Source organism: Dyadobacter sp. BE31 (assembly GCF_031457695.1).
In the GTDB taxonomy this organism is placed as follows: domain Bacteria; phylum Bacteroidota; class Bacteroidia; order Cytophagales; family Spirosomataceae; genus Dyadobacter.
Genome location: NZ_JAVDXA010000004.1, coordinates 230686 through 613812, shown reverse-complemented (window position 1 = coordinate 613812; position 383127 = coordinate 230686). Strand labels below are relative to the sequence as shown.

At 50.0% G+C, this 383127-nt stretch carries 319 protein-coding genes, 1 tRNA gene, 1 other RNA gene, 1 pseudogene and 2 riboswitches (1 of these 324 only partly in view); of the genes and pseudogenes, 145 read left to right on the top strand and 177 right to left on the bottom strand.

Annotated elements, in window-relative coordinates; all coding sequences use genetic code 11:
- Positions 1-223: 223 nt before the first annotated feature.
- From J2Y43_RS23220 to J2Y43_RS23210, 3 genes are read right to left on the bottom strand one after another with little or no spacing between them, the layout of a single operon-like run.
- Positions 224-2044 carry a hypothetical protein gene (locus tag J2Y43_RS23220; RefSeq protein WP_309986694.1) on the bottom strand — a complete coding sequence of 607 codons (1821 nt, stop codon included), beginning with the start codon at positions 2042-2044 and terminating at the stop codon, positions 224-226.
- A gap of 20 nt (positions 2045-2064) precedes the next feature.
- Positions 2065-3132, bottom strand: coding sequence for a FecR domain-containing protein (locus J2Y43_RS23215; RefSeq protein WP_309986697.1), 1068 nt, complete (start codon positions 3130-3132; stop codon positions 2065-2067).
- Between the two features lie 2 nt (positions 3133-3134).
- Positions 3135-3755, bottom strand: coding sequence for an RNA polymerase sigma-70 factor (locus tag J2Y43_RS23210; RefSeq protein ID WP_309987920.1), 621 nt, complete (start codon positions 3753-3755; stop codon positions 3135-3137).
- A 171-nt stretch (positions 3756-3926) separates the two neighbouring features.
- Here J2Y43_RS23210 and J2Y43_RS23205 point away from each other — a divergent pair, with 171 nt between their 5' ends.
- Positions 3927-4646 carry a head GIN domain-containing protein gene (locus tag J2Y43_RS23205; RefSeq protein ID WP_309986699.1) on the top strand — a complete coding sequence of 240 codons (720 nt, stop codon included), beginning with the start codon at positions 3927-3929 and terminating at the stop codon, positions 4644-4646.
- 5 nt (positions 4647-4651) lie between these two features.
- Here J2Y43_RS23205 and J2Y43_RS23200 read toward each other — a convergent pair whose 3' ends face one another.
- The 12 genes from J2Y43_RS23200 to fumC all read right to left on the bottom strand — a co-directional run bounded on the left by J2Y43_RS23200 (position 4652) and on the right by fumC (position 14156).
- Entirely contained in the window at positions 4652-5347 is a 696-nt protein-coding gene (locus tag J2Y43_RS23200) for a M15 family metallopeptidase (RefSeq protein WP_309986702.1), read from the bottom strand.
- A gap of 60 nt (positions 5348-5407) precedes the next feature.
- On the bottom strand, positions 5408-6448 hold the full coding sequence (locus J2Y43_RS23195; protein ID WP_309986705.1) for a LiaF transmembrane domain-containing protein: 1041 nt from the start codon (positions 6446-6448) through the stop codon (positions 5408-5410).
- Positions 6449-6452: 4 nt separating this feature from the next.
- Complete coding sequence (locus J2Y43_RS23190) at positions 6453-6638, bottom strand: LiaI-LiaF-like domain-containing protein (protein WP_309986708.1); 186 nt, start codon at positions 6636-6638, stop codon at positions 6453-6455.
- Between the two features lie 32 nt (positions 6639-6670).
- Entirely contained in the window at positions 6671-7294 is a 624-nt protein-coding gene (locus J2Y43_RS23185) for a PspC domain-containing protein (RefSeq protein ID WP_309986711.1), read from the bottom strand.
- Positions 7295-7432: 138 nt separating this feature from the next.
- Positions 7433-8056: a hypothetical protein gene (locus J2Y43_RS23180; protein ID WP_309986714.1), complete on the bottom strand. Its 624-nt coding sequence runs from the start codon at positions 8054-8056 to the stop codon at positions 7433-7435.
- A 25-nt stretch (positions 8057-8081) separates the two neighbouring features.
- Positions 8082-8444 (bottom strand): DUF2442 domain-containing protein, encoded by a 363-nt coding sequence (locus tag J2Y43_RS23175; RefSeq protein ID WP_309986715.1) that lies wholly within the window; start codon positions 8442-8444, stop codon positions 8082-8084.
- A complete protein-coding gene (locus J2Y43_RS23170) occupies positions 8401-8637 on the bottom strand; it encodes a DUF4160 domain-containing protein (RefSeq protein WP_310226638.1) in 237 nt (78 codons plus the stop codon). The genes J2Y43_RS23175 and J2Y43_RS23170 overlap by 44 nt, the downstream gene beginning before the upstream one ends.
- A 105-nt stretch (positions 8638-8742) precedes the next feature.
- Positions 8743-9885, bottom strand: coding sequence for an aldose epimerase family protein (locus J2Y43_RS23165; RefSeq protein WP_309986720.1), 1143 nt, complete (start codon positions 9883-9885; stop codon positions 8743-8745).
- Between the two features lie 34 nt (positions 9886-9919).
- Entirely contained in the window at positions 9920-11107 is a 1188-nt protein-coding gene (locus J2Y43_RS23160; RefSeq protein ID WP_309986725.1) for a galactokinase, read from the bottom strand.
- Positions 11108-11122: 15 nt separating this feature from the next.
- On the bottom strand, positions 11123-12064 hold the full coding sequence (locus J2Y43_RS23155; RefSeq protein WP_309986727.1) for a D-2-hydroxyacid dehydrogenase: 942 nt from the start codon (positions 12062-12064) through the stop codon (positions 11123-11125).
- A 100-nt stretch (positions 12065-12164) separates the two neighbouring features.
- Positions 12165-12680 (bottom strand): hypothetical protein, encoded by a 516-nt coding sequence (locus tag J2Y43_RS23150; protein WP_309986730.1) that lies wholly within the window; start codon positions 12678-12680, stop codon positions 12165-12167.
- A 75-nt stretch (positions 12681-12755) separates the two neighbouring features.
- Positions 12756-14156, bottom strand: coding sequence for a class II fumarate hydratase (fumC, locus tag J2Y43_RS23145; RefSeq protein ID WP_309986732.1), 1401 nt, complete (start codon positions 14154-14156; stop codon positions 12756-12758).
- A 147-nt stretch (positions 14157-14303) separates the two neighbouring features.
- Here fumC and J2Y43_RS23140 point away from each other — a divergent pair, with 147 nt between their 5' ends.
- The 7 genes from J2Y43_RS23140 to J2Y43_RS23110 all read left to right on the top strand — a co-directional run bounded on the left by J2Y43_RS23140 (position 14304) and on the right by J2Y43_RS23110 (position 22614).
- Positions 14304-15035, top strand: coding sequence for a glucosamine-6-phosphate deaminase (locus J2Y43_RS23140; protein ID WP_309986734.1), 732 nt, complete (start codon positions 14304-14306; stop codon positions 15033-15035).
- A gap of 155 nt (positions 15036-15190) precedes the next feature.
- Positions 15191-15416, top strand: a riboswitch (cobalamin riboswitch).
- A 220-nt stretch (positions 15417-15636) separates the two neighbouring features.
- Entirely contained in the window at positions 15637-17958 is a 2322-nt protein-coding gene (gene metE / locus J2Y43_RS23135) for a 5-methyltetrahydropteroyltriglutamate--homocysteine S-methyltransferase (protein WP_309986736.1), read from the top strand.
- 298 nt (positions 17959-18256) lie between these two features.
- Positions 18257-18640: an acyl-CoA thioesterase gene (locus J2Y43_RS23130; protein ID WP_309986738.1), complete on the top strand. Its 384-nt coding sequence runs from the start codon at positions 18257-18259 to the stop codon at positions 18638-18640.
- 265 nt (positions 18641-18905) lie between these two features.
- Positions 18906-20771 carry a carbamoyltransferase gene (locus J2Y43_RS23125; RefSeq protein WP_309986741.1) on the top strand — a complete coding sequence of 622 codons (1866 nt, stop codon included), beginning with the start codon at positions 18906-18908 and terminating at the stop codon, positions 20769-20771.
- 28 nt (positions 20772-20799) lie between these two features.
- The gene (locus tag J2Y43_RS23120) at positions 20800-21921 is read left to right on the top strand and encodes an SGNH/GDSL hydrolase family protein (RefSeq protein WP_309986743.1); all 1122 of its coding nucleotides are present in this window, start codon (positions 20800-20802) and stop codon (positions 21919-21921) included.
- A gap of 74 nt (positions 21922-21995) precedes the next feature.
- Positions 21996-22145 carry a DUF5989 family protein gene (locus J2Y43_RS23115; protein ID WP_015812275.1) on the top strand — a complete coding sequence of 50 codons (150 nt, stop codon included), beginning with the start codon at positions 21996-21998 and terminating at the stop codon, positions 22143-22145.
- A 100-nt stretch (positions 22146-22245) separates the two neighbouring features.
- Positions 22246-22614, top strand: a complete 369-nt coding sequence (locus J2Y43_RS23110; RefSeq protein ID WP_309986749.1) for an SxtJ family membrane protein — start codon at positions 22246-22248, stop codon at positions 22612-22614.
- 41 nt (positions 22615-22655) lie between these two features.
- Here the strand turns inward: J2Y43_RS23110 and J2Y43_RS23105 are convergent, their stop codons facing one another.
- The 3 genes from J2Y43_RS23105 to J2Y43_RS23095 form a co-directional block, all read right to left on the bottom strand.
- Positions 22656-23540: a Ppx/GppA phosphatase family protein gene (locus J2Y43_RS23105; protein ID WP_223403925.1), complete on the bottom strand. Its 885-nt coding sequence runs from the start codon at positions 23538-23540 to the stop codon at positions 22656-22658.
- Between the two features lie 92 nt (positions 23541-23632).
- On the bottom strand, positions 23633-25042 hold the full coding sequence (locus J2Y43_RS23100) for a hypothetical protein (protein WP_310226635.1): 1410 nt from the start codon (positions 25040-25042) through the stop codon (positions 23633-23635).
- Between the two features lie 85 nt (positions 25043-25127).
- Positions 25128-25742: an RNA polymerase sigma factor gene (locus J2Y43_RS23095; RefSeq protein WP_309986755.1), complete on the bottom strand. Its 615-nt coding sequence runs from the start codon at positions 25740-25742 to the stop codon at positions 25128-25130.
- 219 nt (positions 25743-25961) lie between these two features.
- Here J2Y43_RS23095 and J2Y43_RS23090 point away from each other — a divergent pair, with 219 nt between their 5' ends.
- Positions 25962-26579 carry a hypothetical protein gene (locus J2Y43_RS23090; RefSeq protein ID WP_309986758.1) on the top strand — a complete coding sequence of 206 codons (618 nt, stop codon included), beginning with the start codon at positions 25962-25964 and terminating at the stop codon, positions 26577-26579.
- Positions 26580-26654: 75 nt separating this feature from the next.
- On the opposite strand, the gene J2Y43_RS23085 is transcribed toward J2Y43_RS23090, so the two are convergent.
- Positions 26655-27131, bottom strand: a complete 477-nt coding sequence (locus J2Y43_RS23085; protein ID WP_106597110.1) for an Lrp/AsnC family transcriptional regulator — start codon at positions 27129-27131, stop codon at positions 26655-26657.
- Between the two features lie 189 nt (positions 27132-27320).
- On the opposite strand from J2Y43_RS23085, the gene metH reads away from it, so the two are divergent.
- The 4 genes from metH (at position 27321) to J2Y43_RS23065 (ending at position 34310) form a co-directional block, all read left to right on the top strand.
- Positions 27321-31145, top strand: coding sequence for a methionine synthase (metH, locus tag J2Y43_RS23080; RefSeq protein ID WP_309986762.1), 3825 nt, complete (start codon positions 27321-27323; stop codon positions 31143-31145).
- A 200-nt stretch (positions 31146-31345) separates the two neighbouring features.
- Positions 31346-31894 (top strand): nuclear transport factor 2 family protein, encoded by a 549-nt coding sequence (locus J2Y43_RS23075; protein WP_309986764.1) that lies wholly within the window; start codon positions 31346-31348, stop codon positions 31892-31894.
- 95 nt (positions 31895-31989) lie between these two features.
- Positions 31990-33228, top strand: a complete 1239-nt coding sequence (locus tag J2Y43_RS23070; protein WP_309986768.1) for a NupC/NupG family nucleoside CNT transporter — start codon at positions 31990-31992, stop codon at positions 33226-33228.
- A 155-nt stretch (positions 33229-33383) separates the two neighbouring features.
- Positions 33384-34310, top strand: a complete 927-nt coding sequence (locus J2Y43_RS23065) for a YihY/virulence factor BrkB family protein (protein ID WP_309986770.1) — start codon at positions 33384-33386, stop codon at positions 34308-34310.
- Between the two features lie 65 nt (positions 34311-34375).
- Here J2Y43_RS23065 and sppA read toward each other — a convergent pair whose 3' ends face one another.
- A complete protein-coding gene (gene sppA, locus J2Y43_RS23060; protein ID WP_309986774.1) occupies positions 34376-36142 on the bottom strand; it encodes a signal peptide peptidase SppA in 1767 nt (588 codons plus the stop codon).
- Between the two features lie 200 nt (positions 36143-36342).
- On the opposite strand from sppA, the gene J2Y43_RS23055 reads away from it, so the two are divergent.
- Together J2Y43_RS23055 and J2Y43_RS23050 are read left to right on the top strand one after the other, a co-directional pair.
- A complete protein-coding gene (locus J2Y43_RS23055; protein WP_309986776.1) occupies positions 36343-36849 on the top strand; it encodes a histidine phosphatase family protein in 507 nt (168 codons plus the stop codon).
- Position 36850: 1 nt separating this feature from the next.
- The gene (locus J2Y43_RS23050; protein ID WP_106597116.1) at positions 36851-37057 is read left to right on the top strand and encodes a hypothetical protein; all 207 of its coding nucleotides are present in this window, start codon (positions 36851-36853) and stop codon (positions 37055-37057) included.
- 4 nt (positions 37058-37061) lie between these two features.
- On the opposite strand, the gene xerD is transcribed toward J2Y43_RS23050, so the two are convergent.
- Positions 37062-37958 carry a site-specific tyrosine recombinase XerD gene (gene xerD / locus J2Y43_RS23045; RefSeq protein ID WP_309986780.1) on the bottom strand — a complete coding sequence of 299 codons (897 nt, stop codon included), beginning with the start codon at positions 37956-37958 and terminating at the stop codon, positions 37062-37064.
- A gap of 34 nt (positions 37959-37992) precedes the next feature.
- Here xerD and aroQ point away from each other — a divergent pair, with 34 nt between their 5' ends.
- Positions 37993-38409 carry a type II 3-dehydroquinate dehydratase gene (gene aroQ, locus J2Y43_RS23040; protein WP_309986782.1) on the top strand — a complete coding sequence of 139 codons (417 nt, stop codon included), beginning with the start codon at positions 37993-37995 and terminating at the stop codon, positions 38407-38409.
- Between the two features lie 155 nt (positions 38410-38564).
- On the opposite strand, the gene J2Y43_RS23035 is transcribed toward aroQ, so the two are convergent.
- Positions 38565-41051 (bottom strand): M14 family zinc carboxypeptidase, encoded by a 2487-nt coding sequence (locus tag J2Y43_RS23035; RefSeq protein ID WP_309986784.1) that lies wholly within the window; start codon positions 41049-41051, stop codon positions 38565-38567.
- A 254-nt stretch (positions 41052-41305) separates the two neighbouring features.
- On the opposite strand from J2Y43_RS23035, the gene J2Y43_RS23030 reads away from it, so the two are divergent.
- The 5 genes and pseudogenes from J2Y43_RS23030 (at position 41306) to J2Y43_RS23010 (ending at position 46581) form a co-directional block, all read left to right on the top strand.
- A tRNA-Glu gene (locus J2Y43_RS23030) sits at positions 41306-41377 on the top strand.
- Positions 41378-41573: 196 nt separating this feature from the next.
- Positions 41574-41924, top strand: coding sequence for a transposase (locus tag J2Y43_RS23025; protein WP_409014466.1), 351 nt, complete (start codon positions 41574-41576; stop codon positions 41922-41924).
- A gap of 82 nt (positions 41925-42006) precedes the next feature.
- A pseudogene (locus tag J2Y43_RS23020) lies at positions 42007-42903 on the top strand (transposase).
- Between the two features lie 104 nt (positions 42904-43007).
- Positions 43008-44036 carry an NAD-dependent epimerase/dehydratase family protein gene (locus J2Y43_RS23015; protein ID WP_309986789.1) on the top strand — a complete coding sequence of 343 codons (1029 nt, stop codon included), beginning with the start codon at positions 43008-43010 and terminating at the stop codon, positions 44034-44036.
- A gap of 364 nt (positions 44037-44400) precedes the next feature.
- Positions 44401-46581 (top strand): T9SS type A sorting domain-containing protein, encoded by a 2181-nt coding sequence (locus tag J2Y43_RS23010; protein ID WP_309986791.1) that lies wholly within the window; start codon positions 44401-44403, stop codon positions 46579-46581.
- Positions 46582-46651: 70 nt separating this feature from the next.
- Here J2Y43_RS23010 and J2Y43_RS23005 read toward each other — a convergent pair whose 3' ends face one another.
- The gene (locus J2Y43_RS23005) at positions 46652-46924 is read right to left on the bottom strand and encodes a hypothetical protein (protein ID WP_309986792.1); all 273 of its coding nucleotides are present in this window, start codon (positions 46922-46924) and stop codon (positions 46652-46654) included.
- Positions 46925-47025: 101 nt separating this feature from the next.
- Between J2Y43_RS23005 and J2Y43_RS23000 the strand changes: the two genes are divergently transcribed.
- Genes J2Y43_RS23000 through J2Y43_RS22990 form a run of 3 tightly spaced genes read left to right on the top strand, consistent with a single transcriptional unit; the run spans position 47026 to position 48030 of the window.
- On the top strand, positions 47026-47361 hold the full coding sequence (locus tag J2Y43_RS23000; RefSeq protein ID WP_309986795.1) for a helix-turn-helix transcriptional regulator: 336 nt from the start codon (positions 47026-47028) through the stop codon (positions 47359-47361).
- Between the two features lie 42 nt (positions 47362-47403).
- A complete protein-coding gene (locus tag J2Y43_RS22995) occupies positions 47404-47682 on the top strand; it encodes a type II toxin-antitoxin system RelE/ParE family toxin (protein ID WP_309986797.1) in 279 nt (92 codons plus the stop codon).
- Between the two features lie 12 nt (positions 47683-47694).
- A complete protein-coding gene (locus J2Y43_RS22990) occupies positions 47695-48030 on the top strand; it encodes a HigA family addiction module antitoxin (RefSeq protein ID WP_309986800.1) in 336 nt (111 codons plus the stop codon).
- A gap of 188 nt (positions 48031-48218) precedes the next feature.
- Here J2Y43_RS22990 and J2Y43_RS22985 read toward each other — a convergent pair whose 3' ends face one another.
- The 3 genes from J2Y43_RS22985 to J2Y43_RS22975 all read right to left on the bottom strand — a co-directional run bounded on the left by J2Y43_RS22985 (position 48219) and on the right by J2Y43_RS22975 (position 50218).
- The gene (locus J2Y43_RS22985) at positions 48219-48806 is read right to left on the bottom strand and encodes a hypothetical protein (protein ID WP_309986803.1); all 588 of its coding nucleotides are present in this window, start codon (positions 48804-48806) and stop codon (positions 48219-48221) included.
- 33 nt (positions 48807-48839) lie between these two features.
- Complete coding sequence (locus J2Y43_RS22980) at positions 48840-49040, bottom strand: hypothetical protein (protein WP_309986806.1); 201 nt, start codon at positions 49038-49040, stop codon at positions 48840-48842.
- Between the two features lie 71 nt (positions 49041-49111).
- Complete coding sequence (locus J2Y43_RS22975; protein ID WP_309986809.1) at positions 49112-50218, bottom strand: MBL fold metallo-hydrolase; 1107 nt, start codon at positions 50216-50218, stop codon at positions 49112-49114.
- A gap of 123 nt (positions 50219-50341) precedes the next feature.
- On the opposite strand from J2Y43_RS22975, the gene J2Y43_RS22970 reads away from it, so the two are divergent.
- From J2Y43_RS22970 to J2Y43_RS22960, 3 genes are read left to right on the top strand one after another with little or no spacing between them, the layout of a single operon-like run.
- Entirely contained in the window at positions 50342-52213 is a 1872-nt protein-coding gene (locus J2Y43_RS22970; RefSeq protein WP_309986811.1) for a CocE/NonD family hydrolase, read from the top strand.
- Positions 52214-52261: 48 nt separating this feature from the next.
- Positions 52262-53038, top strand: a complete 777-nt coding sequence (locus J2Y43_RS22965; RefSeq protein ID WP_309986813.1) for a ThuA domain-containing protein — start codon at positions 52262-52264, stop codon at positions 53036-53038.
- A gap of 6 nt (positions 53039-53044) precedes the next feature.
- The gene (locus J2Y43_RS22960) at positions 53045-56029 is read left to right on the top strand and encodes a glycosyl hydrolase family 28-related protein (RefSeq protein WP_309986816.1); all 2985 of its coding nucleotides are present in this window, start codon (positions 53045-53047) and stop codon (positions 56027-56029) included.
- Positions 56030-56090: 61 nt separating this feature from the next.
- Here the strand turns inward: J2Y43_RS22960 and J2Y43_RS22955 are convergent, their stop codons facing one another.
- Positions 56091-57494 (bottom strand): metallophosphoesterase family protein, encoded by a 1404-nt coding sequence (locus tag J2Y43_RS22955; RefSeq protein WP_309986819.1) that lies wholly within the window; start codon positions 57492-57494, stop codon positions 56091-56093.
- A 96-nt stretch (positions 57495-57590) separates the two neighbouring features.
- Here J2Y43_RS22955 and J2Y43_RS22950 point away from each other — a divergent pair, with 96 nt between their 5' ends.
- The gene (locus J2Y43_RS22950) at positions 57591-58841 is read left to right on the top strand and encodes a serine hydrolase domain-containing protein (RefSeq protein ID WP_309986822.1); all 1251 of its coding nucleotides are present in this window, start codon (positions 57591-57593) and stop codon (positions 58839-58841) included.
- A 4-nt stretch (positions 58842-58845) separates the two neighbouring features.
- Here the strand turns inward: J2Y43_RS22950 and J2Y43_RS22945 are convergent, their stop codons facing one another.
- The 3 genes from J2Y43_RS22945 to J2Y43_RS22935 form a co-directional block, all read right to left on the bottom strand.
- The gene (locus tag J2Y43_RS22945) at positions 58846-59001 is read right to left on the bottom strand and encodes a hypothetical protein (RefSeq protein ID WP_309986825.1); all 156 of its coding nucleotides are present in this window, start codon (positions 58999-59001) and stop codon (positions 58846-58848) included.
- A complete protein-coding gene (locus J2Y43_RS22940; protein ID WP_309986828.1) occupies positions 58998-59453 on the bottom strand; it encodes a type II toxin-antitoxin system VapC family toxin in 456 nt (151 codons plus the stop codon). The genes J2Y43_RS22945 and J2Y43_RS22940 overlap by 4 nt, the downstream gene beginning before the upstream one ends.
- Positions 59454-59537: 84 nt before the next feature.
- Positions 59538-59789 (bottom strand): Fic family protein, encoded by a 252-nt coding sequence (locus tag J2Y43_RS22935; RefSeq protein WP_309987922.1) that lies wholly within the window; start codon positions 59787-59789, stop codon positions 59538-59540.
- A 66-nt stretch (positions 59790-59855) separates the two neighbouring features.
- Between J2Y43_RS22935 and J2Y43_RS22930 the strand changes: the two genes are divergently transcribed.
- Positions 59856-62054, top strand: a complete 2199-nt coding sequence (locus J2Y43_RS22930) for a radical SAM protein (protein WP_309986832.1) — start codon at positions 59856-59858, stop codon at positions 62052-62054.
- On the opposite strand, the gene nagA is transcribed toward J2Y43_RS22930, so the two are convergent.
- From nagA to J2Y43_RS22840, 18 genes are all read right to left on the bottom strand, one after another.
- Entirely contained in the window at positions 62049-63167 is a 1119-nt protein-coding gene (gene nagA, locus J2Y43_RS22925) for an N-acetylglucosamine-6-phosphate deacetylase (RefSeq protein ID WP_309986835.1), read from the bottom strand. The genes J2Y43_RS22930 and nagA overlap by 6 nt on opposite strands.
- A gap of 59 nt (positions 63168-63226) precedes the next feature.
- Complete coding sequence (locus J2Y43_RS22920) at positions 63227-63790, bottom strand: pentapeptide repeat-containing protein (protein ID WP_309986837.1); 564 nt, start codon at positions 63788-63790, stop codon at positions 63227-63229.
- A 15-nt stretch (positions 63791-63805) separates the two neighbouring features.
- Entirely contained in the window at positions 63806-64102 is a 297-nt protein-coding gene (gene trxA / locus J2Y43_RS22915; RefSeq protein WP_090375102.1) for a thioredoxin, read from the bottom strand.
- A gap of 93 nt (positions 64103-64195) precedes the next feature.
- Positions 64196-65245, bottom strand: a complete 1050-nt coding sequence (locus tag J2Y43_RS22910) for an acyltransferase (RefSeq protein ID WP_309986841.1) — start codon at positions 65243-65245, stop codon at positions 64196-64198.
- A 51-nt stretch (positions 65246-65296) separates the two neighbouring features.
- Complete coding sequence (locus J2Y43_RS22905) at positions 65297-66643, bottom strand: hypothetical protein (protein WP_309986844.1); 1347 nt, start codon at positions 66641-66643, stop codon at positions 65297-65299.
- Complete coding sequence (locus J2Y43_RS22900; protein WP_309986846.1) at positions 66640-67518, bottom strand: glycosyltransferase family 2 protein; 879 nt, start codon at positions 67516-67518, stop codon at positions 66640-66642. Before J2Y43_RS22900 ends, J2Y43_RS22905 begins: the two co-directional genes overlap by 4 nt.
- An 18-nt stretch (positions 67519-67536) precedes the next feature.
- On the bottom strand, positions 67537-68490 hold the full coding sequence (locus J2Y43_RS22895; RefSeq protein ID WP_309986849.1) for a hypothetical protein: 954 nt from the start codon (positions 68488-68490) through the stop codon (positions 67537-67539).
- A 6-nt stretch (positions 68491-68496) separates the two neighbouring features.
- Positions 68497-69249, bottom strand: a complete 753-nt coding sequence (locus J2Y43_RS22890) for a DUF5672 family protein (RefSeq protein WP_309986853.1) — start codon at positions 69247-69249, stop codon at positions 68497-68499.
- Positions 69249-70232 carry a glycosyl transferase gene (locus tag J2Y43_RS22885; protein WP_309986856.1) on the bottom strand — a complete coding sequence of 328 codons (984 nt, stop codon included), beginning with the start codon at positions 70230-70232 and terminating at the stop codon, positions 69249-69251. Before J2Y43_RS22885 ends, J2Y43_RS22890 begins: the two co-directional genes overlap by 1 nt.
- Positions 70229-71452 (bottom strand): glycosyltransferase family 4 protein, encoded by a 1224-nt coding sequence (locus J2Y43_RS22880; protein ID WP_309986860.1) that lies wholly within the window; start codon positions 71450-71452, stop codon positions 70229-70231. Before J2Y43_RS22880 ends, J2Y43_RS22885 begins: the two co-directional genes overlap by 4 nt.
- A 41-nt stretch (positions 71453-71493) precedes the next feature.
- A complete protein-coding gene (locus J2Y43_RS22875; RefSeq protein ID WP_309986862.1) occupies positions 71494-72150 on the bottom strand; it encodes an acetyltransferase in 657 nt (218 codons plus the stop codon).
- Between the two features lie 2 nt (positions 72151-72152).
- Positions 72153-72851, bottom strand: a complete 699-nt coding sequence (locus J2Y43_RS22870) for a WbqC family protein (protein ID WP_309986865.1) — start codon at positions 72849-72851, stop codon at positions 72153-72155.
- Positions 72852-72859: 8 nt separating this feature from the next.
- Positions 72860-74917 carry a glycosyltransferase family 39 protein gene (locus J2Y43_RS22865; RefSeq protein ID WP_309986867.1) on the bottom strand — a complete coding sequence of 686 codons (2058 nt, stop codon included), beginning with the start codon at positions 74915-74917 and terminating at the stop codon, positions 72860-72862.
- Positions 74918-74921: 4 nt separating this feature from the next.
- Positions 74922-76004, bottom strand: a complete 1083-nt coding sequence (locus J2Y43_RS22860; RefSeq protein ID WP_309986871.1) for a DegT/DnrJ/EryC1/StrS family aminotransferase — start codon at positions 76002-76004, stop codon at positions 74922-74924.
- Entirely contained in the window at positions 75997-77253 is a 1257-nt protein-coding gene (locus J2Y43_RS22855) for an ABC transporter ATP-binding protein (protein ID WP_309986875.1), read from the bottom strand. Before J2Y43_RS22855 ends, J2Y43_RS22860 begins: the two co-directional genes overlap by 8 nt.
- A gap of 17 nt (positions 77254-77270) precedes the next feature.
- Positions 77271-78104 (bottom strand): ABC transporter permease, encoded by an 834-nt coding sequence (locus J2Y43_RS22850; RefSeq protein ID WP_106597149.1) that lies wholly within the window; start codon positions 78102-78104, stop codon positions 77271-77273.
- A gap of 2 nt (positions 78105-78106) precedes the next feature.
- Positions 78107-79198, bottom strand: a complete 1092-nt coding sequence (locus J2Y43_RS22845) for a hypothetical protein (RefSeq protein ID WP_223403842.1) — start codon at positions 79196-79198, stop codon at positions 78107-78109.
- 2 nt (positions 79199-79200) lie between these two features.
- Complete coding sequence (locus J2Y43_RS22840) at positions 79201-81732, bottom strand: SLBB domain-containing protein (RefSeq protein WP_309986882.1); 2532 nt, start codon at positions 81730-81732, stop codon at positions 79201-79203.
- Positions 81733-82007: 275 nt separating this feature from the next.
- Between J2Y43_RS22840 and J2Y43_RS22835 the strand changes: the two genes are divergently transcribed.
- Entirely contained in the window at positions 82008-83879 is a 1872-nt protein-coding gene (locus J2Y43_RS22835) for a DNA topoisomerase IV subunit B (RefSeq protein WP_309986884.1), read from the top strand.
- Between the two features lie 124 nt (positions 83880-84003).
- Positions 84004-85077 (top strand): prephenate dehydratase, encoded by a 1074-nt coding sequence (pheA, locus tag J2Y43_RS22830; RefSeq protein WP_309986887.1) that lies wholly within the window; start codon positions 84004-84006, stop codon positions 85075-85077.
- Between the two features lie 71 nt (positions 85078-85148).
- On the opposite strand, the gene J2Y43_RS22825 is transcribed toward pheA, so the two are convergent.
- The 3 genes from J2Y43_RS22825 to J2Y43_RS22815 are packed head-to-tail and all read right to left on the bottom strand — an operon-like array spanning position 85149 to position 88599.
- A complete protein-coding gene (locus tag J2Y43_RS22825; protein WP_309986891.1) occupies positions 85149-87317 on the bottom strand; it encodes a hypothetical protein in 2169 nt (722 codons plus the stop codon).
- Between the two features lie 10 nt (positions 87318-87327).
- On the bottom strand, positions 87328-87987 hold the full coding sequence (locus J2Y43_RS22820; RefSeq protein ID WP_309986895.1) for a hypothetical protein: 660 nt from the start codon (positions 87985-87987) through the stop codon (positions 87328-87330).
- Positions 87988-87990: 3 nt separating this feature from the next.
- Entirely contained in the window at positions 87991-88599 is a 609-nt protein-coding gene (locus J2Y43_RS22815) for a DUF4136 domain-containing protein (protein ID WP_309986898.1), read from the bottom strand.
- A 265-nt stretch (positions 88600-88864) separates the two neighbouring features.
- Here J2Y43_RS22815 and J2Y43_RS22810 point away from each other — a divergent pair, with 265 nt between their 5' ends.
- The 3 genes from J2Y43_RS22810 (at position 88865) to J2Y43_RS22800 (ending at position 91681) form a co-directional block, all read left to right on the top strand.
- Positions 88865-89425: a DinB family protein gene (locus J2Y43_RS22810; protein ID WP_291195551.1), complete on the top strand. Its 561-nt coding sequence runs from the start codon at positions 88865-88867 to the stop codon at positions 89423-89425.
- A gap of 211 nt (positions 89426-89636) precedes the next feature.
- Positions 89637-90314, top strand: coding sequence for a response regulator transcription factor (locus J2Y43_RS22805; protein WP_090156860.1), 678 nt, complete (start codon positions 89637-89639; stop codon positions 90312-90314).
- Positions 90311-91681 carry a HAMP domain-containing sensor histidine kinase gene (locus J2Y43_RS22800; RefSeq protein WP_309986907.1) on the top strand — a complete coding sequence of 457 codons (1371 nt, stop codon included), beginning with the start codon at positions 90311-90313 and terminating at the stop codon, positions 91679-91681. Before J2Y43_RS22805 ends, J2Y43_RS22800 begins: the two co-directional genes overlap by 4 nt.
- Positions 91682-91967: 286 nt before the next feature.
- Here the strand turns inward: J2Y43_RS22800 and J2Y43_RS22795 are convergent, their stop codons facing one another.
- The 3 genes from J2Y43_RS22795 to J2Y43_RS22785 all read right to left on the bottom strand — a co-directional run bounded on the left by J2Y43_RS22795 (position 91968) and on the right by J2Y43_RS22785 (position 95747).
- Positions 91968-93047 carry a mechanosensitive ion channel domain-containing protein gene (locus J2Y43_RS22795; RefSeq protein WP_309986910.1) on the bottom strand — a complete coding sequence of 360 codons (1080 nt, stop codon included), beginning with the start codon at positions 93045-93047 and terminating at the stop codon, positions 91968-91970.
- Between the two features lie 7 nt (positions 93048-93054).
- The gene (locus J2Y43_RS22790; RefSeq protein ID WP_309986913.1) at positions 93055-93873 is read right to left on the bottom strand and encodes an N-acetylmuramoyl-L-alanine amidase-like domain-containing protein; all 819 of its coding nucleotides are present in this window, start codon (positions 93871-93873) and stop codon (positions 93055-93057) included.
- A 134-nt stretch (positions 93874-94007) separates the two neighbouring features.
- Positions 94008-95747 carry an alpha-amylase family glycosyl hydrolase gene (locus J2Y43_RS22785; RefSeq protein ID WP_309986916.1) on the bottom strand — a complete coding sequence of 580 codons (1740 nt, stop codon included), beginning with the start codon at positions 95745-95747 and terminating at the stop codon, positions 94008-94010.
- A gap of 132 nt (positions 95748-95879) precedes the next feature.
- On the opposite strand from J2Y43_RS22785, the gene pgmB reads away from it, so the two are divergent.
- From pgmB to J2Y43_RS22770, 3 genes are all read left to right on the top strand, one after another.
- On the top strand, positions 95880-96530 hold the full coding sequence (pgmB, locus tag J2Y43_RS22780) for a beta-phosphoglucomutase (protein WP_309986919.1): 651 nt from the start codon (positions 95880-95882) through the stop codon (positions 96528-96530).
- Entirely contained in the window at positions 96527-98842 is a 2316-nt protein-coding gene (locus J2Y43_RS22775; RefSeq protein WP_309986922.1) for a glycoside hydrolase family 65 protein, read from the top strand. Before pgmB ends, J2Y43_RS22775 begins: the two co-directional genes overlap by 4 nt.
- Positions 98843-98983: 141 nt before the next feature.
- Positions 98984-101260 carry a tetratricopeptide repeat protein gene (locus tag J2Y43_RS22770; RefSeq protein WP_309986924.1) on the top strand — a complete coding sequence of 759 codons (2277 nt, stop codon included), beginning with the start codon at positions 98984-98986 and terminating at the stop codon, positions 101258-101260.
- 126 nt (positions 101261-101386) lie between these two features.
- Here the strand turns inward: J2Y43_RS22770 and J2Y43_RS22765 are convergent, their stop codons facing one another.
- A complete protein-coding gene (locus J2Y43_RS22765) occupies positions 101387-101764 on the bottom strand; it encodes a response regulator (protein WP_309986927.1) in 378 nt (125 codons plus the stop codon).
- A gap of 208 nt (positions 101765-101972) precedes the next feature.
- Between J2Y43_RS22765 and J2Y43_RS22760 the strand changes: the two genes are divergently transcribed.
- The 7 genes from J2Y43_RS22760 (at position 101973) to J2Y43_RS22730 (ending at position 108334) form a co-directional block, all read left to right on the top strand.
- The gene (locus J2Y43_RS22760) at positions 101973-102236 is read left to right on the top strand and encodes a YtxH domain-containing protein (RefSeq protein ID WP_309986929.1); all 264 of its coding nucleotides are present in this window, start codon (positions 101973-101975) and stop codon (positions 102234-102236) included.
- A 20-nt stretch (positions 102237-102256) separates the two neighbouring features.
- Positions 102257-102559 carry a hypothetical protein gene (locus tag J2Y43_RS22755; protein ID WP_309986933.1) on the top strand — a complete coding sequence of 101 codons (303 nt, stop codon included), beginning with the start codon at positions 102257-102259 and terminating at the stop codon, positions 102557-102559.
- Between the two features lie 87 nt (positions 102560-102646).
- Positions 102647-102805, top strand: a complete 159-nt coding sequence (locus tag J2Y43_RS22750) for a hypothetical protein (RefSeq protein WP_309986936.1) — start codon at positions 102647-102649, stop codon at positions 102803-102805.
- Between the two features lie 201 nt (positions 102806-103006).
- A complete protein-coding gene (gene rpoN, locus J2Y43_RS22745; protein ID WP_223403803.1) occupies positions 103007-104449 on the top strand; it encodes an RNA polymerase factor sigma-54 in 1443 nt (480 codons plus the stop codon).
- 29 nt (positions 104450-104478) lie between these two features.
- The gene (locus J2Y43_RS22740; protein WP_309986941.1) at positions 104479-105939 is read left to right on the top strand and encodes a sigma-54 dependent transcriptional regulator; all 1461 of its coding nucleotides are present in this window, start codon (positions 104479-104481) and stop codon (positions 105937-105939) included.
- A gap of 19 nt (positions 105940-105958) precedes the next feature.
- Positions 105959-107389, top strand: a complete 1431-nt coding sequence (locus J2Y43_RS22735; RefSeq protein ID WP_309986943.1) for an ATP-binding protein — start codon at positions 105959-105961, stop codon at positions 107387-107389.
- Between the two features lie 84 nt (positions 107390-107473).
- Entirely contained in the window at positions 107474-108334 is an 861-nt protein-coding gene (locus J2Y43_RS22730; protein ID WP_309986945.1) for a hypothetical protein, read from the top strand.
- Positions 108335-108386: 52 nt separating this feature from the next.
- On the opposite strand, the gene J2Y43_RS22725 is transcribed toward J2Y43_RS22730, so the two are convergent.
- The 6 genes from J2Y43_RS22725 to J2Y43_RS22700 all read right to left on the bottom strand — a co-directional run bounded on the left by J2Y43_RS22725 (position 108387) and on the right by J2Y43_RS22700 (position 117182).
- Entirely contained in the window at positions 108387-111494 is a 3108-nt protein-coding gene (locus J2Y43_RS22725) for a CusA/CzcA family heavy metal efflux RND transporter (protein ID WP_309986948.1), read from the bottom strand.
- A 5-nt stretch (positions 111495-111499) separates the two neighbouring features.
- Complete coding sequence (locus J2Y43_RS22720) at positions 111500-112588, bottom strand: efflux RND transporter periplasmic adaptor subunit (protein WP_309986950.1); 1089 nt, start codon at positions 112586-112588, stop codon at positions 111500-111502.
- A gap of 54 nt (positions 112589-112642) precedes the next feature.
- The gene (locus J2Y43_RS22715; protein ID WP_309986953.1) at positions 112643-113890 is read right to left on the bottom strand and encodes a TolC family protein; all 1248 of its coding nucleotides are present in this window, start codon (positions 113888-113890) and stop codon (positions 112643-112645) included.
- 103 nt (positions 113891-113993) lie between these two features.
- On the bottom strand, positions 113994-115361 hold the full coding sequence (locus J2Y43_RS22710) for a HAMP domain-containing sensor histidine kinase (RefSeq protein ID WP_309986956.1): 1368 nt from the start codon (positions 115359-115361) through the stop codon (positions 113994-113996).
- 7 nt (positions 115362-115368) lie between these two features.
- On the bottom strand, positions 115369-116055 hold the full coding sequence (locus J2Y43_RS22705; RefSeq protein WP_309986959.1) for a response regulator transcription factor: 687 nt from the start codon (positions 116053-116055) through the stop codon (positions 115369-115371).
- Positions 116056-116144: 89 nt separating this feature from the next.
- Positions 116145-117182 (bottom strand): App1 family protein, encoded by a 1038-nt coding sequence (locus J2Y43_RS22700; protein WP_309986963.1) that lies wholly within the window; start codon positions 117180-117182, stop codon positions 116145-116147.
- A gap of 45 nt (positions 117183-117227) precedes the next feature.
- Here J2Y43_RS22700 and J2Y43_RS22695 point away from each other — a divergent pair, with 45 nt between their 5' ends.
- The 3 genes from J2Y43_RS22695 (at position 117228) to J2Y43_RS22685 (ending at position 120777) form a co-directional block, all read left to right on the top strand.
- Entirely contained in the window at positions 117228-118124 is an 897-nt protein-coding gene (locus tag J2Y43_RS22695; RefSeq protein ID WP_309986966.1) for a diacylglycerol kinase family protein, read from the top strand.
- 160 nt (positions 118125-118284) lie between these two features.
- Complete coding sequence (locus tag J2Y43_RS22690) at positions 118285-119433, top strand: acetylxylan esterase (RefSeq protein WP_309986971.1); 1149 nt, start codon at positions 118285-118287, stop codon at positions 119431-119433.
- A 9-nt stretch (positions 119434-119442) separates the two neighbouring features.
- A complete protein-coding gene (locus J2Y43_RS22685) occupies positions 119443-120777 on the top strand; it encodes a GntP family permease (protein WP_309986974.1) in 1335 nt (444 codons plus the stop codon).
- A 444-nt stretch (positions 120778-121221) separates the two neighbouring features.
- Here the strand turns inward: J2Y43_RS22685 and sucC are convergent, their stop codons facing one another.
- Complete coding sequence (gene sucC / locus J2Y43_RS22680) at positions 121222-122445, bottom strand: ADP-forming succinate--CoA ligase subunit beta (protein ID WP_106597429.1); 1224 nt, start codon at positions 122443-122445, stop codon at positions 121222-121224.
- A gap of 85 nt (positions 122446-122530) precedes the next feature.
- Here sucC and J2Y43_RS22675 point away from each other — a divergent pair, with 85 nt between their 5' ends.
- Positions 122531-123202 (top strand): ABC transporter ATP-binding protein, encoded by a 672-nt coding sequence (locus tag J2Y43_RS22675; RefSeq protein WP_309986980.1) that lies wholly within the window; start codon positions 122531-122533, stop codon positions 123200-123202.
- Between the two features lie 228 nt (positions 123203-123430).
- Here J2Y43_RS22675 and groL read toward each other — a convergent pair whose 3' ends face one another.
- Both groL and groES read right to left on the bottom strand, forming a co-directional pair.
- On the bottom strand, positions 123431-125062 hold the full coding sequence (gene groL / locus J2Y43_RS22670; protein WP_309986983.1) for a chaperonin GroEL: 1632 nt from the start codon (positions 125060-125062) through the stop codon (positions 123431-123433).
- Positions 125063-125117: 55 nt separating this feature from the next.
- Positions 125118-125414 carry a co-chaperone GroES gene (groES, locus tag J2Y43_RS22665; protein ID WP_015812198.1) on the bottom strand — a complete coding sequence of 99 codons (297 nt, stop codon included), beginning with the start codon at positions 125412-125414 and terminating at the stop codon, positions 125118-125120.
- Positions 125415-125643: 229 nt separating this feature from the next.
- Between groES and J2Y43_RS22660 the strand changes: the two genes are divergently transcribed.
- On the top strand, positions 125644-126351 hold the full coding sequence (locus J2Y43_RS22660; RefSeq protein WP_309986989.1) for a hypothetical protein: 708 nt from the start codon (positions 125644-125646) through the stop codon (positions 126349-126351).
- Between the two features lie 74 nt (positions 126352-126425).
- On the opposite strand, the gene secG is transcribed toward J2Y43_RS22660, so the two are convergent.
- From secG to J2Y43_RS22630, 6 genes are all read right to left on the bottom strand, one after another.
- A complete protein-coding gene (gene secG / locus J2Y43_RS22655) occupies positions 126426-126836 on the bottom strand; it encodes a preprotein translocase subunit SecG (RefSeq protein WP_309986992.1) in 411 nt (136 codons plus the stop codon).
- 113 nt (positions 126837-126949) lie between these two features.
- Positions 126950-127603, bottom strand: coding sequence for a hypothetical protein (locus J2Y43_RS22650; RefSeq protein ID WP_309986994.1), 654 nt, complete (start codon positions 127601-127603; stop codon positions 126950-126952).
- A gap of 60 nt (positions 127604-127663) precedes the next feature.
- Entirely contained in the window at positions 127664-128185 is a 522-nt protein-coding gene (locus tag J2Y43_RS22645; protein ID WP_223403765.1) for an LptE family protein, read from the bottom strand.
- Positions 128175-129470: a sigma-54 dependent transcriptional regulator gene (locus J2Y43_RS22640; RefSeq protein WP_309986997.1), complete on the bottom strand. Its 1296-nt coding sequence runs from the start codon at positions 129468-129470 to the stop codon at positions 128175-128177. Before J2Y43_RS22640 ends, J2Y43_RS22645 begins: the two co-directional genes overlap by 11 nt.
- A 75-nt stretch (positions 129471-129545) precedes the next feature.
- Positions 129546-131015 carry a tRNA (N6-isopentenyl adenosine(37)-C2)-methylthiotransferase MiaB gene (gene miaB, locus J2Y43_RS22635; protein WP_309987000.1) on the bottom strand — a complete coding sequence of 490 codons (1470 nt, stop codon included), beginning with the start codon at positions 131013-131015 and terminating at the stop codon, positions 129546-129548.
- A gap of 93 nt (positions 131016-131108) precedes the next feature.
- The gene (locus J2Y43_RS22630; RefSeq protein WP_309987003.1) at positions 131109-133571 is read right to left on the bottom strand and encodes a BamA/TamA family outer membrane protein; all 2463 of its coding nucleotides are present in this window, start codon (positions 133569-133571) and stop codon (positions 131109-131111) included.
- Here J2Y43_RS22630 and J2Y43_RS22625 point away from each other — a divergent pair.
- Positions 133571-134332, top strand: coding sequence for an RNA methyltransferase (locus J2Y43_RS22625; protein ID WP_309987005.1), 762 nt, complete (start codon positions 133571-133573; stop codon positions 134330-134332). The genes J2Y43_RS22630 and J2Y43_RS22625 overlap by 1 nt on opposite strands.
- Positions 134333-134335: 3 nt before the next feature.
- Here the strand turns inward: J2Y43_RS22625 and J2Y43_RS22620 are convergent, their stop codons facing one another.
- The 6 genes from J2Y43_RS22620 to J2Y43_RS22595 form a co-directional block, all read right to left on the bottom strand.
- Positions 134336-135124, bottom strand: a complete 789-nt coding sequence (locus J2Y43_RS22620) for a queuosine precursor transporter (protein WP_309987008.1) — start codon at positions 135122-135124, stop codon at positions 134336-134338.
- 43 nt (positions 135125-135167) lie between these two features.
- Complete coding sequence (locus J2Y43_RS22615; RefSeq protein WP_223403743.1) at positions 135168-136412, bottom strand: pyridoxal phosphate-dependent aminotransferase; 1245 nt, start codon at positions 136410-136412, stop codon at positions 135168-135170.
- Positions 136413-136575: 163 nt separating this feature from the next.
- The gene (locus J2Y43_RS22610) at positions 136576-138024 is read right to left on the bottom strand and encodes a SusD/RagB family nutrient-binding outer membrane lipoprotein (RefSeq protein WP_309987012.1); all 1449 of its coding nucleotides are present in this window, start codon (positions 138022-138024) and stop codon (positions 136576-136578) included.
- A gap of 29 nt (positions 138025-138053) precedes the next feature.
- Positions 138054-141284, bottom strand: a complete 3231-nt coding sequence (locus tag J2Y43_RS22605) for a SusC/RagA family TonB-linked outer membrane protein (protein ID WP_309987015.1) — start codon at positions 141282-141284, stop codon at positions 138054-138056.
- Positions 141285-141489: 205 nt separating this feature from the next.
- Entirely contained in the window at positions 141490-142926 is a 1437-nt protein-coding gene (locus tag J2Y43_RS22600; protein WP_309987017.1) for a SusD/RagB family nutrient-binding outer membrane lipoprotein, read from the bottom strand.
- Between the two features lie 5 nt (positions 142927-142931).
- Entirely contained in the window at positions 142932-146186 is a 3255-nt protein-coding gene (locus J2Y43_RS22595; RefSeq protein WP_309987019.1) for a SusC/RagA family TonB-linked outer membrane protein, read from the bottom strand.
- Positions 146187-146963: 777 nt separating this feature from the next.
- Between J2Y43_RS22595 and J2Y43_RS22590 the strand changes: the two genes are divergently transcribed.
- The 5 genes from J2Y43_RS22590 (at position 146964) to J2Y43_RS22570 (ending at position 154286) form a co-directional block, all read left to right on the top strand.
- The gene (locus J2Y43_RS22590; RefSeq protein WP_309987023.1) at positions 146964-150170 is read left to right on the top strand and encodes a SusC/RagA family TonB-linked outer membrane protein; all 3207 of its coding nucleotides are present in this window, start codon (positions 146964-146966) and stop codon (positions 150168-150170) included.
- A gap of 11 nt (positions 150171-150181) precedes the next feature.
- Entirely contained in the window at positions 150182-151660 is a 1479-nt protein-coding gene (locus tag J2Y43_RS22585) for a SusD/RagB family nutrient-binding outer membrane lipoprotein (RefSeq protein WP_309987026.1), read from the top strand.
- A gap of 49 nt (positions 151661-151709) precedes the next feature.
- On the top strand, positions 151710-152318 hold the full coding sequence (locus tag J2Y43_RS22580; protein ID WP_309987031.1) for a DUF5011 domain-containing protein: 609 nt from the start codon (positions 151710-151712) through the stop codon (positions 152316-152318).
- 11 nt (positions 152319-152329) lie between these two features.
- Positions 152330-152830 carry a lipid-binding protein gene (locus J2Y43_RS22575; RefSeq protein WP_309987035.1) on the top strand — a complete coding sequence of 167 codons (501 nt, stop codon included), beginning with the start codon at positions 152330-152332 and terminating at the stop codon, positions 152828-152830.
- Positions 152831-152942: 112 nt separating this feature from the next.
- On the top strand, positions 152943-154286 hold the full coding sequence (locus J2Y43_RS22570; RefSeq protein ID WP_309987037.1) for an amidohydrolase: 1344 nt from the start codon (positions 152943-152945) through the stop codon (positions 154284-154286).
- Positions 154287-154289: 3 nt separating this feature from the next.
- Here the strand turns inward: J2Y43_RS22570 and J2Y43_RS22565 are convergent, their stop codons facing one another.
- The 9 genes from J2Y43_RS22565 to J2Y43_RS22525 form a co-directional block, all read right to left on the bottom strand.
- Positions 154290-155090 carry an SDR family oxidoreductase gene (locus tag J2Y43_RS22565; RefSeq protein ID WP_309987040.1) on the bottom strand — a complete coding sequence of 267 codons (801 nt, stop codon included), beginning with the start codon at positions 155088-155090 and terminating at the stop codon, positions 154290-154292.
- Positions 155091-155099: 9 nt separating this feature from the next.
- Positions 155100-156032 carry an LD-carboxypeptidase gene (locus J2Y43_RS22560; RefSeq protein ID WP_309987042.1) on the bottom strand — a complete coding sequence of 311 codons (933 nt, stop codon included), beginning with the start codon at positions 156030-156032 and terminating at the stop codon, positions 155100-155102.
- 56 nt (positions 156033-156088) lie between these two features.
- Positions 156089-156361: a Txe/YoeB family addiction module toxin gene (locus J2Y43_RS22555; protein ID WP_309987045.1), complete on the bottom strand. Its 273-nt coding sequence runs from the start codon at positions 156359-156361 to the stop codon at positions 156089-156091.
- A complete protein-coding gene (locus J2Y43_RS22550; protein ID WP_309987048.1) occupies positions 156337-156555 on the bottom strand; it encodes a DUF2683 family protein in 219 nt (72 codons plus the stop codon). The genes J2Y43_RS22555 and J2Y43_RS22550 overlap by 25 nt, the downstream gene beginning before the upstream one ends.
- Before the next feature lie 55 nt (positions 156556-156610).
- Positions 156611-156931 (bottom strand): DUF721 domain-containing protein, encoded by a 321-nt coding sequence (locus J2Y43_RS22545; RefSeq protein WP_223403715.1) that lies wholly within the window; start codon positions 156929-156931, stop codon positions 156611-156613.
- Between the two features lie 66 nt (positions 156932-156997).
- Positions 156998-159976, bottom strand: a complete 2979-nt coding sequence (locus tag J2Y43_RS22540) for a glycoside hydrolase family 3 N-terminal domain-containing protein (protein ID WP_309987053.1) — start codon at positions 159974-159976, stop codon at positions 156998-157000.
- A gap of 25 nt (positions 159977-160001) precedes the next feature.
- Complete coding sequence (locus J2Y43_RS22535) at positions 160002-160274, bottom strand: UPF0175 family protein (RefSeq protein ID WP_309987056.1); 273 nt, start codon at positions 160272-160274, stop codon at positions 160002-160004.
- Between the two features lie 74 nt (positions 160275-160348).
- The gene (gene chrA, locus J2Y43_RS22530) at positions 160349-161491 is read right to left on the bottom strand and encodes a chromate efflux transporter (protein ID WP_223403709.1); all 1143 of its coding nucleotides are present in this window, start codon (positions 161489-161491) and stop codon (positions 160349-160351) included.
- A gap of 57 nt (positions 161492-161548) precedes the next feature.
- A complete protein-coding gene (locus tag J2Y43_RS22525) occupies positions 161549-162505 on the bottom strand; it encodes a 2-oxoglutarate and iron-dependent oxygenase domain-containing protein (RefSeq protein WP_309987060.1) in 957 nt (318 codons plus the stop codon).
- Positions 162506-162737: 232 nt separating this feature from the next.
- Here J2Y43_RS22525 and J2Y43_RS22520 point away from each other — a divergent pair, with 232 nt between their 5' ends.
- From J2Y43_RS22520 to J2Y43_RS22500, 5 genes are all read left to right on the top strand, one after another.
- Complete coding sequence (locus tag J2Y43_RS22520) at positions 162738-163325, top strand: sigma-70 family RNA polymerase sigma factor (protein WP_309987063.1); 588 nt, start codon at positions 162738-162740, stop codon at positions 163323-163325.
- A gap of 93 nt (positions 163326-163418) precedes the next feature.
- Positions 163419-164558, top strand: coding sequence for a FecR domain-containing protein (locus tag J2Y43_RS22515; RefSeq protein ID WP_309987066.1), 1140 nt, complete (start codon positions 163419-163421; stop codon positions 164556-164558).
- Positions 164559-164723: 165 nt separating this feature from the next.
- Positions 164724-165437: a carboxypeptidase-like regulatory domain-containing protein gene (locus tag J2Y43_RS22510; RefSeq protein ID WP_309987069.1), complete on the top strand. Its 714-nt coding sequence runs from the start codon at positions 164724-164726 to the stop codon at positions 165435-165437.
- The gene (locus J2Y43_RS22505; protein WP_309987074.1) at positions 165349-168771 is read left to right on the top strand and encodes a TonB-dependent receptor; all 3423 of its coding nucleotides are present in this window, start codon (positions 165349-165351) and stop codon (positions 168769-168771) included. Before J2Y43_RS22510 ends, J2Y43_RS22505 begins: the two co-directional genes overlap by 89 nt.
- Before the next feature lie 15 nt (positions 168772-168786).
- Entirely contained in the window at positions 168787-170682 is a 1896-nt protein-coding gene (locus J2Y43_RS22500; RefSeq protein WP_309987077.1) for a RagB/SusD family nutrient uptake outer membrane protein, read from the top strand.
- A gap of 101 nt (positions 170683-170783) precedes the next feature.
- Here J2Y43_RS22500 and J2Y43_RS22495 read toward each other — a convergent pair whose 3' ends face one another.
- From J2Y43_RS22495 to J2Y43_RS22485, 3 genes are read right to left on the bottom strand one after another with little or no spacing between them, the layout of a single operon-like run.
- Positions 170784-171641 carry a sugar phosphate isomerase/epimerase gene (locus tag J2Y43_RS22495; RefSeq protein WP_309987079.1) on the bottom strand — a complete coding sequence of 286 codons (858 nt, stop codon included), beginning with the start codon at positions 171639-171641 and terminating at the stop codon, positions 170784-170786.
- Positions 171642-171701: 60 nt separating this feature from the next.
- A complete protein-coding gene (locus tag J2Y43_RS22490) occupies positions 171702-173078 on the bottom strand; it encodes a pitrilysin family protein (protein WP_309987082.1) in 1377 nt (458 codons plus the stop codon).
- 23 nt (positions 173079-173101) lie between these two features.
- The gene (locus tag J2Y43_RS22485) at positions 173102-174424 is read right to left on the bottom strand and encodes a pitrilysin family protein (RefSeq protein WP_309987086.1); all 1323 of its coding nucleotides are present in this window, start codon (positions 174422-174424) and stop codon (positions 173102-173104) included.
- 159 nt (positions 174425-174583) lie between these two features.
- Here J2Y43_RS22485 and J2Y43_RS22480 point away from each other — a divergent pair, with 159 nt between their 5' ends.
- Positions 174584-175381 (top strand): endonuclease/exonuclease/phosphatase family protein, encoded by a 798-nt coding sequence (locus J2Y43_RS22480; protein WP_309987089.1) that lies wholly within the window; start codon positions 174584-174586, stop codon positions 175379-175381.
- Here J2Y43_RS22480 and J2Y43_RS22475 read toward each other — a convergent pair.
- A complete protein-coding gene (locus tag J2Y43_RS22475) occupies positions 175368-177095 on the bottom strand; it encodes a VRR-NUC domain-containing protein (protein WP_309987093.1) in 1728 nt (575 codons plus the stop codon). The genes J2Y43_RS22480 and J2Y43_RS22475 overlap by 14 nt on opposite strands.
- A gap of 305 nt (positions 177096-177400) precedes the next feature.
- Here J2Y43_RS22475 and J2Y43_RS22470 point away from each other — a divergent pair, with 305 nt between their 5' ends.
- Positions 177401-178591 carry a phosphoglycerate kinase gene (locus J2Y43_RS22470; RefSeq protein WP_309987096.1) on the top strand — a complete coding sequence of 397 codons (1191 nt, stop codon included), beginning with the start codon at positions 177401-177403 and terminating at the stop codon, positions 178589-178591.
- A 123-nt stretch (positions 178592-178714) separates the two neighbouring features.
- Here the strand turns inward: J2Y43_RS22470 and J2Y43_RS22465 are convergent, their stop codons facing one another.
- The gene (locus J2Y43_RS22465) at positions 178715-181156 is read right to left on the bottom strand and encodes an outer membrane beta-barrel protein (RefSeq protein WP_309987099.1); all 2442 of its coding nucleotides are present in this window, start codon (positions 181154-181156) and stop codon (positions 178715-178717) included.
- Positions 181157-181466: 310 nt separating this feature from the next.
- Between J2Y43_RS22465 and guaA the strand changes: the two genes are divergently transcribed.
- Positions 181467-182996, top strand: coding sequence for a glutamine-hydrolyzing GMP synthase (guaA, locus tag J2Y43_RS22460; RefSeq protein ID WP_309987102.1), 1530 nt, complete (start codon positions 181467-181469; stop codon positions 182994-182996).
- A gap of 61 nt (positions 182997-183057) precedes the next feature.
- Here the strand turns inward: guaA and J2Y43_RS22455 are convergent, their stop codons facing one another.
- Positions 183058-183222, bottom strand: coding sequence for a DUF1328 family protein (locus tag J2Y43_RS22455; RefSeq protein WP_223403679.1), 165 nt, complete (start codon positions 183220-183222; stop codon positions 183058-183060).
- Between the two features lie 194 nt (positions 183223-183416).
- On the opposite strand from J2Y43_RS22455, the gene J2Y43_RS22450 reads away from it, so the two are divergent.
- The gene (locus J2Y43_RS22450; protein WP_309987105.1) at positions 183417-185273 is read left to right on the top strand and encodes a M1 family metallopeptidase; all 1857 of its coding nucleotides are present in this window, start codon (positions 183417-183419) and stop codon (positions 185271-185273) included.
- Here J2Y43_RS22450 and J2Y43_RS22445 read toward each other — a convergent pair whose 3' ends face one another.
- From J2Y43_RS22445 to J2Y43_RS22435, 3 genes are all read right to left on the bottom strand, one after another.
- Positions 185274-187838: a DUF5686 and carboxypeptidase regulatory-like domain-containing protein gene (locus J2Y43_RS22445; protein WP_309987108.1), complete on the bottom strand. Its 2565-nt coding sequence runs from the start codon at positions 187836-187838 to the stop codon at positions 185274-185276.
- Positions 187839-188039: 201 nt separating this feature from the next.
- Positions 188040-188747 (bottom strand): DsbA family oxidoreductase, encoded by a 708-nt coding sequence (locus J2Y43_RS22440; RefSeq protein ID WP_309987111.1) that lies wholly within the window; start codon positions 188745-188747, stop codon positions 188040-188042.
- Positions 188748-189112: 365 nt separating this feature from the next.
- Positions 189113-189748 (bottom strand): NAD(P)H-dependent oxidoreductase, encoded by a 636-nt coding sequence (locus J2Y43_RS22435; RefSeq protein ID WP_309987113.1) that lies wholly within the window; start codon positions 189746-189748, stop codon positions 189113-189115.
- Positions 189749-189852: 104 nt separating this feature from the next.
- Here J2Y43_RS22435 and J2Y43_RS22430 point away from each other — a divergent pair, with 104 nt between their 5' ends.
- The gene (locus J2Y43_RS22430) at positions 189853-190218 is read left to right on the top strand and encodes a helix-turn-helix domain-containing protein (RefSeq protein WP_223403666.1); all 366 of its coding nucleotides are present in this window, start codon (positions 189853-189855) and stop codon (positions 190216-190218) included.
- Between the two features lie 71 nt (positions 190219-190289).
- On the opposite strand, the gene fbaA is transcribed toward J2Y43_RS22430, so the two are convergent.
- A complete protein-coding gene (gene fbaA / locus J2Y43_RS22425; RefSeq protein WP_309987118.1) occupies positions 190290-191369 on the bottom strand; it encodes a class II fructose-bisphosphate aldolase in 1080 nt (359 codons plus the stop codon).
- Positions 191370-191608: 239 nt separating this feature from the next.
- On the opposite strand from fbaA, the gene J2Y43_RS22420 reads away from it, so the two are divergent.
- From J2Y43_RS22420 to J2Y43_RS22390, 7 genes are all read left to right on the top strand, one after another.
- The gene (locus J2Y43_RS22420) at positions 191609-191872 is read left to right on the top strand and encodes a hypothetical protein (RefSeq protein ID WP_309987122.1); all 264 of its coding nucleotides are present in this window, start codon (positions 191609-191611) and stop codon (positions 191870-191872) included.
- Positions 191869-193068 (top strand): hemolysin family protein, encoded by a 1200-nt coding sequence (locus tag J2Y43_RS22415; protein ID WP_309987125.1) that lies wholly within the window; start codon positions 191869-191871, stop codon positions 193066-193068. Before J2Y43_RS22420 ends, J2Y43_RS22415 begins: the two co-directional genes overlap by 4 nt.
- 29 nt (positions 193069-193097) lie before the next feature.
- Positions 193098-193988 carry a class A beta-lactamase, subclass A2 gene (bla, locus tag J2Y43_RS22410; protein WP_309987127.1) on the top strand — a complete coding sequence of 297 codons (891 nt, stop codon included), beginning with the start codon at positions 193098-193100 and terminating at the stop codon, positions 193986-193988.
- 24 nt (positions 193989-194012) lie between these two features.
- Positions 194013-194633, top strand: coding sequence for an ABC transporter ATP-binding protein (locus J2Y43_RS22405; RefSeq protein WP_309987130.1), 621 nt, complete (start codon positions 194013-194015; stop codon positions 194631-194633).
- Between the two features lie 21 nt (positions 194634-194654).
- Positions 194655-198116, top strand: coding sequence for a gliding motility-associated C-terminal domain-containing protein (locus tag J2Y43_RS22400; protein WP_309987134.1), 3462 nt, complete (start codon positions 194655-194657; stop codon positions 198114-198116).
- A 75-nt stretch (positions 198117-198191) separates the two neighbouring features.
- A complete protein-coding gene (locus tag J2Y43_RS22395) occupies positions 198192-198635 on the top strand; it encodes a DUF4920 domain-containing protein (protein WP_309987138.1) in 444 nt (147 codons plus the stop codon).
- A 72-nt stretch (positions 198636-198707) separates the two neighbouring features.
- Positions 198708-200492 carry an SGNH/GDSL hydrolase family protein gene (locus J2Y43_RS22390; protein WP_309987143.1) on the top strand — a complete coding sequence of 595 codons (1785 nt, stop codon included), beginning with the start codon at positions 198708-198710 and terminating at the stop codon, positions 200490-200492.
- Between the two features lie 3 nt (positions 200493-200495).
- On the opposite strand, the gene J2Y43_RS22385 is transcribed toward J2Y43_RS22390, so the two are convergent.
- From J2Y43_RS22385 to argS, 4 genes are all read right to left on the bottom strand, one after another.
- Complete coding sequence (locus tag J2Y43_RS22385) at positions 200496-201389, bottom strand: 1,4-dihydroxy-2-naphthoate polyprenyltransferase (protein WP_309987145.1); 894 nt, start codon at positions 201387-201389, stop codon at positions 200496-200498.
- Between the two features lie 26 nt (positions 201390-201415).
- Positions 201416-201799, bottom strand: coding sequence for a DUF5618 family protein (locus J2Y43_RS22380; protein ID WP_309987149.1), 384 nt, complete (start codon positions 201797-201799; stop codon positions 201416-201418).
- Positions 201800-201879: 80 nt separating this feature from the next.
- Positions 201880-202464, bottom strand: a complete 585-nt coding sequence (locus J2Y43_RS22375) for a glutathione peroxidase (RefSeq protein ID WP_309987152.1) — start codon at positions 202462-202464, stop codon at positions 201880-201882.
- 109 nt (positions 202465-202573) lie between these two features.
- Complete coding sequence (gene argS, locus J2Y43_RS22370; RefSeq protein ID WP_309987155.1) at positions 202574-204352, bottom strand: arginine--tRNA ligase; 1779 nt, start codon at positions 204350-204352, stop codon at positions 202574-202576.
- Positions 204353-204526: 174 nt separating this feature from the next.
- Here argS and J2Y43_RS22365 point away from each other — a divergent pair, with 174 nt between their 5' ends.
- Positions 204527-206047: a hypothetical protein gene (locus tag J2Y43_RS22365; RefSeq protein WP_309987157.1), complete on the top strand. Its 1521-nt coding sequence runs from the start codon at positions 204527-204529 to the stop codon at positions 206045-206047.
- Between the two features lie 19 nt (positions 206048-206066).
- Here J2Y43_RS22365 and pyrR read toward each other — a convergent pair whose 3' ends face one another.
- Positions 206067-206609: a bifunctional pyr operon transcriptional regulator/uracil phosphoribosyltransferase PyrR gene (gene pyrR / locus J2Y43_RS22360; RefSeq protein ID WP_309987160.1), complete on the bottom strand. Its 543-nt coding sequence runs from the start codon at positions 206607-206609 to the stop codon at positions 206067-206069.
- 63 nt (positions 206610-206672) lie between these two features.
- On the opposite strand from pyrR, the gene pth reads away from it, so the two are divergent.
- Positions 206673-207233: an aminoacyl-tRNA hydrolase gene (gene pth / locus J2Y43_RS22355; RefSeq protein ID WP_309987163.1), complete on the top strand. Its 561-nt coding sequence runs from the start codon at positions 206673-206675 to the stop codon at positions 207231-207233.
- A 592-nt stretch (positions 207234-207825) separates the two neighbouring features.
- Here pth and J2Y43_RS22350 read toward each other — a convergent pair.
- Positions 207826-209223 carry an OmpA family protein gene (locus J2Y43_RS22350; protein WP_309987167.1) on the bottom strand — a complete coding sequence of 466 codons (1398 nt, stop codon included), beginning with the start codon at positions 209221-209223 and terminating at the stop codon, positions 207826-207828.
- A gap of 73 nt (positions 209224-209296) precedes the next feature.
- Here J2Y43_RS22350 and J2Y43_RS22345 point away from each other — a divergent pair, with 73 nt between their 5' ends.
- The gene (locus tag J2Y43_RS22345; protein WP_309987170.1) at positions 209297-210181 is read left to right on the top strand and encodes an EamA family transporter; all 885 of its coding nucleotides are present in this window, start codon (positions 209297-209299) and stop codon (positions 210179-210181) included.
- Between the two features lie 24 nt (positions 210182-210205).
- On the opposite strand, the gene J2Y43_RS22340 is transcribed toward J2Y43_RS22345, so the two are convergent.
- The 3 genes from J2Y43_RS22340 to J2Y43_RS22330 all read right to left on the bottom strand — a co-directional run bounded on the left by J2Y43_RS22340 (position 210206) and on the right by J2Y43_RS22330 (position 213654).
- Positions 210206-210994 (bottom strand): PhzF family phenazine biosynthesis protein, encoded by a 789-nt coding sequence (locus tag J2Y43_RS22340; RefSeq protein WP_309987173.1) that lies wholly within the window; start codon positions 210992-210994, stop codon positions 210206-210208.
- 127 nt (positions 210995-211121) lie between these two features.
- Positions 211122-212672, bottom strand: a complete 1551-nt coding sequence (gene treA, locus J2Y43_RS22335) for an alpha,alpha-trehalase TreA (protein WP_309987176.1) — start codon at positions 212670-212672, stop codon at positions 211122-211124.
- A gap of 40 nt (positions 212673-212712) precedes the next feature.
- Positions 212713-213654, bottom strand: a complete 942-nt coding sequence (locus J2Y43_RS22330) for a M20/M25/M40 family metallo-hydrolase (RefSeq protein ID WP_309987180.1) — start codon at positions 213652-213654, stop codon at positions 212713-212715.
- A 148-nt stretch (positions 213655-213802) separates the two neighbouring features.
- A riboswitch (SAM riboswitch) is annotated at positions 213803-213911 on the top strand.
- 131 nt (positions 213912-214042) lie between these two features.
- Here J2Y43_RS22330 and metX point away from each other — a divergent pair.
- Complete coding sequence (metX, locus tag J2Y43_RS22325) at positions 214043-215095, top strand: homoserine O-acetyltransferase (protein WP_223404049.1); 1053 nt, start codon at positions 214043-214045, stop codon at positions 215093-215095.
- A gap of 94 nt (positions 215096-215189) precedes the next feature.
- Here metX and J2Y43_RS22320 read toward each other — a convergent pair whose 3' ends face one another.
- The 5 genes from J2Y43_RS22320 to J2Y43_RS22300 form a co-directional block, all read right to left on the bottom strand.
- Entirely contained in the window at positions 215190-215960 is a 771-nt protein-coding gene (locus J2Y43_RS22320) for a glycerophosphodiester phosphodiesterase family protein (RefSeq protein ID WP_309987182.1), read from the bottom strand.
- Between the two features lie 111 nt (positions 215961-216071).
- Positions 216072-218384: an FdhF/YdeP family oxidoreductase gene (locus J2Y43_RS22315; RefSeq protein WP_309987184.1), complete on the bottom strand. Its 2313-nt coding sequence runs from the start codon at positions 218382-218384 to the stop codon at positions 216072-216074.
- 3 nt (positions 218385-218387) lie between these two features.
- Entirely contained in the window at positions 218388-218750 is a 363-nt protein-coding gene (locus J2Y43_RS22310; protein WP_309987187.1) for a DUF7009 family protein, read from the bottom strand.
- A gap of 2 nt (positions 218751-218752) precedes the next feature.
- Positions 218753-219580: a formate dehydrogenase accessory sulfurtransferase FdhD gene (gene fdhD, locus J2Y43_RS22305; RefSeq protein ID WP_309987190.1), complete on the bottom strand. Its 828-nt coding sequence runs from the start codon at positions 219578-219580 to the stop codon at positions 218753-218755.
- 1 nt (position 219581) lies between these two features.
- Positions 219582-220175, bottom strand: a complete 594-nt coding sequence (locus J2Y43_RS22300; protein ID WP_309987192.1) for a molybdenum cofactor guanylyltransferase — start codon at positions 220173-220175, stop codon at positions 219582-219584.
- A gap of 49 nt (positions 220176-220224) precedes the next feature.
- Here J2Y43_RS22300 and J2Y43_RS22295 point away from each other — a divergent pair, with 49 nt between their 5' ends.
- The 4 genes from J2Y43_RS22295 (at position 220225) to J2Y43_RS22280 (ending at position 224346) form a co-directional block, all read left to right on the top strand.
- Positions 220225-221268 carry a hypothetical protein gene (locus tag J2Y43_RS22295; RefSeq protein WP_309987195.1) on the top strand — a complete coding sequence of 348 codons (1044 nt, stop codon included), beginning with the start codon at positions 220225-220227 and terminating at the stop codon, positions 221266-221268.
- Between the two features lie 76 nt (positions 221269-221344).
- A complete protein-coding gene (locus J2Y43_RS22290) occupies positions 221345-222646 on the top strand; it encodes a T9SS type A sorting domain-containing protein (protein WP_309987198.1) in 1302 nt (433 codons plus the stop codon).
- Positions 222647-222768: 122 nt separating this feature from the next.
- Positions 222769-223875 carry a tRNA 2-thiouridine(34) synthase MnmA gene (gene mnmA / locus J2Y43_RS22285; protein WP_309987201.1) on the top strand — a complete coding sequence of 369 codons (1107 nt, stop codon included), beginning with the start codon at positions 222769-222771 and terminating at the stop codon, positions 223873-223875.
- Positions 223876-223959: 84 nt separating this feature from the next.
- Positions 223960-224346, top strand: a complete 387-nt coding sequence (locus tag J2Y43_RS22280) for a hypothetical protein (protein ID WP_309987205.1) — start codon at positions 223960-223962, stop codon at positions 224344-224346.
- Between the two features lie 93 nt (positions 224347-224439).
- Here J2Y43_RS22280 and rlmB read toward each other — a convergent pair whose 3' ends face one another.
- The 3 genes from rlmB to J2Y43_RS22265 all read right to left on the bottom strand — a co-directional run bounded on the left by rlmB (position 224440) and on the right by J2Y43_RS22265 (position 227444).
- Complete coding sequence (gene rlmB, locus J2Y43_RS22275; RefSeq protein WP_309987208.1) at positions 224440-225213, bottom strand: 23S rRNA (guanosine(2251)-2'-O)-methyltransferase RlmB; 774 nt, start codon at positions 225211-225213, stop codon at positions 224440-224442.
- Positions 225189-226403 (bottom strand): GWxTD domain-containing protein, encoded by a 1215-nt coding sequence (locus tag J2Y43_RS22270; RefSeq protein WP_309987211.1) that lies wholly within the window; start codon positions 226401-226403, stop codon positions 225189-225191. The genes rlmB and J2Y43_RS22270 overlap by 25 nt, the downstream gene beginning before the upstream one ends.
- Before the next feature lie 150 nt (positions 226404-226553).
- A complete protein-coding gene (locus J2Y43_RS22265) occupies positions 226554-227444 on the bottom strand; it encodes an SDR family oxidoreductase (RefSeq protein WP_309987214.1) in 891 nt (296 codons plus the stop codon).
- A gap of 84 nt (positions 227445-227528) precedes the next feature.
- Between J2Y43_RS22265 and J2Y43_RS22260 the strand changes: the two genes are divergently transcribed.
- The gene (locus J2Y43_RS22260; RefSeq protein ID WP_309987217.1) at positions 227529-228239 is read left to right on the top strand and encodes a DNA alkylation repair protein; all 711 of its coding nucleotides are present in this window, start codon (positions 227529-227531) and stop codon (positions 228237-228239) included.
- Here the strand turns inward: J2Y43_RS22260 and J2Y43_RS22255 are convergent, their stop codons facing one another.
- A complete protein-coding gene (locus J2Y43_RS22255) occupies positions 228240-229160 on the bottom strand; it encodes an aspartate carbamoyltransferase catalytic subunit (RefSeq protein ID WP_019940609.1) in 921 nt (306 codons plus the stop codon).
- Positions 229161-229318: 158 nt separating this feature from the next.
- Positions 229319-232933, bottom strand: a complete 3615-nt coding sequence (locus J2Y43_RS22250; protein WP_309987220.1) for a CotH kinase family protein — start codon at positions 232931-232933, stop codon at positions 229319-229321.
- Between the two features lie 352 nt (positions 232934-233285).
- Here J2Y43_RS22250 and J2Y43_RS22245 point away from each other — a divergent pair, with 352 nt between their 5' ends.
- A complete protein-coding gene (locus tag J2Y43_RS22245; protein ID WP_223403596.1) occupies positions 233286-233732 on the top strand; it encodes a transcription elongation factor in 447 nt (148 codons plus the stop codon).
- On the opposite strand, the gene J2Y43_RS22240 is transcribed toward J2Y43_RS22245, so the two are convergent.
- Positions 233729-234442, bottom strand: coding sequence for a YebC/PmpR family DNA-binding transcriptional regulator (locus tag J2Y43_RS22240; RefSeq protein WP_223403594.1), 714 nt, complete (start codon positions 234440-234442; stop codon positions 233729-233731). The genes J2Y43_RS22245 and J2Y43_RS22240 overlap by 4 nt on opposite strands.
- Before the next feature lie 115 nt (positions 234443-234557).
- Here J2Y43_RS22240 and J2Y43_RS22235 point away from each other — a divergent pair, with 115 nt between their 5' ends.
- On the top strand, positions 234558-235016 hold the full coding sequence (locus J2Y43_RS22235) for a GNAT family N-acetyltransferase (protein ID WP_309987228.1): 459 nt from the start codon (positions 234558-234560) through the stop codon (positions 235014-235016).
- 386 nt (positions 235017-235402) lie between these two features.
- Positions 235403-236359 carry a methylenetetrahydrofolate reductase [NAD(P)H] gene (gene metF, locus J2Y43_RS22230; RefSeq protein ID WP_309987231.1) on the top strand — a complete coding sequence of 319 codons (957 nt, stop codon included), beginning with the start codon at positions 235403-235405 and terminating at the stop codon, positions 236357-236359.
- A 50-nt stretch (positions 236360-236409) separates the two neighbouring features.
- Here metF and J2Y43_RS22225 read toward each other — a convergent pair whose 3' ends face one another.
- Complete coding sequence (locus J2Y43_RS22225; protein WP_090377922.1) at positions 236410-236730, bottom strand: heavy metal-binding domain-containing protein; 321 nt, start codon at positions 236728-236730, stop codon at positions 236410-236412.
- A 171-nt stretch (positions 236731-236901) separates the two neighbouring features.
- Here J2Y43_RS22225 and J2Y43_RS22220 point away from each other — a divergent pair, with 171 nt between their 5' ends.
- The gene (locus J2Y43_RS22220; RefSeq protein ID WP_223403588.1) at positions 236902-237480 is read left to right on the top strand and encodes a nitroreductase; all 579 of its coding nucleotides are present in this window, start codon (positions 236902-236904) and stop codon (positions 237478-237480) included.
- A 2-nt stretch (positions 237481-237482) separates the two neighbouring features.
- Positions 237483-238460, top strand: coding sequence for an ABC transporter ATP-binding protein (locus tag J2Y43_RS22215; RefSeq protein ID WP_309987240.1), 978 nt, complete (start codon positions 237483-237485; stop codon positions 238458-238460).
- A 6-nt stretch (positions 238461-238466) separates the two neighbouring features.
- Here J2Y43_RS22215 and J2Y43_RS22210 read toward each other — a convergent pair whose 3' ends face one another.
- The 7 genes from J2Y43_RS22210 to J2Y43_RS22180 all read right to left on the bottom strand — a co-directional run bounded on the left by J2Y43_RS22210 (position 238467) and on the right by J2Y43_RS22180 (position 247555).
- Positions 238467-240986, bottom strand: a complete 2520-nt coding sequence (locus J2Y43_RS22210; protein WP_309987243.1) for a DUF5686 family protein — start codon at positions 240984-240986, stop codon at positions 238467-238469.
- On the bottom strand, positions 240983-241588 hold the full coding sequence (locus J2Y43_RS22205) for a vancomycin high temperature exclusion protein (RefSeq protein ID WP_106597453.1): 606 nt from the start codon (positions 241586-241588) through the stop codon (positions 240983-240985). Before J2Y43_RS22205 ends, J2Y43_RS22210 begins: the two co-directional genes overlap by 4 nt.
- Positions 241589-241744: 156 nt before the next feature.
- Positions 241745-244522, bottom strand: coding sequence for a DNA gyrase/topoisomerase IV subunit A (locus tag J2Y43_RS22200; RefSeq protein ID WP_309987247.1), 2778 nt, complete (start codon positions 244520-244522; stop codon positions 241745-241747).
- A gap of 165 nt (positions 244523-244687) precedes the next feature.
- Positions 244688-245341, bottom strand: coding sequence for a CoA pyrophosphatase (locus J2Y43_RS22195; protein ID WP_309987250.1), 654 nt, complete (start codon positions 245339-245341; stop codon positions 244688-244690).
- 61 nt (positions 245342-245402) lie between these two features.
- Positions 245403-245642, bottom strand: coding sequence for a DUF2442 domain-containing protein (locus J2Y43_RS22190; protein ID WP_309987252.1), 240 nt, complete (start codon positions 245640-245642; stop codon positions 245403-245405).
- A 25-nt stretch (positions 245643-245667) separates the two neighbouring features.
- On the bottom strand, positions 245668-245874 hold the full coding sequence (locus tag J2Y43_RS22185) for a DUF4160 domain-containing protein (RefSeq protein ID WP_309987255.1): 207 nt from the start codon (positions 245872-245874) through the stop codon (positions 245668-245670).
- A 97-nt stretch (positions 245875-245971) separates the two neighbouring features.
- Complete coding sequence (locus J2Y43_RS22180) at positions 245972-247555, bottom strand: FAD-dependent oxidoreductase (RefSeq protein ID WP_309987258.1); 1584 nt, start codon at positions 247553-247555, stop codon at positions 245972-245974.
- 206 nt (positions 247556-247761) lie between these two features.
- Between J2Y43_RS22180 and J2Y43_RS22175 the strand changes: the two genes are divergently transcribed.
- From J2Y43_RS22175 to J2Y43_RS22160, 4 genes are read left to right on the top strand one after another with little or no spacing between them, the layout of a single operon-like run.
- Positions 247762-248685, top strand: a complete 924-nt coding sequence (locus J2Y43_RS22175) for a sugar phosphate isomerase/epimerase (protein ID WP_309987261.1) — start codon at positions 247762-247764, stop codon at positions 248683-248685.
- Positions 248686-248722: 37 nt separating this feature from the next.
- Positions 248723-248980, top strand: a complete 258-nt coding sequence (locus J2Y43_RS22170; RefSeq protein WP_310226627.1) for a type II toxin-antitoxin system HicA family toxin — start codon at positions 248723-248725, stop codon at positions 248978-248980.
- Positions 248973-249185 (top strand): type II toxin-antitoxin system HicB family antitoxin, encoded by a 213-nt coding sequence (locus tag J2Y43_RS22165; protein WP_309987265.1) that lies wholly within the window; start codon positions 248973-248975, stop codon positions 249183-249185. The genes J2Y43_RS22170 and J2Y43_RS22165 overlap by 8 nt, the downstream gene beginning before the upstream one ends.
- 10 nt (positions 249186-249195) lie before the next feature.
- Positions 249196-250359, top strand: a complete 1164-nt coding sequence (locus tag J2Y43_RS22160; RefSeq protein WP_309987266.1) for an acyl-CoA dehydrogenase family protein — start codon at positions 249196-249198, stop codon at positions 250357-250359.
- On the opposite strand, the gene J2Y43_RS22155 is transcribed toward J2Y43_RS22160, so the two are convergent.
- The 3 genes from J2Y43_RS22155 to J2Y43_RS22145 all read right to left on the bottom strand — a co-directional run bounded on the left by J2Y43_RS22155 (position 250352) and on the right by J2Y43_RS22145 (position 253869).
- Positions 250352-251350, bottom strand: coding sequence for a sterol desaturase family protein (locus tag J2Y43_RS22155; RefSeq protein WP_309987270.1), 999 nt, complete (start codon positions 251348-251350; stop codon positions 250352-250354). The two genes, J2Y43_RS22160 and J2Y43_RS22155, sit on opposite strands and share 8 nt — an antisense overlap.
- Before the next feature lie 190 nt (positions 251351-251540).
- On the bottom strand, positions 251541-253031 hold the full coding sequence (locus J2Y43_RS22150) for a helix-turn-helix domain-containing protein (RefSeq protein ID WP_309987275.1): 1491 nt from the start codon (positions 253029-253031) through the stop codon (positions 251541-251543).
- 166 nt (positions 253032-253197) lie between these two features.
- Entirely contained in the window at positions 253198-253869 is a 672-nt protein-coding gene (locus J2Y43_RS22145) for a porin family protein (RefSeq protein WP_309987279.1), read from the bottom strand.
- A gap of 215 nt (positions 253870-254084) precedes the next feature.
- On the opposite strand from J2Y43_RS22145, the gene leuS reads away from it, so the two are divergent.
- Positions 254085-256970: a leucine--tRNA ligase gene (gene leuS / locus J2Y43_RS22140; protein ID WP_309987282.1), complete on the top strand. Its 2886-nt coding sequence runs from the start codon at positions 254085-254087 to the stop codon at positions 256968-256970.
- Between the two features lie 77 nt (positions 256971-257047).
- On the opposite strand, the gene J2Y43_RS22135 is transcribed toward leuS, so the two are convergent.
- On the bottom strand, positions 257048-257428 hold the full coding sequence (locus J2Y43_RS22135; protein ID WP_309987285.1) for a hypothetical protein: 381 nt from the start codon (positions 257426-257428) through the stop codon (positions 257048-257050).
- A gap of 158 nt (positions 257429-257586) precedes the next feature.
- On the opposite strand from J2Y43_RS22135, the gene J2Y43_RS22130 reads away from it, so the two are divergent.
- Positions 257587-258387 carry a GH25 family lysozyme gene (locus tag J2Y43_RS22130; RefSeq protein WP_309987287.1) on the top strand — a complete coding sequence of 267 codons (801 nt, stop codon included), beginning with the start codon at positions 257587-257589 and terminating at the stop codon, positions 258385-258387.
- Here the strand turns inward: J2Y43_RS22130 and J2Y43_RS22125 are convergent.
- The 10 genes from J2Y43_RS22125 to J2Y43_RS22080 all read right to left on the bottom strand — a co-directional run bounded on the left by J2Y43_RS22125 (position 258384) and on the right by J2Y43_RS22080 (position 271710).
- The gene (locus tag J2Y43_RS22125) at positions 258384-259442 is read right to left on the bottom strand and encodes an agmatine deiminase family protein (RefSeq protein WP_309987925.1); all 1059 of its coding nucleotides are present in this window, start codon (positions 259440-259442) and stop codon (positions 258384-258386) included. The genes J2Y43_RS22130 and J2Y43_RS22125 overlap by 4 nt on opposite strands.
- 124 nt (positions 259443-259566) lie before the next feature.
- Complete coding sequence (locus tag J2Y43_RS22120) at positions 259567-260151, bottom strand: hypothetical protein (protein ID WP_223403555.1); 585 nt, start codon at positions 260149-260151, stop codon at positions 259567-259569.
- Positions 260152-260162: 11 nt separating this feature from the next.
- The gene (locus tag J2Y43_RS22115; protein WP_309987293.1) at positions 260163-261263 is read right to left on the bottom strand and encodes a hypothetical protein; all 1101 of its coding nucleotides are present in this window, start codon (positions 261261-261263) and stop codon (positions 260163-260165) included.
- Between the two features lie 337 nt (positions 261264-261600).
- On the bottom strand, positions 261601-262788 hold the full coding sequence (locus J2Y43_RS22110) for a histidinol-phosphate transaminase (RefSeq protein WP_309987296.1): 1188 nt from the start codon (positions 262786-262788) through the stop codon (positions 261601-261603).
- Positions 262789-262894: 106 nt separating this feature from the next.
- Positions 262895-263380 (bottom strand): hypothetical protein, encoded by a 486-nt coding sequence (locus J2Y43_RS22105; RefSeq protein WP_309987299.1) that lies wholly within the window; start codon positions 263378-263380, stop codon positions 262895-262897.
- A 30-nt stretch (positions 263381-263410) separates the two neighbouring features.
- Positions 263411-264889, bottom strand: coding sequence for a SusD/RagB family nutrient-binding outer membrane lipoprotein (locus tag J2Y43_RS22100; protein ID WP_309987303.1), 1479 nt, complete (start codon positions 264887-264889; stop codon positions 263411-263413).
- Positions 264890-264928: 39 nt separating this feature from the next.
- Positions 264929-268084, bottom strand: a complete 3156-nt coding sequence (locus tag J2Y43_RS22095; RefSeq protein WP_309987307.1) for a SusC/RagA family TonB-linked outer membrane protein — start codon at positions 268082-268084, stop codon at positions 264929-264931.
- Between the two features lie 778 nt (positions 268085-268862).
- The gene (locus J2Y43_RS22090; RefSeq protein ID WP_309987311.1) at positions 268863-269771 is read right to left on the bottom strand and encodes a carbon-nitrogen hydrolase; all 909 of its coding nucleotides are present in this window, start codon (positions 269769-269771) and stop codon (positions 268863-268865) included.
- Positions 269772-269813: 42 nt separating this feature from the next.
- Entirely contained in the window at positions 269814-270803 is a 990-nt protein-coding gene (locus J2Y43_RS22085; protein WP_309987315.1) for a glycosyltransferase family 9 protein, read from the bottom strand.
- Positions 270796-271710 carry a lysophospholipid acyltransferase family protein gene (locus J2Y43_RS22080; RefSeq protein WP_309987318.1) on the bottom strand — a complete coding sequence of 305 codons (915 nt, stop codon included), beginning with the start codon at positions 271708-271710 and terminating at the stop codon, positions 270796-270798. The genes J2Y43_RS22085 and J2Y43_RS22080 overlap by 8 nt, the downstream gene beginning before the upstream one ends.
- 208 nt (positions 271711-271918) lie before the next feature.
- Between J2Y43_RS22080 and J2Y43_RS22075 the strand changes: the two genes are divergently transcribed.
- Positions 271919-272260: a hypothetical protein gene (locus tag J2Y43_RS22075; RefSeq protein WP_223403539.1), complete on the top strand. Its 342-nt coding sequence runs from the start codon at positions 271919-271921 to the stop codon at positions 272258-272260.
- Here J2Y43_RS22075 and cobA read toward each other — a convergent pair.
- The 18 genes from cobA to J2Y43_RS21985 all read right to left on the bottom strand — a co-directional run bounded on the left by cobA (position 272257) and on the right by J2Y43_RS21985 (position 299557).
- Positions 272257-273021, bottom strand: a complete 765-nt coding sequence (cobA, locus tag J2Y43_RS22070; RefSeq protein WP_309987324.1) for a uroporphyrinogen-III C-methyltransferase — start codon at positions 273019-273021, stop codon at positions 272257-272259. The genes J2Y43_RS22075 and cobA overlap by 4 nt on opposite strands.
- 106 nt (positions 273022-273127) lie before the next feature.
- The gene (locus J2Y43_RS22065; protein WP_309987326.1) at positions 273128-275356 is read right to left on the bottom strand and encodes a nitrite/sulfite reductase; all 2229 of its coding nucleotides are present in this window, start codon (positions 275354-275356) and stop codon (positions 273128-273130) included.
- Positions 275357-275496: 140 nt separating this feature from the next.
- Positions 275497-276741, bottom strand: a complete 1245-nt coding sequence (locus J2Y43_RS22060; RefSeq protein WP_309987328.1) for a GTP-binding protein — start codon at positions 276739-276741, stop codon at positions 275497-275499.
- Positions 276742-276833: 92 nt separating this feature from the next.
- Positions 276834-277787 carry a sulfate adenylyltransferase subunit CysD gene (gene cysD, locus J2Y43_RS22055; RefSeq protein WP_223403531.1) on the bottom strand — a complete coding sequence of 318 codons (954 nt, stop codon included), beginning with the start codon at positions 277785-277787 and terminating at the stop codon, positions 276834-276836.
- A 104-nt stretch (positions 277788-277891) separates the two neighbouring features.
- Positions 277892-278593, bottom strand: a complete 702-nt coding sequence (locus tag J2Y43_RS22050) for a phosphoadenylyl-sulfate reductase (protein WP_309987331.1) — start codon at positions 278591-278593, stop codon at positions 277892-277894.
- Positions 278590-279012 carry a DUF3368 domain-containing protein gene (locus tag J2Y43_RS22045; protein WP_310226624.1) on the bottom strand — a complete coding sequence of 141 codons (423 nt, stop codon included), beginning with the start codon at positions 279010-279012 and terminating at the stop codon, positions 278590-278592. Before J2Y43_RS22045 ends, J2Y43_RS22050 begins: the two co-directional genes overlap by 4 nt.
- A gap of 34 nt (positions 279013-279046) precedes the next feature.
- A complete protein-coding gene (locus J2Y43_RS22040) occupies positions 279047-279274 on the bottom strand; it encodes a UPF0175 family protein (protein ID WP_309987335.1) in 228 nt (75 codons plus the stop codon).
- A 25-nt stretch (positions 279275-279299) separates the two neighbouring features.
- On the bottom strand, positions 279300-280487 hold the full coding sequence (locus J2Y43_RS22035; RefSeq protein WP_309987336.1) for an aminotransferase class I/II-fold pyridoxal phosphate-dependent enzyme: 1188 nt from the start codon (positions 280485-280487) through the stop codon (positions 279300-279302).
- Between the two features lie 138 nt (positions 280488-280625).
- Positions 280626-281804: a sulfite exporter TauE/SafE family protein gene (locus tag J2Y43_RS22030; protein WP_309987338.1), complete on the bottom strand. Its 1179-nt coding sequence runs from the start codon at positions 281802-281804 to the stop codon at positions 280626-280628.
- A gap of 127 nt (positions 281805-281931) precedes the next feature.
- Positions 281932-284205 (bottom strand): FAD-dependent oxidoreductase, encoded by a 2274-nt coding sequence (locus J2Y43_RS22025; RefSeq protein WP_309987341.1) that lies wholly within the window; start codon positions 284203-284205, stop codon positions 281932-281934.
- Positions 284206-284260: 55 nt separating this feature from the next.
- Positions 284261-286336 carry a glycoside hydrolase family 2 TIM barrel-domain containing protein gene (locus tag J2Y43_RS22020; protein WP_309987346.1) on the bottom strand — a complete coding sequence of 692 codons (2076 nt, stop codon included), beginning with the start codon at positions 286334-286336 and terminating at the stop codon, positions 284261-284263.
- 305 nt (positions 286337-286641) lie between these two features.
- Positions 286642-288351: a sodium:solute symporter family protein gene (locus tag J2Y43_RS22015; RefSeq protein ID WP_309987349.1), complete on the bottom strand. Its 1710-nt coding sequence runs from the start codon at positions 288349-288351 to the stop codon at positions 286642-286644.
- A 105-nt stretch (positions 288352-288456) separates the two neighbouring features.
- Positions 288457-291039, bottom strand: a complete 2583-nt coding sequence (locus tag J2Y43_RS22010; RefSeq protein WP_309987355.1) for a glycerophosphoryl diester phosphodiesterase — start codon at positions 291037-291039, stop codon at positions 288457-288459.
- Positions 291036-292052 (bottom strand): FAD:protein FMN transferase, encoded by a 1017-nt coding sequence (locus tag J2Y43_RS22005; protein WP_309987359.1) that lies wholly within the window; start codon positions 292050-292052, stop codon positions 291036-291038. The genes J2Y43_RS22010 and J2Y43_RS22005 overlap by 4 nt, the downstream gene beginning before the upstream one ends.
- 19 nt (positions 292053-292071) lie before the next feature.
- Positions 292072-293868 carry an FAD-dependent oxidoreductase gene (locus J2Y43_RS22000; RefSeq protein WP_309987362.1) on the bottom strand — a complete coding sequence of 599 codons (1797 nt, stop codon included), beginning with the start codon at positions 293866-293868 and terminating at the stop codon, positions 292072-292074.
- 131 nt (positions 293869-293999) lie between these two features.
- Entirely contained in the window at positions 294000-294920 is a 921-nt protein-coding gene (locus J2Y43_RS21995) for a hypothetical protein (protein WP_310226621.1), read from the bottom strand.
- A 75-nt stretch (positions 294921-294995) separates the two neighbouring features.
- A complete protein-coding gene (locus J2Y43_RS21990) occupies positions 294996-296489 on the bottom strand; it encodes a RagB/SusD family nutrient uptake outer membrane protein (RefSeq protein WP_309987369.1) in 1494 nt (497 codons plus the stop codon).
- A gap of 41 nt (positions 296490-296530) precedes the next feature.
- Positions 296531-299557, bottom strand: a complete 3027-nt coding sequence (locus J2Y43_RS21985) for a TonB-dependent receptor (RefSeq protein ID WP_309987374.1) — start codon at positions 299555-299557, stop codon at positions 296531-296533.
- Positions 299558-299897: 340 nt separating this feature from the next.
- On the opposite strand from J2Y43_RS21985, the gene J2Y43_RS21980 reads away from it, so the two are divergent.
- The 3 genes from J2Y43_RS21980 (at position 299898) to J2Y43_RS21970 (ending at position 301638) form a co-directional block, all read left to right on the top strand.
- Positions 299898-301064 (top strand): substrate-binding domain-containing protein, encoded by a 1167-nt coding sequence (locus J2Y43_RS21980; RefSeq protein WP_309987377.1) that lies wholly within the window; start codon positions 299898-299900, stop codon positions 301062-301064.
- Positions 301065-301177: 113 nt separating this feature from the next.
- Entirely contained in the window at positions 301178-301387 is a 210-nt protein-coding gene (locus J2Y43_RS21975) for a hypothetical protein (RefSeq protein ID WP_309987381.1), read from the top strand.
- A complete protein-coding gene (locus tag J2Y43_RS21970; protein ID WP_309987927.1) occupies positions 301387-301638 on the top strand; it encodes a Txe/YoeB family addiction module toxin in 252 nt (83 codons plus the stop codon). Before J2Y43_RS21975 ends, J2Y43_RS21970 begins: the two co-directional genes overlap by 1 nt.
- 100 nt (positions 301639-301738) lie before the next feature.
- On the opposite strand, the gene J2Y43_RS21965 is transcribed toward J2Y43_RS21970, so the two are convergent.
- The 5 genes from J2Y43_RS21965 to J2Y43_RS21945 all read right to left on the bottom strand — a co-directional run bounded on the left by J2Y43_RS21965 (position 301739) and on the right by J2Y43_RS21945 (position 309971).
- A complete protein-coding gene (locus J2Y43_RS21965; protein ID WP_309987385.1) occupies positions 301739-302689 on the bottom strand; it encodes a sugar phosphate isomerase/epimerase family protein in 951 nt (316 codons plus the stop codon).
- A gap of 43 nt (positions 302690-302732) precedes the next feature.
- Positions 302733-304397 carry a RagB/SusD family nutrient uptake outer membrane protein gene (locus J2Y43_RS21960; RefSeq protein WP_309987388.1) on the bottom strand — a complete coding sequence of 555 codons (1665 nt, stop codon included), beginning with the start codon at positions 304395-304397 and terminating at the stop codon, positions 302733-302735.
- A 47-nt stretch (positions 304398-304444) separates the two neighbouring features.
- Positions 304445-308023 carry a TonB-dependent receptor gene (locus tag J2Y43_RS21955; RefSeq protein ID WP_309987390.1) on the bottom strand — a complete coding sequence of 1193 codons (3579 nt, stop codon included), beginning with the start codon at positions 308021-308023 and terminating at the stop codon, positions 304445-304447.
- Between the two features lie 175 nt (positions 308024-308198).
- A complete protein-coding gene (locus J2Y43_RS21950) occupies positions 308199-309281 on the bottom strand; it encodes a FecR family protein (protein WP_309987393.1) in 1083 nt (360 codons plus the stop codon).
- Between the two features lie 78 nt (positions 309282-309359).
- Positions 309360-309971, bottom strand: a complete 612-nt coding sequence (locus J2Y43_RS21945; RefSeq protein ID WP_309987396.1) for a sigma-70 family RNA polymerase sigma factor — start codon at positions 309969-309971, stop codon at positions 309360-309362.
- Between the two features lie 217 nt (positions 309972-310188).
- Between J2Y43_RS21945 and J2Y43_RS21940 the strand changes: the two genes are divergently transcribed.
- Positions 310189-311268, top strand: a complete 1080-nt coding sequence (locus J2Y43_RS21940; protein ID WP_309987398.1) for a glycoside hydrolase family 76 protein — start codon at positions 310189-310191, stop codon at positions 311266-311268.
- Between the two features lie 69 nt (positions 311269-311337).
- Here J2Y43_RS21940 and J2Y43_RS21935 read toward each other — a convergent pair whose 3' ends face one another.
- Complete coding sequence (locus J2Y43_RS21935) at positions 311338-312801, bottom strand: alpha-L-fucosidase (protein WP_309987401.1); 1464 nt, start codon at positions 312799-312801, stop codon at positions 311338-311340.
- A gap of 217 nt (positions 312802-313018) precedes the next feature.
- On the opposite strand from J2Y43_RS21935, the gene J2Y43_RS21930 reads away from it, so the two are divergent.
- The gene (locus J2Y43_RS21930; RefSeq protein ID WP_309987404.1) at positions 313019-313306 is read left to right on the top strand and encodes a hypothetical protein; all 288 of its coding nucleotides are present in this window, start codon (positions 313019-313021) and stop codon (positions 313304-313306) included.
- Positions 313307-313457: 151 nt separating this feature from the next.
- Here the strand turns inward: J2Y43_RS21930 and J2Y43_RS21925 are convergent, their stop codons facing one another.
- Positions 313458-314879 carry an alpha-L-fucosidase gene (locus J2Y43_RS21925; protein ID WP_309987406.1) on the bottom strand — a complete coding sequence of 474 codons (1422 nt, stop codon included), beginning with the start codon at positions 314877-314879 and terminating at the stop codon, positions 313458-313460.
- A gap of 41 nt (positions 314880-314920) precedes the next feature.
- The gene (locus J2Y43_RS21920; protein WP_309987409.1) at positions 314921-315976 is read right to left on the bottom strand and encodes a N(4)-(beta-N-acetylglucosaminyl)-L-asparaginase; all 1056 of its coding nucleotides are present in this window, start codon (positions 315974-315976) and stop codon (positions 314921-314923) included.
- 301 nt (positions 315977-316277) lie between these two features.
- Here J2Y43_RS21920 and J2Y43_RS21915 point away from each other — a divergent pair, with 301 nt between their 5' ends.
- Genes J2Y43_RS21915 through J2Y43_RS21905 form a run of 3 tightly spaced genes read left to right on the top strand, consistent with a single transcriptional unit; the run spans position 316278 to position 318918 of the window.
- Positions 316278-317168 carry a hypothetical protein gene (locus J2Y43_RS21915; protein WP_309987412.1) on the top strand — a complete coding sequence of 297 codons (891 nt, stop codon included), beginning with the start codon at positions 316278-316280 and terminating at the stop codon, positions 317166-317168.
- Positions 317169-317188: 20 nt separating this feature from the next.
- Positions 317189-317827 (top strand): ATP-binding cassette domain-containing protein, encoded by a 639-nt coding sequence (locus tag J2Y43_RS21910; protein ID WP_309987414.1) that lies wholly within the window; start codon positions 317189-317191, stop codon positions 317825-317827.
- The gene (locus tag J2Y43_RS21905) at positions 317824-318918 is read left to right on the top strand and encodes a hypothetical protein (protein ID WP_309987417.1); all 1095 of its coding nucleotides are present in this window, start codon (positions 317824-317826) and stop codon (positions 318916-318918) included. The genes J2Y43_RS21910 and J2Y43_RS21905 overlap by 4 nt, the downstream gene beginning before the upstream one ends.
- A 168-nt stretch (positions 318919-319086) precedes the next feature.
- Here the strand turns inward: J2Y43_RS21905 and J2Y43_RS21900 are convergent, their stop codons facing one another.
- Complete coding sequence (locus J2Y43_RS21900; protein ID WP_309987420.1) at positions 319087-319797, bottom strand: SDR family oxidoreductase; 711 nt, start codon at positions 319795-319797, stop codon at positions 319087-319089.
- A 46-nt stretch (positions 319798-319843) separates the two neighbouring features.
- Positions 319844-320278, bottom strand: a complete 435-nt coding sequence (gene yiaA, locus J2Y43_RS21895) for an inner membrane protein YiaA (RefSeq protein WP_223403476.1) — start codon at positions 320276-320278, stop codon at positions 319844-319846.
- A 150-nt stretch (positions 320279-320428) separates the two neighbouring features.
- Here yiaA and fabG point away from each other — a divergent pair, with 150 nt between their 5' ends.
- The 10 genes from fabG to trmD all read left to right on the top strand — a co-directional run bounded on the left by fabG (position 320429) and on the right by trmD (position 330882).
- The gene (fabG, locus tag J2Y43_RS21890) at positions 320429-321175 is read left to right on the top strand and encodes a 3-oxoacyl-[acyl-carrier-protein] reductase (protein WP_106597289.1); all 747 of its coding nucleotides are present in this window, start codon (positions 320429-320431) and stop codon (positions 321173-321175) included.
- 74 nt (positions 321176-321249) lie between these two features.
- Complete coding sequence (locus J2Y43_RS21885) at positions 321250-323322, top strand: VWA domain-containing protein (protein WP_309987426.1); 2073 nt, start codon at positions 321250-321252, stop codon at positions 323320-323322.
- A 79-nt stretch (positions 323323-323401) separates the two neighbouring features.
- Positions 323402-324313: a DUF2279 domain-containing protein gene (locus tag J2Y43_RS21880; protein ID WP_309987429.1), complete on the top strand. Its 912-nt coding sequence runs from the start codon at positions 323402-323404 to the stop codon at positions 324311-324313.
- A gap of 53 nt (positions 324314-324366) precedes the next feature.
- Complete coding sequence (locus J2Y43_RS21875; protein ID WP_309987432.1) at positions 324367-325350, top strand: DUF2027 domain-containing protein; 984 nt, start codon at positions 324367-324369, stop codon at positions 325348-325350.
- Positions 325351-325444: 94 nt separating this feature from the next.
- Positions 325445-326785 (top strand): DUF4403 family protein, encoded by a 1341-nt coding sequence (locus J2Y43_RS21870; RefSeq protein WP_309987435.1) that lies wholly within the window; start codon positions 325445-325447, stop codon positions 326783-326785.
- Positions 326786-326893: 108 nt separating this feature from the next.
- Positions 326894-327301: RNase P RNA component class A (gene rnpB / locus J2Y43_RS21865), an RNA gene on the top strand.
- 158 nt (positions 327302-327459) lie between these two features.
- Positions 327460-328872, top strand: a complete 1413-nt coding sequence (locus J2Y43_RS21860) for an OmpA family protein (RefSeq protein WP_309987438.1) — start codon at positions 327460-327462, stop codon at positions 328870-328872.
- A 134-nt stretch (positions 328873-329006) separates the two neighbouring features.
- Entirely contained in the window at positions 329007-329567 is a 561-nt protein-coding gene (locus J2Y43_RS21855) for a 30S ribosomal protein S16 (protein ID WP_309987441.1), read from the top strand.
- 90 nt (positions 329568-329657) lie between these two features.
- On the top strand, positions 329658-330218 hold the full coding sequence (rimM, locus tag J2Y43_RS21850) for a ribosome maturation factor RimM (protein ID WP_309987444.1): 561 nt from the start codon (positions 329658-329660) through the stop codon (positions 330216-330218).
- Positions 330208-330882 (top strand): tRNA (guanosine(37)-N1)-methyltransferase TrmD, encoded by a 675-nt coding sequence (trmD, locus tag J2Y43_RS21845; RefSeq protein ID WP_309987929.1) that lies wholly within the window; start codon positions 330208-330210, stop codon positions 330880-330882. The genes rimM and trmD overlap by 11 nt, the downstream gene beginning before the upstream one ends.
- Before the next feature lie 39 nt (positions 330883-330921).
- Here the strand turns inward: trmD and J2Y43_RS21840 are convergent, their stop codons facing one another.
- Positions 330922-331365: a GNAT family N-acetyltransferase gene (locus tag J2Y43_RS21840; protein ID WP_106597281.1), complete on the bottom strand. Its 444-nt coding sequence runs from the start codon at positions 331363-331365 to the stop codon at positions 330922-330924.
- Positions 331366-331415: 50 nt separating this feature from the next.
- On the bottom strand, positions 331416-332447 hold the full coding sequence (locus J2Y43_RS21835) for an RluA family pseudouridine synthase (RefSeq protein ID WP_309987447.1): 1032 nt from the start codon (positions 332445-332447) through the stop codon (positions 331416-331418).
- A gap of 38 nt (positions 332448-332485) precedes the next feature.
- Here J2Y43_RS21835 and J2Y43_RS21830 point away from each other — a divergent pair, with 38 nt between their 5' ends.
- On the top strand, positions 332486-333382 hold the full coding sequence (locus J2Y43_RS21830; protein WP_309987450.1) for a pyridoxal-phosphate dependent enzyme: 897 nt from the start codon (positions 332486-332488) through the stop codon (positions 333380-333382).
- Here J2Y43_RS21830 and J2Y43_RS21825 read toward each other — a convergent pair.
- The 3 genes from J2Y43_RS21825 to rfaD all read right to left on the bottom strand — a co-directional run bounded on the left by J2Y43_RS21825 (position 333372) and on the right by rfaD (position 338347).
- Positions 333372-335645 carry a cation:proton antiporter gene (locus tag J2Y43_RS21825; protein WP_309987453.1) on the bottom strand — a complete coding sequence of 758 codons (2274 nt, stop codon included), beginning with the start codon at positions 335643-335645 and terminating at the stop codon, positions 333372-333374. The genes J2Y43_RS21830 and J2Y43_RS21825 overlap by 11 nt on opposite strands.
- A gap of 99 nt (positions 335646-335744) precedes the next feature.
- Entirely contained in the window at positions 335745-337190 is a 1446-nt protein-coding gene (gene sufB, locus J2Y43_RS21820; RefSeq protein ID WP_106597278.1) for a Fe-S cluster assembly protein SufB, read from the bottom strand.
- Positions 337191-337381: 191 nt separating this feature from the next.
- Positions 337382-338347, bottom strand: coding sequence for an ADP-glyceromanno-heptose 6-epimerase (rfaD, locus tag J2Y43_RS21815; RefSeq protein ID WP_309987457.1), 966 nt, complete (start codon positions 338345-338347; stop codon positions 337382-337384).
- Between the two features lie 177 nt (positions 338348-338524).
- Here rfaD and J2Y43_RS21810 point away from each other — a divergent pair, with 177 nt between their 5' ends.
- Positions 338525-338944, top strand: a complete 420-nt coding sequence (locus tag J2Y43_RS21810; RefSeq protein ID WP_223403447.1) for a 6-carboxytetrahydropterin synthase — start codon at positions 338525-338527, stop codon at positions 338942-338944.
- Between the two features lie 25 nt (positions 338945-338969).
- On the top strand, positions 338970-340076 hold the full coding sequence (lpxB, locus tag J2Y43_RS21805) for a lipid-A-disaccharide synthase (protein ID WP_309987461.1): 1107 nt from the start codon (positions 338970-338972) through the stop codon (positions 340074-340076).
- Positions 340077-340078: 2 nt separating this feature from the next.
- On the opposite strand, the gene J2Y43_RS21800 is transcribed toward lpxB, so the two are convergent.
- Positions 340079-340474 (bottom strand): type II toxin-antitoxin system VapC family toxin, encoded by a 396-nt coding sequence (locus J2Y43_RS21800; RefSeq protein WP_309987465.1) that lies wholly within the window; start codon positions 340472-340474, stop codon positions 340079-340081.
- The gene (locus J2Y43_RS21795) at positions 340475-340690 is read right to left on the bottom strand and encodes a DUF2281 domain-containing protein (RefSeq protein ID WP_309987469.1); all 216 of its coding nucleotides are present in this window, start codon (positions 340688-340690) and stop codon (positions 340475-340477) included.
- Between the two features lie 118 nt (positions 340691-340808).
- Between J2Y43_RS21795 and J2Y43_RS21790 the strand changes: the two genes are divergently transcribed.
- Positions 340809-341753 (top strand): helix-turn-helix domain-containing GNAT family N-acetyltransferase, encoded by a 945-nt coding sequence (locus J2Y43_RS21790; protein WP_309987474.1) that lies wholly within the window; start codon positions 340809-340811, stop codon positions 341751-341753.
- A 3-nt stretch (positions 341754-341756) separates the two neighbouring features.
- On the opposite strand, the gene J2Y43_RS21785 is transcribed toward J2Y43_RS21790, so the two are convergent.
- Both J2Y43_RS21785 and J2Y43_RS21780 read right to left on the bottom strand, forming a co-directional pair.
- Entirely contained in the window at positions 341757-342350 is a 594-nt protein-coding gene (locus tag J2Y43_RS21785) for a Uma2 family endonuclease (RefSeq protein ID WP_309987477.1), read from the bottom strand.
- Between the two features lie 101 nt (positions 342351-342451).
- Complete coding sequence (locus tag J2Y43_RS21780; RefSeq protein ID WP_309987480.1) at positions 342452-343705, bottom strand: asparagine synthetase B; 1254 nt, start codon at positions 343703-343705, stop codon at positions 342452-342454.
- Positions 343706-343853: 148 nt separating this feature from the next.
- Between J2Y43_RS21780 and J2Y43_RS21775 the strand changes: the two genes are divergently transcribed.
- Together J2Y43_RS21775 and J2Y43_RS21770 are read left to right on the top strand one after the other, a co-directional pair.
- Positions 343854-344441: a Crp/Fnr family transcriptional regulator gene (locus J2Y43_RS21775; protein WP_223403433.1), complete on the top strand. Its 588-nt coding sequence runs from the start codon at positions 343854-343856 to the stop codon at positions 344439-344441.
- A gap of 102 nt (positions 344442-344543) precedes the next feature.
- Positions 344544-345329, top strand: coding sequence for an alpha/beta hydrolase (locus J2Y43_RS21770; protein WP_309987483.1), 786 nt, complete (start codon positions 344544-344546; stop codon positions 345327-345329).
- Between the two features lie 130 nt (positions 345330-345459).
- Here J2Y43_RS21770 and J2Y43_RS21765 read toward each other — a convergent pair whose 3' ends face one another.
- Positions 345460-347160 (bottom strand): hypothetical protein, encoded by a 1701-nt coding sequence (locus J2Y43_RS21765; RefSeq protein WP_309987486.1) that lies wholly within the window; start codon positions 347158-347160, stop codon positions 345460-345462.
- Positions 347161-347434: 274 nt separating this feature from the next.
- Here J2Y43_RS21765 and J2Y43_RS21760 point away from each other — a divergent pair, with 274 nt between their 5' ends.
- Complete coding sequence (locus tag J2Y43_RS21760; RefSeq protein ID WP_309987488.1) at positions 347435-348892, top strand: hypothetical protein; 1458 nt, start codon at positions 347435-347437, stop codon at positions 348890-348892.
- A 123-nt stretch (positions 348893-349015) separates the two neighbouring features.
- Here J2Y43_RS21760 and J2Y43_RS21755 read toward each other — a convergent pair whose 3' ends face one another.
- On the bottom strand, positions 349016-350593 hold the full coding sequence (locus J2Y43_RS21755) for an amidase (RefSeq protein ID WP_309987490.1): 1578 nt from the start codon (positions 350591-350593) through the stop codon (positions 349016-349018).
- Positions 350594-350643: 50 nt separating this feature from the next.
- Entirely contained in the window at positions 350644-350790 is a 147-nt protein-coding gene (locus J2Y43_RS21750) for a hypothetical protein (RefSeq protein WP_309987493.1), read from the bottom strand.
- A gap of 226 nt (positions 350791-351016) precedes the next feature.
- Between J2Y43_RS21750 and J2Y43_RS21745 the strand changes: the two genes are divergently transcribed.
- From J2Y43_RS21745 to J2Y43_RS21615, 27 genes are all read left to right on the top strand, one after another.
- Positions 351017-351214, top strand: coding sequence for a hypothetical protein (locus tag J2Y43_RS21745; RefSeq protein ID WP_309987495.1), 198 nt, complete (start codon positions 351017-351019; stop codon positions 351212-351214).
- A 149-nt stretch (positions 351215-351363) separates the two neighbouring features.
- The gene (locus J2Y43_RS21740) at positions 351364-352353 is read left to right on the top strand and encodes an FAD:protein FMN transferase (RefSeq protein ID WP_309987498.1); all 990 of its coding nucleotides are present in this window, start codon (positions 351364-351366) and stop codon (positions 352351-352353) included.
- A gap of 59 nt (positions 352354-352412) precedes the next feature.
- Positions 352413-352907 (top strand): YetF domain-containing protein, encoded by a 495-nt coding sequence (locus J2Y43_RS21735; RefSeq protein WP_309987500.1) that lies wholly within the window; start codon positions 352413-352415, stop codon positions 352905-352907.
- A 158-nt stretch (positions 352908-353065) separates the two neighbouring features.
- The gene (locus J2Y43_RS21730) at positions 353066-353677 is read left to right on the top strand and encodes a TetR/AcrR family transcriptional regulator (RefSeq protein ID WP_309987503.1); all 612 of its coding nucleotides are present in this window, start codon (positions 353066-353068) and stop codon (positions 353675-353677) included.
- A gap of 56 nt (positions 353678-353733) precedes the next feature.
- Positions 353734-355050: a TolC family protein gene (locus J2Y43_RS21725; protein WP_309987507.1), complete on the top strand. Its 1317-nt coding sequence runs from the start codon at positions 353734-353736 to the stop codon at positions 355048-355050.
- Between the two features lie 293 nt (positions 355051-355343).
- A complete protein-coding gene (locus J2Y43_RS21720; RefSeq protein ID WP_309987509.1) occupies positions 355344-356393 on the top strand; it encodes an efflux RND transporter periplasmic adaptor subunit in 1050 nt (349 codons plus the stop codon).
- A 21-nt stretch (positions 356394-356414) separates the two neighbouring features.
- Complete coding sequence (locus J2Y43_RS21715) at positions 356415-359561, top strand: efflux RND transporter permease subunit (protein WP_309987511.1); 3147 nt, start codon at positions 356415-356417, stop codon at positions 359559-359561.
- Positions 359562-360010: 449 nt separating this feature from the next.
- A complete protein-coding gene (gene spt, locus J2Y43_RS21710; RefSeq protein WP_223403406.1) occupies positions 360011-361222 on the top strand; it encodes a serine palmitoyltransferase in 1212 nt (403 codons plus the stop codon).
- Complete coding sequence (locus J2Y43_RS21705; RefSeq protein WP_309987516.1) at positions 361219-362340, top strand: hypothetical protein; 1122 nt, start codon at positions 361219-361221, stop codon at positions 362338-362340. Before spt ends, J2Y43_RS21705 begins: the two co-directional genes overlap by 4 nt.
- The gene (locus J2Y43_RS21700) at positions 362337-363347 is read left to right on the top strand and encodes an NAD(P)-dependent oxidoreductase (protein ID WP_309987518.1); all 1011 of its coding nucleotides are present in this window, start codon (positions 362337-362339) and stop codon (positions 363345-363347) included. The genes J2Y43_RS21705 and J2Y43_RS21700 overlap by 4 nt, the downstream gene beginning before the upstream one ends.
- A gap of 111 nt (positions 363348-363458) precedes the next feature.
- Positions 363459-366029 carry a DUF5686 family protein gene (locus J2Y43_RS21695; RefSeq protein ID WP_309987521.1) on the top strand — a complete coding sequence of 857 codons (2571 nt, stop codon included), beginning with the start codon at positions 363459-363461 and terminating at the stop codon, positions 366027-366029.
- A 27-nt stretch (positions 366030-366056) separates the two neighbouring features.
- Entirely contained in the window at positions 366057-366770 is a 714-nt protein-coding gene (locus tag J2Y43_RS21690; protein WP_309987523.1) for a sugar phosphate nucleotidyltransferase, read from the top strand.
- Positions 366771-366847: 77 nt separating this feature from the next.
- Entirely contained in the window at positions 366848-367717 is an 870-nt protein-coding gene (locus J2Y43_RS21685; protein WP_309987525.1) for a hypothetical protein, read from the top strand.
- Positions 367717-368676 (top strand): CDP-alcohol phosphatidyltransferase family protein, encoded by a 960-nt coding sequence (locus J2Y43_RS21680; RefSeq protein WP_309987528.1) that lies wholly within the window; start codon positions 367717-367719, stop codon positions 368674-368676. Before J2Y43_RS21685 ends, J2Y43_RS21680 begins: the two co-directional genes overlap by 1 nt.
- Positions 368669-369715, top strand: a complete 1047-nt coding sequence (locus tag J2Y43_RS21675) for a lysylphosphatidylglycerol synthase transmembrane domain-containing protein (protein ID WP_309987531.1) — start codon at positions 368669-368671, stop codon at positions 369713-369715. The genes J2Y43_RS21680 and J2Y43_RS21675 overlap by 8 nt, the downstream gene beginning before the upstream one ends.
- Before the next feature lie 334 nt (positions 369716-370049).
- Complete coding sequence (locus J2Y43_RS21670; RefSeq protein WP_309987534.1) at positions 370050-370757, top strand: HAD family hydrolase; 708 nt, start codon at positions 370050-370052, stop codon at positions 370755-370757.
- A 49-nt stretch (positions 370758-370806) separates the two neighbouring features.
- On the top strand, positions 370807-371712 hold the full coding sequence (locus J2Y43_RS21665; protein WP_309987537.1) for a PfkB family carbohydrate kinase: 906 nt from the start codon (positions 370807-370809) through the stop codon (positions 371710-371712).
- A 21-nt stretch (positions 371713-371733) separates the two neighbouring features.
- Positions 371734-372303 carry a DUF4833 domain-containing protein gene (locus J2Y43_RS21660; protein ID WP_309987540.1) on the top strand — a complete coding sequence of 190 codons (570 nt, stop codon included), beginning with the start codon at positions 371734-371736 and terminating at the stop codon, positions 372301-372303.
- A 1-nt stretch (position 372304) separates the two neighbouring features.
- A complete protein-coding gene (locus J2Y43_RS21655; RefSeq protein ID WP_309987543.1) occupies positions 372305-372943 on the top strand; it encodes a sterol desaturase family protein in 639 nt (212 codons plus the stop codon).
- 17 nt (positions 372944-372960) lie between these two features.
- Positions 372961-373710 carry a carboxy-S-adenosyl-L-methionine synthase CmoA gene (gene cmoA / locus J2Y43_RS21650; RefSeq protein WP_106597249.1) on the top strand — a complete coding sequence of 250 codons (750 nt, stop codon included), beginning with the start codon at positions 372961-372963 and terminating at the stop codon, positions 373708-373710.
- The gene (locus tag J2Y43_RS21645) at positions 373707-374435 is read left to right on the top strand and encodes an isoprenylcysteine carboxylmethyltransferase family protein (RefSeq protein WP_309987549.1); all 729 of its coding nucleotides are present in this window, start codon (positions 373707-373709) and stop codon (positions 374433-374435) included. Before cmoA ends, J2Y43_RS21645 begins: the two co-directional genes overlap by 4 nt.
- Before the next feature lie 124 nt (positions 374436-374559).
- Positions 374560-375837: an NAD(P)/FAD-dependent oxidoreductase gene (locus J2Y43_RS21640; RefSeq protein ID WP_309987552.1), complete on the top strand. Its 1278-nt coding sequence runs from the start codon at positions 374560-374562 to the stop codon at positions 375835-375837.
- A 105-nt stretch (positions 375838-375942) separates the two neighbouring features.
- Entirely contained in the window at positions 375943-378339 is a 2397-nt protein-coding gene (locus J2Y43_RS21635; RefSeq protein WP_309987554.1) for a GAF domain-containing protein, read from the top strand.
- A gap of 24 nt (positions 378340-378363) precedes the next feature.
- Positions 378364-379671 (top strand): Pycsar system effector family protein, encoded by a 1308-nt coding sequence (locus tag J2Y43_RS21630; protein ID WP_309987556.1) that lies wholly within the window; start codon positions 378364-378366, stop codon positions 379669-379671.
- Positions 379672-379682: 11 nt separating this feature from the next.
- Positions 379683-381719 (top strand): polyphosphate kinase 1, encoded by a 2037-nt coding sequence (ppk1, locus tag J2Y43_RS21625; protein ID WP_309987559.1) that lies wholly within the window; start codon positions 379683-379685, stop codon positions 381717-381719.
- A complete protein-coding gene (locus J2Y43_RS21620; protein WP_309987562.1) occupies positions 381719-382585 on the top strand; it encodes an SdiA-regulated domain-containing protein in 867 nt (288 codons plus the stop codon). Before ppk1 ends, J2Y43_RS21620 begins: the two co-directional genes overlap by 1 nt.
- 18 nt (positions 382586-382603) lie before the next feature.
- Positions 382604-383127, top strand: the start of a protein-coding gene (locus J2Y43_RS21615) for a metallophosphoesterase (protein WP_309987565.1). Its footprint extends 3268 nt past the window's final position; 524 of the gene's 3792 nt are visible here — the first part of the coding sequence; it begins with the start codon at positions 382604-382606; its stop codon lies off the right edge, out of view.

Sequence of the window (383127 nt, the reverse complement as noted above, 5' to 3'; positions counted from 1 at the left end):
TTTCGAAGCCCGATACTATAGACAAACAGGATAAGATTGGCAGTTTTAAATATTTACTAACTCGCAAAAGTGTAAACCGAAACGGAACCACGTCAAATTACCTATGTTAAAGTAGTTCAGAATAAGGTATTTTTAGTTTCAATTTATGACAAATCAGAGCAGTCGGATATTACTGAGGATGAATTGAACAAGCTATTTTTAGAAATTCTCTAATGAGGTAACCTCATATTTTATTCAAAAATCGGATCCCGGCCTGGAAGCCGATCCAGCCGTATACTTTGCTGGAAGCGTCCGGCCTTTCCCCTAGCCAAACGGATGGAAACCCTTTTTTGCCCTCTGTATTGATTAAACCGGAGTGTTTGGCAAAGAAGGTACTGATCGACGGGCCGACGAACAGCGCGAACCGGGAACCTACTTTCTTCTCGACACCTAATGCAAATTTGACGAGCCCCTGACTAATGTTGTCATCCTCGATATTATGCTCAACCACTACCAGACTTCCCGTTAAGTCCGCATTGGCGCTCCAACCTCTGCCCAGTTTTTGGGCCGTTCCGAAACCGTAACCGATGGTAAAGAGCGGTTTATCTTTGGCCAAAGCGCTGAAACCGAGGTTGAAGATGTTGTAAAAACGGCTTACCCCTGTTTTGAACGCGGTATTGAAATAGTTGAACTCGTCGGTGGAGAATTCGTAGCGACGGTAGCCGTTGCTATGTACCCAGCTGAAAAGCCCGAACGGAACGGTGGCAGTGGAGTCGGAGTAGTTGACAGCGCCGATCTGGTGCCCGCTCTTGACCGTATGCGCATAGTTGTAGCCCGCCGAGAACTGATAACCACGCAGCTCGCCGACGATCACATTCCCCACGCCGGCCACCTGAAAACCGGTAAAATTGCGACCGATATAGTTCAGCAAATGCGTGCCCTGGAATCCTGTGAAGTTGCCCAGGGTCATGTTCAGCGCATTGGCATACTGAAATCCGACTACATCATTGCCGACGATATTACTCACCCCCGCGAACTGAAAACCCGTGACATTACCCCTCACGACGTTGATCAAACTGCCGATTTCGAATTTGGCCACGCCCAACGAATAGCCGGCGATGAGGTTGATGGAGTAATCATTCACGATATTTCCGCTCAGCCCGTGGTTGGTGCCCAGAAACGGCAGAACAGAGGCCTGGAAAGGGGCGTACAGCGTATCCTCGATATTGCGGGTGTGAATGGCCTGCTTGGCCGATGCGAATGCGCTGACAAACTTGTTCTGAGCGCGCTTATATTTCCTACGAAGCGCTTCATAATCGGCCCAGGTAATGGCTTTGCCGCCCGCCGAGCTGTCGATAAACATGGTATCGCGGGGCAGCGTCGTTTTCGCCACTTCAAATTGCGGAACGGCAACTTTGGTATGCAGCGAATCCACCTGTACGGGCGCGTGCGTAGCGACCTTCCCCGAAATCGGTTTCAGGGTGTCCGGGTTCAGTGAAATCTGTAAATAGGTGTCTTTGCGCGTGGGAATGGGAATGGATTTGCCGATGTAGTCCTCCTTCCTGATTTCCAGCCGGAGTGAAGAGCGAGCGGCCGGGAGCCGTATTTTGTAATAACCATATTGGTTACTCACCGCCGAGGCGAGCGTCACCGACTCGTAAATACTGGCATTAGCCAGTTTTTTGCCGGTTTTATTGTCGATAATGTAGCCGTTCAGATCGAAATTTTCGGGTTCTTCCGGCTTTTCGGCTTCCGGTTTTTTTTGAAGGATAATATAATGTCGACGCTCTTTGAATGTGACCTTGTCTTTGAAAATTGCCACCAATATTTCCCGGATGCTCCGATTTTCGGCCTGTATCGACACGCGGCTTTTGACGTCGATCATATCGGGGCTGTACGAGAAACTGAAACCACCGGTATTGCCGATTTTTCGCAAAGTCTCGTCGAGCGGTTGGTTGGTCACTTTCAAATTAATGCGCTTTTCCAGCAGTTCCTGGGCCAAAATGTGGCCGGAAAGCAGGCAAATGCAGGCACAGCAGAAAGTAATTCTGTAAAGTAGTTTCAAAGCAGGATGGCTTGTAGTTTCTATTGGCAACCGTTCCCGTCGAGCCAGTAAACCTTTCCTTCTTTCCGGAGATTGAGGTCGAGGGTTTCGGCGATGACGGACAATGTGGCGTCTACCGGTTCTTTTTCGAAGCGGATTGTGAGCCGGCATTGTGCGATCTTGTCATTGGACAGCCGCACGTCCACGTGGTAGCCATCGCGGATCGACGTGACGACATCTTGCAGATCGGCTGCATTGAATTCGTAGATCTGCGTGCGGTACCCCATCAGGTTTATGTTCGCTTGCAGGCTGCGGATTGAGTCTTTAAGCACTTCCGCACTTTGTCCTTTCACGAGTTCGACGCGATGGGAGTCCTTGCTAACGCGCACTTTTCCGGTCGCAACATCCACGCGCACAGGGGCTGCGTCATAGGCTTTTACATTGAAAGACGTTCCCAATACCCGAATTTCCGTGCCATTGGCTTGAATGACGAACGGATGTGCTGCATCGCGCTTTACATCGAAAAATGCTTCGCCTTGCAATGAAACCGTCCGCAGATCGCCTTTAAAGTTTTCAGGATAGGTCAATTTTGAATTGTAATTGAGAAAGACTTTGGTCCCATCGGGAAGAAGTTGCTCCTTCGTATTGTCGGTTGTGGCTACTTGAAGTGATTCCGGCGTTTTTTCCGAAATAAGGAAGAACCATCCGAAAGCTGTAACCAGAATAGCGATCACCGCAGCCGCCCATACCGTTACCGGCAACCGGCGTTTCCGTACTTCGGGCCGGAATTCGATCGTCCTTGCCTCCCGGGTAGGCGCTTCCGGGGTAGGTACTTCCTTCCCGGGCAATTTAGATAATGGGTCAGCAGTCTTTCCCATAGCCATTTTGCCCTTCATTTTATTCCAGGCGGCATCCGTGTCCACCCCAGTGCTGCTCTTTTTCATCGCAGCCGTGTGGTCCCAGATCAGCCGGTAGGTCGCCAGTTCCCTTGCATTGGCTTCCGATTCGGCGAGCCACGCTTCCACATCATTTCTTTCGGATTCCGAAGCGGTGTCGGCCAGGTAACGTGCGAGCAGTTCCTCCGATATGTTTGCATGAGATGAGTTCATGGTTACGATCTGATTAACTGTTCAACAATGCTACCACACAACCAAAGCGTAACGGGCAGGTAGTCTGCCAGTTCCGCGCGCAGAATTTTTAATGCTTTCCCTATCTGATTTTCCACCGTTTTAATGGATATTCCCAACTGATCTGCTATTTCCTGATACTTCAATTCCTCAAAACGGCTTAGCCTGAATGCTTTCTGACACTGCTCGGGCAAGGTGCTTACAGCTTTTTCAATACGTTCTTCCAGCTCGCTGGCGTGGATTACCTCCGTCACCGAGTCGTACGACCCACTCGAAACATACATGGTATAATCCTTATGCGCTTCCCGCACATTGGCGTGCTTGAAGCGGTTGAGGCAATGGTTGTGCACTGCCCGGTACAAGTAGGATTTTAGTGAAAGCGTGATTTCGAGCTCCTCCCTTTTCTCCCAGATCGTCAGAAACACCGTTTGCACGACCTCCTCCGACTCTTCTTCATCTTTGAGCATCGTACATGCATAGTTGCAAAGCCTTGGATAATAAGTCCGGAAGGTCTGCTCAAAGGCCTGTTCATCGCCCCGCCGTATTGCGCTGACTATTTCTGGGTCGGAAGAGTGCACAGTTATCTGTTTTTGATTTTCCGTCAAAAATAGATAATCTCTTTCGATTAGCGGTTCCTGATATAGAAGAGCGGTCATTATGGATGTCCTTTGGAATGTGACAACTTAGCTGCCGCATACCCCTATGAGAAATTTTATTTTTTTGAATAGGGGGATTCATGGGGGCAGTTGTCCTAGCGTAAACAACTTCTTTTAGCCATGAAACAAACTTTTCTCACACTTTCGGTTTCGCTAGTTATCGCTTCGGCACTTCAGTCCTGTGTTTATATCAACAAAGACGAGGATATTCCGCCGCGGGGCGAGGCCACACGCACTTATGATTTTCGGAATTTCGATGAGTTGGAAATGAGTGATGCTATGCGGGTACACGTCGTGGCCGGACCTTCATTTAAGGTATCCGCCACCGGCGAGCGGAACGACCTCGACGATCTCAACATATTCGTTCAGGATGGGAAGCTTACCGCCCGCTACAACAATTCATGGAGGAAGCGCCAAAGAATGGACATCGACATTACAATGCCCGATCTGGCTGAGGTCGATTTCTCGGGTGCGGTTAATGCGGAAATAGCCCGGTTTGAAAATCTGCCCAGCATTGAAATCGACCTTTCGGGCGCATCTCAATGCGATTTCGACGGCAGTGGTACCACATTGAAGTTCGATATTAACGGCGCTTCGCGACTGAATGCTGTTGGTAAAATGAAATTTCTGGACGGAGAGGCCTCCGGTGCTTCACAGCTCAATGCATTCGACCTTGAGGCGGAGGAATCGGATCTGGATGTTTCGGGAGCGAGCAACGCGAAGGTTTGGGTGACTCGCTTGCTGGATGTAAAGGCTTCGGGCGCGAGCAACGTACGTTACCGCGGTAACCCGAAAGTCGAAAAGGAAGTAACTGGTGGGAGTAGTGTCCGTGCTGACTAGAATTTTCAGGGGATCATTCCATATTTAGCCCGGGCCTGCGCTTTCGACATGCCGTCGAAATGCCACCATTCCGTGGTATTGACCTTGAATCCCACCTGGGTCATGACTTTACGTAAAAGCTGGCGGTTTTCGATTTGTCGGGCCGTCAGTTTTCCTTTTTTCAGCATTTCCTGCTCGGAACGCGGGTAAGCAAGCGGGCCGAAAAAGTCGAATTTCGTGCCCATATCGAGCGGTTTGCCATTTTCATCGACAACGGTAAGATCGATAGCACACCCGAAATTGTGGTTAGAGCCGATTTTTGGATCGGCCACGTATTGAGTTTTGCTACGTGCGGGAATTTTCAGGTGATCCAGTGCATTCCAGAGATCATATTGTGCGGAGTTGGGTCGCGCTGCGTCGTACACCAGCAACCGGTATCCCGGCTTTTCTTTTTTCAGTAATGCATTCGCTTTGGCAAGTCGTTTCGCCATTTCGGGTTGCAGGTAGGCGCGGGTAAGCTCGCCGTACACATCACGCCCAATGAAGTTGTCGGTGGTCGAATATTTGAGTTCAACCAGAATTTCAGGATCCACTTTTTGGATATCGACAAGGCCCCGGTCTACCATTTTTTGCTCAATAGCAGGCAGTGATTTCGATGACTGGGCAAAGGTATGGGAAGCGGCGAAGCCCGTTAAAAGCAGGCAAAAAGCAGTTTTGAGCATAAAAAAATATCCTTGCAAAGGCTGCAAAGATATTCTTTTTGCTGAATTCGGAAGCTAGGGCTAGTATCGTTTGATATTGATGCTGGTAAGTCCGCCTTCGTAATGTACAATGACTTTCTTCGTTGCGGTGTCGAAGTTCGAGGTGCGGTAGAGCCCGTCACCGATTTTGCTTAATCCATCCATGTTTTTGGCATTCAAAGCTCCGTCCATGCGCATTTCGCAGCCGATGGATTCAGGAATTTCGAGTGTTACCGATGCTACGCCCGCCTCAATATCGACGTTGGCAGTAGGCATTTTGTCGCCGAGACGGATGTCCATATCAGCCACACCGGTGCTTACTTTCAGTTTTTCTACTTTATAATTACTGAAATCGAAGTCACCTTTTCCGGCACCGATCCCCAGGTCGATATTCCAGACCGGTTTTTCATTCAGCTGAATTTTCGCCTGGTTTGACATTTCTCCGTTTTTGATCTTCACATTACCTTCTTCCATTTTCAAAGTAACCGAAGCGGAATTGTTCAGCTTGTTTACGGATGTGTTAGATCGGAAACCAACCACTGTGCTGGTAGTAGCTGCTTCGAACAACTTGGCGGTATTACCATTCAATGAAAAGGAACCTGCACCACCTTCGAGGTTGAAATTGGCTTTTTGGATAAAATCCTCCATTTCGTAATTATAGGTGCCGTTGACAGGCCTGTCGCCCTTTTTCCAATGCTCTTTGCGGTAGTCGTCGTCTTTGTCGTCCTCGTTGTCATCATCATCATCATCATCATCATCGTCGTGGTGGTAACCGTATTCGTGATCGTCGTCATCATCGTCCCAGCCGAAATTCCAGTTGTTGCCATGGTCGTCGAACGCCTGGTGCGTTTTATTCACCACACCTCCCAGAACGGCCAATGTAATGAGCAATGCCACAATACCGCCCGACCCGCGTTCCCGTCCGGCCGCCATCAGAATGGCACCCGCGATAATCAGCAGTACCGGCCAGTAAGGTAATACCAGGTCCCAATCGATATTCAGCAAATTCATGCTCCTGAGCAGCCAGATCACCCCGAAAATGACCAGCAAGCCGCCCCAAACAATGCCACGTGAGTTTTTCATGATCTTATATGTTTGATCGGTTAGTACTGTCGGTATTCAGGAAGTTACGCAACAGCAGCAATCCGCCGGTCACGATCAGGATAATGGGCCAGAAGAAGCGGCCGAAGTCGAAATCGGTAAGCTCCTCTACCAGGAACAGCGACCCGATGACAATGAGGATTACCCCCCAGAAAATGTTTTTGAAATTCATGGCTTTATGGTTTATGGTACGATTCAGGAAGGTTAATTGACTTTGATGACGTCGTCGTCACCATTGTCCGGCTTTTTCAATTCGGGATCTTCGGGAAAATGTGTTTCCGGCGAAGAGCTGGGCGAAAATGGTGTGTAAGGCTGCGGATCGGGACCCGGATCCACCGGCTCCACGGGAGGAGGCGTCGTAGGATACACCGTCGATTTGTTTTCAGTCTCTTTGTCGCGCTGGCGCAGGATCAGGAAAGCACCCACGGCGATCAGGACGATCGGCCAGAAGTATTTTTTAAACGACCACCAGATCGGCAGATCGTCTATCAGCATCAGCCCACCGAAAAAGATCAGCACGCCACCGAGGATCATCATCGTCTGGTCGGACCTTTTTTTGTCGGATACCGGGTCTGACGGTTTGGAAGGCTCGGACCCGAACACATTGTGGGTCGTGTAGACCTCGCCGGCAGGGCCGGTCGGTAGTACAGCCCACAGGATGATGTAGAGTAATCCGGTCATGCCAAAGCCGGGAGGCAATATCGGCAGCGCCATAACGACGAAGATCACGCGGACGATCACGACGTCAATTTGCAGATACTGAGCGATTCCCGCGCAAACTCCTCCGAAAACTGCCTGGTCAGGTATGCGATGCAATTTCTTTTCCATGATTAGTTTAGTATTTATTTGTAATCAAAGGTAGTAGGTAATGCAAGATACTGTAAACCGGAAAATTATTATCGGCGAAAGGGCGTGTTAAGCGGATGTTTTTAGTGAGAATGTGTTTTAAATGGATGAAAAACGGCCTTATTGCTCTTCGAGCGCTTCCAGAATGTCCATCATCGAGCCAAAATCCTTATAGCCGGGGCGGATTTCTTCACTTCCGCGCAGCGCAATACCGATATTTGGGAGCAACTCGGTGAGGGCGCTCACCGTAAACTCGTTATCGAGCCCGAAGCCTACCAGGACGGGGTAATCGGCTTCTACGGTGCCCAGTACCTGCATCCACGACTCTGACAGTTCCGCTTCGTTGTCGCTTTCGAGCAGGAAATAGGTCACTTCGCCTTCGTAACGGCTCAGGATAGGAACGATTTCGCCTGCTTCGTAGAGATCGACGCTCACGCGTAACAGCAGCGGCAAGCCCAGTTCGGTACGCAGGTAATTAAGCAAGCCGGGGTCATTCACTTGTACCGCGTGCACGGGGTAATCGTTCAGCGCGCTTACGATCGCATCGGGATCAGTTTTGGAAGTCTCCGCCACGAGCGTCACGCCCGCGAGCCAGGAGCAGATATCCTCGAATTTTTTGGGAGAAATATAATTGGGAGAATCTTCGTCAATAGAAAAACCAAGCATTTCAACACCCATACCCGCACAATAGCGCGCGTCGGAGAGGTTGGTAACATTGCTGATTTTTACGGTTTTAGTAAGCATTGGAAATCGGTACTAGGTATGTCAATTATTTGGTTAATATCTTTTCTTCTTTAAGCAGCCCGCGGAGACTCATGTCAATATCAAGGTTGTACCAGTGGATGCCGAGCTCGGACACTCTATATTGATCCAAATCGTAATCGTCTGCTTCCTTTAAGAATGGGAAATCTGACAATGTTATGGTAATTATCCGCTTGTCATTCAAGATAAAGAAAGCCAAATCAAGGTCTCTTGCAAATCCGAAGTGCCGAATCTGCAATCCGTTGGTTTGAATATAGCGGTCAAACTCATCTGCAATTTCGACTACCTGTTCATCATCCGACGCATTGAGCTGAACTTGAAGTTCTTCACTTATAGAAGGTGTCTTGCCAGGCTTGAATGATTTTTCCATAGTTACAGATGATTATATCGATAATGCTTCTCAATTCCTTCTTTTTAAAACCATGGTTGTAAGAAACCTCTATTTCCGGAACCAGGATAACCCTCGCATTACATTTGCCTTTTTCAACGTGAATGTGAACCGGTTCGTGCTCGTTCATCCAGAAAAAGAACCGGTAACCATTAATGTATAACACAGTTGGCATATCAAAATTAGCTAAAAAGTGGCAGAAAAGAACAAAGGCGAAGACGGGCCGCATACGCGGCCTGTTCTTCGCCAAGGTTGTAATGAGGAATGTTGAGTCTGCTACTTACTGCGCCGAAAACTTATACTTCGTGGTCGTCTTATAAGTTTCTCCCGGATTCAATGTCGTGGTCGGGAACTGGGGCTGGTTCGGGGAATCAGGGTAATGCTCGGTTTCGAGGCAGAGGCCGAAGCGTTTTGAAAAGGTTGCGCCTTTGCCGGTCAGTTTGCCGTCGAGGAAGTTACCGGTGTAGAACTGAACGCCGGGTTCGGTGGTGTAGACTTCCATTACGCGGCCGCTTTCAGGATCTTTTACAGTGGCAAATTTTTCCAGGCCGTCACCGCTGCGTTTCAGCACCCAGCAGTGGTCATAACCGCCGCCGGCTTTGATCTGCTCGTCTTCTACCTTATCAATACCGGCGCCCACTTTGGTAGCCTTGCGGAAATCGAATGGCGTTCCTTCCACAGCGCGGAGTTTGCCGGTCGGGATGAGGGTGGTGTCCACAGGCACAATGCTGTCCGAAGCGATGGTCACTTCGTGGTCAAGAATGTCGCGTTTCAGGCCGGTAAGGTTGAAATACGAGTGGTTGGTCAGGTTCACCACGGTCGGTTTGTCGGTTGTGGCGGTGTAGTCGATCGTCAGTGCATTCTCGTTGTCGAGCGTGTAAACGACTTTGACAGTCAGATTGCCCGGATAACCTTCTTCCATATCCTTGCTAGTATATTCCAATTGTAATCCTACCACCGAATCCTGCTTGATTTCGGTTGCTTTCCAGATCACCTTATCGAATCCTTTTGTCCCGCCATGCAATGCATTCGGGCCATTGTTGATCGCCAGCGAGTATTCCTGACCATTCAATTTGAATTTACCCTTCGCAATACGGTTGCCATAGCGGCCTACCAACGCACCGAAGAACGGGTGACCGCTCAAGTAGGGTGCCAGTGAGTCGAAACCCAGTACAACATCCGCCCATTGGCCGTTTTTGTCCGGCGCGGTGAGTTTGGTGATGATCCCGCCATAGTTGGTAATGTTCACGGTCATGCCGTTGGCGTTGGTCAGTGTGTACAGGTCAGCCTGCTGGCCGTCGGGGAGCTGGCCGAAAGCCTCTTTGGAAATAGTACTGATCATTTTTTCTTCATTCTTGGTTTTTGAGCAACTGAAAATGGCCAGGCCAACCAGCGCAGTGAGTAAAAAAGGGATTCTTCTCATGGTCAAAGGTTAAGAGTTTGCGTAAATGGTCAGATTATCCGAGGGCAACTTCCTCCGTGCCATCGGTGATTTTCACGCGGTAGCAAGGCAGGTCGATTTTATACTTTTCAAGATACGCTTGCTTCATTTTGGCTTCAAAAGCATCAACACCCTCTTTTTTCACCAAATTAATGGTACAACCTCCGAAACCGCCGCCCATCATCCGTGCGCCGAGTACCGTGTCGTCGTCCAATGTCTGGGCCACCAGGAAGTCAAGCTCCGGACAGCTTACCTCATATTCGTTCTGCAAACCGAAGTGGGTAGCGTACATTTTTTTGCCAAAATCGGGCAGATTGCCTTGTACGAGCAGGTCACAAGCATCCTGCACGCGCTGGATTTCCTCGGTCATGAACTTCGCACGGCGGTACACCACGTCGCCCATTTCTTCTTTATGCGCTTCCACCAATGCAGGCGTCGCGTCGCGCAGGCTCAGAATTTTGGAATGGTATTGCTGTAAAATAGCGGTTGCTTTTTCGCATTCCTGCCGGCGGGTGTTGTACTCCGAACTGGCCAGCGAATGTTTCACCATTGTATCGCAAAGCACGATCAGGTAGTCGTCCATCGGGAATGGGAAGTATTCGTATTCGAGCGAGCGGCAGTCGAGGCGGATTACGGATTCTTCCCTGCCGAATGCCGAAGCAAACTGGTCCATAATGCCGCATTGCACTCCTACATATTCATTTTCGGCCTTTTGCGACATTTTCACAATGCTGAAACGATCGAGGTTCAAGCCGTAGATTTCATTCAAAGCAAAGAGCAGACAGCATTCCAGTGCGGCGGACGACGAAAGACCCGCACCTACCGGCACATTACCGCCAAACGCCGCTTGAAAACCGCCGATTTTCAAACCCTTCTTCTGGATTTGCTCCACAATACCGATCTGGTAATGCGGCCACGATTTTTCCGGTTTGGAAAGGTCATCCAGCGAAAACGAATAGGTTTGATCAAGGTCAGCGGCATAGAGGATCACCTGGTCGTCTTCGCGCGGGGCGATCACGAAATACACGGCCTTATCCACACTTGCGGGGAGTACGAAGCCATTGTTATAATCGGTATGCTCGCCGATGAGGTTAATGCGGCCTGGGGAGCGGAACACGCGCACGATTTCGCGCGTTGCGGGGCCAAATTTCAAAAAATATTTATCCTGGATACCTTCTGCGATATCGGTTTCTGTCAGTAGCATGTCAGTTTCGGTCGGTTAATATCCTTTTACAAGGGTCACTTCATTGGCGATTGCGGCGCCGCTTTGTATTGCAAAAATGTTGTTCAAAAATAAATCTACTTTTCCCATGTGCTCATTTTTGTGCCCGCCGCCGGTATGCTGGGTCAGGATCACATTGTCCATTTGCCAAAGCGGACTGTCGGCAGGGAGTGGTTCGATCTCCGTCACGTCGAGTACGGCGCCGTCCAGTTTGCCTGATTTCAATGCATCGATCAATGCATCCTCATCGGTCGTGCTGCCGCGTCCCACGCTGGCGTAAACGCTTCCATCTTTCATCGCAGAAATGAATTCTGCGTCCACAAAATGCTGCGCGGTACCGGGTAAGGTGTTGATCACCACATCAGCCTGCGGCAATGCATTAAAAAGATCTTCCTTACTGCGAATATCGGCTTCCTGCGATGTACGGGCCATCAAATGCGTGGTACAGCCGAGGCCTTTCAATATTGCATTTGTCGATTGCCCTATCGTTCCGGCACCCAGTACGATCACCGTCTGTTTATATAAAATCTTCAACTCGGCGCGGAGCGGCGTACCGATCCATTCTGTTTTCTGTTTCAAAAGCGTCAGCTTGTCGATACCGCGGTACAGCGCCAGCACACCGCCCACGATCGACTCGGCGCAGGGTCGGGCAAACCAGTCGCCCATATTAGCCGTTTTGACGTGATCGGGAATGGCCACAGACGCATATTGATCGAACCCGGCAGAATCGAGTTGCCAGAACTTCAGATTGGCAGGAATGCTTTCGAACCAGGCTACCGGCGGGTTGCCGAGGATGTAGTCGGCGCTGGCAAACCAGGATTTAAGCTCCTCATTACTGGCCGATTCGGTGCGGAAATGGATCTGATGCTGCGGGGTAAGCGCTTCGCTCAGTTTGGCATTGAGCGAGCCGTCGAGTAATGAGTGGCAGTATATGATCATCTATTGTTTTTGTTTTAAAGAAGCAAGGTAAAATGATTTACCTGTAATATCTGCTTATCAGACGGTGAAATAGGCCTTTATCCTCCACAATGGAGCATGTTCAAATCTTTTTCAGGATTTTCCGGGCCCGCGATTGGAATGCCGCCGGCTCGTATTCCACCGATTCTTCCAGAAATACCCGCAGCTCTTTTTGAATCTCCGGGTAAATTTTGGAAAGGTTAAATAGGATGGTCAGGCAAAACGTACGGATGGCAATGGCCAGCTGGCGGTTTGCAATAATGCCGAACGCCGCGTCCATCAACTCACCATGAAATTCATCGGGAATGGTGATATCCTGCAAAATGCGCGCGCTGTTACGTATTACGGCGTCATGAATATCGGTGCGTTTCAATTGGCTCACCAGCACGCCTATGTACGGGCGGATAAGCTCCGGGCGCACGTGCGTAGCGATGCTCACGCTGTACGCAGCGCGTTGCGCGAGGCGGTACTCGTCGGATTCGAAGCAATGCATCAAATGCCTGAATGCATCTTCCGAAGTACAGGCGTACATAGCCACTTCCGTCGCTTTCCGTTTCGACTGGTAGGGATCGGCCAGCAGTTCTTCTTTGATATTCATGATTTTGAAAGGTCAAAATGCAAATGCCCCACGTTTCGGCAGGGCATTCGCAAACATTACTTCGAGGTTGATCAATTACTTGATCTCGCCCACCATGTCTTCCGGTTTTACCCATGCATCGAACTCTTCCGGCGTGAGGTAACCCAGCGCCACAGCCGTTTCTTTCAGCGTAGAGCCGTTTTTATGAGCGGTCTGTGCGATTTCGGCAGCTTTATAGTAACCGATCTTGGTATTTAGAGCCGTAACCAGCATCAGCGAGTTGTTTACATGCTTCTTGATGTTCTCGTGCAGAGGCTCGATACCCACCGCGCAGTTGTCGTTGAACGAAACGCATACATCGCCGATCAAACGGGCAGAATGCAGGAAGTTGTAAGCCATCAATGGTTTGAAAACGTTCAGCTCGAAATGGCCGTTGGAACCACCGATACCGATCGCCACGTCATTACCCATTACCTGTGCCGCTACCATGGTCATGGCTTCGCATTGGGTCGGGTTCACTTTGCCCGGCATGATGGAGCTTCCCGGCTCGTTGTCCGGGATGTGGATCTCGCCAATACCCGAGCGGGGGCCCGACGACAGCATACGAATGTCGTTACCGATTTTCATCAGGCTTACCGCAACGGTTTTCAATGCGCCATGCGCCTCTACGATCGCGTCGTGTGCCGCTAATGCCTCAAATTTGTTTTCAGCAGTAACGAATGGCAGGCCTGTCAATGCAGCGATGTGCCGTGCTACGTTTTCGGAGTATCCCGGAGGTGTGTTAATTCCCGTTCCCACCGCGGTACCGCCCAGTGCGAGTTCCGAAAGGTGCGCCAAAGTATTGTGAATGGCTTTCAAACCATGGTCGAGCTGCGAAACGTAGCCCGAAAACTCCTGGCCCAAAGTCAGCGGCGTAGCATCCATAAAGTGCGTACGGCCGATTTTGACCACATTTTTAAACGCTTCGGATTTTGCTTTCAGTGTATCGCGGAGCTTGGTAATGCCCGGGATAGTTACGTCCACCAGGATTTTGTAAGCCGCAATGTGCATTGCAGTAGGGTAGGTGTCGTTCGATGATTGCGACTTGTTAACATCGTCGTTCGGATGCAAAAACTTGGTTTTGTCGGCGAGGTCACCGCCTTGCAGCACGTGCCCGCGGTAAGCGATCACCTCGTTGCAGTTCATGTTCGACTGCGTTCCAGAGCCGGTTTGCCACACTACCAATGGGAACTGGTCGTCGAGCTGGTCGGTGAGAATTTCGTCGCAAACTTTGCCGATGAGGTCGCTTTTTTCCTGCGGAAGAATGCCCGCTTCGAAATTGGTGATGGCGGCTGCTTTTTTCAGGTATGCGAAGGCCTTGATGATCTCCTTCGGCATTTTATTGATATCCTGTGCGATAGGAAAGTTCTGGATCGAGCGTTGCGTCTGGGCGCCCCAGTATACATGCGCAGGCACCTGCACCTCGCCCATCGTGTCTTTTTCTATACGGTATTCCATTTTTGAAGTAGAATGATAATGTAATTGAACAATGTGCGGTAAAGTTAGGATCGGGTTTGCAGTTTCTGGAGTTTTTTATGGATAAATGTTCATGTCTGAAAAAAGAATGTTTAGATTGACCGCCCGAGATCCTAAACACCGCTTTTCATGACACCCAAAATCAGCATTTATCCCGACTACGCACTCATGAGTTCCGCCGCTGCCGAGCGCGTGATCGACCTCATGAACCATAAACCAGGGGCGGTGATCTGCTTTCCGTCAGGCAGCAGCCCCAAAGGCATGTTCGACGCGTTGGTAGCCGCCAACCAGAACGGCCGCGTCGATTTCTCCCAATGCGTTTTCATCGGTCTGGACGAATGGATCGGCCTGGGCGCCGGCGACGACGGCAGCTGCCGAGACCTCCTCGACCGCGACTTTCTGAAACCGATCGGCCTCCGTCCGGATCAAATTGTTTTCTTCGATGGCAAAGCATTCGATCCGCAAGCCGAATGCGACCGCATCAACAAAGTGGTGGAAAGCCTCGGAGGCCTCGATCTTATCATATTAGGCGTAGGCATGAACGGCCACCTAGCCCTCAACGAGCCCGGCACGCCTTGGGATACCTACGCCCACATTTCTGAGCTCGATACCGTAACCGTTGAAGTAGGTCAGAAGTATTTCAAACAGCCCACCACCCTCACACGTGGCATTACTGTTGGTATAAGGCACATTCTGGAAGCACGAGCGGCTATTCTCCTGGCATCGGGCAAAGCGAAGGCCCCGGTTATCCAGCGGGCATTGGCATTTCCCGTTTCAAAGGATTTTCCGGCAACGGTTTTACAGAATCATTTGAATGCGGAGTTTATATTGGATGCGGAGGCGGCCGGAACGATTTCTTAGCTGATACGAAATCACTTTTAACGCCATTTATTTTACTCCAAATAAGATATTTTATCCTGCCGAAAGGCTAATTTCTACTCACTTCACTGAAATTGGGTGACCATTTACAGCCGAATGCGCCTTCCGCCTAAATTTGACGCAGTTCTTTGTGAACGCCCGTCAATCGGGGTGATGGTTTTTGCTTTTGGACCCCTCAGCCAAAAACAGCAAAACAAAAAGGAACCGTGTGCAATTCACGGGCAGTCGTGCTACTGTAAGTATCCGCTCTGAGCATTCAGGGCCTGTTTTTACCCTCGCGTCCCATTGCAGCGCCCCGGCGCGGCGAGAAGGGCGGTAAAAATGATACAAGCCAGGAGACTTGCCATCATCCTCAATGGCTTTTCCCTCACGGGTGGGGAGCAGTCAAGCATTGATTTACCACATTTTATTGCAGTACCACAGGCTACCCGGCTGTTTTGGGGAAACTGTATCTGTTCGTTTCGCAGGGTAGCCCCGTTGCCGCGATGGAATGAAGTGCCGGCGATCGTCCGCAACAGGCGTTTTGTCGGGATGGGAGGGTGTTTTCACAGGGTTTTTATTAACTCTTTAAACACAAAAAAGTATGTTGTCACACAACCTCGGCTACCCGCGCGTGGGAAGCCTTCGCGAGCTCAAAAAGGCTAACGAACAATTCTGGGCCGGTACCATCGACCGCGATGCATTGCAGAAAACTGCCCGGAAGATCCGCCACCAGAACTGGGAAACGCAGCAGAATGCAGGTATCGGCCTCATTCCTTCCAATGATTTTTCGCTTTATGACCACGTCCTCGACACCTCACTGATGGTCGGCGCCATTCCTGAGCGTTACCACCAGTTGCTCGATGGCAAGTCGAACAAGGAGCTCGACCTCTATTTCGCGATGGCCCGTGGCTATCAGAAAAACGGGCTGGATATCAATGCAATGGAGATGACGAAATGGTTCGATACCAACTATCACTACCTCGTGCCCGAGTTTGTGAAGGACCAGAAATTCAAGCGGTATTCGGAAAAGGTTTTGCTGGAATTTGAAGATGCATTGCAAAAAGGCATTCTCACAAAACCTGTGCTGCTCGGGCCGGTTACCTATTTGCTTTTGGGTAAAGAAAAGGAAGGCGGCTTTGATCGCATTGACCTGCTGGATAGCCTTTTACCTGTTTACATATCCATACTCAAAGAACTCGCAGCGAGAGGAGCCGAATGGGTACAGCTTGATGAACCGGGATTGGTGCTGGATTTGAATGAAAAGGAAAAACTGGCATTTCTGAGTGCGTACAATCAGATCAGAGAGGCGTTTCCGAAGCTGCGCATTCTGGTAACAACCTATTTTGGACCGCTGGAAGATAACCTCGCGATCGCGACCGCATTGCCGGTGGATGCATTGCATTTGGACCTGACGCGCGGTGCAGAGACTTTACCGCAGATTCTGGGGGAGGAAGCATTTATATCTTCCACCAAAAAGCTCTCGTTGGGCGTTGTAGATGGCCGGAATATCTGGAAAAACGATTATCAAAAGTCGCTAGAATGGATTCAAGCAGCTGTAAATGTGCTGGGAGAAGAGCGGGTTTTGGTGGCACCGTCATCGTCGTTGCTGCATAGCCCTTATGATCTGGAATTGGAAAAAAATGAAGCGGTACTAACGCCGGAGATTAAAAACTGGCTGGCATTTGCAAAACAGAAACTGAATGAGGTGACTACATTGGCAAGGCTTGCAACGGCCGACTATGCAATTGATAGTGCATTTCTGGACAATCAAAAGGCTATTACAAGCCGCCGCACATCTGCATTGATCCACAAACCGGCGGTGAAAGCACGGGTTAGTGAAGTGCGAGAGCCGGATTTCGACCGGCAGAATGCTTTTAGTATCAGGCAGGCCATTCAATTGGAAAAGCTGAAATTGCCATTATTCCCGTCGACAACCATCGGCTCGTTTCCGCAAACGGATGAGGTACGGCAGCTCCGGGCGCAGTTCAAAAAAGGTACATTGACGCTGGACGAGTACGAAACCCGCATTCGCGAAGAGATTGTAGACTCGCTACGCTGGCAGGAAGGGCTCGGGATCGATGTGCTGGTGCACGGCGAATTCGAGCGGAATGATATGGTGGAGTATTTCGGCGAGCAGCTTTCCGGCTTTGTATTTACCCAAAATGGCTGGGTGCAGAGTTACGGCAGCCGGTGCGTGAAGCCGCCGATCATTTATGGTGATGTGGAACGTGAAGAGCCGATGACCGTGAAATGGTCGGCATTTGCACAAGCTAATTCCGAGAAACTGGTGAAAGGCATGCTTACCGGCCCGGTAACGATCCTGCAATGGTCGTTCGTGCGGGATGACCAGCCGAGGAAGGATACCACGTTCCAGATTGCGCTTGCTATACGCGATGAAGTAGTGGATTTGGAAAAAGCAGGTATTAAGGTAATTCAAATCGATGAACCGGCGATTCGCGAAGGCTTACCGCTGCGGAAACATGCCTGGCAAAGCTATCTGAAATGGGCTGTGGACGCATTTCGCCTGAGCGCCGCGGGTGTGGCCGACCAGACGCAGATCCACACGCATATGTGCTACTCGGAGTTTAACGATATTATCGATTCCATTGCCGCAATGGATGCCGACGTGATCACGATCGAAACGTCGCGCTCGCAAATGGAGCTGCTCGACGCGTTCGCGCAGTTCAATTACCCTAACGAGATTGGTCCCGGCGTGTACGATATCCATTCGCCACGCGTACCGACGGTGGACGAGATGATCCTCTTGCTCGAAAAGGCATTGAAGGTAATCCCGGCGCGGAATTTGTGGGTGAACCCCGACTGCGGATTGAAGACCCGCAAATGGCCGGAAACCGAAGCCGCTTTGCGTAACATGATTTCTGCGGCTAACTTGCTGCGCGAATCCGTCGCGGTTGCCGGATAGCGGCGACGGAAGCTTGTGGTCAGGTGTTGTCAGGTATGGTCATGGGTAGTCAAGGGTAGTCATGTGTAGCCAGGTATGGTCATGGGTGGTCATTTGTTGTCATGTGTAGTCAGCTATGGTCAGAAATAGAGAGGTATGATCACCCCTGACAGCACTTGACGACCCTTGACTACTCATGACAACACATACCATTCTTGACAACACTTGACCATTCATGACAACACCTGACAATTCTTGACAACACCCGACCGCATTTGACCACAAATGACTGTTACGAACACCAGTAAACCGTTATATTTTGATATTAGAAGATAGAATTTCCGCCTCGGAAACCCGTGTTTTTAAAACCGTTTTCCCTAATAACACCAATCATTACGATACGCTTTTCGGCGGCACGGCGCTGTCGATGATGGACGAGGTCGCATTTATCGCCGCCACGCGGTTTTCAAGGTTGCGATGCGTAACGGTATCGTCCGACCGCATCGATTTTACACACCCCATTCCGGCGGGTACCATTATCGAGCTCGTGGGGCGTGTCGAGACAGTCGGAAATACCAGCATGAAGGTGCGCGTCGATATTTTTGTGGAGAAAATGTACGAGGTGAGCCGGGAGAAGGCCGTGACGGGGATATTCACCTTTGTGGCGCTTGATGAGCACCATAAGCCTACCAGAATTTTGTAAGTTATCATACGGCACCGAATAATGCAGTGACTGAGTTGGGCACTCGAAGTGGTTCATAATTAATCATTTAAAGGCTAGTTCGCCGTGTAATCTGTTATCATTTCATTATCCGGGCTATTTATTAGGTTGATTCCGAACCGTTTAATAACATTATAAGGGTAATTAGCCGACGGTGCCCGGTTGCAGCCTTGCTCAAAATGCTTATCTTGCACGCCTTTTGAACGGTTTAGCACCAGACTGTACACATTATTCTAATCACGCATTAATGAAAATTTTAGGTATCTCGGCTTTCTATCATGATTCGGCCGCGGCTCTTATAGATAATGGCGAAATTGTTGCCGCAGCACAGGAAGAGCGTTTTACACGCAAGAAGCACGACCCCGGTTTTCCCTCCAATGCAGTAGCATTTTGCCTTGAATACGGCGGTTTGTCCATTAACGAGCTCGATGCGATCGTTTTTTACGACAAACCACTACTCAAATTTGAAAGGCTCCTCGAAACTTACTATGCATTTGCGCCCAAAGGCGTACGGTCGTTCCTGACCGCTATGCCGGTGTGGATCAAGGAAAAGATGTTCCTGAAACGGCTCATCAACGAAGAGCTGGAAAAACTAGGCTACGATAAGAAGAAGAAAAAGGTGAAAATGCTCTTCCCCGAGCACCACCTCTCGCACGCTGCCAGTGCATATTATCCTTCGCCCTACGAAAAATCGGCTATTCTGACGATTGATGGCGTTGGTGAATGGGCAACGGCGTCGATCTGTCTGGGTGAAGGGAAAGATATCAGCATCCTCAAAGAGCTGCGTTTCCCGCATTCACTCGGGTTGCTTTATTCCGCATTTACCTACTTCCTGGGTTTCCGCGTAAACTCGGGAGAATACAAGCTGATGGGCCTCGCGCCGTACGGTGACCCGTCGTCGCCGGACATCAAGCGTTACGAAGAGATTATCCTGAAAGACCTCATCGACCTGAAAGAAGACGGATCGGTTTGGCTCAACCAGGACTATTTCGACTATGCTACCGGCCTGAAAATGGTGAACGAGCATAAATGGGAAGCGTTGTTCGGGTTCAAAACCCGCAGGCCCGAAGACGCCCTCGAAGCCGTGCATTGTAACCTCGGCCTGGCAATCCAGAATATCACCGAAGAAGCGGTGGTGAGAATGGCCAAAGAAGCCAAGCGCCTCACTGGGGCCGATTACCTGTGTATGGCTGGTGGTGTTGCATTGAACTGCGTGTCCAACGGTAAGCTGCAAAAGGCGAATATTTTCAAAGACATCTTCATCCAGCCGGCCGCCGGTGATGCGGGAGGTGCGCTGGGTGCGGCACAAGCTGCGTACCATATTTATTTTGGTCAGGACAGAAAGATCACTTGGAAGGCCGACGCCATGCGTGGATCTTACCTCGGGCCTACCTTCTCAGACCTCGACGTAGCGCTTACGGCTAAGAAATACAAAGCGGTTTATACGCATTACGAGAACTTCAAAGATCTGACGCAGGAAGCGGCAAGGCTGTTGTCGGAAGGAAACGTGGTAGGCTGGGTGCAGGGCCGTATGGAATTCGGGCCGCGTGCTTTGGGAGGCCGGAGCATTCTGGGCGACCCCCGGAATGCCGAAATGCAGAAAAAACTGAATTTGAAGATCAAGTACCGCGAATCGTTCCGGCCTTTTGCCCCTTCGGTACTGGCAGAGGATTGCCAGGACTATTTCGACTACGACGGTATTTCACCTTACATGCTGCTGGTGCACCCGGTGGCGGAAAGCCGCAGAAAGCCGGTGCCTGCGAACTATGGCTCGCTGGATTTGCGTGAAAAACTCTATTTCGAGCGTTCCGACCTGCCTTCGATCACGCACATCGATTATTCGGCGCGTATCCAGACGGTGCACAAGGAAACCAATCCCCGCTACTACGACTTGATCGAGACATTCAAGGCGTTGACGGGCTACGCGGTGATCGTGAATACGAGTTTCAATGTACGCGGGGAACCTATCGTGTGTACGCCAAATGATGCATACCGCTGCTTCATGCGCACGGAAATGGATTACCTCGTAGTGGGGAACTATATTTTTGACAAAAAGCAGCAGCCCGAATGGCTGGAAAAAGATAACTGGAAGGAAGAATTCGTTCTTGACTAATCCATTATTTCACAGAGCACCCAAATTGATGACATCTAAAATTGTTACCAGCATTATCCGCATCCTGTTCCTGGGATTGCTGTTTATGTTCCTGTTCTATCCGGACAAATTTCACATCAAATTTGATTACCCGGGGTATCCTCAGAGCGACAGCTGGCATGTGCGTTTGGCCAAATTTGCATTCTGGTTTTTGCTGATCATCGAGATCCTGCGCATTTTCTATTACGGTGTGGTAAAAAGCAAAGCCAAAGGGCTGGTAGCCAATATCGTAACGATCATTACGCCGCTGGTTGTCGTGTTGATTTTCCTTGAAATCGTGTTCATGTACGTGCCGCAAAGCCATGAAGGTGTGCTTTCGAAGGCGTCGCAGATCTGGTGGGAAAAATACTGGCATCCGGTGAATGCGCTGGGATACCATGATAAGGAAGTTCAGAACGAACCCGGAAAGAAAAAAGTCCTCGTTATCGGGGACTCATTTGCAGCAGGACATGGTTTGAAAGATGTCAACGAGCGTTTTTCGAATATGCTGGAAGCCAAGCTCGGGACTGACAAATACACGATTTACAACCTCGGAATGTCGGGCGCGGACACGCGTGACGAGGTAAAACGGTTGCAGGATTTTCCCGTAAAGCCCGATATCATCGTTCTGGAATATTTTCCCAATGACATCGAGAAAGTAGGCCGCGAAAAAGGCCTCACCCTCACCGGCGCCGAACCTTATGCCGATCTCAAAGGCCCGATGGCGACGATTGTAAAGCGCTTTTACTTGCCCAATTTCATTTATTGGCAACTCCCGCACACCGGTTTCAGTACATTTGAAAAATTTGTACAAACTGCATACACCGATACCACGGTGCTGAATGCGCATTTGAGGGACCTTTCCGGAATGCTCGCTTACCGCGATAGTACCAAAGCGCAGATGTACGCCGTTTTCATTCCGTTCCTGTTCCAGGTCGATAAAAGTGCGGGGTACACCAAGCCTGTGGAAGATTACCTGAAGGCGAACAATGTGACAGTCGTGGGAATTAACGATGGCGTTGTTAAAATTCCTGAAAAAGAGCGTGTTGTAGGTAAGAACGACGGCCACGGCAGTGCGACGCTCAACCAATTGATAGCCGACAGGCTTTACCAGGCGATGGGCAAACGATAACTCAGATTTAACGGGTTAGAAGTGCGCAAAAAGTAATTAAGTGCTAAATTTGAATTTTTAAACACTATATAAAGATGGATTTCTTAACAGATTTATTCGCATTTATGAAGGAGCGCAAGAAGTGGTGGCTCGCTCCTGTGATCATCGTTCTGCTTCTGATTGGTGTACTTATCGTGATTGGTGGTGGTTCGGCTGTTGCGCCTTTCATCTACACTTTGTTCTGATTTCTTTCAGTACAACGCAGTTCAATCCGGTTCCTGTCTGAAACTTCGCCTGGCAGCAATGCACAACGCATTGCTGCCAATAACATACTACTTGATTAAAATGAGTGAATCAGAAAAAGTCAAAGCGCAGCTGGTGATCGTCACCGGGCTTGTGGTGCTATACTTTATTTTTAAATCGCAATATCCCTATTTCCTTATTGCTGCCGCTGTAATCGGTGTTTGCAGCCTGGCCATTCCGGTTTTTGGCGACCTGGTGGTGAAGGGCTGGTACAAGATCGCGGAAGTACTGGGCGCGATTAATGGTAAAATCCTTTTGTCGCTGGTATTCTTCGTCGTGCTGTTTCCGGTAGCGGTTATCGCCAAGCTGACCAAGAAAAACCCGCTTCATTTGAAGAAAGAGGATACCGATAGTGTATTTACGGAAAGAAACCACAAATACTCGGCGAAGGACCTGGAACAGGTTTGGTAATGCCGGAGAGCGAAATATTTGAATGCAAAAAAGGCCTGGTATCAGGCCTTTTTTTTGCGGCATGCGCGTTCGTAGAGCAGTTGGAGCATACCGTCTTTCAGGCCCAGATCGGGTACGTGAATGACGTCCGCGCCTGCCCAGCGCATGGCGGAAGTGTAGATGTCGCCCGCAGGTACGATTACGTCTGCGCGGTCGGGGTTGAGTTGTAGTTTGTTAATGCGGTCGGCGAGCGAGAACTGATCGATATAGTCGCGCATCCGCTGGATCTCTTCGAGGCTGGTGGAGCTTTCGGTGAGTTTGGAAGAAAGATCGAAGAGCTTATTGATATTACCGCCCGTGCCCACCGCTTGAATAGGCTGGCTGTAATCGACATTCTGGTTGATCCATTCCTTGATTTTCAACCAGGCATTTTTGGATTCCTTTCCTTCCAAAAGGCGTACAGAGCCCAGTTTGAAGGATTTTGCCTTAATCTTCTGCCTGTCCTGGTACAAGTTCAACTCGGTGCTGCCGCCGCCTACATCAATGTGGATATATTGGCCGTCGCCTAGCGATTGTACCACCACATTGTTCACCAATTCGGCTTCTTTTTGTCCGTCGATGATCTGGATATGGATGCCGGTGCGGTTCTCGATGTGGTCGCGGACTTCCTGCCCGTTGGCTGCTTCGCGCATGGCCGAGGTGGAGCAGGCCATAAAGTCATCGACTTCATGAAGTTCCATCAGCAACTGATAGGCCAGCATGAGCTTCATCATGCGGTCTTCGCTTTGCGGGGTAATGCGTCCCTGGGTAAAAACGTCGTGTCCGAGGCGAAGCGGGAACCGGACATATTCGACCTTCTTGAAGCGGGAAATGCCTTCGTCATGCAAGACGGATGAGATCTGCATACGGGCACCATTGGAACCGATATCTATGGCTGCGAATTTCAAAAGCTCGTCTAGTAGGGGAGTTAATAAAGGCCAAAAATAGAATTTCGCGGACAAGTTTCAATATCCTGCCCGCGAAACTTCATGTGTAAAAGCTACATTTGACGGCCTATCTGGTACAATAGCTTTACTTTCACCCCGGGTCCGGCACTTTGCCTTAGCGGTGAAAGCGGTTTGAAATAATTGACCCAATAACCTTCGGCCTGCACCACAATGGGATGCCAAGATTTCTCGATCCCCACCGCGAAGTTCATCGAAGTGATGGGGGATACGTCTCCCTTTTTGGTGAAGCTCTGGCTGAAAAATTCGTTTTTGGGGCCGCGGCAATCATAAGAAATCGTCTCTTTGGACGATACCTTGAAGTTCGTTCCAAGGCTTGCATAATATGCCCAATCGTCTTTTATAGTGTTGCGGAAAGCCAGTGTAAGCGGTATCTGAACCACATTCTGGTCAATTTTGATATTATACAATTGGAAAATGAGTGGTACCTGCCCAGGATGCGTTTCCTTGAAATCCGAACGGACTTTGGCCCTGAAAACCGTTTCCGTGAAGAATTCTGCCGGTTTCACTTTCAGCCAGGTAATGCCCGCCGCGATCGAGAATTTCTTTTTGATAATCACTTCTCCCAGCACTGTTTTACCCTGGCCATTGCCTTCGATCTGGTATCCGGCACCGAAGCGGTAAGGTGTTTTCAAAGGCAATTTTGGAATGACACTTTCCGTCTGCGCAACCTGCTCGGCCTTTTTTGCATTCGTTGGTGCTTTGGCGACCTGCATATTATTGGTAACCAAGGCTTTTTGCACCTGGCGTGCGGATAGCCTGTTGGCCAGCTCGTAATGCATTTTCCGTTGGACCGAAATGCCGGTATGTATCTCAACCGGGCTATTGATAGCCGCAATGCTCAATTCATCGCCGAAAGTCCTGCCCACGGCTGAGCTTGAAGGTGCTTTCGGCAGTTGGCTACCCTGTGAGTTTACCGTGTTTGCACTGCTCGTCACATTCGATTCTACGGCAGCCGTTTCTTTGGAAGGCACGGTCGCAACCAGCGATTCATGAGCTTTTGTGCGTGGCTGATGCGTAGTTTTTGCCTCGGTACTGGCAGGAGCTACGGCATTACGATCGTATTCAACAGTTTCCGGGTCTTCCAAAGCGTTCGAACGCACCCGCTCTGCATCAGCCAGCGTTTGCTGCTCCAAATCCTGTTCTGTACTCGTTTGCGCCGGGGCTGGGGTATAATCGCGGGGCTGTAATGTGGCTTGCAGGCTCTGGCCGTCAGGCGCGGTTTGCAGCACGTACACCGTATCCGCTTTCGCTACCTGCGCCGGCTGATTGCGGATCAGCTCGATCTGGCTCTGGAGATTTTTCACATCCTGTACCAGATGGTTGTTCTGCGATAGCTGGTTGACGTACATATACGCCATTACCGAGGTTACCGATGCGGCAGCTGCGTACCCGATCCAGGAACCGTATTGTTGCAGGAATGACGGCGGGGTATGGGCCTGCATATAGTTTTGCATACGGGCCCAGTCCTGCTCTTGAAAGTCCGGTTCAATACTCTCTAATTTTCGGCGTATAGTATTTTCAAATCTATTAGTTTTCATTGCCTCTGAATGACTTAACAGCCCAATCACTTGGGAAGAGATGTGGGTAATATTGTTTGATCAAATGCTGCAACCGGGCCCGGGCACGCACATAATGCGATCTTACCGTTGCCTCATTGATTTGCAGCAGGTCTGCTATCTCACGATGATTGTAGCCATCCACCACGTATAACAAAAATACATTCTTATAAACCGGTTTGATCTGTTGGATCAGTTCCAGTATTTCCTCAGCAGTGATCTGACTTATTACATCTTCGTCGAATTTGGGATAAGGGGCGTCTTCCAGGGCGATCACATCCTCCGTGTGCTTTTTGTGCTTGCGGTAGTAGCTGATCGCCGTGTTGACCATGATCGTGCGCAGCCATGCCTTGAAGGGATGATTGGCGTCGTACTTTCCCAGATTATTAAATACTTTTAAAAAACCTTCATTTAAAACCTCCTCGGCCTCTTCCGTCGACGATGTGTACCGCAGACAAATACTTTTTGAATAGCCGAAGAACTGTTTATACAAATACCTCTGCGCCTGGTTATCCCCGGCAATACATGCCGCTACCACCGACTCAAAGTCGTTTTCGTTAAAAGATATTTTTCTTCTAAAAAGCAAAGTCAGGGTATCAAATTGTCAGGGATAGAATTTCTCACATTCGAATACGTTCCTGGGGGCCATTCTGTTGCAAAAAAATACGAAAAGTTTTCCTGGTTCGAAATACGGGCTCTCGTGAAAAAATCGCAAAAAAATGCGTCAGCCATGCAACATGGGCATTAGGGGGGGCGTAAAGGCAGAAAACAGTTTGATACTTTCACAAAAACCCGTGGGTATATCATGAAAAAAGTTTCTCTTTTACTGGTGATGCTGGCAGGCATCTGGTTCACGGCGTGCCAGAAGAATAGCGAGTCGTTGAGCCCTGAAACTGAGGCGAGTGATTTTGAAAGTGTGGTTGAATCGGCCGCAAGACTTGCGGTAGAGACGGACTCTGTGACGTTGGGAAGATGTAAAGGAAAACTTACAGAAGTGGCTACGGCAGATTTGCCCGCTACGGTGACAGCTTACATTGACAGTGCTTATGCGGGTGCTGAAATCAAATATGCTGCAAAGGATCAATCAGGGAAAATCGTGGTGGCTATTACGCTGGCCGACGGCTCGGTGAAAGGGTTGCTTTTTGACGCGAATGGTGCCTTTAAAGCGGAGCTGAAACAGCACGTGAAGAAAGCAAAACTGACGAAGATCGAAGTAAGCGCATTGCCCACTGCCATTACTTCATACATTACTTCCAACTACGCAGGAGCTGAGATCAAACTTGCTGCAACCAACGACGCCGGTGAATACTATGTGGGTATTCTCGTCGATAGTAAAGTGAAAATCCTGCTTTTCAATGCCGACGGATCATTCAACAAGGAACTGGAAAAACCGGCTTTCGGGCGCGGACATAAGAGACATTAACCGATCATTACCGATCGTCAAAATATTTTGTTAGGGGTGAGTTGGAATACGGTGCTGGATTTTCCGGTGCCGTATTTATTTTTTGGACGGCAGCATTTCCAGCGCCGATGAATTTTTGATTTCACCCATTACAAACAGGCTGTGCGTGCTGCCGATGTTTTCCAGCGAACCCAGCTTTTGCATTAAAAACTGCTGATATTGCGACATATCATCCACGACCACTTTCAGCAGAAAATCATAGTCGCCCGAGATATTGAAGCACTCCATTACCTCACCCATTGCCGAAACCGCCTTCACGAACTTTTCGCCCATTACTTTTGAATGCTCCTTCAATGCAATGTTGCAGAAGGCCATCAGTTTCTTGCCTACTTTCTCGCGATCGACGAGTGCGACGTATTTCTTGATAATCCCTTCCTTTTCCAGCCTTCGTACGCGTTCGTACACGGGCGTGTAGGAGAGGTTCAACTTTTCCGACAGCTCACGTGTTTTCAAGGTGGCGTCCTGTTGCAGCAAGTGCAGGATTTTGGCATCAATATCGTCCAGATTATGCATAGATAGAATATCTTTATTCACTCCGAGATGGCTTCGAATATAGATAAATAATTTAGGTTAGGTAAAACCGCCAGACTTTTAATCTGAATTTTTTGATTTTATTGAACAAAACATCTATTGGTTTAAATTTGTCAATTCAGAAGCTCTATGCTTTTCCGGCGAAATGATAATCAGACATTTAAAACACTTATGGTAGCAACTCAAAAAGCAGATATCCGCGAAATTCTTAAAAACCGTATTCTGGTACTGGATGGCGCTATGGGTACGATGATCCAGCGGTACAAATTGCAGGATCACGACTACCGGGGAGAACGGTTTGCAGACTGGCCGCACGACGTGAAAGGGAACAATGACCTGCTCTCACTGACGCGCCCGGACATTATTAAAGAAATTCACGCCGCCTATTTCGCGGCAGGGGCAGATATTGCCGAAACCAATACATTTTCAGGCACGACCATCGCCATGGCCGACTACGGCATGGAGGAAATCGTGTACGAACTCAACTACGAATCCGCGCGGCTCGCACGCGAAGTTGCCGACGAATTTACCGCGCGTGAGCCGCATAAGCCGCGTTTCGTGGCCGGTTCCATCGGCCCGACCAACCGTACCGCATCGCTTTCGCCGGATGTGAACAACCCCGGCTTCCGCGCCATCAGCTTCGACCAACTGGTGGAAGCCTATTATGAGCAGGTCAAAGGCCTCACCGACGGCGGCTGCGACGTGCTGCTCGTGGAAACGATTTTTGATACGCTCAATGCAAAGGCCGCGCTTTTCGCGATCGACCAGTTCTTTGTGGACGCGAAAGCGGGTAAGGTGCCGCACCTGGAATCATGGCGGATCGAGCCAGGGCAGGCGCTGCCGATCATGATTTCCGGAACGATTACCGATGCGTCGGGACGTACCCTTTCGGGACAAACTACCGAGGCGTTCCTGACTTCAGTATCGCATTTACCACTATTATCAGTGGGCTTGAACTGTGCATTAGGGGCCGATTTGATGCGCCCTTACGTGCAGATCATAGCCAAAGAATCGCCTTTCTACACTTCTGCGCACCCGAATGCGGGCTTGCCGAACGAAATGGGTGAATACGACCAGACGCCGGAGCAAATGGGCGAGATCATCGACGGGTTTTTGAGGGATAACCTGGTCAATATCATCGGCGGCTGCTGCGGAACCACGCCGGATCATATTCGTGTGATCGCGGATATCGCCGGCAAGCACAGCCCGCGGCCATTGCCGGCTTCGGAAACGGTGATGAAGCTTTCCGGATTGGAACCAGTGAAAATCAATGCGCTGACCAATTTTGTAAACATCGGCGAGCGCTGTAATGTGACCGGCTCGAAGAAATTTGCCCGACTGATCCGCGAAAGCAAGTACGACGAAGCATTGACCATCGCGCGTGAGCAGGTGGAAAGCGGCGCGCAGGTGATCGACGTGAACCTGGATGAGGGTATGATCGACGGCGTGGAGGCGATGAAGACATTTGTGAACCTCATTGCGTCCGAGCCCGATATTTCCAAAGTGCCTTTGATGATTGACTCTTCGAAATGGGAGGTGATCGAATCCGGTTTGAAATGCGTGCAGGGAAAATCCATCGTGAACTCGATTTCTCTCAAAGAGGGTGAAGAGAAATTCAAGGAATCGGCGAGAACAGTGCTTCGCTATGGTGCTGCTGCGGTAGTAATGGCTTTTGATGAAAAAGGCCAGGCGGATAACTACGAGCGCCGCATTGAAATCTGCGAACGCGCTTACCGCATTCTGGTGGACGAAGTGGGTTTCCCGCCGGAGGATATCATTTTTGACCCCAACATCCTGACCGTCGCGACGGGCATGGAGGAGCACAATAACTACGCCGTTGATTTTATCAAAAGCGTGAAATGGATCAAGGAAAACCTTCCGCATGCGAAAGTTTCGGGCGGTGTTTCCAACGTGTCGTTCAGTTTCCGTGGTAATGAGCCGGTACGTGAGGCCATTCACACCGCATTTCTTTACCACGCGATCAAGGCTGGAATGGATATGGGTATCGTGAATGCCGGCCAGATCGGTATTTATGATGAAATTCCGAAAGATGTTTTGGAACTGGTGGAAGATGTGTTGCTTAACCGCCGTCCCGACGCGACGGAACGTTTAGTAAGTTATGCGGAAACCGTAAAAGATAAAGGTAAAACGCAAACCGGCCCCGACCTTTCGTGGAGACAACTTCCCGTGAAGGAACGTATGGCGCACGCATTGGTGAAAGGTATTGCCGATTACGTGGATGAAGATACCGAAGAATGCCGCCTGTTGTTTGACCGTCCTTTGGAGGTGATCGAAGGGCCGTTGATGGATGGGATGAGCATTGTCGGTGACTTGTTTGGCGAAGGTAAAATGTTCCTTCCGCAGGTCGTGAAATCGGCGCGTGTGATGAAGAAAGCCGTGGCCTATTTGCAGCCATTTATCGAGGCTGAAAAGCAGGAAGGTGGTTCATCTGCCGGTAAAATCCTGCTCGCTACGGTAAAAGGTGATGTACACGATATTGGCAAGAACATCGTAGGCGTGGTGCTCGGTTGTAACAACTACGAGATCATCGACCTCGGCGTAATGGTGCCAACCGACAAGATACTGGCGGCTGCACAGGAACATAATGTAGATATCATCGGTCTTTCGGGCCTTATCACGCCTTCGCTGGACGAAATGGTGGGTGTAGCGAAAGAAATGGAGCGCCGCAGCATGAAAATGCCGCTGCTGATCGGTGGCGCGACGACATCCCGCATTCACACGGCGGTAAAAATCGATCCTAATTATTCCGGACCGGTTATCCACGTGCTCGATGCGTCGCGGTCCGTACCCGTGGCCGGAAAGCTGATTCAGAGTGAACAAAGCCAGGCTGAGGTATTGGCAGATATTAAGGCAGAATATGCGAAGCTGCGCGATGATCATTCGAAGCGTGGCGGCGAAAAGGCGCATGTGGCCATCGGTAAAGCAAGGGATAACAAAGCAAAAATCGACTGGACGAATTTTCAGGCCGTGAAACCGCAGTTCCTGGGCACGCGCGTGTACGATGACTACGATCTGGCCGATATCGCCAAATACATCGACTGGACGCCGTTCTTCCAGACCTGGCAGCTGCACGGGAAATACCCGAAAATCTTCGATGATACAGTCGTAGGTAAGGAAGCGATGAAGCTGTACGAAGACGCTGCGGTGTTGTTAGGCGAAATCATTCGTGATAAAAGCCTGAAAGCACGTGCGGTGGTGGGTTTCTGGCCGGCCAACTCGATCCAGGATGATATCGTGCTGCACCATTTCGAAGAGGAAACGAAGGAAGTACCATGCGAACGCCACGGCTCGCATCAGCATATTGAATACAAAATCAGCCAGCAAGGTGTCGAAAACCTGAATGCGGGCGAACTGGTAGCCGATATTGCCGCGGTGTTGCACCATTTGCGTCAGCAAAGCCAGAAAGCGGCCAACCTGCCGAACTACTGCTTGTCGGACTTCGTAGCACCGCTCGAATCCGGTCATACCGATTACATCGGCGGTTTCGCGGTTACGGCTGGCGTAGGCATCGAGGCATTGCTGGAAAAGTATGAAAAAGATCATGACGATTACAACAGCATCATGATCAAGGCATTGGCCGACCGGTTGGTCGAAGCCCTGGCTGAGCTAATGCACGAAAAAGTGCGCAAAGAGTTGTGGGGTTATGCGAAAGCGGAGAGCTTCACCAATGAGGAATTGATCAAAGAAGAATACAGCGGCATTCGTCCGGCACCGGGTTACCCGGCCTGCCCGGACCATACCGAAAAACGTCATTTGTTTGATTTGCTTGGTGCAGAGGAACTTGGCATCACGCTTACAGAGAGTTTCGCGATGTACCCTGCAAGCAGCGTGAGCGGCTGGTATTTCTCGCATCCGGAGAGCCGTTATTTCCCGGTTGGTAAAATTCACAAAGATCAGGTCGAGGATTACGCGAGGCGCAAAAACATGCCGGTAGAGGAAATCGAGAAATGGCTTTCGCCGGTGCTCGCATATTAAAATAGTATTTATTTAAAAAGTGCAAAAAGAGAATAGTTAGTTGCTATTCTCTTTTTTTGTGCCCAAAACATACTATTTTTTACAAAAGGGCGTAATTAGGTGGTATGCCGTGTAGTAATCAGGTATTTATACGCTATTTTTTTGTAGTTAAGCGCCGGATATTTGCATCACTTAAGTGAGAACTTAATAGTTTATTAGCCATGAAAAGAAATATCTCAGTTTTCATCCTTCTGATCCTGCTGGCATCGTCCTTTAAATACAGGAGCATGACAAGAGAAAACACTCTGCCAGTCATTACCGCCGGTTACGACAGCAAACCATCACCCAAGGCCATTGCAGTGTCCTCTCTGGACGCTGCGGTCGCCGATCTTCACAAAGCCAATCTTGAAATGGCGAAGGGCAATCCGGAATTCTTTAAATCATTATGGTCGCATCAGGATGACGTTACCTTATTCGGAGGTGTCGAAAACCTGGATTCGAAAGGCTGGAAGGCGGTGGAAGCGAGTTTGAACAACACCGGATCAATCCCTGCGAAAGATGTAACGTATACATACGAAAAAGTTGCGATCCAGGAAGGCAATGCACAAGGCTATTTGATTCAAAAAGAGCATTACCGCTTCGCCGACGGTCGCAGGGCCGATCTGCATGTTACAGTCCTGTTCCGGAAAGAAAACAACGTCTGGAAAATCGCACATCGCCAGGCCGACTCCCTTCCAACTGATGCAAAATCAGACAAAACGTCTAAATAATTGCCTCTCTTCCTGATATTTTGAGTTAGTTGCGACCATGCGACTAATTTGTTGTTATTTTGCACCTTTGGTTAAAAAGTGACAACAAACTACGCATGGAGAGATTTACAGGATTGCTGGGTATCATATTGATCCTGGGCATTGCATTTGCGATGTCGAACAACAGAAAGGCCATTAATTACCGCACAGTCGCCGTTGGCCTGGGCCTGCAATTCGGGCTCGCAGTCTTTATCCTCCGAACCGAAATTGGCCAGCGAATTTTTCAATGGCTGGGTGAAAAGGTCCAGAAATTACTCTCCTTCTCCGACAAGGGCGCCGATTTCGTTTTCGGCACATTGGTGCGCCCCGATCTGATGCAGCGCGCATTCGGTCCGGGCAACGATTTCGTTTTCTTCTTTAAGGTTATCCCAACGATCATTTTTGTGGCCGTATTGGTGAATATGCTCTACCATTTGGGCATTATGCAGCGCGTGGTGTCGGTTATCGCGCGGGCTGTGTACTGGCTCATGGGCGTGAGTGGTGCGGAAGCGCTCTCCAACGTGGCGAGCACGTTTGTAGGGCAGGTTGAGGCGCAAATTATGATCAAGCCCTATTTGAAAAACATGACCAACTCCGAGCTCATGGCCTCCATGACGGGAAGTTTCGCTTGTATTGCGGGCGGCGTAATGGCTGTGTACATTTCGTTGGGTGTGCCGGCGCCTTACCTCATCGCCGCGAGCCTGATGGCCGCACCGGGCGCATTGGTTATTTCCAAAATTGTGTTTCCGGAAACCGACAAATCGGATACAAAGGGAATGATAAAGCTGGAAATCCAGAAAACGCACGCCAATCTGCTCGACGCCATCGCTGCGGGGGCGGGAGAGGGCCTCAAAGTGGGTTTCAATGTGATTGCGATGCTGATCGGCTTTATTGCGCTCGTTGCATTGCTCGATTATCTGCTGGGCTATATCGGCGGTATTTTCGCCTTTCCGCAATTGAGCTTCAACTTTATTCTCGGCAAGATATTCTCTGTCTTTGCATGGGCTATGGGCGTTCCGGCCAAGGATATCGAGGCGGCGGGTTCATTGATGGGTACGAAAATGGTGATCAATGAATTCGTGGCTTATCTCGATATGGTGAAATTGAGAGACACGCTCGACCATAAAACTATTGTGATTACCAGCTTCGCATTGTGCGGCTTCGCCAATTTCAGCTCCATCGCCATTCAGGTGGGAGGGATCGGCGAGCTGGCCCCTTCGCGGCGTGCAGACCTGGCCCGGCTCGGTTTCAAGGCATTGATCTCCGGTACATTGGCTTCTTATATGTCGGCTACTCTTGCCGGGTTGCTTTTGTAGCCAGGTGTAAAATAAAATGCAAATGGACATGAAAAGAGCACATTGGTTGCTCTTTTCTGCTTTTAGAGGTTTTCTGAAAAAAGATGCAGCCCGGTTGGCATAAAAGTTTTTACCAGCAGGTTATCAGCATTCTACAAACCATATCAACACATTATATGATGAAACGTATCAAACTCTTCTGGTCTTTGCTTCAAGACAGCGTCGATGAATTTTTGAACGATAACGGTATGAAACTCGCTGCCGCATTGTCGTATTACACTATATTTTCCCTGGCGCCGATGTTGCTCGTAATCATTTCGGTGTTTAGTATTTTTTTCGGAAGGGACGCGATTCAAGGTGAGTTGTTCGGGCAAATCAGTGGACTGGTGGGCGCTTCCGCCGCCTCGCAATTGCAGGAAATCCTGAAAAATGCCGAGTTGTCAAACAAATCCGGGATGGCGGCGGCGATAGGTATTGGCACATTGCTGGTGGGTGCTACGGGGGTGTTTGCCGAGATGCAGGATTCCATCAACTTTATATGGGCTATTAAAGCCAAGCCGAAAAAGGGGTGGCTGCAATACCTGAAAAACAGGCTGATCTCATTTTCTCTGATCCTCACGCTGGGCTTTTTGCTGGTGGTCTCCTTAGGCGCGAGTGCACTGGTCGATCTGTTAAGTTCGAGACTGGAAGCGTTGTTTTCCGAGGCGTCCGTGGTCGTTTTTTACATTGTTAACCTAGCGCTGGTACTTTCTATTATTACCGCGTTGTTCACCGTGATATTCAAAGTGTTACCGGATGGCGACCTGCGCTGGAAGGAATGCCTCGTCGGCGCCGCATTTACGGCCGTTTTATTCCTGATCGGGAAATTTGTCATTAGCTTTTACCTCGGTCAATCCGATCTTGGGGCGGCCTATGGTACGTCTGCATCCATCGTGATCTTACTGACCTGGATTTACTATTCGTCGATCATCCTTTATTTCGGGGCCGAGTTCACGAAGGTTTACGCACGTCTGGATGGCATTGCAATAGCGCCAAACAAACACGCCGTGTTGATTGTAAGGAAGGAGCTTGACAAGAAAACCGGCGTCGATGTGACTGACTGAAAATGCTGGCCGCCCGTGGCCCGCAAATGCATGCCTTTCTACTTGATAATATAGACCGGTGACTCTTAACGGATCACCAGCTCGAAAGGCATGCGGGTCTGCATACCACCCATATTCATGAGTTTTTGATACATTTTGACATACGGAGCAAGGTCTCCCAATGCCTTGTTCGTCGCTTTTTCCTCATTGCTGCCCAGGAACTTGTCGATCATTTCGTCCAATGGGCGTTTTTTCTCCGGATAGTAGCGTACGCGGTAGTCACCTTCGTTCAACTTGGCAGCTTTCGCGGCAATTTTGATCGCATCGTCCACACCGCCCAACACGTCCACAAGGCCATTCTGCTTTGCCTCTACGCCCGACCATACCCGGCCCTGCGCGAGGCCTTTCAGCTTTTCGACCGGCATTTTACGGCCTTCGGCGGCTTTGCGTGTAAACGTTTCGTAACCTTCATTCACACTTTTCTGGATCATCGACTTTTCGAATTCGGTCATTTCGCGGGTAGCGGTTGGCCAGTCGGCATGCGGACTGGTACCGACACCGTCGAACGTGATCCCTAGTTTGTTGTTCATGAAGTCGGTTACATTGAAGATCAACCCGAAAATACCGATGGAGCCGGTAATCGTATTAGGCTGGGCCACAATGGTATCACAGCCCATGGCCATATAGTAACCGCCGGAGGCCGCTACGTCGGACATCGACGCAATGACCGGTTTCTTTTTAGCGGTAATCTGGATCTCTCGCCACATAACGTCCGAAGCCAATGCACTGCCGCCGGGCGAGTTAATGCGGATCACAACCGCTTTGATTTTGTCGTTTTCACGGATTTCTTTCAGTTCTTTGACAAACTTGTCGGAGCCGATATTCTCGTCGCCACCATCGCCACTGGTAATTTCCCCCTCGGCCACGAGTACGCCGATACGTTTGTTGAAATCACCTTTCTCGGGTGCATTGGATCCGTCGAGGTACTTGCTGACGCCCACGTAGGAGATGGACTTATCGGCATCCACTTTCAGTTCCTTTTTCAACGCGGTTTCCAGTTCATCCTGGTAGCCGAGGTGTGTGATAAATTTATATTTCAATGCAGATTTCGGGTTTTCGACGGCAAGCGAGTCGGCCAAGTTTTTGAGCTGATCCACCGGAACACCGCGCGAAGCAGAGATATTTTTCAGGAAGTTGTTGTTGATGGCACCGATCAGTTCAATAGACTGTTTCTTGCTGGCCTCACTCATGTCCTGCCGCGAGAACATTTCAATGGCACTTTTGAATTCACCTACCCTGAATACCAATGGTTTGATTTCGAGTTTATCAAATGTGCCTTTGAAAAAACTGTATTCGGCCGAGAGCCCGTTCCATTCAATGCCACCCGCAGGATTGAGGTAAATCTTGTCGGCCACGGAAGCGATGTAGTAACCCTTTTCCGAATAGCTTTCGCCGTAGGTTACGATGAATTTCTTCGATTTTTTGAATTCCAGCAGCTGGTGACGGATTTCTTCCAATGTAGCCCAGCCAGCTTCCGGGCCTTCTGTTTTCAGGTAAATTCCTTTGATTTTGTCGTCGTTCTGAGCGCTTTTCAATGCATCGAGAATATCCTTCAAGCCCACCACCGTTTCTTCACCGGTGAATGGTAACCCAAATTCCGACAACGGGTTATCGACACCCACTTCCCTGATAGGCTGGTTCAGGTCGAGTTTGAGTACGGATTTCTCTGAAATTGTCGCTTTTTCCTCCGAAGAAAGCGCCGCACCTATGCTGCCAATGATAACGAAGGAAAGGAACACGAAGAGGATAATGCCCACGAAGGTAGCCAGGACATATTTAAGGAACTGTAACATAATCTATTGCAAATGGATTTCTTCTCTATAAGTTGATCAAGGAACAAAATTACGTATTAATTGTCGCGCTTTGTGGACGAAATAATGTCAAAAGGTAGTTTATCGGTATTAAGTGGTTGAAAATAACCGTTCCAATTTTTCGGCTTGAACCGGCAGTTTTACAAAAGCAGATTATTTACTTTTGAAGAAAAAACCAGCACATGAAAAAGACCCTCATTTTAGTCCGGCACGCGACCGCCGAAGATCAGAGTTTCAGAATCAAGGATTTTGACAGAAATCTGAACAGTAAGGGGTTGTCGGAGTCGCTTGCGATGGGGAAATGGCTGGTTCAGGAAGGAGTAAAGCCCGATGCCTTTGTGTCGAGCCCCGCGTCACGCGCATTCAAGACGGCCGAGATCATCGCAGGGCAATTTAAAGTGTCGGTAGATGACATTCAGAGGCAGGAAGGAATCTACGACGGTGGCCCCAGGGCCTATTTGCAAGCGGTGAACAATGCTTCGGAACAGTACTCGACACTGATATTGTTCGGTCACAATCCTGACATTACCTATTTCGCTGAATACCTGTCCGGGGCGAGTATCGGTTCCATGAAGAAGGGCAGTGCCGCTTTTATTGAATTTAAAAATCAGAAATGGGAAGAAATATCTGCGAAAACCGGTGATCTGGTGCTTTACAAGACGCCCAAGCAGGTAAGAGAAGAGGAGTAAAATGGAACAGCCAAATCGCAACAGGAAAATATTTATTTTCGTTTTTATCGCATTCGTAGCGTTGTTTGCCTACATTTCATACGACATGTCGAGCCGTACAACAGCGCCTTGGAACAAGCCCAAACAGCTCAAACGGGCATTGCCGGGGGCCACTCCCGATTCCGATTCACTGAAACTGGATTCGCTGCTAAAAGAAGTAGAAGAATAGCCGCTCAGCTTCTGGGGTGAAATTCGGTGATGATCTGCCGGAGGTAATCCCTGTCGAGGTGGGTGTAAATCTCGGTGGTGGTAATCGACTCATGCCCTAGCATTTCCTGCACAGCACGTAAACTCGCTCCGCCCTCGATAAGGTGTGTCGCAAACGAATGCCGGAACGTATGCGGACTGACGTTTTTGTCGATCCCAGCCTTTTCGGCCGTGTCTTTGATCATCAGGAAAATCATCACTCGTGAAAGCTGGCCGCCGCGCCGGTTCAGAAACACAATGTCTTCACTGCCTTTTTGAGGAGCAATATCACCCCGCACGTGGTCGAGGTAGATTTGCGTGTACTTAATAGCCTCCCGGCCAATGGGTACCAGCCGCATTTTGTCGCCCTTCCCGATAATGCGCAGGAAACCGATGTCGAAGTGGCAGTTGGTTAATTGGAGGTCCGTAAGCTCCGACACGCGCAATCCCGAACTATACAATACCTCCATGATCGCGCGGTTCCGTGTGCCTTCGGGTGTAGAATGGTCAATCGCGCCGAGCATTGTTTCAATCTCTTCATAGGAAAGCACGTCGGGTAGTTTGCGCGGCAGGCGAGGGGATTCGAGTAGTTCGGTCGGGTCTTCCGTGATCTCGTTTTCGAGCAATAAATATTTGAAAAATGCCTTGATTCCCGAGAGCATACGTGCCTGCGAATGTGCGGCGAGCCCGAGCTCTGCAATGTATTTAAGAAATGCCGAGAGGTGTTCTTCCTGTACGCGGGCAGGCGCGAGGTCGATTTTACTCAGTTCCAGAAACTCTTCCAGCTTTTCGACATCCCGCACGTACGCTTCCACCGAGTTGCCTGAGAGCGAGCGTTCGAGGCGGAGATAATTTTTAAAATGTTTGATGTAGCTTTGCCACATAGCGTAAGAAGAATTTATGAATGCTACAAAGCAAATGAAAAAGATATTGATCCTGAACGGCCCAAACCTGAATCTTTTGGGTAAAAGAGAGCCCGGTGTGTATGGAAATCAGTCATTCGAAGACTATTTCGAAACATTGAAAGCGGTTTTTCCTGACGTGGAGCTGCATTATTTTCAATCGAACCACGAAGGCGGACTGATCGATAAAATACACGAAGTAGGCTTCTCATTCGACGGGATCGTTATCAATGCAGGCGGTTACACGCACACCTCCATTGCCCTGGCGGACGCGCTTTCGTCCGTTACCACACCGGCTGTTGAGGTGCATATTTCAAATATCCACGCCCGGGAGTCGTTCCGGCACCATAGCTACCTTACCTCGCGCTGCAAGGGCATTATAGCGGGCTTGGGGCTTAGGGGATATGAGTTGGCGGTGCGGTACTTTGTTTAAGGAATGAATGAGTGAATGATTGAATGAGTGAAGGGAAATAGTCAGGAAGTCATTCGTGGTCAGGAATTGTTTGATTAAATATTCTAAACAATACCTGACCACATCTGACATACTTGACTTTTTATTCGGTCATTCACACATTCAATCATTCAAAATTACCTAAACACCGCGTTGCCAAACAGCACTTTTCCTTTCTCCAACATCGCGCGGAACACGGGGTCGTCCATCAGGTAGATCACCTGCCCGCGGCCCATTTCCTGGGTGCCGATAATGAGCGTGTTTTTCAACCGGCCGGCCATCTTGGTACCCACAAATCCGGCTTTGTAATTGTCTTCTTTCAAATAGCCTACATTCCAACCTTCTTTGAGGTAGTCACGCTCGTAAGCATCGCGGACGATCGTGAAATAGGCATCGCCGCATCCAAAAGCCAACGGATGGGTGCGATCCATCGTGATCTGGAACATACTGCCCGGCGAGGAGTCGCTCGCGTCTTCACGCTGCTGTTCGCCGTATTTTTTGAAGGTATCCTCGTCCTTTCTTTTTTCAGAGAATTTTTTGGTTAAACCAAAACCCGTTTTGTTCACGAATGCATCGGTTGCATGCTCCATGGCAATCAGCTTTCCTCCATTCTTGATCCAGCCTTGAAGTGCTTCGAGTTGTTTTTCCTGGATGATATCGCCATAGCGACCATCCGGTAGGATCAGCACGTCGATTTCGTTCCAGGGCAGGGCGGCCAGTTTAGCGGCATTCACGATCGTTACCGGATATTTGATCTGTTGTTCGAAATAATGCCAGACAGCTCCAAACGCGGTTGCAGAAACGCCATCGCCAGCCAGCGCTACTACTTTCGGCGCTTTGAGCGCAACAACATTATCGTTCCCGAAGTCGGGGCCAGTGCTCACGAAGCCGGTTTTGACGGGCGTGAGTTTCACGGCGTGTTTGTTTGCCAGCGACGTAACCAGGTTATCGAACGGAATGCGTTCATTGCCTTTTCTGGTGATGATCAATGTGCCGGCCGGGTAGCTGTTTTTGTCCATTTCAAACGGCGTATTGGACGTTTTGACCAGCACGCCACCCTTCAAGAGCTCGGCCAGGAACGCGGCATCCCCGGCATTCGACCAGTTGGCCAGATAAGCATAAGGCGGAGGGGAAGGTATCGTATTTTCAGCCGTAACCGACTGATTAGCAGCAGGTGTCAGCTTTTCTTTTAAGCCATAAGCCTTCAATCCAAAAATATATGCGAGGCCCCAGCTGGTAACATCGTACGTTACGGAATCTTCGAGGGCCGGCTTGGGATCAAACAGGATGCGCAATAAATTGGATTTAGGTTGATAGGCACTGATCAGCAGGTCATTATCGTCTATTTTAAGTGTCTGATCGGTTAGGGTAGTAAGCTCCGTACCTTTGGCGGACGACGATTTGCCTGCGATACCGTAATTGAATCCCTGGCGGTCGAGCCATTTGCTGAATGCCCGCGTATTTTCACTGCCGCCAGCTTTGATAACATAGGTTTTGAAATTTCCCGTCGGCGCATTGGCGGCGTCCTGATGAAACCGGATAAACTCGGTCACCACTTTCTCCTTTTGCGACATTACGGCTTCCAAAGTGGCCAGGCTGGTGGCGTAATGGTGCGCAATGCGGTTGTTGAGGGTAAGCGTATCATGTTCGTTCACCCGTTCGAGCGCGAGGCCTGCGCGTCCGCCCCCGCCTTGCTCGTACGTAACGCCGATTGCGCCGTTAGCGGTCGGCCAGGTGTCGCCGTAGCTGGGGTAAAACAGGTCGTAGTCGTTCCGGGTGAAGTATGCCCAGTTGTTTTTATCGAAATACTTGCGGCAATACTCTCCAACCAGCTCGTTGAACTGCCGCTGCCAGGGCGTTACGTCCTTATTATACGGCTTTGCAGCCGGCGGGAAGTAATAGCTCCTTGCAGCGCCCATTTCGTGGAAATCGGCGTGGAAATGCGGCATCCACTGGTTGTATAATGCGATACGCTCCTGCGTCTCCTTCTGCGTTTGCCAGGCCCAGTCGCGGTTGAGATCGAAAAGATAGTGGTTGAAACGGCCGCCGGGCCAAGGTTCGTCGTGCTCGAGCGCAAATGGTGTAACGTCCGGCGTTACATTTTGAACGCGGTTGTACCACTGCGTGTAGCGCTCGTAACCATCGGGATTAATGCACGGGTCGACGAGGACCACCATGTTTTTGAGAAAATCCTGCGTGAGTGCATTGCCTTTGTTGAGCAGTTCGTAGAGCACTTTCATACTTGTATTGGCCGATACCGACTCATTACCGTGCACATTGTAGCTCAGCCAGACGATCGGCGGCACGGCGGCATCGGCTTTGCCCGGAAGCAGGCCGATACTTTTGAGGTGATTGGTACGGATCGTTTCGAGCTTAGCGATATTCTCCGGCGAAGACACGAATGCGAGCATCAGCGGCCGACCTTCGTTGGTGGTACCATATTGGACGAGTTTCATCCTGTCCGCATTCTGCGACTGAACGGATTTGAAATAGTCGACGATCAGATGGTGATACGCAAATCTGGAACCGAGCGGGAAGCCGAGGAACTGATCCGGCGTCTGAGTTTGTGCAAATGCAGTTTGAATCGAAAGCAAAATGAAAAGGAAGCGGATCAGTCTTGTCATAGGAAGTGAAACGGCGTAAGTAGGTAAACCCAAAGTTAAAAAGTTACCGGAATTACACACCACGGAGAAAGTGATAAAAAAAGTTTGTGTTAAATCTTGTTGATAATGAGTTAACTAAAAATTAATTGATTTTTATTTTTACTCAGGGGTTGCTTTTTAAAATCCGACCCTGCATCTTTGCACCACGTTACGGAAACGCAAACGGAAAAAGTGAAAGAAAGTGTTGAAAAAACGCACGAAGTAGGAGACCAGTCGGCCCATTCGTCTAGCGGTTAGGACACGACCCTTTCACGGTTGAAACAGGGGTTCGATTCCCCTATGGGTCACAAAACCGTGCAAAAGAGCACTTTCAGCTAACACTTTTAGAGCCGGTCGGATGAAAATCTGACCGGCTTTTTTTAATCCTCGAAACCGCCCTTGCATTGCCCGGGTGTGCAGGGTAGCCATTGTTTCGGATCAGTCCGAAAACTTGGGGGGCGAAGAAAAAAGTAGTTGTTTTGCGATGAATCAACATTGAATGCATTGCAAGAGTCCTATTTAGCCCTAGTCCGCTTCCTTTTACCCGAGGGTATCCTCGATTACTTCGAACTTTCCAAAATCGTTGAAGGCCTCACCGGCCTGCACATCTATCTGGAAGAGAAAAACCTTCCTCCTTCCGAATACAAAGACCAAAAGTTAGAATCAAAAGGCTTTCTGCCTGAGATATACATTCAGGATTTTCCAATTCGCAATCAGAAAGTTACGCTATGTATCAAGCGACGTCGATGGGAAACCAAGGATACTGGTGAAATAGTAAGCAGAGACTGGAATGTTGTACAGCAAGGAACGCGAATGACAAAGGAATTTGCGGATTTTTTAAAAGGATTGTATTGATAGCAACCCTGTCAGTTGCTCCCAGTTAGGTAAATACTTCCATTTAGACGGCAAACAGCTCCAAGAGCAATATAAAAACCACATAAGCGATTATAAGGATTGGGATCAGCGCGAGCATGCTGCCGAATGGCTTTTATACTCAAAGAATACTGGTCCTCATTTAGGTATTGACGAAACGTCACTTTCGAATGGAGAGCTTTATACCATTGTGACCAACAAAGCTGCCAAAGGCCGGAAAGGCTCGTTGGTAGCGATGGTGAAGGGCACACAAGCCGAGGTAGTCATCGATATTTTGCGGAAAATTCCCAAACGTCTCCGTGAAAAAGTGCGAGAAGTGACGCTGGACATGGCCGCTAGTATGGGAATGATTGTGAGCCGCTGTTTCCCAAAGGCATCAAAGGTCATCGACCGTTTTCACGTTCAGAAATTGGTGTATGAAGCCGTCCAGGAAGTAAGGATCAAATACCGATGGGAGGCGCTAGATGAAGAAAATCAGGCTGTTGAAAAGGCCAGGAATGTTGGCTTGTCTTATCAGCCAGAGATTCTTGCCAATGGCGATACCCTTAAACAACTACTAGCCAGGAGCCGGTACCTATTATTCAAACATTCAGACAAGTGGACTGCTTCCCAGGTTCAACGTTCCAGGTTACTTTTTGAACGCTATCCGGTTATCCACGAGGCTTATAAACTGGCAACAGGATTAGGGACAATTTTTAGGAGTTGTAAATCCAAATAACAAGCCTTTAAGAAGCTGGCGCTTTGGTACAATGCTGTCGAAGATTGCGGTCTGGGCTCCTTCAAAACTGTGGCTCGATCCATTCAGACCCATTATCTGGACATCCTAAACTTTTTCAACAACAGAAGTACAAATGCTTCGGCGGAGTCTTTCAATGCCAAAATCAAGGCTTTTAGGTCGTCTTCCAGGGGTGTCAGAGACATTCCGTTTTTCCTATTCAGACTCACGAAACTTTATGCCTAACCTCCCCCCAGATTTTCTGCTTGATCCATTGTTTCCGATGTAAAGGATTCGTTAAATCTGCATCAGGCAGTTACTTCCGATCGGGACAATGGGTATCTTTCTTTATGAAAGTATTGGTAACCGGCAGTGCGGGGTTTATCGGGTTTCATACTGTGGCGAAACTACTTCAAGAGGGTTTCGACGTAGTAGGCCTCGATAATATCAACGATTATTATTCGCCCCAGCTCAAATACGCAAGACTCAAAGAAACGGGTATCCGACAGGACCTGATCAAATGGTACCAGCTTGTACAAAGCTCAGTGAGTAGCCGTTACCGCTTCGTGCGCATGAACCTCGAAGACAAGCAGCAACTTTTCAGCCTTTTTCAATCGGAACGGTTCGATTACGTGATCAATCTCGCTGCGCAGGCGGGTGTGCGATACTCGATCGAGAACCCGGATGTTTACGTACAATCCAATATCATCGGGTTTCACTACGTACTTGAAGCATGCCGCTATTTTCCTCCCAGGCATCTCGTGCATGCATCGTCATCGTCGGTGTACGGCGCGAATGCTAAAATCCCTTTCGTGGAAGACGACAAAGCCGATTCGCCGATGAGCCTTTATGCAGCGACAAAGAAGGGCAATGAACTGATGGCGCATGCATACAGCCATCTTTATAAAATACCTGTCACTTGCCTGCGGTTTTTTACCGTGTATGGCCCGTGGGGCCGCCCCGACATGGCACCAATGCTCTTCGCCCGCGCCATCCAGGAGGGAGAGCCGATCCAGGTGTTCAACAACGGAGAAATGGAACGCGACTTTACGTTCGTGGGCGACATTGTGGAAAGTGTGGCGCAAACTATGCTCGCCAATTTTGACGGGGAGCCGCCATACCGGGTGTTAAATATCGGCAATGGGTCGCCGGTCAACCTCATGAAATTTATTGAAGAACTCGAACGGAATTTGGGCGCAACAGCGATCAAACATTTTCTGCCAATGCAGGCCGGTGATGTTCCCAGAACCTGGGCGAGTGGCGAAAACCTTGAAAAAATCACGCATTACAAACCTCAGGTTTCACTCAACCGGGGAATTGCGGAATTTGCCCGGTGGTACCTCGAATATAGCCATCGGCTAATGGCTTTTCATGGCTGAACAATCCGTGAAATTGCCTCTTGCTTCTCTCTGAATTTACCAACTAGTTCACGCAATTGTGGAGCTAGTTCTCGCTTACACTCAGTCATTTGCAGATTTTGCATTTTTCTCACATTTATTTTTCTCATTAGATTTTGGGGGAGCTTGTCACAAAAATTGTGTCTGAGAATAAACTAGGGGCGATTTTACTAAGTTGTTGCTTATCGGGCGGAACGTTTCACTGATTGAGTGAGCAATATTATTCTACAAGTATAAAATCTTTTCTAGGTCTTTGTAGTATATTTGGAACGAACGAAAGTGTTGGTTTCAAATTGTCTTACATTCGATTATTTCGTTCGCATCGCCCACTTATTTTTTACGCTCTATGAAATTTTTACTGAAACTTGTTTTTGCGGGAGGAGTGATAAGCTCGGTGGCAGCGGCTCCTAACAACGACGCTGGAAGCATGGGAATGCCTGCGGACAGCGTAAATGTGGAAAGCAGTATTGCAAACGACCTGAACGGCTCTTACGAAATCAGGAATCCTTATGCAGAGTCTGCGGACGAATCTTTCACCATTGCGGCCAAAGCGGCTGCGCCTCTGGCATCCCGCGTTTCGTGCGGTGGCCGCACCTGGACCGACGGCGAATACCTCGGAAGAACCGGCGACGGCAAAGCGGTGAACATCCTTCTCAAGGACAACCGGATATACCTCAACTGGGCAGGCACCATTGCGGATAACCTTTTTATCCTTTATCACCTGCAAGAGGGGACTTTCCAGCCAAGTGCTGAAAATGATGCGCTGATCCTCGGCTGTATCAATCCGGTTGACCCGAGCACGGCACCTGTGAATATGCTGGGTACCAACGGCGCCGGCCAGATTACCTGTAATGGTGTAGTGATGCCGGATGGTAACCGTTTGGGTGTGTTTGTGGGAAGCACAGGTAATACCTACCAATTTATTAAGTATGTCGATGGTTTGCTGCGTGTGAAGATCAAGCAGGGAGAGAACGATACCCGGGAGGATAACTACTACATGGGTTTGCTCGCTGAGACGGTTACGGGAAACAACGGAAGCTACCTCGATCCGCAATGGAGAGGGGTATTGACTACCGCAATGGTTACAGGCTGTTTCTGGCCTAATGCCCCTAAGACAGCTACTCCACTACCTGATAATAACTGTGCGTCTGGCCCGGCCATTAGCAACGTAAGCAACATCAGCCAAACGGCTTTGACGGTTTCATTTACCGGCTCCGGTGCGACCAGCCTCAAATGGCGCATCAAATCGGGTGGTACCGCGGTAAGATCGGGCACAACCAACGATTTCGGCAGCGCGACTTCGACAAACATATCGTACTCCTCGCTGGCTCCGGGTAATTACACATTGGAAATCGAAGGTAACAACTGCTCTTCGGCAGTAAGCAGCCGCGCATTTACGATCAACGAACCTGTGGTAACGATTCCCGACTGCCAGAACGGACCATCGGTGAGCAGCATCACTTCTATTACGCCAAGCAGCGCGACAATCAACTATGCCGGTACCAACCTGCACGTGTTTTCGTGGAGAATTCTGGACGGCAGCAATTTTGCGGTAGGAAGCGGTAAAACGGGTACACTTACCTCCAACACAGCTAACCTGAAATTCAGCTATCTGCAAAATGGTACTTATACTTTCGAGTTGAAGGCCGAGGATTGCAAAGCGACGTCGGTCGTTACAAAAAGTTTCAGCGTCTCAGCAACCGACACACGCACTGCATGTACACGGGGACCCAATTTGCAGTCGATCGTATCCTCGGGTGAAACTGGCCTGCAATTCCTTTTCGACGGGGATAATGTATTTGCCATCGACTGGAAGGTTAAAAAAGACGGCGTTCTCCTTCGCCAGAACAGCGTTGCACCAACGAGCAATACACCGACGATCAGCTACAATACATTGGCAACCGGTGCATATACCCTCGAAATCCAGGGTGGAAACTGTAAATCCACGCCTTCGACTATCGCATTTGGCGTGAACGTTCCGCTTCCCATCTACATTTCTAATTTTGAAGGCAAATCCGTTGAAAAAGGGGTGGAGCTGACTTGGAACGTTGTGGAAGAAAAAGACGGAAAAGAGTTTGAAGTGCTGCGTTTCGACAGCCGCATGTCGAACGAAGAAGTACTTGGTAAAGTAGCACTTACAGATCAGCGGATCGGTAAATACAGCTTCCTGGATGAAAATCCGTTGTTGGGTACAAACTACTACCAGTTGAAGCAGATCGATATCGACGGTACTTACACTAAAAGTAAAATCGTTGCGGTTAATCCGGGTATTATCTCTGGTACGATTATCGCGCCAAACCCTGCTCAGGATTATGTGAACATTCAGTTCTCATCCCGCACCGCTGGAACTTCGGATGTAACGATCTACAACCTGGCCGGCCAGCCGGTGAGCAACGCATCGATTCGCATCACTGAAGGTAAAAACAGCCATCGCCTGAATGTAAAAAAATTGGGCGGCGGACATTACTTTATGAAGATCAACCATGGCGGCGAAGCGACGAAGCTGCGCTTTATCAAGGCTGAGTGATCCATCAGATAGCATTTCTATGCCAAACGGCCGGGTTTCAATAACCCGGCCGTTTTTTTGTGAAGCTCTTTTAAATGGGCTGGGACCTGATACCCGCGATTCGTTCCAGCGCCAATGTGACCTGCTCGATCCGGTCGACTTGCCCACGCCTCGGGTCAGAGAACGCCTGCGCGACTGAGCGCATATACGCTTCGCCCGTGCGGGTATCGAAAAACGGGTCGTTCAGCGCCAGTTTTTCCCGCCATTTAGGCCCGACCATTTCTTTGGCTCTCGCGAACCGCTGTAAAAGCCGCTGTTTAATCGGCACCATCGCCGGATCGGTCAAACTTGTTTCGATGTGCATAATGTGTAATTTGCGGTTAACAGATTGTGTTTTATCAAATTTAATTCATTTGAAATTAAAATCAATTCAAAATGAATTAAAACTAGTGGCTCTTTTTTATAATGTTTGACTATCAAAGAGTTCGAAGACTTCGCGAGCATTTGCAACTTAGTGAAACCCAGTTTGCTAAGAAGATAGGTGTTGCTCAAAGTACCTATCACAGATTTGAAAAGGGCGCAGCAAGTTTGACGGCGGAAGCGATCAGTGAGATCATAGCCCAATTCGATGCAGATCCGTATTGGCTACTGCTTGGGCGCGGCGGCAATGACCCTGAGTTTATCAATAATGCCGAAGTTATCACCATAACAAAAAATGAATACATCGATTTGCAGCGGAAGGCCTTGCAAAACCAGGACGATCGGATAGCAGCGTTGGAGCGGGAGTTGGGGAGGAAGTAAAATAGTTCGAGCGACGAGGCTTGAAAACTTAATTAACACACTATGATCGAAACAATTTCCCACAAGGGGCTAAGCCTCCTGTTCGCGTTTGATAATCCATCCAAACTGAGTCCTCATCTCGTGGAGCGCATACGTGAAATATTATCAGTGCTTGATGCGGCCGAAGGAATTGAGCAACTGGACATTCCGGGTTACCGTTTGCATAAACTTTCAGGCGAATTCAAGGGTTATTATTCCGTAAGAGTCAACGCAAACTATCGGATAATTTTTCGTTTTATTAATGGGAATGCATTTGACGTAGATTATATTGACTACCATTAAACACCGCGCATTATGATTAAGAAAGGAATGCGCCCGAGTCATCCGGGAGCAATATTGGCAGGAATTATTGAAGGATTGCGAGAAGAAACGGGAAAGAATTATTCTACTACCGAAATCGCTCTCGGCCTCACGGTAAGCAGCGAAACGCTTTCTTCCATATTAGATCAAAAGTCGGCCATCAATGCAGAAATGGCAGTCAAACTTTCCGAAGCATTTAATACAAGCGCCGACTTGTGGCTGAATTTACAGCGGAATTATGATTTATGGGAGGCTGAGAATAGGGTCAATCGCGATGAAATTACGCATTTTGTTGTAGATGAAGGTCGCTCTGGGCGGCTTTCGGCATAGGCTCTCCAATAAATAAGTCCGCACTTCGCCAACTTCTGCTGTGGAGGCTTCTTCAACTATCAAATTGGCGGCATAATGGACCCGCCTCCATAGCTATGTACAGCCAGTCTCAATGACTAATGCAATTGTTTGTTTTGAATACATTCCAGGGCTCATATGCAGTTTTTGAGTTGAAGTTCATCAAGCTTCTATCGACCAGGATCAAAAAGCTCTGTTAATAAATCGGGGTTTCTTACACAGAGGTGAATGTGGTCATGCTCGCGGAATGCGCTGCCTGGGTAGACGGGGAAACCTTCTTGAAATGGCGCGCGGACAGTGTCGAAAGTCGTTGGAATATCTCTTGTGGAGGCTAGCGAAAAGGCATAGTCTATTACAGCTCTATCAAGATATCTCAAAATCAAATCAGCCGGATTGCCTTTGCCTCTTGGATGGGGCTGGTTAACTGGAAACGCTGTCTTTGTATTGTTCCAGTCTTGAACCAGATCGTCGTAGGAAATTCGGAGGATTTCTTTGGCAAATAAATTAGATAAATCAAAGCAGTGACCTAGACGAATTTTCGCACCAAGTACGGCGGCATTTTTGCCGTGAGCTTCCAGCGCCCATTCGTGAGCCCGAACGAAATCGTTTTCCCAGAAATAGACCCCGGGACCCAGCCAATCGTACCGGTTCGTGCTGCTTTGAAATTTAATGGAGCCATTTAACAGTTGCTCTTTGACGCTGATATCGCAGCCATGAAAACCATATACCGCGACATCGCAATAGTGGAAGGGATACATTATGTAAAAAATAGTGTGTGAAGAAAAATGTCACTAGGCAGGATGAGGGACGGATTTATGCTGATCATCAGTTATGCCGCCCCGATATCGCTCGGTCACCTCGCCATTCTCATCCAAATAGCCGATTTCCTTCAAATGATCAATTGAAGTCTGACGGGGATCTTCTGACCCATTGATCTCTTTCCTGCGCTCGGCCACATAAGCCCGCACCTTGTCAACCAGTTCCTGTGTCATTTTAGTAGTGTGTTAGGGGATATTATCCCGGTTATCAGATAACCAAAGTTCAAAAATATCCGGCGCTTTTCCTACTCCTCCGGCTGCAACCGTGCTTCCTTCCACCATTGCGTAAATGTCTGATCTCCTTTCAATTCCACCTTTTGCCCGATGAGCGGGGTTACGAGCGGCATGCCTTGCTTTTGGGCTTCGGCGGTGGCGCGGAGGATGGGTTCGTTCCAGTCGTGGATGGAAAGGGCAAATTTGGCCCAGTGAACAGGCATTAGCTTTTTGGCGCCGAGTTCGCGGGCTGCGGTGACGGTTTCTTCGGGCATCATGTGGATGTATTTCCAGGCTTCATTGTACTGGCCGCATTCCAGCAATGCGAGGTCGAATGGACCGAATTGAGCACCGATCTTTTTGAAATGATTGTCATAACCCGAATCCCCGCCGATGAAGATTTTTAATGTCGGTGTCTGCAAAACGAATGACACCCACAGTGCGCGGTTCCGGCTGAAATCGCGGCCGGAAAAATGCCTTCCCGGCGTTACATTCACTTTAAAGCCATCGCCCAGGTCGGCGCTTTCGTTCCAGTCTTTTTCGATGATATTAGCCACGTCGTAACCCCAATATTCCAGGTGTTCGCCGGTACCGAGGCCGGTGATGACCTTTCCAACTTTGGTTTTGAGTTTCAGGATGGTTTCGTAGTCGAGGTGGTCCCAGTGATCGTGCGAAATGAAGAGGTAGTCGATGGCTGGCAAATCTTCTACTTGATAGATATCACTGCCCTTGAAGCTCGGTGTCGTGAATTTGATGGGCGAGGCGCTTCCGCTGAAAACCGGGTCGACGAGAATGGTTTTACCGTCGACCTGCATGAAATAAGACGAATGCCCAAACCATACCAGCACATTTTCTTCCGGTTTCAGATGCAGCAGATCCGTTTTTTGGGAGGGGATCAGCGCGCCGGGAATGTTATATTTGCTTTTGCCGAAAAAAAACTTCGTAAAAACCTTAAAATAACTGTTGCCTTCGGCGAGATCAGGCGTGAAGCTTTCGTTTTGAAACTGCCCGTCGCGGTAGTGTGGTGATTTTTGGATTCTTTCGAGCCGCGCGCCCGAAGGGTGTCTTCCGAATAATGGCTGTTGCATGAATGCATACACGCCCAGGGCGATCAATGCCAGAAAAATGAAGAATATCATGAAGGAAAATTTAATGATCCGTTTACGCATAGCATGTGGAGGAGTGGTGAAAGTTTAAACTGGACGAATGTACGGTTTCTTACGTATTTTTGAATTTACTAATCCAAACAAAACCAAACAGTCATGAAGAGAAATGTATTGCTGTATTTACTTTGCCTTTTATCGTGGGCGGCCGTCGCTCAGAACTCAGCCCCGGATACGAGCTGGGTCAAAGCCAACTACACCAAAACAGAGCAATACATTACCATGCGGGATGGTGTGAAACTCTTCACCGCCATTTACACCCCCAAAGACGATTCGCAGACTTACCCGATTATCATGCAGCGCACGCCGTACTCGGTACGGCCTTACGGGGAAGGCAATTACCGCCGCTCGCTCGGGCCTAACGGGCACCTCATGCGTGAGAAGTACATTTTTGTGTATCAGGATGCACGCGGTCGCTACAAAAGCGAAGGCAATTTCCGGGAAATGACGCCGGCGATTGAAAACAAGAAGAGTAATAAAGATGTGGACGAATCGAGCGACACTTATGACACGGTCGAATGGCTTTTAAAAAACACCAAGAATAATGGGAAAGTAGGGCAATGGGGCATTTCGTTTCCGGGCTACTATTCTTCGGCCGGATTGCCGAATGCGCACCCTGCCATGGCGGCTGTTTCACCGCAAGCCCCCATGTCCGACGAGTTTATCGGCGACGACTGCTACCACAACGGGGCGTTCTTTTTGATGGATAACTTTGGCTTTTACAGTGGCTTCGACGGCCCTAAAAGCAAGGACGGGACGAATTATAAGAGCCATTTCAATGCGGAATACAATGATGCTTACAAGTATTTCCTCGATTTTGGCCCGTTGAAAAAGAGCAATGCCGCTCCCTATTTCGCCGATCCGAACAGCATTTGGCGGCAGACCACGGCGCACCCGGTGTACGACGAGTTCTGGCAATCGCGGAATATCAAAAACCATTTGAAAAACATTAAACCGGCGGTGTTGGTAGTAGGCGGCTGGTTTGATGCCGAGGATTTGTATGGTGCATTGAAAACCTACGCGGCGATCGAAAAACAAAGCCCGGGTAACAACAACCGGCTGGTAATGGGCCCATGGACGCACGGAGGCTGGGCAGCGCCTGCCTGGAAGAGCTTCGCGCAATACCGGTTTGGCGCTGATGTGAACAAATATTATCAGGAAGAAATTGAAACGAAGTTTTTCAATTTTTATCTCAAAGGCAAAGGGGCGTTCGAGCAGGCGGAGGTAACTGTTTTTGAAACGGGCTCCAATCAATGGCGGAACTATGATGTGTGGCCGCCGAGGAATAGCGTGCCTACTACTTATTATTTCGCTAAGAACGGAGGAATGGCTGTTGCAAAATTGTTATCTGAGCCAAGTTCCACTACCTATGAAAGCGATCCCGCCAAACCGGTGCCTTACACGAATGTGATCAGCGGGCACCGAAACAACGAATACATGGCCGAAGACCAGCGGTTCGCATCGCGCCGTCCCGATGTGATCAGTTTCCAAACGGATACTTTAACGGAGGATTTGACATTAACCGGCGAAATCGTGGCCAATCTGATGGTTTCCATGACCGGCTCGGATGCGGATTTCATCGTGAAGGTGATCGATGTATGGCCTGCCGGCTCGACCTCAGCCGCTGCACAAGAAGGCGGCAAACCTGTAATAATGGATGGTTACCAGCAAATGGTGCGCGCGGAGGTGTTGCGGGGTAAGTTTAGAAACAGTTTTTCAAAACCGGAGCCGTTTGTGAAAGGCAAGGTGGAGAAAGTGACGGTGAAGCTGAATGAAGTGGCGCATACATTCAAAAAAGGCCATCGCGTGATGGTTCAAATACAAAGCAGCTGGTTCCCGCTGGTAGACCGTAACCCGCAGAAATTCATGAATATTTTCGAAGCATCCGAATCGGATTTTCAAAAATCGCGGATTACGATCCATCACGATGCGAAGAACGCCAGTAGTATTACTTTGCCGGTAATGCGCTGATAGTAAATTAATACCCTTTTAATCCTAAATCCCTTAATCCTAAATCCAATGAAAAATGTATTCCGGAAAATCCCGGTTTGTTACGTCGTGCTGTGGTTTGTCGCCGGCGCGACGGCTGCCTGGGCGCAGACCAAGCCCAAATTTCGCGTTCTGGCCATGGCCGAACCGGGCGGCCACCACATCGCGTATTCCAAAGCAGCCCGTCCGTGGCTGGATTCGCTAGCTGAAAAAGAGCATTTCAGTATTGATTACATTGATAAAGCAGACCCGATTAACGAGGCATTTTTATCGAAATATCAGCTCGTTATCCAGCTCGATTATGTGCCCTATGCATGGAAACCCGAGGCGGTAGCTGCATTTGAGAAATATATCGATGAAGGAAAGGGCGGATGGATCGGGTTTCACCACGCAACCTTGCTGGGGGAGTTTGATGGCTATAAAATCTGGCCGTGGTTTTCGGATTTTATGGGCGGCATCCGCTACAAAAATTACATAGCCGATTTCGCAGCGGCTACCGTGCAAGTTGAAAACCGTAAGCATCCGATCATGAAAGGCGTTCCGGCGTCGTTTGCGGTGCAAAAAGAGGAATGGTATATCTACGACAAAAGCCCGAGGCCGAATGTGGAAGTGATCGCGAGCGTCGACGAATCGACTTACAAGCCTGATTCGAAGATCAAGATGGGCGACCACCCGGTCGTTTGGTCGAACCCGAAAAAGAAGGCGAAAAATGTTTACATTTTCATGGGCCATTCGCCGGTGCTGTTCGAAAGCGACGTTTATAAAACCATTTTCAAAAACGCCATCCTCTGGGCTTCGCAAAAATAGACGGATATGCTGAATAGAATTTTAATGCTTGCGCTGATGGTTTTGGCGCAGCAAACCGGCTTTGCGCAAAAGAAAAAGCCGAAGGTTAATCTCGTACCTGAAAGCAAATCTTTTTACCAGGCGCGGCTGAACGACGAGGATGCTACTTATTTTACCCCCGAAAACTTCAAAATCACCAATGACGGCAAGACCGACGTCTCCGACGAGCTGCAACGTGCTATTAATGAGGTGAAACTCAATTACAATTTCGGCATTGTATTCATTCCCGAAGGTATTTACAAAATCAGCAAGACGATCTACATTCCGACTGCCGTGCGCGTGATAGGCTATGGTAAAAAGCGCCCGCAGATCGTTCTGGCCGACAATGCGCCGGGTTTTCAGGAGGAGTATCCGCAGGACAAAGGCAATGCGAAATACATGTTCTGGTTTACATCTTCTATTCCAAAGGAGGGGCAGCCGGTGCCGGACGCCGGCGCCAGTACTTTTTACAGCGCCATGTCCAACGTGGATTTGCAGATAGGCGCGGGTAACCCGTCGGCAGTGGCCTTGCGGACGCATTTCGCCCAGCACAGCTTCATTTCGCACGTCGATATCCATGCGGGAAGCGGGAAAGCGGGTATGTTCGATGTGGGGAATGAAATGGAGGATGTTCGCTTTTTCGGGGGCGATTATGGCATTTACACCTTCAAACCGTCGCCCGGCTGGCAGTTTATGATGGTCGATACTTATTTCGAAGGGCAGCGCAGGGCGGCGATCCGCTCGCAGGAATCGGGGTTGACGATCGTGCGGATGACCGCCAGGAACGTGCCGACGGTGTTGGAGATCAACCCTAATTTCTATGAAAAACTGTTTATAGAAGACAGCCGTTTCGATAATGTGAGCGGTCCAGCGTTGGTGATCAGTAACGAAGGCAATGCGTATACCCAGATCAGTTTGCGCAATATCGACTGCAAAAAAGTGCCCATACTGGCCAGTTTTCGCATTAGTGGGAAGCAACTTGCCGGGCAAGGTGAAATGTACAAGGTAAAAAGCCTGACCCACGGCCTGCAAATGGCTTCCATCGACGCAAAGCCGGTGCATACCACGGTTCTGGACTTGGAAACACTCAAAACAGACCCTATACCAGCCTCGAAAGACATTCCTGCGTTCCCGGACATCAGTACCTGGGTAAATCTCAAAACGTTGGGTGCCAAGGGCGACGGCGTTACGGATGATACCAGGGCAATTCAGGCGGCCATAGACCAGTACGGGGCGATCTACGTCCCGCAAGGCTGGTACCGCATTACCGAAACGCTGAAATTGAAAGAAAAAACGGCATTGATAGGTCTTAACCCGGTTTCTACACAATTTATTTTGCAGGATAACACGGAGGCATTCGGGAGTTTCGGGCCACCGAAGCCAATGGTGGAGTCGTCACAGGGTGGGAGCAATATCCTTACGGGCATCGGCATTTCAACCGCAGCGAGCAATACACGGGCGGTGGGTTTGAAATGGATGGCCGGTGCCAACTCCTATGTGAATGATGTGAAGTTTCTGGGCGGGCATGGTAACATTGCGCGGAAACGGCCAGGGCAGGAGGCTTTGAGCAACTCGTCGCATGTAGGCAATGAGCAGCATTGGGATACCCAGTATTGGAGCCTTTGGATAACTAATGGCGGCGGTGGCACATTTAAGAACATCTGGACTGCGAATACCTTCGCATCTGCAGGTACATATGTGTCGAACACGTCCACGCCCGGGCGCGTGTATGCGATGTCGGTCGAGCATCATGTGCGTAATGAGGTGCGGTTTAAAAATGTGTCGAACTGGAAGGTTTACGCCTTGCAGCTCGAAGAGGAGAGCAAGGAGAGTTCGGGTTGCCAGCCGCTGGAAATCGAATCTTGCGATAATATGCTGTTTGCCAACCTGTATATGTTCCGGGTGATCCGCGTGAGCACACCGTTTCCGCATTCAATCCGCTCGTGGAACAACCGTAAGCTGGAATTTTTAAATGTGCATAATTACAGTCAGACAAAATATCCGTCGACAGTGCCATTGTACGATGTGAATACAGGTATTGAAGTGCGTCCGTGGGAGTTCAACCGGTTGGTCATCGACAACCCGAAACCACGTGCAATTGATTTACAAGTAGGGAAGACGGTACAACTGGCTAAGGGTTTCGAGTTTGCGGACGGCATTTGCCACGATAGCAGGGGGAATGTGTATTTCAGCGAATCGCGGGCACGGAGGATCTATAAATGGTCGGCGAGTACAAATGCGTTAAGCCTTGTCGCCGATTTTCCATGGGAGCCGCTTTCACTGGGTGTCGATACGAAGGATAATCTGATCGTAGTATTTAAATATGTTCCCAAGCCGGGCTACCTGTTAGACGGAAAACCCGAAACATTTCCGAACCCGCCGGATGCGGCTGGTACCTCGTTCAGTGGGTGGGGAAACAGCGGTTTCGGTACATTGGTGTACGCCATGAACCCCGATCAGCCGGAGGAATCCATGCATTTGCTTCAAAAAGTACCGGTTGAAAAGGTGACGGGCATTGTCAAAACATTGAACCCTTCCAACCGTCGCCGCGATTCGGGTGATTTTCTGAAAGTAAGTATCAACCAGTTCCAAGAATGCTGGCTGGCACCGGATGGCGTGACGACCGTGCCGGTAGTCTACGACCTGGCGCGGTCGAATGCATTGGTGGAGGGCTATCCTGGAAAAGTGCTGTACGGTGCCGATGAGTATTTGAAAAGGAGCGTTCGGTTCAACGTGGGGCCGCAGGGGCATTTGTCGGAACCGCAATTGTTTGCAGAAAAAGGGGAATTCAGCTCTGCGGTGGACAGCCAGGGCAACGTTTATATCGCGGATGGCCAGGTGTATGTGTTCGACTCTTCCGGGAAGGAAATTAATATGCTCGAAACGCCGGAAAGGCCTTCCACGATAACCGTGGCAGGCGATACGCTTTTCATTACCGGTCGTAATGCATTGTATGCCGTTAAACTGAAATAAGAAAGCAAAAAGGCAGGCGTTTGATGTAAATGCCTGCCTTTTTGCTACGCTTCATCCAGCGTTACTTAATGCCTTTGCGTTTTTTATATTCCTGATAACGCTGGTTATATTCTTTCAACTCTTCTTCCTTGAAAGTTTTCATGTAATGTTCCGGCAGATCGAGCCGCTCCTGCATTTTTAGCGTATTTGAAAGTTCTACTAATGTATTGACGCCGTTTTTATCTTTATTCAAATCAAATGCGTCGTACAAATCGCCGTTGACGGTGAATGCCTTGAATGCAAGTTTGTTCTGATCAACCGTAATGGCCTGATACAATTGCGTATTCGAAGCAGCACGGTCCATCCAGTTTTGCAAGCCGATGTCATACATTTTCGGGCCGCTCACCGATACCACATAAATAGGCCCGTCGGGCTTCTTACGGCTCTGGCCTATCGGAATGTTCAACCCGCGCCCGTAAGTGTGGTCGTGGCCTTGCAGCACGATGTCTACCTTATGCTTTTTGTATAAGGGCTCCATAGTATCCCGCCATTCGTCGTTGTCGCGGCCGTTTTTGGTGGAGTAAATAGGGTGGTGATGCACCACGATCGTCCAGCGGTTCGGATTATTGGTCGTGATTTGTTCGAACCAGGCAGCCTGCTTTTTCATGGTCGTCGAGTCGAGGATTGCAGCCTGCGAATCGAGTGAAATGAAGCGGACGCCTTGATAATCCACATAATATGCGGTTTCTGAAAGACCTTCCGGACCGTTTTCTGGCAATGCAAACTGGGGCTTCCAATGTTTTGAAACGAAGAGGTTACGCTTTTCATCGCGGTAATATTCGTGGTTACCGGGAGTGGCCAGGTTGGGTACCATGCCATTGATCCAGCCACCTGCCTCAAACCATTCGCCCCATTGGTAATCTGCATTGGAATTGTTGATCAGGTCGCCCGCGTGGATCATCAGGTTGGCCTTGGGCATATTCGCGAATGCGCCGCGCACCGCCCGTGACCATAGCGAGCGAATGTCGTTTTGCGCATCCCCAAAATAGAGGAACGAAACCGGTTCCGGCTTGTCGGACGCCGTTTTGAAATGAAACCATTCACTCCACGCCTTGCCGTCACCAACACGGTACACGTACTGTGTGGCGGGTTTCAGGTCTCCGAAATTCGCTTCGTGATAATGGATCGTTTTGCCGTCGATCGCTACCCGGTGCGTTGCTGCCTGTACGGTGCGCGCTTTGGACGGGAAATCGGGCGATGGATCTGCTTCGTGTATTGCCGCCATGGCGGTCGTCACGGTCGAATCCGTGCGCCAGTTGACGGCCTGGGATACAGCAGGGTTTCCCTTGTAGCCTAATATGATACGGTCGGGGAAGGAGGAAGGCGGGTAACTTTTGTTTTGCTGCGCGTAACCGGGCGCAGTGCCGGCAGTTAGTAGAATTCCCGCAAAAAGGAATTTGGAATATAAATGACTGAAAGATTGCATGTTGAATTATGGCGATTTTGGTCACAATAATACCCGTTTGGAAAGCAATCGGACTAGTTGCTATCTTCATTTTACATTTTGATAATATTGAGTGCCATGAAGCTACATTTACGATTGATTTACACCTCCTGCCTTTTTATTGCGACTGTTATTGCTTGTAAAAAGGACAAAGATCCGGATCCGGTAACCGAGGAAGAGTCGGCAAAGAAATTTGTTGAAATCCTGGATGATTCACTCAAAGGAAAGGGGTTCGGTTACAGTTTTGCAGTGTATAAAAAGGACCAGCTGATTGGCACCGGAGTGGGCGGTTTTTATGCCCGAAATGCAGAGATACAGGAGAATAAGGCCATAACGGCGGATACTAAGATGCAGATTGCCAGCATGACGAAGACCATTACTTCGGCTGCTTTCCTCAAACTGGCCAAGCAAAAGGGGATCAAAACAACCGATAAAATTATCGACTATTTGCCCAAAACGTGGGTGAAAGGGCCTAATATCGAGCTCATTACATTCAAAGACCTGCTCACGCACACGAGTGGGATCATAGGCATGACTGAAAGCTGCAAGAATGGTGCATTCACCGAGAATGTCTGGTACGGTTTGAAATTGCTGATTGAAAATGGTATAAAAAAAGAAAACCATGGGTCGAGCTGTTACCAGAATGCCAACTTCGGACTTTTCAGGGTGTTGATACCGGCGATCAATGGGTTGGAATTTACGGGTAGCGACAACAACGATGCGGTGTCTGCCTTGAACGGATACGAGGAATATATTCAGAAAAACATTTTCGAAAAGGCCGGAGTCGTTGTGGGCGGTCCCTTTTCAAACGGCCTGCCGACACCCACCTTTGGTTATGACTACCCGTACTCGGGCGAATACGGTTTCGATCCGGGTGATTTCAGCTCGACTACCGGTGGTTATGGTATTTATCTTACGGCCAACCAGGGGGTAAAACTGTACGCCGCACTTTTCTCGCCCGAAAACAATGCTGTCATCACACAGGATATCCGTGACGAAATCGTGAACAATGGGTTGGGTAGTTACAGCGCCGTCATGCCGGAGGGGAAATTCAGCTATCACGACGGCTGGTGGTACTCGGGGATCGGAATTCCCAATCCGAAGGGTTTCAGGAGCGTATGGATGCACTGTCCGGAGGATATTACCGTCGTGCTCTTTACCAACGCATTACGCAACGGCGACGGCCTCTTCCCGATCCGCTCGGATTTTTATCAGGACATTACTTCTTATGTGCTTTGGGCATTTTCCAAATACAAGGACCCGGGCAGGGGTAAGCGCATGCGGCAGGTTGATTTTCATGGATATCTGGAACATCCGGAGCCGCATTGAATTATCACGAGCCGGAGTATAGCTTCGCTCTTTTTTCGGCAAAATAGGCTTGGAGCTCGTCCAGATTCATTCCTTCAATTTCACGGGAAATTTTTTCCTTGATGTCGCGCGTCATCTTGATAGCGTCGAATTCCTTTTCCTTTTTTTCTTTCGTTTTCATGCTTTCAGGACTGTTTTGGGTGATACGATTTCAAGCTCTTTGTATCCTAAACGTAAATTTATGCAATTATATCCCCTGATTCGATGAGCGTTGACAATGTGTTTGAAATTCCAGCTTACCAGGAAGTCAACCTCGCTAACTGTGGCGATGGCAATGTGCAAGCAATCGTTTCGACTAGTTGGCCCCACTACCTTTTCATTTAAGTAAGTCTCTGCCAAAAGAACGGATTCCTGAGTTAGCGGCACATACTCGGCCAAGTTATTCTGAACACGGGCCAGCAAATTCCTGACCCTTTCAGGAGCGTCAATGAGTTCACCTTCTGTAATTTCTGATAACACACAAATAATCTCACCTGAAATAACCAACTCAAAAATCCTTAAACTTTCAATCTCGAACTCGGCGTCAAAAACACCTCCGAACACAGACGTGTCAAGATAATAGCGAGGGGGCATGTATAGTATGTGTAAATGCTTTGGAGGAGCAAATCTAAATAGATAAGGGGGGCGCTCGCGAACTAACTTCTCAAATAACACGCCTCAGTTATCCAACGCTTTCGGCAACATCATCAAGAACGGCTCGGCTTTGGTGAAATCCAGCTGCTCGTAAAATATGCCCAGCCTGTTCAAATTTCGATAATACGCATCGACATGCAGGTAATAATGCCGCTCCGATTGAATGTACCACGCCATCGCGCCCAGCTTATCGGAGAGAAACCACTTTTCTAGCAATCGCCCGGCCCGGCCATTACCGTCGTTGAACGGATGGATGCACACAAATACCAAATGGATGAACGACGCATAAGTATTCTTTCAAATCCAAAACCCCTACCTTTGCACCGAAGAAAACGCGCATCCGTGAAAAAGAAGACACTCCTGCTCACCCCACCATTTACCCAGCTCAACACGCCTTATCCTGCCACTGCTTATCTCAAAGGGTTTTTGAATACCTTGGGAAGAGAGTCGTACCAGGCCGACCTGGGGATTGATGTGATCCTGGAATTGTTTTCATCCAAAGGGCTGAAAAAGCTTTTTGCGATGCTGGAAGCGTCGGATATCGAGCTGACGGACAATAGTTTCCGCATTTACGCACTTCGGGATGAGTACATTTCGACGATCGATCCGGTGATCCGTTTTCTTAAAAACAGCAATCCAACGCTCGCCCATAGCATTTGCGATCGCAGCTATTTGCCGGAAGCAAGTCGTTTCCAGCAGCTCGAAGACCTCGACTGGGCCTTCGGTACGATGGGTATCCACGATAAGGCCCGGCACCTGGCGACCTTGTACCTCGAAGACCTCGGGGATCTGATCCAGGAAGCGGTGGATCCGCATTTCGGTTTCAGCCGCTACGCCGAGCGACTCGGCCGTTCGGCGACGAGCTTTGATGAAATGGAAGCAGCGCTCGAATCGCCGGATACCTTGCTTTCGCAGACTTTGAAGGATATCCTGGAACGTAAAGTAAAGCAATATGAGCCCGACATTGTGTGCATTTCGGTGCCTTTCCCGGGCAATTTGTATGGTGGGTTTAAATGCGGGCAGTATCTGAAAACGCATTACCCGCATATCAAAATCGTGATGGGCGGAGGATTTGCCAATACGGAACTGCGTTCGCTGGAAGAACCGAGAGTTTTCAATTATATCGATTTTGTATGCCTCGACGACGGTGAGGCACCGCTGCAATCACTTTTGGAACACCTGGATGGCGAGCGCGACCTGGCCAGCCTGAAACGCGTGTATTCGCGGGTGGACGGGAAAGTGGTATACCATAATGGCGCAAAGGAAAAGGACGTGCCGCAACGCGAAACGGGTACGCCGGATTACAGCGATTTGCCTTTACACGACTACCTCTCGGTGATCGAGATCGTGAACCCGATGCATCGCTTGTGGAGCGATGGCCGCTGGAACAAGCTCACGCTCGCGCATGGTTGCTACTGGGGAAAGTGCTCGTTTTGTGATATTTCGCTGGATTATATTCGCCGGTATGAACCGATGACCGCCTCGCTGCTCTGCGACCGCATTGAAGAAATCATCACGCAAACGCAGCAGAACGGCTTCCATTTCGTGGACGAAGCCGCGCCGCCAGCCTTGTTGCGCGATCTGGCGCTGGAAATTATCCGCCGGAAACTAACCGTCGTTTGGTGGACGAATATCCGTTTTGAGAAGAACTTTACACCCGACCTGTGCCTGCTGCTGAAAGCCTCCGGCTGCATTGCCATTTCAGGTGGCCTCGAAGTGGCGTCCGATCGCCTGCTCGACCGGATGAAAAAGGGCGTCACCGTCGCGCAGGTGGCGCGCGTGGCGGATGCGTTCACGCAGGCGGGCATTATGGTGCACGCGTACCTGATGTACGGCTTCCCGACCCAAACGGCGCAGGAGACCATCGACTCCCTGGAAATGGTGCGGCAAATGTTTCAGCTGGGCATTGTGCAATCGGGCTTCTGGCACCGGTTTGCGATGACGGCGCATAGCCCGGTGGGCCTGCATCCCGAGGAATTTGATGTGATGCGGCTAGGGCCTGATACCGGGAAGTTCGCCAATAACGATTTGGAGCATAACGACCCGCTCGGGGCCGATCATGATCGGTTCGCCGAAGGTTTGCGCAAGTCGCTTTTCAATTATATGCACGGCGTTTGCCTCGATTTCCCGTTATCCAAATGGTTTGAGTTCAAAACGCCGCCGACTTCCATTCCGCCTAATTATATCGAAAAAAGCATTCACGAGCCTGTGGAACTTGCCGCGCGACCGAACGCCGTAATCGTATGGACGGGAAGTTTGCCGGAAATGGCGGTTTTTGCGGAGAAAAGAGGCAAGAAGGTAGTTGAAATAGCAGAACTCGTTTTTTATAACAAGAAGAAAGAATGGGCTGTGGAAGCGGAGGTGGAGGTAGGAGCGTGGCTCACGGAAGCGCTTCCCAAACTGCTGATCGCCAACCGGGAGGCGTATGCTTTCGAACAGTTTAAAAACGACTTTGAAACAGCCGGAATAGGCTCTTTTGAAGCATTTCTCAACTCCCGCACATGGCAGGAGCTGAAAAATGGCGGTATGCTGGTATTATAAAACCTGGTAGCGCAGCACTTCGAAGGTTTGGAGGTTATCGTCGAATGTGGTGAAAACAGCCGGGTAACCCGGGGAGATGCTGCCGATCTTGTCCTGGATACCCAATGCGGTAGCGGGACGAATGGTCGCCATTTCAATCGCTTCCTGAACGGGTATTCCAATGATCTCAACGGCGTTCCGTACCGCGTCGCCGAGTGAAATGGTAGCCCCTGCGAGGTTGCCATCCGAGTTGATGTATTTCCCGTCTTTCAGGCTTGCATCAAATTCCCCCCATTTGAACTGGGTCACTTTCTGCCCTAAAAACAACGCATCGGAAATAAGAAAAAGCTTATCGCCCTTGATTTTGTAGGCTACGCTGGCTGCGCCGAAATCGCAATGGGTACCATCGATAATTACTGGCGCGTAAACGGATTCGGTGTCGAAAGTAGCACCAACAAGCCCGGGAGCGCGATGCCCGAATGCCGACATGGCATTATACAAATGCGTTACCAGCTGGATTCCCTGGTCGAATGCGGTCATAGCCTCGGCGTAGGTAGCGTTGGAATGCCCGGCCGAAACGGTAATGCCCGACTCGAGCAGCATTTGCAACTGATCTTCCGTGAACATTTCCGGTGCGATGGTGATCAGGCGGATCACGTCTTTGCCGTAACGGATGATCTCTTCCAGTTCCGGGTTGGTAGGCTTGCGGACAAACGACGCTAAATGCGCCCCACGTTTGATGGGATTCAAAAACGGGCCCTCCAAATGCATTCCCAAAACACCGGAATCCGGATTCCGGGCCATGTAGCTGCGTGTGGCCTCGATGCCTTTCAGGATGTTGTCGTGCGGGGACGTGATGAGGGTAGGGAGCACGTATGCCGCGCCGGTTTTTACACTCGCCTGGTAAATGTCGTCGATCGTTTCCTCGTCGGCGCGCTCGGTGAAGTAAAACTGCTCGCCGCCGTTGATATGGCTGTCGAAAAGCCCGGGAGCGAGGTTGGTCACCTGAGGCATGCCGGTTTTGGGCGTGCCGCCTTCCACGCTTCGGATACGGCCGTTTTCGACGACGATAATCTGGTTAAATAGGAGTTCTTTTCCCGTAAAAACTTTCTCTGCAAAGAATTGGGTGGACATAATCAAAGGCTTGGTTTAGAAGCGCCCAAGAAACAAAAAACGCAGAGCCGTTCAAAGCACTATTTGATAATAATATCAAACTTGGTCAAAAGCCCTGCGAGGTCCGACGATAGGAATTTCGCCTTGCGGACATTGTTGGCCGTTGGATCGATCGTGAAGTTCTTACTGGTCGAAAAATCGACGCCGCCGAGGTTGGTACCATCGAAAACCGCATCCCAGAAATCGCAGTTATGCACTTTGCATTTCGACAGATCGGTTTGGGTAAAATCGGCGTTGTGGATTTTGCAGCTGTTAAAAACGGACTTATTCAGTTTCTTACGCTCGAATATCGCGTAATCGAGAATGCAGTTTTCGAAAATGGCTGCAAATGCAAAGTCTTTCGCCTCCGAAAAGTTGACGCCGGTAAGCTTGCAGTTGACGAATTCTATATCGGAAATCTTACAATTTTTAACGGATGCATTGCTCAGGTTGCACTCCTCGAACACGCAGTCGATGAAATCGATGCCCGTCAGGTCCGGGATGTTGCATTGCACAAACCGAACCTGCTCGTAGCTGCTTTCCAGCAATGGCTCAATGCTAAAATCTTTATTTTCAATTGTGTCGAAATTGCGGGTATTACGCATTGAGCCAGGGAAATATTAAATGTATTGCTTGATCACGGATTTGAGCTGGTCGGCCTGCACTACGCCCGACTGGCGCCAGAGCGGCTTGCCGTTTTTGAAGACGATCAGTGTAGGGACGCCCTGAATGCGGTACGCCTGTGCTGCGGATTGGTTTTTATCCACATCGACTTTAATGATCGTCGCCGAGTCACCCAAATCGGCTTTTACTTTTTCGAGGATCGGCTTCATCATTTTACAGGGGCCGCACCACTCGGCCGAGAAGTCCACCAAAACCGGTTTATCGCTGTTGATCAATTCTGAGAATGTTGCCATGATGCTACTGTTTTGTCTTTATTGATAACCCATCCGGGTCCCGAAAGGTTTAATCAAGGGCCGGCGGAAAAAGCAGGAGTAAAGATCATGCCATTAATTCCAATTGTCTCTCAGAAACTTACCCACACGTTTTTCCACCCATTCATAGGTGAAATGCGAATACAGGATAGTTAACCCGATGGAACTGAGCAAAGAAATGGCGAACATGCCTTCGTTCTCGGGAGATTTGAGGAACCTGAACAGAACGATGTTGACGAATATCAGCACGATCGCGTGGTTCAGGTAGATAGAGTAGGATATTTTGCCCAGGTACTGAAAGGGCTTGCTGCTCAGCATTTGCGTAACGATGCCGGTAGAACTGGCGAAAATGATGATCCCGAGCGAAAAAATGAATGGGAAAACGAGCTTCCACAGGTTCAGCTCCCAATGATGCACGAAATACATGGCTGCCACCATTAAGAGCAGGAACGGGATTTCGAATGCGGAAAGCTGAAATGTTTTTTGTCTTAATAACCTGTGCGTGAATATGCCTAGCGAAAAACACAGGAGTCCGCGCACGAAGCCGTAGTCGTAGGCAAGCAGGTATTCGCCCCGCGAACAGATGAAAATAGCGGACAGTAGCCCGATGAGCGCAAACGCCGCATATTTAAACCTGGGAAGCATTAAAACTACCAGTCCGAATACAACGTAGGAGATCATCTCGGCCGAAATCGACCATGAGGGATAATTATTGCTGATCCACCCGCCGAACACCGTACTGGAACCCATGAATGTCAGGGCGTCGAGAGAAGTGTACAAATAGTAGCTCAAACCCATTCCGGCGACATTTTTCAATGCGCTGTGCTCGCCGAGCAGGTTGGCCGCCACAAAAACGACTTCGGTGTAAAACAGCAGCGGGTATAATCTGATAAAACGCTTTTTCAGGAAAGTCAGGAAATCGCCCGTGGTGTGAATGCGGTCGACGTAGTTGAGTGCAATGACGAAGCCACTCAGCACGAAGAAAAAGTCGACAAACAGGCTCGCGTTGATCACGAAAAAGTTGTTGTAAAGGATCGACTCTTTGAATGCATTGTGATGATGGGCAATGACCAGGACGGCAAATATGCCCCTTAACCCATCCAGTTGTTCAACTCTGTTCTTCATGCGCGGAATGCAGGGAACCTCTCAGAAGTTCCCACGGCTCGGGGGAGCGTATCAGGTGGTTACGGTGCTTACGGGTTGTGGCTGGGGCCTTGAAACCTTTCTAAATCTCGGGACAGCGTCCAAGTATTTGATACCCAGGAAGCGGATCATGACCGCATACGGGAACCAGAAGGCGATATCGTACGGCCGCCCGCCTGTGAAGAGCAGTACCACCATCGACAGGAAGAAATAGGCCAGGAACGTCGTCAGCGGGTTGGTATGACGGCGCACTTCGCGTATCACGTACAGGAACAGGAAGAAGTTAAAGCTTGCGAAAAAGACGAAACCAAAAATCCCGTGATTCACCCACGATTCTAGCAGGGGTACGTCGAGGTAGTCATTTTTATAGCCTCTGCCGAGGAAAATATCCCATGAATACAATGTTTCTAAAAACTCGCCAAAACCGCTTACGCGCCCCATGGCGGAATAATCGACATCAGCTTCTTCGGAAAGCCTCACACCGGTGGACGTAAAGATTACGTTCATGATCCGGTCCTGGAAAATATCCCAATATCCCAGCAACAGGTTCAGGATGTTACCGTAGCGCGAAAGGAAATAGTTGATCGCCACCAATATGAGTATGATAAATACCATATTCCTGAACTTGAACGCATTGGCGATGCCGGTGGTAATGTTCGAAAATTTGAAATGAAACAAAAAGTAGGCTCCAAAAGCGATTCCCAGGCCGAGATAACTGGATTTTGCGAGCGACAACACCACCACACCCATTCCAAACAGTACTGAAAAAAACAGGAATAGCCTGGTTAACAGATGTTTGGTGTTTCCCAGCAAAACCAGGGCTGAAAGCAGCGTGATAACCCCGTTACGGGCCGTGATGTGCGGGTTACCTCCCGGTTGGGCACCTTCGTTGGCAAAATTCACGGCAGCCCGCATACCCGGCGTCCAGTTGGGGTCGGTGATGAGCGAGTAAACCAGGGTAATGTTGGTAAAGAACGAAAACAGGAAAAGTACCTGTATCAGCGTGTCTTTCACGTCGTTGGGGACGTGCATAAGCAATGCCAGAAACCCGAATGTGAATACGAAGTTACCGATATCTGCTATTGATTTTCCCTGGTGGTTCATGAACATGAAGTACCAGAGTGTCAGCAGCAAAAAACCTGCTCCGAGGTTGATCAGGATGACATTCGGCTTGTAAAGTCTCTTGAAAAGTGTGGGCGGGATCATGAGCAGCAAAGCCAGCGAGAAGAACATCGCTGTAAAAACACTGCTAGCAGGGCCGATACCGAGCGTATCGCGTATGAAAAATATCAGCGGAAATCCGTTGAACATCATCGCGATGCCCATCGAATACCGGAGATAATTAAAATTGTTGACTACATTAAATAAGCTCCAATTCATCTGGAAAGCCGGAATCTGATGTACTGAATATCGAACCGCAGAATGAAATAGGCGATTTTACGGACACGGCACCAAAGATACTTGATTTTGTTGAGTACGGTGTTCGTTGAAATGTACAATTTTTGTACCCTCGCATGCTCCTCCCGGCCGATGGTCGTGGCGATGGTCGACGACTTTGCTTCCGCGTGTACGCGCAGTGCACCCCCGAGGCCGTCGATCTTTTTCGTGGTGGTCGACTTGTGCGATGTGTACCGGGTAATGAAGTCGTAATCGAATGCAAAACGGAACGACTCGTCGAACATGCCGTACTTTTCCACGAGCGAGCGCTTGAAGAAAAGCGACTGGTTATGGATTTGCATCCCTTCCAGGATCTGGCAATCGAAGTCGTAAGAAGTCGTTTTGAGTATTTCGGTCACTTCGTCGTCGGTAGTGATCATGTACAGGTCGCCGTAAAGGATATCGACCGGATATTTCAATGCTGCTTCTCCAAAACGAGTGAAAGTGCCGGGGAAATATACATCGTCGGAGTTTTGGAAGCTGATGTACTCGCCCGTTGCCCGCTCCAACGCCTTGTTGATGGCATGTACCTGCCCGCGGTCCTTCTCGGAAACCCACCACGATAGGTATTTTTCATATTTTTTGATCACCTCCACGCTCCCGTCATTCGAGCCTCCGTCGACGATAATATATTCGAGGTTCGGATAGCCCTGGTTGAGCACGCTCAGGATCGTCCTTTCGAGGAAAGGGGCTTGGTTGTAGGAAGGGGTGATGACCGTCAGTTTCGGGTATCGCTGCGCATTACCGGAAATTTGGGCCGGTTTCAGTGCTGATACGAAGTTCCGCAGGTCCTTTGTGGTTTGTTCTAAAAAATGCATGGAATCCTGTTTCGCTGGTTAAAACTGATCGATATAATTGGTCAATTCTTTCAATCTGGCGGCAATGCCTTTTCGCATGAGCCGGTTGGGAAGGATATTGGCATACTTCCCGAACGCCGGTTCGCCGCCGATTTCCAATTCCTGTTTCTTTCTGATGACAATGCGTTGATATTGCATGAACAATGCCTGAAACGCCTTATTTTCCGTTACAAGCGGGGCATGATCGGACCAGATCGGATCAAAGTACCCCAACCCGGCGAAATCGAGCGAAACCAATGGCTGGCCGTCGACTTCGTACGTGTCGTTTTGGCCAATAAGATTTTTATTCAAAACGGCGTTCAAACCATAGTGCCAGCCGGGATTATGCAGGGTTTTCGATGCGGGAACCCACACCGGCATATAGTTCAGCCAGAGCTGGTCCGTATTCATGCCATTGCAGAGGTCAAAATAGGCGCGGTCGATGGTCCGGTGTGCCCACCATTCCAGCGCTGCTATGGTTTTCTCCCCAGGACGCAAAATCCAGCTCCCCGAATGGTACATACCCGCATTCAAGATGCGCTTGTCATCCAGAATGGCAGATTCTTTCAACGGTGCCGAGAGATTTGGCGTTAAAAACATTTCGGCACCGGCATCTAGCAGGCTGTCGATCGGGCTTTTGAGCAGCACAGTAGGGCTCAGGAAGCTCAGCTGTCGGCATTCCGGATGTTTTTTCAACAAACCCAATGCAAACCACGGACGGGTTGCGGGCAGGAGTTCGAAATCGTAATAATCAGCGGCCATTCTATCGAATTCAGGAATAGCCAGCTCCGAAACCGGAAGCAGCTTAACATGCTCCGGAAGCTTTTCAATAGAGAGGGAGTCAACCAACCCGATGTAAAATGCACTTTCAGGCTGGTGTTGTAACACAGAATCCGCCAGAGCCAGTGCATGCGCCAGGTTGGTTCGGTTACAAACTGTGTATATAATATTCATGAACGACTATTCCGTTTCAGGCAAAGTTTTAAAGTAGGGTATTCCGTGGATATTGTCCCGCGAAATGCCCGTTAAGGCAAAAGGTAAAGCGGCATTTTGATATTGGACACCAAATTGCACAAAATGGCTGCGTACAACATCGGTAGGCTTTCTCAAATGCGGTAAAAACCTGTTTGCTTCAAGCTCCCAGAACACCGAATCGGCATTGGGGAGGTTTGCATTGTGACGGTATTGATGGGCGACACTCCGTTTGCCTTTCAAAGTGGCCGTCATCCGCTCAATGCGGCAAAGGTAAAGCCCGTTATCGGCATAACCCGCCCCGAATAATCGTTTTTCCTCCTCCGTCAGCCCTGTAATGCGCTTCAAAAAGCCGGGAGCGGAGTAGGTGTCAGGTAATGCGGGACCTGCTTTGAGGTAGTCATAACCTTGCTTGCACCAGTAATGCAGCTCGTCTTTGATTACCCAGCTATTCAGCTCGTGAATCAATAAAAAGTCGCACCAGTTGAAGCGATCGTAGAAATCCGCCATCAGCAAAAGCTGTCCCAAATGCTGCCGGGATTCGAAAAAGCGTTTCGGGAAATGCACTACATCAATATGCTCCGCATGTTCGCGTACCACCGAAAGATCGGCACCTTCGCCAGCGACGAAAATAATCGGATAGTCGGCAAGGATTTGCAGCGCGTGATGCAGCAATTTCTCCTCCGTTGGGTTGATCTGAGGTTCAAGAATGGGGACGATAACGGTAACCAGCTCTTTCATCAGATCGTTTGCAGCTTGCCGATCAGGTAGTTGAAAGGCATTTTCAGATATTTCCTCACGCGCAGGTACCGGCGCACAGGCGCGGGCTTGATGTACGCGCAGGGGAATTTGCGGTAATAAGCGTTCCCGTTGTCGATCAGGCTGTTTTTGTACAGTGCAAAAAGCGCTGTGAGATCGGTACGGACATTCAGTTCGAAGCGATCCTGGTATTTCGACAGGATATCGGGTTTAGCGGGGTCGTAGCCGCTGTAATGAAAGAAGATCAGCGGATTTTCTTCATTCACATACCACTGGCTGTCGCGCTGCGAAAACGTCCGCTCATGCAAGTTCCAGTAAGCTGCATTATAACCCGGACTTCTTTCTATATAGGTGTTCGGGACGAAAACCGGCAAGAAATTCATCCAGTTCTGGTCTACGAAAAGCCCGTTACAGAGGTCGATCAGGCACTCATAGCGCAGCTTTTCTTCCCACCATGCGATGAACCGGTCGTTTTCCTCCGAACGGCTGAACGCCACAAAACCGAGGTTATAAACACCCGTATTGAGGTGATGCAGCTCGTTGGGCGTCAGCCGGTCGTTGATCGGCGTATTGATATGCGGCGTGAGCACAGCATTGTGCCTGGCCAGCGAGTTTTTGAGTTCTGTTAACGGCTGAAAAACAATGATATCCGGGTCGAAATAAATGACGTTTTTCGCCTCGGGGTAATGTTTGAAAAAATAGGTAAAATAAAAAGGTTTTACCGCTGTGTTCAGCTCGGTGATATTGTAGCGAGCGCACATTTCCTGAAAATCGCGGATTTCGATCTTGTCGATCTCGATCATCGGGTAGGAGGGCGCGTATGAATCTTCAAATGCAACTCCGTGAAGCGTGTCGACCAGGCCAATGAAAAACCGGACATCCGGGTTGGTGGCTTTGAGCGAGTCTCCTAATGTCCGGGCTTGCGCGAGGTAATTGATGGAGCAAATGGTAAAGGCAATGGTCATTGATTGTGCTGTTCCGAAACCTGCAAAGGTAAATACTTCTGAATAATGGCTTCGACGCTCGCTACGCTTTTGTCTGTGTTATGCCTTTCCAATACTTTTTTACGTGCATTCTGACCCAGGGTGTTCCGCAATGAGGGATCGAGGATCAGCTGGATGATCGCATCCGAGGCCGCCGAAATGTCCATATACGGTACTACAAACCCCGCATCGCCCTCGATGAGTTCCGGTGCGCCGCCTGCGCCTTCAAAACATACCACTGGAATTTCCTGCAATGCGGCTTCCATAACGACCAGTGGATAAGGGTCCTCGCGGGAGCTCAGGAGCAATACGTCGAATCGGTTGATATAATCCAATGCACGCGGCGTTGGCGGAATAAGGATGATTTTGTCGCCTAATCCCATAAGCCGGATATCGTTTTCGATCAGCTGGTAGATCTCATGCTGCGGGCCTGCGCCCACCCACACGAAGTAAACAGGCAATGGCTGTGTTTTCCGGATAACCCGACTGGCGATCCAGTTAAAGATGTCATTCCCCTTGCGCCATTCGGCATTTCCACAGCCACCTATTACAATGGCGTCCTCGGGGATTTTATAGGTCTTTTCAAGAATGTCGTGCTGAACGTCGGCCAGCCGCTGGTCGATATGCTCGTGGTCGATCAGCGTAAATGTGCTGACATGTGCGGCGGGGAAATCGTATTTACGGATATAATGGTCAGCGACGGCGTTCGAAACGGCGATCAAATGATCCGTCTTTTTGAGCAGGAAAGAGAGTGGTTCTTCCTGCGTATAAATCTTGACAGACATGGCCAGCTCGTGTACAAAAAGTACAAGGGGCAAGTCGTGGAAGGATTTCAGGAAGTCGTAATAAACTTCCGCATTGGCAATAGAGTTAATGAAAATGAGGCCGATGTTCTGTTGTTCGAGTTCGGCCAGGACCCTTTCGTTTCCTTTGTGCTGCGAGTGCTCTTCGTAGAATTTCAGCAGGTTGGTTTTGCGCAGCAATTTGCCGGTAAACGGGGGGGTGGTGATCTTTTTAGTTTGAAAAAGACGCGTAACACCCACTACTTCCTCGAATTCCGCTTCGAGTTCCCCTCCGTTACAGAGCAGTAGGTGCATCGGAATGCCCCGTTCTTTCAATAGCCGCAATAACTGCAGCAGCAGCAACTGACTCCCTGCCCTGTTAGCATCGTGACTTACAAAAAGTATCTTCTTCTGCTCCATTACCGATATTAGCTAGCTCAAACTTTCGTCACCGGATCGACTCAATAAGCTTCATAACTCATTTTTCCGGGTACTTTTTTCGCAGGGTTTCCAACATAGACGCCCCATTCTTCGGTTTCTTTCATGATCGCCGATGCCATTCCCACGAGTGTCCCCTGCGCAATCGTCGTGTAATCGCGGATGGTACTGTTCACGCCGAAGAAAGAGTACGATTCTACCACACAATGCCCCGAAAGCACCACATGCGAAGTGAAGAAAACGTGGTCTTTGATTTGGCCATGGTGGCCGATATGGTTGCCGCTCCACAGCACGACATTGTTGCCAATGGTCGTGAACGGCTGGATGGTATTGTCTTCCAGAATAAAGCAGTTCTCGCCGATCTCATTATTGAAAAGCGTCGCGCGGGAACTGATGTAGGAAATGAACTGATAACCTTTCGCTTTGGCGTGGTTGTAAATCGCTTCTCGGTTGCGGTTCATATTGCGGCCGGTCATGGGCGCAAAGAACTTGTACTCCGATGGAGGGAAAATGGTTTCCACATCCTCGAACGCTACCACGGGCAGGCCGTGAAAATTATCGTGCTCGATGTATTGGCGATTGACGGTGAATGCAATAACCTCATGCTCAGAGTCATGGGTTAAATAATAGTGCGCTAATTCTGCTGTGTCGAGTACTCCAAAAACGATAACTTTCGCCATTACTAAATCAGTTCGTATGCCTCTAAATGTTTCCTGATATCGTCGAGACCGTTAAACATCAGAATGTCTATAACAGACAACCAAGGTACGAAAGCATTTTTAAATTGGGGGTACGGGCTAGATATACTTTTTATGAAGTCCAGTCTTATTCCCTCGTTTTCAAATTTCCCTTTATCGTACAATTCCACCCCGCCAATAGGATTGATGTAGTGGTTTGCTTGCTCCTGTTTACAGATATCCAGAATCCGGTCCTGTCCTTTCAGGTGTTTATTATTATATATCATTGAAGAGGGAACAATCTCCGTGCCTATGCCCATGTACGCGCAGGTTTTTTGTAAGGCGTATATACATAGCTCGTTGATTGAATCAACTTCTAAATTTACGATTTCTTCTATCAGTTCAAAAACCTTTTGATAACAGGGAGCCTTCTGATATGACTGCTGAATGGTTTTGAGTAATTTCTTCTGCCACTGCTCATGTCGGGCAAGTTCCACTTCCAGGATCAGTTTGTTCTGGCTGGCGTCTTTCAACGGAATGGTAAAAAGGTGTGCCTTTCCGCCGACGAGCAGGTTGTTCCGGTTGATCCATCCCTTGTTGATGAAGTTCACATCGTCATAGATGATGAACTTGTCCACGGCATTGATCAGCTGGAAATAGCCGATATATGGAAAAATATACGGCTGCATGATGGCAATAGTCATGGCTTGGGCTATTTGAGTTTTCTCAGATAATAATCTTCCCCCCGCTCGCTCAGGAACATCCGGCGGTATAAAGTCGTATCGGAGCCGAGGCGAATGTCGGTCGGTAATGCACGGATCTTGCTGGTGTCGTTCACCACTTTACGGGCATAGAACAGGTAATCGGCGTCTTTCGGGATCGGGCGAAGGCCTTCTTCGAACGGATTGATGGAAATCAGCCTTCGTGTGAGGTTCTTGCCATATAGCGGGTATTCGAAATCACTATTTACGGTTGCGAGCGCCACGGTGGCGTTTTCAGGCACGATGGAATCGAAACGGACGTAAGCTTTGGTGATATCAGGTCTTGCAAATGTCTGGTAAGGAATACGGTCCATCGTCAATGCCGACTCCATTCCGTAAGCAGGCAGAGGAAGGCAGCGGATATTGAGATAAACGGCCATAATGCCCGAAATGCAGGCAAGCCCTACAACGAGCATTATATAGCCTTTCCAAACATTCCTGCGGGGTTTGATGATCGATAAGCGGTGATGGGAGAACAGTAACAGCAGGAAAAGCACGCCAAAAAGCCCTGCTTCCATGAAGTACCGGCCTTTGAAGGGGTCATAAGCCGCCGAATAGGAAATCGTCGCCAGGTTAAGGCAGAATGCGATCACCAGGAAGAAATGCACCCGCGACCTGAAAACGCGTATCAAAACGAGGAACATCAGCGGCAGGATTAAGGCAAATCCGAATACACCCCAGTACGGGTTCGCATTGTAATAGTAAAACCCGCGCTGGAAGGAGAATGGGACTATCGTGAAATCCTTCTCTTCGTCAAGTCGCATTTTTAGTTTGTCTTCCAATACTACCAGCGGTTTTCGGATAGCGGTATTGAGGTCGTAGCCCCATTGGGCATTCCGTATGCCGTCGAGATTGCAGAAATCATAGGTGTAACGGATCACATTCCGGCTGCCTTGCTCAAACAGGTTGGCCGCGCCGCCCGCCCGCTCGTACGATTGGTGGTACCGCGCCGTAGGAGGGCCGATCGGGTGTCCGAAAACCTGGATATTGCGGATATAGCCCGTCGGTATGGTGTAAATCAAAGCGAAAAAAGCGATCGCAAGCCCGAGCCTTAGCGTCCTTTCGAAAAATACCTTGAACGTGGGTGCCAGGAAAACGGTGTAGATCATGATCACGAACACCGACGGCATAAGCAGCGCAAATGTCGCCTTATGGCCTGTAACGATCGCAAATGTGATTCCCGCGAGATAGAGATAGCGGTTGTCGCGGCTGGTGTAGTAGGTAAACAGGAAATAAAGCAGGCAGCTCAGATAAGCCGTCAATACGATATCGGTTTCCGTCGTAACGGCCTGCATCAGGAAGTCGAGGAACAGGCTGTACGCCAGGGCACAAAAGAAACTGGCGGACAAATTCCGGCCAATTCTTTGGGCAATACCAAAAACAGACACCAATGTGACATAGTAGGCCATTTGGTGAATGAGTTTGAAGGCATTCTCAATGTTTCCGCTAATCAGGTACGAATAAATATGGATCGTCGTGAGGCTCTTCGGATAGGTATCCATGTTCCAGTTGGCACCACCGAAATGTTCCATCGTGCCCCGCTGAATGTAGCGGATCGCGCGGTTCAGGTGTCCGGTCATGCTGTCCCATTCGTTGGGCGCCGTAAAAAGCACGAGTATCAGGTTGGTAATCCCGATGACCGCCAACGTCAGGAACAACGCACCGAAAATGACTTTCAGATACGCAGAAAGTTCCCGGGTCCAAAGCCGGAACGTACTCAGGCGATTGGCGATCAGCCCGCGAATGGAATAGGGCGTTTGCTGTGGTACGAGCCTTGTCCAGAGCAGGTATTGCAACGCAAGTACGATGTAGGTGCCGCCGATCCACCCGAAGACGTTCGCGGTGAGGTCCAGCGCCGACAAAACAAAGCCGGTAGGGATAATGCTACCAACAAATAGGATGAAGAAGGTAATAATCAGCTCCGTGAGCGAAGGTTGAGCAATTTTTTTTGCAACAAAGCTGATACCGTATAAAAACAGGAAAAAAGTTAGCCAATAAAAAATGACCATGCGATTATGGTGATAAATGACCGTTGATAATGCGGGAAATCCTCTCGATATCTTCGAATGGAAGCCCTACATATAATGGCAAACTTAACACTCTTGCCGCGATATCCTCAGAAACAGGGCAGGCAATTTGCCTTGGCATGAAGGAAAGGGTGTTAAGCGACGGGTAAAAATATCTCCTCGGAATGATTTCTTCCACTTTCAATGCATCCATTACCTTAAACATGACTGCCTCCGAGGGAAACACCACGGGGTAATAAGCATAGTTATATTCAATGTCAGTACTCAATGTAGGTTTAAACAAAATATCCCAGTTGAGCAGGCTATCGTAAGCGGCAAAAACTTCTTTACGCGCATGGATGATCGCCGGTACCTGCGGGAGGTTCACGAGCCCCATTGCGGCATGGAATTCCGAGTTTTTTCCATTAATCCCTGCGAATTCATAATGCTCGTCGCCCTGGTGGCCGAAAGCACGCAGCAAATGCAGCTTGCGGTCCAGCTCGGGGTGATTGGAGATCAATGCGCCGCCTTCGATGGTATGGAACACTTTCGTGGCGTGGAAGCTGCAAGTGCTCAAATCGCCGTATGAAAGCAGTGATTTTCCTTTATAGGTAACGCCAAACGCGTGCGCCGCGTCATAAATAACTTTCAGATTATGTTTTTTTGCAATAGCCTCGATCGCTTCAATATCGCAGGGGTTGCCATACACGTGCGTTGCGAGAATGGCCGATGTAGCTGGTGTAATGGCCGCTTCGATCAACTCCGGATTGATATTGAACGTGGCCGGATCGATATCCACGAAAACCGGCGTGCAGTTTTCCCACAGGATCGCATTGGAGGTCGCCACGTAAGAGAACGGCGTCGTAATGATCTCGCCTTTCAGTTCCAGCGCCTTGATTGCTATTTGCAGAACGATCGTTCCATTACCGCAGAAGTAAAGGTGATCGACTTTCAGATACTCCCTAAGTTGCCCTTCGAGCTTTTGTAACAGGGGGCCGTTGTTGGTCAGATAACCACGTTCCCAAATTCCACGGACATATTGCAGATATTCTTCCTGGTCAGGTAGAAAGGTTTTAGTGACGTTAATCATTCACTACGTGTTCAGATTGGCGAATGGAAAAATTCAATTGAGGGCGAATGTATCCGGGCCATTTGCCATACCAGGTCACATTTTCACGGTAATCCTCAATATCAAAAACAAGGGCTTCCTCCATATTGTAAAGCACGGTGCTTGTGTCTTTTACGATCATCATCGAAACGACGTACGAGCCGTCGTTGAGGAAGTTGCCGGGGATTTCACATGTTCCGCTCACAAGGCCTTTTGAGAAGCTCTCGGCCTGCGTGCCTACGTTGAAAATACATTCGCCGGTGAAGGTGTACAGGTGCATACTCAGGTTCAGGGAAGCACCTTCTACCATGTTCCAGAACTCAAACTGGAAGTTGATCGGCGTACGGACGTCGATGTGGTTCAGATCGTCCTGATATTCCGGGAAAAGTTTGAAGCTCTTCACGCGCACCTGGTCGTTTCCGGGAGCGGAGTCGATATTGTCCCAATGCTTTTCCAGCGATTTGTGGGAAACTTTGCTGAGATAGTTGGTCACGATGTGCGTCGTGTCGCCCTGGTCTATCAGCCGGCCTTTTTCGAAATAGAACGACTTGTTGCAAAGTGCCTGAATGGCGGTAAGGTTATGGCTTACGAAAAGCAGCGTGCGACCGCTTTCCGAAACATCGCGCATTTTACCGAGACATTTCTTCTGAAACTCGGTATCACCCACGGCGAGTACCTCGTCTACAATGAGGATTTCCGGGTTCAGGTGTGCCGCGATCGCGAAACCCAGGCGGACGTACATCCCCGAAGAATATCTCTTAACAGGCGTATCGAGGAATTTTTCAACCCCTGCAAAATCAACGATTGCGTCGAATGATTCACGGATTTCAGCCTTTGACATTCCGAGAATAGCACCATTAAGGAAAATATTCTCGCGTCCCGTCAATTCAGGGTGGAAGCCCGTACCTACTTCCAGCAAGCTGGCAATGCGGCCGTCGATTTTGATCTGGCCGGTAGTAGGTTCGGTAATGCGGCTCATGATTTTCAGCAACGTCGATTTACCGGCGCCATTGTGGCCCACAATACCAATGCGGTCTCCTTTATCAATACTAAAATTCACATCCTGCAACGCCCAGAACTCCTCTTTCTCGGCGAAACCGTTCTTTTCCTGCTTGCGGAACCACTTGTCAACCGTATCGGAAACAATATCACGCAGGCCGGACGACCCGTTTTTACGCTGGTGGTCGATGATATATTTTTTGCTGATATTTTCAGCTACAATTACAGACATGCCCAAGAGTAGTTATTTCAGATATGGTCTACGAAAGTATTCTCTTTTTTACGGAAATAGATCAGCGAAATAACCAAAATGATCGATGATGTAATAACCGTTGAATACAAACTCTGCGGGTTGAAATAGGATTTGCTTCCCAAAAGACACCAGCGGAAACCGTCGATAATCCCAACAAGCGGGTTCAGGTTATAGTATTTCTCATACCAGGTGCCTTTAACGAGGCTACTGGGATAAGCCACTGGGCATACATACATGCCCACCTGTACCATAAAGGGAATCAACTGTCCGATGTCCCGGAAGCGTACATTCAGCACAGCAAAAAACAGGCCGAAGCCCATCGATGTAATAAATGTAAGCAAAATGAAGCAAGGAAGAAATATGATCTGCCAGCTAATAGGGGTTTGGAAGAATGCCGTCACCAGCAAATAAATGCCGAAAGTGATGAGGAAATCCACAAAACCAACGGCAACCGAGCTCAGTGGCATGAGCAACCGCGGGAAGTATACCTTCGAAACCAGGTTGTGGTTGATCAGGATACTGTTGCTGATCTGCGTGAATGTGTTGGCAAAGAACGTCCAGATCGTCAGTCCTCCAAGTACCATGAGAGGGTAGGGAATGCCGGGATCCGCTTTGATTTTAGCTACATAACTGTAAACAAACACCATGACGGTCATCGTCATGAGCGGGCGCAGTACGCTCCACGCTACACCGAGGAGTGTCTGTTTATATCGAACGGAGAGATCTCTTTTTGAAAGGATCCAGAGTAATTGCTTATTGAGCCAAAGGTCTTTCCAGTAATCCTTCTCGGACCCACCGGCCTTGATAGTAATAGAGTGTTGAGTTGCCATGATTATGCCGTTACCGCCTCCTTACGCACGATTGTGGTGGTAGGTGTAGAAAACACTGTTCTGAAATAAACAAAGATCAGTGCGATCATCAAACCTGCCAATGCCCCGATTTTGGCATTACGCTTATCTTCATATTTCACATCCAGAGGTACTTTGATACCCTCGATTTCTGTGAACAAAGGAGCTTCTTTTACGAGGGAAACACGCATTTTTTCGGCGTTGGCCATCGCTTCGTAATACAACTGTTGCAGGAAGGACGACTTTCTTTCCATGCTGGTCGCCGAAACTTTGGCTTCCGGCATCATGATCTGGGCACTGTAATCGAGCTGTTTCGCCAGTTTATGTTCTGCGATACCCAATACCGCGGCCAGGGAGTCGGCCCGGCTTTGAAGCAGTCGGAGCGTCTTGCGCGTTTTTTGCGTCTGGTTTTCAGTATACATTTCTTCTACCGTTTCCAGCAGGGTGGTTACCCACAAGCCCGCGAGGTGCTCGTTCTCCATCTTGGTGGAAATCTGTGTAAACGACGATTTGCGGTCGAGGGATGCAATCTCCGTTGCCTCAGCCGCACGCTTTACGATGGTATTGAGGTTGATACGGGAATTGAGGTCCATTTTCTTGACATCATTAGACGTGAAATGGAACTTCTGCAAATCGGGATAATCTGCCCAATCGGACGTTTTGATACCGCTGGAATCGATGTAAAAGTTGGCAAGAAGTTGCTTTTTGCCGTTGATCTCAACCTCTTTCATCAAATTCCGCTCCAATACCGGGCGGGACTTTACAAAATAGAAGAAGTTCTCTCCGGTGAAAATATTCGCGTCCGGTTGTGCGCCGATACCGAGGAGGCCTGCTACATCGCCAAAGCCTGAACTCGCACCCGCTGCGCCGAGGTTAAACACGACGGTCGCTTCGTAGGTAGGCGGCTTGTTCTGGTAAGTATCCATGGCATATCCGATACCGAAACCCACGGCCGGCAGGAGCAAAAGCCATTGCCAGTTGCGGATCAATGCATTTTTGACTACCAATATTTTCTCGACGACTTCCTTGGGAGATAACTCGTCGTCGGGGATTTGTTGTGTGGTCGTTGTTGCCATAGTTATTTAAGTGAACGGAATGCCAATACTGTTACAATCAATCCCATAATTGAGCTCAACAGGGTTGTAGCTGTTTGAATGCTTTGCTGTGTATTCAGAGCCGGTGCATTTCTTGTCGGAACAAAAATCTCCGAGCCTGGCTGTACTTTCGGATATACATTGAAGAACAGGAACCTTCTGGTACGATCGATATTACCGTTAGGATATTTGATGTAAGAGCTCTTTCTGAGCGATTGCACCGTGAAACCTCCCGACTGTGAAATGTAATCCGAGAAGTTCATCCCTTTGCCGTATTTCACGGTGGTAGGGTAAAGTACCGAGCCGGTTACCTGGACGGTTTCCAGGCGTTTCGGAATGCGGATAATATCACCTTCCTGCACCACGAGGTCTTCGAATGAACCCGGGTTTTTCAGGATGTTTTTCAGCACAATCCCGATTTTCTCTTCTTTTACATTTGGCAGGTCACCGGTAAGTGCGCCTTTCTTAATCTGCTTTTCAGTCTGCTGCACTTCCGTGTAATCTACCGGCTCGTCGAGGTTTTTCACGATTGTGCGGCGCAAAAGCGTTGCTCCTTCCGGATAGGCAAGCTCGGTCAGGCCACCCGCTCTTTTGATAATATCGCTGATCTTGTCGTTTTTATTGACAATCGTATAAGGACCTGTTACGAGTACTTCGCCTTCCACGAAAACAGTTTGCTGCTCGACATAATTAGGCGATTTGCGAACAATAACCTGGTCGAATGGGAACAATACAAAATTGGTTGCTTTGGCATTCAGGGACAGGTCGCGGTTTACATTGAACTTATAGACCTCGGAAATCTGCGCATTCGCTGCACCAGCCACCGAATTTCTTTTTCTTCTGACAACCTCAATTTCGGAAGTATAGGCTGACTCTTTCAGACCGCCGGCCTGCACCAGTACGTCTTCAAGCGTCATATCGGTCGTGTAAGGGAATTTGCCCTCATTCTCACCGACTTTCGTATTGTTCACTTCTCCTTCCACACTCACAAATGCGGTTTCCGCCATTTCGAATCTCGAAGGAACGACGATCTGGTCGAGGCGCGTCAGCACGAGGTCGGGCGTTACACCGTTCAATACATCGGTAAAGTTGATGGGGATAGTCTGGATCGTGAGGTCCTCGCGGGTACGCAGTACGTTCAGGCGCCCTACAAATGCGTCTTCACGCATTCCCTGCGCATTTTCAATCAGTTTTTTCAGGGTAGGACTGTTGTCGAGCGAGTACTCACCAGGGCGCATTACCGCACCTTCAACGGTGACAATGTTCTCGAAACGGTCGAGGACAGTCTCTACATTGATCGAGTCGCCGGTTGCCATTTCGAAGCTGTCGTACTGCTCTTCCGGCACATCCAGGATCTTACGTTCTTTGGAAGTAATGCGTTGTATTTTTAGTCTTGCGCGGTAAGCCTTGTCGCTGAAACCGCCTGCGTAGCGGAGCACATCACCCAATTTCTCTTCCGGCGTTAATTCATAAATACCCGGACGCTTTACCATACCGGCGATTTCGGTGCGTTTCAGGTAGTAACCTACAACCACGTTGTCGTTTTCCTGAACGCGGATATCGCCATCGATTTTACCATTTACGAGGTAATCATAAATGTCGAGTTTAGATACAACCTTGCCCTGGCGAACGACGCGTACTTCGCGGAAAGATCCAATTTCATTAGGGCCGCCGGCCTGGTACAATGCGTTGAATGCAGACGACAGCGAGGACACTGTATAAGTCCCCGGATTGACCACTTCACCCGTCACAAAAACTTTTACAGAACGAACTTCTCCGAGCGTAACCATCAGTTTGGTACGGGCTCCTTCGCCTCCTGTACCGATCATTCCTGGTACGAATTTGGCAAACTTGTCGATCAGGATTTTCTTGATTTCTTCGATCGTACGACCTGCTACCATTACATTTCCAACGCGGGGAATGCTGATGAAACCGTCCTTGTTGACAATGGTTTCGTAAGTGCTTTCTGCGTAGTTATACAGGTATATCTTCAATTCGTCACCCGGCCCTACAACGTAGGTGGTTGGTGTAACGATTTGTAAATCAGGGATTAGTCCCAGATTCTTATCTGCAAATATCGAATATCCGTAGATTTTCTGACGAAAAGCTTCCTTTGCTTGTTCTTCTGGAGTCAGCTTGGTGCTGGTGTTGGTATTGACCTTGCTTTGGTCGCCGCCTTCGGCAGTCTGATTAGCGGCGGTTTTGCCTTTATCACCACCCTGCCCGTCGTTCCCCTGCTGCGGGTTTCCCGACTGCTGGTTGCCTCCCTGCTGATTTCCGCCCGGCTGTGTGGTGCCTTGCGGATTGCCCGCTCCCGATTGTGTGTTACCGCCTGTAGTGCCGGTATTGCCTCTCGGACCCGATTGCGTATTGCCCTGGGCGCCGTTGGACGTCGGGGCAGTTCCGGAAGGGGCTGTTGGGGCAGTAACCTGTGAGAAAGCGGGCAACGAAATGATTAAACTCAGGAAATAGGGAAGTACAGATTTATAACTTTTAGCCAACCTGGATCTGTTCATAAGAAGAATTATTGTACTATTGAAAGTCTGAAAATTCATTAAAACTATGTATAAGACTAGTATTTTTGAATTTGGGATTCGAGTACACGCAATATTGTGGTAGTGTATATCATGGCAAAGTAAATTAGATTTTTCCTATTTTTAAAGAATTTCTATTAATCGGGGTCCCTCGCTGGGAAGCCCGGCAAAGTTATAACAGGGTAACGACAAAAGATTCAAAATATTAAAATACCGCCTCCAAAAGCGATAATACTCCTAAAAGAATAGTTATAAATATGGAAAGTACAAATGTTCAGTACGACGAGAGCAGTATCCGGTCGCTTGACTGGAAAGAACATATCCGCCTCAGGCCCGGGATGTACATCGGAAAGCTCGGCGACGGCTCGTCGGTGGACGATGGAATTTACGTGCTTGTGAAGGAAGTGGTGGATAACTCGATCGACGAACACATGATGGGCAACGGCAAAACGATCGAAATTAAGATATCCGAACACCGTGTGGAAGTGCGCGATTACGGCCGCGGTATTCCGTTGGGTAAAGTGGTAGATTGCGTTTCGAAGATCAATACCGGTGGTAAATACGATTCGGGCGCGTTCCAGAAGTCGGTGGGGCTGAATGGCGTAGGAACCAAGGCGGTGAACGCACTTTCTAACCATTTCAAGGTACAGTCGTACCGCGATGGAAAGACCAAGGCCGCGGAATTTCACCAGGGAACGCTGCTGAGCGAATCGGAAGAGGGAACGACGAGCCAGCGCAACGGAACCTATGTAGCGTTTGAACCGGACAATACTATTTTCAAAAACTTCCGGTATATCCCGCAGTACCTGGATAATATGATCTGGAACTACTGCTATCTGAACGCGGGGCTCACGATCAATTTCAACGGGCAGAAATACTTCTCCCAGAACGGCCTGCTCGACCTTCTGAAAAGCAAATCCGACCCGGAATCGCTGCGTTATCCCATCATCCATTTGAAGGGCGACGATATTGAATTGGCGATGACTCATGGTAACCAATATGGTGAAGAATACTACTCTTTTGTGAATGGTCAGTATACGACACAAGGAGGTACCCATCTCGCTGCATTCAGGGAAGCAGTTGTTAAAGCGGTGCGCGAGCATTTCGGGAAAGATTACGCGCCGGAAGACATTCGCTCATCCATTATAGGCGCAATTGCAATCCGCGTTCAGGAGCCGGTTTTTGAATCACAAACCAAAACAAAATTGGGTTCCAACACCATCACGCCCGACCCGAACAGCACCACTGTGCGGACGTTTGTGAATGATTTCGTGAAAGAAAGGCTCGATAATTTTCTGCACATGAACCCCGAATCGCGCGATGCATTGAAAAAACGCATCGAACAATCGGAGCGGGAGCGGAAAGAACTGGCGGGTATCAAAAAATTGGCCAACGATCGTGCGAAAAAAGCCAATTTGCATAATAAAAAACTCCGCGACTGCCGCCTGCACCTCACCGACGCGAAAAGTGAGCAGCGTTATGAAACCACGCTTTTCATTACGGAAGGGGATTCGGCAAGCGGTTCGATCACCAAATCGCGGGATATTCAAACCCAGGCGGTATTCAGTTTGCGGGGTAAGCCCTTGAACTCATTCGGGCTCACGAAGAAGATTGTTTACGAAAATGAGGAGTTTAACCTGCTCCAACATGCATTGGATGTGGAGAATGGAGTGGAAAACCTGCGCTTCAACCGCATTATTATCGCCACCGACGCCGATGTGGACGGTATGCACATCCGATTGCTTTTGATGACCTTTTTCCTGCAATTCTTCCCGGACCTGGTTCGGAACGGGCATTTGTTTGTGCTCGAAACACCTTTGTTCCGCGTTCGCAACAAGAAAGAAACCATTTACTGTTACAGCGAAGAAGAAAAGCAGGCGGCGATCGACAAGCTGGGCAATAAGCCGGAAATCACCCGTTTCAAAGGGTTAGGGGAGATTTCTCCGGAGGAATTTGGCAAATTTATTGGGGAGGACATGCGGGTAGAACCGGTGATCCTGCAAAAGGAAACGTCCATTCAAAAACTGCTGAGTTATTTTATGGGTAAAAATACGCCCGAGAGACAGCGGTTTATTATCGATAATCTCAAAGTAGAGAAGAATGTCGAAGAGCTTGCACTCGTGGGCTAGGCCTGCCGCGCATTGCATGCCGCGCATTATCTTTGGCGTGGTCAAGTAATATCGTGCCGGGAAGGGCTTTATTCAAAAGTGTAAACGCACCTCCCGGTTTGAACAACCTATTTAAAGTGTTTTTGTGGAATTACAGGATTTAAGAAACAGGATCGATGGGCTGGACGATCAGCTGCTGAGCATTTTGAACGAGCGCATGGAGCTCGTGAAGAAGGTAGGCGAGGTGAAACGGTCTTCCCAGTCGATTATCTACCGCCCCGAAAGAGAGAAGCAAATCCTCGACCGGCTGGCAAAACATAACAACGGCTTACTCACCCGTCAGGCGATCGACGCCATTTTCTTCGAAATATTTGCGGTATCCCGCAACCTCGAACTGCCCGAGCGGGTGTCGTACCTGGGGCCGGAAGGAAGTTTCACGCATCAGGCGGCCGAAGGTCGTTTCGGAGCGATGAGCGAGTACCTTGTGCTCCCCACGATCCATTCGGTGTTTGAAAGCGTAGAGACCGGTCGTGCGAAGTTCGGCGTGGTGCCTATCGAGAATAATCAGGAAGGTATTGTAGTTGAGACTGCGGACTTCCTGCGTGAAAAGAATCTGTCTATCGTGGCTGAAATGCTCCTGAAAGTGCATTTCACTTTCGCATCGCAGTCCGACAATCTGAAATCGATCAAAAGGATTTATTCCAAAGACATTGCATTCCGGCAATGCGGGAAGTTTATCGGTGAATACCTGCAAGGAATGGGTGTCGAACTGATCGCGGTGGATTCTACTTCAAAGGCCGCCAAACTGGCCTCCGAAGAACCGGATGCAGCGGCGATATGCTCGTCGATTTCAGCGAGGCTGTTTGGGGTACCTATCCTTTTCGACAACATCGAAGACAGTGATCAGAACCAGACGCGCTTCCTGATCCTGGCGAAGGATTTTACGAACATGAGGAGCGCCGATGACAAAACGACGATTATTGCGAATTTGCCGAATACCAACCGTCCGGGCGTATTGTACGAGTTCCTGAAAGATTTCAACGACCGTGGCATTAACCTCACCAAGATCGAAAGCCGGCCGTTACGCGGCGAGGCGTCGTTCCGGGCGTGGTTCTTAGTGGAATTCCTCGGGCATATGGACGACCCGCAGGTGCAGGAGATCATGCACAAGTACGGGACGCACCTGAAATGGCTCGGAAGCTACGTAAGAGTGGCCTAGTCTATATTTGTATAAAAAGCAGAGAGCTCGCTTCATCAGCGAGCTCTCTGCTTTTATCAGGTATTTCAAAACTATTTCTTCAATGTCCCGCGGTATAGCGACGGCCAGTTGCCATACAGTTCTATCTCCGCTTCGGTGCCGTCCGGCAGGCGAACCTTCATTTTCCGTTGTGCCGAAGGTTGCTGGAATGAATCGACTGCTAATACGACTATCTGGTTACCTTTTACAATAGAAGTAACAAATGGCTGCTTACTATCGATCGCCAGCAAAGCTTGCTCTTTTTTGGGTTGAATCCACCGCCCGTCCAGTTGGAAGGCCAGGTCCTGGTTTTGGCCGCCTACTATTACATCCTCGACTTGCTTGGCCATCCAGTTGCCCAATGCATAATATTCGGTAGGGAAGTCCCAGTATGGAGCGGCGGTTCCGCCGGAAGTATTGCGGCCCACTTCGCTTTCGGGCGTTTTGCCGTCGGCGGCGTACCATTCGTAACCCCAGCCCCACATGTCTTTCGATAATTTATAGGCATTCGGGTTTTTAGCGCTAGGGGCTCCGTCGTGCCAGAGGTAATAGCCATCGAAAAGGATTAATGAGAACAGCGAGAAGCTCAATGCCTGGCTGGCAGGCATCATTTCGAGCTGGTTCATGATAAGCTCGCCCTTCGGATCGGTGAGTTGGTAATTCCAGGGAACGATGGGGTCTTTATACAAAGGCATGTACCGGTTCCAGCCATAGAAAATGAATTTGTTGTTTTTCTGGTAGGGCAGGAGCTTGTTAATGCGCAGCGAGTGAATCGCCGAGAGCAATACGAAGTTATTGGGCGAGTTGCCCGCATTATCGATCGCAAACATCGGTTTGGGATACACATCTATCGGCACGGTATTGAACACGTCCCGGAAACTGTCGCCATTCGGCAGTGGGTCGAAGTTCGGATTATTGGCTTTCGGGTCGTTGTATTCTTTGATAAAATCTTTCGGGTTTGCGCCGCCGACGGTATTGATATGCGGATTGGTATAAGCCCCGCCACCCCAGTAATCCATTAAATGCATATTCGGGTGGTTCTTTTTGATCACTTTCGAAAACCATATCAGTCGTTGAATGACTTCTTTGGAATAATGCTGGTTCCAAAATTCAAAATCGTAAGCATACACCCCGAACCCCGGCACGCCCGCCAGCGCTTCCACTTGTTCTTTAGAAAGGCTTGCAAACCATTTTTCGTCCTTGTCGCCGAAATAATTAGGAGTGGCTGTGTAATGTAGCTTTTCCGCAGGGTATTCTTTTTCGGTATTGGACAAATAGCCGATCCCGCGTTTGTAGTAATTATCGGAAGGTACGTAGTTGTTGAGCCGGTATTGCATGACCAGCTTGCCTTTGACGGGCTCAAATTCAGGGAACCTTGTGTCGAAATCGACATTAATGGTGCGTGAGGGCGAAAACCAGTCGGGAATGCTGATACGCGTCAGTGCCTGCGTACCTGTTTGCTCCGGCTTGCCCGCGATGTAGATATTCTGCTGACGGAGGCTGCGGTTCTTGGCGGCATTCCACCAGTCGTTGTAAGGGGCATCTATCCATCGGGAGGTTACCGAGTACAAATAGCCTGGTTTTATTTCAATGCCATTTTCAAGCCCCTGCACCACAATGCCGTCAATCATGACCACTTTGGTGCGGCTGTCGTTATAATTGGCAAAATCGCGCAGATAGAATTTGCCGCCTTTCCGGATGGGCCGCACGTCGAGCCAGTTGTCCTTACTTCCCTGGCGGATCCATTCTTTTGTATCTAACACCTCATTGGCCACAGCAGCTTCAAAATTGAATGCGGCGGTTGTTTGGCAACCCTGCTGGCCGAGGCTCGAAACGTGGATTTGTGCTTCGCCACCTTTGACCTGTACATCGGGGATCGTGAGCCAGGTGCCGTAGCGATGCGGTACGGACTGGAAGGATTGAGTTTGGCCGTTCTGGGTGATTTTTACGTCATAAGGCGCAAGCCCTCCTGCATTGGCTGCAAGCTCGAACTGCATTTCCCGGCCGATCTGGCGATACCGGCGGATCGTGAGGTCGCACGCATGGGAGGCGGAATCGAGCGTGCGCGCCATGGGGAAGCCTTCTGTAACCTGTACGTAAGTTTTGTGGCTGCTGGGACCAAAGCGGTTCCAGGCCCAAAGCCCGGAACCGATCAGAAATGCGAGAATGCCACTAAGCCAGATAAGCGATGTTTTGGTCAAAACCTTCCTTTTATGTGTCACGATGCGTTGTTTACCACCAACGATAGAATAGGCCTATCGAACCGTTCACGGATGATATGCCTTTGTCGATGTAGTCATATTTATAAGCCGTGCCATCATATTTGACACGCACATCGAGGCCCAGCGTCCCATCCTTTTTAAATAAAAATTTAGAACCGGCCCCAATGCCGTACTTAAAGCGTACTTTCTGATCCTGCGACGACAATGTACCATAATAAACAGTGTAGTCCAGAATGCTCGCCCCGCCGCTGATCTGCACATACGGCTGCACCTGCGAATTGCGGGGCAGGAAATGGTAGTTGGAGAACACTTCCACGGGATATTGCGAAACGGTGCGCGTCTGTACCGCTGAAATAGTACCTTCCGAACCTTCATAAAGCGCTCTCGGTACGCGTTTCTCGAAATAAGTTGAACCGATTTCACCTCCAACTGAAAGCGGCGAGTTTCTCAAAACCCATTCAATAGAGAGCGAAAAGTTCTGAAATGAAGCCTTATCAATGTAATTATCTTTGAAAGAACCCATCGGAACGGCTCCCATGAAACGGGCGGTGGCCAGGTAATGGGTGTAACGTTCAAACGGGGAGGCGATGGTATATAACTTGGGTTTTTCCTGTGCCAATGCGGGCAGTACACTCCCAAGAAAAAGGGCAATGATGATGATGCGTTTCATTTGTTACTTGACTTTAAGATAACCGGATTGGCCGAAAATGGAATCCGCCATTTTGTCTACGAGCTTCTGGTCGCCGATGGCCGCACCGCGGATTTGCGCTTCCCATACCGCATTGAAAGTTTTGCCGGAAGGCGTTGTTTGCGGATTCTTAAAATCGAGCATCGAGATCACCCAGGAACTTTCGCTGGTCTCATAATAGCTGTAATAATTCGGGTAACCATAGCCATAACCACCCCAGTAGCCGCCATAATAGGAGGAAAGCGGTTGATAAACATTGAGGTAAGTATTGGTGATCCACGATACGTTGATACCCACATCTGGATTTTCCTTACGGCCCACGTGCCTGTAACCCATAGATTCCATGTTGGTGATCAGGCGTTGCAGCATCGCGCGGTCGATGTCGTCGAGGGAAGTGCCGGCACGCGAATTCTCGACGATCAGCACCGAGTCCACAATGCTGAATGTCTTGTACTGCGTGAAATTGGCCGATTTATCGTGATTTGTTATGTATACCAACGACTCCTCATTGGAAAGGTCGCTGATCGGATCTTTCGAACACGACATCAACCCAAGGCCGACGATCAGTAAGAGGAAAGAGGCTTTCTTGAACATTTGAGTTGTATTTTAAAATTTGCTAAATAAACGAAAGTTTAGAGTCGATTAGTTTAGAGTCCACGAGTCTGGAGTCCTTTGAACTTTAAACTCATCCACTCCTAAACCTTGACCGCATCGTTCGCCGATTGGTTGGAACGCTACTTTTTCTGTCAAAACCTCAGGAGAGTATGGAACCCGGTAAAATGTCTCTTTAATATTGAAAACACATTTGGAAAATCTTAGGCCGAATCCCCGTAAATTTGCAGCTGTTTAATCTAATCATATGGAAGCAAAAGAAGAGATTTTAAGAATTATAGATGTACTCAACGACACCTACGAAAGCGAAGAGGCATGGTATGGGCCGTCGGTAGTGGAAGCTTTGCGTGACGTTACCCCGAAAATCGCGGAGGCACGCCTGAGCAGCAATACGCACTCTATCGCGGAAATCGTATACCACATGACCACCTGGCGCATTTTTGCGGTTCGTAAATTGCAGGGCGACGCTGAGTTCGATATTAAAACACAGGATAAGGACTGGAAGAAATTTCCGGTTGTGGATGAATTTGAATGGGAGGCGATCCAGATGGAACTGAGCCTTTCGCAGGAGGAGCTGGTTTCCGAACTCGAAAAGATCGAGGACGACAGCTTCCTGGAAGAATTCGTACCCGGCCGCGATTACTCCTATTATACATTAATCCACGGCGTGATCCAGCACGATGTTTACCACGCAGGGCAGATAGGACTCATTAAAAAAGCAGCGAAAGCCATGCGTCTGGAAGAAGACGATGATTACGGCGCTTATGGCGATCGTTCGGATTATGACAATTCCGCAGATTATTACTGATACTTACATGAAATTTTGTAAAAATAGGCAACTACCTATTGTTTATAATTTAAATTTTATATTTTGCATTATAATGGAACGTGGGATGTTGAGAAATGCCAACGTTCTAATGGTGTGGATATAGACAAAAAGGCTGTCCGATATTTCGGGCAGCCTTTTTTTAAGCAAAAATCTGTGCAACATTTGGCACTTTAAACCGCTTGATCATTCTATGAAAATATTAATCGTTGAAGACGAACCGAAACTCGCGGGTTTTCTCAAAAGAGGCCTCGAAGAACAGTCGTGGGAAGTGGAACTGGCTTACGACGGACAAGTCGGTAAGAAAATGGCTTCCAACTACCGGTTCGACGTGATCATTCTGGATGTAAACCTGCCGTTGCTCAACGGCTACGATCTTGCCAAACAACTCCGCGCCGACGGTCTCACGACCCCGATTCTTTTCCTGACTGCGTTGGGCACGATCGACGACAAGCTCGATGGTTTCGAAGCAGGTGGCGATGATTATTTGGTAAAACCTTTCGAATTCCGCGAATTGATTGCGCGGATCAAGGTGCTTTCGCAGCGGAACAGTGCCCGCGAGCAATCCAGCCAGGTACTTACCCTCGCGGATCTCGAACTAAACCTCGACGAAAAAGTCGCCAGAAGGGGAGGCAACCGGATCGATCTTACCGCCAAGGAATTTGCATTGCTCGAATACCTCATGCGTAACCGCGGGCGCGTGGTCTCGCGTGTGGACATTGCCGAGCAGGTGTGGGACATCCGCTTCGATACCGGCACCAACGTGATCGACGTGTATATCAATTTCCTCCGTAAAAAAGTCGATAAGGATTATCCTACCAAGCTGATCCACACGGTAGTCGGCATGGGCTACATTTTCAAGGAAGAATGAATATCAAATCGCGCCTGACGCTGCTGTTTACCTTGCTGGTAGGCTCCATTATGGCGCTGTTTTGTCTTGCTATTTACTTTTTCTACGACCAGTATCGCGAAACGCAATTTTATTCCTTCCTGAACGAGCGCGGCCAGACGATCGCCCAGCTTGTGGAGGCGAGCCACGGCATCAGCAAAGCGGACATCGAAAAGATCGAGAAGGAGAACAAAACCATCCTGCTCGACGAGGAAATCACGATTTACGATGGCTCCGATTCCGTCATATTTGTCAGCGGGAAGGAGCATTTCAGGCTTTCCAAACCGATGCTGACCGAGGCGCGTGCCGGGAAGGAAATCCATACGAAACATCACAAGCAGGAGGTGATCATCATCCGGCACATTTTGCAGGACCACCGGAAACCGTGGGTTGTGGCGGTGATCGCGAACGATTACCTCGGTATGAACCAGCTCAACCGCCTGCGCGAAATCCTGCTGATCGGCTGGCTGTTGTCCATGGTGCTCGTGGGCGTCGCCGGTTGGCAGTTTTCCAACGATGCCATCAAGCCAGTGGCCGACATTATCGACCAGGTGAACAACATTTCGGCGGGGAACTTGCACGAAAAAGTGCGGGTAGGACGGGAGAAGGACGAGCTTGCATTGCTGGCTGAGACATTCAACCAGATGCTTACCCGGCTCGAAATCGCTTTTGTAGCCCAAAAAAACTTTGTTTCGCATGCTTCACACGAGCTACGCACGCCCCTGGCGCTCATCATGAGCGAGGCCGAACTCAGTTTGATGAAAGAGCGCTCCCCGGCCGATTACCAGGATGCATTGAAAGGGATCTGGTCCGAGGCGAAGGAAATGAATGAGCTCGTAAGCCGCCTGCTCGAACTCGCGCGGACAGAAGAGAATGCATTCAGGGTAACATTTTCGAAAATCAGGATCGACGAGGTGCTATGGCAGGCAAAGGGCTCGGTACAGCAGAAAAACCCCGGCTACCAGGTGCATATTCATTATGATAAAATCCCTGAGGATGAGGAGCAATTGAAGCGTTTCGGCGACGAAAGCCTGCTAAGGACGGCATTCCTGAACCTGATGGATAATGCCTGCAAGTATTCGCCGGACAAGACCTGCAATGTTTTTCTGGAAATCAAGAACCGGCTGATCACTGTCTATTTCCGTGATATGGGCATCGGCATCGCGCGGGAAGAACTGCCTTATATTTTCGATACTTTCTACCGCAGCCAATCCACGATCAGCAAAGCGGGTTACGGCATCGGGCTTGCACTCACCAAGCGCATTATCAACATGCAGGGCGCGACCATCGAAGTGGAGTCTGCATTGGGCTCCGGCACGACCTTCATTTTGAAATTCCCGCCTTTTTAATTCCTTTTTAATTCAGCGTTAATGCCTCTTTAACAACGGAAAAGCTCTTTTGTAGCGTAAATCGCACGTTCTGATTTACGCAAGCCGTCAGGCATTTCCAATAGCTTTCCCCCGTCGGTAATTTCCGTTTTTTGCAGGTCGTCATTTCCCTTTTTCAATCCAAGCGGCGCCTGTCACAATGCGGGAACGAACGGATCAAAATATCAAAGAAAAACTGTATTGAGTTAAATTGAGTTAGGTGAGTAGTAAGAAAAGACTGGCCTTCGGATCTTCCGGAGGCCAATTTTTATATACCCGTTTCGGATATTTTGAACTTCGTCTGCGTCGTCTCTTCCACGCGGGTTGCGGGTAATGCCTCGGGATGTTCGTTCACGATATATTCAATCATTTTCTCGCGAACCAGGCAGCGCAAATCGAAAGTCTCGCTGGAATTACGCGCCGACATCAGCGCCCGCACCACCATCAGTTGCCCTTGCGTATCCGTCACCTGCAATGCCCATGCGCGACCATCCCAAAGCGGGGTCGCTTCCAGGATTTCTTTCAATTTGGTACGAAGCTTGTCAACAGGTGTGTGGTAATTGAGGTAAAAGAATGCGGCGCCGGTCAATGCGCTTTCGTTGCGTGTCCAGTTCTGGAAGGGCGTTTCGATGAAATAGGTAATAGGCAGCACAATGCGCCGTAAATCCCAAATGTTGACAACTACATAGGTCAGGTTGATCTCTTCAATGCGTCCCCATTCGCCTTCCACGATCACCACGTCGTCGATCTTGATCGGCTGCGTGAATGCGATCTGGATACCGGCCATCAGGTTCGCCAGCGACTTCTGCGCTGCGAAACCGATGATTACCGACGCAATACCGGCCGACGTCAGGATCCCGACGCCATATTGCCGCACGCTGTCGAAGCTGAGCAGCAGTATCGAAACGCCGATGGTCACGACCATGATCACCACAATGCGTTTGATAAACTTGATCTTCGTAAAAAGCCGCCGTGCCTGGTTGTTGTCGGGCGTGTTGAAGTCGAGCTTGGCGATCAGGATCTTTTCGACGATGATCACGATCCGGGCCATCAGCCAGGTAGTGATGCCGATGAGCGCGGTTTTGCTCAACGCGAAAACCCATTCATATTGCGGGTTGGAGTAGGAATAGGTTTTGGCGGCCGCCGTGATGAGTACGATCGGTATGAAGAAATGCAGCACGTTGGTGAGGTTTTCACGGATTGCGCGTACCACGGTCCATTCCTTCCTCGACGCCGTTATTTTAATCAGGCTGATGATGATAATGCTGATGACCAATCCGATGGCACCGGCGAGCAGCAGCAATAGCCAGGGGGAATTCCGGTAGTTAATCAGGTCGGTTAAATCCATTCACGGTTCAGATATCGTTGAGACGGGCCACGATCATACCCGTATGTTTCGGGACGGAAGCCACATATTCGGCCAGGGGAACATTCGTCATGATCACCTTTTTGCCCGTGAGCGACGCGTGGATCAGGTAAGCGCGGCTGCCTACCTTCGAAATAATGCCCATATGGTTCACATCCAGCCCTTCCACCGACGACGTGAATGCAACTATATCACCATCGTGGAGCATGGGTTCGGCTTTCTGAATGCTGTTTTTGGGGATGTAACTATGCTCCCTGGAATTGATCACCGCCTCCTGTTCTTTCAGTTTCTCATACACTTCACTGGCAGCCAGCGACGGGTACAAGTTGGCGTGGGTAGTCATGAAATTGATCTCCTTGTTGAAGGGTACACCGCCGACTTTGGACGTAATGTCTTCGAGGCGGCCGCGTTTCTGGTTTTCATACATCCAATCAAGGATGTAATGCAGCCGTGAAGGATAGCCGTCGATCACGCCGTCGCGGTAACGGAGGCGTGTCAGTTCATTTTTATATTCTTCAAAAGTCGAATTTTCGGTTTTAGCAACAGCCAGCGCGATCACGCTCTCTACCAATGTCGTACAATCCAGTCCGTCGAACTTGCATACTAGCCGTTCGGTAGGGTTGCCTTCCAGGCTGCCGGCCACGTAGGGCGTTCCCAGGAACGACTCACTCATACGCAGGACCTGCGTGCCGATATCCGGACTGGCGGGCAGCTCCATCTTCTGCACGAAAGTCTTTTGCAGGCTGGCCTGCCCGAAAGAAGCAACAGAGCCCAGCAACAAAATGGAAAGCACTACAAATCGGATCATACTTGAATTTCTTTAAAACCAGGGTACGTTAACGACAAAAAACTTGCCACGATAAAATAGCCACAAATTCGTGGATAATGTAAAATTAATGATCAAAAGCCCCTTTTGCAACGACAAAAGGGCTTGAAGCCGCGTTACTTCGGAACGATCTCGAAAGCGAATGCCGAAATCGGCGGGAGTTCGAGGTGCACTCCGGTGGATGTAATGTCGGCTGTGCGCAACTGTACCTGTGGTACTTCAAGCGGGAACACGGGCTTCAATTTGTAATCGCCTGTATTGCCCAGTTTCAGCACGTTCGTCCATACATCCTGCGGCACTTTAACCAGCGTTTCTACGGTATCGGACTCATGAAAATTGTATACGAACAATATTTTTTGATCGTCGGTATGCCGCAAATAGCTGAAAATGAAATTTCCGTCGTAATTGAACGATTGCCCGTTGGCATTTACATATTGCAAATCATAGAACCCGCCTGCATACACCGCCTCGTTTTTAAGCACAAATGCATTGAGGTTGCGGTAAAACTGACGCAGCGTTTTTTGTTCGGTGGTAAGCAGCTCTTCGTTGAATTGCCCGCCATTAACCCATTGCTGGAATTCCGGCACGCCCCAGTAGTCGAAAATGGTCGTGCGACCGTCCTCGCCCTGGAAACCTTCCTGCTGGGTAGGGTCCACACCGAGTTCCTGCCCGAAATAGAGCATCAACGGGCCCGTATGCAGCGTGGCACTCAGTACCATGGCAGGCAATGCGGTCCACGGGTTTCCGGCAAAATATTTGGAGGCAATGCGCTGTTCATCGTGATTTTCGAGAAAGCGCAGCATATGCTCGCTGAAATCACCCGATTCGTGCTGCCAGATACGCGTAATATCGGAGGCGCTGCCGTGCCCCTCGATCATCCGCCGCAGTGAGTTGTACAGCCCGACCTTGTCGTACAGGTAATCGAATTGTCCGGTATAAATGTAATTGCGGTATTCAAACGGATTGTAGATCTCTGCGATGAAAATGACCGCGGGATTTTCCTTCTTGACTTCCGGAATTACCCATCCCCAAAATTCAACAGGCACCATTTCGGCCATGTCGCATCGGAAACCATCCACACCTTTGCGGGTCCAGTAGATGAGAATGTCGCGCATTTTGAGCCAGGTGGACGGAATTGGGTCAAAATGGCGTGACCGGCCATCGAGGTAATCGACGCCGTAGTTCAGCTTGACGGTCTCATACCAATCGTACTGGCTGGGCTGGGCCTGAAAAACATCGTTGCCGGTTGCTTTGGCGGGGCGTTCATGGTAGGGAGTCGTTACCGGCAGCGGCGGCTTATGGCCTTCCGGCACCACGAAATCGTGGTTTGGAATGTAATAAAAGTTGTTGGAAGGACTGAAAGTGACTGTATTGTCGTCATCCTCCCCGAAATCCTTAACACCCTCGGGGCGCACATCCGAATGGTACTGCCGGGCAACATGGTTAGGGATAAAATCGATTACCACTTTCAGCCCGTGTGTATGCGTACGCGCGACGAGGCTTTCAAACTCCTGCATCCGGTTAGGTACATCCACCGCAAGGTCGGGATCCACATCATAATAGTCCTTGACCGCATAAGGCGAGCCGGCGATGCCTTTCACGATCAGCGGATGGTCGGGATTGATGCCGTATTGCGAATAATCGGTGAGCGTGGCATGTTCGAGTACGCCGGTGTACCAGAGGTGGGTCACACCGAAATCCTTCAACGCACCCAGCGCGGTGTCGTCGATGTCGTTGAACTTCCCGCACCCGTTCTCTTCAATCGTACCGTAAACCTTGTTGGTCGTATTCTGATTGCCGAAGAGGCGTGTAAATATCTGGTATATAACGAATTTATCCTTGTTAACGGCGGACATTTCTTTGGGGTTTCTAAATGTTCTGGGAAAGCGTGCGACGGAGCCCGGTGACACCGGATAGCCCGTATTTCGGCCCTGGCGCAGCAAATTGCTATTTTTTACTATTTTGCAAGATATTAAATTTGAAATGATATGCCCTCAATACAAGCTTGCCTTTTTGATCTCGACGGGGTAATTGTTGATACCGCCCAATTTCACTACATCGCCTGGCGCGAAATGGCGCAGGACCTCGGTTTCGACCTTACGCGTGAAGAAAACGAACGCCTGAAAGGCATCAGCCGGATGGAATCGCTCGAAATCGTGCTGTCGATCGGCGGAGTTACATTGTCCGACGAAGAGAAGCTTCGCAGGGCCACAGCCAAGAATGCCCGTTACCTGGAACTTTGCATGCAAATGACGCCCGACGACGCGTTACCCGGCGTGCGCCATTTTCTCGACGAATTGAAACGGAACGGTATCCCCAGCGGCCTCGGCTCGGCCAGTAAGAATGCAAAGGTCATTCTTGAAAGGATTGATATGCTGCATTATTTCGATACGATCGTCGATGGAAACCGCATTACCAAAGGCAAGCCTGATCCGCAGGTGTTCCTCATGGGTGCGGCTGATCTGAATGTGTCACCGGTGCATTGTGCGGTGTTCGAGGACGCCGTGGCGGGTATCGAATCCGCGAAAGCAGCCGGTATGCTGGCTGTCGGCGTGGGGGAAGCATCGGTACTCACGGAAGCTGATATGGTGATCGCCGGTTTTGAAAATTTTGGTTTGCCCCAATTGGAAAACATATGAAGAATTACATCACGCACGATGAATGGTGCATCGTAGAAGAAGGTTTTCACCCCGAACACAACGAAATTACGGAAAGCCTCATGAGCCTCGGCAACGGCAGGATGGGTCAGCGGGGTAATTTTGAGGAAGGGTATTCGGGCAAAACACTGCTCGGGAACTACGTGGCGGGCGTTTATTTTCCCGATAAAACCAGGGTAGGCTGGTGGAAGAATGGCTATCCCAACTATTTCGCCAAAGTACTCAACGCCTGCAACTGGACGGGCATCGAGATTCGCGTCGGTACCGAACTGCTCGATTTGAATACCTGCAAGATCAACGAATTTCGCCGCGTGCTCAATATGAAAGAAGGCGTGCTGGAACGTACCGCGACGGTGACGTTATCGGGCGGGAGGAAGCTGCGCATTCATTCCAAACGCTTTTGCAGCATGGCCGACGACGAGGCCGGCGCGATCAGTTACAGCATGGTACCGCTCAACTTCACCGATCATTTCAGCATTACCCCATTCCTGGATGGAAATATCCGTAACCGGGATTCGAACTACGACGAGTCGTTCTGGAACGGCATCGCGCATGAGGCATACGGGCAGGAAGGATATCTCGTGCTCGAAACGAAAAGCAATCCCTATCAGGTAGAGCAGTTCCGCGTGGCCACCGGAATGCAGTTTGATGTAAAACTGAATGGCAGACCTGTAACGGGCACCGCCCAGACGGCCTCAAGGGAAAAATATGTGGCGGGTACTGTGCAGGCAGAGGTGCAGGAAGGGCAGGAGGTTACCATTTATAAGTATGCGGTAAATCTCTCGTCGGCCAACTACACGCACGAAGAACTGGTTCCCAAAGCCAAAGCCTACATTGCCAGGATTGCCGAAAAGGGATTCGATCGCATGTATGCGGAGCAGGTACAGGCGTGGGCAGGCAAATGGGAGAAGAACGATATCACCATTGCCGGCGACGTGGCCGCGCAGCAGGGTATCCGGTTCAATATCTTCCATTTGGGGCAAACCTACACCGGCGAGGACGAGCGCCTGAACATCGGGCCCAAAGGCTTTACCGGGGAGAAATATGGCGGCAGTACCTATTGGGACACCGAGGCATACTGTATTCCGTTCTACCTTTCTACGGCCGACGAAAAAGTGGCGCGCAACTTGCTCGTTTACCGTTACAAGCATTTGGAAAAAGCGATCGAGAATGCCGGGAAGTTGGGATTCACCAATGGCGCAGCGCTTTATCCGATGGTGACCATGAACGGCGAGGAGTGCCACAATGAATGGGAAATTACTTTTGAGGAGATCCACCGGAACGGTGCCATTGCGTACGCTATTTACGACTATACCCGCTACACCGGCGACGAAAGCTATGTGAAAGATTGGGGGCTCGAAGTGCTGATCGGCATTTCGCGGTTCTGGAAGCAGCGTATCAACTGGTCGGAGGACAAAGGGCAGTACGTCATGCTGGGGGTAACCGGGCCGAACGAGTACGAGAACAACGTCAACAACAACTGGTACACCAACTACATCGCCTGCTGGACGCTGCGCTATACGCTGGAAGTAATCGATAAGTTATGGAAAGAAGATTCCCGCAAGCTGAATGAAGTGATTTTCAAAACCAATTTGCAGCTGAATACGGAACTCGCTGACTGGAAGCACATTGTCGATAATATGCATTACCCGTTTGATGAAAACAGGCAGGTGTACTTGCAGCAGCAGGGCTTCCTGGACAAGGAACTGTTGACGGTCGCCGACATTGCCAGCCAGCGCCCTATTAACCAGCGGTGGTCGTGGGACAGGATCCTGCGGTCGTGTTTTATCAAGCAGGCCGATGTGTTGCAGGGCCTTTACTTCTTCGAGCATGAGTTCGACGCGGCCACTATCCGCCGCAACTTCGAGTTCTATGAGCCGATGACCGTCCATGAATCGTCCTTGTCGCCGTGCGTTCACTCGATCCTGGCCGCGGGTCTGGGTCTGCGGGAAAAAGCATATGAAATGTATTTGCGGACAGCCCGCCTGGATTTGGACGATTACAATAACGACACCGAGGACGGGCTGCATATTACTTCGATGGCAGGTACCTGGATGAGCGTTGTAAAAGGCTTCGCAGGGCAACGGGTGACCGACGGCCTGTTGTCATTCAAACCCTACATTCCTGAGCAATGGGAAGGCTATTCGTTCCGGATCGGTTTCAGGGGTATTCTGCTGAAAGTGTCTGTTTCAAAACAAGCAATAACCATTGAAAACGCCTCGGAAAGTGCTCTCACCGTCCTGGTTGACGATAAAAAGGTGTTTATCGACGCTCTGACTTCCGTGCAACTTTAATCACCGGCAGTTTACTTAAAATAATGTTATTTATTTAAAAAATTATATTTTAATCGAAATTTATCAAACGGTCTTAGCAATAATTGTAATTTTCCCTGATTACTTGTAGGTTAGGGGCTTTTTGAGCCATTACGCACCCCTATGGTACAGAAAATCCACCTACTTGTAATGACAGGTATGTTGCTGATGTTGACGGTGTTAGCGCCGCGGCAGCTCTCAGCGCAGGATTTTAGTGAGTGCCAGCGACTTGTAAAAGAACTTCTACCTGTTTTTAATAAGTCATTCGAGGAAAATAATCCTGCGTTGTTGCGCGACGAAGAATACCAACGCGGCGTTCGCAACTTGCAGGCTGCTTATGCGATCTACCATAAGCAGGCCTTCCAACCTTCCGATTCCGTACAGCGCATGAACAACGAGGCGGTGATCCTCGCGCTTTCCGGCAACTATTCAAAAGCATTGCACATTATGGAGGCGCTGGATCTGGCAGAGCTCGATCCGCATTTGCATTATAATCGTGGTCTTTTTGCGATGCTGTCGGGTAAATATGATGCGGCGCGTAAAGATTTCTTCGAGGCGCCGGGCGGCTCCGCGGCGACGGTGAATACGCTTGTGGCGCTTGGCAAGCAGAAGCGATACAATGAGGCTGCGAGGTACGCCACAGACAATTCCGCGAAAAACACGGGCGGCAAATGGAATTTCAACCTGGGCATGGTGCACAAGTACGGCGGCCGGATGGAAGAGGCTGTGGATGAGCTGACGACCGCGATCCGCCAGAAGGACGAGATGGCCTACCGCCTGCAACGCGGCGATATCCTGATGCGCACAGGTAACGAGAAACGGGCGGTGAAGGATTTCGAGAAAGTAGCGCGTACGCACCCGAAAGCACAAATACGATACGCGAATGCATTGCTGTCGCTCAATCAGTTCGGCATGGCGAAAGCCGTTTTTGAAAAATACCTCGAAACCGACGACCGTACCTTCCGGGGCGACGCTTACCTCGGAATGGCGCATTCGTGCTATGGCCTGCAACAGACCGGCGAGGCGCAGCGGTACTATAAACTCGCTTCGACCTTGAAGCGCGAAACACCCGCATTGATGTCCGGGATCGCGAATACCCATCTTAGTAAACACGAGTATCAGACTGCATTTAGCCTGTTCGACCGGGTGATTAAAAAGGACTCTACCTATTTACCGGCTTACCTCGGTCGCGCGGTAGCCTACTATGGGCAAAAGAAGTACGACCTCGCATTAAAGGATTTCAAGAAAGGGGAAAAGGCACTGAACGAAGACAACAAGTTCTTCGCCGACCTTTTTGTAACGAAGGCGTTTTCGGAATACTACCTGAAAAAGACCGCTCAGGCGCAGGAGGACTTCCAGAAGGCGATCAAGCTGGATCCGATCCGCTACGAAGCATTAGCGGGGTTAAGCGGCATCATGATCGACCAGAAACGGTTTTCGGAGGCAGGGCAGTATCTGGCGAAAGCGCTGCAATATGAGCAGGGCTACGACCTGATGTGGAGTAACTACGGCAACCTGCTGCTGCATTTTGACATGTATAAAAAAGGGTATCAGGTATTTAAAAAGGCCATTTCACTGAACCGGTCGAACGTCAATGCGCAGAATGGCTGGGGAATTGTGCTGTTGGAAAACGACCAACTTGATAAGTCGCTGGCGGTATTCGATAGCCTTGTGCGCGAGAAACCGGAGCTACCATTCCTGCACAATAACCATGGAATCGTACAGGCTTACATCGGCAACCGGCATTCCCAGAAACACCAGGTAAATGAAGCCAATGCCCGATACGACGGTGCATTTGAAGATTTCAAACTCGCTATGGCGGCTGCACCCGCCCGAAAGTTCTATAATGTGAACCAGGGAAATGTGTACCGGTATATGGAGCGGTACGACGACGCGAAGCTGAGTTACCAGACCTACCAGGATAAGAGCGCGCTGAACAATACTGCGGTCATGTATGCGGGCCAGGAGCGGCTCAAAGATGCTAAGTATTACCTGGGTATCGCCATTCAGATCGACTCGCTGCACCGTGTTTTCCAGTATAACATGTCGGTGCTTGTGAAAGGTAAGCAGAAGGAGATCATGCGGCTCGTTGCGTCTTCGGATGAAGACAGCCCTTTCTCCGACATCGGCATTAAATACAGTCGCGACGGTTTTGTGACCATTTATCTGTACGACTACGAATACGACGTGTTGACGTTTCCGGGCCGCCATTATATGCCTTTGCCTGTGGCCGAGTACAAGGAAGATTATTTTATTCCCGAATATGATTTCAAGCTCGTTCCCTACGAGAAAAAGAAAGTGGATACCGGTAAGAAGAAACATGTGCGGTACCGCAGCCAGAAGGTGAAAATGCCGGGCGGCAGGGCCCGGTCGGGGACAAAATGTCCTGTGCTGTTTTAGAAGTTAACTGCGATTAAACAGCTGCGAACGGTCGGTTTGAGCAATATTTTCTACGGACAACCGGAACAAATCCCCAATTGATGCAAGTATTTCCACGATTTGTTGTGATGCCAGTAGCCGTGAGGCTTAGATTTCGTTTCCAGGTTTTGTGAAGATATTCTTGACTTCTACAAAGCTTATGGGTTTATCGAGGAAAAAGTCGGCGCCGTTCCTGAACGCTTCTTCTTTCAGGTTCGTCATGGCGCTCATCATCACTACTTTTGCACGTTTGCCCGGGTGCACATCCCGTATTTGCCGGATTGCCTGTATACCCTTTCCGTCGGGTAAGTTGTTGTCTATGAATACCCAATCGGGTCGCATATCCCTGACACAATCAATGCCTTCCATTAATGAAGCCACCACCCTGACGTTGCCGTCGGGTGTTTTAATATCCAATTGCCTTACTAGAAAATTGCGCATCAACACTCCCAAATCCCGTTCATCTTCAATAATAACAATTTTCATAGCGCTGTGTGAGAAGTAAGAATTTCAGTCATCGGTAGCGGAGGTATTTTCCGGCGCCATTCGCATGGCGTTTGTATTACGAACTAACCTTTGAGGGGAAATAAAGCAATAACCCTGCCATCTGCGGGCCGCATCGGAGCCCCGATTGGTACAGGATTTGCGGCAATTCCGGTTGAAACAAAATGATCCACATTAAAACAAGTGTGTTATGTCAACGAACAAAATCATTTTAGGGATAGTAACTGCGGCAGTAGCCGGTGCGGTTATCGGCTTGCTGCTGGCACCGGAGGATAGTAAGAAAACAATCAAAAAACTGAAAAAGAAAACCAATGAGCTGGCGGGGGATCTGATAGCAGCACTGGAAAAGAGCAAGGCGAAAGCAGCCGATGCTGCCGACCAGCTCAAAAAAGAAGGCGAGACGTACGTGGAAGAGTACGCGGACGCAGCCCGTGAACAGATAGGAAACATTTGACCCGGATAGCTATGGAACCCATGGGTGAACTAACAAAGCCGCAGAAGAAAAAGGGGACCGCCTCCCAGACGGTCGACTATTTCAAAGACCTGATGGCGGCCGGTCCGGATGGTATGGCAGGCCGGGGCGTCGAAATAGGGCTGGGAGCCTTGCTTGGAAGGACTGCATTACGGCGGCTTCCGACGCCGTTCAATCTCATCGCACCGCTGCTGATCGAGAAGGTGATCATGAAGCACGGTGTGGAGGAAGGACGTGAATTGCTGTTGAAAGGCTTGTACTGGATCAAGAATGCGACTGACGAAAAACCTTTGCAGTCGGCCTGACCCGGCCAGCATCAGATAGGAAACCCTCCCTTGCCGGAGGGTTTCGTCGTTTATAGGGGTAGGCAAGGGTTTTGCATTCCGTAGTATATGGTTTTCGTATGTCAGACGCCGCTCCGATGGCAGGATAACACCGGGGAAGCGAAAGCCCGAATGCATTTGAAAGTACGATATCTTTTGATTTTCAGCCAGATCAAGCTGTCGGTGAGCAAGCGTTCCCGGAAGCAGCCCGGATGCCCGCTTTGCTAATGCGAGGCTCCAAAAGGCGATCAGCGTGGCCGCGGAGGCGTTTTTGAATGGGGATTAGCTCTACATTCTGAATTATAATACTCAGTATGTGGAAATAACTACGCAATCTTCGGTAACGCACCTCTTCGTTGAGGCAAGATTAGATAAAGAGTCGTAAATTTAAAGCACCAAGAGAATGTAAATTTTACCCTTAGTTGCTATATGCAAAGACAGACGCAGACGCAGAGACAGACTTTAAAATACTCTCCCTTGCAAATTCAGATGCTGAATTTACTGCACCTGACTACAATGGAGCTTGAACAACGAATTAAGGAAGAACTGGAAGAAAACCCTATACTGGAAGAGGGGAAGGAGGAAAGTACGTCGGAGGATGCGCCTGAAGAATTCGACGAATCGGACAGTTCATCGGGTAGTGAAGACAATTCCGTACAAGATTACTACGATTGGGACGAGTTCCGTGACGACGATATTCCGGATTATAAAACGTATGCAAATAACCAGTCGGCCGACAACGAACTATACACCCGGCCGATGGTGGAGGCCATTTCGTTCAGAGACGACCTCAAACAGCAGGTACACTTTCTGCAACTGGATGAACGCCAGCAACTGATCGCCGACTTCATCCTCGACTCGCTCGACGAGGACGGTTTTCTGAGAAGGGAAAGCGATGTGATTGCGGACGATATTTCATTTGCTAACAGCATGTTTATCGATACCGACGAAGTGAACACAATGCTGAAAATCATCCAACAGCTCGATCCGCCCGGGATAGCAGCCAGCGATTTGCGGGAATGCCTGCTTATCCAGCTCAATCGCATGGAAAATCAGAACGAGACCTGGAAATGGGCTTGCAAGATTGTTACGGACGCATTCGACGAGCTCGGGTCGCGCAATTATGATAAAATCATGCGCATCACCGGACTGGATGAAGAGTCGCTGAAAAAGGCTATTCAGCTGATTACCACGCTCAATCCGAAACCGGCGTCGGGGCTGCGCAACGACTCCATCGTGAACGAAAGCATCAAGCCCGACTTTATGCTATGGTACACCGAGGACGGGGAAATTGAAGTACAGCTTACCTGGGGGAACAGCCCGGCATTGAAGCTGAACAAAGTTTTTACCCAAATGGCGGAGCAGAAGCAGGACAAGGCCACCAATCAGTTCCTTAAGAACAAGATGAACTCGGCGAAGTGGTTCATCGACGCCATCAAGCAGCGGGAAAACACGATGCTGAACACGTTGAAAGCGATTGTTAAGCTGCAATATGATTATTTCCAGACCGGCGATATCAAGAAATTGCGCCCGATGATCCTCAAAGATGTAGCGGAAATCATCGATATGGACATTTCTACCGTATCTCGCGTAACGACCAACAAATATGTGCAGACACCGTTCGGCATTGTGCTCCTGAAAGACCTTTTCACTGAGGGCGTTACGAACGAGGATGGTACGGAGGTTTCGAACCGGGAGATCCAGGAGGCGATCCGGGAGATCGTGAGCGAGGAGGACAAGCGCCACCCGTATAATGACCAGCAAATTACAGATATGCTTGCCGAAAAGGGCTATTCCGTTGCAAGAAGGACGGTGGCCAAGTACCGCGAGCAACTAAACATACCTACCGCGAGGTTGAGAGTTACTATTTAAAGCAAACAAGTTAAGCCCTGATACCCGGCATGAAAAAAATAGTTGTTGTTGATGATGAAGCGGATATTTGCTTCCTTTTGAAGCGTTTTTTGTCAAAAAATGATTTTATAGTAGAAACAGCCCAGAACGGCAAAGATGGGCTCGCATTGATAGAATCCATTTCGCCCGACCTCGTCATGACTGATTTCAGACTCGGGGATATTACCGGGACCGAATTGCTGACGACCATTAAATCCAAAAGGCCCAACGTGCCCGTCCTGATCATTACCGGTTATTCGGATATTAAAGTGGCGGTAAATGTAATGAAGCTGGGCGCCTACGATTACATTACCAAGCCGCTTTTTCCAGATGAAATCCTGGTAACCGTGAAGAAGGCCATCGCCGACGCGGAGGCTTCCGAGAATGAAGAGCAGCAATACGCGGCGCCAGCCTCGTCCGACGGCAGTGCCGAACCGGCGAAACCTGCACGTAAGAACCAGCCGCGCACCAGGGCAGGCTATGTAATGGGTAGCAGCGATGTTTCGGATAACCTTTTCCGGCAGGTGGACCTGGTAGCTCCTACGAATTTCAGCGTAATTATTTATGGCGAAAGCGGTTCCGGTAAGGAAGCCATCGCGCAGGAAATTCATAACCGGTCGAAGCGCAAAGACATGCCATTTGTGGCGATGGATTGCGGGGCCATATCCAAAGAGCTGGCGGGCAGCGAGCTGTTCGGGCATGAAAAAGGCTCGTTTACCGGTGCATTGCAGACCAAAATAGGTCATTTCGAGCTGGCAAATGGCGGTACGCTGTTCCTGGACGAGGTGTCCAACCTGTCCTACGAAATACAGGTGGCGTTGCTGCGTGTGGTACAAGAGCGCAAAATGCGCCGTATCGGCGGGTCGAAGGAGATCGATCTGGATGTCCGTATTATCGTGGCGAGTAACGAGCGGCTGCTCGATTCGGCGCGTAACGGTAAGTTCCGGGAGGATCTTTACTACCGATTCAACGAGTTTACGATCGAAGTTCCTGCATTGCGGAACCGTAAGGACGATCTGATGCTTTTTGCCGGCGCGTTCCTGGAAACAACCAATGTGGAGCTGGGAAAAAATGTTAAAGGATTTTCGGAGGAAGTTAAAAACGACTTCCTGAACTACTCATGGCCGGGAAACCTCCGCGAGCTCAAAAATGTGATCAAGCGCGCGACGCTGCTTTCGGACGGTGAACTGATCGAGGAAAAGGCGCTGCCGTTCGAGATTGTCAATTACAAACGCCTGAAAGACCTGGACGACGAGCCTGCTCCGGCAGCTAGTTCGGCAGCGTCGCTGTTATTGGATAATGTGGATGGTGACGATACCAAACCAAGTCTCAAAACAGTCGCCAACGAGGCGGAATATGACATGATTATGCAGGTATTACGGGATGTGAATTTCAATAAAAGCAAAGCGGCGCGTTTGCTGAACATCGACCGCAAGACGCTTTACAACAAAATGAAACAATTTGATATCTGACAGCGGAATAGCAGCAGGAATGAATAGTAAACTGATCAGGGTATTGTTGGTAGACGACGACGAGGATGATTACTTCCTGACCCGTGAATATTTTCAGGATCTGGTCAACTGGAAGTTTGATATTACCTGGTGTGCTACTTTCAAAGAGGCGGAATTTCAGATCAGAAACAACAAGTTCGACCTGTACCTGTTCGACTACCTGCTCGGAGAAAGCACCGGTATCGACCTGATCGAGCTCGCCTGCAATTTCGAATGCGAGGAGCCAATTATCCTCCTTACGGGCAAAGGCGACACCAAAATCGCCGTCGAAGCATTGCGCCTTGGTGCGGCAGATTACCTCATTAAAAGCGAGCTGGACGCCGAAAAACTGGAAAGAAGCATCCGATATGCATTGGAGCGGACTTCCGTTTTGAAAGCATTGCGCCACAGCGAGCGCCGCTATCGCCGGGTGTTCGAAGAATCCAGTGATTTCCTGTTTATCAGCGATCTGGAAGGCAATATCATCGATTTCAATGAATCGGCGAGTGTTCTCACCGGCTATTCGGGCGAACAGTTGAAGGAGAAGAAGATCACCGATCTGGTGGACGACCCTTTGTTCGCAACCCGTTGGAAAGACATCGCCGAGCAGCCCATTCACGATCATGAGGTGCGCCTGCTCACCAAAGATGCCGATAAGAAGTACTGCCTGTTTTCTGCCTCTGTGGAAGTGGACGACGACCATCCCTATATCCAAGGCCGGTTGCACGATATGACCGCCCGGAAGCAGTCGGAAAAGGAAAGGCTGTTTTCAGAAAAAATGGCCGTGACGGGCAGGCTCGTGCGTATGCTTGCGCATGAAGTGCGTAACCCGCTCACGAACGTGAACCTTTCGGCAGAGCAGCTGGAAATGGAACTCGCCGACGAGGACCACAAATTCTACACACAAATTATTAAGCGCAACTGCACGCGCATTAACGACCTCATTACACAGTTGCTACAACCGTCGTCTTCGGAGGATATCGAACTGGTGGAGAGTTCGGTACATTCGGTACTGAGCCAGGCCATCAGCGCCGCGCTCGACCGTGTACAACTCAAAAGGATTCAGATTGTCAATGAATTTGCCAGCGAAGAGCTCGCATTGCCGCTCGACCGCGTTTCGCTGCAAATGGCTTTCCTGAACCTCATTACCAATGCTATCGAGGCGATGGAAGAGGACCGGGGCGTACTCCGGATCGCGACGAAAAACCACGGCGACCACATTCAGGTAATATTTGTGGACAATGGCGCGGGGATTAGCGAGGAGCATATGGACAAGATATTCGAACCCTATTTCACGGGAAAGAACAATGGAATGGGTATCGGATTATCCACCACGATGAGCATTATCCACGCACATCACGGACGCATAGAGGTGCAGTCGGAGCTGGGGGTGGGAACTACTTTTACGATCAGTTTCCAGACCGGCAAGTAGTTGCTTCCAACTGCATTAGCTGGCGATTTTCATGCAACGATCGGGCCTGGGCGCGCGTAAGGAGAGAAAAAACGGCGCACTTCTATGAAACCCATTTTTACGATCCTCTTCTTTGCCGCATTTTTCCAGGTCCGGGCGCAGGACGCGGATTACTACCGCAAAAGCTACACCAGGCCTATTGGCGCCAAGCCCTATAATACCGAGTCGTTCCTCAAAAAATTTGGCGATGTAAAGGTCCACGACCGCTGGTATGTGGGCGTGAGCGGCTTTGTAAGGAAAGATAAAAACACGATCGACAACGATTTTGATGAACTGATAGGTACAGAATCACCCACGGTTTCGGCCTGGGGTGTTACCGCGGGATGGGTTTTCAAAGAACAATGGAATGTGGAGCTGGCATACGACCGCTCGGCCATTCACAATGTGCTGATGATCTATGGAGATAATCCGCTGAAATACCAGATGGAAAATGATAAAAACAGCCTGATTGTCCGTGGGAAAATGCGGCTGCTTTGGGGGAAACCTTCCGTCCGTAAGTCGGCTTTCTGGATTAGCGCGGGTGCGGGGCTGGTGCCCAATTCAGGTAAATCGAAGGACTATATGGAGTTCTCGGGTTACCGCGAAAAAGGACGTCGTCAGGGAGTGGACACACTGTTTATGTCGAGCGACACGCGCATTGCCAAATCCATGACGGGCCTCGTCGAAGCGTCGGCGGAATATGTGATCAAGGTTGCTAAATCGATCGATATGTCGCTTTTTGCCCGTAAACAATGGGGAATGGGCAACTCGCTTACGACCGATCTGGTATACAAAGTGAATGGTGTGGAAACGGAACGGGCGCGGATCGAAGGCGACGGTTCGGGCTGGAACTTCGGGATTTCGCTACGCTATGTATTCCATATCGGCTATGATTTCTCTCCCTTGAATTACCACTCCAAAATATAAAAAAGGCCATCCGCAAATGCAGATGGCCTCACTCTTACTTCACTACAATCCATCAGGCATATTTTGAAACCTTGATCTTCCGGTTGAAGAAACCGTAAATGATCGGGAATACGAGCAGCGTGAGCACGGTGGCGGTGATCAATCCGCCGATTACCACAATGGCAAGCGGTTTCTGGGTTTCGGAGCCAATGCCGGTCGAAACGGCTGCCGGTAACAGACCGATTGCCGCCATGAGCGCTGTCATGATCACCGGCCTGATCCGCGATTTCACTCCCTCCCTGATCGCCTCATCGAGCGTCATTCTCGCAGCCAGGTTTTTATTGAATACGGAAATCAATATCACCCCATTCTGCACGCAGAGCCCGAAAAGGGCTATAAAGCCTACCCCCGCGGAGATGCCGAAGTTCATATGCGTGACGTGCAGCGCGAGGATACCGCCGATCAATGCGAACGGCACGTTGATCAGCACCAGCCCGGCATCTTTGGCATTGCTGAACATGATGAACAGCAAAATGAATATCCCGACCAAACTGATAGGCACCACTTGCCCCAGCCGCGCCGTTGCCCGTACCTGGTTTTCGAATTCCCCCGACCAGCTTACCGAATAGCCTTTTGGCAAAGAAGAGAGCAGCGGTTTCACTTTCGACTGCGCTTCGGCAATGGTGCTGCCCAGGTCGCGCTCGCGGACGGAGAATTTCACGCCGATAAAGCGTTTGTTATTGTCGCGGTATACAAATGCAGGCCCGGTAACGGTGCGGATCGTGGAAATCTCTTTGAGCGGAATTTTACCTCCTGTGAGCGTTGGTACCATCAGTTGCTGAATATCGTCGACCGTGCGGCGGTATTGCTGCTCATAGCGCAGACGAATATCGAATTTCCGCTCGCCTTCGTAGAGAATGGACGCTGTTTTACCTCCGATCGCCATTTCGATCACGGCTTGTGCGTCGGCAATGCTCACGCCGTATTGCGCCATTTTGTGGTCGTGCAGGATCACACTCACCTCCGGCTGTCCGATGTTCCGCAGGATACCCACGTCTTTGATCCCCGGCACGTTCTTGATCGCTTCCAGCACCTGGTTGGCCTTGTTATTCAAGGTTTCGAGGTCGTCGCCGTAGATTTTTACCGCATTACTTGCATTCATCCCCGCCACGGCTTCGGCCACATTGTCGATAATCGGCTGAGAATAGTTGTAGTTGATACCCTGGAACTGTTTCAGTTTCGTGTCCATTTCCTCGATGAGGTCGTCCTGGCTGATTTTGCGTTTCCATTCTTCCTTAGGCTTCAAATTCACCTGCATTTGCACATAATAGAAGCCCGACGGGTCGGTACCATCATTGGAACGGCCGGTTTGGGATAATACTCCATTTACTTCCGGGAATTCATTCAGTTTGGCACGAAGCGTCGTTACCATTTTGGTGGTTTCGGCCAGGGAGCTGCTCATCGGCATTTTGGCTTCCACCCACAATGCACCTTCGTTGAGCGTCGGCAGGAACTCGGTACCGAGGAATTTGGCCGAGAAGAGCGTAACGCCCAGGAATACAAATGCGAAGATCACGCTGAGTTTTTTGCGTGCATAGCACCATTCAAAGCCCCTGATCACCGTTTTGTCGAAAAAACGGACGACCGGATTACTCTTTTCACGTACATTCTTGTTTAGCAAAATGGAACATAGCACGGGCACGAGCGTGAGCGTGTAAAGCAATGCACCCAGCAATGCAAAGCCCAGCGTGTAAGCCAGCGGCGTAAACATTTTACCCTCCACTTTTTGGAAACTGAAAATGGGGATCAATGCGGTGATAATGATGAGTTTGGAGAAGAAAATGGCTTTTCCCAACTCGCCGCCGGTGCGTTTGATAAGCCCGAGTTTAGACAGCTTGTTGAACCGGTCCATACCGTTCCGGTGCGCCAGGTGGTCGAGGGCTACGAATATTCCTTCTACCATCACCACGGCGCCGTCGATAATGATCCCGAAGTCGATCGCACCCATCGAGAGCAGGTTGGCCGACATACCCTTTAATTTCAAACACATGAATGCGAAGAGCAATGCAAGCGGAATGATAATGGACACGATAACGGTCGTGCGCCAGTCGGCCATGAAAAGGAACACGATCACGGTCACGAGCACGATCCCTTCCACGAGGTTATGCTTCACAGTGTGCGCACAGAACTCGATGAGGTTGTCGCGGTCGTAGAATGTGACCATTTTGACGTCCGGCGGAAGGATTTTGGTATTCAGCTCCTCGATCTTGTCCTTCACCCGCGCCAGTACTTCACTCGGGTTTTCGCCTTTTCTCTGAACCACAATTCCTTCCACGACGTCGTCATTGCCGTCAAGCCCTACCTGTCCCACGCGCGGCATATCCGATTCCTTCACATCAGCCACATCCTTTACGAGCACGGGGTTATCTTTCACATATTCGACGATGATGTTCTGAATGTCCGGGATAGAGTTGAGCAACCCGATCCCGCGTACTACATAAGCCTGTCCGTTCTTCTCGATCACGTCGCCGCCGACATTGATATTGCTTTTGGTCACAGCCTGGTACACTTCCAGCGGCGTAATGTTGTATTTCACGAGCTTGGTTGGGTTCACCTGCACCTCGTAAATCTTGTCGCGGCCGCCGAATGCCACCACGTCGGCAACGCCCGGTACGCTGCGGAGCTGGCGGTCTATCACCCATTTGTGCAGGGTAAGCAGCTCGCGGCTGTCGCGGTCTTTACTTTGCAATGTAAACCTGAAAATCTCGCCGGTAGGGCCGTAAGGCGGCTGCACATCGGGCTCGACACCATCGGGCAGCGACACGGTCCGGAGCTGGTTATTGACCTGCTGTCGGGCGAAAAAGTCCTCTACATTATCATCGAAAATGATTTTGACAATGCTCAAACCGAACATGGTCGTGCTCCGTACATTGGTTTTTTGCTGCACGGAGTTCATGGCGACTTCAATCGGCACCGTCACAAAGCGCTCTATTTCCTCCGCGCTGCGCCCGTTCCATTGCGTTACGATGATGATCTGCGTGTTGGTCACGTCCGGAAACGCTTCCAGCGGCGTATTTTGGTAGCTGACAATGCCCGAAATGATCAGCAGGCCTGTCATGAAGAATATGAAGAACCGGTTCTTGAGCGAAAAGCCCACGATGCCTCGGATGAATTTGTTCATGGAAATTAGTCGTTAAGCGCGTCGTAAACGAGGAGTTGGTTTTTGGAAATGATCGTCTCGCCGGGTTTGAGGCCTTCGCGTACGTACGTCGTGTTTGCGAGGGAGCGGTACACTTCCACGGGGCGCGTTTCGATTTTTGTGCGGCTATGATATACCATTACCCAGTTTTTGCTCCGGTCGAAAATGACGGCTTGCGAAGGGATCGCCTGCATTTTATCGCCTTCCTCGAAGTTGAGCGTGACCGTGGCGTGCATTTCCGGTTTGAGTTTGAAACCTACATTCTGCAACTGAATGCGGATCTTCATCGCCTTGGTGTCCGGGTCGAGGACGTTGTAGATTTTATCGACTTTCCCTTTGAAAACCTCATCCGAAAAACTGATCGTACGCACTTCCGCAGGCATACCCAGCTTCACGCGCGGGATATCGCTCTCATTCACATTGGCCATCACCCACACATCGGCGATCTGGCCCACGGTAAACAAGCTTTCGGAGTTATCGGAGCGCAGCTGCATGCCGCGGTTTACGTTTTTGTCGATGATAAAGCCATTAATCGGCGATTTCACGGTATAGTTGGTGGATTTACCCAAACCATAAATAGAAAACACCTCTTTCACGCGGTTCAGCTCGGCTTGGGCTTTGTCCACGATCTGGCGGGCTGTTATTACATCGCGCTCAGGTACCAGCTTGCTTTCGAACAAATCTTCGGTGGACGACAGGTTCTTCTGCGCAATGAGCAGGTCGGATTGCGCCTGGATCATCTGGCGCTCGAAATCGGCGACTTCGCCGGAGCGGATCGTTGCCAGTTTCTGGCCTTTGCGGACATTATCTCCGAGCTCCACATCCACTTCATCCACATTACCACCTACCAGCGGATACACTTTAATAACCTGGTTTTCATCCGGCACTACTTTACCCACCAGCGTGAGTTCGTTGCGGACCGGCTCCGTCCGGACTGTGTCGATTTTAATGCGGCTCATCATGGTGTCCGAAAGCATAAACGCCTTCGATTCGTCGTTTTCAGTCTTCTTTTTCTCGCAGGAGGTCAGCCACACGCCCACAGCGGCCAGCACGACTACATACAGTGAATTTTTCATTGGGAAATGCATTAATGGCAATGCCGTGAATAAGTTGTGTTCAGTTTTGAATGGTTAGTTGAATAGCTCTTCGCCGACGACGTAATTGAGCTCCTCGTATACCTTGATGCGGTCGGCTTGGAGGCGGTTATATTCCTTGATGCTCTCGTTGTAAGTTTCGATGAAGTCGATGAATTCCAGCAGCGAGATATTTCGTTTCTGGAAGTTGTCGTAAATGCCGTTGCTCAGGAGCTGGAACTGGTCGGTAAACTGCCCTTCTACACTCTGAAATGCCTTGTCGGCAATGCTCACTTTCTGCACGGCCGCGTCCACTTCGTTGCTTACTGCATTCTGCTTGGCATTTTCGGCCGTTTTATAGTAGCTGATACTGCTTTTCGCGGCGCGGATATTACCCTGGTTCCGGTTGAAGAAGGGCAGGGCAATAGACGCATTCACACCGAAGTAGTTGTTCTGGTAGTTACTGGCCTGGTCGTACACGGCGCCTACCTGCACATCGGGTTTAGCCAATGCCTTTTGTAATGTGTAGTTCAATTCCGCCTGCTTCGTCTCCGATTGGGCCACTTTCAAATCGGCCCGGCTTTGCAATGCTTTCTCTTTCAATGCGGCCACGTTGTAGCGGTCGAGGTGATAGCGCTGGATTTCGGTGCTGTCAACAAGGGATTTAACCGGTCGGTCGGTGCTCAGCAGGGTGCGGAGATCGCGCTGGTTTTCCTGTAATTCAAAAAGGATATTGGCCCGCTCGTTGGTCAGTTCGAAGAGGAGTGCTTTGAGACGGACGACTTCTTTGAGCGAAATATTTTTGCGGTTGTATTCTTTATCAAATGCATTGACGGTCGTGGTAAGCGTGCCGATTTGGTTGTCGTACAATGCAATGGTTTGTTCGAGGTAATACGATTCGAAGAAGATCTGCCGCAGTTCGAATTTCAATGTGCGGATAAGGTCGTAGAACTGAAATTCGGTTTTACGGGTCGATTCCATGTCCAGTGCCACCTGCTTGTTGCGCTTGCCCGCGCGTGTGATGAGTTGCTGGATCGTGAATGCTTTCTGGCCGTTTCTGCCGACATCAAGCGCGCCGCGAGAAGGGTTATATGCACTGATTTCGACCCCGAAAGTAGGGTTGTTCCAAAGCTTGTCCTGGATTTCGATCGATTTTGCAATGTCGATCTGGTACTTTTCTGCCAGGATTTCCAGGTTGTTTTGCAAGAACAGGCTGTCAGCCTGGCGGATCGAGAGCCGCAGCGTGTCTTGTGCGTGTAAGGCGGTTGTTAGGAGTACTAAGAGCCCGGTGAGGTAGGTTCGCATAATGTCCGTGTTAGAATGTGCGATATTCCGACACCGGTATTACACCAGCCTTAAAATAACCTTAGAAAAAAATTAGAATGCCCTCGGGGGCGCCTAGCCGGCGTCAGATGTGATGCAGCTGTACCTGAAACTCGCTGCCTTTACCGACTTCGCTGGTGACGGAGATAGTACCGTGATGCAGCTCCACGATCCGCTGACAAATGGAAAGCCCGATTCCGAACCCTGGAAGCTCGGTGGCGTTGGACGACCTGAAAAACGGGTTGAAAATATGGGGGAGGTCGTCTTGGCTGATCCCTATCCCCCTGTCTCGGACTTTTACAACGCACGATTTATCGTCGGAGGAAATCATTATCTGCGCGCTGTGGTCGGACGAGTATTTGCACGCATTGTCGAGCAAATTGGTGAATACCCTTTTGAGCAATTCCTCATTACCTTCGATCACCGTTTCGTTCTCGTTTTCCGGGATCGTCTCGTAATCGATCACCACATTGTAGTCGGGGTGGGAGGAAAGTAATTCCTCTTTAGCCAGAAACGCGAGGTCCTCGATATGGATATGCGTCATTTTCATGTTGCCCATATTCTCATAGGAGCGCGCGAGAAAAAGCAGGTTGTTGGTAATGCTGATGAGCCGTTCAGTATCCGAAAACAGGTTCGCAAAAACCTCTTCAATTTCAGGATTATCCTTGTTGAACCGCTGCCCGAGCTGGATTTCGGATTTCAAAGCCGCTAGTGGCGTCCGAAGCTCGTGGGACGCGTGCGACACAAAGCTCTTTTGCTGTTCAAATGCTTTGTTGAGCCTGTAAAGTACGGTATTGAAGTTGATGGCTAACTGCGCGATTTCGTCCTTTCGGTTGCCCTCGTCGAGTTTTTGGGACAAATTCTGGGCCGTAATGAGCGATACCTGGGCATTGATCCGGCTGATGGGTTTCAATGCATTACCCGCAAAATAAATCCCCAACCCAACCGTCACCGCGATCCCCGCCAGCAATCCCCAGCCCAGCGTGCTCCTCAAATTCTGCAACTTACTATGCCCGAAAGTGTCATAGGCCGAGGCCAGCACCACCAGCGGGTCGTCGCTTTCCTGGTAGAGCAGCCCTATCACCTCGTTTTCGCCCTGGTGGAATTCCATATATTCTTTTTCACGCACTTCATTCAGCAGCGACGTGTGGTAGGTGAGCAGCTTGTCGTCGACGCTGGAATAGATCAGCTCGTTCTTTGTATCGAAAATCAGCACCTTTTCATCGAGCATTTCCGAAAGGGTGTTCTGGTCGATGGCTTTGAGCAGGTCCTTGTCAATCCCCTTCACTTTCACGAGCAGGCGGCAGGTGGTACGCGCGCGGCTGCGCAGGCGATCGTAAAATTCTTCCTGGCGGTAGTGCTCCGAAACGCTGTAAATGGCAATAGAAAACAACAGCAGCACCCCCGCTACCAGGAGCGTGAATTGGAGAGCGATGCGGTCTTTGATCTTCATTGGAGGGTTATTCTTCTTTCATAATGTAGCCCATGCCCGGTCGGGTATGGATAAGCTTGGTAGGGAAGTCCTTGTCCACTTTTTTACGCAAATAGTTGATATACACTTCTACAACGTTGGTGCCCGGATCGAAATTGAGATGCCACACATGCTCGGCCAGGTCCATTTTTGAAACCACCCGCCCGCGATGCAGCAGGAAGTATTCCAGCAATGCAAACTCCTTGGCTGTGAGATCGATAATGTTTCCGCCCCGCTTCACCTGCTTGGTACCGAGGTTCATCTCAAGGTCGGCAATGCGCAGGATTTTGTCGGAACTTTCGGGATTCAAAAGGTCGGACACGCGCAGCGCGGCATTCACCCGCGCGAGTAATTCCCTGAAATCGAACGGTTTCACAATGTAATCGTCCGCGCCGCTGTTCAGCCCTTCCACCTTATCCTCGATCTCTCCGAATGCCGTCAGCATGATAATAGGCAGCGACGGCTTATAAATCCGGATCTGCTGGCAAACATCAAAGCCTTTCATACCCGGCAGGTTCACATCCAGCAACACCAGATCGAACTTCTTTTCAAGGGCTATTTGTTTGCCCGTAATGCCGTCATAGGCGATCTCCGCCTCGAAGTTTTCGGCAGCCAGCCCGCGGAAAATGTTCTGCGCGATCCTGCGGTCATCCTCAACGATCAGGATTTTTTTCATGTGTATTCCAAAAAAGGGAGAGGTCAAGTTACGAAAGTGCTGAAAAATGCCAAAAACAACCGGCAGATAATGCGTAGCTTCGAAATAGATCATGAAATCGCTTTCTCCACAATTTCCTTCACTTCCGGTTCGGAAGGCGTCTGGAAAACGATGCCGTGATCGAGTGAATGCATGATCGCCTTGTTACTGTGGCCGAAGTAGCAGGTATCGATGCCGAGGTCCTGAATGTTTTTCAGTAATGCCGCGGTATGAGGCTTGGCCCGCTTGCGGGTTTGCCGAATGTACACGGCGCGGATGTTCTGCGGGAATGTGCGGCAGATCTCCTCGTAAATCTCCGGGTCTTTTTGAGAGTCGTCCCCGAGCAATATGAACTGCAATTCGGGATAGAAATTGATGATATTGTGGATTTTTCGCAACTTATGTTCATGCGACCCGCTCCCGGTCATTACAAAATCGTCCAGTCCCGATTTGATTTTTTTTAGTTTCAAAACAGCTTTGGGCAGCCCGTTCAGCTCCGCGAACCGGACAATCATATCGTACAAATTCCACTCGCTGCTCGATACGTAAAAGAAGATATTGCTGTCCTTGTGCGGGTGCGTACGACTCGCGAAGGATAGCAGTTGGTAATGCTTCACCACATCGTCGAAGGGCTTTCGAGCCTGTACGTTTTTGGATAATAAAACAAATAACTTCTTGAAAGAACGGCGACTATGAGAAATCAGGAAAGTGTCGTCGATGTCGGAAATGATGCCGTAGGAGCTTTTGTAAGGCATGAAAAACTCTTCCGAACTTTCGGCGTGGTATTTTTTGCCGTTCATTTCATCGTCTAGCGTCACACGGTAGCTGTGCCAGCCTCCCGGCATTTCCGCGTCGAGCGGTACCTGAAAACGGAAATAACCGTCGGCTTCGGCAGTTGTTTCGAAGGTCTTATCTCCCAAATGCAGCGTGATCTTCAAAAACGGAATGGTTTTAATGGAGAAGAGCTCGATGATGGTTTTCGCGTAGCGAAAGCCGCGTCGGGTATATTTCCGGTCACCGGAAGGGTATTTTTTTACCACATGGCCAAATACAACGAGTTCCTTTTTGTTGGCGTAGCCACGGTATAGTTTTAAGTCACAACGTTTCATAACTATCTTTATCCTCTACGACATCAGGTCCCTAATTTATCGAATATGTCTTCACAACCGAAAGTTTTGCTGGTAGTAAATCCCATTTCCGGGGACGTGAACAAGGATGTAATTTTTGAAAGGGTTATTGAAAAATCGGAAGCCGAAGGCTGCGACCTGCGCATTTACAACACCACCGGCGACGACGATCAGCAGACCATCCGCGAAATGGTTGAAAATATCAGGCCGGAGCGCGTGCTGGTAGCCGGAGGCGATGGTACTATTTCGATGGTCGCGCAGGCATTGCATGGCACCGATGCCATTCTTTGCATTATCCCGGCAGGCTCCGCCAATGGCCTTTCCGTCGATTTTGGTCTCTCGGGTTCCATTGATCAGGCATTGGAAGTGGCATTCGAAGGAGAGGTTTCTGCGATAGATGCCGTATCGATTAATGGCGAAATTAGCCTTCATTTAGCGGATATTGGTTTAAATGCATTGCTGGTTAAAAATTACGAAGACAGTGACACCCGCGGCAAGCTCGGCTACGCTCGCGAAATGCTGAGGACGTTGAGTGAGCACGAAAACTTCGATGTAAGAATCACGGCCGGTGATGAAGTACTTGAAACCGAAGCACTGATAGTCATCATTGCGAATGCTAAAAAGTATGGTACCGGTGTGAGTATCAATCCGATTGGTGATATGTGCGATGGCTTTTTCGAACTCGTGATTGCCAAAAAACTGGATTTTATTGAGACCGCTAAAATCCTCGCCGGCAGCACGGATTTCAATCCAGAGATTATGAAAGTGATTTCTGTGGAAAAAGCGAAGATTGAATGCGTGCAAAAGGCAGCGCATTTCCAGATTGACGGGGAGTATAAGGGACTGGTGGAGGAACTGGAAGCGGTGATATTGAAGGAATATGTCAAGGTCGCAATTCCGGTGGGGTTGAGGGAGGAAGTTTGACCGCCGTTATTGACCGCCGCCGACCGACGACCGACCGCCGATTGTATAACGGACCCATAACGCATTCGGCCGTCGGCGGTCAGCGGTCGGCCGTCAAAATCCCCTCCCCTCAACAGTATCCCACCCCCGTCCCGCGCTTTTCTGACCAAACTGCATTCCTATGAAAATCGCATATACCATCCTTTTCAGCATTCTTGGTTTCACATCGGCCGTGCACGCCCAGCAAGCCGAGCTCTGCCAGGGCGCCTATTTTACCGAAGAGCAAGGCAAAGAATTCCTCGAAAAGCACATCCCCACTTCCCGCGTTGAATGGGAAGCCCGCGCCGCGCAAATCCGCCAGCAAATCCGTAATGGAATGGATTTGCAAACACTTCCGGAAAAGCCGACATCCAAACCCATCATCCATTCCAAAAAAGAAATGGATGGCTATACCATCGAAAATGTGGCATTTGAGAGCATGCCGGGCATTTATGTGACGGGTAATTTGTACAAGCCATTAAAAAAACAGAAATCTTACGCTGCCATTCTCGCGCCGCATGGGCATGGCGAAAACCCGCACGGGCGCTTCCGCGAGCAGACGCAGAAGCGCTGCGCGACGCTCGCACGTATGGGCGCGATCGTGTTCGTGTGGGACATGGTAGGGCAGGGCGATGCCAAACAATGCGAACACAAAATGGCGAAAGCATTGAAACTGCAAACGATCAACAGTATCCGGTCGCTCGATTTTCTCCTATCTGTGCCCGGCGTGGATCCGAACCGCGTGGCTTGCACGGGCGAGTCGGGCGGGGGAACGCAGACATTTCTGCTCGCCGCATTGGATAATCGTGTGAAAGTTTCCGTGCCCGTAGTAATGGTTTCGGCCTATTTCTTCGGCGGCTGCGTGTGCGAAAGCGGTTTGCCGATCCACAAAAAAGGCGATTATCAGACCAATAATGTGGAAATAGCCGCATTAACCGCCCCGCGCCCGATGATCATGATCTCCGACGGCGGCGACTGGACCAAGAATACGCCGGAGGTAGAATATCCATTCATGCAAAAAATTTATTCGCTGTATAACAAAAAGGATAACCTCGAAGCCGTGCATCTGGCCAATGAAAAGCACGACTACGGTCCGTCGAAACGAAAAGCGATGTACGCATTCATGGCCAAACACCTGAAACTGGATCTCAAAGCCGTGACGAAGGACGGACAAATCGATGAAGATCCTGCCAAAGTGCTGGAACAGAAAGACCTGGCCGTTTTCGATGCCAGTCACCCTCGCCCGGCCAATGCGGTAATGGGTGATGAAGCGGTGCTGAAACTCTTATAATCCAGGCATATGATCTTTGTTATCGTACTGGCCGCCATTGCGTTTATCGTTCTCAGTTCTACGGTATTGAAAATGCACCCGCTAGTCGGCTTGCTGCTGGCGGCGTTGGGAGTGGGTGTTTTTGCTGGCTTGCCTATTGATAAGCTTGCCGAGACGATTGGGAAAGGTTTTGGAGAATTAATGTCCAAAATCGGGCTGATGGTGATCCTGGGCTGCGTGATAGGCGCAATACTGGATAAATCAGGCGCTGCTATTAAAGTGGCAGATGTGATATTAAAGTTATTTGGTGAGAAGCGTCCTGCATTTGCCATGTCGGTTATTGGCGGTATCGTGGGCATTCCGGTGTTTTGCGATTCGGGGTTTATTATTTTACATAAACTCAATCAGATCGTAGCGAAGAGAACGGGTAAGCCGCTTGCTACTATTGCATTATCGCTCTCCGGCGGGCTTTTTGCGACACATACATTAGTGCCGCCCACGCCCGGGCCCTTGTCCGCCGCCGGTAATCTCGGCATCCCCGATTCAATTGGGTTGGTCATTCTCATCGGCTTGGTCGTTTCCATTCCCAGCCTTTTCCTATCGACCTGGTTTGCCGAAAAATATGCTAAAAATGTGAAGCTTATTGACGATGCGGCTGTGGAAGAACCGCAAATGATCCAGGAGCAGCTGCTGCCTCCGGCCTGGAAGGCATTTATGCCCATTGTGCTGCCAATATTACTCATTACCCTGGCCTCGTTTGCCAAAATCCTCCATTTCCCGGAAGAACTTACGCGCTGGCTGAGCTTCCTGGGCAGCCCGCTGGTCTCGTTCCTGCTGGCCATATTTTTTAGTTACTCGCTGTTCCCCGAAAATGCCTCGCAGCGCATGTTGGCCTGCTTCAAAAGCGGTATCGAGCATTGCGGCACCACGCTCGTGCTCGTTGGTGCGGGAGGCGCATTCGGAGCGATTTTGAAAGAAACTTCTTTGAAAGAAATGGTCAGCGAATGGCTGCTGCACAATGAAATGTCGGGAGGTTACCTGCTGGTGATCGCCTTTCTGATTGCTGTTTTTTTCAAGACAGCCCAGGGATCCACGACGTCGGCGATGGTACTCACCACAAGCATCCTGGCACCGCTACTGGCGTCCCTCGGTTTTGTAACGCCCGTTCAAATAACATTGGTGGTAATGGCAGTAGGCAGTGGCGCCATGATCGTCTCGCATACGAATGACGCGTGGTTCTGGGTCGTATCGCAATTTACAGGCATTTCGGCGAAGGATACCTACCGCACGCATACCATCCTCACAGGCTTACAGGGCGTTGCGAGTTTTGCGGCGACGATGATTTTGTATTTCGTTATCGGGTAGGGGAGGCGTCAGATATTGTCAGGTGGTCAGGTGTGGTCAGATGTGGTCAGATATTGTTTTCTTTCGACGTTGACAGTTTTACAAATCTTACGGTGCTCTGCACCTTTACGCTTATGCCTTAATACACTACGTCCAATCCTACAAATATTGCGGCGCTCTACACCTTTGCTGATTAAATCGAAAGGTGTAGCACAGCGTAGTATTGGAGCGGGCCGAATGAGGTATATGGAAGCACCAAGGTGCAGAGCACCGTAAGATTTGTAGTAGGCAAGCATGGAAAGGTTTGTACCGAACGTATCCGTATATTTCCGTAATTGAGCAGGCAGATAAAAACGAATGTCACCCTGGACGCAGGCGAAGGGTATTTGCATCACGCATTTACCCTTCGCCTGCGCTCAGGGTGACATTAACGTTTTAACATTACGTCAGCCCTTGGGCAGTTTCTTAAACGCCCAGCTCAGCCAGCACCTCAGAAACCTTAGCAGCTGCTTCTTTGAACTCGATCGCTGAATATACTTTCAGGCCGGATTCGTTGATGATGCGTGCACCTTCTTCCGCATTTGTTCCTTGCAGACGAACGATGATAGGCACAGGAATTTCGCCGATGGCTTTGTAAGCCTCAACCACACCTGCAGCAACACGGTCGCAACGAACGATACCGCCGAAGATGTTGATCAGGATCGCTTTTACGTTCGGGTCTTTGAGGATGATACGGAAACCAGCTTCTACTGTGCGTGCGTTCGCGCCACCGCCTACGTCGAGGAAGTTGGCTGGCTCACCGCCCGAAAGTTTGATCAAGTCCATGGTAGCCATCGCCAGACCGGCTCCGTTTACCATACAACCTACGTTTCCGTCCAGTTTCACGTAGTTCAGGTTGTTGGCACCTGCTTCTACTTCCAAAGGATCTTCTTCGTTGGTATCGCGCATTTCGGCCAGTTCAGGGTGACGATACAATGCATTGTCGTCTAGGTCCACTTTGGCATCAACGGCGAGGATTTTATTGTCGGATGTTTTCAAAACCGGGTTGATTTCGAACATCGATGAGTCGCTTTCTGCGTAAGCTCTGTATAATGCAGAAATGAATTTCACCATTTCTTTGAACGCATCACCTTCCAGACCCAAAGCGAATGCTACTTTACGTGCCTGGAACGGCTGCAATCCAACCTTAGGATCGATCCATTCTTTGATGATTTTCTCAGGAGTATGTTCTGCTACTTCTTCGATGTCCATACCGCCTTCGGTGCTGGCCATGATCACGTTGCAGTTTCTGCCGCGATCCAACAGGATCGACAGGTAATATTCTTTCGGCTCGGTCGGGCCTGGGTAGTATACGTCTTCTGCAATCAGGACTTTGTTTACTCGCTTGCCTTCTGCACCGGTTTGGTGCGTTACCAATACTTTGCCCAGGATGTTGTTGGAGATGGTCCTGACATCTTCAACAGACTTCGCCAACGCCACACCGCGCTGCTCGCTGCCGACAATACGGCCTTTACCGCGGCCACCTGCGTGGATCTGGGATTTTACAACATACCACTTGGTGCCTGTCTGCTGGCTGAGCTCACGTGCAACTTCTACCGCCTTATCCGGAGTGTCGGCTACGAGGCCTTCCTGAATACGCACACCGTATTTTTTAAGAACGCTTTTGCCTTGATATTCGTGAATATTCATGAGTATAAAAGTAAATTGGTATTTTCACGGCAAATTAAGCATTTAATCAAAACGGGCGAGTTTTCGGCGCAATTATCTTTTCAATATGGAGCTACTTCGGGCGAGTGGGATCAGGCGTACTTACGGTTCATTGCAGGTTTTAAAAGGCATTGATCTCGAAGTCAAAAAGGGGGAAGTAGTAGCGATCGTCGGACCGTCGGGAGCCGGTAAAAGCACCTTCCTGCACATCCTCGGAACGCTCGACCGGCCGGAGCATGGAGAAGTCTTCATCGAAGGTGTTAATGTGTTCACTCAAAAGGACAAAGAGCTTGCACGCTTCCGGAATGAGAAGATCGGCTTCATTTTCCAGTTCCATAACCTACTGGCTGAATTTACCGCATTGGAAAACGTGTGTATGCCGGGCTATATCAATGGAAATGTCAATGAAAAGGACATTCATGCACGTGCGAAAGAGCTGCTCGAACTCCTGGGCCTAGGCGGCAGGATGGACCATTTGCCTTCCCAGCTTTCCGGCGGTGAACAGCAACGCGTTGCTGTCGCCCGTGCATTGTTGAATCGTCCGGCCATTGTGCTAGCCGATGAACCTTCCGGTAACCTGGATTCGCACAATGCATTGGATTTGCATCAGTTGTTTTTCAAACTGCGGGACGAAACGGGGCAGACATTCATTATCGTAACGCACAATGAAGAGCTGGCCGAAATGGCCGACCGGAGGTTGGTAATGCAGGATGGGTTGATGGTTCAGCATTCAGTTTAAATCACGTTTCATTACAGCCCAGCGCTGCTCCGTCAGGAGCCTCCTGTTTATAGCAACGTGCCAATCCCCCGGCAACATCGACTCCGCTAGGAGTCTCCTACGGAGACGACAACCAATATGCCATGATCGTGTTTCTATAAACGGGAGGCCGCGCTGCGGCCAAACAAAAAACCGGCTGCCAGTTACCTGACAGCCGGTTTTTATATGTTCCGAAGAAACGGAGGCCGATTACATCATGCCGCCCATTCCGCCGCCGTGGCTGTGGCCACCTGGCGCAGGAGCTTCTTCTGGTTCGTCAGCGATAACGCATTCTGTTGTCAACAACAGACCAGCGATAGATGCTGCGTTTTCGAGTGCCAGACGAGATACTTTCTTAGGATCGATGATACCAGCTTCCAAAAGGTCTTGGTAAGTGTTGTCTTTCGCGTTGTAACCGAAAGCACCTGAACCATCTTTCACTTTGTTGATCACAACTGAAGGTTCGCCACCCGCGTTGGAAACGATCGTACGCAATGGAGCTTCGAGCGCCGTGCGGATGATGTTGATACCGGTTGTTTCATCTTCGTTGTTGCCTTTCAGGTTGTCGAGAGAAGCAGTTGCGCGGATGAACGCTACACCACCACCAGCAACGATACCTTCTTCTACCGCAGCGCGGGTTGCGTGAAGGGCGTCATCAACGCGGTCTTTTTTCTCTTTCATTTCAACCTCAGTAGCAGCACCGATATAAAGGATAGCTACGCCGCCAGACAATTTGGCAAGACGCTCCTGAAGTTTTTCGCGATCGTAGTCAGATGTAGTGTTTTCGATCTGCGCTTTGATTTGGTTCACACGTGCCTGAATGTCTTCAGATGCACCGCTTCCGTTCACCAAAGTTGTGTTGTCTTTGTCGATAATCGCTTTTTCGCAAGTACCGAGGTAGTCCAACGTAGCGTTTTCGAGTTTGAAACCACGCTCTTCGCTGATAACGGTACCGCCAGTGATGATAGCGATATCTTCCAGCATTGCTTTACGACGGTCACCGAAACCAGGAGCTTTAACAGCCGCTACTTTCAATGCACCACGGATTTTGTTTACTACCAATGTAGCAAGTGCTTCTCCGTCAACATCTTCCGCAAGGATCAGCAAAGGACGGCCGGTTTGTGCAACTGCTTCCAACACTGGAAGAAGTTCTTTCATAGAAGAAACTTTCTTCTCAGAGATCAGGATGAACGGACGTTCCAGTTCAGCTTCCATTTTCTCGGTGTTGGTTACGAAGTATGGAGACAGGTAACCACGGTCGAACTGCATACCTTCCACAGTTTTAACTTCTGTTTCAGTTCCGCGAGCTTCTTCAACGGTGATAACGCCTTCTTTACCTACTTTTTCCATTGCTTCGGCGATCATGTTACCGATCTCCTCGTCATGGTTTGCAGAGATAGTTGCAACCTGAGCGATTTCTTTGGAAGTAGAGATGTTTTTCTTTTGGCCTTCCAGATCTTTCACGATAGTAGCAACGGCTTTGTCGATACCACGTTTCAAATCCATCGGATTAGCACCAGCGGCTACGTTTTTCACACCGATCGAGTAGATCGCCTGTGCCAAAACGGTAGCAGTAGTAGTACCATCACCCGCTGAATCAGCAGTTTTGGATGCTACTTCTTTCACGAGCTGAGCTCCCATGTTTTCGATAGGATCTTTCAGGTCGATTTCTTTGGCAACAGTAACACCATCCTTTGTGATGCTTGGAGAACCGAATTTCTTGTCGATTACCACGTTACGACCACGAGGGCCCAATGTAACCTTAACGGCGTCAGCCAGGGTGTCCACACCGCGCTTTACTTTGTCGCGTGCTTCTGTGTCAAAAAATATTTTCTTAGACATAACTGTTTTAATTTGAAAAACTTTAAGAGAAACTGTTGAATTTGAGCGTTTTAGATTAGCCTACGATCGCGTAGATATCCGACTCACGCATAATCAGGACGTCTTTTCCTTCGTATGCCAATTCAGTGCCTGAGTACTTACCGTACAATACGGTATCTCCAACTTTTACTGTAAGCGGCTCGTCTTTTTTACCGGGGCCTACTGCCAGTACGGTACCACGCTGCGGCTTTTCTTTTGCAGTATCAGGGATAATGATACCAAATGCTGTTTTTTCTTCGGCTGGGGCAGGTTCGATCAGAACGCGGTCAGCTAGCGGTTGTACATTCACTTGTATTTCTGCTAAAGTTGACATAAATATTAAACGTTTATTTTTAATTGTCAGTAATGATTAGACTCCCATCCCGATAGCACAATCTGTGCCAGGTATTTCTGCTCTGACATTTTTTCCGGCTAGTGTGACAAATTTGTACTCCTGCATGGCGTTATAGTACTATAATGTCATTTGCGTGTCAGGAATGAGGAAATTTTGCTTTCAGTGACGGAATTCACTAAATTTTATCGGCACCAAATTTGAAAACCCTATGTCAGAGCTCGATAAAAACTGGCTTACCGAAGGAATTTTTGATTTTGAATACAAAAAATATGTGCTGATGGCCTACTTCCAGCACGTTCGGGACCAGTTCACACACAACCGTTTGCACCCTTATCTGCCAGAATTGAAACTGCACCTCGACGCCTGTGTCAGCATTCAGGATAATAAAAGCAGGATCAGGACAAGTTTACCCAAAAATCTGACAGGTATCGACGTCAAAACCTGGCAGTTGCAGTACGAAGAGACGCACCAGGACGACCCGTTCATGTCGGATCTGAATTACATTCTCGACTTTGCGATTCCGCGTTTTTCCAAGTCCATCGAAGAAGGCTCGGAGCGCTTTTCGGAAGTCGAGGAGAATGTGAAAGTTTCGCCCGTGGGTATTGTTCCGCTGCATTTACAGGAAGGTTACCTGCTGTTTTTGCACACATTCCAGCCGCTGGTGAGCATTTTCCAGTACCAGCTTGCATTGTACAATGCATTGAAGGAGCGGTATCTGAAAACGGTTTACGTCGATACTGTGCGGATTGGCCTCGGGAACACCATTTCACAGCTTAAAGTCGATCTTACGAAACAGAACCGCACTATGCCGAACCCCGCGACTTATGTCGTGGAATCCAGATATGACTATCCTTTGCACGAAACGCTGCTGCCGGTGGCGGAGCGGTTAATGCTGCGAGAAATTAATGTAGCTTAAAGTGATTTTTAATTGAGCATAAAAAAATCCTGCGATGTCCGTCGCAGGATTTTCAATTTCGGCTAATGCCTCGGTTATTTCTTCGCCGTGTCGGCAGGAGTGGCAGCTGGTGTTGTAGTGCCAGCAGGAGCAGCTGCGCCCGCAGCAGGTGCTGCGCCTTCAGTTGCAGCCGGTGCCGGAGCGATTTTACCGCCTGGTACTACTGCATTCTGAGCTCTTTCTACGTTCACACTGTTGATACCGGCGCCGGCGTTAGAACCGCCCACCATAATATAAGAAGCCAGCGAAATGATGATCACCGCGCTTGCCAGACCCCACGTAATTTGTTCGAGAAGGTCGGTCGTCTTTTTAACACCAAACATTTGGGTAGTTCCTGCGCCGCTAAACTCGCTTGAAAGCCCTCCACCTTTTGAATTTTGGACCAAAACGACCAAAATCAACAATACTGCAACAATGGCAACCAGAATAATTAAACCCAAATACATTTTTAAAGCAATTTTGAATGACTGAATGATTAAATGACTGAATGTGCGTGTAATGTTGAACTATACCTGACTTAATGACCTCCTGACTCCTTGACTGTGGACTCCTGAACTCTTTACGACCGTGCGTACAGTTCGCTCAATTTTTTCGCAAAGTAATTCCTTTTTTCCGGTTTTTTCAAAATCAATTTTTGATAGACGTCAATCGCCTTTTCAATTTTGCCCTGCCGGATGAGGATGTTGGCAAATGCTTCGGTTTCAATGCTTCCTTCCGAGCCGCCTGCCAAGCGGCTGCTCAGATCGATGCTGACAGGTTCCAGATTGTTGTCCTGGCGCGTAATGCGCGGGTTCTTTTTCATGAAACCCTGGATGATCTGCTGCTGGCGACGTTGTTCTTCGGTGCGCTGCAATTCGGCGGAAGCCTGCTGCTCCACGGTACTGATTAATATGTCGTCGCTATCGAGTGGTTCGGGTGCGAGCTGAGGCTCGAGAATGTCGTCCACGTCGACAGTAGCGTCGTAACGCTCGTTATCACTTTCGACCAGCTGCTGCAATGCCACGCGGCTGAGCGCGTAGGCGGCTGCACGCGGGCGGGTCTCTTCCAGCTTTTCGGTACCGGCCAGGCTGGATGCCTTCGCCAGCATCGAGTAGGGGATCTGGCAGTAGGGAAATGCCTTGATCGTGGCTTCCAGCTGCGGGATCACATCTGCCGTGATCAGGCCTGGGTTTTTCACCAGCTGATCAAATGTTTCCTTATCGATGAGCGCCATATTCCGGGTTGTGTTGAGAAATTCGGGTTGTTGAAATTGAAAGTTCGGACGGGGCTTTTCCTACCAGTCGGCTGCCGATTTATTAAAAATCTGCTGCACAAGGTTTTCGCGGATGGTCGGCAGTAATCGCGCTTCGTTCTGATTAAGTGTTTGATCCTGAGGGAAGTCGGCATAGTATGTGAAGGACTGATCGAAATTTTTGGTCTCGTCCTTCGCATTGGTATAACGCACTTGCACAGTTACATTCAACCGGTTCAGACCAGCCTGGTCATTGGCTGTCGGAGCGGCCGGGGTTACGTCGTAGCCTGTAATGGAGCCTTCGAGTACCAGGTCACCTCCGCCGGGCTGGCTCACGAGGCTGGTGTTTCTTTGAAAATATTCTTTCAAATCTTCCGTGAGCCGCTGCGGCAAATCACTGGGTCCGCCGGCGGTACCCATCGTGAAATTGAGCACGCTGAATGTCTTGATATCAGGGGAGAGGTTAGTTCCTGTAAACGAATACACCCCGCAGCCCGACATGAAAACCGGGCAAATGAGTATTAAAAATACCCAGAGTTTTCGGGCGCTACTATTATTCTTCAATGTCGTATTGTTTGATCTTCCTGTATAACGTGCGCTCGGAAATGCCCAATGCATTGGCGGCATATTTTCGCTTGTTATTGTTTTTGCGGAGCGCTTTGATGATCATTTCTTTCTCCTTGTCTTCCAAAGAAAGTGATTCTTCCTCGGCCGTCACGTGTACGACATCCTCGATCTCGTCGCGCTCGTCGGAGTAGCGATCCAGGTCCACGGTACGCGACGGCGGAGGCGTGAGCAGGCGTGCGGGCTCGATGGTAGGCGTAGTGATGACCGGCTCCACGGAATTCAGCGAGCTGAACAGTTCCTGGTGGTCTTTCAGGATATCTCCGCCATATTTCTCGTTTTCGAGCACATTTCTGACGAGCTTTTTCAGCTCCGTCATATCCCGGCGCATATCGAAAAGTACTTTATATAAAAGCTCTCTTTCCGAAAACGAAGTCCCGTCGCCGTCCCCGGACCGCAGCGGTACCAGCGCTTTTCGGCTGGATGGCTGCACGGGATTCAGGTAATGATTGAGCGTTTCAATGCTGATGGGCAGTTCTTTATCCGTTTCGAGGATGGTAATCTGCTCAGCGATGTTTTTCAGCTGACGGATATTGCCCGGAAACGAATATTGGAGCAAAAGATCACGCGCCTCGCTGTCGAGTCTTACCGGTTTGGTACGGTAGCGCTCCGAGAAGTCATTGGTAAACTTCCTGAAAAGCAGTAAGATATCCTCTCCTCGGTCGCGCAATGGCGGGACGTAAATGGGCACCGTATTTAACCGGTAATACAAGTCCTCCCGGAACTTTCCGTGGTTGACCGCATCGAGCAGGTTGACATTCGTGGCCGCTACTACGCGGACATTTGTCTTTAAAACTTTGGACGACCCTACACGGATATATTCCCCGTTTTCCAACACGCGCAACAACCTTGCCTGTGTTCCCAATGGCATTTCGCCCACTTCATCCAGGAAAATTGTCCCGCTGTTCGTCGTTTCAAAATATCCTTTTCTCGCATCCAATGCACCGGTAAATGCGCCTTTCTCGTGCCCGAACAGTTCCGAATCGATCGTTCCTTCGGGGATTGCCCCACAGTTGATGGCGATAAACGGCCCGTGCTTGCGCGCACTGAGGCTATGGATGATTTTGGAAAACGATTCTTTTCCGCTACCGCTTTCACCGGTGATCAAAACCGTCAGGTCAGTCGCTGCGACCTGCACGGCCACATTGATCGCGTGGTTCAGGCCCGACGAATTGCCGATGATCCCGAAGCGGTTCTTTATGGCTTGTATTTCCGATGAATCCATGAAATATCTGAGGGCTTCCGGCAGGCCGCAAGCCTTAGTTAATTGTCAAAACGGGTTTAAAAGAATAAGCACAGCCTATCCCAATACCGGCTCGGGCTGTACTACATGGCCGAGCAGTGTCACAGTCGTGCATTCGGTGATCAGAACGTCCACATACTGGCCTTTTTCAAAATTCTCGCGCGGGAACACCACCTTTTTGTTCTGGTCGTTTCTGCCGCTGAGGTCGTCGTCGGAACGTTTCGAAGGGCCTTCGATCAACACTCTCTGAACCGTACCTACCAGTTGCTGGTTACGTGCGAGCGAGAGCCGCTGTTGCACTTCAATGATCTCCGCAAGCCTTCTTTTCTTGACCTCTTCCGGAATATCATCCTTGAATTTCTTAGCTGCCAGCGTACCCGGGCGCTCCGAGTAAGCGAACATGAAGCCAAAGTCGAATTTGGCATATTCCATCAGGGACAGCGTATCTCGGTGTTCTTCTTCGGTTTCGGTGCAGAACCCGGCGATCATGTCCTGCGAAATGCCGCATTCGTCGCCCAAAATCCGGCGGATCGCGTCGATGCGCTCCATGTACCACTCGCGGGTGTAGGTGCGGTTCATCAGTTCCAGCACGCGGGTGTTACCGCTCTGTGCGGGCAGGTGAATGTATTTGCAGATGTTGTCATACCTTTTCATGGTATACAACACCTCGTCGGTAATGTCTTTCGGGTGCGATGTGCTGAAACGGATGCGGAGCTCGGGGCTTACCTTGGCGACCATTTCGAGCAGGTTGGCAAAATTAACGACCGTTTCGCTAGGAATTTCGCCTTCTGCATTTGCTTCGGGCTTCCATTTATAGCTGTCGACATTCTGTCCGAGCAGTGTAACTTCGCGGTATCCATCGCGAAAAAGGTCTTCGGCCTCTTTCACAATCGAGTATGGGTCACGGCTGCGCTCACGCCCGCGTGTGAAAGGCACGACGCAGAAACTGCACATATTGTCGCAACCACGCATGATCGAGATGAACGCGGTTACGCCATTGGAATTCAGTCGGATAGGGGAAATGTCGGCATACGTCTCTTCCCGCGAAAGAAATACATTGACACCCTTCTGACCGGTCTCGGCTTCGTCTACCAGTCGTGGCAAATCGCGATATGCGTCGGGGCCTGTCACGATGTCGACCATTTTTTCTTCTTCGAGAAACTTGGTTTTGAGGCGTTCGGCCATACAGCCCAATACGCCGATCAGCATGCCGGGTTTATTTTTCTTGATAAAATTGAGCTGTTTCAGGCGGTTACGCACTTTTTGCTCGGCATTGTCGCGGATGGCGCAGGTGTTCAGGAAGATCAGGTCAGCATTGTTTACGTCCGAAGTGGTTGCAAAACCCGCATCACGCATTACGGAAGCCACGATTTCGCTGTCGGAGAAGTTCATCTGACATCCATAGCTTTCGATAAACAGCCTTTTTTTTCCTGAAAGCGGTTCGTTTTCCGAAACCCGCACGGTTTCACAGGCTTCCTTGTCCGCCTCTGTCAATATTTTTAGTGAATCTGCAATTCTATGCTCCATGAGAAGGAATTCTTAAACGCTCAAACCACAAAGATAGGAAAATTTGGAAGAAAACTGACAAACTGTCATATGCCGGCACGCGCGGGAATGCGATTAGAACGGGTAGCCCACTCCGAGGTTGATATTCAACGAATTGGCCTCTGTGCGCCTGAAAAGACGTTTAAGTTTCAGGTCGTCGAGCACGAAACGTTCCCCGCTGTCTTGCGACGGATCATATACTTTGACCCCGAAATCGAAGCGGAGAATAAAGAATGATAGGTCGTATCGAATACCAAAGCCGGTCCCGACGGCGATTTCCCGCAACAGTTTATCCGCTTTGAATTTCTGATCGTCGCTGGTGGCATTGCTACCCAGCCGCCACACGTTTCCTGCGTCGATGAATAATGCGTAATTGATATCTCCCAGGAATTTGGCCAGGAATCCCCGCCATTCGAGGTTGCCTTCGAGCAGAAACTCACCTGGCGCTTCAATGGAAATGTTATTATAGGTAATCGGTTTTGACGACCCGGGGCCAAGCCGCCGGGGTAGCCAGGCGCGCAAGCTGTTTGAACCACCGGCGAAGAAGTACTTTTCGTACGGTGGAACCTTGTTATCGCCGTAGCTGTAAATGGCACCTGTATTCACCCGGGCCACCAACGCCGATTTTCTTCCGGCGGGCCAGTAACGGCGATAGTCGGCATTCCAACGGATGTATTTATAAAATTGGAGACTGTCGCCAAATACGTTTTTGATCACTTCGCGTTGCCGGGGTAAAAAATTCAACGTTGTTCCGCCCGATTCCACGGCAATCCTGAAATAATGGGCCTTCTTTTGCGGTCCCATAAGCGTGTTCGTGTTGTAGACAAAATTGGCATTTAAATCGGATACAAACGCAGATTTGAAGCTGTAAATAAGGTTGTTCCCCCGGAGCTGCAGCGTGTCAAGAAGAACGCGGAAGTCGTCGCGGAGATACGTGTTGTTAATGATGTTGAGGTCGACCAGAGAGACATTTACAAGCGTTGTCCGGGTAGGCTGCCAGGAATAGTTGGTGTTAATCTTGACATTGGTACGGGTATATTCGGGCCGGTTCACATAGTTGTAACCTAGTGATAGCTGGGTTTTCGGGTTATTGTTGGCAGTTTGCCTTTTGAACAAATTCTGTGGGGTAAGCAACCGCGGGAATGTAAGCGAGGTACTAACTGCAACTTCTTCACTTTTATAAATCTCCTGGTTTCCTACAAAGTTCGGCACGAGTTCAATACCTCCCCGGATGTTCGTTTCAAAGTTTTCCATACCATTGAACACATTTCGGATCTTGTACGATAAGTTCGCGAACGGCCCGGGCGTGCCTTGCAGCTGGATCACATTTAAGCCGACGTCGGTAGAAATCTGGTACTTATCGAGCGGGATCGCTTTGAAATAGCTGTTAATGCCCTTCCCGGTCGAATCGAGCGTGTAGTTGTAGTTGACGAACCGGAATTGGTCTGTCAGCGACAATTGTTGCTGCGTATCGCGCTCCCGCTTTTGGCTATACCAGGTATGCGGACGCACCTGCATTTTGGTATCGAGTGCTTTCCGTGAGAATTTTTTGTCTGAAAACACATATTTTATCCCCTCAAACATGCTGGTGTCTTTCCTGAAAACCGAGTCCGGAACGCCGGAAGGAGGAAGTACTTCAAAATTAACAGAACTGACTGAGTAACGCTTGTTGGCTGGCGCCGGCATATCCACTCTCACCTTCACGTCTACCGATTTGAAAAGGCTGTCGGTCGGTCGGTTGGTGATCGTGTCGTTGACGATATAACTGATATTTTGCCGTGAAAAGCCCATGTAACCTTCGTTCCGGAGCAGCGTTTCGATGCGTATGCGTTCCTCCTCGAAGGCATCGCCGTCGTAGCGCTTGTGAGGCAGTAATGCTGCATTCTTCGAATCGGCCCTGATCAGGCTGTCGGCCAGCTCGTTACCAATCTGATAATGGATATTGCGGATCATCGTCGCCCGGTTTTCGGTCACGAGGTAGTTGACCCGGATCCTTTTAAAGATTGTATCGGGATCGAAAGTCACTTTTGCATCGAAAAAGCCATTGTTGTACAGGTATTTCTGCATTTTCTCTGCATTGAGCACCACATCAGCCTGGTTGTAATATACCGGCGCCTCGCCCAGTACCCGCATCCAGAAGTTACCCTGCGTGGCCCTTATCTGCGCTTTTTCGAGCTTTTTGGCATACCTGCTGTTGATTCTTTCAAGCTTTCGGGGGGAATCTGCGTTTTCCTGGGATTCTTTCTGGTAATTTTGCGTTACCTCGATCACCCTGCGCTGCTTTTCCTCGCGGTTGTAAAACAGCTCGCCAAACCGGTAAAGACCAACGTAAGGAAATATGGGAAAGCCGAGCAGCCGTCGGTTAGGTTTTTGCGGGATCAATGCATCCAGTTCCGAATCGCTGATCACGCGATTGCCCTTGATGGCGGAGTTACCGAGTAAGTAACCTTTGGAAGTGGGTTTGGGTGCGCAGGAAAACAGTCCCGTTAGAATCAGGAAAATCAACCAGCCGTATATCGTCCTACAATTAATATTCAATGTTGTCAAAAAATCGTATCAAGTATATTAACTCGCTTAAAATCAAAAAGTACCGGCAACTTCACGAGGCATTTGTGATAGAAGGTGCCAAAAGTGTACTGGAATTACTGGATTCCGACTTTGAGATCGAGTTTGTACTGGTAACACAGGAATTTCAGCAAAAATACTCAAGTATTTTAACCCGCCATAACGTAATCCTCGAAACGGTTACTGCGCAGGAACTGGAAGGGCTGGGATCGTTTCAAACTAACGATTCGTGTCTCGCTGTGGCTAAAACGAAGGAAAATGCATTCTTGTCTCCCGCAACGGGGGAATATATGCTCATGCTCGACGACGTGCGCGATCCGGGCAACCTGGGTACCATCATCCGCGTCGCCGACTGGTACGGCATTACGAAAGTCATCTGCTCGCGCGACACGACCGACGTTTACAATCCCAAGGTGATTGCCGCAGCCAAGGGATCATTTACACGTGTAAAGCTCTATTACACCGATTTAACACAGTATTTTGAAAAGGTGAATGGTGTAAAACAACCGGTAATAGGCGCATTTCTGGGGGGCGATTCGCTGTATGAATTTGAATATCCTGCCAATGGCGGGATCATTGTCATGGGGAATGAGTCCAATGGCATTGGCGAGCAGGTGGAGCGATTTGTGACCCATAAAATCATGATACCGCGCTTCGGAGAGGCCGAATCGCTGAATGTCGGTATCGCCACCGCCGTGATGCTGGATAATATGCGGAGACAAGTGCCGCTTTAAAAGCTACTCGTGCGCGGCCTGGTGCGAAAGCGCTTCGGCGTACTCCTTGCCGAGGTAATTGTCGATGAAATAATGCGCTATGTACAATAACGGCGTCAAAAGGATCGCCACCACGCCCTTGTAGAGGTAGTTGATGGTTCCCACAGAAAAGACCAGTTTCAAATCCCAGTTCCCGAAAACGTAAAAGGCGATCCCGATCACGACGAAGCTGTCGATCAACTGTGAAAACATAGTAGATCCGGTGGCACGGAGCCAGATGAACCGGCTGCCGGTTTTTCGGCGGAGCCACGAGAACACGAGGATATCGAGCAATTGCCCCAATAAAAAGGCTGTGATCGAGCCGATCATGATGCCCAAGCCCTGGTTGAATATTTTGGAGAATGCGTCGTTGATATTGAATGTGTTGCCCTGGGAGTCGGTATTGTTAAGGTCGAGCCAGAACTGCGCGGGTGGCACTTTGGTAGCGACATAAATGATCAGGAACGTGTAGACGATCAGCGCCGAGGTAACATAAGAGATTCTTTTGACGCCTTTCCGACCGAAATACTCGTTGATAATATCGGACGTAATAAAAACGATCGGCCAGCTTATCACGCCTGCTGTCATGTTAAAATCCAGCTTCTGGCCACCGATCGGTAACTGAGCGGGAGCAATGCCTAAAAGCGTCTCCACTGAAAATATTTTACCGCCGATGATCTCCGCAATGAGTGCGTTGGTGAGAAAGATACCGCAAAGAAGGAGGAACAGCCGTTGGCGTTTGGCCTCCTGAATGGTTCTGTGGGGTAAGGTCATCGGGCGATAAGTACTTTCAGTGGAGGTTTAGGTTAAATATTACTTACGCAATAATGTCTTCAACGGTACGCGTGGACATTACGCGGCGGTTGGTCAGGAAGAATTCCAGCTTATCCATCGCCTGGTTCAGTTCATCGACGGTCGGCAGGAACACAATCCGGAAATGCGGGTCCAGATGATAGTTGAAGCCCGTACCAGCCACTACGAGCACCTTCTGATCAGAAAGCAGCTCGTATACAAACTGGTCGTCTGCCTTGAAACCGAATTTTTTCAGGTCGATTTTAGGGAAGACGTACAACGAGCCCTTCGGTTTTACACACGTAATACCCGGAATGGACGTCAGTCTGTCGTAAACCAGGTTCATTTGCTTGTACAACCGACCCGTCGGTACTACGTGCTCCTTGATACTCTGGTAGCCGCCCAATGCCGTCTGGATCGCATACTGCGTGGGCACGTTCGCACACAGGCGCATGCTTGCGAGCAGGAGCAGGCCTTCCGCGTAAGATTTGGCTTTTTGCTTTGCACCACTGAGGATCATCCATCCGCCACGGAAACCAGCCGAGCGGTAGTTTTTCGACAAACCGCCGTATGACACACAAAGCGTATCGTTTACAAAAGAGCCCATCGGGTGATGTACAGCCCCGTCGTAAAGGATCTTATCGTAAATTTCGTCTGAGAAAACGATCAGGCCGTGTTCTTCCGCGATGCGGGCGATACGCGCGAGTACTTCTTTATCGTAAACAGCACCTGTCGGGTTGTTGGGGTTGATAATCACAATCCCTTTGGTGCGCGAAGTGATTTTCTTTTCCAAATCGTCGAGATCGGGATTCCAATCAGCCTCTTCATCACATATATAATGTACCGGTGTGCCGCCGCTGAGGGAGATCGCCGCCGTCCACAACGGATAGTCCGGAGAGGGTACGAGAATCTCGTCACCGGGATTGAGCAATGCCTGCATCGAAAGCAGGATCAGCTCGCTTACACCGTTTCCGATGAAAATATCATTGATTTCAACATCTTGAATACCAATCGTTTGCGTGTAGTGCATGATCGCCTTACGCGCCGCGAACAAACCACGTGAATCCGAGTAGCCTTGCGCATTGCGGATGTTCATGATAATGTCGTGGACGATCTCGTCGGGCGAATCGAAACCGAACGGTGCGGGATTACCGATGTTCAGGTTATGGATTTTGTAGCCCTGACTTTCAAGCTCTAACGCTTTTTGGTAGGTAGCTCCGCGGATCTCGTATTTCAGATGATTCAGGCGGTCGCTTTTTAGAAATTCCATTTTTTCAAGAGTTGGATAACCCTCAAAGTTAAAGAAAATCAAATGATGCAATGCTACAACGGCATTGTTTTGAAGACTTTGTCGGGATTTTTGCAAAAAAAGTTCAGCCACGTGAAGCACGTGGCTGAAAATGTACTATTGGGAAACTTGTAATTTATCTTGGTCAGGGTTTGTCCCACCATACTCTTGTGTAGTGGTCGTCTTTGCCTTGGCTGCTGAGTACGGCTTGGTAGTTATCGTGATTAATGTTGTTTTCCGTTACGGGATAGGCGAGGCGGCGGGGGATCTCTGTGCCGCCATTGAGGGTCGTCGCGGCTGGTTTCAACACGGGGAAACCGGTTCTTCGCCATTCCGACCAGGCTTCGGTACCTTGAAAAAATAATGCGATCCATCGCTGCGTGCTGATCCGCTCGATTGCCGTATTGGCAGTGTAGGCCACATCTGGCTGCGCGAGATAGCTTTTTAGTGCGCCTTCCGTGTAGCCATTGCCCATCCATTGCTGTAATGAAGCTTCGATAGCCGATTCGTAGAGTGCCTTGGCATTGCCGTTCGTCCAGCCTAATGCGGCAGCCTCGGCCTGCGCGAATAGCACTTGTGAATAGGTGATGATGTTTACAGCAGAGTTTTGCTGCGAAAGAACGGGCCCAATCAATGACAAATCTTGCGCCTTAGCTCCTCCGACCGCGTACGGCACGCCTACATATTCACCCGAAATATTTTTGGCTGCCAGATAAGGAAGTCGTGGGTCTGATACTTTCTTCAGATAGTTTACAAATACGTCGCTCAATGCATAATCCTTCCTGTTGCTTACGACATAATTGGTATAAATCGGGTTTTCATTGGTCGATTCACTGAGGAACTTGTATTGGACATTGTCGGCTGCGGAGCTGATAATCCCATCGTCCAGGGCGGCCTGAAATTCTTTTTTGCCTAAATCCGGCTTCGCTTTTGAAAGCCGCAGCGCGGCTATAAGCCGGAGAGAATTGGCGAATTTTTTCCATTTCGCACTGCTTCCGTTCAAAAGAATATCACCCTGAAATGCTTTTCCGTCGTCGAATTGCGCCGCAGCTTCTTTCCATTCCTTGAAAAGGTCAGTGTAGATCGTTTCCTGCTTATCAAATGCGGGCGTAAAGTCGGCGTCGCCTTTTAATGCTTCTGAGTAGGGAATGTCGCCCCACCGGTCGGTGATCCATTGGAAAAAGTAGGCTCTGAGAATCCGCGCAATGGCGATCTGATTGGCATTGGAGCCAAATGTGGACGCATTAATCTTGGTCTTTTCGTCGGTATTAAGCTCGATGATATGTTGTAGGTTAATGAGCGGGCCCGCATACCAACCATTGTAGTTAAAATTGATTGTCTTGTATTTTGAATCCTCAATGTAAATCACATCTCCGAATTGCTGCACGTACATCGCGGGGACGATGTTCGCGCCGCCCGGGCCAACTTGTGCATTGATGATGCCCACATTGCGCAGCGCGCCTGTGAGCAGGCCTGCGGTACTTGGTGTTGATGGATTATTGGGGTTAATATTGACATTGCCAAAGTCGCTGCATCCCGGTGCTATTGTAAGCAGCAGGAGCGCCATGACAGCTAATTGCCAGCATTTTTTCATGATGATACGGAATTGAGATGGAAGGGTATTTAAAAGCCGACTCTGAGTGTTGCGCCGACGGATCTTACCGGAGGCAACTGCCCGCCTTCGTACCAGAGCGTTTCGGTTTCAGAGATGTCGATGCCGCCGCCGATCGCGCTGTAAATCAGTAGCAAGTTGCGGCCGATCAGCGATACACTGGCCGACTTCATGTATTTACCCAAATACCTTTTGGGAATTTTATATCCGAGCGAAAGCTCCCTGAGTTTTACGTAAGTTTTATCATAAATCCATTGCTCATTGAGCGCGAAAAGCCAGTTTTCGTATAGGTTTTGAGTGTCGACCCGGTGTGTGTTGGGTTGGCCATCTTCTGTGACTGCATCCAGCAATACACCGCCTCCTTTGTCGGGATCGTCGCGCTTTGGATTACCCAACTCGTTGTTGCCGGCAGTTTCCGCGGCCAGGCCTGATCCCGCATTGAACATTCGGGTGACTGAAAAGAATTTCCCGCCCACGACGAAATCGGTACTAGCCTGTAATGTCAATCCTTTGTATTGAAATGCGTTGATTAACCCGCCTTTAAACTTGGGCAGTACATTGCCGAGCTTGACGTTATTTTCTTTTACATACAAACCTGCCTTTCCTGCCTTGATATTTTCAGGGGTAGGAGCGTAGACAACCTTTTTGCCATTCGCATCTTTTTTAATACCGACCCCTTCCAGCATTCCCCAATCTTCTCCCACACGCGCATTAAGCGTGAGTGCACGCCATTGCGGGCCGTCGATCCGGTAATTGTTACTTTGTTCTGTCAGCTCGACCACTTTGGACTGGTTTCGGTCGGCATTGATATCCATTTCCCAGGTAAATGCTTCTGTTTTAACGGGCTGGGCCGAAAGGTGGAGTTCGAGCCCTTTCGTAGTAATTAAGCCTGCATTGACGACGGCGTTGTTATAACCACTCGTAGAAGCCACCGCTAATGGTATGATCTGGTTGCTGTTGTTGTTCTTATACATTGTGAATTCGAGTCCCAGGCGGTTACTGAAAAATTGAAGGTCAATTCCGCCCTCGTACGACGATGACATGCCTGGAACCAACGTAGAGTTCGGTAATGTCAATGGGAGGCCCATAGTGGGCGTCGATCCGTAAACTGTACCGACTACGTAACTCAAAGAGGTTTGGTATGCATTCAAATCTGTTCCAACCTGCGCATAGCCAGCTCTTAATTTTCCGAATGTTAGAATTCGGTTGGTAGGAATAAATTCTGAAAACACGAGACTTGTGGATATTGAAGGGTATAAATAGGCATTGTTTGACGCCGGTAGTGCTGACGACCAATCGTTCCGTATAGATCCTTCGAGGAAAATGTAATCTCCATATCCGAGGCTGGCGTTTGCGAATACGCTGTTTACCTTTTTTTCGAATAAATAGTTTGCAGTTATCGGACGGTCTTTTGATGCCGCTATATTATAATAGCCCGGTGTGGTGAGTCCGCCGGCTGTGGCCTGCAGGGTGCCTTCTGTGCGATTATAGCGTATGTTAGCGCCCGCATTTACGAGTATGGATACCTTTTGAATATCCTTGGTAAAGCTCGCAATGCCTTCGTAGTTGTTTTCGTGGGTGGATCCGGTCAGGTAGGCGTATGCACCCAATCCACCTGCATTCAAAGTTCCGGAAGCGATGCGTCCGTCCATAAAGTAAGTCCCGTAATCGCGGCGGAATTTGCCGCTGATTTTCAGATAATCGGTGATTTGGTAGGTAAGCCCGGCATCCCCGAAAATGCGTTGCTGACGACTGATATTCGTATTTTCATATACTTGTGTATAAGGACTGTCCCAATATTTGGGCCGGGCATCCGTCGGACTGCCAATGTTCCAGCTACGGAAGGTTCCATCCGGATTTTTGTAGTTCCTAAGGTCTTTGATGTCGAGTTGTCTTTGAAACCATTGATTGAAGGAGCCGGTAGTTTGATTATTGCCGTTTAATGTGCTGTTGTTGACCGGGGTATTCACTGAGAAAAGGTTTGTCCCAATTCCGGTACCACCCGAGCTGCCATAGCGATCGGCGGGAGTGTTGTCTGTTTTGGTGCCCGTGTAACTTACATTCAGTTCTGCCGTAAGCCTTTTGGCAAAAGTAACGGCCGTTTTTGCGCTGATGTAGTCGCGGATCTGCCGGCTGTTCGGGACGATGCCGTTATTGACGATATGTGTATAGGAAATACGGGAAGAGTAGCCGTCACCTGCTTTGGAAAACGCAATGTTTGAATTATAACTTATAGGCTTTTCGAAGAAATCACGGACATTGTTCGGGTGCGCGACATAGGGTGTTTCCTTTCCAAAGTCCTCGCCCGGTTGCCATGAGAATGCAGAACGATGCATGGAGCCATCCAATTTCGGTCCCCAGCTTTCGTCCGCAGAGTAATCCAGAATACGCTGGCCTTCGTACGATGCCCATGCAGCCGGATGTATCTTCGGATCAAATTGGAATGTTTCCCATTCCTGGGAATAACCGCCGCCATATTCATTCTGGTATTTTGGCAGCAGGGAAACCTGATCGACCGTCATACTATGATTGAGGGTCAAGGAGGTTTCACCTGATTTTCCTCTTTTAGTAGTGACCACGACCACGCCTGCGGACGCCCGGTTGCCATATAGCGCTGTGGCAGAAGGACCTTTCAGAACAGTAAGAGACTCCACATCATCCATATTTACCATACTGATGTCTGTCGGCGTGCCGTCGACCACGTAAAGCGGGTCGCTGCCCGTCAGCGAGTTGATGCCCCGGATTCGGATACTTGGTGTGCCAAACTTCGCCGCCGACTGCCCCAGTACTTGTACACCGGCAATTTTACCGGCGAGTGCATTGCCGATATTAGGATCACGGGCGAGCGTGAGTTTGTCAGCCTTGATTTCTTGTACTGCATAGCCGAGTGCCTTCTTTTCGCGGGCAATGCCGAGTGAGGTAATGACTATTTCCTGAAGTTGTGTTTCGTCGTTGGTCAGGACAATGTCCAGTCTTGTCTGATTCCCGACCAGCGCTTCCTTGCTTTTGAAGCCAATAAAACTGAACACGAGGGTGGATCCTGGCTCGGCGGAGATAGCGTACTGCCCCTTATTATCCGTGATTGTACCTCTTGTGGTGTTCTTTAAAGAGATATTGACGCCGGGCAACGCTGATCCATCTTCGGCAGTAACCATGCCGGTTAGTTCGCGCGTTTGCGCGTGGGCGATGTTGAAAAAGAGCGCGAGCATACCGGCTCCGATCATGAGTAACAGTGATTTCATCAAAGTCAGGTTTGTAGGTGGAAGGGTTTTCGAAAAACCTTATGACTCTGAATTTACAATGATCAAAAGCGCATGTCGGGAATGTATCCAGCGTCCGGCGGGGTTGGGCTTTTAATCGGTATACTATCTCCCGACGGATTGTAACTATTACAAAAGCAGAAAGGCGGACCGAAGCCCGCCTTTCTGCATATCACTGGTTTGGAGATCAGAATTTATCCCACCATAATTTAGTTGAAGCGAGATCGCCGCCGATAGCGCTTGCCGCTGCTTCGCGGTTAGCGCCATTCAGAGTTTGCTCTACGATCGGATAGATCATGCGCACAGGGATTGCCAGACCAGCCGGTACGTTCCCGCCTGACGGAGGGGACAGTTTAGGGTAGTCAAGTCTTCTCCACTCAACCCATGATTCCCAGCCTCTGTTGTAAAGTGCGATCCATTTCTGGAAGCCGATCTTCTCTTTCCAAGTCGGAGCAGCCGTTGCGTAGGCAACTTTAGGTTGCGCCAGGTATGTCGCAGCGTCCGCAGCGGAACCGCCCCAGTAAGTGATAGACGCCGTAACAGCCTTGTTATAGTGGTCAGCCGCTGAGCCTGCGATGAAACCTCTTTCAACAGCTTCTGCAAGCAGGAATTCTACCTCGGAGTAGTCGAGTAAAAGGCCTTCGAAAGCAGGATCGATGATCTTGTCGCTTACGTGCGAGAATGCCGAATAGGTATTCAGAAAACCGTACTGTCCGCCTACGTATTTATCGTTGATCGTTGAAAAGAAGAAAGGTCTTCTCGGATCATTCAACTCGTTCATGGGCGTCACGATGGTTGCCGAAGGGATAAAGTCCTGACGGCTCGTGTAAAGCGAGTTCATGTTTTGAGCGATCGGGTTATAGTTCGGCGGCGTGGAAATGTAAGGGAAAGCTGCCTTGTCAGCGTTGCTGGTAAATACCTTCGGAGCTGCTTCGGCTACCAGCTTTTTAGCTTTTTCAGGATCGCTGTCAGCGATGATCATCGCCAGTTTCAGTTTCAGTGAGTTACCGAATTTTACCCATTGCGGGATCTTCCCTTTGTAAAGCAGGTCGCCGCCGCCGAATGGTGTTCCTTTCGATTCCAGTTTTGGCAGCGCCGCGTCCAGGCGAACCAGGAGGGCGTCGTATATTGTCTTGGCATCATCGTACTTAGGCAGCGGGTTTTCCGGGTTCATCGCCTCAGAATAAGGGATGTTACCGAAAGTGTTTACCAATGCAGCCCAGGTCATTACCTCCACGATTTCGATCTGCGCAAGCTGCACATCTTTGGTTGCTGGCAAGAGAAGCGCATCTGCATTAATCAGTCTTCTGGATTCGTTCAAATCCGAGATAACACCTTTGTACAATCCACGCCAGAATGATTCCGGGATGATACGCGCAGTAACGTTATAGCGAGGCTCATCCAGGTAAGTGGTTGTGGTCCATTGCTGAACATACAAACGGTAGTTGTTCACATTGACGTTCGGGCTGGTGAGCGTATCGGCCAGGCCTTTCAATGCATTCGAGAAAAAGGTAACAGGCGGTGCCGTAGACGGACGCTTGGTATCCACATTATAGTCGTCCAGGCTGTCGACGCAAGCCGTCAGCATCAGGAACGGGAGGAAAAGAATGATTAATTTTTTCATATCGCTTAGAAACGGAATTTAACATTGAAACCATAGTTTCTTACAGCCGGGTAAGCACCGCTTTGGTAACCGCCCGCGCCATTCAGCAAACCTGAGCCCAGACCTTCTTCGGGATCCTGGAATTCCATGTTTTTGTGAATGATCCAAAGGTTACGTCCGATTACCGAGATGTCGATCTCTTTGAATGCGCGCAGTTTACTTACGATCGCTTGAGGAAGGGCGTAAGTAAGTGCTACTTCTCTCAGTTTGATGTAGCTCGCGTCGTAGATGTACATCGCTCTTGGCGGGTTGCCTGGGTAACCGTATGCAGTGGCACCGTTTCCGTCTACGTTTGCAGCACGAACCGTGTTAGGTGTTCCGTCGGCTTGTACACCTGGGAATAATACACCACCACCTTGTGCAACAGGAGATCTTTTAGGGTTGCCGAGCTCGTTCAAACCTGCTGTGATCGGATAAAGACCGGTTCCTTCACCATACCACTGATCCAATGACCATACATCACCACCATGACGGATGTCAAGCAGGAAGCTTAGTGACAATGTTTTGTATTTCAATGTGTTGCTTACGCCGCCGATCCAGTCCGGGTTCGGGTTACCAATGATTTCCGATGAGCTGGAAGTTGCCGCATAAATACCGTTGGTTTTAACCACTTTCTGGCCGGTTCCTTCATGGTATACGAAGTTTGTTCCGCGAATTACGCCGAATGGCTGTCCTTCCGCAGCATTAATAGATACACCTCCCTGAAGGCTGGCGATCTGTACGTTGGTTACTTTGGTAGCACCTTCACCGTACAGGCTGATTACCTTGTTACGGTTTCTTGCAAAGTTCACGTTCAGAGTCCATGAGAAGTCCTGAACTTTGATCGGCGTTACATATGCAGAGATTTCAATACCCTTGTTTTGCACTTCACCCGAGTTTACATAACGGAATGCGTAGCCGGTTGCCGCAGTGATCGATACCGGAAGGATCTGATCGAGGGTAGCTGAGCGGTAGTAGGTAAAGTTGAAACCCACGCGGTCGTTCAGGAATGCACTTTCAAGACCAAATTCGTAGTTTTTGGTTCTTTCCGGTTTCAGGTCCGGGTTGTTTTTGGTATTTCTCAGCGTGAAATAAGGGATGTTGCCGAGGCCGGTTGGTTTGTCATATACATCCAAAGTACTTCCCCATGGCGCATCGTTACCTACTTCTGCATAGTTGGCGCTCAATTTAGCCATCGTCAACCAGCCAAGTCTTTTAAGTCCTTCGAGGTTCGAGATGTTGAAGTTCGCACCGATCGCAGGGTAGAAATAAGTGTTGTTGTTTTTGCTGAGCGTAGTCGATTTGTCCTGTCTTGCGGTCAGGTCAAGGTTTACGAGGTCCTTATAGCCAAATGAAGCCTGTGCATAAAGACCATCCACACCAATTCTTCTGTATGCTTCGGTAGGCGCTTCGATCGGGTTAGCCGAGTTCGAAAGAGAGAACAGGCCCGGTACGACCATACCGCCATTTGTCTGGGCGCGGATCGAGTTTTCTGTCGAACGACGCATGCTTCCACCTGCCAAACCGGAGAAGTTAATGTCCTTCGTGATGGCTTTGCGGAAGTTGAAGATCACATCAAGGTTGGTCTCGTTGAAACCTCTGTTGAAGCGCTTGTATTGTGCCGGGTCGGAGCTGCCGAATGCGATGCGCTCTTCCTGCATATCCTGCGTTCCGTTATAGGCGAAACGCGTCGTCAGGTCGATCCATGGAGCGATTTTATAAACTGCCGCAGCATAGCCGAAGAAGTTGTCACGCGAGTCGTTCGAGAAGTTTTCGTAACGTGCGAAGTACGGGTTTTCCGAGTAAATCGGACCGTTGTCGTCGAATGGAGCGGTTGGATCTCCCCAGTTCCAGGTTACATCCTGTCTGTTTCTGAAATAAGCCGCTTTTTGTTCGAGGAGGTCAACGTTGGTCTGGAACCACTGTCTGAACTGCTGGTTAGGGTTTTTACCATCATAACCCGTTCCGTAACGTCCCATACCTTTCACTTGCGAGTAGTTGGCATTGGCGGAGATCGTCAGTTTCTTGGTCAGGTCAAATGAAGCCGAGAAGTTGAAGAGGTTCTTGCCCAGTTTACTGTTTGGAAGCACACCTTTTTCGTCGCTGCGGGTATAACCTACTTTAAATGTGGTGTTTTCGCCGCCGCCCAGGATGCTTACGCTCTGGTTGGATGTAACAGCTGTTTCGAAGAATGCATCGGGGCCGTTTTTAGCAGCAACCCATGGAGTCATTTTGCCATAGGTAGGAGAGGTAGGGTCGATGGCATCCCATTGGTATACCAGTCTGTTTGGATCAAATTTTGCTCCGAAAGAAGCATCGGCATCAAACACAGCGATGTCGCCTTCACCTGAGCCCAGGTTGCCGCGGTAGAACTGGTCTTTCGCGCCGTCGCCACCATACCCTGCACCATATTCCTTCTGGTATTTCACATAAGTGCTTTTATCGATCTTGCCCCAGGTAACGCCGCTGTTCACAGTTACATCGAAGCTGTTTTTACGACCTTGCTTGGTGGTAACGAGGATTACCCCGTTGGAAGCACGAGAACCGTAAAGTGCAGTAGCCGCAGCGCCTTTCAGTACGTTCACAGACGCGATATTGTCCGGGTTGATATCGGAAGCAGCATTACCGTAGTCGGTACCGGCACGACCTGTCTGCTGGTCGGTCGAGTTGGTGTTGGCATTGGTAACAGGTACACCGTCGATTACCCACAGTGCCTGGTTGTTACCTGTAATGGATTTGTAACCACGGATGATCGCGCTGGTCGAACCACCCATGTTGTTGTTCGTTTTGATATCAAGACCGGCGATTTTACCTGCGAGCGCATTCATGACGTTCGGGTTACGGGCCTGTACGATCTGCTCGTTGTTGATCTGCTGGGCTGCGTAAACAAGCTCATTTCTTTTGCGCTCTTGTCCTAGGGCTGTTACCACAACCTCCTGAAGCTGGCTGACATCACTTTTTAGCGTTACGTTGATGGTAGACTGGTTTCCAACGATCACTTCCTGTGTTTGAAAACCGATAAAACTAAAAACGAGCGTAGCCCCGGCTGAGGTGGAAATTGTGTACTGGCCCTGGCTATCGGTGGTGGTACCGCGAGTAGTACCTTTCAAAGAAATGTTAACACCCGGAAGTGTTGAGCCGTCGTCGGCTGTGACCTTGCCGGTCACTGCGAGATCCTGGGCGTGAAGCTGCGTCAGAAATAGCAGCAAACAACCCATTAAGGAGCATAAAATCTTCCTCATAAATTAAGTTTAAAGTTAGGTTTGTTATGTAAACATACTGTTGCAAAAATAACTATTAGTTTAACCAGTACAACCTTTTCATTACGAAATTTCAAAATTTACTTTGGCTTGACTACCGGATATGAAGAATTTTCTATGTAGAAGTCGTGATTTTTTGCAATTTTTTCAAATATGCGAAATTTTCAAAAATCGGCTTGATTTTAACTAATTGTTAAGAATAGATCTCTTTTTTTGAGGAATTTACATTTATTGGGAGAAACATGCCCGATGGTGAAAATGCGGGTACTTAGATTACGGTACCAGTATACGCGGCTCGATTAAAGAATGAATCTAAATAAAGTGGTTCTGAAAAAGTGAGTGGATTAAGAATGCCTTTCTATCGAGGAATTTTTGATAAATATTTGCATTATTTTAATATTGTTTGTAGCTTAATATAAATTTTCAAGCTCCAAAAACGGGCCATTTCCGACCTGAAAAATACACCCTCCACAGTAAGCTACTTTTAGTAAATATTTGAATTGTTTGAAAATCATCTAAGGAAAGGAAGTAGGCGTTGCAATTTTGATTGCGAATACGCAGAAAGCATGAAGTTCTAACAAATACGTTTATAGAGGCATTTTTGCCGTTCCTGCTAACAAACTGGTAATGAAACCCAATTTATGCCAAATTATATTCTGGGCATTGATTTGGAGGGCGTTGTAATTGATTGAAACAAGAATTAGTTTTGTAACCTTGACGCAATTAATATCCTATTTAAACAAACTTTAAATCCTTTGTATGAGAAAGACTCTACTGTTTCTATTCTTAGGGTGCTTATTGATTCCTGGCTGGCAGGCATTTGCCCAGGATAAACAAGTATCGGGAGTTGTGACCGCCGACGACGGAAGCGTACTCCCCGGTGTAAACGTCACCCTAAAAGGTACAACCAGAGGTATCACAAGCGATATCGACGGTAAGTACACCATTACAGCCCCCTCTTCCGGAACGCTCGTGTTTTCATTCGTGGGGTACCTTAGCCAGAGCATCGTGGTCGGCTCCAAATCGACGATCAACGTGACGCTCGTGGCGGATGCCCAGCAACTCGGCGAGGTGGTCGTAACTGCACTAGGTATTTCGCGCGAACGCAAATCGCTCGGTTATAGTACCGCCACCATTGCCAATACATCCATCACAGAAGCCCGCAACACCAGCCCGCTCGATGCGCTTAACGCGCGCGTACCGGGTCTGTCTGTTAACACCGCGTCGGGAGCACCGGGAGCGTCGACCGTCCTGAACATCCGTGGTTTCAACTCTGTGACCGGTAACAACCAGCCGTTGTTCGTAATTGACGGTGTGCCGATGAACAACCGCGGTAACACTTCATCAACCAATGCGCAAAACGGCAATGATGACTTCAACCGTTCGATGGACTTCGGTAACCAGATGAACGATATCAACCCTAACGAGATTGAAAGCATTACCGTACTGAAAGGTATTTCGGCATCCGCATTGTACGGTAGCCGCGCAGCCAACGGTGCGATCCTGATTACCACCAAAAGGGGTAAGTCCGGCAAGACTCAGGTTGACATTTCATCATCTTTTGCGAGATCACAGGTATTGCGCGTTCCTCACTTGCAAAACACATACGGCCAGGGATGGAGCGGCTTGTTCGACCGCATTGAAAACGGTTCATGGGGGCCCAAACTCGATGGCAAGACTCGCCTTTGGGGTAATGTGGTGGATAACTCTCAAATGCTGAAACCTTTCTCGGCCCAGGAAGACAACCTGAAAGACTTCTTCGACAAAGGTTATGAATGGAACAATAGCATTGCGGTATCGGGCGGTACGGAAACGGCCAACTACCGCGTAGCGTACTCCAATGCCACAGCCGACGGGGTTGTGCCTACCAATGCTGATTCCTACAAGCGTAATACATTGAGCCTGAATGGTGGTTTGAAGCTGGATAAATTCTCGGTAAACTCTAATATCAACTACGTTCACAAAAACCAGAAGGCAGTTGCAACGGGCCAGGGCGACGATGCGGGCGGAGGTAAAGTAGTGTGGCAGGAGATCATCCAGATCCCGCGCGACCACTCGATCGTAGATTCAAAAGCATTGCTGGATCCGAACAGTCCTTACTACAAGTTTATGACGTTGGATAATTATTTTACGCCATACGCTCAGAACCCCTACTGGACACTGTACAACCAGGGTAACAACTACGACGAAGACCGCATTTTCGGTAATATCGAGTTTGGTTACCAATTGTTGAAAAACCTGGATGTGAGATACCGCGTGGGTGGCGACTACTCCGATGCGTTCCAGAAAGACTGGGGTAACGTCGGTAAAATCTCTGACAGCGCTCCTAACAGTTCTGCAAATGACGTTTTCGGAGGTGTGTCGCAACTTGCACGCCAGAACCGCCAGTTCAACAGCGACCTGATCTTCAATTTCAAACACAATTTCGGATCGCGTTTCGATGTGCAGGCATTCTTCGGGCATAACCTCAATGAAAGAACTGCGCAAACCAACTTTGCAAAAGTTACCAACCTCGACCTCCCTGGTTTTTACAGCCTTTCCAACAGCTCCGTAACGCCTACTACATTCGCTACCACCAGCAAGCGTCGCCTCGTGGGTATCTATGGCCAGGCTACATTCGGTTTTGACAACTGGTTGTACCTGACGGTGGGTGCACGTAACGACTGGACCAGTACGTTGCCAAAAGGTAAGAACTCTTACTTCTATCCAAGCGCGAGCATCAGTGCCGTGTTGTCGGATGTGTTTAAGTTGCCGGCAGAGATTCCTTTCGTGAAAGTACGTTTTGCGGCTGCGTCAGCGGGTAACGACGCGGATCCTTATCAGGTTTATTCTGTGTATGTGCCTGGGTCTGTACGTGCGGGTGGTTTTGGTAACATCAACTTCCCATTCGGCGGCCTGAACGCTTACGAGGTCTCAAACAACCTTGGAAACCAGAATCTGAAGCCGGAGATTTCGACCGAATACGAAGGAGGTCTTGAACTGGGTTTCTTTGGAAGACGTGTAGGACTCGACCTGAGCTACTATAACAAGCTGACCAAAAACCAGATCATCAGCCTTGCCCTCGAACCTGCAACAGGTGCTACTACGCAAACTGTGAACCTGGGTAGTGTAAGAAACAAAGGGGTTGAATTAGCATTGAACCTGATCCCGGTCCGTACAGAAAAACTGGAATGGGGGGTTACGGTGAACTATAACAAGATCTGGAACGAGGTGGAATCGCTCGGTCTCGAAGGCGGTTCAGGAAATATCCTGCTCAACAGCAGCTACAATGTGAAGCTGCGTGCAGTGGTTGGCAAGCCGCTGGGTGCTATTTACTCACCGGATGTACAGCGTGATCCAAGTGGAAACATCATTGTGAACCCTACAAACGGACTGCCGCTGGTAAGTTCGGAAGAAACATACAGAGGTTCGATCAACCCGAACTATACTTTGGGCGTATCGACTTACCTGGATTACAAAGGATTCAAATTCAGTGCAAATGGCGACTATCGTAACGGTGGCGTTTTCTATTCTTACACCGCCCGTCTGAATTACTTCAACGGAAACGCGTACATGTCCCAATATAACGACCGCGAGCCGTTTGTTGTACCGGGTTCTGTTGTAAAAGTAGGCGAGGATAGCTATGCACCTAACACCATGCCGGTGTCACGTGCGGACGTATTCACTTACTACGGCGGATCGACTTCTGCGAACGAATACAACCACGTATTGCCGAAAACATTCTTCAAACTGAGAAACGTGTCACTGACCTATTCAGTACCGAAGAAGGCGTTGGCAAAACTGCCGGTAAGAGGTGCATCTGTGGGTGTGTTTGGTCGTAACCTGGTGCTGTGGACACCGAAAGCCAATCACGTCGTTGACCCGGAGGCCAATACGTTTGGAACCAGCCTGAAAAACCTCTATGGTGAATTTGCGGCGGGTCCATCTACTGCAACGTATGGTGTTCAGTTAAATCTATCATTCTAATTAGGCTTCAAATGAAAGGTATTATAAAAAATAGTGTTTTGCTGCTTGCAGCACTTTCACTAGGCTCTTGCAACGATTGGCTCGATGTAAACGAAGACCCGAACAACCCGACCAATGTGGCGCCGGAGTTTGTGTTGCCGGCTGCACAGGCGTCGATCGTAGCTTCTGTCGGAAGTGATATGGCCATTATCGGCGGACTTTGGTCGCAGCACTGGACTCAGTCCAATGCAAGTTCCCAGTACCGCAATATCGACTCTTACGACCTTAATCCGTCTGACTACAACAACATGTGGACGGAGTTTTATGCGGGTGGGTTGAATGACCTCGAGGATGTTAAAATCAAAGCCACCGCTTCGGGTAACAACAATATGGTATTGCAGGCAATAGCCGTACAATCCTTCGGTTACCAGATGCTGGCTGACTTTTTTGACAAGATTCCTTTGACGGAAGCTTTACAGGTGGAAACCATTAAGGCGCCCAAATATGACGACGGCCCTGCGGTATATGCGGAGTTGCTGAAAAGACTCGACGCCGCTCTCGCGCTCGACTTCAACAACGGCAAATCTACTGCGGTAGCTTCCGACCTGATTTTCGGCGGCATGAGTGCCGATAACCAGATCGATCACTGGAAACGCTTTGTGAACACGCTGAAACTGAAATTGTACCTGCGCCAAACAGCAAGTTCTAACTCGGCTCAGGCGATTGCGGCAATCAAGGCCATGCTGGACGCGAATACGCCTTTCCTGGAAGACCATGCTGCATTGACCAAATTTGTGGATGAGCCGAACCGCAGTAATCCACTGTATGAAACCAACGTCCGCCAGCTGAACACGGGAACTAACCTGCGCCTGAGCCGCACGTTGATGACCTATTTGCAGGCCAACAATGACGATGCGCGTCTTGCCGCTTACTTTACACCGGGTCCTACCGGACAGAGCGGTTTGGAACAAGGCGATTTCAACAACACCACCATTGCACCCGGAACCCCTAGCGTAGCAAGAATGACCGCTACTGATCCATTCTACTTTTTCAGTATCGACGAAGTATACTTCCTTTTATCGGAAGCATACCTCCGCATTGGCAATGACGCGAAAGCGAAGGAGTTTTACGAAAAGGCAGTTCCTGCGGCCTACGCAAAATTCAACGTTGCATTTGACGCCAAGAAGATCGCCAAAGGTGGTGTTTACGAATATCCCTCAACCGGTACTATGGAGGCAAAGCTGAAAGTGATTATGTACCAGAAATGGGTAGCGATGTTCCGTCAGGGATACGAGTCTTACCTGGATCAGGCGCGCACCGGCTATCCTGAGAAATCTCCTGTACGGTCAACGGCTACTAGTTACGTGCCGGGCCAGTGGACGGTATCGGAGGAATCTGTAATCGGAAACGAGTTACCTAAACGACTCCCTTACACTTCCGCTTCGCGTGACGGGAACATTAATGCACCGGCTGCTGTACCGGTTACGGCCAAAGTTTGGTGGATGAAGTAAACACAGGTCATTGATAACAGAAACTATGAAAAGAGGAATAAAACTGATAATGATAGCCCTGACCTTGTTTGCAGCATTTTCGTGCGAAGAGGATAAGGTGACAGAAGGTATCTCAAGCATTACCTATTATCCGGTGATCACTTTGAAAGGTGAGCAATGGAATCAGGTAGCGGTGGGAGGCACTTTTACAGACCCTGGCGCAACAGCTAAGGAAGGAGATACGGAGATTCAGGTGAAGGTGAGCGGCACAGTAGATACAAAAACGCCAGGTGTTTACGTGCTCACTTACGATGCCGTGAATAAGGATGGTTACTCGTCGACCGAGTACCGCTACATAGGTGTGATCTCTGCTGCGGCAACTACCGATATTACGGGAAGCTACAAGCGGAACGCTGGTAACCAAGGCATTTCAAAAGTGACCAAGGTGAGCGGAAACCTGTACAGAGCGGATAACGTCGGAGGTGTTTCAGTGCCGGCTCCGGGAGATGCTGTTTTGTTCTATTATTTCGATAAAGGCAAAATAGGTGTTCCTTACCAGCTCACTTTGGGTAATGCATTCGAATGCACCGACGCATCGATCAAAGAAGGTGTATCTTACAGCTGGGTGGTGATCAATCCAGGCTACGGTACTGCGCTTCGTACTTTTGTGAAACAATAAAATTGACGTTTATGAAATATATAAAGTATTCTCTGATATTATTGGTGTTCGGCCTTTTGTCCTGTGATCTGGGCAGCGAACCGACCATTGAAGGGACCAAATTACAGGCCATGTGTGGTGAATGGTATATAGGCGTTTTTGCCAACGGAGAGGACATAGGAGGTGGCGGACGCTTCCTTATTACCACTTCGAATACCGCGGCCAACAACGAAACCGACCTGATCATCAACGATCATGAGTTGCTCACGCCTGACGCAGATCCAGTGGCTGTTGTTGCCAAAGTAAATTTGCCAGCGATGACTTTTGACAAGGCGGATAAATTGCCAAACATGGAAGCCGGAAAGGCTGCCATTTCGATCATTGAAGGCAAAATTCTCAAAGGTGCTGCAACTTCGACGGGTGGAAACAAAACAGATTCCATTTACGTGAAGTTTACTTTTGAGAATGACCCTAAAACGGAGTGGATATATGCCGGCTACCGTCGCACAGGTTTCCTCGAAGACGAGCATTGATTACAAACACTTGCCAACACAAGGCCTTATCCATTATGGGTAAGGCCTTTTTGTTTTGGAACGGAAGAATTTCTTTCCGATCTTGAAAAACCTGATTCTTTAACACATTCCTATGACAACTCCTTTTACGGGCAAAATTTTAAACAAAATAGGTCGGATATCGGCCGCGGCACTAATCGCCGCCATTACCGCACAGTCGGTATCGGCTCAGTCGGCATTAGCTAAATCGATCGATCAGAAAGCGCCGGCACTGGAAAAGAAACTGGTAGAATGGCGTCGTCATTTTCACCAGAATCCTGAACTGGGTAACCGGGAATTCAAAACAGCAGAGAAGGTTGCAAGCCATTTGAAACAGCTGGGCATCGAAGTGCAAACCGGCGTTGCACATACCGGGGTGGTAGGGATACTGAAAGGCGGTAAGCCGGGGCCTGTGGTGGCTTTGCGGGCCGATATGGACGGCCTGCCGGTGGCTGAACGGGTGGATCTCCCCTTCAAATCGAAAGTAACGACGGAATACAAAGGGCAGACTACGGGCGTCATGCACGCATGTGGGCATGACACGCACATTGCGATACTCATGGGTGTAGCCGATGTGTTGGCATCGATGAAAAATGAGCTTCCCGGTACCATTAAATTTATATTCCAACCTGCCGAAGAGGGGGCTCCGGAAGGCGAGGAGGGCGGTGCAGAACTGATGGTGAAGGAAGGGGTCCTCGAAAATCCGAAAGTGGATGCGATTTTTGGCCTGCATATCGACTCGCAGATCGAAGTAGGGAAGATTTCCTACCGTCCCGGGGCGACAATGGCTGCCGTGGATTTTTTTAGTATTGATGTAAAAGGAAAACAAACGCACGGTGCTTACCCGTGGTCGGGAGTCGATCCGATAGTGACTTCTTCGCAGATTGTGACTGCATTGCAGACGATCGTCAGCCGTAACCTGGACCTCACACACGCACCCGCGGTCGTGACCATTGGCGCAATCCACGGCGGCGTGCGGCAGAATATCATTCCCGAGTCGGTGAAAATGATCGGTACCATCCGCACTTTTGATGAGAATATGCATTCGTACGTGCATAAGCGCCTGAATGACATTTCAACCAACATCGCGGAAAGTGCGGGTGCTACCGCAACGGTCGATATCGATATAATGTACCCTGTCACGCATAATGATGAGGCGCTGACGGCTAAAATGATCGGTACGCTGGAAAATGTAGCCGGGAAAGAGAATGTAAATGTGATTCCGGTCAAAACCGGGGCTGAAGACTTTGCCTTTTACCAGCAGAAAGTCCCCGGTTTTTTCTTCTTCCTGGGAGGTATGCCAAAGGGTAAAAGCGTTGCCGAAGCCGCACCGCATCACACGCCCGATTTCTATGTAGATGAAGGCAGCCTGGTGCTAGGGGTACGCTCGATAGCCCGCTTGGCTACCGATTATCTCGAAAAAGCGAAAGCCAAATAGCCGTTACTCCGGAATGTTCTTCCTGACCTGATCAAACAGCAGGTTCGGGAAGAACCTTTTGAGGTAAATAGCGGCTACTTCTTTAAATCCACCAATGTAAATCTCCTTTTTATCCTTTCTGACTGCGTCGAGGATCTTTTCGGCACAAACATCCGCCGGGATACCCTGTGCCTGGTTGCTATCCATTTTGCCGAATTTATCGCCGGATGCATCCAATGCATTCAAAGAGATATTCGTGCGGATGTAGCCTGGGCAGATGGTCGTAACTTTGATATTATGCTGATAACCCTCGGCGCGTAATGAGTCGTAAAAGCCCTGCAACGCATGTTTCGCTGCATTGTAGCCCGAGCGCATGATGGTACCGATTTTCCCGGCGACACTGCTCATGACAATAAAATGGCCCGATTGCCGCGCGATCATATGCGGTAGGACGGCTTTTGTGAGTGCTACCGTGCTGAAAAAATTAACATTCATCAGGCTCTGATAAACTTCCAGGTCGGTGTCGTTGATGTAAGAACGTTGGCTGACGCCCGCATTATGCACCATCACGTCAATCTGTCCGAAACGGGCGATTACCTGTTCGGCGGCGGGCCTGGCCTGTTCAAATTGCGTAACATCCAAAGGCAGCACCAGCACATCCGCATCGGGCAATGCGGTTTGCTGCTTCACTCTTTCCAACTCCTCGCGACGACGGGCGGTAAGCACCAGTTTTGCGCCTTCTTTGGCAAAAGCCATCGTCAAAGCCTCGCCGATGCCCGACGACGCTCCTGTTATCCAGACAATCTTGTCTTTGAAATTTGTCATATCTCTAAGCTAAACCGCGGTGGAATTTGATAGAAAGCGGAGCTCCACGGCCTGCTCCGATACTTTGAATGTGGCCCCCATGCCCACACCCATGGCACGATTGTCCCCCACATGGCCTACGGGGAAATCGTAGCAGACCGGGTAATCGTACTCAGTCACGTGCTCCGCGATAATTTCGTATGAATCCTTGCCGAATGTAGGGCTGTTGTTATCCTTCATATCTGTAAACTGGCCCACCACCAATCCGGCCAGTTTGGCGAGCTTCCCTGACCGTTTCAGCTGGATCATCATTCGGTCCAGATTATAGAGGTATTCATTGATATCCTCGATAAAAAGGATCTTGCCGTCAGTATTAGTCTCCGTCTCCGACCCGATCATATGTGCAAGCAGACAAAGATTTCCGCCCACGACTTGCGCAGTCGCTTGTCCCGCACGGTTTAAGCGGTGAGCAGGTACTTCATAACCGGGCAATTCGCCGAAAAGCATCTGCCGCAGCGATTCAGCCGCTATTTCTGCGCCAGCACAAGTAATGGTTTTGGCCATCGGCGCGTGAATACTGGCGTAGCCTAATTGGAAGGTCCGGGCAAGAAAGGCCGTCAGGTCGCTGAAACCGACGATCCATTTCGGGTTTTGGACGAATTTATCAAAACGGAGGTCATCCACGATCCGTGAACATCCGTAGCCGCCGCGGGCAGCGATAATCGCTTTGATGGAGGGATCGTCGAGCATATGCTGCATATCGGCCAGTCGGTCTTCGTCGGAAGCCGAAAACTGGTTAAATGATGTCCTCAGCGTTTTCCCTTCAACTACTTCAAGCCTCCATTGCTCGGTAAACAACCTGATGCCGGGAATAACATCATCATACTTCACAATGCTGGCCGGAGCCAAAACCCCGACGCGGTCGCCAGGTTTCAGAAATGCAGGAAATTGGATTGGATTCATTCAGATTAATACGCGATGTCTCCTGTTGCTTTTGATTTGGGGGGCAAAGATAAAGACTAGTAGTGGCCTTTCAGAGAAAGAATATATACGGTATTCCCAATGATTTGGTACACAACACGATGTTCATGACTAATCCTTCTGGAATACTTTCCGGCAAGTTCATATTTCAAAAGTTCAGGTTTCCCGATTCCTTCTGTCGGTGTGTCGGCGATGGATTCGATAAGCTGTTCTATTTTCTTGATGATGACCTTGTTGCCGGATTTATGCCAAAATGATAAGTGTGTGATCGCTTGTTCGGTAAATATTATTTGGTATCTACCAGATCCCATAGGTTAGTACCGGGTTCGTATTTAACGGTTTTGCCTTCCTTGATTTGTTGCTCGCTTTCCTTGATCATGGCCACGAATTCGGGGTCGTATGGTTTTTCTTCCTTTTCTTCGAATGCCACTTTGAATTCCCGCAAAAGTGCTTTCACAGCCGCAATCACTTCCTCTTTTTCGGTTTTAATGGTCAGCGTAGTCATATCCTTCAATGATGATCGAAGATTGAAATTACAAACTTTTTTCCTTGGGAAGAAATCAGACGAAAATCACATCCTGCACCAGCGAACTCCCCATTTCCCGGTTGATCAGCTCAATGATCTTGCCTTTTGCGCGGAAAAGTTCGTTACGGAGCGGTGCGGATTCGATTTGCAGGAACAGGATGTTGTCTTTGATATACACTTTTTGGGTACGGGTAGCAATCGCCGAACCCATGATCTTGTCCCAATGCGCGACCACATAGGATTGGTCGAAACGGCTACGCAGCTTGTACCTGTCGAGCATTTGATCGATAGCCTCCTTCAACGGCGTGATTCCGGGCCGTCGGGACGCTTTTTCTTTATCAAATCGATAATACATGTTGACAAACTGGTTTGTGAGTGTTGCAAAGGTAGCAAGTTCAGGGTTCGGTGTAGGTAACCGGGGTTACTTTTTTAAGAGCTGTTCGTAGACGACATCCATGATCGACGTGCGGATGTTCAGCGTCGAGATCTTGTTGTTCTCACGCGTCGGGTACACCCGATTCGACAAAAATACGTAGTTCAGCCCCCATGCAGGATCAGCCCAGGTCATAATGCCCGTGTAACCGGTATGTCCGAAGCTCGACGGACTCGCGTATCTCGGTGCATTACCTGTGTATTTAAATGTAGGCTTGTCAAATCCGATACCGCGACGGCTTCCTTCCTCAGGATATTGATACCGTGTGAACTCGATCAATACATCCTTACTCAGCAACTGCTGGCCGCCGTAATAGCCGTCTTGCAAATACATCTGCCAAACTTTCATCACATCATTCGAAGTACCGAAAAGCCCTGCATGACCGCTTAATCCGCCCAGCATGGCGGCAGCCTCGTCGTGCACCTGACCGTGCAGCTGCGTCATCCGGAAAAATGTGTCGCGCTCGGTAGGCACAATGTCGTCCAGTTTATAAAAGCGTTTCGGGTTGAAAGTAAGCGTGTTGGCGCCGAGTTTGTGGTAGTAATGGTTTTTGATATAATCTTCAAAATTCTCCCCGCTCAACCGCTTTACGATTTGGGGATAAAGAATAAATGAAAGGTCGCTATACACGTAGCCCTCTTTTTCATTCAAAGGGGAATCGCGGATTGATTTGAAAATCGTTTTGTCGTAATTCTTGAAAATAAATAAGCTGTCACCCACCACCGAGGTAGGGTAGCGTTTGGACTGTTTGGTGCTGAACGTCTTCTTTTTCCAGCTGCCATCCGCTTTTTGGGCTTCTTTCCAAAGTACGATAAATGCTTTCAGGCGTGCACTATGCGTGAGCACGCGGCGCCATTGAAGGTCGGCCTTGTTAGAGCCTTCGAAGTCCGGAAGATAATCCTTCATCGTCGCATCCAGATCAAACTTTTTCGCGTCCCAGAGGCTCATCAATGCGAGGGTGGAGGCGGTAATCTTGGTAACCGAAGCCAGGTCGTACAAATCCGTCAGTTTTACAGGATGGTTGCCTTCGTAGGTATGCTTGCCGTAGGCTTTGCGGAAGAACACTTTGCCATCCTTGGCCAGCTGCACCACGCAACCGGGTGTTGCTTTCTGCGTTACCGCGGCGTTGGCAATGGAGTCTATTTTAAAAGTAATCACCTTCGAATCCAGCCCAAGTTCTTCGGGGATGGTGTATTTCAGTCTGCCCAGCGCCGGGGTCTGGATGCCCGCATTGTAAGGGTATTGGGCATTCACCGTCACCGGTAGCTTACCCAATGCCGGAATTGCTCCGAAAATCAGTTGCGCCGACAAATCCTGGGTGTATGGTGTAAGCTGGTATGCGATGATCAGGGCCTTCGCATCGTCGGTTTTAGGCATTTTATTCAAAGCATATGGATTGCCGAAAACGGAAACTACTGCTTTTTTGGTAGCGATCAGTTCTTGTAAAACCGCGCTCATAGGTTCGGTAAGGCCATAACTCGTGCGCGGAGAAATGCTGCCCAGATGCACGCCCACCAGCAACAGGTTATAAGCATTCAACTTCGCGCGAACGGCCTCGATTTGCTCCGCGGTGGCTTTGGCAGGAATATAGAAATGGTCGACAGTCGTGTAAAGGCCCAGGGTGTTCTGGAAAGTAGTGACCGTATCTGCTCCCACAGAAATGGAAGCGATTTTGAGGGTATCGAGCTCGCGCAGCGGCAGAATGCTATTGTCGTTTTTCAGTATTGTAAGGGCCTTCTCAGTGAGCAGCCGGTTGGTAAGTTCTGCGGTTTTGGGGTTCAGGTCTTCGTACAGGTTGTTGAGGTCCACCGGTTTGTAATGCGCTAATCCAGCCCATGCCTTTGCTTCCAGCACTTTGCGGCAACGGTAGTCGATTTCCGCTTGCGTGATTTTACCTTCGGCAATACTCTTTTTGATTTCGGCAATGGATTTGTTCACGTCCTCGGTGAATTCCAAAAGGTCCATACCCGCTTCCAGACCCATGGCATCGGCCTTGCCATCCGGGAAATACTTGGTTACGCCCTTCATATTCATGGCGTCGGAGTAAATCAGTCCTTCGAAACCGAGCTGATCGCGCAGTAGCTTGCTTACAATCGGTTTGGATAAGGTAGAAGGCAAGTTAGGTGTCTTATCGAGTGCCGGAATGCTCAAATGCGCGATCATCATGCCGCTCAATCCATTATCGATCAGCGCGCGGAAGGGGTATAGTTCCAGTGAATCAATGCGTTGGGTGGAATGTGAGATTAAAGGCAAATCATAATGCGAATCGGTACCGGTGTCTCCGTGTCCGGGGAAGTGTTTCGCGCTGGTGAGCAAGCCATTGTCTTGCATGCCGCGCATGTATGCAACGGCTTTTTCAGCGACTTTGTATTTGTTTTCCCCAAACGACCGGAAGCTGATCACCGGGTTGTTAGGATTATTGTTGACATCCGCCACCGGTGCGAAGTTGATATGCATTCCAAGACGTCGGGCCTGTTTAGCGAGCTGCGCGCCCATTTCGTAAATCAGCTCATTATTGCCCTGGATGGCGCCCAAAGTCATTTGATAGGGATAGCGAACGGTGCTATCGATCCGCATCGCCAGCCCGAACTCCGCATCCATGGCCACGAGCAATGGTACTTTTGAAATCGACTGATAGTAGTTTGTCAGCCGGGCTTGCGGCACGGGTCCGCCCTGGAAAAACACAATTCCACCGACCTTATTTTCGCGGATCAGCTTTTCTACTGCCGCCGGATTACTGGTTTTCGGGTCAATCAATGCCCGCTTGGTATCCGACACCGCCGCAACCATGATCAGCTGTGCAATGCGTTCATCGGGTGTGAGCGTGGCAAAAACGGAATCGACCCATTGGCGGGACGCGTTCGTATTGTTCTTTTGTAAAAAGCCCGGTGGAGAACTGATTTGGGCTTTTGCAGTAAATGCTGTGAGGAAAAGGAATGTAACTAGGGCTAGGTGGTGTCTGGTCATTGGGTTTGGGAAACTTATGCTGGTACTATAATTCATTCACATTTTTTGAAGCTCCTTTTTCGGATAATTTTTTTAATGTTTCTAGATCGGCGTGTAAATCTTCAACATCGTAGTGCCAGGCAATTTTACGTTTTCCAAGCTCCTGCTGAAACTTGACATGTCCCAGTCCGGTCATGGTTCCGCCTTGGCCGACCGTAATTTTTCCATCTTCATACAGCCGCACCGCCAGTTCGATCCTCAACTCCTGCTCGGAGAGCCCGGTACTTTTGATTACATGATCATTAAGTTCCAAAAGCATATTCTATATCAAGTTATTGAATGAAGTCTAAGTAAATATACATAACCTTTCCCGTTCTCAGGCTAAAACGCCCCTCAAAACACCAACCCCAGCAACAACCCGGCCAAAATGATCAGATAGGAAGGCACCTTTCCGAATGCGACGACCAGCAATGTGGCGATCACCGTTGCCACGGGCTGAATGCTGGTCGTCATCGGTTGAAAGAGCGAAATAGCGGCGGCGATGGTAAGGCCGCAGCTGGCAGCGTGGATGCCTTCGAGCGAGGCGCGAATGCCGCGGTAGCGTTTCAGCTGGTCCCAGAAAGGATAGGCAAAAAAGATGAAGAAAGTGCCCGGCAGGAAGATACCGGCTGTTGCTACAAACCCGCCGACAATCTGGCCAAACCAGCCGTTGGATTGGAGTGACACACTTCCGACAAACGTGGCGATGGAGAATACCGGCCCGGGTACGACCTGCGTGAGCGCCATTCCCGCGAGGAACTCCTGCTCGGTCAGGTAATGCTTGAACTCCACAAATTCGTTGTACAAAATGGGGATCAGGACCTGCCCGCCGCCGAAAACGAGGCTGCCGTTGCGGTAGAAGTTCTCGAAAAGCCTGACGGGCAATGAGTTGGTGATCTTACCGATAATTGCCGCGGTAATCAGCACGGAGATCCAGAAAATAATAGGCCGCCATTTGATGCGGATCTCGGCTTTCTCCATCTTTTCGTGCTTTTTGAAATTAAGCGACGACGCCACACCCCCGCACACAATGAGGACGGGCGTCATGTAAGGAGACGGGTACATGTACGCGAGGATCGTCGAAATGACGAGGAATGTCCAGCCCTGGGTGTTGTGGATCACTTTCCGGGCAATGGAAGAGGCGCCGTACATCAGGAATGCGACCGCCATGGGGCCCACAAACCGTGTAAAATCGAGTGAAATCGCATTCCGTTCGAGGTAGTGGATGCCGATTGCCGCGAGCGTCATCAGGATCATCGCCGGCAGTGACCATACGAGCAGCGTCAGGTAGGCGAGCGGTTGCCCGCCTATTTTCAGGCCTATTGCCGTGACCGTCTGCGTAGAACTTGGGCCGGGTAATATCGAGCAAAGGGCCTGTAATTCAAGTAGCTCTTCTTCTGTGACATACCGCCGCTTATGTACCAGCCGCTCGATCATCATCATGAGGTGTACCTGCGGTCCTCCGAATGCCGTGAGTGACAGCAGGAGGATGTCCATCAGGTAAATGATGTAACGAAATCGACGGATAGGTGGGTAGGACAAGCTGAGGTACTTTTATTTTTTCAAACCGAGCTCCCGTAAGCGTTCATCGAGAAACTCGCCGGCAGTCATGTTGGTATACAGCTTCGGATGCTCGGCAGTAACGCAGCTTTCGAGGCTGGTCAGGTCCATGTCGGCGCGCGGGTGCATGAAAAACGGGATGGAATAGCGCGAAGTCCCCATTTTCTCGCGCGGTGGGTTTACCACACGGTGAATGGTCGATTTGAGCTTATGGTTCGTCAGCCGGTCGAGCATATCACCTACATTGACGACGATCTGGTCGGGTAATGCGGTAATGGCGATCCACTCACCATCGCGGCGCAGTACTTCGAGGCCCTCCGCACTGGCGCCCATCAGCAGGGTAATGAGGTTGATATCCCCGTGTGCAGCAGCCCTTACAGCACCTTCCGGTACCAGCTCTGGATTGGGAATAGGGAAGTAGTGCAATGCGCGGAGCAAGCTGTCGCCGTTTTTAACTTTGCCCTCAAAATAATCTTCCGGGAGGTCGAGGTAAATGGCGATGGCACGCAGCAATGTTTTGCCGGTATTTTCGAAAGTGCGATAAACTTCGAGCGTGTATTTCTTGAAATCGGGAAATTCGTCGGGGAAGACATTGGAAGGCATTTGGCCAATGGGCTCTGGCTGACCTACGTGGTAAAATTCTTTCAAATCGGCCACTTTGAAACCTTTTGCAGTTTCTTTGCCTTTGCCGATATAACCACGCTGTCCGAACAATTCGGGGAACTCGTACTTTTTCTTGACGTCGTCCGGCTGTGAAAAGAACTGCTTTACACTTTCGTAAAGATCATTGCGCAGCGCATCGCTTAACCCGTGATTTTTAATGGCTACAAAACCGATGTTGGTAAATGCCGCGCCCAGGTCTTCGACAAACTGCTGCTTCCGCCGGGCATCCCCCGATGTAAAATCGGCCAAATCGAGCGACGGGACTTCATTCAATAGTGCTGGTTCCATGTTGATTGCTTTTTTGATGCAAAGTAAAAAGTATCTGCGCACTTGGCAAGCAGCCGGTCTCACCAAATTGCCTGGTATTAAAATAGGGGGAAGAAACAGGAGATATTTGATAATTTTCATAGATACTCATTAAATTTAGTCCCCACTTCGGAGAAGCCGCTTTGGAGAAGCCGCTTTGGAAAAGCCGCTTTGGTTAAACCGTTTTGGGGAAATAAGCATTGAACTTTGCGCTATGACACATTCAGACCCGGATCAGGACACCTGGCTACGCTTCATTTCCGGCGATCCCGATGCGTTTAGCGACCTTTATGACGAGTACGCCGACGTGCTCAATGCATTCGGTATGCGTTATAGTGCCGACCGGGACATGGTAAAAGATTGCATTCATGACCTGTTCATTGATTTGCACGGCTACCGGAAAAACCTGGCCCAGGATGCCAATGTGAAATTCTATCTCCTCAAATCACTGCGCAGGAAGCTGCATTTGGCGCGCCGGAAATCGTCGATGCTGCGATTTGACCGCTGGGATACCGAAGATTCGCTGGCGATCAACACATTCAGTTTCAGTATTGAAGACGAAATGATTATCAGTGAAAAGGAGCGGGAAACGCTGCAGCACCTTGCGGCGGAGATCAACCTGCTTCCCGACCGCCAGCGGGAGATATTGTACCTGCGTTTTCATCAGGATCTCGATTACGACGAAATCGCTGCCATTATGCAGATTTCCGTCCCTACCTGCCGCACTTTCGTTTACCGGGCCCTCAAACAGCTGCGCGGTAAACTTGAATTCGGGGCTATCTTGTTGATAATGTGTTGTTAAGAAAATATTTTCTATTTTTTGTTAAAATAAATCCTCTGAGAAGTCTATATCTGCGGCCTGCTGCGCTCTTGTAGTTTAAACAAGCGCACTTCCATGAAAAGAAAACGCAATGAGCAGGAGCCGATACCGGATCCGGAGCACCTGACCGAAGAGGAAAGAGTGGCCGGAGAGCGGGCGAAGCTGCTGTTTAAAACCCTCCGTAACGAAACCTTTTCACCGGACGAAAAGGATGCACTCTGGAACCAGGTAGGCGAAACTATCTCCCAGAGGAAACAAAGATCATTCAACACATTCTGGATTGCCGCGGCGGCTTCGGTGACGCTGCTGTTGCTCGCGGGTGTGGGTTACCTCGTGTTTTACAAAGATACTGCCCGTACGATGCAGGAGTTCGCTGCCCGCGGCGCGAACGGACCCGACGAAACCCAGCTGATCCTCGGCGATAAACGTGTGATTAGCTTGCGAAAAGAAAATTCGAGCGTGGAATACAAAGACAATGGAGCGCTCATTCAGGTTGACTCTTCATCGACAATAGACCAGCAGATGGCCGGGGATCAGCAGTTTAATACGTTAGTCGTGCCTTATGGCAAGCGGTCGGTGCTGACGCTTGCGGATGGTACGCGTATTTGGCTGAACTCCGGCTCCAAGCTGGTATATCCATCACAATTCGACACCCGCCGCCGTGAAGTGTATCTCGAAGGCCAGGCATACTTCTCGGTGAAGCACTCGGAAGATGTGCCGTTTCATGTGTACACCCGCGACATGGAGGTGAGAGTACTAGGGACGGAGTTCGACGTAAGTGCTTATGCCGATGATGATTACACAGCTACTGTGCTCACAAAGGGTAGCGTGGAGCTGACCGGCCAGAGTCAATCGTTTTTTGGTTCAAAAAAGATGAAGATCACGCCGGGGACCCGGGCGGTGTACGACCAGCAACGCGCTGCATTGCAGACAGAGCAAGTGGATGTACAGGAATATGTGTCGTGGAAGGACGGATACCTTGTGTTGAACAGCGCCCCGTTGACCGAGATTTTGAAAAAACTGTCGCGGTACTACCGCGTTGATATTATACTAAAACAACCGAAACTCGCGGGTGTGCGATTTGGCGGCACGCTGGATTTGCAGGAAAACATTCGCGATATACTGGAAGCGGTCTCGGTGACTACCGGGCTCAATTACAAACAACAACCTAACGAAAGGAGGTACGTATTGGAGGAAAGCACTATCAAACCATAAAAAACGGGAAACGCGGCAACGTTTCCCGAATCTTCACACTTGCCGGCAAGCAAGTGATCCTTAAACCATTGTATTAACAAAAGTCAAATCAAATTTATGAAAAAATTTGACCAGAAAGGGTATTGCCCTTTGGGAAAATTGCACCCATCAAAACTGCTGAGAATCATGAAACTGACAGTTGTACTGTTATGGATCGGGATGATGAGCGTGCATGCAACGGGGTATTCTCAGAAAAGCAGGATGGATGTCAAAATCCGGAACGGAAATCTGGGCACACTGTTCAGGCAAATTCAGGAACAAACCAGTTATCGCATATTTTACAGGGATGATCTTTTTTCGGGAAGGCAGGAATTCAATATTAATCTGAACTTGAAAAATGAAACTGTGCCGGCTATCCTGAATGCCGCGCTCAAAGGAACAGACCTAACGTATAAGGTAATAGGTAAGCAAATCGCGATCTACAAAAAGGAAGAGCACGAGGGGGCCGGCCCCGTACCGAACATTAATGTGCCGGTGATGCCCGAGGCGGTTATCCGGGAAATTACCGGAACCGTCGCCGATGCGAAAGGTAATCCGTTGCCGGGTGCGACGGTGATCGTGAAAGGAACTGATAAGGGAACGTCGGCGGATGCGAGTGGGAAGTTTACGGTAGAAGCCGAGGCGGGTGACGTGCTGGTAGTTTCTTTTATTGGGTATCTTAAAAAAGAACAGACAGTTGGTACACAAACAACGCTGAGCATTCAGCTTGAAGAAGATTTGAACGGTTTGGAGGAGATCTCAGAAAAGCAGGATGGATGTCAAAATCCGGAACGGAAATCTGGGCACACTGTTCAGGCAAATTCAGGAACAAACCAGTTATCGCATATTTTACAGGGATGATCTTTTTTCGGGAAGGCAGGAATTCAATATTAATCTGAACTTGAAAAATGAAACTGTGCCGGCTATCCTGAATGCCGCGCTCAAAGGAACAGACCTAACGTATAAGGTAATAGGTAAGCAAATCGCGATCTACAAAAAGGAAGAGCACGAGGGGGCCGGCCCCGTACCGAACATTAATGTGCCGGTGATGCCCGAGGCGGTTATCCGGGAAATTACCGGAACCGTCGCCGATGCGAAAGGTAATCCGTTGCCGGGTGCGACGGTGATCGTGAAAGGAACTGATAAGGGAACGTCGGCGGATGCGAGTGGGAAGTTTACGGTAGAAGCCGAGGCGGGTGACGTGCTGGTAGTTTCTTTTATTGGGTATCTTAAAAAAGAACAGACAGTTGGTACACAAACAACGCTGAGCATTCAGCTTGAAGAAGATTTGAACGGTTTGGAGGAGATCGTGATCGTGGGGTACGGCTCGCAACGCAAAGCGACCATTACCGGTTCTATCGCGACCATTACTACCGAAGATTTGAAGCAAAGCCCGACGGCCAGCATTACCAATGCATTGGCGGGGAGGCTGCCGGGGCTATTCGCAAACCAGTTCAGTGGCGGCGAGCCGGGCGTAGACCGCAGCGATATTTTCATCCGCGGTACGGCAACTTACGGAAACAAGGCGCCGATCGTGATCATCGACGGCCTCGAACGGAGCATGGATTACCTCGCACCTTCGGAGATCGAGACGTTCACGATTTTGAAAGATGCGTCGGCCACAGCGCCTTATGGTGTGCGTGGTGCGAATGGCGTAATCCTGATCACGACCCGGCGTGGAAAGGTGCAGGATAAGGCGACTGTGAACTTCAAAGCATCGGTGGGGATCAACAAACCGGTGAAATTCCCGACCTACCTCGGTTCGGCGGACTATGCGATGCTCTACAATGAAGCAAGAAGAAATGATAACCCCGATGCCGACCCGGCGACATTGAACTTGTTCTCGGACCAGGCCATTGCCGATTTCCGCAAGGCAAAAGGGGATAATTCCGACGGCCTGGGCTACAATTGGAATTACTTCGATTATGCATTCAAGCCGGGTGTGCAGCATGATTACAGTTTATCTATTAGCGGTGGATCGTTGAGGGCCAGGTATTTCGTCCTGGCCAACTACTTCCAGCAGGATGGAAACTACCGCCATACCGATCTGACAGCCAACAATACCCAGGCGGTTTTCAAGCGTTACAACTTCCGTTCGAACATTGATATTGACATTACGGACAATTTTTACGCTAAACTCGACCTAGGGGCCCGCATTACGGACCGCAATGCGCCGGGAACGACAGCCGCCCGCATTGTGGAGCTGGCCAATACGCAGCCTTCGTACCTGCCGATCATTGTGGAACCGAATGACGACCCTGCCAACAAAGTTTTTCAGGCCAATAACCCGCTCGGAATGCTGTATGGCGACCAGATTTATCGCTTCAACATCCTCGGAGAGCTAAGCCGCACCGGTTTTTTAAATGAGAAGAACACCTATCTCAATGGTTCATTCTCGCTGGGGCATAAGCTGAATTTCATCACAAAAGGCCTGGCCATTGAAGGAATGTTTTCCTACGATGCCAACGACGGCGGCTGGATCGACCGTAAGGTGGGCACCTATTCGGAAGGCTATCGCGAATACCCGGGCTATGCCACATTCGTGCCGACGGTGGGAAGCGATTTCTATCGCACGCCCGGGCATTACACCGGCGCGTACAAGTCGGGTAATAAATACAATATCGACCAGACGATCGGGAACGGGTATAACAATAACAACAATGAAAGCCGCGCCTATTTCCAGGCCAAGCTCGACTACATGCGCAATTTCGGGTTGCATGACGTGACGGGAATGGTGCTTTTCAACCGGTCGAAACGGGTTATCAACAACCAGGTGCCGTTCAGCTATCAGGGTGTTACGGCCCGCGCTACGTACGGGTACGACGACCGCTATTTGCTGGAAGTGAATGCAGCTTACAATGGCTCGGAAAACTTCGCAAAGGGTAAGCGTTATGGATTTTTTCCGTCGGTAGCAGCCGGCTGGGTGCTTACGAAAGAGCGGTTCATGACTAATACCCAAAACTGGCTGAACAACCTGAAAATCCGCGGCTCGTTCGGTTTGGTGGGAAGCGACAAGATCCCCGACGATAAGCGCTTCATTTACCTGCAATATTTCGGTCGGCGCGATGGCGATTACAACTTCGGTACCGACAACTTTGGCTCGGGTGCCGGTGGTTTCCTGTCGGAAGGTGACCTTGCTAACCCCAATCTGACCTGGGAAAAAGCACGCAAAACCAATATCGGTATCGACGCGACCTTTCTGAAACGCCTCACATTGACCCTCGATCTCTTCCGTGAACACCGTTACGATATTATCACCAATATGGGTGGTGGTAATAAACTGGGCTTTCCTGACATCGTCGGCAAAGACGCGCCGTTCCTGAACTCGGGGATTGTGAACAACAAAGGTTTCGATTTCGAGATCGGCTGGACGGGCAGTATTGGTAAAAACTTTACGTATTTCGTTCGCCCGAATATGACTTTTGCCCGCAATAAGATCATTTTCATGAATGAGATTCCTTATGCTTCACCCGGAAGGGCTAACACCGGCAAGCGCATCGACGAGCATTTCGACTACCTTTTCGATCGTTTCGTGGCGAACCAGGAAGAGGCCAATCAGCTGAATGCGATGAACAACGGCAGTGGCTTTCAGTCATTTGGGACGCTGCGGCCGGGGGACGTCGTGTACAAGGATTTGAACAACGACGGCAAGATCGACGACCTGGGCGACCGGACTGCCGTGGGTAACCCGCGCAACCCGGAGCTGATGTTCGGTTTGCCGGTGGGAGGTCGTTTCAAAAACTTCGATTTCAGCGCATTATTCCAGGGGGCGTCTCGGGCGTCGGTACAGTTGTCCGGCGCGGCAGTTTACGATTTCCCGCTTTTTGCCCAGGATAAATATGGTAAAGTGAAACCCATGCACCTCAAACGCTGGACGCCGGAAACCGCTGCGACGGCCACTTATCCGGCATTGCATTTCGGCGACCATAGCAATAACAAGAATAACAATAGCAGCTTGTTTTTGTATGATTCGAAATACATCCGTCTGAAAACGGTAGAGGTAGGCTACAATCTGCCCAAAACGACGATCAAAAAGATCGGGATCGACAACTTCCGTATTTACGTGCAGGGCATGAACCTGCTCACGTGGGACGGGCTCAAAGATGTGGATATGGATCCCGAAACCCGGGAAGGCTCGGGCGACTGGTACCCGATCCAGAAGGTGGTGAATTTTGGCGTCGACATTTCATTCTGATTTAACCTGACTTTTATGAATACCACAAAAATATTGACGAGCATAGCATTCGGTCTTGTAGTGCTGTCGGGCTGCCAACAGGATTTCCTCGACCGCAAACCGGACGACCAGGTAGATGCCGAACAGGTTTTTACCCGATACAATAAAATGAACCAGCTGGTAACCGACCTGTACGATAATGCAAAAGGTTCCAACAGCCCGCTGGTCTTTTTTTCGCACTTTTCATCGGCACCTGTCACCGACGAGGCTGAGGGTTCGACGGCGGAAGGAAGCCTGACCAACAAGTTCAACACCGGCGACTGGAACCCGAACGCCATGCCCGATCGCAGCAGCCGCGGGCAATACTGGTGGGATTTGTATGCCCGCATCCGCAAGGCCAATGTGATCCTGGAAGGTGTGAGGAAATACAATACACCCGATAACCCGCTGCAAGCTGGCGACCTGGACAAGCGCTTGGGCGAAACCTACTTCATGCGCGCCTACTTCCATTACCTGGCCGCGCGTATGTATGGGGAGGTGGTGTATGTTACCCGCACGATCCAGCCCACCGATCCGATGGATTTCAAACAGGAGTCTTTCCATGCTATTGCAGAGAAGATCAAACAGGACTGTGACTCCGCATTTGCGCGGGTTCCAGGTAGCTGGGGCGGTGCGGATTTCGGCCGGGTAGATAAAGGTGCTTGCTTGGGCCTGAAAGCGATGATCTCCTGGATGGCCGCCACGCCGATGTGGAATGGTGGTGCATTTCCCAATGATACGCGCCAGTTTGCTTCGGAATACAGTTATAACGTGGATCGCTGGGTGAAAGCCAGGGAGGCCGCGAAGGCGGTAATTGATTTCAAAGTCGACGGTCGCCAGCGTTACAGTCTCTACCAGGGCCACGACGCATCCGATTTCCGCGACGATGCCGGCAATAACAATAATAATTCCAAAGTCCCGGCGCGGCTCTGGGATTTGTACCACGATATGCAGGCATTCCAGAACGAGGCCGTTTTCTTCGTTACCCGCGACAAGGACAACAACTGGCAAGGCGACATTTACCCGCCGAGCTGGGGCGGAAGCTCGCGCCAGATGCCGGTTCAGGAGCAGGTGGATGAATATGAATACATTGCACCGAATGGATTTGGTTATCCGATATACGGCACCCGTGCCAAAACCGACGGCTATGACGACGGTAACCCCTACGAAAGCGTAAAAAGAGATCCCCGCTTTTACCGCGACATCGTGTACCACGGCTCTACATTCAAAGGAAAGGTGATCAACACGGCCACCGGCGCGGACAAAATCGGCGCTTCCAACTCTTCCACGACGGGTTATTTCCTCCGCAAAATCCTGCGCGAATCATGGAACCGTGACAAGAGCTTTGCCATCAGTGGCCCGCCGGTGTGGCGTTTGCCGGAGTTCATTTACATATATGCGGAGGCAGTGAATGAGTCGGCAGGCCCTAATGCGGAGATTTACCAAATGCTGAATGATGTAAGAAAACGCTCATTTATGGCCCCAATCCCGCCAGAAGCACAAACCAGCAAGGCATTGATGGACGAATACATTAAGCGCGAAAGAAGGGTGGAGCTGTTTTACGAAAACAACCGCATCTGGTCGTCGAGGCTGTACCTGGAAGCAAGTTCGCAAAAAGAGCTCGCGCGTGAGCAGGCGTGGCAAAGCGCAGGCGCGACCAACGAGCAGCGCTCGCAAGCCTACTGGCCGTATCCGAAAACGCAACGGATGATTAACGGTATGAAACCCGTCGAGGATCCGAATGGCAAAATTGAAGTGGATGGTAAAAAATACAGGATGCAGCGCTATTTCGTAGAAAGCCGCGTATTTGTAACGCCAAGGCATTACCTCTTCCCGATCATGCAGGACGAGTTGCAACGCACCCCGACATTGAAGCAGAATCCGGGGTGGTAGGTTGAAGGGAGAAAAGGAGAAAAGGGAAGAAAGGGAGGATGGAGAAGGGAGCGTGTAAAACCCCCTTCCTCCTTCCTCCCTTTCCTCCGTCCTCCCTATTATTATTCCTTAATACTCTTAATATAAGCAATAGTTTGCGGGATCTGTTTCAGGTACGAAGGACTCTCATCCTCGATAAAATAATGCTTGATTCCTACCTTCTTGGCAGCCTTCAATGTCGCCGGGATGTCGATCTGGCCGGTGCCTAATGCTACGTCGTTCGTGGTAGGTGTACCGCCCGAGAGGTCGCCTTTTACGCCCTTTTTCAGGTCTTTGAGGTGCATCAGTTTCCATCTTGTAGGGTATTTCAAAAGCAGTTTCGCCGGGTCTTGTCCAGGGAATGCGGTCCAGAGGACGTCCATTTCGAAGTTGACGTATTCCGGGTTAGTATTTTTAACAATATAATCGAACAACGTACCATCCTCGTAAGGCACGAACTCGTAGCCGTGGTTATGGTAAGTGAGCGAAATGCCTGCTTCTTTGAGCTCCTTGCCGGCTTTGTTGAAATCAGCTACTGCTTTTTTCGCTGTTTCGAGGTTGAAATTGCCTTTTTCGTGAGGAATCCAGGCTACCATCACGTATTTGGCACCGAGGATTTTGGCGTCCTTGATGGTTTGCGCTGTGCTTTCGCTCAATTTCTTGTAGTCGGCGCCGATGGAACGCATGGCGATACCGCGCTTGTCGAGCTGCTTGCGGAGCTCTTCGGTGGTCATGCCGGCAATGGGGCCGCCCTCCATTTCAGTCACACCGAGGGATTTGATGGTATCGAGCGTCGCTTCGATGCCCTTGCCCCAGCTGCCGCGGAAAGTATATGCCTGTAAGCCGATTGGTGCGGTGTACACCGGCTTGCCCTGCGCAAAAAGGTCGCTTCCGCCCAGCAATGCAGCCGCCAGACAGCCCAGACCGATTAGTTTTTTCATCGTCATCTCGTTGATTGTTTTAGATAGGTATTGCCAAAAGGTAATACTGTGATTGATATACTAAAACCCGTCGGCTTTGATCTGCTTTTCACTCAGCTCGCCGTACTTTTTGACCTGCTCCTTAATCTCCGAAGCCTTGCCAACAAGTACGAATTGCAGCTTGTCTTTCGGGAAATAGGTGGCAATGATATTCTTTGCCTGCGCCACCGTCAGGCCATCCACTTTTGCCTGGAATGTGTTGATAAAGCTTTCATCAAAATTGTACGTGAACATATCCGTCAGCAGCCTCGCCAAAGCGCCGGCCGACTCGTAATCCGGCGGGAAATCGCCCTTCACGTACGCTTTCGCGGATGCGAGGATTTCCTCATTAATACCGGTTTTATGCAAGCTGTCCAGCACGCTCAGCGCCATGTCGATCGCCGGAATGGTCGTGGAGTTTTTAGTAAATGTGCTGATACCGAAAGTACCTGCGTACTTGTAGCGGGTAAAACGGCTGCCTGCGCCGTAGGTGAGACCCGAATTGACACGCAGCGCGTCATTCAGCCATGAGGTAAATCTGCCTCCGAGAATGGTGTTGATCACGACCACAGGTACATAATCCGGTGAATTGTAATCGATCCCCTTGCCGCCGATCATGAATGTGGTTTCGCGGGCGTCGTCTTTGTTCACGAGCAGCACGCGGGCTTTGTCAAATTCCAGGTTGGGCGCCACGCGTTTTACCATTCTGGCAGGCGCGGTTTTCCATTCGCCGAACAATGCCGTTACTTTTTTCTTCATATCCGCCGCCTTGAAATCACCGACGATCGAAATAGCTCCCTTTCCCGTGGTGTAGTTGCTTTGGTAAAATGCCTTCACCGCCGCCACATCGATTTTCTCGACAGTCGATTTGCTGCCCGTCGTCGGTGTGGCATAGGGGAAATTGCCGAACAGGAATGCATTGTAATAGTTGCCGATCACCGAGCGCGGGCTTTCTTTCGCCTGGGCGAGTTCGAGCAGCGTGCGCTGTCTGTGTTTATCAAATTCGGTAGCGTCGAAAACCGGATGGATGAGTACTTGTTGGATCAGCTCAAAAAGCTTGTCCTGGTCCTTTACAGCAAATGAAGCCGCAAGGCCCGCATTGTCTTTGGAAGCATAGGTGGAGAGGCTGGCACCGACGTAATCGGTCATTTCCTCGATTTGCGCTTTGGTGTATTTCTGCGTGCCGAAAAGCAATGCATCGGCGGTCAGGCTGGCGAGACCGTAACTTAGGCCATCGTTGATCGCACCGGCATCGAACACGGCCGAAACGTTGATCAGCGGTACCTCATGCTGCTCCATCAGGTACACCGTCAGCCCGTTTTTAAGTTTGAATGTCTCGTAAGGCGGGACTTTGAAATTGTTCTGCGCCTTTGCCGCGAATGCGCACAGGGCGAATACCAGAATCAGGATATTTTTCATTCCAATATGAATTTGAATGGCTGTTATTTCGATTTTTCAGGAAGCAGGTATCCTACGGTGCGGTTGCGCTCGGTGAAATACTGCGCTGCTACGCGTTTGATATCGTCCACGGTGACCTTTTTGTAGTTCTCGGGAGCTTCGAACATCTTTTTATAGTCACCAAAAAACACCTCGTAAGTCCCGAGACTGTTGGCTTTTCCATTGATGGTTTCGAGCGTGTGGTAAAACTCCATGAGTTTCTGGTTCTTCACTTTTTGAAGCTCCGCGTCGGTTACGCCATTCTGAATAATCATATCGATCTGTTTTTCGATGGCTTTTTCGAGGTCTGCCGCAGAGACATTGTCGCCGGCTACTGCAAAAACGGCGAAAAGGGTAGGGTCGAAGCCATTATCAAGCCCTGTTGAAACGCTGGAAGCGATGGTGGTGTCCATTACCAGCGATTTTACCAGCCGAGAAGAGTTACCCGAGCTTAGCAGGCTACTGAACAGGTCCAATGCATAATAATCCGCATGGGCGGTTTCTGGCACGTGATACGCGAGGAGAATGTTGGGTGTGGTAATGTCCTTATAAGTCGTCACGCGGCGCTCGCCATTCTGTGGCGGCTCAATGGTCCGGATCTTCGGCGGCAGGCCCCGAGCTGGAAGCGGTGCCATGTATTGATCGGCCAGTTTTTTGACCTCATCATATTTAATATCACCTACCACCACGACGGTCGCATTGTTGGGTGAATAGTAAGTTTTGAAATAGTTTTCCAGATCGGATTGCGTCCAGCTCTTGATATCGGACTCAAAGCCGATTACAGGGAACATATAAGGATGTTCCTGGAACGCGACTGACTGTACCTGCTCACCTATGAGCCGGTAATTGCTGTTTTCGAGTCCGGTACTGCGCTCGGAAAGTACCACGCCGCGCTCGCTTTCCACCATTTTAGGGTCGATCGTAAGGTGGCCGATGCGGTCGGATTCGAGTTTGAAGATCGTTTCCAGGGCATCTTTCTGGAACCAGTCGGTATACACGGTCACATTTTCGGTCGTGTACGCATTGTTGGAACCGCCGTTTGCTTCCATTACCCGGTCGAACTGCTTCGGACCGTAGTTTTTGGAGCCATTGAACATCATGTGTTCGAAGAAGTGGGAGAGGCCGGTAATGCCGTGCACCTCGTTCCGCGAGCCGACCTTCCAGAAAAGGTACATGTTCGCGGTGGGGATGGAATGGTCTTCCAGGACGAGAAATTTCATGCCGTTGGCCAGCGTGAAACCTTTCACATCCTCAGGCCTGGTTTGCGCATGCGCGACGCCGAGGCCCGTGAGCGCGGCCGCAGCGAATAGGAGTTTTCTTAGCTTCATGAAGCGAGGATTGTTAATGAATGTGTAATGATAGTGAAAAATGCCCTTCGGGTCGAGATTTGATGGGACGATAAACCCAAACGGGTTATCAGGCGGGATTATTTCTGGTTTTCAACTGCTATTTTTGGCGCATTATTAACCTTAATCTTCGTACCACCGATGAAAAAGTATTTCTTTCCCCTGTTCATGCTCCTGTCCGTAAACGTGCTAGGCGGTACGTTACCCGACCAGCCTGCCAAAAAGCAGCGCTTCAAAGTGATGACCTACAATATCCACCACTGCAACCCGCCGTCGGCCGGGGACAAGATCGATGTGGAGGCAATTGCGAAGGTGATTAATGCCGAAAAGCCCGATTTTGTGGCATTGCAGGAAGTGGATGTGAATACCGAACGCTCCGGTAAGGGCAAGAACCAGGCGCAGCAACTGGCCGCCCTAACGGGCATGAAATTCTATTTTTCCAAAGCGATCGACCACCAGGGCGGCGATTACGGCGTGGCTGTGCTCACCAAGTTCCCGATCGTCGATTCAGCAAAGTTTGCATTGCCCATCCGCCCGGAATTGAAGGAGGAAGACCGCACGATCGCCGCGGTAACCGTGAAATTGCCGGATAATCGCAAGCTGATCTTCGCCAGCACCCATTTGGGCTTGAAAGAACCTAACCGCCTGCTGCAAGCTGAAACTATTGTGAAGCATTTCGGAGAAACAGAGTTGCCGATGATCCTCGGCGGCGATTTCAACGCAACACCTGAAAGTCCGGTAATCGCTTATTTTGATAAATATTTCACGCGCTCCTGCACCGACTGCAAGCCGACGATCCCCGTGGAAGCACCGAAAAAGGCCATCGATTTCATCATGCATAAGCAGGGGGGGGAACTCAAAAGCAGGAATACCAAGGTGATCGACGAGCAATATGCTTCAGACCACTTGCCGGTAACAGCCGAGTTTATATTAGACTAATATCCTCTTTGATCCAATTCACCCGCACGATCCGGCTCTGCACGCCATGCTCGGCAAAGAAATGCTGCCAATGCAGCTGCCGCGACGAAAGGTGGTCGGTAGGGGATTTGATCTCGATGAATGCATAGTCGTCGTCGTTCCAAACGAGCAGATCGGGAAAGCCGCGGGTATTTTCACGGAGATTCAGCGCCATTTCCAGCATGATCTTGTGGATCTTTTCGGGGCTTAAAAGGGAAGTTAATGTCAATACCTTTTCCAATGCGCCGTCATACCACGGCACGAGCACATTGGTAATGCCGTATTTGTCTGTAAATGTCTGCGTGACGAGCTCGTCGATAATTTCCCGCGAATGGGCGGCGGCGAGCCGTTCCTTCAACTGCTCCGACCGTTTGAAATAGAAATCGGGTAGGAAAAAGTCGGACGGAATGCGTTGCAGCGGATTATGGATCGTTTGCACATTGGTATCATAGATAATGTCCCAAAACAGCAATCCGAACAATGCACGCCACGGCTCGTTTTCGCTGAAAAATGCATTGTAACCCTGCTCCTGATAGTAAGCGATCGCACCGAATTCCACGCGGAAACGATACGAAATAGGTACTTCAATCGCTTCGGCAGCCTTCAAAGCCTGGGTCGTCCTTTTGACGGTCCGGGCTTTTTTGTTTTTGATCTTTTCATAAAAATCGAGGCTGAAAAAGCGCTCGTCGGCATTTTGCGGGCTTTCGGATATTTCCTCGCATAATGCTAATGCCTCGTCGATTTCGCCCAGGTTGTAAAGCAATCGCACGCGCCGCTCGCGGGCGGGGGCGTCGTTGGTGAGCTGGTAAATGGTGAGCGCCTGCGAGAGCATTTTCTTACGTTCCAACCACGCGCTTACCTTTAATATAAATGAATTGAATGAGGGTAATGCCTTGTGGCTAAGACCAGTGCCGCTTGCGGCTTGCCAGTTCATAAACCAGTCGTAGATTTCTTCGGGCGGAAGGTCCTGCTTGATGACGTCGAAAGTTTCTTTCATCAACGATACCATTAATGTATCGTCCGCATCCTTCCGTGTATCGAACTGAATGGACAAATACTGCTCATCAAACGATTGGAACCGCACGTGGCCGAGGTCTCGAACGACAAACTCGGTCATATCGGCGTAGCGATTACCGAAAAAGAGGAATTTCATCAGCATCACCTCCGCTTCGAACGACACTTTCACGACCGGCTCCATTTCGCCGAGCACTTCACAAAGCACACCAAAATCGTACTCATGCAGCAGCCAGCGAACCAGATCGGGCTTTTTGATGCTTTTGGAAGGCATTACGTCCGGTTCGAGCAGCTTGGTGACTTCGAGCAATTCAGGTTTGGTGAAAAGGTCGATTACTTCCCCGAAACGGCTTTCATGGGCTTCGCAAAGCGTTTCGATGAAATCACGTTCGAGCAGTTCGGTGAGTACTGCAGGCATGTCCTCGATTTCTGAGTAGGAGAGGCTGTTGGTACGGAAAAACGATTTGCTGCGGTTGCTGAAACGGATGAAAAGGCATTGCGCATCCTCGGAAAGCGACTCGTAATTGTCCAGGAATTCCAGCTCGCTCTCGTGCAGGATGTGTGCGTAGCGCTTGCGAACGAACGCGAGTACGTAATTGAAATATTCGAGATAGTACTTGGGCGGTAAATCCGTGGGGAACACCTGTTCCTGGGCGAACGGATCGGTTAACTCGGCGGACAAAATGGGTACTTTTTTAGTTGATGAAGAAATAAAGTTACCAAAAAAATGATTGAATGATTGAATGACTGAATGAGTGAATGTTCAATTTTGAATGAGTGATTAGAGGTTTCGACTGGTGAAAAGTGCGATGCCGGCAGGTGCGGGATGGTTTATATTAAAATTTGGTTAAATACTGTTTTTATAGAAAAATGAAAGGTAAAAATAGGATTATAGCTATTAAGCGCGCCGCCTTCTCTCAAAAGCATAGTATATAATTAAGAAATTGATTTACATTTGTTCTCTATGGAAAACAATTTTACCTGCCCATGACAACATTAGATTCTTATGATTTTTCAGGGAAAAAAGCCCTGGTTCGCGTGGATTTCAATGTCCCGCTTAATGAAAAATTTGAGATCACGGACGATACACGTATCCGTGCGACCATTCCTACAATCAGCAAGATTCTTAATGACGGCGGTTCCGTCATTTTAATGTCACACTTGGGTCGCCCCAAGGACGGTCCAACCGAAAAGTATTCCCTGAAACACCTGGTAAACCCGCTTTCGCTCATTCTGGGCAAAACCGTGAAGTTTGCCGACGATTGCATTGGCGAGAGCGCTAAGGAGCTGGCGGCTGGATTGCAACCGGGAGAAGTTCTGTTGCTCGAAAACCTGCGTTTTTATAAAGAAGAAGAAAAAGGTAACGAAGAGTTCGCTGAGAAACTTTCTAAACTCGGTGACGTGTGGGTAATGGATGCATTCGGTACCGCACACCGCGCGCACGCTTCCACAGCTGTAATCGGTAAGTTTTTTAAGGATAAAGTTTGCGGTTATGTAATGCAAGCGGAGCTGGATAATGCAGAGCGTCTGCTCGAACATTCAGAAAGACCTTTCACGGCGATTATGGGCGGTGCGAAAATTTCCGACAAAATCCTGATCATCGAACGCCTGCTGGATAAAGTGGATAACCTGATCATCGGCGGCGGTATGTCATATACATTCTCCAAGGCGCAAGGCGGAAGCATCGGTAAGTCGCTGCTCGAAGCAGACAAGCAGGATCTTACGCTTGAACTGATCGAAAAAGCCAAAGCGAAAGGGATCAACCTGGTATTGCCGGTGGATACGGTAATCGCCGACAAATTCTCCAACGACGCAGATCGCAAAGTTGTTGAAGCAGGTAGCATCCCTGATGAATGGGAAGGCCTCGATATCGGTCCGAAAACTGCCGAGATTTTCTCTGATATCATTAAAAAATCAAAAACCGTGCTCTGGAACGGCCCGATGGGCGTATTCGAGTTCCCGAACTTCGCGAAAGGAACCAACGCCATCGCTGAGGCGGTAGTATCGGTAACCGAAGACAACGACGCATTCTCATTGATCGGCGGCGGCGACTCCGCTTCTGCGATCAACAATGCAGGCTACGGCGACCGCGTGAGCTACGTTTCAACCGGTGGCGGCGCATTGCTCGAATACATGGAAGGTAAAGTACTTCCGGGTGTTGCCGCGCTGCAAGCATAAGCATTTCACTTATTAGGTTTATATCAAAAAAGAAATCCATCCCGCACATCGCGGGATGGATTTTCTGCATAACAAACCTAACTAATTTATGAACACTGGCCTCGTTCGGCCGGAATTCCGCTTTTAATTGCCTCCTGCGCGTTTCTGCAAATCATCCGAACCGGTGTTGCGCTGGCGGGCACCCTTCACATTCTGGTTGCCGAAGTTGTAAGTGAAGGTCAGTCTGAACTGGCGGCTAGGCCATTCGGAACGCACTTTGAAATTGATATCCTTGTACACCGCGGTACCGTTGAAGCGGTTGGTCCAGAAGATATCGTTCACATTGAAACGGATCGTTCCTTTTTTGTTCAGGATATTCTTTTGCAAACCTGCATTGATCATCCCCATCGGGCGGGCTGCGTACAAGCCGTAGAACTGGCGGCTGTTATACCATCCTGAGAGCTCGGCGGACCATCCTTTACCAATCGTAAACTGGTTGCTGGCGTACATGTTCCACGATGTCTGCTTGATTTCCAGTTGCTGTTCCAGGTAATATGACTTGTAATGGTTGTACACACCCGTAAAGTTCGCCTGCACTTGCCACCATTTCGTTACCGGAATCGGGAATGAGACGGTGAGGCTTACATTGTCCTGGTTGTCAAGATTGTCCGAAGTCACGAAAGTTTTGTTCTCCGACGCAATCTGCTGAGGCAGCTCGTCTGCGATCATATCCTTGATGCGGCTGTACGCCAGCGTCGTGTTTAATGCGTTCTTGTAAACGTGTACCAACTGGAACGAATGCGTATATTGTGGTCTCAGGTTCGGGTTGCCGCGCTGAAATGTGTACGGATCCAGATAAAACTCGAACGGGTTCAGCGACTGGTAATTCGGGCGGTCGATCCGGCGGCTGTACGAAAGGTTGAGCACGTTATTGGTATCCAACTGGTTCGACAGGAATACACTTGGGAAAAAGTTAATGTAATTTCTGTCGCGTTTCTGGTTCAGCGTGATCGAGTTGCCGATCGAATGCGTGTGCTCGGCACGAACGCCCAACTGGTATTTGATCTTCTTTGAAATAGCACCGGCATAGTTCGCATAAGCTGCATTCACGTTCTCGGTATATTTGAAGCGGTTCGAGCGTTTTGGATCGAATTGCCAGCTGTCTACAAAAGTTTCGAACACCATATCATTATCCGAAGTCACATAGCTCGATTTCAAACCGGTTTCGAACTTGCCTTTGCCGATTGTCTGGGTGTAATCCAGTTTCGCCATCGCAATATTGATGTCCGAAGGCATGTCGTTGCGGACCATTTCGGTGGCTGCTTCGTCCGGCGTGCCGTCCGCTTTGAAATAGCGGGTATCGAGGTCGCTTTTCTTTTTGCCGCCGTAGTGCACGTAGTCGAGGTCGAAAGTCAGTTCTTTTCCTTTGTCGTTGAACTGGTGTTTCAGGTTTACGTTGGAGCTGATATTGTTCATCTTGCCGCCATTGAAAACGTTGGTCCGGAATGTCCGTTGCAGGCTCTGGTCTTCGTTCAGGATCCGGGTATTGGTTTGTCCGAATGGGTTGCTCCAATCGTTATAGAAACCGGAAACCAGTACGCCCACGGTAGTTTTGTCCGTTGCAAAGTAATCAAGGCCGGCACGTACATTATAGTATTCCGATCTGTTGATGCGCTCGGTGTGCTGGTCAAAAATCGTCACTTTATCCTCGTAAGGAATGGTGCGGTAAATGTCGTTGTTGTTAAATCCTTTGTTATAAAAAGCGCCTCCGCTGATGAAAGTGCTGATTTTTCCGGCCCGGTGGTTGAGCGTCGCGGTTGCATTCGCACGACCATATTTCGCCCACGCGCCACCCAGGTTGATGTTCCCATTGGTGCCGTAGTTTTTATTGCGCTTCATTTTAATATTGATGATCCCCGAGTTACCGGCAGCATCGTATTTCGCCGAAGGGTTCGTGATCAATTCAATTTTCTCGATATTATCGCTCGGCGTGTTGCGCAGGAGTGTAATGAGTTCCTGTTGAGATAAAAAAGTCTGCTTTCCATCAATCTGAACAATCACCCCTTCCTTACCCCGCAGTTTCAATTGCTCGTTCTGCTGATCCACCGTCACGCCGGGGGCACGTTCGAGTACTTCCAATGCAGTTGCGCCCGCGGAAACAATACTGTTTTCCACATTCACCACCGTCCTGTCGATTTCCTGCTCAATGAAAGGCTTTTTCGCTACGACTGTCACTTCACTCAGAGATTTGATATCCGATTTCAGGCTGACAGTGGGAAGGTTTACGGGAGCGTCTTTTACATTAAATGGTTCGCTGTATGCTTTCTGGTAACCTACCATCGAGATCAGCGTAAGGTATTTGCCGGCTGCAACCTGGTCGAATGCAAATTTGCCCTGCTCGTCGGCCGCAAGCCCTTTTACGAGCACCGAGTCTTTGGCTTGTAGCAGAAGGACGTTCACAAACGGGAACGGTTGTGACTTTTCATCAAGCACCGCGCCGGTGATTTTTCCTTTTCCGGTAAGAGGCTGGGGAGCTTGTGCGTGCACAAATCCACTGCCCAGCAGCAGCGCTGCAGTTAGGTTCATTAAGATTTTCATGGCTAATAGTTAAAAGGTCAGCGTACCCGGGGTGTGTTGTTCCATTAGGTACACTGCAAAGATAGGTACTTGGTATAGCATAGAACCTTTGATTACATAAAAGGTGTGTATGTTATATAAGTGGTGTGTGTCTATCTTTCGGTTTATAGATACAAAGGGATAAAAGGAAGTTGCATATTGGCTGGAAAAAAGTTTAAACGGTTAAATAGCTATTTGAACGTCCAAAGTGGCGAAGTTTCAACTTCGTTTTTTGGTTTTCCTCCAATCTCCCTACCTTTGCGTTTTAGATAGCATATATATGACTGAACAAATTCTGATTTTAGATTTTGGCTCACAGTACACCCAGTTAATTGCACGCAGAGTTCGCGAACTGAATGTTTATTGTGAAATCCACCCATACAACAACTTCCCCGAACTCACTCCCAACGTCAAAGGTGTCATTCTCTCAGGTAGCCCCTGTTCGGTAAGGGACGAGGATTCTCCCCGGGTTGATCTCAACAAATTCCGCAAAACATTGCCACTGCTGGGCGTATGCTATGGCGCGCAGCTGCTCGCACAGGAGCTGGGCGGCGAAGTGAAACCTTCGCAACACCGCGAATACGGCCGTGCGAAGCTGGAAATCGATGATACCGATTCTTCGCTGCTGGCCGGTTTGTCGGAATCGTCGCAGGTGTGGATGTCGCACGGCGACACGATCGTTCGTGCGCCGCAGAACTTCCACGTGATCGCTTCTACGGAATCGGTGAAAGTGGCTGCATTTAAGGTGGAGGATGAACTCACATATGGTATCCAGTTCCACCCCGAGGTGACGCACACTACCGAAGGTAAAAAGTTGCTGCATAACTTCGTAGTGAACATTTGCGGCTGCAAACAGGACTGGACTTCCGACTCTTTCGTAGAACATACGATTGAACAGCTCCGCCAGAAGCTGGGCAACGATAAAGTCGTAATGGCGTTGTCGGGTGGTGTGGATTCCACGGTAGCTGCTACGCTGGTTCACCACGCGATCGGCAAAAACCTCTATTGTATTTTCGTAGATAATGGTCTGCTGCGTAAGGATGAGTTCGAGCAAGTGCTCCATTCTTACCAGGATATGGGCCTTAATATCAAAGGTGTGGATTCTAAATCACACTTTTACCAGTCGCTGAACGGACTTTCTGACCCCGAGGCGAAACGCAAAGCGATCGGCAAGTCGTTCATCGATATTTTCGACCAGGAAGCACATTTGATCGAAGACGTGAAATGGCTCGGACAGGGTACTATTTACCCTGACGTGATCGAATCCGTTTCGGTGAAAGGACCTTCGGCGACGATCAAATCGCACCACAACGTGGGTGGTTTGCCCGATTTCATGAAACTGAAAGTAGTAGAGCCGCTGAATACATTGTTTAAAGACGAGGTAAGGGCGGTTGGACGTACATTGGGTATCGACGAGAAGATCCTCAGCCGCCACCCGTTCCCGGGACCAGGTCTGGCGATCCGTATTTTGGGTGAAATCACTGCTGAGAAAGTTGCTATCCTACAAGAAGTAGACGCGATCTTCATCGGCGGTCTCCGCAAATGGGATCTTTATAAGGACGTTTGGCAGGCGGGTGCAATGCTCCTTCCCGTACAGAGCGTGGGCGTAATGGGCGACGAGCGCACGTACGAGCGCGTGGTTGCGCTGCGTGCGGTAACCTCTGTCGACGGTATGACTGCCGACTGGGCGCATTTGCCATACGATTTCCTCGCGGAAGTTTCCAACGACATTATCAATAAGGTAAAAGGGGTGAACAGAGTCGTGTACGACATTTCTTCGAAGCCGCCGGCTACCATCGAATGGGAATAACGAATATGAAAAAAGCGGACATCGAGTCCGCTTTTTTCATTTGTTGTATTTCCGGAAGTCGTCAGGATCGCCCGACACCGCGGCTTAATAAGCTTAGCACGAAGAGAACGAGGAATACGAAGAAAAGAATTTTAGCAATTCCGGCTGCGCCTGCTGCTATACCACCGAATCCGAGGATCCCGGCCACGATAGCGATAACGAGAAATATTACGGTCCATCTAAGCATGAGTGACAAATATTTAGGTTTTTGATTATTGATTTCTGATTCAATAATTACCAACACTATGCCAGAAGCGTAAATATGCCCAAAATGCTCCAAACCGCTTTAATCGCTTAAAAATGAGGTTTTTTGTGGAGAATGATGCACAGTTTCAAGGGGATTGACGTAATTTGCGGTTTAATCAAATTACTAACCTTATAATGAAGTTTAAATTATCCGTGCTAATGCTGGTCGCGCTGGCGATCCGGGTTTCAGCACAAAGTGACCGTTGGCAGCAGCGCGCGAAGTACCAGATGGAGATTGATTTTGATGCTGTCAAACACCAGTACAAAGGCACCCAAAAACTCGTTTACACCAACAATTCCCCCGATACACTTCAAAAGGTATTTTACCATTTATACCTGAACGCATTCCAGCCCGGCAGCCAGATGGATGTCCGCTCGCGCTCGATCAGCGACCCCGATTCGCGGGTGAAGGACCGCATTTCCAAATTGTTGCCTTCGGAGATCGGTTACGAAAAGGTGCTTTCCCTTAAACAGAATGGAAAGTCGCTGAAATATGAAGTGGTAGGCACCATCCTCGAAGTGACTCTGAACGAGAAGATCCTGCCGAAATCGCAGCATACTTTCGATATGGAATTCGAAGCGCAGGTGCCATTGCAGATCCGCCGCACAGGTCGCAATAATAACGAAGGCATCGACTATTCGATGGCACAATGGTATCCCAAAATGTCGGAATACGATTACGAAGGCTGGCATGCGAATCCTTACATCGGTCGTGAGTTTTACGGGATCTGGGGTGATTTTGATGTAAAAATCACGATGGATGCGGCTTATACCATTGCGGGAACGGGCTATTTACAGAATCCTGACAAAATCGGCCACGGCTATTCTACCAAAAATGTGACTCACAAACCCGGAGATCGTCTTACCTGGCATTTCATTGCGCCGGAAGTGCACGATTTCATGTGGGCGGCCGACCGCGACTACCAACACGACGTTGTGAAAGTAGACGATAAGCTAGACCTTCATTTCTTCTACCAAACCGATACGCTCGCTAATGTGTGGAAACAAATGGAGCCGCTCGCGGTGCGTTCATTCAAGATCATGAACGAGCAATTCGGACGCTATCCTTATAAACAATACTCAGTGATCCAGGGCGGAGACGGCGGTATGGAGTATCCCATGGCGACACTCATCACCGGGCGCCTGAACCTGCATTCGTTGACGAGCGTGACAGTCCACGAGTCCATTCACAGCTGGTTCCAGGGGCTTTTGGGTACCAACGAGTCTAAATACCCCTGGATGGACGAAGGTTTCACGACCTACGCGCAGAATATCGTGATGAACGAGCTTTTTCCGGCCAAAGGCGATCCGCAACGCAGCGCTACCACCAGCTACCGCAGTCTGGTGAAGTCCGGGACGGAGGAGCCGCTTACGACTCACGCCGACCATTATAATACCAATAAGGCATACAGCATTGCGAGCTACAACAAAGGCGCCGTTTTCCTGAACCAGCTCAACTATATCATGGGCAAGGAAGCATTCCAGCGCGGAATGAAGCGATATTTCAATGAGTGGAAGTTCAAACATCCGAACCCGACCGATTTGAAACGCATTATGGAAAAAGAATCGGGACTCGAACTCGACTGGTTCTGGGAGAACTTTGTGGGAACCACCAAAACGATCGACTACGGCATTCGGGAAGTGGTTGCTGATGCAGGGAAAACGGATGTAGTGCTTGAAAGGATCGGCCAGATGCCCATGCCGCTGGATGTGGTGGTGAGCTACAAAGACGGAACACAAGAGAATTTTTACATTCCGCTCGAAATCATGCGCGGCGAAAAGAATGAGAAGCTGTATTCCAGAAATACGCAGCTGGCCGACTGGGGTTGGACTTATCCTGAATATTCCTTCACCATCGAGCGAAACATTTCAGACATTCAGGCGATCGTGATCGATCCGAGCCAACGCATGGCTGATATCGACCTTGACAACAACAGTTGGCCGACAGTCCCTAAAACTGCGCCGCGTTTCAAGGCTACAAAAGTGAAATAACTATCGTCCGAAGCGAAAGGAGGCACCGACGCGCCATCCCATGCCTTGAAAATGCGAGCCATGGAATTGCGCGACGGCCTCCAACCGGACGATCCGCATAATATTATCAATCCCATAAACGGCTTCCGTATAATTCCGGATCGACGGTACGCGCAGGTAATGCAGCTGCAACGTCTCCGAAATACCTGTTACGCGCAACGACTGCACGCGCGTGAGCAGGAAATGCTGCATCGACCACGTCAAATGCGTCTGGAAAAACCACTTCGCCGTGCTGTAACGGTAATAGGGCAGCATCCGGAACTGGTCGGGCGGGTAGACATACTGGAAGAAGAACTCGTTGTCCATAAAATGCTGATAGTCGGGGAAATACATTCTTTTTGTATTCAAAAATCCACCCCCATTCACCAGGTATTCGAGATTGCTGCGCGGTCCCAGGCTTAAACTTTGGCGGATCGTTCCTTGCAGCATTGAATAATCCACATCTCCCAAAAAGCCCAGACCACTTTTGTAATTGGCACTAAATGCCGGCCCACGACTCCTTAAATAGCGTTTTTCACCATTGCGGATCAGGTATCTTCTCCATGGGCGCAATGTAGCGGTAATGTCGAAAATCCAGGCGTTGTGGTCCTGGAAACCGGTATTAGCGAGCTCGAGGTTAACCGGCCGGTTGGGTGTAAAACCAAACTGGCTCCAGAAGATAATGGGCCGCGCACTTTCCTGGTTGAGCAGCTCCACACGGTGCTCAAAGTCCAGGCTTGTATTGATGCTCAGAATGTCGCCGATATTGCGGAGCGTGTATTGAATGTGGCCGAACTGTTTTTGGTACAACTTCATCAGACTGCGATCGAAAAAGCGGGCCGCAACGCTATTGGGTAACGGCGGGATCGGTTCGCGGCTGTTGATCTGCGTCGCCATTTCGCCGCCTGCCAATGCCAGGTTCCAGTTTTTACCGCCTAGGTTGGTTTCCAGGTTCCCGTACAGCCGCTTCCGCCCGAACGAGTAGCGCACCAGCGGGCGTACGCTCAGGTACGACGATTTCCCCCAGCGTTTCTGCCATTCGGTGATGAAATTGACCGCATTACCTTCCACCGAATTATAGCTGACCGACAGGAAAGGGCTTCTGAAATAAAACGTATTGCGGTTACCCAATGCATAAGTGTTACCCAAAAGCAGGTGAATAGGCTTGAAATGCGTGGAATCGGGCTTCGTATTAATGCGCAGCGAGTCTTTCACGACCTTGATACTGTCCTGGGTAACGTAACTGGACACCTCCGACCGCGTCAGCGGAATCGGTCGCAGCGCCTGCCAATAGGTAGTGTCCCGCTTGTTGGCCATCGAGTCGATCACGATGGAATCCTGCCGCACGAGCCGGTCGTTGCCGAGCTGTTCTTTTTGTTCTTTTTTCTGCTGCTTTTCGTATTGCTTGGTGAGTTTCCTGAAATTTTTGGTAGAAAACTCCTTTTGCGCCTGGATCAGGTTTTCGAGGTCTTTGCCGCCTTTTACTTTGGGTGCATCCTCTTTTTTATGGTCGGCAATGACAATGTCTTCCCGCAAACCGGGATCGACATCGAGTTTATCGTACGTTAAGGAAACCAGGTACCGGAATTCCCCCGCGAAGCCGAGGTAACTGCCATTGAGTTTGAACTGTTGATTTACCGGAATCCACACCCCCTGCACCGGGCTGAAAATCTGCTTGGCCGAAATGTTCAAGCCGCTGGTGGTAGTTTGCAAGTCGTAGCTATGGATCGCCCAGCGGTCTTCAAGTATAAACAGGCTTCCCCGGAAAACCCCTTCGCCGTAAGCCTTTGGAATAACCCTTATTTTATTGACAATCTCCCCCCGTTCTTCGAAATAGCCCTCATATTCAAATTTGTAATAGGCAAATGATTTGGGCGACAATGGAGAAATGGTCCCCGCGATTTCAGGGCTGTACAAGCTGGCTAGAATGTACTCATTCGGTGATGGAATGCTGTTATCGAGGCTGTTGCGGGTGGAGATAATGCGCTGACTGTAATTGTTGGGGCGGCGGTATTTAATCTCCGCGACGCTCTCGTTCAGAATGGCCTTACCTTGCTGAACACCTTCTTTTTTTAGTCGTTTTTGAAGTAGAAAAGGAATTTTGGTAGCGACGCCCGTGCTTCTGGAATACACTTTGGCCGTGTACCCGCGTACCTGCAATTGGTGGAAGCGTGCCTTCGCGATCGCGCGGCGCATGATCGTGTACGCGGGATCCTCCTTGCCCTTGCCGATTGTCGCCTCTTGCAGGCTCAGCGCCTGCTCCTCCATCTCCACATTCAGCTCGGTGAAATCGTTGCCGATAGTGACGGTTTTGGAAACACTTTTGAAGCCCAGGTATTGAAAAATGATCTCGTAATTACCCGGCGCGAGGCTGAACTCGTACTCGCCTTCCTCATTGGCCATCGTACCGTTGCTTGTACCCTTCACCGCAATACCCGCGTAGGGGAGGGATTCGCCATTTTTTGTGGTAATGCGTCCCCTGATCCCGCCGGCCCGGGAGAAGTGTTGCATGGTCAGAAATAGCAGCAGTAATGCCAGAAAACGCATAAAGTCGGGTGTAAAGTGCTGATAGCGGTGGTTGGAGGTGTGGTATTTTGTGCAACAAATTAGCGCAATTAGCACAAATTACACGACATTCCGGACCCACGCTACTGACTTTACTTATAGAACCGTACCAGTGATGCAGCCAGGCAGCAAAAAGGGGCACACCGGATACCGATATGCCCCTTTCGAATAAAATATTTCGATCTAATTGCATTCACCGTCGACCGTGCAGTTCGCACCGTCGGCCAGGCTCACGAGTGGTTTGGGATTAGCTTTTTCCCATTCACCAAACGACTGTTGCAATGCATTGAGGAAAGTTTCGGTGTGTTGTGCTCCTGAAACCGCATACTTGCGATCGAGCACAAAAAACGGAACGCCGCGTGCGCCTACCTGCTGCGCCTCGTAAATGTCGTGACGCACATCCTCGCTGAAACGCGTTCCATCCAGGACAGTCTTCAATTCAGCTGCGTCCAGCCCAATGGCAGTTCCGAGTTCGATCAGCGCGGCGTGATCGGCGGTATTCTTGCCATCCGTAAAATAGGCTTTGAACAATTGCTCTTCCGCTGCGTCGCCGAGGCCTTTTGTTTTGGCAAATTGCAAAAACCGGTGTGCGTCGAAGGAATTGGCTAATACAGCTTTATCCATATTGTATTCCAAACCTACTTCGGCAGCCATATTGGTGACATGGTCGTTCACCTGCTGCGCATATTCCGGCGTCCAGCCTTTGGTTTCGGCCAGGTAATCGTTAATGCTCCTTCCGGGTTCGGTTTTCATCTGCGGATTCAGCTGGAAACTCTTCCATTCCACCTGAATCTGATCACGCTGCGGAAACTCCGCCAGCGCACTCTCAAAGCGCCTTTTGCCGATATAGCAAAACGGGCACATTACATCACTCCATATTTCGACTTTCATGATATCGTTTGTTCGGTATTGTAACTATGGGAGGAGAGTCATTTGTTGTCAGGTGTTGTCAGTTTTAGTCAAGTGTTGCTTTTGTCAGGTATTGTCATTTTTGGTCAGGCGTTGTCATTTGTTGTCGGGTATTGTTAAGTATTGTCATTATACTCTCGACAATTCTTGACTAAACATGACCATTCCTGACCATTCCTGACCACCCCTGACTGCACATGACCATTCCTGACTACACTTGACCATACTTGACCATTCCTGACCACCCCTGACTATACATGACCATTCCTGACCACTTCCTGACTACACTTGACTGCCTCCTGACCATACTTGACTTTCAACCTCTCGCCAACTCTACTTAGAGAATGTTAGATAGATATAAAAAGTTCTTCATGCGCCCGGCGTACCTTCTTCGCATTCGCCAGAGGATCTTTTTCATGATCACGATAGCCCAATGTCAAAATCACTACACTACGCAATCCTTTTTCACGAAGTCCAAGAATCTCATCCAACTTGGCCGCATCGAAACCCTCCATCGGTGTCGCATCCACTTCTTCAGTAGCCGCCGCGACTAATCCGTGGCCCAAAGCAATGTATGCCTGGCGTGCTGCCCAGTCGAAATTCACTTCTTCGCTACGGCTGAGGATACCGCCATTAATGCTGTTTTGGTAAGCCGCGAGTGATTCGAGGCTCACGTTCCGCGTGGAAGCAACCAGGTTGATAAAGTCATCCACGTGCTGTGAAGTAAGTTTTTCCCAAGCCGCGAAGATCAGCAAATGCGAGGCGTCAGGGATTTGTAGCTGACGAGGGGCAGCTTCGCTGAAAATTTTGTCTCTCAGTTCCTTATTCTCCACTACAATCACATTATAGGGTTGCAGCCCCACTGAGGATGGCGCCAGTTTGATCGCTTCAAGGATATTGTCCAGTTTCTCCTGGGGAACGGTTTGGCCGTTCATACGTTTGGCGGCGTAGCGCCAGTTCAATTTTTTTATTAACTCGCTCATTTTTATCTAAGTTTGGTGTGCCGTTAACGAATCAGCATGCAAACTTAATTAAATTTACTATACATTTGTAAGTAGTATACAAAAGGATAGTGAAAATTTCAGCTATGGAAAAAACGAAGGAAACAAACCCGCACACCTGGGGCGAATGCACCAAAAGCATCCTGCCTGTGCGCGACGCATTGGAAGTACTCAGCGGCAAATGGAAGCTGCCCATCATCATATCCCTCATGTTCGGCAACAAACGCTTTTCGCAAATCGCGAAAGAAGTGCCGGGCATTACCGACAAAATGCTTTCCAAAGAACTACGCGAACTGGAAAGTAACGACCTCGTGAAACGGACGGTTTATGATTCTATCCCCGTGGTGGTGGAGTACTCGCTCACGGAATATGGGCATTCATTGGAAATTGTGATCAAGACGCTCCGCGATTGGGGCGTAGCGCACCGGAAGCGGATGATGGTGGAGGGATAGGCTGCCTCAGCCCAAACAAAAAAAGCAACCCTCACAGGTTGCTTTTTTCTTAACATTTCAATCGGAGCAAATTATCCCAGTTGATTAATGCAGTTCAAATCCTCGAACGCCACTTTCAGACGAGCGATCATGCTCTCTTCGCCTTTGCGTAGCCATACGCGCGGGTCGTAGTATTTTTTGTTTGGCGAATCTGCGCCTTCGGGGTTGCCGAGTTGTGATTGCAGGTAGCCTTCTTTTGATTTGTAATAGTTGAGAACACCTTCCCAGGTCGACCATTGCATGTCGGTGTCGATGTTCATTTTGATCGCGCCATACTCGATCGCTTCGCGGATTTCTTCGCGGGATGAGCCTGATCCTCCGTGGAATACGAAGTTAACGGGCAGGTCGCCGGTTCCGAATTTCTGCTTGATGTACTCTTGTGAGTTACGGAGGATTTTCGGCTCCAACTTCACATTACCTGGCTTATATACCCCGTGAACATTACCGAATGCAGCTGCAATGGTGAAGTTAGGGGAGATTTTTGAAAGTTCTTCGTAAGCGAATGCCACTTCCTCAGGCTGGGTGTACAGTTTCGAGCTATCCACGTCCGAGTTGTCAACGCCGTCTTCTTCGCCGCCGGTTACACCCAATTCGATTTCGAGGGTCATACCGAGTTTCGCCATACGCTCGAAGTATTTAGCACAGATCTCGATGTTTTCGTGCAGAGGCTCTTCCGAAAGGTCGAGCATGTGCGAACTGTACAAAGGCTTACCGTATTGATCGAAATAACGCTCGCCGGCATCCAGCAAACCGTCGATCCAGGGAAGGAGTTTCTTCGCGCAGTGGTCGGTGTGGAGGATTACAGGTACTTCGTACAATGCCGCCATCTGGTGTACATGCATCGCACCCGAGATACCGCCTGCGATAGCTGCCTGCTGGTTGGCGTTGGAAAGGCTCTTACCTGCGTAAAATATAGCGCCGCCGTTCGAAAACTGAATAATAACAGGGCTGTTAACCGCTTTGGCTGTTTCCAGGACCGCATTCACCGAATTGGTTCCTACCACGTTCACGGCCGGAAGGGCGTAGTTGTTTTCGTTGGCGTGGCGGAAAATTTCACTAACTCCATCGCCGGTTACAACACCGGGTGCAAAGCGTTTTGTCGTTTCGCTCATAGTAATAAAGGATATTTTTTCAAGAATTAATTTTACAATTCAAGTGTCGGCCCTGAATTGTACGGCAATCCCTGCAAGTTAGCTATTTTAGGGGGAAATGACCGAGTTATGTATGGTTTATTATGCATTGAAACGAAGATTAATGCATCGATAACCGTTTTGGCGCAATCTGTGGTATCTTTGAAAATCATTGAAAAAACAGGGCGCTGGCCCTATATGTTTAAGCAGATCCTTCATTAATGAATTCCAAACTGATCCGGACGATTTTCCTGGCCCTCGCATTCGGTTTTCTGGTGCTTTGGGTGCTCGAATTCCGGCGCGCCGGGCTTTTAGAAAGCTACTGGCTTTTACTACTATGCATTGTTTGTTTTTTGCTATTCCAATTCAGCCGTTTGAAAGCCGCAACGCTCGCGAAGCAGGCAGGAGAATCAAAGGCTAAAACATCGGCTGTCGGCTGTCGGCCGTCGGCGGTCAGCAGCCCCGCTAAAAAACCAAAGAAATGAACCTGCTATTCCTGTTCACGACGATCGTATTCTTCATGCTGGCGGGCTATTTCGGCGCGGTAAGGTCGGTGTTGCTGGATGTGTGGATCGACCGGTATTCGTTCCGTCACGAGAAGAGTGAGCAGGTGGAGCAGACGCTCTATTGGCGCCGCATTCTCCGGATGATACGCCTGCTGTCCGTGGCACTGGGCTGTTTTATGGGCGTGGTCACGGTATTCCCTTTATTTGAGCTGAATACGGGCACGCAAAACTGGCTGCTGATCGTCGCATTATTCGCAGCGCTCGCGGTTTTGTGGATGGGCAGCTATTCGAGCTGGGTTAAAATCGGTCGGAGTTTTCCGAAAGTACTGGATCTGAAAGCATTCCCGGTCCGCTTCGGAGAGTGGTTGATGACGCCGCTTTACTGGGTGATCGAACCATTTGTAAAGGAAAATATCCTCTCGCCTTCGCTCCGCGACGACATTATCTCCGCCGACGACCCTGATTTCGACGACCACAGCATCGAGGAAAAGATGTTTATCAATGCATTGGATTTCAAGGACCTGCGCATTCGGGATTGCATGATCCCGCGGACGGAGATATCGGCGGTGAATGTGAATGCGAGCATCGAGGACCTGCGTACGGCGTTTCTTACCAGCGGGCATTCGAAAATCATTGTACATAAGGAATCGGTAGACGAAGTGTTGGGCTATTGCCATGCATTGTCGCTATTTAAAAAACCGAAGGAGATCAGCAGCATTATCACGCCGATCCTGATTGTGCCGGAGGCCATGCCCGCGCGGGACCTGATGCTGAGGTTCCTGGAAGAACGGCGAAGCATCGCATTGGTGGTGGATGAATTCGGTGGAACGTCGGGCTTGGTGAGCGTCGAGGACGTGGTGGAGCAGATTTTCGGGGAAATTCAGGATGAATACGACACTACTGAAGACTGGACCGAACGCCAGCTCGACGACCATACCTACATGCTCAGCGCACGTCACGAACTCGATTACCTGAACGAAAAGTATGGCTGGGAGCTTCCGGAAGGTGACTATGACACGATAGCCGGTATGCTGATCCATTTTTACGGCGACTTGCCCGATGAAAACGAGGTCGTTGAAATGCCGCCTTATTCGTTCGAAATCGTTTCGGTGCAGGACACGCGCATTGAACTGGTGAAACTGACCATAGAAGATCGCAAAGCCGAACGTCCTTAACCGCAGCAATCCAGCTAAAACTCACGCCAATGACCAGACTTGCCCGGATTTTAGTTCTCCTGTTACTTTTTCCAACCCTCACATTTGCCCAGCAGGCAAAACTCAGAGGCGAAATCGAAGCGATCAGCAAGCAAGCCAATGGCATTGTGGGTGTAGGAATTATGGATTTGAAAACGCGGGAAACATTGCTGATCAACCAGGATCACAAGTTTCCAATGCAAAGCACATTCAAATTTCCGCTGGCAATGGCTGTCCTGGATCTGGTGGATAAAGGCAAATACAAGCTGGATCAAAAGATACACGTCACGAAAGCGCAGCTCGACCCGGATACACACAGCCCGATGCGCGACAAGCGCTTGGATCAGGATTTTGATATTACCATCGGCGAACTGCTCAGTTACTCGGTTTCGGAAAGCGACAACAATGCCTGCGATATCCTCTTTGAACTGGCAGGCGGGACCAAAAAGGTGAATGACTATATCCATTCACTGGGCGTGAAAGACATTGCGATCGTGGCTACGGAAAAGGAAATGAAGGCTGGCTGGAATGTGCAGTATACCAATTTTGCGCGTCCCTCGGCTTATCTTCAATTGCTGGAAATTGTTTATAAAGGCAAGGCGCTCTCTAAACCCAGCCATGATTTCCTGTGGAAAATACTCGTCGCAGGCCCTACCGGCTTGAAAAGGATCAAAGGTTTGCTGCCCGAAGGCACGGTGGTTGCACATAAGACGGGCACTTCCGGTACCAACGATAAGGGAGTGGCTGCTGCGACGAACGATTTGGGAATCATTAAGTTAAATAATCAAAAGGATATTGCCGTGGTAGTGTTCGTCTCGGACGCTACTGCGAAAATAGATACGCGAGAACTGGTCATCGCTCAGATCGCGAAGGCAGCCGCGGACTATTATGGTGGCAAATAATCAGGAATACATTAACAGAAAGCAGTGCGGATTACAGTCGATAAAATAGGAAAGAAGTTCATCAAAGAGTGGATTGTCAGAAATGCCAGCTTCGAGCTCGCAGCGGGTGAAAAGTATGTTTTTGTAGGTCCAAACGGAAGTGGTAAATCGACCTTGCTGCAACTGCTTACCGGCATGATCCCGGTTTCGGAAGGCAACATCACGTATACCAACGGAAGTGGCAAGGAAATCGAGACCGATCATTGGTATAAGCACATTGTAATAGCTGCTCCCTACCTCGAATTGATCGAGGAGTTTACATTACGCGAGCAGATCGAGTTTCACGGCAAGTTCAAGCCATTCAAGAATGGTATTTCGGCGAAGGATTTTGAAGATTTTATACAACTGCCGCACGCCAGCGGGAAGATTATCCGGCACTTTTCGTCGGGTATGAAGCAGCGGGTGAAACTGGGGCTGGCGTTTCTTTCGGATGTGCCAGTGGTTTTTCTCGATGAACCAACAACAAATCTGGATGTGCAAGGCATCAATTGGTACCTCGATCGCGTAATGGATAATACACAGAATCAGTTGGTTTTACTAGGTTCAAATGTGCAGCAGGAATACGAATTTTGTAAAAATATCATCTCGGTTTCTGCGTTCAAATAGAAAAACTTTGCCGCGCGGACTATGCAGAAAACTTTACGGCTACTCTTCATATCGTTTCTGATTATTGTCCGCACAGCCGACCATTCCCGGGCTGCTTCGGCCTATTTTATCGAAAACAAGGGGCAATGGGACAGCGATGTCCGTTTCCGTGCCGCTATCCCCGGCGGATTCCTGTTTTTGAAGTCGCATTCCCTGCTTTACGTACTTTATGACGGTGCGAAAGTCTCCTCGATGCATGCGAATGGGCATACTCAGGCGCCTGGCGCACGCGATGATATGAGCGCGCCCGGCATTCGCGCACACGGCGTGGAAGTAACGTTTCTCAATGCGTCTCCGACGCTCCGGTACCAGCCATTAAAAGTTAGTAAAGGGCGTTTCAACTACTTTCTGGGGAGTGATGCTGGCACCTGGGCGAGCGATGTGAATGGTTTTGAAGAGGTGATTTACGAGAATATTTACCCCAATATCGACCTCCGTATTTACCTCAACCAGGCAAAACTCAAATATGAATTCATGGTCAAGCCCGGTGCGGACCCTTCCCGGATCAGCTTCCAATACAAAGGCGCGGAAAAGGTTTCGTTGAATGAATCGGGGCAGATGGTGATCAAAACTTCGGTGGGGGATATCCGGGAAGCGCAGCCGTATTCGTTTCAACCGGGCAGTAATGCACGTGCGATGGAGGTTCCTTCGGCATTCCGTATTTCCGGCGACAATATTGCACATTTTGAGTTGCCTGCCGGTTACGACAAATCACTGCCGCTCACTATCGACCCCGAACTGATTTTTTCAACTTATTCCGGCTCTGTGGCCGACAATTGGGGCCACACCGCGACGTATGACGATGAGGGTAACCTGTATTCCGGTGGTACGGTGTTCGGAACTAATTTTCCGGCGACAACCGGGGCATTTCAGGTCAAATTTGGCGGCTTGGTCGATGTTTCGATCATGAAATTCAATCCCGATGGTTCTGACCTGCTGTATGCGACTTTTCTGGGAGGCAATGACGGAGACGTTCCGACGAGCCTGATCGTGAACAGCCGGAAAGAGCTGCTGATTCTCGGGACGACGTCTTCGAAAAATTTCCCAACCAAAGACAATGCATTTCAGCGTGTTTTCGGCGGGGGAACCGGCGTGGAGCCGATTTCGGGGATTGGAATGACAAACGGCAGTGACCTGTTTGTTTCCAAACTGAATGCTGCCGGTAATCAGCTTACGGGCTCTACATTTGCGGGCGGCAGCGGCAACGACGGAGTGAGTGTGACGAATAATGTGACGATCCGGAACTATGGAGACAGCTTTCGGGGTGAAATAGGATTGGATAAAAATGACCAGGTGTATGTGGTTTCATCCACCAATTCGGCGAATTTCCCCATAAAAAATCCTGCGCAAAACAAGTTGGCAGGCGGTCAGGACGGCGTGGTTTTGAAATTCTCCGCCGGGCTGGATCAGTTGCTGTGGTCGACCTACCTGGGCGGCGACAAATGGGACGCGGCCTATTCATTGAAAGTCGCTGCCAATGGCGAAGTATACGTTACTGGCATATCTCAAAGCGGCAATTTGCAGACTAAGGCCGGAGTTTATCAATCGGCATTGAAGGGGACGGAGGACGGCTTCGTAGCGCGTTTTGTGAACGATCAGCTGTCGGCATTGACTTACCTCGGCACCGACAAGGAGGATGGCGCTTATTTGCTCGATATAGACCAAAGCAACCAGGTGTACGTGTACGGGCTCACGACAGGCAATTATCCGGTAAGTCAGGGTGTGTACCAAAATGCGAAAAGCGGCCAGTTTGTGCACGCATTGAATGCCTCCTTGACTCAGACCTTGTTTTCGACCATTATTGGTTCCGGCCGCGGCACGCCGGATATTTCGCCAACGGCCTTTCTGGTGAGCGAATGCGGGAATATTTACCTCGCAGGCTGGGGAGGGAATGTGAATAGTGGTACCAATAACAATGCGGCCAGTAGTACCATCGGCTTGCATGTTACCGAAGATGCCATTCAGCCCACTACCAATGGAAACAACTTTTACATCGCCATTCTGGAACAGGGAGCTAAATCCCTGCTTTACGCGACGTTTTTCGGGAGCCTCGCGCGTGACACCCGCCTGCAAGGCGACCACGTGGACGGCGGAACAAGCCGGTTTGATAAAAACGGGATGATTTACCACGCTACCTGTGCCTGTGGAGGTAGCCATTTTCCGACAACACCACAGGCCTGGTCGGAAACCAATAACAGCGATAACTGCAATAATGCGGCTTTTAAGATCGATATCGACCGGTTGAAAGCGGATTTCGATGTTTACAATGGTCAAACTAAGGACGTACTCCGCGGCTGTGCGCCCCTGGAACTGACATTCGTGAACACTAGCGAAGGCGGGGTTGACTACATCTGGGAGGTCAACGGAAATACGATTTCGAGGGATGAAGGGCAATCGGAATATGCATTTACCAAACCGGGCGAATACACGGTCACGCTTACGGCATACAACCGGTTGAGCTGCAAGCGCATGGATGTGGCTCAAAAGAAGGTTATCGTAGAAACATTAGCGACAAAAGTAACAGGCGATACAATGGTGTGCGAAAACAGCATCGTGAAGCTGAGCGCTAGCGGCGGCACGCAATATAAATGGTCGCCGGCAACGGGGCTGGATAATGCGAATAGCGCGACGCCTGTCGCTACCATAAAGGAAACAGTGGAATACACGGTTGAAATCAGCAACAATGCTGGCTGCAAAGTGACGGAAAAAGTAAAACTGGATGTCGAGAAAAAGACCGACTTCGTCGATATGCCTGATACCGAGGTATGCCAGGGCGCCACCGTGACGCTGACAGTTTCGGGTAACGCCCCGCAATACAAATGGCATGCGACCACGGGTCTGGAAGAAACAATTGGGAAGTCGGTAACCGTAAAGCCGACGCAAACCACGACCTACGTGATCGAAGGGCTGTATGAAGACGGCTGCCGCCCGCTTCGTGAAATTACGGTGAAAGTCGACCAATCCTACGCGCCGGACTTTGAGGTAATGCAATCGGGTGGGGCCTGTAATGAACCGTTTTCCTACTCATTAACCAACAAAACCGGCAAAGCGCAGCGCTATGAATGGAATATGGGTACGGGCAACCCGGTGACCGATCCGGAAGTGAAAAACTACATTTACGAGGTTCCGGGGGAATATACCATTACCCTGACAGCCTACAATGCGGCCGGTTGCTCGCTTACAGCTTCCAAAAAGATCAGTGCGGAACCCGCATTTACATTAAGCAACGTCATCACCCCGAACGGCGACGGGAAGAACGATCTTTTCATCGTCCCCGTCGCCTCATCCTCGCTGGAAATTTTTAACCGCTGGGGCAAATCCATTTTTAAATCCGCGGATTACAAGAACGACTGGGGTAAGGGCATTGCCAACGGTACGTACCTATACGTGGTAGATACGCCGCAGGGGAATCATTGCAAAGGTTGGGTCGAGGTGCTGGAATAGGGTGGTTTTGATTGTATTGCGGGAGGTGTTAACTTTAAACCAACCTATTGAAACACACTTTTAAACATTTACATCATGAAAAAACTCCTTTCAATATTCCTGGTAATTGTAGGTGTCTCTTTCGCCAGAGCCCAGGGAAATTTTGGCAAGCAGATCGATGATAAAAAGGCGATTGCAGCCACGGAACTTCCAGCCAAGATGGGCGATAAGGCTGAAATACAGGCGAAAGTGACGGGTACAGTGGAATCGGTTTGCCAGGTGAAGGGATGCTGGATGAAGGTTAACCTGGATAATGGCGAAACAATGCGGGTGGTTTTCAAAGACTATGCATTTTTTGTTCCCAAAGATATTACCGGTAAAACCGTCGTTTTTGAAGGAGAAGCGAAGAAAACGACAGTGCCCGTCGAGCATTTGAAGCATTATGCGCAGGACGCGGGCAAGAGCAAGGAAGAAATAGCCAAAATTACCGAGCCGAAGGATGAACTGACGTTTATTGCTGACGGGGTAATTGTGAAATAATCTCCTTCCCAACGGGAGAAATAGCCTTGCGGGCACTTTTGTAGCGATACATCGGTGTCCGTTTTCAATTTTATGCTTTTCAGATCAATTTCAAATGTGTGCCTGGGCCTGTTGCTGAGCATTCAGATTTTAGCGCAGAGTAACCAGTATGTCTGGTGGAATCCTCAAACTTCTACTTTTCCCGTCGTAGAGGGGCAGGCCTGGCCTGCTAAGGAGTTGAAAAGTCCATATGACCGCTTGCCGGCGCGGGCCGAAAAGCAGGTACGTGATGTGGTTTGGAACTTGTCCAACCAATCGGCTGGGCTGATGATCCGTTTCCGTGCCAATTCTTCCGATATCAAGATTCGCTACACGGTGGGGGGCAAGCACGCGCTCCCGCACATGCCTGCAACGGGTGTGAGCGGCGTGGACCTGTATGCTGTGAGCAGCGATGGCGAATGGCGTTGGGGTGCAGGTAAATATGCATTTGGAGATACTATTACCTACGATTTCAAAAACCTGGCTCCGAACGATAATTACCACAAACACGGAAGGGAGTACCGGCTGTTTCTGCCGCTTTATAATAGCGTGAAATGGCTGGAAATCGGAACGCCGCAGGGGACGGAATTTACACCATTGGCCGTGCGGCCCGATAAGCCGATCGTAATTTACGGGACCTCAATAGCCCAGGGTGCGTGTGCATCTCGGCCGGGAATGGCGTGGACCTCGATATTGGGCCGAAAAATGGACCGCCCGTTGATCAACCTTGGTTTTTCCGGAAATGGCCGGCTGGAAAACGAGGTGGTGGAACTGATCGCGGAGATCGATGCGAAAGTTTATGTCCTCGATTGTCTGCCAAACCTCACCATCCGCCCCGATTCCAAGCTCGGGTTGACGGCCGAAGAAGTGAAGAAACGGGTTATCAACACCGTGACGGCTTTGCGCCAGAAGCGCCCCGAAGTGCCGATTGCACTTGCGGAACACGCAGGGTACGCCGAAGAGGATATCAATCCGCAAAGCAAGCATTATTACGAAGAAATAAATGGGGTGTTGAAAGACGCATTCGCCACCTTAAAATCGGAGGGTTTTCAAAATCTATATCTGATCCCAAAAGCGGATTTCGGCCAAACTTTTGAATCGACGGTGGATGGAACGCACCAGACCGACCTTGGGATGCTGCAATATGCTGATGGTTACGAAAAGCATTTGAGAAAGATTCTCCATGAGCCATCAGGCGAATTCTCCACCACTCGCCCGGTAACGCAAATGCGCGAGTTGCACAATTATGATTGGGAAAAAAGGCATTCGGAAATCCTCGAACTAAACCGTAAAGCCTCGCCGACAACGGTGGTGATCGGCAACTCGATCACTCATTTCTGGGGTGGTTTGCCCAAAGGACCGAGAGCGGCGGGTGAATCTTCATGGGGTAACACTTTCGGGAAAAACTCCGTGAATATGGGCTACGGCTGGGACCGCATTGAAAATGTGCTGTGGCGCATTTATCACGGAGAATTGGATGGTTTTAAGCCGAAACAGATTTTCATCAATATCGGTACGAATAACCTTGGCTTGAACAGCGACGAGGAGATTGTCGCAGGTTGGAAGCAGCTTATTGAAACGATCAAATCCCGCCAGCCGCAGGCGCAGATCGTGATGATGGGTATTTACCCGCGCCGCCAGCACGAGCAGCGTGTAGCTGTACTAAATGATAAATTGTTGCAAATCACAGGCGAAGCCGATGTGCTGTTTGCGAACCCGGGCAAAGTATTTCTAAAAGAAGATGGCAAGATCGATGAATCGCTGTTTTCCGACGGTCTGCACCCTAATGAAAAGGGTTACAGCCTGCTGGGAAATGCGATCAAACCTTTCGTGAAGTAGCCATTAAAGCACAATACCAATCCCGAAAAGGATCACGAAAAGCAATGTCGAAAGCGCCATTTGTTTCAGGTATGGGTCGAGTTCGCTGGCTTTGGTGAGCCGGGAAATAGCCAGTCCGTTTTTGACAAATAGCGGAAAGCTGAGGAAAAAGATGAGGCTGGTGTAGCTGGAAAAATGCTGTGCCGTGTAAATGGTGACACACAGCATACCGATCAGCAGAATGCACCAGTGATAAATTATGGCTTTCTCGCGGCCGATACGGACTGGGATCGAGTTTTTACCCGTTGCACGGTCAGAATCGATATCTCTTATGTTGTTGATATTCAATACTCCAACTGCGAATAGGCCGCAGCTGGTTGCCGGCAGGAGCAAGCCCCAGTTCCATATATGCGTGTGCAAAAAGTTACTGCCGATAACGCCCACCCATCCAAAAAAGATTAATACGGAGAGGTCACCCAGGCCAACGTAGCCATAAGGGCGTTTGCCCGCCGTGTAGGTGATTGCGGCTATAATGCAGGCAATGCCGATTCCCAGAAACACCCAGAATGTGTTTGCGGGCGCCCCTTTCAAAGCGATTGTCAGCAAGGTGATGCCCGAAATCAGTGCCAGTACCGAGAAAAGAATGATTGCACGCAGCATTTTCGCAGCGGTAATATGTCCCGAATGCACAGCCCGGCGCGGGCCTTCGCGGAGTTCGGTATCCTTGCCATTCACGGCATCGCCGTAATCATTGGCAAAGTTGGAAAGTACTTGCAGGAGAATGGTCGTCAGTACACTCAAACCAGCCACAGGCCAGCTGAATTGCCCCGAGGCCGCAGCCAGAAAGCAGCCCATTAAAATACAAGACAATGCGAGAGGTAATGTGCGGGGACGTGCGGCTTCAATCCAGGGATTCATTGTTGGGTATTGTTAATTCGGGTATTTCAGGCTGCTGTTTTTTGCTCAGCCCAGTTTATGATTTTTTCAGCAACATCGAGGCCTCCGTTTGAAACCGACACAATACGATTTCCATCGTAGCTCATTGCAAGATGAAGCGTATTGTAGGCTTCTATGAATAGTGCGAGCATCTTTTTGTCTACCGCCGATAATTCTTCCCTATACCAGTCGACACTCTTCCTACCTTTTTTCTTATCTCCAAAAACAGCATCCAATGCTTCCAGAACACCTATGTAAGCAGTATGTCCGGCCATTTTTACATACTTTTTGTCTTTGTACAACTCATCTTCTTTGATTGCCTTTTCGCGAAGAATTTGTTTGGCATTCGAGAGGTAACGACGTGCTTCTTCAATGGTACTAATGTTTTTCATAGTTGCGTATAGTTGATGTATCAAAAAACTGTCGGAAGCGCCTTCGGAATACCAAAGGCCGCCTCCGACAGTGAATATACTTAAATTCCTACCGCCTTCGTAAACTCTTCGTCGGTAGGCAATACTTTCGACGCGAAGAAGTGCGTCAGTTCGCCTTTCTCATTGATCACGTATTTGCAGAAGTTCCAGGTAGGGACTTTGTCGTTCCAGCCGTTCAGGTCTTTGTTGCTCAGCCATTTGTAAATGGGCGCCTGGTCATCGCCCAGTACGGATACCTTCTCGAACATCGGGAATGTCACGCCATAAGTTGCAGAGCAGAACGTAGCGATTTCTTCGCTGGAACCTGGCTCCTGGCCGCCGAAGTTGTTGGCAGGAAAGCCGAGTACTACCACTTTGTCGCCATGATCTTTGTAGAATTTCTCCCAGTCGGCATACTGCTTGGTGTAACCGCATTTGGAAGCCACATTCAGGATCACTACTTTTTTGCCTTTGTATTTGCTCAAATCAACGGTTTTACCGCCTACCAGCGATTTTACCTTAAAATCATAAAGCGTTTGTTTTGCAACAGGAGCATTTTCCGGACGGCTCGCTATTTCGGACTTGTCAACGAAAATTCCGGTAATCAGTGAAGTAATCATAATGAAAAGTGTCTTTATTAAGCTCATAATAGGTTTTGGTTATGGTTATTACATATAGTTAGAAAGTGATTTGCATGCAGGGATCATCGGGTTAACTCTCCAAAACACTATACGGCCCGATTTTCAAAAAAGTTGCTTACATCCGTTCGGGGACATCTATGCCCAATAACCCCAAAGCTTTGCGAATCGTTTCCGCAACCGCACCGGATAATGCTACGCGCAATTTCACCGCCTCGGGATCCGGATCGGAGAAGATCGACACTTCCGCATAAAACTGGTTGTAAACCTTCGCCAGGTCGAATGCATATTGCGAAATAAGCGACGGAGCGAACTCATTGGCGGCTGCCAGGACTTTCACAGGATACTGTGACAATGCGAATACCAGCTCGCGTTCGGCCTGGTGCATCGCATAGCTGTCGCCCGGGACCTCTGCCGGTATGCCGGCCTGCTCGGCTTTACGCATGATCGAACGGATACGTGCGTAGGTGTATTGAATGAACGGCCCGGTATGCCCTTGAAAATCAATCGATTCTTCCGGGTTGAAGAGCATCCGTTTTTTCGGGTCTACTTTCAGTAGGAAGTACTTCAATGCACCCAATGCCAGTTGGTTGTAGAGTTGCTTGGCTTCGTCGCTGTTAAAGTCGTCGATTTTACCCAGCTCCTGCGTGCGGTCGGATGCCGTCTGCACCATTTGGCCAACAAGATCGTCGGCATCGACAACGGTACCTTCGCGTGACTTCATTTTACCCGAAGGCAAATCCACCATACCATAGCTGATGTGGTAACAACCGTCGGCATACGTGCGGCCCAGGCGTTTCAGAATCGCGAACAGCACTTTGAAATGGTAATCCTGCTCATTTCCAACCACCCACAAATAGCGGTCGTTGCCGAAATCGCTGTTTTTCAGTTCGGTAGTGCCCAGATCCTGGGTAATGTAAACGGACGTTCCGTCACCGCGGAGCACCAGCTTTTCGTCAAGGCCTTCTTCGGTCAGGTCGATCCAGACGGAGTTATCCGCCTTTTTGAAAAATACTCCTTTTTGAAGACCTTCTTCGATAATATCCTTTCCTAGTAAGTAAGTATTTGATTCATAGTAAGTTTTGTCGAAGCCTACACCGATTTTCTTGTAGGTTTCCGCAAATCCTTCATAAACCCAATTGTTCATTTTTTGCCAGAGTGCAACCGTTTCGGGATCGTTATTTTCCCAAAGCAGGAGCAATTGCTGCGCTTCCAGAATCCACGGTGCTTTTTTAGCCGCTTCTTCCTCGCTCAAACCTTCCTCGACCAGTACCTTGATCTGCTTTTTGTACTCAATATCAAACAGTACATAATATTTGCCTGCCAGGTGGTCGCCTTTAATACCGCTCGATTCGGGTGTTTCGCCATTGCCTAGCTCGCGATAGGCCAGCATGGATTTGCAAATATGGATACCACGGTCGTTGACCAGACACGTTTTGACCACGTCGTAGCCGCTCGCTTTCAGGATTTTAGAAAGGGAATCGCCCAGAAAGTTGTTGCGTAAATGACCCAGGTGAAGTGGTTTGTTGGTATTAGGGGAAGAAAATTCCACCATCACCGATTTCCCGTTCGAAGGCAGTGTACCGAATGTTTCATCCGAAGATATCTTGCCGAACAAATCCAGCCAGGTGCTGTCTTTCAGGCTGATGTTCAGAAAGCCTTGCACGACATTAAAGCCAGCAACCAGCGACGACGACGCAATGAGCTCATCGCCAATGATCTGCCCGATCTCAGCCGGCGCCTTTCGGGCCGCTTTGGTCAAAGGAAAAGTGACAAATGTGTAAAATCCCTCAAATTCTTTCTTGGTAGGTTGCAGGATGATCTCCTGATTGTCCAGCTGAAAATGTTTTTGGACGGCTTTTTGAATATCCTCCTTAAGTATTGCTTCAATTGTCATGAAAAATCGGGGATTACATTCCCGCAAGTTTTTATTTAAGTGAAATTATTTCTAATATTAATAGCAATGTGAGCCTTGCAGAATGCAAAATTAGGCTAATTATTGATCTGTGTCACACCCCTGAAGGAAGAAGTTATGCATAACCGTTCTATAAACTATTTCGGGTTGAAATTAATGCTGCTATTGATCTTCGCGCCGCTCTGGGGTGTGTTGGCACAGTTGCAGCAATCCGACCGCCTGGAAATCCCGACCAGCTCGTCTTCTTCCGAGCAATTCGAGGTTTTTAGTCTGGGCGAGCGGGGGATTTTGTCGGTAATACGGGGGAACGAATTTTCAAACCGCAACGAGCAATGGGAGTTTGTAAAATATGACACAACCCTGAAAGCACTCTGGCGGACTTCCTATAAACTCGATTTCCGGTATATTCCGGTTATGGCTTATAAGGCGGAGGAAAGTGGTTACTGGCTGTTTGCGGAGCCTGACACCGACAAATTCCTGTTCCTGCAACTGAATTTCCAGGACGGTTCCATTGATACTTATAAAGGTAACCTGCTCTCGGGTGTCGATGTGCAGCATTTCAAGGTGATCGGGAGCAAGGCATTGGTATCGGGCTACTACCGGTCGCGGCCGATCGTGATCGTGCATTCGTTTTTCGATCACACGACCCGCGTGCTGCCCGGCCTTTTTGAAAAGAATACCGAGCTGAATAATGTCGATATCAACGAGATCGACGGATACATTAACGTGATCACTTATGCTTACCGGAAGAAAAACTGTGTTTTTGAAATAAAAACTTACAATTACGATGGTAAACTGCTAAAAAGGACCAGTTTGAGCGATCCGCGTTACAGCTTCATTTCAGGGCAGATTGTGCCGCTCAATCCGGACGATTCCTATTTGATCGGCAATTATTCGGTAGGATGTACCCAGTATTCCCAGGGACTTTTTGTGACGCACATTTCCGACGATACACCCGAGGAACCGCAGTTTATCGAATTCTCGGAATTACAGAACTTCTTCAATTATATGAAGCCCAAACGGCGGGCCCGGGTGCTCGAAAAGATCGGCAAGCGGAAGAGCCTGGGCAAAGAAAACCGGTTTCGCTACCGGCTGCTGGTACATCAGCTGATCCAGACGGAGAAGGAGATTGTGCTGGTGGCCGAAGTGTATTATCCCAACCAGCGTTCTACAAGCCCGATCATTTCCGGCGGAATGTCGCGCCCTTACGTTGCGCGCGCGCTCGAAGGGTACCGGTACACGCACGCGATCGTGTGCGGTTTCGACCGCAGCGGTAAGCTCATGTGGGACAATACCATTACGATTAAAGATCTGACAAGCTTCGATTTGCAGGAAATGGTGCAGGTAACACCAGTCGATGACTATTTCGTGCTGGCCTATCCGCAGGAAGGGGAGATCCACACGGAGGTGATCAGCCGCAACAAAGTGGTGGTGGAAACAGAGAAATTTAAAATCAACCCGAAATCGGAGAAAGAAAAAGTGCTGAACAATGAAGACGGCTACCTTTCACCATGGTACGGCCAATATTTCCTCGCTTATGGCATGCAGAGGATCGGTACCTCGTCCGTTGTGCAGGGGCGCGAGGTGTTTTACGTCAATAAGCTTACTTATAAAACCGACGATATAGGTAAAATGGAGGCCAAAGAAGAAGCTTCCCGGCCCGGTCACCAGCCATAATGCAATATTGAGCGAGCGCCTAGTCGACAAGCCATATATGGTCGGCATCGAAGCCTTGCTCGGTCCATTCTACCTGTACGCGTTGTGTTTCCACTGTACTTACCTGCATTCCCACGTAATTGGGATCGATAGGCAGTTCGCGGTTATAGCGGCGGTCGATCAGTACGAGCAATTCCACTACCTTTGGACGGCCGAATGCGGTCATGGCGTCGAGGGCGGCGCGTACCATACGCCCGCTGGCGAGGACGTCGTCGATCAGTATTACTTTTTTACCTTCGATCAGGAAGGGCACGTTGGTTTTGTTCGGGACGAGCGGAGACTCGCGGCGGCGGAAGTCGTCACGATAGAACGTAGCATCCAGATGTCCCAGGAGGATGTCTTGTCCGGTGATTTCGCGAAGCTCTTTCACGATGCGTTCGGCAAAGTGGATTCCCCTGGGCTGCAAACCCATGACAACCGTGTTCGAAAAATCCTGGTGATTTTCAATCAGTTGCTGGCAAAGCCGGCTGATCATTATTTCCAGAAGGGGGCTGCTAAGTACTAATCGTTTTTGGGGTATCATGAAATTTCCCTGAATTTTAGCCTAAATTAAAGTGCTCTTAGACGAAATTAAAACTTTTATTCAATGAAATATCTGATTGCCGGGCTGGGGAATATTGGTCCGGAGTATGCTTTTACCCGGCATAATGCCGGCTTCATGGTGCTCGACCGCCTCGCGGCGCAGCACGATTTTAAGTTTTCTTTTGAAAAACTGGCTTTCGTCGCTGAATGGAAGTACAAAGGCAGGCATATTTATTTTATAAAGCCTACTACTTACATGAATCTGAGCGGAAAGGCGATCCGGTATTATATGGACCAGTACAAGGTGGCTACGGAAAATACGTTAACCATTGTGGATGAGCTGCAATTGCCTTTCGGTACGTTGCGGATCAAGCCCAAAGGTAGTCACGGCGGACACAACGGTTTGAAGAATATTGAGGAATTATTGGGCACCACAGAATACCCCAAACTGCGTTTCGGGATCGGAAATAATTTTCCACGTGGCAGGCAAGTAGATTATGTGTTAAAACCTTTTTCCAATGAGGAAATGGCGGAGCTACCCATCATTTTGGACAAAGCTGGCGATATGGTTACATCGTTTTGTACTTTGGGGATACAATCGACAATGAATAATTATAACCAATGATTGTACTTTTTAAAGAAAATATAAATATTTCAAGAATTGTATTTATTTGGTTTTTGGTTTATTTTTCAAAATTTAATAAAAGTTAATTGCTGATTGTTAGTATAAAATAAGTTTTGAAGTGTCGGAGTTGCGATAAAATTCCAAAGAATATTTTGATTATCAATTTTTGTGCAATTTGTAATTTCAAAATTAATTCCGACATTTGTAATGCAATAAGGCGGAAGCGAAATAGAATAAATCGAGGAAGCCAAATTGAAATGCTGTTATCTTTGCTTTATAATGGAATTTCAGGGTTGCAATGCGGCAAACGAAGTGCGCCGGAAATGAATAAAAAGGACGAAGCAGCAAGATTTCGTCAGATCTGGAGAATAATTAACACCGTATATTGGTTAAGTTCTCTGAATTTTGTAAAGAAGAAAAATTGGAGTATTATTGGTAGTATTCTTACTTTACAAAGACAATGAAACGATCGGGCAGCCCGATACGTTAACGAGAAAAGGAAAAACAGCTGAAAAGCTAAAAAGATATAAAAGATAAGAAAAGGTTAAGGGTTTAGGAATAGTCAGTATAAAGCCATCTCCATGAGATGGCTTTATCTTTTTACCGGCTCCGCCCAAACTTCCACTCTTCTGTTCGACTTTTTCGTCGCCTCTGTCCGGTTGACCTGGTTGGGTTGCGCCGAGCCGTAGCCCGATCCCTCGATCCTGTTGGCGATAATGCCTTTACCGATGAGGTAGGTCTTCACAGTCTCCACGCGCTTGTTGGAGAGTTCTAGATTTTTTTCAAAACTCCCCGTGTTGTCGGTATGGCCTTTCAGGACCAGCCGCAAATCCTGCCGCTTTTGGAAATAGTTTACGATCGAGTCCAGATCGGCGAGGGCGCTATCCTCCAATACTTCGGTTCCCTGACTGAAATAGAGTGTCGAAAGCGGTGTGGAATGTGTTTCGGGTGCCATATTCATGAGCGCCTTCACTTCTTCAAAGCGGTTGTTGGTGCGAACGGTCACGCTTTTGGATTGAAAACCATCGGCCTGTGCGGTAATGCGGTAAGTTTCGTGCGGGGGCAGTTCCACATTATATACTCCGTCGACGGTCTTGGTATGTGCCACCAGCGAGTCGTTGGCCGATTTGCGCACATGCACCTCCGCGTCGTTGACGGGTTTCAGGTTGCGCCCGTCGTAAACGCGGCCCGTTACCACCGCCAGGTTCTTGTTCCGGGGGGGCTCGGGCTTTTCTTCTACCGGTTTCGGTTCTTCTTTCGGTTCTTCTTTTTGAGCGACGGGTTCTTTGAAAGTCTTCGAGATCGACTGATAGCTACGGCGCACAAATACGGGCGTCATTACCCGGTCGTAAATGCGGACGAGCGCCACGGTTCCCGAGCTGGATTCGTTGCCGGCAATGAGGTCGTCCTGGAAGATATTCAGCACCTGGTCGGCGTCGAGTACACCTTCGGTGCCCGGGTCCTTGAAATCCAGTTTCAGGACTCCATTGATGTACATTCGAATAACTTTTGTCTCGTAGTCGCGCGAGTACACGTAATGCACCCACTGCTTCGCGCGCACCGCGACCTTTTCACTCATGGCAAAATTGAAAAAATTGAGTTTGCCATGATAAATATAGGTCCCGTAATCGCTCTTGCGATTCTTGAAATCGAGCACACGTTTCCAGATATCGAGCGAATCGAGCTTGAAATAGACCTCGACCGTGAATGATTTGTTCAGAAATCCCTTTGCTTCCCCACTGTTGAATTGCAGCCCGCTATTTTTCTCAAAAACATAAATTGATCGGGAAAGGTAATCGGAGCCGGGAATTTGTTCTTTGACAATTTGCCCGGGGCGTCCGAGCGGTTTTAGCGCCGGGCCGCCACTTTCAATAGGCAGGAAGCCGTTGTTGAAGTCGTAAGTCCACTGGTTCTGGGCATGCACATGCAGCGCCGGGACGCAAAGCAGGGCCATCAGCACCGCCCGCAGCGCATTTTTTTTGTTAATCATACCCAAAAATATAAAAAGTGGGGGCGGAAGCCGAAGTACAACTTGTAATTTTGGATCGTTATTATTCTTGCGTGTGAAAAACATCGGTATCGGTCTTCTCTTTTCCATTCTCTGGTCGTCGGCCTCCGTGGCAACGAAGTTTGGTGTGCAATCGGCGGCTCCTTTGATACTGGCAAACGTTAGGTTCTTTATAGCTGGTATCTTGCTGCTATCATTTTCCTACCTGTTTGTCAAAGATAAAGCCTACCGGCTGCCTACGAAAAGCGAATGGCAGCAACTTGCGCTGTTTGGGTTCCTCAATACAACGCTTTACCTGGGTCTGTACGTGTATGCGATGAAGTATACCGCTGCCGGTATTGGCAGCCTGGCCGTATCAACCAATCCGCTGATCATTGTGCTGTTGTCGTCGTGGTGGCTGAGCAGGAAGCCAAAAGCCGAAGAATGGACCGGCATTATTCTGGGAATGGGCGGCGTGGCTGTGGCCACTTATCCACTGTTGGCCGACAGCTATACCACCGTAGGCGGCATTACATTATTGCTCATCAGCATGGTGGCGGTTTCGGCGGCGAGTGTTTACTACGCCACCGTGAAATGGGAGTTGCCTAATTTGCTCATCAATGGCTGGCAGGTCTTCCTCGGCGGTGTTTTTCTGCTGCCTGTGACATTGTTCATGGCCGATTTTAATACTACTAAACTAGACACCGTCTTTTGGGGCTCGGTATTGTGGCTCAGCCTCGCGGTTTCAATTGTAGGGTTGATATGCTGGTTTTACCTGCTTCGTATCGACACTGTCAAGGCGTCGCTTTGGCTGTTTCTGTGCCCGCTTTTCGGGTTTTTCTTCGCATGGTGGCTCATGGGTGAGCCCGTGACGATGTATACCGTCGGCGGTACGGTGCTCGTAGTGGCAGGCTTATATGCTGGCCAACGCACAAAATTCGCGGGAAATAAAAAAAGCTAGTCGGGGACGCCTAGTCGGGAACGTCTAATCTACCAGGATTTCGCCTTTGAGATACAACTTCGCCTGGCCGCCGATGTAAACCCGGTCGCCCTGCAATTCGCATTTCAGAAAACCACCGCGGTGCGAGAGCTGGCGTGCATTCAGTTGTGTTTTGGAAAGCTTGTCGGCCCAGTAAGGTATCAAAGTCGTGTGCGCAGAGCCTGTTACCGGATCCTCGTCAATGCCCGATTGCGGTGCGAAGAAACGGGAGACGAAATCTACCTCGTTACCTGCGGCCGTCACGATCACACCGCGCGCCGGAATGGTAGACAGGATAATGATGTCAAAATCAAGGTCCCTCACCACTTCTTCCGATTCGAGCACGACCAGATAGTCGGTTTTGCCTTTGTAAACTTCCAGCAGCGTCGTGTTTTTCAGGCTTTCTACAAGCCCGGGAGGCGGTACGGCAATGTGGTATTGGTCCACGGGGAAGTTCAATGTGAGCCAATCCTCCTTGCAATCGACGGTGAGCACGCCGCTCCGCGAATCAAAGCTGATGGATTGCCCTTCGTAATTCTGAATATTGAAAATCACATACGCTGCGGCGAGCGTCGCATGTCCGCAGAGATCTACTTCTACCGTAGGCGTAAACCACCGGATATGGAAGCCGTTTTCCGTCGGGACGTAGAATGCGGTTTCGGCGAGGTTGTTTTCGGCAGCGATGGCGAGCATCGTTTCTTCCGGCAGCCACTGCTCCAAAGGAACTACTGCGGCAGGGTTTCCACCAAACAACTTATCAGTAAAAGCATCGATTTGGTATATGGGAAGTTTCATGAAGTCAAATGGGCTTGATAACAGCAAGGTATTAAAAATATCCGCTATGGGAAGATTTTCCTGCCAATTTTTAATATAATTTATTGGAAATAGATAAGAAATCAAAGCGCATTTCGTCGAAACCAGACTAGTGCTTGCGGTTTTTCATCCGGAGGTAGACTCCGTTCGTCCAGCCGAATCCTTCCTGGATTTCGTACTCGCCGCCTCCGGCGATCAGATTGGTGTCCGATACATTATACTTTTCGAGCATCTTTCCCGAATGCCTGAACTCCTTCTCGATCAGTCCCAGCCATTCGTCGCTGAGCTCATTGGCCGTCCTGTGGAAATTGTAATTACGCAGTCCTTTGTAAACGATCCATTGCAGTGGAGCCCAGCCGTTGGGGGCGTCCCATTGCTGCCCGGTGCGTACCATGGTCGTAAGCAGTCCGCCCGATTTGAGGAAATTGAGCCTGATGTACGCACGCACATAATGCGAGTGCGGCTTAGGCGCGAGCTTAAAAAACAAGGGAAAAGCACCTGCAATGGTGATTGCTTTGGTGAAATCCCTTTTCTGGAAATCATAATCCATGTAATAATTCCTGGACTCATCCCAGAAATAGGTCTGAATGGCGATATTCCGCCGCCGTGCCTTTTCTTCATAAAGCAAATGCATACGCCGGTTATCAGAGAGCAGGTACGCTTCCGCAATGGTTTTTTCCAGGTGGTAAAGCAGGCAGTTCAGGTCCAGCGGCAGGATGTCGGTCGTGTGGATAGAAGCAAAATCGGTTTCATCGGCAAACCACCGGCTACTGAAATCCCAGCCCGATTCCGCGGCCGCCCGCAGGTGGCGGTAGAGGTCTTCGGGAGTAGTTCCGTACTTTTCGTTGGCCTCCCGTGCGAGCTCGGTGTCCTCGCTGTACGACTCCGGGCGCGGGGTAGCCTTGTCGTCCCAATAGCGGTTCAGCAGGGCGCCGTCGGGAAGGTATACGAGGCGCCGGTGAGCTGTGAATGGCTCACACGGCTCCAGGCAGCCATCCATCCAGTAATCGTATTCTTTTTGAAGTTGCGGCAGGTATTTTTTCAACACCTTTTTGCCCTCCATTTCACTGAACAACCTTACCATCAGCGAAAAGAACGGCGGCTGCGAGCGGCTAAGATAATAGGTCCGATTGGCGGTCGGTATGAATCCGAGGGTGTCAATCAGATAGGCGAAGTTGTTGAGCATGTTTCTGATCAACTCCACGCGCCCCGACTCTTTGAGTCCCAGCATTGTAAAGTAGCTGTCCCAATAATATATTTCCCGGAAACGCCCGCCCGGCACCACATAAGGGTGGGGCAGGGGAATGAGCGACCCGCCCCGTTCCTGGTTTTCGGGCTGGCGGGTGAGTACCGACCAGAGCTTGCCGGCATGCTCGGAAACCGACTCATTCTTGTCGGAAATAAACTCCGAGGCAATCTGAGCCGGCATCCTGAAATGCGTCCGGACGAATGTTTCCATGTCAAAGTCCGGCTGGTCTTTTTCCTGGTGGTACCGCTCGATAATCAGTACCGGGTCTTCCAGAGGGATTGCATCGGCGAACGTTTTGGAATCGGAGAAAATGTGGCTGCATTGCACGTCACGAAATAGCGTTCCGTACAACTCTTCGGGAGAGATGTGAGCCTGGCCGTAAGTGAATGATGGAGCAACAAAACCGTACAAAACAAACTGATTTTAGGGGTTCACCCGCATGGTTAATGACTTATTTGACTTCTGTAAATTTGAGTTTTGGTAATAACATCGCATTCTCGATGAGTTTAATTTGAATACCCAGAATCCCCGCCTCGGCATTGGCATCGATCTTCTCCGCATCGTCGGTCGGCTTGTGGTAATCGTCGTGGCCGCCGGTATGGAAAAACAGTACGGGAATTTGCTTGGCATAAAACGAACCGTGGTCCGAACCGCCGCTTCCCGCATTATCCGTAAAAAACTTCGTATCGCTCTTTACGTCCTTGAAAACCGCAGGCCATTCGGCGCTGGTACCGTAGCCGCCAATGCCGACGCCCCGTTTCGCGTCGTATCGTCCGATCATATCCATATTCGACATGAAGTTGATATCGGCCAATGGCAATGTCGGGTTGTTCACAAAGTACCGGGAGCCTACGAGCCCCAGTTCTTCCGCCCCGAAAGCGATAAAAAGGAAGTTATAAGGTTCCTTTTTGTCATTTCCCGAAAAATACCGCGCCAGTTCGAGCAATCCGGCTACGCCCGATGCATTATCATCGGCCCCGTTGTGGATCTGTCCTTCGGGCTTTTCGGCCTTGGAGCTTCCCTGGCGGCCCAGTCCAAGGTGGTCGAAATGAGCGCCGATGACGATGGTATATAGCGCCCCGTTGTCGAGAAAACCTATTACATTCCTTGCCTCACGGATGCTGTCGGGCACTACCACGCGCCTGATTTTGGCTGTAAAAGGCTGGTAATAGCCTTCGGTTCCTTTGGGTAAAAGGTGGTACTTTTTGAATTGTTTCGCCACATACTTCGCGGCTTTCTCATTCTCCTTGCTTCCCGTGCCGCGGCCTTTCATCTTATCGGAAGCCAGGTACGAAATGTGTTTGCGGATGTTCTCCGGTGAGGGTGAAACGGATTGTCCAAATGCCTGCGCAGCGCCGAAAACGAGCAGCAGACTGTGAAAAAAGATTCTCATTCTACTAAAAATGGTTGACGGGCAAAGATAAGCTGCCGCGGCACGAGCGGTTCTCGCGGAAGGACAGAATTTTTGCATTTGCTTGTATTTTCAGGCATCCGGGCTTAATATTGCACCATCAATCAATTGCTTCCCTTATGCGGCGGTTGATTTATAAAGAAGAGGCGAGAGAATGGGCTCTATGAACCTCTGGCAACCTGCTACCGCTACGGAGAAAGGTGCTAATTCCCACCTAAGTTTATTAGGAGATATAAAATCAATTCGTGTGCTCTTACAGTTAGAAATTTCCGTAAGCCGATTGGCTTTAGTCTCGCAGCTACAACCGAAAATTTGTGTTTCGGCTGTCAACTTAACCATGTGTTGAATTTAACCACGTGCTGTGGCTCTTATGCAAGCGGACCAGAAGACATTTAAATACCCCTATCCTTACGCGCTCGAAATGGGGGGCGAACTGCCAGGATTTGAACTCGCATACACTACCTACGGAAAAAGGAACGCCAACGACACCAATATCGTCTGGATTTGCCATGCGCTCACCGGTAGCTCCAACGCCCACGACTGGTGGGATGGCCTGGTAGGAGATGGTAAATATTTTAATTCGGACCAGCATTTCATCATCTGTGTGAACGTGCTCGGTTCAGCATACGGGTCGACGGGGCCGCTTTCTGTGAATCCCAGGACAAACCAACCCTACTACCACACCTTTCCGACCCTTACCGTGCGGGATGTGGTAGGAACGCTGGATCTTTTACGGCAGGAGCTCGCTATCAGCAAAATCAAAATCTGCATTGGCGGATCCCTGGGTGGGCAGCAGGCATTGGAATGGGCGGTTGAAAAACCGGATCTGTTCGAAGAGCTGATCCTGATCGCTTCCAATGCATTGCATTCGCCGTGGGGTATCGCGTTCAACGAATCGCAGCGGATGGCGATCCAGGCGGACCCTACCTATGCCGAAGATAGCCCGGAAGCCGGCGCTATGGGCATGCGTGCGGCCCGGTCGATCGCCTTGCTGTCGTACCGTAATTACGATACTTACAACTTCACCCAAGCCCGAGATAATCCGGACCAGATTGATGATTTCCGGGCGTCGTCGTACCAGCAATACCAGGGCGACAAGTTTGTGAAACGTTTCAATGCATTCTCCTACTGGGCGCTGTCGAAGATCATGGACTCGCATAATGTGGGCCGCAACCGAGGGGGCATTGTGCATGCGCTCGGGCTCGTGAAGGCGAAAACGCTGGTACTCGGTATCAAATCCGATTTATTATTCCCGCTTTCGGAGCAGCAGTTTCTGGCCCGGCATATTCCCGATGCTGCATTTCAGGAAATCGATTCGCTTTACGGCCACGACGGCTTCCTGATCGAATACAAGCAGCTTACGCAGGTGATCCGTGCATGGCAGGAGACGAACGGGCAGTTGCAGATGGCGCGCATTCGTTAGGGTATTCAGGATTTAAAGGCATTATATCAATACAAAAAGCGAAACTCCCGACCGGCAACCGATCGGGAGTTTCGCTTTTTCCTGTATTCCCAAATTACTTCGAAAGGCTCAGCAGCAACTCAGGCTCGTTGGTAGTAATGTAATCCGCATCCTTTTCGAGGAAGTATTTCAAATCCGCTTCACTATTGACCGTCCACACGTTGGTAGTGAGCTTTTTCTGGCGCATTGCGGGAATGTAGTCATCATGTTTCTTCAAAACGCTGAAATGGTAGTCGATACCGTCGAGCCCGGCAGCCTGGATTTCGTCAGGTGTTTTGTCGCCATTCAGGTATTCCACGTGGGCTTTCGGGGCGAGTTGCTTCACTTTCAGGCACACATCCCAGTCGAATGCGATGTAATCGGTGATTTTCTCCACTTTCATTTTCTTCACCAAATCCACGCATTTCGTAGCCAGTGCCAGTGAGCGCTCTTTGCTGATTTTGGAAGTTTTAATTTCCAGGATCAAACGCGTCTTCTTCTGCTTCGAACCCGCTTTCAAATAGGCCTCCAAAGTCGGAAGCGATTCGCCGTTAGCCAGTTTGATCTTCGAAAGCTCGGCCGAATTGGTCGTTTCGATATTGGTTCCCTGAATGGAATGGTCGTGCAGCACGTACAGAACCGAGTCGGCCGACATATGCACATCGAACTCGCTGCCATAGCAACCCAGTTTGATCGCGTGTTCCAATGCGCCGATCGAGTTTTCGGTAGCACCGGTATTTTTCCAGGCGCCGCGGTGCGCGATCACCTTGTTTTTCTTTTGAGACATACCATCCATCGACACCAGGCTCATCAGCCCGATTGCAAGCATTAAAAATCCTTTTTTCATTGTATTCAATTTAAACTTCCTTAAAAAGACATTTTTCGGCACATTTTACCCCCAATGCGGCAAAATTACGGCAACTTGGGCGGGTGTCTGTTAGGTCAATATTAAGTTATCCTAAAAACCCTGGTGCGGTGTAACCGTTAGAACTACCATTTTGGACGTAGGCGTATTGCTCTTTTCCGCGACGCTCGTGATGGGTACCAGCACGTTCGTTTCGGGGAAGTATGTGGCTGTACATTGCTCGGGAATAGGGTATTCCACGACCACAAACTTGTGAGCCACGCGCGCTACGCCGCCATGATCGTTGTGCAAATCCACCAGATCGCCGTTTTTCAGGTTGCGGTCCCGCATATCCTTCGCATTCATCAGAATCACGCGCCGTTCGTTGTAAATGCCCCGGTAGCGGTCGTTCAGGCCGTACACGGTGGTATTGAACTGATCGTGGCTGCGAATGGTCATCATCATCAGTTCGCCTTCTTTCAAATGTTGCTTTTCCGGCGCTGCGATGTGGAAATGTGCCTTGCGGGTAGGTGTGTCGAAGTCACCCGACCGGTTGCAATTGGGCAGATAGAAGCCACCAGGTTGCCTTACCCGCTCATTATAGTCCGCAAAACCGGGGATTGTGCGCTCGATGTCCGCGCGGATAAGATCGTAATCTGCCGCGTACTTATCCCAACTCACTTTGCTGCGCTCGCCCAAAGTGGCCTTTGCAAGCCTGCACACGATTTCCGGCTCGCTCAAAAGGTGTTTCGAAACAGGTTCAAGCACACCGCGCGACGACTGGATCACGCCCATCGAATTTTCGCACGACACAAAGCGGTTCTCGCCATTGCGCATGTCCTTGTCGCTCCGGCCGAGGCAGGGTAATATCAGTGCCTCCTGCCCGTGAACGAGGTGGCTGCGGTTCAGTTTGGTGGATACATGGACAGTCAGTCTGCATTTCTGCAAGGCTTCGGCAGTAAAACGCGTATCGGGCGTGGCGGAGAGAAAGTTGCCGCCCATGGCAAAAAACACTTTCGCTTCGCCGGCGTGCATGGCTTTAATGCATTCCACGACGTCATAACCATGTTTCCGCGGCGGCGCGAAATGGAAGTTGTGCTCGATGGCGTCCAGCAGCTTGGCGCCGGGGCGCTCGAAAATACCCATCGTACGGTCGCCCTGTACATTGCTATGCCCGCGCACGGGGCACGTTCCCGCGCCGGGCTTGCCGATGCTGCCTTTCAGCAACAGCAAATTCACGACTTCCTTAATGGTCGCCACTGCATTCTTATGTTGCGTCAGCCCCATTGCCCAGCAGGCGATGATCTTGCTTTTTCCTGCGAGCACGCGCGCAACCTCCTGCACCTGCGCATAAGGTACGCCCGCCTGTGCGGCGAGTTCTGCGGCGTCGTACTGTTTCAGGTCTTGCAGGAAATCGTTATAGCCTTGTGTGTTTTGGTTGATAAAGTGCTGGTCAAAAACGCTGCCGGGAGCTTTTTGTTCCGCTTCCAGCAAGAGTACCTCAATGGCTTTCAGCAATGCCATGTCGCCATTGATCTTTACCGGCAGAAAAATATCGGTCAATCCTGGTTTATATCCCAGCACACCCACCACTGTTTGCGGGTTGTTGAACCCCATCAAGCCGGTTTCGGGTAATGGGTTAATGGAGATGATCGTCGCGCCATTGGCTTTGGCTTTTTGCAATGCGGTGAGCATCCGCGGGTGATTGGTGCCTGGGTTCTGTCCGAGGATCATGATCACCTCGGCCTCGTAAAAATCGTTCAGTGTCACGGAGCCTTTGCCAATGCCCAGCGACTCGCCCAATGCGGTGCCGCTGCTTTCGTGGCACATATTGCTGCAATCGGGCAGGTTGTTGGTGCCGTATTCGCGCACAAAAAGCTGGTAGAGGAATGCCGCTTCATTGCTGGTGCGGCCCGAGGTGTAAAATACGGCTTCGTCGGGCGAAGCAAGGCGGTTCAGTTCTGCTCCTATTTTTTCAAAAGCGGCATTCCAGGTGATGGGCTGGTAATGCGTGCCGCCTGCGGGCAGGAACATCGGCTCGGCAATGCGCCCTTTGCCGCCTATTTCGTAGTCCGAAAGTTTGCCCAATTCCTGCACGGAATGCTGCGAGAAGAACTCCGCGGTCAGCTTCTTTGCGGTAGCTTCCTCGGCAACAGCCCTGGCGCCATTCTCGCAATACTCGGCGATGCCGGAGCGCTCGTCGTCCGGGTCCGGCCAGGCGCAGCTCGGGCAGTCGAAGCCACCTTTTTGGTTGAGATTAAACAATGCCTTCATACCGCGCTGCAAACCTGCCTCACTCACCGTCATTTCCAATGCAGAAACCACTGCGGGAATGCCTGCGGCCACTTTTTTGATCGGACCTTGTTTCAAACCGGTCAGTTTTTCGGGATTTTCAGCACCCGGTATCGGTAGTGGGTTGTCGGACATGGTTCAGCAGGTTTTAGGATTGTCGTAGTTGTCGGACTGGTCTTCTGTGGCGTTGTCCAGGCATTTGAAATCTTTTTCAATCAGCATCAATAACGAACTGCCATCGCCCAGCGGCATATTTCCCTGAAACCCGACGGTATTGTTCGCAGCCCAGCCGGTAAGCAGCGTTTCAGGCACTTCCAGGGTGATTTTGTTATGCTCAAACCGCGCTTGCAGCTCAGTACCAGCCCACTTTTGCACTGCATAAATCAACTGCGCCGGACCGAAATCAGTCGTTTCTTCCAGGTATCCTTCATTTTCAAGTTGGCCTACTTCCGTTTTCGAAAGCCTGAAACGTACGGAATTTCCGTGAATGCGGATTTTCATAGTTATTGGATCCGGTGGTGGCCGGTATAAATGTTAAATTTGTCGTTTTTCAGAAATCCTACCAGCGTAATGCCGCTCTCTTCCGCCAATTGGACGGCCAGGCTCGACGGGGCGCCTATCGCCGCCACCATCCCTATCCCCGCCATCGTTGCCTTTTGAATGAGTTCGAAACTCGCCCGGCCGCTGAGAAGAAGAATATGCTTGTCAAGTGGCAGTTGGCCGGCCAGTAATGCCGCACCAATGACCTTGTCCAGTGCATTATGCCTCCCCACGTCCTCGCGCAGCATCAAAAATTGCCCAGAAATGTCGAAAAGCGCAGAAGCGTGCAGCCCGCCGGTAGTTTCGAATGTATTCTGGTGCTCGATAATCTGTTCTACAAGTCGGTACAACACCTCTTTTTTTAAAACCCAGTCTTCCTGTGCATGGGCATACACCGACCTGGTTTTGATCGCATCGATGCTCGCCTTGCCGCAAACACCGCAGCTGGAAGTGGTGTAGAAGTTGCGTTCCAGCGAACCTAGTTTCGGCTCGAAATCCGCAGAGAAGGTTACCACCACCTTGTTTTCATCGAATGGCGAATTCGCGACACCGTCGATCTGGCTTTTGGAATGGATAATGCCCTCGGTGAACAGAAACCCGGCGGCGAGCTCGCGATCGTTTCCCGGCGTTCGCATCGTTACCGAAATGCTTTTGCGCTCTTTTCGCCCTTCCGACTGAAATGCAATCTGTATTTCAAGAGGCTCTTCCACGGCGAGCTTGTCGTCGAGCTCTTCGGCGTTATGCCCGTTTATCCGGACGATTTTATGGCTGGTAATTGAACTGGTCTCCATTTTAAAAGTCATTTTCTGCTTCGAGTGCCCGTTTTATGGCTTGAAAATCAGCCGTCGTGTCCACGCTTAGCATTGTTTTTTCCGACAATGGCCGGTATTTTCCTGCATGCTCCCCTATTAAAAAACGCTGCAAGGAGCGCGAGCCGTTTTCGAAGGCCTTCCATAAAGCATTGCTTGCCGATCGCGAATACCATCCGAGCAACGGCTCGTAGAATCCGCTTGCATTATAAAAGGCCGCGGCGGGCAAATCCTTATCAGTATTATGCAGAAAATTGGCCAGCTCGTTGGTCGTGAGGTAGGGATAATCGCATCCTGCCACGAGGAAGTCATTCCCGGGAAAGGACTCAAATGCGGTGAGTAACCCGCTCATAGGGCCGGCTCCGCTATATTTGGGCAGGTCGGCCAGTTTCGGGTAGGCGGTACGGAATGTTTTGTATTGTTCCGCATTGCAGGAGAGGATCACGCGCTCGCATAGGGGCGCGAGCAGGTCGGCAACGTGTTCGTGCTGAGGTTTTTGGTAGTACACCAGCAAACTTTTATCGGTCCCCATTCTCGTGCTTTCGCCGCCGCAAATTACCAATCCGTATAGGCTCATAATGGCAAGTCAATCGTTTTAATCGGTCAAATATGCGTAACTTCCTTGTATGGAAATGGGTGATGTTAAAATATTAAAGAAAAAACCGATTTATCCGGTGAGCTCCGAGCTGCGCAAATACCTGCGTTTTTATCAGCGCGATGCCCGGCTGCCGGTGGCTTACCACGATTTGCTGAATTTTTACGAATCGTTTCCGGTGATTGATAAAAACGGGAAGGATACACTTTGGGAAAGCCCGCTCTACCCGCCGTATGAACTGGAACGCTTGCATGCCGGGCTGAAAAAGGTATATGCAATGCTCAAAGCTTCGGGTAACCTGCGCATTGTAGAGCACAAATACATCGATCGCATCGACTACTGCAAGTTCGGTAATTCCAACCCGTTCCGCATCAAGATCGTGAACCGGCTGAACGATATTTATGATTATTTCTACGTCAAAAAGGCCGATTCTTCCCGCATTTATGGATTGGAACTGGAAGAAATCTTCTCGCCCAATCAGGTTAATTACATCGTCGACGGCGAGACGCTGATCGAGGAGCATATTGCCGGCATTCCGGGTGACGAGTTCGCCCGCACGCGCATGCGCGACCCCGACTACAACCCGATCCGGATCGCGAAGGAATTTGTGAAGTTCAACGAGCGCTGCAAAATCACACTGCTGGGCGATATGCGTTCGTACAACTTCGTCATGCAGATTACTCCGGATTTCGACGATTTTCAGTTCCGTCTCCGCGCCATCGACTTCGACCAGCAGTTTTACGAGGGTAATCTGAAAGTATATATGCCCCAGTTTTTTAAGGAGAATTTGCCTTACGTGCAACTTGCGATGGAACACCTGACCGACAAAACCGTGGTGCAATATCAGCAGGAAGAGCAGTCGTCGATCATGTACCAGGCCAAAGCCGAGCGTTACCGCTTGCGGGACCTGCGCGACGTGTGTATCAAGGACAAGATATCAACCGCCGACAACATTCATCAGCTGCGCGAAAGCCTTGCAGCGCATTATTCCGATGATCACTACCACAAATGCGAGACGATGACGGAGATTATTGAATTGAATATTAAGAATGTAATCAGGATGGTGATTGCGTGAAAATTACAAATAGTTCTTGTTTTAGGATAAGTTTGTAACTTAGAGTAAAAGTGTTGTCACCTAAATCCTGAGACTGATGAAAACACGTTTCCTCTTTGTACTATTGGTGCTTCTACCAGCTCGTTTACTATTCGCTCAGCCGTGTGGGTATCCGAGTGTGAGCCTGACCAGTCAGGCAGATGTCGATAATCTGGCAACCAATTACCCGGGATGCACCGAGCTGAACGGAATAGACATGCATGGCACGAACGTCTCAAATCTGAACGGGCTTTCGCATATTACCTACATCGGGCGCATCGCCCTGAGCAACAATCCGCAACTGCAAGATCTTACGGGTTTAAGTGCTCTAAAAAAGGTCGAAACCCTGCAAGTGACGGACGGAGGGGTTAAAAGCCTTCTAGGACTGACAGCCCTCGATACAATCGGACATACGTTGTATATCAGGAGTCCCTTGCACGATTTCAAGGGTTTGGGGGCTGTCAAAGTGATCGGCAAAATCTTCATGCAAGGTAATTATCCTGCTCCGTATGCATACAATACTTCGTTCGAAGGGTTCGATTCGCTGGATAGCATCGGCACAATTGAGTTGAATACTCCGTCCGTTGAAAATTTTAAAGGATTGGAGAAAGTCAAGAAGCTGGGTACGCTCAGTTTGCTGAATATGTGGGTGATGACTGGTCTGGAAGGACTTGAAAATGTGAAATTTTCCAAAGGAATAGCTATCAAGGGTTCTGGTGCGCTGCAAAATTGCGGCGTGAAAAGTGTTTGTATGTGGCTAAGTGAAAACGGAGCGGCCAACCTGCAAGACAATGCGGCAATCTGTAATACGACGCAAGCGATTTTGTCATCGCCGGGGTGTTTGGTTGTATTTCCGGTAGAGTTAATTTCTTTCACAGGAATGATTTCGCCGGAGGGGAACAAGCTGCTGTGGCGCACAAGCTGGGAAACCGGTAATAAGGGCTTTGCCATCGAACGCAGCACCAATGCAGTCGCTTTCGAGGAAATCGGTTTCGTAGCTGGCTCGGGAGATTCGAAGAGCAATAAGGATTACATTTTTACCGACATGGGCGCCCAAGGAACGGCCTACTACCGCCTGAAACAGATCGATTGGGACGGTACTTCTCATTATTCTAAAATAATCGTCGTTAAGTCTGCTTCCAACTTGACGAGGGTCTACCCTAATCCTGCCAAGGGGTATTTGCATATCGACCAGAAAGGTCTCAACAGGAATTTTGCTTTGATAAACAGGCAAGGATTTGTGGTAATGGAATCGGCAGTTTTGTCGGCGGGGAAGCTGGACGTAAGCCATTTGCCCGACGATCTTTACATGCTGAAAGTTGGCGAGGAATCCTTTAAAGTCGTTGTAAAGAACAAATAGATCGGGATGATCCGTTTTATGTCTTATCTTTGCATTTTGGAACAATTGGGCGGATAGCGCTGTTGCTCCCTTTTCAAAACTATTAAAATCGGAAGGCATTCAACCTTCGCCAGATTACTACGATGAGTAAACACGGACGCATTCTTGTCGCTATGAGCGGCGGCATCGACAGCTCGCTCGCAGCTGTCCTTCTCCACGAACAAGGTTATGAGGTCATCGGAATGACCATGAAAACCTGGGATTACGCCAGCAGTGGCGGTACCAAGAAAGAAACCGGCTGTTGTTCGCTGGATTCTATCAACGATGCACGCAATATCGCGGTGGAGCTGGGTTTCCCGCATTATATTCTCGATATCCGCGCCGAGTTTGGCGATTACGTAATCGACCACTTCACAGGTGAATACCTCGAAGGCCGCACGCCTAACCCTTGTGTGCTTTGCAATACCCACATCAAATGGGACGCACTGCTCCGTCGCGCCGACAGGCTCGATTGCGAGTTTATCGCTACCGGGCACTATGCCAATATGCAGTTCAACAACGGCCGCCACTATGTTTCCAAAGGCATTGATGCCTGGAAAGATCAGAGCTATGTGCTTTGGGGCGTGTCGCAAGAAAGCCTTGCCCGTACCAAGCTGCCGTTAGGTTATTTGCACAAAACCGAAATCCGGGAAATGGCGCGCGAAAGAGGGTTTATTGATCTGGTCAATAAATCTGAAAGCTACGAAATCTGCTTTGTGCCGGATAACGATTACCGCGGCTTTCTGAAAAGGCGCATTCCCGGGCTGGAAGCCGAAGTGGCAGGTGGTAATTTCATCTACGCGGATGGTACCGTGGTAGGTAAGCACGAAGGTTACCCATTCTACACCGTCGGTCAGCGCAAAGGGCTCGGTATCGCATTAGGTCGCCCCGTTTTCGTGACGGAAATCCGGAAAGATACCAACGAAGTAGTGCTGGGTGATATGCCCGATCTTTTCCGCGACGGCATGAATGTGAGCAAATTGAATCTCCAAAAATACGAATCCATCGAAAAGCCGCTCGAAACCGTCACCAAAGTGCGGTACAAACACGACGGTACCCCGGCGATCATCGAACAAACCGGCCCGGATCAAATCGTGGCCCGCTTCCATGATGGCGTCAACGGCATTGCACCAGGCCAGGCCGCTGTCTTTTATGAAGGCGATGATGTGGTAGGAGGCGGCTGGATTATGAAGAGTTTCCGGCAAGAGTGAGAGTGGTGAATTATTTCTAAATTAGCTTCTCATTATCTACTCAAATAGTTCCTCTGTAAAGTTTCATCATCAACAAACTTACAGATGGATTTTAAAACCCTTCGGCGATTGGCCAAAGAACGAGCGAAAGAGAAGTTAGTAGTGACCAATACCGGGATATATCGCGAGGAGCTTGATGCCGAGATCAAGTTTAATATGGCTGGTATAAAGGAATGTATTAATCAGCCTTTCAGTCCCTATCTGGACAAGATAAATCTGATTATGGACGGATTGGAAGAAGCACTTGCTACTGCTACTTACATCGGTTTTACAACCTACCAGACACACCCGAAGGAGCACGTCTTAGGATATCATTATCTAGAAACAGAAATAGGCGGGAGCACCGCCTATTTCAATATTCAGGTAACCGTTCAAAAGCAACATTTCCTTTACTCTATCACGGAAACATTGCACTGGGACCCGTTAGAATAAAAAACACCTGACGTGCTTAGAGGAGTTGCAATCCAATGCCGGTTCAGGTGTTACACAAATATAAGACTTTTATCTGAAAAACAAGTCTTATTGTCAGATCTTTATCCTCTGCCTCACAGCTTCATACAGAATAATAGAACTCGCAACGGATACATTCAGCGATTCCACTTGCCCGGCGAGCGGGATTCTCGCGCCGCTGTCTGCGAGGTCAATGAATTCTTTGGAAATACCATCTTCCTCTGAGCCCATGATGATCACCGTTGGGACAGAGAAATCAATATCATAAAGCGATTTGTCTGTTTTTTCAGTACACGCAACGATCTGCAAGCCGCTGTTACGCAGGTAGGTCAGCGTTTCGTACAGATTAGGTTCGCGGCAAATGGGCAGGAAGTTTAGCGCACCCGAAGAGGTTTTCATCGCATCGGCATTGATTTGTGCACCGCCTTTCGTGGGGACGATGATCGCCTGCACGCCTGCGCATTCGGCCGTGCGCGCGATCGCACCGAAGTTACGGACGTCGGTAACGCGGTCGAGTAGGAGCAGGAGCGGGGTTTTGCCATCCTCATACACCTGTGTAAGCACGTTGTGCAAAGGCATGTACTGAATGGGCGATACAAATGCGATTACACCCTGGTGGTTCTTGCGGGTTACCCGGTTCAGTTTCTCAACCGGTACACGCTGATAAGGTACGCCAAGTTCTTTGGCGAGTTTTTCAATCTCCGCAAGTCCGAACTCGCGCTGAATAAATAACCGTTCGATTTCTTTGCCCGAACGAAGGGTTTCAAGTACCGACTGCGTACCAAAAACCATATCGGCCTGGGACTGTCTGGGGGCTGGTTTTCTTACCGTATACTTCCGTTTCTCCATGCTTCTACTACTGGATACCAAATCGGCTGGTACTCGGCATAGCGAACCAGTTCATAATGATCATCCACAAATTGATTGTTTCTTCTGTTAAATGTAAAATTGACGTTTTGGGCGTTGCCTCTGTGATCGTACGTCCACACCTCGCGGTCTTTGCTGCGCTGTACTTTGTCTGGCGGGCCCAACACGATGTAAATCATTCCTTTGTCGGTTTTCCAGCCTTCTTTGTAGGTGGTAAAGAGCTGGTTGGCTTCCTCGACGCGCCCATAGAATGAACGGATCGATTGCTGCGCAAGTGGTGCATTACCGTTCATGAGCGTTAGCCAGTATTTATCCAAAGCCTTTTTATAATCCTCGGCCTTCTTGATCTCGTTGATCTCGTTGTTGGTGCTCATGTAAAGCAATGGACCAAGCAACAATTGCGGGCGCGTAACCTTAGGAAAGCGCTCATTCACCACCAGAATACCAAGGCCTTCCGATTGAGTGGTGTCTGCGAAAATATTGTAAAGACCTTCTTTCGTGAATCGCAGCGGCTGGTCGGCGCTGATCATGAAAGTACTATCCACTTCGAGCGATTTGCTTACGTTCTTCGGAGCGATGTTCATCGGCGATCCAGCCGGTTCGAAATCATGATTGTAGTAGTAAACGTGCAGCTGTTCGGCGTTTTCGCCGGCTTTTTTGATCGTAAACTGCTCGTTGGAACTGATATAATGTCTCTGCAATGGCTGCGTCGAATTGCCTGTGTAAACGCCGTACATCTGGTTTACAGCCAGCTTTTTGAAACGGATCGTGAGGTCGTTCAGTACTTTTTTCAACGTCCCGGTCTGGCTGATTTCGCTAAGGAGCACACCGTAGTCGCGGTTAGGGCTTTTAAGCTCATAGGAGATCACGATCTTATCGCCCATGCGGGAAACGTTTGTCGAATCGAGCTTCACGTTGCCGTAACCCAGTCGTTCGCGTGTTCCGTAGTCGGAATAGATGACGTAATTGAGATTATACAGCTTTACAAAATCGGCGACGCCCATCGGATTTTTTCCTTTGAAGGCATCCACATACAGAAAAACCGACGTCTGCGTCGTGTCTTTCAACAAATACTTGCTTTGAATAGCCACCAGAGAGAGCTCCTCATTCACCGGTGCTGGCGCCTGCTGTTGCTCCGTCGGCCGTACCTGCGCCTCGGGAATCTGCTTCATAGACTTATTGGATGATGCGCACCCGGCCATCACCAAAACAGACATTATATGGATACAAAAGCGAAGATTTGTTCTCATGTACGTGTATTCATCGTTTGTCAAATAACGAACGAACGGGCAAAATTACCCAATAAAACGGTAATAAAATTTTTATTCCGGACTCTTACCGCCACGGGTAGCCGATTTGATCTGCTCCTCGATGGCATCCCACTGATTGTCAGTGATTTCTTTCAGGAAATTGAATTGGCCTCCGGCCAGTACTTCACCGCCGTCGAGTGTGATCACTTCACCCGTCATATAGGCCGAGAAATCTGAAATCAGATAGGCAGCCAGATTGGCCAGTTCCTGGTGCTCGCCCGTCCGCGCGAGGGGAATGCGGTTTTCGAATGCGAATTTGGTAGCGAGTTCTTCCGGGAACAGACGATCCCAGGCTCCCTTTGTCGGAAACGGGCCGGGCGCGATCGCATTGAGGCGTATGCCATGCCGTCCCCATTCGAATGCGAGCGACTTGGTCATCGTGAGTACGCCGGCCTTGGCCATGGCCGACGGTACAACCCAGCCCGAACCGGTGGTGGCGTAGGTGGTTACGATGTTGAGTACCGAGCCTTTGATATGGTTCTCAATCCAGTATTTACCCAAAGCCAGGGTAAAGTAGTAGGTGCCGCGCAGCACAATATCGACGACGGTGTCAACCGCTTTATAGGAAAGCCGCTCGGTAGGACTGATGAAATTCCCTGCGGAGTTATTGACCAGTCCATCAACCTGTCCGAATGCTTCAACGGCTTTCGCGATCACATTTTCGATCTGCTCGGTTTTCCGCACATCGCATGCTACGTAAAGAATCTTGCCGCCTGTGCTCTGGCTGAGTTCCGACGCTGTTTTTTGGAGGACATCTTCTTTTCTGCTGCAAATGACCACATTCGCGCCGAGGCGGAGGAAATAGGCGGCCATCGATTTTCCGAGCCCGGTACCGCCGCCGGTGACGATGATCGTCCGGTTTTCGAGCGCGCCGTCGCGGAGCATACCTTCGTTATAAGCCATGATGGGAGTATTTTTAGAATGGGATGAAAAGTAAATTTTTCTTTAAAAACATTATATTTTGAATGAAAAACAAATCGCCCGGAAATGGAGCAGGTGAAGGAAATCATGAACGAGCTGGCGATGCTGGCGACGGAGCAGACGCTTAAAACGATGAAGAATCACGGGGCAGTTGAACCGATTTACGGTGTCAGGATCGGGGATATGAAGCCGATTTTGAAAAGGTATAGAAACAACCACCAGCTGGCGCTCGAATTGTTCAAAACTGGTAACTCGGATGCGATGTACCTGGCCGGGCTGATGTCGAAGCCTGCATTGATGACGCCCGAAGTACTCGACGAATGGATTGAAGGCGCTTCCTGGCATATGATCAGCCAGTATACGGTTGCCTGGAACGCTGCGGAAAGCCCCTACAAATTTGAAATGGCCCGGAAATGGATCGAATCCGACGACGAACTCACGGCGGATGCCGGATGGGCAACCTGGGGCTACGTTATGGCATTGACACCGGACGATCAGCTCGATAAGCAGGAAATTGACGGGTTGCTAAACCGTGTCGAGCGCGAGGTACATTCGGCGCCAAACCAGGTCCGATATGTTATGAATGGCTTCGTGATCGCCGTGCGCTCGTATTATGCGCCGCTGGCGGAGAAAGCGATGGAAGTCGGCAAAAGGATCGGGAAGGTGAAAGTCAACCTGGGGAATACCGAATGCAAAGTGCCTTACTCACCCGATTACATTCAGAAAGTATGGGACAAAGGCCTTCTCGGGAGAAAGCGAAAAGAAGTAAGATGCTGATTATTGCTGAGCCAGAAGGTAAAGCACGGCCATTCTCACGGCCACCCCGTTTTCTACCTGGTTCAAAATAATGGAATGCTGGGAATCGGCCGCATCAGAAGAAAGCTCCACGCCGCGGTTGATAGGGCCCGGGTGCATGAGCACGATTTCCTTGTCCAGCTCGTCGAGCATGGCCTTGTTGATGCCGTAATACAACGAATACTCACGCAGCGACGGGAAGTATTTGATCTGCTGCCGTTCCAGCTGTATACGCAGCACGTTGGCCACGTCGCACCATTGCAGCGCCTCTTTTACATTATGCCCGATTTTTACACCGAGTTCCCCCAAATGCTTAGGGATCAATGTAGAAGGGCCGCATACCATCACTTCCGCACCGAGTTTTTGCAGACAGAATATGTTTGACAATGCCACCCTCGAGTGGGTAATGTCGCCGATGATCGCGATTTTTTTACCTGCCAGGTCACCCAGTTTTTCACGCATCGAAAACGCATCGAGCAGCGCCTGCGTCGGATGCTCGTGTGTGCCATCGCCCGCATTCACGACGTTCGCAGGGATGCGCGTCGAGAGGTAATGCGGTGCGCCCGGACTGCTGTGACGCATCACGATCATGTCCACTTTCATGGCCAGGATATTATTGACCGTGTCGAGCAATGTTTCTCCCTTTTTGACCGAACTGCCGGAAGCCGAAAAGTTAACCACATCGGCAGAAAGCCTTTTTTCCGCGAGCTCAAAAGAAAGTCTGGTGCGGGTGGAGTTTTCGAAAAAAACGTTGGCAATGGTAATGTCGCGAAGGGAGGGGACTTTCTTGATGGGCCGGTTAATGACTTCTTTGAACTGAGTCGCTGTATCTAAGATAGTTTGAATGTCGTTCTCGTTCAGGTTTTTGATTCCAAGTAAGTGCCGGACCGAAAGTTGTGTCATTGGTTGTATTCAAGAAAGTTTGGCAAAGATAATAAGGAAGCGGTCAATGCGAAAATTCGGGCGAAATTTTGTCGAACTCAAAATCATTTCCGGCGCAACGATCAGCGAAATAGCGAACCTCTGACCTTGGCGGACAAGGCCAGAGGTTCACGCGGCGTTTACTTCTTGATGAACTTGAGCGCGGTAGAAGTGCCGTCGTTGTTCTGAATCCGGATGAGGTATAGTCCTGATGTAAGGCTTCCCACAGGTATCGACGATCGCCCTTGCGCGGCATAACTGCGTAACCGGATTTTTCCGGAAACATCGGATATGATGTAGCTGAACCGGTCTTTCTGATTGAGCAGTTTGATATACAGGACATTATCGGCGGGGCTCGGGAATACACTTGCAGCAAAATCAGGGCGCCGTACCGACACCATATGCGAGTAAGTGTAGGAACGGTCGGTATCTGTCTGTTTGAGCCGGTAATAACTTGTTCCTGGAAGCGGCTGAGCATCTTCCAGGCGGTAGATATTAATGGCCCTTAATGTCCCCTTTCCGGTAATGCGGCCGATATTGCCCCACGTGCTTGCATCGTGAGAGCGCTCAACTTCGAAGTAGTCGCTGTTTTTCTCCTCGGTAGTAGTCCAGGTCAGCAACACCTTCTCCTCGATTACATTTGCATTGAAACTCACCAGGGTAACAGGCAGCGGGTTGGAGCAAGTTTGCACGGCAATGTCGTCGAGGCGCAGCTCATCCCTGGCCCCGGTGGCGATGGGATCCGTACAGTAATACCGCCATAGCAGCTGAACGTAAGGTTGTTCCAATGCGGCCGCCGGGAGCACCACCCAGTTGAGTACCTGCTCATGGCCCGCCGTGGCGGACCTCACATATTCTACCGGCTGGTTGCTGGCATTAAGCACGTCCGTGAATGGCCCCGTGTCGGAAATACGGTATTGCAGCCGGATCGCGTACGGCCTGGTGTTGGGTGTTATCGTGCCGCCGGTCCATTTTACGCTTACTTGTTTCTTTCCGATGGTATTCAATGCCAGAATCGCACCGCCGAGTTTCATCCCCGGGTAGCCTGGGTTACCGGCGGCATTACCCGTATTGATAAATGAAATGCCGGCATCTCCCAAACCATTGATCCGTGTGCGGCTGGTGAGATTGTATACACCATTGGTAAAACCGACGACGTTGGAGGTCAGGCCCGGGTCGTCGGTTTCCATGTATACAAACCGCATGTTATCGGGAAAGGTACCCGAGGCGGCCGAGGCAAGCCAGGCATTGAAGTTGTACACGCAAGCGCCCGCATCGAGGGGTGCAGGTACCTGCACGGGCGCCACATCCACGGTAAATACGGCCCGGAAATAGGGTGCGGTGGAGGAGGGGGCAAAGCTGATCGTTGCGGTATTGGAAACTACCTGGTTGGTGGAGTTTTCCCATTGCAGGAATTTGTACCCGGGCTTGGGTATGGCGGTTAATGCAATATTCACGTTTTTGAAATAAGTGCCGGTCCACGGATACGGGTTGGCCGCGATGCCCAGCGTTGTCGGCAGGATGTCGATCGTATTGACGCGTACGTAGCCTTGATCCGGGTTAGAAACGTTGACGGTAACCGACCGTTGGCCGTCGCTGAGGTTGAATTGACTTTGAATATGGCTCCGCGCAACGCCGGGCCGGTTGGTGGCGAAGTTTACCATCAGATTCACGTTCGATTCCCAGGTCGCATAGCTCGAAGGGCGGTTCCATCGCTCGATGTTTCTCGGTATTTCGCTCGCGATCAGGTTTTTGCAGACGTCTATCTGGGCAAGAAGCCGCGCGGGCTGGAAATGGGAGTTGATCAGGTCGGCGTAGCGGTTGATGAACTTGTTCCGGAAAGTAAGGTTAGGCAGTAGATATTGCAGCAGAAAATCCGGTGCGCCCAATGCTTTGGAAAACTGGTTTGCATCCACATCCTCGAAGCTCAGGTCCACATCGAACAGCGCCCACCGCCAGCGTCCGTCCCTGCCTTTTCCCGCTGACGGATTATAGGGTACTTTATGACGCCAGTAGTTGACGTTGCCGTAAGGCCAGTCCCAGTTGGCGCAGTAGAGTTCGAGAATGCAGTAGTCGATAAAATTATCCATATCCATCCGTGCCAACGCATAGTCATAATTGGCGGCGTCGGCCATGTTGTGGGTTTTAATGAAATTGGATAAGTCGCCATAGTGCCCCGAGTCGTTTTCAATGTCGGGGTCTGCAAAAAACTCGATATTCTCGGGTTCGAGGGCATAATGGCTTGCGAAATAGTATTCATCCTGCCGCTCCCGCAAATCGTGAATGCCCCAGTATTCGCCATTCAGGTAGGTGGTAACGGGCCGGTATTCCTGCAATTCCATATCCAGCCCCTTGGCGATCTGGTGGATGTAGGAGTCTTTCATGAGTGTTCGCTCATAATCATTTCCCGAATTCCGAAGAATAACTCTCTTGAAAGTGTGAAATGGCAATGCAGGAAAAAGCGGGTAATCGATATTGCTCTGCGAGGCATTGGGGCCGGTGGAGTACAGCCGGAAGCTTTTCTTGTCGTGCGTCCTCGACCCCTGCCCGTGAATGCGCAAGCCCAGGTCCTGGTTAATCACGACATTGCCGTTGATCAGCACTTCCACATTCGATGGAATTTCCGTGTGACGATAATAGTTACCCACCGGCATGCCGAACGACCCCGCACCGGGATTGGCGTTACGCCAGTCCACAAAATCCTTTCCCGCCACGCCAATGCCGTCCTCATAGTCGAACATATCGTCCGGGTCGGTTTTGATCGAGAATACGGCAAGCTGCGATTTCGGCTGACCGTCGGGCGTGAACAGGTACGTACGCGATTCAGTCTCGCTGGGCAGCTTCCCGGCTTCGTAAACCTTCGCGCGAATGACTGTGCCCTTGTACACCGGCTTTACAGGTACGAATGTGTAGGTAGGCGTGTTATCGTTCGTAGCCGAAATGGCTGCATACACGTCCGGCTGCGACGATTTGTCGGAAATCAGGATGCTAACAGGCGAATTCTGTTTCAGCGTCAGGAAATAGTTGGTGAAGGTAGGGCCCGTCGGCTGGCCGGGATCTTTCGGATATTGGTTTTTGTATTGATATGCCTTGCCGGGAGCCGTAATGTTGTCTTTATCGGGCTGCGAGCCATCGGTTGTATAATACACTTCTGCGCCCGGTACTGCCGTGGAAATTGTCAGTATAAAATTGCTTTGGAAAAAGCCGCTCTCGACACTCATCACCGGCGGGGACGCAAAACCCGTGTAGGAATTGGCCGCTACATTGCTTGCATTGGGCGAAGAAGGGGAGAAATACACGATCTCGGAAGCGCCATTGGTTTTCCGGCCGTAGGAAATGTCCGTTCGCTGTTTCGGAAAATCGATTTGATCGATAATCGTTTCATCGGGTGCTACCAGCAGAAACTGCTCGCCATCGCCGCTGAGGCCGAAGCCCAGGTGTTTGGGCCCGCGTGACGGTACGCCGCTCGCCCACAGGATCAGGAAGGAGCCCGGCTGGATCACAAGGTCGCCTGTGCCAGTCGGTAATTGAAATTTTTTCAGCTCACCCGCATCGTCGGTAACGTAATAGCCACCCAGGTCGACGGCTACCGCACCCGCATTGTAAAGTTCGATCCAGTCTTCATCGGAACCGGTCTCATCGAGATATGAAGAAGAATTCGAGGCCATTAACTCATTGATTTTGATAGACTGGCCCAGGCAAACGGTACATGAAACCCATACCGCCAGCGATAATGTGTAGTATAAATATTTCATGATAATAGAGGGGGATTTTTCTGATAGAAATTAAAATTATTGCGGGTGAAATGCTAATGAACTGGCAGTTATTTTGATGTATATTGACTGATATTCAGCGTGTTTGTTGTTAATGGCGTGCCTATTAAATACAGCTCTGGGAACCGTGAGAAATAGTTTTACAGAGGTTGCATTATTACGGTTTTTTGAAGGCCTGTAAATAGAAGTATTTATTGTCTGAGACTGATATAGTTTGATTTATTTGTAGAATGGTGGGTTGCCCGCAAGGCAGATAAGATATTGCCCGGTACCTCATTATATTTGCAACCTTCCGGCCACTTTCGCCGGAAGGTTGCAAATACTCTTCTGAAAAATGGATAAAGCAAAGGTGATCGCCCACGTAAAATCGCTTCTCGATGAGCGCATGCAGGTGGCGTGGGCTGCTATGGAAGCAGCGCAGGAATCGGCGAACGATCAGGGAAAGAGCTCGATGGGGGACAAGTATGAAACCTCGCGCTCGATGGGCCAGCTCGATCGCAATATGCACGCGCGCCAGTACGAGCAGGCACGCCAGGAACGACTCATACTCGAAAAGATCGGCGAAGGTGACGCGCCCGCCCGCAGCGCCGTAGGATCGCTGCTGGAAACAACAGCCGGCTGGTTCCTGATCGCGGTAAGCCTGGGGGCCGTTAAAATAGAAAATGAGACCGTCATAGCAGTCTCATCTTCGTCGCCCGTCGGTGCCTCGCTGTTAGGCAAAGAGCCCGGGACTTTTTTTGAATTTATGAAAAAACAACACCGGATCGTGGCATTGCATTAAGCCATATTGTGGAACACACGTACCACATCGTCGTCTTCTTCGATTTTCTCGATCAGTTTCTCGACTTCGGCAATCTGCTCGTCGCTCAATGTCTTGGTATCGTTCGGAATGCGTTCGAAATCCGCCTCCACGATCTCATAGCCGTTCTCTTCAAAATAATGCTGTAACGCACCAAATGCGGGGAACTCACCATAAATGTTGATAAGGCCGGTTTCTTCATCGAGGAATACCTCTTCACCACCCGCATCGATCAATTCAAATTCCAGCTCTTCGATATCTTTGCCGGTATTTTTGATCTTGAAAATGCATTTGCGGTCGAAGATAAAGTCGAGCATGCCCATTGTGCCAAGGCTTCCACCGAGCTTGTTGAAGTAGCTTCTTACGTTCGCAACGGTGCGGGTAGGATTGTCGGTCGTACTTTCAACGAGGATGGCGATCCCGTGCGGGCCGTAACCTTCATACACCATTTCCTTGTAATCCTCCTGATCCTTCGAAGTGGCACGCTTAATAGCTCTTTCTACGGTCTCTTTGGGCATGTTCACCGCTTTGGCATTTTGCAGCAGTACCCGGAGTTTGGAGTTGGTGGCCGGATCGGCAGTACCGTTTTTCACGGCAAGAACGATCTCCTTACCAATCCTGGTGAACGTTTTGGCCATCTTGTCCCACCGCTTGAACATCCGTGCCTTTCTGTATTCAAAAGCCCTTCCCATACTTATAATGTATTATTAGTTATTTTAATGTTGGTACCTTGGTATTTTCAATTGTGCCGCAAATTTATAAAAACGGTCAATATCAGATAAAATAAATTCTTTTACTCCAATTTTCATGGATTATCAACTCGACTGGCGCTTTCAAACATTCGACGAACTGACTACAACGGAACTCTACGCTATACTACGGCTACGCAGCGAGGTTTTCGTACGCGAACAACGGTGCTGTTATCTCGATGCGGATAACAAAGATCAGCGCAGCCACCACGTTTCGGGTTACCGCGACGGCGAGCTCATGGCCTTCTCGCGCATTGTTCCACCCGGTTTGTCGTACGAATATCCGGCGATCGGGCGGATCGTCGTTTCGCCGAAAGGCCGCGGGGCAGGGTACGGCATCGAGCTGCTCAACGTTTCCATTCAAAAACTGGAAGAATTGTATGGCAATGTCCCGATCCGGATCGGCGCTCAGCTGTACCTCAAAAGGTTCTATGAGTCGTTCGGTTTCAGGCAGTCGGGGGATGTTTACCTCGAAGATGCCATCGAACATATTGAAATGACGAGGCCAAATCAGTAATAACTACAAAATGTGTAACCTTTTGGGGAATCGTTTCCCAAAAGTGTTGAAATAGTAAACACTGTATGTAACCGTAAAATGTGTTAAAACAGGGTTGAAACAGGATCTTAGAGGAAAATTGTAGTAACTAATCTACATTTCGATAAAAAAAGTTTGATATAAATTGCTCGTAAACGCTTTCTTTCCTAATTTGGCACAGAATTTTAGTTATTAGTATTCAGTCAAGCAAATTGTTGCTTTGGGACTGACGCCCTGTCAGCAACCCAATTAACATTTTTGACGAACACTGATAGAGGAGGGTTTACGTGGAATGGCCTACTGTAATGCGGTAGGCCATTTTTTTTGCTTTCTTTGTACTCCTTTACAACACACCACATCATTCCCCAATGACCAAAGTTACCGAGTACATTCGCCGCGCGGAGGGAAAGACCTTATTCTCCATCGAGATCATTCCCCCACTGAAAGGTCAGAATATCAATGAGCTGCTGAATTCTATTGAGCCTTTGATGGAGTTCAATCCCCCTTTTGTAGACGTGACGTACCACCGCGAAGAGCTGATCGACAGGGTCGGTCCGGACGGCAGTATCGAACGCATCCCCATCCGCAAGCGCCCGGGTACCGTCGGCATTTGCGCGCGCCTGATGGAACGCTTCAAGGTGGATGCGGTGCCTCATGTGATTTGCGGCGGCTTCACGAAAGACGAAACCGAAGATGTGCTCATCGACCTGCATTACCTGGGCATCGACAATGTGCTCGTGCTGCGCGGCGATCCTGAGAAATCGGCAGGTGTTTTCCGGCCGAAACCAGGCGGGCATACCTACGCCTCAGAGCTTGTCACACAGGTAGATAATATGAACAAGGGAATCCTGCTCCACGCGGAAACCGAAATGTCACCGACCGATTTCTGCATCGGCGTAGCCGGCTATCCCGAAAAGCATTTGGATGCAGCGTCGTTCGATTCGGATTTTGCGGCTCTAAGAAAGAAAATCGAGCTGGGCGCCAATTACATTGTGACGCAAATGTTCTTCGATAACCAGAAGTATTTCAGTTTCGTAGAACGCTGCCGAGCCGAAGGTATCACCGTGCCCATTATTCCGGGTTTGAAACCATTATCGACCAGAAAGCAACTGACGGTCCTGGCGGACATTTTCCACCTGGAATTTCCGCAGGATCTGGTCAAAGAAGTTGAAAAACGTGCGAACGATAAAGAAGTGCGTCAGGTAGGAATCGAATGGGGCATTCAGCAATGCAAGGAGCTGCTGGCTTACGGCGTGCCTGTGCTGCATTTCTATACCATGGGCAAATCCGACAACGTGTCGCAGATCGCCCGCGGCGTATTCTGATAACCGCTTGCCGCTTGCCATGCACCGGGTGCGGCAAGCGGCCTCAGCTATTACTCATAGCACACCGCAGTGCCGTTGGCGCTCACCATGAGCATCGAGCTTCCGTTTCCAATCGTTTCGAGGTCGATATCCACGCCGATCACCGCATTGGCGCCCAGGCGCTGGGCCTGCTCCATCATTTCGCGGATCGCAATGCTTTTGGCCTCGCGCAGGCCCTGCTCGTATGAGCCCGATCGCCCGCCTACGACATCGCGTATGCCTGCCAGGAAGTCTTTGACGAAGTTGGCCCCGATAATGGCTTCACCATTCACCAGTCCGATATACTTAGTGATTCTTTTACCTTCGATATTCGGGGTAGTAGTAACAAGCATGCGATTTCAGGTTTGATTGGTGTTGATTTTGGCCGGCCAAATTACAGGTTTTGTAGAAGAGGAGGCTGAAAATAATGGTTTAACGGCAAAGTAGCACGAGTTCTGGGTAAATTTTGGGTATAATCGTTAGTTTTGCCCCCTGACCAATTTTGAGTAGTAAAACAATTTGTAATGGAACAGACAGTAGAAACCATTAATCATATCATCCGCACACGGCGGGCCATTTTTCCACCGAACTACATTCAGAAAGAGATCCCGCAGGAGGTCATCGAGAATATTCTTGAAAATGCCAACTACGCACCTACCCATAAGCGCACCGAGCCCTGGCGCTTCATCGTGTTTCGCGGCCAGGAGAAATTGCAGCATTTGGCCAGCTTTTTCATGGAGCGTTACCGCAACAACACACCGGCTGAATCCTTCTCACAAGCGCGCTACGAGGCTGCGGGTGAGAAGATCCTGAAATCGGCTTGCGTGATCGCGATCAATGCGCAGCTCCACCCGAACGACCTGCCCGAATGGGAAGAAACCGCAGCGGTAGCCTGCGCAGTACAAAATATGTGGCTTACCGCTACCGCTTACGGAATCGGTTCGTATTGGAGCAGCCCCGCGGTATTGAAGGAGCTGGGCGAGTACCTCGGCCTGCCCGAAGGTCAGAAATGCCTCGGCCTTTATTACCTCGGCTACCACAATGCGCCTGAAACGCCGGTACGCCGCAACAGCACCATCGAAGAAAAAATCACCTGGGCCTGAGCATGAAACAGTCCCGACCGACCTTGCGCGCACAGCAGATCACCAAAACATTTGGTAGCGACACAGTCCTTGCCGGCGTTGATATTGACCTCGCACCGGGCGAGTGGCTGGGTATCCTGGGCGAAAGCGGGTCGGGGAAAAGCACCTTGCTACGCATTTTGGGGCGTTTCCTGGATGCGGAGCAGGGTGATGTTTTTTTCAAAGGGCAATTACTCAAACCAGTCGCGAGCGAGCTCATGCCCGGCCACGAGGCGATACGGCTCATTCACCAGGAGTTCGAGTTGTTTCCTAACCAGACGGTCGAGGAAAATATCGCCTATTCCCTGCGCTTTTACGAGCCCGATTACCGCCTTGAAAAAGTTGCAGAGCTTTTGGAAACCACCGCATTGAAAAACGTCAAAGACCGAAAGGCCAAATTGCTTTCCGGTGGCGAAAAGCAGCGCACGGCCATTGCCAAAGCGATTGCGGAACTCCCGGATGTACTTTTGCTCGACGAACCTTTTGCGCATTTGGACAACCACAACCGCCGCGTTCTCGCGGACGCCATCGAGCGCCTGCGCAAGCAGCAGAAAATGAGCTGCATATTCGTCACACATGAAGCCGCTGACGCATTGGCCTGGTCGGACAGGATAGCGGTGCTGCGCGATGGCCGCATTATCCAGATCGGAACGCCGCAGGAGGTGTACAACAATCCCGTCAACAGCTATGTAGCCGAACTGACGGGTGATATTAACTGGATCACCGGAGATAAACACCCAAAGCAGTTTTACATTCGCCCGGAAAAGATCAAACCGACGCGTAACCCGGAGAAAAGCCGTTGGGTAGGCAAGGTAGAAACCATGCGTTTTCATGGCAACCACTGGGAGATCCGTTGTATAAAAGGAAAGGAGCAGCTATCCTTTTACCGAAACAAACCGGACCTCGAAATCGGGCAGGAAGTACATTTGACCTACGCTTCCAAAGACCTCAAAAGCATTTAATAATCCCTACAATTTAAACCAGAAGGAAATCTTCACCGCAAAAGGCGTCACATTCGGGTTATCCAGGTAGGTGAGCCGGTGGATGAAATCGACGCGGCCTGTGCGGAAGATGTTGTCGATCCCGTAGCCGAGTTCGATGTAAGGTTTCGAATTGAGCCGGCTGAATGCCAGCACCTGTTTGCCCGATTCGTCGGTTGTGGTGGTAAGCTTCTCGTTGGCTTCGCTGATATCGCCATAAAACAACCTTCCCGTAGCCAGCATCCGCAGTTTCAGCCGCCGGATCGCGGGAATGCGGTTTAATATAAATCCTTCAAAATTGTGCTCCATGCGCAATGCAAAATACCGGTCGCTGATAAACTCGAAATAGCGCATGAGATTGAATGCATTTTCCACATAAAAGAACGACTCATTGCCCAGCGGCGTGTAAAGCAGGGGGTAGGGTAGGGTGGAAGGAATATAGCCGAGCGTGACATTGTAATAAGTACGTCCGATAACGCCCGCGCGGAAGCTCTGCCGGATGTTGAAAGAAAACTTGTTGTAATTGAAATCCCCGCCCAGCAAATGCTTGAACCCGTGCGTGTAGCGCAGTGTAAATGCGGGAGAGTTGCCATTCCCCATGCTGATACGCTCGTTATCATTCAGAAGAAAGGTTTCTTTTTGCGCCAGCCGTGCCTCGAAATTCACTTCCGTAATGTCGAATGCACTCTTCACCGGCGAATTGTCGCCAACCGCCGGATTGGTGCGGTAAGTGAAATCAAACAGCGGATCGAAAGTGCGGTGGCGGAGCTGCACGCTGCCGGTAAGTCCTTTGACAACCTCTCTTTTGAAATACGTCGAAATGTCCTGTTGCCAATAAGGTCTCCGGAATGCCCCGAATCGTGACAATGCACCGAAAATAGTGCTCGGGCCGATGGCCTCGGGAGAAAGTCCCAGCCTTTCGAGGTCTTTCGAATAGGAGATACCGGCCATTGTCCAGGGTTTTCGGCTGATGATGTAATCGAGCCCGCCGCCATATTTGAACTCACGGTCGCGGGTACCATATGCGCCGTAACCGCTGAAAATCCACTTTTTGCTGAATCCCGGATCGGTCCGGAAGCCGAGGCGGAAGCGGTGCCCCTCCACCTTGTTATTGGCATACAAAAACAGATAAGGCCCAAGGTCGATGTTCCATTTGTCGATCCTTTTGTAGCCGTTCACAAAGATATTGAGCAGCTCGGTGTAGGTTTTTACCACCGGCAGGGCTTTCAGCGAGTCGATCAGCTCGAAAGTCAGTTTTTCCGTTGGGCTGAGGCCCTCCGGACGGCTTCTGGCCCAGAAAGTCGAATCATAGTCGCGATAATCTTCTGCCAGCTCAATCGCGGTGTCGTAAAATCGGCTCGCGCGGGGTGCATTCAGTTTGTATTTGGATTGGGCCGAATAAAATTTCAGGAGCATCCCCGCGGCCTGCGGGGTGGGTTCATCGACGTCGATCAGTACGCGCGTCTTGTGCGGGAGCCAGGTCTTTTCATCGTCCGACAACTCATACGACTGCTGGATTTTAATGCGGTCGATGTAGTTGAGGTTCGCCTGCTTGTCCACGTTCACGTCAATTTGCGTCAATGCAAATGTCTGCCCGTCGATCCACATGGTTCCTGTGAATGCCAGGTCTTGTTTTTGTCTCGGCTCAAAATCGATGTGATAATCATAGCCGGTACCATTGTAGACGCTATCGGCCAGGTAATACTCGTAATAGAGCTTCCAGCTATCGGAAATGGGCGATACGAAGTCCTTTTGCAGGATATTCAGCCAGTTGTTGTAGAAATTATACTGCTGAAATGTGGAGCCGATGAGCTGTGAAACCACGCTGCCGTCTGTAAGGCCCACGCCCGAAACTTTTGTTTTGTTAATAACCTCCTTCTTTTTCTGCGGATCGCGGCGGTAGAAAACATCCGAAACCGATTCTGAAATAAAGATCGGGATGATCGTTTCGCCGTTTTCACCTTTTACTTCATCGAATTTTTCGAGCACATGGGTCATTTTTTTGACCGGTTTGCGATTTCTGAACCCTTTCGAAAGATTATCAATGTCGATCTGGATTTTGTTGTAAGCCTCATATTCATAGGCCGTGAGTTCGTCGGCGTTGTTGGCCTTTTTATGCGCCACAATCTTGCGTATGACCGCATAGGCCGGGTTTTCACCCGCCAGGATTTTCACCTCGCGAAGCTGCGTGGTACCGGGCGAAAGCTGGACGTCGATCACCTGTTCGCGCTGATTCGGCATAATGGCCTTGCTCCGACTCGTATAGCCGACGTACGTTACAGTGACGGAATCGGCGGGCGGCTTGAAGTTGAGCTCGTAAATACCATCGAAATTGGTCGTGGTGCCGCCAAGCTGCCCACGGATGCCAATATTGGCAAAAGGAATGGGATCGCCGGTGGAGGCGTCGGTAATGCGACCTTTGGCAATATAACTGGTTTGTGAAAAGCCTTTTGTACCCATAAGGCTAACGAGCAGAAGCAGAGCGGCAATGTTCCGGCGCAGCTTCATTCGTCATGCTCATTTTTACCAATTTGAATATTGGAAGTCACGTCCGCTGCGGGGCGCAGGATATGGACGTCGAGTACGGCCTTCGGGCGGGCCAGGTACTCGCGCACGAGCGTGCGGAAAGAATAGCCGTCGGGGACATCCTGTGCTGCAAATGATATTGCATTAATGCCCTCATTGTGAGCAATGTATAGTGCCCTCGCGTTGTGGAAATTCTGCGATATGATCGTGAAATTGTCCTGATTGAAAACCTTTTTGCAACGCACGATCGAATCGAATGTGCGGAAGCCGGCGTAATCGAGCGTCATCACGTTTTCGGGAATGCCCAGGTTCAACAGCGCCCGCTGCATATCCAACGGTTCATTATAGTATTGCGAATCGTTGTTGCCGCTAAGGATGATGTATTTGATTTTCCCCTCTTTGAAAAGCCGGGCAGTGGCTTCCATCCGGTATTTGAAAAAGAGGTTTTCGGTCCCTTTTTCAGACTTTTTACTGGTGCCGAGCACCAGCGCCACGTCGTTGGGCGGGAGGCTTTCAATGGAGAAATAGGAGTACTGGCGCGTACAGTATACTACCCAGAAATTACAAAGCAAGATGAAAACCATGCAGGCAAATAATAAGGCTAATATGATTTTGATCAATTTTTTCACCTGTGCACGCGTTGCCTGTTGAATTTTCAGTTCCTGGAAATTCTGCCGGAATGCGCATATCGGCGTTCAAAGCAGATATACGCATTCGGTGGGTATTTTTGTTGCCGGGCCTTATTCGAACAATCCGAGCTGACTTTTTGGATCCGAGCCTTTTTTGCCCTCTTTTTTAGGTTTTGACTCGCCTTTCGACACTTCGCCGCTATCCGCTTCTTCCGCGCTTCCGGTATCTTCCGCACCATCTCCGCCGTCTTCCGGAATAACAGTATTTTCGGTCAAAGCATTCGCAAGCTCATCTGTCGCGGCTTCTTCGGAAGTTTCGGGGCCGTTGTCGTCGGCTTCGTCAGTTGCCGGTTCGGCGCCCGACGCCTCGGCTGGCTCTTCTACGGGCACAGCGAGCGGTTCGAGCCAGCGGATGTCCTTGAACTTGTCGTTCGGGATGCGGTTCCCTTGAGCACGCCAGCCGCGGATATCGACCATATCTTCCACGAGGTATTCCTCGACGGTCTGCTCTTTCTGTGCCGTTTTAGGATAAACGATTTCCAGTCTCGGACGAATATCCGTGCTGGCGAGGATCAGCTTGCTGTTTTTGGCATCGCTGATGAAAAGGAATTTCTTGTCGAGCGAAGAAGTCTCGATATTAAACCTTTTGATAAAATGCTGTTTCTGGCCGCCGTCAAAGTAAATGGCGGTAATAGGAAGCTTGGTGTCGAACTTTTTGACCAGCAATACCTCGTGCGGCTCGTAGTGGTTCGTCAGGTCGAAGTTGGTGAGCTCGTAGCTGCCGTCTTTGTAAATGACCACGATATTGTCGCTCGGGCCGAAGTTGCCGAGGTATTCACCGCGCTCGTCGCGGTTGAGGCGACCGATTATCGGATCGAACCACATATCCACGCCGCCCAGTGTAGAGCGGCCGGCTGATTTCAATGTGAGTTTCCGCACAGGGTATTTCGTCAGAATGTTACCCATCGCGCTGCGGTTTTTGATCAATAGCTCGGCAAAATTGTAGTCAAACTGCTTGACCTTGGCTTTGCTTTGCGCCTGAAGGTTCACCGTAATGATCTCGGCTTCACCATTATCATTCGCTGTGAAATAGGTAATCTTCGACTTCGGTGTGCCTTGCGTGAGCTCGTACTCGCGGTCGCGCGTGATGGCAGTAACCTGGAAGCGCTTCGCATACGAAACGCCCGTTTTACCATCGACATATACCATGTTATAGACCTTCCTTTCATCATTTTTAAGGAAAACGGCACAATGGATAATGTCTTTGCCGACAAACACCTTATCCTGCACTTTGGTAACCACACACCGGCCATCGGCCCGGAACACGATAATGTCGTCGATATCAGAGCAGTCCATCACATACTCATCCTTTTTCAACCCATAACCAATAAAACCTTCCGCCCGGTTGACGTACAGTTTCTGATTATTGGCCGCCACCACATTGGCCGCAATCTGGTTGAATGCGCGGATTTCGGTTCTTCGGCCTCTTCCTTTGCCGTATTTTTTTAACAGCTCACGGAAATACTCGATCGCGAACCGGGTAATGTGTGCCAGGTTATCCTCGGTTTCGGCGAGGTCTTCCTGCCATTTGCGCATCAGTTCGTCGGCTTTGAAACCGTCGTATTTCGAGATACGCTTAATGCGGATTTCGGTCAGTTCTACAATGTCGTCGTCGGTGATTTCGCGATAAAACTGTGGCTTGTAAGGCTCCAGACCTTTGTCGATCGTACGGATCACAGCCTCGAAAGTCTCGCATTCTTCGATATCGCGGTAAATGCGGTTTTCGATGAATATCTTTTCGAGCGAGCCGTAAAGAATCTTTTCCAGCAAGGCCAGCCGCTTGATTTCCAGCTCGCGCTGCAAGAGGTGAACGGTTTGCTGGGTATTGTATTTCAAAATGTCGGTTACGCCGACAAAATGCGGTTTTTCTGCAATGATGATACACGCGTTCGGCGAAATGGATACCTCGCATTCCGTGAACGCATACAAAGCGTCCATCGTAATGTCGGGTGAAACGCCGGGCGCCAAATGCACCTGGATTTCCACATCCGCCGCGGTATTATCCACTACTTTTTTGATCTTGATCTTACCCGCGTCGTTCGCCTTGATGATCGATTCGATGAGGGAAGTAGTGGTAGTACCAAAAGGAATGTCGCGGATGACGAGCATCTTTTTATCCTCTTCCTCGATTTTGGCACGTACCCGTACTTTTCCGCCGCGCTGGCCGTCGTTGTAGTTGGAGACATCCACCAGGCCGCCCGTGAGAAAATCGGGGTAAATCGTCACCTCCTTGCCTTGGAGGATTGTGATCGACGCCTCGATGAGCTCGCAGAAGTTGTGCGGGAGTATTTTGGTCGACAAGCCCACCGCGATACCTTCCACACCCAGCGTAAGCAATAGCGGGAATTTAACCGGCAGCGTAATGGGTTCGCGTTTCCGGCCGTCGTAGGATAGCTGCCATTCGGTGGTGTCGTCGTTGAAAACGACATCTTTCCCAAACCGCGACAGCCGCACCTCGATGTAACGTGCAGCCGCAGCACCGTCGCCCGTACGGATATCGCCCCAGTTACCCTGGGTATCGAACAGCAGTTCCTTCTGACCGATATTGACGATCGCATCGTAAATAGACGCGTCGCCATGCGGGTGGTACTGCATGGAAGAGCCGACCACGTTGGCCACCTTGTTGAAGCGGCCGTCGTCCATTTCGTTGAGCGCATGCATAATGCGCCGCTGAACGGGTTTCAGACCGTCTTCGATCGCCGGAACGGCACGTTCCAGAATTACATAAGAGGCATAATCAAGAAACCAGTTTTCGTATAAGCCCGAAATGGGCAGTTTATCATGCAATCCGCTATCTTCTACGTCGGGCGCAGCTCCGTTTTCGTCCATAAATGCAGGAGGAACCAGGTTTTAAGTATTCAGAAATAGTTGATCAGCCATTCGCTTCCCGGTCTTCATGGAGGACTGGCTCATTCAAAAAGAAAGAAACAGGGTGAAGTTTACCGGAAGATCAGGTTGAATTAACTGCTAATATAGCAAAATAAGCGATAAAACTTAGTTTTCAAGTGCAGGATCCGGCGCATTCAGCACTGCCAGCAGCTCACTGATCATCATGGCCGTGGCACCCCATATTTTATAGCCCTGCACCATGTAATGCGGCGCATGTACCTGTTCGCCACGTACTTGGATATCGCTTGAACCGATAATATTAACATCAGAAATTTCTTCGAGTTTGATCTCAAAAATATCTTCCACTTCGCGCGGGTCGGGATAGAAGCCGGGGCGGTAGGGTATGGCAGCTACCACGGGAAGTACATGAAAATTGCTGGCCGGAATGAAGAGTTCGGTCAGGGCACCGAGGATGCGGACGTCTGTCAGCCGCAGGCCGATTTCCTCCTGTGCTTCGCGCAATGCGGTGCGGATCAGGTTCTCATCACTCAACTCGTATCGCCCGCCCGGAAATGCTACCTGGCCGCTGTGGACGCCGTCATAAGCGGGCCGCAGGATCAACGGAAAGTAGATTTCGCCCTGGTAAGGATAAAAAAGGATCAACACAGCGCTCCGGCGTGTGCGGTGATTGGGTTTGAAAGTCAGGCGAAGCCGGGAAGAAGCCTGCATTACCCGGTGGGCCGTCTCGCCGGGGAGCGGGAATTTCAGTTTATGTGCAAGTTGTTCGGTAAAAGCGGAAAATGATTCCAGTGCGGCCATGTTGGCTGAGTTGTTGAAGAGTTAGGTGGCAGAACATTACGCCTAAGTTAATGTAGGAAACCTAAATCTTTGCGTAGTTGAGCTCTCTTTTAAAGTCAAAAAAGCTTTCGAGACTCAGATCTTCGTCCAATTCTTCCCAGTGAATGCTGTCGCCTAATGGGCCGAGTTCAAATCGAAGCAGTTGCTCTGAAGTAGCGTTTTCCAGTCGTTTGAACCAAGCCAGCGGATTACCGATGGTGTGACCGCTGTCGAGCACCAGGTATATGTTGGTTTCGTCGAACCAAACTCGATTGATCTTCATAGCTTCTGCTTTTTTCATCTTAAAATCATTCACCATGAAATTCGTGCCATTTTTTAACGATCAGTTCCGAATGCTGTTCAACCAACGCCTCGGCGAGCATCAGGTCTTTCGGTTTGATTCCATGACTTTCCACCAATCTTACCGGATTTACTTCAAATTTGGCCGTACCATCGGCATTTCTGACGTGGATGTGAATGGGTAGATGTTCAAGACTGTAAAGGAAAAACTTCATCCCGAACATCCGGAAAATCAGGCATAACTAGTGTGTGATAAATGTTTATAATTGATATACACAAATATAACAATTACTTATGCCGATTGTAAATGCGCTAAGCTGGCACTCCGGCATACAACTTCGCCAGTTGCTCTGCACATCTTTCCCCATCCATGGCAGCCGACATGATACCTCCTGCATAACCAGCGCCTTCGCCGCAAGGGAACAACCCCTTGATTTGAGGGTGCTCGCAGGTCTCGCGCTCGCGGGGGATGCGTACGGGCGAGGAGGTGCGGCTCTCGACGCCGATCAGCTGGGCATCGTTGGAGAGGTAACCGCGCATTTTGCGGCCAAAATCCGACAATGCATCGCGTAATGGGAATGCAATGTGGCCCGGAAGCACATCGTACAGGTCAACCGATTGTAAACCGGGCTGATAGGATGTATCCCGCAAATGGGCAGAAGTACGGCCTTTTACAAAATCAACCGCGAGTTGGGCAGGAGCTGTTTGTGTGGCTCCTGCGAGCTTGCAAGCGGCCTGTTCCAGTTCACGTTGCAGTTGCAGGCCTGCCATTGGGCCGAACTCCTTGTAAGGTACAAGGTCCGCATCTTCGATCGTCACAACCATGCCCGAATTGGCATAGGGCGAATCCCGCCGCGAGGGCGACATGCCGTTGACTACCACCTCCCCAGAAGCCGTTGCCGCCGGGACGATAAAGCCGCCCGGGCACATGCAGAACGAGAAAACGCCTCGCTGCACGCCTTTGTAACGTGTTTGGGTGACCAGACTATAAGAAGCAGCGGGCAAATAGGGGCCGCGGTCCACCTCGCAGTGATATTGTATTTTATCAATTGTATTCTGCGGATGCTCGATCCGGACACCCATCGCGAAGGATTTGCTTTCGATCAGGATGTTTTTAGCATGAAGCAGTTCATAAATATCCCGCGCCGAATGCCCGGTAGCGAGTATCACACCGATGCCGGTGTGCTCGTCTTTGTCATTGGTAACCACACCGGTAATCCGGTTGTCGCGGACGATTAGGTCGGTGACCTTGGTATCAAAATGAATTTCTCCGCCGGCTTTCAGAATGCTCTCGCGCATTTCAGCAACTACTACCGGCAGTTTGTTGGTACCGATATGCGGATGGGTGTCGATCAGGATCTGTTCGCTGGCGCTGTGTGCGACGAATATTTCGAGTACCCTGCGAATGTCACCCCGTTTGTTGGAGCGCGTGTAGAGTTTCCCATCCGAATAGGTGCCGGCACCGCCTTCGCCGAAGCAATAATTGGATTCCGGGTTGACGTGGTGGTCCTTATTAATAGCCGCCAGGTCACGCCTCCTGGTGCGTACATCCTTACCTCTTTCAAACAAAACCGGCTTAATCCCCAATTCGATCAGTCGCAAAGCGGCAAACATCCCGGCTGGTCCGCAACCGATGATCAATGCCTGCGGGCGTTTGCTGACATCCGGGTACACGATGCGCGTGCCTGCCAATGCGGGCGGCGCTTCGCCTACGTAAACTTCGGCTTGCACATTGATTTTCACTTGCCGACTACGGGCATCGATCGATTGGCGTGTCTTGCGGATGAATGGATTGTCGCTTTCGCGCAGGCGCAGTTTCTGAATGACAAAGCGGCGAAAATTGTCGTCGTCCAGCGCGATCTCGGGCGCCAGGGTCAATTGGAGCGTATGTTGCATATTCCGGAAAGGGATTTATCCTTTAATGCCACAAAGGTACGGATACTTTCGAAGCGATCAACTCCGACCGCCGACCATAGACCATAGACCATAGACTCCGTAAGGAGTCGGCTGAGGATCGATCGGCATGAAGAGGTCGGGTAGCAAACCGCATAGCACTACTTTAATGCATGACGACCATCAAACACTATCCAATCCATCAAACCATGTCGCAAAACCGCCGCCAATTTCTGAACACCCTGGCTGTTTCGGCCGGAGCAGCAGTGCTTTCTGAAGCTGCCCGCGCCGAACAAAGCGCCGCGCCATTTCCATTATCCTGCAATCAATATTCCTGGATTACCTTTTATGCCCGCGACGGCAAGGATTGGGGCAAAGATCCGGACGCTTCGCTGGCCGAGTTTGCTTCCACGGGGTTGAAAGCCTACGAGCCTGCATTCAACAATGCCGACGAGGTGCCGAAGCTGCTTCCGGTACTCAAAAAATACCGGTTAGCGATGCCGTCGGTTTACGTCAATACCGCATTGCATGAGGCGGAGGAAAGTGCCAAATCCATTGAATCCGTGCTGGCTATTGCCGACGCGCTCAAAGCGGCGGATACCAAAATCATTGTAACAAATCCCAGCCCTATTCAATGGGGAAGCGACAAGAATAAATCCGACGAACAACTGACCCGGCAGGCTCAAAACCTTGATAAACTTGGAGCGGAACTCAAAAAACGGGGTATGACCCTCGCATACCACACGCATGACGTCGAGCTGCGCGCGGCTGCGCGGGAATTCCATCATATGTTGCTCGCCACCGATCCGAAAAACGTGTCGTTGTGCCTCGATGTCCATTGGGTTTACCGTGGTTCGGGCAACTCGCAGGTAGCACTATTTGATATCGTGAAATTGTATGGCAAACGCATCGCCGAGCTGCATTTACGGCAATCGAAAGGAGGGATATGGCAGGAGACGTTCACGGAAGGGGATATCGACTATCCGGGACTGGCCCATGCGCTGGACGGCCTGGGCGTAAAGCCGCATTTGGTTTTGGAACAATGCCTCGAAAAAACCTCTCCTAAAACGATGGACGGCGTTCAGGCGCATAAGGAGGATTTGGTTTATGTGAAGAAGGTGTTCGGGGCGTAAGTGGATTTTTTAAACTGCAAATTAGCACACTATTTAAATGAGTAAATTTGAAAAACTGGTTATGAAATTGCTGTCAGGTGCATCTGACAACAATTTTAGCTTTGAGGAATTGAGGCTGATTTTGTTAAATATGGGTTTCATCGAGAAGATGGGTGCGGGCAGTCACAGAATTTTTTATAAAGAGAATATTTCGGAAATTGTAAATATTCAGCCGAATGGTAACAAGGCCAAACCCTACCAGATCAGGCAGGTGAGGGCAATTATACTCAAATACAACCTTTTCAGCCATGAATAGTAAATATGAATTGATCATGTATTGGAGCAATGAGGATCAATCCTTTATTGTTGAAGTCCCCGAGCTTCCGGGATGTATGGCCGATGGTGCAACACAGAGCGAGGCGCTAGCTAACGTACAAAAAGTGATCGACGAATGGATTGCCACAGCAAAAGAACTTGGCCGCGAAATTCCAGAAGCAAAAGGCAAGCTTATGCACGCCTGATTCTTTTCTGATGAACCAAACAGACTTCTTCAACATCTCCGACCTTCTGACCGAGGAGCAGCGCCTCATTCAGCAGGCGGTGCGTGACTTTTCGGATCGGGAAATCAAGCCCGTTATCGAGGACTTTGCGCAGAAAGCGGAGTTTCCACTGCATTTAATATCCAAATTCGGGGAGCTGGGTGTTTTCGGGCCGACGATTCCGGTGGAATATGGCGGTGGCGGGCTGGATTATACGAGCTATGGGCTGATGTGCCAGGAGATCGAGAAGGGCGACTCGGGTATGCGGTCGACGATTTCCGTGCAGAGTTCGCTCGTAATGTGGCCGATTTATGCATTTGGTTCGGAGGAACAAAAAAGCAAATATCTCCCCAGACTCGCGACCGGCGAATGGCTGGGATGTTTCGGACTTACCGAGCCGGACCATGGTTCGAACCCCGGTGGCATGAAGAGCCATATTACCAAAACCGAAGGCGGTTATCTCCTCAATGGCTCCAAAATGTGGATTTCCAATGCTCCTTTCGCACACGTAGGCGTGGTGTGGGCGCGGAACGAAGCGGGCCGGGTGCAAGGTGTAGTCGTCGAGCGCGGTATGGAAGGTTTTTCAACCCCTGAAATCCATCACAAATGGTCGCTGCGCGCGAGTGCGACGGGCGAGCTGGTTTTTGACAATGTATTTATTCCTGAAACACATATTCTTCCAGGCGCCGAGGGGCTGAAAGCTCCCTTGCAATGCCTCGATAAAGCGCGGTACGGCATCGCCTGGGGTGCTATCGGCGCGGCGATCGATTGCTATGAAACGGCCGTGAAGTACGCTGCGGAGCGCATTCAGTTCGATAAACCGATAGGAGCATTTCAACTCACACAGAAAAAACTCGCTGAAATGCTGACGGAAATTACGAAAGCCCAGCTGCTCGCATGGCGGCTAGGCCAGCTTATGGATGCCGGCGTGGCTACTACCGTGCAGATTTCCATGGCGAAAAGAAACAATGTAGCGATGGCCCTGAACATCGCCCGCGAAGCACGGCAGGTACTCGGAGCCATGGGCATTACCGGCGAATATCCCATTATGCGCCACATGATGAACCTCGAATCGGTGATTACCTACGAAGGTACGCACGATATTCATTTGCTTATTTTGGGGGCGGAGATTACGGGGATGCAGGCGTTTAAGTAATAGTACTTCGGCTGTCGGCAGTCGGCAGTCGGCTTTCGAAATTGCTTGTTACTTCGTCTGACGGCTGATAGCCGATGGCCGAAGTAGCATTCGCCAGCTTCCGCTGCAAATCCTTACTCGTCTCCCGGGAGCCGTCGGGCGACCATCCCGGCGCTTTGAAGAGGTATTTCAACTTCGTTTTAAGATCCACCGGCTGCGAGAAATCTTCTCCAATGGCCTTCCATTCGTGGAAAACGGTTTGCCCCAGGCCTTGTTGTTCCAGGGATTTGGTGAGACCGTAACGAGGAGGCTCGCTGGGCAGTTCTTCCTGGAAAGTACCAAAAAGGCGGTCCCAGATGATCAGGCACATGCCCATGTTTTTGTCGAGGTACTGGATATTGCTAGCGTGGTGCACGCGGTGGTGAGAGGGCGTTACAAAAATGTATTCCAGCCAACCCAGTTTGCCCACATATTCGGTGTGGACGATGATGCCGTAAATCTGCGTGATAGAGTACATGACGATGATATCAGCCGGATTGAATCCCACCAATGCCAACGGAATGAAGTAGATGAACCGGTAGAGCGGCTGGAATACCGATGAACGGAAGCCGGTAGTCAGGTTGAAATGCTCCGATGAATGGTGTGTCACATGCACCGCCCAGAACAGGCGGCAGTGGTGATCGACATAATGCAATGTGTAGAACGCCAGGTCCTCGGCGAGGAACAATGCAAGCCAGTACCAGTAAGGATTAGCGATCGGTTCAAAGAAGGAGAAATTGTAAAACCAGATCAGTACGCTCACATAGGCGGCGCGGAACAGCAAATCGATGCCGCCATTGAGCAGCATCAGCACCGCGTTCATTAATGTATCTTTCAGAGAATAGGCCGGACGTTTGGCCAGTCCCTCGTGTGGTGTTTTGTATGTTAAAAAGATCTCAAGACCGATCAGACATATATAAAATGGGGTCGACAGTTTTAGAATGAGATCCTCAAAATCATAAGTGCCGGGCATAGCAATTTCTTCAAATAATAAACAAAGATAGTTGAGAAGAGAACTGTAAGTTTCCGCCTGCCTATTTCTAAGATTTTTTTAATAGCAACCGGCAGGGTACTTATCAGACATTTATGTGACAGGAAACCCCCATTAAAGGTTCGAAATTTCCCGGGTTTACGTTTTAAATATACTAAGTAACCGGAAATGATCAGTTAATCATCCGTTTCAAAGCTTTCCTGAGTTCCTCGTTTTTGTGCCGTTTTTGCAGGATTACCGGCGCCGCAATGCGCTCCCGGCAGTCAAACAGCGAACAGCGCTCGCAGGTCTGGTTTACGTCCCTGGCCGCCAGGGAAGGATCGTCGAGGAACGCCAGTTTCTCCCGCGTTTGCTCGTCGAGGTAAATGCCCATCGATACGCTCACATTCAGGTTGGGAGTGGGCGACATCGGCTGTGCGAAACTCACGACCAGATATTGGTCCTGGGTATCGATATAGGTCGATTTTTGCGCTTTGCAGAGAATGCGCGGCGGCTGTTTCGCCTGGATAATGTCGCCAAGGTCGTTCAGGATGGTAAGTGCCACCCAGCGTCGGCAATAATGCTCGTCGCGAACGGTATGCGGGTAATGCTTTCTGGAAATGTGCATTTCCTTTGTCATATGGAACAGGTTCTGCCCGACGAAGTTGTTGAAACGCGAAAAGAAGATCTGGTTAATGCCGAAATAACGCGGCAGGATATTACTGAGCCGGTAACAGAACGATTCCGGTGTGGTATTGAAATCGTGAATGAGCTGGATGAGCCGCTCGGGTTGCCAGGTTTTTTGTGCGAAAAAATCGGCAATGGCCGGTACCAGCAGGCTTCTTTTAATAATAATGGCACTCCCGAAATAGGATGCCTTGAAATTGTTCAGCAATTGCTCAAACGACTCCGCTTCGACCAATGCAGTCGTATGCAAGCGGTTTTTCAGGTTTAAATACAAATACCCGATTTCCCGCCCGTAGATAAACGCCCGCTGTACGGACGATAAATGTGCATTGATCAAAAGGCGCGTGCCGGCTGCATTGGTAATGGTAAGCGAGCGCACCGTCGCAAACTCGGGATTGTTGCGTTCGTTGATGGGCTCGATCGTGTAGCCGTATTGATCTTTCAGGATGCTTTCGAGCTGTTGTTCATCGAGGAGCTGCGATGCCTCCACGTTCTGCTCTGCCAAGAAACGCTCGGCTTCCTCTTCGATATCCTCGAAATAATTGTCGTGCATTTCCTGGTAAGTCCGCAATGCCGAGAAATAAAACTTCTCGATCGACATGTTGTAATTCCGTGCGATTTCAATGAGCGTTCCCACGAATGCGCTGATCTTGGTAGGCGCGTCGGAAAGGATTTCGAGCAGGTTGGCGGGATCGATGCCGAACAGTTCGAGAGGAAGTTCTGTAAGGATATTCGAGCTGAGCAGGTCGGAAATCGGTTCCAGCCGTTTGCTCAGTTTTAATGAAACCAGGGTGTCGTAATCGACCTCAATGGCGCTCGCCAATGCAAGGATCTTGTCGGATTTCGGATACTTTTTCCCTTTTTCAATTTCATTGATATAGGAAATCGACAATCCCGATTTCTGGGAAAGTTCGCTGAGCGACATTCCCTTGTCGAGCCGGAGTTGTTTGAGTTTGAGTCCGAAAACCAGTCTTACATTATCTTGATTAATAGCCACTGTGCTGATATATGGGCCTGATTTTGTGCGATTTCGCTTACAGGCAATTTAACGAATGAAACACAAAAGTAGAAATAGCCCTGCATTCGGCATTCATGAGGAATAAAAAAAACGGAACCGTTTACACAGATTCCGTTTCCTGTTTTTGCATTGAATAACCCGACTTTTAAAAAATGGCGAAACCGAGCGTCGCCTGGAACAGGTTACCCTTTTTGCCAAATTGAGAGGCGGTAGTGGCATTGTTGAAATTCACTTTAACAATCTCCGTGAAGTTGCCTTCGTAGCGCACATCCAGGCTCATCCGCCCGAAGTCGAAACCCACACCGGCCTGGTAGCCATAAGCCAGCCGGTTTTTGAAAGTTATATCCGAATTGTCGCCGGTGAAATCATCGAATGAGTCGCCGAGCTTGCCGTTGCTGGATAATCGCAGCGAGGCCATTGGTCCTACGTTAACCCGGAAAAACTTCGCGACACGGAACCCGAAGAGTACCGGCACATCCAGATTGCTGAACCGTACGTCGACTTTTCCCTGCGAGTTGGTGAGGCCGTCTTTGTAAACGTTGAATTTCCCCCCTTTCTGGGACAACAGTAGCTCGGGTTGTATGTAGAATGTTTTTCCGAAACGGAAGAATACCCCGCCGGCAAACCCCAGCGAGCGGTTCGAATTGTCTTTGAAATTGAATGCATTGCCACCCGGCGCGAGGGTGAGGTCGTTGCTGCCGTTGATGTTCGATAAATTGGCTCCTGCCTTGATACCGAAGCGGAAAGCGGGGTCGTACTGAGCGGAGGCCGAGTAGCTGATCAATAATGCAAACAGCGCAATCGTCACGTTTCTCATAGCATTTGAAAATTGGGGTAAGATGAATAACTGCTGCATAACGGTAAAATCCCATGCCGGATTATCGACAACCACCCGAATCCGATCAAAAAACGCTATTTTTGCGGTTTATTTGGAGAAATAGAATACAAACAAAAGCTTTACCTTCTGATAATCAGTATTTTGGGCGGATATACACACCGAGAACCCGGGAAAAGCATAACAACTAACAGGATATGAGTGAGTACAGTCATCGGGAAATAGAAAAGAAATGGCAGGACTACTGGCAACAAAACGGCACTTTCAGCGTGTCGAACACGTCGGAACTGCCCAAGTATTATGTGTTGGACATGTTTCCCTATCCTTCCGGAGCGGGCTTGCATGTAGGCCATCCGCTGGGGTACATCGCCTCGGATATCTATTCCCGCTATAAAAGGCTGAAAGGCTTCAATGTGCTGCACCCGATGGGTTTTGACAGCTTCGGCTTGCCTGCCGAGCAGTATGCGATCCAGACCGGCCAGCATCCGGCGATTACCACGGAGCAGAATATTACCCGTTATATCGAGCAGCTGAAAAACCTGGGATTGAGCTACGACTGGAACCGTGAAGTGCGGACTTCCGATCCGGGCTATTACAAATGGACGCAGTGGATTTTCTCCGAACTGTTCAACAGCTGGTACAACAACGATACCGACAAGGCAGAGCCTATCGAAACGCTGACCGCGAAGTTTGCGCAGGAAGGTAATGCCAAAGTAAATGCGCCTGCCGACGAGGATACCCCCGCATTCACCGCCGAAGAGTGGAATGCATGGTCGGAGGAGGCACAATATAAGATGACATTGAAATACCGCCTTACCTACGTCGCCGACGCCACCGTAAACTGGTGCCCGGGATTGGGATCGGTATTATCGAACGATGAAGTAAAAGACGGCGTTTCGGAGCGCGGCGGTTTCCCCGTGATCCAGAAACTGATGCGCCAGTGGATGATGCGCATTACCGCATATGCACAACGTTTGATCGATGGTTTGGACACGGTCGACTGGACCGAATCATTGAAAGAGCAGCAGCGCAACTGGATTGGGCGTTCTGTCGGGGCGCTTGTAAAGTTCCAGGTGTGGAATGGGGAAGAAGGGGAGGAAAGGGAAGAAAGGGAGGAAGGAGAATCTAATCCTCCCTTTCCTCCATCCTCCCCTTCCTCCTTTCCTCCTTCAATCGAAGTGTTCACAACCCGCGTTGATACGATTTACGGTGTAACATTCATGGTGATCGCGCCGGAGCATGAACTGGTGGATGTGATCACGACGCCGGAGCAGCGTGCGGAAATCGACGCGTACATCGCGATGACGCAGAAGAAATCGGAGCGCGACCGGATGTCGGACGTGAAAACCGTCTCGGGTGCATTCACGGGCGCGTACGTGCTCAATCCGTTCAGCGGGGAGAAAGTGCCCGTTTACATTGCCGATTATGTGTTGGCAGGCTACGGAACCGGTGCGGTAATGGCCGTGCCATCCGGCGACCAGCGCGACTGGAATTTCGCGAAGCATTTCAATTTGCCCATTATCCCTATCCTCGACGCGCAAAAGGACATCGAGATCCAAGCCGACGCGACGAAGGAAGGAAAATATATCAATTCAGGCATTATCGATGGATTAACCTACAAAGAGGCGACCGAGAAGCTGATTAATGTGCTGGAAGAAAAAGGATTAGGAAAGGGCAAGATCAACTACCGCCTGCGTGACGCGGTGTTCAGCCGCCAGCGTTACTGGGGGGAGCCCGTGCCTGTTTATTACAAAAATGACAGCGAAGGCCAGCCGGTACCGTACCTGCTCGATTTGAACGAACTGCCGTTGAACTTGCCGGAGGTTGATAAATACCTGCCGACTGAAAACGGTGAGCCACCATTGGGTCGCGCGCAAGGATGGGAACACGGCTCGGGCAATGGCTATGAGCTGAGCACCATGCCGGGCTGGGCGGGTAGCAGCTGGTACTGGTACCGCTACATGGATCCTAAAAATGAGAACGAATTCGCGTCGAAAGAAGCCATCAGCTATTGGAAAGACGTGGATTTGTACATCGGCGGAACCGAGCACGCGACCGGCCACTTGTTGTACAGCCGTTTCTGGAACAAATTCATGAAAGACCGGGGCTTTGTGCTGGAAGAAGAACCGTTCAAGAAGCTGATCAACCAGGGCATGATCCAGGGGCGCAGCAATTTTGTGTACCGGGTTAAAGGTGAAGATTACAGCAAGCCGGTGTTTGTAAGTGCGGGTTTGAAATCACAGTATGAAGTTTCGGCATTGCACGTGGATGTAAATATTGTCGAAAACGATGTGCTTGATGTGGAGAAATTCAAAGCTACGCGTCCCGATATCGCCGGCGAAAATGCGGAATTCATTCTCGAAGACGGCAAATACATTTGCGGTGTGGAAGTGGAGAAAATGTCGAAATCCAAATTCAACGTCGTGAACCCCGATGACATCGTGGAGCGCTACGGGGCTGATACCCTGCGTTTGTACGAAATGTTCCTGGGGCCATTGGATCAGGCAAAACCTTGGAATACGAACGGTATCGACGGAACTTACCGCTTCATCCGCAAGCTTTGGAGGCTGTTCTATACCGAAACCGGCCAGTGGCAGGTGAAAGACGTTCCCGCGAAGCCCGAGGAGTTGAAGAGTTTGCATAAAACGATCAAAAAGATCGGGGAGGATATCGAGAACTTCTCGTTCAATACGGCCGTGAGTGCATTCATGGTGTGTGTGAATGAGCTGGGCAGCCAGAAGTGCCAGAGCAAGGAAGTTTTGGAACAACTGGTAATCCTGCTTTCGCCTTACGCGCCGCACATTTCGGAAGAACTGTGGGCTGCATTGGGTAATGAAGCGGGCGGCGTTTCAAAAGCGGCGTTCCCGTTGTTTGAAGCGAAATATGTGCAGGAATCGGTGTTCGAATATCCCGTGCAGATCAATGGAAAAGTTCGCGCTTCGCTGACTTTCCCGCTGGACACGCCACCGGCCGAAATCGAGAAGGAAGTGCTGGCAGACGCTACCGTTCAGAAATGGATGGAAGGCAAGCCGGCCAAAAAGGTAGTGGTGGTGCTGAAGCGCATTGTGAACGTGGTGATCTGATTCTGCGATTGAAATACAAATGCAAAATGGCCAGCCCGGTGTCGGAGCTGGCCATTTTGTTTGCAGGATAGGGTTGGTTACTTGATGGAAACCTGGCGTTCGGTGCGGATCTCTGACACTTCGAAGCTCTTTTCGGTTTTCTGACCGTTGGCGGAAACCTCGATGCTGTAAGTGCCGGCTGGCAACTCATTCACATTAAAGGTTTTTCTGAACTTGTTGGTGTCATGGCTTATCGTTTCGCGATACATGACCTGCCCGCTTTTGCTGGTGATCAACACCACCGCTCTGCTGTCGGTGTATTTGTCGACGTTGACGTGGATCTTGCCGCTGTTGGAAGCGAAGATGCCTGTTCCGAACGCTGCTGCTTTTTTGCTTTCTTTATCTTCTGCAAAAGAATTGAATGCGAAGGTGGCAGCGATTACCATTGTCATTGCGATTGTTTTAATTGAAGGTTTCATGGCTATGTTCTTTTTAAATGATGGCTAATAATTCCGTTTTGTTGATTCAAATATATGTGCTATATCAGGTACTATGCATTACATAGTACACGAGTGGTAATTATGGAAAATGAATGGCGATATGCCGGGAATAACGATCTTTCTTAATTTTGCACGGTATGGCAAAGAAGAAGACCCGCACCTCGTTCAATAAAGTAAAATACCTGAAACCGCTCCCCGCAAAGGGTTGGGCCATTATTGGGGCCATTGTGGTGGTGATCGGTGGGCTGATCTGGTGGAACGACCGGACCGACGAAAACCAATGGGAGTTTATCAGCAAGTTCGGGATCAAGCTGCCGCTGCGTTACGCGGTCCACGGGATCGACGTTTCCCACCACAATGCGAAAATCAATTGGGATAAACTCAAAAGTGCACGCTCGGAGAATGTGAGCATTGATTTCGTTTACATTAAGGCCACCGAAGGCGCAACGCACCTCGACCGGCAATTCAAACGTAACTGGGCCGAGGCCAAAAGAGTTGGGATGAAGCGCGGCGCTTATCATTTCTACAACCCGCGGGTAATGTCCGATCGCCAGGTGGATAATTTCATTGGTCAGGTAAGAATGGAAGCGGGCGACTTACCGCCTGTGCTCGACCTGGAAGTGAATGGCGGTAAGCCCGACGACATCATTATCAAAGGCGTCCGCAACTGGCTGACGCTCATCGAGGCGCATTATGGTGTGAAGCCAATCATTTACGTCAACGAGCATTACTACAAAAAATACATCGCAGGCAACTTCGACGAATATCCCCTCTGGCTCGCAGGCTACTCACGCACGCACCTGAACGACCTCGCATCCGACGCGCACGTGTTGTTCTGGCAGCACAGCGAAAAAGGCTGGGTAGACGGCATCCGTGGCTTCGTGGACTACAATGTATTCCTCCACGAGCGCACCGACTGGGAAAATTTGGCGGATTAAACCAAAGGTTCCTGCTGGCTCAGGCAATGGAAGCTGCCTTGGCCCCAAATGATTTCCGTAGCTAATAGCGGAATGATCTTCCGGCCATTAAATGCTTTTTCCAGAATATCGATGGCGATCTGGTCGTGCGGATTGTTGAATACCGGCACAATTACCCCTGCATTGCAGATCAAAAAGTTGGCATAGGAACCCGGCGTACGGAAATCGTCGATAATGACGGCTTTGGGCATCGGAAGTTCAATGATATTCGGCTGCTTTCCGTTCAGCAAACGCATTTCTTTCAGCATTTGCAGGTTGGTGTTCAGCACCGCGAAATTCTCGTCGTTACGATCGGTTTCGACGCAGGCAACGATAGTGTCTTCATTCACAAAACGCGTGGTATCGTCGATATGGCCATCGGTATCGTCGCCTACAATGCCGTCTTCTACCCACAAGACCTGCTCGATGCCGTAGTAATCACACAATATCTGCTCGATTTGCCCCTGGTTCAAATGCGGGTTACGGTTCGGGTTCAGCAGGCATGATTTGCTGGTAAGCAAGCTGCCCGCGCCATTGAATTCCACCGAGCCGCCTTCCATAATGATCCCCGGATTAACGACCGGCAGGTTCAGGTATTCGGCTACGGCGCGCGGTGTGCGGTTATCGTCGTCATAAGGAGGGTATTTGCCGCCCCAGGCATTATGGCCCCAGTCGACGATCATTTTCTCCCCGGTTTTAGGATTTACCACAAAAGAAGGACCATGGTCGCGGCACCAGGCGTCGTTTGTAGGTTTTACGATGAATTCAATTTTAGCCAGATCGACGCCCGTTTTCGTAAGCTCGCCGATAATGAACTGCTTCAATGCTTCGTCATTGGCAATAATCCCCACATTTTCTCCCTCGCTGATCGCCTTGATGAATGCCAGATATTGCGGTCTCATCTTGGCTAGTTTGTCGCCCTGCCAGGAGGCGTCGTTATGCGGGAAAGTAAGCCAGGTAGCGCGGTGCGGGGCCCATTCGGCGGGGAAAGTAAAACCCAGTTCACGGGGTGTGGATGAAGCGGTATTTGCTGCCAAAGTATATGAAATGTATTGGTTCTGCTCAAAAATGAAGTGCAAAGGTCGTAAAAGGTTTTGAAGCTGGCCAAAAAAATAAAGCCCCGCGAGCGAGGCTTTACATATCGTTGAGCAAATAATGAATTCAGTTGTTGGCGACCATCACATTGTCGACCAGGTAAGTCCCGTCCACAGTTTCCAGGTTGTAAGCCTTGCTCACGCGCCGGGCATTTTCCTGCACTGCCCCCACTTTCCAAGATGATACAATGCCGGTGGAAGGCTCGTAATGATAGAGAATATCCTTTTTAGAAAGCCTTTTCATCCGTTTTCTTCCATGGTTCGTCTGCACATAGTGATGTGGCGTCGCTTCGAGCAGCAATGCGGGTACGATCGGCGATCCGGAAGTGTTGTCTTCCGCAGGACGAAGGTACACGGCCGTCAAGGGCGAAGTAGGCTGATTAAAAACATCGATCTGTTTTACCTGCGTAATCGTCGTTTTCCCGTCTTTGCACGTCTTCACATGCTCACCCACACGCACCTCCGCGATGGATTTGACGCTGCCGTCGGCCATCGTCACCGGTGCATTGGCCGAGAAATACTTGCACCGCTTGGTACTTTTCGAAATCCGGATCGTCGCCTGCGACTGGATGCTGCTGACGGCCGCTATTTCGGTTTGGGCAAAGATGGTGAGTGACAGGAGTGAAAAAATACTGGTGGTCAGAAATTTCATGTGGTGTTGGATTATGAAGATGCCTTCGACACTTTGACAAATACCTTGCTAACCACATTCGGTACAGCACCCAGGCAGATTAATACCAGCCCGGTTGTAATGAGTGTAGAGGTGTGCGCAAAGAATGAACCGGAGGACAAAATCGCTAAAATTAATATCGTTGAGAATGGCAAAGAAAATGCAAGTAACAACACAGCCAGTTCCAGATCAAATGTTCTTTTCTCCTTGGCCATGCCTTTCGCGTCTTCCCGCAGGTTGAATGCGGATATGTGGGCGAGCGGCCAGAAACTGGCGGCACTCAATGGGATCACAATCGACAGCAATACCATATTCTGGTCGGTAATGTTCAGGACGTAGATCATCCCCGCGCTGATGAGCATCGTGATGCCCGCGCGGAAGAACAGTATACTTGCAACGATACGCTTCTTGCCCTCTTTTAGTTGCACGGCCAGGCCGATAAAGAGTAGTACGAGCGGCGTCATCATCGCGCTGGTTTTATCAAAAATATCCAAAACCAATGGCGGCAGCTTGCTGTAATTGATTCCCAGGCTCAGCAGGATAATTGCAATGAAAATCAGCAGGTTAATAGGCTCCTGGAACATGCTTGCGAAGAGGCTTTTCAGCTTTCCGCCCATTTTAGTTTCCTTGTCGTCGCTATTTTTCAAAAACATATTCATTGCAAGAATGTAAAGCGAGATGAGCACGAAGAACTTGTTACCCACGTCGGCCAATGCGGCGATAGCGAGGCTTTTTTCTCCCAAAAACTCAGCAATGAACGGAAAGCATGACAAGCCCGGTGCTAATGAAGGAATAAGCATCATCAGCGTGCGGCCGGTAGGGCTGTTTTTTTCTATTCCAAACAATGCGAATGCAAGCGGCGCGGAAAAGAACATCAGGAAGTTGAAGATCAGCGTAACGAGCGGAATCACGAACATCGACGAATCGATGTCTATTTTCATTAGAGAGATAAATATCGTTGAGGGTAGCGCTACGGAGAGGATAATCTCCTTGATGCCGTTGGTTTGGTCCTTGTTCTTGAACTTGCTTTTGAGCAACAGTCCCAAGGCAATTAGTAATAATAGCGTGATGGTTTTTTGCAATGCGTCACTCATGATCAGGCATATTTAAGTAATAGGAGTGTATCGAAGATTAAAGAGGAGTGGTGCTTTCGCGGAGTGTTGTAACGAGGTAAGTAACGGGAGTGAAAATCTGTAACTTCTTGGTCGGGTGTTGTCAGGTAGTGGTCATTTATAGTCAGGTGTTGTCAGATGTAGTCAGGTTTGGTCAGGAATTCTCATTGGTAGTGGAATATTATAAAATATAGAAAGGAGAAAATTTGACAATGCCTGACTATAAATGACCACATCTGACAATACTTAACTGTCCCTGACAACACATGACCACATCTGACAATACTTGACAACACCTGACAAATATTTGACCGTAGCGTTAGCTAAGTGCCCCCAGCGCCCCCACAAACGCCTTCATCTCATCCATCGTACCGATACTAACCCGGCACCATGGTTTGTTCTGGACGTCGAAAGAGCGGACGGCGATGCCTTTGGCGGTCATTTTGCTGAGCAGCTCCTTGCCCGGAATCGAAATGGGGAAGAGCACGAAATTGGTGTAGGACGGGATGTACTTGTAACCCATCTTGTCGAGGTTTTCGTAGAGATATGTTTTGGCCTCGTGGTTCAGTTTGCGGGTGTTGCCCTGGAAATCCTTATCGTCGAGGCTGGCGGATGCCGCGAAAATCGACGTGTAGGAAATGCCCATTCCGCCGCGTGTGATTTTGTTGATACCGGCGAGGAATTCAGGCTGTGCCGCAATGTAACCCACACGGATACCGGCCATACCCATAATTTTGGAGAATGTACGGGCGATGATCACGTTCTTCTTTTGGGCCAGCAGGGAAACCATGCTTTGGGTATCGGCGCCTACTGCGAGCTCGATGTAAGCCTCGTCCACGAACACCGGTACTTTTTCGGACACGCGCGAGCAGAAGTCGAGCAGGTCCTGGCCTTTGGTAATGGCTCCTGTCGGGTTGTTGGGGTTACAAACATAAACCAGTTTAGTATCCTTGTCGATCGCCGCTTCCATAGCTTTCAGGTCGTGTGACCAGTCGGCTGTACATGGAACGGGCTTCCAGGTAGCGCCTACCGATTTCGCCACGCTCACGAGCGACATATAGCAAGGGTCGGCTGATACGATATTGCCGCCATTCATAAAAGTGACCAATGCTACTTTTTCGAGCAAATCGGACGAGCCGGGGCCCATCATAATGTGCTCAGCAGTAACGCCTTCTTTTTTCGCGATTTTATCGATGAGGTCGTACATTTCCTTCCAGGCGTAACGGTTCCCGTTTTTCACGGAATCAGCCACCGCTTTCTGGGCCGACATCGGCGGGCCGTATGGGTTTTCGTTCGAACTTAACCTGGCAACGATTTTTGGTGCCTTGAAGTCATTTGGCAAGAAGTGTTCTCTCACCATCGGGCTACGGTAAATGCGGTTTTCAGGATCCAGTGACAACGGTGTGTTCTCGAATGCGCCGGCAGTAAGGTGTGGTGCTACGGCGATGCCGCCCAGTGCCATTAAACCGGACTTTAACAGATTACGACGGTCGATTTTTTGATTCATTGTTCAATTGTTTAAGTACGTGACGATAATTATTAGGAGTAAAAATCTTAATTCAAGTTACAAAATCGGCAGGTCAACTGCGAAGCGTATATTCCTTGTTTTTCAGTTAGTTAGCCTGTACTTGCGAGAATCGCGTAAATGCGATTCCCTTATGGCTGCCCGACCAGGATATCTTGGTAATGCTGCCTGCTTTTGGCGCTGTTACGCCCAGGTCGGCCCAGGTTTTTTCCAGTTTGACCACCCCTTGTGCATCGGAAGTAACTTCGCCCAGGACAGCGCCTGTACGTAGGGTGATTTTAATGGCCAGGTTCGGTACCGGGATGGAGTCGATACCTTTGGTATGGTCGAGAATATTGGTCTTGTCGAGTTCCAGCAGCCGGGCCGAAAGCGTTAGTTTTTCGGCGGTGGCGGAATAGGTGACGGTCGGTTCGCTGGCAATAGGAGCACCGAACGGAGCGCCTACGATGTCAACCAGCACCGGAGCCACGTCACGGTCGAGGAACGGGTCCTCTTCTTTGCATGACACAAAACCAAACGTGATTGCCAGCATGACCAGCGCGGAAGGGAAAAGCGATTGGATATTTTTCATCATCTTCAATGTCTTGGAATTGGGAATAAACCGTTATTTCTCAGCCCACCACAGCTTGGTTTTCATGTCGTCGGCGCCACCATTGAGCTTCACGCCGTCGCCTACCGCGGTTGCATTCAGCGAGTATTCCGATGCCGGATAGTTGAAGCGGGTAGGGAGGACGCCGCCATTGTTCAGCACGGCACGCGGGTCGGGTGCGGGGAAAACAGGGAAGCCCGTCCGGCGCCATTCGATCCATGCTTCCACCCCCTGCCCGAACAGCGAGATCCATTTTTGTTCGAGTACCTTTTCCTTGCTTACCGGGCCGGCTTTGGTTATGTAATCGGCAGGCGGCGTGAGGCCGTACTGCGCGAACGAGGCGGTAATACCGGCTTCGAAGTACTTTTTGGCATCGCCGGTAATGTCACCGTCAATGGCGGCCTCGGCCAGGATGAAGTTCAAATCGGCGAAGGTCATGATTACCTCGGGCGCAGCGGCATCGGTGAATGCCTTGCCGATGGTGGAGCTGGTAGCGAGGTAGCCGGTCGCGATCGCATCGGGCAGGCCGTTGGCGTGGCCCTGGTAGAGACCGTCCTTGTTAGGATTGGCATACACGGTAATGCGGGTATCGCCCAATGCATTCATCTTGTCGGCCAGCGTTTTGCTGATGTTCCAGTCGGTACGGCCGCCCTGGATCAGGATCTGGTTCCATTCGTTATTGCTCGGGAGCACAGTGGTGCATTTCAATGAGGCATTATCCGCATTGCTGGTGAAAATCGGGAACTTGGCTGCGTCGCCGAGGATTTCGGCAAATATCGCTTTCGACTCGGCTGGTTTTTTAGCGGCCTGGCGGTTAGCCAGGCGCAGACGGAGCGAGTTGGCGAATTTCTTCCATTTCAAAATATCACCCGCATACAAAATGTCGCCCGCAATGGCCGGGCCGCTTACCGACAACTTTTCGTTGGCCATTTTCAGATCGTTCAGCAAACCGGCATAAATGGTCTCCATCGAATCGTACTTGGGCGTGTAAATCGGGTCGGTACCCGTGCCTTTAATGGCGTCGGTGTACGGGATCGAGCCGTACATGTCGGTAAGGAGGGAGAATACCCAGGTGCGCATCACCAGTGCAACTCCCTCATAATTAGCGTTAGGTGAAGCCGACTCGGCATTGGTTTGGTTAATGATGCGTTGGAAATTGAGCAGGCCGTCGTTGAAAAAGCCTTTCCAGTTGTTGGATAGCAATGCGGGCGAAACGGTGTAATCGTCGCCTTCGTTGCTGTAAATATTCCGGGTCAAGTGCTGCACGTACAATTCGGCGGCGTCGATGTTAATGCGCTCGAAGCGGTCGCGGTGGCCCCAGTAGCGGTCAACCGACGTTTCGATACCGGTAGGGAGCAGGTATTGCGGGCCGATAGCCGTAGGGCTGTTCGGGCTCACGTTCATGCTGTCGAAATCCTTGGTGCAGCTGGTGATGCTCATTGCGCCTGCAAGGGCGGTCATCCAGATGTTTTTATGGGTCAAAATGCTTTTCATCTCGTAATGCTTTTAGGTCTTCAAATAATTTGGAGGGGATCAGAATGACAGCGAGAGGTTTGCACCGATACTGCGGGAGCTCGGAAGCTCGCCATAACCGAATCCTTGCTGGTTACCACCTTTCGCATCGATCTCCGGATCGATATGCGGGGTGTTTTTGAAGATCATCCATACGTTCCGTCCGACGAGCGAGATCTTGGCCGACTGAATTTTTACCTTTTTCAACAATGCAGGGCTGAAAGAGTAGCCGAGCGACACTTCGCGTAGTTTTACATAGCTCGCGTCGAAAATTGCCGACTCATGGTAGTTACGAGGGTTGGAATAGCCATAAAGCTGGTTGGCAGTTACGATAATATCGTTTGGAACATAAGATTTTGAACCATCAGCTGCCGTCACTTCGCGTACACCCTGGCCGATCACACCTTCTTCACGGCCTAATGCGGTCTCGGCATACTGGCCTGTCCAGCGGGCTGTTCCGGTGCCTTCGTCATAAATATCGCCACCCATGCGAACGTCCACCAATGCGCTCAGCGACCAGCCTTTGTAGTTGAACGTGTTCAGCATACCGCCGATCCAGTCGGGCTGGATGTTGCCCAGCTTTTGTCCGGCAGCTGTGAGCGGCAGACCATTCGCGCCGTAAACGACCTGACCATTGTATTTCTGGAAACCTACACCGTAGAATGTGCCGTAGGGCTGGCCTACGCGTGCTTCCGACGACATACCGCGTTGTGTAGCGAGTGTGTAGGTTGTCAAACCTTCGGCGAGTTCCACCACCTTGTTGCGGTTGCGCGCCCAGTTGAGCGACACATCCCAACTGAAACCGCCCGGCAGTTTCACCGGCGTTCCCGAGACCGAGATTTCAATCCCTTTGTTGGTGATCTTTCCGGCATTCAGGATGCGGGTGTTGTAACCGCTCGCTTTGGAAATTTCCACGCCGAGGATCTGGTCTTTGGTCGTCTGGTTGTAGTAGGTTACGTCCAGGCCGATTTTGCCTTTCAAAAAGCGCAGATCCGCACCGAGTTCGAGGCCGGTTGTGATTTCAGGTTTCAGGCCGCTGTTGGCGATTTCGATGTTTTCGGAGAATTTGGGCACTGCGCCATTCCACGAACCTTTTGCGAGGAATGTCTGCGCCAATTGGTAAGGCGTAGCGTCGTTACCTACCTGGGCGTAGCTCGCGCGGACTTTGCCAAAAGTGAACACGTTACTCTTCACATCGAACAGCTCGGTAAGCACTGCGCTCAACGACGCCGAAGGATAGAAGTACGAGCGTGCATTGGCAGGCAGCGTGCTCGACCAGTCGTTGCGGGCGGTCAGGTCGAGGAACAATGCGTCTTTCCAAGAGAGGTTAGCCGTTCCGAACAAGCTCTGCGTTTCCGATTTACGGATCTCACTTTCAATGGTATTCTGGCTTGGAACGGAGTTTCCTGCATTGTACAGGCCGTCCACCACCATTTCACCCACATAGAAGTAGTTCCTTTTGTAGTAATTGGTACGTTTAATACCGCCGACCTGTACATTCAATCCGAAATCCGCATTGATGTTCTTGTTGTAAGTCAGCATGAAATCCGAGTTGGTTTCCTGGCTGCGCAATACTTCTTCGGAAAAGCGTCCCGGTGTGCGAACGCCGTTGCGGACGCGCAGGAAGTTGGATACGTTAATGCGCGTATCGGTCCAGTAGTCGGTACCACTGCGGAGCATAATGCTCAGCGATGGCAATATCTTGTAATTCAATGCGATGTTACCCAATAGGCGGTCCTTCTCATTGCTTTGCGGAAGTTTCTTTTGAGAGAAATACGGGTTGGTGAAGAACGTGTGCTGCCAGTTAGGCGGGTCGGTGTCGTTGCCGCGCTGGTTGTGCACATCCATATAGCTTTCATAATCCCGCAGCTGCGCCCACGATACGTGGCGGTGCGACCAGATGAACTCCTGTCCGCTGCCGTAGCTCTTGTTGTCGGAACCCGATTTGATGTACTCGCCTGAAAGCGTAATGCTGAGGTTCTTGGTCAGGTTATAGCCGGAGTTAATGCGGAAATTGTTCCGGTGAAAATCATTATAGTACATAATACCCGTCTGATCCACACGGCTCAGGCCGAGGCGGAAATACCCCTTGTCGTTACCGCCGTTCAGCGCAACGCTGTTCGTAATGGTACGACCGGTATTCCAGTACTCGTTCCAGTTGTTGGGCTGAGGAGTCAGTGGTGCAACATCGTCACCAGTCCACCACTGTCTCACCAGGCGCCCGTCCATCGGAGCTCCCCAGCTTTCGTCTGTCCCTTCTGATCCTACGAGCGGATATCGTGCGTCGTAAACGGCGCGGTATTGCGCAATCTCGGCCGGATCGGTGATGTTGCCGCTCCAACCGTCGTTATACCAGGTGCGGTAGCCATTACCACCCCCATAAGTGTTCTGGAAATTCGGTTTGATCCACGGGCGTTCGAAACTGATGTTGGAGTTGATATCCACACCAAGCCCTTTCGTACCCTGGCCGTTTTTAGTAGTAATGAGGATAACGCCGTTGGCTGCGCGGGAGCCGTACAATGCGGCCGCGTTGGGCCCTTTGAGTACGGACATTTCCTTGATATTGTCGGGATTGATCTCCGAAATACCGCCTCCCCACGTTTTGTTGGCGGTTTGCTCCATAGGTACGCCATCGATCACGATCAACGGCTGGTTGTTGCCGGAAACAGACGATGATCCACGAATCTGGATCGTGGAGCCGCTGCCCGGACCGCCATTGGATTGCACGCGAACGCCGGCAATTTTGCCCGAAAGGGCATTTGCTACGTTCGTTGAACGCGATTCGGTGAGTGCGCTTCCTTTCACTTCCTGTACTGTATATCCCAACGCCTTTTTCTCACGCTCGATACCGAATGCGGTTACCACCACCTCGGCCAGCTGTCGCGTGTCAGCGTCCAGTTTGATGTCAAATTTGGTTTGGTTGCCGATCGGCATTTCTTTGATCAGGAAACCTACATATGAGATGACGAGCACGCCGTCACCCGGAACCGAAAAGCTGAAATTACCGTCAGCATCGGCATTTGTACCCACATTGGTGCCTTTGTAAATGATTGACGCGCCTGCAAGTCCAAGACCATCTTCGGCCGCTGTTACCTTTCCGGTGAGCTGGCGCACTTGTGCGAAAGCTACCGGGGAACACAGACAAACCCATATAAATAAGAGTAGAACTTTACGCATGGGAATCAGGGGTTAAAATTGTTAGGTGTAGTAGTAGGAGGAGAAAAAAGTTATGGCTGTGAGGCGTCCACATTTCCGTGCGCCGCACACACTTTCATGTGGACAGAACAACACAGCCATAAGCTTGCAACACTGCTTTTCCGGAAAGCAATACCCTCTTTAATCGAGGACAAACAGGTCAGATCGTTTCAGTGAGGCCATAAAAAAGCCAGACGTCGACAAGCGGTGTTTGTCCACGGTGTCAAGAAACCTGTATTAAAAAAATTATATTGTGTTGGAGCGTAACCCGCCCGGTGTCCGTGTTTCGGTACCTCCGGCTTTCAGCAAGCTCCTCTCAACACGGTCAGATATATTCATGTGCGGCTGGAATATATCCTCGGTTTAGAAGTTCTGTCATTCGTTTAATGACTTTTCAAATATACTGACAATGTCAAATAATGCAAGAGATTAAATTTAAAAATTGAAGTTTTTTGCAATAAAAATTGGTCATTTAAAATCAATACAGACTATTATTGTAATAATTTGATAATAAATTTTACTAATCTGATTTTTAGCGCTTCCTATCGGTTTTGTAGATTAATGCGCTGATTTTTAGTCTGTAATTGTCTAAAATATAGGTGTTTACTAGAATTTGATTCTTATAAAATTGTAACATTGGGTTACTCGTCGGTTTTTACCGCGCTTACACCCGCCAGAACTTGAAACAATAAAAAAGAGCGCCCCGGTTAACGGGCGCTCTTTTGGGGTATATTGAAATAGTTATATTTTTATATTGTGGCTAGTCGATAAACCGCTTTAAAATAGGGCGGTAAGAATCCACGCGGCGGTCACGTAAGAATGGCCAGGTAGTGCGGTAAAAATCGAGTTTTTCGAGGTCCAATTCTTCCACGTGGGTTACTTCGCCTTCGTGCGGCGCGAGGTACAGCAGCCTGCCCTGCGGGTTAGCGATGAACGATCCTCCCCAGAACTGCTGGTCGGCTTCGCGGCCCACGCGGTTCACAGACACTACGTATACGCCGTTCGCGACGGCGTGTCCGCGCTGCACGGTTTGCCAGGCTCCGTACTGTTCTTCATTAATAATAGGATCCTTTTCATTTACATCCCAGCCGATAGCCGTAGGGTAGAAGAGGATTTCTGCGCCCATAAGGCTGGTAATGCGCGCCGCCTCGGGATACCACTGATCCCAGCAAATGAGCACGCCGATTTTGGCAAATCTGGTATTGAATATCCGGTAGCCGTCGGTATCCCGCTCACTCACGGGAGCATCGCCCGGCGAGGCGTCGCCCGGCGTGAAATAGAATTTTTCGTAGTAACCGGGGTCGTCGGGGATGTGCATTTTGCGGTATTTGCCCAGATAAGCACCGTCGGCGTCGAGTACGGCGGTGGTATTATGGTACAGGCCGTGCGCACGTTTTTCAAACAGCGAGGCGATGATCACCACGCCCAGTTCCTTCGCCAATGCACCCAGCGACTCGGTCGACGGGCCGGGAATGGCTTCGGCCAGACTGAAATTGCCATGGTCTTCGACATCGCAGAAATACAGCGACTTGAACAGCTCTTGCAGACAGATAATGTTCGCGCCTTTTTGCGCAGCTTCGCGGATTTTCTCGGTAGCCTTCTGAAAGTTAGCATCAACGTCCGAAGTGCAGCTCATTTGCACCAGACCAATGTTTACTTTTTTTGCCATTTTGGATGTTTGTGTGGATGAATAACGGACTGAAATGCAACACTAATTTGACTGTGGGAGTTCTGGGATCGGGAAATCGAACGAAATATCGTTCATGCATTTGAAATGGCCTTTCGGACATTTGCTGTAACCGATCTTCGAACACGGGCGGCAATCGAGGCCTTTTACTTCCAATTTTTCAAATGTGGTGCGATAGGGATACATGCCAAATTCGGGAATGGTATTGCCCCATATCGAATAGACCTTCTTTCTGAATGCGGCTGCAACGTGCATCAGCCCAGTGTCGTGCGTGAACACGATCAATGCCTTTTGGATTAAGGAAGCCGATTGGTTGAAATTGTAATTCCCGCAGGCATTCAAAATCTGCGTGTCGCCTAATGCATTGCGGATGGCTTCGCCCGCTTCAAAATCCTCCGGCCCGCCTAGCAGAATGACGGGATGGTCGATTTTCCGACAGAGCTCGATCATGCGCAGCGCAGGCATTTTCTTTGTGAAATGCTGCCCGCCGATGGCGTAAGCGACATAGCTTTTGCGGTGCGTTTCGGGCAGCCCTTCGAGTTCTACCTGATCATTATAAGGAATGAAATAGTCGAGTCCTTCGCCGTCGTTTTGGATGTTGAATGTTTTAAGCGTATCCAAACATCTGTCCACAATGTGAACTGGCGGCAGGTGGTTGATCTTGAACTGCGTCATGAGCCACTTTTGCACATTCAGTTTCTCGAAACTGAATGCCGGTACGCCGAGCGTCCATTTGATGCGGAGCGTGCGGATGTTGCGGTGGAGATCGATGATGTAGTCGAACTTTTCCTCTTTGAGCAATGCCAGCAGTTCCTTGGCATTGCCTTTTTCAAGCAGCCAAACCTTATCGATGTAAGGATTGTCGCACAGCAGGAACTCGAATTTGCTTTTGGTAAAATAGTGGATTTCGGCCTCCGGCATCTGCTTTTTCAGGCAGCGCACCACGGGCGTCGTGAGTACGATGTCGCCAATGGAGGAAAAACGCAGGATGAGGAACTTGACCGGTTTATTCACTTGGGATTTCCTGTAATAATTGTAAAGGGTTCAAATGCGCCGGGCGCGGGTGTTTCCAGCGTTTATGCGTCCATAACCAGTTATCAGGCTGGCGGCGGATGTCTTCTTCCAAAAAGCCGATCTGCTTTTGCAGAATGCTGTTAGTGGGCTCCTGCTTCGGCGTGTCGGTGATCGGCCGGAAATAGGCCTTGTAAAATCCGCGGCGAAGCTCGTTTTTAAGAATACCCATATATAGTACCGGTGCATTCAATCGGCGCGCAATGAGTTCGACGCCTCGGTATACGCCCGTGTCCTGGTTGAGGAATTTCGTCCAGAATGCCTTTTCCGGTACGGCCGACTGATCGTTGATCAATACGAACAAAAACGGCCTGTCGCGCGGCTCGAATGCCTTCGAAATGGCCTCTTTCATCGTTACCATCTCGGTACCGAAACGCGTACGCACGTTTTTGAACCAGTCTTCGAAAGTATCGTTCTGCAACTCGTGGTACACGACCACGATCTGGTGCGGCAGTTTGGCAGAGGCGAAAAGATTCAGCATTTCCCAATTTCCCAAATGCCCCGCTACCACCACGGCATTCTGTTTCTTTTCAAAGTAATGCATTAGCAAAGGTGTTTCCAGATCGAACCTTTGCAACAAATCGTCTTTCGAAACCGACTTCATTTTAATGGTTTCGAAGATAATGTCCGTGAAGTTGCGGTAAAATTTCGCGGCGATTTCGTGAATTTTCGTTTCGCTGAGCTCGGGAAAGCTGTTACGCATGTTTTGCAGCACCACTTTTTTGCGGTACTGGCCAATATCGAAGATCAGGAAACGGACGATGTCGGAAAGCTTGTAGAGCGCTCCCCAGGATAGCTTCGACACCGCATTGAGCAGCATCAGAAACAAGTGGGTAGTGAACGCTTTCATGTGAGGAACATCTTGTACTAAAACGGTAATTAGGCTGCAAAGTTAACACTTTGATTGCATTTTACCTGAAATAACCCGCTGAACGGCAGTCTTCGCAGCCTTAGAAGTATTGTAAATTAGGCGGTTGCGGGACACAACTATTCACCGAACTTAGGATCGGAGTTTCGTTTTGTTTATATTCACTCTTTCAAACAGTAGAACTAATGCTATGCTGGAAGGATTATTTGATATCAAGAATGATCGCAGACTAAGCGTCTACCTGTACCGCGCTGGTTTCGGTATGTGGCTGATGTACCTGGTGCTGGGCGCTCCCGCGCTGCACGTGTACAAGCATTACCGTCAGGATTGCGGTATGCTCTGTTTTGTATTGATGATTTTTGGTTTCAGCGCGTCGATGGTGTATGACTATTTCCACCACCGCGACCAATATGAAGTGAAGAAGAAGTGGCTGTTTATCAGCTATGTAATTCTTGCTGGAATAATCTACTTTGTCGAATTCCGCGGCCACGAGAACAGTATCAACCTCGACTGGCTGCTGGGGCTCCTCTAATCCGCAACCGACTGCGAATTCTGCATCATTTCCCGCACTTTTTCGTAACTAAGATCCGGTAATGCCGCTACTTTCCCGATCACGATGATCGCCGGAGACGCCATTTCCGCCACTTGCGAAAGCGGTACGATATTCCCGATCTTGCCCGTAACTACCTTCTGGTTTTCCAATGTGCCATTCTGGATGATGGAAATGGCTTCGTCGAATTTGCCGAGTTCGGAGTAGATGCTTACTATCTCCTGCAATTTGTGAAGACCCATTAAAATAACAACCGTCGCAGTCGATTGCGCAGCCAGGCGCACATCATTCGAAAGCGCGTGCTGCTTGGTAGTACCGGTAATGACCCAGAAACTCTCGCTCATGCCACGGGAAGTCAGCGGAATGCCCGCCAATGCAGGTGCCGCGTAGCTGCTCGAAATGCCGGGGATTACTTCGGATTCAATGCCGTGTTCTGCTGCAAAGAGGATTTCTTCATATCCGCGACCGAATATAAACGAGTCGCCGCCTTTCAGCCGCACTACTTCACCATATTGACGCGCCTTTTCGACGATCAGGTCGTTGATTTCGTCCTGGCCGCAGCTGGTTTTGCCGAAGCGTTTGCCGACGAGGATTTTGACGCAATCTTCCGGGCAGCAATCCAGTAATGAGGGATGGGCGAGGGAATCGTATAAAACGACCCGCGCTTTTTGCAGGGCCTTGATTCCTTTGAGGGTGATCAGGTCGGGATCGCCCGGACCTGCCCCGATGAGTGTCAGTTTCATGGTGAAGAGGACTTCGGCTTTCGGCTTTCAGCTGTCGGCTTTTTTAATTTCTGAAAATATCAGTAATAAAAAGCCGACAGCCGATTGCCGAAAGCTGACAGCCAATTTAACTATCCTTTCCGAATGAAAGCTCTTGCAATGCAGGCTCTCCGGTTTCGACCAATTGCGCCTCGCGGGTTTCGCGAACGAAGTTCAGGAAGTGCTCCGAGGTACTGATGAAATATTGTGCGAATGCTTCGCTTGGTTCGAATTTATTGATGCTGAATACCAGTGCTTTGAATGGGGTTTCGGTTTGATTTTCGACTGCAAATTCGGCAGGAACGTCATATTTGAAATCCTGTCCGAAGTGCGTTTCGAAATCGTTGATAATGCCGTATTGCGTGTTGGTAGTCACGTCTTTCGACATCAGCAAACCTTTCGCGCCGGTGATGAACACGTTGTATGCGTGGTAAATCGCATCCGCCCAAACACCCGATTGGAAAGATTCTTTCGCCAAATTCAATTTCTCCTGGCCTTCGATGATGGTCGTCGCCACGAGGTCAACCAGCACGGAAGCACATTCGCCAACCCCGATTTCCGTTTTGAACAATTCATCGTGATCCCAGTCGCGGTAATCGTCGTCCTGTACGGTTGTGAGGTCCGCAAGGGGTTTCAGCAACTGGAAGAAGTAGTTCTTCGTCTGGCGGAGATAGTACTGGTTGAAATATTCTCCATCCATTGCATTTGCTTCATAATCATTGAAAAGCAGGCGCAATACTTCCGGTCCGCGTTTGGTAGGAACTTTGATCACCTTATCGCCGATCAAACCAATGCCGTCGCCGGAGAAACCACCGCCGAGCAGCACTTGCAATGCAGGCAATACCAGCTTGCCGTTTTTGATCGAACTGCCGTGGAAACCGATATTGGCCGCATTATGCTGGCCGCAACCGTTCATACAGCCGCTGATTTTGATTTTAATATCCTGATTATAAATCATTTCAGGGAACTCGTCGCGCATTACGTCTTCCAGCACGCGGGTGATACCATAGCTGCTCGAAATCGCGAGGTTACAAGTATCGGTTCCGGGGCAGGTGGTAATGTCCATTGTGCTGTCGAAGCCTGGGGCTGCGAGGCCCAGTTTCGCGAGTTCGTGGTAAATGGCTACGAGGTCTTCGCCTTTCACGAAACGCAGGATATAACCCTGGTTTACAGTCACACGAATATCGTCGGCTGCATATTTGCGTACCACATCAGCCAGGCTGCGGGCGGTGTCGGAGTTCATATCCCCCAGCAGCACGCGCAGCTGCACGGCATACCAGCCTTTTTGTTTTTGTTCAAATGTATTGGTACGCAGCCATTTGGTGAAAATGTCGAGCTTGTCGGCGTCGATGCTTTCGGCAGCGATTTTCAGGATTTCCGCCTCGGACAATGCAGGGCGCGGTGCGTGGTTGATCGCCTCGTACTCGTTGGTGCCGAAAAGGTCTTCCGGAATCTGGAATATTTTGTTACGTACTGCTTTACGTTCTTCCTCCACTTTTTCCATCATGCCTTCCAGGCCGAGGTCGTTGAGGAGGAACTTCATACGCGCCTTGTGACGACGTACGCGCTCGCCATAGCGGTCGAACACGCGAAGCAATGCTTCTATGAAAGGAATTACCTTCTCTTCTTCAAGGAATTCGAATGCAGTTTGTGCCGAGAATGGCTGCGCGCCAAGGCCGCCGCCGATGAGCACTTTGAAACCGCGGACGGTTTCACCCGCTTCGTTCTGACCCATTTTAGCGATCAGACCCACGTCGTGGATGAATGCCAATGCAGAGTCCTTTTCAGAAGAAGAAACCGCGATTTTAAACTTCCGGCCCATATCCTGGTTGATCGGGTTGCGGAGGAAATAAGAGAAGATCGAATGGGTGATCGGCGTTACGTCGAACGGCTCATCCGGATCGATACCCGCGACAGACGACGCCGTAACGTTACGGATCGTATTACCACAAGCTTCTTTCAACGTAATGCCCGCATCTTCCAGGTCGGCCCACAATTGCGGCGAATCCGAAAGTTTTACAAAGTGCAGCTGGATGTCCTGGCGCGTGGTCGCGTGCAGGTTACCGGTTGCATATTTGTCGGAAGTATCAGCAATACGGACCAGCTGATCGGCTGTTATGCGGCCGTAAGGCAATTTGATGCGGATCATCTGCACGCCGGGCTGACGCTGACCATACACACCGCGTGTCAGACGGAATTTACGGAACGCCTCTTCCGGGGTTTCGCCGGAGTTGAATGCACCGATCTTTTGTTGCAGGTCAATGATATCGCGCTTCGCAACGGCGGATACTTTGTCAGAAATGATTAAATCGCTCATGATGATATTCTAATCGTCTATCGGGATAGTATATTTTTATTCAATAGTTCGGTAATTGTCGCCCTGAGCGAACCGGGCCGCCGGGCGGCCGAAGGGTTTTTGCTTCAACGCCTTTGGCTTCGACTTCGCTCAGCGTGACATTACTCGATCATACAAGCCCCAACCGTCACGTTGGACGTTTCGTCGATCAGGATCGCTGCGCCGTTTGCGCGGTTCTTCTGATAGGGGTCGTATGCGATGGGCTGGGCTGTCCGCAGAACGATTCTTGCTACGTCGTTCAGTTTCAGGGCCTCTACCTCATCCAGTTTTTCATAAGAGTTGATGTCGATTTGGTATTCGATGTCACGGACCGAGCAGCGTGAACGTGCTGTACCGTGCTGCAAAACGTATTTGTTACCTGGTTTCAACGTCTTCTTATCATCCATCCAACACACCAGTGCTTCGATATCCTGGCTCACGATCGGTGAGTTGTCCACGGTTACGATCGTGTCGCCGCGGCTGATATCGATATCGTCTTCGAGTAATATCGTTACCGATTGAAGAACAGATGCCTCCTGTATTTCGTTTCCGCCGAATTCGATTTTAGCGATTTTAGACTCTCTTTCAGAAGGCAATACCTTAATGGCGTCGCCCTTTTTGAAAGTACCGCTTTGTACGCGACCAGCATAGCCACGGTAGTCGTGCAGCTCCTCAGTTTGAGGGCGGATCACATATTGTACCGCGAAACGGCCGTCTTCCTGGTTCTGATCTTTCAGTACATTCACATTTTCCAGTACCGAAAGCAATGTTTCGCCGGTGTACCAGCTCATGCTTTCCGAACGCTCCACGATATTATCGCCATTCAGAGCGCTCACTGGAATGATGGTCAGGTCTTTAATGGAAAGTTTCTCAGCCAGTTCTTGATAGCTTTTCGCAATTTGAAGGAATGCATCCTCCGAATTTCCTACCAAATCCATTTTGTTCACCGCTACAATCACGTGGGGGATACCCAGCATGGAAGCGATCAGCGAGTGACGACGAGTTTGCTCCACCACGCCATGGCGCGCATCAACGAGGATAATGGCGAGGTCCGCATTGGAAGCGCCCGTCACCATGTTACGGGTATACTGAATGTGCCCCGGTGCATCGATGCTGATAAACTTGCGATTCGGCGTCTGGAAATATTTGTAAGCTACGTCGATGGTAATGCCCTGCTCGCGCTCCGAACGAAGACCGTCCGTGAGCAATGCGAGGTCGATTTCACCGGCATTGCGGGTTTTGCTGGCGCGCTCGATGGCTTCCATCTGATCGGCCAGGATATTTTTGGTATCGTAAAGCAAGCGACCGATCAAAGTGCTTTTGCCGTCGTCAACGGAGCCTGCTGTAATGAATCTAAGTAAGTCCACTGGTAATAATTTAAGTCTATGAGTTTAGAGTTTATGAGTTCAGTTTATGAGTTGTCTAAATTAAACTCATAAACTCATGAACTTTAAACTCCTTAAAAATATCCGCCCTTCTTTCTATCCTCCATCGCCGCTTCCGTCTGCTGATCGTCGATGCGGGTTTCGCCGCGTTCGCTGATGCGTGAAATCGTGATTTCAGCGATTACTTCGTCCAGGGTTGCTGCGGATGATTCCACTGCCGCGGTACAGGTCATGTCGCCCACGGTACGGAAACGTACCTGGCGGGTTACGATCTGATCTTCCGGGTCGGGTTCGATTACCGGCGTGTTGTTCAGCAGTTTGCCGTCGCGCAGGATCAGCTCGCGTTCGTGTGCGAAGTAGATCGAAGGCAATGCGATACCTTCTCTTTTCAGGTAAGCCCAAACATCCAGCTCGGTCCAGTTCGAGATCGGGAACACGCGTACGTTTTCACCTTTCTGAATGCGGCCGTTGAACAAATTCCAAAGTTCGGGGCGCTGGCGTTTCGGGTCCCATTGACCAAACTCGTCACGGAACGAAAAGATACGCTCTTTCGCGCGTGCCTTTTCTTCGTCGCGGCGTGCGCCACCGATACATGCGTCAAATTCAAATTCTTCGATGGTATCCAGCAACGTGAAGGTTTGCAGCCAGTTACGGCTTGCGTTCTTGCCCGTTTGCTCTTTCAAGCCTTTCGCCTTGATGGTATCTTCCACATAACGAACGATCAGTTTCGCATTGATTTTTTCGGCCAGCTCGTCGCGGTACTCGATCGCCTCGATGAAGTTATGACCGGTATCGACGTGCACCAGCGGGAAGGGGATTTTACCGGGTGCGAATGCTTTTTTCGCCAAATGAACCAATGTGATCGAATCCTTACCTCCTGAAAACAACAGGGCAGGGCGCTCAAACTGGCCGGCTACTTCACGCATAATGTAAATGGCCTCTGCTTCCAGCTGATCCAGGTAATCCGGAGCGCTGCGTTCACTAATCTCCCGTTGGATGTCGGAGGCCTCGTTCACTGAAATTGACATATTATTGGTTATTGATTTAATGTTAAATACTTCGGCGGTCGGCTTTCGGCAATCGGCTTTTTAGTCTTACCAAAGTTCGATAGCCGATAGCTGACGGCCGAAGTCTATTTCGCATGCAACCCGCACTCTTTCTTCGACTCGTCTTCCCACCACCAGCGTCCGGCGCGGAAATCCTCGCCTTCCTGGATCGCACGGGTACATGGCGCGCAGCCAATGCTTACGAAGCCTTTGTCGTGCAATGGGTTATAGGGAATGCCGTTTGATTTTACATATTGTTTTACTTCTTCAAATGTCCAGTCGAGGATCGGGTGGAACTTGAAAAGCTGGTGCGCCTCGTCCCATTCAAGCCTTGGCATATCATGACGGTTCCCCGACTGTTCTGCCCGGATACCCGTCACCCATATTTTCGCACCTTTCAATGCGCGGTTCAGCGGCTCCACTTTGCGGATGAAGCAGCATTCCTTCCGGTTTTCAATCGATTCGTAGAAGCTCAGCGGCCCTTTTGTGCTCACCAGGTTCTCCACCGCGTCTGTTTGCGGGTAGTACACCTTAATTTTGGTGTCATAGCGGTTGTTGGTCTTTTGCAAAGTCATGTAAGTCTCTGCGAAAAGCCTTCCCGTATCGAGCGTGAAGATGCCGATATTGATATTGTTCTTTAAAATAAGGTCGCTGATTACCTGGTCCTCATATCCGAGGCTGGTGGAAAAAACGACTTCCCCGGGAAAAAGATCCGCCAGAATCGAGAGCGATTCAACCTCACTTTTGCCTTCGATGGCGGCGTTTAAAGATGCTAATGTTTCGTTCATGGTTGTTCTCCGGCCAATTTGATGGCCTCATTTAATATGCGGTCGCTGATCCGAAAATCAGTTTCCAGTATTTTTTCAAAAACCGCTTTGGCCGATGGTATTTTGTTTTCCGTTTTGGCTTTCACAATCACCCCGATCGTACCGGTTACTCTAATATTCATTTTCGCCGCTGTTTTCCGGGCTTTCAGATCGTCGAGGATCACTGTGCAGCCTTGCGTCTCAAATGCAAGGGTTAATGCAGACGCTTCTCCGAGATCCAGTATTTCTTCAAATAGCGATTGCAGGGTTTTGTTTCCAACTTCTTTGACTTCGATCCACTCAGGCAGTTCGCCGCCAAATTCTCCTGCTATTTCTTTTGTAACAAAAATGTGCTTGTAAATGCTTTTCAGGATTTCCAGCTCTTTGATTTTGGATAACAAAATCAGACAACTGGAATCTGCAATTACAAGCGCATCACGCATTGGCAATGTCGCTTTTCAAATCTTCAACGGATTCGCCGAAAAGGGAAAAGCCAAATCTTCCCAGAATCTCGATAAAAGACCTTTTACTAATGCCCACAATGTCGGCTGCCTGACCCGCACTTACCTTCCCACGCTCATAAAGCTGGCCCGCCAGAAGCATTTTGATTTCAAATTCTTCTGAATCGAGGGACTCCGGTAAGTTGATGGTCAATGCTTTCATATAGTCATCGTGTTGAACTTCTACACTACTCCAATATATCACTTTTCACCGACACTTCCACGGCGTGGGTGAAGTCCTCAATCAGGTCTTCAATGTCCTCCAAACCGACCGAAATGCGGATCAAACCTTCGGTAATGCCCAATGCGGCTTTCTCTTCCGGCTTCAATTTCGCGTGGGTAGTTGTGTTCGGGTTGGTAACGATTGTACGCGTGTCGCCCAGGTTAGACGATAGCGACGCAATCTCTAATGCATCCATAAATGCGGCTACGCGCTCGAAACCGCCTTCGAGGTCGATGGTGACGATAGAGCCTCCTGCGCTCATCTGGCGTTTCGCGAGCTCGTACTGCGGGTGTGATTCCAGGAAGGGGTATTTCACCGATTTTACGTCAGGATGCTTGTCCAATGCCGTAGCCAGTGCCAATGCGTTGGAAGCATGTTTCTCCATTCTAAGGTTCAGCGTTTCAAGGCTTTTGCTCAGTACCCAGGCATTGAATGGCGACATCGACGGCCCGGTCTGGCGACAGAAAAAGCGCAGCTCCTTGATATATTCTTTTTTGCCTACAACCACACCACCCAATACGCGGCCCTGTCCGTCCATAAACTTCGTCGCGGAATGCAGCACGAGATCGGCACCGAAATCGGCCGGGGTTTGCAATGCGGGTGAGGCAAAGCAGTTATCTACGTTGAAAATGATATTGTGTTTCTTCGTAATGCGTCCGATCATCGCCAGGTCTACCAGGTCGAGTCCGGGGTTGGATGGCGTTTCAAGGTAGATCATACGGGTGTTAGGCTGTACCGCCGCTTCCCATTCCGCCTCGCTCGCATCTGCATCCAGGTACGTATAAGTAATGCCCCATTTCGGCAATATCTGGGTGATAATCTGGTGCGCAGAGCCGAACAATGCACGGCAAGCCAGCATGTGGTCGCCGCTTTTCAGCAATGCCGCCATACTCGCGAATACCGCCGCCATACCGGTTGCCGTCGCCACGCCATCTTCCAGACCTTCCAGCATGCAAACCTTATCCACAAACTCCTGCACGCTCGGGTTAGAGAAACGGCTGTAAATGTTACCGTCCTCGGTTTCATCAAAAAGTGCTTTCCCCTGCTCGGCGCTCTCGAATGTGAAGCTGCTGGTCAGGAAAAGGGGAGTCGAATGTTCGCGATACTTCGTTTTACTGGTCTGAGTGCGTATCGCTTTGGTCTGTTTTTTCATATGAAGCTTTAGGCTATAAGCTTTAGGCTTTAAGCCCTTTGTATAATGTACTGTAAATCAATTAATATCAATTAAAATGGTTCATTTCAATTCAGCTTATTGCCTATGGCTTAAAGCTTATAGCTTAAAGCCTATCGCCTACAACGTACTTAAAACCATATAAATAATCCTCACGCTCACGATGATGACGATGGTACCTACCATGATCATCATGGTCTTGATCGGTAAGCGGCGGGATAGTGTGGCGGCGATAGGCGCGGAAACCATACCACCAAGGATAAGGCCGAGCACCACTTGCCAGTGTGAAAATCCGATAATGCTGATGAAGGTAACCGAGCTTGCCAGCGACACGAAGAACTCTGCGAGGTTCACGGACCCGATGGTGTACTTGGGATGCCTTCCTCGGGCAATAAGCGTGGAAGTAACAATAGGTCCCCAGCCCCCACCACCGATGGAATCCAGCGTTCCGCCAGCCATCGCCAGCCAGCCAATCTTCTTGATCGGCTTTTTTTCAACTCGTTTCTTTAACGCTTTCTGAATAATAAGGATTCCCAGGATCAGCGTATAAATTGCCACTAACGGCTTGATGATGTAAATGTATTTTTCGAGGGACGACAATGCGTAGGCACCCACAATCGCTCCCAGCACGCCGGGAAAGAGGATCTTCTTGAACAATTTGCTGTTTACATTTCCGAATTTCAGGTGCATATAACCCGAAACACCGCTCGTAAAGATCTCCGAAGTGTGGACGCTCGCGCTCACGGCCGAAGGTGGCACCCCCACGGTGAGCAGGAATGTGGACGCGGTTACGCCGTAAGCCATGCCCAGTGCGCCGTCGATCATCTGGGCCACAAAGCCGCCAAGAACATAATAAAAGAAGCCTTCGCTTACTTCCAGTTCGTTCCAGAGGAGGGTAAGTCGGTCGTAGGTGAAAAACGTGAAAAGCAAATGTCCGATCACCATCAATGCGATCGCAGAGAAGATGTTAACCGCAATTTCGGTGCGGCTTCGTTTACGTACGGTAGCCGCCCAGAGCTTTTGCTGGATGGTTTCCCAGGTAAGAGGTGTTTTTGTATTATTTCTGGAAACCGGATCGGCGAGAGTGTCATTTCCGGTGTCGGCAGGCGTCGTTTGGAAAATATCGTCGGATTCGCCGGGCAAATCGCGGAGGAAAACCGCCTTTCCCTGCTCACGAGCAAGCGCAGCCAAACGCCGATCTTCCTCAGGATCACCACTTGCGATATAGGCAACGTGTAACGATTCCCAGTTCTTCTCGGTGTTTTCAGTTGAGGGTGTAAAATCCGCCGCTTCCTTCAAAGTCTATGTAGTATACTATAATTATAGAGTAAACTTTCAAGAAAATAGCAAACAAACGTTTGCTATTTCAGGACGGCAAATTTAAGATCAATTTATTAGTTTTCAAAGAATAAAAACGGAAGCCGCGTTAATAAACGCGTACTTCCATCAGCGATACCGGCACGTGCGCATGGCCATTTTGCAGCCTGATTTTCAGCGACCGCGTTGTTGCCGGTTTGGTGAGCTCCAATGTTCTTTTGGTCAGATGGTTGTCATTTATCGTTCCGATTACCTGGTTTGCATCGTCCAGTACTTCAATACCCTGTGCGCAGAAAGGCATGACCGTTTCCGGATGGACGTAAATCACGTTTTCCATCGGGTGGTCGAAATCAGTATCGAATACGAAATCTATTTTAGAAATACTCTGATCCTCAATCCATTGTATTAGGAGTTCGGGATGGCGGTCATCCTGCGCGGCTACCCAGGCATTAGGCCCGGCGATGGGGCGGTGCCAGCCGTTTTTCAGATTTTCAGTTCCAAAAAGTGCAATGGGCCGGCTCAACGTAAATGCAAGGTTCAATCCGGCGGGGCGGCGTTGCGGGCACCAGAACTCGAAAGTGTCCACGCCGAGGTCTTCCGTAGGTTCCTGCTTTCCATAGTTGGAAACGGCAGGATTGGTCGCATTGAAAACGGTTACCAGCCCGGTTACGCGCTGCTCGCTGTACTGGATTTTGACATACTCGTTTTTCAGGAAGCACACAAATGCATAGCATTCCTCGGGAAAGTAGCTGTCCCATTCGAGTGTCAGTTGGTGCTTACCGGCTATCAGGCGGTAGCTTTGCGTTTGCAGAGTCACATCCGGCGTGTGGTTGAACGGCTTGCTGCTCTTGCGGAGTTCCACCAGCAATTCTGTATCCCGAGCGGCCTCCACCCAAACGGTTACCGAAGGCATTTCACCCTGCACCGGCAGCATTTGCGCCACCGAATGCGCAATCGTTTTCCATTGGTCGGAGCCGGCCAGCCCCTGTAATTCCAAAGTAGACGATGCGGTAATTTGCGCATGGCTTACGAGGTCATCGGGATCAGCAATCGGTGTCTGCGGCAAATACTGGCCCGAGCGCCACAATTCGAGCTGCAACTCGTCCAAATACTTTTCACCTACTTCCCGCGGCGAGCAATTGTGCTTTTTGGCCACAGCAGCAGCAATTGCGACCGCCTGCCCGCCTGTTGCGCTCGTGGCCATCACGCGGGTAGACGCGAATGCGACGTGCGTAGCGCTGATAATGCGGCCGGCAATGAAGAGGTTTTCAATGTTCTTACTGTAAAAACAGCGGTAGGGGATGCTGTAAACGCCTTTGCTGTGCCATTGGTTGCAGCCAGCCTGGTCGGAATACACGCCGTCGGCAGGGTGGAGGTCGAGGCTCCAACCGCCGAATGCCACCGTGTCTTGAAACGCTTTTTGTTCGACAATATCTTGCTGCTTCAATAGGTAATCCCCCTCAAAACGGCGGCTTTCGCGCTTGCCCGGTATCGTGCCGACCCATTCCAGCGTCATATTTTCTGCTTCCGGAAATTCGCCGGAGTTTTTAATGTAATTCCAGGCTCCATAAACCACTTTCCAAAGCTCCCATTTAATCTGCTCGGTATCGTGCACGGTGTCCATTCTACCGCCATATTCCAGCCACCACAACCGGCAGCCGAAATCTTTGGGGTTGAACGACTTGTACCGCGGAATTTCAGTAATATCCTGCAAAGCAAACGAAGGTGGTACAAACTTCACCGGACGACCCATGTCTTTGGAATAGAAATACATGGAATGCCCCAAAAGCTCGCCATACCCCTTGTCCGGCGCGAATTTCTCTCCGAATTCCTCCATGGACTCGGCGCCCATCCGGAACGCTGCGCCCGCCAGAAATCCGACGATCCCATCGCCCGACGAATCGCAGAACAGCGGAGCGCTCAACGTGTATTTGGTACTGTTCTGGCTGCAAAAAGCGTGCAATGCTTCGATCTTGTTGCCATTTTTTGTTTTATCAAGATCGTAAACTGCCGTATTGAGCAGCAGGGTAATATTGGCTTCTTGGGTAACCTTTTCCAGTAAAACCGTGTCGAATATCAGCGGGTTGCCGTCCGGGTTACGGTACGCATTTTCCAGCATGATCTCATCGATTACCCCGCCCTCACGTGCCCAGCGGTTGTTGTTGCCCATATGTGAGGTGGCACCCAGGATCCACAGCCTCACTTCGCTCGAACAGTTACCACCCAGTACCGGCCGGTCTTGTACCAATATTACTTCCAACCCGGCCCTTGCGGCGGTAATGGCTGCACAGGTGCCGGTGAGTCCGCCCCCCGTAATCACAAGGTCTGCTGCCAACGCAATGGTTTTTGGTTCTCTTTTGTGTGTCGATTCTCCGATTATCATCTTGTCAGGTCTTTAAATGTCGTGATTTGCGCAGCCTGTCGCGGCCCGCAGGTAATTATTTAAGGTCGATATCAGTTTGGGTAGTGATAAAACCGGTCGGTTTGATCACCGTGATGTGGATTTGTTTGTCAAACCCGCGGATAGGGATTACGAGGTCCTTGCTTTCTCCCGGGTTCAGGTCCGGTAATGCGATGCTGTCGTCACCTGCTTTTAAGGTATAGCCTTTGAGTACCCGGGCCGGGAAGTCGCCGCGGGAGGTAATTTTGAGGGTTAACTGGTGAATGCCCTGGTCGCCTGTTTTAAAATCTGTTTTTTCAACGATAACCGGCGAAAATTCCTTCTGATGAACCGGGTAAGCCAGCCGCGGCGAGCGGTCGGGGCCGACGATGCCCCACGGCCGGAAGCCATTTACGTTGGTGCCGAACAGCTTACTGCGGTAGTCATTGTAAGTCCACCAGGATGCACCCACCACATATGGCCGCTTCCGTATTTCGGCCATCACATCGCTCAAATGCTGTGCCTGGCCCGCTTCGCCACCTTTCCCGTCAGACCGAGTGCCCCATTCGCTGATGAAGACCGGCTTGTCGGGGTACAACTTATGAATATGGTCCAGCGATTTGGCATGGCCGCCATAGGTATTGGTAGAAACAAAATCGACATACTGACTAGCCTCGTCTTCCGGTTTTTCGGGCAGCGAATTCAACAGCATGCTCGCGAATGTGTACAGGCGCGTGGGATCGAGCTCGCGTGCGTAGGCGATCATATCTTTGGTCCAGCGCTGGCCACTGGCAGTCGTAGAACCATATTCATTACCCACGCTGTACGCGATCACACTTGGGTGGTTCCAGTCGCGCTCGACCATTTCGCGGAACTGCGAGCGGAACTTCACGCGCATCGAATCGTTGTCCATTTGCTTCGGTGTAAGCTGCCAGTTGCCCGCCTCGGTGATAATGAGCATGCCATAGCGATCGGCGAGGTCGTAAAAGTATTCCGATGGCGTGTAATGCGTAAGGCGTTGGAACTCCATTCCGGCCTCTTTCATCAGGCGGAAGTCCTTCTCGACGAGCCAATCCGGTTCCAGCGAACCTATGCCGGGATAATCGATTACCCGGTTTCCGCCGCCGACTTTGACAGGCTTCCCATTCAAGAGAATCTGAGTGCCGCTCACTTCAATTTTTCTGATTCCGAAATTCGAAGCCAGTGTGTCTGCACCAACCACCGTTCTCAGGCCATACAAATTAGGTTGATCCAAATCCCAGAGCTTCACTTGTGCAGCTGTGAGTGCTGCTTCTGCTTCGAGTAGGGCCGTTTGTCCGGCAGGAATACTTTCTGTTTTCGTTTTCCAGCGGAGTGTCAATGGTTTTTTGTCCTGTAAAACCGTCAAATCGATCTTCGGGGACGCCGCCGCGGAAGATGCATTCCGCACCCTGATTTTAGTCTTGATAATCGCCGTCCCTTTCGCCAGATCGGGCGTTGTCTCGATTTTTACGTTTTCAGTATAAACCTCCGGCTCGATCGTCAGGTAAACCGGCCGGATAATGCCGCCATAATTCACCCAGGCAGGGTAACCGTCGTTGATATTACCGCCGTCTTTGAGGCCGGGAATCGTATTGGTTTTCCAGGTATCGTTATTCACAGCCACTACCAGCAGGTTGTTGCCATCCTTCAATTGTCCGGTCACATCGAAGCTGAACGGGGTGTACCCACCCTCATGTTGCCCGATTTTCTGGCCGTTTAACCATAAATCGGTTTTGTAAAAAACTGCATCGAAATGCAGGATTACGCGCTTGCCGGCACTTTTTTTCCAGGCGAAAGTCTTGCGGTACCAGGCAGTACCGGTGTAAAATTCATAGCGGGGATCTGTCGAAAAACAATGCGGGACGGTAACCTTGTCCTGGCGGTTCTCTTTCGCAAAATCTTCTCTATACCATTGGCCGGCGATGCCTGCCCCCGCCGGATCGAGCAGGAACCACCATTCGCCGTGCAGCGGAATCGCATTCTGCTGCCGGATATGGTAAGAGGCCGCATTAGGCTGGGCCGCAGTCGGCTGGGCCGCACCCGGCTGGGCCGCTAATTGCGAGCAGGTTAATGATAGTAATATCGAGCAGGTTAATAGGGTTAATTGTTTCATTATGTGAATGTCGTTCAGTTGCGGTTTTGTTTTTGGGAGGTTGATTTTTTTTAAATGCTATTGTCGTATTTGGTCCTTCTTCGCATTGCTGGTTTCATGCCTGACGGCATTTGTACCATCTTCATATATTTCATATTGCTACCAATATTGCGTCCCTAGCGGGACTTACTTTTTGCTGTTAATGTTGGCGGCGATGGCGTTTTGGCTTCCACAAAATCCCGTTAGGGATGTAATATTGGTAGAACTAAGCGGTCAACCCCTGTTAAGAAATGCCGTAGGCATGTAACAACATGGTTATCGCCAACCTACGCCGTAACCCGTGCCCCGTCTTTTACCAACCTTACCTTCCGCGCCGCCGAGAACGGTATCGCCGCCGAAATCAGTACCACCGTCGCGACGCCAGCGGTTACCAGCGTTCCATCGGTAGTTAAAAAACTCAGAATGAACAGCATTACGGCCGTAAAGAGCAGTGCTCCGGCGATCACCTGCAAGCCAAAGCGGTTTTGCTTTTTGATTTCCAGTGCCTCTTCCGGATCGGCAGCAGCGGCTTCCTGCTTGCGCTGATCTTTGGAGAGCATATAAATGTTGTATTCGTCAGCAATCACATTTCTTGAACGGGCCCACAATTCGTAGGCAAGCAACAGCAGCAGCGGCAGGCCTACACCCACGATCGTTTCCATGCCGCGCGAGAGCTTAAAGTTCAGCAGGAGCGGAGCGAGGGTTTTAAAAAACAGGTTGACACACAGTCCGATACCGGTAATCCATAGCGTCGTTTTACCATTCAGCCTTTTGGAAAACAATGCCCAAAGCGGCGGAGCGAGCAATGGGCCGCCGGAAATGGCCGAGATACTAAGCACCACCTCCACAATGCCCCCGGCAGCCGGTACCAGCAATGCAATGCCGATCATACCCAACCCGAAGAACCACGACGAGCCGCGTGCCACCCGGATGAGCTGCTTATCGGAGGCTGCCGGGTTGACCATCCCTTTGTAAATGTCGTTGGTGAAAACGGCCGAAACGACGTTCAATGCCGTGTTGGCGCTGGCGGAGGTGGAGAAGTACATGCCGGTGAGCATCAATCCGAGCAAGCCGGGCGGTAACACCAGCTTGCAAATCATCAGATAGGCATTCTCGGTGTCCAGGCCGGTCAATGCCGGGTTAATGGCCTTGTAGATCATCGGGGGGAACATCCATATTACAGGGCTGATGAGGTACAAGCCCGCAAAAAGGAATGCTACCTTTTTGGCCGACTTCTCGCTGTCGACACTCGTGTAGCGTTGCACCATGGTCCAGTTGCCGCCGATGTAGCAAATGTGGTAAATCACGAATGCGGCTACGAAGCCGAGGGTATATTCGCCATTAAGGAGGTTGAAAAAATCGTCGGGGATATTGTTGGTAAACCCTTCCCAGCCGCCGACTTTGTTGAATGAAAGCGGCAGCAAGATGAATACGGCCGCAGATAGCACTACAAATTGCAGAATATCGGTCACCATCACGGCCCAAAGACCACCGACCGCTGTGTAGGCGATCATGAATAGCCCCAAGCCAATCGTGCAGGGGACCAGCGGCAAATCCAGCGAGGCACTCACCAGCTTTGCCACCGGGTACAACACCGAACCTTTGATAAACACCGAAACCAATGTGAAAATGAATATGTAGGTCTTCTGGACGGACAGGCCCAGGCGTTCTCTGATGAATTCGGCGGCGGTCAATGCACCGGTGCGTTTCCAGCGCGGGGCGAGGTATACGGCGGTAATGAGTGCTCCAATACACATTGTCCACTGAATGGTAATAGCTACCCAGCCATGCTTGTAGGCAATGGAGCCCCAGGCCACGAAGGTACCGGCCGAGAAAAAGCTCATGAACAGCGAGAGCCCGCCGATAAACCAGGGCACAGCCTCGCCACCCGCGAAAAACGATTTAAGGTTACGCCCCGTCCGGGCAAAAAGCATCCCGATGCCCATCACGAATGCGGAGAATACGAGAATGACAATGGTGTCGGTGGTATTGTTCATAAGTATGTGAGATGCTTTAGGCTGTAAGCTTTAGGCTATAAGCTGTATGCTTTTTGTTGTTATGTTTTTTGAATTTCTTAAAGCTTATCGCCTATGGCTTATAGCTTAAAGCTTATAGCTTAACACCAACGTCCTCGCGCCGAATGCGGGTAGTTTGATATTGGTAATGGCCGCTTTCTGGTTCGTTTCGGCCCATGTCAGGGTTGCCGGTGCATTGGTTTCGGATACCTTGCTATGATCGATTTTCAGGTTGAAGGCCGTCGGCTGCGGGCTGTTGTTCAGCAGCGTTACGTAGTAAGTGTTTTTGGTGGTAGATTTTGAAACAATCGGGTCAATGGACGGGCTGTCGGCCACAGCGAATCCTTCTTGAATAATCAGATTAGCCTTGTCGCCAAATACATCCCCCGGTGCGAAGCCGTACGTTTGGTGCGGGCCTACTTTCGGCGTCACAAAACCGCGCGGGAAAGTGACTTTACCCTTGGAACGCAATGAGGCTTCCGAAAGCAGGTAGTCGGTGATCCAGCCGATTTGCCACCATGCATGGTGCGGGTAAGGGCCGGCACCGCGGTTCATGGCGTTCCAGTAATAGGAAGCGACGCTCGTTTTGCTGTCCACAAATGCATCTCGACCAATGGCCGCCGCGCGCGCCATATCCGCGAAAAGCTGCTCGCCGGTAAGCTGGTAAATGCGGATAAACATCCCTGCGTGGCTCGCCAGCTGGATAGGCCCGTGCCGTGTGGCCGAACCGAAAATGCCACCGTGCTCGAAGCTGAGGCCGGTTTGGCTGATCTCCCAATCCTCGCGGGCAGTGCCATTCACGGTTTTGGGTTTGTGGTCGGCAATAGGGTGTGTGTAAATGGATGAGGTGTAGATTTTCGCGCAGGTGATGGCGGCGTCCTGGTACTTTTTGTTTTGGGTTAAATCAAACAAATCCAGCAATGCCTGTGCCGATTGGCCGGTGGCGAAGTCGGGTGCGTAGCGTGCGTCCCCGCATACACCCAGGAAGGCACCTGTTTCTACGGCGTTTTTGAGAAACCAGTCGGCCCCTTTTTCGGCGGCTTTCAGATATTTCTCGTCTTTAAGAATGCGGTGTGCCACGATGAGGCCATAAAATGTAGGCCGCACGTCCTGAATATCCTTAAAAATCTCTTGCTCGGTCTTACGGTCGTAAGCCACGGCGAAGCTGTCGTCTTTGCGTTGCCAGCTCAGCAGTTTTTCTGCGCCGATGCGCAGGCGTTCTTTCAGTTCCGCATTATCCGGTTCGAAAAGGAGCATATTGCCCACGTCGAGCATCACATAGTAGGTCAATGCGATCGGCTCCACCACCTCGCCCCATTCTTCGACGAACTTCTTCTTTTTGGCTAAGTAATACTGGCCTTCAACGGCCCCTTTGAAAAACCCTTCGTCGGTTTGCTGCTGTACGAGTTTGAAGTTTTCGGCTGGCGGGAGCACTTTTTGGGTCAGTTCGGGGTCTTTGGTGGCATTGGCGAGCATCCACATCGCGCCGTAATCGGAGTTTTTCATGGCATCCTTATCCGAGCCTACCACACCGCCGAGGTACGACTGCGCACCGATTTGCTTGCCTTTGAATTCCTCGATGTTCCAGAGCGAGGTTTTCGGGTCGGTGAGGTAATGGTGCATCTTTTCGATGCGGTCGGTCAATGCCTGCTTGCTTTGGCGCAGCGCCAGTGTCTCGCGGAATTTGTAAATATCGATAGCCGCATGTTTGGTAGCCTGGAACCAGTCGCCCGCGATGAGGCTGTAACGGAACGAAAAAGAAACCGACTGCCCCGCCTCCATTTCCGATTTTTCCTCGCCCAGCACGGGGTAATACAGGGTAGGTGAGAGCTGTGCCTTGCGGTTCATGTGTGAGATTCCCAAATGCCAGTCGATTTGCGTGATCTGGTCTTTCGCCCACGGGTCACGCGCGAGGCCGGGCTCGGGAACGACCGACAGCGTAAATCCATCTTTGCTGCTCATCAGCGGGCTCAGCGTAGAAGCGCACCGCTCGCGGTAAACGACCGGGCGGTCGGGGATACCGTGGCCATAGGCATAGGCCAGCGCAAAGTTCTTTTGCATAAAATTCCCCTGGAAATACCCCGGCACGGATACCCAGCTCATTTGCTCTACCGGTAATGCGGCCAGTGTAGGTGTAGCAAGCGAGAAAAAGCCCTTTTTCTTGGCATTCAGCGTCATCGTCACCAGAATGTCGTTTGGGAAACGCGGATCGGTTTTCCAATGCGAGATGACCGTGGCTACATCGGTTTCAGATTTAAATTCCAATCCCTGATTTTTCGCTTCACCTGTTTGCGGGTAGAAGTGAAAGGCCTGCCCGGCCGTGTTGAGCGCTACGCCGGTGGTGCTTTCCTTCCATTGGGTCTGCTGGTAGTGATAGGCGTCTTCCGGGAATTTGCCACCGGTGATTTTCTCGAAAGTTTCGGCAGATTCGGTCGAAGGTTTGGTTTCGGAATACAGCAGTGTGTATTCGCCGGAAGGTGGAATGGTCTTCGTCCAGCGGTCGTTTTGCTTCAAGGAAACTTCTTCGAGCTTCAATGCACCGTCGGTTTGGCGCCATTGGATACGGATCGCGTTGTTAGCCAGTGACTTCACGACGGTCCGCTGGACGCGGGCCTGCAAAACGGTCAGAGCGCTGAGTAAAATCGGCAGTAATAGGGTTATTCGTTTCATTTTTCCTGTATAAATTCTTTGATACCGTCGGTCGCGTAGGACATTAAATGCCCGTCTTCACTGGAGTAAAGCATGTACACGTCGATATCTTTCCGGTTCTTCAAAAAGGTTTTGGTCGCTTCAAGGCCCATCACGAAGAAGGCGGTGTCGTAGCCATCGGCGGTGATGGCGTCCTTCGCGAATACGGTCACGCTCAACAGCGGGGTTTGCTCCGTCGAGCCGGTAAGAGGGTCGCCCGTACGCGGGTCGATAATGTGATTGTAGGTAATGCCGTTGCGGGTAAAATGGTTACGGTAGTTGCCTGCGGTGGTCATGGCACGGTTAGTGAGGGCTACCGTAGCGGCCAGCGCTTGTGGTTTCAGTGGATTTTCAATGCCGGTTATCCATGCGTTGCCGCCGTTTTTGGTACCCGAGCAAATCACTTCCCCACCGATCTCGACCATAAAGCGATGAATTCCGCGACTTTTCAGAAACGCCCCGACAATGTCTACGGAATAGCCCTGCGCAATGCCATTGAGATCCAATTTCACGCCGGGTCGGGCTTTAATTTCTTTGTTGTTGAATTCAATCTGTTTAAAGCCAATAAATTGCAGTAGCGAATCCACGTTCACATTTTCGGGATCCACATTCTTTTTATTCCCAAAACCATAAGCTTCCGAAAGCGGCATGATCGTAGGATCAAAAGCCCCGCCCGTCGCTGCATGGATTTCTTTTGATTTAACCAAAACATCATAAAACCAGGCTGAGCGGAAAGTGTGGCGCGAAGTACGGTTGAATGCGGAAAGCTCGGAATCGGAGCGGTAGAGTGACAGGCATTTGTCGAATTCCGTTAGAACCGAGTCGATGGAATGCTTGAAATTGCGGTTTTGCGGATCGAAATAGCGGATTTGATACGTGGTGCCCTGCGCCTCTCCCTGAATGGAGATCATCGCGGTATCCTTCACCGGAGCTGCCATTGTTACCAACGGCAGCGTCAGGAGAAGTGTGGATATTACTCCGGCAATATGTTTCACAAGGTTGTTCAATGCAAAATCAGGGTTGTGGGGCTAGTGTTTCGCCTTTAAGAATACCGGTTAGCTCGGCCAAATGGTCCTTGTACACGCCGCGCGGACTGGTTTTATATTTGGCCGCGATGTAGGAAGCAAACCCTACGACCTCGCCCATCATCCCGCACGTACGCATTACGCGGGTGCTCCCGAACGCCACGTGCGTGGTGCTGATGTTGCGGCCCGCCATAAACAGGTTTTGGATGTTTTTGGAATAAAGGCAGCGGTAGGGAATCGTGTAGGGCGCCACTTTGATGTGCTTGGTACCCGCGAAAAACTCCTGGCCTTCGAAATACTTGCTGTTTTTGGCGTCGGGGAAATGCAGGTCGATCGTCCAGGTGGCGGTTACCGAGCCGTCGGGGTAGAATTTCCCTTCCTGGATATCCATTTGATTTAAAACATAATCACCGATAATGCGGCGCGATTCGCGTTTGCCGCCTATGTAGGCCACCCAGGCAAGCTCTTTCTTGCCGTATTTGGCCGCTTTGTTCTTTTTCAAATACGACCAGTTGCCGTAAATGGCACGCAGGTTATGGTCGCGGATCTGTTCGGCCTGGGTAATGGTGTTGAAATTGCCAAAGCCGGTTTCCCATTGCCAGTCCGACTTCGGCTCATCGATGTGGTATTCATCCGAAAACTGCATCGCCCAGGGCGTTTCGGGGAACGACGACACGGTGTCGCGGTCCACGGAAGCCCACAGATTGGAGGTGCCCAATGTAAAATCATCGCTCTGGTCCGCCGCCAGCGACTCGCCGGTTTCGGCTTTGCTCTCGCGCCCCATGCGGAACTCCGCGCCCGCAAGGAACCCGACGGTTCCATCGCCCGTGCAATCCGAGAAGAACGAGCCCGAAAAGCGGCGCTCCTGGTTGGTAGCAATATCCCGGCCAACAACCGCCGTGATGATGTCATTCTCTTTTTCTACTTTAAAGACGTGGGTGTTCAGGAATAGCGAAATGTTCTTTTCTGCTTTCACAATGGAGATTTTGCGTGCATCGCCATATTCTTTCGCGTCCGGGTTACCATTGCCTGGGTCGCCGTTATCCATTTCACGCACAATGCGGCCGAGTTTGGGGTAATGGTTTTTGTCCACATCGCCCATCAAATGCACCCGTATTTCGGAGCTGTTGTTGCCGCCAAGGACGGGGCGGTCCTGGATCAGTGCCACGGTAAGGCCCATCCTAGCCGCGGAAATAGCCGCACAAGTGCCCGCAATGCCGCCGCCTACCACCACGAGGTCGTACCGGCCGGCTTCCTGCGGTTTGTCGGTCAGGTTCAGGAGTTTCCTGCGGAAGGCGGTCAATGCTTCCAGCTCATTAGGCGGGGTGAATTTCAGGTCGTCGGTGAAAAGTAATGCATCGCAACGGCCGTTGAACCCTGTAAGGTCTTTCAATGCGAGTTTGATGTTCGCATTCCTGATATCGACCAGACCGCCATCATACCATTTCCAGGTATCCGAGCCGCTTTCGCCGAAAGTCTGGCCGACGGATTTGCCATCCACCAGCACCTGGAACTTGCCCGGCCCTTTTGGAAACGGCGCCCAGTCCTTCGTACGCACCCATAAATGGTACTTCCCGGTTTTCGGAAATTTCACTGTGGTAGCAGCATCCTTCACTGGCCGGCCCATTCCGTGAGCCATGATATAAGAAGAGTTCATGACCACAAAAGATTGCTGGTCAATTACCCAGCCGCCCTTGTCTTCGAAAGATTCTGTCTCCACAAAAACATGATTCTGGGCCAAAACAGGAAACATTAAAAACAACAAAAAAACAGCTATCAAGAACATTCTCAATTCCCCGGGTTGAAACCCGGGGCAAGGGGATTGAATTGCCTCCGGCAATCTTGTTTTTGTAAATATTGCCGGAGGCAATTCAATATCTATTGCCCCGGACTTTAGTTCGGGGATTTGGAGGATGTTCATGGTTTCTGTAAGATTTTTTGGATTAGTAGAGTTTGTTCTTCATTGGCATTGGGCAAGCTGGATTGCAGGCTTGATGCCAAGGTGTTGGAGATTTTTGTTGTTCCTTTGACGAGCTTTTTCAATATGGCTATCTGCATTGCATAACCTGTTTTCTGATAGGTCTCCCAAAGCCATTTCTGCCTTTGCTCCGTTTTTAAAAAATCACTACCCACATGCTGCAAGGCATATTTGGCGATGAAGCCGTTCTTTCCGGCGATAATCGTTTCAATATCCTTTTCGAAAGGCTTCTTAACGGCGCCGCTATCGTCCATCACTTTCGCCATCGCCCAGTATTGATAATGGTGATTTTTGCTTTCCAGAAACCGGTGCAGCAATGCATCGCTCGAATAGGTTTCGATGATCTTCTGCATTTCGGGCACCGCTTTGCCATACGCAATGTGCCAGAGTGTGTAGCAGGTATACACCGCGCCGTCGATCACCTGGTTTTTAATGGTTTTCAAAGTTGCTCCCGCCTTCGCATCGACGGAATCCGTGAGGTTATCGGTACCTTTTGCGATGAGATCTTCCATTTTAAGATCTGCGAAAATGGAGCTGTTCTGAGCAAGTATATCCTGCAATTTCTGGTAATCCTCCTCCTTGAATTCGTCATGATCAACCTTCGTGAGTACTTTGCCTTCCGGCAGGTCGTAACGCTCGTAGTTGCCAAGCAGATCCCAATAGAAATTGATGTACACCGGCTTGCACTCATTGGTATAGCAAACCGGTGTGAAGATGTTCCTGAAAAAGTATTGCGGCTGGCCTCTTTCGTCAAGCGCCAGTTTCAGGGTGTAGCTGAGCGTATCGTTTTCGGTGATTTTGTATTCACGAATGCTGCCTTCCCGATTTGGGGAAGTGCAGCATAATGAGAACAAAAGCATTAGTTGAATCATCGTTTTACATTCCTTTTGCTATCCGAAGGAAGCCCTTCCGGGAGGAGCCTCCTTATTATCCAGCTATTTCCAGTCGGGATTCTGTTCCAGCTTCGCATTGGCATTGATCTCGTCGAGCGGGATCGGGAAATATTTGTTTTTGGCCGTCACGTTACGGGTAGGATACACGTCGTTCACCGCTTTCGGGATCACGGTCAGGAACTTGCCTGTGCGTGTGAGGTCGTACCAGCGGTCGCCTTCCGCGAAAAACTCCCAGGCACGTTCCTGTAAAATCGCTTCGATCAATGCGTCCTTGGTCAGGCCGGTTTTCAGATCGGCCAGGCCCGCCCGTTTTCTAATCGGGTTGACGAAGTCATAAGCAGCGGCAGTTGCCCCGTTCAGACGCGCTTCCGCTTCGGCCGCGATGAGGTACACGTCGGGCAGGCGGAAGATCGGGATGTTGGGGATCAGACCCACGGTTGATACCGGATCCTGGTATTTCTTGATCAGCACACCCTTGGTGGTAATCGGCGTAATGCTTTTTTGCGGCACCACTTTGCCGTTTTTGTCGATGTAATTGGTATCCAGCAAGGTACGGCGCTTGTCAGCCGGGTCGAAGGAGTCAAAGAATGCCTGGTAGGCGAACATCGATCCGTAGGAAGTACGGGCATATTCAGGTCCGGCGCTTCCCGGAGGGCCGCAGAGGCCTGTCAGTTGGTGGCCAAGGCCGGGAGAAACGGGATCTACCTCGAATGCCCACATGTTCTCGATACGCGCAGCATCTTCCTTATCATATTTGTACACATCGCGCACGTCGCTCATGAGTGCGTACTTGCCCGAGTTGATCACAATTTTAGCCTGTTCCAGCGCTTTGGCCCAATCTTCGTTGTACAAAGCGGCTTTGGCATACAATGCATTTACAACCTCCTTCGCCACCCGGCCCTTCTCAACGGTGGGGTAGGAAACCAGCCCGGCATTGAGCGCCTGGTCGAGGTCGGAGTAGATCTGCTTGTAAACATCGGCCTTAGGGCTTTTGGCGGTAAGGGCATCTGCTTCCGTGTAGCTGGGAGAGATTTTAACCGGAATATCCCCGAAGTTTTTACTTAAAAACCAATGGTAGAACGCCCGGAGGAAGTATGCTTCACCCACAATTTGCTTCTTGCGCGTTTCGTCCATCGTAGCGTCGGGGACCTTGGCGATCACCCAGTTAGCCTTTTCGATACCGGCGTAGCAGGAGGTCCAGATTTGCTGCGGCGATTCGCTGAGCCGTGAGTTGCTGCGCTGCGTGGTGTAATTGACGTCGTAGGTAAACTGCGTCAGGGTGTTGCGACCCACTACGCCGCGGGGGTAGGTCTGGTCGTCGCTGAAATCCGCGATGAGCGTCAAGGCGGGGGCGCCACCCAGGCCGCCCAGGGCACCGTAAACGGAGATCAGCCCCTTTTCGGCATCGGCCGCCGTTTTGTAAAATGCGTCAGTATAGATAGACGAGTAGATCGTCTCGTCGAGCTGGCAGGAGGGAGCAATGAGCGCCGTACCGGCCATGCCCAGGTATGTGGTTAATTTCAGTAGCTTTTTCATATCATTTTTAGCCCTGTTCAGGCAAGAGGATTCAGGAATAGTTAGAAAGTAACCTGGATTCCGCCCAGGAACGATTTCGCTTGCGGGTACACGAGGTTGTCGATACCAATGGCTGTGTTTGAACCCGCATAGGTGTTTACCTCGGGATCAAATCCGCTGTAATTCGTGATCGTAAACAGGTTGTTCGCGCTCACATACACGCGAATGCCCTGCACACCCTTGAAGCGCGGGATGGTGTAGCCGAGCGTGATGTTCTTGCAGCGCAGGTAGGAGCCGTCTTCGACTACATAATTGGTGATCGGCAGACGACCACCCTGGAATCCGCTCACGTACTGGTTACTGGCGTTCGTTGGCGACCAGCGGTCTATCACGCCCGCAAGCAGGTTGCGTTGGCCAAGCGGGTTTTCGAATGACAGGCGGCTTGCATTATAAATGTCGTTGCCCTGTGATCCCGACAGGAATGCCGCCAGGTCGAAACCTTTATACGAAAGGTTGGTCGAGAAACCGTAAATGAATTTCGGGTTCGGGTTCCCCGTGATGACCTGATCGGCCGAGGTGATTTGTCCATCACCGTTGATATCCTTCACCTTATGTCCGCCGAGACGTCCGTCATAGCCAGGCAGAATGGTTTCTCCGGTCTGGTTGATGCCATCGAAAACATACGTTTTGAACACGCCCAGCGGTTCCCCCACTTTCAGGAGTGTGTAAGTGGTGATGAAGCGCTCGCTGGTCACGCCGCCGTCAAGGCCCAGCACTTTGTTGCGGTTGATCGTCGTGTTGGCCGAAACATCCCATTTCAACGGACCGTCGAGGATGCGCGCATTCACGGCTAGTTCCAGACCTTTGTTTTGAAGTCCGGCATAATTACCGGTAATGGTTCCGTAACCCGAGCTCAGCGGCAGCGTTTTTACGTACAGCAGGTCGTCGGTTTTCTTGTGGTAAACGTCGGCGATCACGCTGATGCGGTTATTGAGCAAGCTCAGGTCGATCCCAAAATTGCTCTGCTTCGAACGTTCCCAACGGAGGTCCGGGTTGGCAATGCGGGTAGGGTCGATACCTGTTACATAACCGTGGTTGATCATGTAGTTGCTTCCATTAGCGGCCACCGTCGCGAGGGACTGGTAGGGATCAATACCACCCGCATTACCAGTGATACCAAAGCTACCACGGATTTTCAGGTCGGAAATCCAGGTGATGTCTTTCATGAATGGCTCTTCAATGAGGCGATAGGCCGCCGAAATCGCCGGGAACATTCCGTATTTGTGGTTCGCTCCGAACTTGCTGGAACCGTCGACGCGGGCCGTCAGGTCGAGGAAGAATTTATCCTTGAAACCGTAGTTGACACGGGCGAGGTAGGAGTCGAGCCGCTGGCTGTTTCTGAAACTGGTCACTGTACGGGTGAGGGCCAGTTGCATAGCTTCATTCTGCGTGGCGTCGTTCGGGAAGCCCGCAGCGTTCATTAGGTTTTCGTTGTATTGGTCTAATTGTGTCCCGAATACCGCGGTAGCCTTGAAACTATGGTTTTTGCCAAAGTTGGTGGCGTAGGTAAGGATACTTTCGTGGAGCAATGCGAGGCCGTTCACATTCTGCTTCGTGCCGCTGCCCGACGCGTCGGTGAGGTCGCTTTTGTTCACGATCGAGCGGGGCGAATAGAAATTGTAAAGCTCGCCTTTCTGATCGATGTTGAAAGAAGCGCGGTAGGTAAGACCTTTGAACAGGCTGAAATCGCCGTACACATTGGCCAATGTGCGTTTGATTGCTCTTTTGTTCAGGATTTCGATGAAGTTAAGCGGGTTTACCACCTCGCGGTACTGGCCGCCGGCCTGTTCGCCGAATGGAAACAAAGTACCGTCGGCGCGATACGGCTGCAAAGTTGGAGGAGCACCTATGGCTGCACCAAGTACCGAGGTCGTCACCACGCCCGCATTACCAATGTCGGTACTGCCCGTCTGGATACCATCCGCAATGGAGTAGCTGCTCAGGATGCTGGTCCCGACCTTGATATGCTTGCTGATCTGATGGTCCAGGTTAAGGCGGAACGAATAGCGTGTAAAAGCGGAACCGCGCAGCGTACCTTCCTGATCGAAATAATTGAGCGACAATGCAAGCTGGGTCTTTTCATTACCTCCATTGATCGACAATTGGTGGTTCTGGATCGGTGCTTTGCGGAATATCACCTTCTGCCAGTTTACGCCCTCGCCGAGCGAAGCGGGGTTAGGATAATAGTTATTCTTAAATACTTCATTTTCAAGTTGTGCAAACTCCGAAGCATTCAGGGTTTTCAACATTTTATTAACTTTCTGAGAACCGTAATAGCCGTCGTAGGTAACCCGTGTGTTGCCGCTTTTACCACGTTTGGTGGTGATCAGAATCACGCCGTTGGCCGCGCGGGCGCCGTAAATGGCCGAGGCGGAAGCGTCTTTCAATACTTCAACAGACTCAATATCATTAGGGTTAATGGTCGAAAGCGGGCTCACGTCGTTGATGCCGCCGCCATTGGAAATCTGGATACCGTCCACTACGTAAAGTGGTTCCGACGAGCCGTTGATAGAGTTGGTACCACGTATGCGCACGCTCACATTGCCCCCGGGAGAGCCGGTGTTCTGGTTGATCTGTACCCCGGCAATGCGTGATTGAAGGCCCTGTGCAACGTTTGCGACGGGCGTCTGCACGAGGTCGGCCGCCTTGACCGAGGCAATGGAGCCGGTCGTTTCGATCTTGCGCTGGGTTCCGTAACCCACCACCACTACTTCTTCCAGGGCTTTGGTATCGGTTTTCAGCGAAACATCGATGGTCGAGCGGTTCGATACGGCCACTTCCTCTTTCAGATATCCAAGGAATGAGAATACGAGCGTCGCATTACCTGCCACATCGATGTTGTACACACCTTCCGCGTCAGTCAGTGTTCCTTGTTGAGAGCCTTTTACCGTCACGCTGGCACCGGGAATCATTTCGCCCTTCTCGTCGGTCACTTTGCCTTTCACTGTCACGTTCTGTGCGAGCAGCGACTGCGCAATGCCCAGGCACAGGAGGCTGAGCAGGAACAAGTCACGTATTTTTTTCTTCATGTAGGTAATAATTAGGGTTTGATTCAAAATGATAAAATTGAAATAGTACAATTTTCTTGCATTGAAACGGCGTAGGCGACGGCTAGTTGAACTTTTGAATAACCGGGCTGAATTGCGGTTTTTACCTAAATATAGCGACGTGAAGAGGCGACAAGCATGTGGTTTTAGGGCATGAATTTCCGGGAATCGAACAAAAACTATCGGTAACGTTTGCGGAAACGATACCGATATATGGTTTTGCTGATGATTAATAGGAGATTTTTATATTTTTGTGATGTGGGTTGAATGGAAGGCGTGTATAGACATTTGAAGCGGGTAATATTTAAAAAGTACAAGGTTTATGATTCAGTGTGTGAAGTGCGCGCAGGTGGATGGCATTATGAAGGCGGGCTACGTGAGAGGCAAGCAGCGGTACCTGTGCAAATGGTGTAACTACTATTTCACGCATTCGGAAAAGGATGATTCGATTGAATCGCTCGTCAAACGTAAACGGCACCAGACGACCATTATTGACATTGCCAAATCGCTGGGCGTGTCCAACTCGACTGTTTCGCGTGCATTGCACGGGCACGCGGATATCAGCCCGGAGACGCGCCAGGCTGTGCTCGATAAAGCCGCTCAGCTCGATTATCAGCCTAACCAGCTAGCATACAGTTTGGTGAAGAGCCGTACGAATACAATTGGAATGATCGTTCCGGAATTTCAGAACCAGTTTTTTCCGAATGTGATCATCGGAGCCCACGAGGTGCTCACCGAAGCCGGGTATAACCTGACCATCATGCAGAGTAATGAATCGTACCAGGTAGAGATATCGAATACTAAGGCCATGCTGGCGAACCGGATCGACGGGCTGCTCATTTCGCTCACGCAGGAAACCAATAATTTCGATCACCTAAGCCTGTTCGCCAAGCGCGGGATCCCGCTCATTCAGTTTAATCGCGTTTGTGATCAGATCGACGTGCCGAAAGTAGTTGTAAACGATTTTGAGGCGTCATTTAAAGCCGTGGAGCACCTTATCCTCAATGGCTACGAACGCATTGCCCACCTCGGCGGGCCGCTGACGCTGCAGGTTAGCCAGGAACGCCTGCGCGGCTACCGCGCGGCGATGGAAAAATACGGTAAGCGCATTCAGGATCATATGATCATCCAGGGCATGCTCACACAACAGAAAGCCCGCATTTACGGCCAGTACCTCCTCGACCTCGCCGACCGCCCCGACGCGATCTTCGCAGTTAACGATTCTTCGGCCATCGAAATCATGCTGATGGCCATGGAAAAAGGTATTTCTATTCCCGACGAACTCGGAGTGGTCGGTTTCAGCGACAATGCCGAATCCGCCTACATCGGCCCTGGCCTCACCACCGTTCGCCAGCCCACGATGCAGATCGGCCGTACCACCGCAGAATGGATTTTGCAACTGGTGGACGCGGATGAAATTATCGTTAATGAGAAACGGGTTTTGAGTACTGAGCTGGTGGTCAGAGGCTCGTCGAGGCGATGTGGTTAGTTTTCATGCCGAGGCAGCGGCGGATCGTGATGGCGCGCATAGGTTTGGAAATAAAACTGCCAAACCTTAATTTTAAATCAGGTTTTATCTATACACACTCAAATAGGAACGAAATGAAACTCGCTCTCCCATTGAAAAAGCGGCAGTCCATTCTCAATCTCTTCAAATTTCTGAACCGCAACCATGCTTCGAATGCGGATCAGGAAATGGATGCTACTACCTACCTCATGAAAAGCCCGGCTAACCGCACCCGTTTGCTGAAAGCAATGAATGACATCGAAGCCGGAAATAACATTTTTCCCCGCGACCTGGCTGACCTGTGATGCTATCATGGCATCCTGACGCGTGGGAGGATTATGTCGAATGGCAACGGGTTGACCGGAACATTGCAAAACGAATCAACGAATTGATAAAGGAATGTTTGCGGACCCCGTTCGAAGGGAAGGGAAAACCGGAATTGCTGCGCTCGAATTATTCCGGTTACTGGTCTCGGAGGATCACCGAGGAACATCGGCTCGTGTACAAGGTTGGGGATGGATGCATTGTGATTGCGCAATGCAAATACCATTATTGAATTCCATAACTACCGCACCGGCGTTAAAAACAAAAAGTGCCGCCCCAGAGAAGCTGCACTTTATTAACTACAGAATATAATTATGAAAATCTTGAAAGGGCTAACTCAGCGCCTCTCTTAATACTTTCAGGCTTTTAGGCACCGCTGTGGCCGGGTCTTCTTTCCCTTCCATTTCCAGCGATACGTAACCTTTGAAATTCGCTTTTCTTAAAATGCCGGCGATCCGTTTGTAGTCCAGATCGAGGTCGTAATAGTGGCCTCCGCCGTAGTAGGTCTTGGCCTGAACGATCGTCGCGTAGGGCGCCAGGCGTTCGAACTGCGGGTAGGGATCGCCTACGAAATTACCTGTGTCGACATTCATGCCCATCGCCGGGGACGATGCCAGAGGCTTGTAAATTTCAAGCAGGTAATCGATGTTCGACGACAGCCCCCAGTGGTTTTCGATCGCCAGCACAACTCCAGCTTTTTCAGCAGCTACCAGGCATTCCTGCATCGATTCGATACACCATTTTATAGCGTCCTGATCGGTGAAACCCTGGACCGGCGGCTCTTTGCCATCCTTGTAATAGTTGGCATCGCGCTTCACCGTCCGCCAGCTCCCGGTGTTCATCCGGATAGCCGGAATCCCCATTTGGGTCGCAAGGTTAATACATTTTAAGGTATGTTCAATGTCCTTTTTTCGATCTTCCGGCTTCGGCTGTACAAAGCTCTGATGGATAGAGAGAAGCGGAAGCGCCAATCCGTTGTCGAATGCAAGCCTTTTCAGCTTGTTCATATAGGGAACGGTCTCGTTATCCATTTGCCGGTGGAGGATTTCCACGCCATCGAAGCCAAGCCTTGCCGCGTCCTCGATCACTTTGTCGATCGGGTACTTCTGCTCCTGGAAATGCCAGTAGGAGTAGGTTGAGACGGCAATGGGAATCCTGCGTGCTGTGGGTGCAGGGGCTGTTTCCGCTTGTGCAACGTGGCCGGTCATAGCCGCCGCGCCACCGAGTGCGATGGTTTTTAGCCAATCGCGTCGTGAAGTATTATCCTGTTCGTGAGGCATCATTGAGTGATAATTTTTGGATAATAATATTAAAAATTTGTCACATTTATGGATTTTGCTTCAAAACGTTCGCACCCATGATGTCTATCTGCGCCTGAGGGATGGGGAAATACTCGCTTTTGCCCTTCACGAAAGTTGCGCCGGCCAGGTAAGTACGTTTCTTGCTTTCCTTGGTCAGGTATGCATTCAGAACTACGTCGGCATTGCCCCAGCGTACGAGGTCGAAGTGCCGGTGGCCCTCCATGGCGAGTTCCAGGCGACGCTCGAAACGTACCGCTTTTCGCGCATATTCCTGGTTAGTAAATGCAGGATAGGGCTTCACAAGGTAGTTCGCGGCAGGTTTGTTCGCGGCATCGAGTACCACCACGTTGGCGGCGCGGGTACGTACCTGGTTCACGAGTTTCAGTGCGGTAGCGAGGTCGTTATCTTCTACGGCCACCTCGGCGCGCATCAGCAGGACGTCGCCCAGGCGGATGGCACGGTAGTTGTTCGCATTGGCGCGGGGCGATTCGGCACCGGCATTTTCACCACTATAAGCGAAGAACTTTTTGAAAGTATAAGGCCCGCCGAAGCTCTGGTCGCGGATCCAGTTTTTACCCGGGTGAACGCCCCAGTTCAGGAACGGTAATCCGCGACGGCCCACAGTCCAGTCGAGGCGCGGGTCCAGGGTACCTTCGTACGGTGTAAATGCATCGGTAGAGGAAAGTCCTTCGTCATTTTTCACATCCGTGTCATTAAAAGTGTCCAGCAATGGAAGCCCGCTGGCGTCCGTCTTGAATGCATTCACGAGGTTTTGGGTAGGCTGGAAGAACCCGCAGCAACCGCCGGGGGCCGAGCCGTAAGGGAAGTTGTAGTTATCTCCCCAGCTTCCATTCTGGCCTGCGCCGCCATCGGCAACCGACATTTGCACTTCGAAAATGGATTCCGAGTTATTTTCCGTGGTAATGCGGAAGTTGTCGTGAAAGCTGTTCACGAGCGAGAACGGCCCATTGTTGATCACGTCGTCGAGCAATGGCTTGGCGGCCTGGTAGTCCTGCTGATACATATGCACTTTGGCCAGGAATGCCTTGGCCGTCCATTTGCTCGCGCGGCCTACCTGCGCTTTGGTAGGCGACACATTGTCGATCGCGAACTGGATATCCGCTTCGATGTTCGGCCAGATATCCTTGTCGTTGGGCAGGTTGATGTAGTCCGTGACCGTCTCATCCACATAAGGCACCATATTCCAAAGTTTTTTCGCTTCGAAATGGTACCAGGCACGCAGGAAGCGGGCTTCGCCGAGGGCCTGCGCTTTTTCGGCGGCCGTCATGTCCGTAGCCTTGGCGATGAGGTTAATCACGTTGTTCGAACGCGAAACGCCGTCGTAAACAGCCACCCATTTGTCGTTGTAAGCTCCAATGTCGGCCTGGGCAATGTATCGTTCGATGGTCGTAATCTGCGCCTGGTCGCCCACGTCGCTACCTTTGTACGCATCGTCGGATGCGACGGAGCCATAAATCCAGTTACTGACCGATGACGTATTTACCGGCCCGGCGCCCACGCCGTCGAGCAAGCTGTATGCGCCGATCAATACCGCGTTGACGCCGGTTTTATTCGCAAGCATGGCCTCGTTGCCCACGCCCAGCGGCGTGGTTTCGAGAAAACTGTCCCCGCAGGAGGTGAGTACTCCCACGCAGACCATCGCTGTTAATGCTAATACGCTCTTTTTCATATTGATAATGAGAATGATGCCGTGTTAATGATTTTTATTAAGCCAAATTAGAACCCGAAGTTGATACCGATCTGGTACATCTTTGAGTTGGGATAATTACCCTGATCCACACCCAGAACCGTGCTGCCCGGCGTCGAGCCTACCGAGGTCACCTCCGGATCGATGCCGCTGTATTTGGTGATCGTGAAGAGGTTTTGCGCCTGCAAATACACGCGTGCGCTCTCGAAACCGATTTTGGACAACATGCCGGCAGGCAATGTGTAGCCTAGCGTCAGGTTTTTCATACGGAGGTAAGAACCGTCTTCGATGAAATAGCTCGAAGGCTGTTGGCTGCGGCTGTCGTTGGCATCGAGGATTGGCAATACGGCATCCGGGTTTTCGGGAGTCCACGAGTCGTTGAGCATGCGGAGGCTGCGGTTACCGGCCTGGTTGTTGAAATCCACCCAGCGTTTCACCATGTTGATGATCTGGTTGCCCTTTACGCCCTGGAAGAATGCCGAGAGGTCGAAGTTTTTGTAGCCCATATTCAGGTTAATGCCGTACGTGAAATCGGGGTGGGGATTGCCCAGGAACTTGCGGTCGCTGTCGGTAATGGTGCCGCTTCCATCGGTATCGTGGTATTTGTATTTACCCACAGCTGCATAACCCGGATATTTCGGTCCGTTGTCCACTTCACCCTGGTTCTGGTAAATGCCGTCGATTTGCAGGCCGTAGAATGAATAGAGCGGCATACCAGCTACCGAGCGCGTCCAGGTGTAGCTGCGGATCGAAGGCCCGAGGAGCACAGCGGTAGCGCTGTTGTTCAGCTTTTTGACTTCGTTTTTATAGGTAGAGAAATTGACACCCACGGAGTAAGTAAGATCGCCGTTCAACGCTTTGTTGTGAAAGTCGATGCCGAGGTCGATACCCTTGTTGTTCATTTCGCCCACATTCACGAAAGGAATGGTGGCCACGCCCTGTGTTGCCGGCAATGCAACTTGATACAGCATGTCGGAAGTAGTACGGTTGTACAAATCGAGGTTCAGGCCGAACATCCCTTTCAGGAAAGTAGCGTCGATACCCACGTTGGTCTGCGTGGTGGTTTCCCATTTCGCATTCTGGTTACCGAACGCCTCGGTGTCGAAGCCCGGCTGTACCGCATTGTTCGATCCGTCGATCGCATACGACGACTGGCTCAGGCTCGAACGGTAGGTGCTGAAACCATTGTAGTTTCCAATTTCCTGGTTACCGGTCTGTCCCCAACCTGCGCGCAGTTTCAAATCGTCCAGCCAAGAAATGCTCTTCATGAAGCCCTCCTCCGACAGGCGCCATCCCGCGCTGAACGCCGGGAATGTACCATAGCGGTTGTTTTGTCCGAAGCGCGAAGAGCCATCGCGGCGTACGGTAGCTTCCAGCAGGTAGCGGTCTTTGAATGCGTAGTTAACCTTTCCGAAAATCGAGAACAAAGCCCATTCGTAACCTGCGCCGGTGTTGGCAATGCCCGCGGTTCCGGAGTTGAGGTACATATATAAGGGATCTTCTGAGAAGAAGGTCGTACGCGTTCCGGAGAAATCGCGGCCGGTACCTTTAATCGCCTCGGTACCCGCCAGCACGCTGATTTTGTGCGAGGTGCCCAGGTTTTTGGTATAATTCAATGTATTCGACCACGTCCAGTTAACGTCGTACGCATTGCCATTGGTCATCGCATTCGCTGCCTCGATTTCCGCTTCTTCGAGGTCGAGCAGGGTATAGCTCACGCGGTTGGCATTAATGAAGTCAATACCAATGCTCGATTTGGCGGTGAGATCTTTCAGGATGTCCACTTCGAGGTATGCATTACCGAATGCACGCAATGTGTTGGTCTGGTTGTTGCGGCTTCTCCATAGCTGGGCAACAGGGTTGGTGGCAGGCCCCAGACCGGCAGCGCGGGTAGCCGCGAAATTGCCCATAATGTCGTACACCGGAATGATCGACGGAATGCGGTAACCGTTACCGATCGGGTTGCCGTCCTGGTTGTTGGTACTGCTGGCTGTGCCGTTCGCATTGTAATAGCCTTTGTTTTCAGTATAGCTCAATTCGAGGTTTTCCCCGAGGCGAATACGTTTTTTGAAAGTAAACTCGGTATTTGAGCGGATCGAGTAGCGATCGAATGAGGTGTGGATCAATACACCATCCTGTTTGAAATAGTTGAGCGCAATGGCGTACCGGCCATTTTCCGTACCGCCATTGGCACCGATATTGTATTCCTGAATGGCAGCCGGGCGCAGAATTTCCTTGTGCCAGTCGGTACCTTCCTTGTTAGCCTTTACGATCTGGTAAAATCCGGTGCGGTTGTAGTTGTAAAGCGAAGGGTCTGTCTTGGGATCGCCCTCAAAAAGGCCGTAGCTGGAACCTGCCAGAATGTAGTCGGGTACTACCGCGGTAGGGCCATTGCCGTATTGCTGGTGTGATGGGTTGCCGTTGGTCAGCACGCCTGCATTCTTCCGCTGCGTCCACAACAGGTCGCCGAATTGCTGCGGGTCTTTGATCAGGCCAAGGTCCACTTTGCCGGTCTGGAAACCTGCACGGGAGTTGAATGTAAATCTGGGAGCACCTACTTTTCCTTTTTTGGTGGTAATGATAATCACCCCGTTGGCGGCACGTGAGCCGTAAATCGAAGCGGAAGAAGCATCTTTCAACACCTGCATCGACTCGATATTGTTGGGGTTAATGCTGTTCAGGCCGCCTTTGGTAGGCACGCCGTCGATGACGTAAAGCGGGTCGTTATTGTTGATCGTACCAAAGCCGCGGATACGGACGGTCGCTTCGCCACCCGGCGTGTTGTTGGAAGTAACGGTCACACCCGCCACGCGTCCCTGTAATTGCTGCGCCACGTTCGGAGCCGCTACTTTGGTAAGTTCGGTAGCGTCAACGGTCGATACCGCGCCGGTAATATCGCGTTTCGATTGAGACGAATAACCCGTCACCACCACCTCGCTCAGTGATTTGATGTCGGATTGAAGCGTAACTTCCACCATTGTTTTATTGGCAATATCAATCTCCTGCGTGAGGAAGCCGATGGACGAAACCACCAGCGTGGTGCTGCCGTCGGGAACGGTCAGGGAAAATCCGCCGTCGGCATCGGTAGTGGTACCTACGGACGAGCTGCCTTTGAGGACGATCGTGGCGCCGGGAATGGTGCCGCCCGTCGCGTCTTTTACGGTACCCCTAACCTGAAAATCAATAGACTGGATCGTTTTGACGGACGTCCCCGCACCTTCCGGCAAATTGGAGGCCGGTTTGGAAGGAGCTCTTTTCAACAAAATCTGCTTACCCGAAACTTCATAGGAAACCTGCAACGGTGTCAGGAAGTTATCGAGAATGGATTCCAGCTTCTCCTCGCGGGCGCTGAAAGTGACCTTGCGCTGTGAGCGGATGAGCTCCGGACTGTACATGAAATGCACGCCGGAGAGCTTGCCGATCTGTTCCAGGGCCGCACCGATTTTCTGCTCGCGGATGTTGATCGTCAGGCGACGGTTGAGTACCTCCTGCCCGAAGCCGTCGAATGCCACAGCGAACTCGGAGAACCCGATGATGATGAACAATTGTATGAGGCTGATTCTCATAATTTTGAGCAGGTAACTCTGCCGGTAAAAGGTTTTTTTCATACTTTTGTCTGTTTTGTAGGTTTAAAAAAATCGGCAAAATAATTCCCGTGTCCCCATACAGGGACCTTCTTAGCGCCAGCACAGAAAGAGGGGATTTCATTCGGGTGAATGATGTTGGTAGCATCGTTCACCTTTTGTTGTTTTTATCCAAATAGTCCGGTTTTGAAGTGAATAATCAGTTGCATGGGTTTCCTGTAATGGTGATACTGTCTTCGGTAATGGTGTATTTTGCTTCGAGGATGGTACAGAGCCATTTCAGCTTGTTTTCAAGCGGCTCGTCGCCGAGCGTCGCCGTAATGCTGCAATGCGCCAGACTGTTCCGGTCGAATACCATGTTCACGCCATAGGCTTTCGCAAGTGCGTCGAAAACTGCTGCCGCAGGTGTTTCTGAATAGTTAAATTCTTGGTTTTCAATAGGGATGTTCAGCAAGACGGGGCTTTTAAGCGCCGATCGGACGAACTTCGCATGTGAGCGCTCGAACGTAGCTTGCTGGTTGCAGGTGAGCAGGAGGGTCGGGGAGGCCCGCTCGCTGAAAACGGATACCTTCCCGGTTTTGACGGCAACGGTAATCTCCTTTTCGTCGGCAATGGCCTTGATACTGAAACTGGTACCGTGCACTTTGGCGACCAGTTCTTCTGCGTACACAAAAAACGGCTGTTCAGGATTCTTGGTTACTTCAAAAAACGCCTCGCCCGTCAAGTACACTTCGCGCTTTTGACCCGTGAATGCCCGGGGATATTTGAGGGTGCTGTTGCGGTGCAGCACCACGGAGCTGCCATCGGGAAGCTGCACATATTTGAACGGTCGTTCCATATTGGCTACTTCTTTCAATGCATTTGCAGGCGGGCTTGTCTGTACCACTTTCGGGGCCGGATGTGCATGGTGGTAAATGCGGAATAATGCAAAGCCAAGCCCGGCGACGATCAGCAGGCTCGCCGCCACGTTCCATCCCGAGAGGAAGACAGGGAAAAACGAATCTTTTTTCCTGCTGTTCTCCAATTGCTCCTGCCGTTTTGCGGCTTGCAATGCGTCGCTGACTTTACTTTGGATGTATTCCTCTGTCAGATGTTCGTCGCGTACAGGTATGGCACGCACGATTTCCACAGCTTGGCGAAGAATAGCCTGCCCGTCTTCATGCTCCGCCGCCCATTTCTGCCACACGGCTCCGTCTTCGGCACATCTGCCCTCCGCCCAGCATCTGAACGTAGGATTTTCGAGCAGGGATTGCAGTAAATGGCCGGGCTGGTCGTGAAGCATGGGATAATGTGCTTTTTATACATTATCCGTTCATTTTGTCGAAATACTCGGTGGGGGCTGAAAATTTTTTAAATTAAATCAGAGCCAGGAGGAAATTTGGCAGAATGAGCAAAGAATAACCGAAATGGAAGGAGGCGTGCGCCAGAGCCCGCGCAGATTGGATAATGCCCGCTGGATGATGTTGCTTACCGACTGTGCATTGATTGCCAGGAGCCCGGCGATTTCCTCCGGCATCAGGTTTTGAAAAAAACGCAGGTAAATGACTTCCTGCTGCCGCGCCGGCAGTTGGTGGATCGCCGTATGGACTTGTCTTTTCAACGCCAGATCGTTTTCGCGGCCAATCCAACGCTCTTCGCTCGAAAATTCGGATAGCAGATGATCGCATTCGTCCGTCAGTCCGGTTTCCCCGGACAGCGGTTTGAGGGTTTTCAGCATCCGGTGGCGGAAAGCCTTGATAAGGTAAAACTTCACCGAAGGAGTCTCATTGATAGTGGCACGATGCAGCCACAAATGTACCAGTAGGTCCTGGATCACATCTTCGATCAGCTGCATATTATGCGTGAACCGCTGGCCATACTGGAAAAGCGTCCGGTAATAGCGCCTAGCAAGCTCCGTATATGCGTGCTCGTCCCCACCACGGAACGAATTCCAGAGCACGGCATCGTCGGTATGTTTGCCAAATGCAGTCAAGAAAGTTAGCCAGGTTAATGGGGGGATTTAACCAAAAGTAGGGGATGTGAACTGTATATGAAATAGTGTTTTGTATATTATTAGAATAACCAAATTTTATTATTCTATTTTACTAAAATACCGTTAACTATAATTTTGAAGCCGGCGATTTAAGGAGGATCTTTCAAGTAGAGAACCTCGCAGAAGCTCCTTCTACTCAAAAAAATCGAAACTCTTTATGAAAAGTATGTACACGACGGCACTGGTTTTGCTCGGCATGGCGCGCTTCGACCCCGCCGTATCCCAGTCGGCCACACCCGATTACAAATCGCGCCGCGGGCAGATTCTCTACAACATCGAAGGCGTATTTTATGAATCGTCGACGGGCCTTTTTGTTGAAACGAATGGCAAGAATGAAAAGCCGCATTCGTATCTGTGGCCGCTTTGTGCTTTGCTCCAAGCCGCGACCGAATCGGAGGCAGTGAGCCCGGGCAAGCAATACATGAAGCCGGTTTTGGGAGCCATTAAGCAATACTATAATACGAGCGCACCTGCTCCGGGTTACCAGGCGTATGTGACGAGCGAACAAAAGGACTCGCGTTTTTACGACGATAACCAATGGATCGCGATTGCGTGTCTGGATGCGTACAACCGCACGGGTGAGAAGGACTACCTGAGCATCGCCGAGGAAATTTATAGGTTCATGATGACCGGCTATGACGACAAGGCGGGCGGAGGCCTCTACTGGAAAGAGGATGAGAAGAATACGAAAAATACCTGCTCGAATGGCCCCGGAATACTCGTGGCGCTGCAATTATACCAGATCAAAAAAGAGCCCGAGTATCTCAAAACGGCGATCAGCCTTTACGATTGGACCAAAAAGAACCTGCGCGCAAGCGATGGTACCTATTATGACGCCATTAAAGTGCCGTCGTTGAAAATCGATTCAGCCAAATACTCTTATAATACCGGCACAATGCTGCAATCGGCCGTTTTACTGCATAATATCACCGGCAAAAAGGAATATCTCGACGAGGCAAAGGCGTTGGCCGAAGGCTCCAAAAAGTATTTTTACAAGAATAACAGGCTACCGGACAACTATTGGTTTAATGTAGTGCTGCTGCGCGGTTTTGAAGAGCTGCACAAAATCGATCCGCAAGCCGGCGACTTTCAAATCTTCATCGCCGATGCCGAGCGGATTTGGAAAGACGAGCGCGACGGCAAAAACCTGTTGGGCCGCAAACCGGTAAAAACGCTCATCGATCAAGGCGCAATGCTGGAAATGTACGCACGTTTGGAGCGGCTTGCTGCAAAGTAATATAAGGTTTTAAATGCAAAAAGGGCCGAAACTTGATGGTTTCGCCCCTTTTTGCATTCGTTTTAGCTGCTATTCAGTATCCTTATAAACCCCAAACTCGCTGATCGCAATGCTAACCGGCGATTTGGTGATACGGAGACGCACTTTGTTGGAAGTGATAGGTACGTCGAGTTTAGCAATGCGCTTTGCGCCCACGCTGGTTCCTTTGTACACTTCCTTCCATTCGTTTCCGATCCAGGCATCAACGGCGAATTCTTCGATACGCTGGCCCAGTTTGATGTATTCCTGTAAACTGATGATGTCGAACACGATCGGCTGGTTCATTTCGATCACCACTTCCGGCGTTTTGAAATCGTCGTCGGTTGCCCAATAGGTATCCGGTTTGCCGTCGAGGAGGTTTTTAGCGCTGTAAACGGAGTTGTAACCACGCACATTCACCGCTTTCGAGGACGCTCTCCCGATGAGGTTTGTCGCGAAAGTGTTTTTAACGTGGTCGCCGAAGGTTTTGAGGGCTGCGACGTCGTCGTTATGTAGCTGGCCGCGGGTATCAGGGGCAAGACCGAGGTCGAGGGCCGCGCCGCGTCCTACACTTTTCAGGTAGAGATCAAACAGCTTCTCGGGCGTTTTAGGCTTTTCGTTGGCGTGGTAGAACCAGCCTTTGCGCAATGGCACATCGCATTCGGCCGGGATCCAGAATTTCCCGCCGCGGGTTCCGCCCGGGTTTTCGGTCGCATTCGCCTGGCCTGGTACCGCTACGTTCTGGCCTTCGGATGGCTTCGGCGTCAATGTCGCCCATGAGGTTGGGTTCACGCTGCCGTCCTCGTTACCTGCCCAGCGCACGTCCCAGCCGATATCGCTGAAAATATTCGCGTTCGGTTGCAGTTTGCGGGTGTAGTTGGTCCAGGTAGAATCCCACTGGTAATAGGTAGTGTTATCGATTGAACGCTTCTCTCTCGCGCCGCCATAGTATCCGTCGCCGCCATTTGCGCCGTCGTGCCACGACATAAACAGGTCGCCGTAGTTGGTGTACAACTCACGGAGCTGCTCGCGGTAAATCTTAATGTATTCTGGCGTGCCGTACTTGGCATTATTGCGGTCCCAGGGCGAGCAATATACCCCGAATTTCAGCCCGTGCTTGCGCGCTGCATCCGCCACCTCACGTACGAGGTCGCCCTTGCCGTCGCGGAACGGGCTTTTGGTGATATTATAATCGGTCGTTTTGGTCGGCCAGAGGCAGAAGCCGTCGTGGTGTTTTGCCACAAGGACAATACCGCGGAGCCCGCCGGCTTTGGCGGCTTGTACGATCTGGTCGGCATTGAAATCGCTTGGATTGAAAGTTTTGGGATCTGCATCGCCGTAGCCCCACTCCTTATTTTCGAAGGTGGTAGGCGTGAAGTGCATGATACCGTAAACTTCGGTTTCGTGCCATGCGATCTGACGCGCTGCCGGCAATGCGCCGTAAGGTTTTGGAGGTGTTTGTGCAAAAGCGATCGACGCCGTCAGGCAGAGGAGACCGGATATTTTTTTGATCATTTGAAAAGGTGTTTCTGATGATACAGATAGGGGTGATGCAAATCGAAAGTGAAGATCGTTTTTTTAAGAGAGTTCACAAATTTTTTGCTCATGTTCCTCTCTGTTCACCACAGGCTCATTAATAGGTATTGGTTGAAAAATTGATAATGCATAACAAAATTCATAATTTTAATTTAGAAAATTGAAATATCAACTTCCTGTTAAATCATAGATCGTTATGGTAAATATCGTTGAGAACTATATCGCTTTGAAAAAGAATATGGCGGCTTTGATCAATAAATCGGGTTACAAAAACGCTTACCTGGCCGAACAGATTGGTATTCCGGCGCCGACGTTCAGTGTCAAGAAACAACGTGGCAATTGGAGCGAAACCGAAATGCTGCAAATTCTATCCATTATCGAAAACGAAAAGCTGAATGACTATTTCATGCTTGAACTAATGCGTTCAGAAAAGGACGAACCCAGGTTTCCGGTCTCTGACCTGAAAAAGGAAATGGGATGGTAATACTTTATGTCAACAGGTTCAAAAAAGATCTAAAAAATTACAGGATCCGCATCGGTGACTGGCGGATCGGTATCGAATGCATTCACCCCGACGTTACACTTTTACGGGTATTGAGCCGGGGTGAAATCTACAAGTCGTTTCCTCCTAAATCCTAATTAATCACAAATAAGTAAGCAGGCTGCGTACCTACTTCTGTCACAGTTTTAGCAGGCAGCTCAATCGCACCATTCTTCACTTTCAATGCCTTTTTATTACCGGCAAATGTGATTTTCGCTTTCGCAGGAATGTCGAGGCCTTCCGGTTTCAGGCTCGCCGGCAGCTTTTCGCCTGCTTCTGCGAGATAGAATGCGTAAGTGGTGGTGCCTTTTTTAGTGTAAGCCCATTTGCCGGCGCGGTAAGGGGCCAGCGGCTTGGTTTCGTAGATACCCACACCATTTACATTCATCCATTTGCCCATTTCTTCGAGGCGCGTGTAGGCTTCTTCGTGCCATTCGCCGTCGGGGCCGGGAGCCACGTTGAGGAGGAGGTTACCGCCTTTTGCAACGATATCAACGAGGGTGTGAACCAGTTTTTGGGTGGACTTGAAATTTTCTTTCGGGATATAAGACCACGAATCGCCCATTGTCATGCAGGATTCCCATGGAATGGACATATAATGATCAGGGATCGATTGCTCGGGTGTTACGTAGTTTTCGAATTCACCGGTAACAGTGCGGTCCACCACGAGCAGGCCGGGCTGATGCGAGCGGGCCATTTTAGCGATGCGCGCCATATCGATGTCCTGGTCGTAAGGAATCGTTTTCTGCCAGCTGATGGTCGTATCGATGCTGCTGAACGGGCGTACCCAGCCGCCGTCAAGCCATAGAATGTCCACCGAGCCGTAGTCCGACATCAGCTCTTCGATCTGGTTGTAGGTGAAGTCCTTGAACTTGTTCCAGATTTCGGGACGTTTCTTCGGGTCATAGGATACATTTCGGTCCTTAGGCGGGAAATAAGGCCACCAGTAAGAGTCGGTATGCCAGTCGGGTTTTGAGAAATAGGTACCCGTCATGAAGCCCTCGTTGCGGAATGCGGCGAGTACTTCCTTGGTAACGTTCGCTTTCGGATTGGTTTTGAATGGCGTGTTGGTGATTTTATAATCGGTGTATTTCGAATCGAACATCGAGAAACCGTCGTGATGTTTGGTTGTGAACACCACATATTTCATACCGGCACCTTTGGCTGCCTTTGCCCAACGGTCGGGATTGAACTTGACGGGGTTGAAGGTTTTGGCGATGTCCTCGTAAGCCTTCTTATATTCGAACCAATCGTGTGAATGCGGCCCGCGGCGCTCGCACCAGCCTTCGTCTTCCGGGCAAAGCGACCATGATTCTACAATGCCCCACTGGCTGTATGTTCCCCAGTGCATCAGCAGTCCGAATTTAATATCCTGCCATTTGGAGAGCTTCTGCTGCACGAGCGGGTCGGTAGGTGCAACGTATTTGGAGTGATTTTGCTCCGAATGCTGCTGCGCATACGATCCGGACGCAAATAGCAGCCCTGCCAGGAGCGCCGCTGTCGATTTAAGGTTCATTGTAATGGTTAAGTGTTTGGTAAATACTTCTATATGAGGGTTTACGAGAGGTAACTTTTGGCGGCGACGACTTTGCCTTTGCCATCGCCGGTAGTGATGGTGTAGGCAAATCCGGGCTGGACGGAGTAGGCACCGACCTCTCCCTGCTTGTTGATGGCCAGAAAGCCTACCTGGAAAGTCTTTGCGCGCTCGGGATCACGTTTTACGATCCTTTCGACTGTCTTTTTACAGGCCTCTTCCGGTGAGGCGCCATTGCGCATGAACTCGACCACCAAATGGGTACCCGCCACGCGAATCACTTCCTCGCCTTGTCCCGACGAGGTAGCCGCGCCGATTTCATTGTCGACAAAAAGGCCGGCGCCGATAACGGGGGAGTCGCCTACACGGCCACGCATTTTGAAGCCCATACCGCTGGTGGTGCACATCCCGGAGAGGTTACCTTGCGCGTCCAACGCGAGGGTACCCATGGTATCGTGGTTGAAATCACCGTTATCCAGCCGTGCGGGTGCGAATGGGCCGTGGCCTTTCGATTGCTTATGTTCAATATTAATAACGGGCTTGTACTCCGCTTTTTTGAGCCATTTCTTGTACTCCTTGGCCGCGTCGGGTGAAAGTTTGCCGGATTCCAGTTTGAAACCGTTCGCCAATGCAAACTGCTGCGCGCCGGCGCCTACCAAAAACACGTGCGGAGTCGTTTCCATGAGCTTGCGCGCCACAGATACCGGGTGTTTGATCCTTTCGAGGAATGCCACCGCGCCGCAGTTAGACTTTTCATCCATAATGCACGCATCCAATGTCACATGCCCGTCGCGGTCGGGGTTGCCGCCGAGGCCTACGCAGCAATTGATATCGTTTTCAATAGCGATGGCGGCTTGCTCTACGGCGTCGAGGGCACGACCGCCCTTTTCGAGCACCGGCCAGGCCGCTGCATTTGAAATTTGCCCGCTATCCCAGGTAGAAATGACTACCGGGCCAGCCGCCGCAGCGCCGGGCGCCGGTGCGCCGGCCGCCGGTGTTTTGGCAAACAACTGATTGACGCGTGTGAAAGGCAATGCGAAGGCCGACAAGCGGAGGAAGGAGCGGCGGTTGGTGTTCATGGGTGTCCGGGTTTGTGGAATGGTATGAGTAGTTTTGTAAAATTTTAAAAATGAATCCGCGGATTAATTAAAATTTTTTCAAATATACATCCCGCGAAATTTGTGATCAATGAAAATATGAAATTTCATATGATCTGTTGGTCGAAGTATCTTATTTTGAAATATTTGTGAGGAGACGATTGAAAAGCGACCGGGAAAGCGGCTTTGATACACTTACTAATTTTTTCAAACGAAAAACAGGTGGTTTCTGATTAAATGGCAACCTTTGGCTACTTGTTTAGGAAAAAGAAAGACATACACGATGATGAACTCTCCAAAGGCATGTGTGGATGTGGCGATCAACGCCTACGGCAAACCGTACCAGACGGCCGTTACACTGCTGACGCTCATGAAGCATTCGCATCAATGGATCAATAAAATCTATTTCGTAGAAGAAGCCAAGCAGCCGGAACCACCGAACTTCAAATTTATTTTTGATCATTTCGGTGATAAGATCGTCTATTATAAGCCGAATGTCTGGCTTTGGACTAAAAACGTAAAGTTCGATTTTCTGTTGAATTTCAAGCGGTACCGGCATGCGGTGCGTTACCAGTATGCGTGGGAGAAGTCGGATCAGAAATACCTGCTGGTGATCCATAATGACGTGTATTTCAAAAGCGATCTGGTAGGAGAATATGTGAATGGCATTGGCGATGCTTCGGGCATTGGCAGTATCGGGCAGTGCTGGGTGTGCCCTGCGCGGGAAGCGGGGCTCTGTGATTCTGAAAGATATACCGAATACAAGCCGGACTATCAGGAGCTGATGCAACTGGCTGCCAAACACCCGCAAGCCCGCACGGGCGAGTACAAGCTCGTGGTCGACCGCGCTGCGCCATGGCCGTTACCCGAATGCCGGCTGAACGAATATGTGGCGATGATCGACCTGGAAAAAACGCGCAACGATACGATGCCTGTTGGCAAAGGCGCTGCATTCGGGGCTTACGATCGCCTGGATGTGGGAGTGAAATGGTTTGCGGATATGAACAATGCAGGCCATCGTTTCAAACATTTCAATTATGACCCGTACGCGACGCACAGCTGGATCAGCTTGCAGAACGCCGGGCACAATGCGCTTTTCGACAAGGACCTTTACCGCCACGAAGAATCGGTAGCATTGCAGGTGCTGAAAGACGAGTTTAATATAGTTCCTTGATATAACGGCCATCCCGCGGTATGATATTGGAAATCAGTCAGCTTACGCAGCGGTATGGAGAGCGGGAAATCCTTTCGATCCCGTCTTTTGCAATTGAAAAGGGTATTTACTGGATACAGGGGGAGAACGGCGCGGGGAAGTCGACACTTTTCCGGACGCTGGCGGGTATGCTGCCATTTGAAGGGAATGTCAGGCTTGACGGGCAGTATGACCTGAAAAAACACCCGGTAGAATACCGTCTGCGTTTAAATCTCGGTGAGGCAGAGCCGCTTTATCCCTCTTTTTTAACACCTGCCGACCTCATTGCTTTCGTTGCCGAAGCGCAGCGGGCACCTCGCGAACAAAGCGACAAGCTCATTGAAGCATTCGGAATTAACTACCTTCAAAACCAGTTCGGCAGCTGTTCCAGCGGCATGGTGAAAAAAGTATCCTTGCTGCTCGCATTCCTGGGCGCCCCTTCGCTCATTATCCTCGACGAGCCGCTCATTACCATCGACCGCGAGGCGCGCGAAGTGCTTTTCGAACTGATCAAAGAATACCATCGTAATGGGGTTACGTTCCTGCTGTCGTCGCACCAGTTGTTCGAGCAGGAGGGGCTGCACGTCTCCCGGAGTTTCCGGTTGAAAAATAAGACGCTCGTCGCTACGGATGCGTTATGAAAATGCTGCTTCTCTCTACGGTCTCGGCGTTTTTCAGGCAGCGGGCCGGAACATTCCTGGTATTGCTCGGTGTGCTTTTCGGTTTTTTGAGTGCCAATGAGCATCATGCGTTCGCGGTATTTTTTCTGACGGGCACTTACGGAATGCTCGCGCTTTTCGTGATATGGCTGGTTTATACGCTGTTATGTGTTCAGTTTCTGATCAATACCTGGAAGTTGCCGGAATATACCTTCATCTATCACACCCGTACATGGCCCGCGCTCACGCGTACACGAAGGTTTTTAATGCAAGCATTGGGTTTTCTGCAACCCATCCTTTATTATGGTGTTTACCTGCTGATCATCGCTATTCAGGACAAGCTGCTGGCACGCTTGTGGCCGGTCATTCCCTTCTACATTGTATTAATACTAATGCTTGCTCTTACTGCTGAATGGCGCATTCGGAAGCCGGTTTTGTATGTGGCTGTTCAAAGTAAAAGCATTATCAAATGGCCGTTCCGGCGGCCTGCACTCCGGCGCCCGGTCTCCTGGCTTTACTGGTCGATGGAATGGCTCGTGCGGGAGCGTGGGATCACCTTATTAGTAGGTAAATTGGGTGCAATGCTGGCGGCGGCGGGAACAATGCTCTATTACAGCACTGGTGAATATGACATTCGTATGCCGGCTGTGGGTATGTCGCTTGCTTATCTGCTCAATCTGGGACTTTCGTTGGAGTTGTACCAATGGGAAGCGGAAATCTGGCTTTGGGGGAGGTCGCTGCCGGTACCGGTCTGGAAGCGTTGGGGTAGGGTAGTTGTGTTGCATTTGATGCTGATCGTCCCCGAAACGATAGTGGTACTTCGTAGTGGCACCCTCGGCTTTGCCGAAGTGGCGCAGTTGTACCTGCTGGGCCTAACGATCCTCATAGTCTCCCACCTATATTTTTATAAAAGATCTGGCCTGCCGGAGAATGCAATGCAAGTCTTCCTGTTCGGGTTTATAGGCCTTACTTTGTTGATTTTATACAAAGTTCCGTTGCTGCTGCTTGCCGGTTGCGGACTGTTGTTCTCGCTTTATACATCTTGGCCCAAGGGCGGAAGTACTCGGAAGTAGTCAAGAGTTGTCATTTTTGGTCAGGTGTTGTCAGGAATTGTCATTGATAGTTATGACTACACTTGACTATACTTGACAATACATGACTATACCTGACAATCCCTGACTACACTTGACTACACCTGACAATACTTGACCACACCTGACCAAAAATTTCCCAAACGAAGCTTACTTGGGCGTAGTAGGCCGTACCTCAATTTTGCTAGGCAGCGTCCGTGCCGGCATTTTGATGAGGTCGGATACGATCTGGCCGATGTCTTCCGGCTGGATTTTCCACGCGTCCTTATCCGATGGCTCGTGGTTGTTGAACTCTGTTGCGACGGAGCCTGGCATGATGGTCGTCACTTTAACGCCCGCGTTGCGTACGTCGAGCATCATGGCCTGCGAGAAGCCGACCAAACCGAACTTGCTGGCATTATAAGCAGTACCATTCGCAAAGAAGTTGGTACCCGCGAGGCTTGCGATGTTGATAAAATACCCTTTCGACTCCGTCAATGCGGCGATAGATGCCTTCGCGCTGAAAAATACGCCTGTGAGGTTGATATCGATGGTCTCCTGCCACAACTCGGCGCTCAGCTCCTGGATCGGGGCGAAGTGACCGACGCCGGCATTGGCGATAAAATAGTCGAGCCGGCCCCATTGGCTGAGCAAGGTCTGTACCGCTTTTTCCTGCGATGCAAGGTTCCGCACATCCGATTCGATAGGTAATGCGTAGCCTTCCCGGATTTTGTTCAATGCATTGGCCGCTTCGTCGGCATTCTGCTGCGACCGGCTTGTAATTGCGACACGGATGCCGTCGCGGATGAGCGCTTCGGCAATACCATATCCTATTCCTTTGGAACCGCCTGTGATCAGGGCTGTTTTCGTTATTTCTGCCATTACCTGAGTTTAGTTTCAAAAATTTATACGTAACGGCTTAACAGTATCAATGATCAGAAGGTTTGGAAAATGAGCTACCGGTTTCGAAAATCTGCGAATCACGGGTGTTTTTCTGAACCGCAATAGCGCCGAAGATGCCCAGCAGGAAGGCGAATGCGTAGAAGCCTTTTTCGCTTGGCAGCAACGTCGCGTTCCACAGACCTACCACAAGCAGCACGATGGCGAGGATGGTCGAAAACCAGGCGATACCATAGTAAATGCCCGTCACCGGAACACCTTCCAAACGGTCGCGAACGCTCTTCTGGACCGATACGGCGGCGAAAAGGCCGTACATTAATACCGTAAAATAATATCCCTTTTCGCTCAGCAGCATTTCCGAGCGCCAGAGGCCGATGATGAAGCCGGCCATGCCCACGCCCAATGCGATCCACGACGCGGCAATGAAGGCTCCTGATGTTTTCTGCACATTTGTAGTGTTCATGTTAGTGTAAGTTAAATTGTTGGAGAAGGTTTTTTGCCTGAATATTACATCATTTTGTAATAAAGTACCATAGGTCGTTTATTTGCCGGTCTCTCCCCAATATCCTATTTTTGCCGGCAGTATACATTTTGACAGATTTCAATCCTATTTATGAAGTTAGTAGCAAATAAAGTTGCATTGGTAACAGGAGCTTCACGGGGTATCGGACGTTCGATCGCGCTGCGCCTGGCTCAGGAAGGAGCTGATGTCGCATTTACATATCTGTCCAGCGTCGAAAAAGGCGAGGCTTTGGCCAAAGAACTGGAAGCGTTCGGTGTGAAAGCGAAGGGCTATCGCTCGGATGCATCCGACTTCCAGGCGGCAGACCAGCTCGTAACCGACGTGATTGCCGATTTCGGCAAACTCGACGTGCTTATCAACAATGCAGGTGTTACCCGCGACGGGCTCCTGATGCGTATGAGCGAAGAGCAGTGGGACACGGTGGTGAATATCAACCTGAAATCGGTTTTTAACCTTACCAAAGCCGCTACGAAATCCATGATCCGTGCGAAAAGCGGGTCGATCATCAATATCACATCGGTAGTCGGTATACGCGGTAATGCAGGGCAGTCGAACTACGCTGCTTCGAAGGCCGGTATCATCGGTTTTACCAAGTCTATCGCATTGGAGTTGGGTTCCAGAAACATACGCTCGAATGCCGTAGCGCCAGGATTCATCGAAACAGAAATGACCGACGCGGTAGATGCGAAAGCGGTGGAAGATTGGAAACAGTCGATCCCGATGAAACGCGGAGGCCAGCCGGAAGATGTGGCGGACGCCTGCGTGTTCCTGGCTTCGGACATGTCGCGCTATATCACCGGCCAGGTAATCCAGGTCGACGGTGGTATGTTAACATAGAGTCTTTCTTCGTTAGTAAATAGCTGGCGGTTTCGTTGTATATTGTAACGTCGCCAGCTATTGTATCCCAATCCATGCGGTCAGAGCTCATATTCCAAACCCCTTACTGGTTCATCATTTTCTGCGTGCTCGCGGGCCTGGCCTATGCCTGGCTGCTGTATCAGCCGCAACCGGCCTGGGGTAAGAAACTGAACTATGCGTTGGCCGCTGTGCGTGGAATTGCGGTGGCATTGATTTGCTTCCTGCTGCTGAGCCCGCTCGTACGGCGCACGCAAACTTCGGTCGACAAGGCCAAGATCGTTTTCGCGATCGACAACTCCGAATCTGTTGGCAAGCACGGCCAGGCCGCGATGGAGCAGGTGAAGGCCGCTGCCCGCGAGCTGAACGATGCGGGCTTCGAGGTAAGCATTGAGTCACTCGGCGGTACCGAAAACAATGCAGATTCCCTTGCATTTAATCAAAACAAAACCAACCTGGCGGGACTGCTGCAAACGGTCCGCACGAATTTCGAAGGCCGCAACCTGACCGACGTGGTGTTGCTTTCGGATGGGATCGTGAACCAGGGCGTATCGCCGACCTATAACCGTTATCCGTTCAGAGTCAACACGCTGGCCGTAGGGGACTCGGTGCCGAAGCTGGATATTCGCGTGAAAGATGTGGTGAGCAACCGCATTGCATACCTGGGTAACGAGTTTCCGGTGCGGGCGGAGATCGCCGCGAACGGCTTGCAAGGCAAGAGTACGACTGTGACTTTGAAGCAAAATGGCCGCGTGATCCAGAGCCAGCCGGTGGTGATCGATCGTGCGGATTATTTCAAGGCATTTGATTTCAAAACATCGTCTGCACAAAAGGGCGTTCAACATTATACCATCGAACTGGGTGCGGTTTCGGGGGAAACTTCCGGCAGGAACAACCGGAAGGACATTTATATCGACATTATCGATGGCAGGCAAAAGATCCTGCTTATGGCGCTTGCGCCGCACCCCGATATCAAGAGTATCCGGAGTGTGATCGAAGCGAACGATAACTATGAGCTGGATATCAATATTCTGTCCATTGCTAATAACCCACCGGCAAGTACGAAGCCTTATGACCTCGTGATCCTGCACCAGATCCCGAACGTGCTCGGGCTGGGTAATGCGCAGGTCCGCAAGTTTCTGGATGCGAAAATGCCGCTGTTTTTCATTCTGGGAAATCAATCGGCGGTACCGCTGGCCAGCTCGTTGAATCGGTCGCTGTTTATCAATGCTTCCGCGAATAACCAGATTGATAAGGTTACGGCACGGTTTAATCCGTCGTTTTCGCAGCTCAACCTGGATGCGGAGAGCCTTCAATTACTGGAACGCCTTCCTCCGCTTTCGGTGCCTTTTGGCGAATACAATGTGTCGTCGGGTACAGAAACGATATTGTATCAGAAAGTGGGAACGCTCAATACCAACAAGCCGCTCCTGGTTTTAAACACCAATGGCGATCAGAAAACGGCTGTGTTGGCAGGGGAGGGAATCTGGCAATGGCGGCAGGAAGAATTTGCCCAAACCAGCAAGCAGGAAGTGGTGGATAACCTCTTCCAGAAGCTGATCCAGGTGCTTTCGGTGAAGGAAGACCGCCGGAAATTCCGCGTGTATCCGATCAGCAACGAGTTCGAAGCGGGCGAACAGGTTGCATTTCAGACCGAGGTTTACAACGACATTTACGAGCCGATATTCGGTCAGGAGGTGAAACTGGAATTGGTGGATGAAAAGGGCAAGAGCAAGCAATTCACGTACACACACGCGAAGGAGACACCGCGGTTCAACGTCAGCGGGCTGGCGGATGGCGTTTACCGGTATGCGGCTTCCACTACTTTGAAAGGAAAACAGGAAAATGTTTCAGGCCAGTTTGTGATCCGCAATGCCGATCTCGAACTGAGCAATACGACGGCGGATTTCGGCATGCTTCGCGATCTGGCGCGGCGGTCGGGCGGCACATTTACGACGCCGGCATCGCTGCAACAATTTATTCAAAAACTAAAAACTGACCGCCCGGCCGACAGACTGGACAGTACCGAAGATATGGTTGAGCTGATTTACCTGAAATGGCTGTTCTTCCTGCTTGTAGTGTTGCTGGGCGCGGAATGGGGGTTGAGAAAATACCATGGCGGTTATTAAGCCCTGCCCCCGATATGATCGAATGCGTTTTACTCTTCATTGCTTACTAATTTGCCTGCTGGCAGAAACGCTGTCTCCCGTGTACGCTCAAGTACCCGTGCCGGCACCTGATACGCTCGTCCGGGACGCGCTGGTTCGCGACGCGCTGGTTCGCGATACGCTTGTCCGCGACTCGGTGCCGGAAGTGCGGCCTAATTACAAACTGCTCCGCGGCATCTTTGCGGCCCAATCTGCGATTTATCTCGGAACGCTTTATGGGCTCAGCAAATCATGGTACAAGAACCCGCTGACCAAGTTTACCATCCAGGACGATAGTCACGAGTGGCTACAAATGGACAAAATGGGGCACCTTTACACATCGTACCAGATTGCCCGGCACACGGCGGCACTGTACAAAAAGACGGGTATTTCAAAAAGGCAAATGCTGGTTTACGGTGCCATTTCCGGGGTGATCTTTCAGACGCCGATTGAAATCCTGGATGGCTTCTCGCCCGATTATGGCTTTTCTCCCGGCGATATGATCGCGAACCTGACAGGCTCAGTGCTGTATCTCGGGCAGGTGGCATTATGGGACGAGGTGCGTATTCAACCCAAGTTCTCATTTCATTATACTTCACTGGCGCACGTGCGGCCGCAGCTGCTCGGCAGCAGCTGGTCGGAGCGCTGGCTGAAAGATTACAATGGACAGACTTACTGGTTCTCGGCGAGCCCGAAATCATTTTTTAAGGGTTCCAACTGGCCTGCCTGGCTTTGTTTTTCAGTAGGTTATGGTATTCAGGATATGGTTTCGGCCCAGAAAGACGTAAGCATCGAAAAGGGTTACCGGCCTTATCGCCAATATTATTTGTCGCTGGATATCGACCTCACGAAGATCAAAACCCGAAGCAAGTTTGTTAAGACGCTGGGTTTTCTGGCCAACTCGCTGAAAATCCCGGCCCCGGCATTGCAGATCAGCAAAAAGGGCATCGATTTCAAACCATTTTATTTTTAAAAGTATTGTTTGAACTGAAAACCGGTTCAAATGATCGGAAAGCAACATTGAATATGAATATCGGAGATAAAGTACGATTGGTTCACGGCAGGGAAGAAGGCGTTATTTATGCTTTTTTGCCCGGTAATGTCGTGGAAATAGAGATTGAGGACGGATTTCGAATCCCGGTCCTGAGAAATGAGATCGTGACGATTTCGCCTGTGGAATCGCAGCGAATGGTGAAACCCGAAGAAACAAAAGCGGTGGCTGCCCGTGTAGATGTGATCGTGCCGCGCAATGCGCCATTCGCGGAAAAAGGTATCTATCTCGCATTCATTTCCGTGAACGACCGCACGTTGACGGTACACGTCATCAACAACACCGACTGGATATTGCCATTCACCGCCGTTGCCGCTTCCGAATCGGTGAGCAGGGGACTGGCGGCCGGCGTGCTGCAACCGCGCACCTCGCAGAAGCTGACCGAAGTGGAGATGAAGGATTTTGAATCCTGGCCGGTGTTTGACATCCATGCATTGTATTTCCGGGAGGGGAATCACCAGTTGCCCATTGCATTGAACAAGCGCATCCGTTGCCGCGCACAGTCGTTTTATAAAAACAAAGGCAAGGTGCCTGTGTTGGGAAAAGAAGGGTTTGTATATCAACTTGATGAGGAGAACCTGAAACGTGAAACGCCCGGCATTTCGGAGGATGTTGCGGGTGAAATCAAGGCGCGAATGTTAGGGCAGGCCGCTCCCGAGCAGAACAGCCTTCCCAAACCGGAGCAGGTGATTGATTTGCATATCGAAAAGTTGGTGAATAACCATAAGAGCCTGTCCAGCGACGCGATCCTGAAAAAGCAGCTGGACGTTTTCGAGAGTAATCTGGAATCGGCCATTGCCAATGGAATGGAGGAAATTACGTTTATACATGGCGCGGGCAGCGGCGCTCTTAAAAACGAGCTGCATCGCAGGCTGGGCAAGAACCAGCATGTGCAATTTTTTAAAGATGCATTAAAAGAGAAATTCGGATACGGTGCAACCCTCGTCAAAATCAAGTAATGTATACGTCAGGCGCGGTTATTTTCTGGTAATCGTGTTGGCAGCCGTTGTTTTTTGGAGCTGCGGTTCTAAGAAAACCTCCCCTAAGGCCCCTATGGAAGAATACAAATATTCGGATAAGGAGATCCAGAACGAGAAACATTTGTCGGTACTGAATGTGCCGGTCGAGATCCCGGTAGCGGAAATCGAGAAGCAGATCAACAACCAGATCAAAGGGTTGATCTACGATGATAACAGTTATGAGGATGAGGGCAACGACAACCTGAAAGCGAAGGTCTGGAAGATTAGTCCGATCAAAGTCGTGGCGATTGACTCGTCGTTCCTTTTTGAAGTTCCGCTGAAAATCTGGGTAAGCGCCGGGTACAAAGTGAGCCCGCTGGGCGTGACGATGTCGGGTTACAAGGATACGGAGTTCTCGATCCGCATCCGGCTGATCTCCAAGATAGGCATTACGCCGTCGTGGCAGATCAAATCGGAAACTTATGTAGATAGTTACGACTGGATCAGCGAGCCGAGCATCCGGGTGGCTGGCATTAACATTCCTATTAAAGGAATGGTGAGTCGTATGCTCAACAAGAATTTCGAGAAAATCACGGAAGCAATCGACGAACAGGTGGCTTCGAACCTTGAACTTAAAAAGAATGCGGAGCTGGCCTGGAACATCGCGCGTCAGCCTGTGATGCTTGCGAAGGAATATGACACCTGGCTGGTGATCAGGCCTACCGGCGTGGAAATGACGCCGCTACTGGCGAAAAATAATATTCTCCGCTCGGTCATTGGTATTAAAGGTTATACCCAAACTATTACGTCGGCTGTAAAACCGGCTGTGGCGCCTGTGCAGAAGCTGCCCGACCTGCGGATCGTGGACAAGGTTCAGGACGACTTCAAAATCGGGTTGATCAGCCTTGTGTCGTACGAAGATGCGGCCAGGCTTGCTACCAAGCAGTTTGCCGGAGAGAAATTTTCGTTTTTAGGCGGAAAGTATCACGTAGAGGTTACGTCCATTGAAATGTACGGGCAGAACGACCGACTGGTGATCAAGGCGGGGTTGAAAGGCAGCATTAGCGGCGATATTTATCTAAAGGGAATCCCTTACTACGATCCCGCTACGCAGCAACTGTCGCTCAAAAGCCTTGACTACGACCTGGATACCAAAAATTCGATCGTCCGGACGGCAGGATGGCTCCTGCAGGGGCAGTTCAGCAGGATGATGGAGAAGCGGATGGTGTTTCCGGTAGGAGGTCAGATCGCCGATGCCAAAAACACGATTCAGAAAACGCTTGCCAACTATAAAGTCACCGAAGGTGTAGTTGTAAAGGGAATACTTTCCGATATTGTACCCGATAAGGTTTACCTCACTCCGAAACATCTTTATTCTGTTGTATTTGCGACCGGGAAAGTGAATTTGAAAGTCGATGGATTGAAAGGAATCTGATCAAAAATTTGTACAATATTCAGCGTAAGTGCCATAATTTTTTACTTTTTATGGTATATTGACTGCTGATCGAAAGAAAGTATTTCTTAGCTTTGTGGTCAGAGGAAAGGTCTAAGCTGTCCTGCCGCTGCGGTTTTTTAACCGGGGAGGAAAGTCCGGGCAGCATAGAGTGCCGTACTTCCTAACGGGAAGGCAACGTACTGGTGACGGTCCGTTGACAGCAAGTGCCACAGAAAAGATACCGCCCTGGCATATTTTTTGTATGCCTCGGTAAGGGTGAAAAGGTGGAGTAAGAGCCCACCGGTTTCCTGGCGACAGGGAATGCATGGTAAACCTTACGGGCTGAAAGATCAAATAGGTGTTGGTTAACGGGGTTACTCGTCCCTGCTCTCCGGAGCGCCGACACGGGTAGATCGTTAGAGGTTCCGGGTGACCGGAATCCTGGATAAATGGCAGGAGCGGAGATCGGGCAACCGGTCGAAGTCACAGAACCCGGCTTACAGGCTTGGCTTTTTTTCTGAATTTTGAATTAATGTATAATGCTATATTTGAATTGAATCACATAACGCGTGTTTCCCATGAAGAAAAAGAATCTTTACGTTGCTTTACTTTGTTCTACCCTCCTGAGCTACAATACGAAAGCTCAAAACCGCACTTATGAAGGACCAAATAAAATGAATACTTGGTCAATCACAGGTTACGGAGGTATTACAAAATTCTTCGGAGATTTGACCCAGTACAATGGCTTCAAGCGTGGAGACCGGGAAGAATTAACGGGTGCGTGGGGGCTTTCATTGAACAAGCAGCTCACCCCTTTGTTCGGTATCCAACTGACAGGCTACAACGGTCGTCTTCAGGGAGCCAAAGATAACCATTACAGCTCTTTGAGCGGTGATACTTACAGCGCCACTTTCAACAGCCCCTCGTTTGTTCAGCTGACTTTGGACGGAACATTGAACGTGAACCGTTTGCTGCTCGGCTATAACAAGCTTCGCCGCTGGAAAGTAGATGCGCACCTTGGAGGTGGTATTATCTACTACCATACGGATGTGGATTATACCAACATTACGAAAGCTACTGTCGGTAGCTTCTCTACCAACACCGACGCCAGCTCGAAAACAGCCGGTAAATGGGAGCGCAACGGATCGACTTACACCCGTGAATGGGTAGTTCCTGTTGGGTTCACAGTTCACTACGAGCTGAGCTCACGGTTCGACCTTGGACTTGATTATACGCACAACTTCGTAAACACCGAGAAGCTGGATGCAACTGTTGGTGGTTTGAGTGATTATGTAAGCCAACAAGGAATCTGGACCTTCGCAAAAGGTGATTCTAAAAACGATGCGTACGGTATGCTGTCACTGGCGCTTACTTACAAACTGGGTAAGAATGCCGTTAGAGCGAAAGACGGTAAATACGATCCGGCTGCCGGACGTTACCACCTGCGTTGGGCTAATCCTCAGCAGCTGATCCCGGTACCTTACAACCCGACAATGAACGATGCGGATTCAATCGCGAAAGCTAACATGCCTAAGCCGGTTGACCCACGCCTTTATACTGACTCTGATGGTGATGGCGTAGCCGACCTGTTCGATAAAGAAGCTAACACACCTGCTGGTAGCATCGTATCAGGTGGTGGTGTAGCACTGGATATCGATAAGATCATCCGTGACGCTATCAAAAACAACCTTCCGAAAGACGAATGTGAGGCGTTGTTCAGCAACATCGAATTCGATACCGACAAAGCGATTATCCGCAATGCTTCGAAAGAAACACTCAGCAAAGTGGTTGAGCTCCTGAACATGCGTACTAATTGCCGCATCGTACTCGTAGGTCACACGGATGCCCGTGCTTCGGACAGCTACAACGTATCCCTGTCACGTCGTCGTGTGGATGCAGCGAAACGCTTCCTGGTTCGTGCAGGTTTGACAGATCCTAGCCGCATTATCACTGAGTATTACGGTGAATATCGCCCGATCGCAGAAAATACCACTGTGGAAGGTCTTCAATCTAACCGTCGTGTTGAGATCAAGATCCTGCCTAACAATACAATCCGCTCAACTTACCCGGCTGGTTTCCGTCGCTAATAGTTGAAGGCAATGCATTGAAGGGAGACAAGAAATTGTCTCCCTTTTTTTATACATCATTATTTATAAGTTATTTTTTGTACCTTTGCACCCTGTTTAATTACGGGACGAGTTCCCAAAATTCAAATTCACAAATGGCAGTTAAAATCAGATTAGCGCGTCGGGGACGCAAAAAGAAAGCGATCTATGATATCGTAGTCGCAGATGCCAGAGCACCACGTGATGGTCGCTTCATCGAAAAATTGGGTATCTACAATCCAGGTACCAACCCTGCTTCCATCGTTTTGGAATCAGACAAAGCAGTTGACTGGCTTTTGAAAGGTGCTCAGCCAACTGACACAGCCCGTTCAATCTTGCAACACGAAGGTGTATTGCTGCGCAAGCACTTGCAAGTAGGTGTTTTGAAAGGTGCTATCTCGCAAGAAGTTGCGGATTCACGTTTCGAAGAGTGGAAAGGTTCGAAAACAGACCGTAAAGCTACTGCTGCCGATTCTTTGGCACAGCAGAAAGAGGCTGACAAGAAAGCGAAACTTGACGCAGAACGCAAAGTTAATGAAGCTCGTGCTGAGGCTATCGCTAAGAAAAATGCTCCTGTTGTGGAAGAAGTTGCAACTGAAGAAGTGGCTGACGAAGCCGCTGACGCAACAGCAGAAGCTCCCGAAGCAGATGCTCCGGCAGAAGAGTCAGCAGAATAATTTAATGTACATACATTGCGCTATGGGTCTGTCGGTATTCCGCACAGACTCATATTGTTTTATACAGAACCAAAATTTGAAATCCCGCAAATGATACAGGACAACTGTTATTTATTGGGCTATATCGTGCGGACCCACGGCACCGCCGGCAATGTGGTAATTTATCTGGATGTGGATTATCCGGACGATTATGAAGACCTCGAAACGGTTTATGTCGAGATCAAAGGCGAGCTCGTACCTTACTTCATTGAAGATATCAACCTTCAAAAGCAAAGCAATGCGATCGTGACTTTCGAGGATGTCGATACCATTGTGAAGGCACAAGCACTCGTAGGAAGTTCGCTTTATTTGCCTTTGGAAGAACTAAGCGAACTTGGCGACGACGAGTTTTATTATCACGAAATCAAAGGTTTCAAGGTAGTGGACAAAACGCTTGGGGAGCTGGGCATTGTGCGCGAAGTATATTCGCTCAATGGCCAGGACCTGATCGCGATGGACTACCAGGGCTCGGAAGTACTCATCCCAACGGCTAACGATATTGTGATCAAAGCGGATAAGGAAGCTAAATCTCTGCTCGTGAACCTGCCGGAAGGCTTGTTGGAAGTTTATCTCGATAATTCATCAGAAAGTATTCCCGATGATGCGGATTGATATATTGAGCTGCGTGCCGAGTTTGCTTGATAGCTTTTTCGCGCATTCGATATTGAAGCGGGCGCAGCAGGCCAATCACGTGGAAGTGGTTATTCATGACATTCGTGATTATTCCACGAATAAACACCGTACGATCGACGATTACGCATTCGGCGGTGGTGCAGGAATGGTGTTGCAGATCGAGCCGATCGCGCGCTGCATTCGTGCGTTGCAAGCCGAGCGGGCGTACGACGAGATCATTTACCTCACACCCGACGGCGAGCAAATGCAGCAGCGGATGGTGAACCAGCTTTCGCTGAAAGGTAACCTGATGATGCTCTGCGGGCATTACAAGGGTGTGGACCAGCGTGTGCGTGATATGTTCGTGACGAAGGAAATCAGCATTGGAGATTATGTATTATCGGGCGGTGAGCTGGCTGCGGCCGTACTTGCCGACGCTATTATCCGCCTTATTCCGGGCGTGCTGAACGACGAAACTTCCGCATTGACGGATTCATTCCAAGATAATCTGCTGGCGCCGCCGGTATATTCCCGCCCGGCCGATTTTGAAGGTCATAAAGTGCCGGAAATATTAGTGTCGGGGCATGAAGCCAAGATTGAGGAGTGGCGCTATGAGCAGTCGCTGAAAAGGACGAAAGAAAGAAGGCCGGACCTGTTGCAATGACAACAGGCCCGGCCTTTTAGTATGCTCGCTCTGTAATCCTTAGAAATCGAGGTTACAGTTGATCCATTCATTATCGAAATTGGTGCCGTATTTGCGGTAGAAATTGACCGCCGACGTGTTCCAGTCGAGTACCTGCCACATCATCCCCGTACAGCCTACATTCTTTGCGGCTACCACCGTGGCGTCGAAAAGGATTTTGCCAATACCGTTGCCGCGCATCGATTCGGTGACGATGATATCTTCCATATAAAGCCGTTTCCCCTTCCAGGTGGAGTAACGGTAATAGTAAAGACAAAGCCCGATGATCTTCGAATCCACTTCGGCAACGAAGAAGTCGAAAAGCTTTTCGTTGTAATCACGGGTCATTTTGTCGACATTATTGGTTACCTGGTTCAGCGCCCGTTCGTAGATCGCAAGCTCCTTCACCAATTCAAAAATTGCGGGTATGTCCTCTGCTGTCCCCTGCCTGGTCGAAATATTCATGTTAGTGGTTTATTGATTAGAAAGGTTAAGAATCCAGAATATACTATTTCCTACTGAGAGTTTACATAGTTTTCCCACTTTTCGAGGATTGCCTGAAAATTCTCGGGCAAATCCGTGTCAAATTGGATCCACTGGCGCGTAGTAGGATGGATGAATCCCAGTGATTTGGCATGCAGCGCCTGTCCCGGAATGAGGCTGAAACCGTTCTCTACCATCGCTTTATAACTGCCGCTTGACACACCCCGCAGGATCTTGTCGCCCCCGTACATCGGGTCATTGAAGATCGGGTGGCCAATATGCTTCATGTGCGCGCGGATCTGGTGCGTGCGACCGGTTTCGAGATTACATTTGATCATCGAAACATAGCGAAGCGGTTTGATTACTTCGTAATGCGTCACCGCGTGTTTGCCCTGGCTGCCATCCACGTATACGTCCATTACGCGCCTGTCGCGGACACTGCGCCCGATGTGGCCGGTAACAGTGCCTTTTTCGACTTTGGGCTCGCCCCATATCAATGCGTGATAGGTTCGTTCGATCGAGTGATCGGCGAACTGGCTGGCGAGGAAAGTCATCGCGAACTCGGTTTTGGCGATCACCAGCAAACCGGAAGTGTCTTTATCAATTCGGTGCACCAGCCCTGGACGGCCTTCGCCGTTTCTGCCGGTCGGGAGTTGCTGGAAGTGATACACCAATCCGTTGATCAATGTGCCCGTCCAGTTGCCATAAGCCGGGTGAACGACCATTCCTGCCGGTTTGTTAATGATCATCAGCACGTCGTCCTCGTACACGATATTCAGTGGAATGTTTTCCGGAACGATTTCGGTATCCCGCGGCGGTTCGGGAAGCGAAAGCGTGATGACATCGAGCGGCTTAACCTTGTAACTGGCCTTCGTAGGCTGGCCGTTCACCTTTACAGCCTCCGCTTCGATACCGTTTTGTATTTTTGTCCTGGAAGCGTTGGCTACGTGAAGATTCAGAAATTTATCGAGCCGCATGAGGCTTTGGCCTTTGTCGGCGACAATGCGGTAATGTTCAAATAAATCGTCCTCTTCGGAGGCATTATCAACTAGTTCTACGGACATTCTTTTCTGATTTACTATCAACAAAATTATTAAAATAAGTGGATTTACTAAGTTTGCCGGCACCTACGCCCCTGCAACGGCTTGTTAATGCGGCGACGGAGAGGGCAGAAGTGCAGCTGTACATCAAGCGTGATGACCTTATTCACCCGACGGTTTCGGGAAATAAATGGCGTAAGCTTAAATACAACTTACTCGACGCGCAGGCGAGCGGTAAGGGAACGGTATTGACCTTCGGCGGGGCGTATTCCAACCATTTGTACGCTACGGCCGCTGCGGGGAATGCATTGGGCTTGAAAACCATCGGTATTGTCCGTGGCCTGGAACTGGAAGGAAAGGAAAACGACACCCTTCAATTTTGCCGGGAGCAGGGCATGCAGCTGCATTTTGTATCGCGAGAGGAATACCGGAGGCGGCATTCCGAAGAATATCTGGAAGAGATTACCGCGCGTTTAGGAAACCCTTACCTCATTCCCGAAGGCGGCACTACCGGGCATGCATTGAAAGGAGTGGCCGAAATGGTAGTTGAAATAAAAGAACAGCTCGGCGCGATGCCCGATTTTGTCGCCACAGCTGCGGGTACTGGCGGCACGGCTGCCGGAATCCTTTCTGCGGGCGCGAACGTACTGGCATTCCCGGCATTGAAAGGAGGTGATTTTCTCAAAGAGGACATTCGCCGACTTTTGAACGAATGCAAACAACCCGGAAATCTTACTTTGCTTACAGACTACCATTTCGGCGGATATGCGAAATGGAACAGTGAACTGCTTGCTTTTATGCAAGATTTCCGGGCTGAATTTGACGTCCAGTTGGAGCAGGTTTATACTGCAAAAATGTTCTACGGCCTGTTTGACCTTCTGAAAAAGAGATATTTCAAAGCAGGAACGAAGATCGTAGCAGTGCATACCGGTGGTTTGCAAGGCCTGATCAAGGCGTAGCTACCTCGACTTCCTCTTCATTGTTGGCCGGTTTGGTGGCGATGAACTCCTTAATTAATTCGCGGTCGCCGGCGATCCAAAGTACGTCCTGGTTTTCGATAACCATCGACGAATCCGGATTGAGAATGCGTTCGCCATTTCTTTCGAGGCCGACGATCATGCCGTGCGTCATTTCGCGGATCTGGCTGTCACGAATCGTTTTGCCGCGGATATTGTACTGCGTTTTCACCTCAATGCGTTCCAGCACGACATTATCCTCGTGGGCCATGTACACGTCACCATTTGTACTCACCTCGATGTGGCTTCTGAAAACATCCAGTTGGTCGTCTGTACCGATTACCTCAATGCGATCGCAGGGGTAGAGAACTTCCGTTGGCCTTGGTAAATGAATGGTTTTGCTTCCTCGCTCGATCAGCACGACATTGATACCGAATGTTTCCCGGATTTTGAGTTCCTGCAAACTTTTGCCGATCAGATTCGAGTCGGGGCTCACTTCGAGGAATGCAAAGTGTGCGTCCCACGGCAGGAGAATTCTTTTCGATTTACCGCTTCCTTCCAATTGCCGTGCATTGAGATTTTGCAGGAAGCGGTCTTCGATCTTATGATAAAATTGTTGAAGCCTTTGGTAAAAAATAGCGAAGCCGAGTACCATAATTCCCCCCGCTACAATGAAAGCCGTTTTTGTCGAGAAGAATGAATTGAGCAGGAAGGCCATCAGCAGAATCGCTATCACTACTCTTGAAAGTTCAAGTACCAGCAATGGTCCGCGGCTGTATTTCCGGCTGAGCCAGATCGCCGAATAGGCCTTTCGATTGCCTCTTTTGAAGACCAATGCCCAGAGAAACGGCGAGATCAGCAGGAAGGTAATGGCAAAGAGCACTGAGTTGGTCAGGAATGTCTCGGGTACGCGCGTGTGCAGTTGCTGCGCGAGCTGGCGCGAAGACGCCAGGATAATGCCGACCACGACGACGGAGTTTAGGATCACCGTCTGCGCATAGGATTTGAGAATTTCATTCCATTGCGTTGTTTGCGCGATGGTTTCCGTACTCGTGCTGTACCGGTTCAGGTAGAGGCGCCATTTCTCAGGCAGACGCTTGTCGAGCCATTCATACAGCGGTTCGGAGGCCTTCATCATATAGGGTGTCGCAAACGTCGTAATTACCGAAACTCCTACTGCAATAGGGTAAAGGAATCCGCTCGTTACCTTCAATGATAGACCAAGATTGGCAATGATGAACGAAAATTCTCCGATTTGGGACAAACTCATGCCCGATTGCAGCGACTTTTTGAGCGGTTGGCCGGATATGACCGCACCCAGCGTGACGAACGTGGTTTTTCCCAGCATTACCACGAGCACGAGAATGGCAGTCGGCACCGCATATTCGAGCAAAAGCCCCGGATTGATCAGCATTCCCACAGAAATAAAGAACACCGCCCCGAAAAGGTCCTTGACTGGTTTAAGCAAATGCTCGATCTTTTCCGCATGCGTAGTTTCCGCCAGGATAGAGCCCATGATAAATGCTCCTAATGCTGCCGAAAAGCCTGCTTTCGTAACCAGAAATACCATCCCGAAACATAGTGCTACGGAAGTGATCAACACGCTTTCGTCGTTCATCAAATGCCGGTAGCGCCTGAGCAGGGTAGGGAATATAAAAATCCCGCCGAGAAACCAGATTGTGAGAAAAAAGAAGAGTTTTAAACTCGATTGAACTAATTCAAAACCTGCAAACTGCTGGCTGAGCGATAGCGTAGAAAGCAACACCATTAGCAACACAGCCGTAAGGTCCTCGATCACGAGAATACCCATTACGACGCGTGTGAATTTCTGGGTTTTGAGCCCCAGTTCATCGAATGCGCGGAAAATGATGGTGGTGGAGGAAATGGCAATGATACCTCCGAGAAAAAGGCTGTCGGTTTTGCTCCAACCGAGCAGTTGGCCGGTAATGAAACCCGTTACGAGCATCATAAATACCTCAAAAAGCCCGGTAATAGCAGCCGTGTTGCCTACTTTGACCAGCTTTTTAAAACTAAACTCCAAACCCAGGTTGAAAAGCAGAAAGATAACCCCGATTTCGGCCCAGATTTCAATTGTTTTAATGTCGGTAATGGTAGGGAACAAGTGGAAATTAGGTCCAACAAGCAACCCGGCCAGAATGTAGCCCAGCACGATTGGCTGCTTCAATTTCTTGAAGATTACGGTAATGATACCGGCCATCGTGAGAATGAGCGACAGGTCTATGATTAGTTGTGGAACGTGAGTCATGAAGGGTGGATCGTTGATGGAAAAAATTACTAAGATCAATAAAATACAAAAAGCCTTCGACGAATCAAAGGCTTTCTGTGTTTTATCTTATTGGAAATTTTAACCTACACTTCCTTCCAGGCTGATTTCCAGTAGCTTTTGCGCTTCAACGGCAAATTCCATCGGAAGCTGGTTTAATACTTCTTTAGCATAGCCATTCACGATCAATGCAACCGCTTGTTCCGTTGGGATGCCGCGCTGGTTGCAGTAGAAAAGAATGTCTTCACCGATCTTCGAAGTAGTCGCTTCGTGCTCTACGGTCGCCGAGGGGTTGCTCACTTCAATATAAGGGAAAGTGTGCGCGCCGCATTTGTCGCCGAGCAACAGGGAGTCGCATTGGGAGAAGTTACGCGCTTTTTCAGCCTTTTTGAACACCTGCACCAATCCGCGGTAAGAGTTCTGGCTCTTTCCGGCCGAAATACCTTTCGAAACGATCCGGCTTTTGGTGTTTTTACCGATGTGGATCATTTTCGTTCCGGTATCGGCCTGCTGCATGTTGTTGGTCACAGCGACCGAGTAAAATTCACCGATCGAGTTGTCGCCTTTCAGGATTACCGAAGGATATTTCCAGGTAATCGCCGAACCGGTTTCCACTTGCGTCCAGGAGATTTTCGAGTTAGGACCGTCGCAAAGGCCGCGTTTCGTTACAAAATTGTATATACCGCCTTTCCCGTCCTTATCGCCTGGGTACCAGTTTTGTACGGTCGAGTATTTTACATTCGCATTGTCGTGTGCGAAGATTTCAACCACTGCCGCGTGCAGCTGGTTTTCGTCGCGCATCGGAGCTGTACAACCTTCGAGGTAGCTCACGTGGCTGTCCTCGTCACCTATGATCAGCGTTCTTTCAAACTGGCCTGTTCCCGCTGCATTGATACGGAAATAGGTCGAAAGCTCCATGGGGCAACGAACGCCTTTGGGAATGTATACGAACGATCCATCGGAGAATACCGCCGAGTTCAAGGCTGCATAGTAGTTATCCTTAGGCGGTACAACCGAGCCCAGGTATTTCTTCACCAGTTCCGGATGCTCACGGATCGCCTCGCTGATCGAGCAGAAAATAATGCCTTTTTCTTTGAGCGTATCTTTGAAAGTCGTGAAAACCGACTCGGAGTCCATCACCGCGTCGACCGCGATACCGGAAATCCGTTTTTGCTCATTCAAAGAAATACCCAGTCTTTCGAAGGTATTACGCAATTCGGGATCGATGTCGTCGATGCTTTCGACAGCCTTCTTTTTCTTCGGTGCCGAGTAATATTTGATAGCCTGGAATTCGATGGGCGGGTAATGCACGTTCGGCCACTTGGGTTCCTCCATGGTGAGCCACAAATGATACGCTTTCAGGCGCCATTGCAGCATCCATTCGGGTTCATTCTTTTTGGCTGAGATGAACCTGATAATATCGTCATTAAGGCCAGCAGGGGCCTCATCTGCTTCAATATCAGTCACAAAGCCATATTTGTATTCCGAACTGGTGATTTCCTCCAACAATTCTTCTTCTTTGCTCATAGTCGTAATAATGTCACACTCTGGTTGGTATCATGCTAACACAGAGAAGTGGGATTGAGTTTATTCAGAGGGTCAAAAGTACGGAAAATTGTGGAGAATCCGGCAGCGGCCGGTGGAAATAGCTTTGGGCAGGTAAAACAGAAAAGACCCGCCAGGGCAGGTCTTTTCAAAGTTTTGATCAACAGGAAGGCCTACAAATAGGACGTCGACGAGAGATAATTCTTCACATAATCATCAATTCCCTCTTCCAGCGTGCTGAATGGACGGGTATATCCGATGGAGCGGAGCTTGCTCATATTGGCCTGCGTGAAATACTGGTACTTGTCGCGGATATCGGCCGGGGTGTCGACGTACGAAATGTCTGGCGTTTTGCCCATGGCCAGGAATGTGTTGGTAACCAGGTCTTTGAATGTTCTCGCACGGCCGCTTCCGAGGTTGTAGATACCTGAGTTCTTGCGGTGGTGCATGAAGAAAATGCAAACGTCGATCAGGTCTTTGACGTAAATGAAGTCGCGCATTTGCTCGCCGTCCTTGAAGTCGGGATTGTGCGAGCGGAACAGCTTCATTTTCTCCGTTGCCTTGATCTGGTTATAAGCATGGAAAATCACCGATGCCATGCGGCCTTTGTGGTATTCGTTGGGACCGTAAACATTGAAGAATTTGAGACCGGCCCAGAAAAACGGCTTTTTCTCCTGCGCCAATGCCCATTTGTCGAACTCGTTTTTGGAATCGCCGTAAGGGTTCAGTGGCTTCAACTGGCCGATCGTCGACTCGTTATCGTCGTACCCGTGCTCGCCCAGTCCATACGTAGCCGCGGATGACGCATACACGAGAGGAATTTGGTAAGCCACGCATTTTTCCCAAATGCCTTTGGAATAATTTACATTCAGTTCATCAAAAATTTCCTTGTCGAACTCCGTGGTGTCGGTACGCGCGCCGATGTGGAAAATGAATTCTACGTCGCGGCTGTTGGCATCCAGCCATTCGAAAAGTGCATTCCTTTCTACTTTTTCCTTGATAATCTTCCCTTCGAGGTTCTCAGCTTTCTCGATTTTGGAAAAATCATCCACTGCAATAATGTTTTTAAAGCCGTCTTGATTGAGGCGGCTGATAAGCCCGCTGCCAATAAAGCCGGCTGCTCCTGTTACGATAATCATCGCGATTATATGTTTAACGGTAAAAAGAATGCCAGATAAGAGTACCGAACCGCGCCGATCTACTCTTAAATTTTAAGGGCGAAATAGGATTTTTTTTAGTTATCCTCTTGTTAACAAACAAAACTACGGATACATGGTGTAATTTTGCGCCAGAATTATCAAGTGGCAGGAAGTTTTATGATTTACGTAACAAGGAAAGAGCATTTCAATGCGGCCCACCGGCTTTACAACCCGGCGTGGAGTGATGAGAAAAACCAGGAGGTATTTGGCCCTTGCGCCAACAACAACTGGCATGGGCATAATTTTGAGCTGATTGTTACGGTAAAAGGCAAGCCCGACCCTGACACAGGCTTTGTAATCGATCTGAAAGTGCTTGGGGATATTATAAAGGATGAGATCGTGGACAAGGTAGATCACAAGAACCTCAACCTCGATGTCGATTTCATGCAAGGCAAAATGGCTTCCTGCGAAATATTTGTGATGGAAATCTGGAACATTCTCGAACCGGCCATCGCACAGGCGGCGCCTAATGCGAAACTGCACTATATCAAGCTGATAGAGACGCCGAAAAACTTTGTGGAGTACTATGGGGAGTAGTAAGACAGCCGACGGCCGATAGCCTATGAAATACTACCTAATCGCGGGCGAGCGCTCCGGGGATTTGCATGGCTCCAATCTGATCAAGGGCATTCGGGCGAATGATCCCGATGCGGAATTTCGCGGCTGGGGTGGCGATATGATGGAGGCCGAAGGCATGGAGCTCGTGACCCATTATAAGGACACGGCTTTCATGGGGTTCCTGGAAGTGGTGATGAACCTCCGCACGATCACTGGTTTTCTCAAAAAGTGCAAAGCCGACATTCTCGAATACCAACCGGATGCATTGATTCTCATCGATTATCCGGGCTTCAACCTACGCATTGCCTCGTTCGCGAAATCGAAAGGACTGAAAGTATTCTACTACATTTCTCCGAAAGTCTGGGCATGGAACCAGAAACGTGCCTGGAAGATCAAGGCCAACGTGGATCACATGTTCGTGATCTTTCCATTTGAGGTCGATTTCTACAAAAAATACGACTACAAAGTCGATTACGTGGGCAACCCGCTCATGGATGCCATAGCCGCATTCCGCCCCGATCCTGATTTTCGCAGGAAGCACCACCTCGACGACCGGCCTATTATCGCACTGCTTCCCGGTAGCCGCAAACAGGAGATTATCGGCATGTTGGATACCATGCTGACCACGCAAAAGCATTTCCCCGGCTACCAATATGTGATCGCCGGTGTGAAGAACCTGCCTTCTACGCTGTACGATCAGTACTTATCCAGCGGTAAAGCGACCATCGTTTACGAAAGCACTTATGACCTGCTTTCAGTAGCCGACGCGGCGCTCGTTACCTCCGGCACAGCCACATTGGAAACCGCGTTGCTACGAGTTCCAGAAGTGGTTTGTTACCGCACCAGTGCCATTTCCTATGCAGTGGCCAAGCGCCTGATCCGCATTCCGTTTATTTCTCTGGTTAATTTGATTTTGGAGAAAGAGGCCGTCCGGGAGCTGATTCAAGATGAATTGAATGAAGGGAATCTCGTAGCCGAGCTGAAACGAATTCTGCCTGGGGGCGATAAAAATGTGAGGCAAATGCAGGATTATGAACAGCTTGCAGAGTTGGTTGGAGGTGCAGGAGCTTCCGAGCGGACGGGAGGGTTGATTGTGAAGTACCTCAAATAAATCTACCATAGACGTTTCTGACTGCCGACGGATAGGTATTTGTCGAACTTGTCGTCGCAACTTAGCAAATCCAGATTTTCACAAATCGCTTGTGACGCGATCATACGATCGAATGGGTCTTTGTGGTGGAATGGTAGTTTGTTAACCAATGCGGTGTGCTCGAACTTGATGTGCAGCAATTGGATGTTAAGCCTGATTAAATCGTCGCGTAAAACATCGAATGGGGCAGGACTGGGTAGCTTTTTAAGCGAGGTTTTGATAGCAATTTCCCAAAGGCTTGCAATGCTAATATGAATCTCATTATCAGCGTCTTCGATTAATAAGCGAATTGTATCTCCCAGGAGCGGATCACCCTGGTTAAACCAGATAAAAGTGTGTGTATCTAATAGATATCTCATTTACATATATGGTTCGAATCCCTCGATTGGTTCATCAAAATCGATATCAAAGTTGTACTTCCCTTTATTAAGGCCAAAGACACGTCGAGGTAGCTGCGGGCTATGCAGTTTACGTTCTTCGTATTCATTTTTAAGTGTTGCTACATAGTGGGCAACTTCCTTTTGCAAATCTTCGGGAAGTTGCTCGATGTCGGAGATAATTGCCTGCGTGTCCATAGCTTTTTCCTTTTTATCAAATTTACCAAAAACAAAAAACCAAGGCAAATGGCCATACCGCTTGCTAATTACGTAGTTGTCTACGTATATTTGAACTTAAATTTTCGAACACCTAACCATGAACATTTTCAACGAAGTAGGGGCCCTGGCGATTTCGACCCGTTTGCAGCGCCTGATCGACCAGTTCCGGAAGGATGGCGTTCTCATTTACCAGCATAATGGCATCAGCTTCGAGCCGAAATGGTTTCCGGTCATTTATACGCTGCATAAAAAGGAGTCGCTCGGGATTATGGAGTTGTCCGAAGAAATCGGCTATGCGCACCCTTCGACGATTAGTTTGCTGAAAGAACTGGAAAAAGAAGGGCTGGTGGAATCATTTAAAGATCAGCGCGATGAGCGGAAGCGAATGGTGCGGCTCTCGGAAAAGGCGCGCGCATTGGTTGAGCAAATGCAACCGGTTTGGGAGAAGATCCGTAAAACAGCAGAACAAATTATCGACAATGCCAATAACCTGTTACAAGCCATGGACGAGACAGAGTATCAATTGAAAAAGGAAGGATTTTTTGAGCGCTACAAAAGAATGGAAAACGAGGAAACCAATGCCGCTATCAGTATTGTGGACTACAAACCGGAACATGCGCAAGCTTTTTACGACTTGAATTATGCATGGATTTCGGAGACCTACGAAGTGGAGCCGGAAGACGAAAAGACGTTGTCAGACCCGGAAACCTATTACCTCAAAGACGGCGGAGCGATCCTGATTGCCTTGTATGATGGAGAGCCGGTAGGTACATGCGCGTTGAAACGCAATGGAGAGGTAGTTGAAATGAGCAAAATGACCGTTTCAAAAAGCATGCGGGGGAAGAAGATTGGTGATTTGCTAGGGAATGCTGTGATTGAAAAGGCGCGGGAGCTCGGAGCCAGTAAAGTGATTTTATACTCGAACCGCAAAGGCTCGGCCGCAGGTATAAACCTGTACAAAAAACTCGGATTTGAGGAAGTGCCGTTGACGGGGCACAACTTCAAGCGGGCGGACATTAAGATGGAGTTGGCATTGGAGTAACAATCAGTTGAAGATTTTTCCAAGATCTATTTCAAGATCGGGAAAGATAGTAGATCGAAATTTTTCAGTCGCTGGTTTCAAACCAATGTAAACTCCATTTTCGTTGAGCACGTAGGCATAAAGTGTGTTGTCTGCGGGCTCAACGAGCCAGTATTCTCGTACGCCGCTCTCCTGATACAAATCGAATTTGTTATCCTTTTCTTTCTGAGAGTTGCCGGCAGAGAGGATTTCTACCATCAGATCCGGCGCTCCCAAGCATCCGCGATCATCGAGTTTTGACTCGTCGCATATCACACACAAATCCGGTTGTACGACCGTGTAAATTTTTTGATCCGTTACGGATTGACCTTTTCTAGGCAAACGAACATCGAAAGGAGCAAAAAATGCCTGACAATAGTGGTTCTCGAAAAAGTTGCCAATCTTCAAATACAATTTTCCGGCGATTTGCTGATGCCGGGTACTTGGCGCTGGCGACATCTTAAAAATCTTCCCCTTAATCAGTTCCACGCGCTCCTTAAAATGCCACAAGAGGTAATCGGCATAAGTGTAAGTTCTGTTCAGGTCTAATTCGTTGATATCGGTTACTATTGAATTCATAGCGCGTTCTTTTTTGAGTAAATCTACCCCAAATCCTTCTGTTTATCAATGATAAACACCGGTGATATATTGCCGAACGAGCAAACGCCCTTCCTGACTAATCAAGTCTTCCGCTTCTTCTTCCGGGCGGAGGGAAACAACACATTATTCAATATCAGTCGGTATCCGGGCGAGTTGGGGTAGAGATTGAGGTCGGTGGGCATGCGCCTGCCGCCTCCGCCGCGGCCCTCAGGGTCGTGGCCGCCGTAGAAAGTCCACTGGCCGCGGCCGAGCTCGCCGTAAATGTAACGGTCGGAGTTGCTGCTGGTACCCATAATGAGTGTGCTGGGTTTGACGGTATATTTCGAGAATGCAGTGGTTTGCCCGAAAAATTCGCGGATCAAGTGCTCATGGTTTTGCACGAGCATGGCCGGAATGACGTCCCATTTGGCCGAAAAGTCGAAAAGGGAGAAGTAGGCATCGTTTTCGCCCCAGCCGCGGTAGCGACCGGAGGCCGAATTGATGTCCGAAAAATTCATCCCATCGTATTCGTCGAGTTGGAGTTTGAAATTGTAAAATGCGAATGTCTTGTCAAAATCGAGTTTAGACTGGGCGTCGGGGTCGATACCGTCGCCGTCGAGGTTATCCACAATGTCGACGCCTTCGGCCGCCAATGCAATGTCGAAAGTCTCCGCACCGGAGCACATCGCAAATAGAAACCCGCCGCCGGCACAGAATTCCTTAATGGCCTTGGCGACGGCCAGCTTCATTTTCGGTACTTTGGAAAAACCATAGCGACTGGCAATGGCCTCCTGGGCTTTGATATCGGCTTCGCTGGTGCGGCGCAGGTTTTTGCCAAACTGCCCCGTAAAATCTTCGTGATGCAAATGCAGCCAGTCGTATCTGGGAAGATCGCCGCGCAGGATTTCTTCATCATAAATGACTTCAAACGGGATTTCGGCATATTTGAGCACAAGTAGTACGGCGTCGGTGTTTTCAAATTCGGCAGGGCTGATTTTAATAGGAGAGTACACCGCAATCTTGGCCGCTTTAAACAGCTTCACCACATCCATATTCACGTTCGGATTGCTGATCTCGTTCACAATCTGTGCACTGGCGGCTTCGGAAAGTACTTCATAGGAAACCGCCCTCAGTTTGCATTCATTTTCAATGGATTTGCTGTACTGAACCTTAAAGCTGCCCCCGCGGTAGTTGAGCAGCCAATCCACTTCAATATCCCCTTTCAACAGAATGTAAGCCAGACCGTACGCTTTCAAATGGTTGGTCTGCGTATTGTCCATCGGGATCAGGATCTGGTTTGCGAGGCAGATGTGCGACAGGAAAACCAACACGAGCGGTAGAATCTTTCTCAGCATGGTAAGAAATGTTTGAAGTCCGAAGCTGCATCGTCAGGGGAGGTGTATCAAATTTAACGAAATATCGAGATTTTAGGTAGCTGGTTATGAGGTTTTTGTGCCGCCGCTGCCTATTTTTGGAATATACCTCTACTCACCTGCTTCTCTCATGACGGAAACACAAATTCTGAACTACGCGCTCAACCAGTTCGCGGGGATCGATGCCGCAGCCTTTGAGCTGTCGGCGCCTTACTGGCAAAGGAAAACCTACGGAAAAGGAGAGTTTTACAACGAGTACAAAAATGTTTGCAAGTACCTGGGGTTTATTCTCGACGGCGTGTTCAGGACCTATTATATCGACGACGAATCGGCCGAGGAAAAGAATGTCTTTTTCTTCTCTAAAAACCAGGTGGTAGTAGCTTACAAGAGCTTCGTGACCCAGACACCTTGCAGCTATTACACCGAATCGATGACCGAGTCGACGATTTTATACATTCATATCAATCACCTCACCGAGTTGTACGGGAAATCGCACCATTGGGAACGCTTCGGGCGGCTGGTAGCGGAAACGGCATTCAACCTGGCTATGAACCGTGCCGAGGAGTTTATGTTCCGTACGCCGGAGCAGCGCTATCTCGAACTGATTCAGAATCATCCGGACATTTTTAACAACGTCCCATTGTATCATATTGCCTCTTATCTGGGCATTCAGGCGCCTTCACTGAGTCGAATCAGAAAAAGAATGGTGGGTAAATGACGATCTTAACTTGGGTTAAGAATATAGTCGGCTAACGTGCTGAATTTTGTCATGTCCAAAGCGGAACACAAAACAAAATTCAACTTTTAACCGATAGAAATCATGAAAGCCAATAACACCAAAACCGTCGTATTTGTAACAGGTGCATTTGTAAGCCACAATGGCTGGGACCAATGGAAATCCTATTTTGAAAGCAAAGGCTACACCACTTATGCACCAGCCTGGCCGTACAAAGACGCACCGGCCGCTGAACTGAGAGACAGACAACCCAACGACACCGCCCTGGCCGGCCTCACATTTAAGGAGCTCGTCGACCACTATGCGAACTTCATCAAAGCATTGCCCGAGAAACCGATCATCATCGGCCACTCGCTGGGCGGGTTGATTACCCAGATTTTGATTAACCGCGATCTGGGTGTCGCCGGAGCTGCTATTCACCCTGTACCTCCACAAGGTGTGATACCTTACGAATTCTCATTCCTGAAAGCAGGTTATAAAGTATTCGGATTGTTTACTTCCCTGAAAAAAACTTACCTGATGTCGCTCGCCGACTGGCAATATGCCTTCACCAACGGTATGACGCTGGAAGAGCAAATGAAAACCTGGGAGGAAAACGTGATCCCGGAATCCAAAACCGTGGCCCGCGGGGGGATTACTTCCGCAGCAAGAGTGGATTTCAAAAAAGCACACGCTCCGTTGCTGATCACTTCCGGTGAATTCGACAACATCATTCCGGCTTCTCTGAACCTGCGCAACTTCAAAGCTTACAAACAAAATGGCTCTGTGACGGACTACAAAGAGTTCCCCGGCCGTAACCACTTTGTTTTAGGTCAACCTACCTGGAAAGAGGACGCCGACTACATCCTCGACTGGATTAGTAAACATTAAAAGCGGCTTCCGGCTGGGGGGACTGCCGACCGACCGCCGACTGCCGACCATAGACCATAGACCATGTTTTCGTCTATGGTCGGCGGTCCATGGTCAAAACACATAACGGAACTAAAAGCCGTAATAAGTGTCACGAAAAACGGATCACATGCTTGAAAGGCGTAAAACCGGTGAGAAAAACAGTAGGTGCTTCCATGGCCGGTAAGGCTCCCCGTAATGCGATGTTCTTGTGCAATGCCAGTCCCGGACCGAAATTGATCGTGTCTCCTCCCAATTCGTAAGAGCCGGTCGCCTCTTTCAGTAACCACGAATCTTTGGTGTTTTCAATTTTGGAAACACCTTTGAGCGTTCCACCCGGCCTGAAAATCAATTCCAATGCAGCCGGCACGCGCTCGGTACCATTTGTTACCACTTCTATTTCCATCCCGCCGGAAGTCTCCCGAATGATCACTTTCGTTTCCAGTATCTGTACTTCGCTCTGCGGTCTGAAATTCCTGGGCATTTTCTCCCAATCGCCGTCCGGTGCGATGGATTCTTTGGGATAAGGCTGAAAATAAGGCCCGTCGAGTTTCTGGGTGAGTACCCATTCATTACCTTTTTCGCTGATTTTCTCGGATTGAAACTGGCCCTTTCCGAAGAAAGAAGAAGCAAAACGCACGCCTTGGAGCACTGCATTGCCTTTCATGAAAGTGAACCATACCGGATTGTTGGCGATCAACGTGCTGTCACGCCGGTCCCTGCGAATGCGCACGAGGCCGGAATTCGGGAAAGTTTTAACATAATTGACAGGCACCGGTTTCTCCGCCGGAAGTTCAGCCCAAAGCGAAGGATCGGTCAGGAAGTAATCCACAAACCCGGTGGTTTTCTGGCTGGCGGTTTGCTCTATCAGCCGGCACATAGCCGCATATTGCGCATTCCCATCCTTGATCGCGAAGTAACGGTACGGGTAATAGTAGTTTTCAAGTGTGCCCACAATGGCCTTATCCTGCCTTCCGGAAGCGTCGGTCACGATCTCGCCATTGGGATGGACGTAGTACATCGTCATGTCGAGGTTTTTGCGAACGGCGTCGAAAAGCTCGGGTTTTTTGAGCCCCTTGCCGATGGTAATGAGCAGGCGGTTGGTGAGGGACGAGTAAATGAATGTGCTCTTCTCATTGTACTGGCCGTCGCGGTCGATGTCGATGTGCTCGGCCAGCCATTGCTCGGCCCGCGCCACATATTTGGGATTAGGCCACAGCTCGTTCAGTTTAGTCAGTGCGGCCGATACCACCCAGCGGTGATTGGGCGTGTGGATGCCTCCCACGCTCAGCGCGTCCCCCCCGCGTAGGAGAAAGGTTTTAAGGTTCGCGAGCATTTTGCCCGCCCCTTCGGTACCCGATTGATCGATCATTTTATAAGCCATCGCCAGCCGCTTTACCAGAAAGCCGGTGTCGGGCGTCGAATGAAAGTTGGTCGAAAGGAGATCGATGGTGCCGTCGCTATGCTGGGTTTTGACCAGGTACAATGCCGCCTGGTCCATAGCGGCGAGCAATTCCCTGGATTGATAGAATTTGGAAGTCGGGGCGAACAGGCCGCTGGCGCCGTACTGGATCAATGCAGAGGTGCTATGCGGATTGAGGAGATCGAAGCCATCGCGCAAGCCGCCGAAGTCAGGGCTTTGAGGATCTTTCACCTGATAAGTCATCAAGGATTCGATGCTTTTATCGGCCTGCTTCACCAGCATCTGAAGCCACTCAGGCATCGTGTCGGCCCGAATGCGGCCAATGGTCGGTAATACGGGTAACGCGCAGAATGCCAGCGTACTGTTTTTTACGAATTGTCTTCTGTCCATGAAAGCCGGGTTAGGTATTTCCGCAGAAAAGATGGAAAATGCCTCAGGTTACTCGCGATTTCGGGCAATACGAGAGGGTAAATAGCGTTCCGGTTGCGAAGTCAATAGCGTTACAACTTCCTATTTTTGGTATATTTAATATTAAAATGATATGCATATTGCAACGGTTACAAACGGGAGGTTGTCACTCTTTGATGACAATATATTTCTAGTATTTTTGTCGGATTTTTTTGAAAAACACGTTGGGACCAACCAATTGAATGCCGGTTACTGAATGAAAACAACTGTACTTCGCAATTTGAGTTTGGGTTATTTGCTGTTACCAAACCTGATTTTTTCCATCAGCTGGTTCAGAATGCCCATTTCGGTGTGTTTGGTCGTGGGGCTTGTAGCGATGTATGTTCTCAGCTACCGTCGCGAAAAGACCTTGAAAACCGACCTTGCAACCCGTCACATGGTCGAGATTGCATTCATTTCGCTCGCTATCATTGCTTTCTCGGGAATAGGCGGCTTTTGCTTCCAGGCGTTCGATTTCTGGGCACATAATTCGAAATACTACACGCTGTATAACCAGTCGTGGCCGGTTACTTTCAAGGAAAATGGCCGCTATGCCTGCCATTACTTCGGCTTCTTCCTCGTCCCCGCATTGATTTCAAAAGGGTTAGGGGAGCCATCGGGTATTGCATTGTACCTCTGGGCATCGATAGGCCTTTTTATTGGCATTTGCTGGATATTCATTTTCACCCAAAGAAGCTATTTGTCGCTGGTGTTCTTTCTTTCACTGGGCGGAGTGGGCCATGTTTCCAAAGTCCTTTTTCTGCACGCGATCGGCCTCAATTATCATGTGCCTCCTTTTTTCACGGAGATATGGCCGGTACTGTATCAAACGCAGTGGGCGCCCAATCAGCTCATTCCCATTATCATCGTCTCCTGCATTCTTTTTCATGATTATGTGTATGACAAAAAGCCGGAAAAAAGCTTTCTCGCAGTCATTTCCATTTTTATCTGGGGGATTTTTCCTTCGATCGTCTTCGTGATCATCTTCGGAATGCTGATCGTACTGCGCTATTACAAGGAGCCGCAGTATTTTCTCAAACCCAGGCCGATGCTCGACCTTTTTCTGCCGGGCCTGCTGTTTATCCCTACATTCTTCTTTTTCTTGCAAGGGAAAAGTTCGGTAGTTTCCGGTTTTATCTGGCAGTTCAACCCGCGGAACGAGATCGCATTCCATTATTTTTTCGGTGTGGTGATTGACCTTGCCGTGCTGTATGGAATAGTGCTGATATTGAAACTTCATAAAAGTCAGTATGCCAATGTTATTCATGGCCTATTCCTGCTCCTGATCGCGATATCGCTATTCCGGATGGGCAAATGGAACGACTGGTTCCTGCGCGGGAGCACGCCTGTGCTCACGCTATTGTCGCTTTTTATCCTTCACCGGTTTGCCGAATGGGTGAAAGAATATCCCGGCTGGTACAAAATGCGGATCGCTTACCCGATCATCATTTTCCTCGTGCTGGGATTGGTGGTGCCGCTGTCGCACATCAAGCGCGCATTGACCGAGAATGTCGTCACGCAGTCACTGTTTCCCGACAAAGTGAAATTCACGCCCTACCCATATAATCAGTACGAGGATTTCTACCAATTAGGAAAGGCAATCTACTCACAGCAGGAAGCAAACCAGTTCCTTGGCCAGAAAGGGTCGTTTTACGAGATGTATCTGGCGCGTTGATGGGCCTTCGGCCCCGACCATAGACCATGGACGGCCGAGCACCATGAGTAACATAAAAACCGGGCAGGTAGTCTGGCGATCCATGGTCGGCGGTCTATCGTCGGCGGTCGGGGCCGCAGGCCCTCACCCCACACTCCGCAAGTACCCCGGCGTAACGCGGTTATGCGATGCCTGCTCGTATGCGTACGCGATGCGGATCAGTTCCGGTTCCTGGTAGGCTTTTGCAAGAAATGAAATCCCGACCGGCAGGCCGCTAAGCATGCCCATTGGTAAGGTGATCGACGGGAAGCCCGACAAGGCGGCCGGGCCGTAGGAGCCGTATCCGGTCCAGAAGTCACCGTTGACGAGGTCGGTGCACCAGGCTGCTCCGGTAGATGGGCCGCATAACGCGTCCAATTTGTGCTTGTCGAGGAGGTCGGTCAGCGCGTCGGCCACACCATTGATTTTTTCCAGCGCCTCCTTGTATTCTTTGGTATCCAAATCGCCCTTGGCCTGGGATGACTCGAAAAGTTCCTGGCCGAAATAGGGCATAGTCTTCGCCTTATTGGCTTTATTGAATTCGATCAGGCCTTCGAGCGACTTGATTTTCGCATTCGATGTAGACAGATACCGGTTAATGCCGTCTTTAAATTCATATTGCAGCACCAGCGATTCCGCTCCCGGCAGTTTCTGCAATTTCATATATTCTACTTCCACGACTTCGGCTCCGGCCTCTTTGAGCTGTTCCAGGGCCTTGTCAAGCAGCCCGTCGATCCGCTCGTGCATTTTCAACATCGATTTCTCTATCCCGATACGCTTTCCTTTCAGTCCGTTGGGGTCGAGGTACGCGCTGTAATCGGTAGGTAGCGTTTGCTGAGGTTTATGCTGAGTGACATCAGCCGGGTCCTGCCCGGCCATGGCGCCGAGCAATGCGGCCGCATCGGCTACGGTTCGCCCGAATGGGCCCGCTGTGTCCTGCGTTTGGGAGATAGGGATCACGCCGTTTCTGCTCACCAGGCCGACGGTCGGTTTGATGCCTACCACTCCGTTCATCGATGCCGGGCATGCGATCGAGCCATTTGTCTCGGTGCCGACAGCCACCGCACAGAGGTTCGCTGCTACCGCCACCGCAGAGCCCGAGCTCGATCCGCAGGGAGAACGGTCTAGTACATACGGATTGTGTGTTTGCCCTCCGCGACTGCTCCAACCACTGGACGAGCGCGTCGATCGGAAGTTGGCCCATTCGCTCAAATTGGTTTTGCCAAGGATTACCGCGCCGGCTTCGCGCAGCCGGGTCACCAGGAACGCGTCCTTCGAAGCTACGTTGTCGAGCAACGCCAGCGAGCCGGCGGTGGTTTTCATCCGGTCCGCGGTGTCGATATTGTCTTTCAGCAGAACCGGAATACCGTGCAGCGGTCCGCGGACTTGCCCGGACTTACGTTCCTTGTCCAGCGCTGCCGCAATCCGGGCTGCATCGGGGTTCACTTCGATGACCGACGCGAGTTTGGGGCCCGCTTTATCTACACGGGCTATTTCATCGAGGTAATGGCGGGTCAAAGCCAACGACGTCAACCTGCCCGCCTGCATTCGTTTCTGCATTTCCGCGACCGTCATTTCGGTAAATTCTCCGGGGGCGATCTCAGGCGCTGACCGGGCGAATGCGGGCATTATGGTAAACAATCCGGCTGCGGAGCCAAGCCGTAGGAAGTTTCTTCTTTTCATGCGAGTGCGTTGTCAGGTTCTGTTTACCTGCAATATAGAAACTTCTGTTTTTACTGATGAGGAGGCTTGTCGCTGAGTTTTTTCCAAATCCATATGATCAGCAGGAACGGCGACATGATAATTGTTGTGAGTATCGTAGCTGTACCGAGGATGGCGGCAAAAATGATCCTGAAAAAAGAAGAGAAAAAATTATTCATGAATGCAGGAGGTCCGTTGATGTGAAATGAAGTTTACAATCGATTACGCGTCGTGGAAAATGTTTCTATGTTTTGTAGAACAGATGCTACTAGTTGTTTTCTTTGATGTAGTTAAATGACTATAAATCAGTAAACTAACTGCCAAAATAAGTATATTTTATTGGACTGGCACAGTTATTTTTTGTAACTTTATCAATGAAAATTATTATTAAATAATTGCAATAGCATGAACTTCTTATCGAACGTGGTTGGGTATTCCGGGAAGTTATTTTTTGCAACTATTATGTTTTTCGCAATGATTATTTCGACTGTTGTTTCCCTGCCGTTTATTGGTGCGGGAATGATTAAAGATGCTATTAATGCACATCATCACCATCACCAGGCTGAGGAAAGCAATCTGATAGACGAGTATAGCGAATACTGATATATAATTACCGGAAGCGGAAGGGGTACGGACGGGATGTCCGTACCCCTTCTGTCGTTACAGGCTTTATCACGATTATGCCCTGGCAGCTGCCCGCAGTTTGCCTGAAATGAAGTAGTTTTACCCCGCGATTACCCCTACTTATTAAAATGACCTCATTTTCAAAGCTATTTCTGCCTCTGTTTTTTGCTTGTTTGATTACCTCCCTGTCGCCTCTCCGCGCGCAGGAGCATCGATACACTTTCGAAAAAGGATTGATGGGGTCGCCTTTCAAGCTTGTGTTTTATACATCCAATGATTCGATAGCCCGAATAGCCGCTGATCGCGCCTTCAAAAGGGTGGAGGAACTGAATGAAATCATGAGCGATTACCGCGACGGCAGTGAGATCAACCGCCTCTCCGCGACTTCGGGAAGTGGAAAGTGGGTGCCGGTGAGTAAGGATCTTTTTGATATTCTGGCGGTTTCGCAGGATATCAGCGCCAAAACCGGCGGGGTTTTCGACGCAACGCTCGGGCCTGTCGTACAGATGTGGCGGCACGCGACGCGTAAGGGCATATTCCCGCCCGAGGAAGAGATCCGCGACGCCCTGGCGCGTACGGGCTATTCCAAGTTGAAAATGGATAAGAAAACGCGCAGCATTATGCTCACGCAAAAAGGCATGCGGCTCGATATCGGGGGCCTGGGCAAAGGCTATGCGGCCGAGGAAGCGATTAAAGAACTCAAAAAATTAGGCATTACTTCTGCTATGATGGATGCGGGAGGAAAAATCGTACTCACTAATCCGCCTCCGGGCGCCAAAGGGTGGAATATCAATGTCTCCAATGGCAGTGATTCGTTGAAGGCCATGCAGCTTTCTAATGTCGCGCTCGCAACTTCCGGCCCGACTTACCGCTATATGGAATACAAAGGGGTTCGCTACTCGCATATTGTAGACCCGAAAACGGGTATAGGTCTGCTTTTCCATGTGCGTACGACGGTCATTTCACCCGATGGAACCATTGCCGATGCGCTGGCTACCGCATTCAGTGTGGCGGGTATCGAAAAGAGCAAAAAGTACCTCAAACGTTTCAAAGGCAGCAAGGTATGGCTAGTCGAAAAGCAGGGCGACCGCATTGCCGAGTGGAATATGCTTGAATAGGAGCAGGGGGCAGGTCTGGTTTGTTTTTTGCAGATATGCAGGAAACGAACTGACACCCTATGGAAATCCTTACCCAACTTTTCGGAGAGGGCGAAAACCAAACTGCTCTTCAGATGTCGGCCCGAGCGGTGGTGATATTTATCATCACGCTCATTCTCCTTCGCATCGCCGGAAGGCGCTCTTTCGGTATGAAATCCCCATTTGATAACATCATTGTGATCCTGCTCGGGGCGATTTTAAGCAGGGCGGTGGTGGGCGCTTCGGAATTTGTGCCTACTATCGCTTCTGCAACCGTCATTGCCGTGCTGCATCGCCTTGGCGCGTGGCTGGGTGCCCTGAACCTCCGTTTTGGCGCGTTGATCAAGGGGCGAAAGATCGTGCTTTTTGAAAAAGGAGAGCTGAAACACGACAACATGCGCCGCGCGCTGATCAGTGAATCAGACCTTTATGCGAGCTTACGCAACGATATGCATTTGGAGAGTTTTGAGCGGATTGAAAGCGCGTACATGGAAAACAATGGGCAGATCAGTTTTGTGAGAAAAGCAGAGGAATAGGACAAAATCGACAAATATTAGTTTCAAACGAATATTTTAAATACTTGTTTAAAAAATATATTTGAAACATTTGACATTGTTATTTCAATTGCACAACTTTGATCCGTTGATTCAATAAGCAGCTGCAATCATAAACAACAACCTAACACACCCAAATCGTGAAGTGCGTTACAGAAAAAAGTGAGGACAAGATAAGAGAGGCGGCAAAGCGTGTTTTTCTGAAAAAGGGTTTTGACGGCACTACCTCGCGTGATATCGCGAAGGAGGCCGATATGAATATTGCATTGACCAACTACTATTTCAGAAGCAAGGAGAAGTTGTTTCTTGAAATATTCAAAGATGTGCTGGAAGAGTACTTTCAGAACATGCTCACGATCCTGAACAAGGACATTGATATAAAATCCAAAATCTCGGAGATTATCGATAACGATTTTGCGATGATGAAACAGGAGCCCGATCTGGTAATCTTCATCATGAACGAGATCCACAAATCACCGCAAAGGCTCTTCCCGGATATGTCGATTTTCAGGCAAGTGCGGGAAACCCATCTCAAAAAGCAACTGGAAGAAGGAGCGGCGAACGGGACATTGCGGCCGATGCAGCTCGAAAATATTCTTCCGCTGATCAAATGCGGCGTAGAGTTCATTTTCATGGGGAAGGAGATCCATAAGGAGCTTTTCATGATGACCGACGAGGATTTTGAGAAATACGCCGAAGAACAAAAGGAGCACATTAAGGCAATGGTGTGCAACTATCTGGTGATCGGATAGCCATTTTTTTTGCCACTTCATTAAACAAACATTTAAAATAAACATTTGTACTAGCCATGAAACACCTGTTCCATGTCACGGGAATGCTATGCCTGATGCTTTTTCAGCGAACGCAGGCGCAGCAGTACGACCTCAACCAATTGCTGGATCTGGCCATGAAAAACGATTTCAGTGTACAGGCTGCGCGGCTCGATGAGGCAAAGACGAATGCGAAGATCGACGAGGTACGGTCGGCCTTGCTGCCCAGCCTGAATGTGTCGGGGGATTACAAGCGGTATATCAAAATACCGGGGCAAGTGGTGCCGGCGAGTGTGTTCGGGGGGCCGGAGGGTGAGTTCAGTACGCTGGCTTTCGGGTTGCCCTATAACCTTTCGACGACCGCGCAAGTGACTCAGGCGTTGTATAATCCGTCGGTGAAATACGCATTGAAAGCGGCAAATCTGAACCGCGAGCTAACATCGCTCAGCACGACGAAAACGAAGGAAGATGTGGCCTACAATGTGACGGACGCCTATTACAACCTGGTTACCGTCGTGCAGCAGATGGCTTTTCTCGACAGTAACCTCATTTCGCTCGACCGGCTTTACAAGGTTTCGGATTTGTTATACCAAAACAAACTCGGGCAGCGGGTGGACGTGGACAGGATACTGATCAACAAAACTTCGACAGAAACACAGCAGGCGACACTGAAAGATAATTATAATCAGCTGGTTAACCTTTTAAAATACTACACGGGAATCCCGCAGAGCGATTCGGTGCGTATACTTGTGAGAGTTCGTGACGTGGCGCTGCCTGCTTACGCCGATTGGGACAAAACGAGGCGCACGGATGTGGCTTTACTGCAAAAGCAAAAGGATATTAACGAATTGCAGGACAAGAATATACGTTCCGGCCTGATTCCCACAGTGAATGCTTACGGCGTAGCCAATATGGCGTTCTATGCGCAAGGCGGAGAGAATTCGACTTTCCAGGATGTGCCCGGCTATTGGGCGGGTTTGCAGCTCAACTGGAATGTGTTTGACGGGATGGCGCGGAAGGCCAAGCGCAGCCAGAACCAGATCGATCGCGAGAAGCTGGATGTGCAGCTGAAACAGGTACGCGAGGCCATTCAAATGGAGGAAAACAATGCCCGCAACAAGTTTGGCGTGGAGCAGAAAAATATCAATGCTAAAAAGGACCAGGTAGCATTGGCAGAGAAAGTTTACAAACAAATCCAGCTACAATTCAAGGAAGGAACTGTGTCGCTTACCGACGTAATCCAGGCCGAAAACAGTCTTCTGGACGCCCAGAGTAACTACCTGACCTCACTCGTACAGCTTCTGAAAGCCGAACTGGAATGGAAAAAAGCAACGGGGCAACTCGTACAGAAATAACATTATACTTCATCAATCTTGCCGTATTCATCAACAACTAAAAACAAGTAAGTCAGGTGTGGTCATTTGTGGTCAAGTATTGTCATTTGTAGTCAGGTATAGTCAAGTGTAGTCAGAACTACCAATGACAATTCCTGACCACACTTGACAACTCCTGACCACACTTGACAACTCCTGACTACAAATGACAATCCTGACCATACCTGACCACTCCTGACGAGACTTGACCACAAATGACAATACCTGACCACTCTTGACTACACTTGACAATAACTTTTCAACATTCTACAAAAATGAAACGTCTATTCATCTTCCTGGGAATCATTGCCGTGCTGGGGCTTACGGCGGCGAAGTTGCTGAGCAACAAGGAAAAAACGGAGCAGAAAGTATACATTCCCGATCCCGATCCGAAGGTAGGGGTGAAGGTAGCGGTTGCAGAACTGCGTGATTTATCGCAGGAATCCGGATTTCTGGGGTCGTTTAACCCGAACCGGAAGGCGGAAATTCGTCCGCAGGCCAGCGGAGAAATTGTGAAACTGAATGTGGAAGTAGGCCAGCATGTGGCTGCCGGGCAGCTTATTGCGAAGATCGACGACGAGCAGCTGCATTATCAGGTAGAGGCATTGCAGGTGACTTTGGAAGGTTATCAGAACGATTTGAAACGTTACGAAGCATTGGTAAAGGGCGACGCGACGCCGGCAGTGAATGTCGAGCGCACGCAGCTGAGCATTCGTAGCACGCAGGCGCAGATCAAGCAGTTGAACAAACAGATTAAAAATACCAGCATTGTCGCACCGTTCGGCGGCATTATCACTGCTAAAATGGTAGAAAAAGGCTCGGTAGTGAGCCAGGGAACTCCTATTGCGGAGATCACCGATATTTCTTCACTCAAACTGGTGGTGAATATCCCTGAGAAATCGGTGAATGAGTTCAAAACCGGTAAGGGCATTCCCGTACGCACGGATGTGTACCCGCATGCGAATTTCAATGGCCGTGTAACGATGGTAGCGGCGCAGGGCGACGAGGCGCATAACTACCCGGTGGAAATTACGGTGCAGAATTCAGCCACCAATCCATTAAAGGCAGGCATGTACGGCTCTATTGCAAGCGATTCAAAAGTGAAAGGCGAGGCATTGGCCGTTCCGCGCCAGGCCATTATGGGCTCGGCGAAGCAGCCGCAATTGTATGTGGTGGAAAACGGTAAGGCCGTATTGCGCGACGTGAGCGTAGGTGCGACGACGAATGAACACTATGAGATTACCAAAGGCCTGAAAGCTGGTGACCGTGTGGTGACGAGCGGGCAGATCAACCTGCAAAACGGAACATCGGTGATAGCACAATAACAACACTTCATCAACAAGCCCATGAAATTCATTGAAACCATATTGAAGCGCCCTTCGATGATCATCGTGTTGTTCGCGATCCTGTTCATCGGCGGGCTGGCTTCTTACACCCAGCTCAGCTATGTGCTGCTGCCGGAGTTTTCTGTTCCTACTATTACTATTACCACATTATATCCAGGCGCGGCGCCGACGGAGGTAGAGGCCGAGGTGAGCAAGAAGATTGAGGATGCGGTGTCCGGCCTGGATAATATTGAAGACGTCACTTCCAAATCGATGGAAAGCGCGTCGCTCGTGATCGTGCAGTTCAAGGCGGGTACCGATATCGACAAGGCGTTGGAAGACGCTCAGCGCGACGTGAACAACATGCTCAGCGACTTGCCCGACGATGCGGAAACGCCCTCGTTATCCAAAATCTCGCCGAGCGACCAGCCTATTATGCAGCTCCTGGCTACTTCCAGCTTGCCCAACGAAGTTTTCTATCAACAGGTGGAAGACAAATACCTGCCGATGTTGCAGCAGATCGAAGGTGTGGCCGAGATCACCATGACAGGCGGCGACCAGCGGGAGATCCGCATTAATGTCAATAATGACAAACTGCGTTTCTATGGATTATCGCTTTTGCAGGTAACACAAGCCATTAACCAGGCTAACCTCGACTTTCCGACCGGGAAAGTGAAAAGTACCTCCGAGAATATGACGCTCCGCCTAGCCGGCAAGTTTGCCTCGCTGGACGATATCCGCAACCTAGTCATTACCTCACCCGTAAACAACAGCCCGATCCGCGTAGGTGACGTGGCCGACATTACCGACGGTCTCACCGACGCTGAAAGTATCAGCCGATACAATGGCGTGAATGGTATTGGTTTGTTTATCAAGAAACAATCCGATGCCAATGCGGTCGAGATCAGTAAATCGGTGCAGGCGAAGCTGGCTTCCATTGAGAAGGCTAATGCAAAGGACAAAATCAAATTCGCGATCGCGTACGACAGTTCGATATTTACGCTGGAATCTGTGGAGGCGGTAACGCACGATTTGGTGATCGCAGTAATCCTCGTGGCGGTGGTAATGCTGCTCTTCCTGCACAGCTTCCGGAATGCATTCATCGTGATGGTTTCGGTACCGGCGTCGCTCATTGCCGCATTCCTGTTTATGTATGTGATGGGCTATTCGCTGAATTTGATGACGCTCCTCGCGCTCTCGCTCGTGATCGGTATCCTCGTCGACGACTCCATTGTGATCCTGGAAAACATCCAGCGGCATTTGGAAATGGGTAAAAACCGCTGGGATGCGACCGTTGAAGGTGTGACCGAAATCGGTTTTGCCGCATTGGCCATTACGCTTGTGATCGTAGTCGTTTTCGTGCCGATTACCATGGTGAATTCGGTGATTGCGGATCTTTTGAGGCAGTTTTCGCTCACGGTGGCATTTGCCACGATGGTCAGTTTGCTGGTGAGTTTTACATTAACTCCGTGGATGACGTCCAATATGGCGAAAGTCGAACGTCTTAACCCTAAAAACCCAGCGCAGGCTTTCCTGATCTGGTTCGAAAAAGGTTTGACGGCACTCACAAAATGGTACCATGGCTCCCTGGAATGGGTGCTGGGCCACAAACTGGCTTTCTCGGGCATATTGGTAGCGATCGTGGTCATGACCGGCTGGGTAATGAGCCTGGGCATTATCGGCTCGGAGTTCGTGGCTGAGGGCGACCAGGGTAAGTTCCTGCTCACGATGAAGCTCGATAAAAGTGCCTCCTTGCAACAGAATAACCTGACCGCGCGAAGCATTGAAGATTACTTACGCAAAAAACCGGAAGTGAAAACGATTTTCGCGAACGTCGGTGGAGCCAGTACGGGCCTGAACAGCTCGGGACGAGGCGAAACCAACCGCACCGAATTGACCGTAGAGCTGATCCCGGTGAAAGAACGCAAGAATGAACAGCCGACGGAAGATTATATGCTGGCCGTGCGTAAGGAATTGGAACAAAAATTCGCAGGAGTGGAATTCAACTCGGCGGCTATCGGGATGGTGAACTCCGGCACGGCGCCTATTGAAGTATTTCTCAGCGGCGACAACCTCGAAAAGATCCTCGCCGCCGCCAACGACCTCGCGAACCGCCTGCGGAAAACACCCGGGGCGAACGACGTGAACGTGTCCGTAGAAGCGGGTAACCCCGAGGTGCGCGTGGACATCGACCGCGAAAAAATGGCGAAACTGGGCCTGGACATTCAGACAGTGGGTGCTACCATGCAGAATGCATTCGCCGGGAACGACGATTCCAAATTCCGCGATGGGGGAGAAGACTACGATATCCGTGTTATGCTGGACGCATTCGACCGCAAAAACCCGGAAGATGTGAAGGCGATTACATTTTACAGTCCGGTGGCTAAGCAATCCGTGCAGCTTGCACAGTTCGCAGATGTGACGCTCAGTACTGGCCCGAGTATTGTAGAGCGCAAAAACCGTCGCTCATCCGTCACAGTCACCGCCAATACATTAGGGATTGGATCGGGAACTTTGGTGAGTAATATTCAGGCCGGTTTAAAGGAAAATCCGCTTCCGGACGACATCATACTTACCTGGGGCGGCGACGCGAAGAACCAGAGCGAAGGTTTCGGTTCGTTGGGGCTGGCGATGCTGGCAGGGCTAATGCTTGTGTATTTCATCATGGTATTGCTCTACGACAGCTTTGTGTACCCGTTTGTGGTGCTATTCTCAATCCCGGTAGCGGTGATCGGGGCATTGCTGGCGCTGGCGCTGTCATCGTCGAACATCGGGATTTTTGCCATGCTCGGAATGCTGATGCTGATCGGTCTTGTGGTAAAGAACGCGATCCTGATCGTCGACTTTGCCAACCAGCAAAAAGCAGAAGGCGTGCCCTTCCGAAAGGCGATCCTGATTGCCGGCGAAGAACGCCTCCGACCGATTCTGATGACAACTATTGCGATGGTGATCGGGATGGTGCCGATTGCTACTGCAACAGGTGCCGGGGCCGAATGGAAGAACTCGCTGGCGTGGGTGTTGATCGGCGGTTTGACGAGCTCGATGCTGCTCACCATTTACCTCGTGCCGATGGCATATTATCTGGTAGACAGGCTGGGTGAAAAGTGGAATACGTGGAGAGCAAAGTCGGCCAGGGTGCAGGAAAGCGTTGTAGTGGAAGAAATTTAAGGAAACTGAGTCTGGTAACATGAAAAAATTAATGTTTTGTCCGGCAACTTTAGATTCTTCCTGCAAACGCAAAGTCGGTCAGAGCTTGGCGGTTACAGGTCCGGGCACGGAAACGGGGCAAAACATTTTTTTTCTTTTTACCCGAAAAATACAAAATGAACGGGTATTTTAATGAACTAGTCGGCCCGGTATGGGGTTTACCTCTTAACCCGAATTATTGCCGAATCAAAATAGGAGTTTCTCAACGGAAGAAATTAGTTATTCAAAGGCAATCGATGACGGGTCAACAAGCGAAAAAATCAATATCCAGACTCACGATCTAACTGTACGTAACATGGGAAATAAAAGCTACAACACCAACTGACTTGCCTGATGTCTCTATCAGGCCGCAGCCTGATGCCGGTAGGCACCCCACTAAAACAAGCTGTTGATTCTGACACAAATTACTTATGGGTAAAATCTTAAATAATCGCATCGCCGAATTCAAAGACCCGGCGATTGCAAGAGCAAAAGGTGTATATCCTTTTTTCAGACCAATCGAGTCCGGACAGGACACAGAGGTTATTATTAACGGGAAGCCGGTCCTGATGTTCGGGTCCAACTCCTACCTGGGTTTAACATCCCACCCCTACATCATCGAAGCCTCACAAAAGGCGGCTCAGAAGTACGGAACAGGTTGCGCCGGTTCGCGCTTCCTCAACGGAACGCTCGATATCCACGAGGAACTGGAACGCCGCCTGGCCAAATATGTAGGAAAAGAAGGTGCAGTGCTGTTCAGTACGGGTTACCAGGCCAATTTGGGCGCATTGTCATGCCTCACCGGCCGTAACGACTACCTGATCCTCGACGAAAGCGATCACGCTTCCATTATCGACGGAAGCCGCCTGTCGTTCTCGAAAGTGATCAAATACAAGCACAACGACATGGAGGACCTGCGTAAAAAGCTCGCTCTCCTGCCCGAAGAAGCTGTAAAACTGATTGCGACGGACGGTATTTTCAGTATGGAAGGCGATATCGTCAGACTTCCCGAACTGAATGCGATCGCACAGGAATTCGACGCGACCGTCCTAGTCGACGACGCGCACAGCCTGGGGGTAATCGGTGACAAAGGTGCGGGAACGGCCTCTTATTTTGGCCTTACCGAAACCACCGACCTCATTATGGGAACGTTCAGCAAGTCGCTGGCTTCCCTGGGTGGTTTCATTGCCGGTGACGCCGCTACCATCGATTACCTGAAACACCGCGCGCGCTCGCTCATGTTCAGCGCGAGCATGACGCCCGCATCCGTGGGAAGCACGCTGGCTGCTTTGGACATTATCGAAACGGAGCCGCACCATATGGAGCGTCTTTGGGCCAATACAAGATACGCGAAAGAGTTGCTGCTCGTGAATGGTTTCGACCTGGGCGCAACCGAAAGCCCGATCCTGCCGCTGTATATCCGCGACAACGAGAAGACTTTCATCATGACACGCAGATTGCAGGACGAGGGGATTTTCGTGAACCCGGTGGTTTCGCCAGGGGTACGCCCGGAACAATCGCTGATCCGTTTCTCGCTGATGGCTACGCATACATTCGGCCAGATCGAGGAGGCAGTGGATAAAATGTCCCGCATTTACCGTGAGGTTTGTCCTGACGCAATTATCGAAAGACAAAGACTATGACCCGCATAGCCCCCGTAAGCACTCCGAAGGAATTAGGCAAGTTCATTGATTTTCCGCATGATCTGTATCAGCACGATCCGAATTATGTACCGGAATTGTTCATTGCACAAAAAGACATGCTCACGCCGGGTAAGCACCCGTTCCATGAGCATTCGGAGGTGAAACTATTTCTCTCCTACGACGGAGACAAGGTGAACGGAAGGATAGCGGCGATTTATAATACGAACCACAATGCATTTACGAATCGGAAGGACGGTTTTTTCGGTTTTTTCGACACGGTAAATGACCAGAAGGTGGTGGACGGCCTCTTGAAGGAAGCCACCGCCTGGGTAAAGCAAAAAGGGGCTGACACGCTCGTGGGGCCGGTTAATTTATCAACCAATGAAACCTGCGGTCTGCTGATCGAGGGTTACGACCGGCCGCCGATGGCGATGATGCCTTACAATGCGCCTTATTATCTGCCATTGCTGGAAAAGGCCGGTTTGACAAAGAAAACCGATTTGCTGGCCTACGAAATCAACGTGGCGGATTCGAACGACAAGTCGGTGCGAATGATCGACGCGTTGGAGGAAAGGCTCAAAAGAAGCGGTATCACGATCCGGCAGGTGAATCTGAAAGACTTCAAAAATGAAGTCGTGAAGATCCGGGAAGTGTACAACAAGGCCTGGGACAAGAACCTGGGTTTTGTACCGACTACCGAGGCAGAATTTGACTACCTGGCCAAGGACCTGAAAATGATCCTTGATCCGAAGTTTTGTCTGGTGGCTGAAAAAGGAGATGAACTGGTAGGATTTATACTCGGTATTCCGGATATCAACCAGATTCTGATCAAAATCAAGCGCGGACGTTTGTTGCCGACCGGGATTTTCAAGTTACTGTTCGGCAAGAAAAACATCACGCGCATCCGCGTACTCACGCTTGGGGTGATCGACGGCTACCGCAAAATGGGCATCGAAGCCTGTTTGTACGGCCGCATTATCAAGAACACCTACGGCACCAAGGTGACGGGCGGTGAATGCTCATGGATGCTGGAAGAGAATTATCTCATGAACCACGCCATCGAGCAGATCAACGGGAAGCTGTACAAACGGTACAGATTGTTTGAGAAACCGATATGAAAGAAAAGCTATTCATAACAGGGGCCAGCGGATTTATAGGTTACCATTTGGTGGCAGCGGCACTCAAGGCGGGCATGGAAGTGCATGCGGCGGTGAGGCCAAGCAGCGACCTGAGTTTCCTGAAAAAGCTCAATGCCGATCCGCAGGACCTTGTATATGTGAATGCTGATTTCAGTTCCAAAGATAAATTGACGAAGCTGCTGGAAGATGGAGGGTATGCCTACATCATCCATGCAGCGGGAGTGACAAAAGCCAAAACCGCTGCTGCCTATAACCTGGTCAATGCGGAGTATTCGCTGAATCTGGCGCAGGGTGCCGTGTCTGCGGATATTCCGTTGAAGCGGTTTGTGTTTTTGAGCAGCCTCGCGGCTTTAGGCCCCGCGGCATACAATGCGGCCCAGCCGATTACGGAAGAAACCTTGCCTGTTCCGGTGACGGATTACGGAAGAAGCAAGCTGCTGGCCGAACAATACCTGAAAGAAGTGAATGGCCTGCCGCTGAGCATTATCCGCCCGACAGCAGTGTACGGCCCCGGCGAAAAGGACTTGTTCGTCCTTTTTAAAACACTCAGCAAAGGCCTGGACGCCTACATTGGCAAGGGCCCGCAAAGGTTGAGTTTCGTGTATGTAACAGACCTTGTGACGGCTACCATGGCCGCATTGAGGGAAACGGAAAAGGAAATTACGGTTTACAATATCTCGGACGGACAGGCATATGACCGTTACGCATTGGCAGACCAGTTCAGGGCTATCAGCGGGAAGCAGATTTTCCGCGCGCACCTGCCGCTGCTGCTCGTCGAAATGATCGCCCGGTTCCTGGATCTTGTTTATGCAAATTCATCAACAACACCGGTTTTAAACCAAGAAAAACTAAAAGAACTCACAGCCCCTAACTGGATCTGTAGCATAGATGCAGCCCGACGTCGCCTGCATTACCAACCGCAATACAATCTGCACCGAGGCCTCGCAGAGACATTGACCTGGTATAAGGAGAATAAGTGGCTTTAACTATCGAACCCGCTTGATCATACGCAGCTGCCGGCAATCTGCCGGTGTGGTTGAAGCGTACATGATTTCAAAACAAGCAGGGCAGCCAAAACACGTTACGAACGTTCCAACATGAAAGCAATCAACAAGTCGATATGGCTATACACACTCGTGGTGATCAGCATTCTGCAGATTGGCGCGGGTATAGCTAATGCACAATCGACGACCACTATAAAAGGTACTGTTACAGACGCAAAGACAGGCGAGACCCTGCCATACGTGTCGATCCTGATCCCGGGAACAACCATGGGGACCGCCTCCGATGCCGACGGCCGTTACGCGATGACATTGCGTGAAGACCATTCGACGATCAAATTCACTTATGTAGGTTATATGGCCGTTGAAAAGCCGATTAAGCCCGGTGTGAGCCAGACAATCGACGTAAAAATGGCGGTGGATGCCTCCATGCTGAAAGAGGTGACCGTTAAAACCAAAGCCAGGTACCGGAACAAGGACAATCCGGCGGTGCAGCTCATCCGCGAGGTGATCGCGCACAAGGACGAGAACAGGCCGTCGAGCAACAACTTTTTGGAATACGAACAGTACGAAAAGATTTCGCTCGCATTGAGCAACCTGTCCGACGATTTCAAGGACAAACGCATTTTCAGGAATTACCAGTTTTTGTTCAAAAGCCAGGATTCCACGGCTATGGGCGGCAAGAATATGCTCCCGGCCTACATTCAGGAAAAACTTTCGAAAGTTTATTTCCGCAAAAGCCCCTACAACAGGAAACAATACGTGCTGGCGAACCGCCGGGCCGAATTCGACGCAAAGTTTGTGGATAATGACGGTTTGAGTGCCTATTTCAACCGCTTGTATGAAGATATCAACATTTACGACAACGATATCTCCATCGCCACCAACCTGCTGCTGAGTCCGATCGCGAACTCCGCACCTACGTTCTACAAATTCTTTATCCGCGATACCATCAAAACCGCCGATCCGCAGCTGATCGAGCTGGGCTTTGTGCCGCGTAATAAGACGGACATGCTTTTTGAAGGCAAGCTGTATATCACCCTCGATGGCAAATACAGCGTGCAAAATGCCTACCTGACCGTCAACAAGGACATTAACCTCAACTTCATGCGTGATCTCGAAGCGCGCCTGGAATTCGAGAAAGGTGCCGACGGCCGCTATTTTATGAATAAATCGACGCTTGCGATGGAGTTCGCATTGGGCGAGAAGAACGGCGGTTTGTACGGCCAGCGCACGGTGAACTTTAAAGACTATACCATTAACCAGTCGCGGCCCGACAGCATTTATCGCGGACCGGGCGAGGAAATCGTGTACGATCCGGAAATCAAAACGACCGAGTCGTTCTGGGCCAGCAAGCGCCACATCCCGCTGGAACGCACCGAGTTGGATATTTACAAGAATATCGACACGCTGCAAACCATCCCTTCGTTCAAGCGGACGATGGACATCGCGACGCTGTTCCTCTCGGGCTACAAATCGTTTGGTGCTGTGGAAGTAGGGCCGGTAAACACATTTTACAGCTTCAACCCGGTGGAAGGTTTCCGACTTCGGTTCGGGGGCCGTACCACGACTGACATGAGCAAGCGGGTGTATTTCGAGACTTACGCGGCTTATGGTTTCAAGGACCGTAAATGGAAGTACTTTTTGAGTGGGACCTATTCATTCAACAATAAGTCGGTATACCACTTCCCGCTGCATTACATCCGAGCGAGTTTCCAGCGCGATACCAAAATTCCCGGCCAGGAGTTGCAGTTTGTGCAGGAGGACAACTTCCTCTTGTCGTTCAAGCGCGGGGATAATAACCGGTGGTTGTATAATGATATTTACAAACTGGAATACGTGCGTGAGTTCGAGAGCCGTTTTTCTTACAAAATCGGTTTTACCCAATGGAAACAAACTCCAGCGGGCGTGCTGCGCTACGAGCACCTGAACGAGGGTGGTGAACTCGAAAACGCGATGACGCTGAATAATACCGAAGCCAACGTCGAGTTCCGTTACGCGCCGCACGAGCAATACTACCAGGGTAAGTTGTACCGCACGCCGATCATCAACAAATACCCGATTTTCACCTTGCGTTACAATGCGGGTTTGAAAGGGGTTTTTGAAGGAGAAAACAATTACCACAATGTGGCATTGAACATTCAGAAGCGCTTTTATTTGTCGCAGTTCGGGTTCGCGGACATTACGGCGGAGGGCGGTTATATTTTTGGTAAACAAATCCAGTTCCCGCTGCTGACGATCCACCGCGCCAACCAGACTTACGCTTACCAGCTGAATTCATACAACCTGATGAACTTCCTGGAATTCGCGAGCGACCATTACGCGAGCCTGGATGTGCAATATTACCTGAACGGATTTTTGTTCAACAAAATACCATTGCTGAAAAGACTGAAACTACGTGAGGTAGTGAGCTTCAAAGGTTTGATGGGCGGTTTGAGGGATGAGAACAACCCGGCATTCAACCCGTCGCTGTACCGCTTTGCGACTGACGACCAGGGCCGGCCGATCACTTACACATTGGCACGTGAGCCTTACATCGAGGGCAGCGTGGGTATTGCCAACATTTTCAAGCTGTTGCGCGTAGACCTGGTAAAGCGTTTCACTTACCTCGACAACCCGAATGTGTCGGAATGGGGTATCCGTGCACGTTTCAGGCTTGATTTTTAAGGCATTGATTTTAAAAGAGACATTAACATGAATTACGCAATCATAGCAGCAGGAGAAGGATCGCGGTTGGCGAAGGAAGGTTTCACACTTCCGAAACCGATGGTGAGCCTGCACGGCGAAATGCTCATCGACAGGCTGATCGGGATTTTCATGCGGAACAATGCAGAGAAAATTCTGGTGATCATCAATGAAGAATCGCCGCTGCTGGAAATGCATTTGATGGGATTGGCCGAAAACCTGCCCATTCAAATTGTTAAGAAAACCACGCCAAGCTCGCTGCATAGCGTGTACGAGTTGTTTAAAAGCGATCCGGAACTGAGCGAAGTTTGCCTGACTACCACCGACACCGTTTTTCGCGAAGAAGAATTCAGCGCATTCATTACCGAATTTGCCGATAATAAGGATTTGGAAGGCCAAATGGCGGTAACCGCATTCATCGACGACGAAAGTCCTCTCTACGTGGCCGTTGACGACGACGACCGCATTACCGCATTTACCGATGATAATAGTACCGATACCCCGTTTGTTTCAGGCGGGATTTATTGTCTCAGGAGCAAAGCGATCGAAACCGTGAATGTGGCTGTGGAAAACGGCGTGAGCCGGATGCGGAACTTCCAGCGGCAACTCGTGGCGGATGGCCTGCATTTGAAAGCATATCCATTCACCAAAATCGTGGACGTGGATCACGTGAGCGACATCCAGACGGCGGAGCTGTTCCTGAGCGGCGAAATGGCTTTTTAGACTAACACAACGACACACTGAGCTGACACCAATTTATTACTAACAGACCGGGGCGTTTTGCCGGTCAACACCATTAGATGAACGAATTAAAAATTCTGGGCGTGCACCGTAACAAGAAGTTTTCGCCCAACCATATCGGGAACGACGATGCGATTTTCTCCCAAACGGCCAAAGAGCTCGAAAAACTGGGATGCCGCATTACCATCTGCTGTGAAGATGAGTTCCTGGCAATGGAAACAGTGAATTACAGTAAGATTTTCACCATGGCGCGCCAAAAGCAAGTCGTGGCCAAATTGCAGGAACTGGAAAGAAACGGTACGCAGGTTTTGAACTCCGCATTCGGCATTGAAAACTGCTTCCGTACCAACCTGACCAACGCATTGAACAACGCCAATATCCCGGTGGCCGATAGCTACATCGTACCGACCGATTACCAGGGAGACGACGTTTTTGACCAAATAAAAGGAAAAGGTTACTGGATCAAGCGGGGCGATTTCCACGCCATCCATAAGGAAGATGTGTCGTTTGCCGCATCGCGCGAGGAAGCCAAGGAAATTTTGCGGGAATACGCATTGCGCGAGATTCCCGACGCGGTTATTTCCCAGCATTTGGTGGGGGATCTGGTGAAATTTTACGGGGTTAGGGGCACGGATTTCTTTTTCTGGTTCTACCCGTACGACGCCAACCACCACAAATACGCGGATTACCAGCAGATCAACGGCAATTCGGTGTATTACCCGTTCAGTGCGGAAGGTTTGCAGAATACCGCCAATGAAGCGGCAGGGGTAGTGGGGATCGATATTTACGGGGGCGATGCCATCATCGGGAAGGAAGGCGATTACCGCATCATCGACCTGAACGACTGGCCGAGTTTCGCACCGTGCCGTGACCAGGCCGCCGGGCGTATTGCCGGACGGCTTTACCAAAGATTTTTGAACAACAATTAATGGAGACAACCACCACACCCCGCCCACTGGCAGAAGAACCTGAAAAAACTTCGGCATTCGAAAATTCATTGAAATCGAATGATACCGAAGAAAAGATCGATATCTGGTTTTACAGGCCGATCGGCTACCAAATCGCATTGTTTTGCGCCAAAGTAGGCCTGCGCCCGAACCCGGTGACGATCATCAGCATTTTCTTCGGCGTGGCGGCAGGGATATTGTTCTACCCGCAGCAGTTGTGGATCAACGTGATCGGGATGCTGTCGCTCATGTTTGCCAACTCGCTCGACAGTGCGGATGGCCAGCTCGCGCGGATGACGAACGACAAAAGCCGTCTGGGACGGATCCTCGACGGTGCGGCGGGTGATTTCTGGTTCATCGCGATTCACATTGCGATCTGTTTGCGGAGTATGGAAGAGGGCTGGACGGCGTGGATTTGGGTACCGGGCGTGGTTGCGGGCGTGTCGCATATGATCCAGTCGGCCATGGCGGATTACTACCGCAATGTGCATTTGTTCTTCATCAAAGGCACCAACGGAAGCGAGCTCGACAACAGCCGCGACCTGCAAAAGGAATATGACGAAATGAGCTGGTCGCGTGATTTCGGGATGAAACTAGTAGCCAGGCTGTATTTGAATTATACCAAAGAGCAGGAGTTTTTCTCGCCGAAGCTGCAAAAGCTGCTGGCCGTGGTGAAACAGAAATACCAGAATGGCCTGCCAGCGAAACTCATTACCGATTTCCGCGCGGAGAACAAGCCATTGATGAAGTATACCAATATCGTCCAGTTCAATACCCGGGTGATATTCCTCTTCCTCTGGCTGTTCCTGGATCAGTCGTGGGTCTATTTCTTTTTTGACATTTTCGTTCTCAACCCGATCCTCATTTACATGATCGTGAAGCAGGAGCAGGTGAGCAATCATTTTTATAAGGAGATAACCTCCGGCAAATACAATGGGTAGCAAGCTGTACAAAGCCCTTTTCATGGCAATCGGCATTTTCTCGCTGGGCTATATGATCTATGGCACCGGGTTGCTCGTGATTTGGGAAAACATCAACCGTACGGGCATCTGGTTTCTGCCGGTGATCGGTAGCTGGCTGGTGATCTACATCCTGAATGCCCTCGCATTCCGCGCGATCATCCGCGAGCCGCAACTGCCGGAGACGAATATGTCGTTCTGGTCGGTGCTGCGGCTGACGATCTCAGGCTATGCGATTAACTACATTACCCCATTTGTAGCGCTGGGTGGCGAGCCGTATCGCATTATGGAGCTGAAACCGACGCTGGGCATTCAGAAAGCGACTTCCTCGGTGCTGCTATACAGTTTAATGCACATGTTTTCGCACGTGCTGTTCTGGCTGGCTTCCATTATCCTCATTGTTGCGGTTGTGCCACTGAGCGATGTCATGCTGGCCGGTTGCGGGATACTTTTGGTGGTAGGGCTGGTGCTAGGGTATTGGTTTATTAATGTATATAAAAAAGGGTTTACTGTAAGCACGTTCCGCCTGCTGGAAAAGGTGCCTTTTATTAAAAACAAAGCCTGGGAATTCGCTACCAAAAATGCGGAAACGCTGTATGAAGTAGACGAGCAGATCCGCGTCCTGTACTCTGACCGCCGGAATGCCTTTTACGCTTCATTGTTCTATGAATTTGCGGGACGGGTAATCGGCTGCCTGGAAATCTATTTCACGGCCCATGCTATTGGAATGGATATGACATTGGCCCAATCGCTGATCGTCAGCTCCGGCTCGTCGCTGTTTGCGAACCTGATCTTCTTCTTCCCTATGCAGCTCGGCACAAGAGAAGGCGGCCTCGCATTGGCATTAAGAAGTGTGGGATTGCCCGCAGCACAGGGGATTTTTATAGGGGTTGTATTGAGAATTAGAGAGATAGTCTGGATTATTATTGGATTAGCTCTCATTAATAGAAAAACTAAAAACGAACAGCTGGACAACAACACAGATCAGAAACTGGAACCAGTTCCAATTAGCTCAAACTGATTTTGAGATTCTGATTCAGTGATCCCCGGGCTAAAGACCGGGGCAAGGGGATTGGCTTCCGGGTTGTAATGCACAGATGAAATCTATTGCAGTTGTCTTTAGACAACTGATTAAAGATAAAGAGCTAGTTATCAAAATATAGCTATTGATCAAGCAGATAGTTGAAAAAAACAGGAATCCATTGCAGTTGTCTTTAGACAACTGACCAGAAGCTAGCTATAAGCAAAAAAGCTAGTGCTATAATGAAGCTGGTTAATGGAAGTTTTGATTAAAATAATTGATAGAAATATCTAACTAACCAGGGATTTCAATCCCTGGAAACAGATAAAGAAAGATGATTAAAGGAATTTTATTTGATTATGGAGGTACAATCGATACAAATGGCTTGCATTGGGCCAATGTTTTGTGGGATGCGTATCGGCATAATCATATAAAGGTTGACAAAGAAGCATTTGCGAGTGCATACAAGTTTGGCGAGAGGGCATTGGCTATCCATCCGATCATTCAGCCGCATCATGTGTTTTATGATGTGCTGTTTCTAAAAGTAGAGCAGCAATTTGGCTACCTGAAAGAAAACGGATACGAACTGGACAGCCAGGCCATCGAGGCCATCGCCCGCGAATGTGACCGCGTCGCACGCACTAGTGTTGAAAAGGCATCGCCCGTTCTCGAAAAACTGGCCGCCGAATACCCTCTCGTGATGGTTTCCAACTTTTACGGTAACCTGAATAGTGTATTAACGGAATTTGGCATTGCGCATTATTTCCAGTCTGTCGTCGAATCGGCAGTGGTCGGCGTCCGGAAGCCCGACCCCGCGATATGGCAGCTGGGCGTGGAAGCGCAGGGCTTTCTTCCGCATGAATGCGTGGCGGTAGGTGATTCCTATTCCAAAGACATTCTGCCTGCAAAGGCAACAGGCGCGAAGGCGATCTGGCTGAATGTAGCGGGATTCGAAGAAGATACCAAGATGCAGGCATCGGTCGCCGATGCCGAAATTACAGATTTCGCCCAGGTGGCCGACACCATTGATAGCCTGGGCTAGTTATCACCCATAACCCAAGCCTTAAGGCTTGGGTTGAGACACCAGTACCATGTACGATATATGTACCATCGGGCATATCACTTTGGATAAAGTAGTTACTGCCCAGTCTGTCAAGTATATGCCCGGGGGCACTTCGTTCTATTTCTCGAAGGCGCTCCGGCAGTTCGATGTCCACTATATGCTCGTAACGGCATTGGCCGAAAAGGAAGCCCATATCGTGGCAGGCCTGCGGGAGGAGAACATCGAAGTATTTTCCCAGAACAGTCCCTACACCGTTTATTTCGAGAACATTTACAGCGCCAACCAGGACCACCGCGAGCAGAACGTGCTGCATAAGGCCGCACCATTCACCGTGTCGCAAATGCCGGCCATCGAAGCAAAGTACTTCCATTTAGGACCATTGCTTTCGGACGATATTACGGTGGATCTCATCAAAATGCTGGCCGCGAAAGGCAAGGTTTCACTCGATATCCAGGGTTACCTACGCTATGTGAAAGACCAGAAGGTATTCTATACTGATTGGGAAGCCAAAAAGGAAGCATTGCCGTACATCCACATTCTCAAAGCAAACGAGTTTGAAATGGAAGTGGTAGCAGGCACGAGCGACGTGATCGAAGGTGCGAAATATCTCGCCAATCTGGGGGTAAAAGAAGTAATCATTACGCTGGGCAGCAAAGGGTCATTGATTTACAAAGACGACCATTTTTACCAGATCCCTGCCTACAAACCGACCGACGTCGTGGACGCGACCGGTTGCGGCGATACCTATATGGCTGGCTACCTGAGCCAGCGCGTGAAGGGCGCAGGCGTACAGGAGGCGGGCGAATTCGGGGCGGCGATGGCGACACTGAAAATCCAGTCGTCGGGACCTTTTTCCGGAAATGCGGAAGATGTGCAGGAAGTGTTACAGTACGGCGAATGCGACCGTGAAATCATCGCACAAGCCATTTTTTGAATGTAGTTTTTGATTGAAGTCATGAAATACGTACTCAACATTCTGATGGCGCTCAGCCTGACGCTTGTTTCGTATGCAGGAGGGTTATCCGACAAAAAAGCAGGCACAACGGCCACGGACCCGGACGAGTTTCCGGTCCCTAACAACGTTCCCGGATTGCTTTTTTACATTCAGCGAGACCCGAATACGAATACAATCTGTTACCAGCTTAACGTCGACAAACAAGGAAAAATCAGCGAAAAGAACCCTGTCAATACGTTCTGGATCCGTTATCCGGAAGGCGGGGCACGCAAGGAGCTCAATTATTTGCAGCGGAAATTTGCATACGGTATCAATTCAAAGGCGATCGGCAATGCTACTTATGAACTCCGTTCGGTAGCGTATTCGAAACTGCCGCTTTACCTGCGGAGGGATACCCGGAATGAATACCACGTTTATACCAGCATCGATAAAAAGGAATGCATCCTGAGCAGGGTATTCATCCGGATCGACGGCGGTACATTCTGGTCGCCGAATGTGCTTTACATCGAGCTCAAAGGCACCGAGATTGCTACCGGTAAAACCATTATTCAGCGAATAAAACCATCCTGACATGCCTAAAAACTATGTCTCCAATTCAACGGAATCTTCCAGGATGTTTAAAAGCGACTTTCTGGAAGCATTCTCGAAGGTACATTATTCAGTGCCCCTTTTCATTTTCGTACCGGTGATCAGCTACTTTTCCTGGAAAGCATTGGGTCCGGGGGAGATGCTTTGGTACAATTTTGTAGGTACGGTATTCGGAGGACTGTTCTTCTGGACTTTCACCGAATACTTTATGCACCGGTTCGTGTTTCATTTTACACCCCGCGGCAAGTTTATGGAGCGCATCCATTTCATTTTCCACGGAGTGCATCATGACTACCCCAATGACGCCAAGCGATTGGTGATGCCGCCTTCGGTGAGCATTCCGCTGGCGACGGGCTTCTACTTCCTGTTCACGCTTTTTCTAAGTGAATATTATGTAGCCGCCTTCTATGCGGGGTTTATGGCAGGGTATCTGTTTTATGATATGAGCCATTATGCGTTGCATCATGCTAATTTTAAATCCGGGTTCTGGAAGAAATTAAAGAAGCATCACATGCAACATCACTATTCAGATGCAAGTAAAGGTTACGGTGTAAGTTCAGATATTTGGGACAGGGTTTTCGACTCCAACGAAAAGCGCGCCTCAAAATCTAACTCAATCTAACTCTGTAACTTTAACTTATGAAGAACCTTGGAAGTGAGAATTTAGACCAGGTCTTCAGAGATGAAATCACGAAGGTTTCGGACTTCAAGTTCGGGACAACGGTGGTGAATGTCTTTGACGACATGGTGAGCAGGTCAGTACCCTATTACAACGAGATGCAGCGGATGCTCGCCGAGATCGCTGCCGATCATGTGAAAGAAGGAACATTTGTGTACGACCTGGGATGTTCTACCGGCACCACGCTGATTGGCCTGGATCAACTCATTCCCTCGGACATCCGGTTTATCGGGATCGACGAGTCGCAGGAAATGCTCGACAAATGCGACGTGAAGCTGAAAGAAGCAGGTTTTGTAAGACCGTACGACCTCGTCGCGGGGGATTTGCACCAGCAGCTTCCCATTTCCAATGGTTCTGTCGTGATACTCTGCCTTACGCTGCAATTTGTGAGGCCGTTGTACCGCGAAAGACTTCTGAGAAACATTTACGAAGGATTGAACCCCGGCGGTGTACTGCTGCTGGTGGAGAAAGTGCTCGCGGAGAGCAGCGTGTTCAACCGTGATTTTATTAAATACTATTACAACTATAAGCGGCGCAACCATTACAGTGAGCTCGAAATATCCCAGAAACGGGAAGCGCTCGAAAATGTGCTGATCCCTTACAAGTTGTCTGAAAACATGCTTCTGCTGAAAGAGGCCGGTTTCGCCGACTGCGAAATTTTCTTCAAGTGGTACAATTTTTCAGGAATGATAGCTTATAAAAAATCATGATCGCGATCGGTAATTTCTTTTTCAAGTACAGAAATAACCTGTTTATCATCCTGTACCTGCTGTTGTTTTTGCCCTCGCCGCCGATCTTTTCACGCGAACAGTTCGGCCCGGGCTATTACCTGTACCCGGTGGTTCTCGGATTGCTGGTGACGTTTTCGGGAGAGCTTATCCGGGGCATTACCATCGGCCTCGCGTACATTATCCGCGGAGGCCGCGATAAGAAGGTGTATGCCGAGACGCTGGTGACCGAAGGTATTTTCCGGCATTGCCGTAACCCACTGTATGTGGGCAATATTCTGATGCTGCTCGGCGTGGGCATTTTGGCCAACTCGCTGATCTACGTCGGAATCGTAATGCCGCTGTTTTTGTTTATCTACCAGGCGATTGTACTGGCCGAAGAGAACTTTTTGCGGAACAAATTCGGTGCGCAGTTTGATGCGTATTGCATCCGGGTGAACCGCTGGCTGATCAATCCGGCAGGTATTTGGGATACATTCAAAGACATGCGTTTCAATTACAAGCGCTGGCTTTTGAAAGAATACAACACATTGCTGGTTTGGCTGATAGGCATTGTGGCCCTGCTGATTTTCAAATACCCGGAAATCGTGCCGGAACCGGATAACAGGATCACCCTTTTTGCGGCGATCGTACTGATACTCGGCGCATTGTATGGTTATGTAAGGTATTTGAAGAAATCCGGGAAGATGACTGACAGCATGGCCTGAAATAAAAGGGATGGCGTTTTACTGTAAAATGCCATCCGAAAGTAAAGCATTGGCACACTATTGGTTGAGCCTCCTGAACCTACCCGAAGCATACATTTCATTACCCCCTAATAAATTAAGCACCATGAATATTGTAATCGTAGGAGGAGGATTTGCCGGTGTCAACCTGGCGCTGGACCTTGCAAAGAGCGAGAAATTTGAGGTAACACTGGTAGACAAGAACAACTACAACTTCTTTCCACCGCTGATATACCAGGTCGCAACGGCCTTCCTGGAACCATCGAGCATCAGTTACCCGTTCCGAAAGCTCTTTTCAGGAAAAGAAAACCTTCACTTCCGGTTGGGGGAATTGCAGCGAGTGGTGCCGGGGGAGAACAAGATCATCCTGCATAACGGCGAGCTCGCATATGATATCCTCGTGTTTGCAACCGGTGCGGAAACGAATTTCTTCGGGATGGAGAATGTGAAGCGGAATGCGACGCCGATGAAAACGCTCGAAGATGCGATCAGTATGCGGAACAAGCTGCTGATGCAGATGGAGCAGGCAACGCTTAGTACTGACCCGGCCGAGATCAAGAAATTGCTGACGGTCGTGATCGCGGGAGGTGGCCCGACAGGCGTGGAAATCTCCGGGATGTTTGCCGAAATGCGTAACGGCATTCTCCGCAAGGAATATCCCGAGCTGGCCGGGAAAGGCAGCGAAATATACCTGGTCGACGGTAGTGAGGCGTTACTTTCACCCATGAGCAAGGCTTCACAGGAAGATACCTACAAAGACCTGAGCAAACTCGGTGTAAAAATCCGTCTCAATACCCATGTATCCGACTTTGTAGATGATAAAGTGTATTTCTCCGAAGGCGACAGTATTGAAGCCAAAACGCTCATCTGGGCGGCAGGGGTTACGGGTAGGGTGTTCGAAGGCATTCCGGCGGAAGCTTACGGCCGCGGGCGCAGGCTGCTTGTGGATGCGTACAATAAGGTGAACAGTACTTATAATATCTACGCGATCGGCGACTGCTGTCTGCAAACCACCGACGAAGGCTTCCCGAACGGGCACCCGCAGGTAGCGCAGGTAGCGATCCAGCAAGGCAAGAACCTCGCGCGTAACTTTGAGCTGATCGCCGAGCATCAGCCGCTGCATGCATTTAAATACAATGACAAAGGCTCGATGGCCATTATCGGCCGTGCCAAAGCCGTGGTAGACCTGCCTTCGCCTAAGGTACATTTCAAAGGCGTGATCGCGTGGTTGGCGTGGCTTTTCATACACCTCATTTCGCTGATCAACCACCGTAATCGTATGAAAACGCTTTACAACTGGATGATCGCCTATTTCACCAAAGATCAGTCCCTGCGAATGATCATCAAGCCTTCGGTAACGCAGGAAAAGGTCGAATCGGTTTAATGGAACCGTAATTCAACGTTTATCGTTGGCAGTTTGACAAAAAACACTGAATTTTAGTAACCGAAAGCCATCAGAGCATTCATTCAGTGTGCAAAAAACCAAATAATGGAACCGATCACGATTGATGTAACTCAAAACACACCATACGGTCTCCAGAAACTTGACTCATCCATTTCTTTCCGGAGCTTCATCAGCTTTCTGGAAAGTAAAATCGATCAGGAAGAAACGGTCAAAAAGACATTTTTCTCGCTGGTTCTTGACAAACTGAAAGCCAATCCGGCTTTCAGTCAGGATATTCCCCTCGCGGAAGTCACTAACTATAAGGAGGAACTGAGTTTGATCTATGGCATGCTCATGCCACCTATCGCCAACGAAAAGGAAGTTTTCTGGGCGTTGAGTGCTCCCGTCAGCCCTATTGTTTTTTACGGCACGTCGGGTTTTTACAGCCTGCTTTTCCAGCAGGATGGCAATATACGGTGCGACCTCATCGAAGACCGCGGGGTCAATTACAAGCAGAAAATGCAGATGCTCTATTCCTTCATTCTGGAAAAGCTCTACCATTTTCCGCCCCTGCACCATCCGGATATGATCATTACTTTGAAGGACGACGATTCGGGCCTGCAGAAGTTTTACCGGGTGCATATCGATAACAGTTTTTGTGAAGTATATGCCAAAGGCAGCCTCCCCGAGCTCGACCTCGATACGCTGCGCTCGGATTTGCAGGAGAATTTCGATTTGAATGTATTTTCCACCTTATTGCCGCACAGCCTCTTCCATTTCGAGGGCTTTTCGGTGATTACGCTCAACGACGTTACCGCTGAACACGCCGTCGAAAATATCAAGAATACCATCCTCGACCGCGCTTCCTATGATCCCAAAACGTATTTCAACTACGTGGCGGGCGCATTGAAAATGCTGGTTGAAAACGCTGGGGTCGATTTCGGACTCATGGCCGTCTTGCGCGTGAACAACAAACTCGTTTTCGACCGGAGCTCTATCCTGTTCAGCAAGCTTATGAGCGCCGCCACCGAGAACGACATGGCCGAGCAGACGTACCTCGACATGGCTACCCAGTATTTCGAGGCCCCCAAAACGCTGCTCTTGCGTAACCTCGGTGCGGAAGATCCGAAAAAGCAGGACTTTATCCGCATTCTGCAAAATGACGGTGTGGAAGCGTACGCACTGCTGCCCGTTTACCACGATAACAAGGTAGTAGGTGTGCTGGAAGTGTATTCCAAAGAGCAGAAATCGATTGACGAACGCTTGCTCGCGAAGCTGGACATCGCATTGCCGTGGATCGCGCAGATGATGACCAACTACATCGACGAGTTCAATTTGCAGATCGACAATGTGATTCGCGACAAGTTTACCTCGCTGCAACCCGCCGTACAATGGCGCTTCCGCGAGACCGCCTGGCATTATATCCGCGATAAGGCCCTCAACCCGCAGAGCGCGGAGATAGAAGGCATCCAGTTTCGGAATGTGTACCCGCTGTACGGCGCGATCGACATCCGGAATTCCACCCTCGAAAGAAATGCAGCACTTCGGGAAGATCTTCGTCTTCAATTCAATGTATTGATAGAAACCTTTACTGTTCTTAAACAAAAACTCGGGTTCGGGCTGGCCGACGAGATGATTTTCAAATGCCGCAAATGGATTGCGGAAATCACCGACGAAAGCACCGATAACGACGAAATGAAGATTCGCGACTTCCTGGAAAACGAAGCGCATCCATTCTTGCAGCATTTCAAGGAAGAAAGCCTGAAAATGTTCGGCTCGGGCGCCATGGACCCCGGTGAGCTGGTGCTGCGCAACCGCATTGACCAGTATTTTGAAATGATTGACGAGGACCATGGCTCGGCATTTGCCAACCGTCGCGAGCTGGAAGCTTCAATGCAGGCGATTAACTCCTCCGTCAACCTCTACCTCGATCTGTTCAGAAACGAAATCCAGGAATCATACCCCTGCTATTTCGAGAAATTCAGGACGGACGGGATCGAGTACGACATTTACATTGGCCAGTCCATTGAACCGGAGAAGCGTTTCAGCGAACTTTACCTGAAAAACATCCGCCTGTGGCAGCTGACGACCATGGCAGCCATTGCCCGGATCACACATTCGCTGATCCCGCAACTGGAAAAGCCGCTCGAAACCACCCAGCTGATTTTCATCAACTCGGGCAGTATCGACATCAGTTTCCGGGACGACGAGCGACGGTTCGACGTCGAAGGCGCCTACAACATCCGGTACCAGGTGATCAAAAAACGGATCGACAAGGTGCATGTGAAAGGAACAGGCGAGCGGCTTACCCAGCCGGGCAAGATCGCGCTCGTGTATTTCAATGGCAAGTCGGCCGAAGAATATGTGGGGTATATCCGGTATTTGCAGGAAAAAAATACTTTATTGGATGATCTGGAATTTTTCGATCTTGAAGACTTGCAGGGAGTTACGGGACTTAAAGCGCTCCGCGTAAGTGTGAACCTGGAATCGGACTGGAATTAACGAAGCATCATAACTGAACGTTCTATGAATTATAACCATCGGCTCGACAAGGTTAAGCATCACGTCCACCATTTTTTTGGTACCAAGGCGCTGGCCCAGCTTAGCTACCATAATCTCGTTCATACGGAGTCGGTGGTGGGCAATGCCGTCAAGATCGCCAACCATTATCGGTTGGAGGATAAGGAGACTTTTATCGTGGTGACGGCCGCCTGGTTTCATGATACGGGATACAGTACCGGCGAGGCGGCCGGACACGAAAAACGGGGCGCTGCAATGGCCGCGGAGTTTCTCCGCTCGGAAGAGGTGGAAGAGGAGGTGATCGCCGAAGTGGAAGGGTGCATCCTGGCGACGGTATGGCCGCAAAAGCCGACTAATTTTCTCCAACAGGTTGTTTGCGATGCCGATTTGTACCACTTGGGTACCCCGGAATTCGGCGATTGGAACAAGCTCGTGCGAAAAGAAGCCGAACAGCGCCTCGGAAGGAAAATCGACAAAGCCGAATGGCGCAAAAGCACCATTAAGTTGCTCGAAAATCACGAGTACCAGACCGACTACTGCCGCGATCTTTTGGATAAACAAAAGAAAAAGAATCTCGAAAAGTTGAAGCAGAAGCTGCTGGAAGACGCATTGGAAGAAGCGGCCGCTCAGGAATCGCAGCAGCGGGGCACGTCGGCAACACCGGCGACCGAGCCGCCGGCCACCAGCCCGGCCACGTCGACTGTTGCGGACCTTCCGGTGATCAAGCACCACAAAGAAACATTCATTCCTGAAATAACCGAAGGCAAAAAGAAAAAGGATGACAGGCCGGACAAGGGTATCGAAACGATGTTCCGGATCAGCTCCAACAACCACCAGCGCCTGAGCGATATGGCCGATAACAAGGCGCATATCATGATCACGACCACGTCGATCATCATTTCGGTGCTCCTGAGCGTGCTCGTGCGCAAGCTGGAAGACAATGCATACCTCATTATCCCGACGATGATGCTGCTCACGGTGTGTATGGTCACGATGGTGTTCTCGATCCTGTCTACCCGCCCGACGATCCCGCGCGGTACGTTCACGCAGGACGATATCGATGCCAAAAGCGTGAACCTGCTGTTTTTCGGGAACTTCTACCGGATGTCGTTCAATGAGTATTCCAAAGGCATGCAGACGATGATGAACGACCGGGATTTCCTGTACGGTAGCCTCACGAAAGATGTTTATTCCCAGGGTGTTGTCTTGGGTAGAAAGTACCGGCTCCTGCGCGTTGCTTATAATGTATTCATGTTTGGCATCGTCATTTCCGTGGTTGCATTTGTGATCGCCTCCATTTTCTTCGAACACTGATCCGCCGTCTTATGGAAGCGTTCCGCTATTTCAACCGGGATATCAGCTGGCTTTCCTTCAATGAAAGGGTATTGATGGAAGCCGCGAACGAGTCCGTCCCGCTCATGGAACGGATCCGGTTTCTGTCGATCTATTCGTCCAACCTCGATGAATTTTACCGGGTTCGGATGCCTTACCTGCAAAAGAACGCGATGCAGGATGCGGACAACAATGCTTTTCTGGATGCAGAGGCAACCGTGAACCGGCAGTTGGATGAATTCGGCCGCATTCTCGGGAAGTCGGTTATTCCGGCGCTTGCAAGGCTGGGATTTCATTTTTTGTATAAAGAATCCATCTCCGAACAGATTGCCGTTTTCGCACGCCACTATTTTTACACGCAAATAGCGGGCTTTTTGCAACCGGTTTATTTGAACGATAAGACTTCCTTTTTTCCTGAAAACAACCAGATTTACATCGTCGTGGTGCTGGAATTACCGGGCGACAAGGAGAAAATCGCACTGGTGAATATCCCTGTGCCCCAGCTCGACCGGTTTGTGAAAATCAGGCAGCCCGACGGGGAATACATTATCTTCCTCGAAGACCTTATTCGCTGTAATCTGAGCATTCTCTTTCCGGATGCGCTGGATATCAAAGCATTCAATATCAAAGTTACCCGCGATGCGGAGCTGGATTTGCTCGACGAAGATGGCGAGGACATGGCCGAACAAGTGGAGAAGCAGTTGAGCAAACGCGACTTTGGCCTGGCCACGCGATTGCTGTATGAGCCCGGCTTGTCGTTGCGGCATTTGCAATACATTGTGAATGTGTTTGATCTGAAAAAAGCATCGCTTGTGGAAGGCGGGCGCTATCATAATCTGAAAGACCTGTCGGCGCTGCCCGTGGCTTCACCGGCGATTTCCTATCCCGCATGGCCCGCTGCGCAGCATCTGCAAGGTTTTGTGGAGCCTGAGACATTGTTCGAAGCCCTCACCCGCCGCGATCTGATGGTGCACGCGCCTTACCAGACTTACGATACCATTCTCCGGTTTTTCAATGAAGCCGCGATAGACCGCTCGGTGCAGGAGATCTACACGACCATGTACCGGGTTGCATATGATTCCAAAATTGCCCACGCGCTCATTACCGCGGCTAAAAACGGGAAGAAGGTAACGGTACTCGTCGAGCTGAAAGCACGATTCGATGAAGCGAATAATATCCGCTGGGCGAAGAAGATGAAATCGGCGGGTGTGAAGATCATTCACAGCGTGACCGCATTGAAGGTGCATGCGAAACTGGCATTGGTGAAGCGGAAACACGCAACGCATTCCCACCTCGGCCTGCTTGCCACGGGTAATCTCAACGAAGGCACCGCCCGCTTTTACACCGACCATATCCTGCTCACGGCGCATCCGGCCATGCTGAAAGAGGCCGAGCTATTGTTTGGTTTTTTAAGTAAAAAGAAAAAGCCGGAGAAGATCGACGCCTTGCGTTTCGAGCATTTGCTGGTAGCGCAGTTCAACCTGCAAAACCGGTTTATTGAGCTCATTGATAGGGAAATTGAGAATGCCAAAGCCGGCCTTCCCGCAGGCATTACCATTAAACTGAACAACCTGGAAGAAGAAGTGCTGATCAACAAACTGTATGAGGCTTCCAATGCAGGCATTACCGTAAACCTGATCGTGCGGAGCATTTGCAGGCTCGTGCCGGGCATTCCGGGACAGAGCGAAAACATCCGTATCAAGCGCATTGTGGACCGTTACCTCGAACACGGCCGCGTTTTCATTTTCCATAACAATGGCCAGCCCGAGGTATTCATGGGTTCCGCCGACTGGATGAACCGCAACATTTACCGCCGCATAGAGGTATGCTTCCCAATCTATCATGAAGATTTGAAAAAGCAGCTCATCGACATCCTGGCCCTGCAATGGGACGACACCGTGCAAGCCGTGTGGATCGACGAGAAACTGCATAATGCGCCCGTTACGACGCTTCCCGGGGGCGTGCGCTCGCAGGAGGCCATTTACCAGTACCTGACGGGTGCCGTAGAGAATCTTAAAAAGACATTCTGATGAAAAAACAATACGGATCGGCGTTGGCGGCGGTTGCATTGCTGGGCTTGCTGGCAATGGGCTGCAATTCGACGCAAAAGGAGACGGAGATTTTCCGCGAATACGATTTAAACAAACCCGAGAAGTTCAACCTGCCTGAAAGCCTGTTCGAAGTTTCGGGCATTGCATTCGACAAGGGGCAGAGCGATACGATCTACGCAATCCAGGACGAAGACGGCAAGCTGTTCAGGCTGGCGTGGGACGTGCCTAAACAATTGCATGCGAAGTTTGGTAAAAAAGGTGATTACGAAGATGTTTCGATCATCAACGACCGCGCCTATATTCTGAAAAGCAATGGTACTATTTACACATTCCCGATGGCCGAAGCCATTTTCGAGGAGCCGGAAGGCGTATCGGAGGTGAAAGGTATTTTACCCAAAGGCGAATATGAAGGAATGTATGGCGACGAAGGTACCGGCGAACTGTTTGTGATTTGCAAGAACTGCGCGGGCGATGACTCCAAGAACAGTGTTTCGGGCTATATCCTAAAAACCGGGCCGGATTCGGTGATCGCGGAATCGGGCAAATTTGCGGTTAATGTGGATGAAATTAAGGCGATTACCGGCAAGGTATCGCGCGGTTTCAGGCCGTCGGGCATTGCGCGGAACCCCATCACCAAGGAGTGGTACATTATTTCGGCGGTAAACAAACTGGTGGTCGTGACCGACCGGCAGTGGCGGGTGAAAGATGCCCACCATCTGAACAGCAACATGTTTATCCAGCCGGAAGGCATTGCGTTCGACAATGCGGGCAATCTTTATATTTCCAATGAGGGCGACGACCTTTTCAGCGGAAATGTGCTCAAATTCAGAAAATCGGGCCAATAGGGCCTTTGCTGACATCCTATGAATAGATATTTACTCCGTTTACTTGCATTGGGGACAGTTCTGGCAGGCGTATCGTCTTGTGCCAGCTATAAAACCCGTTTTTCGAAGGAAGGTGCGCAATGGCAGTCGGCTTCGCCCGATCCTGCATTGGAACTGAAACATACCATGTACCTCGTGGGCGACGCGGGCAACGATTCGCCCGGTAACCGTGCGCCGGTTTTGGAATACCTCAAAACGAAACTCGGCACCGAATCGAAAAACAGCTCCATATTGTTCCTCGGGGATAATATCTACGAATCGGGTATGCCCCCGTCGGAGGATTCGGCTGCACGCAAGATGGCCGAATTTCGCATCGACTCACAGCTCGAAACCCTTGAAAACTTCAAAGGACATCCCATTTTTCTGCCCGGTAACCACGACTGGCGCGGTTGGGGCGTGAAGGGACTGAAACGGCAGGAGAAATACGTTCAGAAGCATATCAACGAAGCTCGGGGAAAGAAGGATAAGGAAGAGTATGAAGACTATTTCCTGCCATTGAACGG

Coding starts and splice junctions, on each gene's coding strand:
- metX (WP_223404049.1), top strand. CDS start 214,043: ATGCAAGCGGACCAGAAGACATTTAAATACCCCTATCCTTACGCGCTC.
- J2Y43_RS21640 (WP_309987552.1), top strand. CDS start 374,560: ATGAATATTGTAATCGTAGGAGGAGGATTTGCCGGTGTCAACCTGGCG.
- J2Y43_RS23070 (WP_309986768.1), top strand. CDS start 31,990: ATGGAGAGATTTACAGGATTGCTGGGTATCATATTGATCCTGGGCATT.
- J2Y43_RS22175 (WP_309987261.1), top strand. CDS start 247,762: ATGTCGCAAAACCGCCGCCAATTTCTGAACACCCTGGCTGTTTCGGCC.
- J2Y43_RS22180 (WP_309987258.1), bottom strand. CDS start 247,555: ATGCAACATACGCTCCAATTGACCCTGGCGCCCGAGATCGCGCTGGAC.
- J2Y43_RS23005 (WP_309986792.1), bottom strand. CDS start 46,924: ATGCACATCGAAACAAGTTTGACCGATCCGGCGATGGTGCCGATTAAA.
- J2Y43_RS23150 (WP_309986730.1), bottom strand. CDS start 12,680: ATGAATATCAAAGAAGAACTGCTGGCCGATCCCTACCAGTCGAAACGG.
- J2Y43_RS23165 (WP_309986720.1), bottom strand. CDS start 9,885: ATGAGAAGAATCCCTTTTTTACTCACTGCGCTGGTTGGCCTGGCCATT.
- J2Y43_RS23175 (WP_309986715.1), bottom strand. CDS start 8,444: ATGGAAAAATCATTCAAGCCTGGCAAGACACCTTCTATAAGTGAAGAA.
- rpoN (WP_223403803.1), top strand. CDS start 103,007: ATGCAAAGACAGACGCAGACGCAGAGACAGACTTTAAAATACTCTCCC.
- J2Y43_RS21855 (WP_309987441.1), top strand. CDS start 329,007: ATGGCAGTTAAAATCAGATTAGCGCGTCGGGGACGCAAAAAGAAAGCG.
- J2Y43_RS22440 (WP_309987111.1), bottom strand. CDS start 188,747: ATGAAAGTCGAAATATGGAGTGATGTAATGTGCCCGTTTTGCTATATC.
- J2Y43_RS22000 (WP_309987362.1), bottom strand. CDS start 293,868: ATGTTCTTGATAGCTGTTTTTTTGTTGTTTTTAATGTTTCCTGTTTTG.
- sppA (WP_309986774.1), bottom strand. CDS start 36,142: ATGTTACAGTTCCTTAAATATGTCCTGGCTACCTTCGTGGGCATTATC.
- J2Y43_RS22135 (WP_309987285.1), bottom strand. CDS start 257,428: ATGAAACCTTCAATTAAAACAATCGCAATGACAATGGTAATCGCTGCC.
- J2Y43_RS21725 (WP_309987507.1), top strand. CDS start 353,734: ATGAAACACCTGTTCCATGTCACGGGAATGCTATGCCTGATGCTTTTT.
- J2Y43_RS22220 (WP_223403588.1), top strand. CDS start 236,902: ATGGAACAGACAGTAGAAACCATTAATCATATCATCCGCACACGGCGG.
- J2Y43_RS22520 (WP_309987063.1), top strand. CDS start 162,738: ATGACACATTCAGACCCGGATCAGGACACCTGGCTACGCTTCATTTCC.
- J2Y43_RS22585 (WP_309987026.1), top strand. CDS start 150,182: ATGAAAGGTATTATAAAAAATAGTGTTTTGCTGCTTGCAGCACTTTCA.
- J2Y43_RS22730 (WP_309986945.1), top strand. CDS start 107,474: ATGAAACCCATTTTTACGATCCTCTTCTTTGCCGCATTTTTCCAGGTC.
- J2Y43_RS21790 (WP_309987474.1), top strand. CDS start 340,809: ATGAACATTTTCAACGAAGTAGGGGCCCTGGCGATTTCGACCCGTTTG.
- J2Y43_RS23055 (WP_309986776.1), top strand. CDS start 36,343: ATGAAAAAGACCCTCATTTTAGTCCGGCACGCGACCGCCGAAGATCAG.
- J2Y43_RS22485 (WP_309987086.1), bottom strand. CDS start 174,424: ATGAAGCTAAGAAAACTCCTATTCGCTGCGGCCGCGCTCACGGGCCTC.
- J2Y43_RS21770 (WP_309987483.1), top strand. CDS start 344,544: ATGAAAGCCAATAACACCAAAACCGTCGTATTTGTAACAGGTGCATTT.
- J2Y43_RS23000 (WP_309986795.1), top strand. CDS start 47,026: ATGTTTGACTATCAAAGAGTTCGAAGACTTCGCGAGCATTTGCAACTT.
- J2Y43_RS22785 (WP_309986916.1), bottom strand. CDS start 95,747: ATGTCCGCCGTTAACAAGGATAAATTCGTTATATACCAGATATTTACA.
- J2Y43_RS22240 (WP_223403594.1), bottom strand. CDS start 234,442: ATGGGAAGGGCTTTTGAATACAGAAAGGCACGGATGTTCAAGCGGTGG.
- J2Y43_RS22715 (WP_309986953.1), bottom strand. CDS start 113,890: ATGCGAACCTACCTCACCGGGCTCTTAGTACTCCTAACAACCGCCTTA.
- pyrR (WP_309987160.1), bottom strand. CDS start 206,609: ATGATACCCCAAAAACGATTAGTACTTAGCAGCCCCCTTCTGGAAATA.
- J2Y43_RS21975 (WP_309987381.1), top strand. CDS start 301,178: ATGAAACTCGCTCTCCCATTGAAAAAGCGGCAGTCCATTCTCAATCTC.
- J2Y43_RS21835 (WP_309987447.1), bottom strand. CDS start 332,447: ATGTCCGTAGAACTAGTTGATAATGCCTCCGAAGAGGACGATTTATTT.
- J2Y43_RS22015 (WP_309987349.1), bottom strand. CDS start 288,351: ATGAACAATACCACCGACACCATTGTCATTCTCGTATTCTCCGCATTC.
- J2Y43_RS22895 (WP_309986849.1), bottom strand. CDS start 68,490: ATGAATATTATATACACAGTTTGTAACCGAACCAACCTGGCGCATGCA.
- J2Y43_RS22865 (WP_309986867.1), bottom strand. CDS start 74,917: ATGGTCATTTTTTATTGGCTAACTTTTTTCCTGTTTTTATACGGTATC.
- J2Y43_RS22940 (WP_309986828.1), bottom strand. CDS start 59,453: ATGCCCCCTCGCTATTATCTTGACACGTCTGTGTTCGGAGGTGTTTTT.
- J2Y43_RS21875 (WP_309987432.1), top strand. CDS start 324,367: ATGAATATCGGAGATAAAGTACGATTGGTTCACGGCAGGGAAGAAGGC.
- fabG (WP_106597289.1), top strand. CDS start 320,429: ATGAAGTTAGTAGCAAATAAAGTTGCATTGGTAACAGGAGCTTCACGG.
- J2Y43_RS22100 (WP_309987303.1), bottom strand. CDS start 264,889: ATGAAAAGCATTTTGACCCATAAAAACATCTGGATGACCGCCCTTGCA.
- rlmB (WP_309987208.1), bottom strand. CDS start 225,213: ATGGAGAAACGGAAGTATACGGTAAGAAAACCAGCCCCCAGACAGTCC.
- J2Y43_RS22855 (WP_309986875.1), bottom strand. CDS start 77,253: ATGTCTGTAATTGTAGCTGAAAATATCAGCAAAAAATATATCATCGAC.
- J2Y43_RS22660 (WP_309986989.1), top strand. CDS start 125,644: ATGTCAGAGCTCGATAAAAACTGGCTTACCGAAGGAATTTTTGATTTT.
- J2Y43_RS22010 (WP_309987355.1), bottom strand. CDS start 291,039: ATGAAACGAATAACCCTATTACTGCCGATTTTACTCAGCGCTCTGACC.
- J2Y43_RS22840 (WP_309986882.1), bottom strand. CDS start 81,732: ATGAACAGATCCAGGTTGGCTAAAAGTTATAAATCTGTACTTCCCTAT.
- J2Y43_RS22720 (WP_309986950.1), bottom strand. CDS start 112,588: ATGAAAAATTCACTGTATGTAGTCGTGCTGGCCGCTGTGGGCGTGTGG.
- J2Y43_RS22695 (WP_309986966.1), top strand. CDS start 117,228: ATGTCTTCACAACCGAAAGTTTTGCTGGTAGTAAATCCCATTTCCGGG.
- J2Y43_RS23160 (WP_309986725.1), bottom strand. CDS start 11,107: ATGCTACTGACAGAAACCGATATCGCAGAAGGTATCCAGGATAAATAT.
- J2Y43_RS22650 (WP_309986994.1), bottom strand. CDS start 127,603: ATGGCGCTCATCGATAAGGAAACATTTGATCAGCTGGTGAAAAACCCA.
- J2Y43_RS22205 (WP_106597453.1), bottom strand. CDS start 241,588: ATGGTTTTCATCTTGCTTTGTAATTTCTGGGTAGTATACTGTACGCGC.
- J2Y43_RS23050 (WP_106597116.1), top strand. CDS start 36,851: ATGGAACAGCCAAATCGCAACAGGAAAATATTTATTTTCGTTTTTATC.
- J2Y43_RS22420 (WP_309987122.1), top strand. CDS start 191,609: ATGAATTCCAAACTGATCCGGACGATTTTCCTGGCCCTCGCATTCGGT.
- J2Y43_RS23100 (WP_310226635.1), bottom strand. CDS start 25,042: ATGCAGGCCCATACCCCGCCGTCATTCCTGCAACAATACGGTTCCTGG.
- J2Y43_RS22290 (WP_309987198.1), top strand. CDS start 221,345: ATGAAAACACGTTTCCTCTTTGTACTATTGGTGCTTCTACCAGCTCGT.
- J2Y43_RS21870 (WP_309987435.1), top strand. CDS start 325,445: ATGGAAGAATACAAATATTCGGATAAGGAGATCCAGAACGAGAAACAT.
- J2Y43_RS21925 (WP_309987406.1), bottom strand. CDS start 314,879: ATGAACCTTAAATCGACAGCGGCGCTCCTGGCAGGGCTGCTATTTGCG.
- J2Y43_RS22295 (WP_309987195.1), top strand. CDS start 220,225: ATGGAAATGGGTGATGTTAAAATATTAAAGAAAAAACCGATTTATCCG.
- J2Y43_RS23170 (WP_310226638.1), bottom strand. CDS start 8,637: ATGCCAACTGTGTTATACATTAATGGTTACCGGTTCTTTTTCTGGATG.
- J2Y43_RS22445 (WP_309987108.1), bottom strand. CDS start 187,838: ATGCGTTTTCTGGCATTACTGCTGCTATTTCTGACCATGCAACACTTC.
- J2Y43_RS21680 (WP_309987528.1), top strand. CDS start 367,717: ATGGAGACAACCACCACACCCCGCCCACTGGCAGAAGAACCTGAAAAA.
- J2Y43_RS22860 (WP_309986871.1), bottom strand. CDS start 76,004: ATGATTAACGTCACTAAAACCTTTCTACCTGACCAGGAAGAATATCTG.
- J2Y43_RS22725 (WP_309986948.1), bottom strand. CDS start 111,494: ATGAACAAATTCATCCGAGGCATCGTGGGCTTTTCGCTCAAGAACCGG.
- J2Y43_RS21795 (WP_309987469.1), bottom strand. CDS start 340,690: ATGGACACGCAGGCAATTATCTCCGACATCGAGCAACTTCCCGAAGAT.
- J2Y43_RS22615 (WP_223403743.1), bottom strand. CDS start 136,412: ATGGAATTTCTAAAAAGCGACCGCCTGAATCATCTGAAATACGAGATC.
- J2Y43_RS23205 (WP_309986699.1), top strand. CDS start 3,927: ATGAAACAAACTTTTCTCACACTTTCGGTTTCGCTAGTTATCGCTTCG.
- J2Y43_RS22480 (WP_309987089.1), top strand. CDS start 174,584: ATGAAAAAGTATTTCTTTCCCCTGTTCATGCTCCTGTCCGTAAACGTG.
- J2Y43_RS21760 (WP_309987488.1), top strand. CDS start 347,435: ATGAAAACAACTGTACTTCGCAATTTGAGTTTGGGTTATTTGCTGTTA.
- fbaA (WP_309987118.1), bottom strand. CDS start 191,369: ATGAGCGAAACGACAAAACGCTTTGCACCCGGTGTTGTAACCGGCGAT.
- J2Y43_RS21800 (WP_309987465.1), bottom strand. CDS start 340,474: ATGAGATATCTATTAGATACACACACTTTTATCTGGTTTAACCAGGGT.
- spt (WP_223403406.1), top strand. CDS start 360,011: ATGGGTAAAATCTTAAATAATCGCATCGCCGAATTCAAAGACCCGGCG.
- J2Y43_RS22945 (WP_309986825.1), bottom strand. CDS start 59,001: ATGAAAACGAAAGAAAAAAAGGAAAAGGAATTCGACGCTATCAAGATG.
- cmoA (WP_106597249.1), top strand. CDS start 372,961: ATGAAGAACCTTGGAAGTGAGAATTTAGACCAGGTCTTCAGAGATGAA.
- J2Y43_RS22040 (WP_309987335.1), bottom strand. CDS start 279,274: ATGAAAGCATTGACCATCAACTTACCGGAGTCCCTCGATTCAGAAGAA.
- J2Y43_RS22395 (WP_309987138.1), top strand. CDS start 198,192: ATGAAAAAACTCCTTTCAATATTCCTGGTAATTGTAGGTGTCTCTTTC.
- J2Y43_RS22215 (WP_309987240.1), top strand. CDS start 237,483: ATGAAACAGTCCCGACCGACCTTGCGCGCACAGCAGATCACCAAAACA.
- J2Y43_RS21930 (WP_309987404.1), top strand. CDS start 313,019: ATGGTAAATATCGTTGAGAACTATATCGCTTTGAAAAAGAATATGGCG.
- J2Y43_RS21940 (WP_309987398.1), top strand. CDS start 310,189: ATGAAAAGTATGTACACGACGGCACTGGTTTTGCTCGGCATGGCGCGC.
- J2Y43_RS22685 (WP_309986974.1), top strand. CDS start 119,443: ATGATCTTTGTTATCGTACTGGCCGCCATTGCGTTTATCGTTCTCAGT.
- J2Y43_RS22300 (WP_309987192.1), bottom strand. CDS start 220,175: ATGAGCCTATACGGATTGGTAATTTGCGGCGGCGAAAGCACGAGAATG.
- J2Y43_RS23075 (WP_309986764.1), top strand. CDS start 31,346: ATGAAAAGAAATATCTCAGTTTTCATCCTTCTGATCCTGCTGGCATCG.
- J2Y43_RS22980 (WP_309986806.1), bottom strand. CDS start 49,040: ATGACACAGGAACTGGTTGACAAGGTGCGGGCTTATGTGGCCGAGCGC.
- J2Y43_RS22510 (WP_309987069.1), top strand. CDS start 164,724: ATGAAACTGACAGTTGTACTGTTATGGATCGGGATGATGAGCGTGCAT.
- J2Y43_RS21735 (WP_309987500.1), top strand. CDS start 352,413: ATGGAAATCCTTACCCAACTTTTCGGAGAGGGCGAAAACCAAACTGCT.
- J2Y43_RS22905 (WP_309986844.1), bottom strand. CDS start 66,643: ATGAATTGGAGCTTATTTAATGTAGTCAACAATTTTAATTATCTCCGG.
- J2Y43_RS21660 (WP_309987540.1), top strand. CDS start 371,734: ATGAAATACGTACTCAACATTCTGATGGCGCTCAGCCTGACGCTTGTT.
- J2Y43_RS22990 (WP_309986800.1), top strand. CDS start 47,695: ATGATTAAGAAAGGAATGCGCCCGAGTCATCCGGGAGCAATATTGGCA.
- cobA (WP_309987324.1), bottom strand. CDS start 273,021: ATGAAACTGACACTCATCGGGGCAGGTCCGGGCGATCCCGACCTGATC.
- J2Y43_RS22985 (WP_309986803.1), bottom strand. CDS start 48,806: ATGTATCCCTTCCACTATTGCGATGTCGCGGTATATGGTTTTCATGGC.
- J2Y43_RS22435 (WP_309987113.1), bottom strand. CDS start 189,748: ATGAGCGAGTTAATAAAAAAATTGAACTGGCGCTACGCCGCCAAACGT.
- J2Y43_RS22880 (WP_309986860.1), bottom strand. CDS start 71,452: ATGGAGCAGAAGAAGATACTTTTTGTAAGTCACGATGCTAACAGGGCA.
- J2Y43_RS23190 (WP_309986708.1), bottom strand. CDS start 6,638: ATGAATTTCAAAAACATTTTCTGGGGGGTAATCCTCATTGTCATCGGG.
- J2Y43_RS21780 (WP_309987480.1), bottom strand. CDS start 343,705: ATGCTGAGAAAGATTCTACCGCTCGTGTTGGTTTTCCTGTCGCACATC.
- ppk1 (WP_309987559.1), top strand. CDS start 379,683: ATGGAAGCGTTCCGCTATTTCAACCGGGATATCAGCTGGCTTTCCTTC.
- J2Y43_RS22430 (WP_223403666.1), top strand. CDS start 189,853: ATGGAAAAAACGAAGGAAACAAACCCGCACACCTGGGGCGAATGCACC.
- J2Y43_RS21990 (WP_309987369.1), bottom strand. CDS start 296,489: ATGAAAAAGCTACTGAAATTAACCACATACCTGGGCATGGCCGGTACG.
- J2Y43_RS22575 (WP_309987035.1), top strand. CDS start 152,330: ATGAAATATATAAAGTATTCTCTGATATTATTGGTGTTCGGCCTTTTG.
- J2Y43_RS22375 (WP_309987152.1), bottom strand. CDS start 202,464: ATGAGCTTAATAAAGACACTTTTCATTATGATTACTTCACTGATTACC.
- sufB (WP_106597278.1), bottom strand. CDS start 337,190: ATGAGCAAAGAAGAAGAATTGTTGGAGGAAATCACCAGTTCGGAATAC.
- fdhD (WP_309987190.1), bottom strand. CDS start 219,580: ATGGAGACCAGTTCAATTACCAGCCATAAAATCGTCCGGATAAACGGG.
- lpxB (WP_309987461.1), top strand. CDS start 338,970: ATGAAATACTACCTAATCGCGGGCGAGCGCTCCGGGGATTTGCATGGC.
- J2Y43_RS21910 (WP_309987414.1), top strand. CDS start 317,189: ATGATATTGGAAATCAGTCAGCTTACGCAGCGGTATGGAGAGCGGGAA.
- J2Y43_RS22075 (WP_223403539.1), top strand. CDS start 271,919: ATGCTGGAAGGATTATTTGATATCAAGAATGATCGCAGACTAAGCGTC.
- J2Y43_RS22470 (WP_309987096.1), top strand. CDS start 177,401: ATGACAACATTAGATTCTTATGATTTTTCAGGGAAAAAAGCCCTGGTT.
- J2Y43_RS22920 (WP_309986837.1), bottom strand. CDS start 63,790: ATGCGTAATACCCGCAATTTCGACACAATTGAAAATAAAGATTTTAGC.
- pgmB (WP_309986919.1), top strand. CDS start 95,880: ATGCCCTCAATACAAGCTTGCCTTTTTGATCTCGACGGGGTAATTGTT.
- J2Y43_RS21985 (WP_309987374.1), bottom strand. CDS start 299,557: ATGAAGAAAAAAATACGTGACTTGTTCCTGCTCAGCCTCCTGTGCCTG.
- J2Y43_RS22750 (WP_309986936.1), top strand. CDS start 102,647: ATGGTTTTCGTATGTCAGACGCCGCTCCGATGGCAGGATAACACCGGG.
- J2Y43_RS22330 (WP_309987180.1), bottom strand. CDS start 213,654: ATGAGAATCTTTTTTCACAGTCTGCTGCTCGTTTTCGGCGCTGCGCAG.
- J2Y43_RS21655 (WP_309987543.1), top strand. CDS start 372,305: ATGCCTAAAAACTATGTCTCCAATTCAACGGAATCTTCCAGGATGTTT.
- J2Y43_RS21705 (WP_309987516.1), top strand. CDS start 361,219: ATGACCCGCATAGCCCCCGTAAGCACTCCGAAGGAATTAGGCAAGTTC.
- nagA (WP_309986835.1), bottom strand. CDS start 63,167: ATGTCCACCCAATTCTTTGCAGAGAAAGTTTTTACGGGAAAAGAACTC.
- J2Y43_RS21840 (WP_106597281.1), bottom strand. CDS start 331,365: ATGAATATTTCGACCAGGCAGGGGACAGCAGAGGACATACCCGCAATT.
- J2Y43_RS22390 (WP_309987143.1), top strand. CDS start 198,708: ATGCTTTTCAGATCAATTTCAAATGTGTGCCTGGGCCTGTTGCTGAGC.
- J2Y43_RS23185 (WP_309986711.1), bottom strand. CDS start 7,294: ATGGAAAAGAAATTGCATCGCATACCTGACCAGGCAGTTTTCGGAGGA.
- J2Y43_RS22110 (WP_309987296.1), bottom strand. CDS start 262,788: ATGAATCAAAAAATCGACCGTCGTAATCTGTTAAAGTCCGGTTTAATG.
- J2Y43_RS22545 (WP_223403715.1), bottom strand. CDS start 156,931: ATGTATTATCGATTTGATAAAGAAAAAGCGTCCCGACGGCCCGGAATC.
- J2Y43_RS22310 (WP_309987187.1), bottom strand. CDS start 218,750: ATGAAAATCCGCATTCACGGAAATTCCGTACGTTTCAGGCTTTCGAAA.
- J2Y43_RS22270 (WP_309987211.1), bottom strand. CDS start 226,403: ATGAAGCAGATTCCCGAGGCGCAGGTACGGCCGACGGAGCAACAGCAG.
- J2Y43_RS22415 (WP_309987125.1), top strand. CDS start 191,869: ATGAACCTGCTATTCCTGTTCACGACGATCGTATTCTTCATGCTGGCG.
- J2Y43_RS22600 (WP_309987017.1), bottom strand. CDS start 142,926: ATGAAAAAATTAATCATTCTTTTCCTCCCGTTCCTGATGCTGACGGCT.
- J2Y43_RS22740 (WP_309986941.1), top strand. CDS start 104,479: ATGAAAAAAATAGTTGTTGTTGATGATGAAGCGGATATTTGCTTCCTT.
- J2Y43_RS22765 (WP_309986927.1), bottom strand. CDS start 101,764: ATGAAAATTGTTATTATTGAAGATGAACGGGATTTGGGAGTGTTGATG.
- J2Y43_RS22190 (WP_309987252.1), bottom strand. CDS start 245,642: ATGAAGATCAATCGAGTTTGGTTCGACGAAACCAACATATACCTGGTG.
- J2Y43_RS22620 (WP_309987008.1), bottom strand. CDS start 135,124: ATGACCTTACCCCACAGAACCATTCAGGAGGCCAAACGCCAACGGCTG.
- J2Y43_RS22555 (WP_309987045.1), bottom strand. CDS start 156,361: ATGGGATCTGGTAGATACCAAATAATATTTACCGAACAAGCGATCACA.
- J2Y43_RS21715 (WP_309987511.1), top strand. CDS start 356,415: ATGAAATTCATTGAAACCATATTGAAGCGCCCTTCGATGATCATCGTG.
- J2Y43_RS22065 (WP_309987326.1), bottom strand. CDS start 275,356: ATGAGCGATTTAATCATTTCTGACAAAGTATCCGCCGTTGCGAAGCGC.
- J2Y43_RS22775 (WP_309986922.1), top strand. CDS start 96,527: ATGAAGAATTACATCACGCACGATGAATGGTGCATCGTAGAAGAAGGT.
- J2Y43_RS21755 (WP_309987490.1), bottom strand. CDS start 350,593: ATGAAAAGAAGAAACTTCCTACGGCTTGGCTCCGCAGCCGGATTGTTT.
- J2Y43_RS22795 (WP_309986910.1), bottom strand. CDS start 93,047: ATGGATTTAACCGACCTGATTAACTACCGGAATTCCCCCTGGCTATTG.
- J2Y43_RS22835 (WP_309986884.1), top strand. CDS start 82,008: ATGGAAAGTACAAATGTTCAGTACGACGAGAGCAGTATCCGGTCGCTT.
- groL (WP_309986983.1), bottom strand. CDS start 125,062: ATGTCTAAGAAAATATTTTTTGACACAGAAGCACGCGACAAAGTAAAG.
- J2Y43_RS21630 (WP_309987556.1), top strand. CDS start 378,364: ATGAATTATAACCATCGGCTCGACAAGGTTAAGCATCACGTCCACCAT.
- J2Y43_RS23155 (WP_309986727.1), bottom strand. CDS start 12,064: ATGATCATATACTGCCACTCATTACTCGACGGCTCGCTCAATGCCAAA.
- yiaA (WP_223403476.1), bottom strand. CDS start 320,278: ATGAACACTACAAATGTGCAGAAAACATCAGGAGCCTTCATTGCCGCG.
- J2Y43_RS23200 (WP_309986702.1), bottom strand. CDS start 5,347: ATGCTCAAAACTGCTTTTTGCCTGCTTTTAACGGGCTTCGCCGCTTCC.
- J2Y43_RS22465 (WP_309987099.1), bottom strand. CDS start 181,156: ATGAACCTAACTGCAGCGCTGCTGCTGGGCAGTGGATTTGTGCACGCA.
- J2Y43_RS22210 (WP_309987243.1), bottom strand. CDS start 240,986: ATGAAGCTGCGCCGGAACATTGCCGCTCTGCTTCTGCTCGTTAGCCTT.
- J2Y43_RS22950 (WP_309986822.1), top strand. CDS start 57,591: ATGAAGCTACATTTACGATTGATTTACACCTCCTGCCTTTTTATTGCG.
- J2Y43_RS22850 (WP_106597149.1), bottom strand. CDS start 78,104: ATGGCAACTCAACACTCTATTACTATCAAGGCCGGTGGGTCCGAGAAG.
- J2Y43_RS21675 (WP_309987531.1), top strand. CDS start 368,669: ATGGGTAGCAAGCTGTACAAAGCCCTTTTCATGGCAATCGGCATTTTC.
- J2Y43_RS22540 (WP_309987053.1), bottom strand. CDS start 159,976: ATGACCAGACACCACCTAGCCCTAGTTACATTCCTTTTCCTCACAGCA.
- J2Y43_RS21920 (WP_309987409.1), bottom strand. CDS start 315,976: ATGAACACCAACCGCCGCTCCTTCCTCCGCTTGTCGGCCTTCGCATTG.
- J2Y43_RS22605 (WP_309987015.1), bottom strand. CDS start 141,284: ATGAAATCACTGTTACTCATGATCGGAGCCGGTATGCTCGCGCTCTTT.
- J2Y43_RS22580 (WP_309987031.1), top strand. CDS start 151,710: ATGATAGCCCTGACCTTGTTTGCAGCATTTTCGTGCGAAGAGGATAAG.
- J2Y43_RS22535 (WP_309987056.1), bottom strand. CDS start 160,274: ATGCTTTTGGAACTTAATGATCATGTAATCAAAAGTACCGGGCTCTCC.
- J2Y43_RS21740 (WP_309987498.1), top strand. CDS start 351,364: ATGACCTCATTTTCAAAGCTATTTCTGCCTCTGTTTTTTGCTTGTTTG.
- J2Y43_RS22810 (WP_291195551.1), top strand. CDS start 88,865: ATGGAAGCAAAAGAAGAGATTTTAAGAATTATAGATGTACTCAACGAC.
- J2Y43_RS22505 (WP_309987074.1), top strand. CDS start 165,349: ATGGATGTCAAAATCCGGAACGGAAATCTGGGCACACTGTTCAGGCAA.
- J2Y43_RS21970 (WP_309987927.1), top strand. CDS start 301,387: ATGCTATCATGGCATCCTGACGCGTGGGAGGATTATGTCGAATGGCAA.
- J2Y43_RS22790 (WP_309986913.1), bottom strand. CDS start 93,873: ATGATCCGATTTGTAGTGCTTTCCATTTTGTTGCTGGGCTCTGTTGCT.
- J2Y43_RS21950 (WP_309987393.1), bottom strand. CDS start 309,281: ATGCTTCACGACCAGCCCGGCCATTTACTGCAATCCCTGCTCGAAAAT.
- J2Y43_RS22675 (WP_309986980.1), top strand. CDS start 122,531: ATGGAGCTACTTCGGGCGAGTGGGATCAGGCGTACTTACGGTTCATTG.
- J2Y43_RS21885 (WP_309987426.1), top strand. CDS start 321,250: ATGCGGTCAGAGCTCATATTCCAAACCCCTTACTGGTTCATCATTTTC.
- J2Y43_RS21685 (WP_309987525.1), top strand. CDS start 366,848: ATGAACGAATTAAAAATTCTGGGCGTGCACCGTAACAAGAAGTTTTCG.
- J2Y43_RS22160 (WP_309987266.1), top strand. CDS start 249,196: ATGAACCAAACAGACTTCTTCAACATCTCCGACCTTCTGACCGAGGAG.
- J2Y43_RS23015 (WP_309986789.1), top strand. CDS start 43,008: ATGAAAGTATTGGTAACCGGCAGTGCGGGGTTTATCGGGTTTCATACT.
- miaB (WP_309987000.1), bottom strand. CDS start 131,015: ATGGAGCATAGAATTGCAGATTCACTAAAAATATTGACAGAGGCGGAC.
- J2Y43_RS23120 (WP_309986743.1), top strand. CDS start 20,800: ATGACATCTAAAATTGTTACCAGCATTATCCGCATCCTGTTCCTGGGA.
- J2Y43_RS22760 (WP_309986929.1), top strand. CDS start 101,973: ATGTCAACGAACAAAATCATTTTAGGGATAGTAACTGCGGCAGTAGCC.
- J2Y43_RS22380 (WP_309987149.1), bottom strand. CDS start 201,799: ATGAAAAACATTAGTACCATTGAAGAAGCACGTCGTTACCTCTCGAAT.
- J2Y43_RS21915 (WP_309987412.1), top strand. CDS start 316,278: ATGATGAACTCTCCAAAGGCATGTGTGGATGTGGCGATCAACGCCTAC.
- J2Y43_RS22155 (WP_309987270.1), bottom strand. CDS start 251,350: ATGCCCGGCACTTATGATTTTGAGGATCTCATTCTAAAACTGTCGACC.
- J2Y43_RS22700 (WP_309986963.1), bottom strand. CDS start 117,182: ATGAAACGTTGTGACTTAAAACTATACCGTGGCTACGCCAACAAAAAG.
- J2Y43_RS22995 (WP_309986797.1), top strand. CDS start 47,404: ATGATCGAAACAATTTCCCACAAGGGGCTAAGCCTCCTGTTCGCGTTT.
- trmD (WP_309987929.1), top strand. CDS start 330,208: ATGCGGATTGATATATTGAGCTGCGTGCCGAGTTTGCTTGATAGCTTT.
- J2Y43_RS22115 (WP_309987293.1), bottom strand. CDS start 261,263: ATGAGTGACGCATTGCAAAAAACCATCACGCTATTATTACTAATTGCC.
- J2Y43_RS22690 (WP_309986971.1), top strand. CDS start 118,285: ATGAAAATCGCATATACCATCCTTTTCAGCATTCTTGGTTTCACATCG.
- J2Y43_RS21785 (WP_309987477.1), bottom strand. CDS start 342,350: ATGAATTCAATAGTAACCGATATCAACGAATTAGACCTGAACAGAACT.
- J2Y43_RS23125 (WP_309986741.1), top strand. CDS start 18,906: ATGAAAATTTTAGGTATCTCGGCTTTCTATCATGATTCGGCCGCGGCT.
- J2Y43_RS21860 (WP_309987438.1), top strand. CDS start 327,460: ATGAATACTTGGTCAATCACAGGTTACGGAGGTATTACAAAATTCTTC.
- J2Y43_RS22165 (WP_309987265.1), top strand. CDS start 248,973: ATGAATAGTAAATATGAATTGATCATGTATTGGAGCAATGAGGATCAA.
- J2Y43_RS22815 (WP_309986898.1), bottom strand. CDS start 88,599: ATGTTCAAGAAAGCCTCTTTCCTCTTACTGATCGTCGGCCTTGGGTTG.
- J2Y43_RS22080 (WP_309987318.1), bottom strand. CDS start 271,710: ATGAAAGCGTTCACTACCCACTTGTTTCTGATGCTGCTCAATGCGGTG.
- J2Y43_RS21690 (WP_309987523.1), top strand. CDS start 366,057: ATGAATTACGCAATCATAGCAGCAGGAGAAGGATCGCGGTTGGCGAAG.
- J2Y43_RS22550 (WP_309987048.1), bottom strand. CDS start 156,555: ATGACTACGCTGACCATTAAAACCGAAAAAGAGGAAGTGATTGCGGCT.
- J2Y43_RS23180 (WP_309986714.1), bottom strand. CDS start 8,056: ATGCTTACTAAAACCGTAAAAATCAGCAATGTTACCAACCTCTCCGAC.
- J2Y43_RS22875 (WP_309986862.1), bottom strand. CDS start 72,150: ATGGCGAAAGTTATCGTTTTTGGAGTACTCGACACAGCAGAATTAGCG.
- J2Y43_RS22400 (WP_309987134.1), top strand. CDS start 194,655: ATGCAGAAAACTTTACGGCTACTCTTCATATCGTTTCTGATTATTGTC.
- J2Y43_RS22225 (WP_090377922.1), bottom strand. CDS start 236,730: ATGCTTGTTACTACTACCCCGAATATCGAAGGTAAAAGAATCACTAAG.
- J2Y43_RS22640 (WP_309986997.1), bottom strand. CDS start 129,470: ATGGATTCATCGGAAATACAAGCCATAAAGAACCGCTTCGGGATCATC.
- J2Y43_RS22965 (WP_309986813.1), top strand. CDS start 52,262: ATGAAAAATGTATTCCGGAAAATCCCGGTTTGTTACGTCGTGCTGTGG.
- J2Y43_RS22315 (WP_309987184.1), bottom strand. CDS start 218,384: ATGTCCGACAACCCACTACCGATACCGGGTGCTGAAAATCCCGAAAAA.
- J2Y43_RS23035 (WP_309986784.1), bottom strand. CDS start 41,051: ATGACAAGACTGATCCGCTTCCTTTTCATTTTGCTTTCGATTCAAACT.
- J2Y43_RS22050 (WP_309987331.1), bottom strand. CDS start 278,593: ATGAACGAAACATTAGCATCTTTAAACGCCGCCATCGAAGGCAAAAGT.
- J2Y43_RS22145 (WP_309987279.1), bottom strand. CDS start 253,869: ATGAGAAACGTGACGATTGCGCTGTTTGCATTATTGATCAGCTACTCG.
- J2Y43_RS21935 (WP_309987401.1), bottom strand. CDS start 312,801: ATGATCAAAAAAATATCCGGTCTCCTCTGCCTGACGGCGTCGATCGCT.
- J2Y43_RS22120 (WP_223403555.1), bottom strand. CDS start 260,151: ATGAAATTTCTGACCACCAGTATTTTTTCACTCCTGTCACTCACCATC.
- leuS (WP_309987282.1), top strand. CDS start 254,085: ATGAGTGAGTACAGTCATCGGGAAATAGAAAAGAAATGGCAGGACTAC.
- J2Y43_RS22900 (WP_309986846.1), bottom strand. CDS start 67,518: ATGCATTTTTTAGAACAAACCACAAAGGACCTGCGGAACTTCGTATCA.
- J2Y43_RS22570 (WP_309987037.1), top strand. CDS start 152,943: ATGACAACTCCTTTTACGGGCAAAATTTTAAACAAAATAGGTCGGATA.
- J2Y43_RS22610 (WP_309987012.1), bottom strand. CDS start 138,024: ATGAAAAAATGCTGGCAATTAGCTGTCATGGCGCTCCTGCTGCTTACA.
- J2Y43_RS22525 (WP_309987060.1), bottom strand. CDS start 162,505: ATGGAACCAGCACTATTGAATGAAGTCCCGTCGCTCGATTTGGCCGAT.
- J2Y43_RS21750 (WP_309987493.1), bottom strand. CDS start 350,790: ATGAATAATTTTTTCTCTTCTTTTTTCAGGATCATTTTTGCCGCCATC.
- chrA (WP_223403709.1), bottom strand. CDS start 161,491: ATGGACATCCTCCTGCTGTCACTCACGGCATTCGGAGGACCGCAGGTA.
- J2Y43_RS22495 (WP_309987079.1), bottom strand. CDS start 171,641: ATGAAAAAACTAATCGGTCTGGGCTGTCTGGCGGCTGCATTGCTGGGC.
- J2Y43_RS22450 (WP_309987105.1), top strand. CDS start 183,417: ATGAAGTTTAAATTATCCGTGCTAATGCTGGTCGCGCTGGCGATCCGG.
- metH (WP_309986762.1), top strand. CDS start 27,321: ATGGTAGCAACTCAAAAAGCAGATATCCGCGAAATTCTTAAAAACCGT.
- J2Y43_RS21665 (WP_309987537.1), top strand. CDS start 370,807: ATGTACGATATATGTACCATCGGGCATATCACTTTGGATAAAGTAGTT.
- aroQ (WP_309986782.1), top strand. CDS start 37,993: ATGAAAAAGATATTGATCCTGAACGGCCCAAACCTGAATCTTTTGGGT.
- J2Y43_RS21635 (WP_309987554.1), top strand. CDS start 375,943: ATGGAACCGATCACGATTGATGTAACTCAAAACACACCATACGGTCTC.
- J2Y43_RS22820 (WP_309986895.1), bottom strand. CDS start 87,987: ATGAAACGCATCATCATCATTGCCCTTTTTCTTGGGAGTGTACTGCCC.
- J2Y43_RS23090 (WP_309986758.1), top strand. CDS start 25,962: ATGAAAAAAGTTTCTCTTTTACTGGTGATGCTGGCAGGCATCTGGTTC.
- secG (WP_309986992.1), bottom strand. CDS start 126,836: ATGTATTTGGGTTTAATTATTCTGGTTGCCATTGTTGCAGTATTGTTG.
- J2Y43_RS22350 (WP_309987167.1), bottom strand. CDS start 209,223: ATGATTAACAAAAAAAATGCGCTGCGGGCGGTGCTGATGGCCCTGCTT.
- J2Y43_RS21900 (WP_309987420.1), bottom strand. CDS start 319,797: ATGGCAGAAATAACGAAAACAGCCCTGATCACAGGCGGTTCCAAAGGA.
- J2Y43_RS22095 (WP_309987307.1), bottom strand. CDS start 268,084: ATGCGTAAAGTTCTACTCTTATTTATATGGGTTTGTCTGTGTTCCCCG.
- J2Y43_RS21955 (WP_309987390.1), bottom strand. CDS start 308,023: ATGAAAAAAACCTTTTACCGGCAGAGTTACCTGCTCAAAATTATGAGA.
- J2Y43_RS21980 (WP_309987377.1), top strand. CDS start 299,898: ATGATTCAGTGTGTGAAGTGCGCGCAGGTGGATGGCATTATGAAGGCG.
- J2Y43_RS21745 (WP_309987495.1), top strand. CDS start 351,017: ATGAACTTCTTATCGAACGTGGTTGGGTATTCCGGGAAGTTATTTTTT.
- J2Y43_RS22365 (WP_309987157.1), top strand. CDS start 204,527: ATGCTGCTATTGATCTTCGCGCCGCTCTGGGGTGTGTTGGCACAGTTG.
- J2Y43_RS22130 (WP_309987287.1), top strand. CDS start 257,587: ATGGCAAAGAAGAAGACCCGCACCTCGTTCAATAAAGTAAAATACCTG.
- J2Y43_RS21765 (WP_309987486.1), bottom strand. CDS start 347,160: ATGGACAGAAGACAATTCGTAAAAAACAGTACGCTGGCATTCTGCGCG.
- J2Y43_RS23110 (WP_309986749.1), top strand. CDS start 22,246: ATGAGTGAATCAGAAAAAGTCAAAGCGCAGCTGGTGATCGTCACCGGG.
- guaA (WP_309987102.1), top strand. CDS start 181,467: ATGACTGAACAAATTCTGATTTTAGATTTTGGCTCACAGTACACCCAG.
- J2Y43_RS22500 (WP_309987077.1), top strand. CDS start 168,787: ATGAATACCACAAAAATATTGACGAGCATAGCATTCGGTCTTGTAGTG.
- pth (WP_309987163.1), top strand. CDS start 206,673: ATGAAATATCTGATTGCCGGGCTGGGGAATATTGGTCCGGAGTATGCT.
- J2Y43_RS21775 (WP_223403433.1), top strand. CDS start 343,854: ATGACGGAAACACAAATTCTGAACTACGCGCTCAACCAGTTCGCGGGG.
- rimM (WP_309987444.1), top strand. CDS start 329,658: ATGATACAGGACAACTGTTATTTATTGGGCTATATCGTGCGGACCCAC.
- J2Y43_RS22565 (WP_309987040.1), bottom strand. CDS start 155,090: ATGACAAATTTCAAAGACAAGATTGTCTGGATAACAGGAGCGTCGTCG.
- cysD (WP_223403531.1), bottom strand. CDS start 277,787: ATGTCAATTTCAGTGAACGAGGCCTCCGACATCCAACGGGAGATTAGT.
- J2Y43_RS21670 (WP_309987534.1), top strand. CDS start 370,050: ATGATTAAAGGAATTTTATTTGATTATGGAGGTACAATCGATACAAAT.
- groES (WP_015812198.1), bottom strand. CDS start 125,414: ATGTCAACTTTAGCAGAAATACAAGTGAATGTACAACCGCTAGCTGAC.
- J2Y43_RS22025 (WP_309987341.1), bottom strand. CDS start 284,205: ATGATAATCGGAGAATCGACACACAAAAGAGAACCAAAAACCATTGCG.
- J2Y43_RS22265 (WP_309987214.1), bottom strand. CDS start 227,444: ATGGCTTATAACGAAGGTATGCTCCGCGACGGCGCGCTCGAAAACCGG.
- J2Y43_RS22590 (WP_309987023.1), top strand. CDS start 146,964: ATGAGAAAGACTCTACTGTTTCTATTCTTAGGGTGCTTATTGATTCCT.
- J2Y43_RS21720 (WP_309987509.1), top strand. CDS start 355,344: ATGAAACGTCTATTCATCTTCCTGGGAATCATTGCCGTGCTGGGGCTT.
- J2Y43_RS22770 (WP_309986924.1), top strand. CDS start 98,984: ATGGTACAGAAAATCCACCTACTTGTAATGACAGGTATGTTGCTGATG.
- mnmA (WP_309987201.1), top strand. CDS start 222,769: ATGAGTAAACACGGACGCATTCTTGTCGCTATGAGCGGCGGCATCGAC.
- J2Y43_RS21695 (WP_309987521.1), top strand. CDS start 363,459: ATGAAAGCAATCAACAAGTCGATATGGCTATACACACTCGTGGTGATC.
- bla (WP_309987127.1), top strand. CDS start 193,098: ATGACCAGACTTGCCCGGATTTTAGTTCTCCTGTTACTTTTTCCAACC.
- J2Y43_RS22105 (WP_309987299.1), bottom strand. CDS start 263,380: ATGATGAAAAATATCCAATCGCTTTTCCCTTCCGCGCTGGTCATGCTG.
- J2Y43_RS23195 (WP_309986705.1), bottom strand. CDS start 6,448: ATGAAAAACTCACGTGGCATTGTTTGGGGCGGCTTGCTGGTCATTTTC.
- J2Y43_RS22755 (WP_309986933.1), top strand. CDS start 102,257: ATGGGTGAACTAACAAAGCCGCAGAAGAAAAAGGGGACCGCCTCCCAG.
- J2Y43_RS23140 (WP_309986734.1), top strand. CDS start 14,304: ATGACACCCAAAATCAGCATTTATCCCGACTACGCACTCATGAGTTCC.
- trxA (WP_090375102.1), bottom strand. CDS start 64,102: ATGGCAACATTCTCAGAATTGATCAACAGCGATAAACCGGTTTTGGTG.
- J2Y43_RS22595 (WP_309987019.1), bottom strand. CDS start 146,186: ATGAGGAAGATTTTATGCTCCTTAATGGGTTGTTTGCTGCTATTTCTG.
- J2Y43_RS22385 (WP_309987145.1), bottom strand. CDS start 201,389: ATGAATCCCTGGATTGAAGCCGCACGTCCCCGCACATTACCTCTCGCA.
- J2Y43_RS21825 (WP_309987453.1), bottom strand. CDS start 335,645: ATGACTCACGTTCCACAACTAATCATAGACCTGTCGCTCATTCTCACG.
- J2Y43_RS22245 (WP_223403596.1), top strand. CDS start 233,286: ATGGATAAAGCAAAGGTGATCGCCCACGTAAAATCGCTTCTCGATGAG.
- rfaD (WP_309987457.1), bottom strand. CDS start 338,347: ATGATTATCGTAACAGGAGCAGCCGGCTTTATTGGCAGCGGGCTTATC.
- J2Y43_RS22195 (WP_309987250.1), bottom strand. CDS start 245,341: ATGGCCGCACTGGAATCATTTTCCGCTTTTACCGAACAACTTGCACAT.
- J2Y43_RS22560 (WP_309987042.1), bottom strand. CDS start 156,032: ATGAATCCAATCCAATTTCCTGCATTTCTGAAACCTGGCGACCGCGTC.
- J2Y43_RS22805 (WP_090156860.1), top strand. CDS start 89,637: ATGAAAATATTAATCGTTGAAGACGAACCGAAACTCGCGGGTTTTCTC.
- J2Y43_RS22885 (WP_309986856.1), bottom strand. CDS start 70,232: ATGACCATTGCCTTTACCATTTGCTCCATCAATTACCTCGCGCAAGCC.
- J2Y43_RS21960 (WP_309987388.1), bottom strand. CDS start 304,397: ATGAAAAAGAGCGTATTAGCATTAACAGCGATGGTCTGCGTGGGAGTA.
- J2Y43_RS23065 (WP_309986770.1), top strand. CDS start 33,384: ATGATGAAACGTATCAAACTCTTCTGGTCTTTGCTTCAAGACAGCGTC.
- J2Y43_RS22960 (WP_309986816.1), top strand. CDS start 53,045: ATGCTGAATAGAATTTTAATGCTTGCGCTGATGGTTTTGGCGCAGCAA.
- J2Y43_RS21965 (WP_309987385.1), bottom strand. CDS start 302,689: ATGATGCCTCACGAACAGGATAATACTTCACGACGCGATTGGCTAAAA.
- J2Y43_RS22845 (WP_223403842.1), bottom strand. CDS start 79,198: ATGGCAACAACGACCACACAACAAATCCCCGACGACGAGTTATCTCCC.
- metE (WP_309986736.1), top strand. CDS start 15,637: ATGTTGTCACACAACCTCGGCTACCCGCGCGTGGGAAGCCTTCGCGAG.
- J2Y43_RS22090 (WP_309987311.1), bottom strand. CDS start 269,771: ATGGCAAAAAAAGTAAACATTGGTCTGGTGCAAATGAGCTGCACTTCG.
- J2Y43_RS22710 (WP_309986956.1), bottom strand. CDS start 115,361: ATGAAGATCAAAGACCGCATCGCTCTCCAATTCACGCTCCTGGTAGCG.
- J2Y43_RS22955 (WP_309986819.1), bottom strand. CDS start 57,494: ATGCAATCTTTCAGTCATTTATATTCCAAATTCCTTTTTGCGGGAATT.
- J2Y43_RS22170 (WP_310226627.1), top strand. CDS start 248,723: ATGAGTAAATTTGAAAAACTGGTTATGAAATTGCTGTCAGGTGCATCT.
- metF (WP_309987231.1), top strand. CDS start 235,403: ATGACCAAAGTTACCGAGTACATTCGCCGCGCGGAGGGAAAGACCTTA.
- J2Y43_RS22020 (WP_309987346.1), bottom strand. CDS start 286,336: ATGAAACAATTAACCCTATTAACCTGCTCGATATTACTATCATTAACC.
- J2Y43_RS22250 (WP_309987220.1), bottom strand. CDS start 232,933: ATGAAATATTTATACTACACATTATCGCTGGCGGTATGGGTTTCATGT.
- J2Y43_RS22515 (WP_309987066.1), top strand. CDS start 163,419: ATGAAAAGAAAACGCAATGAGCAGGAGCCGATACCGGATCCGGAGCAC.
- argS (WP_309987155.1), bottom strand. CDS start 204,352: ATGACAATTGAAGCAATACTTAAGGAGGATATTCAAAAAGCCGTCCAA.
- J2Y43_RS21810 (WP_223403447.1), top strand. CDS start 338,525: ATGATTTACGTAACAAGGAAAGAGCATTTCAATGCGGCCCACCGGCTT.
- J2Y43_RS21645 (WP_309987549.1), top strand. CDS start 373,707: ATGATCGCGATCGGTAATTTCTTTTTCAAGTACAGAAATAACCTGTTT.
- J2Y43_RS22625 (WP_309987005.1), top strand. CDS start 133,571: ATGTTGTCAAAAAATCGTATCAAGTATATTAACTCGCTTAAAATCAAA.
- J2Y43_RS22975 (WP_309986809.1), bottom strand. CDS start 50,218: ATGATATTCTTCATTTTTCTGGCATTGATCGCCCTGGGCGTGTATGCA.
- J2Y43_RS21995 (WP_310226621.1), bottom strand. CDS start 294,920: ATGCTTTTGTTCTCATTATGCTGCACTTCCCCAAATCGGGAAGGCAGC.
- xerD (WP_309986780.1), bottom strand. CDS start 37,958: ATGTGGCAAAGCTACATCAAACATTTTAAAAATTATCTCCGCCTCGAA.
- J2Y43_RS22970 (WP_309986811.1), top strand. CDS start 50,342: ATGAAGAGAAATGTATTGCTGTATTTACTTTGCCTTTTATCGTGGGCG.
- J2Y43_RS22735 (WP_309986943.1), top strand. CDS start 105,959: ATGAATAGTAAACTGATCAGGGTATTGTTGGTAGACGACGACGAGGAT.
- J2Y43_RS22910 (WP_309986841.1), bottom strand. CDS start 65,245: ATGAAGAACAGAGTTGAACAACTGGATGGGTTAAGGGGCATATTTGCC.
- J2Y43_RS22200 (WP_309987247.1), bottom strand. CDS start 244,522: ATGGACGAAAACGGAGCTGCGCCCGACGTAGAAGATAGCGGATTGCAT.
- sucC (WP_106597429.1), bottom strand. CDS start 122,445: ATGAATATTCACGAATATCAAGGCAAAAGCGTTCTTAAAAAATACGGT.
- J2Y43_RS22455 (WP_223403679.1), bottom strand. CDS start 183,222: ATGCTTAGATGGACCGTAATATTTCTCGTTATCGCTATCGTGGCCGGG.
- fumC (WP_309986732.1), bottom strand. CDS start 14,156: ATGGAATACCGTATAGAAAAAGACACGATGGGCGAGGTGCAGGTGCCT.
- J2Y43_RS23010 (WP_309986791.1), top strand. CDS start 44,401: ATGAAATTTTTACTGAAACTTGTTTTTGCGGGAGGAGTGATAAGCTCG.
- J2Y43_RS22280 (WP_309987205.1), top strand. CDS start 223,960: ATGGATTTTAAAACCCTTCGGCGATTGGCCAAAGAACGAGCGAAAGAG.
- J2Y43_RS22890 (WP_309986853.1), bottom strand. CDS start 69,249: ATGAAAGAGCTGGTTACCGTTATCGTCCCCATTCTTGAACCTCAGATC.
- J2Y43_RS21700 (WP_309987518.1), top strand. CDS start 362,337: ATGAAAGAAAAGCTATTCATAACAGGGGCCAGCGGATTTATAGGTTAC.
- J2Y43_RS22035 (WP_309987336.1), bottom strand. CDS start 280,487: ATGAAAAAACAGACCAAAGCGATACGCACTCAGACCAGTAAAACGAAG.
- J2Y43_RS22235 (WP_309987228.1), top strand. CDS start 234,558: ATGGATTATCAACTCGACTGGCGCTTTCAAACATTCGACGAACTGACT.
- J2Y43_RS22800 (WP_309986907.1), top strand. CDS start 90,311: ATGAATATCAAATCGCGCCTGACGCTGCTGTTTACCTTGCTGGTAGGC.
- J2Y43_RS22870 (WP_309986865.1), bottom strand. CDS start 72,851: ATGACTATTGCCATCATGCAGCCGTATATTTTTCCATATATCGGCTAT.
- J2Y43_RS23115 (WP_015812275.1), top strand. CDS start 21,996: ATGGATTTCTTAACAGATTTATTCGCATTTATGAAGGAGCGCAAGAAG.
- J2Y43_RS21620 (WP_309987562.1), top strand. CDS start 381,719: ATGAAAAAACAATACGGATCGGCGTTGGCGGCGGTTGCATTGCTGGGC.
- J2Y43_RS22260 (WP_309987217.1), top strand. CDS start 227,529: ATGGAGCAGGTGAAGGAAATCATGAACGAGCTGGCGATGCTGGCGACG.
- J2Y43_RS23085 (WP_106597110.1), bottom strand. CDS start 27,131: ATGCATAATCTGGACGATATTGATGCCAAAATCCTGCACTTGCTGCAA.
- J2Y43_RS22340 (WP_309987173.1), bottom strand. CDS start 210,994: ATGAAACTTCCCATATACCAAATCGATGCTTTTACTGATAAGTTGTTT.
- J2Y43_RS22490 (WP_309987082.1), bottom strand. CDS start 173,078: ATGAAAAATATCCTGATTCTGGTATTCGCCCTGTGCGCATTCGCGGCA.
- J2Y43_RS22185 (WP_309987255.1), bottom strand. CDS start 245,874: ATGAAGTTTTTCCTTTACAGTCTTGAACATCTACCCATTCACATCCAC.
- J2Y43_RS22705 (WP_309986959.1), bottom strand. CDS start 116,055: ATGAAAAAAATCCTGATCGTTGAGGATGACCGCAGGATCGCGCAGAAC.
- J2Y43_RS22255 (WP_019940609.1), bottom strand. CDS start 229,160: ATGACACAACTTTCGGTCCGGCACTTACTTGGAATCAAAAACCTGAAC.
- J2Y43_RS21905 (WP_309987417.1), top strand. CDS start 317,824: ATGAAAATGCTGCTTCTCTCTACGGTCTCGGCGTTTTTCAGGCAGCGG.
- J2Y43_RS23215 (WP_309986697.1), bottom strand. CDS start 3,132: ATGAACTCATCTCATGCAAACATATCGGAGGAACTGCTCGCACGTTAC.
- J2Y43_RS22320 (WP_309987182.1), bottom strand. CDS start 215,960: ATGAAAAAAGGATTTTTAATGCTTGCAATCGGGCTGATGAGCCTGGTG.